Source organism: Mycobacterium sp. 20KCMC460, from assembly GCF_022179425.1.
Taxonomy (GTDB): Bacteria; Actinomycetota; Actinomycetes; order Mycobacteriales; family Mycobacteriaceae; genus Mycobacterium; species Mycobacterium kiyosense.
The window spans coordinates 3,773,632-4,229,159 of the sequence record NZ_AP025524.1; the positions used below are offsets into that span (position 1 = coordinate 3,773,632).

Below are 455,528 nucleotides of genomic sequence, written 5' to 3' on the forward strand. Positions count from 1 at the left end.
GCTGCGCCGTAAAGGATTTCGCGCCGGATGGCGGCGGGGTCCTCGCTGCGCGGGTTGTCGTCGGTGATGACGACCAAGTCGGCCAGTTCGGCGGCAATCCCGCCCATCGGGGCACGCTTGCCCGGGTCGCGGTCGCCACCGGCGCCGAACACCACCGCCAGCCGGCGGTCCGGCCGCAGCAACGTGCTCAGCACCGCCCGCAGCGCGCCGGGCTTGTGGGCGTAGTCGACCAGGGCCAGGAAGTCCTGGCCGCGGTCCACCCGTTCCAGCCGGCCCGGCACCCGGATCTCGCGCAGTCCCGGCACCGCCTGTTCCGGAGAAACTCCGACCAGGTCCAGAATCGCCAGCGCGACAAGACAATTGGAGATGTTGTAGTGGCCCGGCAGATCGATCCCGACCCGGTGGTGCACGCCGGCGGGATCGATGGCGGTGAATTCCTGACCGGCGGCCCCGTGTGGGGTGACGTCCACGGCGCGCCACTGCGCCGGCTGGTCGGTGACGCTCACGGTGACCGCGTTGCCGGCCCGGGCGGCCATCGCCCGCCCGGCGTCGTCGTCCACGCACACCACCACCTCGCGGGCCCGCAACGCCGAGGCTGGGTCGAACAGCAGCGCCTTGGCCTCGAAATAGTCCTGCATGGTCGGATGGAAGTCCAGGTGGTCGCGCGAGAGGTTGGTGAAGGCGCCCACGGCGAACCCGGTGCCGTCCACCCGGCCCAGGGTCAGCGCATGACTGGACACCTCCATCACCACGGTGTCGACGCCGCCCTCAGCCATCGCCGCGAACAGCGCCTGCAGCGCCGGCGCCTCCGGGGTGGTCAGGGCACTGGGGACGTCGACGCCGTCGATACGGACACCGATGGTGCCGATCAGCCCGGCAACCCGGCCGGCGGCCCGCAAGCCGGCCTCGACCAGATACGTGGTGGTGGTCTTGCCCGAGGTGCCGGTGATGCCGATGACCGTCACCCGGTCCGACGGCCGCCCGTACACGGTGGCGGCGAGCCCGCCGAGCACACTGCGCGGCGCCGGATGCACCAGCACCGGCACTGGGACGCCGGCCAGTTCGGCCGCCCCGGCGGCGTCGGTCAGCACGGCGACGGCACCGCGTTCCAGGGCCTGGCCGGCGTGCCGGGCGCCGTGCGTGGTCGACCCGGGCAGCGCCGCGAACAGATCGCCCGGTCGCACCTCCTGGGCGCGCAACGTCACGCCGGTGATGGGCACGTCCGGGACGACGGCCGCGCCGTCCGCCGATACGGCCCCGACCTGCATGGCCAGCGCCGGCAACCGAGCTCCGGGGACCGCACTGGGACGCCGCGCAGTGGGCACCACTCATTCACCTCCCTCAGCCACGACCAGCGTTGACACCCTACCTATCCGCGGGTGGGGTTTTCGCTGCGCGCGCCGGGTCTGCAGAAGGCAGCGGGGGCCGCTACATCGCCTGCAGGGTGAGCGGCGGTCCAGGATCCGGTGACAGCGGCACGTTCTCGCGCTGCATCAGCCAGCCGGCGATGTTGTGGAACAGCGGCGCGGCGGAGTGTCCGGGCGTGCCGTCGGCGTTGCTGTGCGGGTTGTCCATCATGATGCCGATGACGTAGCGCGGGTTGTCGACGGTGGCCATGCCCGCGAAGGTGATCCAGTAGACGTCCTCGAAGTAGCAGCCGCACGCCGGGTTGATCTGCTGGGCGGTGCCGGTCTTGCCGGCCATCTGGTAGCCCGGCACCGCGGCGGCCGGGCCGGTGCCCTGCTGGTAGCCCATCGGGTCGTGCTGGACGACGGCGCGCAACATCTGCCGCACCGTCTGGGCGGTCTGGGCCGAGACCACCCGAACGCCCTCCGGGCGCGGCTCCTCGGTGCGGGTGCCGTCGGGCGCGATGGTGGCCTTGAGGATGCGCGGCGGGATCCGCACGCCGTCGTTGGCGATCGCCTGGTACATGCCCGCCATCTGCAGCAGGGTCATCGAAAGGCCTTGGCCGATCGGCAGGTTGGAGAAGGTGCTGCCCGACCACTGGTCGATCGGCGGCACCAGCCCGGCGCTCTCACCGGGCAGCCCGACGCCGGTGCGCTGCCCCAGCCCGAACTTGCGGACCATGTCGTAGAAGCGCTCCGGACCCACCCGCTGGGCCAGCATCAGGGTTCCGACGTTGGACGACTTCCCGAACACCCCGGTGGTGGTGTACGGCATCACGCCGTGCTCCCAGGCGTCGTGGATGTTGACCCCGCCCATGTTGATGGAGCCCGGAACCTGCAGGACTTCGTCGGGGTTGGACAGGCCGTATTCGATGACCGAGGACGCGGTGATGATCTTGTTCACCGAGCCGGGCTCGAAGGGCGAGGACACCGGCAGGTTGCCCAGCTGCCGGTCGGCCTGGCGGCCGATGTCCTGCGACGGGTCGAAGGTGTTGTCGTTGGCCATGGCCAGCACCTCGCCGGTGTGGGCGTCGAGCACGACAGCCGAGACGGTGTGCGCGCCGGACAGGTCCCTGGCCTGCTGCACCTGCTGCTGGACGTAGAACTGGATGTCGTCGTCGAGGGTGAGCTGGACGGTCGACCCGTACACCGCCCGGTGCCGGTTGCGGTAGCTGCCGGGGATGACGACGCCGTCGGAGCCGCGGTCGTAGGTGACCGAACCGTCGGTGCCGGCGAGCATGGCGTCCAGGGCGTCCTCGAGCCCCAGCAGGCCGTGCCCGTCCCAGTCGATGCCGCCGACGATGTTGGCCGCCAGCGAACCGCCGGGGTACTGACGCAGGTCTTGCCGTTCGGAGCCGACCTCGGGGTACTTGGCCGAGATCGCGTTCGCGATGGCGGGGTCGACGGCCCGAGCCAGATACACGAACGATTCGTTGCTCTGCAGCTTCTTCAGCAGGGTCGGTGCGTCCGGCTTGTTGTTCAGCTTGCCGGCGATCTCCTTGGCGATGGCGGCCAGCCGCTCCTGCGGGTCGGGCGCCTGGGGCGCCTTTCTCCTGGCCTCTTCCAGCTGCTGGCGGACCCGCTTGGGCTGGAAGGTCAGTGCGCGCGCCTCGATGGTGAAGGCCAGCCGGTCGTTGTGGCGGTCGATGATGGCGCCGCGGACCGCGCGTTCGATGTCGGTGACCTTGAGCTGACCGGCGGCCTGGGCGTTGAGCTGCGCGGCGTTGGACACCTGCAGGTAGAACAGCTGGCTGATGGCGACCACCATCAGCACGGCGATGATGACGTTGCCGGTGCGGTGCCGGAACACGAACGACGCGCCCCGGTTGCCCACCTGGACCGCCTGGCGGGTGCGGCGCAACTTCGCCGAATGGCCGCCGCCCGCAACCGGTGTGGGTTTGGCTTCGGCTTTCCCGGCTTTGCGGAATCGGCGGGATTCCCGGACGTCCGGGCGGTCGCTTCGCCGGGCCCGCGCGGGTTGGTGGCCCTTCTTGGCCTCGCGCGGCTGACGCGGACCGCGCTCGGCGCGCCGCGCGTCGCCCCGGCTCATCGGGGCGTCCCGGGCGCGGGCTGTTCAGTGTCGGCCGGCGCGGGGGCCGCCGGCGGGGCCAGCACCACCAGCGGCGGTGCGGACACCGGGGCGGGCGCTGCCGGCAGCGCCGGAGCCGGGGCCGTGACAGCGGGGGGCGGCAGCAGCCCCGAGTGCACCGAGTTGGGCGCGGGCACCTGGCCGGGCACCTGCCCGCCCGGTGCGGCAGGGGTCAATCCTGGCGCGGCGGGCACCTGCCCGGCGACCCCGGGTAGCTGGCCGGGCGCTGCGGGTAGCTGACCGGGGACTGCGGGTAGCTGGCCGGGCACTGCGGGTAGCTGGCCGGGGACTCCGGGTAGCTGGCCTTGCGGAAGGGGCCCCGCCAGCGTCGGCGTACCGTCCGGTCCGCGCAGCAGCACCTGCGGCCCTGACCGGGCAGGCGCGGCCGGATCGTTGGGGCTGGGCACCCGGACCGCGACCTCCGGGGGCGGCGCCTGCGGCTTCGGCGGCTGCGGCGTCTCCTCGGGCAGCTTGGTGTTCAGCGGCGGCGGCGGGACGCCCTCGGCCGGCTTGGGCGTGCCGACCACGACCCAGTTGCCGTCCGGAGCCTGGACCAGGTGGGCGGTGTCGCGGCTGGGGATCATGCCCTGCTTGCGTGCCGCCTCCGACAGCGCCGGCGCCGACTCCGCGTCCCGCACGTCGCGCTCCAGCGATTCCTTCTGTTGTTGCAGCATCCGGGTGCGGTCCCGGGCGTCGCTGAGCTGATAGGACCGCTCGGCGGCGGCGGTGGACAGCCACAACGTCAGACCCAGCCCCACGCCCAGCGAACCGATGATCAACACCACGAACGGGACCCTGCTGAGCAGGACGTGCGGCCGCAGGTCGATCTCGGCCAGCCGGGCAGCCAGGCGTTCGGTCAACTTGGGCCGAACAACTTTGGGCGCCTTGGCTTTCCGCGCTTTTGCCCGTGCCTTGGCCTGGCTGCTGTTCTTCGGCCGGGCCGGCCGGTCCACCGGTCGGGTGATCGGCGAGGTCTGCGGCCCCGACCGCGGCACCCGGGCCTCGCGGTTGGGCGCCGCGGGCGTGCGCGACCGGCCCCGCCGCGCCGACGGGTCCGCCGCGGTCGGCGGCCGGCGCCGGCGCGCCAACTGCGACGCTCGCTGTCGCGGCGCTTGGTCGCCTCGCGCTGTCTGCTCATGGCTGTGCCTTCCCCCTCGCGTGGTCCACTCGTTGCAGGGCCCGCAGCCGCACCGGGGTGCTGCGCGGGTTGCGCTCCATCTCGGTCGCATCGGCCCGCTCTGCGCCGTGCGTCAGCGACCGGAATCGCGGCCCATGGCCGGGAAGTTCGACCGGGAGCCCCGGCGGTGTCCGGGAGGCGGTCGCGTCGGCGAACGTGCGCTTGACGATCCGGTCCTCCAGCGACTGGTAGGCCAGCACCACGATGCGGCCGTCGACCACCAGCGCGTCCAGAGCCGCCGGAATGGCGCTGCGCAGCGACTCCAGCTCGTCGTTGACCGCGATGCGCAGTGCCTGGAAGGTGCGCTTGGCCGGGTGGCCGCCGGTACGCCGCGCCGGCGCCGGGATCGCTTCGTAAAGCAGCGCGACCAGTTCGGCCGTCGTGGTGAAGGGGGTGTGGGCGCGCCGGCGCACGATCCGCGCCGCGATGCGCCGGGCGAATCGCTCCTCGCCGTAGCGGTGCAGAATGCCCGCCAGCTCGGCCTCGTCGTAGGTGTTGACCACGTCTGCCGCGGTCAGCGGAGACGACGGGTCCATCCGCATGTCCAGCGGCGCGTCCTTGGCGTAGGCGAAGCCCCGCTCGGCGCGGTCCAGCTGCATCGACGAGACACCCAGATCGAACAGCACCGCATCGACCGATTCCACTGTGCCGTAACCGGATTCGGCCAGCGCATCGGCGATGCCGTCGTAGCGGGTGTGTACCAGAGTGATGCGGTCGGCGAACGGGGCCAGCCGCGTGCCGGCGATGTCCAGCGCGCTCGGGTCGCGGTCCAGCCCGATCAGTCGCAGACCCGGCAATGCGGTGAGGAACCGTTCGGCGTGCCCCCCGGCGCCCAGGGTGGCGTCGACCAGGACGGCACCGGAACCGTCCGGGTGGTGGCGGGTCAGCGCCGGGTTGAGCAATTCCAAGCAGCGCTGCGCCAGGACCGGTACATGGCCGAAATCGCTTGTGCCGGAGGCCGGCTGGTCAGCCACCGCGAGACCTCCCGGGCTGTGTGCGACTACTTGCCGTCCCGCCCGTGCACCGAGGTCCCTGTCCGAAAGCACGCACCTGGCGTTGGGGAAGTACGCCAGGGTCGGTTCGGGCAGAGACCACGGTGCACAGGCATGCACCTCAGAAGATGTCGCCGAGTGCTTCATCGCTGGCCGCGGAGAAGTTCTCTTCATGGATTTGCTGATAGTCGTGCCAGGCTTGCGCGTCCCAGATCTCGAGGTAATCGACCGCCCCGATCACCACGCAGTCCTTGGACAGGCCCGCGTAGCGCCGGTGGTCGGCCGACAGCGTGATCCGGCCCTGCGCGTCGGGGTGCTGCTCGTCGGTGCCGGCGGCCAGGTTACGCAGAAACGCACGCGCCTCGGGGTTGCTGCGCGGGGCCTTGCTGGCCTTGCGGGCCAGCAGTTCGAACTCCGTCCGCGGGTAGACGGCGAGGCTGTGATCTTGGCTCTTGGTGACCATCAACCCCCCTGCCAGTGCGTCGCGAAACTTGGCCGGCAGCGTGAGCCGCCCCTTGTCGTCGAGCTTGGGCGTGTAGGTGCCGAGAAACACTGGGGCACCTCCAACTTGCTTCTCACCCAAACACTTCGGCCACCATACCCCACAACTCCCCACTTCTCCCCATAAACGCCCCCTCCGCGCGTCCCGGAGTGGCGTTTTGCCCACCCGTCCCGCGTTCAAGCCGAATTCAGGGCCGCCACGCCACCGGATGAGCGGTGCGAAATCGCAGCTCACAGGCGCAAAACCGACGAATGGGGGGCCGGTGGGGCGCGGTGGGGCAGGCAGGGCACAAGTGCGCTACGAACCGGACACGAGTTGAAGTCGCACGGCCCGTCGGGCGGGTCCAGCACTCCCGGATCTGCAATGGTGGCCGCACCACCAGCTAGCCAACGAAAACGGGACCGCCTCTCGGCAGCCCCGTCATCTGTTGTCGCGCTTGACTACTCGTCGAAGCGGCGGCGGAAACGCTCCTCCATGCGGTTGGTGAACGAGCTGCCCGCGCCCTTGGAACGACGCGGACGCGAGATCGCAGTGGCTCCCCCGCGATCCGGCTTCCCGGTGAGACGCCGGCCGGTGACGGCGTACACCACGCCGCCGAACATGACGACGAATCCCAGCACGCTCAAAATCGGGAAGGTCCCAATCATCGTGGCCTTGAACGCCACCCCGGACACCAACATCGCCAGGCCGACAAAGAACAGCGCCGTCCCCTGCAGGCGCCGGCGCGCAGTCGGGGCGCGAAAGCCCCCGCCGCGCACACTGGACGCGAACTTGGGATCCTCGGCATAGAGAGCGCTCTCGATCTGGTCGAGCATTCGCTGCTCATGATCGGAGAGTGGCATTCGTCCCTCCTTGCCGAAACACTGTCACATAGCAACCGATAGCACACGCACGCCCGTTGCGGGGCAATTAACTCCGATGATACGAGGTCAATCTACGCGGTACCACTGATTCGCAGGCGATTCTATCCCGGCGCCGACCACTGTGACGAAATGGCCCGCGACAACCGGGCGTGCAGCACGTCACATCGGCCGCTCGCCACGGCCCGAGCGCCGGGTCCGATACTGGAACCACCACACACGAGCCGCTCCACCGCCGACCCGCAGACGAGGAGGACACCGCGAATTGGCGACATTCCTCATCGATCTGCCGCCGCAAGAAATGGAACGTCGCCTCGGCGATGCGCTGCGCGTGTACGTCGACGCGATGCGTTACCCCAAAGGCACCGAGAGCCAGCGCGCCGCGATGTGGCTCGAACACACCCGGCGCAGCGGCTGGCAGGCCGTCGCCGCCGTCGAGTTGGCCACCGCCGATGCGACCCACCAACCCTCGGTGAGTGAGCTGGGCGCCGCGCCGCTGGTCGGTATCGCCTACGGCTACCCCGGGGCGCCCGGCCAGTGGTGGCAACAACAGGTGATTTTGGGCCTGCAGCGCAGCGGTTTTCCGCCGCACGCGATCGAGCGGCTGATGAACAGCTACTTCGAGCTCACCGAGCTGCACATCCATCCCCGCGCCCAGGGTCGCGGCGTCGGCGAGGCGCTGGCCCGGCGCCTGCTGGCCGGTCGCTCCGAAGCCAACGTCCTGCTCTCCACTCCGGAGACCAACGGTGAAGCCAACCGGGCCTGGCGGTTGTATCGCCGGCTGGGTTTCACCGACGTCATCCGCAGCTACCACTTCGTCGGGGACCCCAGGGCGTTCGCGATCCTGGGCCGCCCGCTGCCGCTCTAGCGGCGCACCGGCCGTGTCGCAACCGGGCGGCTGAGCAGAACGGCGCACCGGGTCTGGCACGATGACCTGGTGCGCGTGAGCTCTCCCCCGCCAACCGTGTCCCCCGCCCGCCTTCGGGCGCAGCGGGACCGGCGCCGCATGCTGGCCATCGTGCTGCTGCTGATGCTGGTGCCGTTGGCCACCGGCTGCCTGCGGGTCCGCGCCTCGCTCACCATCTCGCCCGACGACCAGGTGTCCGGCGAGATCATCGCCGCCGCAAAACCCAAGAACAACAAGGACACCGGCCCCCAGCTGGACACCAACCTGCCGTTCAGCCAGAAAGTCGCCGTCTCCAACTACGACAGCGACGGCTACGTGGGGTCGCAGGCGGTCTTCTCCGACCTGACCTTCGCCGAGTTGCCCCAGCTGGCTCACCTGAACTCCGATGCCGCCGGGGTGAATCTGTCGCTGCGCCGCAACGGCAACCTGGTGATGCTGGAAGGCCGCGCCGACCTGACCTCGCTGACCGACCCCGAGGCCGACGTCCAGCTGACCGTCGCCTTCCCGGGAACCGTCACCTCCACCAACGGCGACCGGATCGAACCCGAGGTGGTGCAGTGGAAGCTCAAGCCGGGCGTGGTGAGCACCATGACCGCGACCGCCCGCTACACCGACCCCAACACCCGATCGTTCACCGGAGCCGGAATCTGGCTGGGCATCGCGGCGTTCGCGGCCGCGGGGGTGGTCGCGCTGCTGGCCTGGGTCAGCCGGGACCGCTCGCCCCGGTTCAGCACACCCAGCGACCAATCCTCAAGCTGACACCGCGCGCTAATCGCCCGGCGCCCAGTAGGCCAGCATCTCGGCGAAGGTGTCGAAGGCCGGGCCGGAAACCCCGTACGTCGCCTCCAGATGGATGCTCAGCGGAAAGCCCAACTCGGCCAAGCCGTCGATCACCCGTTTGTACAGCTCGACCAGCAGCGCGCGCTTGCGCGGCGGCTCGCTGGCGGCCAGCGTCTTGACGAATTCCTGCTCGGCGGCCACCGCCGCGTTGCCCGGGTCCTGGATCAGCCAGTTGATCAGGCCGACGCGCGACTCCACCTTGGGGACGAAACCGAACGACAGCAGGATCTCGGGCCGGTGCTCGGTCGTTTTGGCGAACTCGGTCAAAAAGCCCACGATCGCGTCGGAGTACAGCAACTGGGTCATGCCGTAGGTGGCGCCCTGGTTGCATTTGAAGTTCAGTCGACCGTGTTCACCCTCCCGGGTCGGGATCACGATCACCCCGCGATTGGGCACCGCGTCGCGATAAATCGACAGCGCGTCGGTGGGTGCCACCCCGGAGCCCTCACCGTCGTTCATGGTGCGCGGCACGCCGACGAACACCACACCCTCCATGCCGGCGCCGGTCAACGCCGCCAGCCGCTGCCCCAGCGTCGCCTCGTCCATGAACGCGGTGACCTGGGTGCACAGGCCGCGCAGGCCCGGCAGCTCCGGTTTGATCATCGACCAGAAGTCCAGCACGTCCAGCTTGGCCTTCATCGGCACCGGGCGATCGTCGTCCTCGGCGATCATCCCCGGGATCATGACGTGCCGGAGCTTTCCCTGCAGACCGGATTCCGCCGAGTACCGCACCACTTTGCGCGCGTCTTCCAGGGCCCGCTGGCGGCCGTCCTCGACGTTGGGCGGCACCAGCTCCAGCGCGATGGTGTTGAGCGTCACACGGCTCCTCGTTCTCGATCGATGACTCGTACTCGCGCTGCGCCGCGCAAACCCTTTCCAGACCCCACGACAGCATAGGGGCGTGCGCTACCCGCGCTTGAGGGACGCCACCAGCACCGGCGCGGCATACACTGTCGGGCCAGAGGCATGCCGATCGAGAAAGGGGCGCCGCGCTGAGCCTGGAAACATCGGTGACCGACAAGGTGGCTGACGCCGTCACCGACCAACTACGGCAGTACCTGCGCGGCCGTCGCAGCGAATCGAGCTTTCTCGGCGCCGACTACCACGAATTGACCGGCTGGCTCGAGGATTTCGCGCTCACCGGGGGCAAGCGACTGCGACCGGTGTTCGCCTACTGGGGCTGGGATGCGGTGACCACCGAGCCGCCCGATCCCGAAGTGCTGCTGCTGTTTTCGGCACTCGAACTGCTGCACGCCTTCGCGCTGGTGCACGACGACGTGATCGACGGGTCCGCCACCCGCCGCGGTCGGCCGACCGCCCATGTGCACTTCGCGGCCCTGCACCGCGAACGCCGATGGCAGGGCCCGGCGGATCAGTTCGGCGTCTCGGCGGCGATCCTGCTCGGCGACATCACACATGCCTGGGCCAACGACATCGTGGCGCGCACCGCCCTGGACCCGGGCGCCCGGGTGCGCGTCGAGCGGGTGTGGTCGGACATCCGCACCGAGGTGCTCGGCGGGCAGTACCTCGACATCATCGCCGAAGCAGCGCCGCCGGCATCGGCCGAGGAGTCGGTCGCCGCCGCGATGAAGGTAGCCACCTACAAGACCGCCTGCTACACCGTCACCCGGCCCTTGCAGCTCGGTGCGGCCGCCGCCGCCGACCGGCCAGACATCGCCGCGGCGTTCCAGAGTTTCGGCACCGACCTCGGGGTGGCTTTCCAGCTGCGCGACGACGTCCTCGGCGTGTTCGGCGACCCCGCGGTGACGGGCAAACCGTCCGGGGACGACCTGCGGTCGGGCAAACGCACCGTGCTACTGGCCGAGGCGACCCGGCTAGCCGAGAAGTCGGATCCGTTGGCGGCCAACCTGTTACGATCCTCGATCGGCACCGACCTGACCGATGCCCAGGTGCACGAACTGCGTGCGGTGATCGCCGGGGTGGGGGCGCTGGCCGCGGCGGAGGACCGCATCGCCGAGCTCACCGGACGGGCGCTGGCCACGCTGGCGTCGGCGCCGATCACGGCGTCGGCCAAGACCGGGTTGTCCGAGCTGGCCCAGCTGGCCACCGACCGGTCGGCCTGAACCCGATGACCACCACCGCTGCCAGCAATGAATCGGTGCGGCAACGTCTTTCGGAGTTCCGCAGCTTCGCGACCAGTCCCGAGGCCGGGCCGGCGCGACTCGGTTTCCTGGCTGCGGTACTCATCACGCTGGGCGCGTCGGGAGCGGGCAGCACCCGCCAGCACGATCCGCTGCTGGAAACGATGCACCTATCCTGGCTGCGGTTCGGCCACGGCCTGGTGTTGTCCTCGATCCTGCTGTGGGCGGGCGTGGTGCTGATGCTGGTCGCCTGGCTGCGCCTGGGTCGACAGGCACTCGCCGGCGGAGCCACCGAATTCACCATGCGGGCCACCACCGCGTTCTGGCTGCTGCCGCTGCTGGTCTCGGTGCCCGTGTTCAGCCGGGACACCTACTCCTACCTGGCGCAGGGCGCGCTGCTGCGCGACGGCCTGGACCCGTACGCGGTGGGGCCGGTCGGTAACCCGAATTCGTTGCTGGACAACGTGAGCCCGATCTGGACGATCACCACCGCGCCCTACGGCCCGGCGTTCATCCTGGTGGCCAAGTTGGTCACGATGCTCATCGGCAACAACGTGGTGGCCGGAACCATGCTGCTGCGCCTGTGCATGCTGCCCGGGCTGGCACTGCTGATCTGGGCCGCACCCCGGCTGGCGCACCACGTCGGCACCGACGGCGCCAAGGCGCTGTGGATCTGCGTCCTCAACCCGCTGGTGCTCATCCATCTGATGGGTGGGGTGCACAACGAGATGCTGATGGTGGGTCTGATGGCCGCCGGTATCGCGCTGACCCTGCAGCGCCACCACGTCGCCGGCATCACGCTGCTCACCGTCGCGATCGCGGTCAAAGCCACTGCCGGGCTGGCGTTGCCGTTCCTGTGCTGGGTGTGGATGCGGCATCTGCGTGAAGACCGGGGCTGGGGGGGCGTGCCCGCATTCGGTGTCGCGGCGCTGTCCTCGCTGCTGATCTGTGTCGCGGTGTTCGGGGGCTTGTCGCTGGCGGCCGGGGTGGGCCTGGGCTGGATGACGGCGCTGGCCGGTTCGGTGAAGATCATCAACTGGCTGACCGTGCCGACCGCGGCGGCGAACCTGATTCACGCCTTCACCAGCGGGTTCTTCGCGGTGCAGTTCTACACCGTGCTGCGCATCGCCCGGTTGATCGGCATCGTGATCATCGCGGTGTCGCTGCCGGTGTTGTGGTGGCGGTTCCGGCGCGACGACCGCGCCGCGCTGACCGGGATCTTCGCGGCGATGCTGATCGTCGTGCTGTTCGTGCCGGCCGCGCTGCCGTGGTACTACTCCTGGCCGCTGGCGGTGCTGGCGCCGCTGGCGCAGTCGCGCCGGGCAATGGCTGCCATCGCGGGTTTCTCGACGTGGGTGATGGTGATCTTCAAACCCGACGGTTCGCACGGCATGTATTCCTGGCTGCACGTCGGGCTGGCGACCGCATTTGCGCTGGCCGCCTGGTATTTGCTGTACCGCGAGCCGGCGGCCGAGGTGACGGAGCCGGCTGCGGCTAGTACGCCATAGCCTGGGCGCGCCGCACCACCTCGCGGGCCTGGTGCGCGTGCAGCGCGTCTACCGGGCGCGCATTGTTCAGGGCGTCCCGCGAGCCGTCGCGGGTGACGGTCAGCGACGGGTCCGGGGTGAACAACCAGCGCACGATCTCGGTGTCGCGGTACCCGCCGTCGTGCAGGATCGTCAGCAGCCCCGGCAGGCTCTTGACCACCTGGCCGGTGGTGGTGAAGAAGACCTGCGGCACCACCAGGCTGCCGTCACGGCGCACCGCCACCAGGTGCCCTTCCCGGAGCTGCTGGAGGACCTTGCTCACCGGTATGCCGAGCAGTTCGGCGACCCGGGACAGGTCATAGGTTGGCTCGTCGGGATCCAGGACGTCGTCGCCGGCCGGAATGCTGCCCACGCACGTCAGTCTAGAACCTGGCGGGCCGGCAAGTGTGCGCGTTACGCACAGGTTCTGCGACCCAATCGCTCCCCCACCCTACGATTGCCAGCGTGGCTGGACCCGCGGACCCGTTGACCGGTGCGTTGCTCGACGGGCGCTACCTGGTGCAGGAGACCATCGCCAGTGGCGGGACCTCGACGGTGTACCGCGGGCACGACACCCGCTTGGACCGGCCCGTCGCGTTGAAGGTGATGGACGCGCGCTACGCCGCCGACCAGCAGTTTCTGACCCGCTTCCAGTTGGAGGCGCGCACTGTGGCCCGGTTGAAGGACCCGGGCCTGGTCGCCGTCTACGACCAGGGGCAGGACGGCCGGCACCCGTTCCTGGTGATGGAGTTGATCGAGGGCGGCACCCTGCGTGAACTGCTGGACGAGCGCGGCCCGATGCCGCCGCACGCCGTGGTGGCGGTGCTGCGGCCGGTGCTGGGCGGGCTGTCCGCGGCGCACCGGGCCGGACTGGTGCACCGCGACATCAAACCCGAGAACGTGCTGATCTCCGACGACGGCGAGGTCAAGATCGCCGATTTCGGGCTGGTCCGCGCCGTCGCGGCCGCCGGCATCACCTCCACCAGCGTCATCCTGGGCACCGCGGCCTACCTGTCGCCGGAGCAGGTGCGCGACGGCAACGCCGGACCGCGCAGCGACGTCTACGCGGTGGGGATCCTCACCTACGAACTGCTGACCGGCTGCACGCCGTTCACCGGCGACACCGCGCTGTCGGTGGCGTATCAGCGGCTGGACCGGGACGTGCCGCCGCCCAGCGCCGCGATCGACGGGGTGCCGGCGCAGTTCGACGACTTCGTGGCGTGCGCGACGGCCCGCGACCCGGCCCAGCGCTACGCCGACGCCATCGAAATGGCCGCCGACGTCGACGCGATCGCCGAGGAGCTGGGATTGCCGGGTTTCCGGGTGCCCGCGCCGCGCAACTCCGCCCAACATCGTTGCGCGGCACTGCATCACAGCAGCATGGCGCAGCGCCGCCCCGAGCCGCCGGTGTCGGCCGCGCCGCCGGTACACCATTCCACGCGTCAATTCGCCCGCGTCCCCCAGCCCGCCGCGGCGGCACCCGCCGCCAGCCCGGAGCGGGACGAATCTCCGCCCGATTCGGGACAGTTCGCCGGGATCCCGATCGACGAGTTCACCTACGCCCGACAGCATTACCGCCGGATGGTGCTGGTCTGGCTGGCGGTGGTGATCACGCTGGCCGGGTTGGTCGCCAGCGGCTGCTGGCGGCTCGGTATCCACCTCGCCAGCCTGCTGTAACGGTCGCGGCCCAACCGCCCCGCCGCGAATGCAACCCGGCTGCGAATCCGAGGCCGGAATTTCGCCGTGCGGTGGCCCCCGCGCGAGGACGCACGACGAACCGGGTCAGTCGCGCAGCATCTCCGCGACCAGGAAGGCCAGCTCCAGCGACTGCTGGGTGTTCAGCCGCGGGTCGCAGGCCGTCTCGTAGCGGCCCGCCAGGTCGGTGTCCGAGATGTCCTGCGCCCCGCCGAGACATTCGGTGACGTTCTCGCCGGTGATCTCGACGTGGATGCCGCCCGGGTGGGTGCCCAGCGCCCGGTGCACCTCGAAGAAGCCCTGCACCTCGTCGACGATCCGGTCGAAGTGCCGCGTCTTGTACCCGGTCGAGGACTCGTGGGTGTTGCCGTGCATCGGGTCGCACTGCCAGATCACCTGGTGACCCGCGGCCTGCACTTTCTCGATGATCGGCGGCAACACGTCGCGCACCTTGTTGTTGCCCAGCCGGCTCACCAGGGTCAGCCGGCCCGGCTTGTTGTGCGGGTCGAGCCGCTCGACGTATTCGACGGCCAGCTCCGGCGTCATCGTCGGGCCGATCTTGACGCCGATCGGGTTGGCGATCACCTCGGCGAACGCGACGTGCGCGCCGTCGAGCTGACGAGTCCGCTCGCCGATCCACACGGTGTGCGCCGACAGGTCGTACAGCTGCGGCTCGCCGTCTTCCACATCGGACAACCGCAGCATGGACCGCTCGTAGTCCAGCACCAGCGCCTCGTGGCTGGCGTAGATCTCGGCCGTCTGCAGGTTACGGTCGGCCACCCCGCAGGCGCTCATGAAGTGCAGCGCCCGGTCGATCTCGGCGGCCAGCGCCTCGTAGCGGGCGCCGGCCGGGGAGGTGCGGACGAACTCTCGGTTCCAGTCGTGCGCCAGGTGCAGGGAGGAGAAGCCCGACGACGTCAGCGCCCGCACCAGGTTCATCGCGGCGCTGGCGTTGGCGTAGGCCCGCACCAGCCGCGACGGGTCGTGCGCGCGCGCCGCGGCATCCGGGGCGAACCCGTTGATCATGTCGCCGCGGTAGGACTTCAGCCCGAGCGCGTCGATGTCGGCCGACCGCGGCTTGGCGTACTGGCCCGCGATGCGGGCCACCTTGACCACCGGCATGCTGGCGCCGTAGGTCAGCACCACCGCCATCTGCAACAGGGTGCGGATGTTGCCCCGAATGTGCGGTTCGGTGTTGTCGGTGAACGTCTCGGCGCAGTCGCCGCCCTGCAGCAGGAAGGCCTCGCCGCGGGCAACCTGCGCCAGCTGTTCCTGCAGCCGGACGATCTCGGAGGCCACCGTCACCGGCGGAACGCTTTCGAGCACCGTGCGCATCGCCGCCGCCTGGTCGGCGTCCCAGCTGGGTTGCTGGGCGGCCGGCTTGGCCAGCGCGGTGTCCAGCTGTGCGCGCAGGTCAGCGGGCAGCGGCGGCAGCGGCGGCAGCTGGTCGATCGGAATATCGACGGTCCAGTTCATCGGTCCATCGTAGCTGTGGCCACTCGGCCGGGCTGATCAGGGCGAACGCTGCTCAGCGGTGATTATCCGGAAGCGCCGCAAGTGATCCCGCGCGTCCACCAGCGCGTCGTGCGCGTCGCGCGACCGTGGCGGCAGCCGCGGACTGCCGCGTTCTTCCCACAGTTGGCGCAGCTCCCGGGTGAATCGCGGGATGGCCCGGGGCAGCGCGGGCATCGCCCCCCACAGCTGACACAGCGCCACGTGGTCGTAAGCCGCGATCCAGGCCCACAGCTCGATGGGGTCCGAGCCGCCGACCCGGAAGAACTCTTCCAGGTCGGCGCGGATCCGGTTGCGGGAGCGCCACAGCGCCGAGGCCGGCGGCGGCAGCTTGGGCAACACGTTGGCCCGCACCCAGCTGCCGGCCCGTTCGGGATCGAATTCGGTGGAGACTGCGTAGTATTCGCGGCCGTCTTCGGCGACGACGCCGATCGAGATCAACTCGATGGTGCGGCCGTCCTCGATGAACTCGGTGTCATAGAAATACCGCACGTCGCAGCTTATCGAGTCAGCCGGCGCGGCGGGCCCCGGGCGTGCCTGCGGCGGGCTCGGCGACCAGGGTGGGCTCGATGCCGTCGGGCGGTGGGGCGGGATGCACATCCAGGTCGAGCTGGGCGTCGACCTCCCGCTCGTCGGGCAGGTGCGGCGTGCCCGCAATGGCGCCCTGCAGCAGCAGTTTGACCCGCACCACCGGCCGGCGCAGCCGGCGTTCGCGCTGCAGCGCGCGACGCATCTTGTTGGGTCGGCTGGTGTAGCGCCAGCGGGCCCACGGCGCGTGCGGCCGCGACAACCGGACCGCCCCGACCACCAGCAGCACCACCAGGAACATACCGAGCAGCCCCGTCCACACCTTGCCCTTGAGCACCACCACCACCGCCAGCGGCAGGGTGAACACCAACGCCACGGCCAGCGTGCTGCGCAGCACCACCCACTCGCCGCCGTAGCGGATCGGCAGCAGGAACATCAACGGGTGCAGGCCCAGGATCAGCAGTCCGGCCACCGCCACCGCGGCGAACACCGCGTCCACCGAGGTGCGCCCGTCCTCCTCCCAGTACACGTCGGACAGGTGCAGGATCAGCGCGTACTCGTCGAGCACCAGCGCGGCGCCGATCCCGAACAGGATGGCCGCCAAGCTGACCTGCGGTTCCTGACCGTTGATCGTCAAGGTCACCAGGGTCAGCCCGGACAGCATCACCAGCACCACCCCGACGGCGACGTGGTGGATGTGCACCGATCCGACGTAGATGTTGCGCGGCTGCCACCAGCGCACCGGGCGGCCGCGGTCGGCGCGGTGGCGGATGACCCGCACGAAGGTCCTGGTGACGAAGAAGGTCAGGATGAACGCGACCAGGCAGCACAGCAACGGCAGGTGGCCGCGGTCGATGATGTCGTGCTGCAGCCAACGATGCACCCTAAAAAGTTACGCCCGCCGGCCCGTCGGACGCCGAAAGCCGCGCTGGCCGGGGAAAGCACCGCGCGGTAACGATTAGGCTGTCACCGACATGACAAGATGGCGGTCGCCCGAGCTGGGCAGTCGACTCGGGCGGGTCTGCCTGTGGTGCCTGCTCTGGCTGCTGGCCGCCTCGGCGCTGGGTTACACGTGCTGGGAGCTGTTCGGGCACATCCCGTACCGCATCGACATCGACGTCTATCAGATGGGCGGCCAGGCCTGGCTGGACGGGCGGCCGCTGTATCACGGCAATGTGTTGTTCCACACACCCATCGTGGATCTGCCGTTCACCTATCCCCCGCTGGCTGCGGTCGTGTTCAGCCCGTTCGCCTGGCTGGGCATGCCGACCGCCAGTGTTGTGATCACGGCGGTGACGCTGGTGGTGCTGTTGGTGTCGACGACGATCGTGCTGACCCGCCTCGACGTGTGGGAGACCTCGGCGTTGCTGCCCGGCCCGGCGTGGCTGCGGCGCGCCTGGTTGGCGGTGATCGTGGTGACGCCCGCGTCGATCTGGGCGGAGCCGATCAGCTCGAACTTCGCGTTCGGTCAGATCAACGCCGTGTTGATGACGCTGGTGGTCGCCGACTGTTTCCCCCGCCGCACCCCGTGGCCGCGGGGGCTGCTGCTGGGGCTGGGCATCGCGCTGAAACTGACTCCGGCGGTGTTCCTGCTGTATTTGCTGCTGCGCCGGGACACCCGGGCCGCGTGCGTGGCGCTGGCCAGCTTCGCCGCCGCGACGCTGCTCGGGTTCGCGCTGGCCTGGCGCGACTCGTGGGAGTACTGGACGCACACGCTGCGCCACACCGACCGCATCGGCGAGGCGGCGCTGAACACCGATCAGAACATCGCCGGCGCGCTGGCCCGGCTCGGGCTCGACGAACACGCCCGCATGCCGTTGTGGATGCTGGCGTGCGTGGCCGTGCTGGCGCTGACCGTCTGGGCGATGCGCCGCGTGCTGCGGGCCGACGAGCCGACGCTGGCGATCGTATGCGTCGCCCTGTTCGGGCTGGTGGTGTCACCGGTCTCCTGGTCACATCACTGGGTCTGGATGCTGCCCACGGTGCTGGTGACCGGTGTGCTGGCCTGGCGTCGCCGCAATGTCGCGCTGGCCGTGGTCACCGCGGCGGGGATGGCGTTGATGAGGTGGACTCCGATCGACCTGCTGCCTAAACACCACGAGACCAGCGCCTCGTGGTGGCGGCAGCTGCTCGGCATGTCCTACGTGTGGTGGGCGCTGGCGGTGATCGTCGTCGCCGGCGCCACCGTCACCGCGCGAGTGGGCACCGCGCGTGCGGCGCAACGGCAACCCGTACCGGTCCCGGCCGCCTAACCAGGCACCTCCGGCTTATCGGGCCGCTAACCGGCTTGCGTCTCGGGGATTCGCGCGGCATCTGACGACGTCGACTCGGAACCGTCCGCGTCCTCGTCGGCGGCGCTGCCGTCCTTGACGCTGGCGGCGTAGATGTCGACGTACTCCTGCTCGGAGAGGCCCATCAGCTCGTACATCACCTCGTCGATGACGGCACGCTCGATGAAGTGGTTGCCGGCCAGCCCGTCGAACCGGGAGAAGTCCATCGGCTTGCCGAACCGGACGGTGACGCGGCCGAACCGCAGCATCGAGGTGCCGGGCGGGTTGACGACGTTGGTACCGATCATCGCGACCGGGATAACCGGAACTCCGGTCTGCAGGGCGAGCCGGGCCAGCCCGGTCTTGCCCTTGTACAGCCGGCCGTCGGGTGAGCGGGTGCCCTCGGGGTACATGCCGAGCAGCTTGCCCTGGGCCAGCACCTGCTTGGCGGTTTCCAGCGCGGCCTGCGCTGCCTCGGAGTCGGTGCGGTCGATGGGCACCTGCCCGACGGCGGTGTAGAACCAGCGGTTGAACCAGCCCTTGAGGCCGGTGCCGGTGAAATATTCGGACTTGGCCAGGAAGGTGATTCGACGCCGCACCACCAGCGGCAGGAAGAAGCTGTCCATCACCGCCAGGTGGTTACTGGCCAGGATCACCGGCCCCGAACTCGGAACGTGTTCCAGCCCTTCGACTTTGGGGCGACCGATCACGGACAGCAAGGGACCGAGGAGTACGTACTTAAAAAGGTAGTACCACATGGCCCTCCCTCTCACCCCGCACCGGACGGTGTCTGCGCCAACTGTACCCACCGAGCATGTGTGGGACCACCTCGCAACCGGTGGGTCATTCCTGCAGCGTCACCGGGATGGCCTGGTAGCGCGTCTTGGCACCGCCGTTGCCGTTGGTTTTCACCGTGGTGGATTCGGTGTCCGCACCGCCGCCCGGCGGGTCGTCGTCCGGCGCCGGCGAGGCGGCGGCGTCGCCGATATCGTCGACGATGGCGCGGACCACTTCCAGCAGCGCGACGCTGTGGCTGGCGATGACCGTCACCAACGGATGCTGTTCGCCGGTCACCACCGCGGCCAGCGCGCACACCGGACACCACACCTGCTGGCACTTGCCGGTTCCACCGCTGGAGGCCAGCAGGGCGGCTGCCCGCACTTTCGGGTCGATCCCGTCCAGAATGGCCTGCGCCAGCCGGCGCAGTTCGGATCCGACGTCAGTATGAGACCTACTCACTTCGGCCATACCTCCGGATCTGGTCTGAAACGCACTGTCAGCTCACTGCCCCGCAGCTGTGCGTCCAGCACCGTACACCGCCGCAGCACCGAGGCCAACCGAACCCGGCGCCGCACGCCACCTGCGCTGATGATCAAGTCGTCGTCCGATCGTCCCAATGTCAGCGATCCGGGATCGAGTTGCGGCAACGCTAGCCGCAGTCGGTACACCGATTCCAGTCCCGACCCCGATTCCAGGTCGACGGCGGGGCGCAGCGGCCCGGGTGGGTCCCCGCCGCGGCGACGACGAGCACCGTCCAGCAGCCCGCCGAGCGCTTTGGGTCCGATCGGCTCGCCGGGCTGGTGCGGCACCAGGACCAGGGCCACGTCGCCGATGGTGGCGTCGAGTTCGTCCAGGACCGCGCGTTGCTCGGAGATGCGTTCGGCGTACCAGTAGAACGCGGGATGGTCGGGCAGGCTGGTGTATTCATATGTCTCGTCCCGGACCAGGACCTGATTGACGAGCAGTTCCTCCACCCGCACCCCCATCAGCGCCAGCGAACCCAAGGTCCGGGCGGCCTCGGCGGCGACCACCCGCTCAGGGGTCAGCACCAGGTGCGCACTGACCGAATCACCGTCGGCCAGCAGCGAATTGAGCTCGTCGACGCTGACGCTGATGCGTTCCAGCAGGTTGACCAGCGCGCCGGAGCGGCCGTCGTCGGTCAGCCTGCGGTGCCGTGGCCACGCGCGTTCGACGTAGAGCCCGAACGTCGCGGGCAGGGTCAACATGCGCAGCGCGTCGGCGGTCGAAGCGCAGTCGACCACCACCCGGTCCCACCGCCCGGAGGCGGCGAGTTCGCCGACGGCGTGCAAGCCGAGCACTTCCTGGATGCCGGGCAGCGCCGAGAGTTCTTCGGGGGCAATGCTGCTCAACTCGGAGTCGGGAAATTGCGCGTCGAGGGCGTCGACGACTTCACGCCACCTGTGCTCCAGCAACGCCAGTGTGTCCAGCGCCAGGGCGTCGAGGAATCCGCCGCTGCCCTGCTCGCCTCCGGTCTCCAGATCGGTGAGCACCCGCACCGTTTCACCGCTACCGGTGGGCGGGACGGGAACGCCCAACACGTCGCCGAGCGAGTGCGCCTGGTCGGTCGACACGACGAGCACGCGCTGACCAGCGCTGGCATCAGCTACCGCGGTAGCCGATGCCAGGGTGGATTTTCCCACCCCGCCCTTACCGACGAAAAGACTGATCCGGGCCGGGGCGGGCGCGGCGGAATCGCTCAGCCCTCGACTCGTTTCTTCAGATCCTTCAGCGCGCCGTCGATGATCCTGCGCTCGGCCTTACGCTTGAGCATCCCGATCATCGGGACGGCCAGGTCGACCGACAGCTGATAGGTGACATCGGTGCCAGAACCCTTGGGCGCCAAGATATATGTGCCTTCCAGCGACTTGAGCAGCGAACTGGATTCCAGGCTCCAGCTCAGCGATTTGCGGTCAGCCGGCCACTGGTAATTCATGATCAAGGTGTCGCGGAAAATGGTCGCGTCCATCAACATGCGCGCCTTCTTGGCGTAGCCGTCGGCGTCGGCCTCGAGAACTTCGACCTCTTTGTACTCGTTGATCCATTCCGGGTAGGACTCGAGGTCGGCGATCGCCTTCATCACCTCAGCCGGATCCGCGTCGATGTGGATTGTCTGCTCCGTCTTGTCCGCCACCTGGCTACTTCCCTTTCCCCGTACCCGGGTCGACCCCGTTCATTCGCGGGAGTGCCCCGGGTCTCCCGGCAGAAACGGTACTCTCCAACGCTCGATATTGACCCGGTTAAACTACCGGAGATACCCCCACCGGACGTGACTGTTCCAGCGTCGTCTTCACCTCGAACGCCATTTTCTTACCCGCCACCCGGCGGCGGTGCGTCATCTTCGCCAGGTTCAGCTTGGCCAACTCCGCGGCCGAAACGCCGGTCGGCTCGGCGTGCAGGAAATAGTGCAGTATCACCCCGTCCAGCGACGGTTCCAGCCACACCTCCATGGTTCCGGTCAGGGCGCCGGCGACCGACCACCGGATGCCCTTTTCGGCCCGGTCTTCGGTGACCTGCAGCCGCAGGTCGGGCCACCAGCGGCGCCACTTCGATTCGTCCGCAATCGCGGCACCGACCAGGGCGCCGTCGGCGGCGACGTACGTTTCGTCGGCGATCTGGATACTGTTCACCGCCTCAGCTTCACATACCGCGCTCTCGGCGTGCCCCCATCCCCCGCTCGGCGATCGGATGATCCCCCGTGACCGGCCTTGGTCGACCTCGGCCACGCTGCGACAATGGCCCACTAGGCTGGGTGACAGCAATAGGTGCCACCCGATGTCAAGCGAGGTAAGAAGTGCGTCAGTACAGTGTCCCGGCCCGCTTCACCGTCGACGAGCACGACAACGTCGCCGCCGTGGTATTCGAACACGAACGCGACGATCCCGACTACGTGATCTATCAACGTCAGGTAGACAGCGCCTGGACCGACGTCACCTGTGCCGAGGCCGCGGCCCAAATCCGTTCCGTGGCACTGGGTTTGATCGGGCTCGGCGTGCAGGCAGGCGACCGGGTGTCCATTTTCTCGGCGACCCGCTACGAGTGGGCGATCCTGGATCTGGCCGTCCTTGCCATCGGTGGGGTCATCGTGCCGATCTATGAAACCTCCTCCGCCGAGCAGGTGCGGTGGGTGCTGCAGAACTCCGAGGCGGTGCTGGCCTTCGCAGAGACCGACGCGCACGCGGCCATCGTCACCCAACTCACCGGCGAACTACCCGCGCTGCGCCGGGTGCTGCACATCGACGGCTCGGGACCCAAGGCGATCGACGTGCTGGTGGAGGCCGGCGAATCGGTCGATCCGGGCGAACTCACCGCCCGCCAGGAGGCGTTGCGGTGCGATCACCCCGCGACGCTGATCTACACCTCGGGCACCACCGGACGCCCCAAGGGTTGCCAGCTCACCCATTCCAACCTGCTGCACGAGATCCGCGGCACCCGGGAATGCCTGCCGACGCTGCTCTGCGAGGGGCAGAAGTTGCTGGTGTTCTTGCCCCTGGCCCACGTTCTGGCCCGGGCACTGACCTTGTCGGCGTTCACCAGCAAAGTCACTGTCGGGTTCACCAGCGACATCAAGAACCTGCTGCCGATGTTCGCGGTATTCAAACCGACTGTGGTGGTGTCGGTTCCGCGTGTGTTCGAGAAGGTGTACAACACCGCAGAACAGAACGCCTTCAACGATGGCAAAGGCCCGATCTTCAAGGCTGCGGCGAAAGCCGCGGTCGACTGGAGTCGCGCCCTGGACGAGGGCAAACCGGGTCCGGTGCTGCGCGCCAAGCACGCCCTGTTCGACCGGCTCGTCTACCACAAGCTGCGCACGGCACTGGGCGGCGAATGCCGCGCCGCGGTGTCCGGCGGCGCGCCGCTCGGCGCCCGGTTAGGCCACTTCTACCGCGGTGTCGGACTGACCATCTACGAGGGCTACGGCCTGACCGAGACCAGCGCCGCGATCACCGTCAACCAGATCAACGGCCTCAAGATCGGGACGGTGGGAAAGCTGGTGCCCGGCAACAGCCTCAAGCTCGCCGAAGACAAAGAGGTGCTGGTACGCGGCGGCGTGGTGTTCGGCGGTTACTGGCACAACGAGCAGGCCACCGAAGAAGCGTTCAGCGACGGCTGGTTCCACACCGGCGATCTGGGCTCGGTCGACGAGGACGGCTTCGTCAGCATCGTGGGCCGCAAGAAGGAACTCATCGTCACCGCCGGCGGCAAGAACGTGGCACCGGCGGTACTCGAGGACCAGTTGCGGGCGCACGCGCTGATCAGCCAGGCGATGGTGGTTGGGGACAACAAACCGTTCATCGGCGCCTTGATCACCATCGACCCCGAGGCATTCGACAGTTGGAAGAGCCATCACCATAAAGCCGTCGGTGCCACGGTGGGTGAGTTGGCCACCGACCCCGATCTGGTCGCCGAGGTCGAGGCGGCCATCAAGCAAGCCAACCTGCAGGTGTCCCACGCCGAGGCAATCCGCAAGTTCCGGATTCTGCCCGTCGACTTCACCGAGGAGTCCGGTGAGCTGACACCCACCATGAAGGTGAAGCGCAACGTGGTGGCCGAGAAGTTCGCCTCCGAGATCGAGGCGATCTACCAGAAGGACTGACCAGCCGCCTCGCCGCGCAGCAGTTCGGCGAGCCGGGCCGCCAACGTGTCCCAGCGCCACTGCGTCATCACCCAGTCCCGGCCGGCCGCGCCCATCGCCGCCGCCCGGTCCGGATCGGTCAGCAACCCGGCGACCGCATCGGCGACCTGAGCCACCGAATTGCCATCTACCACCAGGCCAGTTTTGTTGTGCTGCACGGCTTCCGGAGCCCCGCCGGAGTCGCCGGCGATCACCGGAACACCGGTGGCCGATGCCTCCAGGAACACGATCCCGAGGCCTTCGACGTCCATCCCGGCGCCGCGGGTGCGGCACGGCATCGCGAACACGTCGGCCATCGCATGATGGGCGGGCAGCTCCTCGGCTGGCACACCGCCGGTGAACGTCACATGCTCGGCGACGCCGCTGTCGCGCGCCAGCCTGCGCAATGTCTCGAGGTAGGGGCCGCCTCCGACGATCACCAGCGCGGCGTCCCGGACCCGGCGCCGAATCGACGGCAGCGCCTTGATCAGCATGTCCTGCCCCTTGCGCGGGACAAGTCGCGACACGCATACCACCGTCGGCCGCTGACCGATCCGGTACCGGCTGCGCAGTTCGGCGCGGGCGGCAGGGTCGGGCCGGAACCGGTCGCTGTCCACGCCGGGCGGCAGGTACTCCAGCGACGCGCCCGGCCCGAAGGCGGGGGCGAACCGGGACCGGGTGTAGCGGCTCACGAATGTCACCACGTCGGTTGCGTCACCGATGCGGCGCAGCACCGATCGCGCCACCGGAAGCATCGACCACCCCACTTCGTGCCCGTGGGTACTGGCCAGCACCCTGGTGGCGCCGGCTTGGCGGGCCCGCGGCGCCAACAGCGCCAGTGGCGCGGCGGCCCCGAACCAGACCGTGTCGATGTGGTGCTCTTCGATCAGTCGGCGCATCCTGGTGTCGACCGACGGGACGGGCAACATCAGCGTGCTGGGATGGCGCACCACCCGGTAGCCGGCGGATCCGTCGAAAGCGTTGTCGCCCTTCCACTTCGGCGCATACACGGTGACGGTGTGTGCTCCCGACTCGACCAGCCGGCCGACGAATTCCCCCAGGTAGGACTGGATGCCGCCGCGGCGCGGGGGAAAGTCGTTGGTTACCAGCAGGACCCGGCTCACCCGGCTACGTTAGCGTGCCGGCTCGGCGGCCCACCGCTGCCAGTGGGTCAGCAGGCCGGCCGTGTCGATGCCCAGCACGTCGCGGACCGCGGTGGGCAAATCGGCGTGCCGTACGCCGCAGGCGGCCAGGTAGAGTTCGCGCAATTTCGCGGCGCCGTAGGCATCCGCGACAAACCGCGCGAACCACCAGGCCCGGTCGTATGCCAACGACAGCTCCGGCTCACCGGTGTCCAACTCGGCGTCGGCGGGTAGCGATTGCAGCGCGGGCAGCGCCGCGGCAGGCACCCCGATGTGCGGCCGCGCGACGAAGTCGGCCACCCCCTCGGTCAGCCAGCGTGGGGCGTCCAGCGCGGTGTCCGCGCGGGCGGCATAGTGAAACAGCTCGTGTGTCAACACAATTCGCAACGCACCGGCACTCATTGCGGCCGCGCCCGGCGCCAGCACGATCCGGGCACCGACCACTGTGCGACGCGCCGGATCGACCCGCTGGGCGACTGTGACGGCCGCGATGTCGGCACGCTGCGCGGCGGGGTCGTCGGCGGCCGCGGCGCGAAACTGTTCGCCGGAATCGGTGGCCACCACGGTGATCTCGGGCGACCAGTCGGTTCCCCAGAAGCCGACGACGGCATTCACCGCCGAGGGCATGTCCGCGGCCACCCGCGACAGCAGCGGGTCGGTGCTCGGTCCGCCCCGGCCGATCAATCGCACGGCGCGGTCACCGGCGACTGACATGGTCTGGGCGCCGCGGGCCGCTGCGGAGTCAGTTGCCGCGTGTCGCAACGGCACCGGATGGATCGACATCGCGAATGCCGTGGCCAACTCAGCGATCAGTGCACACGCCAACAGCAGGCGCGCCGAACGGCAACGGTGCGAGGATTCCGTCAGTAGCGGCGCGCGTCGTAGATCGGGCCGGAGGAGTCCATCGGCACCACGCGAACCGGCTGGCCGTAGGTGGAGGAATGGATCATCATTCCGTCACCGACGTAGATGCCGGCGTGCGATGCGTCGGAGTAGAAGGTCAGCACGTCTCCGGGCTGCAGCTCGCCGAGCGACACCGGCTGCCCACCGTGGGCCAGCGCCTGGCTGGAGTGCGGCAGCGAGATGCCGGCCTGCTGGAAAGCCCACATCACCAATCCCGAGCAGTCGAAGCCACCGGGCGCGGCGCCGCCCCACACGTAGGGCGAGCCGATCTGCGTCAACGCGGCTTGCACCACCATCGCGCGATCACCGCTGCCACCCTCGGGTGCGGTGAACGGCGCTCCGGTCACCCCGCCGGCGCCACCGGGAGCGGGAGCCTCGGGAGCCGGCGCGCCCTCCGGCGCGGGCGGCGCACCCGGCGGCAACGCCTCGGGACCGGGAGCGCCCGGCGCGCCCGGAGCCCCTTGCGGAACCGGGCCGGGCTGGGCCAGCGCGGTGCGCTGGTCCGGTGTCAGCGCCGCGTACTGCGACTTGACCACGGCGATCTGCACCTGCAGCTGACTCTGCTTGTGTTGCAGGTTGGCCCGCACCGCCGCGGCTTGCTCGGCGGCGGCCTTGGCGTCCGCGGCCGACTTGGCGGCGGCCTGCTCAGCCTTGGTGGCCTCTGCGTTCGCGGCCTTGAAGCTGGCCATCTGCGCTGACATCTGACCCGCCATCACCCGCTGCACCGCCAGCCCGTCGATCAGCAGCTGCGGCGACTCCGCGGTCAAGATGGCATCCAGACCGTTGGTCCGGCCGCCCATGTAGACCGCGGCGGCGACCTTGTTGACCGTGTTCTGCAGCGCGGCCAATCGGGCCTTCGACGCCTGCACGGCGGTTTGGGCTTCGTTCAGTTTGCTCTCGGCGGCCCGCTGGGCGGCCAGCTTTTCGTTCAAGTCGAGCTGCGCGCTGTGCATCGCTTCGGTGGTCTGCTCGGCCTGCCGGGAAAGCTCGTTCAGCTTCGCCACTGCGTCCTGGGCGGGATCGGCCATCGCAATACCCGCGGTGATGCCGGACAACACGACGAAGCTCGCTAACGAACCGATGGCGGACCGCTTGATTGCGCGCGCGATCGAATGCCTACAGTCGAGCCTCAAGATTGCTTCCTTAAACTGCCATCGACGTTTATCCGCCGAGCTGGTTTAGGTCTCAAACAGGTTACGAAACGATATCGACGTTTGTCCAAAGGGGGGCGTTAAGAAAATGGGAAGATTTCTGTCATTTCTATGTGATTGAAGGATCTTGCCGTCGACGACCCTACACGACCCGATCACGCGACCCCTTTAGGCGACACCACCCGGCCGCCGCGGATCGGCACCAGCCGTAACCGCGGCGCCAAACCCACCTCGGCCAGCGCCTCCAACGCGACTTGCTCGTCGTACGAAAGGGTTTCGGGCACGCCGAGTAAGACGCTGACCACGCAGTCGCGGCAGCCGGAGCCACGCACCGCGCAATCGTCGCAGTCGATGACCACCGGTTCCCCCGGCCTGGGCCCGGCAGCACCCTCACTTCCGGCTGCACCGTTGAGTGCCATCTGAGTCGGTCCTCTCCGTCGGCTTTCCCTCGCAAAGTCAGGCTGCACCGCACGCTAGCGGTGGGCACCGACAACTGGCTCCATCGGACAATTCCGGATCCGCGGGCGCGGGCCGTCCGGCGCGGGAGCCGACGGTTGTCGGTGCGCCTGCCTAACGTCACCGGCATGGGTGCTGCGACCGGTGCGACTCAGCTCAGCTTCACCGGGCTCTGCGACGGACTCGAGGCATGGCAACAGCCCCAGGAGCGCCCGCTGCGCGAGACCACGTTCGTCGTGGTCGACCTGGAGACCACCGGCGGGCGCGCCGTCGGCAACACCGCGGCCGCGCCGGACGCCATCACCGAGATCGGCGCGGTCAAGGTGCGCGGCGGCGCCGTCCTGGGCGAATTCGCCACCCTCGTCGACCCCGGGCGCAGCATCCCGCCCCAGATCGTCCGACTGACCGGAATCACCACGGCGATGGTCTGCGACGCCCCCACCATCGATGCGGTCCTGCCGATGTTCTTCGAGTTCGCCGGCGACGCGGTGCTGGTCGCCCACAACGCCGGCTTCGACGTCGGCTTCCTGCGCGCCGCGGCCGAGCGGTGCCAGCTGCACTGGCCGCGCCCGAAGGTGCTGTGCACCGTCCGGCTGGCCCGGCGGGTGCTGAGCCGGGAGGAGGCGCCCAGCGTGCGACTGGCCGAGTTGGCGCGGCTGTTCGCGGTGGCGACGCAACCGACGCACCGTGCCCTCGACGACGCCCGCGCCACCGTCGACGTGCTGCATGCCCTGATCGAGCGGGTGGGCAACCAGGGCATCCACACCTATACCGACCTGCGGTCCTACCTGCCCGACGTGACCCCCGCCCAGCGCCGCAAGCGGGTGCTGGCCGACGGGCTGCCGCGCCGGCCGGGTGTCTATCTGTTCCGTGGCCCGTCGGGCGAGGTGCTCTATATCGGCACCGCGGTCGACCTGCGACGGCGGGTCAGCCAGTACTTCACCGGCGCCGATCCGCGCGGCAGGATGAAAGAGATGGTCAGCCTCGCCGCTGCGGTCGACCACGTCGAATGCGCACACCCGCTGGAGGCCGGAGTGCGGGAACTTCGGTTGCTGGCCGCCCACGCCCCGCCCTACAACCGCCGGTCGCGGTTTCCGCACCGGTGGTGGTGGGTGGTGCTCACCGACGAGGCGTTCCCGCGGCTCTCGGTGGTGCGCAACCCGCGCCACGACCGTGCCATCGGCCCGTTCCGGTCCCGGACGGACGCCGCGGACACCGCTGCCCTGCTCGCCCGCTTCACCGGCGTGCGGACCTGCACCAAACGGCTGGCGCGGTCGGCCCGGCACGGGCCGGCCTGTCCCGAACTCGAGGTGTCGCCCTGCCCGGCGGCCCGGGACGCGACGGCCGAGCAGTACGCCGCGGCGGCGCGGCGCGTCGAAACGCTGATCGACGGCACCGACAACACCGCGCTGGCCGCGGCCGTCGACCAGGTCTCGGCACTGGCCGAGCGCCGCCACTACGAGAGCGCGGCACGGTTGCGCGACCACATCTGCACCGCCGTCGAGGTGCTGTGGCGCGGTCAGCGGCTGCGCGCCCTGGCCGCGCTGCCCGAGCTGATCGCCGCAGCACCAGACGGGGATAAGGGGTACGAACTCGTCGTCATCCGCCACGGCCAACTCGCCGCTGCCGGCGTGGCGCGGCGCGGGGTGCCGCCGATGCCCGTGGTCGAGGCCATCGCCGCCGGCGCCCAGACGATCCTGCCGTCCGCCGCCCCGCTCGGTGGTGCGCTGGTCGAGGAGACCGCGCTGATCGCCCGCTGGCTGGCCGCGCCGGGGGTGCGGATCGTCCGCGTCACCGGCGCGCAGGACGCCGGCTGGGCCTCACCGCTGCGGTCGGCCGGCCCGTGGGCCCGATGGGCGGCAGCGGCCCGTTCGGCGAAACTGGCTGCCGAGCAATTGGACTCACACCTGCTGACTGAACCGCACCCAACGCGCGAGCAACTGTTCGGCCGCCCCGCTGTCGATCGCGGTGACGGCCCGGCGCAAACCGTCCTCCCACGCCGGCAACCACTCAGCGCGGCTGGATAACCCGGCGTGCGCCACCAGCGCGCCCGCGGCGTTGAGCACCACCGCGTCGCGCACCGGCCCGTGCTCCCCGGCCAGCACCGCGCGCACCTCCGCGGCGTTCGTCTCGGCGTCGCCGCCGCGCAATTCGTCGAGGTCGGCTCGGGCGAACCCGAAGCCCGCGGGGTCGAACTTCAGCCTGTCCACGGTGCCCGCCTGTACCCGCCAGATAGTGCTCGTGGTGGTGGTGGTCAGCTCGTCGAGCCCGTCGTCGCCGTGCACCACCAGCACGCTGGACCGGCGCGCAGCAAACACGCCCGCCATCACCTCGGCGAGCTCGGCGAAGGCGCAGCCGATCAATCCGGCCCGCGGTTGGGCCGGATTGGTAAGTGGCCCAAGCAGATTGAACACCGTGGGCACGCCCATATCGCGGCGCACCTGCGCTGCGTGCCGATATGACGGATGGAACTGCGGGGCGAAGCAAAACCCGATCCCGATCTCGCGCAGACTGCTCGCGACCTGTTCGGGACCCAGGTCGATGCGCACGCCGAGCGCCTCCAGCGTGTCGGCACCGCCGGACAGCGAGGAGGCCGCGCGGTTGCCGTGTTTGACCACCGGCACCCCGGCGGCCGCCACCACGATCGACGCCATGGTCGACAGGTTGACGGTGTTGACGCCGTCGCCACCGGTCCCGACGACGTCCACGGCGTCCTCGGGCAGCGCGGGCATCGGGCGGGCGTGGTGCAGCATCACCCCGGCCAGTTCGCTGACTTCGTCGGCCGTCGGGCCTTTCATCGTCAGCGCCACGGCGAACGCGGCGATCTGGACCGGCCGCGCCTGGCCAGCCATGATCTGGTCCATGGCCCACGCGGCCTGCCGGCGCGTCAGGTTGCGCCCGCCGGTCAGGCAGCCCAGCACCTGCGGCCACGACGGCGACACGCCCGGGGAATCCCCGCGCGACACAGCTTCCGATGACGCAGCCACGCGCCGATGGTCCCACGCCGACCTGCCGCACCGGCCAGGCGGCCGAAAATGATGCGCGACACGATTTACCGGAAATTTCTGACCCGGGTAGTGCTCGACAACTACAAAGCGTCATACTTGCGGATGTGACGAGTGCTGTAGGGACCTCGGGTACTGCGATTACGTCGCGAGTCCATTCGCTGAACCGCCCCAACATGGTCAGTGTTGGCACCATAGTGTGGCTGTCAAGCGAGCTCATGTTCTTTGCTGGCCTGTTCGCGTTCTACTTCACGGCGCGAGCGCAGGCCGGCGGGAACTGGCCGCCGCCGCCGACGGAGCTGAACCTGTACCAGGCCGTGCCGGTGACGCTGGTGTTGATCGCCTCGTCGTTCACCTGCCAGATGGGGGTGTTCGCGGCCGAACGCGGCGACGTCTTCGGACTGCGCCGCTGGTACGTGATCACGTTCCTGATGGGCCTGTTCTTCATCCTCGGTCAGGCCTACGAGTACTACCACCTGGCCACCCACGGCACGACCATTCCCGGCAGCGCCTACGGCAGCGTGTTCTACCTGGCGACCGGGTTCCACGGACTGCACGTCACCGGCGGTCTGATCGCCTTCATCTTCCTGCTGGTGCGCACCACCATGAGTAAGTTCACCCCGGCGCAGGCCACCGCGAGCATCGTCGTGTCGTACTACTGGCACTTCGTCGACATCGTGTGGATTGCGCTGTTCACGGTGATCTATTTCATCCGCTAATCCGTTTCAGCCCACCCCTCCCAACAGGCCCGAGAACAGGAGTGCTCAGTTGAAGAGACTGGGATTCACCCGATCCGGCCGGCGGCCCGGCCAGCCGGAAAAGCGGCGCGACGATCGCTCGCGGCGGCGCCTTCGCCGTCGGCTGTCGGGTGCGTTGCTGCTGCTGATCGCTCTGACCATCGCCGGCGGGTTGGCGGCGGTGCTGACCCCGACCCCCCAGGTGGCGGTGGCCGACGAGTCGGGCCTGGCCCAACTGCGAAGCGGCCAGCAGCTTTACGAGACCTCCTGCGTGTCCTGCCACGGCGCCAACCTGCAGGGTGTGCCGGACCACGGGCCCAGCCTGATCGGTGTCGGCGACGCCGCCGTCTACTTCCAGGTGTCGACCGGCCGGATGCCCGCCATGCGCGGTGAAGCCCAGGCGCAGCGCAAGGAACCGATCTTCGACGAACACCAGATCGACGCGATCGGCGCCTACGTGCAGGCCTACGGTGGCGGCGGCCCGACCGTGCTGCGCAACCCCGACGGCAGCCTGCAGATGGCGTCGCTGCGCGGGTCCGACCTCGGCCGCGGCGGCGACCTGTTCCGGTTGAACTGCGCCTCCTGCCACAACTTCACCGGCAAGGGCGGCGCGCTGTCCTCCGGCAAGTTTGCACCCGACCTCGGTCCCGCCAACGAGCAGCAGATCCTGACCGCGATGCTGACCGGCCCGCAGAACATGCCGAAGTTCTCCGACCGTCAGCTCTCGTTGGAGTCGAAGAAGGACATCATCGCCTACGTGCGCACCGTCGCCGAGGAGCGCACCCCGGGCGGCTACGGCCTGGGCGGATTCGGACCCGCACCCGAGGGCATGGCGATGTGGATCATCGGCATGGTCGGCGCCATCTCGCTGGCACTGTGGATTGGGGCGCGCTCATGAGCGAATCTGACGCGAAACTCGGTTCGGACACCGACACCGGCACACACTCGGGCGACAAGGAACCAGACGACGCGGCGCTGGCCGAGATGTCGACCCAGGAACTGCTGGACCTGGGCAGCAAGATGGACGGCGTCGAGATCGTCTACAAGGAGCCGCGCTGGCCGGTTCCGGGCACCAAAGCCGAGAAGCGCGCCGCGCGCTCGGTGGCCACCTGGCTTTTGCTGGGCGGCGGCTTCGGCCTGGCGTTGCTGCTGGTTTTCCTGTTCTGGCCGTGGGAGTACAAGCCCAAGGGCGCCGACGGCAGCCTGCTCTACTCGCTGGCCACCCCGCTGTACGGATTCACCTTCGGGATGTCGGTGCTGTCCATCGCGATCGGCGCGGTGCTCTTCCAGAAACGCTTTATCCCCGAAGAGATCACGATCCAGGACCGGCACGACGGCGCCTCCCGCGAGATCGACCGCAAGACGGTGGTGGCCAACCTCACCGACGCCTACGAAGGCTCCACCATCGGGCGCCGCAAGCTGATCGGCGCGTCCTTCGGACTGGGGCTGGGCGCGTTCGGCCTCGGCACCCTGGTCGCGTTTGCCGGTGGCCTGATCAAGAATCCGTGGAAGCCGGTCGTCCCCACCGCCGAAGGCATGCAAGCCACGCTGTGGACCTCGGGATGGACCCCGCGGTTCAAGGGCGAGACCATCTATCTGGCGCGGGCCACCGGTGCCCACGACGGACCGCCCTACGTCAAGATGCGTCCCGAGGACATGGACGCCGGCGGCATGGAGACGGTCTTCCCGTGGCGGGAGTCCGACGGCGACGGCACCACGGTGGAATCCCACGAGAAGCTCTCGGCGATCTCGCTGGGTATCCGTAACCCGGTGATGCTCATCCGCATCAAGCCCAGCGACATGGACCGCGTGGTCAAGCGCAAGGGTCAGGAAAGCTTCAACTGGGGCGAGTTCTTCGCCTTCACCAAAGTCTGCTCGCACCTGGGTTGCCCCTCGTCGCTGTACGAGCAGCAGTCCTACCGAATCTTGTGCCCTTGCCACCAGTCGCAGTTCGACGCGCTGCACTTCGCCAAGCCGATCTTCGGTCCGGCGGCCCGTGCGCTGGCGCAGCTGCCGATCACAATCGACAAGAACGGGTATCTCGTTGCCAACGGCAACTTCATCGAGCCCGTCGGTCCGGCATTCTGGGAGCGCACCACAACATGAGTCCGAAACTGAGTCCCCCGAAGATCGGTGACGTGCTGGCCGCTCAAGGCGAAGGCATCGACACCCGGTATCACCCGTCGGCCGCGGTGCGTCGCCAGCTCAACAAGGTGTTCCCGACGCACTGGTCGTTCCTGCTCGGTGAGATCGCGCTGTACAGCTTCATCGTGCTGCTGCTCACCGGTGTGTATCTGACCCTGTTCTTCGACCCGTCCATGTCCGAGGTCACCTACAACGGCGTCTACCAACCGCTGCGCGGGGTGGAGATGTCGCGGGCCTACGAGACGGCGCTCAACATCTCCTTCGAGGTGCGCGGCGGCCTGTTCGTGCGCCAGGTCCACCACTGGGCCGCGCTGATGTTCTCCGCCTCGATCATGGTGCACCTGGCGCGCATCTTCTTCACCGGCGCGTTCCGCCGCCCGCGTGAGGCGAACTGGGTGATCGGGTCGCTGCTGCTGATCCTGTCGATGTTCGAGGGCTACTTCGGCTACTCGCTGCCCGACGACCTGCTGTCCGGTATCGGCCTGCGCGCCGCCCTGTCGTCGATCACCCTGGGCATGCCGATCATCGGGACCTGGCTGCACTGGGCGCTGTTCGGCGGCGACTTCCCCGGCACCATCCTGATCCCGCGCCTCTACGCGCTGCACATCCTGCTGATCCCCGGCATCATCCTGGCGCTGATCGGCGTGCACATGGCGCTGGTGTGGTTCCAGAAGCACACCCAGTTCCCCGGCCCCGGCCGCACCGAGCACAACGTCGTCGGCGTGCGCGTGATGCCGGGCTTCGCGGTGAAGTCCGGTGCCTACTTCGCCTGCATCGTCGGTGTGCTCGGCCTGATGGGCGGGCTGTTGCAGATCAACCCGATCTGGAACCTGGGCCCTTACAAGCCCTCTCAGGTCTCGGCCGGCTCGCAGCCCGACTTCTACATGATGTGGACCGAGGGCCTGGCCCGTATCTGGCCGGCGTGGGAGTTCTACTTCTGGCACCACACCATTCCCGCCGTGGTCTGGGTCGGCCTGATCATGGGACTGGTCTTCATCCTGCTGATCATCTATCCGTTCCTGGAGAAGCGGTTCACCGGCGACTACGCCCACCACAACCTGCTGCAGCGGCCGCGTGACGTGCCGGTGCGCACCGCGATCGGCGCGATGGCGATCAGCTTCTACATGGTGCTGACCCTGGCCGCGATGAACGACATCATCGCGTTCAAGTTCCACATCTCGCTCAACGCCACCACCTGGATCGGCCGCATCGGCATGGTGGTCCTGCCGCCGCTGGTCTACTTCATCACCTACCGGTGGGCCGTCGGGCTGCAGCGCAGCGACCGCGCGGTGCTCGAGCACGGTGTGGAGACCGGCATCATCAAGCGCCTGCCGCACGGCGCCTACATCGAACTGCACCAGCCGCTGGGTCCCGTCGACGACCACGGCCACCCCATCCCGCTGGAATACCAGGGCGCCCCGTTGCCCAAGAAGATGAACAAGCTGGGCTCGGCCGGCTCCCCCGGCAGCGGCAGCTTCCTGTTCGCCGACCCGGCATCGGAGGACGCGGCGCTGCGCGAGGCAAGCCATGCCGCCGAGCACCGTGCCCTCACCGCGCTGCGCGAGCGCCAGGAGAACGGCAACGGCTCACCTAACGGGGAGCACCACTAAGACACGCCACCGAGCGCGCAGGAGTCGGTCCGCCAAGCGGGCGGGTGCCATCCGCGGTCTCAGATGGTCCATCCCGTTGACCCAAACCGTGTTCGAGCAAGTCGAAGACGGCGTCCAGCGAAGACCCTCGATCTGGCCGCCATCGCCGACGTCTTTACCGCCGACGCATGTTGGAGCAGCGACGATTTCGGCACCACCGTCGGCGCCGAGGCCATCGCCGCCGAACTGCCCGCCGCCACGGCCCGTGTGTCCTGTGCGATGCATACGTTCCTCAACCCGATAATCACCGTCGTCGCCGACACGGCCACCGGTCGGTGGCAGCTGTGGATCGCGTCGGATTACGACGGCCGGCCCGGGACCGTCCACATGGACGCCGAGATGACCTACGCGCGGACATCCACTGGCTGGCGCATCAAGACCGTCCATGTCGGACGAGGGTTTCGCATTCCGGCCGGTACTTCCGTACCCCGCCGCTGAACACGACATGCCAATTTCGCGCACGACATCAGCGGCAACACGACACGGGTCTAGTGCGCCGCGGGGCCGCGCCGTAGCTGCCGCACGTAATACCACTCGACCGCCGGTGTGCCGGCGATGATCAGCCCGGCGAACGCATAGCTCACCCACGCGCCCCCGTCGTGGCCCGCGGCCATCAGGTAGGTCGCCAACCCGACACCGACCAGCGCCGCACCGATCACGCTGGTCAGCGCCAGCGTCCCGCGCAGCCAGATCCGGTCCACCGTCTCCCCGGACCATTCGTCAAGCGCCCCATAGGCTTTCACCGATTCGCGTGGTGCCGGCGCGGGCGTGGCACGCCCCGTGGGTCGGCCGGTCTGCCGGGCGGATCCGCCGCCCTGCAGGGCCCTGGACCGCACCACCGGCTCGGCCTGCGTCATCCTGCGGGCCCGCAGCAACACCGGGATGGCGGCGGCGATGATCAGCGCGGAGACGACGATGATGGCGTACAGCACCCAGGTGGTGTGGGGACTGTGCGACGCCTTGTGGTAGCCGCGACCCAGGTCGGCCAGGGCCACGAAGGCGGCCACGCTGACACCGACCAGTATCAGCCACACGGCAGCGCACGCACCGATCATGATGCGATCGATGACCTGAGGATTGACCACGGGGTCGGGCCCCCGGCGGTATGCGGAATATCGGCCTACCATCAGCAGCTCGTCTGAGGCGAGTCGTTGGTGTTCGAGGACAATACCGTCCCATCGCTAGTGATAATCGAGCAGTTCAATTTGCTGACGCGGAAGAGACTGGACGCTTCCACCGAGCCCACGTCGGACTGCGAGATCGGCGTGACGGTCATCGACCACGGTATGTACACGTTGTGCTGTGTCCGGCGTCGACCGGACGCGTCGACGTAGGTGACCGAAATGATGTCACCCGGCGCCTTGGTGCCGGTCACCGAGTAGGTGACCTGGCGCGGCCCGGCGGGCGTGGTCGTAGTGACCGGCGGCGGTGCCGCCGCCGGGGAACTGGCAGGTGGCGGCGCTGACGTCGGCGCGGGCGGCACCGGAGCGGGCGCCGGCGCAGGGGTCACGGTGACCGTCTGCGTCTCGGTCGCGGTGGGGACTTCGCTGGGCGGCGGAGGCGGCACCGAGGTGGGCGGCGGCTCGGAGGACGGCGGCGGCGGTTTGGTGGTGGTGATCTGATCCTGGACCGGCGGCGTCGAGGACGTGGTGGTCGTGGCCCCCGGGCTGGCGAGTTTGCTGGTGTCGGTACGTGCTACCAACACCGACACCGCGGCCACCAGCGCGATCGCGGCCAGGATCGCGGTGACGCCGACCACCCACGGCCACCGCGGCGCGGCGTGATCGTCGTCGAAGTCCTCGTACCCGTCGTAGTCGTAGAGCGCCAGATCGGCGGGCACGTACCGGCCGCTGACGAACAGCTCCGATTCCGGCGCCGAGTACGCCTGCGAGTAGGCATCGGTCGCATCGGCGTGCCCGCCGCCGTCGTCGAAATCGTCGGCGTGGTCGAGATCATCGACCGGATTCAGCTCGTCGTCCAGGTCACCGTCGAACTCTTCGCCCAGGGATTCGGGTTCGGAGGGCTCGGCGGCAGGGTCGGGTTCCTCAGGTTCCCGTCCCGGCGGATTCGGCCCGCTCATGTCTGCCTACCCTGTCCAACTGCCCGACCGGCGCGTGTGACTCCGCGGCTGCACCCGGGCACGCGCGCTCGGTGAATTCTCATGGTGCCTCGAAAACCCTACCCAACCGGTCGGGCCACCGGCGCCGCGGCAAACTGACCGCGGATCAACTGATGCCCTGATTGTGACCTTTCGGGATTCGATCAGTGCTTCTCGGGCCCAACGTAGTACTCGAAGACCAGTCCGCCCACCGAGGCCAGGATGAACACCACGCCGGCGACGATCAGCCACGGCAGCCACAGCGCCATACCCACGGCCGTCACCGACCCGGACAGGGCGATCATGATCGGCCACCAGCTGTGCGGGCTGAAGAAGCCCAATTCGCCTGCGCCGTCGCTGATCTCGGCGCCCTCGTAGTCCTCGGGCCGGGTGTCGAGCCGCCGCGAGACGAACCTGAAGAAGGTGAACACGATCAACGCCAAGCCGGCGGTCAGGGCCAGTGCGGTGGTGCCCGCCCATTCGACGCCGCCGGTGGCGTACAGCGCCGTCAGCACCGCGTACAGCGGCGTCACCAGTACGAAGAAGCCGGAGATGATCGCGAACAGCCGGGCTTCGATCTTCATGAGTTGTCCTAACCTCTAGGGCTCGGGGCCAATTCGCCGCGGCGGGTTTCGAACGGATGAGTGGTGGTCGCCAGCGGCGGCTGGTGGATCGCCTGCAGGGCCTCGGCGTTGGACTTGCCCGCCATCCGTTGCTGCAGGAAAGCGACGAACTCGTTGGGCTCCACCACGCGGACCTCGAAGTTCATCATCGAGTGGTAGGTGCCGCACATCTCGGCGCAGTGGCCGACGAATGCGCCGGTCCGGATGATCTCCTCGACCTGGAAGACGTTGACGGAGTTGTTGGCCGCCGGGTTGGGCATCACGTCGCGCTTGAACAGGAACTCGGGCACCCACCAGGCGTGGATGACGTCGGCCGAGGCCATCTGGAACTCGATGCGCTTGTGGGCGGGCAGGACCAGGACGGGAATCTCGGTGCTGGTGCCCAAGATCTCGATCTTGTCCCAGTGCAGATACTGCCGGTCCTGTGGGTTGAATCCGTGCACCGCGCCGACGAGTTCTTCACCGTGGGAGTCCTTGCCCTCGGGCTTGGAGATCATCTCTTTGCGGGGTTGGTCGGCACCTTCGTAGTTGAACGTCCCGTCCTTGAATGCGACCCGCTGGTAGCCGAATTTCCAGTTCCACTGGAAGGAGGTGATGTCGATCACCACCTCCGGGTCTTTGGCCAGATGCAGCATCTTCTCCTGCACCACGACCGTGAAGTAGAACAGCACCGAGATGATCAGGAACGGCGTGACGGTCAGCACCAGCTCCAGCGGCATGTTGTAGCCGAACTGGCGGGGCAGGTCGGTGTCGGTCTTCTTCTTCCGGTGGAAGGCGGCGGCCCAGAAGATCAGGCCCCACACGATGGCGCCGACGACGAACGAGGCGATTACCGCCCCGATCCACAGCTGCCGGTTGGCGTGGCCCTCGTGGGTGATGCCTTTGGGCCAGCCCAGGGCCAGCGCGTCCTGCCAGCTGCATCCGCTGAGGGTGACCGCCAGCACGCCCAGGGTCGCGACCAGCAATACCGGACGAAGGCGGCGGCCGAAAGCGCGTACGCCACCAGAACTGCTCTGCGACAAGCTGTGCGAACGATCCAGCCCGCGACGTGTCACGTTGGCGCCTCCTGTATCACAAGCTGGGCCGACTCGGCCTTCGGCCGATTCGGCTAACTCGGACGTCGAATACTACGCAGCGTAGACCACGCCGCACCACCAGGCGACCGCCTGGTCACCCCGACCCGCCGGGCGTCGCCTCACGGGCGGTCGTGAAGTGCGGCATACTGGGGCGCCGTGTGTGGACTGCTGGCTTTCGTCGCCGATCCGGGCAGCCCGGACGGCGCTGAAGGCGCGACCGAGGCGGCCGCGGCGCACGCGGCGCTGGCCGACGGCGTGATCGCCCGCGCGTCGCATCTGATGCGCCACCGCGGGCCGGACGAGCCGGGCACCTGGACCGATCCGGACTTCGCGGACGGATCCCGGGGCGGCGCCGTGTTCGGATTCAACCGGCTGTCCATCATCGACATCGCCCACTCGCATCAACCGCTGCGCTGGGGCCCGCCGGAACAGCCGGACCGCTACGTGCTGGTGTTCAACGGCGAGATCTACAACTACCTGGAGCTGCGGGAGGAACTGCGCGGCGAGCACGGCGCCGTGTTCGCCACCGACGGCGACGGGGAAGCCATCGTCGCCGGCTACCACCACTGGGGCGCCGGCGTGCTCAACCGGCTACGCGGCATGTTCGCCTTCGCACTGTGGGACACCGTCAACCGCGAATTGTTCTGCGCCCGCGACCCGTTCGGCATCAAGCCGCTGTTCATGGCGACCGGCCCCGGCGGGACGGCGGTGGCCAGCGAGAAGAAGTGCTTGCTGGATCTGGCCGAGCTGGTCGGATTCCAGACCGGGGACGCCGGCCTGGACCGCCGCGCCATCCAGCACTACGTGGTGCTGCAGTATGTGCCGGAGCCCGAGACGCTGCACCTCGGCGTGCGACGGCTGGAGTCGGGCTGCTACGCCTGGATCCGGCCGGGCGCGCGGCCCGAGGTGACCCGCTACTTCCGGCCCCGATTCACCGCCGTGCCGATCGCCCCGGGCACCGAGCAGGCCCGCTACGACGAGATCACCGCCGTGTTGGAGGATTCGGTCGCCAAGCACATGCGCGCCGACGTGACCGTCGGATCGTTTTTGTCCGGCGGCATCGACTCCACCGCGATCGCCGCGCTGGCCATCCGGCACAACCCGCGGCTGATCACCTTCACCACCGGCTTCGAGCGCGAGGGCTTCTCCGAGCTCGACGTCGCGGTGGCCTCGGCCGAGGCCATCGGCGCCCGGCACATCGCCAAGGTGGTCAGCGCCGAAGAATTCGTGACCGCGCTGCCCGAGATCGTCTGGTACCTCGACGAACCGGTCGCCGACCCGGCGCTGGTGCCGCTGTTCTTCGTCGCCCGCGAGGCCCGCAAGCACGTCAAGGTCGTGCTGTCCGGTGAGGGCGCCGACGAGTTGTTCGGCGGCTACACGATCTACCGGGAGCCGCTGTCGCTCAAGCCGTTCAACTATCTGCCCCGGCCGCTGCGCCGCTCGATGGGCAAGGTGTCGCGGCCGCTGCCCGAAGGCATGCGCGGCAAGAGCCTGCTGCACCGCGGGTCGTTGACCCTCGAGGAGCGCTATTACGGCAACGCCCGCAGCTTTTCCGATCAGCAGCTGCGCGACGTGCTGCCCGGATTCCGGCCCGACTGGACCCACACCGACGTCACCGCGTCGATCTACGCCGAGTCGGCCGGCTGGGATCCGGTGGCACGCATGCAGCACCTCGACCTGTTCACCTGGCTGCGCGGCGACATCCTGGTCAAAGCCGACAAGATGACGATGGCGAACTCGCTGGAGCTGCGGGTGCCGTTCCTGGACCCCGAGGTGTTCGCGGTCGCCGCGCGGCTGCCCTACCAGGCCAAGATCACCCGCACCACCACCAAATACGCGCTGCGGCGCGCACTGGAACCCATCGTGCCCGCACACGTGCTGAACCGGCCCAAGCTCGGCTTCCCGGTGCCCATTCGGCATTGGCTGCGCGCCGGCGAACTGCTGGAGTGGGCCTACGAGATGACGGGCGCCTCGCAGGCCGGTCACTTGATCGACCTGGCCGCGGTGGTGCGGATGCTCGACGAGCACCGGGAGGGCAGCAGCGACCACAGCCGGCGCTTGTGGACGGTGCTGATCTTCATGCTGTGGCACGCGATCTTCGTCGAGCACACGGTGGTGCCGCAGATCAGTGAGCCGGTCTACCCCGTCGAGTTGTGACGCCGAGCGCCTCTCAGCCGAGCACTGCGGCGATCTCGGTGGCCGCGTCGTCGCCGTAGGCGCCGGCCAACCGGGCCGCGGCGATCGAGCGGTCCCACTCCCACTCCTGGGTTCCGGTCGACTCCAGCACCAGCACCGCGACCAGCGAACCGAGCTGCGCCGAGCGTTCCAGGCTGAGTCCGGCACTGCGACCGAACAGGAAGCCGGCCCGGAACGCGTCGCCGACGCCGGTGGGGTCGGTCTGGCTTTTCTCGGGCACCACGCCGACGTGCAGGGTGGTTCCGTCGGGCTGGACGATGTCGACGCCCTTGGCGCCCAGCGTGGTCACCCGCAGCCCGATCTGCGCCATCACGTCGGTGTCCGACCAGCCGGTCTTGGACAGCAGCAGGTCCCACTCGTAGTCGTTGGTGAACAGGATCGCAGCGCCGTCGATGAGCTGCTTGATCTCGTCGCCCGAGAGCCGGGCCAGCTGCTGAGACGGGTCGGCGGCGAACGCGAGTCCCAGTTTGCGGCATTCGTCGGTGTGCAGAACCATCGCTTCGGGGTCGTTGGCCCCGATGATGACCAGCTCGGGTGTGCCGATCTTCGAGACGATCTCGGCCAGCGAGATGTCCCGGGCCTGCGACATCGCCCCCGGGTAGAACGACGCGATCTGCGCCATCTCGGTGTCGGTGGTGCAAGTGAATCGCGCGGTGTGCGCGGTGTTGGAGATCAGCACGTGGTCGCAGTTCACCCCGTGGGACTGCAGCCAGTCCCGGTAATCGGCGAAGTCTTCGCCGGCCGCGGCGATCAGCGCGGCGTCGCCGCCGAGCACGCCGATGGCGAAGGCGATGTTGCCGGCCACTCCCCCTCGGTGCACCACCAGGTCGTCGACCAGGAAGCTCAGCGACACCTTGTGCAGGTGCTCGGGGAGCAGCTGTTCGGAAAATCGACCGGGAAAACGCATCAAATGGTCTGTGGCAATGGAACCGGTCACCGCGATGGTCACTAAATCTCCGCCCTTCGTTTAGGTCGTCTAGCCTCTCATGGACGTCGGCCGGGCGGCCAACGCAGTCATAGCGAGGCCGACATCCATAGCGGGCTCGAGCCGTTGCGCTAGCCTGCCTAGAAGAACTGACCCGGTTGCCGGATGCTTGGGCTCGCGCGGCAACCCACTCGTCGCCTCGTCCCACCAGCGTAGGAGAAAAACCGATGGCCGGTCCGCACCCGCCGAACCCTGCGCTGGGCGCCGAGGGGTCTGCGCCCAGGCAGCCGTACCCCGAGACCGGAGCTCAGCAGCCGCAGACGCTGGACTTTCCGCCCGACCTCGACGGGCAGCAGCGCCCGCCCGGCATGCCCCATCCCGGGCCTCCGCCGCCGGGCCCGCCGGGCGGTTACGCCAAGCCGCGGCGGCCCAAGCGGCTGCTGATCGGCGTTCTGCTGGCCATCGCGCTGGTGGCCGCGCTGACCACGGCGATCGTGTACGGGGTGCGCACCAACGGCGCCAACACCGGCAGCACTTTCTCCGAGGGATCGGCAAAAGCGGCCGTGCAGAACTACCTGGATGCCCTGGCGCACAAGGACACCGACGTCATCGTGCGCAACGCGTTGTGCGGCATCTACGACGCCGTCAAGGACAAGCGCTCCGACCTGGCGCTGGCCAAGCTGAGCAGCGACGCGTTCCGCAAGCAGTTCTCCGAGGTGCAGGTCACCTCGATCGACAAGATCGTCTATCTGTCCCAGTACCAGGCCCAGGTGTTGTTCTCCATGAACGCGACACCCGCCGTCGGGGGGTCGCAACGCAAAGACGTCCAGGGCGTGGCGCAGCTGTTGTTCCAGCGCGGCCAGATCATGGTGTGTTCCTACGTGCTGCGCACCGCAGGACAGTACTGACCGGTCAGGCCCGGCTCAGTCGCAGCAGGTGACGTCGGCGCTCAGTTGAACGAGTCCCCGCACGCGCACGATCCGGTGGCGTTGGGGTTGTCGATGGTGAAGCCCTGTTTTTCGATGGTGTCGACGAAGTCGATCGACGCGCCTTCCACGTACGGTGCGCTCATCCGGTCCACGGTCAGCGTGACGCCGCCGAAGTCAGCGGTCAGGTCGCCGTCCAGGGTCCGGTCGTCGAAGAACAGGTTGTAACGCAGGCCCGCGCAGCCGCCCGGCTGGACCGCGATCCGCAGGGCCAGGTCGTCGCGGCCCTCCTGCTCCAGCAGCGCCTTCGCCTTGCCGGCGGCGGCCTCGGTCAGGACCACGCCGTGCGTCTTGGCGGTCGACTCGTTCTGCACCGTCATTGCTTCTCCTACTGACTGATGGTCGGGTGGGGCGCCCAATTCCGGTTTCGATTATGAAGCCGGGACGGCGCTGCCACAGGAAAACCCACTGAGTCAACGGTACCCCGGCGGGCCGCTATTCCCGAGTCGCGCGGCCACCTCGGACGCCAATCCCATCAGCTGGTTGGCCGCGTCGGCTAGCGCCAACCGCACCGAGCCCGCGTATTCGGACATCGCCAGGGCCGACATGATGCCCGACACGCGGGTGGTGGACTTGTCCACCGACACCTGCCCGGCCAGCACGATCACCGGAATGCCGAGCGGCCGGGCGGCGGCCGCGATCTCCCCGACCACCTTGCCGTGCAGCGACTGCTCGTCGAAGTGCCCCTCACCGGTGACGATCAGCTCCGCCTCGGCGAGGTCGTCGGCGAAGCGGGTGAGTTCAGCCACAATGGCTGCACCGGACTCGCAGCGGCCGCCGAGGGCCAACAGCGCCGCCCCGATCCCGCCGGCGGCGCCGGCACCGGGCTCGGCGCTGACGTCGCGTCCGGCGACGGTGTCCAGCACCAGCGCCCAGGCTTCCAGCCGGACCTCCAGTTTCGCCACGGTGACGGTGTCGGCGCCTTTTTGCGGCCCGAACACCCGCGCCGCCCCCCACGGCCCCAACAGCGGATACAGCACGTCGGAGGCCGCGATCAGCTCCACGCCGCCCAGCCATTTTCGGGCCGTGTCCAGGCCACCCAACTGGTCGACCATCCCTTTCCCGCCGTCGGTGCAGGCGCTGCCGCCCAGACCGACCACCACCCGACGCGCCCCGGCTTCCAGCGCGGCGGCGATCAGCTGTCCCACGCCCCGGCTGTGGGCGGCCATCGCCGTCTCCGGTGTCGGCGGCCCACCCAGCAGGGCCAGGCCGCACGCTTGTGCGCATTCGAGGTAGGCGGTGCGGGTCGGCTCCTCGTACACCCAGCGGGCGGTCACGTCGGTGTCCAGCGGCCCGCGCACGCGCAGCCGTCGGATCCCGCCGATCCGACTGGCCAGCACCTCGATGAAGCCGGGGCCGCCGTCGGACTGCGGCGCGACGATGAACGAGTCACCCGGCCGGGACCGGGTCCAGCCGGTGGCGATGGCGGCGGCGGCTTCGACCGCCGACAGGCTGTCGCCGTAGCAGTCGGGGGCGACCAGCACCCGCATCGAGGGCAGCTGAAGTCTGCCGGGCCCGAAGTCACCGGCAGCATCATCCGACGCCTGCGAGCCGTTCATCACAGGCCAGCGTAGGTCCAACCGGGCCGGTATACCGGCGCAATTAAATTCTGCGGGCAGCAGCGAAGTAACCTGGCCTCTGTGAAGTTGCTGGGCCGCAAGAATGGCTTACAAACAGGTGGCGCCGGGGGCGGAGATGCGCCGGACGTCGACGCGGATGACGCGTCGGCACAGGCAGCGTCTCGCGCGGCGCGGACGGGACCCAAGGGCCGACCGACACCCAAGCGGGACGAGGCGCGTCGGCAGAGCCGCAAGGGCCCGGTCGCGCCGGCGCCGATGACGGCAGCCGAGGCGCGCGCCCGGCGCAAGTCGCTGGCCGGTCCGAAGCTGAGCCGCGAGGAACGCCGCGCCGAGAAGGTCGCCCGCCGAGCCCGGATGACCGAGCGCCAGGACCGGATGAAGGCCGGCGAGGAGGCGTACCTGCTGCCGCGTGACCAGGGTCCGGTGCGCCGCTACGTCCGCGACGTGGTGGACTCCCGGCGCAACGTGCTCGGCCTGTTCATGCCGTCGGCGCTGTTCCTGCTGGCCATCATGTTCGTGCTGCCGCCGCAGCTGCAGGTCTACACGTCGCCGGCGATGCTGGTGCTGATGGCGATCATGATGGTCGACGGGCTCATCCTGGGTCGCAAAGTCGGCAGACTGGTCGACGAGAAGTTCCCCAAGAACACCGAAAGCCATTGGAAGCTGGGCATTTACGCGGCCGGGCGAGCCTCGCAGATGCGCCGGACGCGGATGCCGCGACCTCAGGTCAAGCGCGGCAGCAGTGTCGGTTGACAACGGTCTGAAAGCCGCCTGACCGCACGTGCGCACGCTGGTGGTCGGCGGTATCAGGTCGGGTAAGTCCCGCTGGGCGGAGGAAGCGATCACGACGTCACTGGCAGCGACGGCGCCGGTCCGCTATGTGGCGGCCGGCCCCGTTGACCCGTCCGATGAGGAGTGGGCGGGCCGCGTCGCCCGGCATCGAGCCCGCCGGCCCGGGCATTGGACGACGGTGGAGACCGCCGACGTGACCGCGGAGTTGCGCCGGTCCCCCGCGGCCCCGACGCTCGTCGACGATCTGGGCACTTGGCTGACCGCGGCGCTGGACCGCCATCACGGGTGGGACGGCGGATCGGTCGATGCGCCCGTCGCCGAGCTCGTCTGCGCGGTGCAGACGTTCTGCTCGACGCTGGTGCTGGTGAGTCCCGAGGTGGGTCTGACGGTGGTGCCGGCCAGCGCCGCCGGCCGCCGGTTCGCCGACGAGCTGGGCAGCCTCAACCAGCGGCTGGCGGCGCTGTGCGAGCGGGTGGTGCTGGTGGTGGCCGGGCAGGCGCTGACGATCAAGGCCCCGGCATGATCGGTTTCGCGCCGGTGCCGCCGCCGGATCAGACCGCCGAGGCTGCCGCCCGCACCCGCCAGGACACCCTGACCAAGCCCCGGGGTGCGCTGGGCCGCCTGGAGGACCTGTCGGTGTGGGTCGCGTCCTGCCAGGGGCAATGCCCGCCGCGCCAGTTCCAGCGGGCCCGGGTGGTGGTGTTCGCCGGCGACCACGGCGTCGCCGGTAGCGGTGTGTCGGCCTATCCGCCGGAAGTCACGGCCCAGATGGTCGCCAACATCGAGGCGGGTGGGGCGGCGATCAACACGCTGGCGCAACTCGCCGGCGCGTCGGTGCGGGTCGCGGACCTGGCGGTGGACTCCGAGGCGACCGGCGCCGGGATCGGCGACCGGGTGCGCCGCGGCAGCGGCGACATCGCCGTCGAGGATGCGTTGACCCAGGAGGAGACGGCGCGCGCGATCGCGGCCGGCCAGCGGATCGCCGACGACGAGGTCGACGCCGGCGCGGACCTGCTGATCGCCGGCGACATGGGCATCGGCAACACCACCCCGGCCGCGGTGCTGGTGGCGGCACTGACCAACACCGAGCCGGTCGCCGTCGTCGGCTTCGGCACCGGGATCGACGACAATGCCTGGTCGCGGAAGACGGCCGCGGTGCGCGACGCCCTGTTCCGGGCCCGGCCGGTGCTCGAGGACCCGGTCGCGCTGCTGCGCAGCTGTGGCGGCGCCGACTTCGCGGCGATGGCCGGCTTCTGCGCCCAGGCCGCGATCCGGCGGACCCCGCTGCTGCTGGACGGGATGGCGGTGACGGCGGCCGCGCTGGTCGCCGAACGGCTGGCGCCCGGCGCGCGGCTCTGGTGGCAGGCCGGGCACCGATCCACCGAGCCGGGTCACGCGCTGGCCCTGCGGGCGCTGGATTTGGAGCCGATTCTCGATCTGCGGATGCGCCTGGGTGAGGGCAGCGGCGCCGCGTTGGCGGTGCCGGTGCTGCGCGCTGCGGTGGCCGCGCTGTCGTCGATGGCCACGTTCACCGAGGCCGGCGTTTCCGGTCCGGTGACCGGGCCCGCCGACCCGGTCACGTGATCCGTTCGCTGGCAACGGCTTTCGCGTTCGGGACGGTGTTGCCCGGGCCCGGCTCCCGGTCGGGGCCGATGGGCCGCGGGGCGATGACGGCGCTGCCGGTGGTGGGTGCGGCGTTGGGCGCGCTGGCCGCGGCGGTGACCTGGTGCGGGGCGGCGGCGTTCGGGCCCGGTAGCGCACTGTCGGGGCTGCTGGCGGTGGCCGCACTGCTGTTGGCGACCCGCGGCCTGCACATCGACGCGGTCGCCGACACCGCCGACGGGTTGGGCTGTTACGGGCCGCCGGAGAAGGCGCTGGCGGTGATGCGCGACGGGTCGAGCGGGCCGTTCGGCGTCGCCGCCGTGGTCATGGTGATCGCCCTGCAGGCGACGGCGTTCTCGGCGCTGGCGCCCGGCGCCGTCGTCGAGGCCGTGGTCGCCGGGCGGGTGAGTGCGGTGCTGGCCTGTCGGCGCTCGGTGCCGGCGGCGCCGGGCAGCGCGCTGGGGGCGCGGGTGGCCGGCAGTCAACCCGGCTGGGTGGTGCTGGCGTGGCTGGCCGTGCTGCTGGTGGCCGCGGCGCCAATAGCTTCGCAGCTGTGGCAGGGGCCGGCGGCGGCGCTGCTGGGGGTGGTGTGCGGGTGGGGGCTGGTGGCGCATTGTGTGCGCCGGTTCGGCGGCGTCACCGGCGACGTGCTGGGTGCGGCGATCGAGCTGACGACGACGGTGTGCGCGGTCGCCTTTGCCGCCTGGGCACGCTAGCCGAGCCGGGCCATCCAGCCGTGGGTGTCGGCGAAGGTGCCGCGCTGGATACCGGTCAGCGTGTCGCGCAGCGCCATGGTCACTTCGCCGGGCTTGCCGTCGGCGATGGTGAAGTCACGGTCGCCGTACTTGACCTGGGCGACCGGGGTGATCACCGCGGCGGTGCCGCAGGCGAACACTTCGGTGATCTCACCGGAGGCGGCTTTCTTCTCCCACTCCTCGATGTCGATCTTGCGTTCTTCGACGCTGAACCCCGCGTCAATGGCTAACTGCAGCAACGAATCTCGCGTGATGCCGGGTAGCAGCGAGCCGGACAGTTCCGGGGTGACCAACCGTGCCGAGCCGCCGCTGCCGAGCACGAAGAACAGGTTCATCCCGCCCATCTCTTCGACATAGCGGCGTTCCACACCGTCCAGCCAGACCACCTGGTCGCACCCGTTTTCGGCGGCCTCGGCCTGCGCCAGCAGCGAGGCGGCGTAGTTGCCGCCGAATTTGGCCGCACCCGTGCCACCCGGGCTGGCCCGCACGTAGTCGGTGGAGATCCAGACGGTGACGGGGTTGATGCCGCCCTTGAAGTAGGCGCCGGCCGGCGACGCGATCAGCAGGTAGCGGTACTCCTTGGCCGGCCGCACCCCCAGACCCGGTTCGGTGGCGATGATGAACGGCCGCAGATACAGCGCCTCTTCCCCGCCCGCTTTGGGCACCCACGCATTGTCCACCGCGATGAGCTGGCACAGCGACTCGATGAACACCGCGTCCGGCAGTTCCGGGATCGCCAGCCGCCGCGCCGAGGAGCGCAGCCGCGCGGCGTTGGCGTCGGCGCGGAAGGACACCACCGAGCCGTCGGCCCAGCGGTAGGCCTTGAGGCCTTCGAACACTTCCTGCGCGTAGTGCAGCACGATCGCCGACGGGTCCAGTTCGATCGGCCCGTAGCCCAGGACCCGGGCGTTGTGCCAGCCCTGACCCTCTTTGTAGTCGATCGACACCATGTGGTCGGTGTGGTACTTGCCGAAGCCGGGGTCGGCCAGGATCGCTGCCCGCTCGGCCTCGGTGGCGGGGTTTTCCGCGCGCGAGACCGTGAATTCAAGTGGGCTGGCCATGGCGCTGATTCTATAACCGGCCGGAAACGGGTTTTTCCATGCGAGTGGCTCGCCTAACGCGTCTTCGGTTCGACGAACGGTGGACGCACCACCTCGCAGTCGGCGGCGCGGCCGCGGACGTCGACGGTGACTTTCTGGCCGTCCTCGATGCCGGCCGCGGTGTCGATCAGCGCCAGCGCGATGCCCGCCTGCAGGGTCGGCGAGAACGTTCCCGACGTGGTGACTCCGACGGTCTCGTCCCCGTTCCGCACGGTCAGCCCGGACCGCAGCACCCCGCGGCCCACCATTCGCAGCCCCCGCAGCAGCCGCCGCGGACCGGCTTCCTTCTCGGCGAGCAGCGCGGCCCGGCCGAAGAAGGCGTCCTTCTTCCAGCCGATCGCCCAGCCGCAGCGCGCCTGCAGCGGCGAAATGTCCAGCGACAGTTCGTGCCCGTGCAGCGGGTAGCCCATCTCGGTGCGCAGCGTGTCGCGGGCGCCCAGCCCGGCGGGCTGGCCGCCGGTATCGGCGACCGCGGCCACCAGCGCGTCGAACACCTCTGCGGCGGAGTCCCACGGCGGCAGCAGCTCGTAGCCGTGCTCGCCGGTGTACCCGGTGCGGCAAACCCGAACCGGCACACCGGAATACGCCGTATCCGCGTAACCCATGTAATCCATCTCGGTCGGCAACCCCAACACGTTCAGCACGTCGGTGGACTTGGGTCCCTGCACCGCCAGCACGGCGTAGTCGCGGTGCTGGTCGGTGATGGTGAGGCCGGCGGGTGCGGCGGCTTGCAGCGCCGCGACCACGGCGGCGGTGTTGGCGGCGTTGGGCACCAGGAAGATCTCGTCGTCGCTGACGTAGTAGGCGATCAGGTCGTCGATGACGCCGCCGGATTCGGTGCAGCACAACGTGTATTGCGCTTTGCCGGGTCCGATCCGGTTCAGGTCGTTGGTGAGTGCGGAGTTGACGAAGCGGGCTGCGCCCGGGCCGCGCACCAGCGCCTTGCCGAGGTGGCTGACGTCGAACAGGCCGACGGCGTTGCGGGTGGCGTGGTGCTCGCCGACGGTTCCGGCGTAGGACACCGGCATCGTCCAGCCGCCGAACTCGGCGAAGCTGGCGCCCAACGCTCGGTGGCGGTCTTCCAGGGGTCCGTGCAGCGGCTCGTCGGTCACGGCGTCCCACACTAGCTGCTGACACACTGAGCCAGGTGTTCGAGTGACGTGGCGGCCCCGGTGAGCGCGACACTGCCCAAGCGCAGGGTCTCAGCGGCGATTAGGGTGGGGTCGCGTGACGACTGAACCTGGATACCAAGCCCCCTCCGTCAACGTGGCCACCGCGCTGCCCAAACGCGGGGCCGGTTCGTCGGTGCTGGTGGTGCCGGTGGTCTCGGTCGGCGACGACGAGCGCCCCGGCGCCACCGTCGCCGCTGCCGGTGAGCTGCTGCCCGCCGAGGCGGTCGCCGAGATCGAGGCGGGCCTGCAGGCGCTGGGCGCCACCGGCGGCGCCGAGCAGGTGCACCGGCTGGTCGTCTCGTCGCTGCCGGTGGGCAGCGTGTTGACGGTCGGTTTGGGCAAGTCACGCGAGGAGTGGCCCGCCGACGTGGTCCGGCGTGCGGCCGGGGTTGCGGCACGCTCGCTGGGCAAGGCCGAGTCGGTGATCACCACGCTGGGCGAGCTGCCCGGCGAGGATGTCGGCTCGGCGGTCGTGGAGGGCCTGATCCTGGGCAGCTACCGGTTCAGCGCTTTCCGCAGCACCAAAACCGCGCCGAAGGACCCGGGGCTGCGCAAGATCACCGTGTTGTCCAGCGCCAAGGGCGCCAAGAGCCAGGCTGCGCACGGCGCGGCCGTCGCGGCCGCGGTGGCGACCGCCCGCGATTTCGTCAACACTCCCCCCAACGCCCTCTTCCCTGCTGAATTCGCAAGGCGCGCAAAGGAACTGGGTGAGTCGGTGGGACTTGAGGTGGAGGTTCTCGACGACAAGGCGCTGAAGAAAGCCGGCTACGGGGGGCTGATCGGTGTCGGCCAGGGCTCGTCGCGGCTGCCCCGGTTGGTGCGCCTGACGCACCGCGGATCGCGGTTGGCGAAAAACCCCAAACGGGCCAAGAAGGTCGCTCTGGTCGGCAAGGGCGTCACCTTCGACACCGGCGGCATCTCGATCAAGCCGGCCGCCTCCATGCACCACATGACCTCCGACATGGGCGGAGCGGCAGCGGTGATCGCCACCGTGGCACTCGCCGCCCAGCAGGGTCTGCCGATCGACGTGATCGCCACCGTTCCGATGGCCGAGAACATGCCTTCGTCCACCGCGCAGCGCCCCGGCGACGTGCTGACCCAGTACGGCGGCATCACCGTGGAGGTGCAGAACACCGACGCCGAGGGCCGGCTGATCCTGGCCGACGCCATCGTGCGGGCCTGCGAGGACAACCCGGACTATCTGATCGAGACGTCCACGCTGACCGGTGCGCAGACCGTGGCGCTGGGCGCGCGGATCCCCGGGGTGATGGGCAGCGACGAGTTCCGCGACCGGGTGGCCGCGATTTCGCAGCGGGTCGGCGAGAACGGCTGGCCGATGCCGCTGCCCGACGAACTCAAGGACGACCTGAAGTCGCAGGTGGCCGACCTGTCCAACATCAGCGGGCAGCGTTTCGCCGGGATGCTGGTGGCCGGGGTGTTCCTGCGGGAGTTCGTCGCCGACGGGGTGTCCTGGGCGCACATCGACGTGGCAGGTCCGGCGTACAACACCGGCAGCGCGTGGGGCTACTCCCCCAAGGGCGGCACCGGGGTGCCGACCCGCACCATGTACGCGGTGCTCGAGGACATCGCCGAAAACGGCTGACGCTCAGCTGACCTCGCTGGGCTGTCGGCCCTTGGCCAGGGCCTCCAGCCGCCACAGACACTCGACGTTGCGCGGATACACCGCCGCCATCGCGAGGCGATCCGGCAGCACGTTCATCGGGCCGCTGACCGGCACTTCGATCATCTCGATTCGGCATCCGTCGGGAATGTCGTGCAGCCGCAACGTGATTCGTGCGGCACCGATGATGCCCAGCTGCGCCCGCAGCACGATCTCCTCGCCGGGACGGCAACTTTCGACCACCGTCTTGTCGTTGATGACCAGCGGCCACACTCCGACCGAGTGCTGAATTTCGGCGCCGGGTTCGGGCCACTCCGCGTCCACCGCGCGGGTTCGGCTGTTGCCGACCACCCACTGCGCGTAGGTCCATCCGTTGGCGATCACGTCCCACACCTCTTGGCGGGAAGAAGACACGTCGCGGGTCGCGACCAGCGCTTCGCTGATTGTCATGGCACATCCTTCCGCATCGGAATCCGAGACTGCGGGTACCCACCTGGGCGGGAAGTATCGCGGTGGCCGGCCACTAGACCTGGCCCGGTTTAGCTCCTGATGAGCGCGGCTACTAGATCAGCAGCAACACATTCGGGAAAGGCCGAACAATGACAGTGCGACGGTTGATCACAGTGCTGGGTGCCGCGCTGTTGCTGGCCGGCGTGATCGGCCTGCTGGTGCCGGTGTCGGTATCCAACAGCAACGGCGGAACGGTTAGCTGCGGGAACGCGATTTCCTCCGATCTGTCCGGCGCCAGAAGCGCCAACGACCGCAACGGAGCCAACATCCCGATCCTGAACCAGATCATTCCGCACACCGATTTCGTGGCGGCGTGCGAGTCGTCGCTGTCCAGCCGGCGCGCCTGGACGATCCCGCTGGCGCTGGTCGGGCTGGTCGCGCTCGTCGGGCCGCTGGTGGTGCGGCGCACCGATCCGACCCGGATCTAGATCACCCGCATCCGCGCGGTGCTGCGCAGCGCCTGCGGTAGCACCCGGGAGACGCCGTACAGCGCATACGCTTCGGGGGCGACCGGCCGGATCGGCTTGTTCTTTTTCACCGCCGACACAATGGCATTGGCTACCTTGTCCGGCCCATAGCTGCGCAACGCGAACATCTTTTCCAGCTGGCCGCGCCTGCCGTCGAGCTGTTCGTCGCCCTTGCCGCCGGCATCGAAGCGGGTGGTCGCGACGATGTTGGTGTTGACCACGCCCGGGCAGATCGTCGTCAGCCCAACGTCGGCGGCGTCAAGTTCGGCTCGCAGGCAGTCGGAGAACATGAACGTCGCGGCCTTGGAGGTGCAGTACGCGTTGAGCGACTGCAGCGGCGCGTAGGCGGCCATCGACGACACGTTGACGATGTGACCGCCGGTGCCGCGCTCGACCAGCCGGCGTCCGAATGCGCGGCAGCCGTTGACCACGCCACCGAGGTTGACGTCCAGCACCCGGTCGAACTGCTCGGGCGGGGTGTCCAGGAAGTTGCCCGCCTGCCCGATGCCGGCGTTGTTGACGACGATGTCGGGCAGGCCGTGTTCGGCGCAGACCCGATCGGCGAAGGCTTCGACGGCCTCGGCGTCGGACACGTCGAGCACGTAGGAGTGCGCGACGCCGCCGCGGGCGGCGATCTGCGCGGCGGTCTCCTTGACGGTCGCCTCGTCGATGTCGCTGAGCACCAGTTCGGCGCCTTCGCGCGCGAACGCGAGCGCGGTCTCGCGGCCGATCCCGCTGCCGGCGCCGGTCACCGACACCAGCGTGTCGCCGAATTCGCCGCGGGGGCGGCCGATCTGGGCGCGCAGCAGCGCCCGGCTGGCCGGTTTGCCTTCGGCCAGGTCGGCGAAGTCGTGCACCGCGGCGGCCATCACCTGCGGGTGCGACATCGGTGAGAAGTGCCCGGCCCGGATGTCGCGCCGCCACAGCCGCGGCACCCAGCGCGAGGTCTGGTCGTAGCCGTGCGGCCGCACGTACTTGTCTTTGGTGTTGACGATGAGTTGTACCGGCACGTCGACAATGTGGACGCCCTGGCGGCGGAATTCGCCGGAATAGGAGCGCCAGTAGTTGGCCGGGTACACCTTCACCGAGTTGGCGGCGTCGCTGGCGATGTTGTCGGAGTGGTGAATCTGCTCGGCGGGGATGTTGTCGACGACCTGGCGTCGGATCGCGGCGCTGCGGAACGCCAGCCGGAGCAGCAGCGGCGCCAGCACCGGAACCGAGAAGAACGCCATGTAGGTCAGCCGCAGCGCCTGGCTCAGGGAGCGCGCGAAGCCGCGCGGGCGCCACGGCCGCCGCAGCCCGCCGAAGATGAAGTCGACCAGCTGATCGTGCGCGGGGCCGGACACCGAGGTGAAGGTGGCGACCCGGTCGCTCGCGCCGGGCCGGGCCAGGTATTCCCACACCCCGACCGAACCCCAGTCGTGGGCCAGCACATGCACGGGCTGTCCGGGGCTCAGTTCGGCGATCACGGCGGCGAAGTCGTCGGCGTAGCGCGCCATTGTGTAGGCGGACACCGGCTTGGGCGCCGATGACAGACCGACCCCGCGGTTGTCGTACCGGACGATCCGGAACCGTTGCGCCAGTAGCGGAACGACACCGTCCCACAACGCGTGCGAGTCGGGCCAGCCGTGTACCAGCACCACGGTGGGGCCTTCCCGGTTGCCGTCTTCGTAGACGGCGATCCGGACGCCGTCGCCGCTGTCGACGAACCGCTGGGGTGCGTTCTGTGGTGCCCGCATCGAACCTCCGCGACCTGCGAGTTGCTGCCCTTTGGCTGGCTTTGCCAGTGGCCCACCGTAGCAAGCGGAGATCGGCGCGCCCTGAATGCGCGGTGCTGGTGGCAGAGTGACAGGATAGGTTTCGAGATCTACGTGGGTTTTGGATCCGGTTCACGACTGTGTGGTAAGCCGGAGGTCGACCTGCGCCGACCGACGACCGTTCGAGGAGTCAACAGAGATGGCCTTCTCAGTCCAGATGCCGGCACTTGGTGAGAGCGTCACCGAGGGAACGGTCACCCGCTGGCTCAAGCAGGAAGGCGACACGGTCGAAGTCGACGAGCCGCTCGTCGAAGTTTCGACCGACAAGGTCGACACGGAGATCCCGTCGCCGGCCGCCGGAGTGTTGACCAAGATCGTCGCCCAGGAGGACGACGTCGTCGAGGTCGGCGGCGAGCTGGCCGTCATCGGCGACTCCAAAGACGACGGCGACGACGGCGGCTCGCAGGAGGCCGCACCGGCCGAAGAGAAATCCGAGGCCGAGCCGGCGCAGGAGTCCGAACCCGAACCGGAGCCCGAACCGGAGACCAAGGACGAGAAGTCCAGCGAGGCGTCCGGTGGCGGCGACTCGACGCCGGTGCTGATGCCTGAGCTGGGCGAGTCGGTCACCGAGGGCACCGTGACGCGCTGGCTGAAGAAGGTCGGCGATTCGGTGCAGGTGGACGACCCGCTGGTGGAGGTGTCCACCGACAAGGTCGACACCGAGATCCCCTCGCCGGTGGCCGGGGTGCTGGTGAGCATCACCGCCGACGAGGACGACGTCGTGCAGGTCGGCGGCGAGCTCGCGCGGGTCGGCAGCTCGGAATCGGCGGGCAAGTCCGAACCCAAGCCCGAGCCCAAGCAGCAGGCCGAGCCCGAACCGGAGCCGGAGCCGGAGCCGGAACCCGAGCCCCAACAAGAAGAAAAGCCGGAGCCGAAACAGGAAGCCAAGCCGGAGCCGAAGCAAGAGCCCAAAACCGAAGCCGAGTCCGAGCCCGCCGCCGACGCACCCAGGGACGGCTCCCCCTACGTCACTCCCCTGGTGCGAAAGCTGGCTGCGGAGAACAACATCGACCTCTCGGAGGTGACCGGTACCGGAGTGGGCGGCCGCATCCGCAAGCAGGACGTGCTGGCCGCGGCGGAGAAGAAGAAACAGCCCGCCAAGGAGCCGGCCGCCCAGCCCGCGCCACCCAAAGAGGCGGCCAAGCCCGCCGCGGCGGCCAGTGCGGCGCCCGCCCTGGCGCATCTGCGCGGCACCACCCAGAAGGCCAGCCGGATCCGTCAGATCACCGCCAAGAAGACCCGCGAATCGCTGCAGCTCACCGCGCAGCTCACGCAGACCCACGAGGTCGACATGACCAGGATCGTGGCGTTGCGGGCGCGCGCCAAGACCGCGTTCGCCGAACGCGAGGGCGTGAACCTGACGTATCTGCCGTTCATCGCGCGGGCGGTCATCGACGCGCTCAAGACCCACCCGAACATCAACGCCAGCTACAACGAGGACAGCAAGGAGATCACCTACTACGACGCCGAGCACCTCGGGTTCGCCGTCGACACCGAGCAGGGCCTGCTGTCCCCGGTCGTCCACAACGCCGGCGATTTGTCGCTGGCCGGACTGGCCCGGGCTATCGCCGACATCGCCGACCGCGCCCGCACCAACAAGCTCAAGCCCGACGAGTTGTCCGGTGGCACCTTCACCATCACCAACATCGGCAGCCAGGGGGCGCTGTTCGACACGCCGATCCTGGTGCCGCCGCAGGCCGCGATGCTGGGCACCGGGGCCATCGTCAAGCGGCCACGGGTGATCGTGGACGACTTGGGCAACGAGTCGATCGGGGTCCGGTCGATCTGCTATCTCCCGCTGACCTACGACCACCGGCTGATCGACGGCGCCGACGCCGGACGGTTCCTCACCACCGTCAAAAACCGCCTCGAAGAAGGGGCCTTCGAGGCCGATCTAGGGCTGTGAGACGGTGGCTCACCCTGGTCCCCAGGCCCCCAGAGCCACCGTCGCCATAGCGGGTTCGTCGGGTCTGATCGGCTCGGCGTTGACGGCGGCGTTGCGCGCCGCCGACCACCAGGTGTTGCGCATCGTGCGCCGGGCACCGGCGAATTCCGAAGAGCTGCACTGGAATCCCGACAGCGGCGAGTTCGATCCCGACGCACTCGCCGGCGTCGACGTGGTGGTGAACCTGTGCGGGATCAACATCGGCTCGCGCCGTTGGTCGGGTGCGTTCAAGCAGAGCCTGCGCGACAGCCGGATCACGCCGACCGAGGTGTTGTCCGCCGCCGTCGCCGACGCCGGCGTCGGCACCCTGATCAATGCCAGCGCGGTGGGTTACTACGGCAACACCCGGGACCGTGTGGTCGACGAAAACGATTCTGCCGGAAGGGGTTTCCTGGCCCAGCTGTGTGTGGACTGGGAGGCCGCGACGCTGCCGGCCCAGTACGACGGCACCCGGGTGGTGCTGGCCCGCACCGGGGTGGTGCTGGCGCCGACGGGTGGTGCGCTGCGGATGATGCGGCCGGTGTTCTCGGTCGGCTTGGGGGCGCGGCTGGGCAACGGCCGTCAGTACATGTCGTGGATCAGCCTCGAGGACGAGGTGCGGGCGCTGCTGTTCGCCATCTCCCATCCCACGCTGTCCGGGCCGGTGAACATGACCGGGCCGGCGCCGGTCACCAACGCCGAGTTCACCACCGCCTTCGGCCGGGCGATCAACCGCCCGACCCCACTGGCGCTGCCCGGTTTCGCGGTGCGCGCGGCGCTGGGTGAATTCGCCGACGAGGGACTGCTCAGCGGGCAGCGTGTCATCCCGACGGCGTTGGAGCAAGCGGGGTTTCAGTTCCACCACAACACCATCGGCGAGGCGCTGGACTACGCCACCGCCCGACGCCACCTGGACTAAGCAGGGTCCGGCGTTCGCGGCTCGTCACGTCTCCAGGGCCACCGACCGGTCATCTCCACGGTCAGCGAGATGCTCAAAAAAGTCCTGATCGCCACCACGCCGGCCAGCACTGCGACGCTCTGACCGGTGGGCGTGACGACGATGGTGCGGATGATGTCGCCGGCCACCAGGAACTCGAGCCCGACGAGGATCGCGCGGCCCAGATCGACGCGCAGCTGCTGGTAGGCCTGCGGCTGCTTGCGCAGTGCCCCGGACAGGAAGCGGGCGATGGCGTTGACGGCGCCGAGGATGATCACCGCGACACCCACGCCGTCGATGCCGGCGCCGATGCGGTCCACGATCTGGATGTAGGTCATTGTCGGCCGATTATCTCCCGGCCCGAGCTTCCCGATGCCCGCTGGGCGTCCAGTAACGTCGCTGAGGTGACGGAATCCATCCGGTCCGGCTCCGCCCCGATCGAGGTGCGCCAACTCGACACGGTCGAATATCGCACCGCCTGGCAGCTGCAGCGTGAGCTGGCCGGCGCCCGCGCGGCCGGGGGTCCCGACACGCTGCTGCTGCTGGAGCATCCGGCCGTCTACACCGCCGGCCGGCGCACCGAAGCGCACGAGCGCCCGCTGGACGGGACACCGGTGGTCGACACCGACCGCGGCGGCAAGATCACCTGGCACGGCCCGGGTCAGCTGGTCGGCTATCCGATCATCAGGCTGGCCGAGCCGCTCGACGTGGTCAACTACGTGCGTCGCCTCGAGGAGGCGTTGATCACGGTCTGCGGCGAGGTGGGCCTGGACGCCGGCCGGATCGAGGGACGCTCCGGGGTGTGGGTTCCGGGCCGGCCCGCCCGCAAGGTCGCCGCCATGGGGGTGCGGGTGGCGCGCGCGACGACGCTGCACGGATTCGCGCTCAACTGTGACTGCGACCTGGATGCGTTCAGCGCGATCGTGCCGTGCGGGATCAGCGACGCCGGGGTGACGTCGCTGTCGGCCGAGCTGCACCGCCCGGTCACCGTCGCCGAGGTACGCGCGGCCGTCGCCGACGCCGTCTGCGCCGCCCTGGACGGTTTGCTGCCGGTCCGAGAACATCGCGCCGCGCGCGTAACATCGTCGGGGTGACTGTCGCTCCCGAAGGCCGAAAGTTGCTGCGCCTCGAGGTGCGTAACGCGCAGACCCCCATCGAGCGCAAGCCGTCGTGGATCAAGACGCGGGTCCGGATGGGACCGGAATACACCGAACTGAAGAGCCTGGTCCGCCGTGAGGGACTGCACACGGTGTGCGAAGAAGCCGGCTGCCCCAACATCTTCGAATGCTGGGAAGATCGCGAGGCCACGTTTCTGATCGGCGGTGACCAGTGCACCCGCCGCTGCGACTTCTGCCAGATCGACACCGGCAAGCCGGCCGAACTTGATCGCGACGAACCTCGCCGGGTCGCGCAGAGCGTACAGACCATGGGGCTGCGCTATGCCACGGTGACCGGTGTGGCCCGCGACGACCTGCCCGACGGCGGGGCGTGGCTGTATGCCGAAACGGTGCGCGCCATCAAGGAGCTGAACCCCAACACCGGCGTCGAACTGCTGGTTCCCGACTTCAACGGTGCACCCGCACGGCTTGCAGAGGTGTTCGAATCCCGTCCGGAAGTGTTGGCGCACAACGTCGAAACGGTGCCGCGCATCTTCAAGCGGGTCCGTCCGGCGTTCACTTATGAGCGCAGTTTGAACGTGCTGACCGCGGCCCGTGATTTCGGTCTGGTCACCAAGAGCAACCTCATTCTGGGCCTGGGTGAGACGCCCGACGAGGTGCGCACCGCGCTGGTCGACCTGCACGCCGCGGGTTGCGACATCGTCACCATCACCCAATACCTGCGGCCCTCGGCGCGCCACCACCCGGTGCAGCGTTGGGTGACGCCGGACGAGTTCGTCGAGTTCGCGCAGTACGCCGAGGGGCTGGGTTTCGCCGGGGTGCTGGCCGGGCCATTGGTGCGCTCGTCGTATCGGGCCGGCCGGCTTTACGAGCAGGCGCGCACGTCGCGGTCGTCGTCGCGGACATAGCCGGTCCGGGACCGCGCAGTCACCTGCCACGGCATACGTATCCTTGATGACTATGGCTAAATCCCGACCCGCTGCCGAGAGCAAGGCCGCCAAGGCCGAGGCGACGGCCGCCCGCAAGGCGGCGGCCAAAGAGCGCCGCAGTCAGCTGTGGCAGGCCTTCAACATGCAGCGCAAGCAGGATAAGCGACTGTTGCCGTACATGGTCGGTGCCTTCGTGCTGATCGTGGCCGCGGCGGTGGCGATCGGCATTTGGGCGCACGCGTTGATCCTGACGATCCCGTTCGGCCTGGCACTGGGCGCGCTGCTGGCGTTCATCATCTTCGGCAGACGGGCCCAGCGCAGCATCTACCGCCAGGCTGAGGGCCAGGCCGGCGCCGCGGGATGGGTGCTGGACAATCTGCGCGGCAAGTGGCGGGTGACTCCCGGTATCGCCCAGACCGGTCATTTCGATCTGGTGCACCGGGTGATCGGCCGCCCGGGCGTCATCTTCGTCGGTGAGGGTTCGCCCGGCCGGGTCAAGCCGCTGCTGGCGCAGGAGAAGAAGCGCACCGCCCGACTTGTCGGCGACATCCCGATCTACGACGTGATCGTCGGCAACGGCGAGGGCGAGATCCCGTTGGCCAAGCTGGAACGCCATCTGACCCGGCTGCCCGCGAATATCACCGTCAAGCAGATGGATTCGCTGGAGTCGCGACTGGCGGCGCTGGGCTCGCGGGCCGGGGCCTCCATGCTGCCGAAGGGCCCGCTGCCGAACGCCGGCAAGACCCGCGGTATTCAGCGCACGGTGCGCCGCAAATAGCTGGTGCTCGCGGGCGGCCCGTCCGGGCGCCGTTTCTGCGGCCGACTCCGCTGCGCCGGGCGTCCTCAAAATGCCGGTCAAACAGCCGTTTCACCGTACATTTGAGGCCGCTCACGCCAAAGACGGCGAGGGACTCCCTCGGCGCTAGGCCCGCCTAACGGCGCCGCAGCACCGCGGTCTTGGTCACCAGATCCTGCAGCCCACGCCCGTCCGGGTCGGTGAACAGTGGCGGCACCACCAGGAAAATCAGCACGCCCCGCACCAGGGCCCGCCCGATGCCGATCGGCAGCCGGCCGTCCACCGCGCCCACCTGCAGGCCCAACGCCAACTGGCCGGGCGTGAAGCCGAACAAGCGCACCGACACCGCGCCCAGCACCAGCCACAACAACGGGATCGCCGAGGCCAGTGCGGCTTCGGAGATGGCGCCGAATCGCAACGCGAGCGCAACCAGCCCGTAGGCGATCAGCCAGTCGATCAGCAGCGCCACCACCCGCCTGCCCATCGGGGCCAGCGAACCCGGCCCGGTCTGCGGCAGGCCGAGCTTTTCCCCCGGATATCCCGGACTTGATTCCCGCGTCATCGCCGCGACCGGGCACCAGTTACGATCTTGCGGGCCATGGCCTCACAATAGGGCTCGGCATTGAGCCGGGTCCCCTTGCCGCCGCCGTGGTACGTAACGTCGGCGCAACAAGGGCTTGACCACCTGGCAACATCAGCTCCTTAGCGTCGGCCGCGAATCACCGAGTAAAGGAGCCTTCTGTGACGGAAAAGACGCCCGACGACGTCTTCAAACTAGCCAAAGACGAAAACGTCGAGTTTGTCGACGTCCGTTTCTGCGACCTGCCTGGAGTGATGCAGCACTTCACCATTCCGATCTCGTTCTTCGACGAGAGCGTCTTCGAGGACGGCCTGGCCTTCGACGGATCCTCGATTCGTGGTTTCCAGTCGATCCACGAGTCCGACATGCTGCTGCTGCCCGACACGGAGACCGCGCAGATCGACCTGTTCCGCGAAGCCAAGACGCTGAACCTGAACTTCTTCGTGCACGACCCATTCACCCTCGAGCCGTACTCGCGCGACCCGCGCAACGTGGCCCGCAAGGCGGAGAACTACCTGATCAGCACCGGGATCGCGGACACCGCGTACTTCGGCGCCGAGGCCGAGTTCTACATCTTCGACTCGGTGACCTTCGACTCGACCACCAACGGCTCGTTCTACGAGGTGGACGCGATCTCGGGGTGGTGGAACACCGGCTCACCCACCGAGGCCGACGGCAGCCCCAACCGCGGCTACAAGGTACGCCCCAAGGGTGGTTACTTCCCGGTGGCGCCCGTCGACCACTATGTCGACTTGCGCGACAAGATGCTGCAGAACCTGATCAAGGCCGGCTTCAGCCTGGAGAAGGGCCACCACGAGGTCGGCACCGGTGGGCAGGCCGAGATCAACTACAAGTTCAACACGCTGCTGCACGCGGCCGACGACATGATGCTCTACAAGTACATCGTCAAGAACACCGCGTGGGCCGAGGGCAAGACCGTCACGTTCATGCCCAAGCCGCTGTTCGGCGACAACGGGTCGGGTATGCACACCCACCAGTCGCTGTGGAAGGACGGCAACCCGCTGATGTACGACGAGACCGGCTACGCCGGCCTGTCGGACACCGCGCGCTACTACATCGGCGGCCTGCTGCACCACGCTCCGTCCCTGCTGGCGTTCACCAACCCCACGGTGAACTCCTACAAGCGGCTGGTGCCCGGCTACGAGGCCCCGATCAACCTGGTCTACAGCCAGCGCAACCGGTCGGCGTGCGTGCGTATCCCGATCACCGGCAGCAACCCGAAGGCCAAGCGGCTGGAGTTCCGTTGCCCGGACTCGTCGGGCAACCCGTACCTGGCGTTCGCGGCGATGCTCATGGCCGGCCTGGACGGCATCAAGAACAAGATCGAGCCGCAGGCCCCGGTCGACAAGGACCTCTACGAGCTGCCGCCGGAGGAGGCCGCCAACATCCCGCAGGCGCCGGTCCAGCTGTCCGCGGTGATCGACAAGCTCGAAGAGGACCACGAGTACCTCACCGAGGGCGGTGTCTTCACACCTGACCTGATCGAGACGTGGATCAGCTTCAAGCGGGAGAACGAGATCCTGCCGGTCCAGATCCGGCCTCACCCTTACGAGTTCGCGCTGTACTACGACGTTTAAGCAGTTCGGCGACAGCCCGTCCGGTGCCTACCGGGCGGGCTGTTTGCTTGTCAGCGCCGCTGCAGCGCCGCGGTGAGCGGTCTCAGCCGGCTCAGCCGTCTCAGCCGGCTCAGCCGTCGAGTCCGAGGTCGTCGCGGAAACGCCGCATCCCGTCGATCTTCTCCGCCAGCGAGGCCTTGGGCCCGGCGTAGAACATCCACGGCATGGTGATGATTCCGGTGATGCCGCCGTCTTCGGCGCGCCGGTAGTGATCCTTGGTGTAGGCGTCGGTCAGCGGCGTCAAGATGGTGAAATCGCGCATGGTCAAACCGTTTTCGGCGCGCAGCTGGCGCAGCCGGCCGATTCGCTCGATGGCGTCCTCGGTCTTGATGAAGTCGCCGATCCAGCCGTCGTAGCGGGCGGCGCGGCGCAGCGCGATGTCGCTGAGCCCGCCCACATACACCGGTATCGGCGGCGGCGTCGGCTGCATCTCCAGTCGCGGCGCCCGGTAGAACTGCCCGTCGAATTCGGTCCAGCCCGGTGACCACAGTTCGCGCATCAAGGCGATCATCTCGTCGGTGCGTTTGCCGCGGGCGGCGAACTGCTCCCCCATCAACTCGAACTCTTCGCGGCACCAGCCCACCCCGATGCCCAGTTCCACCCGGCCGGCAGCCAGAACCGCTGCGGTGCCAATCGCTTTGGCGGCCGAGTACGGGTTGCGCATCGCCGGGATGTAGACGGTGTTGACGAACTTCAGCCGGGTGGTGACCTGGGCGAGGGCGCCGACGAGCACCCACGGGTCGGGCCAGTCGGTGAAGGGCTGCCACCGGCGCTCGCCGTTCTTGGTGTAGGGGTACGGTGTCTGCAGCGTTTCCAGGTTGACGACGTGGTCGGGGATCCCGACGCCGTCGTAGCCGAGTTCGTCTGCAGCCTTGGCGATCTCGATGGTCTCCGGGGTGTTCAGGAAAGCGATGCTGACGTAGAACTTCATCGCCAGTCCCGCGCCCAAGACGGCTCGATGAAGATGCCCTCGGACTCTACGGTGACCCCGGCCGAATCCGAGATATGGCCGCGCGCAAACACTTTGACACCCTCTTTGCGGTCGATCCAGGCTTCGCAGCGCAGCGGTCCCAGCGGCGTGCCGCGCAGGTATTTCACCGTGATGGCTCCGGTGAAGCGCGGCTTGGTCAGTCCCTCGCTGGCCGCCTCGCCGAGCATCTGGTCCAGTATCAGCGCGCTGACGCCGCCGTGCACCAGCGCCGGTGGACCTTCGTATGCCGACCCGAGCTCGAACTCGGCCCAGCACCGGCCGGCGCCGTCATGGTGCACCACCAGCGGCGGGGCGATCGGATTACGCACGCCGACAACGGCATTGCTCAACGGCAGCGGCCGTCCGTCCACCCGGTAGCTCACCCCGACCGGCCGGGTCCGCTGCCGCAACGTCTGGGTGACCGTCTCGATCATGGTGCGCGCCTGGGCGACGACGTCGTCGCCGACCTCGGTGCGGATGGTGGCGTCGACGAGCTCGCGCACCGCCTCGGCCAGCGGCGCGTACAGTCCGGTCACCCGATCGGCCTCGGCCGCGCTCAACACCTCTAACAGCGCGGTCAGCGCTACCGGATCCTGGGTCAACTGCCGAACACCTTGCGTACCACGGTTTTTGCCCGTCGGGTTACCCGCAGGTAGTTGTCCAGGAACTCCCCGCCGTCGTCGTTGTGCCAGCCCGCGGCCACCGCGACCGCGTTGAGCTGACGGCCCGGTCCGGGCAGCTGATCGGTGGGCTTGCCGCGGACCAGTACCAGTGCGTTGCGGGCCCGGGTGGCCGTCAGCCACGCCTGCCGCAGCAGGTCGACTTCGTCCGCGGCGACCAGCCCGTGCTCGGCGATCACATCGAGGGACTGCAGCGTCGAGGTGTTGTGCAGGGCCGGGATCTCGTGGGCATGCCGCAACTGCAGCAGTTGCACGGTCCACTCGATGTCGGCCAGTCCGCCGCGGCCCAGCTTGGTGTGGGTGTTGGGGTCGGCACCCCGCGGCAGCCGCTCGGACTCGATGCGCGCTTTGATCCGGCGGATCTCCTGCACCGCCTCGGCCGACACCCCGTTGGGTGGGTAGCGCGTCTTGTCGATCATCAGCAGGAACCGTTGACCCAACTCGGCGTCGCCGGCCACCGCGTGCGCCCGCAGCAGCGCCTGGATCTCCCAGGCTTGCGCCCACTGCGCGTAGTAGGCCTCATAGGAGGCCAGCGTGCGGACCATCGGGCCGTTGCGGCCTTCGGGCCGCAGGTTGGCGTCGACCTCCAGCGGCGGATCGACACTGGGCGTACCCAGCTGCTTGCGCACCTGTTCGGCGACCGTCGTCGCCCATTTCACGGCCACCGAATCTTCGACGCCTTCGGCCGGCTGGCACACGTACATGACGTCGGCGTCCGAACCGTAGCCGAGTTCGGCGCCACCGAGTCGGCCCATCCCGATGACCGCGATCGCCGCCGGCGCCTTGCCGTCGGCGGGCAGGCTGGCTCGCACCACCGCATCCAGCGCGGCCTGCAGCACCGCCACCCACACCGAGGTCAGCGCGGCGCAGACCTCGGTGACTTCGAGCATGCCGAGCAGGTCCGCCGAACCGATCCGGGCCAGTTCCCGACGGCGCAGTGTGCGCGCCGAGGCGACGGCCCGGGCCGGGTCGCTCTGCCGGCCCGCGGAGGCGACCAGCGCACGGGCCACCGCCGCGGGGTCGGTCTCGAGCAGTTTGGGGCCGGCGGTGCCGTCGCCGTAGGACTGGATGACCTCGGGTGCGCGCATCAGCAGATCCGGCACGAACATCGAGGTGCCCAGCACATGCATCAGGCGCCGACCCACCGTCGGTTTGTCGCGCAGCGTGGCCAGGTACCAGGTTTGGGAGGCCAGCGCCTCGCTGAGTTTGCGGTAGGCCAGCAGACCGCCGTCGGGGTCCGGGGCATAGGAAAGCCAGTCCAGCAGCCGTGGTAGCAGCACCGACTGCACCCGCCCACGCCGTCCGCTCTGATTCACCAGCGCCGACATGTGCTTCAAGGCGATCTGCGGGGCCTCGTACCCCAGCGCGGCGAGCTGACGTTCGGCGGCCTCCGAGGTCATGCCGCGTCCGGCGATCTCCAGTCCGGGCGGTCCGATCGATTCGAGCAGCGGCTGGTAGAACAGCTTGGCGTGCAACCGCGACACCCGCACGTTCTGGTGTTTGAGTTCTTCGCGCAGTACCCCGGCGGCGTCGTGGCGCCCGTCGGGGCGGATGTGGGCGGCGCGGGCCAGCCAGCGCACCCCCTCCTCGTCGTCGCTTTCGGGCAGCAGGTGGGTGCGCTTGAGCCGCTGCAGCTGCAGCCGGTGCTCGAGTAGGCGCAGGAACTCATAGGAGGCGATCAGGTTCGCGGTGTCCTCGCGCCCGATGTAGCCGCCCTCGCCCAGCGCCGTCAGCGCGTCGACGGTGGACGCCACGTGCAGCGACTCGTCGCTGCGGCCGTGCACGAGCTGCAGGAGCTGCGCGGCGAACTCCACGTCGCGCAGCCCGCCGCTGCCCAGTTTGAGTTCTCGGCCGCGGACATCGGCGGGCACCAGCTGCTCGACGCGGCGCCGCATGGCCTGCACCTCGGGCACGAAATCCTCGCGCTCGCAGGCGGTCCACACCATCGGCGTCAGCGCCTCGAGGTAACGCTGAGCCAGCTCGGGGTCGCCGGCGGCGGCGCGGGCCTTCATCAGCGCCTGGAATTCCCAGGTCTTGGCCCAGCGCTGGTAATAGGCGACATGGGACTCCACGGTGCGAACCAGCTCGCCGTGCCGGCCCTCCGGGCGCAGGCCGGCGTCCACCTCGAAGAACGCCGACGACGCCACCCGCATCATCTCCCCGGCGACGCGGGTGGTGAGCGGGTCGGCGTTCTCGCCGACGAAGATCACGTCGACGTCGCTGACGTAGTTCAGTTCCCGCGCCCCGCATTTGCCCATCGCGATGACCGCCAGCCGCGGGGCCTGCCGGTCGCCGCACACGGTGCCCTCGGCCACCCGCAGCGCCGCCGCCAACGCGGCGTCGGCGAGGTCGGACAGGTGGGCGCCGACGGTGACGAACGGCAGCACCGGCTCGTCCTCCACGGTGGGCGCCAGGTCTAATGCGGCCAGCACCAGCAGCCGGTCGCGGTAGAGAACCTTCAGTCGGTGCACGATGGTGCCCGGCGCTCCGGAGAATTCCTCGACACATTGCAGGAAGGCGCGGGTCAGCTGGTCCCGGTTCGGTAGTTTGACGTTGCCGCGCAACAGCTTCCAGGACTGCGGGTTGGCGGCCAGATGGTCGCCCAGCGCCAGCGACGAGCCCAGCACCGCGAACAGCCGTCCGCGCAGACTGCGTTCGCCGAGCAGCGCCGCGTTCAGCTCGTCCCATCCGGTGTCGGGGTTCTCCGACAGCCGGATCAGCGCGCGCAGCGCGGCGTCGGCGTCCGGGGCGCGCGACAGCGACCACAACAGGTCGACGTGCGCCTGGTCGTCGTGTTGGTCCCAGCCCAGTTGCGCGATCTGGTCACCAGCCCGGCGGTCCATCAGTCCGAGCCGGCCGACGCTGGGCAACTTGGGTCGTTGCGTCGCGGGCTTAGTCACGACACGCGCCGACGACGAAGCGGAGCGGTCAGGAGGAGTGGCGCCACAGATACCGACGGTAGCGCAACGCGCTACAGCGACAGATACGACCGCAACTCGAACGGCGTCACATGGCTGCGGTAGTTCGCCCACTCGGCGCGCTTGTTACGCAGGAAGAAGTCGAATACGTGCTCCCCCAACGCTTCTGCGACCAGTTCGGAGGACTCCATGGCGCGCAGCGCGTTGTCCAGGCTGGTGGGCAGCTCGCGGTAGCCCATGGTGCGGCGTTCCTCCGGTGTGAGGTCCCACACGTTGTCCTCGGCCTGCGGACCCAGCACGTATCCCTTCTCGACTCCGCGCAGTCCGGCGGCCAGCAGCACCGCGAACGCCAGGTAGGGGTTGCACGCCGAGTCCGGGCTGCGCACCTCGACGCGTCGCGACGAGGTCTTGTGCGGCGTGTACATCGGCACCCGCACCAGCGCCGAACGGTTGGCCGCACCCCAGGACGCGGCGGTGGGCGCCTCGCCGCCGTGCACCAGCCGCTTGTAGGAGTTCACCCACTGGTTGGTGACGGCGCTGATCTCCGAGGCGTGCTCCAGGATTCCCGCGATGAAGGATTTGCCGACTTCGGACAATTGCAGCGGGTCGTCGTCGCTGTGGAAGGCGTTGACGTCCCCCTCGAACAGGCTCATGTGGGTGTGCATCGCCGAACCGGGGTGCTGGCCGAACGGCTTGGGCATGAAGGTCGCCCGCACGCCCTCCTCCAGCGCCACCTCTTTCATGATGTAGCGGAAGGTCATCACGTTGTCGGCCATGGACAGTGCGTCGGCGAACCGCAGGTCGATCTCCTGCTGGCCGGGCGCGCCCTCGTGGTGGCTGAATTCCACCGAGATGCCCATGAATTCCAGCGCCTCGACGGCGTGGCGGCGGAACTTCGACGCCGACTCGTGCACCGCCTGATCGAAGTAGCCGGCGTTGTCGATCGGAGTGGGTTCACTGCCGTCTTCGGCGCCGGGCTGCAGCAGGAAGAACTCGATTTCGGGGTGCACGTAGCAGGAGAAGCCGAGGTCGTTGGCCTTCTGCAGCTGGCGGCGCAACACGTGCCGCGGGTCGGCCCAGGACGGCGAACCGTCCGGCATGGTGATGTCGCAGAACATCCGCGCGGAGTGGTGGTGGCCGGCCTTGGTCGCCCAGGGCAGCACCTGGAAGGTGGACGGGTCGGGGTGCGCGACGGTGTCGGACTCCGAGACCCGGGCGAAGCCCTCGATCGAGGATCCGTCGAAGCCGATGCCCTCTTCGAAGGCGCCCTCGAGTTCGGCCGGTGCGATCGCCACCGACTTGAGGAAACCGAGCACGTCGGTGAACCACAGTCGGACGAAGCGGATGTCGCGCTCTTCCAGGGTGCGGAGTACGAACTCCTTCTGGCGATCCATACCCGCACACTAGGCACGGTCTGTTAAATCGGTGTTACGGACGCCACGCCAGACACGTTGCGCGGGCGCTACGCCCGGCACCGCAAGTTCGGTGGCGGCGGCGTCAGATCCATGAAGTACCGCATCACCGCGGCGTCCACGCAATTGTTCCCGTCGAACACGACGGTGTGCTGGGTTCCGTCGAAGGAGATGAGCGAGCCGCCCAGTTGACGGGCCAGGTCCACCCCCGCCTGATAGGGGGTGGCCGGATCGTGGGTGGTGGAGACCACCACCACTTTTCCGGCCGGAGCGGGCGCGGCGGCGTGTGGTGTCGAGGTCGGCGGCACCGGCCACAGCGCGCAGATGTCACGCGGGGCCGACCCGGTGAACTGTCCGAAGCTGGTGAAGGGGGCCACTTCGCGCAGGCGCCGGTCGGCGGTGACCCAGGAGGCGGCGTCGGTGGGCGTCGGCGCGTCGACGCATCGAATCGCGTTGAACGCATCCTGGCCGTTGTCGTAGTGGCCCTGCTTGTCGCGGCCGTTGTAGTCGTCGGCCAGCACCAGCAGATCGCCCGCGTCGGTGCCGCGCTGCAGACCCAGCAGGCCGCTGGTCAGATATTTCCAATGCTGCGGGGTGTAGAGCGCGTTGATGGTGCCGGTGCTGGCGTCGGCGTAGCTCAGGCCGCGCGGGTCGGACGTCTTGCCCGGCTTGGTCACCAGCGGATCGATCAGTGCGTGGTAGCGGTTGACCCATTGGGCGGGGTCGGTGCCCAGCGGGCAAGCGGTCGACTTGGCGCAGTCGGCGGCGTAGTCGTTGAACGCCGTCTGAAAGCCCGCCATCTGGTTGATGGTCTGCTCGATCGGCCCGATCGTCGGGTCGATGGCGCCGTCGAGCACCATGGCCCGCACGTGCGGGGCGAACCGTTCGATGTAGGCGGTGCCCAACTCGGTGCCGTAGCTGTAGCCCAGATAGTTGATCTGCTCGTCACCGAGCGCCTGGCGCACCATGTCCATGTCCCGGGCCGTCGACGCGGTGCCGATGTTGGCCAGGAACGCCTGACCCATCCGCTGGGCGCACTGCTGGGCCAACTGCCGGTACACCCCCTCGATGCGGGCCACCCCGGCCGGGCTGTAATCGACCATCGGGTCGCGCCGGTAGGCGTCGAATTCGGCGTCGCTGCGGCAGCGCAATTCCGGTGTCGAGTGGCCGACGCCGCGGGGGTCGAAGCCCACCAGATCGAAATGACGGGCGATGTCGGTGTCCTTGAGGTTGGCGGCCATTCCGGCGACCAGGTCGACCGCCGAGGCGCCGGGTCCGCCCGGGTTCAACAACAGCGACCCGAGTCGCTGGCCGCTGGCCGGAACCCGGATCACCGCCAGCTTCGCTTGTGCGCCAGCGGGTTTGTCGTAGTCAACGGGTACCGCCACGGTCGCGCACTGCGCGGAGGGCAGGTCGGTCAGGTCGCCGACGAAATCGCGGCACGATCCCCAGCCCTGCTGTGCCGTCGCGGCCGGCGCCGCGGGGAGCTGGTTCTGCCCGGTTCCGGGATCCGGTTCGGGAGTTGCGGCGGCAAGCGGCTCCTGCCCGCAGATGACCAGTCCGAACGACAACAGCGCCGAGCTCACCGTTCTCAGGCGCAACATGGCCGAAATCGTCTCACCTTCCGCAGGGGCAGTTGGACGCGAAACGATTACTCCTTGGTTTCGAATCGATCGCCCACGGCCTGTCCACCAGCCCCCGACGCCGACAGTGATTCTCACGACGCGACGCGCCGGCGCAGCGTCGTGAGAATCGCGGTGGGCGCAGGGTTGCGGGCCGTCAGCACGTCGCGCCGCTGGGCGGCGCCGTGCCGTTGACCAGGTACGCGGTGATGTGGTCGTCGATGCAGTTGTTGCCCTGGAACACCACCGTGTGCTGGGTTCCGTTGTAGGTGAGCAGCGAGCCGTGCAGCTGGTTAGCCAGGTCCACCCCAGCCTGGTACGGCGTCGCCGGGTCGTGGGTGGTCGACACCACGACGGTCGGTGGCAGACCGGGTGCGGTGACGGCGTGCGGGCGGCTGGTCGGCGGCACCGGCCAGAACGCGCAGGTGCCCAGTGGTGCGAATCCGGTGAACTTGCCGTAGCTCATGAACGGTGCGAGCTCACGGGACCGGCGATCCTCGTCGACCACCTTGGCGCGGTCGGTGATCGGCGGCTGATCGACGCAGTTGATGGCCACCCGGGCGTCGGTGGAGTTGTTGTAGTGGCCGTGCGAGTCGCGGCGCATGTACATGTCGGCCAGCGCCAGCATGGTGTCGCCGCGGTGTTCGTCGGCCAGTTCTTTCAGACCGTCGGTCAGGTGGTGCCACAGGTTCGGTGAGTACAACGCCATGATGGTGCCCACGATCGCGTCGCTGTAGCTCAGCCCGCGCGGGTCTTTCGTCTTCGCGGGCCTGCCCACCTGCAGGTTGTCGGGGTCGACCAGGGGGTCGATCAAATCGTGGTAGACCGCGACGGCCTTGGCCGGGTCGTTGCCCAGCGGGCAGCTCGGGTCTTTGGCGCAGTCGGCGGCGTAGTCGTCGAACGCGTCCTGAAATCCCTTGGCCTGCCGCAGGTCCGCTTCGATCGGATCGGCGTTGGGATCCACCGCGCCGTCCAGGATCATCGCCCGCACGTTCTGCGGGAAGGCCTCCGCGTAGGCCGAGCCGATTCGGGTGCCGTAGGAGTAGCCCAGGTAGGTCAGCTTGGCGTCGCCCAGCGCTTTGCGGATCTCGTCAAGATCCCGCGCGACGGCGACCGTCCCGACGTTGGCCAGGAATTCCTTGCCCATCTTGTCGACGCAGCGCTGCACGAACTGCTTGGTCTCGTTCTCCATGTGCTCCACGCCGGCCTGGCTGTAGTCGACGTTCGGTTCGGTCCGCAGCCGGTCGTTGTCGGCGTCGGAGTTGCACCAGATCGCGGGGCGGGAATTCGACACGCCGCGCGGGTCGAAGCCCACCAGGTCGAAGTGTTCGTGCACCCGCTTGGGCAGCGAGGAGAAGATGCCCAGCGCCGCCTCGACGCCGGACTCGCCGGGTCCCCCGGGGTTGATCACCAGCGAACCGATTTTCTCCCCGCTGGCCGGGAACCTGATCAGCGCCAGCGATGCCGTGCCGGCGTCGGGATGGGCATAGTCGACGGGCACGGCCAGCTTGCCGCACATGGCGTTGCCCGGAATCTTCGTGTTGGGGTTGGAGCTGCGGCACGGCGTCCACACCACCGGCTGGCCCAGCCGCGGCTCGGCCATGTGTGCCCGTCCGGCGACCACGCGGACGCAGCCCGCCGAAGTCAGTACCACAGCGGCCAGCGCGGTCCAGACCAGCAGTGAGCGCGCGATTCTGTCGCGGCGAGTCAGGCACATGGGTCCCAATCGTGCCAGAGAGCGTGCACATTCCTGGTCAGCGGCCGAACCGGCCCTAGCGCGGACGCACGCCGATGGCGTTTCTCACACCTCGGTGCGCCCGCAGCAACGAGGTGGCAGAATGACGGGGTCAGACGAACCCGGGGACCCGGTAGGGCCTCGAGGATCGACCCGACCACCAATTAGGACAATGATGTCTGAGAACGTCTATGGTTCGAATTCTGCTGCCGTCTCGGCGCCGCGGCCCAAGATCCGCACCCACCACCTGCAGAAATGGAAGGCCGAAGGCCACAAGTGGGGAATGCTGACGGCCTATGACTACTCGACCGCGCGGGTCTTCGAGGAAGCCGGCATCCCGGTGCTGCTGGTCGGCGACTCCGCCGCCAACGTCGTGTACGGCTACGACACCACGGTGCCGATCTCGATCGACGAGTTGATCCCGCTGGTCCGCGGTGTGGTGCGGGGCGCGCCGCACGCACTGGTCGTCGCAGACCTGCCGTTCGGTAGCTACGAGGGCGGGCCCGCTATGGCGCTGGCCTCGGCCACCCGGTTCATGAAGGAGGGCGGCGCGCACGCCGTCAAGCTGGAGGGCGGCGAGCGGGTCGCCGAGCAGATCGCGTGCCTGACCGCGGCGGGCATCCCGGTGATGGCCCACATCGGCTTCACCCCGCAGAGCGTGAACACCCTCGGCGGCTTCAAGGTGCAGGGCCGCGGTGATGCCGCCGAACAGACCGTCCACGACGCGATCGCGGTCGCCGAAGCGGGTGCGTTCGCCGTGGTGATGGAGATGGTGCCGGCCGAGCTGGCCACCCAGATCACCGGGAAGCTGACCATCCCGACGGTGGGCATCGGGGCCGGGCCCAACTGCGACGGCCAGGTGCTGGTCTGGCAGGACATGGCCGGGATGAGCGGCGGCAAGGCCGCCCGGTTCGTCAAGCGATTCGCCGATGTGGGTGACCAATTGCGGCGCGCCGCAATGCAATACGCCGACGAGGTGGCCAGCGGCGCCTTCCCGGCCGACGAGCACTGCTTCTAGAACTTCTCAGCGACGGACGGTCCTGAGCCGGTTCGTTAATTTTGGTGTGGCACCCTATGTGCGACCCCTGACCCATGCGCTCTCCCGGAGAAGAAGATGCCTACTAAGGCGCCAAAGTCGGCGCGACATTTGGAGGTCGAGCGCAAGTTCGACGTCGTCGAGTCGACGGTGACACCGTCGTTCGAGGGCATCGCGGCGGTGGCCCGAGTCGAGAAATCGCCCACCGAGGAGCTCGACGCGGTCTACTTCGACACCCCGGGGCAGGATCTGGCACGCAACCGGATCACGTTGCGCCGCCGCACCGGCGGGTCGGACGCGGGCTGGCACTTGAAGTTGCCGGCCGGCCCCGATTCCCGCACCGAGATCCACGCTCCCCTGGACGCGTCCGACTCCGACACCGTGCCGGCCGAGTTGCTGGACGTGGTGCTGGCGATCGTCCGCGACCGCCCGGTCGAACCGGTCGCGCGCATCACCACCCGCCGCGAGATCCAGGTGCTCTACGGCGCCGACGGCGCCGCGCTGGCCGAGTTCTGCAACGACCACGTCACGGCGTGGTCGGCCGCGGACACCGACGACACCGGCCCCGCCGAGCAACAGTGGCGCGAATGGGAACTCGAATTGCGCGGAACCGACGAGAAGCGCAACGGCAACGCGGATCTCCAGCTGCTCGACCGGCTGAGCAACCGCCTGCTGGATGCCGGCGCGGCGCCGGCCGGGCACGGCTCGAAGCTGGCCAAGGTGCTGGGCTCGACGGCGCAGCCCGCGCCGGGTCCCGAGCCGACCGACCCGGTCCATCGCGCTGTGGCCCAGCAAGTCGACGAGCTGCTGGTGTGGGACCGTGCCGTGCGCGCCGACGTCTTCGACTCGGTCCATCAGATGCGGGTGACCACGCGCAAGATCCGCAGTCTGCTCAAGGAATCCCGGGAATCGTTCGGGTTGGCCGACGACGCCTGGGTTCTCGACGAGATGCGCGAGCTCGCCGGGGTGCTGGGGGTGGCGCGCGACGCCGAGGTGCTCGGCGAGCGTTACGAGCGCGCGCTGAAGAGTCTGGATCCCGCGTTGGTTCGCGGACCGGTGTGGGAACGCCTGGTCGACGGCGCCCAGCGTCGCTATCAGGCGGGGCTGCGGCGCTCGCTGAGTGCGATGCGGTCCAAGCGCTACTTCCGGTTACTGGACGCGCTGGACGCGATTGCGACGGCGCCGCCGGTCACCGTGTCGGGACAGGAACCTGCGCCGGTGACGATCGACGCGGCGTATCGGGGGGTGCGCAAGGCCGCGAAGAAGGCCCTGGCAGCCGAGAAAGTTGCCGAGCAGGCCGCCGACGCCGACGAGGCGCTGCACGCAATCCGCAAGCGCGCCAAGCGTTTGCGTTATACCGCGGCGGCCACCGGCGCCAACCGCGTGGCCCAGCAGGCCAAGGTCATCCAGACGTTGCTGGGTGACCATCAAGACAGCGCGGTCAGCCGCGAGCACCTGCTGACGCAGGCCGACCTCGCCCACGCCGCCGGCGAAGACACCTTCACCTACGGGTTGCTATACCAGTTGGAGAGCGACCTGGCCGACTCCAGCCGTCAGCAGTTGGATGCGGCGCTGAGCGCACTGGACAAGGCGGTGCGCGCCGACCGGCGCTGAAGCTGAGCGCGGGAGACGTTTTCAGCTGCGGCGGGTGAGCGAGTTTCCAGGCCCGGCGTCCAGTACCGCCGCCGGGAGTTTCCTGAACGCAGCCCCAATCTCAGGTCAGCGCGGGAGACGGTCGAGCCAGTCAGTGTTTCCGTCAACCGATTTACCGCCGATGACGACCGTGGGCACGCCGGGCTCGGGCAGATCGCGCAGCAAGGCGAGGTTGTTCGCGGCGATGGTGCGCGCGTCGTAGGGCACGGGCAGGCCGAGCTTGATCAGTTCCTGCGCCGACGGCGGCGCCCCGACGCGGTCGGCCAGACCAGCGAGCTGATCGTTGCTCAGATCTGTCGCACCTTCTTCTTTAGGTTGCTGATCGGCGGAGAAGATCTGCTCGATGAACTGCCAGCTGATGTCGCTCGACTGCGAGTGATCGGCGACGATGAAGGACGCGTAAATGGCACGGACGTCGTAAGTGCCGCTGGCCGAGTACTTTTCGAGGAAGTTGACGAATCGCAGATCGATATGCAGACGACCGGCCTCGATGCGGCGACCGATCTCGGCGCCCTGCTCGCGGAGCAACCTCCCGCTGTAGGGGCACAGCGGGTCCAGGTACAACTCGATCTGGCCCGGGGCCGCCGGGTCGCCGATCGACAGGATGTCACCGGCCGGCGCGGCATCGGCCGCATACGCGGGTCCGGCGCCGGGGATACACACCAGGATCACCCCGAGGAGGCCGAGCGTCATCGCGACAGCAAGCGATGTTCCTGCGGGCCGTTTCACGAAGGAGATTCCGGTGGCGCTCGCCGTCATGGTCACCATCATGTCGGACGGGTCAGGTCAGCGAGCGCGGGGCGGACGAGTTGGCCTGTAAGCCGGATTCTGTTCCCCACCGCCGCGGCGTTAACCAACGGCGGCACGGCGGCGACCATCCATCTGGACACACCGTTGCCGGGTGCCTCGAGCGGCCTACCCGCAGACTCGGGCGAGCAGCCCTCGGGCGTCTGCGCGACCGCACTTGTGGTGCGGCCATTCTTGGCCTTGCTTCGGGTGGGGTTTGCCGAGCCATCCCGGTCACCCGGGATGCTGGTGCGCTCTTACCGCACCGTTTCACCCTTACCACCGCGAGGGTGGCGGTCTGTTCTCTGTGGCACTTTCCCGCGAGTCACCTCGGATTGCCGTTAGCAATCACCCTGCTCTGTGAAGTCCGGACTTTCCTCGACACGGAGCTACCCGAGCCCGTGCCGCGGCCGCCCAGCCAACTCGTCCGCGTCGAACACCGTACCCCGCACGAGAAGTGCAGGCCAGCGTGGACAAGTTCGCCCGGGACCGCTATGTGGAATAAGCCGGGGAATTCCGCCCGGATCCGCGCCCATACTGAGATTCATGAGGTCGTCCATCTTCGTCTGGCTGTCGGTCGTTGCCGCACTGCCGGTGTTCGCCCCCACCGCGGCCGCAGATCCCGACCAGTTCCCGAGTCTGAGCTACTACGGCGCGGTCAACACCGCCGATTACCAGAATTACTCGGCCTACATGACCTCCGGTGTGCAATTCGCGACCCCGACCGGCTATCGGTGCCGGATGATGTTCGTGCACAAGCAGAACGGCGCGTACATGTCTTGTTGGGGAAGCCTGCCGGGCACCGAGTACAACCACGTCGGATTGGTTTATGCGCCCGGCGTGAGCAAGGACGCGGCGGTCTTCTCGAACGTCGATCTGTCGGCGATGGACGCCATTCCGTCCGGCCCCGGCGTGACCGGCCGCTCCTTGACCGCCCAGGACTACAAATTGCTGCCCATTCACAGCAAGATCGTCTACACCGACGGGCCGCTGCAGACGTGCGGCGTGGATCAGACGATGACCGCCTGCGAACTCGTCGACGGCGAGCAAAAACACGGGTTCGTCATCTCGCCGCAGGGCAGCTGGGTTTTTTAACGCGTCCTCGCTCAGAGGTAGGCCGTCTGGTTGACCAGACGGACCGACGACGCCCCGTCGGGATAGAACTCGGCGATGCTCAGCGAGGCGAGGTCCAGATGCAGCCGGTACAGCATGCCCGACCCGGCGTCCAATGCCATCCGCAGCAGCATCTTGATCGGCGTGACATGGGAGACCACCAGCACGTTTTCGCCGCCGTGGGCGGCGATGATGCGGTCGCGGCAGCGGCGAACCCGGCGCAGCACGTCGTCGAAACTCTCTCCGCCCGGCGGGACGGTGCCGGTGTCGTAGAGCCAGCGGCGGTGCAGTTCGGGGTCGCGTGCTGCTGCCTCGCCGAAGGTCAACCCCTCCCACGCTCCGAAGTCGGTCTCGATCAGATCTTCGTCGACGGTGACGTCGAGGCCGAGCGCCCGGGCTGCCGTCGTCGCGGTGTCGTGGGCGCGCTGCAGCGGTGAGGAGATCACCGCCGCGATCCCCCTGCGCTGGTTCAGATATCGGGCCGCCAATCCCGCTTGGCGCCAACCGACTTCGTTCAGCGGCGGGTTGCCGCGACCCGAGTAGCGACGCTGCGCCGAGAACTCGGTCTGCCCATGGCGCAACAGCAGCAGCCGGGTCGGGGTGCCGCGGGCGCCGGTCCAGCCCGGGCCGATGGTCGCGTCGGCCGGGGTCTGCGTCGCCGCCTTGCGAGCCGCGTCGTTGAGCGGCACCGCGACCTTCTCATCGCGCCGGTCGGTCTGGGCCGCCGCGTCCATGGCCTCGTTGGCAAGCCGGTCGGCGTACGCGTTCTGTTCCCGGGAGATCCACGAATAGCTGATCCGGCGAAACCGCGACGCCAGCGCCTGCGCCTGCGCGTGCAGTTCCACCAGGTCGGGGTGCTTGACCTTCCAGCGCCCCGACATCTGCTCGACCACCAGCTTGGAGTCCATCAGGACCGACACCTCGGTGGCGCCCATCTTCACCGCGTCGTCGAGGCCGGCGATCAGTCCCCGGTACTCGGCGACGTTGTTGGTGGCGCGCCCGATGGCGTGCTTGGACTCGGCCAGCACGGTCTGGCGATCCGCGCTGAACACCACCGCGCCGTAGCCGGCGGGCCCCGGGTTACCCCGCGACCCGCCGTCGGCTTCGATGACGACTTTCACCGCTCAAAGCCCCTTGATCCGCAACAGGATCGCGCCGCACTCCGGGCACCGCAGCACCTCGTCTTCGGCGGCCGCGTTGATCCGGGCCAGTTCACCGCGGCCGATCTCGATCCGGCAGGCTCCGCACCGGTGACCCTGTAGCTGGCCGGCGCCCGGTCCTCCCCCGGCGCGCAGCCGTTCGTAGAGCGCCGCGAGGTCGGGGTTCAGCGATGCGGCCAGCGCGTCGCGGCGGGAGCTGTGCTCAGCGCGGGTCTGGTCGATCTCGGCCAGGGCGGCGTCGAGGTCCCGCTGCGCGTCGGCCAGCTCGACCTGCAGCTTTGCAATGCTGGTGTCTTCGACGGCTTGCTGCGCCTGCAGCTCCTCGCGGCGCTCCATGACTTCCAGCAGCGAATCCTCCAGGCTGGATTGGCGGCGCTGCAGGGTCTCCAGCTCGTGCTGCAGGTCGGACTGCTGTTTGGCGTCGGCGGCGCCGGCAGCCAGCAACGATCGGTCGCGGTCCTCGCGCTTGCGGACCGCGTCGATCTCGGACTCCAACCGTGATACCTCGGCGTCCATGTCCTCCACCGCGATCCGCACGGCCCCCAGCCGGTCGCTGGCGGCGCTGTGCTCACCCTGTACCCGCTCGAAGGCCTCCCGCTGCGGCAGGTGGGTGGCCCGATGCGCGATGCGGGACAGCTCGGCGTCCAGCGTCGCCAATTCCAGGAGCGAACGCTGCTGCGCCACTTCGGCTTTCATCAATGATCTCCAGGTCTCTCACTCAGCACTGGTGTCCCGTGCCCAGATTCCACGGATCGGTGCGCAGGGTGGATACCCGCACCGGCAGCGATCCACCGAACTGCGTTCTCAGCACGCCAGCCGCCTGAGCGCACCACGGGAATTCGCTGGCCCAATGTGCCACGTCGACCAGCGCCACCGCGGAGGCCCGGCGATGCTCGTCGGCGGGGTGGTGCCGCAGGTCGGAGGTGACGTAGGCCTGCACGTCGGCGGCGGCGACCGCGCCCAGGAACGAGTCGCCCGCTCCCCCGCACACCGCCACCCGCGCCACCGGCCGGTCCGGGTCGCCGGCGGCGCGCACCCCCCACGATGTGCGCGGCAACGCGGCATCGACGCGCGCGACGAAGTCGCGCAGCGGTTCGGGTTTGCGCAGCGTGCCGATGCGGCCCAGCCCGGTGCCGGCGGGCAGCGCCGCCATGGTGAAGACGTCGAAGGCGGGCTCCTCGTAGGGGTGGGCGCGGCGCATGGCGGCCAGCACCGCTTCCCGGGCACGGGCGGGCGCGACGACCTCGACGCGGTCCTCGGTCACCCGTTCGACGGTGCCGACGCTGCCGATCGCCGGGTTGGCCCCGTCCAGCGCCAGGAACTGGCCGATGCCGGTGACACTCCAACTGCAGTGCGAATAGTCGCCGATGTGGCCGGCGCCGGCGGCGAAGACGGCCTCGCGCACCGCGTCGGCGTTGGGCTGCGGCACGTAGATGACCCACTTGTCGAGCTCGGAGGCGGCCGGCGAGCGGTCCAGGACGGCTTCCACGGCGAGCCCGAGCGCATCGGCCAGCGCGTCGGACACCCCCGGTGCCGCCGAGTCGGCGTTGGTGTGCGCGGTAAACAGCGCGCGACCCGAGCGGATGAGCCGGTGGATCAGGGCGCCTTTGGGCGTGCTCGCCGCCACGGTGTCCACACCGCGCAGCAGCAGCGGGTGGTGCGCCAGCAGCAGGCTGCGGTCGGGCACCTCGTCGACGACGGCCGGTGTCGCGTCGACGGCGATGGTCACCGACTCGATCACGTCGTCGGGGTCGCCGCACACCAGGCCCACGGAGTCCCACGACTCGGCCAGCCGCGGCGGATAGGCCTCGTCCAGCACGCCGATGACCTCGGCCAGCCGCACGCTCATCGGCAACTCCCGCTGGGCACCGGCGTCCGCGTTTCGGCGATCGCGTCGACCAACCGCGGCCACTCGGGCCGTACCGCCGCGCGCAGGTATCCGCCGTCCAGGCCGACGAAAGTGTCGCAGCGTCGTACCGCAATACCCTTGTCGCGCAACTTGTTTCGCATCGATTCTACGGCACCGAACAGCACGAACGGGGCGCGCCCGTCGACCACCGTCACACCGGCGGCCCGCAGGCCTGCCACCATCGCCGCGCGCAGCTGCACCAGCCGCTCGGCGTCGGCGGCCGCCGCGGCGACGGCCCGCGGCGCGCAGCAGGCCTCGATGGCGGTCAGTTGCAGCGTGCCCACCGGCCAGTGCGGCCGGGCGGCGGTCAACCGGGCCAGCAGATCCGGCGCGCCCAGCGCGTAGCCCACCCGCAGGCCGGCCAGCGCCCACGTCTTGGTGAGGCTGCGCAACACCAGCACGTCGGGCAGCGCGTCGCCGGCCAGCGACTGCGGCTCGCCGGGCACCGCGTCGGCGAACGCCTCGTCGACAACCACGATCCGGCCCGGCCGGCGCAGCGCCAGCAGCTGCTCGCGGGTGTGCAGCACCGACGTCGGGTTGGTCGGGTTCCCCACCACCACCAGGTCGGCGTCCTCGGGCACCTGCGCCCCGTCCAGAGTGAACGGCGGGGGCAGCACTACCTGGCACACCGGAATTCCTGCCGCGCCGAGCGCGACCTCGGGCTCGGTGAACGCGGGCGCGATCAGCGCCGCCCGCCGGGGTCGCAGGTTGGCCAGCAACGCGAACCCCTCGGCCGCACCGGCCAGCACCAGCACCTCCTCGCGGGCCCGGCCGTGCCGCGCGGCGACGGCCTGCTGCGCGGCACGCACGTCACCACTGCTGGGATAGGAGGCCAGGTCGGGCAGCCGCGCCGCCAGCCGCTCGAGCAACCACGACGGCGGCTGCGCGTGCCGGACGTTGACGGCGAAATCGAGCATCCCGGGCACGACGTCTTGATCGCCGTGATAGCGCGCCAGCGCAAGGCGAGTCGACGTGTGCTGATCCGGACTTGCCATCACTGGAACATTAGTGCGCCCGTGCGTAGACCAGGCATCCGGCGCACCTCGAGCGGTACCACGGCGCAGGCGTGGGCCTGCATCGACGACAATGGGAGCGTGACGGGCTCTATCGCGGACGAGATGCCGCAGTTGGTGATCTTCGACCTCGACGGCACTCTGACGGATTCGGCGGTCGGCATCGTGGCCTGTTTCCGGCATGCGCTCACCCACGTCGGCGCCCCGATCCCCGACGGCGACCTGGTCGCCATGATCGTCGGCCCGCCGATGGACGAGACGTTTCGCGGCATGGAGCTCAACGGGCGGGCCGAGGAGGCGTTCGCCGCATTTCGGGCCGAGTACGGCAGCCGCGGTTGGGCGATGAACAGCCTGTTCGACGGCATCGCACCGCTGCTGGCCGATCTCCAGGCGGCCGGTGTGCGGCTGGCGGTGGCGACCTCCAAGCTGGAGCCGACCGCCCGCCGCATCCTGGCCCATTTCGGGTTGGACCAGCACTTCGAGGTCATCGCCGGCGCTTGCCCGGACGGCTCGCGCCGGTCCAAGACCGAGGTGCTCGGCCATGCGCTGGCCCAGCTGGAACCGCTGCCCGAGCGGGTGTTGATGGTCGGTGACCGCAGCCACGACGTGGACGGCGCGGCCGCGCACGGCATCGACACGGTGGTGGTCGGCTGGGGCTACGGGCGCGCCGACTTTCCCGACCCGGTCGACGGTGCCGGGGTGCGGCATGTCACGACGGTCGACGAGCTGCGGAGGGCGTTGGGTGTCTGAGCCGAAATCGTTGCACGTGACCTTCGTCTGCTCGGGAAACATCTGTCGCTCGCCGATGGCCGAGAAGATGTTCGCCCATCAGATCCGGGAACGCGGCCTGGGCGACGTGGTGCGGGTCACCAGCGCCGGCACCGGCAACTGGCACGCCGGGGAGGGAGCCGACCGCCGCGCCAAACGGGTGCTGCGCGACCACGGTTACCCCACCGAGCATCGCGCCGCCCAGCTCAACGACGACCACCTGGCCGCGGATCTGGTGGTGGCGCTGGGGCGCAACCATGCCCGGATGCTGCGCGAGCTCGGGGTCGACGACAGCCGGCTGCGGATGCTGCGTTCGTTCGATCCCCGATCTGGTGCCTTCGTCCCCGACGTGGAGGATCCCTACTACGGCGATCATTCCGACTTCGTGGAGACGTTCGTGGTCATCGAGGCGGCGCTGCCCGGTCTGCACGACTGGGTCGACGAGCAGCTCGCGCGGAACGGTTCGGGTTGATGGCGCGCAGGACCCCGAGTCTGGCATTTCTGTTGCGGCCCGGATGGATCGCGCTGTGGCTGGTGTGCATCGCGTTCACCTACTTGTGCTTCACCGTGCTCGCCCCGTGGCAGCTGGGCAAGAACACCAGGACGTCGCGGGAGAATCAGCAGATCACCGACTCCTTGAACACCGCCCCGGTGTCACTGAAAACCCTTTTGCCACAGCAAAATTCGTCGGCACCGGATGCCCAGTGGCGCCGGGTGACGGCCACCGGACACTACCTTCCCAACGTGCAAGTGTTGGCCCGGCTGCGGGTGGTGGAGGGCGACCAGGCCTTCGAGGTGCTGGCACCGTTCGCCGTGGACGACGGGCCGATCGTGCTCGTCGACCGCGGATACGTCCGGCCCGAACCCGGTTCGCACGTTCCGCAGATCCCCCCGCCGCCGAGCCAGACCGTCACCATCACCGCGCGGCTGCGCGACTCGGAGCCGACCGTGGCGGGCAAGGACCCGTTCACCCGTGACGGTTATCAGCAGGTGTATTCGGTCAGCACCGAACAGGTTTCGGCGTTGACCAAGGTGCCGCTGGCGGGTTCGTATCTGCAGCTGGTGGAGGACCAGCCCGGTGGCCTGGGGGTGATCGGGCTGCCGCATCTGGATGCCGGGCCGTTCCTGTCCTACGGGATCCAGTGGATTCTGTTCGGCGTGGTGGCGCCCAGCGCGCTGGGGTATTTCGTCTACGCCGAATTGCGGGCGCGGCGCCAGGAGAAGCAACAACGATCGGCTACCGCACCTGGTGACCAGGGGCGCGCGTCGGCGCCGGCGGCGAAGACTGTCGAGGACAAGTTGGCCGACCGGTACGGTCGCCGGCGTTAGGGCCGCAGCGCCCCCGCCAGCACTAATACGGCGGCAGCCTGTACGGCCCGCGACAGCGTCACGGCGCGACGCAGGTCGTCGACGGTGGGCTGCCGTCCGTCACCCAGGGTCGGCCGGATCTGCAGCTCGTGCCGGTATTGGGTCGGGCCGCCCAGGCTGAGGCCCAGGGCACCGGCGAATGCCGCCTCGACGACACCGGCGTTGGGACTCGGATGCCGGACGGCGTCGCGGCGCCAGGCCCTGATCGCGCCCAGCGGCGAACCGCCGACCAGCGGCGCGCACCCGACCACTAGCACCGCCGCGAACCGCGCCGCCACGAAGTTCACCAGATCGTCCAATCGTGCTGCGGCCCAACCGAATCGCAGGTAGCGCGGCGAGCGGTAGCCGACCATCGCGTCCAGGGTGTTCACCGCCCGATAGGCCAGTACCGCGGGCGCACCGCCGACCGCCGCCCACAGCAGTGGCGCCACCTGGGCATCCGAGGTGTTCTCGGCCACCGACTCCAGCGTCGCGCGGTTCAGCCCGATCTCGTCCAGCACCGCCGGATCCCGCCCGCACACCGACGGCAGCAGCCGTCGGGCGGCCTCGACATCGCCGGCATCCAGTAGATCGGCCATCCGAGACCCGGTGCGCGCCAGCGTCGTTCCGCCCAGGGCCACCCAGGTGGCGATCGCGATGGCCAACACCCGGCCGACCGCGCGCTGCAGCACCGCACCCAGCACGCCCGCCGCGCCGACCAGCAGACTCACGTGCAGCGCGCCGGCCATCCGGGCGTCGCGGTAGGTGAACCGTTCCAGTGCCGCGGCAGCCGTACCGAACAGCGCCACCGGGTGGCCGCGTCGTGGATCGGCGAACACCAGATCGGCGAGGTAGCCCGCCGCAAGACCGGCCATCCGGGACTGCCGTACCGACAACACTTCGGCAGCGTCTCATATCGGAGGCGTATTCACTGACCGGCCCATCCGTGATCTACTCGGTTGATGGGGAAAGGATCCGCAAGGAGGCGGCCCGCGACCAGGGTCGCCGACCTGTTGAACCCGGCAGCGATGCTGATGCCGGCGGCCAATGTCATCATGCAACTGTCCCTGCCGGGCGTCGGGTATGGCGTGCTGGAGAGTCCTGTGGACAGCGGCAACGTCTACAAGCACCCGTTCAAGCGGGCCCGCACCACGGGCACGTACCTGGCGGTGGCGACCGTCGGGACCGAGTCCGACCGCAAACTCATCCGCGGTGCCGTCGACACGGCGCACCGCCAGGTGCGGTCCACCGCGTCAAGCCCGGTGTCCTACAACGCTTTCGACCCGAAATTGCAGCTGTGGGTGGCGGCCTGCCTGTACCGCTACTTCGTCGAACAACACGAATACCTGCACGGCCCGCTCGACGACGCCAGCGCCGACGCCGTCTACCAGGACGCCAAGAAGCTGGGCACCACACTGCAGGTGCCCGACCGCATGTGGCCACCGGACCGGATCGCCTTCGACGAGTACTGGAAGCGGTCCCTGGACGAGCTGCACATCGATCCGCCGGTGCGCGAGCATCTGCGCGGGGTGGCCTCGATGGCGTTCCTGCCGTGGCCGGTGCACGCGTCGGCCGGGCGCTTCAATCTGTTTGCGACGGCGGGGTTCTTGGCCCCGGAGTTCCGGGCCATGATGAACTTCGACTGGTCGGAGACCCAGCAGCGCCGGTTCGAGCTGCTCTTGACGGCGCTGCGGCTGGCCGACCGGCTGATCCCGAACGGCTTCTGGGTATTTCTGTATCAGATCTACTTGTGGGACATGAGGTTTCGCGCTCGGCGCGGCTGGCGAATCGTCTAGGCCGGCTGCACCCCGCGCGCGGCCCAGCTGAAGCTGCGCATCTCGGGCAGCCGGGGGGCGAGTTCGTCGGCGACCCGCCGGCCGATGCGGTCGGCATCGACGACGGTGAGGTTGGGGTCGACCCAGCCTTCGACTTCGACCCGCAGGGTACGACCGGTCCACCGGGCCCGCGCGTGCGCGTGGCGCACGCCCTCGGTTTCCGCGGCGACCTGTTCGGCGGTGGTGATGACCTGCGGGTCCACCCCGTCGAGTAGCCGGTGGCCGATCTCCGAACTGACCTCCCAGCCGACGTGGCAGATGAACCCGGTGACCGCGATGCCGGCCACACCGTCGGCCCAGCCCCAGCCCGCGGCCACCCCACACAGCCCCACCAGGGCGCCCGCCGAGGACAGCGCGTCCAGCCAGGAGTGCCGGGCATCGGCGATCAGCGTCGCCGACTGGATGCGGCGGCCGACCACCAATTTGTAGCGGGCCACCCACTGGTTTCCGGCGATGGCCACCAATGCCGCGGCGATGCCCCATCCGACATTGCGAGTTTCGCCGTGCCGCAACAGCTTTTCCACGCTCTGCATTCCGGCCACTGTGGCGCTGGCCCAGATAACCAGCGCGACACCTATGCCCGCGAGGTCCTCGGCGCGTTCGAATCCGTACGGGTGACGTTCGGAGGGCAGTCGTCGCGACGCCCGGAATCCGACGAACACCACCACGCTGGTCAATACGTCGGACAGGTTGTGCAGCGCGTCTCCCAGCAGAGCCACCGAGCCGGAGATCGCAGCGATCGCCAGCTCGATGAGGCCTGTCACGGCCAAGCCGACTGCACTGAGCGCAACGGCACGGTTGGCGCCGCGGCGCTCCGCCACGTCGTCGACGGCGTTGTCCAGGGGAAAGCTGGTGGCGGGATCCCGGGTCCCGGTGATCTGATGCATGGGCTAAGCGTGCCACGCTCCACGGCCCCCAACTACCTGGCACCGACCGTGAAATCCACGATGCCGACGCGGCGTGTCGCGTCGTGCCGTTCACGCTCGACGCAGCGTTCTCAGCGCACGGTGGCGAAGAACTTGCGCACGTCCTCGACGAACAGCTCGGGCTGCTCGAGGGCGGCGAAGTGCCCGCCGCGCGGCATCGTGGTCCAGTGCGTGATGTGGTAGTTCGGCTCGCACCAGGACCGCGGCGCGGGCAGCACCTCTTTCGGGAAAGACGCAACGCCGGTGGGCAATTCGACGCGGCTGGTGTCGCCCCACACTTTGAAGCTCTCCCAGTACAGCCGCGCCGAGGACGCCGCGGTCTCGGTCACCCAGTACACCATCACGTTGTCCAGCAACTCGTCTCGCGTCAAAACGTTCTCCGGGTGGCCGTCGCAGTCCATCCATGCCCAGAACTTCTCCACGATCCAGGCCAGCTGCCCCACCGGAGAATCGACCAGGCCGTAGCCGAGCGTCTGCGGTCGCGTCGACTGCTGCTTGGAGTAGCCGGTGCCGCTTTTGCGATGCTCAGCCAACGCGGCCAGCGCCGCCTGGTCCTCCGGGGTGGGGCTGGCCAGCGTCTCGCGGGTCGGCATGCCCAGCGGCATGTTCAGGTGGATCGCCGCGCAATTGCCACCGTTGCGTCCGATCTGGGTGGTGACGGCCGCACCCCAGTCGCCACCCTGCGCGCCGTAGCGGTCATAGCCCAGTCGGCCCATCAGCTCTTCCCACACCAGCGCGATCTTCGGCACGCCCCACCCGGTGCGGCCGGGCTTTCCGGAAAATCCGTAACCGGGTAGCGACGGGCACACCACGTGAAAGGCGTCCTCGGCGCGGCCGCCGTGGGCGGTGGGGTTGGTCAGCGGTTCGATGACTTTGTGGAACTCCACGATCGAGCCGGGCCAGCCGTGGGTGATCACCAGTGGGAAGGCGTCCTGGTGCGGGGATCGCTGATGGATGAAGTGGATGTCCAGGCCGTCGAATTGGTCGACGAAGTGGTCGAACCGGTTCAGCGCGGATTCCCTTGTGCGCCAGTCGTAGTCGTTGGCCCAGTAGGCGGCGAGGTCGCGGGTGTAGCGCAGCGGGATGCCCTGACTCCAGTCGTCCACGCATTCGGCTTCCGGCCAGCGGGTGCGGGCCAGTCGGGATTGCAGATCGTCGAGAACGGTGTCGGGGACGTCGATGCGGAACGGTTTCACCCGTCCGACCCTACTTCTGGGCGGCCAGCCAGTCGTCAATACGGGCCATGGTGACCGGCAGCGCCGCGCCGTCGAAGACGAGGTGATCGGCGCGGGGAATCTCCACGAAGGTCCCCTTTGCATACCGACCCGCGGTGATCGGAGCGATCTGTGGCGGCACGACTCGGTCGCATTCGCCTCGGATCAGCAGGACCGGTGTGGTGACTGCGGCGAAGTCGACCGTGGTGGCCTTGCCCCGGTCCAGGAACGGGAAGACCATCTCGCAGTAGGCTCGCCCCGACTCGTAGACGAATTCGCCGTACATCTCGCGGGCGCCCGCCTCGGTCTGCGCATTGGCGACCCACCGCCGAAACCGTTGCCATGTCGGAGGATTCAGCGGCTTTGCCCAGGGCCTGGGGTGCAGAAAGTGTCTGCCGAAGAGGCCGCCGAAGCTGCGCACGGTCGGCGGAGTGGCAGCGACGATACCGGCGGCCGGTGAGGGGCAGGCGGCGACGACGCCGGCATGACGCGTCCGTGCGGCCACCAATTGCGCCAGCAAGCCGTCCAGCGACAATCCCACCAGGAGTGGAGGCGAGTCCAGCGAGTCGACCAGCGCGGCGAGATCGTCGGTGTAGTCGCGCATGCTCAGCGACGCGATCTTCGTCGCGCCCTCTTGCGGAGGCAGTTCATGATGGCGCAGCGTCGGCGTGTGCACGGTGTAACCGCGCTCCTCGAAGGCACCCGCGCCGGACCCCACATGTCGCCGCGGCCCCACGTCCCGTGGATCAGGACGACATGCTCGATGTCGGGCATCCGCGCTACTTCTGAGCGTCCTTGATCAGAGTGCTGATCTGCTCGAGCAGTTGGCGCATGTCGGCGCGCATCGCGTCCACCGCCGCATACAGGTCGGCTTTGGTCGCCGGTTGCTGGTCCGACGACAGCGGCCGCACCGGCGGCCCCGACGTCTGACGTGCGCTGCTGCTGAAAGAGCCAGGTAGGTCGCTCACGCCAACGAGCGTGCCATACCCGCTCGGACTCGTCCACGAGACCGGCTCGCCGAGCGCGGGACTATGGCTGAAAAGCGCTGCCGATCAGTGCGTAGGCCACACGCTCGGCGCCACTCGCGGCTCAGCCGAGCAGGAAGTCCGCGCAGCGTTCGCCGATCATGATCGACGGCGCGTTGGTGTTGGCCCGCGGGATCCTGGGCAGTGCCGAGGCGTCGGCGACCCGCAATCCCGCCACGCCCCGCACCCGCAACTGTTCGTCCAGCGCGCTGTCGGACGCACTGCCCATCGCGACGCTGCACGCCGGATGTGCCGTGGTGATCGCCGTCTGCCTGACCGACTCCTCGATATCCATGCCGGGCCCCGGTAGCCGCTCGGCGCCGACGGCGGACGCGATGGGCTCGGTGCCGATGATCTCCCGGGACCGCTGCACCGCCCGGGTCAGCGCGTCGACGTCCTCGCGCTCGGAGAGCAGATTCAGCCGGATCACCGGTGGCGCCAAAGGATCGGACGAGCGGATCGAGACGCTGCCGCGGCTCTTGGGTGTCCAGTACGAATGCAGCATCGTGACGGTGGGAACCAGCTTCTTGGACTGCGGATCGGCCAGGGCATCGGCGGGGCTGAACACCAATTGGAAGTCGCAGGCCGGCAGGTCGGGCTGGGAGCGGATATGCGCCACCGCTTCGCATCCGTTGCTGGTGAGCTTGCCGCGCCGATGTAACAGCCACTGCAGCAACCACTTTGGATTCGCGGCGTCGGCCAGCCCGACATGGCCGGGGGCCAGCGACCAGATTGCGAACGCATTGGGGTGATCGGTCAGGCCCTGTCCGACGTTCGGGCTGTCGGCAACGGGTGCGACTCCGAGGCTGCGCAGCCGGTCGGCGGGCCCGATGCCGGAGAGCTGCAGCAGTTGCGGTGTGCCGAACGCTCCGGCGCTCAGCACCACCTCGCGCGCGGCGAACGCCTGCTGGGCGCGACCGCGGCGGCGGTATTCGACGCCGACCGCGCGGCCGCCCCGGATGAGCACGCGGCCGACGTCGGCCCGGGTGACGACGGTCAGGTTACGCTGGTTGCGCAGGTAGGCGCGCGCGGTGGTCCAGCGCTGGCCCCGGTAGATGGTGACCGGGGTGATCGCCGCGCCGTCGAGTCCGGGGCCGCTGACGTCGTCGACGGCGGCGACGCCGGCGGCGCGTGCCGCCTCGACGAAGCGCATCGACAGCTCGTCGGGCTCGGCCACCCGGGTGACCCGCATGGGTCCGTCCTCGATGCGCTTGAACACCGGTTCCACGTCGTTCCAGGTCCAGCCGGACAACCCCCAGCCGTCGTAGTCGAGGTTGCTGCCCTTGACCCACACCATCGCGTTCATCGCGCTGGTGCCGCCGAGCACCCGGCCACGCGGCTGCGGGATCGGCCGGCCTGCACAACCTGCTTCCGGTTCGCTCTCGTAGGCCCAGTCCAGTGAAGTCCCGAGCTGACGCGGAAAGGCCAGCGGCGCACGGACTGTCAGCCGCCGATCCGAACCGCCGGCTTCGATCAGCAGCACCTTGGCCGACGACTCATCGGCCAGTCGGCCGGCAACCGCGCATCCGGCTGAGCCGGCCCCGATCACGATGAAGTCGTAAGTAGTCATCGCCGTCCCTCACCTCGTGGTCAGGCCGCGAGCCTAACCCCACCGCGAAATCCCCCGCGGCAAATCGCAGCCCGTCGCGCCCGCGCGGAAAAGCGTCAGTCAGGTGCAGAGGCTGGGTGCGTCGCAGACGTTGCCCGGGCAGTAGATGGAATGGGCGGCGTTGACCATGGTTCCGACGTCCAACAACGTCACGCCGCGGGCATTCATGTGCGCATGGATGTCATCGGCAATCTGTTGAGGCTCCCAGCCCCAGGTGAGGTCGTAGCAGATCAGGTGCGCCTCCCCGATCAGTGCCTCGTCCGCGTTGGGTGGCCAGGTGAGGCCGGCGGCGCGCAGTTGGGCCAGATAGGCGTCGTCGGCGGGCGTGGCGCCTGCGGTCCCGGCGCTGCCCAGCAGAGCAGTTCCGGCCAACAGGGGGATGCCGCCAAGGAGAATCAGCCGGCGGAGTAAGGACGTCGGGGTCCCTTTCCCGGCAGTCGTACGAGCCCGAGTCGCACGGTTCTTACGCGTCATGATGCGCCTTTCTGCTGGCACCAGTGCGTTTGTGCAGACTAATTGAGCGGACCGGGCCGCGAAAGGTCCCGTCCGCGCGCCAAGGCCCAGATCGTGTCGAAGCAGCTGCCCGGCCGCGAGGAGTTCCGCAGCGAAACCCATTCATTGACTAAACGTTCAATCAAATATAGGCTGCTGGCATGACCACACGACAGGAGCAGGCCCAGCGACGTCGCGAGCAGCTCATCGAGGCGGCGTTGAATGTGTTTGCCCGCAAGGGCGTTGACGGGACGTCGATCAAAGACATCGCCCAGGCCGCGGGTGTGGCGCCGGGGCTGCTCTACCACTATTTCGACAGCAAAGAAGTCTTGGTGGCGGCCGTGCTCGAGGAGCGCGGTTTCCTTCCGCAGTTACGCGAGTTGCTCATCGAGCACGCCGATCAACCGGCGACTACGGTGTTGCCGCCCCTGATTCGGGCATTCGACGAAACCCTTTCCGCCAACGCCGATTTGGTGTCGGTGTTCTTCTCGGCCAGCCATGCCGATGCGGCATTGCGCGACTTCGTCGCAACCGGGAAGGACGTGTTGGCGTCCTACCTGACTTCTCGAGCCAAGGCCGGCGAACTCCGGCCGGAGCTGATAGGGGCAGCTGCGGACGCACTTTTCGCGGCGGTCGCGATCGGCCACAAAACGGGTCATCGAGTCAACGCCGACGAGCTTGTCGAACTCGTCCTGCGCGGACTGGCCACCCAATCACCTTCGGAGGTTCACCATGTCGTATCTGTATAGCGATCACCAGCGTGCCCTTGCACCCCTGCTCTATCGCGACGCCGGTGCAGGGTCCGATGCACCGCGCCGGTCAGCCGAACTGCCCCACTTCGATGCACCGACAATGGTGCCGGTGCACAAACCCGTGCCGGAACTGACCGTGGGGCTGCTGGTCAGTCTCGGCGCACACGCGCCGGGACAGGAACCACTGCAGCGCACCAATGACCTGTCCTACCGCCTCATCCCCCGCACCGTGCCCAATGACCAGATCGTGTTCGATCACGCCACCCCGGCACGCTTCTGGGCCGACGAGGACCTCAACGTGGCCTTTCCGCGCGACCGCATGGCCGAACTCGAGGCCGAGGGCACCATTGGTGCGCTGGCGCCGGATGCGGTCAGCATTCTGGGCTCGATCACCAAATGGAAGCAGCTGGCCACCGAAACCGCGCCGCGCATCCACGACGAATTCCGCCGCCAGAACGTCGATCTCGTTCTCGTCGTACCGTTCTGCCCGCAATGCCACCAGGCCACCGCAGTGCTGGCACGGGCGTTGGAGGCCGGTGGACTGCCCACCCTGATGCTGTCCACCCTGCGTGACATCTCCGAGGCCTACCGACCGCCGCGCACTGCGCTGGTCGACTACCCCATCGGTTCACCGTGCGGACGCGTCGGAGACCCCGAACACCAGCGGGCCACGCTGCGCGCCGCCCTGAGCTGTCCACTGGACACCACCACACCCCAGCTCCACACCGTCGATCTGCCCTATCAGGCCGACGGCGGCCGGGACTGGATCGAAACCGTCCAGGCGGCGTATCGCGCCAACATCGCCGACGTCAGGCAGAACATTCGCCTGCACAGTGACTCCGAATCCCTTGCCGGACAGGAAAAGGAGTTCACCATCAGATGCAACTGCTAGCCCGGCCGCGGACGCCAGGGCCGCTGTCTGACGAATTCCACCGATTAGAAGGGAACGAACAATGACCGCCGACGTCGCACCACCACTGGTGAGCAGGCTCGAAGAGCCCGAGGTGAACCTGCCCAGGCTCGCCGGTGCCCCAAATCACTTGGGAAACAACAAAAAGCCGGTCTTCCACTTCCCGGTCAAAGTCTCGTTGAAAACCGACGAGGGATTGCGCAAGCATGCAGACGTCAAACCGGGGGTCAAAGGCTATGGCGCCTACCAACTGTGGGCCGACGAAGGCACCGGCCTTCCGCCTGGCGCCGACAGCGCACCGGCACCGCTGGTGTATTTCGCCGCCGGAGCGGCGTTCTGCCTGGCCAGTCATCTGACGACACTGGCCAACGACCGCGACCTCGACGTGCGCAACATCGAAGTCGAAAGCGAACTGTCCTTCGGCTACGTCAAGGGCGACACAGGTCAGCGCGGAGTCTGCCTCGGTCTGCGCTACCTGGTCGATATCGACTCCGACGAGCCGCAGGAACGGCTGCGTCAACTCATCCAGGAAGCCAAGGGGATGTGCCTGGCCGAGGCCGCGCTCGCAGAGCCCGTCACGATCCAGACGCTGCTCGCCGTCAAGGGTGATGTGGTGGATCCCGACGTGGCGGCCGAAGGCGGCGACATGAAACACGCCTTCCCCACCGCGTCAAGCTAGCGGGCATCGCCGCTCAACCCAACGGGAAAACAACTCCCGTCAGCTCTTCGGATATCGCCCACAACCGACGTTGGGCCGCGACGTCGTGTGACGTCGCGCTCGAGGCCACCACCTTGGGATAGCCGCGCTGTTCGGCGAAGCCACCGGGGCCGTAGTACTGCCCGCCCAGCACGCTTGGATCGGTCGCCGCGCGCAACGTCGGCAGGGCACCCATCTCGGCGCTCTGGAAGAGCGGCCCCATGAAGCGCACCAGGGGCGGCGAGTTGCGCACAATCTCGGTTTTGGAACCTCCGGGATGGGCGGCAACGGCGATGGTGTTCGTGCCCTGCAGGCGTCGCTGTAACTCGTAGGTGAACATCAGATTGGCGAGCTTGGACTGGCCGTATGCGTCAAGGGGTTTGTAGTCACGTTCCCACTGCAGGTCGTTGAAGCGGATGCCGCTGCGGGGGAAGCGATGACCCGGGCTGCTGACGGTGACGATCCGCGAGCCTGGGGCCCTGAGCACCCGCTCTACCAGCAAGCCGGTCAACGCGAAGTGGCCCAAATGATTGGTGCCGAACTGCAATTCGAAGCCGTCCTTGGTCGTCGACTTCGTTCGCGTCATCACGCCTGCATTGTTGATCAGCAAGTCGATGGAGTCGTGCTTGGACTTCAACTCGTCGGCCGCTGTGCGGATGGAGTCCAACGAGGCCAGGTCAAGCACTTGGATAGCCACGATCGCACCGGGGTGAGCCCTGGCGATCAGGTCTGCGGCAGCCCTTCCTTTTTCGAGATTGCGGACGGCTAGCACGACATGTGCGCCCTTCGCCGCGAGCGCCGCGGCCGTCTGGTAGCCCACTCCGGTGTTGGCGCCGGTGACGACGGCGGTGCGACCTGTCTGGTCGGGTATGTCGGCGGCCGTCCACTTGCTCATGGGGTACTCCTATGACCTTTCAAACGAGGCGGACGCTCCGTTCATCTGGCCCCCGATCGGCGCGGGGTGCCTGAGAAACCGGCCCCGGCGATCTGAGCGCAACCGGCAGTGTGGTGATGGCGGGTTCCTCGGAAGCGAACCGACTGCTGACCATGGTCTCGTCGGCGGGCACCTCACACCAATGGCAACACTGCTCAATATCGGCCCGTGGATGATGCACTATGCACCTCTGTCTGCCACGTGGCGACGTGTGCGCGCTCTACGCTCCACGTATCCGACGACGCGCTGGATTCGGCGAGTAGACACCTGCCGGGTCGGTCACGGGCGACCGATGCTGAAGCCTGACCTCAAAACCGGTATCTGATCGGCTTTGGATGGTGGGCGCGGACGGTATCGAACCGCCGACCGCTGGTGTGTAAATCCGATCCCGGTTGTCTACGGCGTATCGCGCAGTATCGACCAGTCTCGGAAACCCGCAGCCCGGCAGCCGGTTACGGGCCGCTTCTGTCTACCGCGTGCGGTGCCGTGGCTGCGAGTCTTGGCACACTTGCGGCACAACGGGGGGTCGCTCCCGAACGGGTGTTCGCATCAGGCGGCGCGAATGGGCGGCACCTCGCGGCAGCGAGACCGGATGGCGGCGAGCTGCACGGAGGTCATGCCGCCGCCGTCAGTGATGCCCAGCGCGGCGAGCACGTCGGCCTGGTACACCTCGCCGGTTCGGTGAAGCTGCGTCGCGGTCCGCGCCACCGCCGGCCAACACCAGGTCAACAGCGGCACGACATCGGCACCGGTATGCATGCCGCCGCTGGCGGTCAGCACTCGGCTGTCCTTGTGGCCGGTGGTGTCCAACACGGCATAGAACTCCCGCTGCGTAGGTCGCCGGCCGGCAAGCCAACGCGCCTGCGCCCACGGCCCCGCATGAGCTATCAGCGCATCGGTCCCGTGCGGGCGGTCGCTGAATGTGGTCAGCCCTTCGGTGCCAGTGACCTTGCTCGACACGACGACGGCGTTGCGCAGCTCCGCACCTAGCACCACGCCAGCGACGGCATGGCCGGCCTCGTGGATGCACGTTTCTAGATGCGCGCGTTGGCCGGCGGTGATGTCGGCCAGGGTCAAAGGCATTGTGCTGGTCGTCCTTTCGATTCAGTGACCGACGCCGGGACGGGGTGCGGTACATAACGCGGGACCACCACCGTCCCGGCGTCGATCTTCCGAGTGAGCCGGGGTGTCGTGGCCAAACACTCGGCGCAGCGTTTGGGCGCGGTCCGCGCGGTCGCGTTCGGCACCTCGGGCCGCACCAGCGTCGAGGTAGGCGGTCAGGCACGCTGAGCAGGTGTAACCGTGCACGCTGCCCTTCCACAGCCAGCACGGCCCGCCGCAGGACTGGCAGCGGGGTCCGGCGTAGGAATCGGGCCGGTCGGGCGCAAGGGTTGCGGTGCTCACGGCGTCACCGTCGCCGCGCCGATCACGGCCTCGTATCCGACCAGCACGGTGCGCTCAGCGATGGCGGCGAAGATGTTGTGTCTCTCGTCAATGGCCGTGCGCAGCACCGTTTCGTCCCGCCATCCGAACGGCTGCGAGGTCGCTACCAGGGTGTCTTCCAACCCCTCGACGTAGCCGCCGCCGAAGACGAACGTGTGCCCGAGCGGGCTGACCAGTCGGGTGCCTGACTTGCCGATGAGATGGGACGCCGCCGCCACCGCCGCCCACTGCGCCCCGACGTGGACGTATCCGGTGGTGTTGGTGCGGGCGAACTCGGCTTCCAGGTAGCCCACGGCCACCGTGAAGCTGTCGACCTGCTCGGGTGTGCCGGCGTCAGTCAACAGCCGGTTGGAAAACTCGCGCTCCACGGAGACCTGTTCCCGCAACCGGAAAATCTGCGCTGCCCGCTGCTGGACCTCGGTACGCGACGGCGCGGTCAGGTCGCACTCGTCATATGCCCAGATGGTCACAGGTGCGAACGGGTCCAACCCCTCGGGTCGGGTGCCTTCCTTGCGCTCGGCGTTGTTCATCGGCGGCGCACCGCACCAGTCGGTTTCCCACACACCCGAGGCGTCGTCGCCGCCGTAGTTGCCCGCCGGCCGGATTTCGACGCCGGCCAGGTGCCGCGACGGTCCAGTGACCTCGGTCCAGGTGGTCGCGGCGTACAGCCCTTGTGGTGAGGGGTTGACCGGCGGCACCGCGAACGGCACCGGTAACAAACTGCCGTAGGTCTGCACAGGTGGGGCGGTCATAGCACTCCTAGTTCGTGAAGTTCGGCGCGGGCACGGTCGGCGGGCGACGGGGTGCGATTGCCGGCACGGTTTGCCTGGTACACCCGCTCGCGGTCGAGCCGCCGGCTCAGCGCACCCGCTGCGGCGTCTACCTCGACCAGCGCGGTGAGCAGCCGGTCGCTGACGGTCGGCGTTGCTGCACCGCCCAACAGCCGCGCCAGAGCGGCGCTGTACGGCTCGGCCAGCACGACCAGGGTCGCCGGCCAGGTGCCCTCGACCAGCGCGAGGCTGTCGACCTCGGGCGCGGCGGGCCGCTCGGCGAGGTCCACCACGGCACGAATCGACCGGCCGCGCTCGTCGGTCCCGAGGTGCCGTGTCCGGCGCTCGGCATCGGCCTGCGCGATCAACCCGACCACGACATGCACGGCCTGGTGCACCGCGTCGGCCAGCTCGGTGACCGCGCGCAGATAGGCAGCCGGATTGGTTGCGGCGGCGACACGTTCGGCCAGCGGGTCGCAGATGGCGGCGACCTCGGCCGTGAGCGACCAGTCGCCCGGCCACGCATAGATCGGCAGCAGCTTGCGACGCCGGTCCCGGCCCTGTTCTTGGGTCGGGGTCGGACGCTGCTGCGGCAGCTGAGCGGCGAGGAAAGCCGGGGTGCCGTATTTCGCGCCGGGGATCATCCGGCCACCGCCTCGCGCAGCCGAGCCGTCAGCGCGTCGAGGTGGTCGGGTGCGATCTGGCCGGCCTCGGCGTCGATCACTCGACGGCAACGCCAGAAGCTGAGCGCCTGCCGGCAAGCGACCACCTCGGGGTCATCGTTGCCACGGCCACGGCTCAGGTACGCGGCCAGGCGAGCCGACCACTGGCTTGGGGTGAGCGCAGCCGGATCAATCAGCGGATGCGGGACAACGGCGGTCATGGACCTATCAGAGCACAGCACCGTGCAGCCGGGCTGCCACGCTGTGACGGTCGGCGTGTCGCGAAAACTGCTGCGGCACAACGTCTTACCCGTAAGAGTCGGGTAACTCGCGCCTACGGACGCCACCCCGAGGTCGGGTTATAGCCGTCGCCGCCGATGTTGCGTCGCATCCATGCCGGCGGTGCGGCCGGCTGCTGAGACTGGACCGGCTGCGGGGCGGGCAGCGGCTCAGGTTCCGGCTCGGGCACCGGAGCTATTGCGGGTGGTGCGGCAGGATCGGCCGGCGCGGGCATTGGATCACCGATGTTGGACCAACCGGCCAAGTCATCGGGAGGCAATTCGCCGCTGTGAGCCGCGCTGCGCGCGTCGAGCTGCGCGCCGGGATAATCGCCATCGGCCACGGCCGTTTCGCTGTCCACGTCTGCCACGGCCTGCGCCCGCAGCCCGGCGACGAACTCGCCCAGCTCTCCCTGCGCCTGCAAGCGCTCGATGAGTTGTGCAGCTTCGTTCGCGTAGTCGACCTCGCTGACCGGCGGGCCGAGTGCGACCTTGGTCGGTGCGTCGAGGCCGAACAGTTTCGCGAGGCTGTCGAGCGCACGCAGCACGATCTTGGCGGCGTCGGCGTCACCGGACACCATGCCCGACCAGAAGCTCGACAGCACCGTCTCAAGCCTCGCGCTATGCACCGCGCGCAGTTCGTCGATGGATTCAGCCTCGCGACGCGCGAGCGAACGCGACACCGCGTGCCGTGCTCCGCTCTCGTCGGCGTAACCGAGCTGCGCGGCGATATGGGCGAACGGGTGCCCTTGGACCCGCAGCTCCACCGCCGCGCGTGCACGCTCGCGCTCGGCGGCGTCGGGCCGGTTCTGGGTCGGATCGCTCATCGTTTCGTTCCTCTCGGTATTCGGGTGGTCGGACAGGCCAGAGCGGACAGCTCGGCCGGTTCATAGCGCCAGGGGGGCGCGGGCACGGTGGGCCTCGGCCAAACGCACGTCGTCGGCGTCGCCCAACGCGACGTAGTTGCGGCCTCGGACCTTGCACGTCCAGACGCGGCCGGCGTGCCACAGCGCGATCAGGCGTTCGTTCGCACGATCCAGTGAGCCGGGTAGACGCTGCCGGATCGCAGCCCAGCTGTGCAGTTCCTCGCCGCTGCTCGCCTGCGCTTCGGTGAGTGCGGCCAGGATCGCGGCGTCTATCTGGTCATCGGTCGGTTGGGTCGATTGGGTGTTGCTGTTGTTGACGGTCATCTCGGTTTCCTCGGTTGCAGTTAGCTCGGCGTCGGTCGCCGGGCAGTCGATGAATTGGGTCGATGGACGCCGCCTCTCCCGAGGTCAACCAAAGGCGGCGTCGGCGGTCATCAGGTCAAGGCTCGCCGCCTCTCGCGGCCAATGCGGCACCGTGCGGCACCGTGCGGCGTCGACCTAACGTGTCCTGACCAGCGGCAACACCCGCGCTCTGACCCGCTGCTCGCCCAGATGCCGCATGATGCCGCATAGGTGCCGCACGCAATGCCGCATTGGTTGGACGCCGCCCCACCTGCGGAAACGATGAAATGCCGCATATGCCGCACGATTTCGTACGATCTGCCGCCGCCTCGCAGCTCAACGACGCACAAACACGCTGGTCAGACAGACAGATAGGTCGGTTTCGCAGTAGTAACGATCCGCTCTTTGCGGTGATTCGCGCCAAATCGTGCGGCATATGCGGCACGGTGGCGTTTTCCCAGCTCAGAATGCCTAGCGTTGATGCGGCATTGCGTGCGGCATCCATGCGGCACCGTGCGGCATTTGGCGGCGTCACAGCAGCCCCGAACCGTGAGGCGGCGCGGCGAGCGGATGCAGATAAACCACCTTCACGCGGTCAATGACCCTGACGCGAATGATGTTGAAATCGTCGAGCACGTCTAGCAGTGGATCGCGAGTGCTTTTGCGACGCAACACAATCGGGCCGTTCTTGCTTAGCTCCCGCAGCCGTATCGGATACATCGGCATCACCTGGTGTCGCTCGCGGAGGTAGTCGAGCGCGGCGGCGAGGTCAGACAGCTTCACGCCGCTGGTGTCGGCGACGCCGAATGCGGCGCGTGTGTGGGCGGCGAAGAATTCCCCGATGCGCCACGCGGCGGCGACCGTTTCGGCGGAGACCAGCTTGTCGGCACCGCCGGCACCGTGCTCGGCCATATGCCGCAGCAGCGCCGCGCGGATCACGCGGCCTACGTGCTTGCCGCCCCACGCTTCCATGTCGCCGCTCAGATCGCCGCCGCCGGTCAGCCGCCGTTCCACGCGGCGCTGTATGTCGGCGATTTCCTCTCGCGCAGCCGGGCTGAATTTGACCGCGACCGGCCCGCCCGCGCGTTCGTGCAGCCGCCTCGCCAGGTCGGTCAGCGCGGCGGTGTATGCGGTGCTGACATGCTCGGGCGTCGGCACAGCGGCGTCAGGGTCGCGGTGGCCGGCCATTGAGCGCGGTTGCGCGATGGACAGGCGCGAGAGCAGCCCGAAGCCGTCGAACCGCTGATCGGCGCGCACCTCGGCCAGCACGGCGGGTTGCACCGCCAAACAGACGGTCAGAGCCGGCCGGTCAATCACCTCGCCGGTTCGGCCGGCACGATCCACGATGATCTGATCGCCGACGTAACCCTTGAGCCAGGTGTCCAGATTCGCCATCCCGCGCGAGTACCGGCCCGCGAGCGTGCCCAAAACACCGCCCTCGGCCGACACCACGGCCAAGCGACCGCTGTTCGCCGCCAGGCGCGCGGTCAGCGCCTCGGGTGTCGCGTCGTCGGCGAGCAGGCGCGGCAGCTCGGGCACCACGATTTCGGCAGCCGCAGCGGCCAGCCTGACCGCGCGTTCCACGGGGTCGAGGCTGGCTCCCGCATAGCCGCTGTCATCGCTGCTGCTCCGCTTGGTCGCGTCGAGCTTGGACGCTTCACGCTCGGCGTTGTCGGCGCGCTGCTTGGCGATACGTTGGCGTGCCAGCGCCTCGGCCCGGCGCGGCGCGATCACCTCGGCCATTTGCCGCTCAGCGGCCCGCAGCGGCTCGACCGCGCGAGACAGTACCGGACTCTTGCGCTCGCTCGGCCCGGCGACGATGAGCAGGTGAAACACGGCGACCTCGTGCCAGTCGTGGTGCACCTCGGCCTCGACGCAGCCGCCGCACGCCGCCGACAACGCACCGAGCACCATCGGGCCAACCATCGCGGTATCGACCTGTAGCGCAGCGGCGGTCGCCGCGATCATCGCGGCATAGGGTTCCGGCAGCGCGTCGGCGGGAAACGGCGGCAGGCTCCCAGCGCGCAGCGGCACCGGGTCGGCGTCGAACAGGGCCGCGATGTCGCGTTGGCGCTGCTCGTAGTCGTCGGCATCGCGCTTGCCAAACGGACCCTTCCCCGCGCCGTCAGCGGCGTTATCCTGGTGGCGTTGGCTCACTCGGCCTCATTTCGGTAAGTCGCCCCGCTCGGGTATCGGTGCCCGGCGGGGCGCTCGTTTCTTCGCAGCGTGAATTGCGCTGCGGTGCAATTGCTTTCGGTTACGCCTCGCCGCCGAGCATCTTTAGCAACGCCAGCGCCGGGACGCGCACCCGGCGCTCACCGAGCTTGATCGTTGGCAACCGCCCCTCGCGCGCCATCTGGTAGCCGTACGCGCGGCTGCATCCGAGGTACCGCACTGCCTGTTCGACGCTCAGTGTCGGTGGCCCGCTGCGCAATTCGTCCAGCGTTGGAACAGATTTGGTGGTTGTTGGTGTCTGCATTACTTCAATCTAAGACTTGTGTGGTGAATGTCTAGTACGTAGAGTCACCTAGTATGAGTTCGCGCAAAGGTGACTCCCCGAAACCGCAGCGCGGCGATGTCGATTCGGTCGACTACGCCGACCCGGCGACCCCCGACACCCGCATCGGCCCGCTTGGGCGCATCCCCGAGCCGAGGGAGCGCGTGGCTGTCCGACTGGTCGGCCACCCCTTTACCTACGTGGTGCGCGTGCAGACCGCGAAGGACAGCGGTCCCAGAATCACCGAACTGACGATTACGGCCGGCGACGGTGGTGCGGTCGACTACGAGGCAGTGCGCGCGGTGCCGGTGCGCAGACTCGCCTACACCGCCGCGCAGTGGATCGCGCGAAAAGGCGGTCAGGTGTGGTTCTTCGGCGAGACCGTCGAAGCATGGACCCAACCGGATGTCGCGGCCCCTCCGGTCTATCAGGCAGCGAAGATCGCCGAGGAAGCCCTTGCCCTCGGGCTGCCGGTGCGCCCAACCGTCGCCGCACGACTGAATGTCAGCAAGACCACCGTTGACCGCCTGCTCAAGCGCGCGAAGGCCGAAGGATGGTTCGACGACAAACCACTACCGAAACGGCCACAACCCCCGCAACGCGACATCGAGATAACCAAGGAGACGAACCGCCGATGAGCACCGAGAACACCGCCGATCAGCAGCCCAAGCGCACCCGGCGCTCCGAGCCGATCACCAGGCGCAAGGCCAAAAGCGGCGCAACCACCTACACATTCCAGGTCGACATCGGCACTCGGCCGGACGGGACGCGCGACCGGCAGCGGTTCACCTACTCCACGCTCGCCGAAGCTCGCCGCGAGTACCGGCGCGTCACAACCGAGGTCGCGGCCGGCACGTTCGTCAAGCGCGACCGCACGACCGTCGCCGAGTTCCTGACCGAATGGCTCGACGGTCGGCGCGACGTGCGGCCAAACACGCTGGCCGGGTACCGCGACCACCTCAAACCGGTCATCGAACACCTTGGCGCGACCCCGCTGCAGCACCTGCGGACAGCCGACCTCGACGCGCTGGTGACACTGCGGCTCGCGGGCACGCCGGTTGCCCAGCGCGACAAGCGCGGTCAGCGATCCTCCGAGGTGTTGAATTACCTGCGTGAGCGGCCCGCCGGGGCGAGCTACGCCGAGCTTCACGCCGCCTTCGGCAACCCCGGCATGAAAGCGCTCGACCGCCTGGTGGCCGGCGGCGACGTGCTGCGGCCCGAGCGCGGCCGGTACATCGCAGCGCGGCCCGGTGACCCCGAGCGGCCCAAGATCGCAGGCGGCGTCAGCAACCGCACCGTGGTCACCATGCTCGGCGTTCTATCTCACGCGCTCGATGACGCGATGGCGCGCGGCCTGGTCGCCCGCAACGTCGCGCGCCTGGTCGAGCGGCCCAAGGTCGCCAACAGGGATATGTCGACGTGGACACCCGAGCAGGCCACGCGCTTTCGCGAGCACATCGCCGACGACCGCCTCGCCGCCTGCTGGCTGCTCACGCTGGCCGGTCTACGCCGCTCCGAGGTACTCGGGCTGCGCTGGACCGATGTCGATTTCGACGCCGGCACCGTGAGCATCGCTCAGGGCCGCGTCGTGGTCGCAGGTCAGGGAACGGTGACCGGCGATCCGAAGTCGCGCCGGTCCCGCCGCGTGCTGCCGATGCCGGGCGACGTGCTCGCCGCGCTGCGCACACTCAAGGCGGCGCAGGCGTCCGAACGGCTGCGGATCGGTAAGCGGTGGCCGGACACCGGCCTGGTCGCGGTCAGCGCGGACGGCTCGCCAGTGCGGCCCGAGACCTACTCGAAGATGTTCCGCAGCCATTGCGAGGTCGCGGCCGTCCCGACAATCCGGCTGCACGACGCTCGGCACACCGCCGCAACGATGCTGCTCGACGGCGGCACGACGGTAGCGGCGACCGCGAAATGGCTCGGCCACGATCCCGCGATGACGCTGCGGGTCTACGGCCACGTCTACGACGACGCGTTGGCATCGGCGGGCGACGCGCTGCTCGGTCGATCACGCGCCGGCAGCGGGCAGTGATGCGCCGCGAAATAGGCCATTCTGTCGGCCTCTTGACTCACTCTCGGCACAACGGGGGGTCGGCCTCGAATGACCCCAACGCCGTTGACCTGCAATAACACTGGTGGGCGCGGACGGTATCGAACCGCCGACCGCTGGTGTGTAAAACCAGAGCTCTACCACTGAGCTACGCGCCCTATGCCCCGGCGCAGCAGGCTACACGCCGAACCGCCCGGCACCCAAAACGCTCACTCCCGCAACGCCGCCAGCGCCGACGTCCACACCGCCCGGTCGCGCGCCTCGCCGGGCTGCTTCATCTCGGCGAACCGGATGATCCCCGCCTTATCGACCACGAACGTGCCGCGGTTGGAGATGCCGGCCGCGTCGTTGAACACCCCGTAGGCCTGGCTGACCGCGCCGTGCGGCCAGAAGTCCGACAGCACCGGAAACAGGAACCCGCTCTGCACCGCCCAGATCTTGTGGGTGGGCGGCGGACCCACCGAAATGGCCAGCACCGCGGTGTCGTCGTTCTCGAATTCCGGCAGGTTGTCCCGCACGGCGTCCAGTTCGCCCTGACAGATCCCGGTGAACGCCAGCGGGAAGAACACCAGCAGCACGTTCTTGGCGCCGCGGTAAGCCCCGAGCGAGACGGGCTGGTTGTTCTGGTCGCGCAGGGTGAAGTCGGGGGCGGTGGCTCCGACGTCGAGCATCAGCGCTTACCGGTCCGCGACTTCGGCTGGACCAGTCGACTCGCGCTCCAGTTGCCCAGGTTCACCGAGGAGGTCGGCATCAGGCCGGCGGTGGGCGCCGCCTCGGCGATGTCAGCGGGCTGCACATGTCCGGGCCGGCCGGTCTTGGGCGTCAGCACCCAGATCACGCCGTCCTCGGCCAGTGGGCTGATGGCGTCCATCAGGATGTCCACCAGGTCGCCATCGTTGTCGCGGTACCAGAGCAGCACGACGTCGACGACCTCGTCGGTGTCCTCATCGAGCAGCTCGCTGCCGCAGGCATCCTCGATGTCGGCACGGATGTCGTCGTCGGTGTCCTCGTCCCAGCCCCACTCCTGGACAACCTGGTCCCGTTGGATGCCCAACTTGCGAGCGTGATCCGCCGCGACCACCGTGGAACCTCCCTCTACCAACCACACGAGAAGCAATCGACGCTATCGTCGCACAGGCACCGTCGAGTTCATACGGCTAGCCCACGCACAGTTTCCGCAGCCCGGCCGAGCCCCGATCGGCCACCCGGTTCAGATGAAGCCCTTGCAGGAATCCACCGCCCGCGACTTCGCCTTGTTGAAGGCATCCACCCGCCGGTTGAACTCCGACGGCCCTACGTGGGTGGAGATGGCGTTGGCCACCGCGCGGGCCGCATCGCTGTAGGCCTTGAAGGCGTCGCGCTGCTCGGGCGACAGCGCGTTGTTGATGCTGCTGGTCACGGTGTTGGCGCCGTTGTTGAGGGCGTCGATCGCCGGACCCTCGGTCGGGCCGGTGTTCTTCCCGGCGTTGAGCGCCGCGACGTAGGCGTTGACTTTGTCGATGGTGTCCGAGACCGCGTTGCCCAGGGTGCCGCACGAGGTGCGGATCATGCTGGTCGTCACGGATTGCTGCCGCTGGGATTCCCGCACGCTCGAGGTCACCGACGACGCCGACACCGACGCCGACACCGAGGACCGGTATGCCGGTGCCACATTGGTGTCGGCCACGCCGCTTCCGTCGGCGATCTTCGTGCAGCCGACGACTCCGATCGTCATCACCGCAACACATCCCAGAGCCAGGGCGCCTCGCCTGGGGAACTCCCCCACGTGCCTGCGAGGGACGGCACGCCATCCAGTGAGCACGGCATGGACGTTACCGCGTCCCGATCCCAAATGCCCCACTAGCACCTACTTCGGGGTCTGCCAGCGGTCACCCACGGCAAGTACCCGCGCTCGGCTCCGGTGCGGCACGATAGAGGGGCGGCCACCCAAGCCGATCCCCCGCCAACTACAGGAGCGGAAGTTGACCACCGAGTTCGCCCGCAACGATCTAGCCAAAACCTCAAGCAGCACAAGCGAACCCGATCGAGTTCGGGTGATCCGCGAAGGCGTGGCCTCCTATCTGCCCGACATCGACCCCGAGGAAACCTCGGAGTGGCTGGAGTCCTTCGACGAATTGCTGGAGCGCTCCGGCCCGGCGCGGGCCCGCTATCTGATGCTGCGGATGCTGGAACGGGCCGGTGAACAGCGGGTGTCCATCCCGGCGCTGACCTCCACCGACTACGTCAACACCATCCCGACCGAGTTGGAGCCCTGGTTCCCCGGCGACGAGGACGTCGAGCGGCGCTACCGGACCTGGATCCGGTGGAATGCGGCGATCATGGTGCACCGCGCGCAACGGCCCGGTGTGGGCGTCGGGGGCCACATCTCGACCTACGCCTCCTCCGCTGCGCTCTACGAGGTCGGGTTCAACCACTTCTTCCGCGGCAAGTCGCACCCCGGCGGCGGGGATCAGGTGTTCATCCAGGGGCACGCCTCGCCGGGGATCTACGCCCGCGCGTTTCTCGAAGGCCGGCTGTCCGAGGACCGCCTCGACGGTTTCCGGCAGGAACACAGCCATTCCGGCGGCGGGTTGCCGTCCTACCCGCACCCGCGGTTGATGAGCGACTTCTGGGAATTCCCGACGGTGTCGATGGGTCTGGGCCCACTCAACGCCATCTACCAGGCGCGGTTCAACCATTACCTGCACGACCGCGGCATCAAGGACACCTCCGACCAGCACGTGTGGTGCTTTTTGGGCGACGGCGAGATGGACGAGCCGGAGAGCCGCGGGTTGGCGCACGTCGGCGCGCTCGAGGGGCTGGACAACCTGACCTTCGTGATCAACTGCAACCTGCAGCGCCTGGACGGCCCGGTGCGCGGCAACGGCAAGATCATCCAGGAGTTGGAGTCGTTCTTCCGCGGCGCCGGCTGGAACGTCATCAAGGTGGTGTGGGGCCGCGAGTGGGACGCCCTGCTGCACGCCGACCGCGACGGCGCGCTGGTGAACCTGATGAACAGCACCCCCGACGGCGACTACCAGACCTACAAGGCCAACGACGGCGCCTACGTGCGCGATCACTTCTTCGGCCGCGACCCGCGCACCAAGGCGCTGGTGGCCGACATGAGCGACTCGGAGATCTGGAATCTCAAGCGCGGCGGCCACGACTACCGCAAGGTCTACGCCGCCTACCACGCCGCGCTGGCCCACAAGGGGCAGCCGACGGTGATCCTGGCCAAGACCATCAAGGGCTACTCGCTGGGCGCGCACTTCCAGGGCCGCAACGCCACGCACCAGATGAAAAAGCTTGCGCTGGAAGACCTCAAGCGGTTTAGGGACTCGATGCGTATCCCGGTCAGCGACGCCCAGCTGGAAGAAAACCCCTACCTGCCGCCCTACTACCACCCCGGCGCCGACGCCCCGGAGATCCGCTACCTGCTGGACCGACGCCGCACCCTGGGCGGGTTCTTGCCCGAGCGCCGCACCAAGGCCAAGGCGCTCAAGTTGCCCGGCCGCGACGCCTACAAAGCGCTGAAGAAGGGGTCGGGCAACCAGGAGGTCGCCACCACCATGGCGTTGGTGCGCACCTTTAAGGAATTGTTGCGCGACAAGGAGATTGGGCCGCGGATCGTCCCGATCATTCCCGACGAGGCCCGCACGTTCGGGATGGACTCCTGGTTCCCGTCGCTGAAGATCTACAACCGCAACGGCCAGTTGTACACCGCTGTCGACGCCGAGTTGATGCTGGCTTATAAGGAGAGCGAAGTCGGCCAGATCCTGCACGAAGGCATCAACGAGGCCGGGTCGGTGGGGTCGTTCACCGCGGCGGGCACCTCGTACGCCACGCACAACGAGCCGATGATCCCGCTCTACATCTTCTATTCGATGTTCGGGTTCCAGCGCACCGGCGACGGGCTGTGGGCCGCGGCCGACCAGATGGCCCGCGGGTTCGTGCTGGGCGCGACGGCGGGGCGCACCACGCTGGTCGGCGAGGGTCTGCAGCACGCCGACGGGCATTCGCTGCTGCTAGCGGCCACCAATCCGGCGGTGGTCGCCTATGACCCGGCATTCGCCTACGAGATCGCCTACATCGTCGAGAGCGGCCTGGAGCGGATGTTCGGTAAGAACCCGGAGAACGTCTACTTCTACATCACTCTCTACAACGAGCCGTATGCGCAGCCGCCCGAGCCGGAGAACTTCGACCCCGAGGGCTTGCTGCGCGGCATCTACCGGTACCGCGCGGCCAAGGAGAAGCGGTCCAGCACCGCGCAGATCCTGGTTTCCGGGGTGGCGATGCCCTCGGCGCTGAAGGCCGCCGACATGCTGGCCGAGGAGTGGGACGTGGCCGCAGACGTCTGGTCGGTGACCAGCTGGGGCGAGCTCAACCGTGACGGCGTGGCGGTGGAGAAGCACCGCCTGCGGCATCCCGACGAGCCGGCCGGGACCGCATACGTGACGAAGGCCCTGAAGGACACCCGCGGGCCGGTGGTGGCGGTGTCCGACTGGATGCGGGCAGTGCCCGAGCAGATCCGGCCGTGGGTGCCCGGAACCTATGTCACGTTGGGTACCGACGGGTTCGGGTTCTCCGACACCCGGCCCGCCGCGCGGCGTTATTTCAACACCGACGCCGAATCCACGGTGGTCGCGGTGCTCGAGGCGCTGGCCCGCGACGGCGAGATCGACCCGTCGGTGGCCGTGGCGGCCGCCCGTCAATACAAGATTGACGACGTCGAGGCCGCCCCCGAGCAGACCTCCGATCCGGGCGTCGCCTGACGCACGTCGCATCTCCCCACCGATCCCCTCCTCTCCGCCGAGCGTCACGCTGGCGTGACACCCGACGCCCAACGTCACGCTGGCGCTCCCCCAGGCACGCGGGTACCACGCCCCCGCCCCCACCCCGGCGTCGCTCCCGCCCCCACCCCCCGCCGAGCGTCACGCTGGCGTGACACTCGACGCCCAACATCACGCTGGCGCACCCCCCGGCACGCGGGTACCAAAGCCCCCGCCAGCCGCCCCACATTTAGCGGAACCTTCCAGAAAACAGGCGTAGCTTTTAGGTGTGAATGACAACGCCTTCGCGGGACCGTTTGCCAACCTGCCCAAACCCAGGTCCCCGCTGGAGCTGCTGGACACCGTCCCCGACTCGCTGCTGCGGCGGTTGAAGCAGTATTCGGGCCGGCTGGCCACCGAGGCGGTCTCGGCCATGCACGAGCGGTTGCCGTTCTTCGCCGACCTGGAAGCCTCCCAACGGGCCAGCGTCGCGCTGGTGGTGCAGACCGCGGTGGTCAACTTCGTGGAGTGGATGCAGGACCCGCACAGCAACGTCAGCTACACCGCACAGGCCTTCGAGCTGGTGCCGCAGGACCTGACCCGGCGTATCGCGCTGCGCCACACCGTGGACATGGTGCGGGTCACCATGGAGTTCTTCGAGGAGGTCGTGCCGCTGCTGGCCCGCTCCGAGGAGCAGCTGACCGCGCTGACGGTGGGAATCCTGAAGTACAGCCGCGATCTGGCGTTCACCGCGGCCAGCGCCTACGCGGATGCCGCCGAGGCGCGGGGCGCCTGGGACAGCCGGATGGAGGCCAGCGTCGTGGACGCGATAGTCCGCGGCGACGCCGGCCCGGAGCTGCTCTCCAGGGCGGCCGCGCTGAACTGGGACACCACCGCGCCGGCCACGGTGGTGGTGGGAACCCCGGCGCCCGGCCGCGACGGCGCCGAAGACCCGGGCCCCAGCCGCGCCAGTCAGGACGTGCGCGACGCCGCCATCCGGCACGGCCGGGCTGCCCTGACCGACGTGCACGGCACCTGGCTGGTCGCCATCGTCTCGGGCCAGCTGTCGCCGACCGACAAGTTCTTCAAGGAGCTGATGGAGGCGTTCTCCGACGGCCCGGTGGTGATCGGCCCGACGGCGCCGATGTTGACGGCGGCCTATCACAGCGCCTCCGAGGCGATCTCGGGGATGAACGCGGTCGCCGGCTGGCGGGGTGCGCCGCGGCCGGTCCTGGCCCGCGAGCTGCTTCCTGAGCGGGCTCTGATGGGCGATGCGTCGGCCATCGTGGCGCTGCACACCGATGTGATGCGGCCGCTGGCGGACGCCGGCCCGACACTCGTCGAAACCTTGGACGCTTTCTTAGATTCTGGCGGTGCGATTGAGGCTTGTGCCAGGAAGTTGTTCGTTCATCCAAACACCGTGCGCTACCGACTGAAGCGGATCACCGACTTCACCGGGCGCGATCCCACCCAGCCACGCGACGCTTACGTGCTGCGCGTGGCCGCGACGGTGGGCCAGCTCAACTACCCCACGACTCCGCCCGCCGCCGCCAACATTTCGGTCCCGCCGCTTCCCTCCCCGGTCAGAGGGGGTATTGGCGGCGTATCCGGCAGATAGTGATTTAGACGACAGATCGCGGCCGTATCTCAAACATGTAGCTTAAGAGGCTATTTTGTGGGATGTATACAAAAACCTAAGACGAGGTTCATAATCTGTTACACCCCGCAAAACCGTCTTCACAGTGTTCTCTTAGACACGTGATTGCGTTGCTTGCACCCGGACAGGGTTCCCAGACCGAGGGGATGCTGTCGCCGTGGCTGGAACTGCCCGGCGCAGCAGACCAGGTTGCCGCATGGTCCCAGGCCAGTGGCCTGGACCTGGCCCGATTGGGCACCACGGCGTCGATGGAGGAGATCACCGACACCGCCGTCGCCCAACCGCTGATCGTGGCCGCCACGCTGCTCGCCCATCAGGAGCTGACCAGGCGCGGAGCCCTCGCCGGCCGGGAAATGGTGGTCGCGGGTCACTCTGTCGGCGAGATCGCGGCTTACGCCATCGCCGGGGTGCTGGCCTCCGACGACGCGGTCATGCTGGCCGCCACCCGTGGCGCCGAGATGGCCAAGGCATGTGCCGCCGAGCCCACCGGCATGTCCGCCGTGCTCGGCGGTGACGAGGCCGAGGTGCTGACCCGCCTCGAGCAGCTCGACCTGGTTCCGGCCAACCGCAACGCCGCCGGCCAGATCGTGGCCGCCGGCCGGTTGACCGCCCTGGAGAAGCTCGCCGAGGATCCGCCGGCCAAGGCCCGGGTGCGCGCGCTGGGTGTGGCCGGGGCCTTCCACACCGAGTTCATGGCGCCCGCCCTGGAGGGCTACGCCGCCGCCGCGGCCGGCATCGCGACCGCCGAGCCCACCGCCACGCTGCTGTCCAACTTCGACGGCCGGCCGGTGGCCAGCGCCGCCGCGGCGATGCAGGCCCTGGTTTCCCAGCTGACCCGGCCGGTGCGCTGGGATCTGTGCACCGCATATCTGCGTGAGCAGAATGTGACGGCGATCGTGGAGTTCCCGCCCGCGGGCACTCTGACCGGCATCGCCAAACGTGAACTTCGGGGGGTTCCGACGCGTGCCGTCAAGTCACCCGCAGATCTGGACGAACTGGCAAGCCTGTAACCGCCGGGTTCCGTCCAGAACCAAGAAAGCACGTCAAATCGGTTTACACACAACATATTACGAAGGGAACTAACTGTGGCCGTCAGTCAGGAAGAAATCATCGCCGGTATCGCCGAGATCATCGAAGAGGTCACCGGCATCGAGCCCTCCGAGGTCACCCCGGAGAAGTCGTTCGTCGACGACCTGGACATCGACTCGCTGTCGATGGTCGAGATCGCCGTGCAGACCGAGGACAAGTACGGCGTGAAGATCCCCGACGAGGACCTCGCCGGTCTGCGCACCGTCGGTGACGTCGTCGCCTACATCCAGAAGCTCGAGGAAGAGAACCCCGAGGCTGCCGAGGCGCTGCGCGCGAAGCTCGAGACCGAGAACCCCGAGGCCGTCGCGAACGTCAAGTCGAGGCTGGAAGCAGAGAGCAAGTGACCAAGCCTTCCACTGCTAATGGCGGTTACCCCAGCGTTGTGGTAACCGCCGTCGCGGCGACGACGTCGATCGCGCCGGACATCGAGAGCACGTGGAAGGGATTGTTGGCCGGCGAGAGCGGCATCCACGTCCTCGAAGACGAATTCGTCACCAAGTGGGACCTACCGGCGAAGATCGGTGGGCACCTCAAGGAACCCGTCGACGTCCACATGGGCCGCCTCGACTTACGGCGCATGTCCTACGTCCAGCGGCTGGCCAAACTGCTGAGCGGGCAACTGTGGGAGACCGCAGGAGCCCCGGAGGTCGATCCCGACCGCTTCAGCGTCGTGGTCGGCACTGGTCTGGGTGGCGCCGAGCGGATCGTGGAGAGCTACGACCTGATGAACGAGGGCGGCCCCCGCAAGGTGTCGCCGCTGGCCGTTCAGATGATCATGCCCAACGGCGCCGCGGCGGTGGTGGGCCTGCAGCTCGGGGCACGCGCCGGGGTCATCACCCCGGTGTCGGCCTGTTCTTCGGGCTCGGAGGCCATCGCCCACGCGTGGCGTCAGATCGTGATGGGCGACGCGGACTTCGCGGTCTGCGGCGGGGTCGAAGGCCCGATCGAGGCGCTGCCCATTGCGGCGTTCTCGATGATGCGGGCCATGTCGACGCGTAACGACGAGCCCGAGCGCGCGTCGCGACCGTTCGACAAGGACCGCGACGGCTTCGTGTTCGGCGAGGCCGGGGCGCTGATGATCATCGAGACCGAGGAGCATGCGAAGGCCCGTGGCGCCAAGCCGTTGGCCCGGCTGATGGGTGCCGGCATCACCTCGGACGCTTTCCACATGGTGGCTCCCGCCGCCGACGGTGTGCGGGCCGGCCGGGCGATGCAGCGCTCGATGGAGTTGGCGGGTCTGTCCGCCCGCGACATCGACCATGTCAACGCGCACGGAACCGCGACGCCGATCGGCGACGCGGCTGAAGCAAATGCAATCAGAGTGGCGGGCTGTGAGAATGCCGCTGTCTACGCGCCGAAGTCGGCGCTTGGGCACTCGATCGGCGCCGTCGGCGCGCTCGAGTCTGTTCTAACGGTGCTGACCCTTCGGGACGGAGTCATTCCACCGACACTGAATTACGAGACCCCGGACCCTGAGATCGAACTTGATGTGGTTGCCGGCGAGCCTCGCTACGGCGAGTACCGCTACGCGATCAACAACTCGTTCGGGTTCGGCGGCCACAATGTGGCGCTCGCGTTCGGGCGTTACTAAGCATGGCGTTTGGCGACGAGGCGGGCCGTTACCGGCCCGAGGAGAAGCCGGACAAGCACGGAAGGAACGTTCTCTAGAGCCATGACAGAGCTGGTCACCGGGAAGGCATTCCCGAATGTGGTCGTCACCGGCATTGCCATGACGACGGCGTTGGCAACTGACGCCGAAAACACCTGGAAGTTGTTGCTGGACGGCCAAAGTGGGATTCGGACCCTCGACGACCCGTTCGTCGAGGAGTTCGACCTGCCGGTCCGGATCGGCGGGCACCTGCTCGAAGAGTTCGACAGTCAGCTGACTCGGGTCGAACTGCGACGCACCGCATACCTGCAGCGAATGTCGACCGTCATCGGCCGGCGGGTGTGGGAGAACGCCGGCAACCCCGAGGTCGACACCAACCGGTTGGCGGTGTCCATCGGCACCGGTCTGGGGTCGGCCGAGGAGCTGGTCTTCGGTTACGACGACATGCGGGCCCGCGGATTCCGCGCGATCTCGCCGCTGGCTGTGCAGAAGTACATGCCCAACGGCGCCGCGGCGGCCGTCGGGCTGGAACGCCACGCCAAGGCCGGGGTGATGACGCCGGTCTCCGCGTGCGCGTCGGGGTCCGAGGGCATCGCCCGGGCCTGGCAGCAGATCGTGCTCGGCGAGGCCGACATGGCGATCTGCGGCGGCGTGGAGACGCGGATCGAGGCGGTGCCGATCGCCGGGTTCGCCAACATGCGCATCGTGATGTCCACCAACAACGACGACCCGGCCGGTGCCTGTCGCCCGTTCGACAAGGACCGCGACGGCTTCGTGTTCGGTGAGGCCGGCGCATTGATGGTGATCGAGACCGAGGAGCACGCCAAGGCTCGCGGCGCCAACATCCTGGCCCGGATCATGGGGGCCAGCATCACCTCCGACGGTTTCCACATGGTGGCGCCGGACCCCAACGGCGAGCGCGCCGGGCACGCGATGTCCCGCGCGATCCAGCTGGCGGGCCTGACCCCCAACGACATCGACCACGTCAACGCGCACGCCACCGGCACCCAGGTGGGTGACGTGGCCGAAGGCAGGGCCATCAACAACGCGCTGGGCAGCAACAAGCCGGCGGTGTACGCGCCGAAGTCCGCGCTGGGCCACTCGGTGGGTGCGGTAGGCGCGGTGGAGTCGATCCTGACCGTGCTCGCGTTGCGCGACCAGGTCGTGCCGCCGACACTGAACCTGGTCAACCTGGATCCCGAGATCGATCTGGACGTGGTGGCCGGCAAGCCTCGGCCGGGCAATTACCGCTACGCGATCAACAACTCGTTCGGATTCGGCGGTCACAACGTGGCGATCGCGTTTGGACGCTATTAGGCGGCGCACCAAGAAAAAGCCAAGCTTCATCGGATAAACCCGGAACATACCTGGCGAACTTAGGAGATCTGCGATGACAATCATGGCCCCCGAGGCAGTTGGCGAGTCGCTCGACCCCCGCGATCCGCTGTTGCGTCTGAGCAACTTCTTCGACGACGGCAGTGTGGAACTGCTGCACGAGCGGGACCGTTCCGGGTTGCTGGCCGCCGCCGGCACCGTCAACGGGGTGCGCACCATCGCGTTCTGCACCGACGGCACCGTGATGGGCGGCGCCATGGGGACCGAGGGTTGCCAGCACATCGTCAACGCCTACGACACCGCCATCGAGGAGCAGTGCCCCATCGTGGGGATCTGGCACTCCGGCGGTGCCCGGCTGGCCGAGGGGGTGCGTGCGCTGCACGCGGTCGGCACGGTGTTCGAGGCGATGATCCGGGCCTCGGGCTACATCCCGCAGATCTCGGTGGTGGTCGGTTTCGCCGCCGGCGGCGCCGCCTACGGGCCGGCGCTGACCGACGTCATCGTGATGGCCCCGGAGAGCCGGGTGTTCGTCACCGGGCCCGACGTGGTCCGCAGCGTCACCGGCGAGGACGTGGACATGGCGTCGCTGGGTGGTCCCGAGACCCACCACAAGAAGTCCGGGGTGTGCCACATCGTCGCCGACGACGAACTCGACGCCTACGAGCGCGGCCGCGAGTTGGTCCGGTTGTTCTGCCAGCAAGGGCATTTCGACCGCAGCAAGGCCGAGGCCGGGGACACCGACATCAAGGCGCTGCTGCCCGAGTCGGCTCGACGGGCCTATGACGTGCACCCCATCGTGACCGCGATCCTGGACGCCGACGCGCCGTTCACCGAGTTTCAGGCCAAGTGGGCACCGTCCATGGTGGTCGGTCTGGGCCGGCTCTCGGGCCGCACGGTCGGCGTGCTGGCCAACAACCCGCTGCGCCTCGGCGGCTGCTTGAACTCCGAAAGTGCCGAGAAGGCAGCGCGTTTCGTGCGCCTGTGCGACGCGTTCGGCATCCCCCTGGTGGTGATCGTCGACGTGCCCGGCTACCTGCCCGGTGTCGACCAGGAGTGGGGCGGGGTGGTACGACGCGGCGCCAAGCTGCTGCACGCCTTCGGTGAGTGCACCGTGCCGCGGGTCACCCTGGTCACCCGAAAGATCTACGGCGGGGCCTACATTGCGATGAACTCGCGTTCACTCAACGCGACCAAGGTGTTCGCCTGGCCGGACGCCGAGGTGGCCGTGATGGGCGCCAAGGCCGCGGTCGGCATCCTGCACAAGCGCAAGCTGGCGGCCGCGCCCGAGCACGAGCGCGAAGCGCTGCACAACGAGCTGGCCGCCGAGCACGAGCGGATCGCCGGTGGGGTGGACAGCGCCATCGACATCGGTGTGGTCGACGAGAAGATCGACCCGGCGCACACTCGCAGCAAGCTCACCGAGGCGTTGGCTCAGGCGCCCGCTCGCCGTGGCCGCCACAAGAACATCCCGCTGTAGATCTCTCTGTCGCGAGCGCGAAATGCCAAGCAGTGGCGTTACACTCGCGGGTCTCGTTCCGCACCGACCAGCGCGTCGGCCTCCGCCTGGGTTTCCACTGACGGACCGGATCCCGGCAGTGGCTTGCGCGCGACTTCGGGCATGAAGCGCAGCGTGATCACCCCGACCAGGCCCGCCACGATCAGCATATAGGCCGGCACCATCGGGTTGCCGGTGCTCGAGATCAGCGCTTGTGCGATCAACGGCGTGGTGCCGCCCACCGCGGAGATCGCGACGTTGTAGGAGATCGCCAAGGCGCCGTAGCGCACTCGGGTGGGAAACAACGCCGGCAGCGCCGAGGGGGTGGTGCTGTCGAAGCACAGTTCCATCAAGCCCACCAACAGCACACCGAGGAACACCACCGGGTAGAGGCCGCCGGAGCGGATCAGCAGGAACGCCGGGACCGACGCCGCCAGCAGCAGGCCGCAGCCCGTCCACATGATCGGTTTGACCCCGATGCGGTCGGACAGTTTGGCGACGAACACCACCGCCGCCATCAGGATCGCCAGCACGATGACGATCATCACCAGCCCGACATTCTCAACGCCCACAACCACTTTCAGGTATGTCGGCAGATATCCGGTCATCATGAAGTCGGCGACCTGGGAGGTCAGCACCAACGCCGCGCAGATCAGCATCGGCCGCCACTGCTCCACGATGGTGTCCCGAAACTGTTGCGGCACATCCTCTTCGGTGGCGCCGTGATCCAGATGGGTGAAGGCGGGCGACTCTTCCAGCTGCAGCCGCATGTAGAGCGCGATCAGCCCCAGCGGCGCACCCAGCAGCAGCGGCAGCCGCCAGCCCCACGCCAGCCAGTCGTCGTCGGGCAGCCAGGCCTGCAGGCCGGTGACCAGAAACCCGGCCACCACGAAGCCGACCAGGTTGCCCAGCGGCAGGAACCCGACCATCATGCCGCGTTTGCGGTCGGGCGCCTGTTCCACCAGATAGGTCATCGCTCCGGTGAACTCGCCACCGGTCGACAAACCCTGGAAGATGCGGGCGATCACCAGCAGGATCGGCGCCCAGATGCCGATCGCGCTGTAGCCGGGTAGCAGACCGCTCAGGGTGGTGCCGGTGGTCATCAGCAGGATGGTGATCACCAGCACCCGCTTGCGTCCGATCCGGTCGCCGAGCGGGCCGAAGATGAATCCGCCCAGCGGTCGCACCACGAACGCGGCGGCCAGCGTGCCGAAGGTGGCGATCAGGTGCACCGCGCTGACGCTGTGACCGGGGTAGAAGACCTGCGCAATCGTGGTGGCGATGTAGCCGTAGACGCCGAAGTCGTACCACTCCATGAAGTTGCCAATCGCGGTGCCCGCGATGGTTCGCGCGACCGTTTCCGGGTGGGTGACCGTGATCTGGTCGCGCGTCCAGCGCTGCGGCTGGCTTTGGGTGTCCACCGGTGGTTTCTTACCCCAACTGCAGGGGGTCGAACCCACTGCCCCGCTCAGCTGACCCCGGCCAGGAACTCCGCGGCGACCGCGACCACTTTCGCGCGGTCGCGTGGCACCAGGCCGATGCGGGTCCGGCGGTCCAGAATGTCGGCTACATCCAGCGCACCCTCGTGGGTGACGGCGTACTCGAATTCGGCCCGGGTGACGTCGATGCCTTCGGCCACGGGTTCGGTGGGCCGCGGGCAGCTGGCGGTGGTCACCACGCTGGCCGCCTCGGCGCCGTAGCGGGCCACCAGGGACGACGGCAGGCTGGCCGGGCTGGCGGCCGGACCAGGGTTGGCCGGCGCGCCGATCAACGGCAGGTTGCGGGTCCGGCACGCCCCCGCGCGCAGGTTTCGCAGGCTGATCGCCCGGTTCAGCACGTCTTCGGCCATGTAGCGGTATTCGGTCAGCTTGCCGCCGACCACGCTGATCACCCCGGTGGGTGACTCGACGACGGCGTGATCGCGCGACACGTCGGCGGTGCGGCCCGCTCCGGTGTCGATCAGCGGGCGCAGACCCGCGTAGCAGCCGATCACGTCGGCAGCCGTGACGGTGGTGCCCAGCGCGGTGTTCACGGTGTCCAGCAGGAAGGTGATCTCCTGCGACGACGGTTGCGGCACATCGGGAATGGGGCCCGGGGCGTCTTCGTCGGTCAACCCGAGGTAGATCCGGCCGAGTTGTTCGGGCATCGCGAACACGAATCTGTTGATCTCCCCGGGAATCGGAATGGTCAGTGCCGCAGTCGGATTGCCGAAAGCGGCGGCGTCGAACACCAGATGCGTTCCGCGGCTCGGCCGCAACTTCAGCGCCGGGTCGATCTCGCCGCCCCACACGCCCGCTGCGTTGATCACGGCCGCGGCCGTCAGGTCGAACGATTGCCCGGTGCGCTGGTCGGTCAGCGTCGCCGAGGTGCCGGTGGCCGCCGAGGCGGCCACGTAGGTCAGGATGCGGGCGCCGTGCTGAGCGGCGGTACGCGCGACCGCCGTCACCAACCGGGCGTCGTCGATCAGTTGACCGTCGTAGTTCAGCAATCCGCCGGCCAGACCGTCCCGCTTGACGGTGGGCGCCATCGCGATCACGCGCCGGGCCGGGATCCGCCGCGACCGCGGCAAGGTCGAGGACGACGTACCGGCCAGCACCCGCAACGCGTCGCCGGCCAGGAAGCCGAACCGCACCAGCGCCCGGTTGGCGTGACTCATCGACGGCAGCAGCGGAACGAGTTGGGGCATCGCGTGGACCAGGTGAGGGGCGTTGCGCGACATCAGGATTCCGCGTTCGATGGCGCTGCGCCGGGCGATGCCCACGTTGCCGCTGGCCAGGTAGCGCAGGCCGCCGTGCACCAGTTTCGAGCTCCAGCGGCTGGTGCCGAAGGCCAGATCGTGTTTTTCCACCAGCGCGGTCCGCAGCCCGCGGGAGGCGGCGTCCAGCGCGATCCCGGCGCCGGTGATGCCGCCTCCGATCACCAGCACGTCGACCGGCTCGCCGTCGGCCAGGGCGGTCAGGTCGGCGGTGCGGCGCGCAGCGTTGAGCGCGGTGGAGTGTTCCATCAGGACAGGTATCCGTTCAGCGTGTAGGTGAGTTGTTCGGCCAGCGCGTCGTCGTCGAGGATCGGTTTGACGATGTCGGCGGATTGGATGGTCGACTGCGCGATGAGCAGGATCATGGTCGCGAGTTGGCGCGGGTCGCCGTCGCGGACGCTGCCGTGGCGCTGGGCAAGCTCGAGCCGGGTGGCCAGGCCGTCGATCAGGAACTGCTGGCTGGTGCCCAGCCGCTCGGTGAGGTAGACGCGGGCCAGCTCCGAATGCATGACCGATTTGATCAGTTCGTCGCGGCGCAGCCGGTCGGTGACTGCCACGACCTGTTTGACCAGGCCCTGCCGGTCGTCGCCGTCGAACGGCGCGTCCTGCATCACGGCTTTGATGTGGTTGGTCAGCAGGGTCGACATGATCGACTGCGTGTCGGGCCAGCGCCGGTAGACGGTGGGACGGCTGACGCCGGCGCGGCGGGCGATCTCGGCGAGGGTGACGCGGTCGGCGCCGTAGTTGACGACGCAGCTCGCGGCCGCGGCCAGGATCCGGTCCCCGGTGTCCGCATGCGTGGCGTTACTGATTGACACCATGTGTAATACTGTAACGCATGACGCACGCCGAGGAACTCCTTCCGCCGATGAAATGGAACGCCTGGGGAGATCCCGCCGCGGCCAAGCCGCTCTCCGACGGCATCCGCGGCTTGCTCGAGCAGGTGGTGGGCCTTGCGGATTCCGACGAGGTCGAACTCGAAGCCGATCGGGTGCGACTGCGTCCCTGCGTCCTCACCCAGCAGGATCAGGATGCGCTGACCAAGATCGTCGGCGCGGAATACTTTCGCACCGGCGACCGCGACCGGTTGCTGCGAGCCGGCGGTAAGTCCACTCCGGACATGTTGCGCCGCAAGAACACCGGCGTCCAAGATGCGCCGGACGCGGTGCTGATTCCCGGCGACGACCAGACGGTGCTGGAGATCCTGCGCTACTGCTCCGAGCACGGCATCGCGGTCGTGCCGTTCGGCGGCGGCACCAACGTCACCGGCGGCCTCGATCCCGTCCGCGGCCGGTTCGGCGCCGTGGTCTCGCTGGACCTGCGTCGCTTCGACGAATTGCATTCGCTCGACGAGGTTTCCGGCATCGCCGAACTCGGGGCCGGGGTCACCGGCCCGAACGCCGAGCGCCTGCTCGGCGAGCACGGCTTCTCGCTGGGGCACTTCCCGCAGAGCTTCGAGTACGCGACCATCGGCGGCTTCGCGGCGACGCGCTCGTCGGGCCAGGATTCGGCCGGCTACGGCCGGTTCAACGACATGATCATCGGGCTGCGCATGATCACCCCGGTCGGCGTATGGGACCTGGGCCGGGTGGCGGCGTCGGCGGCCGGACCCGACCTGCGCCAGCTGGCGATCGGCTCGGAAGGCGTGCTCGGCGTCATCACCAAAGTGCGCCTGCGGGTGCACCGCAAGCCCGAGACGACCCGTTACGAGGCATGGTCGTTCCCCGACTTCGCGACCGGAGTGGCGGCGCTGCGCGCCATCACCCAGATCGGCACCGGCCCCACCGTGGTGCGGCTTTCCGACGAGACCGAGACCGGCGTCAACCTGGCCACCCACGAGTCGATCGGCGAAGAACAGTCCGCCGGCGGGTGTTTGGGGCTGACGCTGTTCGAGGGCACCACCGAGCACGCCGAGAGCAGGCACGCCGAGACGCGCGCCGTGCTGGAAGCCCGCGGCGGAAAGTCGCTGGGCGAAGGTCCGGCCCGGGCCTGGGAGCACGGCAGGTTCGGCGCGCCCTATCTGCGCGACTCGCTGCTGGCCGCCGGAGCCCTGTGCGAGACGCTGGAAACGGCCACCGACTGGTCCAACATCCCGGCGCTGAAGGCCGCGGTCACCGAAGCGCTGACCACCTCGCTGGGCGAATCGGGCACACCCGCCCTGGTGATGTGCCACGTATCGCACGTCTACCCGACCGGGGCGTCGCTGTATTTCACCGTGGTGGCCGGGCAGCGCGGCAACCCGATCGAGCAGTGGTTCGCAGCCAAGCGGGCCGCCTGTGACGCCATCATGGCCACCGGCGGAACGATCACCCATCACCACGCGGTCGGCGCCGATCACCGCGCCTGGATGCCTGAGGAGATCGGCGAGCTGGGTGTGCAGGTGCTGCGCGCGGTCAAGGCGACACTGGACCCGGCGGGAATCCTCAACCCCGGCAAGCTGATTCCGTGAGCGCAGAGCCGGCCACCGGGCCGCTGGGCCGTCGCGAAATCGGCAGGGTGACCGCACTGACCAATCCGCTGTCCGGGCACGGGGCCGCGATCGAGGCGGCCCGGCGCGCGATCGCCCGGCTGCACCACCGCGGGGTGGAGGTCGTCGAGATCATCGGCGACGACGCACAGGATGCCCGTTATCTCGTTGCCGCTGCGCTGGAGAAGGGCACCGACGCGGTGATGGTCACCGGCGGCGACGGCGCCATCTCCAACGCGCTGCAGGTGCTGGCGGGCACCGAGGTCCCACTCGGCGTCATCCCGGCCGGGACCGGCAACGACCATGCCCGCGAATTCGGCATTCCCACCAAGGATCCCGAGGCCGCCGCGGACATCGTGGTGGACGGCTGCACCGAGACGATCGACCTGGGCCGGATCACCGGCAGCGACGGTTTCCAGAAGTGGTTCGGCACCGTGGCGGCCACCGGCTTCGACTCGCTGGTCACCGACCGGGCCAACCGGATGAGCTGGCCGCACGGCCGGATGCGGTACTACATCGCGATGCTGGCCGAGTTGTCACAGCTGCGGCTGCTGCCGTTCCGGCTGGTGCTCGACGGCAAGCGCGAGATCGAGGCCGATCTGACGATGACGGCGTTCGGCAACACCCGCAGTTACGGCGGCGGAATGCTGATCTGCCCCAACGCCGATCGCGCCGACGGCCTGCTGGACCTGACCATGGTGAAGTCGCAGTCGCGGACCAAGCTGATCCGCTTCTTCCCCACCGCGCTGAAGGGCACGCACGTCCACCTCGACGAGGTGACCACCGCGCGCGCCAAAACCGTCGAAGTCGAGTGCCCCGGAATCAACGTGTACGCCGACGGCGACTTCGCGTGTCCGCTGCCCGCCGAGATCTCGGCGGTGCCGGCCGCGCTGCGGGTACTGCGACCCCAGCGGCTGTAACGGTAGGGTCACCGCGACCGACATGTTCGGCATGTCCGGTTTCGGCAAGGCCTTGACGACCGCGGCGGTGGCCGCGGTTTCGCTGTGCGTGGCGCCGGCGGCCTCCGCCGGTGACGTGGCGTCCTGGAACGGCGAGTACGTGATGGTGCTGGAGGCCAACGCGAAGTCGGGCACCAGCGTGGCGGCCGGTCAGCCCGAATTCGCCCACCGCACAACCGCGGTCCTGAGCTCCAGCTGCTCGGCGGGCAGCTGCGTGGCTACCGTGACCAATCCTGCTCCGCCCAAGAACGAATCCATGCCGCGCACAGTCGAATTCACCTGGAACGGTGCCCAGTGGGTGCGTGAGATGACCTGGCAGTGGGATTGCCTGCTACCCGACGGCAGCGTCGAATACGACCCGGCCCGGTCGATAACCGTTTACACACCAGGGCAATACGGCATCCTCACCGGGGTGTTCCACACCGACATCGCCAGTGGCGCCTGCAAGGGCAACGTCGACATGCCGGTCTCGGCCAAGCCAGCGGGCTAGCCGACACCGCGGCTGAGCCAGGTCACCTCGCCGGCGTCGCCGCCGTCGCGATACGGCTCCAGCGCCTCGTCCCACGCGGTGCCCAGCACCGAATCCAGCTCAGCGGCAAGGGTGTCGGCGCCCTGGGCCATCAGCGTGCGCAGCCGCATCTCCCCGACCATGATGTCGCCGTTGGCGCTCATCGCCCCGCTCCACAGACCCAGTTGCGGGGTGTGGCAGAAGCGGTGGCCGTCGACGCCGGGACTGGGGTCCTCGGTGACTTCGAACCGCAGGACCGACCATGAGCGCAACGCGTTCGCCAACCGGGCACCGGTCCCGACCGGACCCACCCAGTTGGTGACCGCGCGCAACTGCCCGGGCATGGCCGGCTGCGGGGTCCACACCAAATTCGCCTTGGCTTGCAAGGTCGACGACAACGCCCACTCGACATGCGGGCACACCGCGGCCGGCGAAGCGTGGACGTACACCACGCCTGCCGTCACGTCGGCAAACTGATTCGACGCACGCATCTTCTTGCTCCTTCGGTTCCACGAGGGACGTCTTCCCCAACGACCTGGTGGACCCAGCGAGCAACGTGCCTGAGATGCCTACGCAACTATTTGTGTGTCGTGCGTGTCTATTGTGCCCTGTGAGACCTGTGTTGCGCTAGTGTGCGTTTTCCTTTTGCTCCCGCCCGGGCGCTCTAACCCAGGTATTCGCCCAGCACCGCGTCGGAAAGTGCAGGCCAGGGCGCCAGCGCCCAGTCGCCGAAATCGCGGTCGGTCAGCACCACCAACGCCAGATCCGCGGCCGGATCCGCCCAGAGGAAACCGCCCGACTGGCCGAAATGACCGAAAGTGCGCACCGAGTTGTGCGCCCCCGTCCAGTGCGGCGACTTCGAATCCCGCAGCTCGAAGCCCAGGCCCCAGTCGTTGGGCCGCTGGGCACCGTATCCGGGCAGCACCCCGTTGAGGCCGGGAAACTGGACGTCGATGGCCTGGGCGTGCATCTGCGCCGACACCGTGACCGGACGCAGCAGATCCCCGGCGAACAGCGCCAGGTCGTCGACGGTCGAGGTGGCCCCGTAGCCGGCCTGGGCGGCGCCGCCGTCGAGGCGGGTGGTCGTCATGCCCAACGGCTCGCACACCGCTTCGGTGAAGTAGCGGCCGAACTCGATGCCGGACTCCCGCTCGAGGGTCTGCGCCAGCACGGCGAACCCGTAGTTGGAGTAGATCCGGCGGGTGCCCGGTTTGGCCAGCACGTCCCCGGTGAGCATGGCCAGTCCCGACGCGTGCGCCAGTAGGTGGCGGACGGTGGACCCGGGCGGCCCGGCTGCGGTGTCGAGTTCGACGACGCCCTCTTCGACGGCGATCTGCGCGGCGCGCGCCACCAACGGCTTGGTCACCGACGCCAGCGGGAACACCCGGGCCGTCTCGCCGTGGCTGGCCAGTACCCCGTCCGGCCCGACGACCGCCGCGGCGGCATTCGGGACGGGCCAGTCGTCGAGGGCTTCCAAGGCCCTCATTTGCGGGCGATGTAGAAGTAGTTGAACGGGTCCGAGTCGATCTCGGCGACCTGCACGTCGTCGAAGCCGGCGTCGGCCAGCATCGAGGTGGCCAGCTGTCGCCCCCACACCGCGCCCAGGCCGGCGCCGTCGAGCGCCAGCGACACCGTCATGCAGTGCATCAGCGAGGTCGTGTACAGATAGGTGCCCATCGGGTGGCCGATGTTGTCCTCCACCTGGCTGGACGCCTTGACGTCCGCCATCAGCAGCACCCCGCCGGGACGCAGCGCGCGGTGGATGTTCGCCAAGACCCGCGCGGGCTGCGCCTGGTCGTGGATGGTGTCGAACGCGGTGATCACGTCGTAGCTGCCGACCTTGTCCAGCCGGGCCAGGTCGTGGCTCTCGAAGGTCGAGTTGCCCAGCCCCAGCCGCGCGGCCTCCGCGCCGCCGGCGGCGACGGCTTCCGCGGAGAAGTCGATCCCGGTGAAGCGGCTGGCCGGAAACGCCTGTGCCATCAGGTTGCTCGCGTGTCCGCTGCCGCAACCTACGTCGGCCACGTCCACTCCGGCGCGCAGCCGGTCGACGAGTCCGTCGACGATGGGCAGCACGACGTCGATCAGGCCGCCGTCGAACACCATGCCGCTCATCTCGGCCATCAGCGCGTGGAAGCGCGGATATTCGCGGTAGTGCAGGCCGCCGCCGGCGCGGAAGCACTCGATGATCTGCTGCTCGACCCCGCTGAGCAACGGCACGAACTGGGCCACCACGGCCAGGTTGCGCGGACCCGCGGCCTGCGTCAGCACAGCGGCCCGGTGGGCGGGCAGCGAGTACGTCGCGGCGGCAGGGTCGTAGTCGAGGATGCGTCCGGTTGTCATGCCGCCCAACCACTCCCGCACGTAGCGCTCGTTGAGACCGGCCGCCTCGGCGATCTGCTCGCTGGTCGAGGGCGGCAGCTCGGCCATCGTCTGCAACAGACCGGTCTGGTGCCCGACGCTCAGCAGGATCGCCAAACTGGCCCCGTTGATGGCCGCGACCATGCGCTCGGTGAACGCCTCGGTGGTTTCGGGTGCCGTCATGCTCAGCGACGCTACACCGGCTGGCTGCACGGTCGACGGCGGCGAACAGTAGGTTGGTTAACCATGAGTCAGACAGTGCGCGGTGTGATTTCACGGGCCAAGGGCAAGCCGGTCGAGGTGGTCGACATCGTCATCCCGGACCCGGGACCGGGCGAGGTCGTCGTCGACATCACCGCCTGCGGCGTGTGCCACACCGATCTGACCTACCGCGACGGCGGCATCAACGACGAATACCCGTTCCTGCTCGGCCACGAGGCGGCGGGCACCGTCGAGGCCGTCGGCCCAGGTGTCACCAGTGTCGAACCGGGCGACTTCGTGATCTTGAACTGGCGCGCGGTGTGCGGGCAGTGCCGGGCCTGCAAACGCGGCCGGCCACACCTGTGCTTCGACACGTTCAACGCCGAGCAGAAGATGACGCTGACCGACGGCACCGAGCTCACCCCGGCGCTGGGTATCGGTGCGTTCGCCGACAAGACGCTGGTCGCCGCGGGCCAATGCACGAAGGTCAATCCCGAAGCCGACCCGGCCGTCGCGGGCCTGCTGGGCTGCGGGGTAATGGCCGGGCTGGGCGCGGCGATCAACACCGGCGCGGTGACCCGCGACGACACGGTCGCCGTGATCGGCTGCGGCGGCGTGGGCGATGCGGCCATCGCCGGGGCCGCGCTGGTGGGTGCGAAGCAGATCATCGCCGTGGACACCGACAACACGAAGTTGCAGTGGGCCCGCAAGTTCGGCGCCACCCACACCGTCAACGCCCGCGAATTCGATGTGGTGGCGACCATTCAGGACCTCACCGGGGGCTTCGGGGTGGACGTGGTGGTCGACGCCGTCGGCCGCCCGGAGACCTGGAAGCAGGCGTTCTACGCCCGCGACCTGGCCGGGACGGTGGTGCTGGTGGGGGTGCCGACGCCGGACATGCGGTTGGACATGCCCCTGGTGGATTTCTTCTCCCGCGGCGGTTCGCTGAAGTCGTCGTGGTACGGCGACTGCCTGCCCGAGCGCGACTTCCCCACCCTGATCGACCTCTACCTGCAGGGCCGGCTGCCGCTGGAGAAGTTTGTCTCCGAGAAAATCGGGCTAGACGACATCGAGGAGGCCTTTCACAAGATGCATGACGGTAAGGTGCTGCGCTCGGTGGTGGTGTTGTAAATGGTGGACATCGACCGGGTGGTCACGCACGGCACCTTCGAACTCGACGGCGGCAGTTGGGAAGTCGACAACAACATCTGGCTGGTCGGGGACAACTCCAACGTGGTGGTGTTCGACGCCGCCCACTCCGCGGAACCGATCATCGAGGCGGTCGGGGGCCGGCATGTCGTCGCGGTGGTGTGCACGCACGGGCACAACGACCACGTGACGGTGGCCCCCGAGCTTGGTAAGGCGCTCGATGCGCCGGTGCTGTTGCATCCTGCTGACAAGGTTTTGTGGCGAATGACGCACCCGGACAGCGACTTTCGAGCTATCGCCGACGACGAGACGGTAAAGGTGGGTGGCACCGAGCTGAGGGCGTTGCACACTCCGGGGCACTCCCCCGGCTCGGTGTGCTGGTACGCCCACGACCTGGGTGTGGTGTTCAGCGGCGACACGTTGTTCTCCGGCGGCCCCGGGGCCACCGGGCGGTCCTATTCGGATTTTCCGACGATCCTGGAGTCGATCTCCGGGCGGCTCGGCAAGCTGCCCGGCGAGACCGTCGTGCACACCGGCCACGGCGACAGCACCACCATCGGCGAGGAGATCGTGCATTACGAGGAGTGGGTGGCCCGGGGGCACTGACGGCCTTCGCTCTTCGCCGCGAGCGTCCTCAACATGCCGGTCCGCACCGGCGTGTCGACGCACATTTGAGGACGCTCGACGCCGCAGAGCCCGTGCCCGGGCCTAGCCGCGAACCTTCAGCGCTACCGCTCGTCGAGGATGCGGCGTTTCTCGGCCTGAAATTCCGCTTCGGTCAGCGCCCCCGAATCACGCAGCGCAGCAAGAGTTTTCAGCCGCTCGACCCGCACCCCCTCGCCGGTCGGCTCATACGCCGTCGGGAAGGGTGCAGTGGGCGCAGTGGGCGCAGCAGCCACCAGCGGCACCGCTTTACGCCCGGCCCGGCCCACCCATACGATCGACACCACCAGATCGACCAGCGCGAAAACGAACAACGCCACGAACACCCACACCAGGTATCCGTAGGAACTCTGGTGACCGAAGGCCAGGCGCGGGTTGATGTATCCGCCGGTCTGCCCTTCGGTCGTCACCCGGTAGTCACCTTCGGTGTGCACCCGGATGTTCCACACCCGCACGTGTGCGTCGTTGTTGACTGTCGTTGTGCTGCCGATGCTTTCGGTCACATCGGGCTGTGGCGCGCCCTCGGGCGGCGAAAAGGTGATGCCCAGTGGGGGGACCGGCAGGCCGCTTCCGTTGGTGCCGCCGGCGACCAGGGCGTGCAGGCTGATGGTGGCATCACCGGCGGGCAGGTGCACGCTGCCGGTTCCCGGGACGGGCACCTCCCCGTACGCGTTGTACTTGTCCAGGAAGAACGCGTTGAGCACCAGGGTGATGACGAATCCGGCCACCGATGCGATCAACATGACGATGGCTAGGGCCAACGAAATTTTTGCGACCCGTCTGCTGTTCATCCCCGCAGTGTGACACGGTAGCCGGTGCAGATCGACGGGCCGACGAGCGAAAACCCGCGGCGACGGGGGACACTGGTGGCGATCGCAGACGAAAACCGGAGAAGGAGCGTTTACATGGCCAGCGGTCTCGTCGCCACGGTGCCCGATCTGTCCGGCAAGCTCGCCGTCGTCACCGGAGCCAACAGCGGACTCGGGTTCGGCCTGGCCAAGCGGCTCTCGGCGGCCGGGGCCGACGTGGTGATGGCGATCCGCAACCAGGCCAAGGGCGAGGCGGCCATCGAGCAGATCCGCGCCGTGGTGCCCGACGCCAAGCTGACCATCAAGTCGCTGGACCTGTCGTCGCTGGCGTCGGTTGCGGCGCTGGGCGAGCACCTGAATTCGCTGGGCCGCCCGATCGACATCCTGATCAACAACGCGGGCGTGATGACCCCGCCGGAGCGTGACACCACCGCCGACGGCTTCGAATTGCAGTTCGGCAGTAACCATCTGGGGCATTTCGCGCTCACGGGGCACCTGCTGCCGCTGCTGCGTGCCGCGGCGAAAGCCAGGGTCGTCTCGCTGAGCAGCATCGCCGCCCGCCGCGGCCGCATCCACTTCGACGATCTGCAGTTCGAGAAGTCCTACGCGCCGATGGCGGCATACTGTCAGTCGAAGCTGGCGGTGCTGATGTTCGCCCTGGAACTGGACCGTCGCAGCCGTGCCGCCGGCTGGGGCATCGTGTCCAACGCCGCGCATCCGGGGCTGACCAAGACCAACCTGCAGATCAGCGGCCCTTCGCACGGTCGCGAAAAGCCGACGTTGATGCAGCGCTTCTACACCGCGTCGTGGCGTTTCACCCCGTTCCTCTGGCAGGAGGTCGACGAGGGCATCCTGCCCGCGCTGTACGCCGCCGCCACCCCGGCCGCCGACGGTGGGGCGTTCTACGGGCCGCGCGGGGTGTACGAGGCCGCCGGCGGCGGCGTGACCGAAGCCAAGATTCCCGCCCGTGCTGCCAATGCCGAAGACTGCCAACGTCTTTGGGAGATCTCTGAGCGGCTCACCGGCGTCAGCTTCCGCACCGGGAACTGACATGAAACCAGTCCGCCTTCCCGAGTCGAGCATCGTGGTCCGGCCCGAGCCGATGGAGAGCGCGACGTACTCGCAGTCCTCGCGCCTGCAGGCCGCCGGACTGCTGCCCGCCGTCGCGCTGTTCGAGCAGGCCGCGCATCAGGTGCCGCTACCCCGGCCACCGCAACCGGTGGTCATCGCCGACTACGGCGCCGCCACCGGCTACAACTCGCTGAAGCCGATGGCTGCCGCAATCGAAGTGCTGCGCGGCCGCACCCGCCACGACCACGCAATCATGGTGGCGCACACCGACGTACCGAACAACGACTTCTCCACTCTGTTCCGCACCATGGCCGACGACCCGGACAGCTACCTGCTCCGCGACCCGGCGAGCTTCACCTCGGCCATCGGTCGTTCCTTCTACGGCCAGATCCTGCCGACCGGCACGGTCAATCTGGGTTGGACGTCGTGGGCCATCCAGTGGCTGAGTCGCGTACCGGCGGGTGCCCCGGAGTTCACCGACCACGTGCAGGTCGCGTTCAGCAAGAACAGCGAAGCCCGCAGGGCGTTCGAACATCAGTCCGCGCTGGATTGGAACGATTTCGTGGCGTTCCGCGGCCGCGAACTGTGTCCCGGCGGCCGGTTGGTGGTGCTGACCATGGCCCTGGACGAGGACGGTGAATTCGGCTATCGGCCGCTGAACGAGGCTCTCATCGCGGGGCTGCACGAGTTGGCCGCCGACGGCCTGCTGCGCTTCGACGAGGTACGGCGCATGGTGATCCCGGTGGTTGCCCGCAGCGAGAAGGATTTTCGCGCTCCGTTCGCTCCGCGCGGCTGGTTCGAAGGTTTGACGATCGATCATCTGGAAATCTTCAACGCCGACGACCGGTTCTGGGCTCGCTACCAAACCGACGGCGACGCAACAACTTTCGGCCGGCAGTGGGCCGCTTTTGCGCGCGCGGCCCTGTTTCCGACCCTGACCGCCGGACTCGACGGCGGCACCGCCGACCCGCGCGCAACCGAATTCGTCGCCTGCCTCGAGGACACTATCGCCGACCGGTTGGCGCGTGCGCCGGAGCCGATGCGCATTCCGCTGGCCTCGATCGTGCTGGTCAAGCGCTCCGCACCGGAATAGTTTCGGCCCGACGCCTGTGTGGGTAACCCCTGCGGATACATACCGCAACCGCCTAGGGGGCAAACATCATGAGCGCGAACGACGACGAGGCCGCCGACCAGGCCAAGGCCGACGACGAATCCACCGACCGGGCGGAGTCGGACAGCAAAGACCGGACCAGCGAGGTTCCCGAGCCCGACGAAGAAGACAAAGAAGAAGCCGCCAAGATGATGACGGCCTACGAGGACCGTCCCACGCTGGTCCTGCCCGGTTCGGGCGGCACGATCACCGGCACCGCGGTCAACGACTGGATCGACGACGACGGCAACCCCAAGTACGGTAACGAGGACGATTCCCCGGCGGCCAAGGCCGCGGCCGAGCGCGGCGAGGATGACGGCGACACCGCCAAAGACGCGGCCCCGAAAGAGTCCGCGGACGACGCGCCCAAGGCGCACTCAGCCAAGGCCGACAGCGGCGAGGACAACGAGGGCAAGGGTTCCAAAGAGAAGGATCTCAACGCCACCAGCGACCGCGGCGCCAACGCAGACCAGACGGCCGAGAACAAGTCGGACGAAGAACTCGACCGCGAAGCCCGGGAAGCCGCCGAGGAAAACCTGGAAAAAGACAAGGCTTTCAACGAAGAGATCATCAAGGCGACCAAAGAAGACCGGGCCGAGCAGGAGAAGCAGGCCGAGAGCAACGACGAGGCCGAGTCCACGGACGAGACCGCGCCCAAGGACGAAGCCGACCAGGAAGACCGGGCCGAGCAGAAAGACCGGGAGACGGCAAAAACGTAGGCCGGTTCAGCCGATCCTGATACCCGATAGCGGTCCGCCGGGGATCTTGATCCCCGGCACGTGCGGCAGGCCGGGAATTCGCGGTATCGGCGGAAGTTGCGGCGCCGCAGGGGGATTCGGAATAGGTGGCGCCGGAGGCTGCGCGGCGGGGGGCGGAACTTCGGCGGGGGGCGGAGCTTCGGCGGTGGGCTGTGCGGCCGGTGGCGGTGCCTCGGTGGCTGGCGCCTGCGGGGGTTCGGAGGCCGGGGCGGGAGCCGGAGAGGCCGGGGCGGGAACTTGGGAGGCCGGTGCCGTTTCCTGCGCCGATCCCGGTGCGCTCGGTTGCGGACTTGCGGACGGCGGCGGTGCGGAGGTGCCCGGCGTCGCTGGCACCGTGCGCGGCGACTGGGTGCCGGGGCCCTGACCGGACAACCCGATCGCCACCGCGGTTCCCACCAGCAGCACTGCCACGACCGTGCCGACAAGGATCACCGCCGGGAGTCGATACCAGGGCAGTACCGGTGCCTTGCGCTCCGGGTCGGGACGGTCGTCGTGCTCGAACGACATCTGCGGGCGGGCTGCGGTAAACCCCGAGCCGCCGCGCTCGCCGGAGGCCGCCTTGGACACTGCGGCGGCGGCCGGCAGGGCGCGGGACTCCGGGTCGGCCTCCGACCAGGCCAGCGCGGGCTGCATCACCGAGACCGGCGCATCGGTGTGCAGATCGGGTCCCACGTCTTCGAAGGGGGGCGGCGGCGCCGACGCCGCGACGGCGCCTGCCATGGCCGCTGGCGCGGCCGGCGTCAATGCCGTGGCGATGTTGTCGCCTGGGCCGCGCGCGGCGCGCAACGCCGCCCCGATGGCCGCGGTCAGTTGCGGGCGGGGGGTGGTGACCACCGGCACGCCGAACCGCCCGGAGAGTGACGTGGTCACCGCCGGGATGCCGGCGCCGCCGCCCACGGTTGCGATCGCAACCAGGCTCGTGGGGTGAATTCCGTTGCGCCCCAGCATGTTTTCCAGGGCCTGTAAGAATCCGTCCAGCGGGCCGCGAATCGTCTCCTCGAGTTCGGTGCGGGTCAGCCGGACGTCGCCGCGCATCCCGGGCACCTCGTCGGACAGGCTGGTCACCGTCGTGGCCGAGAGGCGTTCCTTGGCGCGGCGGCATTCCATGCGTAACCGGCTCAGCGAGCCGATCGCGGCGGTGCCGGTCGGATCGAACGACCCGGTGGCCGGCATCTCGGACATCACGTAGGTCAGCAGCGCCTGGTCGACCAGGTCGCCGGAGAAGTCGTGGTACCGCACGGTCGGGGCCACCGGCTGGTAGTCGCCGCTGGCGTCGATCAGGGTGATGCTGGTGCCGCTGCCCCCGAAGTCGCACATCGCGACGATCCCGCGGGCTGGGATGCCCGGGTTGGCGCGGACCGCGAACAGCGCTGCCGCCGCGTCGGGGATCAGCGCCGGCGGTTTTCCGGCGCTCGACCATTCCGACACCCGGCCCAGCGCGGCACCCAGCGCGTCGACCGCCGGCGCACCCCAGTGGGCCGGATACGTCACGGCGACGTGGTCGGGCAGGGCGCGACCACCGGTGGCCGCGTACGCCAGTGCCCGCAACCCGTCGGCCACCAGCGCTTCGCTGCGGTGCACCGAACCGTCGGCGGCCACGATCCCGACGCGGTCCCCGACCCGATCCACGAAATCGCTGATCACCAGTCCGGGCTGGTCAAGCCGGGGGTTCTCGGAGGGCACCCCCACCTCGGGCGGGCGCTGCCGGAACAGGGTCAACACGGGTCTGCGGGTGATGGAATGGTCAGGGGTCACGGCAGCCAGGTTGGTGGCGCCGATCGACAGGCCCAGCGCGGGCCTAGCTCCGTCTGCCATCTGGTCCAATCCCCGTGTTCCGCCGAATCTTCAGCATCGCCTCCCCGGCCCCCGACAATGCTTTCGCTAAAACATATAGCCAATCTCTGCATCGGCTATGCGTGCGCTGTGCAGCGCATCCGACGCCGAACTGTTTGCGCTGGTCAGCGAATGGTGCCGGCGCCGGGAATCAGCGGCAGATCCAGTGCGGTCACCCAGCCCGGCGACAGGTCGTTGACCGCCGGGACGGCGTTGAGGGCCCGCAGGCCGGTCGCCAGGCAGCCGGCCGCGGCCGCGTCTCGGCCGGTGCCATCGGTGAACCGGAACGCGGTTTCCTGGAAGATGCTCGGGGTTCCTTCGATGTCGACGCGGTAGACGTCGTTGTCGTGGCCGGTCGGCCAGTCCGGGGCGGCGTCGAGCCCGATGCGGTTGACATGCTCGAGCTGGATGCGTGTCTCGCCCCGGTAGAGCCCGTTGATGGTGAACCGGACCGCGGCCACCTGACCCGCCTTGATGACGCCCTTGGCGGACTTGCGGTCGGTAGGGGTGACCCACTTGTCCCAGGTGGTGGTCATCTCGTCGAGCATGATGCCCGCGGCGTGGGCGATCATCGGCACGGTGGCACCCCAGGCGAAGATCAGCACGTCGGAATTCTCCAGCATCGGGCTGTACTCGGGTTCGCGCCCGATGCCCATCTCCCGTTCGTAGTCGCCTTCGTAGTTGGTGTAGTCGAGCAGTTCCGACGCGCGCACCTTCTTCACCTCGGAGCACAGCCCCATCAGGGTCATCGGGAACAGGTCGTTGGCGAATCCGGGGTCGATGCCGGTGGTGAAGCAGGACGCCTCACCCAGCTCGCACGCTTGGGTGATCGGCTCGATCCAGTTGGGCGGATTGAGGTGCATGGTCGGCCAGATCCACGGCGTCATCGCCGTCGAGCACACGTCGATGCCGGCCCGCAGGAAGCGGGTGATCAGCGAGATGTTGTCCTTGGCGTGCATGGCGGTGGGGCCATAGTGCACCAGAGCGTCGGGCTTCAGTGCGATCAGGGCGTCGACGTCGTCGGTGGCGGTGACGCCCACCGGTTCGGCCAGCCCGCAGATGTCACCGACGTCGCGGCCGACCTTGTCCGGGTTGCTGACGCCGACGCCCACCAATTCGAACAACGGATGCTTGACGATCTCGGGAATCACCATCCTGCCCACGAACCCGGTGCCCCATACGACGACTCTCTTTGCGCTCTGCGACATCAGACCTCCAGGTTCGCCCCGCCCGGGTTCACCCTAAGTTGCTTGGCGAAAGGGTCTCGTAATCACCCCGGGGTGATGACAACATGAACATTTATGAACAGTCGTCGCCTAGCCACGTTCCTGTTGGTCAGCGGTACCGCGTTCGCGGCTTCCACGGTTGTCGCGCACGCCACGCCCATGCCGGGCGAATTCCCCCAAGTGCGCTACGAAGTCAGCGGACCCGGTGTCGCCGAATACATTTCGTGGCAGGACGAGAAGGGCCAGCAGCACGCGGTGAACGTGGCGCTGCCGTGGTCGACTCAGTTCCAGGCGTTCGGCGGCGAGGTCTTCGTGCTCAGTGCGCAGGGTCAGGGCACCATCGCCTGCAAGATCGTGGTTGATGGCAACGTGGTCAACGACGCGCATTCCACCGGTACGCCCGGCCGGGCGGTCTGTTCGCACTGACGCGAAACCGAAGAGGAGAAGCGCATGGACCTCAAGACCGAGTCCGGCCTGACGCCGCGATTGAACGGCGCGCCGCCACCTCGGGTGGCGCTGGCCGATATCCAGCTGGGCTCGCTGGATTTCTGGGCTCGCGACGACGACTATCGCGACGGCGCCTTCGCCACTTTGCGGCGTGAGGCGCCTATCTCGTTCTGGCCCGCGGTCGACTATGAGGGATTCGACTCCGGCGCCGGGCATTGGGCACTGACCAGGCTGGACGACGTGTTCTTCGCCAGCCGCCATCCGGAGGTTTTCAGCTCGAGTCCCAGCATCACGATCAACGACCAAACACCGGAGCTGGCCGAGTATTTCGGATCGATGATCGTGCTGGACGACCCGCGTCATCAGCGGCTGCGTTCGATCGTCAGCCGGGCCTTCACGCCCCGCGTGGTGGCCCGAATCGAGGCCTCGGTGCGGGATCGGGCGCACCGGTTGGTGACGTCGATGATCGCCGGGCATCCCGACGGGCACGCCGATCTGGTCAGCGAACTGGCCGGACCGCTGCCGCTGCAGATCATCTGCGACATGATGGGCATCCCCGAGGAGGACCATCAGCGGATATTCCATTGGACCAACGTGATTCTCGGATTCGGCGACCCGGATCTGACCACCGATTTCGCGGAGTTCTTTCAGGTTTCGATGGACATCGGCGCCTACGCCACCGCGTTGGCCGACGACCGCCGGGTCCACCACCACGACGACTTGACCACCGCGCTGGTCGAATCCGAGGTGAACGGCGAGCGGCTGTCGTCGTCGGAGATCGCGATGTTCTTCATCCTGCTGGTGGTGGCCGGCAACGAGACCACCCGCAACGCCATCAGTCACGGCGTGCTGGCGCTGTCCCGCTACCCGGCCGAGCGGGAGAAGTGGTGGTCAAATTACGACGGGCTGGCGCACAGCGCGGTCGAGGAGATCGTGCGCTGGGCCTCACCGGTGATCTACATGCGCCGCACCCTTACCCAGGATTTCGAACTGTCCGGCACCAAAATGGCTGCCGGCGACAAGGTTTCGATGTGGTACTGCTCGGCCAACCGGGACGAGTCGAAGTTCGCCGACCCGTGGACTTTCGACGTGACCCGCGACCCCAACCCGCATGTCGGCTTCGGCGGTGGCGGCGCACACTTCTGCCTGGGCGCCAACCTGGCGCGCCGCGAGATCCGGGTGGTGTTCGACGAATTGCGTCGCGAGATCCCCGACATCACCGCGACGGCGGAGCCGGCTCGGCTGCTGTCGCAGTTCATCCACGGCATCAAACGCCTGCCGGTCACCTGGAGTTAGGCGCAGCCCTAACTGGGCTTCATCGCGACTTCGAGCGAGGGAGCCGGCCCGGCGTGTTCCCCCGCGAGGCAGCCCCAAAACTGTTGAGCCACTGGGGCAAGCAATCGCGGCCCGAGTTCCCGGATCATCACGGCCATCGCCTGTAGATAATCGGGCGTCTCGGTGCCGGCAAGGCCGCGCGACCGAAGGCTGCGAACCTCGGCGAGGGTGAAGTCGGCCAGCATGGCGACGAGTTCCGGATCGGATTCGACCGGGTCCAGCATCGCCCGGCGCAGGTAGGTCATCAGCGCCGGCTTGGCGGTCAGTAGTCGGTCCACGCTGCTGTCGCGGGCATGGCGGATCTGCTGGGCGCCGCCTTCGGCCGGCACCGATTCCAGCGCCTGCCGGAGCAATTCGAAGACATGCTGGCGGACCGCGCGGCGCAGCCCGTCCTTGTTGGAGAAATGGTGGACCACCAGTCCGTGGGTGATTCCCGCCTCGGCGGCCACCTCCCGGATGCTGGTGTTGGCCGCGCCCTTCTCGGCGAACAGTTCCAGAGCCGCGTTGCGGATCCGCGCCTTGGCCGTCAGATCCGCCGGGACGTCGACTGCCCCATCGATGGTCATGGGCTGACTATACGCCAGGAAAGGTCATTGACCAATTGGATAGTCAACATTACATTTGGAAAGCATGGCTACCCTCGCAGGTGTTCTGGCAACCAACGCGGGACGCTGCCCCGCCCGTCCGGCGCTGATCTTCGGCGATCGCAAGTTGAGCTACCGCGAGGTCGACGCGAAAGTGAACCAGACGGCCAGGGCGCTGGCGACGACTGGGCTGCGCAAGGGCGATCGCATGGTGCTGATGTCGGCTAACAGCGACAGCTTCTATCTCGCGTCGTATGCCGCGTGGCGCCTGGGCGCCCTGGTGGTCCCGGCGAACCCGGCGGCCACTGCCGCCGAGCTGCAGTACCTGCTCGACGACTCGCAGGCGGCCGTGCTGGTTTTCGGCCCTACCGCGGCGGAGGCCGCCGGCAGGTGCGCAGCCGCACCGTCGCTGGTATATCCGCCGATCGCACTGGATCCGGAGCTGGCGAGACTTGCTGCCGCACAACCGGATACCGCACCGGACGTCGAGGTATCCGAAAGTGACGATGCGGCCATCCTGTACACCTCGGGCACCACTGGGCGCCCGAAAGGCGCGCTGTTCGACCATCACCGCGTCCTCTGGGTGGGCCTGAACGCCGCGGCGGTACTCGGGCTGCGGGACGGCGATCGGGTGCTGCATGTCGCGCCGATGTATCACGCCGCCGACCTCACCATTCTGGTTGTGGGAGGCACTCAACTGGGCGCCACGCACGTGATCCTGCCGGCCTTCAGCCCGGACGCAGTACTCGATGCCCTCGAAAAGCATTCGGTCAACGCATTTTTCGGCGTCCCGACGATGTATCAGCTACTGCTGCGTCATCCCGAGCTCGCCACCAGGGACCTGTCCGCGTGGCGCGTCGGCCTGTTCGGTGCCGCACCCATGCCGGCCTCAGCGGTGCAGGAAGCGCTCGAAGCGCTGCCACACCTCGAGTTGATTCAGGCATGCGGGCAGACCGAGGGCGGCCCGGGCGGCATCTACAGCAGCGCCCAGGAGGTCCGCGAGCGCCCTGATGCCAGCGGGCGACATGCGCTGTTCAACACCGAGGCCCGGATCGTCGACCCGGACGGCAATGACGTCGGCCCCGGTGGCACGGGCGAGCTCGTTTTGCGCGGCGAGACCGTCATGAAGGGGTACTGGCGCAATCCGGAGGCCACCGCCGAGACCATCCGCGACGGCTGGCTGCACACCGGCGACGTCGCCACGATCGACGCCGACGGTTACATCACCCTGGTCGACCGCCTCAAGGACATGATCATCTCCGGTGGACGCAACATCTACTCCGTCGAAGTGGAAAACGAACTCGCCGCGCACCCGGCAATCGCCGATATCGCGGTGGTCTCCCGCGAGCACCCCGACTACGGCGAAACGGTCGTCGCCGTCATCACCCCGCACCCCGGTCACTCGCTGACGCTCGAAGAACTCCGCTCCTTCGGTGCCGAACGCCTCAGTGCCTACAAGCTGCCCCGCGAGCTCATCGTGCGGGACATCCCGCGCAACCCGTCCGGCAAAATCCTCAAACACCTGCTGCGCGCCGACCTGACCGCGACGGACCGGGCAGCGGCGACGACGGGCTGAACAGCTACAGAAACGAATTCTCGGCGCTGAGGCCACGTTCGGGGAAGGCGCCCAGCGCGAACGTCTCGGCGTTGCCCAGCCCCACCCCCCCGCCGGCGGGATCTTCCACCCGCACCAACAGGTCCCGCAACTGGTGTACCTGGCGGGCGATCTCGGGCTGGTCGCAGTCCGGGACGTGGTACCCCTCGACCTTCAATTCGCCGACCCACTGGCCGTACACCCAGTCGTTCCAGCCGTAATAGCCGGCCGTGCCCAGGTGAAAGCCGGTGGGTCCGGCCGCGGTGATGGTCAACGGCCTTGTGCTGCCGTCGGTTTCGGTCAGCGTGATGGTGCCGTGGGTGAGCCGGCGGTTGCCGTCCTCGAAGTGCAGGTCCTGGTCGACGGCCGCGAACCGGTAGGCGGTGCCGTCCTCGTTCTGCTGTTCGGCCTGGAATCTGGTGGCCTCGAAACCCTCGCCGCGCTCCTGCTGGAAGAAGACGAACAGCGAGTAGGCCGATCCGTCCGGACGCACCATCGTCATCGGGCACCAGGTCATCAACATCTGGTTGATCCGCCGGCCCCCGCGCGGCAGGCCGGGGATCGGCTTGCCGACGCCGGGCCGCAGACCCCACGAGTGGTCACGGATCGAGATCCACGTCGCAGGCGTGACCTCGGTGCGCTCCCCCTCGACCTCCACCCAGCCGGATGCGACGCCAATCTGGTGGTAGCGCAACACGTTATGGCTCACCCGGTAGCCGTCCGGGCTACGGTCCGGCCAGGGGTCTTCCAGTGCCGCGTCGAAGCTGCCCCGCACGGTGACGTCGAAGGCGATGGGTGCGTGCTCGGTCTTGTCCAAGGTGACGCGAACGGCTTTGAGTGGTTCGACGACGCGGTAGTGCACGGGTCCGACGTCGGTTCCCGACGGGTCCGACGACAGCCGCCGGCCGGCACGCACCGTCCACTGCTCGGTACCGCGGCACACCCCGCCCGCGCCGTCGAACACTCCCCTGTTGGTGTACTTGCCGACGCCGAGCACCAGTTGCAGCGAGTTGTCGCGGGCGTGCGCGATGGTCCAGATCTTCTCGGTCCAGGACGGATCCGACTGGCTGACCGTGGCGAACGTGTCGACGATCTGATGCGTCAGGGATTCGTCCTCGGGCACCAGCCCGCCATAGTTGGTGGACAGCAAGCTGAATCGCCTTTCTCGGGGTTTCCAACGGCCTCAGCCGCCGGCGTATGTCGTCATATCGGTGCCGCGGTCGTACTCGGCCATCCAGGTTGCCGCCCACTGCGGCAGCGGCTGGTCGGCCGGGTCGTGGTACGGCGTCTGCGACAACGCCAACCGCCACAGCATCTTGATCAGGTGCGTGTCGGGTACGGCATGAAACACCGGGCGTACGCCCCGTCTGCCGATGCGGTAGCCGAACTCGCTGCGCAACGGATCGGCCATCACCTGCTCGGCCGACGTCCCGCGGTCGGGCAGCGGGATGCATTCGTCGAAGGCCCGGGCGACTGTGTTCGCGATGTAGCCGACATGCCGGAACGTGTGCCGGATGCGTTTGACCCGATACCAGGGATCGGGCATCAGGTGCCGATACAGCCGCAGCCCGGAGCTGCGGTGTTCGATCTCCTCGACGAAGTGCCACATCATCAGCGCCGCGACCCGCTGGTCCGCACCGCCGAATAGCGAATCCCGATGATCCAGAATCACTTTGAACATCGGAGTGAAGGTGGCTTCCAGGTTGGCGATGTAGGCGGCGTGGAACTCGACCGGGTGCGCGGCGATCAACTCCTGATACGACGCCATGGTCTGGTCGTAGCAGCGCTGCAGGCCGGGGTACTGCTCGATCAGGGCCAGCATGTGCTTGCGGTGCGCCGCGGAGTGCTGGGCTTCCTGCCGCAGGAAGGCGTCGGCTTCCGCGGCGACCTCCGGGTCTTCGGCCAGCCGATCCTGCGCCTGGCGCAGTGCGGCGATGATGTATTTCTCGAACGGCACCGCGATGAAGGTGAACGCGTTGCAGAAGATCGCGAAATGCGGATTAGCCGGCTGCCACAGGAACGGCACCTCGGACACCGACGTGTCGAACTCGAACGACATCTTCCGGACGACCAGGTCCGTCATCACCACTTGCCTTACGTCAGATCACCGTGTGTCTCGATTCGCAGTGTGACATTTGACGGCACAGATGTAAAGTACTCAGGGTGTCCACCCGTGTGCCGCCTGCTGCCGAATCCTCGACTCGCCGCCGGATTCTGGCCGCCACGTTCGTGGTACTCGCCCGCAGCGGGCGCAAACGGTTGATGCTCTCGGAGGTGGCCGCCGAGGCGAAGGTGTCCCGGCCCACGCTGTACCGGTATTTCCCGTCCAAAGACGAGTTACTGGCCGCCTTCGGCCTCTATGAGCAGGACAACTTCGACGCCGGGATCGCCTCGGCGATGGCCGGTCTGCGTGGCCGCGAAAGATTGGACGCGGCTTTACAATTCGTCGTCGATTTCCAGCACACTTATTCGCTGGGATTCCTGGTCGACACCGAGCCGGAACATGTTCTTGCGCAGATGAAACGGGTGATGCCGATTCTGCACGAGCGGATCGCCCGGCTGATCCCCGGCGAGAACGCCGACCTGGCGGCGGCGACGGTGGTCCGGGTTGCGGTGTGCCACTATCTGGTGGGCGGGGACGACCGTCAGCGCTTTCTCGACGAATTACGTTATGCCGCGGGCATCGACCGCCGGGCGGCGCGCACGGCCTAGCCGGCCAGCCATCCGCAGATGCGGGCGTTGACCAACTCGGGTTGTTCCAGATGCAGGAAATGACCAGTGCCGTCGATCATTTCGAATGCCGAGCCGGGCACCGGTAGATGGCGGGCGGCGCCGGCGACCACCTCGGCGCCGAGTCCACCGTCCTGGGAGCCGTGCAGGTACAGGGTGGGGATCGGCGGTGGCGTGAACGTGGCCATCGCCTCGGCTTCCGCGTCGGGGTCGGCGAACGCTGGGTTGAAGGTGGCGCGGTACGGGGCGATGACACTCGCGATGTTCTCGGCGGTGACGTGTTCGCGCAGCCACGAAATATCCTGTTGCGGATCGTATCCCGGCGACCAATCGGCCCAGAGCTGCTCCCAGAAGCCCGGCTGGGTCAGTGCCGTCTCGGCTAGGCCTACCTGCTGGATCAACCAGATGTAGAACGATCGCTTGAGTTGCCGGTAGCCCAACATCGTCTCCCCCAGCGCCGCGCTGGGCGGCACGGCCAGCGTCACCAGCCGGCGGAACGCGTCGGGCTGGAAGCCGACGGTGCCGTAGCCGGTGTGGGCACCCCAGTCGTGGCCGATCAGCACGGAGCGCTCGTCACCGCCACGGCTGGACCGTACCGAAAGAATGTGTCGCACATAGGTTCCCACGCTGATCGGTCCGCTGGCCGGGGCGTCGTAACCCGGTAGCCAGGGTGCCACCACCCGGTATCCCAGGTCGGCCAGGGCGGGACCCAGATGGCGCCAGGTGTGCGGGGTGTCAGGGAAGCCGTGTACCGCGACGGCCAACGGCTTCGCCGTGTCGTGGATATCGCCGAAGGTCAGTGGCTCAGGTCGCGCCATCAGTTACCCCTTTACGTCAGTCACCGGGTATGTAACCCTCTGCTATTTACATCTGTTACGCAATATGTAAATGTCTGTCCATGGCTGGACTGTCCCTCCTCCAACGAGACCTTGCCACGACTCGTCGCCAGCTCGCGGCGTGGTTCGAGCACAGGTTCGGCACACCCATGGACGTCGGCGAACTGCGGCCGGCCAACCGGGCCGCGGGATGGTCGAGTGTGAGCCTGCTGTTCAGCGTCCACGGCGCCGGCAAAGACGCCCGGGAATACGTGGTGCGGATCCCGCCCACCGGCGGTGGGGTCTATGCCGAGTACGACCTGGCCGGCCAGACCCGCACCCAGCAGTTCCTGCACACCCACGGCATCGCCACACCATCGCCGATCCACTACGAACCCGACACGCACTGGCTCGACGCGCCCTTCCTGGTGATGCCGCGCATCGTCGGGCACACCCCGTCGGACACGTCGTATGCATCCCGTGGCTGGCTGCACGGCGCCGCGATCGAGGTGCAACGGAGGGTGCACGACTCGTTTCTGGACACACTTGTTGCGCTGCAACGGGTTCCGGTCGACCAGGCGCCGTGGCTGCGACGCCCGCAGGGCGTGGGCAACACCGCCGAACTCGCATGGTGGCGCGACTATGTCGAGTGGGCCACCGACACGCAGGTGCCCGAACTGATCGTCGACGCGTTCGCCTGGCTGCACCGTCACCGGCCCGAGGACCCCGCCGAATTGGCGGTGTGCTGGGGCGATGCCCGCCTGTCCAACGCGATCTTCGACGACAGCGGCGCGATCGTCGGGGCGCTGGACTGGGAGCAGGCCTGCCTGTGCCCGGCCGAAACCGACTTCGCGTGGTGGCTGGCCACACGACGCCAGACCATGGAGGTCAACGGCATCACAGCCGATCCGGAATTGCCCGGCTTCGACACGCGGCAGCGGGTCGTCGCCCGATTCGAGGAGATGATCGGCCGCCCCCTTCAGGCGCTGTGGTGGTATGAGATTTTCGCCATGGTGCGGATGGGTTGCTGCATTCTGCGCGTGCAATGGCTGCTGCGCAGCATCGGTCAGGCCGGTCACGGCCTCACCCGCGCGCCGGTGATGCCCGCCTGGGCGGTCGAGGCAATCAGGTCGTGACGTCGTAGACGAACAGCACGCGCGGATAGACGCTCAGCCACTCCGGCGGTTGCGGGATGCGCGCGACATTCGCTGCGGTAGTGGCCAGCCAGGCCAGTGCCTGACGGTACTCGTCGAAACGCGCTGGCGCGTAAGGGTAGCGGTGGTAGCGGGCGAACGCGTGCACGTGGGCGTACAGCGCGGCTTTGCCGATCACCCCGTCGGGCATGTCTTCGAAGACGAAGATGCGCCGGCGTGCCACCCGGTGGCATTCGGTTGTCAACCGCACCGGGTCGTGGCTGTGATGCAGCACCTCGCTGAGCACGACATGGTCGAATGAGTTGTCCGGGAACGGGATCGAGGTGCCGTCGAATTCGACGAACGCAATGTCGGTCACGCGTGCGTCCGTCACGTCGATGCCGGTCGGGTCCGCGCCGTACATGTCGCGTAGATAGGCCGACAGATACCCGGTTCCGCACCCGACGTCCAGCACGGTGTCGCCGCGTTCGATGTATCCGGCGAGCGCCTCGGCCTGGTCGCGCAACCGCAGGGCGGGTTGCATGACGTGCTGGGCTTCGGAGAGTCGGCGGCGAAACATCTCGGCCGAAACTAGCACGGTCCGACGGGAACTTGCCCGAATGAGCCGCCGCTGGCCGGCGCGGTGCTTAGACTCCCCCGCAAGCCGATTCGGTGTTGCAGGAGGCTGCCGATCCCAACCCCAGCACCGTGATCTGTCTGCTGCAAGGCGCCGACGGCCAGCAGCTGACCGGGTCGGCGCGTCGCTGACCGCACCGGGCTACGAGTCTGCTACAGCCATCTGGCTTCCCGGGGCTGCAGCTGGTCGGTCAAGGCCCGGATCTCCTCGCGAAGCTCGTCGATCTGGGCGGCGGTCGCCGCCTGGTTGGCGGTGTCGGTCTCCTCGACGCGTTGCACGATCCAGGACGCCAGTGATGCCGTCACCACACCGACCAGGCCGATGCCGCCCATCATCAGGACCACGGCGATGACCCGTCCGGTGACGGTGACCGGATACAGGTTTCCGTAGCCGACGGTGGTGACGGTGGTGATCGCCCACCAGACGGCCGTGCCGAACGAGTCGATGGTGGCGTGTGGCACGCCGCGTTCGGTGTTGAGCACGGCGAGGGAGCCCACATAGATCAACAGCAGTACCCCAGAGATGGTGTACAGCAGAATCCGGCCGCGCACCGCGTCACCCACGGCCCGCTGCAGCGCTCCCATCAGCACCACCAGCCGCACCAATTGCAGTGGCCGGATCAGCGGCAGCACCACGATCAAGAAGTCGAACCAGTGCCGCAGGAACCATTGCCAACGGTCTGTCGCCAACAGCAGGCGGACGAGGTAGTCGATGACGAACAGGCTCCACGCGATCCAGCACGCCACCTGCAGCGAGTGCGACAACTCTGCTCCGGGCCGGGTCAGCACCTGTATCGAGTACATGGTGAGAAAGGCGGCGGCAATCAGGGCCAGCGGCCACTCGGTGCGCTGCTTCCACAGCTGTTCCTTGGAGAGGTCAGACATATGGCTCAGCGTATCCGGGCCACCGGCAAAGGCTTTCGCCGTCGGCGTCAGTCGGCGGATCCGGCCGAGCGTGACGCTGCCGACGTTGGGCTGACCGGCCGCTCGAAGATGGCCCGCACAGCGGCCTGGTCGCCGTCGATGTGCACCGCGGCCGCGACGTCGTCGAGGGTGAGCATCCCCACCGCGAGACCCAGCACCATCGCGGCCTCGGCGTGCAGCACGGCGTCCAACTCACGACCATCCGGCAAGCTCACCTCGACACCCGACTGCGTCATCCGCAGCTGCACCATCTCACCCGCCACGGATATGCCCACCGTCACCGACCGATCCCCGGGCACTCGGTCGGCCAGCAGTGCCGGCAGCGCCACCAGCAGCCACTCGGCGCGGAAGACGTCGTTTTCTGGGCCCCGGATCATCAGCGGTGTGGACCAGCGGATCAACCCTTCGATCGGTTCGCGCAGCTGCGCCCCCCAAGGGGTGAGCGCGTAGGTGACGGCCGCGCCATCGGCCAGCCGTCGTTCGATCACTCCGGCCGCCTCGAGTTCACGCAGGCGGCCGGCCAGCAGGTTGGTGGCTACACCCGGCAGACCGTCGAGCAGCTCGCGGTAACGGGCGGGCGCCACCAGGAGTTGTCGCACGATCAATAGGTTCCAGCGGTCGCCGACCACGTCGAGCGCGCGGGCCAGGCCGCAGTACTGACCGAAGTTCTTTCCCATCTCACCCTGCTTTATAAAATGAAGTGTGCTTTAGTATATCAAGCAGGATCCGTAGGAAGGGGTTAGGCATGACCGTCACCGATCGACCCGCCTGGGTCGACGAGACGTTGTTCCCGTTTCAGAGCCGCTTCGTCGAGATCGACGGGCACACCATCCACTATGTGGACGAAGGGTCGGGGCCCACGCTGCTGTTCCTGCACGGCAACCCCACCTGGTCGTTCGTGTACCGGGACACCATCCGCGCCCTGCGTGATGAATTCCGTTGTGTGGCAATCGATTATCCAGGATTTGGATTGTCCGAGGCCGCGCCGGGCTACCGGTATGTGCCCGAGGAGCACGCCGAGGTGGTCGCCGCTTTCGTCGACAGGCTCGGCTTGAGCGGGGTGACGGTCGTCGTCCACGACTGGGGTGGGCCGATCGGGCTGGCTACGGTCGCGCGTAATCCCGACGCCTTCGATCGGGTGGTGGTGGCCAATACCTGGGCCTGGCCGGTGAGCGGCCCACACTTCGAGATTTTCTCGCGCCTGATGGGCGGACCGCTCGGACGGTTGCTGATAAGGCAGTTCAACCTCTTCGTCAACGCCATGATCCCGGCGGGGCACCGGTGGCGGAAGCCCAGCGGCACCGAGATGGCGCACTACCGCAAGGCCCTGGACAGCCCGGAGCGGCGGTACGCCTCGGCGGTCTTTCCCCGCCGCATCACCGGCTCTCGGACGTTCCTGGCTGAGATCGAGGCCGCCCTGCCGGGCCTGGCATCGATGCCGGCTCTCATCATCTGGGCCACCGGCGACATCGCGTTCGGCGACAACGAGTTGCGCCGGTGGGAACAGGTCTTCCCCGATCACCGCACCGAGATCATCGACGGCGCAGGGCATTACGTGCAGTCGGATGCCCCGGAGCGGTTCGCCGCGGCGATCCGGGATTGGTTGGCGTGATGCCATCCTGCTACCAGAGGTAGACGACCGCTTCCTTACCGCCCGTGCACCGGATCCACGGGTTCGGGCCGTCGCCCGCGCACCGCATGACGAAGTTCGCCCCGTTGCATTCCGCGCCCGGAATCGTCGGGCAGGCAACCGAACCCGGCGCCGACACCGTCCGCGCATCGGTGGTCGCATTTCCGTAGGCACTCCAGTACGAGTCCAGCACGGACTGCGCGAAGAAGCACGACGTCTGCGGCGAGCCCCGGCCGCTGCGTGAGCCGAATGCGGTGCTGTCGTTGCGGTGATAACCGAAGTCGCAGCTTTGGTGCGCGGCGCTTTGATCCGGGCCGGCCACCAGCGGAGGGGTGACGTTGGCGGGTCGCGACGGGCTCGGCTGCGGCGAATTGGACGAGTCGGTCGGCTCGCCCGAGTACGGCGGAATCGTGGGCGGGACGCTCACCGACGATGCGGCACCGCTCTGCGGCGAATCCGGCTTCCTCAGCAGGCTCACCACCATGCCGATCACTCCGAGCACCAGCACCACGCAGGCGCCGATCACCACGGGCAGCACCCAACGCCGATCTTGTTGATCCGCAACCTGATTGGTGATCACCGGCTGCGGCCCTGACGGCGGGTACGTCTGCGGGTAGACCTGCTGATACGGCGGCGGCGCGGGCGGCGACGGTGGAGACGGGGGGTAAGCCCGCGGCAGGGTGGGTGGCGCCGGCGCCCAGGACAGCTGCCGGGTCGGCTCGTCCGTCGGATCCACCACGGTGCGCACACCACTGCGCAGCGCCCGTTCGGCGGCGCGACCCAGCGCCCCGGCGCTGCCGTAGCGGTCGTCGGGTTCCTTGGCCATGCCGCGGGCGATGACGTCGTCCAACGTCGCGGGAACCCGCGGGTTGGTCTGGCTGGGCCGCGGCGGCGGCGTGGACATGTGTGCCGCGATCAACCCGCCCTGGGTCTTGCCCGGGAAAGGCAGTTCACCGGTCAACGCTTCGTACAGCACGCAAGCCAGTGAGTAGATGTCGGCGGCCGGAGTGATCTCGGTGCCGGCGAATCGTTCCGGCGCCATGTAGGCCCACGACCCGACGCGCATGTCGGTCGCGGTGAGCCGGGTGTTCTCCCCCACCACCTCGGCGATCCCGAAGTCCACCAGGTACGCGAAGTCGGCCGGGGTGACCAGGATGTTCTGCGGCTTGACGTCGCGATGGACCAGGCCCTCGGCGTGCGCGGCGTCCAGCGCGGCGGCGATCTGGTTGACGATGGCGACGGCCCGCGGCGCATCCAGCGGTCCTTTGGCCAGCAGAGCTTCCAGGTCTTTGCCACGGACCAGCCGCATGTCGATGAACAGCGAGCCGTCGATTTCGCCGAAACCGTGGATCGGGATGACGTGCGGCTCCTGCAGCGTCGCCGCCGCGTGCGATTCCCGCTCGAAGCGAGTGCGGAACTTGCGGTCGTGGGCGTACTGGCTCTTGATGATCTTCAGGGCGACCGACCGGCCGATCTGGTTGTCGTAGGCCTCGTAGACCTCGCCCATGCCGCCTTTACCGAGGACGCCGGTGATCGTGTATTTGCCGAAGGTCGTGCCGACTCGCTGATCTCCCGCTGACACCGTCATCGCCTCCCGTAGGGATTATGCGGCACGGCGCCGGCTTGTCTAGCCTTTGCCCGGGCACTTTCCGGCGGGCAGCTGGGCGAGGTGGCTGGTCAGCCAGGTGGCGGCTTCGTCGAGGGCGTGCCTTCCGTCGTCGAAGGATCCCGAAATCGGTTGCGCGGCAATGGCGACGGCGGTTTTCCCGGCCGGTGTGTCGATCACGCCGAGCTGGCGGACCAGGTATATGCCGGATTCCGAGGGGCCCCAGCCGCCTTTGAATCGGGCTCCGGCCATGGTGCCGATTCCCCAGGTCTGCTGCTGCTGGATTTGCGCCATCAGATCGAAGATCGGGTCATTGCGCTTGTCGCAGAACGCGTTAGCGGTGAAGTGCGCCTGATTGGCCAGCGACCAGATGGTCTGGCCGAAAGCGGTGTATTCGGGCCGGACTTTGCGGGACTGGACTGTCGTCGGGTCGCCGGTTTCCTGCAGGCTTTGCTGCACCTTGCGGGCGGCGGTGGCCGGCTCACCCAACTGCTGCCACAGCGCCTCGGCGGCGGCGTTGTCGGATTCGGTGATCGCGGCCCTCATCTTGTCGGTGATGTGGCCCTGCTCGCGGTAGGCGGCGATCACCAACGGCACCTTGCTGGTCGACCAGGCCGGGCCCTGCTCCCAGCTGCCCCACGTCGCGGGCGGCTCGGCGCTGCCGACGGCGGCGACCGCCAGGCCCATGGTCGCGTTCAGTCGGGCCGCCAATTGGGCGAATTCGCTTGCCAGGTCGGGTTGGCCGGGCGGTGCGGTTCGGGTGGTGGACGGCAGCGGCGGTGCGGCGGTCCGGTGGGGTGTTGGCGCGTCGCGATTGAGGTAGACGACGCCGAGCGCCACGACCGCGGCTGCCACCACCAGGGTTGCGGCAACCGCGATCACGCGTCGGATGCTACCCCGCTTTGGCTTGGAGATAGGCGACGATCCCTTGGGTGACGGCGTTGGCGTACCGGGCGCGCCCGTCGGGGCTTTCCATGGTGGCGGCGTCGTCGGCGTTCTTCATGTTGCCGAGTTCGACCAGGACGGCCGGGTACTTCGCCAGGTTCAGGCCGGCCAGGTCGGCGCGACCATAGAGGCCGTCGGATCCGATGTAATTCGACGGCGCAAAACCCGCTTGCAGCAGCGCCGAGCGCATCGCGTTGGCCAATTGCATGGTCTGCTCGGGCTGGTTGTCGCTCAGCGGGGGGCTGGAGTAGTTGACGTGGAAGCCGTGCCCGGACGGCGGGCCGCCGTCGGCGTGGATGCTGACGATCGCGTCGGGATGGGCCGCGTTGGCGCGGTCGGCACGCTCGTCGATGCAGGGTCCGACGGAGTTGTCGTCGCCCCGGGACAGGCCGACCTTGACGCCCATCCCGCGCAGATTGTCGGCGACCATATTGGTGACGGCCCAGGTGAACGCGTGCTCGGGATACCCGTCATTGGCCGCGGTGCCCGAGGTGTTGCACGGCTTGGTGCCGCCCCGACCGTTGGGGACCGGCCGGTTGATGGAGGCGTCGGCGACGCCGTTGTGGCCGGGGTCGAGGAAGACGGTCATATCGGCGAGCCCAGCGGCCTTCGAGTGCGGCGCGCTGAGGGCTGCGGCGACGACCAGCGGTGCGGCGGCGGCGTATTTGAGCACGTCGCGCCGGGAAACTCGGGTCACCGCGCGATGGTAACAACCGGGCCCGGTCGCGCGCCCCTCACCTTGTTTGGTCCTTCTTTGGTCCCCCAGTGCTGACTTCCTTTTTCCGCAACCTTCCCCACGAGTGCTATCGCACCGTCATTTCGGGCCGCTTTCTTCGCTGTGGCGTTACGCTCGCGGCATGCGCACCTTCAAGCTCGGGCTGGTCGCGACCGTCGGGGCGGCCGCCGCCATCGCTGTTCCGGCCGTCGCACACGCGGACTCGAAGTATTTTCAGTCGCCGTCGGGGAACATCGTCTGCATGCTCGGCGCTGACGGCGCCGCCTGCGACATCCACGAGTACACCTTCACCCCGCCGCCACCACCGGAATGTGCCCAGCACATCAAGTGGGGCAACCGATTCGCGGTGGAACCCGGTAAGCCCGGCCACGGGAGTTGCCACGGCGACACCCTGGCCATGCCCGGCGAGCCGACGCTGAACTACGGCCAGACCATCAGCGCCGGCACCATCACCTGTGCCAGTAGCGAGCAGGCGGGCATCAAGTGCACCGAGTCCGGCGGTGGGCATTTCTTCCAGGTTTCGCGGGATTCCTTTCAGCTGGGATAGCTGGGCTGGCTGGCTGGGCTGGCTGGCTGGGCTGGCGATGTCGCCGTCGCGGCGGGCAAACAGCGGTCTCGGTCGGGGCTTCCGGCGGAGGTTGGCGAACAACTGGTTAACAGCGTCTTGCGCGGACGTGGCCTAGCGGCGTGGCCGGGCATGGGAGCATGATGGTCTGGCAGTAGCTGGCGAAGATCGAAGGAGGGCTTGTTGGAGGGAACTTCGTTCGGGAAATACCGGTTGATCGAGTTGCTGGGTCGCGGCGGCATGGGCGAGGTGTGGCGGGCGTTCGACACCGCCACCGACCGGGTCGTCGCGCTCAAGATTCTGCCGTCGGAGATTTCCAATGACGAGGTTTTCCAGCAAAGGTTCCGCCGCGAAGCCCACTCGGCCGCGCGGTTGAGCAGCCCGCACCTGATCCCGATCCATACCTACGGCGAGATCGACGGACGGCTGTTCGTCGACATGCAATTGATCCAGGGGCGCGACCTGCAGACGGTGCTGAACAACGGGCCGCTGCCGCCGGAGCGCGCGGTCGCCATCATCGACCAGGTCGCCAAAGCGCTGCATGCCGCGCACCGGAACGGGCTGCTGCACCGCGACGTCAAGCCGTCCAACATCCTGCTCGACGCCGACGACTTCGCGTACCTGTTCGATTTCGGAATCGCCCGTGCAACAGACGATTTGGCGTTGACCGCGGCGGGAGACTTCGTGGGAACCTGGCACTACATGGCTCCCGAGAGGTTCAGCACCAAACCCATCGACTCGCGATCGGACATCTACTCGCTGTCGTGTGTCCTCTACGAGTGTTTGACCGCCCAGCACCCGTTTCCGGGAAACACGTTGGAGCGACAGATCACCGGGCATCTCACCAGTCCGCCGCCGCGGCCGTCGAACACCAATCCCGCTCTGCCGCCGGGGTTGGACACCGTAATCGCCAAGGGCATGGCCAAGCATCCCGGCGACCGGTATGACACCGCGGTGGATTTGGCGCGGGCTGCCCGCGAGGCGCTCACCGCACCGCCGGCCGCGCCGCCGGAACCGCCCACCCTGATGCGACCGGCCATCCCCGAACACGTTCACTACGGCGCCCGGCCCGGGAATCGTGCGCCGGTCCCGATGCCGCAGGCCCCGCCCAGGCAGACCGGCCCACACGCCACGGCACCCCAGACCGGACCACCGCGCACTGCCTTGCCGCAGCACGCGTCGCCGCAGCATGTGCACGGCCCACCGACCCTCGCCCGGCCCCTGCCGACCCTGCCGCCCACTCCCGCGCGAGAGCCGGCTCCGGCACGAGGGAGCGCGCCCACACCGTCGCGGCCGTGGTGGCGTCGCAAAGCCGCCGCCCTTTCGGTGGCCGCGTTGGTCGCCGTGGCTGCAACTGTCGCGGGCCTCGTCGTCTTCGGCAGGTCGGACTCCGCCCACGACGAGTTCCAGCAGGTGACCCTGCCGTTCACCGGACTTCGTGACCCACAGGGACTGTCGGTGGACTACGGCGGCACGGTGTACGTCGCCGACACCGAGCACAACCGGATCCTGGCGTTGCACCCCGGCTCGAAGACGCCCGACCAGCTGCCATTCGAGGGACTGAGCTTTCCCACTGGGGTGACGGCCGACCCCAACGGATCGATCTACGTCAACGACGCCGGCAACAAGCGTGTACTGGTCCTTCGCTACGGTGCGAGCGCCCCGATCACGCTGCCCTTCACCGACCTCGGCAATCCGACCGGTCTGACGGTGGACAGCAGTCGCACCGTCTACGTCACCGACACGGCCCGCAACCGTGTGGTGGCGCTGACCGACGGCTCCAACACCCAGACCGAGGTGCCCTTCACCGGCCTCAACGGCCCGACGGGTTTGGTGGTCAGCGGCAACGGTACGATCTACGTCTCCGACGGCGGAAACAATCGGATCCTGATGCTGCCGACGGACACGAAAAAGCAAGTGCCCGTACCGTTCAAGGGCCTCAAGCAGCCCGGCGGTGTCACCCTGGACAGCCAGGGCGCTGTGTACGTTACCGACAGCGGCAACAACCGCGCCCTGAAGTTACCCGCGGGGTCCTCGGACCAGATCGAGCTGCCCTTCACCGGTCTCAACTATCCCTGGGGGTTGTCCGTCGACAATCGCGGCAACATCTACGTCGGCGGCCGCAACGACCAAATCCTGGAGTTGCAGCGCAAGTAGGCCCCCCACCCTGGGCCGCGTCGAGTTTTCTTGGAGCGCAACATCTTCAGTGCATGCGCATCCGAGCTCGTCTCGGCGGGACGGCGGTCTTTTCACGAAAGCGCTATCGCCGGTGATATCAACGTTCTGCAAAGGTCATGGCTCCATGGCTCCCCTTCCGTTGTCATGGTGACGCCGCTAGTCGTCGGCTTTGCGGCAACGTCAAGGGGGGCAGGTACTTTCGGCGACAGACTTGTCCCGCTGGGTGACCGTGAGCCGATACTTGACGGCCACGCTCAGGTAGATCTCAATGAAGCGGCAGGCGAACTGCCGATTGGGCGGCAACCACTCATCTGGGCCGGAGTCCGATTTGCGCCGATTCTCGGCGCCGGAGACTGCGAGCAGATTGTCGGTGTCGTTGGCGAACAGGAGTCGCTGGTCGGCGGTCCATTGCGCGGCGCCGGCGTCCCATGCCCGGTTCAGCGCAAAGACGTGGTCGATCTCGATGTCGTCGTGCGTGGGGCCGCCGTACTCGAGCGTGGCCCCGGTGTACGGGTCGTTGAGGATGCCGCGGATCACTTTGCAGTCCCGGGTGCCGGGTTTGAAGACGACGTTGGTCAACTGTGCGGCCAGCACCCGATTGCGGGTGTCGCATCCGGTGTGTTGGGTGTCCGTCCACGCGGGCCCGAACACGCAGCCCTGGCCGGGTTTACAGCCGCGTTGGTATCCCGGGAGCTTTGGCAGGTGTTCCACGACTGGCACGGAGGTGAGAAGTTGCGCGATGTGGTGGGCCGTATCGGGTGCCGTGGTCGATGTTGCGGGCGATGGCACCGAAGACGCAGGCGCCTGAGATACGCGGGTGGACACCGCGGTGCCCGGCGGGGCGGCGGGCGCGCTGCATCCGACGGCCGTAGCCGACATCAGCGCAGCGAGGACCACGACCGCGGCGGCCATGAAACGATTCACACCGTCACTTCTATCGCGGTGCACCGACACATTTAGGTGAGCTGCGCCGCAACAGGTTCCACGTGGACCCCGGCAGATCGGTTCGAGCAACACCCACCCCGGCGAAACTCGACTTGCGCCGAGCCTCGGCAAACGCGTAGAGACTAGCCTGAGTTCCAGGGGTTCGCGAAGGAGTTCGATGAGGGGCGTCAAGACGTGAGGTGCGACGAGCGGTACGCGCACACGTGAAGGTCTCGCGCCAGCGCTCACGATTCCGCCGTCACCGTAATCACCTGCGAGCACCCCGGCTGACCCGGCCGGGTCGATAGGGGCACGCGTGGAATTGCGCATTTTCTGGCCGTCGATTGCGGTCACGATCGGTTCGCTGGTCGCCGCGTACCTCTACCGGGGAATTCACGCGCTCATCCTGTGCGCGATCCTGGGCGTGCTGGAAGTGTCGCTGTCCTTCGACAACGCGGTGATCAACGCGACGGTGCTGCGGCGAATGGACGCGTTCTGGCAGCGGATCTTCATGACCGTCGGGATCCTGGTCGCGGTGTTCGGCATGCGGATCTTTTTCCCGCTGCTGGTGGTGTGGATGACCGCGGGCCTCGCACCACGCCAGGCTATGCAGCTCGCGCTCAATCCCCCACCCAACGATGCCGCGTACTTCCCCGATGGCAGTCCCAGCTACGAAACCGCGCTGACCACAGCGCATCCGCAGATCGCCGCCTTCGGAGGCACTTTCCTGCTGTTGTTGTTCCTGGACTTCATCTTCTGTGAGCGCGAGATCACCTGGCTTTCGTGGTTGGAGCGCCCGCTTGGCAAAGCGGGCAAACGCGGCCACCTGTCCGTGGCGGCTGCGGCGCTGGCGTTGGTCCTGACCTCCGAATTCCTTTCAGACAACGAACAACGCCACTCGGTGCTGCTGTCCGGCCTGCTCGGCATGGTCGTCTACATGGTGGTCGACAGCCTGGGGTCGATGTTCGCGGTCGACGACGACGCCACCGATCCGGGCGCCGGCGGACCCTCCCAACTCGTCAAGGCATCCGGCAAGGCCGGGTTCTTCCTGTTCCTCCAGCTCGAGGTGCTGGATGCGTCGTTCTCGTTCGACGGGGTAATCGGTGCGTTCGCCATCACGGCCGATCCCATTCTGATCGCGTTGGGGCTTGGTTTCATCGGAGCGATGTTCGTCCGGTCGATCACCATTTTCCTGGTGCGTAAGGGGACCCTCTCGGAATACGTGTACCTCGAACACGGTGCGCACTGGGCGATCGGCGCGCTGGCGGTGATCTTGCTGATTTCGATCAGATTCCACGTCAACGAGATCGTGACCGGCATGATCGGAGTGGTCCTCATCGGTGCGTCATTGCTCAGCAGCATGGTGCGTAATCGTAGGAAGAGACCCGACGTAGCGGGCACTGCCTGACGGGTCGGGCGGTAGATTCAGCAAACCTGGTACCGCACGGCTCAGGTGTCACATCAGTCTCATCCGTCTCGGATCACTGTGCCCGATCATGCCGTTCTTACAGCACCTTGTCGGCGGGAGTCGCCGCACACCAGCCTTCCGACCACGCGCCGCGCGCCGCAGGTAAGCCTTTCGCGGCAAACGCCTGCCGTCTGTCGTACCCCCGTCGCATACTGACTGTCGGGAGGAAGGCGGACACGATGAAGACACTCGTGGGCGGGACGTTCGGGAAGTACGAAGTCAACCGGCTGCTCGGCAAGGGCGGCATGGGTGAGGTGTACGAGGCGTTCGATACCGACAAGCGAAGGGCTGTCGCGCTCAAGGTGCTCACCGACCAGTTCGCCGACGACGCGACGTTCCGGGAGCGGTTCCTGCGCGAGTCGCACGCGGCGGCGATTCTGCAAGAGCCGCATGTCATTCCGATTCACGACTGGGGCGAGATCGACCACACGCTTTATATCGACATGCGACTGGTGCAGGGCGAGACCCTGCACGACATCCTCGCCAAGCGGATGCTCACGCCGGAGCGGGCGGTCGAGATCATCAGCCAGGTCGCGGCGGCGCTGGATGCCGCGCACGCCAAAGCGTTGATCCACCGCGACGTCAAGCCGCAGAACATCATGGTCACGCCCGACGATTTCGCCTACCTGGTCGACTTCGGCATCGCCGAGGCGCCGGGCGAGAGCCATCTGACCATGACGGGCTACCAGGTGGGCAGCTTCGCCTACATGGCACCCGAGCGGCTCAACAGCGATGCGCCCGCCACGCCGGCCGTGGACATCTACGCACTGGCCTGCGTCCTCTACGAGACGTTGACCGGCCGTCAGCCGTTCGTCGGTACCGCCCAGCAGGTCATCGCGGCTCACCTGTCCGCGCCGCCGCCGCGACCCAGTATGGCCAGGTCGGCGGTTCCGGCGGCACTCGACGAGGTGATCGCGCGCGGGATGGCCAAGCATCCCGACGACCGCTACGGCAGCGCCGGGGCGTTGGCCCGGGCAGCCAAGCGGGCGCTGACGGCGCCGCGGCCGACCTCGGCGGCCGAGGACACGGTGTACGCCTCGCAGTACCAGCCGCCACCGCCACCGCCGCGTGATCACCAGCACTTCAACGCGCAGTTCAATTCTGCGCCAACGCTTTTAACGATGCCGCCGCAGCAGGATTCACGACGTTATCTGGTGCCAGCGTTGGTCGCGGTCGCAGCCACACTTGTAGTGGTCGTGATCGTGCTCGCGGTCGCCGTGGTCGCGAATCAGAACTCTGGTTCGGATAATCCCTCGCCTGCTGTTGCCTATCCCCCCTCGACGCAACCTGCTCTTCAGTCCACCTCTGAGACGACGGCTCAGCCGAGTTACCAGACGACGCCGCCGACGACGACGCGTTCGGTCGCGGTTCCAACGACCACCGCCGCGCAGGTTCAGGATGCCGAAGTGCAGCTGAGGCAGTACGTGAATCTCGATCGCTCGGTCGTCGCGTCGGATGCGATGAATAGGTGGGTTCCCCAGCTCAGCTCCAAGCGTCCCGGGACGATCGAAGGCGGCGTCGCGTGGGACAACGCGATGGCGCTGCGGGAGCACGAGCGGCTGCGGAGCCTGTACAACGCCAAGCTGCTGTGGTCCGGTGACTGGTCGACCTTCTCCGAGTCCAACTACTGGGTGACGATTGCGGGCTATACGTTCGGCGATGCCCAGGGCGCGTTGAGTTGGTGCAGCAGTAGAGGATTCGACCGGGATCACTGTATCGCGAAGCTGATCAGCACGACGCATCCGGTGGCGGGGAGCACGGCGTACAACTGAGTTGGCTCGGTGCCCTATCGCTCCACTCGTTCTCGGTCTCCGCCACCCAGCGTCGCTGTTCAAGGGGTTTGACCACGGATGAGTTGCAGCGTCGTTGCCGGCGCGGATTCGACCATCACATCCTCAAACTGAGCGAGCAGCGCACAGACGAAGGCTGATCGCTTCACATTGAGGTCGTTGAGCAACTCGTCCTGAGTCAGCTCACCATGAGCGCAGAGATGCTCCCATGCCCCAACAACCATCCACGCTGGGACGAGTTGGGGGCCGGTCCCCAGACGATCTGAACGGTCGGTTGCAACGAACACGCCGGAACGATCGACGGCGACGATCCTGTTTCATTCGCTTCTGGCTCAAGGTGGGAATTTCACCACCCCCCTTTTACACCGAGCAGATGCGTCCGAGCAGTGCGTTGTCGAGCTCGGCAGCACGTGAGGGTGGATGCGTCACGGCAGCTCCAGAAATCAGCAATTGTTAGATCAGCCCTCTCAGGCCTGCTCCATTCTAGGCTGTCGATGGGTAGCAATGAGAATGATTCCCCTAGATTCGCTGTGCACCAACGTATCCAGCGGACTGGCCTGCGACGAAGCTGCAGCAAAATCAATCTACGGCCCACTGTTCACTCCTTCCGGCAGCAACGAAGCGACCAGCCCGCAGAGGTGTTCCACCTCCGTCAGCGACGGCTGCATCTCGTACGCGTGCAGATGACAGGCGTTGCTAAGCCGACTCCAGGCAACGGCGGCCGCATCAGCTACTGCGGGCTCGTCGAGTGCGCGCAGCACGAGCAACTTGCTGCGCATATTCGCAGCGGGTGACACGACTCCCAGCGCACTACACCGTTGGGCCACAATGTCTTCGAGTGCCTGTCGGGCAATGAATGCAGCCATGCGCGGTGACAGCCCTCCAACGCTTCGCGTGTTCAACAGCCGCCGCGCTTGGCCGAGCAGTTCGGCCGCGCTCATCGCAGCGCTAGCACTTCCTCGACGGTGCGTTCCAGGTCGCGTGCGTCAGCCATGGACACGGTCGCCTTGTTGTGAACGGCGTTGCACAGTCGCGTCGAACGCCGTCGTTCCGGTTTCTGGTCCAGCCACTTGGTCAGATCGGCTGAGGCATCACCCAGCACCGCCAACGCCACCCGTGGAATGGTCTTCTTCGTCGCCAGCCACGCGTCCTCGCACTCCGATCGCGGACATCCGGCCAGTGACTGCTTGGTGTAATACGTTTGCTTGGCAGCCGATTCCAAAGCCATCCGGAACAGCCCCGGCAGCACGCGCGCCTTGACGTCATCGGCAAGGCCGTCGTCCTTGATCAGTGCGAACACATCGCGGACCTGACGAATGGCCGGGTTAATGTTATCGCGCACAGTCACTTTCGACTCGCTCTCGCGCACCACCTCGACCAGTCGTGCGTCGACACCGGTTTCGCGAATCACCGAGGCCAGCCGATCGTCGTGGGAGAACACGATCACCTGATGGGTCTGGGCGATCTCACCCAGCACCTGCACGAAGCCGTCGATCTTGGCGGGATCCATTGCCTGGATCGGATCGTCGAGCACAACGAACCGGAACGGGCTGGCCGCGGCAGTTGCTCGCGGCAGGAACAACGCCAGCGCGAGCGCGTGTAGCTCACCTTGGCTCATGACCGACAGCGCTTTGGTGGGTTGTCCATCCACAGATCCACTGAGCTCTGCGCGCCGGCGATTCGCGCTACCCTGCAGGGTGATCTCGCCAAGGTCGACGTTGCTTTCCTGCCTGAGCTGCGCCCATATCTTGCGTGCCTGCGCGGCAACGGGTTTCAAACGCAAATTTCGGAAAGCCTCGCCGTTCTTATTCATCCAGCTCTTAGCCGCCGTCATGGTCTTCAAGGTGTCGTCGAGCGAGCGCGCATCCTCCTCGAGCCCGACCCATCCGCCGAGCTTCGCGGCTAGCGGAGCCCAGCCACTTTCTCGATCTGTCAACGCTTCTGCAGCCTGCGAGCGCAAACTCTCAGCTGCTTCGCCGACGGCGATCAGGGCAGATTCCAGGTGGGACGCCAAGTCCACATCACCGGTGGGCGTAGCTACAGCCGCAGAAACCGCGGCGTTGTACGCCGCCAACCCGGCCAATTCGGTGGCCGGCACTTTGCTGACTTGTTCAAGGCCCACCAGCAGCCTGCGCGCGGAACTTCGCGCTTGATTGAGTTCGTTGGTCGCGGCGCGATATTCGGCCAGTGTGGACTCGGTACTAGAGACATCCGCGCGCGCCTGCGTCGCCCAGTCGCCGTCGAGCCTGCCCTTGCCGCAAACCGGGCAGTCCGTGTCGCCGGCGTGGGCGTGGAATGTTAACGCGGCCTCGAGCAGGTCGAGCCGTTGGCGAGTCGTGTCGACGACGGTGGTGGCGAGCTGCGCAACGGCCTGGGCAGCGGTACGCAAACGGCTTGCAGCGGAGTCAATCTCATCGAGCGACGGAGTTTCGAGCTGAGTCAACGCCCGAAGCGCGGGGACGACCTTGAGATCTGAATCATCGGAACCAGTCGCCAGCCCCCTTACTTCATCCAGCGGAACAGGTCGCTTCTTCAGCAGTTTCGTTGCGCGCTCAGCGCGTTCGTCGCTCGACTCGGCGAGCATGCCGAGCAGACGTTTGCGCTCGTCATCCGCCTGATCGCGTGCAGCCTTTGTGGACTTCAGTTTGGCGGCGAGCCATTTCTCGGCATCCGCGAGCACGTCCAGGCCCAACAACTTGTTCAGCGCGTCATACAACGCGGCAGGCCCGTCGTCGAATACGCGGCCGAGTTCGTCATAGGAAAGCACGGGACGCCACAGTTCTAACGGGCGAGCCCAACCCAGACCATCGGTGCCCTCCGCCCGTTGGGCCGATCCGAATTGTGTCCACGCGCTGCGCTCAGCCAGCGTTGCGTCGTCTTTCCAGTCCACGCCGAGCGTGAAGGGCCCAGTACCCTCCGCAGCGAAGTGGATCCGGATTGCGCACGGGTCGTGATGGTGCAGGTTCCGCCAGGACTCCGCCCACATCTTTTCTTTCTTCTCGTGCCAGCGATAGCTGGTTCCGGTCAGGGTCAGTTCGAGTGCTTCGGCGAAGCTGGATTTACCGGAGCCGTTGCGGCCACTGACCACCATCAGGCCCGGGGCAGGGTAGAGGTCGAGCTTCGCCTGCCGCCCAATACCGCGGAACCCCGCCACCGAGATACTCGTCAGAAATGTGGGCGACGTGCGCTGCTGGACATCTCCATTGGTTGGGTCACCGACCGTGGCCAGTGCGTCGAGCACGGCGTTCTTGATCGCATCGTCGGTCTCGGAATCGTCGGCGAGCATCTGCAGGATGACGTCCCGGGTGGACTGCTCGCTGGGCGCAGGCGCTAGCTCTTCGTGCATGACCCGATTGAACTACGGCCCGGTGACAGACGTGCCCTTTTGGTCTTAGAGAACGATTGGAATGAAAGCCCGGCTCCGTTGTCGATTCGGACTTCATTTTTGCTCCGGTTGCGGCTTCGCCTTGGCGTTCCTCAGGCGGCCTAACTTCGGTTTGAGCTACTCGATCGTCAGGATGCGCCAGACTTCAGTCCCGTCGGCGTCTGGGCCGCACTTGCACTCCCAACGCTCGGGATTTTCGGCAGTGGCAGCAGCATAAGGATGGTGGCCCAGCTCTCGATGGCGGGTGATCCACTGCTCACGAAGATCTTCATCGAAGACCCCGGTTCGCCGATCCAACCGCGCTCAGCGCTCATGGCTGCACCTCCTCAAGCGCCGCAACGCGTTCCGGAAGTCAGCGTTGGGATGCGCATTGGGCAACACCGCCGTGACATCACGCAGCGCCGTGTCGACGGCCACGCTGCGCAGGCGCGCTCCGTACAGCGCCCCGATGGTCGGGGTGCGGCTGTAGGCCCCGACGCAGTGCACCAGCACCGTGCGGCCCTCGGCCCGTAACTGCTCGACGGCGCGCACTGCGTCCAGCAGCACGTAATCCAAGTGCGGATTTTCGTCGCGACCGACCCGGTCGATCAGGCGCACCTCGACGTGCGGCATGTCGTTGCGGACGTCGTCGTCGGCCAGCAGGCACAGCGAGACAACCGCATCGACCTCCGAACGCAGCTGACGCAAGGCCCCGATCCCGCCGAGCAGGACTCGGTCGTCGTACGGGTGCCGGGCGAACGTGTCGACGGGCGAGCCCGGGTAGGTGTAGTCGAAAGTGTCTGGCTTCCCTTGGCGCTTAATCGCATTGGCGAGCTTGACCAAGCCACGCGCGTCGAGGCTCGGCCAGCCGTTGAGCAGCTGGCGCCACTCGAGCGGAACCGCGGACGCACCGTAGGCCGCCCCTAGCAGTGCTCCTGCGATCGCCGCGACGGTGTCGGTGTCATGACCCGCCCGTACCGCGGCATCGATTCCGCGGCGGAGATGGTCGGCCCGAAACACACCGGCGCCAGGGTCGTCGGCCGGCACCGGCGTGGTGCTGATGGCCGACCACGCGGCCTGCAGCGCCGACACCACCCACCCGTTATTGGCGAAGAACGACGGCGGTGCCGCCTCAGCCGCATCGAGTCGTTGTGCCCAAAGCTCATGCCGTGCGGGCTCGAGGTGGCGCAGCCCGATGCGGGCATCGAGTTCGCCGGTGAGCACCGCGTGGCGGATGGCCGCGCACCAAATGATGCAGGCTTCGCCCGCATCCGGCTCCCAGTGGGTGAGCTGGCTGATCGCTGTTGCGGCGTGCACCATCGCGTCCTCGTCGTCGATGTGGGCCAGGGCGACCGGTGCGGTGCGCATCAGCGAACCGTTGCCGCCGCTGCGGCCGGTTCGCGCATGTAGTGCCTGCGACTGGGTTCGGGCACGCTCAGCCGTGATCGCGCCATCCCGGGTGGCGGCGCGCAGAACCGAAGAAGTCTGGAGCCCAATGTCTTTGGTGTTCCTCGACCATTGCAGCCAGCGGGTGACGATCGCGTCCTGCGCGGACTCCTCGCGCAGATCTGCGCCGGTCGCGGCGACTTCTGCAATGGCGATCGCCATCGCGGTGTCGTCGGTCCACTCCCCGACCTCCCAGCCGCGGCCGCCGACCATCGCGACCTCCTTGTCGAGCCCGCGCGGTGGCCCGAATTCGTAAGGCGCACCCAGGGCGTCGCCCGCTGCCATGCCCAGCAGTGCACCTTCAAACCTGTCGTCATATGCAGCCATGGCCACCATCTCCTTCTACGCCGGTCCGATTTTACGCGCGATCCGCAATAATCATACACCATTTATTGCGCTAAGCGCTCTATATACCTGCACTGTACTCTGAGGCACCGACATGACCGATCACAAGTACATCGACTCCCACGGCAAGGCGCTGGAGGACTATCCCCAGCCGTCCGTCGCCGTGGACACCGCCGTGCTCAGCCTGGACGCCGACAACGAGTTAGTGGTTCTGCTGGTCCGTCGACCTAGCGGTCGTGGGTGGGCGCTGCCAGGAACTTTTCTCCACGACAGGGAGCGACTCGCGCATGCTGTCGACCGTTGCCTGCAGGACAAGGCCAACATCCGCGGGTTGCGGCCGCGCCAACTCCAGGTGTTTGACAAGCCGGGTCGCGACAAACGCGGCTGGGTGCTGTCGGTCGCGCATATCCAGGTCGTGCAGCCGCATCAACTGGAGTCGCGTTCGTCGGAGCGCACTACCTTGGCCCTGGCGCGCGACCCGGGGAAACTCCCCTACGACCACCCGGAGATAGTGGAGTACGCCCTGGCAGACCTGCGGGCCCGCTACGTCGATCGACCCGACCCGGACGGACTGCTCGGCGAGGAATTCACCTTGCGCGAGCTGCGCAGCGCGCATGAAGCGGTGGCCGGGCACAACCTGGACCGCGATGCATTCCGGCGCCTGATGGAGCCCCTGATCCAACCTACGGGCACTTTCGTCAACGAGGGCAGAGGTCGACCCGCTCAGAAGTTCCGGCGCGGCTCACCGCCGGCCCGACGTCGCCGGAGAGGTCAACTGACCATGCCTCGCGATACCGACTGAACCACCCGGCCCCACGCCGCATCTCCGCCGCAGTGGCTACGTACGCTTGACGCTCTTGATGGTGATGTCTTCCGCCGAACACAGCCGGCACGTCAGTGGTCGCACCTTGAGCCGGATCTTGGAGATTTGTAACGCCTTCTTGCAGAACGGGTATCGGCACCCGCAGGACAGCGTGACCCACCAGTCCGCCCGGTGCTCTGCTTCATCGCAGAACTTCTGGCAGATGCATGGGATCTCGGTGTCGAAATCCAGCGCCGACAAAATCTCGAGCTCTGGCAGTAGCGAGCTCCCCCGGACCGTCATGGTTCGAAAGGGTAAAGCTCTAGTTGAGAGTTATGGGTGAGGCGCGCGCACCGAAATCCAAAATGTCGTCGACTATGCACCCCCCTAGCTGGATGGGACACCTAGTCGGCGGGCGAGATCCGGTCCACCGACTTCGCGGATGAAGTCCGGGTCGCCGCAGACCACGAGTTGGTCGCGTGCGCGGGACAGCCCCACGTAGAGCCGTTCGCGGGAGCGCTCGAACGCCGCAGCCTCGTTGACGACGAGGACCACCGCTCGCCGCTCCAAGCCCTTGAAGCCCAGGACGTGGCCGTAGAACACCTGCTCGGCATCCCAGAAGCTGTCCCAGTAGGCGGCGTTGCCGGCAGCCTGGCGTTCCTTTTGCTCGGGATGTCGGCTGCCGGTGGTCAGCAGGGCGACGTCTTCGGGGCGCCATCCTTCCTCTAGGAGTAGCTCGACTTCGTCGTCGCCGGCGTTCAGGGCGTCCTCCCGTGTGCAGGCCACGAACTTCACGGCAGGTCCGTCGCCGCCGAGGAAGCGCATCGGGTGATCGACCAGCGGCTGGAATGCGGTGGCGATCTGTCTGGTGTTGCGCACGTTGTGGTCGAGAATCAACGGCACCAGCGGAACGGGCGGCGAGCCATGGCGGTTGAACACCCGCTGACCCTCGTCGCTGAAGACGTACAGCCCACCCGTCTCGTCGTCTTTCAGGGCGGCCAGCAGCGGGTCCCACCACGCGTCGGCGAAGTCCTGGGCTTCGTCGACGACGATCGAGTCGTAGCGGTGGCCCGGCTCCAATTGTGCTGCGAGATCAGCCATCTGCTGCGGCAGGTCGTGCTCCCAGAACTGGACGGTCTGCTCGTTGCGCAGCGATTCGTCGGGCCCCTCGGGCGCACCCCACAGGACGCCGAGGGCGTGGAACTCCCCGACGTAGGCCGGCTGCTGGCGGCGGGGCCAGGCGGCGCTGATGCGCTCGAGGTAGGACGCCAGGCCGTGGGAGTAGCAGACCAGCGCGACGCGCTGACCTTGTTGCGCGAGCCGGCGCGCCTGCTCGATGGCCAGGAAGGTCTTGCCGCTGCCGGCACCGCCGCGCACCTCGACACGATTGATGAGTCGGATGGCATCGAGGATGACGGACTGATGCCCGGTGAGCGTGTCGGCGGCGTCCTCGTGAGCCAGGGCGCGGGCCACGACGTCGCGCTGCGGCAGTCCCCTGCCGATGAGCACGGTGGTCAGCTGGCCGATCCCGTCCTGGGTGAGCAGTGGCCGATCGAGCTCTTGGCGGATGAGGATGTGGCGAAGCTGGTGGGCGAGGCTGGGTAGGTCGGTGCGGTCGAAGATCTTCCACCGCGGGCACTCCGGCAGCGAAAAGTCTTTCGGGAGCTCGGTATTGGGTAGGACGACGAAATGATCCCAGCGCAGCCGCCCCTGGGTCCATCGAGGGTCGCTCTCGACGTAGTTTCTGAGCGCGTAGCAGGCTTCGCGGGCTTGGCGGATCGGTTCGATGCGCACTTGTTTGCCGCCGCGGTATTGGCACCAACCGTCACCGTCGTGCCACACCTCACCGCCCTTGACCTCCAAGCAGGCGATGCCGGCGCCCTCGATGGCCACCACGAAGTCGACCTCGTGGTCTTTGAGATGGTCGGTGACACGCTGGTTGGCGACGACTAGGTCGTCGGGCTGCAGCTGATCGAGCAGGGTGTGATAGATGCAGCGTTCGGCGCCGTTGTTCAGGCGTGGCGTTTCGGTGGTGGTCATGTAACCCCCTTAGAAGCATCGCAGCGTACCGATTCAGTGGGCGCCATCGCACGATTGAACAACGAGAAGGTGACATTAATTCGCGAACAACAGAGTCGTTACCGGCCAATGCAGCATACGGACAGATGGCCACTATCACATCTCAGTCTTGTTGTCCCGCAATTTAGGTCGGCACATCTGATATTCAAAGAACGCTCCCAACTCGTACCAAGAGCCTTCGTCAAACACCCAACGGAGCGCTGCGAACATCTTCAAAATATGTCGGTGGTCCAAAGTAGGTTCGCCCGCAGCACGTGCGACCCAGAGTGAAAGGAGCTGTCATAGAAGCCTTGGACTTCGGTGTCCTAAATAGGGTCTTCGTCAACAATGGCGAGTTTCCGAGATTGAAGGACGAGCAGATCCGGAGCGAGACTGAGCTGCAGCGACCCTGCTCTCTGCCCTCTTCCAACATGCGACTCGCTCCCAACACATCATTCAAGTTGGGCCAGACACTCTGCGACGTGGGCAGCGAAAGCTTTCTTGCCTCTGTAGCGCTCAACATCTTCAGAGGTGTGCAGCCAACCAGAACGCTAGCCAAGATCGACACACTGAGACCGTTACGAATCCCAGCGGCTGCCAGACTTACAGTTGCACCACGGATCCACAACTCCGCCGAGCCGGTGTCATACCCTGTGGCTGGACATAGTGTCGCCGTCAACGGCTGGATACCTTCCGGGCAACGAAGAATCGCTGACGGTTCAGTCCACGTAATGGGGTGTCACGTTTGAGAAAGCACCCCATGGTGCGCCGGGAGCCGCATTGACGGAACCGCGGCGCACACTGCATCCGGCAGCCGAGGCAGCCCATCAAATACTCGCCGACCACGGACCTTTGTCCGCGGTCGAGCTTCGTGAACGGCTCCGCAAAGAGGGCTTCGCTCAGCCTCTTGAACGGATTCAGCAATGGCCCGATCGCTTCCCGCAACACTTTGGTGTGACTTCCGGGGGGCTCCTGCACTGCGCAGAGCCTAGAGGCGTCGAATCGCACTCAGTCGACATAGACGACAATGACGCAGCCAGTGATGACTGGTATGTCGCCCAACCCGTGCGGGTTCCGCGCGACCGAGTCGCGGTGCTGGATTTGGAAACGAGCGGCCTAAATCGCACTACCGACTTTATTACCGAACTAGCCCTCGTGGGGCTCGACGGCACAATCCTCCTGGACGTCGTAATTGCTCACCCGGGTAACGTCTCTAGCTCAGCAGACGCACTCCTGCTTGCCGATGCGGTACGCGTCCTTACTACCCGGTTACAGGACGTGGACTTGCTTATTGGCCACAATCTGCTTGCCTTCGACCTGCCGTTCCTCAAGCGCGCTGCGGATCGCGAGGGACTTCAATACCCACCATTCCCCCAGAGCGCCGACAGCATCGACCTTTCGCTATTGGTCGATATCTCGCTTCCGAACCGTCAGCTTGCCGACCTCGCACAGCGGTATGGGGTCACTAATGAGGCACCCCACCTTGCCGTATCCAACGCCATGACGACGGCAGCGGTCGTCACCAGACTTCTTGACGAAGTCGACATGGCTGAGGCTAGCTGGCAGCTAGCTGTCGCGATCCTCGAAACGCACCATCATCCTTTGGCATTGCTTTTACCGAGACTCCAATCAGCACCCGACCTGTCCCAACTGACTCGACCTCTTGACCCTCTGCTGACCCCGACCGCTCCCCCATCCTCCGATGCGTGGTCAGGGACTCGCGACACTTTTCCGCTGCTCCGACAGCGTCGCGGACTCCGGCCCCGCCCGAGTCAACAGGAGATGGCCCAAGCGGTAGCTGAGGTGCTTGACGGCGGCGGAAGACTCGCTGTCGAAGCACCGACTGGCACGGGCAAATCACTGGCTTACCTTCTGCCGGCTCTCGGGCGGGCATCTAGACCGCGACAACCGGTCGTAATCGCGACCGCAACAAGAGCGCTCCAGGGACAGCTTCGAGAGGAGGCCGCGGCCCTGCAGAAAGAGGGTCTGCTAAGCGCCCCATTCCGACAGCTCCAAGGGGTCAACAACTATGTCTGCGCACGTGAGCTCGAGGACGTGTTGCCGGACCAGGAAGCCTCGGGGTTCAGCATCGCCGTCGCGATGCGGGCAATAGCCCAGTCTCCCAACGGCACCTGGGATGACGTTACCGACGACGTCATTCGACGCGCGGACATCCGTTACGCGCGCACACGTGCTCGGTTACGGACCACCGCCGCGGGCTGCGAACGCTCCCACTGCAAGTGGGCCACTGTATGTCCTCTCGTCCAGCAGATCAACGACATCAGCGGATCCCCGGGTGTCGTGTCGGTGAACCACGCACTAATCGCAGCGTGGGTCAAGGTAAGTCAGGCTCCAGGCGACGTTCTCGCTGAGGGGCGCGCCGATCTGGTCTTTGACGAGGCTCACGCTCTAGAGGACTCTTTGACAGCTGCGTGGACAGAACGAGTCGATGCCGTGGAGCTCGAGATCCTTGTCAACTCTCTATCTCCCCGGTCGAAACTGATTCGTGAAATCCGTTGCCGCACTGGTAGAGATCAGTCAACAGACCATGCCATTCAACAACTTGCCACGGGCTCCAGCGCCGTCCGATTGAGCGCTGCCGACCTTGCGTCCGCAATCAACACATATCTACATGAATACGGCGGAAAGACCGATACGGCGGTCCTCCGTTCCGGACTTGTCGATAGTCGCCCCGAGTTCAGAGCACTTCGGCAGGCCGCATCCTCGGTTCGATACAACCTGATTCAATTCGCGAAAGCCATTACTTCTCTTCGCCACTCGCTGGACCAAGTGGCCGGTGCCGCGTCAGCCAAACGACGGCTTGATGGATACTCGGAGCGAGTCGACGCCGCCATCAATCTCCTTTACACGTTGGGGCCGCTACCTGACGGACACCTGTGGGTTTATCGGCTCAGCACAGACGAGGATGATTCCGCCGCTTGGAGTTTCGAACGGCTGCCGATTCACGTATTCCCCGCGTTTCAACAGTCAGTGGTCGACAGGACGCATTCGACGGTGCTTTGTTCGGCGACGTTGACCGTCGAGCGCCGCTTCGACTACATCGCCTCAAGATTGGGTATCCGCATCGACCCGCAACCCGCTGACGGCGTGTTTCGTGCACTTCGGCTCGCGTCTCCGTTCGATTATCAGCAGCAATCGGTCGTCATACTGACCAACCACCTGCCCATCCCGATACCGGTCAATGAACGTGAGTTCTGTGAGGAGATGGCCGCCGACCAGACCGGTTTTCTGTCGCTGTCCGGTGGAAAGACCCTCACACTCTTCGCGGCGCGAGTACGCATGGAGGCGGTGGCCGATGCCGTTCGGACCAAATCCGCCGAACTTGCCGAACGGGGGGTCGAACTACTCGTCCAAGGTGAGCAGGGACGCAGCCAGATTGCACAGCGGTTCAAAGCCGAGCCGGGCACAGTGCTGTACGGGTTAAAGTCGTATTGGGAAGGATTCGACGCACCGGGCGAAACATTGTCGTATCTCTTCATCGAGAAGCCCCCATATCCACACCCGGATGATCCTCTGGTATCCGCACGCCAACGCGCAATCGCCGAGCGGGGCGATGACCCCTTCCTCGACTACGTCCTCCCCCTGACAGCGATGCAGTTCACTCAGGGATTCGGACGTCTGATCAGATCCGAAACCGACCGAGGTGCCGCACTTGTGTGCGACCGCCGACTGCACTCACCGACACAAGCACAGCGCGTCCTCCTCGGCTCACTACCCGACCCTACGATCCACGAGGCGGTCGACCGCGACGACGCATGGACGCGCGCGATCGAATTCGTCACTGGCGCTGCACCTGACCTGACTGCGGCAATTTCGTTCGGACGCGACGACGTCAGTCAGCTGTTGGAAAGCCTGCGCCTCGTTGAGGGAGAGGACCCTGTGCCGAAATTCATCGAGGCTGCCGAGAAACTATTTGGCATCACTGATCTCCACGCCAAGCAGCTGGAGGTGATGTGCGCGATCGCTGCAGGCAACGATGTTCTCGCCGTTCTGCCAACCGGCTTCGGCAAATCCGTCTGCTTCCAACTGCCGGCCTTGCTGGCCCCCCAAGCACGGGCCACTGTCGTCGTCTCACCGCTGGTCGCGCTGATCAAAGACCAAGTCAATGAGCTGCGCGGCCGCCGAGGTATCAGGCCGGTGCAAGGAATCATCGGCTCCACTTCACGGGTAGTCCAGATAGAAATACTCCGTGACACCGCCAGTGGTCAGGTTCGTCTTCTCTATGTCTCACCTGAACGACTGGCCCGTGATCCGGTCCTGCGTGGCGCGCTCGGACGCCAGCAACTCAACGGAGTCGTAGTGGACGAGGCGCATTGTGTTTCGGTATGGGGTCACGATTTTCGGCCCGAATTCCGGCAGGTACCGGCGTCAGTCGCGACTTTCGAGACACGCCCATCACGTATTGGATTGACTGCAACGGCCACTCCTGAGGTGGAGGTCGACATCGTAGCGGCCATGGACATGCACAATCCTCTCACGGTGCGCGAACCCAGCGACCGGCCTAATTTGCGGTTCCGAGTCCACGAATGCGCCGACGGGAGGGACCGACTTCGAGAACTTCTGCGGTTCGTCACGTGGTCGGGCAGCAATCCCGGCATCGTTTATGTCTCGAAACGTGCACTCGCCGAGGAAGTCGCAGCCGTTCTACGGCGGGCGGGTCACGCCGCGAGGGCGTACCACGCAGGCATGGTCCCCGAACAGCGAGACGCTGTCCAGGAAGACTTCGACTCAGACACCACCCGAATCATCGTTGCTACCAAAGCATTCGGCATGGGCATCAACAAGCCCAATATTGCGTGGGTGGTTCACTACGACCTGCCGGACTCACTCGATGGCTACGCGCAGGAGGCCGGGAGGGCGGCACGAGCCCGCGATGTCATCGGCGAGTGCTTACTGCTGTACACGAGAGCTGATATTGCTCGTCGACGCAGTTTGGTCGATGGGCATGAATCGAAGTCAGACGCAGCCATCACCCAACAACTGCTGAGCGAACTTTGGCGATGTCCGCAACGTGGTGAGAGCAGGGTATTTGACATCGACGAGGTTGCCGACAAGCTCGGCATCAGTGACGACGAAATCAACGTCCACTTAGCCCAACTCGAACGCGTCAACGCACTGCGCCTGGGCCTCGATTGTTCAGCGCGGGGCACCGTCGAAGTCGGTTCACGAGAGCCAACGGAAGAAAGTGATAGAAGGCTGTTCCGCGAACTGTTCTATAAGGCGAATCGAGCCCGCCCTAATGTCCGCGTTCAACTGGACTTCCAACAGCTCTATGATCAGCGTGGTTATGAGCCAGACACGTTAGAACGAAAGCTGATTGACTGGTCCCTCGACCGCCTCGTGACGTTCTCGAGTTCTCGTCGGCTTCGCCGGGTCCATCTGCTGGCTAGAGTTGCATCCCGCCCCGCACTGGAACGAGAGTCTGCCAGGTGGAAGCTGTGGCAGCAGCGTCGCCTCAAAGCGATGATCGCCTACGCCACAAATCAGTCGGATTGCCGACGGGTCGTCATCGGAACGCACTTCGGAGACCAGATCGCCGATTGCACAAGCCGGAACATCGCACGGGTCTGCTGCACGATCAGGTGACAGTTTCGGTCACGCGGCCTGACTGGCCGGTGTGGTCATGATTGCTTCGAATTCGATCGGGGTCAACCGCCCGAGGCCGGACTGGCGGCGGCGCCGGTGGTAGGTGCGCTCGATCCAGGTGACGATCGCGATGCGGAGTTGTTCTCGGGTGTCCCAGCGGCGGCGGTCGAGCACGTTCTTCTGCAGCAGGCTAAAGAAGCTCTCGATGGCGGCGTTGTCGCCGGCGGCTCCGACACGGCCCATAGAGCCGACCATCTCGTGTTGATTCAAGGCGTGTACGAATTTCCTTGACCGGAACTGAGATCCGCGATCCGAGTGCAGAATGCACCCCGCGACATCTCCGCGTCGGGCTACCGCGCTGTGTAGTGCCCGGATGGCCAGTTGTGACTTCATTCGGAGTCGATGCTGTAGCCGACGATCCGGTTGGAGAACACGTCCTTAATCGCACAGAGGTAGAGCTTGCCCTCACCGGTGCGGTGCTCAGTGATGTCACTGAGCCACAACTGATTTGGCCCTTCAGCGGTGAAGTCACGCTCGACAAGATCGTCGTGCACCGGCGGCCCGACTTTGCCGTTCTTGCCGCGTTTCTTACCAAACACGCTCCACAGTCGATTCTGCGAGCAGATCCGCCATGCGGTGCGCTCGGCCATCGGCTCGCCGGCATCGCGCGCCTCCTCCACGAGGTAGCGGTAGCCGAACTCCGGATCGTCTGCGTGCGCGTCGAACAGCGCATTGGCGCGGTAGGCCTCGATGAGTTCGGCCTCGGTGATGGGGTCGGCCAGCCAGCGGTAATACGGTTGGCGGGAGAGCTGCAGTACCCGGCACGTCACCGCGACGGGGATCCCGTCGGCGGCGAGCTCTTTCACGAGCGGGTAGACCCTTTTCCCGGCAGATTGGCCTGCGATAAATACGCTGCGGCCCGGCGCAGCACCTCGTTCTCTTGCTCTAGCAGTTTGATCCGCCGTCGGGCTTCGCGCAGCTCACCGGACTCGCTGGCGCTCTTGCCGGGCTTGGTGCCTTCGTCGATGTCGGCCTGACGGAGCCATTTCTGCAGCGTCATCGGGTGCACTCCGAAATCGGTGGCGATCTGCTCGATCGTTACACCGTCATCGCGGTTGCGAGCGACCCGGACGACGTCGTCGCGGAACTCGCGGGGGTAGGGCCTTGCCATGGGGACATCCTTCCAGCCCGCCCATGCTGGGCAAGCCAACTCAGATGTCACCTATTCGTGCAGCAGACCCCACCCTGCGACCGCTGCAGTCAAGAGTCACCGCCATGGACGACCCTTGCCGACCACTTGGTCCCCGACCCCGAGTTGCTGGTGAACGCTGAACTCACTGTGCTTCAGGCCATCGCCTGGGCCTCGTCGTACCGGCGCGGATCCTATGGCGAAGCGAGCCTACGCGCTGCGGTCCTTGGCAAGGAATCCTTGGGCGAAGGACGCCCTCTCGGTGCAGGTGTACTCAGTTGCCCTCAGTTCGGCGCCTTGCGTCACGTACGAAATGGGGAGAAGCGCTGGCACGAGGCACTGAACAAGCTGCTGTCGGATGGTCTTGTAGAACGTCGCATCGTCGAACGCGAAAGCTCGCGAAGTTCCTACGACACCCTGTCTCTGACTTCGACTGGGGCTCAAACACTAGGAATCGCGGTGTCACACAATGATTGAGAAAAGAATTACTCATCAACTGCTGGAGACTGGCGAACTTACTCTGACTGAGCGTGAATCCGTCGCGCTTACCCTGCCAGCCCACAGCTCCTCCGTCGTCCTGGAGCTCGACGGAGAGGCCTTTCACGCCCAATGGAGTGGGCGGGGTCGCCAGCTCACAGGGGACATTCTTATCGAGCGACTGCAAGATTACGGGCAAGACGGTGGGCTACTCCGGCTTCGAAAAGTGGACGACGTATACCGTTTGGAGTTGCTCCCGCCCGGAACTCCTATCCGGATCACCCAAACCAAGCCAAACACTTTAACCACAAAAACGAGCAGATCCAAAGCGGCTCGTAGACGCACGGTCGATCGTCAGTTCCACGCGGACACTGAATATGACTGGACTGCAAACCAAACAATAGGATTTCTCAAGGAAGCCCGTGCACTCCTCGGCGATCAACTGAAAGCGGCAGGATTCGACCCTTTAGAGATTGTGGAACTCCGCCTTCAAGGCGAGGAACTCGCGACTCTCGATGATTTCGAGGAGCTTCTTGCCGTCGATGTCGCCAATGTCGACCGCATGCCACACCAGGAGGCTGTGGCTCGCCACGCATTGTCGCGCCTTCGAGGGCGTGCAGTCCTAGCCGATGAAGTTGGTCTCGGCAAGACAATCGAAGCTGGGCTGGCAATCAAGGAACTCACGCTGCGCGGTCTGGCTAGGCGTGTCCTCATCCTGTGTCCGGCTCCCCTTCGCGACCAATGGCGCGAGGAGATGCAGCAGAAATTCGACATATCTTTCGAGGTGGCATACCGAGGATCTGAGGTACAGAAACAGGAAAAACTGATCTTAAGCCTGACGCTGGGCCGCAACGTCGCCGACAGGCTAACGGAAAAGCCTTGGGACATAGTCATTATCGATGAAGCTCATCGCGCCGCGAGCGCGGGGGCGCGTAAGACTCGCGACCTCATTACCTCCCTTACCACGGCGTGCAGGTACGCCTTTTTCCTAACGGCCACGCCCGTGCAGAACGACTTGCTCGAGCTCTACCGTCTTATCGAGCTGCTTCGACCTGGCACCTTTACCTCACTCAATGAGTTCAAACGACAGTTCATGCGCTCTTACGACCCGCGCACCCCAGATGATCCTGCGGCGCTTCGTCGCCTGATAAGCAGCGCGATGATACGAACTACGCGCGCGCAAGCCGGAGTAGATCGGGTGGTGCGGCGTGCCGTGGACGTACCAGTCGACCTCGGACCGCGCGAGCGCGAGCTGTACACACTGAGCACCGATCTGCTGCGCAATGTCATGCGCGATCCGGGTGACGCCATGCGTCGGCGCAGTCTGGCGCTCCGGCTGACTGCGAGCCCGTTCTCGATGGGCACATCCGCGTTGCGGATGGCAGAACGACATCGTGATGCACGAGTTCGTTCCGTCCTGAACGAAGTCGGCCATTTCGCGATGGACATCGTGGGCTCTGCGCGCGAAAACAAAGCTCTTGAAATAACGCGTAATTGGCTCCGTGAACACGGTCGCGTACTCATCTTCACCCAACACACAGACACCGTCACCGGTTTGCTCCGGCGCATGGAAGCCGAGGGACTGAAGGCGCGTTCGTTTCATGGGGCCATGTCGGCCGGCGAGCGCGCCACCACCATCGCTGCCTTCAGGTCGGGAGACGCACCGATTATGATCTCCACGGATGCCGGCGCAGAGGGACAGAACCTGCAGTTCTGCAACTGCGTGCTGAACTTTGACCTGCCCTGGAATCCCATGCGGATCGAGCAGCGCATCGGACGTGTCGACCGGTTAACTCAGCCCAAAGATGAAGTGTTTATTGCGAACCTCTACGCACAGCGCACAATCGACGAAAGTGTGTATCGCCTATTAGCCGAAAAGCTGCGGATGTTCGAGCTGTTGTTCGGACAGGTCACCACAATCCTCGGTGAACTGGACGATGCCAAGTCTGCGACGTTCGAAGCCCGTGTACTAGAAGCGCTGTTCGCAAACACCGACAGCAAGATGGAAGGACTCCTCAACCAGCTCGGTGCCGAGTTGGAACAGGCACGCAAAAGCGCGTCCACTCTGATAGCCGCCGACAGCGGCCTAAGCAGCTGGATGAATTCGGCTTTCGAGCATCGCAAGGGGCTTTCAAAGGCTGGCACCACCGAACTTGCCCCTGAAGTGAGTGAGCGGTCGCGAAGGCGACAACGGCGCGTGCAGAAGTGGACAAGGAGTGTGCTGCAAGCCCTGGATGCCGAGCTGGTACACGACACAGGCGCAGGTGAAGGCGCCTTCCTCACAGCGCAATTCGGTGAGGAGTTTACAGACGAGCTAGGTGGTCGAACATTGTTGCATCTGGCATTCGACCGGCTTGGACTCGAACAACATCCTGATGCCGAGCTCTGCGCTGTCGGCTCCCCTGTATTCGATGAACTTCTTGGGCTGTTACGTATGCGCGGTGACATGCATGCGACCGTCCCTGTAATTCCAGATGACATCGGCCCGACCCCGTTCGAGCATGCGCCCACCATGACCCTTCGAGGACGTCGGCTGGTGCCGTCGGGATCGTGGAGCGGGCAGGCGACGTTCCGGTCGACGATCGGCGAGGCCGAGACAACGGAGCATCTCATCACCGCAGAGGTGAACGGACACAACGAAAGACGGTTGCCTCGCCGACCCCTCCAAGACGGAGAAACTTTGCCACCCGCGTTCGATATCCCGGCCAAGATTATCGTGGACTTCGAGAAGGCCGCTGCAAGGCAGCTTGAAGCGCTACGCGGCGAGAGGGTTAAGCAAGTCGAAGCCGTTCAAGCAGCAGAGTTCAAGAGGATCCGTAAAGGTTACACGGCGCAGATCGCCGAAGCTGCTCCCGACGACCGGGCCCGTTTGGAACGAGCGTTACGCTCCGAGGAGAAGCGACTCAGCCGACGCCCTGACATTCGTGCTCGGGCCAAGCTGCTCGCTGTCGTCCTCGACGAGGACGACTGGTTAGTCGAGGAATGCTGGTCGGGACCGAACGGCGCTGAGGGAACGCTCACTTATGAGTGGGACCAGAGCTGCCGGGAAGCACCCCTAGTGATTAGTGATGCTAGCTCGGAAAGTATTAGCGTACTGGCATTGTGCTCAGATTCCCATTGGGTGGACGCTTCCGAGACGGCCCACTGCCAGTCCTGCGATCAGTATCTGTGCAGCGCGTGCGGCGATGACGCACTCTTCAAAGAATGTCCTCTCTGTAGCCTGACTTGCTGTAACGGCTGCCGACGAGTGAGCGGCGGGTTGTGCCGGAACTGTGCCGCTGCGCAACGTGCTCCCGAATTAGATGACGAGTCAGCGATAGCTTGGCGGATTAACGCCGGAGCTGTTTTGCTGGTCGGCGAACGAGTTGCGACATTGCATCGCAACGGATCGCAGCCGATAAATCTTGTTCGTGACGAGGATGCGAATGACCACTATCGGGCCCAAATGCGTTCATACGCAGCAGCAAATGGTCTCACACTCGATGCGGGATTGGTTTTGCGCGATTATACCGAGCGCTCCGATGTGGGAGATCCCTCGCGCACGCGACTGGCAACGGCGGCGGCGGTGTCCGTTGAGTATGCGGTTATTCCGGCGCACTCCACGTCCATCGAACCCGCGGCACTGAACGAGCTGCCACACCACCCCGAAGTAAGAGTGTCCTCCGAGCGGGAGTTTAATGCGAATTCGTTTCTCCGAAAACTCCGCACTGAAGTCCCCCCACCACCACCACCGGCAGTCATAGTCACTCGCCGCTCCAAATTCGTCGACATCTACTTGGAGGCCGACCGAGTAGTCAGAGAGACAGTCACGGTTGCAGACGGTGGCGGAATGATACTGAACAATCGGCAAGAAGCTCACCTTGTTTGGCGCGAACCCTCTCTTGATAGCGACGTGCTTGCCGAGGTGGTGATAAGTGATGCGCTCGTCGCTCTGCAACGCCGGAATGATGCGGTAGTTGTATCCACATATGTGGAAGGGCAAATTGACTCTGATCCCCCTGCTCAATGGCACTCTTGCCCCGACGCACGGTCGCTTGCGCTACAACTTGCGTGCTTTGACCGCCTCCAATCACTAGGCATGCCCGGGGGGCGCCTCGCAAAGCGAGCCGACGAAGCCTTGAATATCACTGGTCACTTCCCGTCTCCGTCAGAGTGCCAACTCGCCAGCCGAAAAATCGAGCCAATCTCGGTCCTGGCCGAACCCGATTCGACCACGGTATTGATGCCAGCCGATGTTGCCTCACTCAAGAAGCTAGGATTGTCTCTCGATATCACTGCCGCTCAAGCGTTTTCACCACTTCTTCCCTCGTTGGGCCGGGCATTACAGAAGCATGCCGTGCGGTCTTTCACCGCAGTGGTGCTCAACGGGTTCGAAGTCGTCGAGCGATGGCGCGGACACGGCACTGCGGTTCATTCGTACCGAACATTCAACGGCGAGCCGCATCCCCCTGTATTGAGCGACAGCGGGACCCCCTCAATGGATTTCGGCGTGTGCCGAGATGGACACTTCTATGAGGTAGGCACGGCTGCATTCTGCGACGCGTGCCAAACCTGGGCGTGCCGGGCCTGTGACGGTGTCGAACATTTAGCGACCATGCCATGCCTCAGCTGCTCAGCATCCGTTTGCCGACGATGCTTATCGTCTGAGCACACAGCACCGCCGAGCATCTGCGTGCTGTGCGGTGATCACGCCTGCTCAGACTGTGGACGTGATCCTTCTGTTGTCCCTTGCGCCAGGTGCCAACGCGTCATGTGCGCGTTCTGCCGTCGCGGAGACATTTGTGGCGCATGCGACGAACTACGTCCGGCTACGGACAACGAATTGGCCAACCTACCAAAGGACCTGGTAGCTCGCGGCGCCCGCGCCCTCATCGGCAAAGACAGTGACGCCCTTGTGGTCCTCGTCAACAGGGGAGAAGTCTTCGAGAAGGCAATCGTACGCAACGGATCCATCGACAGCTGGATTGCTTACGGCAGGAACAACATTGACGCCAGCTATCGACTGCGCCTCGCCGCAAGTGCGCTGTTCGGAGTTCAGATCGCACCTATAGTCACTCCACTTCGACCGGAACAACCCATCGCTGAATCTTACTTAGATATTCAGTCGGAACGATCCTTCAGGCCGGGGTGGTCAGTCGAGGAGCTCGAAGTTTCGGGCTGCAGTCCAAAGTCATTCAAGACTCCCGATGGAGAACTCTGCGCAATCCTTGCCGACGAGTTCCCTCCGCTCGGACAATTGCCGGAGCCTGCGCACACTGTGCCTCAGCCGGTCGGCGCAATCTTTAACGGCATGCGAAGGCCCAAAATCTTTCCGCTGGTCGCGAGATGGGATCGCTTCGGATATTCATTGGCAGTCACGTCTGCAGGCATCTATAGCGCTACCTTCGAAGGATCTTCCGAGCGTCAAGGTCTAGCAACCTGGGCACTTCCCGGCAGTACATTTGAGTGGATTGCGGATGAATGGGAACCCGTCCCGGTAGTTAGAGCGCATGCAGCGCTTGGTGATACCGACGCCGTGATTGTGACCATGGCATCGCTTGCCGCTCTTGGCATTCGCACGATCGATCACACCGAGTGGTACGCGATCGTCGCGTCCCCAGACGCTCCCGCCTCCACCGCACTGTCACGGTCGATTGCCCTTGGCGACGCTGACCAGATCGGCATATTCACTGATCCCGCGGAAATCAGAATTTCGACGGTGGCAAACGCAGCCAAGATTTCTCTTAGCGTGAAGCCACTCGGAGTTCTGAAGACGGCGCCGCGCGCCACAGGTGATGCCAGCGCCGGCGCTTTGTCTGCCTGGGGGATATCGGACATCACTCGCATTCCTAAGCTACGTGCGCTCCCCAATGCATTCCGCGCCGAGCTGCAGCAACTGCACGTCCCTGTATCCGACTGGACGCGTCTCGACATTGGAGCTCATATCCAACAATTGGCGACGATGATTAGTGGCCAAACTTGGCTTTACGAGAGCAAGCTCGCCCCCGGCGAGGTCGAAGGCCGCCGCAGCGACTTCGGCACAGGTGCTCTGCTGGACTCCGGATTCATCGATCGCGAGGGACATTTCGGGCTGGAAATCACAGAATGCAGTTACTGCAGCGACGTAACCTGTGCGCTGTGCGTCGATAAGGTCGTGCTATGCGATTGCTGCGCAGTCCCGATCTGCAAGCGTTGCATTCGCGAACCGTACAGAAATCTGTGGCTTTGCCCAGCATGTATGTCGTCTCGCCCGCCTACGCGCAGTGAAGCTCGCGATAACGGCCGAATCTTGTTAACGCGCAGAATGTTGATCGGCACGGACCCAAGGCACACTGTGGTGTTCGAACGGTCCAATCATCACTGGGCGCGCCGAGCGGCCGACGGCGAGAAGCAGATTGTGGCGAACCCATCGGTCGCAGATTTTCTCGATGCGCAGCTGAAGACCGCCAAGAGATCGGCTGAAAGAAGAGGACGAGGGGCTGCTGGTTGTTGACGGAACGCATCACCGCCGTCAACCCCCGAAACAACATACAAATCACAACCTCCCATACCGCGACAGCACCTCAGCCCCGCCAGCGGAAACCAGCACCGTCGCCCGCTCCAGGCACCCCCCGACGCCGGCCTGAACAACCCAGGACTGCACGCTCAACACCATCCCCTCCTCCAGCACTGCCCCAAGCCCGCGCCCCAACCCGATCACCGGCGGCTCCGCCCCCAGCCCAAGTCCGTGCGCCAACAGCACCGACGCCGCCCCGAAACCCAAACGCTCCCAAGCCTTATACAGATCCGCACCTAAAGCCCCCGGCCGGCACGCCGCCACCAGCGCATCCATCCCCGCCGCGCACCGCCCAGCCAGCGCGGTCGAGCGCACCGACCGGGATCCCCCCACCATCCGCGTACACGCCAGCCCCGCCTCATATCCGGCATATAAAGCAGAGGGCGCCAACACCACCAGCTCCCCCTCGCGAACAGCCCGAGACCGAGGCACATGCCGAAACGGCACCGACCCCCGCAACGGCGTTGCAAAACAAACACTTTCAGTAGGCGCCACCGGCACGCCCAGCCCCGCCACCGTCGAGTAGTACACCGCCAGCAGCTCCCGCTCGGTGACCCCGGGCTGCAACGCCGACTCCATGACACTCAATGCCGACTCCGAAATCGCGGCCGCCACAGTCAGACACGTGATCTCCTCGGCCGTCTTCACCCGCCGCGCCACATCCAGAACCGGCCCGGCGTCCACGAATTCCGACACACCCAACGACGCGGCCAGCAACGCGAAGGACGGCGTCATCCCGTCGGTCCCGATCCGGCGTGCCTCCCGCAGCCCGGGCACGGCCGCCAGCGAGGCCATCAAATTCATCGGGTTCCAACTCAGCGGATACAGATCCTCGCGGTCGATCTCCGGCGGCACGCCCTCGTCCCACGTCGACAGCAGGTGCACGCGCCCGGACGAGCGCACCACCACCGCATACGGCCCGAACGGCAAGACCCCGGCCCGCCCCAACAGCCGCGCCCCCGACACGTAGTGCACATTGCCCGCACCACCCAGGATCAGCGCATCCAGACCCTGGGTGTCCATGCCGGACAACACTTTCAGCCGCCGCTCCCCGCGCAGCCAGCTGAAGTCGACCCGAGCCCCGTCCTCGAGGCTCATCGTCCCGATCCGCACCCCGGGATCACGCGGCGCCGGACTCACGAGAAGCTCCCGAAAGGATCGTAATTAGACCCGCTCAGCTTGACCCAGCCCCGATCGGTCACCGCCACAATGTCTTCGGCGCGATACCCGCCCTCACCGTCGTCCCAGATCACCGGCTCCAGCACCAGCACCGTCCCCGGCTGCATCACCAGCTGCGCATCGAAATCATCACCGAGGTCGGTCCCGATCAGCGGCATCTCGGCACTGTCGACACCCACCCCGTGCGCCAGATAGAAATGCGTCATCCAGGGCCGCACCCCGCCGTTGGTCTCCACGGCCTTGCGCGTGAGCTCCGCACCGGTCACCCCGGGCGCCAAGATGTCCAGGCACGCGTCGACCACCGTCCGCCATCGGCGAAACTGCTTACGCTCCACGGCATTCGGCCCCCGGCCCACCAACCAGGTGCGTCCGTAATCCGAGGCGTACCCCTCCCACATGATCCCGGCATCCACCCACACCACGTCGCCGTACCGCAAAAATCGATCCGTGGTGACCGTCGGATAAGCCAGATCGCCGTGTGAGGTCCACGGTCCCGCGGCCTGCGAAGGTGCCATCACCTGCCAGATCGGGTCGATCCCGCCCGCCGACGCCCCGAGCTCGAACACCCGCCGCAGAAACACCGCACTCAGGTCGGTCTGGCGCACCCCAACCCGCAAGGCCCGCAACGCATCTTCCATCGCCAGCTCGTTGAGCAGCTGCGCCTGCCGGATGCAGGCAACCTCATCCACCGTCTTGAGCAACTTCACCGCACCCATCACCCCGGACGCGTCCGCCCACGAAACACCCTGCAAACCACGGATCATCGGGTGCGAGAAGTGGTCAATCCCCACCCGCGCACCCTTCTTGAAATGCTCCGACAACTCCGACGCGAACTCCGAGATACCGTCGTCCAGATCCGGGAACAGCGGCGGATGCAGATGCACGCCCAGCGGCACCGCGTCGGCGACCATCGAGTACAGGTGCACCATCGCCTCACCGCGCACCACGATCGCCACCGCACGGAACAACGCCGCCCGGTCGCCGTCCATCGCCGGCATCGCGACCCCGGTCGCATACGTCACCGCACTCGACGTCACCAACACCAGGCCGTCCAGACCCTGCGTCGCCATCTCGGTCTGCAGCCGCGCGAACCGCTCCCGGCGCATCCGGGTCAGGTCCGGCTTGTCCGGGATCGCCACGCCGCCGATGGTGGCCCCTGCCGCCCAGTCCTTGATGTCACCCACCTACTTTTCCGAGCGGCCCCCGAGCCGAGCCGAGCGAACCCGAACAGACCCGAGCGAGCCCGAGCGATTCCGATCGGCCCAGAGCGTATTAGTGCAAAGATAGCCCAGTACGCCCACGCGCCGCGGCCTCAGGCAGCGCACGGCGCGGCAGGGTAGTCGACGAATAAGGCGTCGACTACCACCTGAGCAACCCGCGCATGACCGGGGCTGGCCAAGCTGCCGGTCACCTTCACACCGCGGCGCGGGGCTTGGTGCGCCGCTTGACCCGCAGGGCGTGGGTGATCTCGACCAGCCGCGCCACCCCCTGCTCGATTCCCGAGGCCAGCGCCGTCACATCGGGTGCGTTCTCGTAGTCGCCGGTGATGCCGAAGATGAAGCTATCGGCGTAACTGACCATCGCGACACCGGTGCGCAGGTTCAGCGCGATCGGCGGGATCGGCAGCATCTCCAGCACCCGACGGCCCAGCAGCTTCTGTTCGGTCCTCGGGCCCGGCACATTCGTCGCCAGCGCCACCACCGCCCGCTGCGGCAGCCGGCTCAGCAACCGAACCATCCACGCGGACAACACAAACGGCACGTTCTTGGCCAGCGAGATGACCGCGTTGCCACCCTCGCGCTGCCCGCTGCCCTTGGCCGCGGTAAGCCGGTCGTGCACCAGCTCCAGCTGGGTGACCGGGTCGTCCTCGTCGACGGGCAGCAGCGGCAGCATCGCCGAGACCTGGTTGTCGGTCATGTTGAAGTGGTTCATCCCACGCACCGACACCGGGACCAGTGTGCGCAGCGAGTTGCGGCTGGGCTTCTCTCCGCGCTCGAGCAGCAGGCGCCGGTAACTGGACGTGATCGCGGCCAGCGCGACGTCGTTGAGTGTCACGTCGAAGGCGTCGGCGACCTCGTGCAGATCGGCCAGCTTCACCCGCGCGACGGCGTAACGCCGCATTTTGGTGACCGGCCCGCTCAACGACGTGGACGGCGCCGGGCTGAACAGGCTGGCGGTCAGTCCGGCGGCACCCCACGCCGCGTGCTCGACGGCGCGGCCGGCGCTGACGGCGCTGCGGGCCCAGCTCAGCGGATTGAGATTCATCGTCAGGCGCCAGCGCTGCTCGGGTTCGGTGGCGGCGTGGATGTGGGTGGCGAATGATTCGCCACCGCCGTCGTCGCTGAATTGCGCCAGCATCTGGGTGGTGGCAATGCCGTCGGCGATGCAGTGATGCAGCTTGGTCAGCACCGCCCAGCGCCCGTCGCTGAGCCCTTCGATGACGAAGCAGTCCCACAGCGGGCGTTCCCGGTCCAGCCGGCGTTCCATGATGGCGGCGACCAACTCGAACAGCTCGGCATCCCCGCCGGGCGCCGGCACCGCCCGGTGGTGCAGGTGCCGGCTGATGTCGAAGTGCGGGTCCTCCACCCATTCCGGGGATCCGATGTCGAGCGAATGCCGGTGCAGCATCTGGGTGCAACGGGGAATGTTCTGCACCCGTTCGCTGAAGGCGGCGACGAACTCGTCGAAACCCGGTGCGGGCCCTTCCATGATCGACACGCCGCCGATCGCCAGGCTCACGTGCGGATCGGAGTCTTCGACTTCGAGGAAAGCTGCGTCCAATGCTGACAAACGCTCCATAATTTTCACTATTCGCCGCGGTACGCCCACGGGTGAGAGTCGGAAGTCCCAACTTGGCGGGACGAAGATAGATTGAGTCGCTGTGAGCGACATAGCGGCGCGGCTGGCGCATATCGTCGGAGAGCACCACCTGGTGACCGGCGACGCGATTCCCGACGACTACGCACACGACGAGGAGTTGACGCTGGCGCCGGTCAAGCCGGCCTACGTCGCCAAGCCCGCCAGTGCGGAGGAAGTGGCGGCGTTGTTGGTGGCCGCCGGGGAGCACGGCATTCCAGTGACCGCGCGCGGATCGGGATCCGGACTGTCGGGTGCGGCCCGGCCGCAGCCCGGCGGGCTGCTGATCTCGTTCGAACGGATGAACGCCGTGCTGGAGGTCGACACCACCAACCAGGTCGCCGTCGTGCAGCCCGGCGTGACGCTGACCGAACTCGACGCCGCGACCGACCCGCACGGGCTGCGCTACATGGTGCACCCGGGTGAGCTGTCGTCCAGCGTGGGCGGAAACGTCGGCACCAACGCCGGCGGGATGCAGGCGGTCAAGTACGGGGTGGCCCGGCACAACATCCTCGGGTTGCAGGCGGTGTTGCCGACGGGCGAGATCATCCGCACCGGCGGTCGGATCGCCAAGGTCTCGACGGGCTACGACCTGACGCAATTGATCGTCGGCTCCGAGGGGACGCTGGCGCTGGCCACCGAGGTGATCGTCAAGCTGTATCCGCGGCTGGAGCACAGCGCCACCGTGCTGGCGCCGTTCGCCGACTTCGACCAGGTGATGACGGCGGTGCCGGCCGTGCTGGCGCAGGGTCTTTCCCCCTACATCCTGGAATACGTCGACAACATGACGATGGCCGCGATCGTCTACACCCAGCACCTGGAGCTGGGCATCCCCGAACAGGTCCGCGACAGCTGTCAGGCGTATCTTGTTGTGGCTCTGGAGAATCGGAATGAAGGTCGCCTAGACGAAGATGTCGAGCAGGTCGCCGAGCTGCTCGCCGAGTTGGGCGCGGTCGACTGCTATGTGCTGGAAGGCGGTGCCGCGCGCAAACTTATCGAGGCGCGCGAAAAAGCGTTCTGGACGGCGAAGGCGATCGGCGCCGACGACATCGTCGACACCGTGGTACCGCGCGCCGCGATGCCGCAATTCCTTGCCGCCGTGCGGGAGATGGCCACCTCGGCCGGCGGCGGGGTGGCCGGTTGTGGGCACGCCGGCGACGGCAACGTGCATCTGGCGGTGTTGTGCAAGGATCCGGTGGCCCGCAAGAAACTGATGACCGATATCTTCGCGCTGGCAATGGAATTGGGTGGCGCGATCTCCGGCGAGCATGGGCTCGGCCGGGCCAAGGCGGCGTATTTCGCCGAACTCGAAGACCCGGCCAAGGTCGCGTTGCTCCGTCGCATCAAGGAAAGCTTCGACCCGGCCGGAATCCTCAACCCGGGAGTGGTGTTCGGCGAGGGATGATTTTCGGCTCCCTCAGCCGGCCAGGGCGCTACTGTCGCCGTACTCCAAGTCAGGCTGCCGACGCGTACTGCAACACCGGCTCAGCCGAGTCGACGTGCCGGCCGCTAAGGATGGTCAGCTGATTCGGGCGCACCTCGTAGCGGACACCGTTGGCCGGATTGGTCACGTCGAATCCCCCCGCCGACCGCACCGCGTTGGAGATCTCGATGTTGGCGCCGTCCCGAATCCGTTCACCGCGGTAGTAATAGCCGGCGCTGGTTTGGCACACCACCGCCAGCGACTTGGCCGTGCGCACCACCGCGGCGGGCGGGTTCCCAGGATCGCAGCGCGCCGAATGCCCGATGAATCCCAGGGCGTCGGCGCCCTGCACCGGGTGCGACAGGAACGGCGCTGAAGGTGTCGATGTCACCGGCGGCGCCGCCGAGGGCGCCGATGCGACGGTGGTCGGCGCGTGCCGGTGGTTGGTGAAAGCCAGCACCCCCGCCAATGTCACGGCGACGACGAACAGCACGGCCGTCACCCCGCTCAGCACGACCCGGCTCACCGTCGGCGGCCTCCGCGAGGGCTCCCGCACCACCTCGAACGGCCGCGTCTTGGGCGGCTCACTCGGCGGCGGGCTCAGCCGGGGCTCACTCAGCGGCGGCCCGCTGACCAGCGCCGGCTGGTCCCACAGCGCGGCCTCCCCGGCGGCGCTGGCCAACTCGGCGGCGCAAACAAACCGTGCCGCAGGCTGTTTGGCCATCCCCTGGGCAATGATGCCGTCGAACTCGCGGTTGATCGCCCGGCCCATGATGCTGGGCCGTGGCGGCGCCCCGAACATGTGTGCGTTGAGCACCTCCCGCTCGTCGTCGTCCTCGAACGGCGGCCTGCCGGTGAGGCACTCGTACAGCACGCACGTCAGCGAATAGATGTCACTCGGGGGCCCAATTCGGCCGCCGCCCAAGCGTTCCGGTGCCAGATACACCGGGGATCCGGCCGGATCAACAGCAAAGTCGAGATAGGCGAAGTCCTCCGAGGTGAGCAACACGTTCTCCGGCCGGACGTCACCGTGCACCAAACCCAGGGCATGCGCAGCGTCCAGCGCGGCAGCCACCTGCGCGACAATGCGCGCCGCGCGTGGCGGTTCCAGCGTGCCCTGCTCACGCAGCAAGTCCCGCAGCGTGCCGCCATCGATCAGACGGGTGTCCAGGTAAGGCACGCCGGAGATCTCACCGAAGTGGTACACCGGCAAGACGTGCGGATCGCGCAGCGCCGCCACCCGGGACAACCGTTGCTGGAAGCGCGGATTCGCGGCGAACTCGGTGGGCAACAGCTTGACCGCCACCGCCTGGTCCTTGCGGGTGTCGTATGCCTCGTAGACCTCGCCCGCTGCGCCCTCGCCGATCAGCGAGCGCAGTTCGTACGGCCCGAACTGGGTTCCGGCACGTGAGCGGTGATCCGGTGAGGACAAAACGGAAATCCTTTCGCTGGAACGATAATCGCCTCCCAGTGTGCCCAAAAGATCCGCACGCGTAACGTGCGAAACAACACAATCCGGCGCCGACCCAGGTCAGGACGTCAGGAAGCCCCGCCAGCCAACCGCTCGACGTCGACAACCTCACCGCGGTTGATGCTCACCCAGTCGCGACCGTCCAGATACGGTCTCAGGCTGCGGCCGATCAACTCGGCGTCCGCGGCCGACTTGGGCCGCTGCAGCTCGTAGACGTGCGGCAGTTCCGCCATGCCGGTGACCACATTCCACAACTTCACGGCGTCGGCACCCGACGGCGGGTCCACCAGCACCGGACCAAACAGGCACTGCCCGTTGAGAAATAGCGTCGGCACCCCGAAGCCGCCCGCCTCGACGACTCGCTGGTGCTCGGCACGCACGTCGTCGTGGGTGGTCGAATCGGCAAGTGCCGCATCCAGAGTCGACTCGTCCACGCCGATCGAGGCCAACAGTCCGCGCGCCACCAAGGGATCGTGCGGTTTGCCGCCGAGCGTGTGCAGCTCGTGACCGATCGCGCCGTACCAGCGGTCGAGCAGGTCCATGTCGGTGCGGCGCAGCAACGCGCCGATCCGCATCAGCGACCAGCCGTAGGACCAGTCGCGCTGCCACGGGTGCTTCTTGCCCTCGACCCGGTTGACCTCCTCCAGGCTGAAGAACCGCCAGTCGATCGTGATGCCCAGTTGCGCGCGGACCTCGCGGATCCACAGCGAAGTCTGATAGGCGAACGGGCACATCGGGTCGAAGTGGAAATCGACGGTCGTCATCGGCGTCTCCCCTGTCGGACCTATTGGACTGTCACGTTTGCGGTGAACGTGCACGACGGCGCGGCGTCACCGACGATCGGGCCATAGCTGGCGACGATCGTCGTCTTGCCCGACCGTAACGCGGTAAACGTCCACACCTCGGTGCCGGGCGAGCCCACCCGGCCGGTGTCGCCGTGGAAGTACTCGTGGCTGGCCTGCCGCAGGATGGTACCGTCGGCGATCTTCGGGTCGGCGGTCCAGCGGTACGGGGTGCTGTGGTTGGCGCCCAGCGACAGCTTGAGCGTGTCGCCGACGGCCAGCGTGCCGTCGCGGGTGATGACGTTCTGCTGCAACACGTCGTCGATGGAGACCTCGATGGTCTTGGTCGACGACTTGCTCGGGCTCGAACAACGCCGCCAGCATCAGCAGCGCGGCGGCCAGCGCCAGGAGTCGGGTCTGCACAGCATCGACCCTATGCCGCGAACGCGAGACGGCTAAGGCTTTCGGCGCCGCGGATCGCAGTAAAGTTCTGCTGGCTCGGCTACCGACACCGCGTTCTGCGCGCAAAAGCCCAGTTGGTCGGGTAGCTTCAGTCCGTGTTTGGCATCATTCGGCCCTGCCGTCACCGGCTCGGCAGCGAACTCTCCGCGGCCTGGCGGGCCCAACTGTGCGGCCTGTGCCTGGCGCTGCGCGACGACTACGGTCAGGCCGCCCGGATCGCCACCAATTACGACGGCCTGATCGTCTCGCTGCTCGTCGAAGCGCAGTCCGCGGCGAAGCCGGGCCGCCGCACCGCCGGGCCGTGCCCGCTGCGTGGCATGAGGCGCGCGGACGTGGCGACCGGTGAATGCGTGAAGCTGGCCGCGGTGGTGTCGTTGGCGCTGGCCGCGGCCAAGGTGCGCGACCACGTCGACGACCGCGACGGACTGGTCGGCGCGGCGGCCATCCGGCCCGCGGCGCGTCGCATTGCCGAACGCTGGGTGCGTCGCGGCACCGACACCGGCCACACGCTGGGTTTCGACGCCGACGTGCTGGTGGCCGCGATGGACCGGCAGGTCGAGCTCGAGGCGACGGCCGGAACGGGCAGCTCACTGCTGGCCGTGACCGAGCCGACCGAGACCGCGGTGGCCGCCGCGTTCGCCCACACCGCGGTGCTGGCCGGACGCCCGGCCAACGAGGCGCCGCTGCGTGAGGTCGGGCAGCTGTTCGGGCGGGTGGCGCATCTGCTCGACGCGGTCGAGGACTACCGCGACGACCTGGTCCGGGGAAAGTGGAACCCGTTGGCCGCGACCGCAACGTCGCTGCCTGAAGTCCGGGCGCTGTGTGACGACGCGGTGCTGGGCATCGAACTGGCTCTGGCCGAGGTCGACTTCACCGACGGGCGGCTACCCCGCCGGCTGCTGACCAAGGAGCTGCGCCGCGCCGTCACACGCACCTTCGGTCAGCCCAGCCGCAACGCCAATTACCCCCACGGGTCGCCGCATGGGGAGCAGGAGGGGATCAACTTCGGCAACGAGCCGTTTGGGAACTTTCCGCCCGGCGAGATTCCGCCCGGCCAGCTGCCACCCGAGCAACAGCGCAAGGAAACCTGGTGGAGCAACTGCACCGACGCGTGTTGCTGCGACTGCGAATGTGACTGCTGCTGCGACTCCTGCTGCGGCGAGGGCGACTCGTGCTGCTGCGACTGCGGGGATTGCTGCGACTGCAGCTAGCGGGCGCGCCGAGCGCCCTCCGGGCGGGCGGTGGCCGCTGGCGTGCGGCACGATGGGCTGGTGTTCGGCCTCGTCGTCATCGTCACGCTGGTCACCACCGTGGTCGTCGGAACGCTCCTCGGGCGGCGCTATCGGGTAGGTCCGCCCGTCCTGCTGATCGTGCTGGGCACGCTGCTTGGGCTGATCCCGCGTTTCGGCAACGTCGAGATCGACGGCGAGATCGTCCTGTTGCTGTTCCTGCCGGCGATCCTGTACTGGGAGAGCCTGAACACCAGCTTCCGGGAAATGCGCACCAACCTGCGCATCATCATCATGTCCAGCATCGGCCTGGTGATCGCGACCGCCTTCGCCGTCTCGTGGACGGCCCGCGCGCTGGGCATGGAGCCGCACACCGCCGCCGTGCTGGGTGCGGTGCTGTCGCCCACCGACGCGGCCGCCGTCGCCGGCCTGGCCAAACGGCTGCCGCGGCGCGCGCTGACCGTGCTGCGCGGCGAGAGTCTGATCAACGACGGCACCGCACTGGTGCTGTTCGCGGTGACCGTGGCGGTCGCCGAGGGCGCTCGCGAGGTCGGGCCCGCCGCGCTGGTCGTCCGGTTCGTGCTGTCCTACCTCGGTGGGATCGTGGCCGGGCTGCTGGTCGGCGGGCTGGTCACGCTGCTGCGCCGGCGCATCGACGAGCCGCTCGAGGAGGGGGCGCTGAGCCTGCTGACCCCGTTCGCGGCGTTCCTGCTCGCCCAGTCGCTGGATTGCAGCGGTGTGGTCGCGGTGCTGGTGTCGGCGCTGGTGCTCACCTACACCGGGCCGAGGGTGATCCGGGCGCGGTCGCGGCTGCAGTCCTACGCGTTCTGGGACATCACCACGTTCCTGATCAACGGCTCGCTGTGGGTGTTCGTCGGCGTGCAGATCCCCGGCGCAATCCGCCACATCACCGACGTCGACAGCGGCGGCCTGCCGCGCGCCACCTACCTGGCGCTGGCCGTCACCGGGGTGGTGGTGGCGACGCGGATCGCCTGGGTGGAGTTCTCCACGGTGTTGGGCCGCATCACCGACGCGCTGGCGAAGCGGCCCCCACGGCACGTCCCGTTCCGGCAACGCTGCGTCACCAGCTGGGCCGGCTTCCGCGGGGCGGTGTCGCTGGCCGCCGCACTGGCGGTCCCGTTGACCGTGCACCAGGGCGCCCCGTTCCCGGACCGCAACCTGCTGATCTACGTGGTGGTCGTCGTCATCCTGGTCACCGTGCTGGTGCAGGGCAGCACGCTGCCCGCCGTAGTGCGGTGGGCCCGGCTGCCCGAGGACGTCGCCCAAGCCGACGAATTGCAGCTGGCCCGCACCCGCAGCGTCGAAACCGCCCGCGAGGCACTGCCGCAGATCGCCGCGGAGCTGGGGGTCGGCCCCGAACTGTTCAAGCGGCTCAGCATGGAGTACGAGGAGCGGGCCGCGATCGTGCTGGCCGACCCCGACGACGACTGCGCCAACCACTTGGCCGAACGCTCCGCCCTGGCCCGCAAGGTGCGGTTGGCCGTATTGGACCGCCAACGTCAGGCCGTCACCGCGTTGCGCAACCAGAACTTGATCGACGACATCGTGTTGCGTGAGGTGCAGGCGGCGATGGACCTGGAAGAAGTGCAGCTGCTCGACCCCGCCGACCCCGAATAGCTGTTGGCGCCGCGCGCCGAATAGGCGGAGGACACAGGCTAGCCCGTGCTGCACGGAAGTCGTTTGATCCCATGGAAGAACGACGACCTCAACCGGTCGGGCTCACCGGTGACGGTGAGTTCGGGCACGTTCGGGTACAGCTCCTCGAGCAGCACCCGCAGCTCCAGCCGCGCCAGCTGAGCGCCGAGGCAGAAGTGCACCCCGCCCCCGCCGAAGGCGGCGTGCCCGGCATCCACCCGGGTCACGTCGAACTCGTCGGGCCGCTCGAAAACGTCCTCGTCGCGGTTGGCCGAAAGATAGTGCATCAGCACCCAGTCGCCCTTCGGGATCCGCTGCCCGCGGATCTCCACGTCGCGGGTGACGGTGCGGCGGAAGTGCATCACCGGCGTGGCCCAACGCAGCAGTTCTTCGACCGCGGGCTTGACGGCTGCGGGGTCGCGCGCGAGCAGGGCGCGTTGGTCGGGATGCTCCGACAGCGCTAAAATACCGTGGCTCAACGTGTTTCGGGTGGTCTCGTTGCCGGCGATGGCCAGTAGCAGAAAGAACTCGTTGAGCTGGTCGCGGTTGAGTTTCTCACCGTCGACCTCCGCGGCCAGCAGAGCCGAGAGGATGTCGTCGGTGAGCCCGTGCGTGCGCCGGTGTTTCACCAATTCACCGCAGTACCGGAACATCTCGGCCGCGGCCTGCCCGAGCGCCTCGGGTGTGGGCGCGTAGTCGGGGTCCTCGATGCCCAGGGTGCCGATGGCGTTGCTCCAGCGGAACACCTCCATCCGGTCTTCAGCCGGAACGCCGAGCACGCCGGCGATCACCTGCAGCGACATCTCCGCGGAAATGTCCGGCACGGCATCGAATTCGCCCTTCGCCAGGATGTCGGCGACGATGTTGCGGGCGACCTGGCGCATGTGTGGTTCCAGTCGCAGCACGTTGCGGGCGGTGAACCCCTGGTTGATCAGCTTGCGGTAGTGGACATGTCGCGGCGGGTCGATTCCCGGCAGCATCGCCGAGGTGGGCCCGGCCTCGACCTCGACCAGCGTGTTGCCCCTCGAGGAGGTGAAGGTGTCGGTGTCGCGGCTGACGGTCCGGATGTCGGCGTGCTTGGTCAGCAGCCACGCCCGGGGCAGACCCGCCATCCGGACCGGATGCACCGGGCTGTCCGCACGCAACCTCCTCAGCGCATCGAACGGCGCGCCGACGACGTAGGTGTCCGGGTCCAGCACCGCCGCGGCGTCGCGATCCGCCGGGGTGTCCTGGTTCTCCACGGTCAACGACCCCAGATTCGGAACGGTCATGACTCCTCCATTGCCTTGACGCCGGCGATGATCACGTCCAGGCCCGCGCGGAACCGCTTGGTGGGCTGACGACGGCCGCGGGACTCCTCCAGGCTGACCGAGCCCAGCAGGTAGGTGTACAGCACGGTATGAGCGGCCGCCACAACGGCTTTGGAAACCCCGGATTCGGCCAGCAGCGAGCGGCTCAGCCGGTCTAACCGGCGGGCCCGCTCTCCGCCGCCGCTGGTCTGCAGCAGACCCGCCACCCCCGGGACGCCGAGCATCACCTCGCGGGCCGAACAGAACAGCTCGGCCAGCCGGGTCTCCCACGGCCCGTCCTGCGGCACCGGAATGTCGGCCAGCACCGACTCGGCGAGCAGATTCAGCGCGGCCTGTTTGCCCGGCACGTGGTAGTACACCGACGGCACTGCGGCGCCGAGTTCGGCGGCCAACGATCGCATCGTCACCTGTTGCACACCGACCCGACGGGCCAGCGCGTGCATGGCGGACACCACCTGCGCGCGGTCCAGTTCGCCATAGGCGCGACGCACCGCCGACGTCATTCGACCTTCGTTCGAATCAATTCGAGCACTGTTAGAATCTAGCGCGATGAGCAACCCCGCCGCAAAGTTGTCTGTCGCCACCCCGGTAGTGACGATGTTCCCCGACGCCAGCTCCGACTGGGAGATCGACGCCTCCATCGGCGACGTCGCCCGCGTCGCCGAGGCCGCCGACCGACTCGGATACCACCACCTGACCTGCAGCGAACACATCGCGCTGCCCGCAGCCGAGCAGGCCCGCCGCGGCGCCCGCTATTGGGATCCGCTGCCCACCTTCGGCTACCTGGCCGCCCGCACCCAGCGAATCAAGTTGGCCACCAACGTGTTGGTGCTGGGTTACCACCATCCGCTGGAGATCGCCAAGCGCTACGGCACCCTGGACGTGGTCAGCAACGGCCGGCTCATCCTCGGTGTCGGTGTCGGCTCACTCAAAGAGGAGTTCGACCTGCTCGGCGCCGCATTCGACGACCGCGGCGCCCGCGGTGACGACGCGCTGCGAGCGTTGCGCGCGTCGTTGTCGGTTCGCAAGCCCGAATACCGTGGCGAGTTCTACTCCTATGGCGGCATGATCGTCGACCCGTGCGCCGTTCAGGACCGCGTGCCGCTGTGGGTCGGCGGACGGACCCTGCGGTCGCTGCGGCGCGCCGTCACGCTGGCCGACGGGTGGGCACCGTTCGCCGTGTCGAACGCCCAGGCCCGAGACTGGTTGCGCCGCTTCGAGACTCCGGCGTCGTTCGACGTGGTGCTGGCGCCCTCGGCACGACTGGATCCGATCGGTGCACCCGACCGGGCCCGGGAGCTGATCGCGGAGACGCTCGCACACGGCGCGACCATTGTCAGCGCCAACTTCGCGCATGCTTCGCTGCAGCACTTCCTGGAGAATCTGCAGGCACTGGCGGAGTTGAACGTCTCGTGAACCGGGTCAGGGCGGGCATTTTCAGCCTCACCGCGGCATCACCGGACGACGCCGGCAGCTACCTGCGCTGGCACCTGCTCGACCACATGCCCGAGCAGTATCAACTGCCCGGCATCGTGTCAGGGCTGCGCTGGATCGCCGACGGCGACTACCCTGCGGCGAGGTTGGCCTCCACGGTCCACTCGGCGAGATCGCCAATGTGGTGCACTACCTGGTCGGCGACCCGGTGCAGCAGACCTTCGACGACTTCGTCGAGCTGGGCCGGGTGCTGCGGGAGAACGGCCGGATGCCGAGCATCCGGCCGTTGCTGCAGATCAGCGGGCTGCGTCTGCTGCAGTGGCAGGCCGCGCCGCGGGCCCTGGTGTCGGCGGAGGTGGTGCCGTTCCGGCCGCACCGCGGTGTGCTGTTGCTCATCGAGGAACCGGCCGGTGCCCGCCCCGACGCCTGGCTGGAATGGCTTGCCGCCGAACACTATCCGGAACTGCTCGGCACCCACGGGGTAGCCGGGGTCTGGACATTCGGGGCGACCTGGGCTCCGCTGCCCCGCGGCTGGCGCACCGATCCGCAGTACATCACCGTCGTCTATCTCGACGAAGACCCGCTGGCCGTCACCTCTGCGCTGGCGCCTCTCGTCGAACAGCGGTGGCGATCTGAAACGGTTCGACCGGTCTTCGCCGGACCGCTGCGCAGCATGATCAGCTGGGAAGCCTGGGTATGAGCTCGGCTTTCCCCGCCGCGGCCACCACCCGTATGTCGTCGACATCCCGGAGCTGTACGCCTGGCTAAGGTGAACCGGTGAGCACGCGCGAACAAGTATTGATCAGCCCCGCCGAGCTGGCCGGGCTCATCGATGCCGGGGAACCGGTCAGCATCCTCGACGTGCGCTGGCGACTGGACACCCCGGACGGCCGGCCTGCCTACCTGGACGGTCACCTCCCCGGTGCAGTGTATGTGTCGCTGGAAGACGATCTCAGCGACCACACCGTCTCCGGGCGCGGACGCCATCCGCTGCCGTCCGGCAGCAGTCTGCAGGAGTCGCTGCGCCGCTGCGGGGTATGTGACGGGGTGCCGATCGTGGTCTACGACGACTGGAATCGCGCTGGCTCCGCACGCGCCTGGTGGGTGCTGACCGCGGCAGGGCTGACCGACGTGCGCATTCTGGACGGCGGCCTCTCCGCCTGGCGCGCCTCCGATGGCCAACTGGAGAGCGGACCCGTCGCACCCCCGACCGGGAATGTGACTGTGCCGCAACCGAACCTGTACGCAGGCAGCCAGCCCACCTTGACCGCCGACGAGGCCGGCGCCGCGCGCATGCCGCTGTTCGACGCGCGAGCGCCCGAACGCTACCGGGGCGAAGTCGAGCCCGTCGATGCCGTCGCCGGCCACATCCCCGGCGCGAAGAACCTTCCCTTCGGCAGTTTGCTGACCGCCGACGGAACGCTCCTCGGTACCGCAGAGCTGCATGATCTGTTGTCGGCGAACGGTATTGAGCCTGATTCCCCGGTCGGGACGTACTGCGGTTCGGGAGTCACGGCCGCCGTCGTGGTCGCCGCTCTCGCCGCGGCCGGTCAACGCGCTGCCCTATTCCCCGGGTCGTGGTCGGAGTGGAGTTCGGATCCGGCACGCCCCGTCGAGCGGGGCTGAGCTCAGCGCCTTTAGGCCCCGGCCCACGTCGCCAAGAACGCGGCGACCACCCGCGCCGCGTTCTCCGCGGCGATCTGCTTGTAGAAGAAGAACTGAAAGGGGAACCCGGGCAGCCCCAGCGGATCTCCGGGTCCGTCCGACATGCCGCGAACACCCAGGAACGGGACACCGTGCGCCACCGCGACTGCCTGCGCGGCGGCGGTCTCCTGATCCACCGCGTCAAAGGCGGGATTCTGCGCTGTGGAGATGTTCAGATTGCTCAGCAGCCCCTTGGCCAGAAACGGCCCGATCGCCTGGAAGAAATTCCCGGTGTACAACAGCGACCGGCCCGGCGCACTGCATGGTTGGCAGCCGAAGACATCGCCGCCGTTGGGAACACAGGGAAACGCTTGGCCATTGTTGGAGTCGGTGCTGAAGCCGTCGCCGCCGACGAACAGCCGCGGCGCTCGCTGCAGATCGATCAGCTTGACGGTTGGAACGTTGCGACACAGGCAGAACGGGTTACCCAGGTTATTGACACCGCTGAGGCTCACATCGAGTGTCTGGGCGGTCGCGAGCATCCCGGGGTCGACGGCGGTGAACGTGGCACCGTTGTCCAGGGTCCACCGGCCCGGCACCGCGACATCGCCCACGCTGGTGCGCCCGGCCCCACCCGCGACGCCCGAAAACATCACTGCCCCAACGGTAGTGCCGGAGGCGCAGGTGAAGTGGTTCAGCGCGGCTTCGGTCACACGCGTCGCGTTGACCAGACCGATGCCGGTCATCGCCACGATCACCTTCTTGCCGGCGATCGAACCCCGGTAGAAGTACTGTCGGTCAACCATTTCCACGGCATTGGGGTCCAGCTGGGTGTGTGCGAGCACCGCGTCGGCCTCGGCCGGGAAAGCCGTCAGCACCAACGTGCGTTGCTCGCAGGCCGGCGTCGTCACCTCGGCAATCCCTTCCGGTGCAGCACCGGGCAAACATAGCGCCGCCACCACGGCGAGCGCAGCACGGAGTCGCTTGGGCACGGTCCCCCATCTCTGCCGAGGCTTCACCGGCAATTTGCTGCGCACTATTTTCCCGCAAACCGGCACACAGCTGGGAAATCGTTATCGTTTCTGTTGTCCAGCGCGTTCGAGTCGTGATCCGAAGTCCGGGCACCCCTGGGCGTGGACTGGCACATCCGACCTGCCAAGCTGGCAGCATGGACCTCTTCGTCGAATGGCACAGCAGCGGGACGGAACTGACTTGGCGATCGACGACCGACGCCAACGCCGGGCAAACGGTCTCGATCTTCCTGCGCCGGTTCGGCAAGCCGGGGGCGCCCGCGCTGGTGTGTGTGCACGGCTTCCCGACGTCGAGCATCGACTATTTTGCGCTGGCGCGTGAGTTGGGTGAGGAATTCGAGATCTTCGCGCTGGACTTCCCCGGCTACGGTGCCTCCGACAAACCACCGGAGCCCTACGTCTACTCGCTCTACGACGACGCGCGTCTGCTCGTGCACGCCATCACCCACGTGTGGAAACTGACCGAATACCGGATGATCACCCACGATCGCGGCAGCAGCGTCGGCATGATCGCACTGGGGATGCTCGCCGAAAAGGATTTACTGCCAACTGATCTCATCCTCACCAACGCCAACATCTACCTGCCGTTATCGAACCTGACCCCGTTCCAGACCGCGCTGCTCGACACTGCGACGGGCCGGGCTACCGCGGCGGAGACGACGCCGGAGCTGTTGGCCGCCGGCCTGGGGGTCACCACGTTCATGCCGCGTCGCAAGCCCACCGACCCCGAGATCTCGGCATTGGCAGAGTGTTTCGCCTACAACGACGGCATCCGGGTGCTGCCGGACACCATTCAGTACCTGCATGAGCGCGCCGCCGACGAAAAGCGCTGGCTGGAAGAGCTTTCCAAGCTCCCGGTCGACACCACGCTGATCTGGGGCCTGCACGACGCGGTCGCGCCGCTGCGTGTTGCCAACCACGTATGGCAGAAATATCTGCGGGCCAAGCCGGGTCGGAGCCGCTACTGGGTGGTCCCGACAGGCGATCATTACGTGCAATGCGACGCCCCGCGCGAGTTGGCGCAGATCATCCGGCTGACCGCACAGGGCAAGGCCATCGCGCTGCAACTGCAGACCCTCGGCGACAAACCTGAGGGACCGGTGCTGGTGGATCAGCTGAACAGCGACTGACCGATGTAGTGACCCTTGTCGGGCGCCGGCGGTATCGCGAAGATCGCCGACCCGATGTGGCGGATGTACTCGTTGAGCAGATCGCTGGCGCCCAACCGGTTCTGCAGCCGAATGAAGTTGCGCGGATCGTTCTGATACGAGATGAACAGCAGGCCGGCGTCGAGCTGACCGGCGCCGTCCAGCCCGTCGGTGTAGTTGTACGAGCGTCTTCGGATCATCACGCCGTCGTTGTTTTCCCGTGCCGCCAATCCGATGTGGGACAGCGGGTCGATGATCGGTTTGCCGTCATGGCCTCTGGCGCCGAAGTCGGGGGTGTCGAATTCGTCCTTGCCGCCCAGCGGTGCGCCGCTTTGTTTGTTGCGGCCGAAAGTCTGTTGCTGGTCGCCGATGCGGTCGGTGTCCCAGGTTTCGAGCAGCATCCTTATCTTGCGGACGACCTGGTAGCTGCCGCCGTTCAGCCAGGCCTGGTCGCTGTTGTCGATCCACACGAATCGGCGGTACTGCTCGTCGGTGATGACATTGCGGGTTCCGTCCTTGAATCCCATCAGGTTTCGCGGCGTAACCTGGCCGGGCCCTGCCGACGCGCGACCGAAACCCAGCACCTGCCATGACGGCGCGACCACGTCGCGCCCCAGCCGGGTCAAGTTGCGGGTGGCGTGATAGCACACCTGCGGGTCGTCCGCGCACGCCTGCACCGACACGTCGCCGCCGCGCAGCCGCGGATCGAGGTTGTCTCCGTTGAGCGCAGGCAGATCGGCGAACAGCGCGGGTTTGCGGCCCGCCAGTCCGAAGCGATCGCCGAACAGCGAAGGACCCAACCCGATGGTTACGGTCAGGCCGGCCGGACTCAGGCCCTGCGCTTCGCCGGTATCGGCCGGCGGCTGCACCTCCACCGCGGGCTGCACCGCCCCCACCGGATTGCCCTGCTGCAAAACCGCGGCCGCCGCCGACCACCGGGCCAGCAACCCCTGTAGGTCGGCTCGCCCCGCTCCGGCTGCCAGCGAGAAGGACATGAACACGCAGTACCGCTGGGGTGGTGTGGCGATTCCGCCTTGGTGACTGCCCTCACGGGATTGCCCGTAGAAGGGGTAGCTGCGGCGCAGGTCTACGGCGTCGTTCTGGTCGCCCCTGTCCTGCCCGGCCGCGACCGCGTAGCCGGTGAGTCCGCCTGCGGCTGCGCCGGCCAGCCCGGCCAGCATGGTGCCGCCGAGCAGCCGGCGCCGCGAAACCGGTGTGCTGTCAACTGGTTCGGTGATCGCCGAAGTGTCGTCGGTCATGTCATCCCACCGCGACGACTTTCTGGGCAACCATGGACAGGCTCTGGTGCAGCGGCTGGATGACGGCGGTCAGCTTCGGTGCATCGCGGGCCCGCAGTTCCGGGGTGTAGGTCCGATAACCGCCCAGGGCCGCCGGATCGCGGTAGCCGTTCAGCACAGCCAGCACGTCTTGAAATTGCCGGTCGATCTGGTTGACGAGGTAGTCGTCGATCTTTTCCAGTCCCGGCCGCAGCGCAGCGTACGCCTGCTGCGCGCCCTCCACGTTGGCCGCGAAGTCGACGAGGTCCAAGTGGCTGAACGACTCTTCTTCGCCGGTGATCTTGGTGTTCTGCACTTCCTCGATCAGGTCGGCCGCGCCGTTGGCCAAGTCCTCGGGCCGGTACTGCAGGTTGGCCACGGTGCCCTTCAATTTGCCTACGTTGTCGACCAATTCGGCGCTCAGCGCCTTGGTGGCGGAGGTGATGGCGCCGACCTGCCACAGATCGCGTTCGATCGCGTGGAAACCCTTCCAGCCGATCTTGGCGTCGACCGGAGTCGACTCACGCATGTCGATCAAGTAGTCGAGGTTGCCTTCGTTGTCACCGACCGCAAAGCCTGGCAGCACAAAGCCTGCGACACTGGTTTCGGCGCGCTCGTAGAACGGCCGCGCTTTCGCGTAGGCCTGTTTCGCGCCCGCCACATCGCCGGATTGCACGGCGTCGTCAAGCAGCTTGACCGCGTCGTAAAGTTGACCGATTTGGGCGACGACGTACGTCGCGTAGTCCTTCGTGCCTTGACTGAGGTCGGTTGCCACCGTGCCGGTGGGCGGCGCGGGTGCCCGCCCGGTCACCGTCAGCGTTTGGTACTCGATATCCGCTCCTGGGCAATAGATTTGATAGGCGCCACCGTCGAGAGTGACGGTGAACGAGACGGGATCCAGACCTGGCGCGAGGTTCTCCTTCTCACCGAGGATGCGCTGATCCTTGAGCAACTCGACTTCGGTGATGCCGGGCGCGTTTGCGTTTGCCGCGATGAATTTCACCGGGCCGGCCGGCACCGTGGTGGTGCTCAGCACGCAGCGGTCCTTGCCGCCGTCGTTGCTCATCGTCACCTTGACGTCGTTTGCTCCGCTTTTCGGCGGCTCAGTGCCTCCGCGACTGCAGGCGGCGACAGCCAATGCGGCGCCGACCACTACCCATCGGTTAAACCGCCTGGTGCGCTTCGACATTGGCTACTCGCCTCCTCTCCGGTGCTTGGCTGCGGCCAACACGACCGGCGGCGACGACACAGAGGGCCGCGACCTGCCAGACCCGCACCGTAACACCGTCGATGTATTCCGCACCCGCGGCGGTGAGGTCGCGGAGTTCGGTGGGCCGTCGGCGGGTGCGAAGGACAGCACCTGCGCGTGGGGTGCAGCGGCCGGCACCGGCGAACCGCGGCGGCTGATGGCGTGCCGAGCTGCACGTTCGAGGTCGCGCCGGAGGCGGCCGTCGTCGCGGTTCATCCAGCGGATCATCGAGGTCACGAAGACAACGGCGATCACCCCGACGACGACGGCAAGGGCCACGCCGGCGCGCATCGGAGGCGTCGACCGGCCATTTCGGGTCAGGAACGCGGCGGCGATGCTCGCGATGAGCGTCGCCGCCGAGCCTTCTCGAAGGCCGCTCGAGAAGGTCCCGATGAATACGCCCTGCATGTAGCCCGATTCCCGTCTGATCCAATCAGCTCAGACTAACGAATGCGGGGCCTTGATCCCCCACAAGCGGTCGACAACGGCCGCTCCCCGCGGGCCTACCCAGTGACGACCGGAAGTTTCGCCCATCCCCGCACACTGCTGGTGTGCGCCTTTTCGGCGGCCGAATAGTCGACTTCCCAGGCCGGCCACCGCTTGATGACCTCCTCGAGTGCCACCCGCGCCTGCATCCGTGCCAAGGCCGATCCCAGGCAGAAGTGCAGTCCGTGCCCGAAGCTCAGATGGCCCCCGCCGCGGTGGATGTCGAAACGCTCGCCGTCGACGAACCTGCGCTCGTCGCGGTTGGCAGATCCGTTGAGCAGCAACATGATCGACCCCTCCTGGATCAGGGTGCCGTGGCAGGAGACGTCGCGGGCGACGTAGCGGGCCTGCACCGGGGACGGCGCCTCGAAGCGCAGCACCTCCTCGATCGCCATCGGGATCAGCGAGGGGTCGGCCACGATCTGCGCCAACTGGTCGGGATGGTCGGCCAGCAACTGCCCGATGAAGCCGATCAGGCGCGTCGTCGTCTCGTTGCCGGCGCCGGCGATTATGCTGGTGTACATCAGCACCTCGGTGCGTTCCAGGCGCCGCACCACTCCGTTGTCTTCGATCTCGGCGTTGAGCAACTGCGTCATCAGGTCGTCGGAGGGGTGCTCGATCCGCCAGTCGATGTAGTCGGAGAACACCTCGTAGCTCTTTTCGAACAGGTCCTCGTCGACCGCCCGGAAGGTGCCCTCACGCAGATTGATCGCGCGGCCCCCGCGGTCGCGGATGTCGGCCTGGTTCTCCTCGGGAATGCCCAACAGATAACCGATGGTGCGCATCGGGATCATCGCCCCGAGATTCTCGATGAAAACGAACCGGCCCGAACCGACCAGTGGGTCCAGCGCACGTACGCAGAAGTCCCGCGTCAGCGGCTCGATCGCCTCCATCCGCCGGGGCGTGAAAACCCTTGACAACAAACGACGATGCAGATCGTGCAGCGGGGGGTCCTCGAACAGGATGACGCCGGGCGGCACCTCGATGCCGCTCATGATGATGTCCATCGTGGTGCCGCGACCGGACCGGTAGGTCTCCCAGTTCGTCAGCTCCGGGGCGACGTCCTCGTACCGGCTCAGCGCGTAGAAGTTGTATTTCTCGTTGTAGTACAACGGGATTTCGTCACGCATCCGCTTCCAGATGGGATACGGATTGTCGTCGATGTCGAAATCGAAGGGGTCGTAGTAGATCTCGGTCGTCGTCATGCGGTCTCCGCAGCAACAGGCTGGGCGGCGGTCGCTACCACCTCACCCACCCGTTTGAGATAGGGCCACGCCACCTCGGGCGGCACCCCGCCGCACAGCGGCGACAACGCCAGCATCTTGCCGGCGCGCACCCGCGAAACCGCTTCGTCCACCGTGATGATCACGTGCGACTTACCCGTCTCGCGCAACTCCTCGACGGTGTCCACGTGGGAGAAACCCGCCGTCGTCTGGTCACCGGGGTTCCATGACGCATACGTGCGCGCGTCATGCAGCAGGTGCTCACCGAGTTCCGCCCACGCTTGCTCCACGTCGTCGGCGACGAAAACCACCGAAGGGTTGTTGCGGTCGGGGAAGAACGCCGCCCCCGGTTTGTAGCCGTGCTTGCGGGCGGAGGCCTCGTAAGCCTCGCGCATCCCGGGGATGTTCGCGTTGGCCAGCATCCCCAGGCCGTACCGACCCGCCCGCCGGGCCGCCGCCAGGCTCCCGCCGCCCCACATCATCCCCGGCCCCCCGGAGCTCACCGGCCGCGGCGTCACGAAGATCCGCCGGTCCCCGTCCAGCACGGTCTCACCGGCCAGCAGCTTGCGCAGCAATGCCAGCTTCTCGTCGGCCAACCGCCCCCGATCGGCCAGGTCCAGCCCGTAGATCTCGTACTCCTCCGGCCGGTACCCCAGCGCGAAGATGTAGGACGCCCGGCCCTTGCTGATGAGGTCGAGCACCGCGATGTCCTCGGCCAGGCGTACCGCGTCGTAGAACGGCAGGATCAGGATCAGGCTCAGTGCCAACCGCTCGGTGCGCGAGGCGATCGCGGAGGCCAGCAGCAGCGGCGATGGCAGGTAGCCGTCCTCGGAGCCGTGGTGCTCGCAGACCACGGCGGCCAGCGCCCCGTGGTTCTCCGCCCAGGCGCACATCTCTGGAACGGCGGCGTACAGCGCCGTCGGGTCGGCGCCGAATCCCGGCGCACGCATGTCGAAGCGCAGCGTGTACACGCCTTCTCCTATGCAACCTAATATTTGTGCCACGTACGCTACGTGGGACCCGCGATCGTGGTCAACCGCCCGGACGGCCAGGTTTGTAACTTACATCTCGTCCGGATATTGTAACGTCGGCGGACCGAACCACCAGGAAAAAAGGGGAAGCGATGACGACGGCGTCAGAGTTACTAGGTTATGAGGGCAAGAACGTTCTGGTGGTCGGCGGTGCGACCGGTATGGGCGCGGCCGCGGCACAGATCGCCAAGGACCTCGGTGCCCATGTCACGGTGATGGACTTCGCGCCGGTCGAGTTCGACGTCGACCGCGTGATCTCGCTGGACCTCAGCGACCAGGATTCCATCGACCGGGCGGTCGACGCACTCGACGGTCCCGTCCACTCGCTGTTTTCGGCCGCCGGCGTCGCCGACGGGCCAAAGTTGATGCAGGTCAACTTCATCGGGCATCGCCACCTCATCGAGCGGCTCTTCGAGAAGGACCTGCTGCAGCGCGGCGCCGCCATCTGCTTCATCTCCTCGGTCGCCGGGATGGGCTGGGAGAACGACCTGGAACTGGTGCAGGATTTCCTGGCCACTCCGGACTACAAGTCGGCGCTGGCCTGGTCGCAGGAGCGCGAGCCGCAGGGCATCATCCACTACGGGTTCAGTAAGAAGGCGATCAACGGATATGTGGCCTGGCAGGGCTACCACTTCCAGAAGAAGGGCGTGCGGATCAACGCGGTCTGCCCCGGCCCCACCGACACCCCGCTGGCCCGCGCCAACGCCGACCTGTGGCTGACCTTCGCCCAGGACTACCGCGACGACACCGGCAGCGCCACCCTGACGCCCGAGGACATCGGCAAGGCGATGATCATGCTCAACAGCGCCGCCGCGGCATCGATCAACGGCATCACGCTCAATGTCGACCAGGGCCATGCCATGGCGTCGATCACCGGGTCGTTCGCCCCCGGCAAGCCGATCATGGACCTCATCACCGGGCGGGTCCAGCTCGCCTGACCGGCACTCGTCGAGCTAGTCGAACACGCACCGCGGCAACGTCATCGGCACGTCCAGTGAGCTGAGCAGACCGGGCTCCGCGGCGACGACGTAAGGGACGGCGTTGACGACCCGCATGGCGGTGGCCGCCATCGCCGCGCGCCCGGCGCCGTGTCCTTCGGCATCGCCCAGGGTCAGCATGCAGTGGATGTCGGGATCACCCTCGATCTCCACCCGGTAGGTGGCGTCGAAATCCGAAGCCGGCCAGTCGGGTGCGACGTGACGCGCCATCCGGATGACGTGTTCGAGGACGATGGCCTCACCACCGTTCACCACTGCGGCAGCCCGGGTGCGCACGGCGCCACAGGTACCGGCCGCGATGGTGCCGAACGCAACCTCGATGTCGCGGTCGGTGAGCTGGCGGTCCAGCGTGCCGCGCACCTGCTCGACCTCGACGCCCAACCCGGCGGCAATCAGGTTCAGCGGTGCCTGCCAGGCCATTTCGATGAAGCCCGGCGTCTTCATCATCGGCTCGAAATCCAGCGGCCGACCGAAACCCAGCCCGTCCATCATCACGTCGGCCACCGGATAGTGGTCGTTGAGCGCCACCTCGCTCACGGTGATGCGGCGGATGCTCTTGGACTGGGTGGTCATCAGCAGCGCCAACTCATCGGAGGCGAAGCCGGGGAAGATGCCCGAAGCATAGAACGATGATCCGCCGGATAGCGCGGCTTGCTGCAGCTGGTCTCGCCAGTCCGGCGCGTAATACGAAGGCGGATAGATCAACCCGGTCGACGTCGTCGACACCACATTGACGCCGGCCGAAAGCAGGCGCAGGTAGTCGGGCACGGCGGCACCATCGCGTTCGGGCCCGCTGGCCGCATACACCACACAGTCGGGCCGCAACGCGATCAGCGCCTCGGCGTCGTGGGTCGCCGCCACCCCGATCGGCCCGATACCGGCCAGCTCGCCGGCATCCTTTCCGACCTTGTCGGGCGAATGCACCCACACACCAACCAGATCCAGGTCTGACCGACGACAGGTCGCGTCGATCGCGATGGACCCGACTCCCCCGGTGGACCACACGACGACGCGCATGCACTGCTCCTCTACTGATCGGACGATACGGCTGCCGCTTGTTCGAGATACGGCCACGCCACCTGCGGCGGCACCCCGCCGCACAGCGGGTGCAACGGAAGCGGCCGCCCGCTGCGCACATAGGCGGCGGCTTGCTGTGGCGTGAAGATCCGGTAAGGGCCGGCCTCGGCGCGCAATTCGGCCACACTCGCCGCGCGGGTGATGCTGGCCACCGAATCGTCCTGTGGGCGATACGACGCCGCGGTCAACGCGTCGTGCAGTAGATACGGGCCGAGTTCCTGCCACGCCTGATCGAGGTCCTCGGCAACGAAAACCGTTGTGGGAGTGCCGGAAACCGGACCCTGAAACATCCCGGGAGGGTGGCCGTGCGAGCGGCACTGGGCTTCGTAGTAGTCCTGCAAGCCGGCGGACTCGGTCTGGGCGATGAAACCCAGGCCGTGGCGGCCCGCGCGGCGGGCCGCCGCCTTGCTGCCCCCGGCGATCAACATCATCGGCCCGTGCTCCGATCCGCAGCGCGGCGTCACCCGGACGGCGCGGCCACGGTACTCGACGGCCTCGCCGCGCAGCATCTGCCCGAGGACCGCGACGATCTCGTCGGCCACCCGCCCCCGGGTGGCCATGTCGAGGCCGAAATGTTCGTATTCCTGCCGGCGATGCCCCACCCCCAGTGCGTAGGACACCCGACCCCGGCTGATCAGGTCCAGCACCGCGATCTCTTCGGCCAGCCGCACCGGATCCCACAACGGAATCGGCACCGCGGCAACAAGAATCGCCAGATTGCGGGTGCGTGCGGCGATGGCGGAGGCCAGTATAAGGGGCACCGGCAGATGGCCGTCGTCGGCGCCGTGGTGTTCGGACAGCAGCGCCAGCACCGCGCCCCGGGTCTCGGCCCACCCGCACATGTCGATGGCGGCGGCGTACAGGTCCGCCGCGGGCGCCGCCCAATCGGGTGCCCGCATGTCGAACCTGAGCGTGAACACCCCAGCACTCTAACCTAACGTTTGTTCCGGCCATCGGCTCGGCACGGGCCTATCTGGCTCCCGGTTAGAATCCAGGCGTGGCGCGTAACCCTCTCGAGGAGCTCACCCTCGAGCAGCTGCGCACCCGCACCAGCATGAAGTGGCGTGCGCACCCGGCGGATGTATTGCCGTTGTGGGTCGCGGAGATGGACGTCCACCTCGCCCCCACCGTCGCGGAGGCCATCCATCGCGCCGTCGACGCCGGCGACACCGGCTACCCGCACGGCAAAAGCTACGCGCAGGCAGTCAGCGAATTCGCCGCGCAGCGCTGGCGGTGGGACTTTTCGGTAGGCCATACCCGGGTGGTCCCCGACGTGATGCTCGGTGTGGTCGAGATGCTGCGACTGGTCACCGACCGCGGCGATAACGTCATCGTCAATTCGCCCGTGTACGCGCCGTTTTACGCGTTCGTCTCGCACGACGGCCGGCGCGTGGTCGAGGCGCCGCTCGGCCCGGACGGACGAATCGATCTGGCCACGCTTGACGATTCGTTCGCGCAAGCCCGCAAGCACGCCGGGCGGTCCGGCGCCGTGGCCTACCTGTTGTGCAACCCGCACAACCCCACCGGCGCGGTGCATACCGGCGACGAATTGCTCGCGGTTGCCGATCTTGCCCGCCGCCATGGCGTCCGGGTGGTGTCCGACGAGATCCACGCTCCACTGGTGCTGGCCGGTACGCACTTCACGCCTTACCTCAGCGTGCCCGGCGCCGAGAACGCGCTGGCCTTGACCTCGGCGTCAAAAGCGTGGAATCTGGCCGGCCTCAAGGCGGCTCTGGCGATCGCGGGTCCCGAGGCCGCCGCGGACCTGAGCCGGATGCCCGAGGAAGTCGGCCACGGCGCCAGCCACCTCGGCCTGATCGCCCACACCGCAGCCTTCCGCACCGGCGGCGACTGGCTCGACGCCCTGCTCACCGGCCTCGACGAAAACCGCACGCTGCTTACTGATCTCGTCGGCGAGCACCTTCCCGGGGTGCAGCTGCTGCGGCCCCAGGGCACCTATCTGGCGTGGCTGGACTGTGGCGAGCTCGGTTTCGACGACGCGCACACCGAGGGCCCCAAAGTGGTCTCCGAGCTGTCCGGGCCGGCCCGGTGGTTCCTCGACCACGCCCGCGTCGCGCTCAGCTCCGGACACATCTTCGGCACCGGCGGCGCCGGTCACGTGCGAGTGAATTTCGCTACCTCGCAAGCGATCTTGACCGAGGCGGTCACCCGCATGGGCGGGGCGCTGCGTGACAGATTTGACAGCACTACACTGACCGTATGATCAGCTTGCCCCGGGTTCGGTAACGATGGGCCGGAAGGGTTGGGGCGGAACCCCACCCGCCGACGATGAGGAGGCCCGCAAGCGTGTCGTCGATGCGGCCATCCGCAGCCTGGAACGACGCGGCCGGCAGCAGACCAGCCTTTCCGTCATCGCCGCCGACCTCGGCGTCACCCGCCCCACCGTGTACCGCTACTTCGCGACGATCGACGATCTGCTCACCGCCGCGGGCGAAGTCGCGCTCGCGGGCTGGACGGGACGGATCATCGAACTCACGTCCGGCCTCAGCGACCCGGTCGACCTGCTGGTCGACGCCGTCGCCTACCTGGTCGAGCGACTACCGGACGACCCGCTGCTGACGACGCTGCTCGATGCGGACCGGACACGTCTGACCAGCCGACAGATGGTGATGGGCACCGCATTGACCCGGTCAAGGACGATGCTCGAGCACACCGGAATCGATTGGGCCGCACTGGGATACCGGGGTAGGGAGTTCGACGACCTGGTGGAGTACCTGCTGCGGCTGATCCAGTCCCTGGTGTTGACGCCGCCGGATCCGCCGCGCTCGCCCGCACAGTTGCGAAAGGTGTTGCGGCACTGGATCGGCCCGGTGGTGACGACACCTCCCCTGCCGAGCAGACGCAAGGGCGCCCGAAAGTGCGCCATTTAGGCGACTTTTGCGTCTGCTCGCGCGGAATCAAGTGACAGCACGGGGAACTTCGGCGGCAGGCACCAGCGTGGCGACCGGCGGTTCGGGCAACTCGTCGGCGTGGAACCAGCGAAACGACAGCAGTCCCTCGGGGTGGTCCTTGGTCGACAGAGCGTTGGGGTGCTCGAGGAGCGAACGGCTGACCACGATCGTGACGGTGCCGTCGCTGTTGGGCACCGCGGTTCCGGAATTGATTCCACCGCGGCCGTATTCGAGATCCGGAGCGGCCATGTACTGATTCCACAGCGTCAGATTCCAGAACCGGCACGCCGGATGCGTCGAGGTGATCACCAGCGCCTCGTCGGGTTCCAGCGCATAGGCACCCAACGCGTAGCACGCGTTCTGCATCGAGTAGCCATGCGTGGCCGCACCGGCGCGGTACGGCGGGGCGAAGGTGTTCTGGAACAGATTCTGCCCGTCGGCCAGTTCGGCGGGCTTGCGTTCCTGCAGTACCAGCGGCACGATCGCGAACATGTCCTGGGCACAGCGCAACACCGCTCGTAGCGACTGAGCAACTGCCGCATCACTTTTCAGCGGCTGCACGTCTAAGCCGCCGTGCTCGATCACCTCGATCGCCCAGTCGACGCGGCGCGTCAGCCGGGGATCGACGTGATAGTCGCGGGTCAGCACCCCGCGTGCGTCGCCGTCCAGCGCGATGAACGGGCCGTCGTACCCGGCCGGTCGCACCGGACCCAGCACACAGCTGAACCGTCCGTCGGCGTCCAACGGCATCTGCTCGTCGTAGAGCACGCCGATGGTGCGGTTGGGCCAGGCACCGGGTTCGGGTTCGTTGTAGACGGCGACCGAGTACATGGCGCTGCCGTTGGGTGCGCCGCTGACCCGGTAGGTGCGGCGCGGGTCGACGACGGCGTAGCTGTAGTAGGCGTCGGTGTTGTCGCCGCCCCAGCGGCGGTCGTGCCGAAACGGGGTCAGCAGATCGGCGAACCGGGGCGCCACCGGGTCTGCGAAGAAGTTCACGTCGAACGCCATCCCGAGCATGGTGGCCAGGAATTGGTAGCCCTCGGCGACGGCCGGTTCACCGCGCACCGCCTTGGCACCCTCCAGGAACAGTGCGTCGAAATCGGCGAAGGCACTGAGGAGTTCACGCCACGCCGCCGAGCTTTCGGGTGCACCCATCCGGATACCATACATCAATACATCTATTGTAAAATGTGTAATCCACCGGGTAGGGTCCGTCGGGTGACCGACGCCGTGCACATCACCGACCTGGCCCGGCCGACCTTCACCCCCGAAGCCCAGGCGATCATCGACGGCATGGCAGCCATGGCCGAGTACTGCCCGCTGACCCCGGATGCTCTGCACGAGCAGGCGTCCGCGCAGACCGGCCTGACCGACTTCGGCGACCAGGGCTACCGCGAGCGAATGGCGGTGCTGCTGGAAGCTTTCGAAGAGCTACCGCATTTCACCGCATTCGGCCGTACCTACGCGTTCTCGCTGATGCTGACCTTCCTCAAGGGCCGGTTGCGGGTGATCGACCACCTCAAGAAGCATCCGGAGGTCTTCGACGTCGACATCGCGGCGCCGCTGGTCATCGCCGGCCTGCCGCGCACCGGCACCACGCACCTGCACAGCCTGCTCGCCGCCGACCCGGCGCTGCGGTCGCTGCCGTACTGGGAAGCCCAGGAGCCGCTGCCGGCGCCCGGCGAGGACGGCAGCATCGAGCCGCGCCGCCAGCGCACCGGCGATGCGCTGAACATCTCCAACACCTTGATGCCGCACTTCCAGCTGATGCACGAGATGACGATCGACCACATCCACGAAGACATCGGGCTGATGGTCCAGGACTTCTCCAGCGGGTTCTTCACCACACTGACGCACCTGCCGCGGTGGTCGGACTACCTGCGCGATCACGACCAGACGCCCGGCTACCAGTTCCTGCGGATGATGCTGCAGGTGCTGCAACATCAGGATGGGTACGACCGGCGCTGGGTGCTCAAGTCGCCGCAGCATCTCGAACAATTCATCCCTATTCTCAACGTCTTTCCCGATGCGACGTTCATCATCACCCACCGCGACCCGGTCGACGTGTCGGTGTCGATGGCCACCATGATGACCTACACCATGCGGATGTCGGTCGATCGGGTCGACGTGCCCACCGTCGCCGAGTATTGGATCACCCGCATCGACGAGTTGCTCAGCGCGTGTCTGCGCGACCACGACCGGTTGCCGCCCGAACGCACCATCGACGTCCGGTTCGACGAGTTCATGGCCGACGATCTGGCGATGGTGCAACGGGTTTGGGACGTCGCCGGCTACGCGCCGTCGGCCGAATCGCGACAGGCGGTGGCGGCGTATCTGGCCGGTCACCGGCGCGGACGGCTCGGACGCGTCGAGTACCACCCCGAAGATCTCGGGCTCGACAAGGAGCAGCTGCGAAAGCGCTTCGCGCCCTACGTCGAACGGTTCGTCACGACTGGCGGGTGACGGCCAGCACCGCCTCGGCCAACTCGGGTCGGCACACCACCAGGTCGGGCAGCTTGGGATCGGGCTGGTTGTAAGCCAGGGCGGATCCGTCGATGCGGGAGGTGTACAGACCTGCGGCGCGGGCCACCGCGACGGGCGCGGCCGAGTCCCATTCGAACTGGCCGCCGGCATGCACGTAGACGTCGGACAACCCCTGCACGATCGAGGCGACTTTGGCTCCGGCGGAACCCATTTCGACCAGGGTGCCATCCAGCGCGTCGCGGACGGCCAGCGCGATCGCCGGCGGGCGGGTGCGCGAGACCACGATGCGCGGTTTGCCGGCGGCGGCGGGCGGGGGCTCGACATTCGGGGTGGCCAGGGTGATTCCCTGCGCCGGCAGCGCTACCGCACCGGCGACGAGTTCGCCCGACTGCCAGAGTGCGACGTGCACCGCCCAGTCGGTGCGCCCGAATTCGGAGAACTCCCGGGTGCCGTCCAGCGGATCGACGATCCACACCCGCTCGCAGCGCAGCCGTACCGGGTCGTCGGCGCCCTCTTCGGACAGCACGGCGTCCTGCGGCCGCTCGCGGCCGAACGCCTCCATCAGGAAGTCGTGCGATCGCTTGTCCCCCGCCGCTTTTCGTTCAGCTGCCGCGGCGTCGGCGAACTCCTCGCGGACCTGCAGCAGCAATCGGCCCGCGTCGGTGGCCAACTGCGCGGCCAGTGCGTGGTCATCCATGACACGTCCCCCAATACATGGGTAATCTAGGTAAGTTAGCCGACTTTACCCGGCTATGGTAGTCGATGCCCTTGTCCTTTTTCGCCGCGCGTGAAACCAGGGCGGAAAATCGACCGGAAAACCGCCACCATTTCACGCCCGGCCACGACAATGCCAAGCGCCGCAACGAAATTCAGAGCCCGAACTGGTCGTCGATGATGCCCAGCCAGATCTGCGCGCAGTCCATGGCCACCTTCTCGCTGATGAACGCGTGCTGCGTACCGGTGTAGATATCGCGGAACGCCCGCTCAAGCCGACTGCCCTCCCGGATCGAACTGGTGCCGGCCACCAGATGCGCCCACTCCGCGCACTCGCGAGAGACATCCGTGGCGAAGACCGCCGCCGCCCGCATGTCCGCTCGCAGCGTGGGGGTCAGATCCGAGCCGTCGGCGACCGCGGCTTCGGCGGCCCCGAACGCGTCCAGCACCAGCAACCGCGCCGCCCGCCACGCCGAAACGTGGTGCGCCAGACCCTTTTGGAAGGTTGGCCGGCTGGCCAGCGAGGCCATGTCGCTCATCCGGAACTTCGTCGCCGCCAGTTCGGAGACGTCGTCGAGCATGCTCTTGGCGACTCCGAGCGCCCAGGACGCGTGCCCGGCCGCGGTCACCGGCATCAATCCCATCCGCGCGGCCGGCGAGGTCCCGCGGAACGGCACGCGGTCGAACAGACCGAACGTGCGACACTGCGGGACGAACACATCCGCGGCGCTGTAGTCGTAGGACCCGGTACCTTTCAGGCCCTGCACATGCCAGCCGTCGTTGAACTGGATCTCCTGCCGCGGCACCACCGCCACCTGCATGTCGGGAATGCCTTCGCTGATCCAGCGCATCTCCCCGTTGTCCATCGGGAAGAACCCGGCCGCGATGTATTGCGAGTGCCCGGTGCCCGATCCGAAACTCCACGACCCGCTGAGCCGGTAGCCGCCGTCGACGACGGTCCCCTGCCCGTTGGGAAAGAACTGTCCGCCCATGGTGACGTGGTTGTCATGGGCGGTGAACACCTCGGCGAAACCGTCGTCGGGCAGATAGCTGGCCGCGGCGAACCGTGACGGCATGTTCGCGATCCCAATCCAGCCGAAAGAGCCGTCCTGCCAAGCCATCTCGATCCAGGTGTCGATCATCTCGGCCAGCGACGGCTCGATGCCGCCGGCCTGCATCGGGCCCAACGCGGTCATCAGCCCGCTGGTCCACATTTGCTCGACGACCGCGGCGGTCAAGGTGCGGGCCGCCTCACACCCAGCCGCTTCGGCGCGCACCAGCTCGCGCATTCCAGACGCCTGCCCCAGCATGCTGATGGTCCCGGTCATCGTTGTTTCCTCACTGTGGGAAGCCGAACATCTGCACCACGCCATGATCGCGGCCGGCGGTGTATCCGCCGTCGACCGCGATCGCCTGACCCGTCACGAACGACGCGTCCGGCGACACCAGGAACGCCGCCATCGCCGCGACCTCCTCGGGCCGGCCCAACCGCTGCAGGGCATGCTCCTGGGTTATCGACGCACGCGGCCCCTCCATTCCCGGCATGCCGAATACGCTTTCCGCCAACGGTGTTTCGATGAAGCCCGGGCAGATCGCGTTGGCCCGGATCCCGCTGGGCCCGTAGTCGAGCGCGATGTTCTTCGTCAGCAGCACCACCCCGGCCTTGGCGGCGTTGTACGAGCTGCCGCCGGCCGTACCTTCGAGCCCCTCGACACTGGCCAGCGTCACGATCGAGCCCCGTTCACCGTCGACACGGGGTTGCTCGATCATTCGCGCCAGCGCCGCTTTGGCAACCAGGAACGTGCCGGTGAGGTTGACCCCGATCACCCGGTCCCACTCGGATCGGGGCAGCAGATGCACCGGGCCGCCGCCGGCCACCCCGGCGGAATGCACGACGCCGTCCAGCCGGTCGGGCACCGCGGCGAACACCGCCTCGACGCCCTCGTCGTCGCTGATATCGGCCGTCACGAAGTGGAACGCGGGGCCCAGGTCGGGCGGCGAGGCCAGGTCGGCGCCGATTACGGTCCCGCCTTCGTCGAGCAGGCGCTGGGCGGTGGCCAGCCCGATGCCCGAGGCGGCGCCGGTCACCACGAAGGTGCGCGAGCGGGCCCGGTCGGAATGCATGCTCAGTTCTCCAGGGCTTTCGCGCAGGCGTCCAGGATCGCCAGGAAGCTGGACCGCAGCAGCGGGCGGCTGATCTTTTCCATCACCTTGCCGCCGGCGTACAGCGGATGCGTGTAGTTGGTCAGCCAGTCGACATGGGTGCCGTTGCCCGACGGGGTGAACGTCAGGGTGCCGCCGTCGTGAGCGAGCGCGGGAAACGACCGCAGGATCAGGTAGGAGTAGCTGTGCGGCCGGTCGTAGGCGGTGATCTCCTCGCGAAACCAGGTGCCGGCGCCCACCACCTGTCGCAGCGCGCCCGCCCCGGTGCCCGGAGAGTCTTTGGCCCACCCGGCTTTGAAGGCCAACGGCGCCGCCGCCAGATTCGCGGGATCGGCCAGCCAGTCGAAGACTTGCTCCACGGGCGCGGCGATGGTTCGTTCCAAGTGAATCTCGACCATGAGATCTCCTGCCTGGCGGAGGCGCGTACCCGCTCATGCTAAACGGCAGCGTTTCCGTGCTGTCAGCGAGATCTAAAACAATTGCCGATCAGTGTATTTCGCGCCCGAGCGGAGAAGCCGAACATTCATCCGGCCGCCGATGGCACGAAGGCCTGTGGGCAGTGCGAAACATTGACGACCGCGCGACGTTTCTGCGACGTTCTATGCGGGCAACCGTGACCATGAAAACCGTCGCCATCACCGGTGCGACAGCGGGAATCGGCCGGGCCACGGCCCTTCGTTTCGACCGCGCGGGTTACCGGGTGGCCGCCTACGGCCGCAACCCGCAGGCACTCGACGAGCTGCGTCGAGCGCTGCGACCCGAAGCCGTCGTCGACTCCCTCGAAGTCCAAGACGCCGACGCGTGGACCACCCGGCTGAGCGAGCTGGCCGGGCACACCGGCGGGCGGCTCGACGTGCTGATCAACAACGCCGGCATCCTCAGCTCGGGCCGCTTCGCCGAGATTCCGCTGCAGCAGCAGCGCAGCATCATCGACGTCAACGTGGGCGGCACGCTCAACGGCTGTCATTCGGCCTACCCGTACCTGCGGGCGACGCCCGACGCCCAGGTGATCAACGTGTCGTCGGCGTCGGCCATGTACGGCCAGGCCGAGCTGGCGACATACTCGGCGTCGAAGTTCGCCATCCGCGGGCTCACCGAAGCACTCGAACTGGAGTGGGCCGACGCCGGTATCCGGGTGTGTGCCGTGTGGCCGCTCTTCGTCGACACCGGGATGGTGGACGGCGTCGAAACCGGAAGCACGCGCACCATGGGCGTCCATCTCACGCCCGAGGACGTCGCCGAGTCCATCTTCGACATCGCCCAGACCCGGCCCCGACTACCGCACGGCCCGCACTACGCCGTGGGCCGGCAGGGCAAGGCGCTGATGACGATCGCCGACATCGCACCCACCTGGGTGTTACGGGCGATCAACCGTCGCGCCAACCGGCAATGAAAAACGTTGCACCGCAACAGAATCAGCAAACCACTTGACCTTCCCGAGCGGCTCGGGCCGTCCGAACACGCCGCGACGAGCACCCTCGTCGACGGTCGGCATACCGGTGACCATCGTCGAGCAGGTAACAATGGGACGATGACCTCCACCGAGATAGCACAGCGTGACTCTGCCCAAAAGACCGCGACCCGGATGGGAGCTGGACTGGTTGGGATGGGCATCCTTCACTTTGCGGCGCCCAAACCGTTCGACGAGATCATCCCCGTCGAGCTGCCCGGCACCGCGCGGTTCTACACCCTGGCCTCCGGGGTCGCCGAGGTCGGCGTCGGCGCGTTGCTGCTCGCGCCGGCCACCCGCCGGCTGGGCGCGCTGGCCGCGGTCGCACTGTTTCTCGGGGTCTATCCCGGCAACCTCAACATGGTCCGGCTGTGGTGGGACAAGCCCTGGTACATGCGGGCGGTTGCCATTGCCCGGCTGCCGCTGCAGATTCCGATGATCACCACCGCGCTGAAGGTCTACCGGAATAGTTGAACTCCTGCCGCGAACGTATCCCCACCGGGAAGCCCGCCGGCCAGATTCGCGGCCTGGTGATACTCGTGGACGCGCGGCTGCGGTAACGTGCAGCGACCGCACGAACAGGAGAAACAACAGTGGCACTAACGACGAAGTTCACCGAGGCCTTCGGTGTCGAGCACCCGATCGCCCAAGGCGGTATGCAGTGGGTCGGGCGCGCGGAACTGGTTGCCGCCGTTGCCAATGCGGGCGCGTTGGGGTTCATCACCGCCCTCACCCAGCCGACCCCGGCCGAGCTGGCCAACGAGATCGCCCGCACCCGCGACCTGACCGATAAGCCGTTCGGGGTGAACCTGACCATTCTGCCGGCGATCAACCCGCCGCCCTACGACGAGTACCGCAAGGTGATCGTCGACGCGGGCATCAAGATCGTCGAGACCGCGGGCTCCAACCCGGCCCCGCACCTGCCGATGTTCCACGACAACGGCATCAAGGTGCTGCACAAGTGCACCTCGGTGCGCCACGCGGTCAAGGCGCAGAGCCTGGGCGTGGACGGCATCAGCATCGACGGCTTCGAATGCGCCGGCCACCCCGGTGAGGACGACATCCCGGGTCTGGTGTTGATCCCCGCCGCAGCGGACAAGATCGAGATCCCGATGATCGCCTCCGGCGGATTCGCCGACGCCCGCGGCCTGGTCGCGGCGCTGGCGCTGGGCGCCGACGGCATCAACATGGGTTCGCGGTTCATGTGCACCGTCGAGTCCTGCATTCACCAGAACGTCAAGGAAGCCATCGTGGCCGGCGACGAACGCGGCACCGAGTTGATCTTCCGCAGCCTGCACAACACCGCGCGGGTGGCCTCCAACGTGGTGTCCCGCGAAGTCGTCGAGATCCTCAACAAGGGCGGTCAGTTCGAGGACATCAAGGACCTGGTGGCCGGCGTCCGCGGCCGGCGGGTGTTCGACGACGGCGACGTCGACGCCGGCATCTGGAGCGTCAGCACCGCCATGGGCCTGATCAACGACATCCCCACTGTCGGTGAGTTGGTGTCGCGGATCGTCAGCGAGGCCGAGGAGCTGATCACCGGGCGCCTGGCCGCCATGACGAGTGCGGTGGCAGCTGCCCCGGCCTGACCGCGCGGCCGCCGCTGCAGCGCGCGAATGTAACCGGGTTGCGAACATTCGGCCTGAGATTGACGGCCAGGTTACGTTCGCGGCCAACAGACCGGCGGGCCAAAGATTCGGGTAAACCTGTTGGGTATGCACGACCAAGACCTATCCCCAGCCGAACGACGTCGCCTCCCCTTCTCGCCCCGCATCCTCGCGGTACTGGCTGCGCTGGTAATCGCCGGCCTGGTCGTCACGGTCGTGCAACTGACCAGGTCAACAGCGGAAAAGCCGTCGCCGCCCACCTCGACGGCCCCCCAACCGCCGCCTTATCTCGCCATTCCCGGTTGCTATAACCACACGGTCCCGCCCGCCGGGCGTCCCGACAAGCTCAACGTGGTCGGCTGCGCCAGTGTCGCCGTGGCGCTGCAGAACATGACCTGGCGCAGCTGGGGACCGCAGGAAGCCGACGGCACCGGCACGGCGGTCTTCAAGATCTGCGACCCGAACTGCGCCGCGGGCTACCAGGTCACCGACCGGGTCGTGGTGCACGCTTGGAACCCGCAGCCGGCCCGCCCCGACTCCACCTGTCCGGACGGGCTGAAGATCTTCGCCGACATGATCCTGGCCTTCCCCGAACAGGTTCCGCCGCCCACCGCCGAGAAGATGAACACCCAATACCAGGGCATGCCCGCGGTGCACCTGACCAACTACTCAGGCGATGCGCCGGACCGGCAGTTCATCGGCAACACGTTCTGCAACTGACCGGCGTTCCAAGAATCCGCCAAGAATCCGCCAAGGATCTGTAGAGGCCCCGAGTAGAGCGTTGCCATCACAACGGCAACGAAATCATCACGGCGGCCGCTCCGGCTGCCAAGCCGGGACTCTGGCGGATCTCAAGGGGATCAGGACATGACCGACATCGCGCACCACCCAACTGCCACCGGGCGCGAGCAACTCGACGAGGTGTCAGCACTGCTGGACGCGCTGGCCGAGGTCGCCGTGCGCGGCGAAGTCCCCGGTTCCGACCTGCTCGCCCGTACGACGGCGGCCCGGCCGCTGCTGGCGGCGCTGGCGAAATACCCCAACGACAACGACCCTTATTCGCGGTCGATTCTGCGGGTCGACGACCGGGTGGAGATCATGCTCGCCCGCTGGCGCCCGGGACACGGCTGCGCCCCGCACGACCACGGCGGCTCAGGGGGCTTCGTGGTGCCCCTGACGGGACGATTCCACGAACGTCGATTCGGTTGGCGGGGAACGCAACTCGCCGTCACCGAACAAATCAGCCGGGATGAGGGCGTCCCGATCCCGATCTCGCCGGCCGACATCCACGACATGACCGCCGAAGCCGACGGCCTCACCCTGCACCTGTACAGCCCGCCGGCGGCCGGGATGCGGGTCTTCGACCTGGACCGCGCAGAAGTGCTCGAGCTCGTCGGCAACTACGGCGCATGGATCCCGGCGGGCAGCCACTCGCGGATCCCCTTCGCCGACGTCGCACCCAGAAGCCAAGGAAAGCCGGTGATTTGGGTCGGACACACCACCCACTACCGGGGCGGCTCGTCCGAGTTCGCGGTGGCCGCGGCCACCATGGGTCGCGAGCTTGCCGCCGCACGCCCCGACGCCGAGGTGATCGTCTCCGGCCTGCACCACAAGGGCGACTTCGAAACCGAGCTGGCCTGGCTGGCCCTGTCCGGCCGGGTCATCAGCGAACTCCACTTGATCGGTCATGCGGGAATGTACGGCCCCATGTTCGGTTCCACCGATTGGCCCGAACAGTTTTCGCCGCACGAGTGGCGCGCCATGACGATCCCTTTCGCCCCGAACGGACGCGCCTACTTTCACGCCTGCCGGACCGCCCGCTGGTTCGCACCCTTTTTCGCCGACGTCTTCGGCGTGGCGACCTACGGCAACCACAACTACACGACCGTGTCCACTCGCAAGGACCGGTTTGCCTGGGCGGGCCGCCAACCGGCGGCTCGCCCCAAGCTTTATCTGATCGCGGCGCCCGGGAAGAAGTCGCACGGGTGGGCCGGCAGCCTACGCAAGTACCTGGGCGCGGCTGCCGAACCGATGACCGAAAGCCAGCCCGCCGCAACGCAACCCGAGCGATCCTACGATCGCGTGGCCGAACTGTACGACCGCGCCTACGCCGACATCCGCGTCCGCGATACCGAGTGGCGGTGGGTCGCCAACCGACTGACCGCCGTGCACGCCGACCTCGGGCGCCGGGTGCGGGTGCTGGAAATCGGTTGCGGCAACGGCGCTTTGCTGCGCGCCCTGGACGACAACGGCGACATCGACTTCGCCGTCGGGCTGGACAGTTCCGCCGGCATGCTGGACCGGGCGCGCGAGCGCAGCCACGGCCGGACGCGGCTGCGCTTCGGCCAGGTCAGCGGACCGACGCTGGACGTACCCGACAATCACGTCGACGTGGTCATCTCGTTTTTGTCCTTCCGCTACCTGGACTGGGATCCGGTGATGGCCGAGATCCGCCGGGTGCTGGCGCCGGGCGGACGGCTATGGGTGGTCGACATGGTCGAGCAACCGGTGCGACTGCGCGAGTTGCCGCTGCTGGCCCACTCGGCGCGCGCGCACCTGCGCACCCGTTATCGCAGGCCGCAGTTCGCCGCCGACCTGGCCGCCTTGACCTCACATCCGGACTGGCGGAATATGTTGCGGCACAATCCGATCCGTGCCGAACACGAGTACCGCTGGTATTTCGGCAGTCGCTTCCCCGGCACCCGGCTGGAGACGCTGACGACGACGCTGCAGGCGCGGGTACTGGCCTTCGACTCCGGGCCCTTGGACAAGGGGCAGACCGCCCCGCTGTCCTACCCGTGACCGCCATGCCCGCCGAACCGTGCCTGGGCATCGTCGACTGGGGCATCGGCGGCGTCGGACTGCTCACCCACCTGGACCGCCTCGCCCCGGGGTTGCCGGTGCTGTACTGGTCGGACGCCGGCGTCACACCCTACGGCCGGATGGGCGCCGACGAACTGGCCGGTCGCCTGACTTCGGTGGTCGCCGCCCTCGCCCGGCGCGGCGCCACCGAGGTGGTGCTGGCGTGCAACGCGGCCAGCACGGTGGCCGATCGACTCAATACCGCAGTGCCGGTGGAGGGCATCATCGGCCACGGCGTCGCCTCGGTTCCCGACGACGCGGTCTGCGTCGCCGTGGTCGGTGGGCGGCGCACCATCGCCGCCGGTCACTACCGGCGCGGCCTGGCCCGGCCCGGCCGGACGGTGGTGTCCCGGGTCGCGCAGCCGCTGTCGGCGCACATCGAGGCCGGCCGCACCGGCTCGCCGCGATTTCAGGCCGATCTGGACAGGATCATCGCGCCTCTGCGACAAGCCGACGCGCTGGTGCTGGCCTGCACCCACTACCCCGCGGCCGCGCGCTGGTTCGCGGCGGCACTACCGCACGCCCGACTGGTCGACCCGGCCGCGCAGCTGGCCGCGGCCGTCGCGGCGCGCTATCCGCGGCTGCGTCAGCCCGGCCCGGCGCCCCGCCATTTCGTCACCACCGGGGATCCGCAGGCGATGCGGCGCAGCGCCGCGCACGCCTGGGGCACGGTGTTGACCGCCACCGCCGTCGAGCGTCTGCAACCCCCGGCGCGGGCTTCCTGACCGGCGTAATTACGCCGGGCGCGCCACGATGACCGGCGTGTGCACGGAGTGCACGACGGCGTTGCTGACCGAGCCCAGCAGCTTGCCGATCGCCCCGCGGCCGTGACTGCCTACCACCAGCAATTGAGCCGATTTCGCCTGCTCGATCAGCTCCTGCGCCGGGCGGTCGCGGACGACGATGCGGTGCACGGTGACATCGGGGTAGCGTTCCTGCCATCCCGCCAGCCGCTCGGCCAGGATCTGTTCGGCTTCGGTCTGCAGTGCCTCCCAGTCGATGCCGGTGAAATCGAGCACTTCGGCGTCGCTCCAGGCGTGCACCGCCTTCAGGTCGACCCCGCGACGCGACGCTTCGTCGAACGCGATGGCGGTGGCGAGCTCGGAGGCCTCGGACCCGTCGATGCCGACCACCACCGGCGCGTCCTCGCCCACCGCGGGTGCGTCGTCGCGCACGACGACGACGGGAGACTTGGCACTGCGCAACACACCCGAGCTCACCGATCCCAGCAGGACGCGCCCGACCAGGCCTCGTCCGTTGCTGCCGACGACCACCAGCTCGGCCTCTTCGGACAGCTCCACCATGGTCGGGACCGGCGGGGAGACCTTGACCTCGCTGGTGATCTCGATCGGGCTGGACGCCGACTCCCGCGCCAGCTTGACGGCCTCCTCGAGGATCAGCCGGCCGTCGTCATCCTGCCAGACCGCCGCGCCGCCGGCCATCGGAATCTGCGGGAAGGTCGCCACGTAGCTCTTGAACATGTGGACCAGGTGCAGCGGCACATTGCGTAGCGCCGCGTCCCGCGCCGCCCAGACCACGGCAGCGTTTGACGGCGCGGAGCCGTCGACTCCCACCACCACACCGCGACGTTGCACGGATGCGTTCATGTCGTTCCTTTCCCGGACACCCCTTGACGCCCTGTGACATCCCTTGACACCCGAAGGGTATTGCCCGGGCCCACCCCGGTCGCGGGGCTTTAGTCCTCAACTCGATGAATAAGGGGCTTACGTCAGGTGAACGAGCGATCCCCGACGGCCTCCGGTGGCCGCCGATACAGGGCGGCACCCGCGGTCACGCCGGCACCGGCGGCGACGAACAGCACCCGGGCCCCGGCCCGCAGGTGCGGCAGCAGTTCGTCGTAGGCCGCCGCCAGCGCCGCGGTGTGCACGCGCTGGTCCCCGGCCACGGCGATCATCTCGCTCGGCACACCGAGGTGTTCGGCCAGCGCCGAGTGGAAGCCGTCGCGGGCCGGAGCGGCGACGATCCGGTCGAGTTCGGCGAGCCGCAGCGACTCCGCGGCCAGGCAGTCCCGCACTGCCTGCGCGGCCGCGGCGGCGAAGTTCTCGTCCATCGCCGGCGACTGGCCGAACCGCAGCACGTTGCGGCCGTCCGCGAATCCGACTGTGGCGACCAATGATTCGGCCTGCTCGGGGTTCTCGGTCGCGTTCACCCAGGACACCGGTCCCAGCCCGTAGCCGTCGTCACGCCAGCCGCACAACAGCGCGGCACCGGTCGGTGAGAACGGGAAATGCTCGCTCATGCCGTGGCCCGGATCGGCGTCGCCGGCCACCACCAGGGCGCGCCGGATGGCGCGGCTGCGCAGGAACCCGTCCACGATCTGCAGCGCGGTGAGCACGCCGCAGGAGCCGTTGGCGATGTCGAAGGAGAAGGTGCCGTGCGCACCGGCGTGCGGGTCCTCCGGGTTGGCGCCGATGTCGTCCTGGATCAGCGCGGCCAGCGCCGGTTCGCCCAGGTTGCGGTCGCGGTAGATGCCGGCATTGACCACCAGGTCCAACTCGGATGGGTCGCACCGGGCATGGTGCAGGCACTTGTTGGCCGCCGCGACAGCCAGATGCAGGGAGCTGTGCCGTCCGCGCAACCGGGGCCGCGCGATGTCGACCCGATCAATGACTGTGCCCATAGCGCTTCACCAGATCCTCGTCGAGAGTCACCAACACCACACCGATCTCCAGCCCGGAGGCCAGCGCCAGCAACGCGATCCGTTCCCCGGCCGCGATGTGCCCGGCCTCGAGTTCCTCCACCAGGGCCACCGTGTGGGTGGTCGAGGCCGTGTTGCCGTACCGGTCGACAGTGATCACCGCGTCGTGTCGAGGGCTGTCGCCGAACTCCTCGGTCAGCCGCGTCATCCCCTTGCGGATCGCCCGGGCCGACGTCTGGTGGGTGATCACGTGGTCGATGTCGTGCACCGAAATACCCACGGCGTCAAGGACTTCGTGCAGCAGCAGTGGGGTGTTGGCGATCGCCGCCTGCTGTATCCCGCGGGAGTTGGTGAACATCCGCGCGCCGGGGTCGTGCCCCTGCGGATACGCCAGGCACAGCCGGCTGTAGTCGGCGACGGTGGTGAACCCGGCGAGCGCGATGCCCGCCGAGCCGGCCGGTGCCCGTTCCAGCAGCAGCGCGGCGCCGGCGTCGCCGAGGGTCAGGCAGGCCAACTCCTTGCTCATGATGTTGCGGATGTGCCGGGCGGCGTTGTCGCTGAGTTGGGAGATGTACTCACCACTGACCACCAGGCCCCGCTCGACCACCCCCTGGCGGATCCAGTTGTTCAGAATCGTTACGCCGGTGAGCATTCCGGCACACGCGTTGGACACGTCGAAGGTCATCGCGCCGTGCGCGCCGATCCCGCGGGCGATCGCACCACTCATGGTCGGTTCCAGCCATTGGGTGAGGCCGCCCTGGAACTTGGTGATGCTGCAGCTGATCACCACGTCGAGTGACGCCGGGTCCTGCTGCGCGGTGGCCAGGCAGTTCAGCGCCGCCGACACCGCCAGGGTGTAGGAATCCTGGTCGCCCGCCGCCACCCGGCGTTCGCGGATGCCGGTCAGCCGCTCCAGGTCGATGTGCGTGTGGTGGCGGGTGGTCGCCATCAATTCGTCGGTGGTGAGCCGGGTTTCGGGCAGATACCGCCCGGCGCCCGCCACCCGGGCGACGTACGGTGCGGGTGCGCCCTGCCCGTCGGGCTCCATCACCAGCCAGTGCTTGGTCATCGGGGCATCTCCTTCCCGCGATCCCACGAGGGTTCAGTCGGCGAATTCGAGGATGTCGGCCACCGGGCGGCGGGCGGTAGCTTCGACGTGTTGTTCGTGCGCCGGCGATCTACCGACCCGGATCAGCAGCTGCGGCCGGCCGTGGCGGCCGGTCATCTCGGCGATGATGTCGCGGCTCTGTTCCAGTTCGGTCAGGTGCGTCAGCGTGCAGGTCGCCATGCCGGCCGCGGTGCATTCGAGCAGAACCGCCGAAAGCGCTTCGCCGCAACGCAACACGTCCAGGGTGTCGTCGCCGGCCGTGGACAGCACCAGAATCTTGGAGTGGTCGTGGTCGATGCCGGCACGGCGGTGGCCACCGCCGGCCGGCGGGAATGCGCGGGCGACGTCCACTCGGGCGGCCTCGGCCGTGGACACCAGCGAGCTGTCCGGAACCCGGGTGCTGTCCGAGTCGAACGGCGATGTCCACCAACGGAGTTCGGTCAGGTAGGTGGTGTCGTAGCGACGCAGGGTCTCGGTGAGGCGGGAGACTTCGGCCAAGCGGGGGCGCTCGTCGTCGGCGATCACGTCCAGACCCACCTGGTAGGGCTGCACGACATCGCGGAGGTTGGAGGCCAGCGCCGGCCAGGGGGCGGGTGCGGCGTAGGGCAACCGGTCGGTACGTCGCCGGCCGATCGCCTCCACCAGGCGCTGGGCGCCCGCCGAGGCCGCGGACAACGGATGAAACGTCAAGGTCGCCAGTAGTTCCGAATCGTGTGGATCGGGCAGCCGCTCGGTGCTGGTATCCCAACCGACGGCGGCCAGCGCGACCCGCAGGTGGTCCAGCGCCGCCCCGCAGCTCAATGTCAGTTCCCGGCCGCTGTGGTCGGTGCCCGGCATCGACATCCGCGGGTCGGCCCACAGCTGTAGCGTCCCGGCCCGGGCTACCCAACGCCAGGGCTGGCTGTTGTGCAGCGAAGGCGCCCGGCCGGCCAGACCTACCGCATATTCGATGACCCCACGGTCGGGCACTGCGGTCGGCATCTCAGCCGCCTGCCCGAGTCAATGCCGGCATGCCGCCGGAGTAGCTCGCCAAATCGGTGCTTGTCGACATCTTCCTCTCCTGCTGAACCGGGTCCCTAGACGGCGCGTCGCCAAACTTCTTGTGCCGCTTGCTTTGCCTGCTCCACCGTGCCCGAGGTGTCGACGACGTGCGCGGTGGCCCAGCCGTCGCGGCGCTGCGCCATCGCCCCCGCGATCGGAGCGGTCACCTCCGAAGCGCCCGGCTTCCTGGTCCGGATGCGTTCGGCGGCGACGTCCGAAGTTGCGCTACACATGATTTCGATCAACGTCGAATGTGTTTGTGCGGCAATATCATTGGCTTGCTGCCGATGCCGGGGATCGCCCCAGGTGCCGTCCAGGATCACCGATTGCCCGTGGCCGGCCAAGGTGTGCGCGCGGCGCATCACCTCCGAGTAGACGGCCGCGACGTTGTCCGCGCTGTACAGGCCCTCGTTCAGCACGCCCGATTCACCGGCGATCGCACCGGATTCCCGGAGCTCGCGGCGCACGTCATCGGTGGAGATGACCCGCGCCCCCACGGCCTGCGCCAGGTTGCGCGCCACCGTCGACTTCCCGGTGCCCGGGTTTCCGCCGACCAGGGCCAACCGAACGGCGCCGGCCCGCAGATGTTCCACGGCGATGGCGAGGTGGCGGACCGCCTCCGCTGCGGACTCGGCGTGACCCTGCGCCCGACGCACACAATCAACCTTGGCGCGCACGCCCGCACGATAGGCGATGTAGAAGTCCCGCAACGAGGCCGGCGCGGTGTCGGCGGCGTAGGAGCGGTAACACTCCAGGAAGAATTCACCAAGATCCTTGCGCCCCAAGAATTCCAGGTCCATGGCCAGAAAGGCGGCGTCGTCGATGCGGTCGACGTAGCGCAGTTGGTCGTCGAACTCCAGGCAGTCCAGCAACGCCGGTTGGCCGTCGGTCCAGAAGATGTCGCCGGCCAGCAGGTCGCCGTGACCGTCGACCACGGCACCTTCGTCGACCCGGCGGTCGATCAGCGCGGCACGGCCGGCAAGGTACTGCTCAGCCAGTCGCCGCACCCGGTCCACCGACTCGGGCGATATCGGCGAACGCGGTTCGCGTGCAAAGCGATCGAGTTCGTTGAGGTTGTCGGACCAGCGGCGGCCGATAGCCGGGACACCGCCCTGCACGCTGATCGCCGGGCCGCGCTCGGCGCGGTCGTGGAAGCGGGCGAGCACCCCGGCGATCGTGTCCAGGATGGATTCGACGTCCTCCCCGCGCGCGACCCTGGTCGCCAGGCGGTCGTCGTCGCTGTAGCGGCGCATGACGACCACCGGTTCGGCGGGGCCGCCGGTCGGGTCGCTGAGCCGCGCGATGCCGAGGTAGCTGTGCGGGGACAACCGGCTGTTCAGTTCGACTTCCCGCCGGCAGGCGTGCTCACGCTGCTCGGGTGCCCGGAAGTCCAGGAAGTCGGTCAGCACCGGCTTCTTGGCCTTGTATGCCCGCTCACCGGCGAGAATCACCACACCCGTGTGGGTTTCATGAACGTCGACAAAGGGCTGCGCGGCCATCTTTGCCGACTCTGCCAGCCCCTCACCGGTGATCGCAACCGTCATGGCATGCGCCGCCCTAGGTGGGCCGGGCGACGATGATCGGCGTGTGGGTGGAATGCACCACGGCGTGGCTGACCGAGCCCAACAGCATCCGTTTCAGCCCGCCCCGGCCGTGGCTCCCCAGCACCACCAGCTGGGCCGAGTTCGCGTGCTCCAGGAGTGCCTGGGCAGGCCGCCCGCAACTGACGACGCGGTGGACGGTGACGTCAGGATAACGTTCCTGCCAACCTGCCAGCCGCTCGGCAAGCACCTCCTCGACTTCTGACCTGATCGCCGGCCAGTCCAGCCCCGGCAGGTCGGCCGCGTCGAGATCGGTCCATGCGTGCACCGCCACCAGATCGACACCGCGGCACGCTGCCTCGTCGAACGCGATCGCTGTCGCCAGTTCGGACACCGGTGAGCCGTCGATACCGACCACTACCGGCGCCGCGACGCGCCGCAACTCGTGGGCCGACCGTTGGTCGTAGTCACGGATGACGGCTACCGGACACGCGGCGCCGTGCAGCACGCCCGAGCTGACCGAACCCAGCACGGCTCGTCCGGCAGCGCCGCGCCCGTGGCTGCCGACCACCACCATTGCGGCGTCTTCGGACATGTCGATCAGCGTCGGCGCGGCCGGGGCGCACCTCATATCCATTGAGATGGCGATGTTCCGGTCCCCCTCCACGACGTCCTGGGCGAGCTTGGCAGCGTCCTCCAGCACCCGTTGGGCGTCTTCCTCCTGCCACACGGCCACCCCGGCCGGCAGCGGAACCTGCGGGAAGGTCGGCACGAAAGCATTCAACGTGTGGACCAAGGTCAGTGGGAGGTTCCGCATCGCGGCCTCCTGCGCTGCCCACCCGACGGCAGCGCACGATTCAGCCGACCCGTCAACCCCGACGACGATTCCGTGTTGCTTCAGTGAGGTTGACATCTGCGTTCTCCTTCGACACCTATGACGCTATTGGCCGAACGGCCGCGGGTCGTGGGGCTTTAGTCCTCAACCGGGTGGACGTGCGGCCTTGGTTCCGGATTAGGTGGGGGAATGCTCAATACAGTTGCGGTCGTCGTGACCGTCGTGCTCGGGGTGCACATCCTGGTGAAGTTCATCTTCTTCGCGTTGCCGTACCGCCGGCGTCGGGCGGCGCTGGACAAACAGTACGGCGCCAAGCCCTCGGCCACCTCGGTGTCCGACCTCGTGGCCATGATCTTGACCGTCGCGATCGCGGCGCTGATCGTATGGCGCGGCATCGAACCGGTCAGCTTCCTGGCCGGCCTGTGGATCGGGGCCACTCTCATTCAGCTGTATTTCCACCAGTTCCATACACCGGTGCCCGCCGATCGCGCCGCCCCCCCGCAGACATCACCGCTCAAGGAGATGTCCTACGCCATTCAGGCCACGCCGTGGCGACCGTGGCCGCAGATGCTGACCCTGACCGCACTGGTGGTGATCAGTCTCGTCTCGCTGTTGCGGTGACCCCGACGATCAGTGCCGCACCAGTAGTACCGAGCAGTCCGGGTAGCCCAGGATCGGATGACAGTTCGGCGTCGCCAGGCCCGGCAACGCATCGGCATCGTTCTGGCCTATGACAGCGAGATCTATTGCGCCGCCATGTTTTCCGCTGACCTCATGCCCGGTTCCCGATGCCACCACCTGAACGGGGACGTCGGGATAACGGCGGACCCAACTGTCCAGCCGACGGTCGATCTGGCGCACCATCGCGTGCCGGCGCCGCCCTTCCTCCATCGCCGCACGCACCACTTCGTCGTTGTCGGCCTCGTCGTTGAGCACCACCGCGATCACCCCCAGCCGGGTCGGGGAGCCGTCGTAGTTGGTGCGGATGACCGCCACCGGGCAGTGCGCCCGCGCCACCAGCGCGGCGGCGGTGGGACCCAGCGACCCGTCGGTCGCCCAGCCCCGCCTGGCGGTGCCCACGCAGACCAAGGCCGTGTCCAGCGATTCGTCGACCAGGACCTGGGCCGGGTCCCCGGACAGTACCACCGTGTCGACCTCGACGAACTTCCCTTCACTGCGTGCGGTGCTCAGCACGGCGCATTCCGCTTGAGACAGCGCCGTTTCGGCGCGCTCGAGATCCCAATCGGATGCGGCGGAAAGCCCGTGGTTGGCGATGACGTACACCAGCCGAAGTGGCACCTGCCGGCTGACCGCCTCATCGATCGCCCACTTTGCGGCATTGACCGCGGCTTGCGAACCGTTCACGCCCACGGTCACCGACTTGGCGTCAAGTGGGTTCATAGTCGGCTCCTGCTTGCGATCGTTGCCTCTCAGGCTAAGGCGTGCGTGGTCATTTGGGCAGGGGCCGTTCGGCCCCACCTGAGACGCCAACGCGGGCGATGTCGAAAGGCTGCGCGGCCAGCTCGAGCAACCGGTTCACGTCCGCGGCCGAGCAGGGTGCCGTGCCGGGGGTCAACAACATCGCCGCGCCCGCGGCGATCCCGAGCCGCACCGCCTCGGGCAGCGCACAGCCCCGGCTCAAGCCCACCGTGATGCCGGCGACCATCGCATCGCCGGCGCCCACCCCGCTGCCGGCCGCCATGGGAACCGCCGCAAATCGCAGGCCTTCCCGAGCGGTCGCGAGCAATGCGCCGTGCGAGCCGAGCGACACCACCACGGCCTGCGCGCGCCCGAGTGCGATCAGCTCTTGCGCCGCCTCCAATTGATCTGTCTCGGTGAGCAATTCGCGTCCGACGCATTCCCGTAGTTCGCGCACGCTCACCTTCAGCAGAAACACCCCGGACGAGACACACTCGAGGGCCGCACCCGAGGTGTCCAGAATGAGCGAGGCACCCACGCCGTGGCACAGCTCGGCGACCCTGTCGTAGAAGTCGTCGGGCACCCCGGGAGGCAGGCTGCCACTGGCCACCACAAACTGCGCCGAGCGGGCCGCCATCCGCAACTCCTGCAGACATCTGGCCTGTTCCCGGTCGCTCAGCTGGGGTCCGGGAAGCACGAACCGGTATTGGCGGCCGGTACTGGATTCATTGACGGTGAAGCTTTCCCGGATGGCAGCCGTGATCGGAATCTCGGCGAACGGCACCTCCTCCTCGCTGAGTAGCGACGTCAGCAGGCCACCGGTCGAGCCGCCCGCGGGGAAAACCGCAAACACCGAACCGCCCAGGACCCTGGCGATCCGGGCGACGTTGACGCCACCCCCTCCGGGGTCGTAGCGGGTAGAGCTGCAGCGAAGTTTCTCGGTCGGACGCACCACCCCCACGGCGGTGGTGACGTCGATCGCCGGATTCATCGTCAGTGTGACGATCTGCGGCAGTCCCGCGAGCGGCCCGGCCGGCATTCCCATGTTCCCCTGCCCGTTTCTCGACTGGCTTAGGTGAAGTTACTCGGCGTTGGTCTACCGGCGGGAACGCGGCTACAGACCGCTCGGATAGGTTTCTGGTGTCTCGCCCGCGATCCACCGGCTGGTGCGCTCGAGGGGTTCCAGCGCGCGGGTGTGGTCGATATGGATCATCGCGTCGAACTGCCCGAGCGGGCGCACGTGGAAATAGTGGCTCTGCCGTTCGGTGGCCGGTTGGTAGATCACTCCGATGGCGCGCCCCAGCCGCACGTCGGCCAGCGGCGCCCCGGCCCGTTGGTCGACGAGCGCGGACACCAGGAACGCCTCCCGCCCGGTCTCGTGGAACATCTCTTCGACGCTGCCCGCCAGTGCCGGCCGGACCACCTTCCGCTCGGCGATGCCACCCCACTCGCTGGCGGCGGTCACGGTACCCGAGTAGGTGCTCAACCCGATCAACCGCGCCTGCTCGCCGTAGCGCTGACGCACCAGCTGCCCGAGCGTGAGCTGCCCGTCGGCCCAAACTTCGGTGGCCGTCGCATCGCCGACGTGAGAGTTGTGCGCCCACACCACGATTCGGGCGGGCGAGTCACTGCGCCGGTCCAGGTGCGTCAGCAGCGCCTCGAGGGTTTGCGCCATGTGCTGATCGCGCAGGTTCCAGGAGGTGACCCGTCCGCTGAACATCGCCCGGTAGTACTCCTCGGCGTTGCGCACAGTTTGCGCGTTCTGCTGGGCATAGAACAGTTCGTCCTCGGCGAGCTGTCCGTCGGTGCGCAGATAGGCGAACGCGTTGCGCTGCAACTCAACCAGTTGATCGATCGCTTCCTGCTCACACCTGGGGCCGGCACCGAAGGCCGCCGCGAAGCCATAGGCCTGGCCGTCGTCGGCGGAGTTGTGGTCGAAGCAGGCGTAGCGGTTACGGGCCCGCGCGGCCGCGACCGGGTCGACCTTCTCGAGGTAGCTGACCACTTCGGCCATCGACCGATGCAGGCTGTACAGATCCAGCCCGTAGAAACCGGCTTGGTGGCCGCCTGCGGCCGCGTGCCGCGTGTTGTGTCCGCGCAACCACTCGGCGAAGTCGCGAACCACGGTGTTGCGCCACATCCAAGCCGGGAAGCGCTCGAACCCGCGCAGCGCCTCCTCCGCGTTGGCGTCCTCACCCAGGCCGCGAACGTAGCGATTCACCCGGTAGGCATCCGGCCAGTCCGCCTCGGCCGCGACCCCGCTGAACCCCTTCTCCTCGATCAGCCACTTGGTGATCTCGGCGCGCGCCTCGTAGAACTCGTGGGTGCCGTGCGAGCTCTCCCCGATCAGCACCACCCGCGCGTCCCCGATGATCTCCTCCAGCACCTCACGCGGCGGAATGCCCTGCGGCGCGTTGATCGCCGCGACGTTGAGCACCTCCGCGGGTGTCGGCGTCGCGGGCCTGATCACCGGGATGCCGGTCGTGGGGGTAGCCAGCAGTCGGCGCACCTCCTCGTCGCTGACCTGGCTGAAGTCCCAATACGACTCCCCCACCGCCATGAACGGGGTGGGCATCGACGCGCACACCACGTCGTCGACCAAGGCGGCGAACTCCCGGCAGGTCGATTCCGGGGCGGCCGGCACCGCGATCACCAACTCGGCCGGCTCGGCCTCCCGCAATGCCTGCACCGCCGCGAACATGCTTGCACCGGTGGCTAATCCGTCGTCGACGAGCAGCACGGTCTTGCCCGCCACCTCCACCGGCGGGCGGCCATCCCGGTAGGCCGCTTCGCGGCGAGCCAACTCGCGGCCCTCACGTTCGGCGACGTCACGCAGCTGCTGCGGGGTGACCCGCAGGCCGCGCACGATGTCGTCGTTGATGACGACCCGGCCGCCGCTAGCCAGCGCTCCCAGAGCGAACTCCTCGTGCCCAGGTGCGCCCAGCTTTCGGACGATGAACGCGTCCAGCGGAACGCGCAAGCCCGCGGCCACCTCCCACGCGACGGGCACGCCGCCGCGGGCCAAGCCGAGTACGAGTACGTCGGGGCGGTCGCGGTAGGCGCTCAACAACCCGGCCAGCACCTTGCCGGCCTCACGCCGGTCACGGAAAACACGCCTCGGGGAGGCCGACGCTGCACTGGTCATGATCTGCACTCTCTAGATTTCGAAGTCACTTTTGGGCCGATGTCTATTCGACCGGTCCCGGTTGACCACTGCAAGGGACGGAAGTCCCTGCCCTTCGTCGGCGTCCTCGGCCCCGGCCGCCGTCGACTGATATCCCAAACCGATGTAGGACATGACGCGTTCCAGGATGAGCCGGAACGCGTCCCCGTCCTCGGCGATCCTCGTCAAATCCCTACGACGCAGGAACCCCTCGAGACGCCGGTCCAGTGACCAGCTCGAGTACACGGCCTGATCGGCATAGGGCGAGTTCAGGAATCTGCAGGCCAGCGCATCGACGTCGGCGTCAGTCAGCTGCATGGAACCGCTTTGTTCTGGCAGCATTGCGCATCCGCGCGACACCAGTCGAGCGATCGGCCGCACCTCGGCCCTCCGGTGGGCACCGCTCGGAACATGGCAAATACCCAACTCTCTGCTGCCGGCCACCAATGCCGATCAACGCCCATCGAACTCCAGGCTGCAGCACACTGTCATCCGGCAATAGAGTCCTTCGTCACAGGTGCCCGATGCCTGACGCACTTGCGCCGGTGGCCGCCACGCGGACTACCGTCGTCGGTGACGACGCACCACGACTCGAAGGGGGCGGATCGATGCCGGTGTCCGGCGAGGGAGTCACGATCCTCTCAGAGCACGAATGCTGGGACCTGCTGGGCAGTGTCCCGATCGGGCGGCTGGTCACCAGTGTCGACGCCCGGCCCGAGATCTTCCCGGTCAACTTCGCCGTCCAGCGCCGAACCGTGCTCTTCCGCACCGCCGAGGGCACCAAGCTGATCAGCACGGCGATCAACAACCATGTTGTGTTCGAGGCCGACGACTACTCGCTCGCCGAGGGATGGAGCGTGATCGTCAAGGGCGTCGCGCGCTCGGTGCGCGACGAACAGGATCTCGAGGAGGCCGAGCGGGCGCAGCTGCTGTCGTGGACCGCGGCGACGAAAACGCACTACGTGCGGGTGCTTCCCGAACTGGTCACCGGCCGGCGGTTCCGGTTCACCTCGCAGTGAGCGAGATCGGCAAGGTTGGGGCACGACGCTGAAAGTTGGGACTTCCGTCCCTCGCGCGCAACCGGGTCCAGTGCTCGAATGAAGGTACCGGACGAAAGGTCTCGGTCGCCGGAGGTACCACCATGAACACCACACACGTCCAGCCCAGAACGTACGCGTTCGCACGCGTCCTGGGTCCGTTCCTCGCAATCCTGGGTACCGCGACCGTGGCACGCGGATCGGAGATGCGCGCACTGCTCGACGGGTTCGAGTCCAACCCGGCCTGGGCCTGGATGAGCGGCACCATCGTGCTGCTGATCGGCATCGTAATTGTGGCCCTGCACCCCTATTGGCGGGGCGCGCCGGCCGCCACCGTGTCCGCGCTGGGGTGGATGCTCACGGCGCGCGGGCTGCTGCTGGTGGCCTTCCCCGGCGTTTTCATGAAAGCCGCCGACGCCACGATCGGTATGAGTTCGGCATGGATGAGCGCGAGCATCTTGGTGGCCGCGGCGGGGGCGTATCTGACCTACGTCGGCTGGCGGCCTGCGCCGGCTCAGCCGGTCAGGTCCGACGCAACCAGTCGGGATCTGCCTAGCGCTGCGTAGCCGACGATCGCCGATTGATCTCGCGCACAGCCAGATTGACCATTAGCGGCACCGCGCCCGCGACCGCTGGGGTCAGCTCCGTGCCGTGCCCGGTGTCGGCCACCTCGACCGTCACCGCCACCACCGAATCGGGCACCCGGCCCAGCGCCATTCCGAGGGCGTATGTGCCGGCGACGTCGACGGCATGCGAACTCAGCCCACCGGCCGCGGCCACATCCGTCACCGCGCAGCAGCGGACCCGGCCCGGCCGAGTCGCCGCAGTGACGGCGGCGTCGATCAGCACGGCCCGGCGCGCACCGGACCACGCCTCCAACAGGCTCATCGGATCGCAGATGTCGGTGATCACCCGGACGCCGGGCAGTGTCAGCTCGCCGATCGCTTCGGCGGCAAGGATGCCGACGGCGTCGTCGCGCCGGAACCGGTTGCCCAGTCCGACGACGACGGTGTCCGCGGTCACCGGCCGTCCACGGTGAGGGTCAAGAAGTGGGTGGCACACGAGATGCACGGGTCGTAGTTACGAATCACCCTCTCGCACAACAGGGTCAGTGCCGCGTCGTCGATATCCAGATTGGTCGAGACGACGCGGGCCAGGTCGGCTTCGATCGCACCCTGATTCTGTGAGGTGGGCGGGACGATGGTCGCCGCGGAAATCAGTCCCTCAGCGTCGATTCGGTACCGGTGGTAGAGCAGACCGCGGGGCGCCTCACTGACGCCGTGCCCCACCCCGGGCCGGGCTTCGACGTCCACGTACGGGCGGGATGGGCGTTGGTATTCGTCGATGATGCGCAATGCTTCCTCGATCGCGTAGACCACCTCGACGGATCGAACGACGATGCTGCGGAACGGGTTTCGGCATTGCACGCCCAGCCCGGCGCGGGCGGCGGCCTGCGCCGCGATCGGTGACAGCGCCGCGGAGTTCAGCGAATAGCGGGCCAGCGGCCCGGTGAGGTGACGCCCGCCGTCCAGCGTCGCCTGCAGTGCCGAGGAGTGCGGCACCTGGTGCTCGCGTACCCGCTCGGTGAAATCGGCCACCGGGAAGGACGGGCCGGCGCTGCGCACGATGGTGCCGTTCTCGATCGGGTAGCGCCCCGGGGTGCTCAACGCCAGGAACTCGTGGTCCATCTCGAATTCGGGAAACTCGAAGCCCGACACCCACTCCACCGTTTCCAGCGCTTCGTCCAGGGCGCGGCGCAGCCGTTCGGCCATCGGTGCGAGTTCGGCTTTGGTCGGCACCGAGTAGAAGCCGCCGACGCGCACGTTGATGGGGTGTATCGCGCGTCCGCCGACGAACTCCATCAGCGCGTTGCCGGCCTTCTTCAGCGACAGGCCCCGCTGCACCGCGGCGCCATGATTTCGCGACATGGCGATGATGTCGGGGCAGCCCAGGAAGTCCGGGGCGTTCAGCAGGTAGATGTGCAGCACGTGACTGTGCATCCACTCGCCGCAGTACAACAACCGGCGCAGCGCGACGAGCTCGTCGTCCAGGGTCGCCCCGCAGGCGTCTTCGATCGCGTTGCACGCGCTGAATTGGTAAGCGACCGGACAGATTCCGCAAATCCGTGCGGTCAGGTCGGGCGGTTCGGTGTAGGCGCGGCCGCGCAGAAAGGCTTCGAAGAACCGCGGCGGCTCGTAGATGTTGAGCTCCACCCTTTCCAGCACGCCGTCTCTCACCGTGACATGCAGCGCCCCTTCGCCTTCCACTCGCGCCAGGGTGCCGACACTGAGGGTGCGGGTGCTCACCGCGGCTGCCGTTCGGCGGCGAAACTGGTCACGTTGAACGTCGAGAACACCCGTTCGACGTCGCCGTCGGACATGCCGTCGCGGCGCAACAACGGAATCAGCGTCGCGGTCTGTGGCGCCGCCGACGGGCCGAAACAGCCGAAGCAGCCGCGATGATGCTTGGGGCACAGCGCACCGCAGCCGGCGTGGGTGACGGGCCCCAGGCACGGCGTGCCGTCGGCGACGACCAGGCAGGTGACGCCACGCATCTTGCATTCGGTGCACACCGTCTTGGCCGGCAGCCGCGGTTTGCGGCCGATCAGCAACGCGGCCAGGGTGTCGAGCAGCTGTCCGCGGTCGATCGGGCAGCCGTGCAGCTGGTAGTCGACCTCGACGTGCGCGGAGGCGGGCGTGGAGGTCGCCAGGGTCTGGATGTAGTCGGGTCGGGCGTACACCACCGAGGTGAATTCGGTGACGTCGGCGAAGTTGCGCAGTGCTTGCACTCCCCCGGCCGTCGCACACGCACCGATGGTGACCAATACCCGAGACTGCTTGCGGATGTCACGGATCCGTTGCTCGTCGTGCGGCGTGGTGACCGAACCTTCGACCAGCGACACGTCGTACGGGCCGTCGACGGTCGCGCTGGATGCCTCCGCGAAGTTGGCGATCGTGACCTGACCGGCCAGGGTGAGCAACTCGTCCTCGCAATCCAGCAGCGTCAGCTGACAACCGTCGCACGAGGCGAACTTCCACACGGCCAGTTTGGGTGGGCTCATCTACAGCTCCTTCACCCGCAGCAACGGGCCGGCGACGTCGTAGCTCACCACGGGTCCGTCGCGGCACAGCAGCAGCGGACCCAGTTGGCAGTGCCCGCATAAACCGATGCCGCACTGCATATTCCGTTCCAGCGAAACCTTGATATCTTGCGCGGCAACACCTTTGGCGATCAATTCCTCGGCGCCGAAATGCAGCATGGCTTCCGGTCCGCAGAGGAACGCGGTGGTGCAGCCCGGGTCCAGCGTCAAGCGCCGCAGCGGCGCGGTGACCAGCCCGACCTCACCGGTCCAGCCCTGCGTGGCGGCGTCGACGATCAGGTGCAAATCGATCTGCGGGTCGTTGGCCCACCTCTTGAGTTGGTCGGCGAACACGAAGTCGGACTTCGAGCGGGCGCCCACCACCAGCGTCAGCGTTCCATAGCGGGCCCGCAACGCCACCGCCTGCAGGATCGCCGGACGCAACGGGCACAGCCCCACGCCGCCGGCGACCATCACCAGATCCCGCCCGACGGCCTCGGCCAAACCCCAGGTGGTCCCGAATGGCCCGCGGACGCCGATGACACTGCCCGGCTGGGCGTCGTGCAGCGCGCGACTGACCGCACCGACCGATCGCACGGTGTGGGTGATGGAACCGTCGGTGACGGTCGGGTCACCGGAGACCGAGATCGCGACCTCGCCGACGCCGAAGGCGTAGAGCATCATGAACTCGCCCGGCTCGGGCGAGCGCAGCGCCTCACCGACCGGCTCGAGGCACAGGGTCGCCGAATCCGGGCTCTCCACAACGCGACTGCGTACCCGGTAGGGAACGGGCGCCATCGAATGCAGCGCAGGCAGCACGCGGGTCGCTTCAGTCATCGCCGGTCCGCTCCGGCGTTCCGGCCATCTTGTTCATCTCCTCGGTGATGTCGATGCCGGTGGGACACCAGGCGATGCAGCGGCCGCAGCCGACGCAGCCGGACATGCCGAACTGGTCGTGCCAGGTGCCCAGTTTGTGGGTGATCCAGTGCCGGTAGCGCGACGCCCCGGACTGCCGGACGCTGCCGCCGCCGTGGACGTAGGTGAAGTCGAATTCGAAGCAGGAAGCCCAGTTTCGCCACCGCTCGGCGTGCTCGCCGGTGAGGTCGCTGACGTCCTCGGTGCTGGTGCAGAAACAGGTCGGGCACACCATGGTGCAGTTGCCGCAGGTCAGGCAGCGCCCGGCCACGTCCTCCCACTGCGGCGACTCGCGTGCGTCGATCAGCAGGTTACGCAGGTCGGTCTCGGGCATCCGGCGGCCCATGTGTTGCGCGGCGGCGTCGACTTCACCACGGGCGCAATCGATTTCGCTCCGGGTTGGTTCGCGCTGCGGTAGGCCGGCCAGCACCTCGGCGCCTTCGGGGGATCCCACGTCGACCAGATAGCTGGGTGCGGCACCGTCGTCGAGGAGCTCGGTGAGCGCGAGATCGTAGCCGGGTCCGACGGCAGGGCCGGTACCCATCGACGCACAGAAGCACAGCCCACCGGGCTCGGTGCAGTTCACCGCCACGACGAACAGGTTTCGGCGGCGGCCGACATAGGAGCCGTCGGGATAGTCGGCATTGCCGAGCACGCGGTCCAGGGTCGCGATAGCGGCCAGGTCGCAACCATGCACGCCGAGCAGCGCGTAACGCGGCGGTTCTGGCTCGGATTGGACTGTCCCGTCCCGGGTTCCGGCCCACAGCCGCAACCGCGGCGGGTGCAGGAACTGCTTCCACGACTGCGCTCCGGCCGAATGCCCGAATACCGCCTCGTCGTCGCGGCGCCGGACCCGGTAGTGCCCCGGGCCCACGTCCACGCCCCAGCCGCGCGGGAGATCGGCCGCGGAATCGAGTTCGGCGAGCACAATCGCGTTGTCCCGCAACGTCGGGCCGACCACCCGGTAACCGCGTTCGATCAGCGACTCGACCAGTTCGTGCAGCCCGCCCACATCCAGCAACGCGCAGTCTTCGGCCCGCCCGGTCATCGACATATCATTGCCCGCGCGGGGTTGCGCTGTAAACCGCCGGCTATTGGCCGACAGCTTGTTGTTGCTCGGCACTCCACTCGACGAAGTCCTCGAGTTCACGACGCGGCGTCGACGGCAATGGATCGGCGTCGATGGGCGCCCAGCCCACTCGCAGCAGCATCTGCGGGTAGCCGTTGGCGCCGAAGACGTCTGTGCGCACCGCTTCCCGGGTCTCGGCGATCTCCAGTGGCTCGGTGATGGGGCAGCTGGACAGGCCCAACGCGGTCGCGGTGAGCAACACGACGCTGGTGGCCTCGCCGGTCCGCAGCCAGGCCAACTTGTCGTCGGTCATGGTGCCCAGCGCCAGCACCGCAGCGTTCTCCACGTCCGGTGTGGCGCCGGAAGGCATCCGCAATTCGGGACGGGCGAACAGCCGGTTGGGCATCGCCGCGCTCAGGTCCGGCGCCGGAGTGCTGTGCGCCGGTATACCGTCGGCGGACGCGTGCCGACCGCTCCACGCGGAGAGTTCGGCCAGGTAGTCCGGATCGGCGGCGTGGTTCCAGACCGATTCGGCCACAATCCTGTTCAGCTTGTCGGTGGCGTCCACCCGGCGCAGGGCCACCCCGGCGCGCGCGGCGCGGGCGGCCATCAGGGCGATGTCGCCACCCGCCACCGGCCAGAAGCTGTAGTAGCGGCGGTCGGTTCGCCGCCGCGGTATCGCCGCGGCCAGCATGATGTCGAGCTGGCCGGCCGGGTGCGGAACCACCTCGATGGCGGCGAGGTGGCTGGGGTCGTGCGGATTGGGCAGCCGGACCACCTTGGCCTGCCATCCGGTCGCGGCCAAACCGATGATGCAGTGGTTGAGCGCCGCGCCACAGCTCAGGATCAGGTCTCGGCCCTCGGGGTCGGTGTGGGCAAGCTGCAGGGTCGCGTCGGAGTACAGGTGCAGGCTCGTCTCCCCTACCCGCCAGCGCCACGGTTGGGTGTTGTGGACCGACGGCGCCCGCGACGCCAGCCGCAGTACGGTCTCGGCGGTGCCGCGGTCGGGAAAATGTGCGTTCATCGGAGGTGCCCTCATTCGTGCCGTCGTGCTGCTTACCTCCAAGATGGCGCTGCGCAGGCCGCGGCACGAGAGCACGGTGTCCCCTGCAGTGAGGACTTTGTGCCATTGCTCGGTGCGCGACCCGCTATTCCGGCGCCAACCCCGGCGATTCGGGACCGAGACGTCGGGCGGCCACCGAACCCGCGATCGAGGTGGCGGCAATGGTGAGCAGGGCGCCGAACATCATTGCCGACGGCTCGCCGGCGCGCAGCAGGTGTTGCTGGGTGCCGATGGTGGCCGCCGCCACCGGTACGCCCAACTGGGCGGAGGAGCACACGGCCAGCGTCAAGGGTTGCCCGAACAGTCGCCCTACGGCGTGCACCAGCACGGCACCCAGTCCGAGCCCCGCGCCGAGCAGGACGAATTCGGGGTAGGCAGCCAGGTCCCGGACCTGCAGCGAGGCGCCCAGCCAGACGAAGAACAGCGGGCCGAAGAAACCTTCGGTGATACCGAACAGCTGCCGGGCCAACCGCCGCGGCTCCCCGACGGCGGCGATCGCCAGTCCGAGCGCGAACCCCGCCAGCATGATCGACACCTGAGTCTGCAGTGCCAACGTCGCCAGCGCGAACAACAACAGCAAATTGGTGCGCAGCTCCAGCGCTAAACGCTGCCTGCCGGAGTACTTCCGAACCCGCTTGAGCCAGCCCCTGCGGTCGGCTGCCCGCAATGCGAGGAAAAGTGCCAGTGCGCATCCGGCGATCGCGAGCGCGCCCAGCGCTGCCACCGGTGCGCGTTTGACGTCGATCACCAAGGGCAGCAGCACGATACATGCGGTATCGGCGATGGCGATCTGGGCGGTGACCGAGAGCACCTGCGGACCTTGCAACCGCAGCGAATCGAGCACCGGCAGCGCGACCGCGGCCGATGACGAGGCGATCAGCACGGCATAGACGGCGCCGTGGCCGGTTCCGAACGCAGCCGCCAGGGCGACCCCGACGCCGGCCGCCAGGACACCGGCCGCAACCGCCCTTGCCAGCGCCATCGGCAGCGCCGTGCGCACCGCGCTGTCGCGGACCGGGACGTGAGTGCCCACCACGAACATGATCAGCGCGAACCCGATGTCGGCCAGCAGCTTCAGCGTCGGATTGGTCATGTCGACCACGTCGAAGCCGGTTTTGCCGACCACCAGCCCGGCGAGCAACTCCCCGATGACGGCCGGAATGCGCAGCCGCGGTACCGATGCGAGCAACGGGCCGGCGAAGCCGACCGCGGTCAGCAATGCCAGTGTGTCGAAGCCGAATTCCGGCACGTCAGCGCCCCGTCAGCACGGTGTCATCCCGATTCTCCGTTCCACGTCACGTCGACTGTAATAGCGCGCGGCCCAGTCACCGGAACGTCGCTGTCATCGATGCGGGCCGTCATGACAGGGTGGCTGACGTGTCCGACACCTCTGCATCAGACCTGCGCGAGATCAGCACGCCGGCCGGCACGCTGCGCTACTACGACACTGCCGCCGACCGGGCGGCGACCCTGTTGTTCCTGCACGGCTCGGGTCCCGGCGTCACCGGCTGGCGAAATTTCCGCGGCGTGCTGCCCGTCTTCGCCGAGCGCTTCCGTTGCCTGATCTTGGAATTCCCCGGCTTCGGTGTCACCGACGACTTCGGTGGCCACCCGATGCTCACCGCCCAAGGCGTGGTGGCGCCGTTCCTGGACGCGCTGGGCGTGCACCGGGTACACATCGTCGGCAACTCGATGGGCGGCGGGGTCGGCATCAACTTCGCGATCCGCTATCCCGATCGCATCGACCGGTTGGTGACGATCGGCGGCATCGGCACCAACACCTTCAGCCCCGGGCCCAGCGAAGGCATCCGACTGCTGCAGGAGTTCACCGAGGACCCGACCCGGCAGCGGTTGGTCGACTGGCTCAAGTCAATGGTGTACGACCAGGCGCTGGTCACCGACGAACTCATCGAGGAACGCTGGCAGCTGGCCACCGACCCGCAGACGCTGGCTGCCGCGCGCCGAATGTACGGCAAGGCTGCGTATTCGGCGATGATGACGGCGATGAGCGCCACCGACCGGCCGATGCCGTGGGCGGTTATGCACAAGGTGGCCGCACCGACGCTGCTGACCTGGGGCCGCGACGACCGGGTGAGCCCGCTCGACATGGCGCTGATACCGATGCGCACCATCCCGAACGCGGAACTGCACGTGTTCCCCAACTGCGGGCACTGGGCGATGATCGAGGCCAAAGCGGCGTTCGAGAGCACCGTGCTGGCATTCCTCTCGCGGACATGACCGGGGCCCCCAGCGTCACGCCAGCGCAGCTGCCGCCACCGCGCGTTGCGCCAGCGTGACGTTCGGCAACCGCGGCCTGCCCTACACCCCGCCCGCAATGCCCGAGCGTCACGCCAGCGCAGCTGCCGCCGCCGCGCGTTGCGCCAGCGTGACGTTCGGCAACCGCGGCCTGCCCTACACCCCGCCCGCAATGCCCCCAGCGTCACGCCAGCGCAGCTGCCGCCGCCGCGCGTTGCGCCAGCGTGACGTTCGGCAACCGCGGCGCGGGTTAGAGCGCGGTCACGACGTCTTCTGGGTGAGGCCGGCGTCGACGACGAGTTTGGTGCCGGTGATGTAGCGCCCCTGCTCGGAGGCCAGGAAGATCGCCGCGTTGGCGATGTCGACCGGCTGCACCCAGGGCACCGGCAACAGGTTGCGCGCCTTGAGCACTTCGGCGGCGTCGGCTTCGGTCGGGTTGTCCAGGTCCGGCCGCAGCCGCCGGAACGTCTTCTCGTTGAGCACCATCGGGGTGGCGACCGCCCCGGGGTGCACGGTGTTGACCCTGACGTTGCGGGGGCCGAGCTCGTTGGCCAGCGCGCGGGCCAGGCCCACCACAGCGTGCTTGCTCGCGGTGTAGTGGGCGGAGTTGGCGGTGCCGCGAATCCCGTTGGTGGAGCTGATGATAACCACCGATCCGCCCTCCGGGCCGAGGTGCGGCACCGCGGCGCGCACCGTGTGCCACACCCCGGTGAGATTGATGTCCAGGGTGCGCTGCCACACCTGCGGGTCCAGCTCCCAGGACGGCGCGCCCGCGGAGTGGATGCCGGCGTTGGCGATCACCACGTCCAGGCGTCCCAGCGCGGTGACACCGGCGTCGACGGCGGCGGTGACCGCCGCCAGGTCGGAGACGTCGGCCAGGCCGGTTGCGCAGCGGCGCCCCCGGTTTTCGACTTCGGTTGCGGTGTCCCGCAATTCGACGGCCGCCGCCGGGAAGTCCAGTGCGATCACGTCGGCGCCCTCGTCGGCGAACCGCTGGCAGTGCACCCGTCCGGTGCCGCCGGACGCGCCGGTGACCAGGACGACTTTGTCGCGCAGGCCGGTACTCACGGCTGCTTGACCAACTCGAATCCCTTGTAGCCGGCCTCGGCCACCTCCGCGCAGATCTGGTTGTAGGTGGCGAATCCGCCGACGAACAACATGAAACCCCTTGGCTTTCCAGGGACATTGGCGCCCATGTACCAGGAGTCGGCCTTGGTGAACAGGGTGGCCTCGGCCAGTCGGGCGCATTCGGCGCCCCAGGCGTCCACCTCGTCCTTGATGGCTTCGATGGCAGCGTAGCCGTGGCTGTCCAGGTAGCCGATGGTCTGCGCGATCCAGTTCACCTGCGCCTCGGCGTGCAACACCATGTTCGCCAACACCGCCGGAGCACCGGGACCCGAGATGACGAACAGGTTGGGGAACCCGTCGATACCCAGGCCGAGGTAGGTGCGAGGTCCGTGCGCCCAGCTGTCACGCAGGGACAGGCCGTCGCGTCCCACGATGTCGATCTTGGCCAGCGCGCCGGTCAGCGCGTCGAAACCCGTTGCAAAAACGATCATGTCGAGGTCATAGTGCGATTCGGTGGTGTTGATGCCGGTCGCGTCGACCGACTCGATGGGCGTATCGCGCACACTCACCAGCGTCACGTTGGGCTTGTTGAAGGTCTGAAAGTAGTTGCTGTCGGTGCAGATTCGCTTGGTGCCGATCGGATGGTCGTTGGGGATCAACTTGTCCGCGAGGGCCGGGTCGTCGATCACCGCCCGCACCTTCTCCTCGTAGAACCGGCGCGCCTCCTCGTTGGCCACCAAGTCGGTCATCTGGTCGGGGAAGGTCTTGGAGTACAGCACTCCGCCCAATTGCCAGCGCTTCTCGAATGCGGCGCGGCGCTCGTCAGCGCTGAACTCCATGGTGGGCCGGTCCGCGGTGATGTGGGGGGACCCGCCGCCACTGCGCCACGACAGCCGGCGCCGTTCGCCGTAATCGGCCTTGATCTCGGCCAACTCCTGCGGGGTCAGCGGCTTGTTGCCGGCCGGCACACTGAAGTTCGGCGTGCGCTGGAAGACGTAGAGCTGCGCGGCCTGCTCGCCGATGATCGGAATCGATTGAATGCCCGAGGATCCGGTGCCGATCACCGCGACCCGCTTGCCGGCGAAGTCGACGGGCTCGTGCGGCCAGTGAGCGGTGTGGTAGACCTCGCCGGCGAAGGTGTCCAGTCCCGGGAAGTCGGGAATCATCGCATCCGACAGCGGTCCGGTCGCCATCAGACAGAACCGCGCGGTGAACACCTCGCCGGTGTCGGTGCTGACCGTCCAGCGCAGCGCCGCCTCGTCGAAGACCGCCGAGACGACCCGGGTGTTGAAAACGATGTCGCGGCGCAGGTCGAGCCGGTCGGCGACCCAGTTCAGGTAGCGCAGGATCTCGGCCTGGGTGGCGTACTTCTCGGTCCAATCCCACTCCTGCTGCAACTCCTCGGAGAACGAGTAGCAGTAGTCGACGCTCTCGACGTCGCAGCGCGCGCCGGGATAACGGTTGTAGTACCAGGTGCCGCCCGGCTCGGGCGCAGCCTCGACCACCCGCACCGCGAGCCCTTGGTCGCGCAGCTTGTGCAGGGCATACAGGCCGGCGAAGCCTGCGCCGACGACCAGTACGTCCAGGGGTTGCTCAGCGTTCACAAGCATCCACGGTAGAACCTCGCGGGCGCGCAACCGAGACCCGTTCCCAATCAGCGGACGCCGACACATCCTGGTTTTCAGTCCATTCATCGGGATCCCCGGTGAGTCCGGGCGCCTGGTGCGGTAAACCGGACACAGGCCCACACAGGTAAAGGACGTCAGGATGAGCGAGCGGGTTTTGGACCGAGTTGTCGAGATGGCCGACCAACTGCGCGAGCAGGCTCCCGAAGCCGAGCGCATCGGCCGGCTCACCGACCAGACGGTCAAGGCGATGAAGTCGGCCGGGTTGATCCGGCTGCTGCAGACCAAGCAGTACCAGGGATTCGAGGCGCACCCGCGCGAATTCGCCGAGACGACCATGGCCACGGCGGCGCTGGATCCGGCGGCCGGCTGGATCGTCGGCGTGGTCGGTGTGCACCCATACCAGTTGGCGTACGCGGACCCGAAGGTCGCCGCGGAGATCTGGGCCGACGACGTCGACACCTGGATGGCGTCCCCGTACGCGCCGCAAGGCGTGGCGACACCGGTCGACGGTGGCTACCTCTTCAACGGGCGCTGGCAATTCAGCTCGGGCACCGACCACTGCGACTGGATCATCCTGGGCGCCATGCTCGGTGACGAGAAGGGCATACCGCTGATGCCGCCGCAGATGCTGCACATGATCCTGCCGCGTAAGGACTACGAGATCGTCGAGGACTCGTGGAATGTGGTGGGGCTGCGCGGAACCGGCTCCAAGGACGTCATCGTCAAGGATGCGTTCGTGCCGACCTACCGCACCATGGACGCGACGAAGGTGATGGACGGCACCGCCCAGCGGGAGGCCGGAATGACCGAGCCGCTCTACCTGATGCCGTGGTCGACAATGTTCCCGCTGGGCATCTCGGCGGCCACCATCGGCATCGCCGAGGGCGCGCTGGCCGCACATCTGGATTATCAGCGTGAGCGGGTCGGCGCCACCGGAACCGCGATCAAGGACGACCCGTACGTCATGTACGCGATCGGGGAGGCCGCCGCCGACATCAACGCCGCCCGCCAGGAACTGCTGGCCAACGCCGATCGCATCTATGACATGGTCGCCGCCGGCAAGGAGGTGTCGTTCGCCGATCGCGCGGCCGGCCGGCGCACCCAGGTCCGCGCGGTGTGGCGGGCGGTATCGGCCGTCGACGAGATCTTCGCCCGTTCCGGCGGCAATGCCTCGCGGATGGACAAACCGCTGCAACGGTATTGGCGCGACGTGCACGTCGGCCAGATGCACGCCATCCACGTCCCGGGCACGATCTACCACGCATCGGCACTGAGCTCGCTCGGCGTCGAGCCCCCGATGGGACCGCTGCGTGCGCTGATCTGAGGAGCCTGCCGTGAGTGACCTGAAAAGCCTTGGCTACATCACTGTTTCGACCAACAACATGGAACGCTGGCGGCATTTCGCGTTCGATGTGCTGGGCTTCGCCAAGGGCTCCGGACCCGACCCCGACGCGCTGTATCTCCGGATGGACGAACGCGCGGCCCGGATCATCTTCGTGCCCGGCGACAGCGAACGGGTGCGCACCGTTGGCTGGGAGGTAAGAGATCGCCGCGCCCTGCAGCGGGTCAAGGCGACCCTGGACAGCGCCGGTGTGGCCTTCAAAGAACTGTCCCAGCAGGACGCCGACGCCCGTCGCGTCGAAGAGGTGATCACCTTCGAGGATCCGGCCGGCACCACACTCGAGGTGTTCCACGGCGCAGTGCTCGACCACAGCCCGGTGATCACGCCGTTCGGCGCGAGATTTGTGACGGGCGATCAGGGCCTGGGCCATGTCGTCATGCCGGCCACCGACCCCGGCGGGCTGTTCGACTTCTACGCCGACGTCCTGGGTTTCCGTTCCCGCGGCGCTTTCCGGATTCCGGCCCCACCGGAATTCGGCCCGATCCGGGTGCGCTTCCTCGGCATCAACGCACGCCATCACAGCCTGGCGATCTGCCCGGCCATGCACCAGCGCGACCCGGGCGTCGTGCACGTCATGGTGGAGGTCGACACCCTCGACGCGGTCGGGCAGGCGCTGGACCGGATCAATGCCGAGGGCATTCAGTTGTCGTCCACCCTGGGCCGGCACACCAACGACAAGATGGTCTCGTTCTACGTCCGCACGCCTGGGGACTGGGACATCGAATTCGGCACCGACGGTATGCGCGTCGACGAAACCTATTACACCGCAGAGGAAATCACCGCTGACAGCTACTGGGGTCACCAGTGGGTGAGCGACCTGCCGGCGGCCATGCGGCCCTGACCCTGCTGGGCCCTCGAGCGTAACCACACCGAGAAATCCGGCGCCGAAATCGCATCCGGGTGCCGTTCGCGAGTCCTGGGGCCCGCGCGAGTCCCGGGTGGCTCGCACAGCCCGCGGTCCCCTGCGCATTGCCGATTTGTGTGACAACGCACACAGCGTGTGGTAGAAACAGCTATTCCTAATAGGAATATGCCAGCTAGATACACAGCCCTTTGGAGGACCGATGGCAGGGACCGCGACGGCCGAAGCAACCACACCGAGCGCCGTGATCGACCGCATCTCGCTGGTCCTCGATGCGTTCGACGGACCCGGACGGCTCACCCTCGCCCAGATCGTCCGGCGCACCGGGCTGCCGCGTTCCTCGGCGCACCGGATGCTCGAACGGCTGGTGCAGCTACGTTGGCTGCGCCGCAGCGGCCGCGACTACGAGCTGGGCATGCGACTGGTCGAACTGGGGTCGCTCGCCGTGCACCAGGACCGGCTGGTCCGCGCCGCCAAACCACAGCTGGCCGAATTGCATCGGGCGACAGGACTTGTCGTGCATCTCGCGGTTCTGGACGGTTCGGACGTGGTGTATCTGGACAAGGTCGGCGACCGCGTGTGCGACGGCCTGCCCACCCGGGTCGGCGGTCGTCAGCCTGCGCACTGCACCGCGGTCGGCAAGGCGATGCTGGCCTACCGCGATGCGGACGCCGAGGTGGACCTGCACACCCGCAAGACCCGCTACTCGATTGCCGGCAGCGCTCAACTGGCCGTCGAATTGGCCAAGGTCCGGGCACACGGCGTCGCCTTCGAGCGGGAGGAATCGCTGCTCGGCTTCGGTTGCGTCGCGGCCCCGATCGGCGGTCCGGGTGAGGCCGTGGCGGCGGTGTCGGTGTGCGGCCCGATGAATCGCATGGCCTTCGACCAGCGACTCGCCGCGCCGGTACGCATGACGGCCATGAACATCTGGCGCAATGCCGAGGACGGCCCGCAGCGGGTGGCTCCCACGCTGCAACCGTTGCGGCCCTTGGCACCCCGCCGGCCGGCCGCCGCCCTGCAATACGCGTGAACCTCGACCCGCAGATCGCCGCGCTGCTCGACACATTGGACGCCGGCTTCCCGCCGGTGCACACCATGACCGGCGCACAGGCCAGGGCGGTGATCCGGTCGCGGTTCGTCCCGGCGGCCGAACCCGAACCCGTTGGGGAGGTCCGCGACGACGTGGTGCCCGGCCCCGGCGGCGACATCCCGGTCCGCATCTACCGGCCCCCCGGCGACGATTTACCGGTGCTGGTGTACGCCCACGGCGGCGGGTTCGTGTTCTGCGACTTGGACAGCCACGATGCCTTATGCCGGAATATCGTCAATCACGTTGGTGTGATTGTGGTTTCGGTGGAGTATCGGCTGGCCCCCGAACACCGGTGGCCCGCGGCGGCCGAGGATGTCTATGCCGTCGCCCGGGCAGCGGTCAACGGCGTGTTCGGCGGCGACGCGGGCCGGGTCGCCGTCGGCGGTGACAGTGCGGGTGGGAACCTGGCCGCCGTCACCGCACTGATGGCCCGGGACCGCGGCGGCCCGGACCTGGTCGCGCAGTTGCTGATCTACCCGGTGATCGCAGCCGATTTCCACACCGAGTCCTACCGGAGGTACGGCCGCGGCTACTACAACCCGAAGACCGCCATGCAGTGGTATTGGGACCAGTACGTGCCGGTGCCGGGCGACCGCACCCATCCCTACGCCGCGCCGCTACACGCCGACCTGACCGGATTGCCTCCGGCCGTCATGGTGATCGCCGGCCACGATCCGCTGCGCGACGAGGGTCTGGCCTACGCCGCGGCGCTCGAGTCAGCGGGAGTGTCGGTGGTGCTACTCCAATTCGACGGCGGCATCCACGGTTTCATGAGCATGCCGATGCTGGACATCGCCCTGCAAGCGTACGGCCAGGCATGTGCTGCCCTGTCCGCGCTGGTGTCGCGAACGTGACGGCGCCGCTGTCGTCCCGCCGGAGATTCGCGCCGGCGCGCCAATTCGCGACCGCGGGTTGCCGATGACTGAGGGCAAGGTGTACGTAATCGACCGGGTGGTGACCCGACCGGGGTGCGCGCGCCGGTTCGTCGACACCTATCTGGCCGAGTACGCACCAGGTGCGCGGCAGCGCGGCATGACGTTGCGTGAGGTGCTGGTCAGCCCACCGATCTGGTTCGACGACGACGTCAACACCGTCACCATCACCTGGACGCTGCCCAGCGTGCCGGCGTGGTGGGAGATGACCTGGCAAGGCAGACCGGATCCGGCGCTGGGTGAATGGTGGTCTCGCAACGCCGAATTGGTGATGGAGCGAACCCGGTCGTTCGCCGCAGCGGCCGACGCCGTGGACGGCCTGTGCGATGTATAGCGTCACCCGTCTGCTCGACGTAAACGCCGGCGACAGGGACCGGATCCTTGCCGAGGTCCGTGCCCGCACCGCCCACGCGCCCCGTCGTATCGTGGCACCGACCATGCCCGGGTCCCGCAACGGTGGCGACGTACTGGTGCACTTGCGGTTCCCCTCCGAAAGCCAATGGCGTTCGCTGCAAGAAGATTTCGACGCGGCACTGACCGATTCGGCGATCACCCGGGTCAACGGGGTCGACTACACCGGCGACCTGACCCACACCGGCAGCACCCGCGGCAGCGTGTACCGCACCCTGTTGCTCCGGGTCATGCCGGCAACCGGCGCCGCCACGCTGGCGCGGTTCGAAGACGAGTTACGCTCGATACCGCGCCATGTGCACACCATCACCGCCTGGCAGCTGAGCCGGGCCGCCGCAACGGTAGGTGCTACACCCTGGACGCACGTCTTCGAGCAGGAGTTCACCGACGTCGACGGTCTGGCCGGCCCCTACCTGATGCACCCGATCCACTGGGCGGTGGTGGACCGTTGGTTCGACCCGGAATGTCCCGACGTCATCGTCCGGGACCGGGTTTGTCACAGCTTCTGTGCGCTGCCCGCCCGCTGAACCGGGGTGCTAGGCGTCTATTCGCGCATCCGGCGGGGGACGCAACGGCGCCAAGATCGTGGTGCCGTCCAGCGAATGAACGTCGATGCGCTGCGACCACGGATAGTGCAGGCTGAAGGCCAGCTGCCCGGTGCGTTGCGCGGCGGGCAGCTGACACATCGCCAGCACCGTCTCGGCCAGATACTCCACCGGCTCGGTGGGGAAAGTGTCCGGAATCAGTTGCGCCGCACCGGGAGTACGGACGGCCGTCGATGGACCGACGCAGTTGACCGCGATGTTGTCGTCGAGTAGTTCGGCGGCCACACCCTGGGTGAACCGGTGCAGCGCGGCTTTGCAGGATGCATAGATCACATCGCCGGCGGTCTTGTTGTAGTCCCGGTAGGGACGGCTCGGTGGGAGTCCGGTGACCGATCCGATGTTGACGATCCAGCCGCCACCGTGGTCGCGCATGGTCGGGACTACGGCTTTGGTGAGGACGAACGGGATCCGCAGGTAGTGCTCGACGGTCCGGTCGAAGGTCTGCAGTGTCATGTCCTCGACCGGTGCGTAGTCGGCGAAACCGGCGTTGTTGACCAGGATGTCGATGCGGCCGGCGCGGTCGATCACCTGGTCGAACAGCGAGTCGCGCTGCGCGGGGTCGTCGAGGTCGGCCGCGACGCCGATCGCGCGACCACCGGCAGCCTCGATCATCGCGATCGTCTCGCCGATGGTGCCGGGCAGTACCGTGCCCGCACCGGACCGCGTCGATGACGACGGCGACCAGGACCGCGCTGTCACCACCACGGTGGCGCCTTCGGCGGCCAGCCGCTGTGCGATCGCCCGGCCGATGCCGCGGCTGCTGCCGGTCACCAAAGCCGTTCTGCCGTGCAGCAATCGGGTCATCGCAGGTCGAAGTGTTCTTCGATGGGCGCGCGGTGCTGGTGCCACAGGTCGACCAGGCGGTACGGGGTGGCGACCACCACCCGTCCCGATCCGGAACGGTAGTAGGTGTGCGCGCTGGGGGTGTGGCACCACACGGTGCCGGCCATCGTCTGATCGATGCCTGCGACGTAGTCGTCGTAGGCCTGCCGGGTGACTTCCATCACCGATGCGCCGCGCAGCGCCATCAATTGCAGGCATTCGATGACGTAGTGCGCCATCACCTCCATCGAGAAGTTGGCGCCCGCGCCGTGGCCGGGGCTGTAGTTGGGTGCTGAGTTGACGAACAGGTTCGGGAATCCGGGCACGGTGCCGCCGCGGTAGGCGGCCGGGCTGTCACCCCACTCGTCGGCGAGCTTGCGGCCGTCGCGGCCACGAATGTCGATAGTGGACAGGAAGTCCAGATGATACCCGGTGGCGTAAATGATGACGTCCAGGTCGATCTGCCGACCGTCTTGGGTGACAATGCCTTTCGCGTTGACCGCGGCCGGTTCGCTGGCCTCGACATCGACGTGATCGCGGGTCAGCGCCGCGTAGTAACCACCGGGGTCGCGAATGATCCGCTTGCCGTAGGGCGCGAAGTCGGGGGTGACCTTCTTCGCCAATTCGCTTCCCGCACCGAAAGTCCGGTCGATGTAGTCCAGGCACATCTGCAGCAGCACGTCATTGGCCGCCGAGATGGACAGGTGGTTTTCGGCCCATTGCGGGTCCCGCAGGATGACCGGATAGTTGTTGTCCGCGGTACCCCAGTACGACTTCAGCCGGTTCCAGTTCGCGTAGTACGGCAGGTGCCGGCCGAGGTAGCGGCGATGTTCGGGAACGTCGTCGGTCAGCCGCTTGCGTGGTGCGACCCAGTGCGGCTGCCGTTGGAATACGGTCAGGTGCGCGACCTCGTCGACGCAGGCGTCGACGATCTGCACCGCCGTGCACCCGGCGCCGATCACCGCGACCCGGCGTCCGCCCAGATCCAGCGCAGGATCCCACTGCGCCGAGTGAATACTGTTGCCGGCGAACGTTTCTCGTCCGGGCAGGTCCGGCCAGCGCGGGCGGTTGAGGTAGCCGGCCGCGGTGATCACGACGCGCGCGTAGCTGACGTCGCGGTTGCCGTCGCGGTCGACCGCGTGGATCTGCCACTGCGCGCGTTCCTCGTCCCACCACAGGGCTTCGACTTCGGTGCGGAACCGGGTGCGGTCGCGCAGGCCATGCTTATCGGCCAGCGCCACCAGGTAGGCCTGGTATTCGGCGCCCTGCGGGTAGTAGCTGGTCCAATCCGGGTTCACCTCGCGTGACAGCGAGTAGTAGGCCGACGGGGTGTCCACGCCGATTCCGGGATAGGTGGTGGTCAGCCAGGTCCCGCCGACCTCGTCGTTGCGATCGAAGATCCGGTAGTCGACCCCGGCATCGGCGGCGGCCAGCGCGGCGATGATGCCGGCCAGGCCGGCGCCGATGATCGCCACGTTGGTGGTCCGCGGAATCGGCACGGTGCGTGGCAGGGTCGGCTGGGACAGCTGAAAGCCGCCCTGCTCGAGCAGCAATGGCACGAACTCGTCGTCTACCTGGCCGCCCAGCGCCACCGGCAGCAGCCGCCGAAACATCGCCGGATCGTCGGCGGCGAGCGCACCCGCCGACCGCTCGGCGCCGAGGGCGGCCACCACCGCGTCGACCAAAGCTTCGGCAGTGGCCGGATCGGTGACCCCGGCGCGCTCGGGCGGATCGGGCACGTGGGAGATCCGCGGCCCGAAGGTGTCAACCACCGACGGGTCGCCGGTGAGTTGGGCCAGCACCGCGACCAGGACGCCCGGATCGGCGGCGCGCAGGTTGGCCCGGAGTTCGTCGAGGCACACGGTCATGTGGCTCAGTATCGGAGGCACCAGGTGCAGTTGCGGCGGTCGTTTCCTCTCAGCGGGACACCTAACTCGGTGTCGCGGCAACCGCCAAAAAGCCAGTCCCTACAGTTGCCAGCATGAGCAACCCCCTGGAAATCACCGACTCCGGACCGATCCGGACCTGGACGATCAACCTGCCCTCAGTCGGCAACGCGATCACCGGCAAGGATGTGATCGCCGCGTTCGAAGCCGCGGTGGACTCCGCCAACCTCGACACCGAGATCCGGGCGGTGATCCTGACCGGTGAGGGCAAGATCTTCTCGGCCGGCGGCAACGTCAAGGAGATGGCCGACAAGACGAGCATCTTCGGCCTCGACGCGCTCGACCAGCGCTACGCCTACGTGGACGGAATTCAGCGCATTCCGCGGGCGCTGGGGCGCCTCGAAGTACCGCTGATCGCCGCCGTCAACGGCGCCGCGATCGGCGCCGGCTGCGACGTCGCGATGATGTGCGACATCCGAATCGCTTCCGAGCGTGCGTCTTTCGCGGAGAGCTTCGTTCAGCTCGGCCTCATTCCCGGGGACGGCGGCACCTGGTTTCTGCAGCGCGCCGCCGGCTACGAGCGGGCCGCGGAGATGACCTTCTCCGGTGACCGCGTCGACGCGGCGACGGCCCTGGAGTGGGGTCTGGTCAGCCGGGTGGTGCCGCACGACGACCTGCTGCCGGCGGCGCGGGAACTCGCCGAGCGGATCGCCAAGAACCCCCCGCACGCGCTGCGGATGGCCAAGCGGTTGTTGCAGGAGTCGCGCACCGGTTCCCTGGAGACGACACTGGCCATGGCCGCCGCCATGCAACCACTGGCCCACCGCGATCCCGAGCACGAGCAACGCATCGCCAAGTGGCGGACACGGCAGTGATCAGGCTGGTGCCGCCCGCCGGAATCGACGACGCAGCGACCCGGGAATTACGCGCCGAGGTGCGCATGTTCGTCGCCGAGCAGATCGCGGCGGGCGCGTTCACCCCGTCCGTCGACGCGTGGCTGACCCGCTGGGACGAGAACTTCACCGCGGCGTTGGCCGAGCGCGGTTGGCTCGGTATGACCGTGCCGGCCGAGTACGGCGGGCACGGTCGCTCGTTTCTGGAGCGATTCGTGGTCACCGAGGAGCTACTGGCCGCCGGCGCCCCGGTGGCCGCGCACTGGATCGCCGACCGCCAGATCGTGCCGTCGCTGCTCAAATACGGCACCGAAGCGCAGAAGCGGCACTTCTTGCCGCGGATCGTGCGCGGCGAGTGCTTCTTCGGCATCGGGATGAGCGAACCGGACTCCGGCTCCGACCTGGCCAGCGTCCGCACCAAGGCCGAGCAGGTGGAGGGCGGCTGGACGCTGTCGGGCACCAAGGTGTGGACCTCGGGGGCACACCTGGCGCACGCCTTCATCGCGCTGGCCCGCACCGCGCCGGTAGACCCGTCGAACCGCCATGCCGGGCTCAGCCAGTTCCTCGTCGACCTGCACGGCCCCGGGATCGAGGTGCGTCCGATCATCTCGATGAACGGCGCGCACCACTTCAACGAGGTCATCTTCGACAACGCGTTCGTGCCCGACAACATGGTGTTCGGCGAGATCGGCGACGGCTGGAAGCAGGTCACCTCCGAGCTGAGCTTCGAACGCAGCGGGCCCGAACGATTCCTGTCCACGTTCGGATTGCTGGCGGCCTGCGCCGACCGGATGGCCGCCAACACCATCCCCCGCGACGCCGGTCTGGGAAGACTGGTGGCGCGGGTCGCGGGCCTGCACCAGATGTCCACCGCGGTGGCCGGGGCGCTGGAGCGCCACGAGCCGGCCGACGTGCCTGCGGCGGTCGTCAAAGTGCTGGGCACCACCACCGAGGGTGACATCGCCGAATTCGCCGACCTGCAGGACTCCCCCGACGCGATCTTCACGGAGTTGACGCGGGCAGCGGTGGATCAGCGGCCCGGCTTCACCCTGCGCGGCGGCACCAACGAGGTGCTGCGCGGGGTCATCGCGCGCGGATTGGGGATGCGATGAGTGTCGACCCGGACCTGGTGGACATGATGGGCGCCGTCTTCGCCGAGTACGCCCACGACCCGAAGCTGTGGCAGCGGCTCGATGAGCTGGGGCTGGTGCGGTTGACCGGCGCCGAAGAACACGGCGGCAGCGGAGCCGGCTGGTTCGAAGCCGCCGAACTGCTCAGTGCCGCGGCCCGTCATGGAGCACGAATCCCGTTGGCGGAACACGACTTATTGGCATGCTGGCTGCTGGAGTCCAGCGGGCTGGCGGTCGACGGCGCGGTGCGCACGGTGTGCATGCTCGACAAGCAGGGGCGCGCTCGTGACGTGCCTTGGGCGGACACGGCCGACCGTGTGGTGGTCGTATGGCGCGGTGACGGCGGATTCCAGGTCGCCGATGTCGCCGCCGAGGAGCTCACGATCACCCCGGGCGCCAACCTGATCGGCGAACCCCGCGACGAAGTGGCCGCCTCTTTGACCGGGCTGCAGGGCGTGCAGGTGGGTTTACCGCTGGTCACCCAGCTGCGGCTGAAGTCCGGGCTGGTGCGCGCCATTCAGGTGTGTGCCGCACTCGATCAGATTCTGCAACTGTCCATCGAGCATGTGAGTTCGCGCATCCAGTTCGGCCGTCCGCTGTCGAAATTCCAGGCCGTGCAGAACCTGGTCTCCGATATCGCCGCCGAGGCCGCACTCGCCCGGGCTGCCACCGAGGCCGCGCTGGCCGTCGGGGTCACCAGCGACTGGGCGGCGGAAAATCTGGAATTCCTTGTCGCCGTGGCACGTTCGTGCGCAGGGCATGCGGCTTCGGTGGTGGTGCGCAACGCGCATCAGGTGCACGGGGCGATCGGCACCACCCGTGAGCACCGGTTGCACGAATTCACCCGGGCCGCTCTGGCGTGGCGGTCGGAGTTCGGTTCGGTGCGGTACTGGGACGACCAGGTCACCGACTCGGCGATGTACGCGAGCGCCGGAGGACTGTGGGGGCTGATCACCGGATCCTGATCACTGTTCCACTCACCGGACAACTGCGGTGCCGCCACGACCGGGCCGGGGTTGACTGCCCATCATGAACACCGACATCAGCCTGCCCGAACTACAGGAGTTCATTGGCGAATTCTGGTACCACTACGACGAAGCGCACTACGACGAGCTGGCCGCGCGCTACGCGCAGGACGTCCGCTACATCAGCCGAAGTGACAGCGGCGCAAGCCCATTCGAAGAATTGATGTCACCGGAATTGCACGGCCGTGCCGCGGTGCTGGAATGGCTTGCGGAGCACCGCGAGCAGAGCCCCTACCCGCTGCGCCACCACGCCACCAACCTGCACCGCATCAGCAGCGACGGTGTGGTGACGCGGGCACGGTTCTACATCCTGGTCAACCAGATCGCCGACTTCGTGCCGTTCGCGGTGTCCAGCGGTATCAGCGAAGTCGGGGTACGCCGCGACGGTGACGGACTGCAGATCACTGACATGGAGGTTGTACTGGACACCACCAACTCGGTGCTGCTGGCCGAGCGGCACGCAGCAAGCACCGCCGGGTCGTGAGCGTCCGCGACGCGTTCTGCGGCGGTGTGGCCGTGATCACCGGCGCCGGCGCGGGGATCGGTGCGGGACTGGCGCGGTACGCGAACCGGTTGGGCATGACCGTCGTCCTGGCCGACATCGATGCCGACGCCGTCGCGGCGCTGCACGACGAACTCGGTGGCGGGGCCGTCGATGTGGTGTGCGACGTGCGTGACCCGGATGCGGTGCAGGACTTGGCCGACCGTACCTACCGCGATATCGGTCCGGTGCGGTTACTGGTCAACAACGCCGGAGTCGAGCAGTTCGGGTACTTGTGGGACACCCCGCTGGACAACTGGCAACGCGTGGTCGACGTCAATATCAGCGGCGTCTTCCACGGGGTCCGGGCGTTTCTGCCGAAGATGATGGCTACCGACGATCCGGCGTGGGTGTGTGGAATCTGTCCTCGGTCGGCGGCGTGGTGGCGATCCCGTTGCAGGCGCCCTACATCATGAGCAAGCACGCGGTGCTCGCGATGACCGAGTGCCTGCGCCTCGACGTCGAGAAAGCCGGGCACGGCAACCACATTCACGTGCAGGCGGTGCTGCCCGGCGCCGTGGTTTCCAACATCTTCGAGTCGGCGGGCGGGGTCGATGGGGGCGGTGACACCGCTTCGGCCGAGGCGCAGCGCGCGGCCATGCTGGACATTAAGGCCGCGGCCATGGATCCGCTGGCGGCCGCGCAGACGTTGTTCGAGCAAGCAGCGAAGGGCCGGTTCTATCTGGTGACCCAGGATTCGGTCACCTCGGCCATGAAGCAGCGAGCCGAAGTGCTTGCCGCGCAAAGTCCTCCGGCTCTGAAATGACGCTGGATCCCGACGCCGCGGCACGGGTCGCCTCATTTGGTGATCTCCCGCCGATGCGGGTGCGCGGTCTGGCCGCGGTGCGGGCGGCGATCGAAGGCGCTCCCCTGCCCGAAAACATGCCGGCGATGTGCGACGTGACCGAGACTCTCGCGGATTCCGTTCCGGTCCGGATCTATCGTCCGACAACCGATTCCGTCGGTCCGGTGTTGGTGTACTTCCACGGCGGCGGGCTGGTGATGGGGTCCAATCACTCCTTCGAACCGCTGGCCCGCGCGCTGGCGGCAGCATCGGGAGCGATCGTCGTCGCCGTCGACTATCGATTGGCGCCCGAATCGCCGCCACCGGCACAGTTCGACGACGCTTACGCCGCCACCGAGTGGGCCGCCCGACAACCCTGGACCGACGACCTCGTCGTCGTGGGCGACAGCGCGGGCGGCGCCTTGGCGGCCGGGGTGGCGCTGGCCGCGCGTGATCGCCACGGTCCGGGCATTTGCTTGCAGGTGTTGTTGTATCCCGGTCTGGATCGCGACATGACCGCTCCGTCGATCATTTACCTGGCCGATGCCCCGATGCTGTGCCGCGACGATATCGACTACCTGCACGGCCTCGCCCACTGCGATGCCGACCCCTATCTCGTCCCGGCCTACGCCGAGGATCTCAGCGGGCTGCCGCCGGCCATCGTGGTGACGGCGGGCTGCGACCCGATCAGGGATTGGGGCGAACGCTACGCCGACCGGCTGCGCGAGGCGGGCGTGCAGACCACCCTCACCCGCTATCCGGGGATGTACCACGGGTTCCTGATGCGGCCCGAGGCGACGGCACGCGGCCGGCTGGCGATCGCCGAACTCGGCGGCCTGCTGCGCGCCAAATTCGCTCATCCGCTGCCCTTTTGCGACAAGACATCGTCATTGCCAACCCCATAAGGAGACGACAGATGCTCACCGACGAGCGGCGCCGCGAACTTTCCGACGTGTTACGCCCGGCCGCCCCGCCGCGCGAGGTCGACGACGTCTACACCGACGACCAACGCGAACGACTGCTGGACGTGGTGCGCACCGAAGGGCCGTGGCGGTTGATTATCGCCCAGCACTTCGCCTCGGCCGACGAATTGATCGCGACGATGAGCGGACTGTTCCCCGACGGCTACACGCCGTCGCTGGATCTTTTCCTCACCCCGACGTTCCGCGGATATTTAGCCAACTACGGCGCGGTGCTCTATCCGCAGCTGCACGACTGCTTCTACAACGAGCGGTTCCTGCAACTGGCCAAGGATTACTGGAACGCCGAGTACGCCAAGCCGGAAATGATGCTGTTCAACATCAACGGGCCGTGCGCCAATCGCGATCCGGGACATCTGGATGCGCCGAGTTTCCGCGGCGTGCGGCACGAGAACGCACCGACCTGGCTCACCAGCGTGATGGGCAAGTCCGGCCTGTTTCGCGACTATCTGATCAAGATGGCTCAGGTGATCACCTGGTTCTCTTTGGACGGCACCAGCGGCTTCACCTATTGGCCCGATGGTCCACTCAAGGCGCCGCGGCGGGTGCTGCCGCCGATCTACAACCGCGGCGTGCTGGTGCAGAACGAGATGATGGTGCATCGCGGGGAGGCCAACGGGCCACTGGAACAACAGATTCCGTCGGGCCTCGGCTTCGACACCGTGTTCACCGGTGATCCGGACGAAAAAGATTGCTGGCTATTGAAGAACGACGAGCAGGTGATCGCCCGCCACCGCACCGACGAACTGCGTTTCCTGGTGCACTGGTCGGCCGAGGTGTTCACCGACCGAGACGAGCTGAAGAAGAACATGGAAGGCTGCGACGACCTGACCATCGAGAAGGCCATCGACATCATGGTCGACGACATCAACGCCCGCGGCGGCAAGCTCGACATCCCGAGCGAGCCATTGCATGATCCTGCGTTCATCGCCGCGCTGAACGCCGCCTATGACATCGGCGGGCCGACGGTCTATCCCGAGGACGCACCGATCAGCGCATTTTCCATTTGATCCTGCGGTGAGGGCACAGAAGTTCGAGTGCACCGCGCCGCCAGCGCAGTGTCAACGAAGCGCTACCGCACCACTACCGTGCTCGGCACCCGGGGCTCGGCCAGGTGCCGGTGCGACGGCGGCCGCCGGCCACCCTCGTCGGTGATGCCGTAGCGTTCGGCCAGTTCGGCGCCGATGAACGTCTGCCCGCTGAGCTCATCCAGCGCCGGGTCGCCGTACAGCGCATCGATCAAATAACCGGTGAACTCCGGGGTTTCGGCATGTTCGGCGGTCTTCGCCAGCGCTGCTGCGTTGCCGGCGAACGCGCCGCGCAGTCGCTCGGTGAGCAGGATGCCCATCCAGATCGAAGCCGTCGCGACACCCGTGCCGCGGAAGTCGACGGCCATGTCGGCAACCATTTTGTCCACCCCGGCCTTCTGAGCCCCGTAGGCCGGCCCGTGCATGTAGCACACCGACCCCGGGGACGAGGTGAAGGCGATCAGGCCCCGCTGCTGCGCGACGAGCAGCGGCGCGGCGTACCACGACGCCACATAAGAAGACCGCAGCCCGACATTCAGCACGTCGGCGAGAGCAAGGGGCTTCTCCCAGAACGGTTTTGGGCTCACCAGTTCGTCGGAGATGACGGCGGCATTGTTGACCAGCAGATCCAGCCGCCCCTCAGCGGATGCCACCTGCCCGAACAGCGCGGCGACGGCATCGTCGTCGCTGTGGTCGACGCGAACGGCAACGCCCCCAGCGGGCGCCTCAGTGATGCTGCGTCCCGTCCCATACACCCGCCACCCTTGCGCACTCAATGCCGTGGCGATACCAAGGCCCGCACCGCGACTGGCCCCGGTTACCACCGCGACCCTGGCCGAGTCAGTCATCTTGTGCGACCTGCGGTTGGCGGGGCCCGATGAGGGCTGCGCAGACGAACAACACCGACGTGGCGGCAGCCACGGCCACCAGCACCCCCGAATTGAGCAGATATCGGTCGTCGACAGCAGAGAAGCCGACCGCGTCCCTCACTTCGCGAACCGCCAGCGCCGGAAAGGTAAGGCATAACACCGGGGTAGCAACAGCGATGACAGCACATCCACAGGCCAGAAACCACAGCCGTCGCAGGTGCGTGCCTCCGATGAGGGCAAGGACCGCTAGGACGGAACTGATCAGGACGATCCACCCGGCCGCACCGACGGTGTCGATTTCTCCGCCGTAATACCGTGCGTGCTCGCCGACGTAGTTGCCCAGACCGTTCCACCGCAGCGACACTTGCGGACCGTCGAAAACGACCCACGGCAGCAGTGTCAGAGCGGCCGCCGTAACGCCTGCCATCGCGGCAGCCAGCAACAGGGCGTAGGTTGCGCGCCCGCTGTGAATTCGGTTGCCGCTCATCAAAATTCATAACCTTCGTCGTCGTTCTCGCGGTCGAGTCCATCGCGTTTTCGGATGAACATCCGCCACTGATGCTGGATCTGACGCTCGCAGTATTCCTCGATACGCAACCGTTCGTCGGTCGGGATTTGACCGCCGTTACCAGGGTTGTCGTCAAGCCAGTCCTCGATCGCTTCATTGACCATGGCCTGATACTTGCGTCGGAAGTCGTCGGCATCGGGGTCATCCGGCGACTCTTCGACCTCAGTGACGACATCGGGGTGCGCCTCGAGCAGGTGCGGCGGAAGCTTGCCCGTCCGCAGGGCATAGAGCACCTCCGGAGGCAGATGCGAGGTATCAGCCACAGCTAAGTCCCGAGGTGATCCGGCCAACCCGGCGAGGAAACCGGACCCTTGTCCACAGGGGGCGGATCGGCCGCACACTCAGGATCCCATGGCGGGTACATCGAGAGGAACTTACTCGTATACCAATCGCCGAACACTGACGCGACCGGCGCACGCGCTGGACCTTTCTGATTCGAGGGCGGAGCGACCCCAGTCCGTTGAAAAGTAATGGTGCGCTTGAAAATTCCGTAGTTGTCCGGGAACGAACCGTTGAGCGAGACTTCACCGGCGTAGCAGACGGTTGCCGTCGCCGAACCATCGGGTGCCACCGCGAAGTTGAGCACCCAGTTGGTATAGAAGCCTTTAGCCGGGAGGCCCGTTCCCAACCAGTCATAGCTCCGATCCCGGGCGGCTTTGGCAAAACCTGGATACGAACCTTCGGCTCGGTCGACGTTGTCGTCGGCGACGTGATTGGCTTCGGTGTAGGCGCGAATGTAGGTGCCCTCCGAGCTCATCAAATCGACCGCCGGTGTTACCACCCAATGCTCGGCATACAGCACATTGCGCGGTATCTGGTAGCCGGCCGGCGCGGCGATCGAAGTAGTCGGCACCTTGGAAGTGGCCGGGGTGTGCGCGCAAGAGCAGCTGACCAACACCAGCACACCCGCCACCGCGCAGGTAATGCTCGCAAAGGCGCGGCCAATTACTGAATCGACGAGCACGTCAGCGCCCGGGCGGCGTGGACACGTTTCCAGGATCGGGCAGCCCGACCGGATCGATCACGGTATTGTCCGTGCCGTACGCATAGGATTCGCGCCAGCCGCCAACCTTCAGCTGGCCGCCTTGTTCGAGGTTCGAGTAAATCTGTATAAAATCGTCCCTGTTTTTTGTGACAGCGTTCCAGTCCAGTTTCCAGCCATTGTTACCGTCCGGCACGAAGAAATTCACCGGGCCGTTGCGCGTCTGCACATTCTGAAAAGCGCCGACCACCGACGGGTCGCGAACCTCATAGCCTTCGACAATGCTGTAGTCGTGATAGATCTGGTCGGTGAGAACCTTGAACTGGCGGTCGTTGGCAGCCAGCGCTGCTGCGACGGGATCCACCGGCGCATTGCCTGGCGTTACCGGGGGGATCTCGTCGAGTTTCAAGTACGGGTTGTATCCGTCGATGACCATTTTGCCGAGGAATGACAAAGCGTCACCGCCGGGGAGCTTACTCAAGGGCAACGCCCCGAAAACATCGCTGAGCATACCTTTCCTGCTGTCCCAGTCGGCCGATCTCTGGTTGTAGTCCAAGATCCGGGCGGTGTCGCCGTTGCGTTTCATGTCTTCGAGTTCCGCCTGGTAACCATTGTGCAGTGCCGTTTCCAGCTGGCCGGCGGCACGCGCATACTCGACTCTGCCGGTCTCGCCGAAACGCTCGGCATAGTAGTGATCCCACGATGCGCCCGCAGCTTGCAGCGCCACCGCCGAGGCTTTGTCCGACGACAGCACTTCGAAGAGATTCTGAAACTCAGTCGAGTTCTTAAAACCGGGAATACCGGACGTGTCGATACCCGGCACCTCGACACCGCCGAGATTGCCGAAGTAGGGAGTGAGGTTGCGCGTCAACGCCTGAACCAGCTCCGGATCGCGCTGTCCCAGACTTTCGAAGCGGCCGCTCGGATGGTCTCCGTAGTCGAAGATCGGGATTCGTCCGCCCAATAATTCATGATTGTTTGCGGTCAGGTGAGCCAGCGAATCAGCGGCCACGGCCGCCTCGTGTCCCTCGAAACCGGGGGTGTGCGCGTTGGGACCAATCCAATCCAGCATGTCTTTCCAGCCATGGTCATTCGGGCCGAATTTCGCGGTTGCCAGAGAAGTAAATGCTTGGTTGTTGTCGAAGTGGCCACCATTGACCCGATCCATTGCCGGTCCGGCATGCAGGAAGTCGGTCACCGCTTGGTGATCGATGGAAGCGTTCGACATCATCGCGCTGACCGTGTTGTTGATTTGGCCTTCGGTGAGGTAATTGCCGGCATTCCGCTTAGGCGCATCGGGATCAGAAACCAAAGAAACCTTCGAATGCTCGCCCGCGGCGATTCGCGACGCCTGATTCAGCATTGCCCGGTCCACGTCCGACCCCAGGCCCAATGCTCTGTTGCCCCTGCCCAGCATGTCATTCATCGCGTTGAACTGCGTGATCGGAATCGACTTGGCCGCCACCTCCGGGTTGGTCCCGAGCACTGTCACCGGGTCTTTGGTGAGCAATTCCCGCACCTTGGCGGGAAGCGTATTCAGACCTCCGTTGCCACCCAGCGCCGTGTGGATATTGGGGTTGCCCATCATCCGCATGCCGTCGCCCATTGCCCCCTGCAAGCCATATTTGCCCATCGCCGCGTCGATGGCTGCCGGCGATTGGCCATCCATCGCTTGCATCAACGACGTCAGGTAGTCGAACTGGCCCTGGGGCATATTGGCCGGCCTGCCACTCGCCAACGCCGCCAATTCCTCTGGCGTCCACGATGTCAACGCGGCACGCACCCGAGCTACCTGCTGGGGTGTCGCATTTCCGGCCAGCACGGCACTTGCGTCGTCGCGAGCCTGTTGTCCGCCCACCAAGCCCGCCGCCAGCGGGGCGGCGGCACCGATGTCGTTCTTCGCCGCGTTGATCGCGTTCTTGGTGTTGGTATCGGCGACCCCCAGTTCGCCCGCGAGCTTCTGCAGGTTCGTGGTCGCGGTCTTGGCTTCCTCGCCGCGCTTAGCCTTGAGATCGTCCATCGCGTGCTGGGCGTCCTGCTCGGTGCTACCCGTCAGAACCATGGCCAGCTTGCCCATGCCGTAGTTGTAGTTGTCGGTGACAACCCAGTCCTCGGAGACGTTGAAAGAGTCGTTTTCCAGGCCCTTGGCCTGATTGCGCAGACTGTCGATCATCGGCTGCATCGTCGTCTTGCCGTTTTCGTACGCCGTGGCCAGCGCTTCGTAGCCCGCGGCGACTTTGCGATCCTGGGCCAGCTCCCGGTCGGCCCGCCCGTCACACGCGTTCTGGGTGTCGCCCTTCCAGTCCAACCCGTGCACGGAGTTACGGACGCTTTCGGCGGCCTCCAACATCTTGCGGCCCACCTCGCGCGTCGGAGCGGCGAGATCACCCAGCGCGTTGGCGTTTGCCTTATATACGACTGATTTCTGCGGACGCGTCAAGAATCAACCCCCCGGACGTCCTCGGCTATGAAGGAAATGATCCGGAACTAGGCAGCCGGGTTCATATCACCCAGCGCTGTCATCGCCTTTCCGACTGTCCTGGTCAGCAACTCCTGCCTCGCCTGCGCGGGTAATACTTGATCAAGTACATCCATCAAGGTCACCGACGTGCGGATCATATCGGCCAACTTCTCGTATCGTCCTGCGACGACCCGCAGCGAGTCGTCCACCGCTTCCTGCACACCACCCAGAGCGCCTGCGGTCTCGAAGCCGGCCAAACCACCAGCAGCACTTCCCGTATCCGGTGCGTGGATCGCGGCCACAGTTGTCTTGGCTGCGGCGATGGTTTTCACCCCGGCCAGCACGTTTTGCACGTTCACCTCGAGTAATGGCGCCACTCGCCTCCCCCTCCGCACGATCGCAGCGATCCAAATCGAACCCTAATGCACGGCGTAGGACAATATCCGCACGAGATTCAGCAGCAGGTGTGTACTCAGTCGGCAGAATTCGGCCGCGTCCGCCCCTACGAGCCGTCGACGACGACGAGTTCTCCAGCCGCAACGGCATCCTCGATCGATGCACGCAGCGCCGAGCAGACCAGGAACGGGGCCCGATGATGCCCGGCGATCCGGTCGGCCTCGCGGCGTTCCAGGCACGCGTCTGACGCCGCCGCGTTCCATTGCACGCTGGTCTGGTTCCAGCTGCTCTTGCGGACCAGCACCCGCGCACCGCATCGGCGGCACCCGACAGGTGCCATCGGCATGTCGTCGAGCCGGTTGTCGGTCCGCATCGCTGCAGAGGTTAACGGCTGGCTGAGCCCGCGCGGGCAGCCAAGTTCGCCTCGATCTCCTTCATCCATGCCTCGTGCGGTCGCGTGGTGTCCAGCTCAAATTCGAAGCGGTCCACCATGTCTGGCTGCACGTCGGCGACATCGACGTAGAACTGGTCGTACCAGCGCCGCAGTTGGTAGACCGGTCCGTCCTCCTCGACCAGCAACGGGTTGTCGATGCGCGCCTTGTGCCGCCAGATCTCGACGTCTTGCTCGAAGCCCATCTTCACGTAGTCGCCGAGGCTGATCGCGGTCTGCATAGCCTGCTCGTCGGGCAGCCTCGACGACTTCTTGACGATAATTCCGTATTGCAGCACAAAGGAACTCGCGTCGATCGGATAGTGGCAGTTGATCAGGATGGTCCGCTGGTCGCCGTCGTCGTAGTGGTAGGTCAGGTCGTCGATCATGAACGACGGCCCGAAATACGATGCCACCGACGTGGTGCCGAGCAGCGCCACACCTCCGGACCCCATGTCGGGCCGGCCCTCCCCGTTCATGTACTGGGTGGCCACGTGGCCTTCGAAGATGTTCTTGAAGTAGGTGGGCAGCGAGCCGTGGATGTAGAAGAAGTGGGCCATGTCGACAACGTTGTCGATGATCTCGCGGCAGTTGCTGCCGACCACGGTGGTGTACCAGTGCCAATCGGTCCATTCGTCGCTGGTTGCTCCGTCGATGCGCGGAATGGTGACCTCGGGCGGCGGCGGGTGGTGCTCCGGGTCGTTCCAGACGAACAGCATGCCGTCCTGTTCCAGCGTGGTCCAGGTCGCGGTGCGGGCCAGTCGCGGCGTGCGTTTGGCGTAGGGGACCTTCTTGCAGCGGCCGTCACCGCCCCAGCGCCAATCGTGGAACGGGCAGGCGATCTCGTTGCCCTTGACGGTCCCCTCCGCCAGGTTCCCGCCCATGTGCCGGCAAAAGCCGTCCAGCACATTGATTTTGCCGTCTGCGCTGCGGAACACGACGAGCTGCTGACCGAACGCTTTGACCGCGTGCGGCTTGCCGTCCCCGTAATCCCGGACCAGCCCCAGGCAGTGCCAGCCGCGGGCGAACCGCGTCGGGGCGGCCTGCGCTTCGATGAGCCGGATCTCGTCGGCATCGGATTGCGACATCATGGGTTCCATTCAACGCCTCCGGCCGCTCAGACGGCAGCGAGATGTCCCGGTGACCAGGATGCATCTTCCAATCCGGCACCGCGCGGGCCTATGTCGCTCGGTCAGCGGTTGCTCGACCTCGAGCGCCACGCCAGCCCTGTCGAGTCGATGTGGATCATCTTCGACCAGCACTACCGCAACAGCTATGTCTTTGGCGCCGCACTGTTTCCGCGGATGAAAGTACCGCAGGCATGGTATGACGCCGGCATCGCCCAATCCCAATCTTCGCGCTCTGGTCGGCGCGCCGTTCTACGCGGTGAAGATGGTGCTGTCCGACCTGGGCGGGTGCTGCGCGAGGACGGCAGCACGATTGCCGACACCCTGCTACTCGCGGGTGCCGACGACCATTACGTCCCGTTGCACCAACTGCAGCGCCAGGCCGCCAATCTCACCTCGGCACGCTCGCCGGTCACCACCCGATTGTTCACTGCCGCCGAACAAGCCGGCAATCACTGTCAGATCGGCAACATCGGCGCGTGCGTATCCGAAATACTGGCCTGGGTGGACAGCAAATGCGCTGTCAAGCAACCGGTTTGACCTACTCGGCAGCGCGCTTGGCCTCGACCTGCTTCTCCACCTCGCGCCAGAAACCAGGGGTGGGACGCGGTTGGCCGAACCCGCCTTTGCCGGCTTTGCTGATGATCGCGTCGGCTTCGTCGATCTCTTTCATCAGCTCCAAGGCGAATTCCCGCTCGGCGGCGTAGTACTTGGCCGCCCATCGCAGCGCGATCACCGAATACGCCCAAGCGGGTTCGACTTCCGCACCCTCAGCGTCCTCGACCGCTTTGCGATGCCTGGCTTCGGCGTAGGCCACGTAATCCTGCAGCTGCTCCTTGAGCCGGGTCGGGTTGCTCAGATGCCCGAACGTCACCCGCAGCAGCATGCTGTGCTTGAGCACCGGCGGGTCCAAGGGGGCGTTGTTGGTCCAGTCGGTGATCGCGGCCATCCCCGTCGGGGTGATCTTGTAGAGCCGCCTGCTGCGGGTGCCTTCGTCGCGCTCGACGCGCGAGGTGACCAGGCCGAGACTCTCCAGCTTCTTCAACTCGGTGTAGATCTGGCTGTAGGACGGACTCCAGTAGTAGAGGTCGACGCTCCAGTCGATCCACTTCTTGAGGTCGTAGCCGGAGACTTCTTCTTCGTAGGACATCATGCCCAGCAGCGCCCAGCTGGTCGCGGCGAGCGCCGCCTTGACCTTGTCGCTGGGCTGGTCCATCGCGCCAGATTAACAATTCGGCGCGGAGATGCGCCCTAGCCTGACCACTGGCCGGGACACCAAGTCGCGGCACAGGGCCGCGCCGACTGGTCACCGGTGCTGCTCTATGGTGACGGACATGGTGGATTCGTTTGCGTCGATGACAGATTCGCTGCCGGTGTACGAGTCACTGGCGGTGTCGGTGCGGCGGTTGATCGACGCGACAATCCGTACCGAGGTCAGCCACGACGTCATCGCTGCCGCGCGAGCCAAGATCGACAGCGTCACAAGCGAACTCAGCGCTGAGTTGATGCCCGGCACGTTCGGTGAACGCAGAGTCCAGGACGGCCAGGGCGTCGCATCGGGCAATGTCGTTATCGGCGTTCGCAACCCGTCTGCTCCCCCGTTGGTCGTCCACTACGAGAGCGACGGGTCGGCGTGGACCGAGTTCACGCTGGGGGCCGCCTTCGAAGGGCCAATGGGACATGTGCACGGCGGCGTTTCAGCCATGATCCTGGACCACGTGCTCGGGGCCACCGCGCACCAACCGGGACGGCCCGCCTACACCGGGACGCTGACCCTGCGCTATCACCGACGCACTCCGCTGCGGCAGCCGTTGCGCGCCGAGGCCTGGGTCGAAAGTCGGCAAGGTGTCAAGACTTTCGCGGCCGGCCAGATCAGCGACGCCGAGGGCGTCACGGTATCCGCCGAAGGTATCTTCATCCACCCGCGTGACAGCTGAACCGCAGACGAAGATGGTCGGGCCGGGCGGCTACGACTTCTGGCCGTTGGACAGCACCGCTCCCGCGGCGGCCGGCGCACCCCGGGCGACGACCACCGGCATCGACGTGCAGGCGTCGGTGCGCAGGATCGTGTGCACGACGTCGACGAGATCTTCCACGGGCATCAATTTGCCTGGCATGCAGCCTCGTGACACCCACAGCGGGTAGGCCTGCATCGTCAGCTCGCGGTCCCAGCCGGCGTTCATGCCGGTTTGCGCGTCGCCCTCGCCACCGGCGCACTCGCCCACGATCAAGTTGGTGAAGCCGATGTCGGGATGCTCGGCACGCCACGCCTCGACGAGCCGCTCCAAGGCCGCTTTGCTGACACCGTAGGCGCCCAGTCCCGGCCAGGGCGGACCGAACGTGCCCGCGTCCGAGGATAGAAATATGACTTTGCCTGCTGCTTTCTCGGCAGAAGCGGTGAGATGTGGCACGGCGGCCGCGGTGGCCAGCGCCGCACCGATGACGTTGGTGTCGAACACGCGCCGCCAGGTTGCGGCGTCGGTGTCAGCCAAGGGCACCAGCGGGCTGATCGCGGGTGTGTAGACGACGTTGTCGATGCCGCCCAGCGCATCGGCGGCAGCGTCGATGCCTGCGCGGGCCGATGCCTGGTCGGTCACGTCGCACTCCACGGCGACCGCCGCCGATCCGGCTTCATGCGCGGCGGTTTCGATGCGTTCACGCCGCCGGGCGAGCAACGCGACCTGATCGCCGCGCTTTGCCAAGCCGACACCAATACAGCGCCCCAACCCGCTCGAGGCTCCGATCACCACTGTTCTCGCCATATCGACCTCCGCAGCGAAGTGTGACACACCGGCCCAAGCGGCGGAGAACGGGGTTACCGTTTTCGGAGCATGCCGTTGCCCTAAACCCGGGGTCGACGCCGCACTCGCACTGCCCCGCGGGCACCGGCTCGCGTTTAACACCTGCGCCGTCGGGGTAAATCGTGTTGATACGCATGCGGGCCGACCATCTTAAGATCGCCACGCGAACGGCGTTGGCTGACAACATTTCTCGACACGGAGTGACGTTGGACGAATCCGAGACGGACCCGGTGGACCACTATCGGACCACCCGTAAGCACGCCGGCGAAGCCATCAAGAACGGCGCGAACGGGCCCGGAATCGCCGGGGTCGCCATCGGTGTCATCGCATTGGTCATCGGTTTGGCCGCCTTCGCCACCGGCCACGTCGCACCCGGAGCCGCGTCAGTCGCGCTGGCCCTGGTCGCCGGTGCCGCGGGGCTGATCTGGCTGCGACACACCCACCGCAAGGTTCGTGCCGCCGAACTTCGTTGGCACCAGGCACATTCCGACCGGCCGGCTCCCCCACCAGCCAGCTAAGTAGGCTGCAGCGTCCGGGTATACGGTGGGCCCATGAAATACCTACAGGTCGACGGAGTCGGACAGGTCAGCCGGATCGGTCTCGGGACGTGGCAGTTCGGCTCCCGCGAATGGGGTTACGGCGACGACTACGCCTCCGGCGCCGCCCGCGACATCGTCAAGCGCGCCCGCGCCCTCGGCGTGACACTGTTCGACACCGCCGAGGTATACGGGCTGGGCAAGAGCGAACGCATCCTGGGCGAAGCACTGGGCGACGAACGCGCCGACGTCGCGGTGGCCAGCAAGGTCTTCCCGGTCGCGCCGTTCCCCGCGATCATCAAGCAACGCGAACGCGCCAGCGCGCGCCGCCTGCAACTGGACCGCATCCCGCTGTACCAGATCCACCAACCCAACCCGCTGGTCCCCGACACGGTCATCATGCCCGGCATGCGCGACCTCCTCGACGACGGCAAGATCGGCGCGGCCGGCGTTTCGAACTATTCGCTGTCCCGCTGGCAGCAGGCCGACGCCGCCCTCGGCCGGCCCGTCATCAGCAACCAGGTGGAATTCTCGCTGGCCCGCCCGCGCGCGCTGGACCACATGGTGCCCTTCGCCGAGCGGGAGAACCGCATCGTGATCGCCTACAGCCCGCTGGCCCAAGGACTGCTCGGCGGCAAGTACGGCGTGGACAACCGGCCCGGCGGTGTGCGCTCGGTCAACCCGCTGTTCGGCACCGAGAACCTGCGCCGGATCGAGCCGCTGCTGCAGACGCTGCGCGACGTGGCCACCGAAGCCGGCGCCAAACCCGCGCAGGTCGCTCTGGCGTGGCCGATCAGCCTGCCCGGTGTGGTCGCCATCCCGGGTGCCTCCAGCGTGGAGCAGCTGGAGTTCAATGTGGCCGCCGCGGAGGTGGAGCTGAGCAACGAAGCGCGCGACGCGCTGACCGCCGCGGCCCGCGCGTTCCAGCCGGTCTCCGCGGGCCGGTTTCTCACCGAGCTGGTCCGTGAAAAGATCGGGCGTTAGCGCGAATTCGTCAGCGGCGCACGGTGCTGCAACTAGCGGCGCATGGCGCCGCGACTCAGCGGCGCCGTGAAGCCGCCGGTGTCGTCGAAGCCCGCCCAGTACCCGTCGTCGTCGACTTCCATGCGCCAGCCCGGCGCGTAACGACCCTCGATCACATCGGCGAACCAGCGGTGCGCCGCCTCAGCGGTATCGAAGTCACTGCACGCCACGACCGCTCCCCGCGGATCAATGGCCCGAAACACAGTCATTGTTGGCGGATAACCACTCGGCACGGCTTTCAACCACCGTGTCGACGGCCTACACCGTGCGCGCCAACCGGTCTGCCAGCAGTTCGGCGAAGCGTGCCGGGTCCTCCAAGGCGCCGCCCTCGGCAAGGAGCGCGGTGCCGTAGAGAAGTTCGGCGGTTTCGGCGACCGTGGCATCCTCAGGCCGGTCGGCGTGCGCCTGGCGCAGCCCGGTGACCAGCGGATGGTTCGGATTGAGTTCCAGGATCCGCTTGCCGACCGGGACCTCCTGCCCGGAGGCTTTGTAGAGCCGGGCGAGCGCCGGGGTGATGCCGAACGCGTCGGTGATCAGGCAGGCCGGCGACTCGGTGAGGCGGGTGGACAACCGCACTTCCTTGACGTGCTCGCTCAGCGTCTCCTTCAGCCAGCTCAGCAGGTCGGCGAATTCTTTCTGCTGCTCCTCCCGCTCGGCGGTCGAGGACTCTTCGTCACCGTCCAGATCGACCTCGCCCTTGGCCACCGACTGCAGCGGCTTGCCGTCGAACTCGGTGACCACGCCAACCCAGACCTCGTCGACCGGGTCGGTCAGCAGCAGCACTTCGTAGCCCTTGGCCTTGAACGCCTCCAGGTGCGGCGACTTGAGCAACTGCTGGCGCGACTCCCCGGTGGCGTAGAAGATCTGGGTCTGGCCTTCCTTCATCCGCGCGACATACTCGGCCAGCGTGGTGGGTTCCTCCTCGCTGTGCGTCGAGGCGAACGAGGACACCGCCAGCAGCGTCTCCTGGTTGTCGAAGTCCGACAGCAGGCCCTCCTTTAGGACCTTGCCGAATTGCGTCCAGAAGGTGCGGTAGTCCTCGGGCCGCTGCGCCTGAATCTCCTTGATCGTGGACAGCACCTTCTTGGTCAACCGCCGCCGGATCGCGTTGATCTGCCGGTCCTTCTGCAGAATTTCCCGAGACACGTTGAGCGACAAGTCCTGTGCGTCGACGACACCCTTGACGAAGCGCAGGTACTCCGGCATCAGTTCGTCGCAGTCGCCCATGATGAAGACGCGTTTGACGTACAGCTGCACCCCGGTCTTGGCGTCCCGGTTGAACAGGTCGAACGGCGCCTGGGACGGGATGAACAGCAGCGCCTGGTACTCGAAGGTGCCCTCCGCCTTCATCGCGATGACCTCGAGCGGGTCGTCCCAGGCATGCGCGATGTGCTTGTAGAACTCCTTGTACTCCTCCTCGGAGACCTCCTCTTTCGGGCGCGCCCACAGCGCCTTCATCGAGTTCAGCGTCTCGGTTTCGGTGACGACCTTTTCGGTGGTCTCCACGGGCTCCTCTTCGGAGCCCTCCCCCTCGGCACCCTCGACGGGCACCTGGATGCGGCGCTCGACCTCCATCCGGATGGGCCAGGCGATGAAGTCGGAGTACTGCTTGACCAGGCTTTTGAGCTTCCAGGGGGAGGTGTAGTCGTGCAGCTCGTCCTCGGCGTCTTCGGGCTTGAGGTGCAGGGTGACCGAGGTACCTTGCGGGGCGCCTTCGACGGCTTCGATGGTGTAGGTGCCCTCGCCGCTCGACTCCCACTTGGTGGCTTCGCTCTCGCCGGCCTTGCGGGTGAGCAGCTGGACCTTGTCGGCGACCATGAACGACGAGTAGAACCCGATGCCGAACTGGCCGATCAGCTCCTCGGATGCCTGCTCGTTCTGGGCGTTCTTGGCCTCCCGAAGCTGTTGGCGCAGTTCGGCGGTGCCCGACTTGGCCAGCGTTCCGATCAGGTCCACCACTTCGGCGCGGGTCATCCCGATGCCGTTGTCGCGGATGGTCAGCGTCCTGGCCTCTTTGTCAACCTCGATCTCGATGTGCAGATCCGAGGTGTCGACGTCTAAGTCCTTGTTACGCAAGGCTTCCAGCCGCAGCTTGTCCAACGCATCGGAGGCGTTGGAGATCAGTTCCCGTAGGAACGAGTCTTTGTTCGAATAAACCGAGTGGACCATCAAGTCCAGCAATTGCCGGGCCTCTGCCTGGAACTCCAGCTGCTCGACCTGCGCGTTCATGATTTTCCTTCCGACGAATCCGATCGCGTCCGAATTTAGACGAGACATCGATCGCGTTCACTACGGGGCGGGTTTTGGTTTGACAGCCACCAGGTCGGCGATGTGCGGGCAGTGGACGCCCTGGCGGTCGCGATGATCGATGCACCCGTGATCGGCGGATCTGGCGCGGTCTGCTGGTTATCGGCTCACGCCGCCGAGCATCGCGACGAGCGCGAACCGGTTTGGGTCACGGTGCGCCCGGACTGACCGGCGCCTGGATGAGCTGCAATGGCGTCGCGCTCCTTGCGTGGCGGTTCGCATCTGGTGGCCGGCTTCGGGGCATCCCCCGGCGCTCCCCGTCACGCGGCGCAGTCAGCAGATTCGTGGAAGTTGTTCACCCAGTTGGCGTTCGATGACCTGGGTGGTGCCGAAGGCGGTTCTGCCGACCACCATGCCCGGGTGCTCGGTGACCACGCGACCGATGATCGCGGCATCGGCGCCCTCCGGGCGTGACCGCATCGCCGCCAGCGCTGCTTCGCTGCTGTCCGGGTCGACGAACGCCACCATCTTGCCCTCGTTGGCAACCTGCAGCGGGTCCAGTCCCAAGAATGAGCAGGCCGACGAAACCGTCTCGGGAATAGGGATCTTCGCCAGTTCCAGCTCGACACCCACCGATGCCGCGCGGGCGAGCTCGACCAGCGATGCCACCAGTCCGCCCCGGGTGGGGTCGCGCAGCACGTGCACCGCGCTTCCGGCCGCGTCCAGGGTGGCGGCGACCAGCCGATGCAGCGGGGTGCTGTCGGTGGTGACCACGGTGCCGAAATCGATGCCCTCGCGCACACTCATGATCGCCACACCGTGCTCGCCGAGATTGCCCGAGACGATGATGTGATCGCCGGGACGTGCCCGCTCGGGCCCGATCTGCAGGCCCGGCGGGACCAGGCCGACACCGGCGGTATTGACGAAAAGCTGGTCCGCGCCACCCTTGGCCACCACCTTGGTGTCGCCGGTGACGATGTTCACCCCGGCCTGCGCCGCTGCCCTGCCCATGGTTTCGGCGACCACGCCGAGTACGTCGAGTTCCAGACCTTCTTCCAGGATGAACCCGGCGGTCAAACCGATTGGTTGCGCTCCGCTGCACGCCAAGTCGTTGATCGTGCCGTTGACCGCCAGGTTGCCGATGTTGCCGCCGGGAAAGAACAACGGTTGCACCACATAGGAATCCGTGGTCAGCGCGATACGTCCGCCCGCGACGTCGAGCAGGGCCGAGTCGCGCGTCGCACCCCGCGTACCACCGAACGCCGGCAGGAAGAGGTTCTCGATCAGTTCTTCCGACAGCACCCCGCCGCCACCATGGCCCAGGACGATGCGCCGGGTTTCGCGCAGCGGCAATGGACACACCCAGTCCGCGGGGTCGATCGCCACCGGGAATTCAGGCATGAGCCGAGGCTTCCAGCCGGCGGAACTGGTAGTAGGCCGCGCAGGCGCCTTCGCTGGACACCATGGTCGCCCCCAGCGGAGTACGGGGCGTGCAGGCAGTGCCGAATGCCGGGCACTGGTTGGGTTTGAGTAGACCCTGCAGCACTTCGCCGCTGTGGCAATCCGCGGACTCGGACACCCGCAGGTGGCCCACACCGAATTTGAGTTCGGCGTCGAATTGCGCGTAACGGGGCGACAGAGTCCAGCCGGACTTCGGGATCATGCCGATGCCCCGCCATTGCCGATCGGTCACCACGAACACGTCGGCGAGCGTCTGCTGCGCGACGGTGTTGCCCGCGGCGGTCACCGCGCGCGGGTAGGCGTTGCGCAACTCGGGGGTTCCGGCCTCGAGCAGGTCGACCACCTGGCGGACACCTTCCAGCAGGTCCAGGGGTTCGAATCCAGTGACCACAATCGGCACCCGGTATTGCTCGACCAGTGGGCCGTATTCGCCGGTGCCCATCACCGTGCAGACGTGCCCGGCGGCCAGGAAACCTTCGACCCGGTTGGTGGGCGAGCTCAGGATCGCCGTCATGGCCGGCGGTACCAGAACATGGGAGACCAGCATCGAGAAGTTGGCCAGCCCGAGCCGCTGGGCGTGCACCACGGCCATCGCGTTCGCCGGCGCCGTGGTCTCGAAGCCGACCCCGAAGAACACCACCTGTTTGTCGGGGTTGTCGACGGCTACCCGGGTGGCGTCCAGCGGTGAGTAGACGACTCGAACGTCGCCGCCGCGGGCGCGAACGCTGAACAGATCGTGGTGGCTGCCAGGCACCCGAAGCATGTCCCCGAACGAACAGAAGATCACGTCCTCGCGGGCGGCGATCTCCAGCGCGCGATCGATCATCTCCAGCGGCGTCACACAGACCGGACATCCCGGACCGTGGATGAATTCGACTGCCCCGTCCAGCAATTGGTCGATGCCGTTGCGGATGATCGAATGCGTCTGTCCACCGCAGACTTCCATGATGGTCCAGGTCCTGGTGGCCCGCTTCTTGATGTGGTCGACCAGGGTGCGGGCAGCGGCCGGATCCCGAAACTCGTCGAGGTATTTCATGCTGGCTCCCTGCTGCTTTGTCCTTGGTCTCCGGCCAACTCCTCGTCGAGCACCCCGAGTCCCTGGAACATCCGCAGGGTTTCGTTGGCCGATGCTTCGTCGAGCCGAGTGATGGCGAATCCGGCGTGCACGATCGCGTATTCACCGATCTGCAGGTCGGGCAAATAGGCCAGGCAGACCGTCTTGGTGGTGCCACCGAAGTCGACGGTGCACATGCGTGTTCCCGCCTCCTCCCAGGTGCGGACTACCCTGCCGGGAATTCCGAGACACATCGGCCGGCCCCCCTTTCCTGTCGCTGCGCCGCGATCACGGCCTGCCCGAGAGCCAGCCCGCCGTCGTTGCAGGGCAACACCGCATGCGTCAGCACGTCGAAACCATCGCTGACCAATCGGTCGCGCAGCCCCTCCCGCAGTAATCGGTTCACGAACACCCCGCCGGTCAGGCCGATGGTGCGGATTCCCGCTGCGGCCTGCTCGATCGCCCGCACCGTCGCTGCGATCACGGCGGTGTGGAATCCCGCGGCCAGATCGGCTGGTGCGACGCCGGCACGCAGTCCGGCGACCAACTCGGCGACCAACGGCCGCGGATCCAAAACGCCTGCCGTCACTGCGAATTCCATCGGTACCGGACTGCCGCGACGGGCCAGGTGCTCGAGTTCGATGGCCGCCTGTCCCTCGTAGGTCACCTCTTGGCAGACACCGAGCAGGCTAGCCACGGCGTCGAACAGCCGGCCCATGCTGCTGGTCGGGATGCACCCGATGCCGCGCGGAATCTGTTGAGCCAGCACATGCCGGGACGCATCGCTCATCTCGTGGACGGCCGGAATGTCCGGCGCCCAGTCGATCCCGGCCCGGTGCAGCAGATCCAGTGCGATCCGGCCGGGCCGACGTACCGCGCCGTCGGCGCCCGGCAGTGCGAACGGCAGCAGGTGGCCGACCCGGGTGAACGACGCCGGATCGGTGATCATCAGCAGTTCACCGCCCCAGACGCTGCCATCGGTGCCGTAGCCGGTGCCGTCGAAGGCGACGGCGAGCATCGCGGTGCCGAGTAGGCCGTGTTCGGCCAGCAGCGACACCGCATGGGCGTGGTGATGCTGCACCTGCACGACCGGCTTATCTTGGCGCCGCGCCCAACTGGTGGTCGCGTAGCCAGGGTGCAGGTCGCACGCGATCAGCTCGGGACGGCGTTCGGTCATGAAAGACAGGTGATCCAAAGCCGATTCGAAGCAGCTCTGGGTCCGTGGGTCGGCCATGTCCCCCAAATGCGACGACAGGTGCGCGTGCCCGTCGGGGGACATCAGACAGAACGTGGTCTTGAGGTCGCCGCCGGTGGCCAGGATCGTTGCCCCGGCAGCCGCCGCGGGCGTCGCCACCGGTAGCGGGGCGTAGCCGCGGGAACGCCGGATCGGCACCATTGCGCCGTTGCCGTCCAGCGTCAGCACTGAATCCTCGCAGGGCACGTGGATGGGACGATCATGGGTGAGCACCGCGTCGGCCAGCCCGTCGATCCAATCCAGGTCAGCGTCGCGGAAGACGATGGGTGACCCGGAGTTGTTGGCGGAGGTCATCACCAGCGGCACCGAGCCGAGCCGGTCGAACAGCAGGTGGTGCAGTGGCGAATACGCCAGCATCACGCCGATTTCGGACAGCCCGGGCGCCACCCCGACCAGCATCACGTCGTCGTGGGCGGGCAACAACACGAGGGGTGCGGCCGGAGACCCCAGTAAGCTGGCCGCCTGCTCATCGACCCGGCAGATCCGTCGCGCGCCGGCGATATCGGCAACCATCACCGCAAAAGGCTTGGCGGGCCGGTTTTTCCGACGCCGCAGCGTTGCGACCGCGGCGGCATCGTTGGCGCGGCAGGCCAGATGAAACCCGCCGATCCCCTTGAGTGCGACGATCAATCCGTTGTCGATCGCCGTTGCGGCGGCCTGCAGTGGATCGTCCGCGCCCGGCCCGTGCCAGGACAGGGTGGGGCCGCAGTCCGGGCACGCGATGGTCTGCGCGTGGAATCGGCGGTCGGTGGGGTCGCGGTATTCGGTCGCACACCGCGCGCACATGGGAAACTGCGCCATGGTGGTCATCGGCCGGTCGTAGGGCAGGTCGGTGATCACGGTGTAGCGCGGACCGCAGTTGGTGCAGGTGATGAAGGGATGGCCGTAGCGGCGATCGGCGGGATCGCGCAGTTCACGCAGGCAGTCGTCGCACACGGCGATGTCGGGCGGCACCAAGGTGCGGCGCTCATCGCCGCTCTGGCTGCCCAGGATCCGGAATCCGGATTCCCCCATCGGCGGCAGCGCGGTGGTCCGGATCGCGTCGATGCGCGCCATCGGCGGATGGTCGACCGTGATCGCACGCAGCGCAGCGTCGACCCGTTCGGGCGGGCCTTCGAACTCGCAATGCACCGACCCCGCGTCGTTGTAGACACACCCGGATAAGCCATGACGTGCGGCGATGCGCGCGACGGCGGGGCGGAAGCCGACGCCTTGAACCACGCCGAGAATGTCGAGCCGCAACCGCACGCCACGCACCGTGTCACTTCGACTGCCCATCCGAACCTCCTGAGCAGTGACAGACTTCCGCGCTTTCAGGGCTGTCGGCGCGGGTTGTCTACTTCAGGCTAGACCTGGCCCGGAGGCGCCGACAATCATGATCGCGTGCAAAAAGTCTGCGCTACTTCGCGACACCACCGGCTCTGTGCGGGCAGCATTGTGTGGTGCCCGAATCGTCGTTGCTGTCCGGCGGGCGGCAGTCAGCGGTCAGGGGTCCAGGTGTCAGGAAAGAAGGTTGAGCAATGGGTAGATTCCATCGGCACGACGACGGCACGGTGCACAGTCACGCCGACGCCGACCACGACCACCATGATGGCCACGGCGACCACAGTGGCTATGCGACCGGCGCGCAGCGTATCGAAGTGCTGGAGTCGATCTTCGCCGAGAACGACACCCGGGCCGATATCAATCGGAAAGCTTTCGAACACAACGGAATTCGGGCGCTCAACCTGATGAGCTCGCCGGGTTCCGGCAAAACCACGGTGCTGGCCGCCACCCTCGACGAACTGGCCGGCGACCTGTCTGTCGGCATCATCGAGGGCGACATCGCCACCGATCTGGACGCCGCCAAACTCGGCGGCCGGGGCGCGCAGATCTCGCTACTGAACACCGACAACGGATTCGGCGGCGAGTGTCACCTGGATGCCCCGATGGTCAACCGCGCACTGCAGGGGCTGGACCTGACGCAGCTGGACCTGGTGATCATCGAGAACGTCGGAAACCTGGTCTGCCCCGCCGAGTTCGACGTCGGCGAACACGCCAAGGCGATGGTGTACTCGATCGCCGAAGGTGAGGACAAGCCGCTGAAATATCCGGTGATGTTCCGAGCCGTCGACGTGGTATTGCTGAACAAGATCGACCTGGTACCCCACCTCGACGCCGACGTGGCCACCTACATCGGGCACATCCGGCAGGTCAACCCGACGGCGACAATACTGCCGGTGAGCGCACGCACCGGCGAAGGGATGGCTTCGTGGTTCGAATGGGTGCGACAATTCGCGAGTTAGCAGGCTTGCTCGCGCTTTTGCTCCATCAGCTGCAGACTTTGCGGCGCACTGCTGTGCACGGCCACCAGATCGTCGAGCCCGCACGCCGTGACGACACGGCGAACCGATGGCAGCTGACTGACCAGACAAAGGTCGATACCGCGTTCACGGCAGCTGACCGCCTCGTCTGCCAGAGCCAGATATGAGGAGCACGACATGAAGTCCACGCCGTTCACATCGACGATGAAAAGCTGAGGGGCGGTGGCGAACGACGCCGCCTCCGCCAGCAGCACCCGCCAGGTCTCGTCGTTGTAGGCATCGATCTCGCCGCCGACGTAAACGATCACCGCCGAGCTGAAACCCTGGACAGCAGCGCGCAGCGTGCTTTGCTCTGCGCCGAGTTCGGCGACCAAGCGCGGGCTCAGTCGCAATGGCGCTGCAAACACTTCGCTCGCGGCAAGGCTCATGCTGCGCTCCTCATCGACTTGATTCTGCGGAAACCGCATCGGAAACCTGACGGGGTTTAGCCACAATCAGGATGGTTGAAACAACTTGACAACGCTTCGGCCACCGCGTCGTCACGCGGGGCCGGGCTGCGAGTCAGCTGGCCTGGCTTAATACGTAGCTGTTGGGCGGGCAGTCGTCGAAGCGCAGGCAGACTGTGGTGCCGTCGGGCCGTCCATCGATGGTGCACTTGTCCGCCAGCGCACGCATCAACAGAATGCCCCGACCGCGCACCGCGTTCGGAGCGGGAGCGGTGTTGCTGGGCTCAATCCAGCGCCCGTGGTCGCTGATGTAGATCCCGAGCTGGGTCGTCGCCGGTCGATAAGTGATTCGTAACGTCATGGACCCCACCTGACCGACCACCCGGTAGGCGTGGTCGGCGCAATTGGAAAGCGCTTCGTCGGTCGCCAGCAGAATGTCGGCGGCACGGTCTTCGTCGAGTTCCAGATGGAGGTTCAGCCAGTCGCTGAGATCTTGGCGGAACTTCGCCACGGTGTAGGCGTCGGCATTTCCGGTATGCATCACCCCGAGTTCGCCGGCTTCAGCAAAGCCGACTTGATCGTAGGATGTCATACCGCTCACGCGCTTTCGGCTACCCGATTGCTCGTTCGGATACACCTGGATGTGACCAGTGCCCTACCAACCGTTACGTAGCCGCGCCATTTCGGGCTCCGGTACGCCTCAGCTCTTGACGCCGACCGTCAGTAGATCTGAGATCAGCTGGGTCCACAGCGGCCGCCGGATGCGGTGCTGGTCGCTGACGGTGAAACCGGCATCCTCGAACATCTTGCGCATCTTGGCCGGGGACGGATTGTGCTGCGGCATCCAGCGGTCGGGCGGCTGGAACGGCTGCCGACTGCTCAGGGTGGCTACTGCCACCAAGCCCCCGGGCGCCAGCACGCGGTGGAATTCGCTCAGGGCCGCCGGCTGGTCGAAGAAATGAAACGCCGAGGTGGATACGACGGCGTCCAGAGCACCGTCCTGAAACGGCAGCTGTTCAGCGGGGGCTCGCTTCCACTGCACCCGGGTGGACTTGGCGCGAGCCTGGTTGAGCATGCCTTCGGACATGTCGATGCCGTAGATCTCGTCGGGTTGCAGTTCCCGCTCGATCCGGCCGCTGAGAATGCCGGTGCCGCAGGCGACGTCCGCGATCCGGCGCGCGCCGTGGGCGCGCAGTTGCGCGATTACCTCGTCGTGCGGCGGCCGATACACCCAGCGCTGCAGGAATGGCAGGTCATAGGCCGGCGAGAGGAAGCTCCACAGCGACGTCACCGCGCCGTTGAGCGTGCGTCGTGGTGCGCTCACTGGCCCAGGATCGAGGTGTAGTAGATGGTGTCGGCCATCGTCACTGAATCGTGGGTGGGCGGGACAACTCCAAGACCGCTGTCGGCCAGCAACTGGCTCATCTCGGTGCCCTCCGAGCGCCAACCCAGAGTTTCCAGGTAGTCAGCAACGTCCTTGCGCTCGCCCTCGAAGCCGAGTTCGCCCCAATCCAGATCGAATCCGTGCTCACGCCACTTCGCGGTGGACCTGCGCATCATCTCCCGCGCCTGTTCGGCGTCGCGCTGCGGCCGGCGCGGGATGGCTTCCAGCGCCAATCGGCTGCCCGGGGCGCTGAGCGAGGTGATGTTGTCCATCAGCTGGTCCTGTGCCTCTGGCGGCAGGTAGCCCAGCAGCCCCTCGGCGATCCAAGCGGTCGGGCGCTCGGTGTCCAGGCCCGCCCGGCGCAGGGCCGTCGGCCAGTCCTGACGCAGGTCGATGGCGACGGTGCGCAGGTCAGCGGTGGGAGTGGCGCCCAGACCCGCCAAGGTCACGGTCTTGAACTCGATGACCTCCGGCTGGTCGATCTCGAACACTTTCGTGTCGGCGGGCCACTCCAACCGGTATGCGCGGGCGTCCAGTCCGGAGGCCAGGATGACGGCTTGGCGGATACCGGCCTGCGCGGCTTTCTGGAAGAACGAGTCGAAGAACCGGGTTCGCGCGGCCATGGCGTCGGGCATGTGCGCGAGTTTCCAGCTCGACTCGTCGTCGTCGACGTCGTCGGCCCGGAGTTCACCGGTGACCCAGCGAGTGAAGAAATCCACTCCGACGGCGCGGACCAGCGGCTCGGCGAATTGGTCGTTGATGACTGCGTGATCGGACTTGGTCGCAATTGCGCGGGCCGCGGCCACCAGGGTCGCGGTTGCGCCCACGCTGGTAGCTAGATCCCAGGTGTCGTTTTCGGTGCGTGGCACGGCAACTCTCCAAAATCGGAAATAGAATACTTAGCTAGTTTAACACTTAGCTAGATTAATGACCGTGCCGTCAAGCCGGCTCCCACCGGTTCACCCCTCCCACCCATCGTCGCCGCGCCGAGCCCCGGGCGACGAGGTCGATTGTGCTACCGGCGCATCCCGGATGCGGAATCCGGGAAAGTGCCTGAAACAACGTCCGTTGACTTCGCCGGCAGCGCGCTTACCTGAACCGCAATCCTCGCCTGCGCTCCCACAGAACGGCCAGCATGGTTCCCCCGATCCACACCATCGTGGCGAACCCGAGATGCACGAAACTCTTTGTGTCACGGCCTAATACCGGTCCGATCGCGGCGGGCAACTTCGTCCACAACACCCGGTGTTCGACGCCGCCCATCGGGTCGGCCACGTAGTAGAGCGCGTACGGCAACGTGATCGCCGCCAGCCAGGCGGTGGTGCGACGCGGATTACTGCGATGGCGCCAACGCCGCAGCAGCGGCTCGGCCGGCACTGGATTGAGCACCGATACCACGTTCCCCACCCCCAGCCACGACACGATGGGCACCGCGACATTGGGAATGGTCATGGCCAACTGCGGCACCCCTTCCTTGGATACCGTCAGCACAGCCGCCACCGCCAAGGTGGGCAACCCGACGATCACGATCAGGGCCAGGTTCTTGATCAGCAGAATCCGCCACAGCGGCACTCCGTCGGAGAGACCCCGCGCGACTCGGTAGTGGTCGGCACCGAGCATGTTCGTAGTGGTGACGTCGGCGAGGATGAACGACGAAAAATAGGTACTGACCAGCACCACCCAATCGAGTTGGTGGTGGTGGAAGTGCCGGCCGGGCGGGTGACCGTGGCCAACCGTCAGTGGCTGCACCGACAACCAGACGACGGCCAGGACCAGATTGGCCACGACACCGGACAGCCAGGTCCACGGCGGGTGAAAGGCCCAGCGGACCTCGGCGCCCACCGCCGGCAGCAGGGGCCGCGCGAAGTCCTTGGCCGCTCGCCGCGCCGCGTCGGGACGCGGCGCGGCGGCACGGGCAAGTGCCCGCAAAGCCATGCGGGTGCGTTCGCCCGATTCGGTCATTTCGGAGGTCTCCCAGTCAGCGGTGGGTGGGGTTCGCGAGCAATGATGCCTCGATTGTGTACGCCGGGCGCTCCAAAAACGCTGATTCGGTTGATATTTGGCACTCGCACCGGCCCCCGACGGCGGTTCAAAAGTTACACCTCGCGCAGTCACACGCGATTCATAGCCAAGCTAACTAGATTGCGAATGTGAGCCGGATTCCACGGCTTTCACCAAGAGAACAGGCGAGGGACCATGAACCTGAAACAGCTGGCAGCAGGGCTGACCATCGCCGGGGCGCTGAGCGCAGCGGCAATGGGAGGAGCGGGTTTGGCAAGCGCTGACCCGCCGCCGAATCACGGAGGCCAGGGTGCGCCGGGCGCACCGGGCGGCGCTCCCGGCGCACACGGCGGGGGTCCGGGCGGGCAATTCGCCGGGCACGGCCCAGGCGGCCCCGGCGGACAGCCGCCGGCCAACCACGGGCCCGGCGGTCCGGGCGGACCCGGCGGCCCGGGTGGTCCCGGCGGTCCGGGCGGACCCGGTGGCCCGGGTGGCCCCGCACCGTGGCGCGGCGACGCCCAGCGCGGTTACTTCCACGGGGCACCGTGGGGCAACGGGGCCGCACCCTGGGGTTTCGGCGCTCCACCGCGCCCAGCCTGGGGCGGACCCCTTCCGCCGCCCGGCGGGCGATGGATGGGCGGACCCATCAACTACTGGGGTTTCCAGGAGACGCCGATCTGGAATCCCGGGTTCAACCAGTGGGGTTTCTGGCTCTTCGGGGTATGGATTCCGCTGTAGCACCCGGTAGGGGCTCGAGTTGGTGAGCGTGCCGCGGCGTTCTCGTGGATGCTTGGGGGTGCAAGCCATCGCCTCCGCCGAAGGAGACCATCGTGCCGTTCGCCGGCGGTGAGGAACATCGCAGTGCACCTGGCGGTCGCACGATCAGGCCTGGACGATCCTCGCCGCGCAGACGGTGCGGATTCGCCATCGTGCTGTGCGCCGTGCTCTGCGGATGCAACCACATCGTCGCCGGTACCCCTACGGTCGCGGCACGAGGCGGGGCCGGCCCCACCGGACCGATCCAACCGTCGCAACTGGTGGATCTGCTGACGGCATCCGGTGCCATCTCGGTGGTCAACAACAGCCCGCTGACCGAAGACGACATGCAGTCCGCACTCTTCGTCGGCGCCGACCCTGCGCAATGCCACGGCGCGGTGGCGTTTGGCCGCTATCCCTTATTTCCCTCGAACTACACCGGCCGCGAAGCGCGCACGCAGCAGGACCACCAACCGGATCAGCACCAACTGCTGGAGGCATCCGCGACCTATCCGGCCAACTTCGACGCCCCCGGGTTTCTCAACTCGGTGCGCAAGACGGTGTCCGGGTGCCAGCGCCCCGTCACCGCCTGGGGCGACGACGGCCGCAAGATGACCGTGAACCCGGGACCGTTGGCCGCGACCTCCCCCGAAGTCGCCCAGTGGACCACCGATCTTTCCGGTCAGCGGTGGGTCTGCGAATTCGCGGTGATCGCCAAGGCCAACGTGGTCTCGCAGATCGTCGGCTGCTCGCCCGACCGTACCGTCGATGTCACAGCACTGGTCCTCAAGCGGCTCAAGAAGATCGACGAGCTGCTGAAGTCCACATCGTGACGGCCGCACCCGTCAGCGGGCACCGCGTCCCGTCTGCTGCTGTAACTCGTCGATGAGTTCCGAGGCTTTCGCCTTGGTCAAATCGCCGGGGACGTCGCGTCCAGCCTCCTGCGCCAACGTCTCCAGATAGCTGCGCTGCGGTCCGGTCATCGGCTCGTCGCCGGTGACCCACTCGGACGTGTCCTTCTCCGGGTTTTCTCGCGGCGCCTGCCGCCGGTCGTCATTCACGTCATCCACCTCACCACGAGTAGATAACCGTCGCACATCCGTTCGAAACATTGGGCTCAGAGCCCGGCTAATCCGACCGCAAGCAGAACGCAGCCCACTCCGGCAAGCAGCGCGGCCACCTCGATCCGGCGGCGCGACCCGACCCAGTTGTTCAGCGCAGTCATCGTCCGGCGGGTGGTCTCCGGCGCCAGCAGGCACGCCACGAACGAGATCTCGACCATCGCGAACGCGGTGATGTTGAACACCAGGAGCGCCGCGACCTGGGTCATCGCCGCTGCACCGGAGGTCAGGATGACAGCCAGCGCGGCCAGGTAATCCACCGATGGCAACGCGATACCGAGCCCGGCCACCGCCGCCACCCACAGCGACGGTCCGGTCAGCAGGTGCCGAAACCGCGCCGGCAACTTCTGGATAGGACTGGCCCGTTCGGCGTCGCCGGGTTTCCCCGGGAAACCACCGCGAACGCGGCCCACCGCGACGGTGACGACCAGCACCGCAGCGACAAGCACAGCCAGCGCACCAATCAGGATCTGGACTCTGGGACCGGTCAGCTGACCGGAGGCGACCAAGCGTCTGCGCAGCACGAAAATCACCGACAGACCCACCGTCATCCCCATCGCGAACCCCCCGCTGAGGAACGCGAGCAGCTGCAGCGCCGGACGGCGCCGGTTGAGCATGAGTACCGTCATGGCGATCCGGAACGGTTCGAGGCTCACCGCGACAGCCATCACCAGAATAGGAACCCACATGCCAGTCTCGACCCTAGGCGACCGGTCGCACTGCCTACCCGGGGGCCTCCCGGGACGGCAGCCACCACGCGTCGGCGATCAGTTTTTCGTTGCGGGACTTGACTTCTGACCGCTGACCGGAGAGACGGCCTGGCTGCGCGCCAGCGCCACGGCCGCGGCCACCATCGCCAGCACCGAGACCGCCAGCGCCACGCGACCGACGCCCGAGGTCCGCAGTGTCTCGCCCAGCACGGTGATACCGAGCACCGATCCGACGACCGGCTCGGCGATGGTGACCGCCGGCAGCGACGCGGTGAGGGGCCCGGCCCGAAACGCCGACTGCTCCCAGGCCGTCGCGGCGATCGCCAGCACCACCCACGCATAGAACTCCGGCATCCGCATCAGCGCCGCAACTCCGCGGCCGAGTTCGTCGACGACACCCTTGGTCAGGACCGTGAACACTCCCCACAGCGCACCGGACAACAGCCCCAGCAGCAGTGCACCGACCGTACCGGGGAACATCCGCGCACCGATCAGACACAACGCCAACGCCGTGCCGACAATTATCGTAACGAGAGCCCAGGTTTGCGGCGAACCTCGAGAGTTGCCGGACTGAGGGTTGCCCACCGTCACCACCACACCCACCGCCGCGGCCAACAGCACCGCCCAAAAACCTTGGCCGACAGTGATTCTGCGATGTTCAACCCTGGCACTGACGAGCATCGCGAACAACAACGACGTCACCAGCAGCGCCTGCACCAGCACCACCGAACCCATGGAGAGGGCCGCAGCCTGTAACCCGAACCCGGCGCCGGCCACCAAGCTGCCGGCCCACCAGCGGCCGTCGCGCAGGAGTCGGCCGAACAGCGCTGCCGTGCCGACCGGTTCGTCGGTGACCTGGTGGGCGGACCGTTGCTGCAGGACGTCGCCGACGCCGACCATCAGCGCAGACCCCAGCGCGAGCCCTGCCGCGAACCCTGTGTTGCCCACCGATCTCAGTTAGATTCCGTTGCCGCAGAGGCGTTTTCGATGTTAACGAGCTCGGCCAGGCCGCTCACGGTGAGGGCGGACAGCAGCAGCGGATGAGCAATGAGACGAATGCCGTCAGCGTGCGCGAACAACGCGTTGATCGCGGCGCTGTCCAGGTATTCCACCGCACTGAGGTCGACCGTGAGCGGACTGCCGGTGTTCGCGGCCTCGGCGGTGGCCGAGGCCAGAGCGTTCTTGAACGCGTCGATATTGCTCAGGTCGATTTCCCCGGCCGCGATCAGCAGGTGTTTGCCGTCTTCGGAATGCGCCGTGTCAAGGGTGAGCAACGTGGGCATCAGGTGATCCTCGCCGATAGGTGAACGGTGGTGCCGTTGGTCTCCGTATTGATGGTGACATCGTGCATGAGCCGTCGCATCAGGGCGATACCCCGTCCCCGCGTGGTGGTTGGCTGCGGCGGCTTCCACGAACCGGTGTCGGTGATCGTCAATTGCACTTCGTCGACAAGTGCCACCGCGCCCAGGCTGATCGTGCCGCCCGGCTGGTCGCGGTGGCCGTGCTCGATGGCGTTGGACATCGCTTCACCCGCGGCGATCAGCATGTTCGTCGTCTGCTCAGGACGCACTCGGACTTGGGACAGCCAACGGCGCAACGCCGTTCGGGTGGATGCCAGGTGGCTGGCATCGGGGGGGAACGTCAACTCCAGCGGGGCGGGATGGCGGTGCAGCAGGAGCACGACGTCGTCCTGATAGCCGCCGGCCGGCTCGACCCGGGCCATGATTTCGTCGGCAAGACCGTCCAGCGAGACGGTTTCGGCTTCCCCCACGACCGCCGCGACCCGAAAGATACCGTCCTCCAACAAGGTACGACGACGCTCGACCAGACCATCGGTGTAGAGGACCAGCGTGGACCGGGCCGGCAGGATCACACGTGCCTCCGGACGAGCCCAATCGCGCCGCACGCCGAGCGCGATGGTGTGACCTTCGTCGAGTATCTGAACAGTGCCGTCGGCGAGGACCAGGATAGGCGGCGGGTGCCCGGCGCTGGAATACACCAGTTCGCCGGTGGCGGGGTCGAGCACGCCGCAGACAGCGGTGGTGCACTGGGCGCCGGGCAGCCGCGCCGCGAAGCGGTCCATCCCGGACAAAGCCGCGGCGGGACTGTGGTTTTCGAACAACAGTGCGCGGCAGGCGCTGCGCACCTGTCCCATGACGGTGGCAGCGGCGAGGTCGTGCCCGACGCAGTCGCCTACCACCATCGCGATGCGTCCATCCTCCAAGTCGACGACGTCATACCAATCCCCGCCGACCTGCAGGGGGTGGCTGGCCGCCTGATAGCGCACCGAGAACCCGCCGGGCAGTTTGGCGGGACCCAGGATCGAATGCTGCAGGGCCAAAGCGGTTTCGCGCTGCTGGTCGACCTGGTACACCCGCTGCAAGCCTTGCCCGAGGCGGCCCGCAAGCACGGTCAGCAGAGTTTGGTCTTCCAGGGTGAATGGCCGTTGCTCGGGCAGATCGATCCAGACGACCACGACGCCTTCGGGATGCTGCAGCGCGATCCCCGCGGTCCCGGGCTCTGCGGTGCAGGGGGTGAGTAGGTCTCCGTCGCACAACGAGACGAGCTGCTGCCGGGTGCGGGACGGCAGCTCGTTCCACTGCGTGGACTCGCCGACCGACACCACCTGTGGCGCGTTGCTCAACGTTGTTGCGTGACTGCCCCTTCGGAAGGTCACTGCCAGTACGCGACGTGCTCGCCATTGCCGGCGCAGCTCCTCGGCGGCGCCCTGCAGCGCCTCGTCGACGGTGTCTGCCAGGGCCAGTTCCTGGTTGAGCGCATGTTCGCGGCCGGCCGCCAGCGCCAATGCAATGGCTGCGTGCCGCGCGAAGTCACTCACCAGCTCGAGATAGTCGGTGCCGAACTGGGGCTGCTGCGGGTGACGCGCGACGGCGATCACGCCGAGCACCGAATCGTGGGCGATAAGCGGCATCACGATTGCCGGGCGCGCACCGACGTCGGTGAACCCTTCGATCGGATATTCGAAGGAATCGGTGATCAGGGGCAGACCGCGCCGCGCGACACCACCTGTGGTGGAACCGTCCATAGGCACTTGTCGGCCGATCACCTCCGACGCGTAGCGCCCCGCGGTGGCGGCCACGACCAAGGTATCGACCTGGTGGGCGGGTAGATCCGGTTCCCGTGGAACCAACAGGATGGCCTGTTCAGCGTTCGCCAGTTCCAGTGCCCGATTCACGATGAGCTGCAGCGGTCCGGTCTGCGGGTCACCGGACAGCAGCGCCGTGGTGATCTCGCGGCTGGCCTTCGTCCACTTCGCGTTCTCGCGTTCGCGCTCGAACAGCCGCGCGTTGTCGATGGCGGCCGCCGCGGCCGTCGCCAGCGCCCAGACAGCGCCTTCATGAGCGTCCGAGAACACACGACCGGGCCGATCGTCGGCCAGGTAAAGGCTGCCGAAATCGGCTCCCCGCACCGCGATTGGGATTCCGAGCAATGCCCGCAGCGGCAGACCGTGCGGTTGCGATGGGATCGCCCCGGGGTGAGTGCTCAGGTCGTCGATGCGCAGGCCCTCCCCTACCGGCAGGTCGCCGAATCTGCGGGCCAACTCGTCGTCGATTCCGCTGTGCACGAAGGAAACCAGGCTGCCATCGGTTGAGCGGATCCCCAGCACCCCGTAGCCGGCCCCGGTCAGCTCGGTCGCGGCGTCGACGATTCGGTGCAGCGTCACATTCAGGTCGAGGTCGGAACCGATCTCGACGATGACCCGTACCAATTTCTCCATCAGGTCGCGGGCCGCCACGAGCTCGTCGAGCTGTTCGTGCATGCGACTCACCGGCTCCCGCCGGCCCAATCGGTTGAACGCGGACTCGCCGCGGTCAGTGGTCATTAAGACAACCTAACCCGCGGGACACGCAGTTCGGCGCAGAACTTGGTCAGGGTGACGTCGCCGGGTTTCTCGGCGGGTGCGTCGGTCTCATTCCAGCGGCTCCTCACCAGCAAGGATGGTCCGGTGCATGAGCCGACCGCTGTCGGCGGCATACGGCAGCACCCGGTGCATCGTTCCGGTGTTATCCCAGATCAGCAGATCACCCGGCTGCCAGTCGTGCCGGTAGACGTACCGGGGCTGGGTGGCCCAATCGCGCAGGCGCGCAAGTAATGCACGGCTGTCCCCTACCGACATCCCCAAGACGTAGTCGGCGGTGGCGCCCAGCAGCAGCGATTTGCGGCCGGACTGGTGGGTCCACACGATCGGGCACACCTTGGTCGGCGACTTCTGCCACATCGCGATCTCGGCGTAACTCATCTCCGGGGTGACGTAATACTGTGACCGTTCGGCACTGTGCACTACGCGCAGCTCTGCCAGTGCTTTCTTGTCGGCATCGGAAAGGTCCTCGTAAGCCGCATAGGTGTTGCAGAATTCGGTCTGACCGCCGGTCCGGGAAAGCTGTACCGCGCGCAACAACGTGGCCAAATTCGGTAGCGGCTGCAGCGACCCGTCGAAATGCCAAAACATCGATCCCTGAAGATATTTGGCGCGGGCGTTCACGTTCTCGTCCAGCGAGATCTTGTTGATGCCGCCGGCGCCCTCGTTGGCGACCACGGTACCCAGCGTCTTGGCGATGGCGACCTGCTGCTCGTCGCCGATGTCCAATCCGCGAAAGAACACCACACCACGCCGCTCCAGGATGTCGCGGATAGCCGGGGCCTGCGCGCCGCTGAGCAGCGTGTCGAGGTCGGTTCTGATTTCGCTACCGATAGTCGTTGTGAGGTCGACGATTTCCAGCTGCGCCGAGCCGAGTCCCATGGTTTCAACTCACCCTGGTGAGGATCGTGTTGGCCGAATGCTTCACCCGAGGCTGATTCCACAGCTCGACCGCCAGCGAGACGGTGATCAGCGAGTAGAGCAGGTTGCGCAGATTCGCGACGTCGTCGGGCAGCGGTTCGGAGTAGTCGAACTTGTCGATGTAGGCGACCGCTTCCTGGGCGCAAGGAAAAACCTGATCGTAGAATTCGCGGATCTGGTCCATGGAACTGTTGACCCGCTTCACGTAACGCTGGTGGCCGTCCTCGATCGCCCACTCGGGCACCAGGTGTTCCAGATGTGAAAACTCTTGCGGCAGAACCGTGGTCACTGTTGCCCCGCTTTCTCCCGCTCTCCGGCCGCGACGTAGTCGGCGACCACCTTGTGTAGATGGCGCAGCAGGATCTCTTCGTCATTCATCGTAAAGTGTGTGAGGACACCGCTGTTGAGCATCGCCTGCAGGCCCTCGGACGGACTCGCGTCTTCGAGGATGATGTCGTTGAGGAACGTCACGGTGAGTTCCTGGCCCAGTCGCTCCTTGTGCGTCTTGGGAGGCTGATAGAACATTTCGACTTCGAACAGGTGCGAGTGCGGGCCGGTCGGCCAGTGCGCGTGGGTGGTGAAACCCGACGAGCCGAAGATGAGCACGAAGTTGGGGAAGAACTGGAACGAATCGAACCCGTACTTTTCGGCGCGCGTCGGATTGATTCCGGGGGGCATCGGACCCCGATCGAGCCTCTTGTTCCAGGGGCCTGCGGCGCTTGCCTCCATCACGCACTCGATCGGCTTCGAATACGGCGTCCGCCGCGACGGCTCACCGGCGAACGAGAACATCCGGTGCGGGCCGCTGAGCTGGTAGGCCAGCGCATCGGTGAACGGGTTCGGCTTGTCCAGCGCCTCTTTGGCCTCAGCGGTGAGGTTGCCGAACGAGGACGCGTGCAGATACGGGCCGTGGTAACTCTCGGCGAAGCTGTCGACGAATATCTTCCAGTTGCACTGCAATTCGGCCGAAAACCGGTAGATCTGATGCGGCCCGTCAAACGGGTAGCCCTCGATGCCGTGGGCCAGCGCCCCGAGGAACGACCGCAGCGGTTCGGTGTTGTGCGGGTCGAGGTTGATGAAGATGAATCCTTGCCACACCTCGCATTGCACCGCGGGCACCCGGCAGCTGTCGGCGTCGAAGTCCAGCAGCAAGTCTTTACGAGTGGCGGCGTGCAGGGTGCCGTCCAGCTTGTACCGCCAGCCGTGGAAGCGGCAGTACAGCAGTGGCGCACGACCGGAGACCTCTTTGAAGGGATCGTCTTCCCACAGCATCTTGTTGCCGCGGTGCGGGCAGATGTTGTGGAAGGCGCGAATCACATCGTCCTTGCCGCGCACGATGATGATCGAAGTGTTCAACACCTTGAGTTCGCGGGTGAAGTAGCTTCCCGTCCGAGGGACCCGCTCGACCCGGCCGACGTAAAGCCAGCTCTTCTTGAAGACGTGCTCGCGTTCCTTCTCGTAGAAATCCTCGGATACGCAGTCCTGAAGCGACACCGGACCGCGGCCGAGCTCGGGATACGCGTCGGTCCAGTGTCCGCTGTCGGGTTTGGTCACCAGGCTGTCGTGACTCATCGGACCCTCCTCGCAGCCGACGCTAACAGCTGCCGAAATGGTCCAAACAGATGCAGAACCGCAACACCCTGTTGCATAGTTGGAACAAGCTCATGGACCAGAACCCGCCCTTCGACCTCGGCGCCCTGCTGATCTTCGGCAAGGTTGTCGAGAGCCGCAGCCTTTCGAAGGCGGCGGCGCTGCTGGGCATGCCCAAATCCACCGTCAGCCGCAAACTGGCGAAGCTGGAGGCTGACCTGGGCATCAAGCTGTTGCGTAAGAACACCCACCAGCTCACCGTCACCGACCTTGGCGAGAAGGTCTACCGGCACACGGTCAACATCCTCAACGAGGCCAACAGTGTGCGCGCGCTGGCGGAGGCCAGCCGACAAGAACCGCAGGGCGAGCTGCGCGTGGCGATGCCGGTGTTCCTCGGTATCGACTACGCATCTCGAGTGGGCGCCACATTTCTGCGGCGCTATCCGCACTCGCGCTTGGACATCCGGTTGGTCGACAGCATGGTCGACCCCGTCAAGGATGGCTTCGACGTGGTGTTCGGTCCTGGGCCACTGCAGGATTCGACGTTGATCGCCCGAAAAGTGTTCGACCTCAACCTGTTTCTGTGCGCCTCAGCAAAGTTCGTGCAGGGCCTGGGAGAGCCCATCACCGCGCCGTCACAGTTGAACGACCTGCCCTTCATCGACTTCGGCTTCGGCGGTCCGCGCAAGCTCACGGTCACCCGGGGTAGAAGACGACACGAGTTGTCGCCGCCGGTGCGCGCACGCGCCAACAACTTTCAGGTCTGCAAGCAGTACATCCTGCAGGGGCTGGGGTTCGGCGCAATGCCCACCCAGATCATCTGCGCCGACGAACTGCACGAGGGCACCATCGTCCCAGTCCTGCCGGACTGGGACGTCGAACCGGTGGCGGTGCACATGATCTACCCCTTCGAGCTCTCGTTCTCGACCTTGATCAGCGCCTTCTACGACACGGCTTGCCAGATCATCGCCGAGAACATCGCCCGGAGCCAGGACCTGGAAAGCGGGGCAAGCTAAATTCGTTCGAAATCGCCTGGGCGCCAATGACCGTTGAAGGCGGCCGCTTGCGGCCCGTAGATGCGGAAGTAGGTGAACCAGTTCTTGCCGGAGATGGTCTGGATCCAAGCGTGTTCGTGGCCCGCCGGCGCAGCGGGACCGAAATAGAGGTCGACGGCGCCGCCGGTGAGGCCCTGAAGTTCGAACAATGACCGCAGCGCCGCCTTGTTCTGCGGAGTCTGGATCTGGGAACGCGTGCCGACGTCGTAGACCGTGACAGACCAGAACAATCTGGCCGGCACTGGCAGCGGCACGGTCAGCCGGTAGGTGTTGGCGCCTTCCAGCGGGGCGCCGGTGTGGTCGTGGTGCCCCAGCCAGTACAACGAGCCTGCCTGGGTGTCGCGGCGGAACATGGCCGGCGAGGCTCCGATCGCCTGGTAGAACCATTTCTCGCGGGCCACCAGATCGACATGCGTGGTGGCGTTGAAGTCGCCGTCCTCGAAACGCAGTGCGGCGTGCTCCCATTGGCGGTCATCCCAGACGTGACGGTCGGCAGAGCGGTCGGCGAACGACTGGGCACGCAGCTGGGCGTTGCCGTGCTGGGCGGCGGCGGTGAGGATGTCGATCATTCGCTGGTCGGGGTCGAACGGTTGCCCCTTGGCGATACCGAGCGCGGCCAGCTCTCCGTAGTGGGTTCGGTAACCCTCGAATGCCGGTTCAGCGTCGACGGTTTCGTGCAAGACCCGCCAGAACTCGATGCCGTTCTCGACGCCTAAAGGCGTGGTGTCCTGGAATTTGCCGGTCAGGTCGAACCACTGCGGCGGGGTCCACTCGACGTCGGAATGCAGTGGGTAGACCTTGATGGTCTTGAGGCGCCGCATGGCGCCGTCGACATCGCCGTCGACGGGTAGTGATCGTGCGCCGACGATCTGCTGGTTACTACTAGCTCGGTGTAGGTAGTAACCGGTGTCGGGTAGTTCGCCGACAAAGTCGGGCCCGACGAGCAGGTGCTTGCCACCATTGCCCGCGTCGGGGCCCGGTAGTCCCATATCGGCGACCCACCGCTGGTTGACGTCCATCGCCACGACGATCAAGGGCCCCGGTTCGAGTTCGACCACCAGCGGCCCGATTCCCAAGTCCAGCTGTAACGGTCCGTACGGTGTGTCGGAGTTGGCGGTGAACACCAATTGAGTTGGCCCGCAGTCGAGAACGCCGAAAACTTTGTTGGCCACCAGACCCGCCGCCTCGTTACCGCGGATGATCCGCGCGCCGGAGACCGTCGGATAGAAGAACTTGTACGCCGTGATCGCCCTGGCCAGGTCGGCTTCGTCGTAAGCCCGCTGGATCGTGGCGCCGTCATCGGTGGTCATGGGGTAACTCCTCGATGTCGGTGAGGACCCAGGTGCCGTCGACCGCTTGCTTTTTCGGTCCGTAGATGCGGAACAGGACGAAGAACGGATCACCATCGCGGGTGTGCACCCAGTTGGTTTCGCGGTCCGGCGGCGGCGCCGGGGAGAAGTACACGTCGACCGAACCGTCGGGGTTGACGTCGACGTCGTTGCGGTAGGAGTCCAACCCGACTACCGGGGATTCACGGATGAACGCGCCGGTCGCGGCGTCATAGACGTCCACGGCCCAGAATTGCGTCGTCGGCACATCGGGCGGCACCCGCAGCCGGTAGGACCCAGCGCCGTTGAGCCTGCTGCCGTCATCGGACTCGTAGGTCTTCAGGTAGAGCTGCGGCGGTGGGGGCACCACCGGCCCGAACATCGCGAACCAGGCGAAGGCGCGCACGTCGACGCGCAGATCACGACCCGGCTCGACGAACGTCAGTCGGGTGCCCTCAGCCAGCGGAACGTCCAGCAGGAAGCGCCATCTGCGGCCGGTGTGCGGCCAGACCGGAGTGCCGGTGCTGGCGTAGCCCTCCATCATCCACTGATGCGCCTCCTCGGCTGCGCGGTCAAGCACGTCGACGCCCAGCGCTTCGGGATCGAAGGTGAGGTCTTTACCGATGCCGAGCAGGTGCAGTTGGCCCAGTAGCGCCAAGTCGCGGTCCTGGACTGGCTCCTGCGCTACCATCGCCGACAGCGAAGCGAACAAGCTCGCGTCGTAGCGTGGGACGGCCTCGAACGGTTGCCCCGCCACATCGATGAATTGGATCGCTGAGCCGGCCTCCCCGAGCGGATAAATCTTCAGCGTGTGCAGATAGTCGATGCCGTCGCGGCGGTCCTGCTCCGATTGGGTCGCGATGATGATGCGCAGCAAACAGTACGCGGTGTAGGTCGTGCACGGGACCGCCACATGACCGTCGGGGACCGGGCGGTCGAATCCCGGCGGCAACACGACATACTTGGCGCCGGCGCCCTTGTCGAAACCGGTGTTTCCGACGTTGCGCAACGGCTCGTTCCAGACGTTGATGATCGTCCCGTACAGCGCCTGCTCGGTAGCTGCCGGGACCTCGACCACGATTGGGCCCGCAGCGAGATTCATGAAGAACATCACGTAGCTCGTGGAATGGTTGGGTGTCGTGGTCTGGTTCATCCACGTGTTGGGGTTCGACCAGAAGATGCAGTCGTTGTAGTGCGCGCCGGCCCGAAAATAGGCCTGCCGCATGGCGTCCACGTTGACCAGCGGCATGCCCCACAGCGCCGCCTCGACCGCGCGGCGCTCTACGGCGCGCGCGTGCAGTTCCTGCGCGGTGAACCGCATGGTGATCCCTCCCGGTGCCCGTCACTGAGCCGACTCGCCGCACAACATCACCGACGAACACCTGTGGGTACAGCTAGCAGCGTAGCCCCGGATCATTCTTGAGTCACCGCTCTGGCTCCGATGCGGGCGACTGGGTTTCGCCTCGCCCCGCTAGGCGCGATATTTCGCTATGAGGTCCGCGAATTCGTCCAGGCGCCGCAGCGAGTCGTCCCGCGGTTTGGTGGGCAGCAGCAACCCCAGCTGACCGAATCCCAGCTCTTCGGCGGCCTGCCAATAATCGGGGTCTTTCGGTGTGCCGAACATCGCCATCGGCACGTCGTGCCCGGCGGCGTCGCGCAACTGCGGCACCCGGCGGGTGACGTGCTCGATCGGGAACGGGTTGGAGAGCCAACCGGCCTGATGCCGCACCACCCGCTTGAACGTCGCGGCCGAATCTCCGCCGAAAAAGATCGGTGGATGCGGTTTGCGAACGGGTTTGGGCCGGCTGTACGACGGGGGGAAATCGACATAGGTGCCGTGATATTCGGCGGGCTCGTCAGCCCACAGCGCCTTGATGGCCTCGATGCGCTCGTCCAGCAGCGCCCCGCGCGTCTTCGGGTCGGTGCCGTGGTCGCGCATTTCCTCGATATTCCAGCCGGCCCCGACGCCGAACACGAACCGGCCCCCAGAGATCACATCGATGCTCGCCGCTTCCTTGGCAGTGATGATCGGGTCACGCTGAATGAGCAGGGCGATGCCGGTGAACAACTCGATCTTCGACGTCACGGCCGCGGCGGCGGCGAGCGTGACGAAGGGGTCCAGGGTGCGGTAGTAGATCTTCGGCAGCTCACCGCCCAGCGGATACGGCGATTCCCGACTGGCCGGAATGTGGGTGTGCTCGGCGACCATCAACGACTCGAATCCGCGCTCTTCGATCGCACGCGCCAGCGTCACCGTGTCGATGCTGTCGTCGTTGACGAACGTTGCGATCCCGAACTTCATTGCCGTTCCCCTGCCTGTAGGTGTCGCTTCGTCAGACATCCCTCACCCTGCAGATATTCCCGCACATTCGGAATATCTTGCCGTGCAAGAGAATTCGCGAGGTTACCGGGTCTCATCGGCGCGGCGTGCGGTGCGCCGCCACCACGTCGGCGTTGGCCAGTTCCTGGGCCCGCGCCGCCAGTACCGACGCCCTGTTGGCGTAGGCGATGGCTTCGGCTTCGTTGCTGGCCTGCTTGCCGTGCGCCGCTGCCAGATGCCGCTTGGCGTCTTCGAGCTGGGCCTGGGCCTGGTCGCCGACGGCCTTGCGGTGCTTGGCGACGTAGTCGGAGATCTGCCGCAGCCGGGCGTCCGCGGTGGACAGCGCCTGCTCCAGGGAATCAACGCGCCCGCCTGCGTCGGAATGTCCCCGCGCCGCGCGGCGGCGGCGACGCCGTCGAATCAGCAGAATCAGCGCCACGATGACGACCACCGCGATGCCGATGCAGGTCGCGATCAACAGCCAGTTCGGCGATGACGAATTCGTCGAACTGGCGGATTTGTTCAGCCCGTCGGCGGCGGCGACCGCGGCGCCCCCCCAGTCTTTGGCGTTCACCTCGGGATCGATTTTCGTGCTCCGCAGGCTGCTCAACTCGGATACCGAAAGACCCGGAACGGAGAACGCGTACAACTTGGTGTTCGTAGCCACGGCCAGCAGCGCGTCCTGGGCGCCCATTTTGCTGGCGGCGCGGGTGTTCTCCGCCCAGTTGTCGGGCTTGAACCGGGAGAAATTGTCGACGTAGACCACCCACAGTTGGAGGCGCCGGTCCCGGTAGAGCCGGTCGATCGCCGAGCTGACCGCCGCCCGGTCGGAGTCCGTCAACGCGCCGGTGGTGTCGGTGATGTGCTCGGTGAGCTTGGACGGCGGTTGCGCGCCGACCGGGGTTGCAAGCAGCAGGCCAGCTGTGAGGACCGTCAGGAGTGCAGCGAGCGAGCGGGCAATGCGCATGCGGGTAATCTAGCTCGCCGTTGCGCTGTTGCCGTGTGATGCGGCCCAGCTTCTCTCGTAAACCCACGGACCGCGCCGCATCGTCAAGCGGTGCCGCGGACCGGGCAGGTCGGCGTCGCGGGTGTCGTAGCCGGCGTCGCCGTGCCAGAGGATGACCATGCCTGTCGGTGCGGTGACGAGGTGACTTTCGAAGTGCTCGAACGGCATTGACTCGACCCCGGCCGTCGCGGCGGCGCAATCGCGGTACGCCGACAACTGGTGCAGCGTCACCCAGGTCGGGGGCAGCAGCACCATTCGGCCGTGCCCGTGCTCTTCGAGGGCGTCGGCCGGGCTGATCCACCGGTGATCGACGATCTCGCTGCCGTCGACAACCACCTCGCCGGCGTCGATCGCGACACTGAACAACATCCAGGTGCGGAAACGTTTAGGGGCCTCGGGACCCGGACTCCACTGCGAGATCACCGACAACGTGTTCCCGTCAAGGTGAATTCCGGCCTCCTCCAAGGTTTCTCGCGCCGCCGCGCGGCGGGCCGCCTCGATGCTGTCGAGCGAGTCCGTCCCGGCGTCGGCCGGGTCCACCCGACCTCCGGGAAAGACCCAAGCTCCCCCGGCGAACGACGTCGTCGTGGCCCGCTTGAGCATCAGCACCTCGAAGCCGTCGGCGCCGTCGCGGCCCAGGACGACGGTGGCCGCGGCAACCTCTGGCGTCTCGGCGTTCATGGTGGCAGCTCCTCGGTTCGGGCATCCGTCACGTTGCCTTGCCGAGGCCGGCACGTCAACGCAGTGTTAGCGTCGTCGGCGTGACCCTCAACGACATCGCCCTGACCACCCTCGACGGAAAGCAGGCCACGCTGGCCGAATTGTCCGGCGGCGCAACGCTGGTCGTGAATGTTGCGTCCAAGTGCGGGCTTACCCCGCAGTACACGGCACTGGAGAAGCTGGCCAGGGACTACCGCGACCGTGGTCTGACGGTCGTGGGCGTTCCCTGCAATCAGTTCATGGGCCAGGAGCCGGGCACGGCCGAGGAGATTCAGGAGTTCTGCTCGACGACGTACGGGGTGACGTTTCCGTTGCTGGCCAAAACCGACGTCAACGGCGACAACCGCCATCCGCTGTACGCCGAGCTGACCAAGGCCCCCGACGCCGACGGCAAGGCGGGTGACATTCAGTGGAACTTCGAGAAGTTCCTCGTCGCGCCCGACGGCGAGGTGGTCAACCGGTTTCGGCCGCGGACCGAACCGGACGCACCGGAGGTGATCAGCGCGATCGAGGCCGTGCTGTCCCGGTAAGCGGCGCCGGCGTCAGAGCAAGCGGGCGTCAGAGCCCGGAGACCGCCTGCACCAGCTCCGTTGCGGAGGGGCTGGACAGCACCCAGTTGCCGTTCTGGTTGACGAACATCAGGTTCTTGGTGACCGGCGCCGGCAGCTTGGGGCCCGAGACGGCCACGTCGGCGGTCGCCGTCGTCGGACCGTTCGATTGAATGTTCGTCACGGCGAAGGACAGCGGCAGCTGACCGTTGCGGTAGGCCTTTCTCAGCTCGTGATCCATCACGTGGCCCTCGCCCGAACCGATGCCGCCTTCGACCAGGCTGTCCTTGGTGTGGTACGACACGCCAGGATCGGACAAATTGGTGAGGATAGAGGTGATCTGGTCCGCGGTCGGCACGTTTTGATCGGGGGCGGGCGACGGCGTCGGTGAGGGCGCGGGATCCAGCGGCAGCGGCGCGCCGGCGGAGGCCAGCTGAACCTGGGCGGCGAGCGGGACACCGGATGCACCGGAGCCCAATGCTGCCGCACCACCGACAGCGGCCAGCGCGGCAACGCTCACGGCAATGGATTTCATGGACTTCACGGTTCCCCCTGTGCTGGGTGTGGACGTGCGGACTGTCTCCACTCGACGCCGACACCGTATCCGCGCCGCGGCTGGTTTTCCTGCATTGCGCGTGTGTCTGCGCGTCGGCTCAAGCTACGCCATATGTTGCGCGATTACCCTGCGGAAAAGCTGTGGAGTGACTCCGAGTAGCCCGGGCAGTTGCCCGCCGCATCCAACTGCCCGTGCTATCGACAACCAAGCGCGCATTCGCTCCGCGTCATTAATTGCTGGTAGATCCTGCGCCCGGCCTGCGACCTACCCCCTGTTGGAGGCGGGGCGGCACCAGGTCGGCCGGCACCAACGGGGCCGCAAGCAATGGGAAAAGCCCGCAGAGAGCCCATGCCAGCGGATAGGCCGTAGTACTGATCAACGCCCCAAACGCCGGAGGCCCCACGGAGGCGATCACTCGTTGGGTGGTGTTCTGCGCGCCCAGCGCTCGTCCACTCCAAAAGGGGCCCGCGAACTCGGTGATCGCTGTCGCCTCCAAACCATTGTCGAGCACCGCGAGGATCGTGATCGCTGCCATGAACCACACGTCGAGCCGTGAGCCTAGGTGATCGGTGAGGGCCAACAAGAAAAGCGTCAGCGCGGCAGCAAGGGCGATGACGCGCACGGGCTGCATCCGCGAGCCGAGGCGATCAGACAATCGGCCAACCACGATGCGGCCCAACGCACCCAACAATTGGCAGGCAGTCACCAAGGCGCCCGCCATCGCGGACGACCAACCCCGGTGGTCCATCAACCAGACAAGCATGAACGTCACGGTCACCGCCTGGGGCATCATCATCAATCCCGACACCGCATGTATCCGCCACAACACCGAGGACTCTCGATACGGATTGGCCAGTTCTTCGATGCTGGCGCATTGTCGGGCTCTCCGCCCGGGATCGGCGATACCAATGGCGGCGATCACGGCGGCGATAGTGCAGCACACAGCGGGAAACCACAGCGCGGAAATTGCGTCCTGCTCGGCCAGTTCCGGCATCACCAACGCTCCCAACGCGATTCCCACCGGCTGAGCAGTTTGACGGATTCCCATCGCCACACCACGTTGATGCGGCGGGAACCACGCTGACACCAGTCGACCACCTGCGGTGTTGCAGCCGGCTGCGGCCATCCCGCCCAGAAACAGCAGGGCACCGATTGCGAAGAACGAATGCTGCGAAGCCAGGGCGAATGCCGCGACGGCAGTCAGCGCGGAGGAGACAGTCAGGACCGTTCGCTCGCCGAGGCGATCGACAGCGTAACCCCACGGAAGCAGAGTGAGCACCATTCCCCAGCTCGGAATCGACGCCAACAGACTGGACTGAGTCAGTGGGATCCCGCCGGCCGATCGCAGGGCAGGAATCAAGAAGGCAAAACCATTGATGAACAAGAAGGAACTTGCAGTGGCCCACAGCGCAATTGCCAGGATCGACCAGCGCGCGCCGGCGCCGAGAAAATCTATATCAGCAGGACCCTCGAGTGTCTGCATTCCCGACATCTCATCCTCCTGCCGGTGAGCGGGGCACAACGCTGAATCTGTTGTAAGAGAGTGCGACTGCAGAGATTCATGCGCGGCGCACTAGTACATGCAGCACCGGGCACGCCTTGCAGGAAGGCGGTATGCCTTGGACGCGATGATTGAGGTGGTTCCGAGCGCCACCGACTCGATGGCCGATAACGTTTGATCCCAGCACTTTTCATCACACGTTGATGCGTGGAAGAGGGTCCGCGCTCGTTGCGTCTAGCATCAGACCCATTGTCGCCGAGACGCTTTAGAAGACAGCGAGCCAAATCGCGATGTATTGGCAAATCGCCGCAACCGCAGTGCACGCGTGGAAAACTTCGTGATAACCGAAGACGCTCGGCCACGGATCCGGCCGGCGTAACCCGTAGCACACCGCGCCGACGCTGTAGAGCAGTCCGCCGAGCGCCAACAGCACCATGACGGTCACCCCTGCGTTGTAGACGATCAAGTTGGTGTACCAGACCGCTACCCAGCCCAGCAACAGATAAAGTGCGACCCCCACCCATCGCGGGGCCGTCGGCCAGAACAGGCTCAGCGCAATGCCTACCAGCGCACCGCCCCACACGATCCCGAGTACTACGTGCCCTGTGGTACGCGGCATCTCCAGTCTGGCGAAAGGCGTGTAAGTTCCGGCGATGAATACGAAGATCATGGAGTGATCGAGCCGTCGCATCCAGCCACGGGCCGTCGCCGACTGCCAGTAGACGCGATGGTAGATAGCGCTGACCGCAAACATCGCCACGATCGCCAGCGTGTAGGCCAGCGTGGCGTGTCCCGCCAACTTGGAGACCTGCGCCCAGGACATCGTCACCAGCGCTGCGCCGGCGAACAATGCCGCAACAGCGCAGTAAAAATGAATCCAGCCGCGCCAGCGCGGCCTGGCCAACACGGCCGAGCTGGCGGCACCGCCGTCATATTCGGCCACCGGTCCGTCTATTCCGGCACGGTGGATCGAATCAGTATGGCAACTCACGATTTGCCTCCTCACTATGGCAGCGCCCAGCGTAGGTAGGAGGTGCTGAAGAACCGCTGAGAAGTTTGCAACATCCGCTTCGCCGTACACCGGCCGGGCGGCATACTCAGTTAGTTCTCAGCACGGCAGAATGAGACTGTGCGCATGAGGATGGCATGGCTGAGGTGGCTCAGCGCTCGCGTGCGTGCGGTGTGGCCTCCCAAGTTGGGCATCGCTGCGCGCTCAGCCGCAGTGTCGGGATTGGCCGTCTTGTTCGCATTTGCGATTGCGGGCGCGACATTGGATGTAGTCCTGTACAGATCGCTGATTGCAGGCGTCGACGATGCCACCGCCGGCAGAGTCCACGCCATCGTGGATGCGCTGCAGTCCAATTCGCTCGACACCGTTGACAATGCTCTGCTGGCCACGGATCAGCGTGTAGTGGCCGTTCAGTTGATCGACCCGGCCGGCAACGTGGTGCGGCGATCTGGGTCGGCGCCCGGAAAACCGCTGATGCCTGTCACCGCTCTAGGTTACGGCTTGCGCCGCAGCATTTCCGATGACGCGTCGCCCAACGACGACATGCGTCTGAGCGGCCAGCGGGTGAGGACCCCGTCGGGCGATTACACGGTGATTGTGGGTGGGGGCAGCGAAGCGGTCGAGGGCACAGCACGGACAGTCGCGCTGCTACTCACTTGCGGCGCACCGGTCATCGTTGCCGTAGCTGCCTCAGCGAGCTACCGACTCGTGCGACGCTCTCTCCGATCCGTGGACGCAATTCGCGGCAGAGTCGCCGAAATCTCCACATCTGATCTCTCTGAACGCGTACCTATCCCCCGCAGTAACGATGAGATTGCGGCCCTCGCTGTCACCATGAACGAAATGCTTTCGCGCATCGAAGCCGGCCACCAAGCGCAGCGGCGCTTCGTCGGGGACGCCTCCCACGAGCTCCGCAGTCCGCTGTCCACCATCATCTCCGGGCTGGAGCTCGCCGAGGATCACCCGGAACTGCTCGACTCGGATTTCGTTTTGACCACTCTGCTTCCCGAGGCTCAACGCATGCACGCCCTGATCGAAGACCTGCTGATGTTGGCTCGTGCGGATGAACACACCCTGGTACTCCGAAGCGAAGAAATTGCCATCGACGAACTCGCCGAGGCGCAGGCAGCGCGGGCGCGAACGGAATTCACAGGCATCGTCCAAACCGACATCGCCCCGGCACGTCTGAGTGGTGACCCGGCAGCCATCTCACGAGTGATTCGCAACCTAACCGAAAATGCTGTCCGCCACGCCAAGTCGCTTGTATCGATCGACGTCAGCACGCGGAACGGTTCGTCGCTGATCGCCATCGGCGACGACGGCCCCGGCATCGCACCCGCCGAGCGAAACCGCGTATTCGAACGCTTTGTGCGTCTGGACACAGATCGCTCCCGCAGTGGGGGCGGAACCGGCTTGGGGCTGGCGATTGTCGCAGAAGTCGTTGCCGCGCATGGCGGTACAGTCACTATCGACGACCGCACCGGCGGCGGAACGCTGATGATCGTCGCCTTCTCACAACACAAGTCTCAACAGGTCAATCGGTAGCCGACGCCGCGGACCGTCTCGATCGTGTTGGTGCCGAACGGAACGTCGATCTTGCGGCGCAGATACCCGACGTAGACCTCGACCACATTGTCAGGACCCTGGTAGTGGGCGTCCCAAACATTGCCCAAGATTTCGGCTTTCGTCACCACCACATCTTTATTGCGCATCAGAAATTCGAGCAACCCGTACTCGCGGGGGGTTAAGGTGATCGGCGTCGAGCCGCGTTGGACTAGGTGGCGAGCAGGATCCATTGACAGGGATCCCGCAGTCAACACCACCGGCCGTGCAGGTGCGCCACGGCGCACCAGGGCACGCAGTCGCGCCACCAGTACCCGGAAGGGAAACGGCTTCGTCAGGTAATCATCGGCGCCCAGATCGAACGCGTCGGTCTGGTCGTACTCGCCATCCTTGGCAGTCAACATCAATACCGGCGTCCACACACCGCGCGCCCGCATGCGACGCAGCACCTCATACCCGCTGTAGCCCGGGAGCATGATGTCGAGCACCACGACGTCGAAGGCGTTCTCGGTCGCCTCGTGCAAACCCTCGTCGCCGGTGCCAGCGGCCACTACTACGAACCCTTCGGCCTTCAATCCCCTGGACAGCGTCGCCGACAACCTTGCCTCGTCCTCGACGAGCAGGACCCTCATATCTGCACGCTACAGTCGGCGGACCGCGAACCGCCCTGACAACGCGACACCTATTCTCAGCGATCTCTCAGCGCTCGCCTCCTAAGCTCGGCTCGTCCCGTAGTCGTGAACACGCACGGAAACAGTCAAATAAGCCGAGGCCCGAATGTGTACGAAAACCCTTGTCAGCGGTGCCCTCATCATCGGCGGCGCACTATTGACGCCTTCTGCTACAGCTGGACCAAGCCCCTTCGCGGCACTGGGTTGCGCCTGTCGAGCGCCATCGCCAGCCCACACATTGTTCTCTGACAACGAAATTGAACGCGGAATCGCACAGGGACTCCGGTCCGGGCCCTCGGACAGCACGATGGCCATCCTTGGAATGCCGAACGGAAAGAACCGTTCCTGACGGCTGCAACTAGTGGGAGCTGGCTCTCAACGGCGATAATCGAACCACATAACATCAGCTGGTGAGTGCGCTGTTCTGCTTCGAGGGCGTCACCGTCGAGCGCAATGGCGTGCACGCCCTCGTCGATTTCGATGCGACGCTGCCGGACGGTGGAGTCACTGCGGTATCCGGACCGTCCGGCTCGGGAAAATCGACGTTGCTGCGTCTGTGCAATCGACTCGAGGTCCCGACCACCGGGCGGGTGCTGTTCGAGGGTGACGACGTTACGACGCTGGATCCGTTGCAGCTCCGGCGTCGGGTGGGCATGTGCTTTCAGCGGCCGACTCCGTTTCCCGGCTCGGTAGCCGACAATCTTGCGGTCGCTGACCCTGCCGCAACCTCTACGCAAATGGCCGACGTGTTGTCCTGCGTCGGACTCACCGGCAGCTGGCTCGAACGCGACGCGACCGCGTTGTCGGGTGGCGAAGCACAACGAATGTGTCTGGCGCGCATGCTGTTAACGCATCCGCGCGTGCTGCTGTTGGATGAGCCGACGGCTTCGGTGGATGCCGCGGCAGCACAGGTGATCGAGCAGACCGTGCGCAGGCTTGCCAACGAGGGAATGAACGTCCTTTGGGTCAGCCATGACCCGGCGCAAATCCAACGCATCGCCGACCGCGTCCTGCGCGTGGAACACGGCCGCAGCCTGGGCATCGAAGTGGTCGCGCCGTGACCGGCCAGGTGGGCTGGCTGGGTTTGCTAGCCTCGCTGGCGCTGGTCGTGTTGGCCGCCGGGATTTCGCTGTGGCAGCGCCTGGGCCTGCAGCGGTCGATCCTGTGGGCCGCAACCCGAGCACTGGTGCAGTTGCTGCTGGTCGGCGAGGCGCTGGCGCTTTTGCTGCAGCCCGGACGCTCGCTGTGGTGGTCGTGGGCCTGGACCGCCGGCATGGTTCTCTACGCGGGCGACGTGGTGCGCCGGCGGGCTCCGGAGGTGCCTGGGCTGGCACGGCTGGCGACTGCGGCGTTCGCCGCCATGGTGGTGATCACGCTCAGTGTGGTGTTCGGGCTGCGGGTCTTCCCGCTGGGCGGTCGAACGTTGATTCCCATCGTGGGCATGATGATCGGCAATTCCATGACCGCCACCGTGCTGGTAGCGCGACGCCTGGTCGACGAACTGCGCGACAAACGCGAGGAAGTCGAGGCCCGGCTCGCTTTGGGTCAGTCGTCGCGTCAGGCGGCGGCCCCGTATGTGCGGATCGCGCTGCGTTCGGCGGTGTCTCCCCAGATCGAGACCACCAAGGCCACTGGGCTGGTGTTTTTGCCCGGTGCCATGACCGGGCTCATCCTGGCCGGGGTGGCGCCGTTGCAGGCCGTGCTGGTTCAAGCGGTGGTCATGTTCGTCATCCTGGGCGCCGTGGCGATCACGACGGTCATCCTGGCACTGGGGCTGGTGCGCCATTTGTTCACGGCTGACCATCGGTTGATGCCGCTGCCACGGCGGGCCGATACCGGCGCTGCTACGTTGCGGCAGAAGGCTTTTCGTCGCCGCCGTGGATGACCTTGGATCTCCGGATACGGCGATCTCGCCGGTGTGGCATTGGCAGGCCATGCATTCGCTCCCGCGCGCGGCAAAGAAGCTGCCGGCGGCCAGCCACACTGTGGACAGGCCAGAACCCGCGGGCAACGGATTCGAGTGGAACGGCGGAGCGGTGACCCGCAGCAACTGGATATCGTTGGCCAGGCCGGAGCTCAGCCCGCCGGCCTGGCACTATCTGACGGTGTAGCCCGCGTCGACGGGAAGTGTGACACCGGTGATCTAGCGGCCGGCCTGCCCGCACAGATAGACCATTGCTTCGGTCAGGTCGGCTGATTCGATCATCGGGACCGGCAACTCGAACGGGCAGGCACCCTGGCCTGCGCCGGTGCGAATGTCGCTATCGATCCGATGAACCTGCAGCAGCTGCTGGGCGCCTGGGTAGCCCGAGATGACTACCCCGCGCAACGCGCAGCGCGCCCCGCGCTAGCTGAATGGCTTGTGCGCCTTGCCAATTCGCCAGATTCGGAAATAACCAGGGCGGCCAGCGCTCACTGCCTAATCTCAGGCAAGCATCGGGTCGATCGCCGACCGGGGCACCAGCACCTGCACCGCCCCCGCTGAGTCGGGCAGCAGCGCGCCCTGGTCGAAGAAGAAGATCACGCCTTCGTTGACCACCGCGAAATTCTGGTAGTTGGCGGGGTCGTACAGCGCGGTAGGCGAGATCGGCAACGGCGGCGGTGCGGTGGCGGTAGTCGACTGCCCCGGTTGCGCGGGCGGCGTGGCGGGCTGAGGCGGGGCTTGCTGCTTCTGCAACTCAGCCTGGACGATCGGCCCCACGGTCTTCAGCGGATCGTCGACCCGCCACAGCGGCGTGTTTTTCTTATCGTCCGATTTGGCTGTGTAGAGGATTTGCTTGCGATAGGTCTGGTCGTAGTTGAACGCCTTGAAGGTCGTCCTAGGTTGTGCGCCGCTGACGTTTTGGTACACGTTGAACACCACAGTCTGGGTGCCGCGCGGTGGGATCGCCGAGCTGTATTCCGTCGGCTTGATCTTCAGCTCAGAGGGTTTGTCGTGGGGCGCACCTTTGGCCGCATTGATGAACGTGTCACGTGTCTGAGAGATGTAGTCGGCGATCGGCTGCTGGTCGGGGTAATCCAGCGGGATGCTGATGTCGACGGTGTACGCGGGGTCCGAAAGCTGGATCGCACAGGTGGTGCCGGTACTAGTGCCTTTGAGATCGGCGCAGTAATCTTTCGGCGCCGCGCTGGCCACCGCAGCGGAACCGGAGATGGCCGCAGCCGCGACGAGTGCGGCGACGTTGAACAGGCGCATGTGTGTGAATCCCTCCAAGCGAACGCGGCAGCGCGCCGCGGACGCGAGATTAGCGTGCAGTGTTCCGCAAGGTAAAGCGAGCGGAGTTTCCGCTGCCCACGGTAGTCCGAACCGAAAAGGCCGCCACAAGCCGACTCAGCCATACACTTGCCGCGTGAACATCAGCGAGCTCATTGTCGGCGCAGTTAAAGGCCCTGTCCGAGCCGGCGTCAAGGTGGCCGACGCCGGACTCGCCGCTGCGTCCATGGCGCTCGGGGCCGTCAAGCAATCCTTGGGCGAGGACGCCCCCCAGGGGGCAGACCCGATCACCGATCTCTTCCCGCTGCGCGGCGCCATCGTCGGCGCAAACCGGGTTGCGGAATTGACCGAAAGCGACAGGGCGATGGGGCGCGCTCTTGCCCGCGGTGGCCCGGCGGACAAGCTGATGCGTCCGGGTGGGGTTGTCGACATGTTGGACGCCCCGGGCGGGTTGCTGGATCGGGTGACCGCGGGAAGTAGCTCCTCGCTGGAGCGGATCCTGGCGCCCGGCGGGCTCGTAGACCGACTGCTCGCCGAGGATGGGCCGTTAGAGCGCATGTTCGCCGAAGACGGCATCATCGAGCGGATGTTCGTCGAGGACGGCATCATCGACAAGCTGCTGGCCAAGAATGGACCGCTGGAACAACTCACCGAAGCCGCTGAAATCCTGAGTCGGCTCCAGCCCGCCGTCGAGCAATTGACGCCCACCGCCGACACCCTCGAGGCTGCCGTCGACACCCTCAACAGGATGGTCACCTCGCTGAGTGGCCTCAGAGACCGCATTCCGCGGCGGCCGTCGACGCGGCCGGCCGTACGCGCGAAACGCAACCCGGGCCAGGGCGCTCAGAGTGCCATCGAGGAGTGAGCCGACCGGCTCGCCTACTCCCGACCGTTGACCAGCCTGACCCGCCAGATCGGTCGCCTTTCGAACGGCGACCTCGTTCGGCTTGACCGTGCGCTGTTGGTATTCCTCGGGCTCGCGGTGTAGAACCGCTGTCAATTGTGGGGGAGTGGGGCGGGTGGGGCTCGAACCCACGACCAACGGATTATGAGTCCTGCTGACTCGCGGTTTTGAGTCGAAACTGCGTGCCCCGCAACAGGTTTCGGGTATTCTTTTGATCACGTTGAATCCCTTGTCTTCCAATAACTTTCGTTGGATCAGAGCATTCAATCTGAGTACTTGTATCATCGTCGCAGGTCAGAGGGTAGGGTGCAGTCTTGCGTAACGATTGCGTAAGAGCCTCCGCGAAACCGGGTTTGCTGGCGGGTTCGTTAGATTGATTAATGCATTCAAGACGGCAGATCGGACATGCTCGGCGCGTAGCCCGCTTTACACAGCCGCCCTGCGCCTACAATCAACTCCGCCCGATGGACCATCAGTTCGCAGGAAACAGTTGAGGGGGCCGCAAAGTGGCGTCGTTTATCGAAGATCCCCGTGTAGCGCGAGCGGTCAGCAGTATCGCTAGTCGCTCAGAACGCGAACCTGACGTGACAGTGTTGCAGAAGACGTATGGGTCTGCTGCACGAATAGGTGACATCTGAGTTGGCTTGCCCAGCATGGGCGGGCTGGAAGGATGTCCCCATGGCAAGGCCCTACCCCCGCGAGTTCCGCGACGACGTCGTCCGGGTCGCTCGCAACCGCGATGACGGTGTAACGATCGAGCAGATCGCCACCGATTTCGGAGTGCACCCGATGACGCTGCAGAAATGGCTCCGTCAGGCCGACATCGACGAAGGCACCAAGCCCGGCAAGAGCGCCAGCGAGTCCGGTGAGCTGCGCGAAGCCCGACGGCGGATCAAACTGCTAGAGCAAGAGAACGAGGTGCTGCGCCGGGCCGCAGCGTATTTATCGCAGGCCAATCTGCCGGGAAAAGGGTCTACCCGCTCGTGAAAGAGCTCGCCGCCGACGGGATCCCCGTCGCGGTGACGTGCCGGGTACTCAAGCTCTCCCGCCAACCGTATTACCGCTGGCTGGCCGACCCCATCACCGAGGCCGAACTCATCGAGGCCTACCGCGCCAATGCGCTGTTCGACGCGCACGCAGACGATCCGGAGTTCGGCTACCGCTACCTCGTGGAGGAGGCGCGCGATGCCGGCGAGCCGATGGCCGAGCGCACCGCATGGCGGATCTGCTCGCAGAATCGACTGTGGAGCGTGTTTGGTAAGAAACGCGGCAAGAACGGCAAAGTCGGCCGCCGGTGCACGACGATCTTGTCGAGCGTGACTTCACCGCTGAAGGGCCAAATCAGTTGTGGCTCAGTGACATCACTGAGCACCGCACCGGTGAGGGCAAGCTCTACCTCTGTGCGATTAAGGACGTGTTCTCCAACCGGATCGTCGGCTACAGCATCGACTCCGAATGAAGTCACAACTGGCCATCCGGGCACTACACAGCGCGGTAGCCCGACGCGGAGATGTCGCGGGGTGCATTCTGCACTCGGATCGCGGATCTCAGTTCCGGTCAAGGAAATTCGTACACGCCTTGAATCAACACGAGATGGTCGGCTCTATGGGCCGTGTCGGAGCCGCCGGCGACAACGCCGCCATCGAGAGCTTCTTTAGCCTGCTGCAGAAGAACGTGCTCGACCGCCGCCGCTGGGACACCCGAGAACAACTCCGCATCGCGATCGTCACCTGGATCGAGCGCACCTACCACCGGCGCCGCCGCCAGTCCGGCCTCGGGCGGTTGACCCCGATCGAATTCGAAGCAATCATGACCACACCGGCCAGTCAGGCCGCGTGACCGAAACTGTCACCTGATCGTGCAGCAGACCCTATGTCGAAACGGGAATACTGCCGCAGCTCGAAAATCACAACAACCAGATCTTGTATGGTCGACGTGGCACCGGGAAAACACACGTTTTGCAGGTACTAGGGCAAGCTTTCGAACAAAATTCTGGATCTCATTCTATGTATATTGATATCCGTCTACTTGGGAGCTCACACTTATTCACAGATACCACCCGACCGATTGCCGATAGGTGCATTGCCGTATTTAAAGATTTTCTAGGATTGCTCCAAAGTCGATTACTTGATATTGCAACCCATCCAGAAAGTGATGGATCCGGCCTGCAAGAAGTGAGCGACTTTGCCGAATACATTGCCCAAAAATCTGTGGACGTAGCAAAAAGAAACATTAAAGATACCAGCTCTGCGAAGTCGACGGATGGACTTGAAGCCAGCTTAAAAGGTTCAATTAGCGGAAGTCTTGAGGGAGGCTTAAAAGCATCCGATAGTCATGAGAAAGCGACTGCTCGCCAGGTTGAATATGAAGAGGCACTCCGTGAAAGCCTAGTTTTTAGTGAAGTTCACCAAAAGCTGAATATCACGCTCGCCGCAATGAAAGTTGACCATTTGATTCTTTTGATCGACGAATGGACTTCACTTCCCGTCGAAATTCAGCCATTCATTGCAGAATTCATTCGTCGATCTTTGTTTACATCAAATCGCATCACTGTCAAAATCGCCTCATTAGAATATAGGTCGCGGTTCACGCTGACCGATACTGACCGCAATATCATCGGCTTTGAGTTAGGCGCCGACATAGCAGCCAATCTGGACCTAGATGATTTTTACGTCTACGACCGCAACAGAGAAAAGGTGGTAACGGTATTTCACGAGCTGCTTTATAAGCACGTGACATCAGATCTAGACCCTGGAATACTTACCGAACACAACATCAAAGATGCGACATCATTTCGCGTGCGACTGTTCACAGAGCCCGCCACATTTGTGGAACTTGTAAGGGCCGGCGAAGGAGTTGTACGAGACTTTCTGGGGATCTTCAGCGCGGCGTTTTTTAAAGCTCTTACTACTGGCCGTCCCAAAATCGACCTGCATTCGGTCGAAGAAGCTGCCCGGGATTGGTACGAGACTGATAAATCTACTTCTTTATCCACCGATCAGCGCGAGGCTCTCCATCGCATAATTCAAGATGTCATCGGAAGCCGCCAAACAAAAATGTTCATGCTTTCGCGGGCCGATGCGGATCACCCAATGATTCAGACGCTATTTGATTTACGGTTACTCCATTTGATTCTTCGGGGATATAGCGACAAAGAGAATCCCGGCAAAAGATATAACATTTATGCACTTGACTACGGCACCTACATCGACCTGAAACGCACCAAAGCCGAGCCTCAAGGTTTGTTTGAAGTTGATGATGACACTGAATCGAAAGATTCTGATGACGGCAAGCAAGCTCCAGAGGACCGTCTTGTTCCTTTCAAAGACAAGCGTAGTATCCGAAGAGTAATTCTGCATACGAGCGTTTTCGACGGACTGCAATAAAGCCTTTGCCTACCGAGTCATGCATTGCGTCGCTGCATCGGAACTACGTTTGACTGCACCGCAACGGGCCGCGCCAGACCAGCGGGCTGTGAAACGTCCTCATTGATGTGGTCGCCGTACACGTCCAAAGTCAGCGTGAAGGTGCTGTGCCCTAGCCACTTCGAAACCCGCTTAAAATCGACTGGCGGGCTAGCGGAAAGCAGGTTCACGGCAAAAGAATGCCGTAGGTCGTGAAACCGCGCCGACGGTAGCTTGAGGGCGGCTAGCGCTGGCTGCATGAATCGCTTGTAGACGTTGCTAGGGTCAAGCGGCTTGGACCAATCGAATCGGTCTGCGGAATCCTTGACGTTTCTGCCCGCAGCTTTGGCAGCGGCCAGGTCCAATCGGCCAGGGAACAGGGGCGCTGTTGGCTCTAGGCAGGTGCCGTGGTGGTTGGCGATGTAGCTCCGTAGGTCATCGGCTAGCCACCGCTCTAGAGGCACCGTCCGCTCAGATTCATCGGTCTTCGGGCTACCAACATGAAAAAGGGACTGCCCCGACTTCAATTGACTCGCGGGGTTGTGAATTTCAGGCCGCGGTTGCGACTGGTGTGTGGAGCAGTTCGAACTCTATCGGGGTGAGCTTGCCAAGTGCGCGTTGCCGGCGGCGCCGGTGGTAGGTCCGCTCGATCCAACTCACGATTGCCAGGCGCAGTTCGGCTCGGGTCGACCAGCGTCGCCGGTCGAGCACGTTGCGTTGCAGAAGGGCGAAGAACGATTCCATCGCCGCATTGTCCCCGCATTATCCGGCTAATCGGTGGACGGTTTGGTGGTTAACCGGTTAAGACGTCGGATTTGTTGGTCATGGCGGCGGATTTGGTCGGCGAGTTCTTTGATGGCGATGCGGAGGGTTGCGACGTCTTCGTCGAGGCGGTCGAGAGGGCTGGTCGGTGTGCTGGATCGCTGGTGGTGTTCGACGAGGGCGTGGAGGGTGGGGTTGCGGTAGAGGGTGGCGCGGGAGATGTGCGCGGCATCTGCAACGGCGGTGAAGGTGACGGGCTGGTGGTTGTTGGCGAGATCGATGCAGGCTTGCTCGACGCGAGATGGTAGGTCGTTCATCCGGTTTGGGCCTGGGCGATCGCGGCGTCGAGTCGTTCGATGAGTTTGCGGTGGCGATCTGCTTCGCTGATCCAGCCGCGTTGTTCGGCGTCTTTGGCGAGGGTTTCGGTGTCGGTGCGTTGGGCGGCGAGGACGGGCAGGTAGCTGGTGTCGGTGCGGAAGTTGGGACAGTGTTCGCAGATGTTGGCGTAGGTGCAGGCGCCTTGAGCGGGGGCGCGTAGGCAGAAGCCGCCGGCGAGGCGGGACTTGATTGCTGGTGCGTCGGTCCATGTTCCGCCGCCGGTGATGTCGGCCAGCGGCAGGGCTTGGCGTGCTGAGGTGGTCGATGTGGCGGGCAGGGCGGTGAGGTGGTCTTTGGCGAGGGTGAGGGCACGCTCGTATTCGGCGCGGACGGTGGTGTCGAACAGGCGGCCGTAGCGCAGGCTCATCTGCGCGGAGACGTGTCCGAGCAGCGCCATCAGCGATTGCAGGGACACTCCGGCGTTGACCAGTGCGGTGGCGTAGGTGTGTCGCAGTTGGTGTGGGGTGATGTGGTCGAGTCCGGCAGCGGTGGCGGCGCGGTCGAGTTCTTCTCGGATCGCGTTCTGGGACAGGCGGTGTCCGTGTCGGGTGAACAGGAATTGGGCGGGTCGGCCGGTGCGGGGATGGTCCAGCGGCCTGCCGCTGGAACGGATCTCGGCGATCCGGTCGATCAGCTCGACGGTCTCCTCGTCGAGCGGGATCATCCGTTCGGTGTCGAGTTTGCCCACCGGCACCTTCAACCAGGTTCCGTGTCCGGGTATTTCGTGCACGCAGTCCAGTTCGAGGTCGAGCAATTCCCCGATCCGCAGCCCGCAGGACCGCTGCAGCAGCAGCGCGGATGCTGCAAGTTCGTAGTCGCTTGCCCTCAGCGCCTGGGTGAGTCGGCGGTCGGCGTCGACGGGCAGATACCGCGGCAACGGCTGCGGCAGCCGCGGGATGTCACCACGGAACACCAGCCGCCGGGTCGGGGTGTCGGCCCAGCCCCATTCGGCGATGTCGGACAGGAAGTTTCCCAACGCCAGCACCCGGCGGGAACGTTCGGCGGCGGTGATCACACCGTCGGTCTTGGTGTTCACGGTGTCGACGAGCGCGCTCAGATACGGTTCGATGTGGCGACGCCGGTCCAGCTGCGACAGCCGAGTCAGGCCGGGGTCGGTGGCGGTGAGGAACCGGCCGAAGTGCATCAGCCGGGTCGACAGGCTGGAGACGGTCTTGCGGGTGCAGGTCGCTTTCTTGGCGTTGAGGTAGGCGATCATCGCCGTCGCGATCGGTTCGGTGATCCCGGCGAACCGGTCGGCGAAGGGCACCGGTCCGCCGGTGCGTGGCGGTGTGGGCAGGATGGCGAGGTGGAACAGCACCAGGTGGGTGTTGCTCAGCGCAGCCTTGTAGTGTCCCCAACCGGCGCCGGTACGGGCCTGGCGGTCCCGGCATGCCGCGGCGAACTCGTCCAGATCCGCGGCCGTGAGCTGGTCGAGGCGTTTGCCGGTCTGGATCAGCAGCCGCGCCGGCGCCTGCGAGCCGGTCGCCGACCGCACTCGTTCGGTAAACCCCAATTGGGTTGCCGTAGAAGTGAATCGAGTCAAATCGGCGCCGATCGGGGAAACGTCGATCTCACGCCACAGGCTCGAGATCTTGCGTTCGAGCAGATAGTCGTAGCCCGGCCGGACGAACCCATACAGCATCAAGAAGGTAATCATCGGACGAGTGGAACCGTTAGCCGAGCACCGCACCGCCAGCGGCTCATCCGCCCACGCCCGCGGATCGGGCCAGCGCTGCAGAAACGAGCGCGCGGCGCTGTCGTATGCAGTGTTGCCGCGACCGGTGCGGGCTAGATGCGCCTGGTAGGCGTCATACACTTCCTGCGGGTCGGTCGCGGTCGCGGATACGTGCGCGGGCAGCATCGAATTCCTCCTTCACCCGGGTCGGTGCCAAATGGATGTAGCGGGCCGTGGTGTCGATATGCGTGTGTCCGAACAGATCCCGCATCACCGTGAGGTCGACGCCAGCCTCTGCCAAGGCGGTGCCGAACGAATGCCGCAGCGCGTGCGGATGCCCGCCGACGATCCCGGTGACCTGTCGGTGGTAGCGGAAGATCGTGCGCAGCCCGGCCGCGGTCAGCGGCTGCCCGCGACTCGGGCCTTTCGCGACGAGGAACATTCGGCGGCTGTCGGATTCGGGCGTTCGGTCAGCAGATACACCTGGACCGCGCGGGCCACGTCAACATCCAGCGGCACCCGGCGTTCCTTGCTGCCCTTGCCCCACACCCGCAGCCAACGCCCGCCGATGTCGGCGTCAGTCACATCCAGGGCGAGCACCTCGCACGAGCGCAGCCCGCAGTACAGCATCAACCCGGCGATTGCCCGATCCCGCCACGTACGAAGACTTTCCAGTAGTTCGCCTGCCTGCGCGCTGGTCAGCGGCCGCGGCAGCCGTTTGGGCTCCCGCAGCCGCAGCGTGGACCGGGGCCGCGGCTTGCGCACCGTATGACCCAGCAATCCGGTCTTCTCTCCGGGCACCACCCGCCGCGCCTCCCGGCCTTTGGGGACCGGATTGGGCTGGTCGGGGTCCCGCATCGCCCGAAACGCGAACATGCCCGAGATCGCCGCCAACCGGCGGTTGATCGTTGTGGCCGCATACGCATCCGCCGGCCGACCCGCCATGGTGACAACATTCGGGCCCGGCCGCCCAGGCAGCCGCGCCTCCCGGCACGCCGCCAAGAACCGCAGCAACATATCCGTGTTCACCTCACCGAGCGCGGCATCCTCGCTTTCCAACCAGCGGCAGAACGCCAACAGGTCGAACCCGTACGCGCGCACCGTTTTCGGCGAGTAGTTCCGATCCGCGAGATACCCCAGGTACTCGTTCACCAGTCCGTACCGACCCGCGGCAGGACCGGCCAGTCGCCAGCCGACCGAGCCTTCGAGCCTCAGGTCGGAAGCCGCGGGTTTCATAGCGACAGATGTATCCGTCATGTCGCAGCGACGCAAGCATCAACACACCGCGTGTCGCATCTCCCACCAGCCGATTCTCTACGATTAGCCGGTTAAGAGGCACGCTCCCACGCGGGCCCATCGAGCCATGTAACCCGTTGCGCGACAGTGCGTGGACGAACTTTCTCGACCTGAATTGGGCGGATTCAACTGGTCGTTGCAACACCTCGAATTGGAGGTGTGCGAGTGCGGGTGCGAGATCGGCAGCGGGCGGTCCAGTTATATCGGGGGCAGATTCCCTCGCCGGGACGGCCTACGGTGGCCTGGCGTCAGGACAGGGTCAGGTTCTGGGCGGCCATCGCTGCTGGGGCGATGACTGAAGACGCCTCGGCCCAAGCGGGCGTGTCGTCCCCGGTCGGGTTCCGTTGGTTCCGTCACGCTGGCGGTGTGAATCCACGCTTACCAGAGACTGTTTCGGGTCGTTACCTGTCATCGGATGAGCGTGAAGATATCGCGTTGTGGCGGGCCCAAGGTGCCGGGATTCGCGAGATCGCTCGCCGGTTGGGCAGGGCGCCGTCGACGGTATCGCGTGAACTGCGCCGCAATGCATCGACGCGCACCTATCGACTGGAATACAAAGCCTCGGTGGCGCAGTGGCACGCTGAACGGCGTGCCCGTCGCCCGAAGACGGCCAAGCTCGTCGCCAATGAGCGGCTGCGCCTCTACGTCCAGGACAAGCTGTCCGGCGTCGTTCGCGGCGCTGACGGGCAGGTTGTCGCCGGCCCCGCCAGTACCCCGTGGAAGGGCCGCAACAAGCCCCACCGAGGTGATCGGGCCTGGGTTCAGGCGTGGAGTCCCGAGCAGATCGCCCGCCGTTTGCCGGTGGATTTCCCCGATGATCAGACGATGCGGATCAGCCCCGAGGCCATCTATCAGGCGTTGTATGTCGAGACCCGGGGCGCGCTCAAACGGGATCTGGTCAGCTGTCTGCGCCGCGGTCGCGCGTTGCGGGTGCCGCGGGCACGGACCCGGCAGAAAGCATGGGCCCATGTCACCCCGGAGACTTTGATCAGCCAGCGTCCGCCGGAAGTCGCCGACCGTGCCGTACCAGGCCATTGGGAAGGCGATCTTCTGATTGGGTTGCAGCGCAGCGTGATCGGTACCTTGGTGGAGCGGAGCAGTCGTTTTACCATGCTGGTCCATCTGCCACGCGAGATTGGCTACGGCGTGATACCACGGACCAAGAACGGTCCAGCGCTGGCCGGCTATGGCGCGATCACGATGGCAGGCGCGTTGGAGCAGACGATCACCACGCTGCCCGCAGAATTGCGTCGGTCCTTGACATGGGACCGAGGCAAGGAACTCTCGGCGCATGCTCAGTTCTCGATCGCTTCGGGGGTGCAGGTGTACTTCGCTGATCCGAAGAGCCCGTGGCAGCGTGGCACCAATGAAAACACCAATGGGCTGCTGCGCCAATACTTTCCGAAAGGAACTGACTTATCCCGGTGGACCGCAGACGATATCGCCGCGATCGCCCACACCCTCAACACCCGACCACGCAAAACGCTCGGCTGGCGCACCCCCGCCGAAGCCTTCAACGACCACCTACACTCGGTTCATCAAACCGGTGTTGCGACCACCGATTGAATCCGCCTTGGCTGCCCTTGTCGGAATGGACGATCGTCGCAAACGGTGAGCGCAATGCCACGGCATGATCCAGGGCAGCCACCGCGAGCGAGGACTTCATCCGCGAGTCGATCGAGTAGCCCACAATCCGGTTGGAGTACACGTCTTTGATGGCGCAGAGGTAGAGCTTGCCCTCGTCAAGCAACCTGAAGAACTCTTCCTTCTGCTCCTTGCTGTACTTCCGGCCAGCCATCGCCATCACCTCCGATAGGTGTTGCGACGATTGCTGGAATCCAAGCAGTGCGGTGCTCGGTGATGTCGGCCAGCCACACCTGGTTGGCGGCCTGGGCGATGAACTGACGCTGCACGAGGTCGTCATGGACCGGTGGGCCGGATCGACGATTCAGTCCTCGCTTCTTAGCGAAGATCGACCAGATGCGCTCCTGGGAGCACAACCGTGCGACACGGTTTTCGCCGGCGGTGATCCCGTGCCGGAGCAATTCGTCAGCGATGAACCGGTAGCCGAAGGTAGGGTCATCGGCGTGGATGTCGCGGGCCGCGTTGATCAGGTGAGCATCGTCCCAATCGCGCTGTGACAACGGCGCTTTGCGCCATTTGTAGAACCCCTGGGTGGAGAACCCCAGGACCCGGCAGGTCACCGTGACGGGTACGCCGTCATCGGCAAGGTCGAGGACCAGCGGGTACATCTGTAATGAGGGTGGCTGGCCCGAGGCCGGCTGGCAGTGTTGACGTTCGGCTCGGCTCGTGTGACTCCGGGTATATTCGACCCGCTCATCGCGGTGTCTTCAAAATGACCTGTCCGCGAGGGGAGCTGGCGTCGACACCGTCCGCACAGATGGCTTGATCAGAAGCTTGTCCACCACCATTGGCGGCGTGACTCATTACAGATGTGTCTCTGCGCGAACAACATTCATCGGCGCCGACTCAGAAAGGTAAATAGACAAAGTAGAGGAGAACTCATCGATGGCAATCATCGCCGACACCTACGACCACATCGTGGGTGTGGACACCCACGCGCGAACACATACCTACTGCGTGGTTTCCACCAAGACTGGGGCAGTGATCGACACGGCGACCTTCCCGGCATCACCGGCCGGAATCAACAGGGCCCTGACCTGGGTCACCCGCCGCGCTCCCGGCACAGTTTTCGCCGCCGTCGAAGGCACGTCCTCCTACGGTTCGACACTCACCGCAGCTCTCGCAGCTCAGGGCGTTCCCATCGGCGAAGTGCGCCCACAACCACGATCCGCGCACGCCCACGCCCACGCCGGCAAGTCCGACCCCCTCGACGCCGAGGCAGCCGCGCGCTCAGTGCTCGGCAAGGAATGTTCGCGGGTTCCCCACCCGCGCGGCGCCGGTGATCGTGCTGCCCTGCGGGTGCTCTTGAGTGCCCGTTCACTCATCGACCAACAACGCACTGCCAACCGCAACGCACTGACCGCGCTGCTACGCACTGTCGACCTCGGTGTCGACGCCCGCTCACCCTTGACCGATAAGCAGATCGCCATCATCGAATCCTGGCGAAATAGCCGCTGCACCAACAAAGTTGATCTCATTGCCCGCGCCGAAGCCAAGCGACTGGCGACCGTTGTCAATGAGCAAACCCGCCAGTTGCGCCACAACCACGCCCAACTCGCCGAGCATGCGCAACGCCTGGCTCCCGGGCTACAACAAACCCCAGGGGTCGGTCCCGTCACCGCCGCAATCCTGATCTGCGCCTACTCCCACCACGGACGGGTCCGCTCAGAAGCCGCATTCGCCGCACTCGGGGGAATCGCGCCCCTGCCCGCATCATCGGGAAACACCACACGACACCGCCTCAGCCGATCCGGCGACCGACAACTCAACCGTGCCATCGACATCATCGTCCGAACCCGCATGAGCTTCGACCCCGCGACCCGCGCCTACCTACGCCGGGGACTGGAAACCGGCAAAACCAAGCGAGAGATCCGGCGCAACCTCAAACGCTACGTCTGCCGCTCACTGTTCCGGCAACTCCAGGCCGCCATGGCTTGACAGCCCCCATAGAAGCGTCATTTTGGGTTGGCGTCCCGGGACAGGTAGCCGACCGCGCGGCGCATCACCTCGGCCTCCTGCTCGAGGAGCTTGATGCGCTTGTGCGCTTCGCGCAGCTGCGCGGCCACGTCGTCAGCAGCGGCCGGCGATCCGGGCTGGTCATTACCGTCCTCGCGATCGGCGATCTTGAGCCAGCGATGCAGGCAAGCCTCCGAGATCCCGAAATCCTTCGCGATCTGACGCAACGACGCCTCGCCCTTGCGGGCCACCGCAATGACATCAGCACGGAACTCCGTAGGAAACGGTTTCGGCACGAGATTGATCCTTCCAGTGAAGACGAATCCTCACAGGGTCAGGAGTCAACCAAACCGGGGGCAATCCCTTTTCGACCTACCTAGCCGCTGTATTGCGAACTAACACCAGCGATTACGAAAGCTATTCGAAAGCACCGAAACCCGTTGCCATTGAGAATGATTGGCACGCTGAACTAGAGCGGCATTGGCCGATGATTAGTGTAATCGCGAAAAGGCTCTACACCGAATACAGGGACCGAAAACTCAGGCAGGCAAACAAACAACGCTGGCGCGCACGTCGGCGCACTACGGCGAAGCTGCATCGTCAGGGTCTGTGACCTCGATATCGTCGGCACTGCTGCCTTTAATTCGCTTGAGCGGCTTATCATCTGGCCCATAAATGGTTACGTCTTTTGTCACAGGTTGGTCGGATATCTCTGCGCTGGCACGCTTAAATGGATTCTTGATCCAATTCATTACGGCTGTGACGGTGGTACTGGTAACGGTGCTGATAGTGGCATCGGCAGCTTTAAGGGCTATGTAGATGCCGATGACTTCAACGACGCCAGGTCCCTTGCCGCCAGATGGGCGGTACGCAATCTCGCCGTCAACGCCGTTTCGGCGGAGTTCATCAATCATCACTTCTAGTGACTCCAGGTGGTTCGCGAGCACGCCATTGAAACGCACAGTGGCGAACGCCGGGTATGTGGACATAGCGACATACGTTAGATGGTCTTTCGGGTGAGAGATGCAATCTCGCGTTTTGAATCGAGGTGCGTCCCGGTCTGCGAGCGCAAATCGGCCACCAGTAGCCGATTGTCTGGCGCTGGCCGGTGTGGCAACTCCTGGCAGGCGCGTTCGTGACTGTGCGTGGCGCTCAGGGGGTCAATACATCCATTGCCAGTGCTCAGCGCGGGGTCAGCGAGACCGGCACATATCGAACGGGTGTTCGGGTAGTGGGGGTCATCGCGGGTGCCGTGGGGCGGGTTTGCTGGGACGACTTTGTACCGCTGATTGTGCCACTTGATTGCGTAAGAATTGCGTAAATCTGAGCCATTTTGGCCGTTTGAATTCGACGCTGCGAACCTTCAAAATTCGATCTAGCTGCAGAAAAACTTAGTGGGGCGGGTGGGGCTCGAACCCACGACCAACGGATTATGAGTCCGCGGCTCTAACCGACTGAGCTACCGCCCCCGGTGCTGACTACTATCTGCGCGACCTTGAGATTAGCGCCCGCGCCGATCGCCAAAGACGCCGTGGTATGCCGTTTGGGTCGTACGGCGCCAGAGGGCAGACGACCACCCAGCCCACTCAGTGCAGCTCCGGCCGTGGCGATCGGACCACCAGCTATCCATGCGTCTCGCTGTGCAGATTGGACAGCTAAGTTTCCAGCCCCCACTGGCTCAGGATCTGCAGCAGCGCGTGTGACGTCGCGTCGGGTGCATCCCAAGTGACGATGTGGCCGGCGTCGCGAATGACGTGCTCGGTGATGCCCTCGGCTCGCGCCCAACGGGGCATGGCGGTCGCGATATTGCCGGTGCGGTCCTGCGCACCCCGCACCAACCCGAGCGGCACCGTGGGGTGGTAGCCCGGTTCCGGGGCGACGAACGAGACGGTAGCCCGCCAGACATCCAAGAAAGTCCGCTTCGGCATTCGCGCGAAGACCGCCGCTGCCCGTGCGATCGCGTGCGGAGTGACGGCAGACGCGCGGGCCATCTGGCTGGGCAGTACGCGCGCGGGAATCAGGGCCAGCGCCGGTGCGGCGAGACGCAGCGCAAGTCGCTCTCGCCCGGTCAAAGAACCGGCGTTCCACGTCGAATCCACGACGATATGGCCGCTGACTCGGTCGGCGTGGGCGCGCACGAAGGCTTGGGTGAGATTTCCCCCAAGTGAGTGCCCCACCAGCACCGGCCCGTCGACCTGGCACTCGTCCATCAGCGCCGCGAGGTCGTCGAGAGCGTCGGAGGCGGTGAACCGCGTGCCCGGCGCCAGCGTGGATTGCCCATGTCCGCGCATATCCCACACGATCGTCCGGTAGCCGTGTTGGGTGAGCGCAGCGGCCTGGGCGTCGAACATGGTGTGGTCGAGGCCCGCCCCGTGTGTGAGTAGGACCGCGCGGGCGCCCGACCCGGTATTGGCGAAAGCGATGTCGGCGCCCGGACGCACCAGCCGCCGCGCCACTGTCACCATTTTCCGACCACAGGCAAGAAGATAGGCAATTGGCGACGTGGTCGACTCCACACTCCCCGGTTCCCGCACGCCCGACGAGCACCACGCGCGTGTCGTCACCGACCTCACGGCGGCACCCCGTAACGTTCGCAACGACTGGAAATGGGGGCGTCGGGTAGGTTGGTGGTCGATCAGGACACAAAGCTGACGCTTAGCTGGGATCAAGCCGCACCTCATCGCGCGGTGTTGTTCTGGATACATCAGCAAACAGTGGTGAATGCGCAGACCCAGATTGCGCAGCGGAACCGTTCCACAACGTGCGTCCGCGACGAGTGAGAAATCGCAAGCGTCGACGATCGAGTACAGCTGCTCGATCGCGCCGACCGGGCACCGCCCTGGGCGTCGGACGCTGAGAGACAACGGGGGAGCAACCTATGGCGATCACCGACGTATCGGCCTTCGCCCATCTGACCGAAGCCGACATCGAAAACCTGGGCTTCGAGCTCGACGCCATCCGCCGAGACATCGAGGACTCCCTCGGCGAACGCGATGCCCGCTACATCCGCCGCACCATCGCCGCGCAGCGTGCCCTTGAGGTGACCGGCCGGGCCCTGCTGGCCGCCAGCTCCAAGCGCTCGGCATGGTGGGCGGGAACGCTGACCCTGGCCGTGGCCAAGATCGTCGAGAACATGGAGATCGGCCACAACGTCATGCACGGGCAGTGGAACTGGATGAACGACCCCGAGATCCACTCCAGCACCTGGGAGTGGGACATGAATGCGGTCTCGAAACACTGGGTCGCCGCCCACAACGTGCAGCACCACAAGTACACCAACATCCTCGACATGGACGACGACGTCGGCTACTTCATCCTGCGCGTCACCCGCGACCAGCCGTGGCAGCCCTACAACATCGGCAATATCCTCTACAACGCCATCCTCTCGCTGGGGTTCGAGTGGGGAATCGGTTTGCAGACAATCGATCTCGAGAAACTCCTGAAGGCCGGCCCGGAGCGCGACACCACCTGGGTGCAGACCCGCGAGTTCTCGACGAAGATCGGCCGCCAACTCGCCAAGGACTACGTGGCGTTCCCCGCGCTGACCTCGTTGTCGCCGGCGGCCACCTTCAAGTCGACCCTGAAGGCCAACGCGGTGGCCAACGTGCTGCGCAACATCTGGGCCAACGCGGTGATCTTCTGTGGCCATTTCCCCGATGGCGCAGAGAAATTCACCAAGACGGACATGATCGGCGAAACGAAGGGCGAGTGGTATCTGCGACAGATGCTGGGCAGCGCCAACTTCGAGGGCGGGCCAACGCTGCGCTTCATGAGCGGCAACCTGTGCCATCAGATCGAGCACCATCTGTTCCCGGATCTGCCCAGCAACCGGCTGCACGAGGTCTCGCTGCGGGTGCGCGCGCTGTGCGACAAGTACGACTTGCCTTACACCACAGGCCCTTTCCTGGTGCAGTACGGCAAGACGTGGCGGACCATTGCCAAACTGTCGCTGCCGAACCGGTATTTGCGCGACACCGCCGACAACGCCCCGGAGACCCGCAGCGAGCGAATGTTCGCCGAACTGGAACCGGGCTTCGTCGGCAACGTCCACGCCGGCCGACGCCGCGGACTCAAGACGGCGCTAGCCTCGGTTCGCCCCTGGCGGCAAAAGTCTCAGAGCGGCCGTAACCGGAAGACCCGGATCTCGCGCGGCGCACAGTTGACCCGGTAGTTCTCGTACCCGGGGTAATAGTCCACAGCTGCCGCCCACGCCTTGGCACGCTCGTCACCGGTGAGCAGCTCGGCCCGATACGGCAGCGTCTGCCCCTTGAACTGCACGCTGCAGTCCGGATTTTTGAGCAGGTTGGCGCTCCACCCCGGGTGCTCGGGCCGCCCGTAGTTCGACCCGATCGCCAGCAGGCCGTCCGCGTCGTGAATCAGCACCAGCGGATGGGATCGCGGCTGACCGGACTTGGCGCCGGTCGTGTTGAGCAGGCCGACCATGTCCAGCCCCGCGGTGCTGAACCGGCCGTTGGTCCGCGGCAGCAGAAACCGGTCGACGCTGGGCGCCACGTGGACGGCGAGCTGGTAGCCGAACCGGCTCATCGCGATCCGCTCACCCACTGCCTCGGCGAACCCCAACCGTCGTCCACGCACCGCGCTGTACCGTCGAAATGCCACGGACAAGAAGGTACCCGCACAGCGCGCTAGTACACGTAGACGACTGCGCCGTTGCCGCCGTTACACACCACCAGCGCACCGTTGGCCGCGCAGGTCATCGCGTAGTGCTGGCCGGTCACCGGACTGACCGCATCGACTTGCCGCGGTGTGACGCTGGCCGGGCCACCGGCTCCGTAGGCCAGCCGGACCTGTTCGGCGAACGGGCAGGTGGTGTCGGCCGAGCCCACCGCCGAGGAGGCGAACCCGCCCGCCGGACCGGAGGTGGCAGGGCAGGCCTGGGCACCGGGCGGCAGCGTCACCGGCGCCTTGGACGTGGTCGTCGTAGTCGTGTTCGTGGTCGAAGACGTGTCCGTCGCCGACATCGGCGACCAGGTCGGGCAGCCCTGCGTCCGGAACGCCAGATCCGACGGAGCGATTTTCACCACCTGCGGCCAGTCACCGGCCCCGTTGGCGATGACGTCCTCGAAGTTGCCCGACAAGCCGCGCAGCCGCTCCCAATAGCAGGAATGCCCGCCCAGCGACCGATAAGTACCGGGCTGGATCTCGCTTCCTACTTTGAAGGTGCCGTCCCCGGGAAAGGTGTGCGGGGTTGCGGCGGCAGAGGTGGTCGACGCCGGAGTGGACGACGAGGTGGTGCTCGACCCGGGGGGCGGAATCGACACCGTCGTCCCCGGGTAGATGGGCGCCAGCCGCGAGGTCGCGGTGTCGTGCGGCGTCACCATCGGCCGCGCCGTCTTTCCGCCGCCCGAGCAGCCGCTCACCGCGCACGCGAGCACCACGACCGCGACCACGCTCCCGGCGAATCTCATGGCGGCCGCCGTCAGCTGAAGACCGTCTGGCCGTCGACGTCGATCAGATATCGCTCGGTCCCCGCTTCCACTCGCGGCGCATCGGCTCCCAACGACACCGCGATCTTGTTGCTGGCGTTGCGCATGATGTCGAGGGTGAGCTCGACGGCTTCCTCCGGCGAGAACCCGGAGCGCACCTCGACGGCATCGTCGACGGCGAGGTGCGCAGGGGTCCAAATTAACGCATCGGCATACCGCAGCGCTGCCTTAGCGCGCCCATCCAGCAAGATCGACGTCTCAAATTGCGAAATCTCGTCGTACAACGACTCCGAACCGCCGGCGTCCAGTGCGTGTCCTTCGCGCAGCGACTTGCACAGCCGGCAGTTGTGCGCCGCCGCCCCGCGCAGCCGGACCAGCTCCGAGGTCACCGGATCCAGCGCACGCATCCGGGCGACTCCGGGCAGGAAACGTTTGAACAATTCACCGGCAGGATTGGTGCCACGGACCCACTCGATGGGCCCGTCCACCCAGCCCAGATACTCCGAGCCGACGCCCAACGCCTCCAGACCCGCGCGCACCCGCGGCACGAAGTCGGCAATGAACATCGCGACGACGACACGAAAAGCGTTGTCCCCCAGCTGCTCGAGCAATCGAGTTCGTTGTTCGACGGTGATCGTCGAGACATCCGCGCTGAACTGCTCGGCGAATTCGGCCACCGCCACTTCGGCTTCGGACTGCGGCTCCCCGACCCGGTCTTCGACGGGCAACGGCGGTAGCGACACCGTCTGCGCACACACGCGGCGCACCAAACCGGTGAGCCGCCCGTCGGAGAAAGCAACCAACCGCGTCAGTGCATCGCTGCGAACGGGAGCCGACATCCGTATCACGTTAGGGCCGTCCCGAATAACCGGCAATCGTCTACTGCGCCTGACTCACCGACGACATGTGGAAATCGGGGATCCGCAGCGACGGCATCGCCGCGCGGGTGGCCCAGTCGCCCCACTCCCGGGGCAGCGTCTTCTCGCTGGCACCGGCTTCGGTGGCGCGCCGCAGCAGATCCAGCGGGCTCTCGTTGAACCGGAAGTTGTTGACCGCCCCGGTCACCTCGCCGTCCTCGACCAGGTACACCCCGTCGCGCGTCAGACCGGTCAGCAGCAACGTCGTCGGGTCGACCTCGCGGATGTACCACAGGGTGGTCAGCAGCAGACCCCGCTCGGTGGCCGCGATCATGTCCGCCAGGTCGGCCGATCCGCCGGTCATGACCAGGTTGTCGCAGGCGACGGCGACCGGGGCGTCGAACCTGGCGGCGCTGGCACGCGAATAGGCCAGCTGATTGATCACGCCCTCGCGGATCCAGTCGACATGACCGATCTCCATGCCGTTGTCGAACACCGACGTGGTCTCGCTGGAACTGCTCACCGCGACGAACGGCGCACACGCCAGGCCCGGCGCCATCGGGTCGGAGAACAGGGTCAGCGGCAGATTAGTGAGCCGCTCCCCCACCCGGGTGCCGCCGCCGGGTGCCGAAAGCGCCGTGCGGCCCTCTTGGGCGCCTCGCCCGCCCATCGTCCAGGCCAGGTAGATCATCATGTCCGCCACTGTCGAGGGCGGCATGATCGTCTCGTACCGCCCGGCGGGCAATTCGACGGAACGCGCGGCCCAACCAAGCCGCGTCGACAAGTCCGACAGCAGCGAATCAATAGGCACGTCAACGAAATCGGCGCTGCCGATGCCGGCCCAGGCGCTGGCGTCACCGCGTTTGGCGTTGACCTCGATCGCCCCGGTGGGCTGGGTGTAGCGCCGCCGCAACCCCGTGGACGACGCCAACAAAGTCGTCGAAACACTGTGGTGCGCATAGCCGTACAACCGGTCCGCGGCCCGGAACCCCTTACTCAGCGGACCGGTGATACCGCTGAACACTGCGACCCCCGTCCCGGGCACCGGGGCGTCCCAGTCCGCGGGCTCGCCGGAGTCGGCGAGCAGCGGCGCGGCATCGCCGGCCTCCGGCGCCGACCGGGCCGCATCCTGCGACGAAACCACCAGCCCGGGCAGCACCCTCGGGTCCACCTCACCGGAGACCACCGAGCCCACCTGCACGCTGTCACCTTGGCGCACAACCGAAATCACCGTCACCGTACGGGTGACCGTGACACCGTTGGTGGTCATCGAATTGTTCGCCCAGCGCAGCGTGGCCTCGGACTTGTCGGTCACCAGAACCATGGTTTCGTCGGCGCGGCCGTTCTTGGCCGCCTCGTCCAGGACGATGTTGACGACGTGCTGAGGTGTGATCATCGGCCGCCCTCGGTCCGGGTGTTGAGCACGTTGATGCCGCGGAACAGCGCCGACGGACAGCCATGGCTGACCGCGGCGATCTGGCCGGGCTGGGCTTTACCGCAGTTGAGTGCCCCGCCAAGCCGCCACGTCGAGGGTCCGCCCACGGCCTCCATCGCATTCCAGAAATCGGTGGTGGTCGCCTGGTAGGCGACGTCGCGCAGCTGGCCGTAGATGCGGCCGTCCCGGATCCGGTAGAACCGCTGCCCGGTGAACTGAAAGTTGTACCGCTGCATGTCGATCGACCAGGACTTGTCCCCGACGATGTAGATGCCGTCGTCAACCCTTTCGATCAGATCCGCGGTACTGCGGTCCTCGGGCCCGGGTTGCAGTGACACGTTGGCCATCCGCTGGATCGGGACGTGATGCGCGGAGTCGGCGTAGGAGCAGCCATTGGACCGCGGCTCCCCCAGCCGCGGCGCGAACACCCGGTCCAGCTGGTAGCCGACGAACACCCCGTCGCGCACCAGATCCCAGCTCTGGGCGGCCACCCCTTCGTCGTCGTAACCGATTGTCGCCAAACCGTATTGGACGGTCCGGTCGGCGGTGACGTTCATCACCGGTGAGCCGTACTGCATCGAACCGAGTTTGTCGGGGGTAGCGAAAGACGTGCCGGCATAGGCCGCCTCGTAGCCGATGGCCCGGTCGTATTCGGTTGCATGGCCGATGGACTCGTGGATGGTCAGCCACAGGTTCGACGGGTCGATGACCAGATCGGTGGGCCCGGGCACCACCGACGGCGCCCGTACCTTCTCATACAGCAGATCCGGCAGCTCGGCCAGCTCCGCCGACCAGTTCCACACCTCGTCGCCGGCCACGGCTTCCCACCCCCGCGCCGTCGGCGGTGCCAGGGTGCGCATCGAGTCGAAGCTGCCCGCCTTGGCGTCGATGCTCACGGCCTCCAGCGACGGCTGTAGCCGCACCCGCTGCTGGGTGATCGACGAACCGAACGTGTCGGCGTAGAAGGTCTGCTCCTTGACCACGGTCAGGCTGGCCGAGACATGGTCGATGCCTTCGGCGTCCAGCAGCCGCCCGGAATAGTCCTGCAGCACCTGAATTTTCTCTGCCGCCGGAACCCCGAACGGGTCTATCTCGTAGTCCGAAACCCACGAGGCGTCGGGATAGACCGGCTCGGGCGCCAAGCGCACCCGCTCGGTGTTCAACGCCGCCAGCAGCGTCGCCACCTGCACCGCGTGCCGTGCGGTGCGCGCCGCCACATCCTGCGCCAGCTCCGAATGGGAGGCGAATCCCCAGGTACCCGCCACGATCACCCGCACCGCCAAACCGACCTCGCGGCTGAGCACGGCCGTCTCCAGCTCGCCGTCCCGTAACTGGATGTGCTCGGTGCTGAGGCGGTGAATCCGCAGGTCTGCATAACTGGCCCCGGCCGCTCTGGCCGCCGCCAACGCGGCGTCCGCCAACTGGTGGCGCGGCAGGTCCAGGAAGTCGGCGTCGATCTCCCGGTTCGCTGTCACGGCTACACCGTAACGAGAGGCTTTAATACATTCATGTCCGACGCGCCACGCCGCACCACCGCGCTGGCGTATGCCCTGCTGGCGCCCAGCCTGTTCGGGGTGACCGCCTTCCTGTTGCTGCCGATTCTGGTGGTGGTGTGGCTGAGCCTGTACCGGTGGGACCTGCTGGGGCCGCTGCACTACGTGGGCCTGGCGAACTGGGACTCGGTGCTGCACGACGGCGGTTTCGTCGACTCGCTGGTGGTGACGGCGGTCTTCGTGGCGATCGTTGTTCCGGCGCAGACGGTGCTGGGTCTGGTGGCCGCGATGATGCTGGCCCGGCAGATGCCGGGGACCGGGCTGTTCCGCACCCTCTACGTGCTGCCGTGGATCTGCGCCCCGTTGGCGATCGCGGTGCTGTGGCGCTGGATCCTGGCCCCCACCGACGGGGCGGTCAGCACCTTGCTGGGCCGCCGCATCGAATGGCTGACCGACCCCGACCTGGCGCTGCCGGTCGTATCCGCGGTCGTCATCTGGACCAACGTCGGCTACGTCTCGTTGTCGTTCCTGGCCGGGTTGCTGGCCATCCCCGAAGACGTCCACCACGCCGCCCGCACCGACGGCGCCAACGCCTGGCAGCGGTTCTGGCGGATCACCCTGCCGATGCTGCGGCCCACCACCTTCTTCGTGATGGTCACCGGGATCGTCAGCACGGCGCAGGTTTTCGACACCGTCTACGCGTTGACCGGTGGCGGCCCGGGCGGCAGCACCGATCTGGTGGCCCACCGCATCTACGCCGAGGCGTTCGGCGCCGCGGCGATCGGGCGGGCGGCGGTGATGGCGGTGGTGCTGTTCGTCATTCTGGTCGGCGTCACCTTCGTGCAGCATCTGTACTTCCGGCGGCGGATCACCTATGACCTTGTCTAAACAGCGATCTCGCCGGGCGACCAACGCCGTCATCTACACCGGCTTGGTCTTCGGCGCGCTGATCACCCTGGCGCCGTTCGTGCTTGGCCTGCTGACGTCGTTCACTTCCTCGCACCAGTTCGAGACCGGGTCGCCGCTGCAGTGGCCACGTCCGCCCACGCTGGCCAACTACACCGACCTGGCCGGTACCGGGTTCGGCCGGGCGGCCGCGGTGACCGCGTTGACGACTGCGGTGATCCTGCTGGGCCAGCTGACCTTTTCGATCCTGGCCGGTTACGCGTTCGCGCGGCTGCAGTTTCCCGGCCGCGACGCGCTGTTCTGGGTCTATATCGCCACACTGATGGTGCCGGGCACGGTGACCGTGGTGCCGCTGTATCTAATGATGGCGCAGGTGGGGTTGCGTAATACGTTCTGGGCGTTGGTGCTTCCGTTCATGTTCGGCTCGCCCTATGCGATCTTTCTGCTGCGCGAGCATTTTCGGCTGGTTCCCGACGACCTGATCAACGCCGCGCGCCTGGACGGCGCCAACACCCTGGATGTGCTGGTGCACGTGATCCTGCCGTCCAGCAAGCCGGTGCTGGCGGCGTTGACCATGATCACCGTCGTCTCGCAGTGGAACAACTTCATGTGGCCGTTGGTGATCACCAGCGGCCGCAAGTGGCGGGTGCTGACGGTCGCCACCGCAGATCTGCAGTCCCGGTTCAATTCGCAGTGGACGCTGGTGATGGCGGCGACGACGGTCGCGATCGTCCCGTTGATCGCGTTGTTCGTGGTTTTCCAGCGGCACATCGTCTCCTCGATCCTGGTTTCGGGGCTCAAGTGAGCCGGCCGCGTTTCTCGACGCTGTGCGCCACGGCGCTGGTGCTGGTCGCCGCGCTGTTGTTGACGACGGCAGTCCTGATGGGCCGATCCAGCGACCACGGCAAGATCGTGGTGACGGTGCGACTGTGGGCCGAGCCGATTGCGTCGGCGTATAAGCAGTCGTTCGAGGCATTTACCCGCAGCCACCCCGGCATCGAGGTGCACACCAACATGGTGGCGTTCTCGAACTACTTCAACACCCTGCGCACCGACGTGGCCGGCGGCAGCGCCGACGACATCTTCTGGCTGTCCAACGCCTACCTGGACGCCTACGCCGACAGCGGCCGGCTGATGAAGATCGAAAAGGGCAGTGCGGATTGGGAACCCGCGGTGGTCGACCAATTCACCCGCAACGGGTCGCTGTGGGGGGTCCCGCAGCTGACCGATGCGGGGATCGCGCTGTTCTACAACGCCGACCTGCTGGCCGCCGCCGGGGTCGATCCCGCCGAGCTGGACACCTTGCGCTGGAGTCCGGCCAGCGACGACACCCTGCGACCGCTGTTGGCCCGCGTCACCGTCGACGCCGCTGGACATCGGGCCGACACAACGGACTTCGACTTCGAGCGGGTTCGGCAGTGGGGCTACAACGCCGCCAACGACCCGCAGGGCATCTACCTCAACTACATCGGATCGGCCGGCGGGGTGTTCCAGCGCGGCGACGCCTTCGCGTTCGACAATCCCGAAGCGCGGCAAGCCTTTCGCTACCTCGTCGACCTGATCAACCGCGACCATGTCGCTCCCCCGGCGTCGGACACCAACGACAACGGCGACTTCTCCCGTAACCAGTTCCTGGCCGGCCGGATGGCGCTCTTCCAGTCCGGGACCTACAGCCTGGCCGCGATCACCCGCGACGCCGCCTTCCGCTGGGGCATCGCGATGATGCCGGCCGGGCCGAAGGGCCGCGTGAGTGTCACCAATGGAATTGCCGCGGCTGGTAATTCGGCGACCAGGCACCCGGAGGCCGTCCGTCAGGTGCTGGCCTGGATGGGCAGCGGCCAGGGCAACGCCTATCTGGGTCGCGAAGGTGTGGCCATTCCCGCGGTACTCTCGGCGCAGCCCGGGTATTTCGCGTACTGGAAGGCCAAGGGTGTGGACGTGACGCCGTTCTTCGCGGTGCTCGACGGCCCTCGCATACCGGCGCCGGGCGGCGCCGGATTCGCCGCGGGTAACGAGGCGCTGCAGCCGTACTTCGACCAGATGTTTCTGGGCCGAGGCGATGTCGCAGCCACGCTGCGGCAGGCTCAGGACGCGGCGAACGCCGCCGCCCGGCGCTGAGCACGCGCCGCCGGCCCCAAACCCCCAAACCCCCAGGCCCCCCGCCGCCGCGTGGCCCCCGCCGCCGCGGGGCCCCCCGCTCGTCACGCTGGCGTGACGCTCGGCGCCGACAGCCACGCTGGCGTGACGCTCGGCGCGAAGAGAGGGGCGAAAGCGGTATGCGGCCGGCCGCCGGGGCCCCCGCTCGTCACGCTGGCGTGACGCTCGGCGCCGACAGCCACGCTGGCGTGACGCTCGGCGCCGAAGAGAGGGACGAGAAGTGGGCGCGTCGGGCTACCCGGGCAACACCAGCACCGGGACCGGGCTGTGCCGGATGATCTTGCCGCTGCGCGCCCCCAGGAATACCCGCCGGATGTCGCCGCGCGGCGAGGTGCCGATCACCAGGATCTCGCCGTCTATCCACTCAGTGCCTTCCAGCGCTTCGGCCCAATTGTGGCCGGTGACGACCTGCAGCGTGACGTCGTCGCCGACGATGCCGTCCGATTTGAGACCGTCCAGGATGTCGCGCGCCTGCGACGCCCAGGCTTCAAGCACCACGTCTTCGGCGTCCAGCCCCACCTCGGGCGGATACATGGTCTTGCCGCGAACGGCGAACGTGACCACCCGCAGCGGCACATGAAAGCGCTCGGAGTACTCCACACAGCGACGCACTACGTCCGCCGACTGCGGCGTGGCCGAGTAGGCACACGTCAGCCGCGTCAAACCACCTGGGTGCGAACGGTATTCGGGTGGACTGATCGCGACCGGCACCGGCGAGGAATGCAGCAGCCAGTCGGCGGTGGTGCCGACGACAACCTGCGCCCGCCCGCCGCTGGGCAGCGAGCCGAGCACCAGGATCTCCCCGCCGACCTCCTCGACCACCTCGATCAAACCGCCGGACACCGATCGGTGCGCCCGGTGGCGATAGTTGATCTCGAGACCCTCGCCCAGTGCGAATAGAGCACGCTCGGCTTCTCGGACGGACTTTTGGACGAGGTCCGCGGCCCACTGCTCGTACTCCGCCTCGCCACGCCCGAGCGACAGCCACGGCTTGGGCACGATGGTGGCCACCGTCAACGACGTCTTGAGGGTGCGCGCGGCCCCAGCGGCCAGGTTCAATCCCGACAACCCGATGTTGCCGGCCCGGTACCCGACGACGACGCTCACTGCACCTCCTTGTCGAGTGCCGATTGCTCGTTCAGGGCACTGCGATGTCGACCCCACACCAGGTAGTAGATCAAGGCCACGGTAATCCACGCCCCGAACGCCAACCAGGTGTACCAGTGCAGGCTGAGCAGGATGTAGCCGCACGCCAGCACCGAAAGCACCGGTGTCACAGGGTATCCGGGCACCCGGAAGGCGCGCGGCAGATCGGGTTCGCGTACCCGCAGGATGATCACGCCGGCGGACACCACGATGAACGCGGTCAGGGTACCGATCGACACCATGTCGGCGAGTTTGTCCAGCGGGACCGCAGCTGCCATCAGCGATGCGGCGATCGCGACGATCACCGTGTTGTTCACCGGCGTCATGGTGCGTGGATGCACCCTGGCGAACCGGGGTGGTAGCAACCCGTCCCGGCCCATCGCGAACAGGATGCGCGTCATCCCGTACAGGGTGACCAGCGTGACCGTGAAGATGGAGATCACCGCCCCCGCCGCCAGGATCGTGCCGGCCCAACTGCCGTGTGTCACGTTGTCCAACACGGTGGCCAGCCCGGCGTTTTCCTGCGCGGCGAAGTTCTGCCACGGCTGGGTCCCCAGGGCTGCGAGCGCGACCAGAATGTAGACGCCGGTGACCACGAACAACGCCGACACCAGGGCGCGCGGCATTGTCTTCTGCGGATCCTTCACCTCGTCCCCGGCCGTCGAGACGGCGTCCAATCCGATGTAGGAGAAGAAGATGGTGCCCGCCGCCGTGCCGATACCCCCGACGCCGAACGGGGCGAAGTCGCGCAAGTGGGTGTCGTCGAACGCGGTGAAGGCGAGAATCACGAACATGCCCAGCACACCCAGCTTGATCAGCACCATGACGGTGTTGACTTTCGCCGATTCGCTAGCGCCGCGGATTAACAGCAGGGCGCACATGGCGATGAGGAACACCGCCGGCAGGTTCACCCAGCCGTGCGCCGTGCCCGGCGGCGTGGAATCCCACGGCGCCGCCGACAGCGCGTGCGGTAATTCGGCTCCGAACAGGTTGTGCAGCAGCTTGTTGAGGTATCCGCTCCACCCGACCGCGACCGCCGCGGTGGCCACACCATATTCCAGCAGCAGGCACGCCGCCACCACGATCGCCACTCCCTCCCCCAGGGTGGTGTAGGCGTAGGAGTAGGACGAACCCGAAACCGGTACGGCCGAGGCTAATTCGGCGTAGCAGATGGCGGCCAATCCGGCTGCGACGCCGGCGATGACGAACGAGACCAGCACACCGGGTCCGGCCTCGGGCACCGCCTGGGACAACACGAAGAAGATGCCGGTACCGACCGTCGACCCGACCCCGAACAAGGTCAGCTGGAACGCACCGAAGCTGCGTTTGAGGCCGGGATCGGCCCCGTCGGCGACGGGGGCACCACCTACCGGGCGGCGACGCAGCATCTGCTCTTTGAGGCCGATCGAATTAGCCGGCAACTGCGCCTCCCGTCGGTAGCTCAGCTAATTATGAGCCTCCCGCAGCGCAGCGGCGAACTGCCCCACCACCCAATCGATCTCCTCGGCGGTGATCACCAGCGGTGGCGCGAACCGCAGGGTCCAATCGTGGGTGTCTTTGACCAGGACGCCGCGCTCGGCCAGTCGCCGGCTCAGCTGCTTTCCCGAACCCAGCGCCGGGTCGATGTCGACCCCGGCCCAAAGCCCCAGCCCTCGTACCGCCGTCACGCCATGGCCGAGCAGCCCACCCAGTCCCCGGTGCAAACGCGCGCCTAATTCTGCTGAGCGACATTGGAATTCACCCCGAGCCAGGATGGCGACGACGGTGGTGCCGATCGCGGCGGCCAGCGGATTGCCGCCGAACGTCGATCCGTGCTCGCCGGGATGCAGCACGCCCAGGATGTCGCGGTCGGCGACCACCGCCGACAGCGGCACGACTCCCCCGCCCAGCGCCTTACCGAGCAGGTAGACGTCGGGCACCACGCCCCAGTGGTCACAGGCGAAGGTGTGGCCGGTGCGGGCCAGGCCGGACTGTATCTCGTCGGCGATCATCAGCACGTTGCGCTCACGACACAATGCCCGCACGGCGGGCAGATAGTCGTCGGGCGGCACGATGATGCCCGCCTCGCCCTGGATCGGCTCCAGCAGGACGGCGACGGTGTCGTCGTCGATCGCCGCGGCCAGTGCGGCGGCGTCACCGAAGGGCACCGAACAGAACCCCGGGGTGAACGGACCGAAGCCACCGCGCGCCACCGGGTCGGAGGAGAAGCTGACGATACTGATTGTGCGACCGTGAAAGTTGTTGTCCGCCACTATGATTTTGGCCCGATCCGGGGCGACGCCCTTGACATCCACCCCCCATTTGCGGGCGACCTTCAAAGCACTTTCGACCGCTTCGGCACCCGAGTTCATCGGCAAGACCATGTCTTTGCCACACAGTTCGGCCAGTTCCGCGCAGAACGGTCCGAGTCGATCCGAGTGGAAAGCGCGACTTACCAGGGTGACCGAATCCAGTTGGGCGTGCGCGGTGGCGATGATCTCGGGGTGACGATGACCGAAGTTGACCGCCGAGTAGGCGGCCAGGCAGTCGAGGTAGCGCCGGCCGTCGACGTCGGTGATCCACGCTCCCTCGGCGCTGGCCGCCACCACCGGCAGCGGCGAATAGTTGTGCGCCGCATGCTTTTCGGCCAGGGCAATGGCGGTGTCGGTGAGGTCCGCCAGAATTGTCACGGATGTATCTCCAGCGTGCAGCACTTGACCGAGCCGCCGCCCTTGAGCAACTCGGACAGCTCGACGCCGATCGGCTCGAAACCCGCGGCGCGCAGTTGCTCGGCGAATCCCGTTGCGCCAGCTGGATGGACGACATGACGACCGTCGGAGACGGCGTTGAGCCCGAACAGGTAGGCGTCCGCGGTGCCGACGATGATCGCGTCACCGAACAAGGCGCGCAATTGCGTCTGCGCGGTCGGACTGAACGCCGGCGGATAGTAGGCGACGGTCTGATCGTCGAGCACGGCCAGCGCGGTGTCCAGGTGGTAGAAGCGCGGATCCACCAATTCCAGCGAGACCACCGGCATCCGCAGCGCGGAAGCGATCTCGGCGTGGGCGCGACGATCGGTGCGAAAACCGTATCCCGCCAACACCATGTCGCCGACCATCAACAGGTCGCCCTGCCCCTCGTTGACGTGGCGGGTGGAGACCGGCCGATATCCCATCGCCGACATCCACTCGGCATAGGCTTTGGATTCCGCGGCCCGCTCGGCGAAGCGGAACTTGGCGACCACGGCGATGTCGTTGACGATGAAACCGGCGTTGGCGGCATAAACCATGTCGGGCAGCCCGGGTATCGGCTCGATCAGTTCCACCTGGTGGCCGAGGCGAAGGTAGGTGTCCCGCAGCTGCGCCCACTGACGGGTCGCGCGCGCCACGTCGACCGGCGTGCTGGTGTCCATCCAGGGATTGATCGCGTACTCGACGGCGAAGAACGTGGGCGGAGTCATCGCGTAGCGCCGCAGGGTGGGAGTGCGCGTTGGCGGCGGTTTGGCATCCTGCCGGGCCGGGGCATCGACATAGTAATCCGTCATTGACCAACTATATTTGCGTAGTTTTACGCAAGCAAACGATGACACTTGCGTACTCAGCGTTGATATGTTGCTCTAGATCATCATTAACGATGATTTGTTGCGTCGAGGATTGGCGAGCGCGGATGGAACGACTGGACGACACCGACGAGCGGATCCTGGTCGAGCTGGCCGAGCATGCCCGCGCCACCTACGCCGAGATCGGGCAGCAGGTGAACCTCTCCGCGCCCGCCGTCAAACGGCGCGTCGACCGGATGCTCGACAGCGGCGTCATCAAGGCCTTCACCACCGTCATCGACCGCAACGCGCTGGGCTGGAACACCGAGGCCTACGTCCAGGTGTTCTGCCACGGCCGGATCGCCCCCGAAGAGCTACGGGCTGCCTGGGTGGACATTCCCGAGGTGGTCAGCGCGGCGACCGTGACCGGAACGTCCGACGCCATCCTGCACGTGCTGGCCCGCGACATGCGCCACCTGGAGACCGCGCTCGAGCGGATCAGGTCCAGCGCCGACATCGAACGCAGCGAGAGCGTCGTGGTGTTGTCGAACCTGATCGACCGGATGCGCTGAAATCAGTTCGCGCTGAGCAGCGTTTGAATCGCCACCCCGGCGCCACCGGCCGCGGCGGTGATCGCCAGGGTCACCCAGTCGGCGACCTTCGGACGCTGCGGGTTCGCCGATAGCTGGCCGGTGCCGCCGCGTGCGGTGATCGCGTCGCCCATCTCGTCGGCACGTCGCAGCGTCACGGTGATGGCAGCGGCCAGCAGGTCGATCACTTCGAGCCGGCGTTGCTGCCGTCTTTCCTTGCGGCTCTTCGGGATCTGCTTGGGGCGCAACCGCCGCGCGGCGTTGAGCACCTGAAACTCGTCGATCAACATCGGAAAGGCGCGCAGGGCAAGCGCCAGCGCCACCGCCCATTCGTCCACCGGCAGCCGCAACGGCCGCAGCGGCCGGCCCAAAGTCGCCAGAGCCGGGCCGATTTCGGCGACATTGGTGGTGAACGACACCAGCGCACCCAGCGCCAACAGCAGCACCGTCAGCGTGGTGATCCGCAGAAAGTTCAACAATCCGCCGAGTCCCAGTTGCACGCCGCCCACCGAGATCAGCGGACTGCCGCCGGCCAGCGCGGCGGTGATACCGCCGAGTGCCAACGCAATCCACAACCAGCGCGGTATCGACGGCAGCGCGCCCCGCGGAATGCGCGCGATCCAGATCGCCGCCAGCACCAGGGCCGACATGAAGCCGATCGTCACCCACCCCGGGTAGAACGCCAGCAGCGCCGAAATACCGAAAACCACAAGGAGTTTGGTGCCGGCCCACAAGTCGTGGATGGGCGAGCCACCCGGTATCGGAACCAGCAGCACGACGGGCCGGCCGGCCTTCCGCGGCTGGCGTCTTTCCGAGGTTGACTTGACGGTCATGACACCGACCCCGGTCCGGGCACCGCGGTGGCCGAGGCCGACTCCAGCACCCCACCGCGTAGATGCAGCGTGCGCGGACACAGGGTTTCCATTCCGGCGAAGTCGTGGGAGATGACCACCACGGTCAGGCCGCGCTCGCGGCGCAAGTCCTCCAGCAGTCGCAGCAGGCCGCTCTGGCTGGCCGCGTCCAGGCCGGCCAGCGGCTCGTCGAGGATCAGCGCCTTGGGTGAACACGCCAGCAGTCCGGCCAGCACGACTCGACGCATCTGGCCGCCGCTGAGTTGGTCGATGCTGCGCCTGGCCAAGGCGGGGTCCAGTCCGACGACACCGAGCGCGGCGATCACGCGGTCCTCGTCCTTATGCGAAAAGCCGGCCGCCGAGGCCACTTCGAGGTCCACCCGGCTGCGCATCAGCTGCAACCGGGCCGCCTGGAAGGACAGCGCGACCGCACCGACCTGCTCGTGGGTGGGCCGGCCGTCGAGCAGGCAGACGCCGCTGGTCGGCGTCGTCAACCCGGCCATGATCCAGGCCAGGGTGGACTTGCCGGAGCCGTTGCCGCCGTGGATCAGCACCCCGTCACCCTGCTCGACGACAAAGTTGATGTCGCGCAGCGCGGTTTTCGCCCACGGCGTCCCGATGCCGTATTCGTGGCCGACGCCGATCAGCTCGAGGGCCGGCGCGTGCCGGGTGTCGCCCACCCCGGCCTGCGGCATCGGGGCGTCGACGGCTTGGACCATGCCGGTGTTGTCCGGCGAGTCGCTGAGTTTGATTGTGCGGTCGGCGGATTCGGCCTCGTTGCTGTAATGCGTGATATGCACCAGGGCGGTCCGGTGCCGTTTGGTCAACCCGGACAGCACCTCCAGCAGGCCTTCGCGGCCCTGCTGGTCGACCATCGTGGTCACCTCGTCGGCGATCAGCACCGCCGGTTCACGCGCCAGCGCGGCCGCCAGCGCCAGCCGCTGCAGTTCACCGCCGGACAGGCTGCCGGTGTCGCGTTCGGCGAGTTCCTCGAGCCCGACCTCGCGCAGCAACTTGGCGACATCGGTCTTGGTGCCCGGCGGCAGACCCCACACCACGTCGTCGGCGACCCGGGTCCCCAGCACCTGACTCTCCGGATGCTGCAACACAATCGCCGTTCCACCCAGCTGGCCCAGACCCACCCGGCCGGGACGTTGCACGGTGCCCGACGTCGGTTCGCGGCCGGCCAGGATCAGCATCAGCGTCGTCTTGCCCGAACCGTTGGCACCGGTGATGGCCACGTGCTCGCCGACCCGGATATCCATGCTGAGCTCACGCAACGCGTCCTGGTCGGCGCCCGGGTAGCGGAACCGCACCTTGTCCAGCCGCACCGGAACCGGCCCGATCGGAGTCTCACTGTCGTGATCACCGGCGGGCGCGTCGAGCTTGTGCACGTCGGGGATGCCGCGCATCCGCTCCAGCAGCCGCGATAGCGCCCACCAGCCGATCAGCGACATCCCCATCACGCTGATCGTGACGATGCCCAGCAACACCGGCTGCCAGTAGCGCAGCGACCAGGCGAAGATCCATTTCAGCCAGAAGCCGACGCTCTGCATGTGTACGCGGCCCAGAAATGAGGCCATCCCGTCGACGTTCGCGGTGATCGCGTCGCGCATCAGGTGCCGCAGCCGCACCAGTGCCATCAACGCCCCCACATTCCCGGCGGCGAACACCACCCCGGCGATGAAGGAGGTGACCACGACCGTGGGCGTGCCCCGCCCCCGGCGTTTGACCACGCCCGTCAGCCCACCGATGTAAGCGCTTTGGATGACGCCCATGAATGCGCCCATCCCGGCGATGAGGAAGGCGATCACGCCGGCGGCCACGGTCATGGTGATCAGCACCCGCAGCCGGTACCGGTAGGCCAGCAGGCCCGCGGGCACGGTGCCCAGCAGCACAATGCCGCCGGCAAAGGGCACCGCGACAGAGATGATCGCGGTCACCGCACACAACGCGGCCATGACCGACGCCTGCGCCAACTCGCTCGGTCGCAGCGGTCCACCCCGAGGGTGCGCAGACGGCCGGCCGGGTGGGGTCACTTCATTGATTCTGCCAGGCACAGAACCCATGCCGATGCAGCACATCACCGTATTCAGCTTTTTACGCCACCGTCACCGCAACTGGTCTCGCATAGCAAAGCTATGCAACGATGAGTGCATGAGTTCGCCCGCCACGGCAAATGACGCCGGGCTCCCCCACGGCCTCGGCGCCGATCTGCTGGCGGTGGTCGCGCGGCTGAATCGGCTGGCCACCCAGCGCATCCAGATGCCGCTGCCCGCCGCGCAGGCCCGCCTGCTCGCCACCATCGACTCCCAGGGCGAAGCACGCATCGGCGACCTGGCCTCCGTCGACCACTGCTCGCAACCGACGATGACCACCCAGGTCCGCCGGCTCGAGGAAGCCGGCCTGGTGTCGCGCACCACCGACCCTTGCGATGCCCGCGCGGTGCGGATCCGGATCACCCCGGACGGACTGCACATGCTCAACGCGGTGCGCCGAGACCGCGCCGCGGCCATCGAACCGCAACTGGCCCGGCTGGAACCCGCCGAACGCCAGGTACTGGCCGACGCCGTGGACGTGCTGCGGCGCCTGCTGGAGAACGCGGCGACCACCCCGGGCCGCCACACGCTGTGATCCCGGCCTGACCGGAGCCAACTGCAGGTGGATAGACCGCCGCAGTGGGTAGACACTTGACGCAGGTCGCGCACCCAGGCGTCGCGGCCCGATATCCGAGACGTGAAAGGCGGCGGCCATACCCGATGCTTCCCCGCTGACCGTTTGGGTCGGATCGTTGCGGTACTTCTTCACGCCGGGCCGCGACGTGATCGTGGGCCACGGCGGGCATTGCGATATCCGGCTGGACCGAGATGGGCTCCCCGGGGCCGATGGCGCGTCACAGCCGATTCCCGATTTGGTGTTGCGCTTCGCCGGCACCCACTGGCTGGCCGTCGACCAGAGCCAGCACGGCTTGTTCGTGGATGGCGCCCGGATGACGACGGTCGACATCCGGGACGGCCTTTCGATCGTGATCGGGGACCCTGCGCGGGGGCCACGGTTGACCTTCGAGGTGTCCGCTGCCGACGACCAGCCCCCGTCCGCCACCGATCCGCTGGGACGCCGGCCCTTGCCGCAACAGCCCGCCAGGGGGCCGGAGCACTCGGCGTCGGATCCGCAGACCACACGCATCCCGGCACAGCCGGTGGCCCTACCTGCGGAGCCGGAGACGACGCGCATTCCGGCGCAGCCGCCGGTTACCGACGAGCCGGCCACCAGCCGCATCACGGTAGAACCGGAGACGGCTCATATCCCCGCGATCCCGCTCGAACAATTCCCGGTGGAGCCGTCCCCCCTGGAGCGGCCCACCAGGCCGTTCCGGTACATCTCCACGCAGCCAACCGCGCCGCCCGCCTCACCACCCCCGCCGGCCCCGCCGCCCCCCGCACCTGCAGCATCGCGGCCGGCCGCGACGGATCCGCAGCCCAAGGGCCTGCTGGCGCGGGTGGCCGAGGGGATGCGCTCACCGCGACCCGCCGACACCGGACCCGACGAACTCCCACCACAAACCAACCGCCTGCCACTGCAACCGGATGCCCGGACCATCGGCGTGGCCGCCTACCGGCTCGGCCTCACCGTCGACGGCCGCGACGTGCTCGCGGACGTGTCGTTCACCAGCCGCCCGGGAGCGCTGATCGCCGTCGCCGGCCCGTCGGGGGCGCACAACTTCGCGCTGACAAGCCTGCTCTCCGGAACCCGCGCCCCCAGCACCGGCGTGTTGAGCGTCGACGGCCACGACGTGTACGCCCAGCCCGAGGACATCCGGTTCCGGATCGGGTCGGTTCCCCGCGACAACCGTGTGCACCCGAACCTCACCGTGGCACACGCCCTGCGATACTCGGCGGAGCTGAGGCTGCCGGCCAACACGTCCGCCGAGCATCGCGAACGCACCCTCGACCAGATCCTCGACGAGCTCGAGCTGACCGCGCACCGCAAGACCAAGGTGTCCAAGCTGCCGCCCGACCTGCGTCGATGCGTCGCGCTGGCATCCGAACTACTGGCCCGGCCGTCGCTGCTCGTGGTCGACGAACCCGGCGCGGGATTGGACCCGCGGCAGGAAAGTCACGTGATCCGGCTGCTGCGGCGCCAGGCCGACCTCGGCTGCGTGGTCGTGATGGCCGTGACCTCACCCGCATCGCTGCCCCACCTCAACATGTGCGACCAGGTGCTGGTGCTCACCCCCGCCGGGCGGCTGGCGTTCGCCGGGCCCCCCTCGGACACCGAGTCGGCACTGGGCACCACCGACTGGCGCGAGATATTCGCGCGTGTCGGCAACGACCCGCACGGCGCCCATCACGCGTTCCTGGCCCGCCAGCAGGCCTCGGTGTCGCCGACGCCGCCGTCGGTCACGGCCGTGCAGCGGACCCCCCCGACCCGCACTTCCGGGCAGCAGTTCCAGATGGTGGCCCGCCGCCAGCTCCGCATGCTGCTGACCAGCCCTTTACACCTCCTCGTGCTGGTGGTGCTGCCGTTCGCGCTGGGCGCCTTGACGTTGCTGATCCCGGGCCATGCCGGATTCGGCCGGGCGGCACCGTCGTCGACCAACACCCACGAAGCCATCGAGATCCTGGCCGCGCTCAACTTCGCCGCGGTCCTGCTGGGGACGACGGCATCCGTCGGCGCCCTGGTCGGCGAACGTCGCGTTTTCCGCCGCGAACAGCAACTCGGGCTGTCGGCCACCGCGTACCTGCTGGCCAAGATCGCCGTGTTCGCCGTCATCGCGGCCGCGCAGGCCGCGATCGTCACCACCATCGTCATCGCCGGCAAGGGCGGCCCCCGGCATGGTGCCGTGCTACTCGGCAACGCCGATGTCGAGCTGTACGTCAGCGTGGCCGCGACGGCCGTCGCCTCGGCGATCGTGGGGTTGGCGCTGTCCTCGCTCGGCAGGTCGCTGACCGAAGTCCTGCCGCTACTAGTGCCCGCTCTGCTCGCGTCGCTGCTGTTCGCCGGGGGGCTGGTGTCACTGGTCGGCACCTGGGGGTACGACCAGATCTCCTGGTTCATCCCGGCGCAGTGGGGGTTCGCGGCCGCAGCGTCCACCGTCGACCTGCGCCGGGTGGACAGGTTGGCCGAGCAGAACGCGCTGTGGACCCACTACTCGGGCTGGTGGGTGTTCGACATGCTCATCCTGGCCGGGTTGACCGCGGCGTGGGCCGGATTCACCGGGTACCGGTTGCGGCCGCGGATTGCGACTCAGACGTAACGCCGGACCCGTTTGCAGTACTCCTCGAACTCCCGGCGGTAGTGCCGGCGCAGGAACGCCTCTTCGCGCAACACCTGCCGGTGGAACAACCAGGTGCCGGCGGCCAGGTAAAACAGCGGAACCCAGTTGGGGAACACCAGGAGCTGGCCGAGCAGGAACACAAAGAAGCCCACATAGATCGGATTGCGGCTAACCGCGAAGACGCCCGTGGTGACTAGCCGTCCGGGCTTGTCGACGTCGATGCCCACCCGGAAGCTTCGGCCGAACGACACCAGGCTGATCGCCAGCACCGCGATGCCGACCGCACACAGCGCCACGCCGACCCAGGCGACAACGGTGGAGTGGAAGAACCTCTGCCGGCTGACCATCGGCCAGCCGAATGCCGCGGCGAAGATCGTATAGAAGTAGAACAGCGCGACCGGCGGGATCGCGAAGTCACTGTTGTCGAGTTTCCCGAAATGCATTGCCCGGGTTCCGGTTCGTTTGAGCACCAGGACTCTGCCCACCACGGTGCCGATCAAAAGCACCACCATGAGTGCGGCCAGGTATTGCGGCATTGCTGCTCTCTCCGTCGCCGTGCTGCCCCAATGATTCCACGACACAGCCGAGTCGATGGACCCACTTTGTTTCGGCGGCGCGCGTAACGGGTTACCGTCGGAGAATGGCGCCACAGAACAAAAGCACTGCCGAGCATCTGCGCGACGCGTTGGACGGGCGTTGGCGGGACGTGAAGAACCAGACGCGGAAAACCCTCAGCGGTGAGGCGTTCCGCCCGCACTACACGCCCAACACGGTGATCGCCCGCGCGAAGGTGGCCGAACAGATGCAGCTGATGGCAGCGGCGGGCATCTCCGACGAAGGCTTCCGTAAGGAGCACGGCGGCACCGGCGACGTCGGCGCGGCGGTCACCATGATCGAGATGCTGGCGATGTCGGATCTGTCGCTGATGGTCAAGGCCGGCGTGCAGTGGGGACTGTTCGGCGGCGCCGTCGAAAATCTGGGTACCGAACGACACGGCCGCTACATCCAGGACATCATCACCCTCGACCTGCTGGGCTGTTTCGCCATGACCGAGACCGGGCACGGCAGCGACGTTCAGTCACTCGAGACGACGGCAACCTATGACGTCGAGACCCAAGAGTTCGTGGTGCACTCCGAAACCCCGACCGCACGCAAGGACTACATCGGCGGGGCCGCCGAAACCGCCACCATCGCAGCGGTTTTCGCGCAGTTGATCACCCACCAGGACGGCGAGCCGGTCAACCACGGGGTGCACTGCCTGCTGGTGCCGATCCGCGACGCCGACGGCAACGACCTGCCGGGGGTGACCACGTCGGACTGCCACTACAAAGGTGGCCTGCCCGGCGTCGACAACGGACGCATCATGTTCGACCACGTCCGGGTTCCGCGGGTGAACCTGCTGAACAAGTACGGCGACGTCGCCGAGGACGGTACCTACAGCTCGCCGATCGAAAACCCCAACCGGCGATTTTTCACGATGATCGGCACGCTGATCCGCGGCCGAGTGACGGTCGGCGGCAGCGCCGGCAACGCGGCCCGCGTCGCGTTGGACATCGCCACGCGATATGCGTTGCAGCGCAGGCAGTTCGAGGCGCCCGACGGCGCCGGCGAAGTGCTGATCATGGACTACCTGGTGCACCAGCGCCGGCTGTTTCCATTGATCGCGCGCTCCTATGCGCTGCAGTTCGCGCAGAACGAACTGGTCTCCAAATGCCATGACCTGCAAACCTCCGACGTCGTGGACGCCGACGAACAACGTGAGCTGGAGGCGCGTGCGGCGGGCCTCAAGGCGGCCAACACCTGGCATGCCTCGCGGGCTATCCAGGAGGCTCGTGAAGCGTGTGGCGGCGCGGGTTACATGGCCGACAACCGGCTGATCGCGCTGCGCGCCGACACCGATGTGTTCACCACTTTCGAGGGAGACAACCACGTCCTGACCCAGCTGGTGGCCAAGGAGTTGCTCACCGCCTACGCCGACGACATCAAGAGCATGAGCCCGGTGGAATGGGTCCGGTTCGCGGCCAACACCGTCGGCGACCGGGTCATGAAACGCACTGCGGCCGAGGCGATCATGCAGCGGATCATCGACGCACGCCAGGACAGTGAAGAGGAAGGCAGCCTGTTCAACCGCGGTACTCAGGTCAAGATGTTCGAGGATCGTGAGGACTATCTGCTGTCCTCGGTGGCGCGGCGACTGCAGGGCAAGTCCAAGGAGATGTCGGAGTTCGACGCGTTCAACGCGGTGCAGGATCACGTGCTGCACGCCGCGCAGGCGCACATCGACCGGGTGGTGCTGGAAGCTTTCGTCGCAGGCATCGACGCCTGCCCCGATGAAGACGCCCGCGAACTGCTCGAAGTGGTGTGCGACTTGTACGCGTTGTCGGTGATCGAGGAAGACAAAGCCTGGTTCATCGAGCACACGTACCTGTCGACCGAACGGGCCAAGGCCGTCACCCGCGGCATCAACGACCGCTGCCGGGTGCTACGCCCGCACGCCAAGACCCTGGTCGACGGGTTCGGCATCCCGGAGCCGCTGCGTTACGCCGAGATGCTGCATCCGGAGAACCTGCCCGACTGAGTTTCCGCGCCCTATTCGCCTGTCCCCCAACGTGATCGGCGCTGCGGGGCTACTGGTGCGGGATCGGCCCCAGTGCCTTGAGGTTGCCGTCTGGCCCGATCTGGAACTTCACGGTGCCGCTACCACTCGGGCAGCATTCCTCGTCATTGCCGACGCGCCAACGGTATTGGACGGTGACGGTGTCGTCGGCGGGAGCCAGCACCGAGATGTAGGGCTTCGGGTTCGGGGTCGGCGAACCCAGCGGTCGGTCGTGGTCGAAGAACGACAGCTGCTGCGGCGTCGATTCGGCGGCGATGGTGGGGATGATCTGCACCCAATACAGTCGGCACTTGCGCGTGTGGCCGCGCGCGATCTCCACCCAACTCGACCCAGGCACCTCGACCGGGACGGCGGCGATCGCCCCGCGCACCGTCTCAGCGGTCGGGCCGTCAGACTCCTTGCAGGTGTCCGGCTTGGCCGGCGCAGCAGCCCGCGGCTTGTCGCCGCAACCGGCGACCACCAAACCCAGGATCACCCACACCGTGACGAACCGACGACGCACGTCGCGAGCTTAGCGAAGCGCGTCACGACGGCCGTGCCGGTGGGCGACAGCCCGCCTGGATGGGGCCTGTGAATGTCCGTCAGGTTTCGCTGAAACCGCAGGTGGGAGCTTTGCAGGGGCCGAACCGCGGGTAGGTTCGGCAGTGCTGGCAACGCAGGCAGCGACCATCGCGCCCGAGTGGCGGGAACCGCGCTGTTGCCCGCCGGTTTCCGGCCCCGCACAGCCGTAGCACCTGCGCTGGGAGCAGACCGTAAAGCGGATGAAACCTCGTGCGCGGTGAGCCGAAACATCGTCGGCGCAGCATTGCCCGCGATACAGCCGAGCGACCGAAAAGGACATCCGGCGTGAGCAGGGGGCAGTAGTGACGGACAGCACCGGCGCCGTCAACACCGTCTGCGCCTACTGCGGCGTCGGATGCGGACTGGTGCTGCAGGTCACAACGGGCCCGCAAAGCGCTTCGAATCATACTCGAACCATCACGAAAACGGTTGGCCGCGAAGACCATCCGGCAAATCACGGCCGGTTGTGCACCAAGGGCGCGACCACCGCCGACGTCCTAAACGCATCCGGTCGCGCGGAGTCGGGCTACCTGCGAGCCGAGCGCGGCCAACCGCTGGAACGCGTGGACACCGACGCGGCGATAACTCACGCCGCCCAACGGTTACGAGACGTCATCGACGAGCACGGCCCGGACGCCGTGGCCCTGTACGTGTCAGGGCAGCTCTCGCTGGAGGCGCAGTATCTGGCCAACAAGCTGACCAAAGGATTCATCGGCACCAACCAGATCGAGTCGAACTCGCGGCTGTGCATGGCGGGCGCGAGTTCCGGCTACAAACTCTCGCTGGGCGCCGACGGCCCCCCGGGCAGCTACCAGGATTTCGACCTCGCCGACGTCTTCTTCGTCATCGGCGCCAACATGGCCGACTGCCACCCGATTCTGTACCTGCGCATGATGGAACGGGTCAAGGCCGGCGCCAAGCTGATCGTCGTCGACCCGCGGCGCACCGCAACCGCCGCCAAGGCCGACCTGTTCCTGCAGATCGCCCCCGGCACCGATCTTGCGCTGCTGAACGGACTGCTGCAGCTGATCGTCCAAAACGGGGACATAGACCATGAATTCATCTCCGAGTTCACCACCGGCTGGGAGACCATGCCGAGTTTTCTCGAACAGTTCACCGTCGACAGAGTCAGCGAGATCACCGCCATCCCGGCCGAGGACATCCGCACCGCGGCACGCTGGATCGGTGCGGCCGCCAACTGGATGACCTGCTGGACCATGGGACTCAACCAGAGCACCCACGGCACCTGGAACACCAACGCGGTCTGCAATCTGCACCTGGCCACCGGCGCGATCTGCAGGACCGGCAGCGGCCCCTTCTCGCTGACCGGGCAACCCAACGCGATGGGCGGGCGCGAAATGGGTTACATGGGACCGGGTCTGCCCGGTCAGCGCACGATCACCAGCGCCGAAGACCGCGAATTCACCGAGGATCGGTGGGGCATCCCACGCGGGTCGCTGCGCACCGACGTCGGCGCCGGCGTCGTCGACATGTTCTCCCGCATGGCCGACGGCCAGATCAAGGCATGCTGGATCATCTGCACCAATCCCGTTGCCACCGTTGCCAACCGCAAGACGGTGCTGGCCGGCCTGGACAAGGCCGAACTGGTGATCACCCAGGACGCGTTTCTGCGGACCGAGACCAACGAGTACGCCGACGTGGTGCTGCCGGCCGCGTTGTGGACCGAATCCGAAGGGGTGATGGTCAATTCCGAACGCAACCTGACCCTGTTCGAGCAGGCGGTCGACCCGCCCGGACAGGCACTGCCCGATTGGCGGATCATCGACCGAATCGCCTGCGCAATGGGTTATTCCGACGCCTTCGGGTACTCCTGCGCCGAGCAGGTGTTCGAAGAGATCAAGGCATTCTGGAATCCGCAGACCGGCTACGACATTCGCGGCGTCAGTTACCAAAGGCTGCGCCGCACGCCGGTGCAATGGCCCTGCCCACCCGATGCGGAGACCGACAGAAACCCGATCCGCTACCTCAACGACGGCATCAGCCAGAACCGGCACCTCCGCGACGACGGTCACGCACCGCGACTGGCGTTCCCGACGCCGGACGGTCGCGCGGTGTTCTACGCCCGTCCGCACCTGCTGCCCGAGGAGATGCCCGACGCCGACTACCCGTTGCTGCTGAATACCGGGCGACTGCCGCACCAGTGGCACACCATGACCAAGACGGGCAAGGTCGCCAGACTGAACAAACTCAACCCGGGCCCGTTCGTCGAAATCCATCCGGAAGACGCGGCCCGCCTGCAGATCTGCGACGGAGACCAGGTGGAAGTCGCCTCCCGTCGCGGTCGCGCCGTGCTGCCCGCCGTCTGCACCGATCGCGTGCGCCCCGGAAACTGCTTTGCGCCGTTCCACTGGAATGACGTCTTCGGCGAATACCTTTCGATCAACGCCGTCACCAACGATGCCGTCGATCCGGTGTCCCGTCAGCCGGAATACAAGGCCTGCGCGGTCACGCTGACCAAGGTCGAAGCCGCGGCGCAGCGACCGGCACCCCGGCCTGCGGCGACCGACTCACCCCAGGAACAGCAACGGGCCTCGACCGTGGTGTTGTGGGCGTCCCAGACCGGCAACGCCGAGGACCTCGCCGCCGACGTCGCCGCGCGGCTGCGGGACGCCGCCGTGCCGGTCACCCTGCACGCCATGGACGAATTCCCGGTGGGTCGGCTGCCGGACACACCGGAACTGCTGCTGATCACCAGCACCACCGGTGACGGCGACCCCCCGGACAACGGCGTCGGACTGTGGCGCGCGCTGTCGGCGGCCGACGCGCCGCGCCTGACCGCAACCCGGTACGCCGTGTTGGCGCTCGGCGACTCCAACTACGACGACTTCTGTGGATACGGGCGAAAACTCGATGCCCGCCTCGCCGAACTCGGCGCGACCCGCATCGCAGCCCGCGTAGACTGCGAGCCCGACTACGAGCAAGCCGCCACCCATTGGCTCGAGGACGTGCGAGAAAAGCTGACCTCGATGCCCACCGAGACGGCCGCCGCGCCGCCGGCCGTCGGGACGTCGCCGAGCCCGGCCGTCGGCGAGACCCCGCAGTATTCCAAGCAGCGCCCGCTGGTGACCGACGTGATCCGCAACACCACCCTGAGCCGTCCCCAATCAGCAAAAGACGTGCGGCAGTTGGTGTTCGACCTTCCCGAGGAATCGGTCAGATACGAAGCCGGTGACGCGCTCGGCGTCTGGCCGCACAACAACGACGAGTTCGTCGACGAATGGCTGACCGTGAACAGGTTGGACGGCGACACCGAAGTGCACGTCGCCGGCCACGGGTCCATGTCGTTGCGCAACGCGCTCACCGACCGGTTCGAGATCGCCCACATCAGCCCCGATCTGCTGCGGTTCGTCCGCGAACGGACTGTCGACGCGGATGCCGCAGACCAACTCGACGAGCTGATGAAGCCGGAAAACAAAGCGCGGCTGGCGGATTGGTCGTGGGGACGCCAATCGGTGGACCTGCTCGCCGAGGCGCCCGTCGCCGCGTCGGCCGACGAATGGCTGGCCATCCTCAAACCGCTTCAGCCACGGCTCTATTCAATTTCGTCCAGCCCCAAGCAACACCCCGGCGAAGTGCACCTCACCGTCTCGCCGGTGCGGTACAACTTCCGCGGGGTCGCGCGGCGCGGCGTGTGTTCGACCTACCTCGCCGACCGCTCCCCCAGCGACCGCATCGCCGTCTACGTGCGGACCTCGAAGAACTTCCGGCCCCCCAGTGATCCGCAGACAGCGATGATCATGATCGGCCCGGGTACCGGGATCGCACCGTTTCGGGGTTTCCTGCAGGAACGACGTGCGCTCGGCCACACCGGGCCCAACTGGCTGTTCTTCGGCGAGCAGCACGCCGCCACCGATTTCTACTACCGCGAAGAAATTCAGGCGATGCACGCCGACGGCCTGCTCACCGAACTGGATCTGGCGTTTTCCCGGGATCAGCGGGACAAGATCTATGTGCAGCACCTGATGCGCAACCGCGGCGCGCACCTGTGGCGGTGGCTGCAGGACGGCGCTCACCTGTACGTTTGCGGCAGCGCGAACCCGATGGCCAAGGATGTCGAGCAGGCGATCCGCGACATCGCCGCCGAGCACGGCAATCTCGGCCCCGAGGCGGCCGGCGACTTCGTCCGGAGCCTGCGCGCCGACAAGCGCTACCACCGCGACGTCTACTGACAGCCTGACCGGGATCTGTAATACGGCGGAAACGTCGAGCGACGTCTGCTGAAACATGGCAGTCGCACGATGCACCCAATGGAATACGCACTCGCCGGAAGGGGCGTTTTTCGTGGGTCGCAATCAGGACGGTTCTAACGGGACCGCGCAGAAGCCCGCTTGTCCGCTGCACTGCCGATCGCGCCAGGGCAACGACAGCACTACCGCCGACCAGGTCTCCTGGGCCGGCTTGCCGGTGAACCTCGACCTGGCCTTCTCGCAGAATCAGCGCGACAAGGTGTACGCGCAGTATCTCAAGCGCAGGCGCGAAACCGCATTACGGCGCTGGACCAACGATGTCTCGCAATTGTGCGTCTGTGATGCCACCGAATACGGCCACTCCAACCCCGACGTAGACAAGTCGGTCTCTGGTCTCTGACCAACCGTTTCCGGGCATCTGATGGGCTGATCGCGCCCGATGGGCGATACCGTGACGTGGTTACGCCCAGTCACGGACGGAGCTTGCCCATGAGCGATGCCTGCGTGCCACGATTCCCGGCCGCCTTGTCCACACCGAGCCTGAACCGCGGGGTGGGATTCACCCATGAAGAGCGCCGTCGGCTGGGGCTCACCGGCCGGCTGCCGTCGGCGGTGCTCACCCTGGACCAGCAGGCCGACCGGGTGTGGCACCAACTGCAGAGCATGGCCACCGATCTGGGCCGCAACCTGCTGCTCGAGCAGTTGCACTACCGCCACGAACTGCTGTACTTCAAAGTGCTGACCGACCATCTGCCAGAGCTGATGCCGGTGGTCTACACGCCAACCGTGGGCGAAGCGATCCAGCGGTTCTCCGACGAATACCGCGGGCAGCGCGGCCTGTTTCTGAGCATCGACGAACCCGACGACATCGCCCCAGCGTTCGAGACACTCGGGCAGGGCCCCGACGACATCGACCTGATCGTGTGCACCGATGCCGAGGCGATCCTGGGCATCGGCGACTGGGGTGTCGGCGGCATCCAGATCGCGGTCGGCAAGCTGGCGCTCTACACCGCCGGCGGCGGCGTGGACCCCCGCCGGACACTGGCGGTGTCACTGGACGTCGGTACCGACAACGAACAGCTGCTGCACGACCCGTTCTACCTGGGCAACCGGCACGCCCGCCGGCGCGGCGACGAGTACTTCGACTTCATCCGGGGCTACGTCGAGACGGCCCACCGCATGTTCCCCAGGGCGATACTGCATTTCGAGGATTTCGGGCCGGCCAACGCGCGCAAGATCCTGGCCACCTACGGCGCCGATTACTGCGTGTTCAACGACGACATGCAGGGCACCGGCGCGGTAGTGCTGGCGGCCGTCTACGGCGGGTCGAAGATCACCGGGATTCCGCTGCGCGAGCAACGGATCGTGGTGTTCGGCGCCGGAACCGCGGGTCTGGGTGTGGCCGACCAGATTCGGGACGCGATGATCGCCGACGGCGCTACCGCCGAGCAGGCCACCGCACAGATCTGGCCCATCGATCGGCAGGGGCTGCTGTTCGACGACATGGACGACCTGCGGGACTTTCAGGTGCCGTACGCCAAGAACCGCGCCCGCCTCGGCGTGGGCGCCGACCAGCGAGTAGGACTGGTCGAGACGATCGAACTGGCCGCACCCACCGTCCTGCTCGGCTGTTCGGCGGTGTCCGGAGCGTTCAACCGCGCAGTCATAGCGGCGATGACCAAATCGTGTGAGCGGCCGATGATCTTCCCGCTGTCCAACCCGACGTCGCGGATGGAGGCCATGCCCGCAGACCTGGTGCAGTGGTCGGCGGGCAAGGCGTTGGTGGCGACCGGAAGTCCGATGGCACCCGTCGAGTACCAAGGGACCACCTACACCATCGGGCAGGCCAACAATGTGCTGGTCTTCCCGGGTATCGGACTGGGCACCATCGTCGCCGGGGCCCGGCGGATCACTCAGCCGATGCTGCATGCTTCGGCGAAAGCCGTTGCCCACCAAGCGAATCCGATCGCACCCGGTGATTCGCTGCTGCCCGACGTACGGAATTTGCGGGACATCTCAGCGCAGGTGGCCGAGGCGGTCTACCAGGCCGCCGTCGACGACGGGGTGGCAACCAAGACCTACCAGGATGTGCGCCAAGCGATTCGCGACAGCATGTGGGCTCCGGTCTACGACTGATCCGCGGCACCGGCCACCGGCAAACCGGCCGCCTGCCAGGCACCGAACCCACCGACCAGGTCCGCCACCTCAACGAAACCCGACGCCTGCAACAGGCTGGCCGCGATCATGGAGCGCGTCCCGCTCGCGCAATAGGTGACCACCGGCGCTGACTTGTCGAGTTCGTCCCGCGACTCGGCCAGAGCGGGCAGCGGGATGTGCCGGGCGCCGGGAATCATCCCGTCCGCCACTTCGGCTTTTCCGCGCACATCGATGATCTGTAGCCAGCCGGTAGATCGGCGGAGTTCATCGGTGGTGTAGCGGGTGGTTCGCTCGACGAGCTCAGGCTGTTCCCGCAGCACGGCATCCAAGTCGTGCAATTGGCCGATCACCCGGTCCAAGCCCACCCGAGCGAGGCGGATTCTGCTCTCCCGCGCCTGCGTGGGATCGCCCACCAGAACGATGTCCCGATCGAGGTCCAAGACCCCGCCGGCCCACTCGGCGAAACGCCCCTGCAGGCTGACGTTCACGGCGCCACGAAAATGACCCGCCGCAAACTTCTCCGGCTCGCGGCCGTCGAGCAGGCCGGCGCCCCCGGCGGCGAGCCTGACCACCGCGCCGGGGTCCAATGGGCTTGGCGGATCTTGGTTCAACAGTGGACGCCGCTGCCGATTGCGGTGCGAGTCGTATTCGAAGTACCGCGGCTGCACCGCCTGGTCCGACGTCAGCGAGGCGACGAACTCGTCGACGTCGGAGATCTGGGCGGCGTAGTTGGTCTCGCGCTGCTCGCCGATGGTGGAACTGGTTTCGCTGGACAACTGCTTGCCGCAGGTCGACCCGGCCCCGTGCGCCGGGAACACCCTGGTGGCGTCGGGCAGCTTGAGCAGTTTGTCGTGCAGCGTCCGGAAGAGGGTTCGAGCGAGATCGTCGGCGCAGATTCCTTCCTGGGAGAGCAGATCCGGGCGGCCCACATCGCCGACGAACAATGCGTCGCCGGTCAGCACACCGTAGGGAATCTCGTCGTCCGGGTGCTCGTACACCACGACGGAGATGGACTCCGGCGTGTGGCCGGGGGTCGACAGGATCTCGAAAGTGACCTGCCCCAGACAGATCCGCTGCCGGTCGTGCAGCGGATCGATCGCGAATTCGACGTTCGCGTCCTTCCCGTAGGAGATCACCGCGCCGGTCGCGGCCGCCAGTTCCAGGTGACCGCTCAGGAAGTCGGCGTGGATGTGGGTCTCGATGACCCGCTCGATCCACAGACCGTGTTCGGCCGCCTGCTCGAGGTAGGGCTCGACGTCACGGCGCGGATCGACGACCACGGCACGGCCCGTGGTCTCGTCCCCGATGAAATACGAGGCTTGAGAAAGGCAGTCCAGGTAGTGCTGTGTGAAGATCATCCGGTCTTTACTCCCTGCGCCTTGGTTACGTGCTGCCTTGGGTTCCCACGATCCGCGCGGGCTTAACGAGGGCCGGATTCAATCACGGTGAGTTTAATCTGGTGCACCCGCCGGGTCAGCGTCGCCGCTGCTCGGGCTGGCCGTACAAGGCGACCACGACGCTGCGGTCCAGGCTGTTGTTCGACCAGACACCCATCGCGGTGTTCGTGCAATCCCGCATGATCGCAAGATAATCCGGGTTGTCGGTCCACTGCCGCATCACTTCGAGGCCGCTGATGGCCAGCGCCGGGTTGATCGCCACGGTCTCGGCGACACGGCCGCGAAACCCGGCGGCCTCAGCCCTGCCCTGCGGGGTCGAACCGTCGGATCCCATGTCGTCGTTGATGTTTCGGTTGTTGATCATGTCGTCGGCGTGCCACTGTGCGGCCAGGTACAGCGAGTTGTTCATCACGACGTCGTTCGTGCAGCCGTTTCGGTGCTGAATCGTGTAGACGCCGGACACGACACTGTCGTTGAGCCGCTTGTTGTCGGCGCCGGCGATAGGTGCCACCCATCCCGCTGCCGCCGCGAGCGCGACGACAGCCGCCGAGCGGGTTGCGCATCGGATCAAACCGGTCATGGGGTCCCTCGCTCACACCGGATCGAAGCGCGACACGAGCCAGCGCCCGCCGACCTTGTCCAGCGTCACCCGGATCACCGGCTGAGTGTCGGTGGGGGTGCCGCCGTCGCCGACGGTGACGGTCTGATTCACGAACAACAGCACGACGGCGTGATTCTGGGTCGCCGAAACCGACGACGCCGCAGTCACTTTGGCCGCAGCCATGATGTGCTTCTGCTTGGCGCCGGGGATCACGACCTGACGGGTCAACGACGTGTAGGCATCCTTGAATTCTCCGGTCAGCCGCTCGCGCGCCGCATCGAGTTCTTTCTCCGCCGAGTCCGGACCGTAGGACAACAGCGCGACCGCGTCGTCGCTGGCGGCCCGCACCGATTCGGCGCGCGCCTGCGATTCGTCGGCCCCGGACAGGTCCACCCATTTGAAATAACCGGCCGTCAGCGCAAGCAACAGCGCGATCCCCGGCAGCAGGCCGAAGGCCAGCACCCGCACCCACGCGATCGGCGTCGGATGCCGGTTGGTCTGGGCATCACCGTCGGAGTCATCGGACACGTCCTCGGCGGAGTGTTCGTCCGCCTCTTCGGCTGCTGCCGCTGTTTCGAGTTCGGCAGCCGGCGTGGTCTCGTCGAACGGCGAATCCTCTTCGTGCGTCGATGTTTCGGCGGTATGTTCGCGCAGCGTTGTCATGGCACGAACACCACGTTCGACATCTTGACATCGTTGCCGACGGCTTGGACCTCGATTCGCATCCGCCACTCCCGTGGCGCCTCCTCACCGGCCGCGGTCCGCGACTTCACCGCCACCGCCACCATTACCCTGGCCGAGTCCCCCTGCTGGGATTCCAGTCCGGCTTCGGTGACGGTGCCCTCCGATTTCGACTGCGCGGCTTTGACGAGTTCGATGAACGGTTTGGCCCGATGCTCGAAATCGTCGCGGAACGCGCCGGTGGCCGAATCGAGGATTCGCTGTACGTCGGCGTCGATCTCGGTGTAGTTGAGCGTCGTGAGATTCACGGCGCCCTGTCGGGCCGTCTGGATGAACAACTGGCGCTGAACCCGGGCCTGGTGCCGCTCGTAGCCGCGGTAGCCGAGCCAACCGGTCAGGCCGGCGAGCGCGGCCACGACGAGCCCGCTGGCCACTAGGGCGCGCCCGGCATGGGTAAGGCGGCCAAGCGGATTCGGCACCCGCCACAGCCTCCGGCGCGCGGACGTCTCGGCGTCCGGCTGCTCGACATCAGCGTCGGTCACCTGCGGGGCCTGGCCGGATTCACCGGTGTCGTCGGTGTCACCGGTGGCCCCGGCGTGGTCGGACGGCTCGTCGGTCATATTGCTCCTTACCTTTCACGGTGTGGGCACCAGCAGCGACTGCCAGTTTTTGGCACGTGGATGCGCCAGATCGGATTCGGTGTAGCGGTGCCCGTCGGGTCCCACGTAGTCGCCGGTGGCCGGGTCGTAGGTGGCCACCGCCACCGGCGCCGGCGGCGGCACCGGTGCCGGTGCGGTGCCGCGGGGCGGTGGCAGCCGCGGGTCCTGGCCCGGCGGATACTGCGGCACCCCCTGGCCGGTGGTGGTGGCATTGGGGTCGCCCTTCCAGTTGTAGCCGTCGTTGAGTGGCACGTACTCCTCGTCGCTTTCACACATTTCGACGGTCGGGGCCCGCTTCCACGGCTTGGTCTCGCACGGAATGTTGCGCGCGCCACGGACATTGAGTTCGGAATCCTGCGGCAGCCGGCAGTACAGTTCGGCCGCCGGGCGGTCGGGCGCGTCCACGCTGGCCGGCGAACGTCGCTGTGTCGGCGGTAGGAAGCCGGTCGTGCAGGGTGGCGGCAGGTTCATGTTGAGATTGAAGTCCAGATAGAAACCGCGATAGTCCTGCTTGGTGGCGGTGTTGGGGACCAACGACCCGGCCATCACGGCGATGCCCTGCGGCGCCAGCACCAGAATCTGTTCGATGTCATGGCGGTAGACGACGGCGATGTCACCCAGGCTCACCAGGTTGGCGAACAACACCGGTACCGCGGGCGCCACGCGGTCGAGCATCGTCCGGCCTTCTTCCAGCCCGGAACTGCCCTGCCGCAAGAGATCCCGCAGGGCCGCATCCTGGGCCTGGAACTGCGCCGTGATCGCGGCGGTCCGGTGTGCCCACGTCGCGATCGCGTCAGCGGTCTGCACCTGGGAGTTCAGCACCGGCGGCGCCTGGTCGATCAGCGTGGTCAGCGGGCCGACGTTCTGTCCCGCCGCGATCGCCAATGCCGTTGACCCGTCCACAATCCGGGACAGTTCCGGGCCCAGTCCAGCGACCGCGCGATCGGACTCGTTGATCACCGTGCGCAGGTTCTCCCGCGGAATCGCTTGCAGCGCACGGTTGGTCATGTCCAGCAGTCGGCCGATGTCGACAGGTACGTCGACGTGACCCGCGGAGATGACGTCCCCGTTGCCCAGCGACCGGGCGTGGCCTGACTGCGTCCCGGATTCCGGCTGCTGACCCGACAGCGGGGTCAACTCGATGTACTGCTCCCCGATCGCCGAGCGGCTGTGCACGGATGCCTGAACGTCGGCGGGCACCTTGACCCCGGACCGCAAAGCCAGCACGGCGCGTACGCCGGTGGCGGTGACGTTCACCGACTTGACCTGGCCCACATCGGTGCCGCGGTAGGTGACGACCGAGTTCTCGTACAACCCGCCGGACTGCGGCAAGTCGACGCTGACGGTGTACTCCCCGATCCCGAACAACGTCTCGGGCAGCTTCATGTAGTTGAATGCCATTGCGCCACAGGAAACTATGGTCACCACGAACAGCACGGCCAATTGAATCCAGGTTTTGCGGTTCAGGCGCAGCATTCAGTACCCCCCGTCGTGGTACGGGAAGGTCAGCGGGTTGCCCGCGGTGGCCGGGCTGGGCTGCATGCCGATGGTGCGGCCCCACTGCAGTTCGAGCTGGGTGAGGTTGCCTTCCCAGCGGGAGCCGGTGAAGATGCCGGTGTCGATGCGGCTCAACGTCAAGTCGACGATCATCGTGAGATTGGCGTAGTCACCACGGAACCAGTTGCGGACCGTGGAGGTCGGCCACGGGTAGGTCGCCAGCCCGTCCAAACCCTTGGTGAGCGACGGGCCGGCGTCGGCCAGCCTGCGCAGCACCGGGGCGATGTTGCGCAGGTTCTCGACCAGCGACTGCTTGCTCTGGCGGACGGTGTCGGCCGCGATGGCACTGAACTTGCCGAGTTGGTCGATCGCGTCGGCGATGGCGGCGCGCTCCTGGGCCAGGACCGCAAGCGCTTTCGGCACGGTGGTCACAGCCCGGTCGACGACCTGGTCCTTGGCGGCGAACTGGCCCGTCAGCGCGTTGAGATTCTCTGCGGCGGCGATGATGTCGTCGGTTTGCGCATTCGTGCCGGCAATGAACTCGTCGAGTTGGTGCAGCAGGCTTCGCATGTCGTTCTCGCGGCCGGCGAACGCCTTGGCCACCGCCTGGGTGATTTCCTGCAGCTGACCCAGTCCCCCACCGTTGAGCAGCACCGACACCGAGGCCAGGGTCTGCTCGGTGGTGGGATACATGCCGGCATGCGACAGCGGGATGACCGATCCGTTGACCAGCTGGCCGACCGGCGGGGCGTCCTTGGGCGGCGCCAGTTCGATGTGCATCGAACCGAGCAGGCTGGTCTGCCCGAGCTTGGCGGTGGCATTGGCCGGCAGGCGGACGTCCCCATCGATGCGCATGGTGACCAGCGCGTGCCATTCCTGGACCTCGACCTTGGTGACGTTGCCGACGGTGACGTCGTCCACGCGGACCCGGGTGTTCTCCTGGATGTTCACCACGTCGGGCAGCTGCGCCTGGATCGTGTACGAGCCCGGTCCCCCACCGGCGGTGCCAGGCAGCTTCAGCGAGTTCAGCCCATGCCAGTCACAGCCGGTCAGCGACACAAAGCAGGCGGCAGCGAGCCCGACGAGCGCGGTCCGCCTGATCATCCGGGCCCCTGCGGAACCATCAGGCCGGCCAGGCCCAGCGCCGGGTCGGGCAGGGTCGGCCCCGGCCGAGGCGGCGGGGCGGGACCCGGTGGCACGGCCGGCGCCGCGTCCGGAGACGGGACCGCCTCGGGCGGTGGGGGCGCATCGGGCCGCAGCCGGTCCTCGCTGTAGGTGATCTCGTTGGGACGGGCCTGCGGCCCCACGAACGGGTTGAGCCCGGCCGGAATGTAGTTGTAGATGCGGTTCTTGATGATCGGCTCGACGTACTGCAGGCACAGCTTCGACACCCGGTCCAGGCCGCGCCGGGAGGCTGCCTCGATCGAGCTGCAGATCCACTGGGGGATGTCGGCGAAGTTGTTCAATGCGATGATTCCGGTCATTGCGCCCTGCGCGGGTTGGTAGATGTTCACGAAGTTCTGGAACACCGTCGGGGCCACATGCAGTATCTGTTTGATGTCGGCGCGGCTGTCGTTGAGCGCGGTGGTGATGGAACCCAGCCGGTCGAACGTCATACCGATCGATTCGCGGTTCTCGGTGAGAAACCCGCGCAGATCGACCAGCGCCCCGTCCAAACCTCTTACCGCATTGGCGATTTCGTTGGGCGTGTTGGTCAGCACTGTCGTCACGCCGGCCAGATTCTGGTTGAACGACGCCAACAGATCACTGCTGGAGTACAGCGCCGACACCAGCAACTGCAGATTGCGCACCGTGCTGAAGATGTCGTCGGCGTGGTCACCGAGCGCCGAAATCGCCTCGGACAGCTTGATTATGGTGTCGCGCGCGGTGTCGCCCTCGCCGCGCAGGTTGTCCGCCGCGGAGTTGACGAAGGTGCCCAGCGAGTTCACCCCGCCCGGCGCCGCCGGCTGCAACGACTCGGTCAGCTTCTCCAGCTGGCGGCGGAAATCGTCCCATTCCACCGGCACCGCGGTGCGGTTCAGCGGGATCGACGCTCCGGCAGCCAGTTTCGGACCGCCGGAATAGGCCGGCACGAGTTGAATCGCCCGCGAAGTCACCAGCGACGGCGACAAGATCGCGGCGCGGGCGTCGGCCGGGACCGAATATTGCTTCTCGACGGAGAAAGTCACCTTGGAGCTGTTCGGCTGCGGCTCGATCTTGTCCACCACGCCCACCGCGACGCCGAGAATGCGGATCTCGTCCCCGACGAAAAGGCCGTTGGCGTTGGCGAAGTACGCCGAATAGGTGTTCTTGTCGACCTCTTTCCACAGTTGCCGGCCGACCAGGAACGAGGCGACGGTCAAGGTGAGGACCAGGCTGACGGCGGTCACCTGCCGGAGCACCCGGCGATTGACGTTCACGGCGCCCCCGCTGCGGCGGGCGCGGGCTCGGGCTCAGCAGGGGGTCCCGGCGCCGGCCCGGGCGAGGGGGGCTGGGACCACAGAGGCTGCGGCGCGGCTTCGGGTGGTACGGGCGCAGACCCGGTGGGCGGGTCCACCGACTCCGACGGCAGGTGCTGGTTGGGATCGAGATACCGGTCATACATGCGGGAGTCGAGGATCGGCCCGCTCAGCTGGCCGGGGACCAGGTTCGCGACATACGCCTTGAAGAAGGGGCCGGATCCCAGGACCTCGCCGAAAGACATTGCGTACCGCTTGAATTTGGGCAGGGTGCGCTGCAGGTCTTCCTTGCGATTGTCGAGGATCTCCAGTACGCCGTTGAGTTTGTCCAGCGCCGGCTTGAGTTGGGTGCGGTTGTCGTCGACGAGTCCGGAGATCTGGTGCGAGACGGCGGTCAGACTGGTCATCAGGGCGTCGATCGAATCCCGTTCCTGCAGCAGCGCCACCAGCAGCGCGTTGGAATTGGACACCAGGGTGGCGATCTGCTGGCTGCGCCGACCCAGCACGCCGGCGACGTTATTGGCATTGCTCAGCAAGTTGCGCAGCTGGGCGTCACGGTTGTTCAGGGTGTCCGAGAACCGTGCCACCCCCTCCAGGGCCGGCCGCAGATTCGGCGGTGTCTCTTTGAAGGTGTCCGCCAATGTTGTTAGCGCCGTGGATAATTGGGCGGTGTCCAGCCCGCTGATCTGGGTTGTCAGGTCGCCCAGGGCATCGGGTAGGTCGTAGGGCGACGTGGTGCGTTCCAGCGGAATGACGCCCGCCAGCCGGCCCCCGCCCCGCGGTGTCAGCTCCAGCATCTTGGAGCCGAGGATCGTTTCGGTTTTGATCGCCGCTTCGGTCCGGTCCCCGAGTTCGACCTTCTTGCGGACCGTGAACCCGACGCGGACCTTGGTGCCTTCCAGGCGGATATCGGAGACCCTGCCGACACCCACGCCGGACACCCGGACCTGATTGCCCGGCTTGATGCCGCCGGCCTCAGCGAAGTAGGCCGCATAGTTGTCGTAGTCGTTGACGAACGGCAGCTTGTTGTACTGGAACGCGACGATCACCAGGCAGGCCACCAGTACAGTGCCCATCACCCCGAGCTGAAACGGGCTGCGCTTCCTGCCGGGCTTGCCCCCGAATCGGTTGTTGAAGAAACTCATTGCGGCGTGCACCGCCCGGTGGGCTGACCGACCAACTTGATGTAGACCGGGTTGCCGCCCTTGCCGTTCATCTTGAGCAGCACCTCGCAGAAATAGAAGCCGAAATAGTCGCCGTTGAGTCCCTGCCGGGACAACACCTGATACACGTCGGGAAGGCTGTGCAGCAGGCTGTCGACGTACTCCCGGTCGGCAAGCACCTGAGCCGACATGCGGTCCGTCTCGTGCACCACGTCGCGAATCGGTTGGCGCGCCTGGACCAGCAGGTCGGAGATCGAGCCGGCGGCCGCGTTGACGTAGGCGAGTCCGGTGGAGATGTCGGTCTTGCGCTGGGCGAGGCCGTCGACGAATTCCGCGAGTTTGTCCAGGCCGTCGGAGAATTCATGATCGCGCGCGGCGAAAGTGTGCAGCACGGTGTTCAAGTTGGTGATCAGCTGCCCGATCAGCTCACTGCGGCCGGCCAGGGTCGAGGTCAGCGTCGAGGTCTGGGCCAGCACCGAGGCCAGCGTGCCGCCCTGCCCCTGGAAGATGCGCAGCAGTTGGCCGGACAGCGCATTGACCTGGTCGGGGTCCAGGGCGCGGAACAACGGGCGGAAGCCGCCGATCAGGGCGTCGATATCCAGCGCCGGCGACGTCTGCGCCAGCGGTATCGTCGCGCCGGCAGCCAGCCGGCGGGTTGATCCGGCGCCCTCCTCCAGGGCGAGAAACCGGTCGCCGATCAGGTTTTCGTAGCGCACTGCGGCTTTGGTGCCCTCGGTCAGTCGCAAACCACGGTCGACCGCGAAGTCGACCGTCACGGTGCCGTCGCGGTGCAGGGTGATGTCGCCGACCTTGCCGACCTCGGCCCCGGCGATACGCACGAAGTTGCCGGACTTGAGCCCGGATACGTTGCTGAACAACGCCCGATAGTTGGTGCGGTCGTCGAACCGCAACTGGCCGAACACCGTGATCAACGCGAAGGTGAACAGCAGGCACACCACCGTGAACAGCGCGACCCGGGCCGCGATCTTCGCGGTGCCCGGCCTTCCAGCTTGACTCATGGTGGCGGCTGTCCTCCGCGGTAGAAGTAACGCGGCGGCTCCGGGGGGTTCTTGGTGGTCGGAAAGTAGTTCGACCACCAGGGATTTCCGACGGCCAGGTTGGTGCGGATCTCGTTCGGCGCAGCACCCCACCCGGTATCGGTGACCAGCGCCCGCACCGGGTAATTCGCGCTCGGGTCGGGCAGCGACCCACAACTGGGCCGGCCGCCGGGGCCACCGGTCGCGTTGACCTTCGGCAGGTTCTTCGGGTATCGGTACGGATCGTCACCGAAGAGCATCCCGGCGTCCATGATGAATGAATATCCGTTACCCCCGAGGGTTTCCCGGCCGCCGTGCTCGACATACCACTGGGCGCCCTGGAACAGACACGTGTAGGTGGGCGAATACATCTGCAGCAGCGCCATTGTCGGGTCGAGCAGGTTGATCGCCCGGACGATGTTCGCTTCGCTGCGGCCGATGACGCTGATCCCGGTCTGGCTGAAACCTATGGCGGACAACAGCATTGCGTCCAGTGACCGCTGATTGTCGGTGAGGGTGGCGCTGGTGGTCGCCGCCGAGTCGAGTATCGACAGAATATCCTGCGCCGCGGTCGAGTACGCGGCGGTCGTCCTGCCGAACAACTTCCAGTCCCGGTGCATGGTGTCCAGACGCGGATTGACGGCCTGCAAAACATGATTCGAGTCGGTGATGGCCTGCCCGATCCGATCGCCCTTGCCGCGAACCGACTGCGCGAACGCGGACAGGATGGCGTTCAGCTTCGCCGGGTCGATGGCCTGGAGCACCGACTGCAGGTTCTCGAAGACCGTGTTGACTTCCACCGTCACATTGCGGGAGTGCAGCACGGCGCCGGGTTTCAGTTTCGCGGGGCTGGGATGTTCGGGCACGGTCAGCTCGACGTATTTGGACCCGAACGCGGTGGTCGACTTGATTTCGGCCTCGACGTTGCTCGGCAGGAACTTGAATGCGTCCGGCTGCATCTTCAGTTGCAGCCGAGCGGCTTTGCTGTCGGTGCCGATCGAGGCCACCTGGCCGACCTGCACGCCGCGCAACTTGACCTTGGCGCCCGACTCCATCACCAGCCCGGCCCGCTCGGACACCAGGGTCAGCGGCACGAAGGCGTCGAATTTACCGGTGAAGGCGCCCGCGGTCAGGGCGATCAGCAGCGCGACCGCGATGAACAAGGTCGGCGCATACCAGATCGGATCGACCCTGTTCGCCCGGACCCTGTTCGTCCGGAATGCTCCCCTGTCGCTGCTGTCGCGGTGGTTGCCCATGGGTCAGCCCGACAGGTTGAAGTTGCCGTGCTGGCCGTACACGGACAGCGAAATCAACAGGCAGACAAAGGCGGTGACGATCATCGAGGATCGCACCGAGCGGCCGACCGCCTCGCCGACACCCGCCGGGCCACCGGTCGCGGTGAACCCGTAGTAGGTGTGGACCACCATCACTCCGGTGGCCATCGCCAGTGCCGACCCGAACGACCACAGTAGGTCGGTGGGATGCAGGAAGGTGCCGAAGTAGTGCTCGTAGACGCCGCGGGACTGGCCGTAGACGAAGATGGTGAGGAACTTGGCCGCGATGAACGACATCAGCACCGCCACGGCGTAGAGCGGGATCACCACCAGGACACCGGCAATGATGCGGGTGGAGGCCAGATAGGTCACCGCGCGGATGCCCATCACTTCCAGCGCGTCGATCTCCTCGTTGATGCGCATGGCACCCAGTTGGGCGGTCGCGCCGGCACCGATGGTGGCCGCCAGCGCCAACCCGGCCGTGCAGGGCGCGATCATGCGGACGTTCAGGAACGCGGACAGGAAGCCGGTGAGGGCTTCGACGCCGACGTTGGACAGCGTGTCGTAACCCTGCACCGCCACCAGGGCGCCGGTGGTCAGCGTGAGGAAGCCGATGATGCCGACGGTGCCCCCGATCACCGCGAGAGCGCCTGTGCCCATACCCATTTCGGCGATCAACCGCAGCAGCTCGCCGGGATAGCGGCGCACCGCCTCGCCGATGTTGAGCAGCGAGCGACCGTAGAACGCGGTCTGTTCGCCAATCTTGCGCGTGGCCGACACCAGCCTGGGTCCGGTGGCGGCGAATCGTGACGGGCCGCTCAGCGTCGCGTCGCTCACAGCACGGCCAGACTCATTTGGCGGTGACCTTCACGCCGAGCGCGGTGGTCAGGATGTTGATGAAGAACAACGCCATGAACGAGAACACCACTGTCTCGTTGACCGCGCTGCCGACGCCGGCCGGGCCGCCGCCCACCGAAAGTCCTTTGTAGCAGGCGATCAGGCCCGCGGAGATGCCGAACAGAGTTGCCTTGATCAGTGAGATCACCACCTGGGGCAGCCCGGTGAGCAGGGTCATCCCCGCGACGAAGGCGCCCGGCGTGACGTGCTGGACGTAGACGACGAAGACGTAGCTGCCGACCAGGCCGGTGACGGCAACCACCGAATACAACAGCACCGCAACGAAGGTGGCCGCAATGAGACGCGGAACCACCAGTGCCTGAATGGGATTGACGCCGATCACTTTCATCGCGTCGATTTCCTCACGGATGGTGCGCGCACCCAAATCGGCGCACATGGCCGTCGAACCGGCACCCGAGACGACCATCGCGGTGACAACCGGTCCCACCTGCGTCACCGACGCGAGTCCTGCGCCGGCACCGGACAGGTCGCCGGCACCAATCTCGACGAGCAGAATGTTCAACACGAACACGATCAGCACCGTGTACGGGATCGACAACATGATGGTCGGGAAGATCGAAACGCGGGCTACGAACCAGATCTGCTCCAAGATCTCGCGCCAGGCCCACGGCCGTCGCACCAGCACCACGAATGTGTCCGCGCAGAATTGGAAGAACCCGCCCAGCGCGTTCATGGGCTTGGCCATGGTCGTAGCAATAGTCATCGGACCGCTTCAACCCCCGGGGTTGTCGAAGAATACGCACCGCTCATCTCAGATCCTCGTTACGCTTACGCGGCAACGGGATTCGCGGCTGGCCGTATTACCTTGCGCGACAAGGGTTTAGTAATATCCGCAACAGAATTCAGGCCGCGTCGCCTGGTTGCAGATAGAAACACGACGCCAGCTTACGAGCACTGCCGAGCACAACCGAGGTTTGCAATCAGGCGGAAGACAAGTGTGGAAAGCGCCCGTCGCTCAGCCTACGGTGGCGCCGCCCTCGGCGATGCGGCGCACTGCCCGAAGGAAGACGTCGATCTCCTCGAAGGTGTTGTAGAACGCGAACGACGGGCGAACCGTAGCCTCCAGTCCGTACCGGCGCAGAATCGGCTGCGCGCAGTGATGGCCCGCCCGGACCGCGATTCCCTCGGCGTTGAGCGCCTTGCCGACCTCGAGCGGCTCATGACCGGCCAGCACGAACGACAACACGCTGGCCTTCTCGGTCGCGGTGCCCACCAGCCGCACACCCGGAATGTCGGCCAGCCGTGGCGTGGCGTATTCGAGCAGTTCGTGCTCGTAGGCGGCGATCCGCTCGATGCCCACCTTCTCCACGTAGCGCAGCGCTTCGCCGAGCCCGACCGCGTCGGCGATGTTTCCGGTGCCGGCCTCGAACTTGTTGGGCAGGCCCTGATACAGCGACCGCTCCAAGGTGACATCGGCGATCATGTTGCCGCCGCCCTGCCACGGCGGCGTCTCGGCGAGCGCCTCCTCGCTGCCGTAGAGCACGCCGATCCCGGTGGGGCCGTAAATCTTGTGCCCGGAGAACACGAAGAAGTCCACACCCAGCTCGGCGACGTCGATCGGCAGGTGCGGAATCGACTGCGCACCGTCGATCAGCACCCGCGCGCCGTAGCGGTGTCCGAGCTGCACGATCTTCTCGACCGGAGTCACCGTGCCCAACGCATTCGAAACCTGGGTGGCCGCAACCAGTTTGGTCTTCGGCCCGAGCAGATCCTCGAATTCCGACAGCAGCAGATTGCCCGCCTCGTCCACCGGCGCCACTTTCAGCACGGCGCCGGTCTTCTGCGAAATCAGTTGCCAGGGAACGATGTTCGCGTGGTGTTCGAGGTGGGTGATGACGATCTCGTCGCCGGGTTTGAGATGCTTACCGCCCCACGCGTAGGCCACCAGGTTGATGGCTTCGGTGGTGCCGCGCACGAAGATGTTCTGTTCGGACTTGGGTGCGCCGATGAACCGGCGCACCGTGTCGCGGGCCTCTTCGTAGGCGTCGGTGGCCCGGGCGGCCAGTTCGTGCGCCGCACGGTGGATGTTGGAGTTCTCGTGGGCGTAGAAGTACGCCAGCCGGTCGATCACCACCTGCGGCTTCTGCGTGGTGGCGGCGTTGTCGAACCAGATCAGCGGCTTGCCGTTGACGGTCTCGCGCAGAATCGGGAAATCGGCCCGCACCGTGGCGACGTCGAAGACCTCGTGCTCGTCCGGCAACTGCGGGACCGGCTCGGGCCGGGTCAGGAAGTTGTAGCTGGCTTCATCGCCGGGCCCGCCCCGGCCCGGTGCGGCCACAGGCGCGCCGGACCAGCCCAGATCGGTGACCGACGGGGCCTCGGGCAGCCAACCCGGCGCCGAGCCGGGTACCGAACCGCGCGGCGCCACCGGAGCCGCAGGTGCCGCACCGGCCAGCACACCGGGCACGGTCGGGACGATGCCCGACATCGGTACGGCGAATGCCGTCAGGTCGACCACTCCGGGCGGCAGGAACGGATCGGCCACCGCGGCCGCAGTCTCACCGCTCGACGGCGCTGCCGTCGAGTCCGGCACATTGCCGCGCGGCGCCACCGGCACCGTCTGCGGCGGGGCAGCCTCCGGCCCGGGCGAGCTCGGGGCCGGCACGTAGACGTCCGACAAACCGACCAGGGGCACCGGGGCCGGGAACGGATCGGAGGTACCCGCCGCCGTCCGTCCGGCCGACGTCGCGGCCGTCGTGTCCGGCACGTTTCCGCGCGGCGCGACGGGCGTGGTCTGCGGGGGGCTGTCCGGCCCCGGTCGGATGCTGGCCGCGTAGATCTGGCTGGCCAGGGCGGCGAGTTCGCCGGCGCTGACCGGTAAGTCGCTTTCGGCGTCTACCGACCGGTACTCACTTGTACTCATGGAACTGGTCCACGGCGACGTTGTCGAGCACGGCAAGCGCGTCGTCGGTGAGGACAGCCAGCGAGGTGTACAAGGTGACCAGGTAGGTGGCGATCGCCGACTTGTTGATGCCGGTGAAGCGCACCGACAGGCCGGGCGCCTGCTCCCCGACCAGCCCCGGCTGGAACAGACCCACCACGCCTTGGCGCTCCTCGCCGGTGCGGACCAGGATGAACTTCGTCTTACCGTCCTCGACCGGAACCTTGTCCGACGGGATCAACGGGATGCCCCGCCAGGTGATGAACTGCGCGCCGAACAGGCTCACGACTGGCGGCGGCACACCGCGGTAGGTGGCTTCGCGGCCGAACGCGGCAATGCCGAGCGGGTGGGTCAGGAAGAAGCTGGGCGTCTTCCACACCTTGGTGATCAGGGCGTCCAGGTCGTCGGGAGTGGGCGCGCCGACCAGCGTCTGGATGGTCTGCTCCGGGGTGGCCTGGGCCAGCAGCCCGTACTCGGGGCTGTTGACCAGCTCGAACTCCTGGCGTTCCTTGATGGTCTCGATGGTCAGCCGCAGTTGCTGTGCGATCTGGTCGTGCGGGCTGGAATACAGGTCGGAGACCCTGGTGTGGATGTCGAGCAGGGTCGAGATGGTGCGCAGCGTGTACTCGCGCGGACTGGTCTCGTAGTCCACGTAGGTCTCCGGCAGCGGCTCGTCGACACTGGCGCCGGCCTCGGCTTTGATGGCGACCTGGTCCGGGTTCACCACCCGGTTGACCCGGTAGATGCCGGCTTCCACGGGCACCCAACTCAGCAGGTGCAGCAGCCAGCGCGGCGTGATCGTCGACAGCTGCGGGACGGTCTTGGTGGCGTTGGCGAGCTGCCTGGCGGCAAGGTCGCCGAGCGCCTGGGATTCGTTCTGCGCCCCCTGAGATGAAGTGGCCATCGTCGTCCTTTCCGTGCGTATTCCGACTACGCTGAAGCACCGGCCTGGGTTACTGGCAGAGCAATCATGCCCTACCGAATGCGCGACTGCCCGCCGAGGGTAGCCAGACGGTCGCGCCGGGATAAAGCGTTTAACCGCAGCTGAGTCGAACTGGCAGACCTCTCCCAGATTCTTCCCAGCACCGGCCCATTCCTCCGATGCCCTATAGTGGTCCCATGCCACAGCCGGTCCAGCTGCGTCTTGTCCGCACGCGCTGCTTTGCCGTGGCCTGTTGTTGTTGTTCCTGTTGATTCCTGACGCCATCTGACCGTTCAGCAATCGCCGCGCTCCCACCGATCCCGGTGTAGTGATGCGCGCCACCATTTCAGGAAGAGCAACCGTCCCATGACAGTTCTGTCCATACCCACCGCACTGCCACGCGTGGCGACCCGCAGCAGAGTCCGCGTCCGCCCGGCCGTCGAACCGACACGCATGACCCGGTACCGGGGCGGCACCTATTCCCACACCGTGGACAAGGTCGTGTTCACCGACGGCACCTCCGCGCGCACAGACCTGATCAGGCTCAATCCCAACCTGCAGGCTTACTCGCTGGACTTCGCCGGGATCGCCCCGCACCACCCGTCCCCCTACCGGCTGGGATCCTGGTCGGCGCTGCCGCATCTGCACACCCGAGGGTGCGAAGCCGAAGTGGAGTGGATCCTGCGGCACTCGTATCCGATGCGCTCCATCGCGCAGGTGAGCGACCAGCTGCGCCGGGCCGGCTACCCGCTCGGCCGGGCAAACATCAGCGAACACGAAGCCATCGCGGCGACCCAGGCCGCCATCTGGCACTTCACCAACGGCATGGCACTGGACACGCGGCCGCTGAATGCGCCCGTCGCCGTGCACCGCGGCCCCGGATCGGTGCTCACCTTCGAGTTCCACGGAAAGCCACAACTCGGCGGATACGCGCTGTGGACCGCGTCGGAGTCCCCCGTCGCGGTGCGGCTGCAGAAATCCACCGACGGCATCGACTGGCACGACGTGTCCGGTTCCCGGCTGGTCACCAATCCGGGCAAGGGCCAGCACCGGCGCACGCTGGGCGTGGGCAGCACGCTGTCGTCCAACAGCCACGGACGCGGCGCCCGCGGCTACCGCTTCTACCGGCTACTCACCGCCGCACCGGACGGCTCGCCCCACACCGGGCCCGCGATCGACCACGTCGACTTCTGGCTCACCGGCTCCGGGCACTACCGCAACGCCGACCGCGTCGTGCACCTCTACAACTATCTGCTCTCCGGGGCGTACACCGCGCTGCGGACGGCCCCGCAACCGCTGATCGACAGCGCGGCCGTGGCCGACTCCGGGCTGGTGGGCCCGTTCCAGGTGAGCGTCCCGATGACGCTGAGTGCCGGCGGCGACCACCACATCGTCGACGCTTTCGGCGCGCTCCTCGACGGGACGGTCCGGCCGGGCACCGATTTCTATGTGCGTTTCACGCCGGGCAGCCTGGGCACCAAGGGAATAAGGCTGACCGGATCCGCGTCGCACCAGCTGACTGGTCGGGTGTTGACGGGAGTGGCGCTGGCGGACCCGGCGCGGGGGTCGGTTGCCGGGCTCACACCGGTTGCGCTGACCACCCCCGTGCACGCGACAATTGAGTTCGACATCACCTGGCAGACCAACCGGGCCCGCACCGACATCGTTGGAGAATGTGGATGACCATCGCCGAGAACATCACGCAGCTCATCGGGAACACCCCGCTGGTCCGGCTGCGCCGGGTCACCGACGGCGCGGTGGCCGATGTCGTCGCCAAGCTGGAGTCGTTCAACCCGGCGGGCAGCGTGAAGGACCGCATCGGGGTCGCGATGATCGATGCGGCCGAGAAGGCGGGCCTGATCAATCCGGACACCATCATCGTCGAGCCGACCAGCGGCAACACCGGTATCGCGCTGGCGATGGTGGCCGCCGCGCGCGGCTACAAGTTGGTGCTGACCATGCCGGACACCATGAGCATCGAACGGCGGATGCTGCTGCGGGCCTACGGGGCGGAGCTGATCCTGACTCCCGGCTCCGAAGGCATGCCAGGCGCCATCGCCAAGGCCGAAGAGCTGGTCAAATCCGACGACCGCTACTTCATGCCCCAACAGTTCGAGAACCCGGCCAACCCGGCCGTGCACGCCGTTACCACCGCCGAGGAGGTGTGGCGCGACACCGACGGCAAGATCGACTTCTTCGTCGCCGGTGTCGGCACCGGCGGCACCATCACCGGTGTCGCCCAGGTGATCAAGGAACGCAAGCCGACGACGCAGTTCATCGCCGTCGAGCCGGCCGCGTCGCCGGTGCTGTCCGGCGGCCAGAAAGGACCGCACCCCATCCAGGGCATCGGAGCCGGGTTCATCCCGCCCGTGCTGGACCTGGGCCTGGTCGACGAGATCATCACCGTGGAAAACGAGGACGCGCTCACCTTGGCCCGCCGGCTGGCCAAGGAAGAGGGACTCTTGGTAGGCATCTCCTCGGGCGCCGCGGTGGCGGCCGCCCTGGAGGTCGCCCGCCGGCCCGAGAACGCCGGAAAGCTCGTCGTCGTCGTGCTGCCGTCGTTCGGCGAACGCTATCTCAGCACCGTCCTGTTCTCCGATCTGGCGGATTGACCGTGCTCACCGCCATCCGACGCGACATCCGAGCGGCCCGGGAACGCGACCCGGCCGAACCGACCGTGCTCGAAGTCGTCTTCGCCTACCCGGGCGTGCACGCCGTCTGGGGACACCGGATCAGCCACTGGTTGTGGCTGCGCGGCGCGCGGCTGCTGGCGCGGACGCTGGCGGAGCTGACCCGGATCCTGACCGGCGTGGAGATCCACCCCGGCGCCACCCTGGGGCCCGGCCTGTTCATCGACCACGCCACCGGGGTGGTGATCGGGGAGACCGCGGAGATAGGTGAGGACGTCACCATCTTCCACGGCGTCACTCTCGGCGGCACCGGCCGCGACCGCGGCAAAAGGCACCCCACCATCGGCGACCGGGTGGTCATTGGAGCGGGAGCCAAGGTGCTGGGCGCGATCAAGATCGGCGACGACAGCCGGATCGGCGCCAACTCCGTGGTGGTCAAGGAAGTTCCGGCCAGCTCCGTGGTGGTCGGTGTGCCCGGACAGGTCGTGAGCCGTCCGGGACCGGCCAGCGAGGACGAATCCAAGCTGCCCGACCTGGTCGGCGTCAGCCTCAAGTCGCTGCTCACCCGGGTGGCTCGGCTGGAGGGCCGAGGCGACGGTCACCCGCAGGGCCAGCAGAACGGCCAGCCGGCCGAGCGGGTGATCCGACCACCAGAGGCCGGGGTATGGAACGGCGAGGACTTCTCCATCTAGGGGAATAGCGCGCTGAAGAAGGTGTTGGTGTACTGGTGAGTTCTGTTGTGATCGCAGGGATCGCGATCGTCGCGGCGTTGGGCGCGGCGTGTGTTCTCGGCTGTGTGGTGAACAGGCGTTCAGGCGTGTTGCGACCCGCGGCGCAGTCGTCCGCGGCCGAGCAGGACAACTCCGATCTTCCCCTGTCCGACACCGGACCCACGGTGGTGCATTTCAGCGCCGACTGGTGCGGACCGTGCGCGGCGGTACGACGGGTGGTCGACCAGGTGTGTGCCCAGCTGCCCGAAGTCGCACACGTCGAGCTGGACATCGACGACAACCCGGTCGCGGCCAAGCGGTTGTCGGTGCTGTCGCTGCCGACCACCTTCATCTTCGACGCCGAAGGCCGCCAGCAGTACCGCACCTCAGGCGTACCGAAAGCCGTTGACCTGCAGAACGCGCTGCAGCCGCTGCTGGTGTCAGCGGTCGAGTCAGGCGAGTGAGAGGAACAAAGCCGATGTCATCCGATATCAGCCAGGTAGACGTCCGGGGACCGCGATTCGCGGCGTGGATCACCACCACCGTGCTGGTGCTCACCCTGGTGGTCTCGGTGGTCAGCCCCGCTGCGGCCGCGGCGATTCTGGCAGCTCAGGCGGTGGTCTTCGCCGTCAGCGCGGTGCGCGGCCCACGCAACAGCCCGTACGGGTTGCTGTTCGCCAAGCTCGCGGCACCCCGGCTGAGTCCGGTGACCGAACGCGAACCGGTGCCGCCGCTGAAGTTCGCCCAGCTGGTCGGTCTGATCTTCGCCGTCTTCGGAGTGGTGGGATTCGCCGCGGGAATCCCGCTGCTCGGGCCCATCGCGACCGGATTTGCGCTGTTCGCCGCCTTCCTCAACGCGGCGTTCGGCATTTGCCTGGGCTGCCAGATGTACCCGCTGGTGGCGCGCTTCCGCCGGGCACCCGCCGCGTAGCTGTCCTGACCTCCCGGGTTCGAAGCGGTTTCGCCCCGGCGCCGCGTGGGTGCGCGCAGTTCGCGGATCAGATCGAATCGCCGCGAGCCGATCACGCCGAATCCGCCCCTGGCCTGTGCCGATGTCTTAGAGTTGTGCCATGCCACGGTTCTTCAGGCCGCGCTCAGTCGCTCCGCGCCGCGCCCGCGATCGCTATCGCTGATTACCTTATTGCACTTGATGTTTCGCATCGTCACAGCGAGTTCTACGGGACGCGACGGCAGGCGGAGCGATTCGACGGGAGGTCGAAACGGATGACCGATAGTCTGCAGACGCGCCCGAAACACGACCATGGCCCCGCGGAGAACACCCGGGCTCTCGACACGGCGGTCGGCATCCTGGTCGGCCTGCGTCGCTGCGACACCTACGCCTCGTTCCGAGAACTGCTGTCTGCCAGCGAGCGGCATGCGGTTCCGGTTTTCGCACTGGCCGGGGCGCTGGTGAAGCTGGCCAGCCGCGACACCGACAGTCGGCCCGCCAGCACGGCCGCACAGTCGGCCGCGGAACGCGAGTGGGGCGACTACTACCTGCCCTAGACGTGCCGTGTCAGAGCCCCGCCGCGCGGGTGACTCGAGCGAAATGACCGTCGGGATCGCAGGTTTCACGCACGACCGCGACATCGTCGATGACGTCGAAGTCGCTCAGCACGTCTGCCGCCGCAACCTGGATTCCCTTGTCGTGCAATGCTTTCAAAGTCAGCTCTGCGGTATCGGGCCGGGACATGGGCACGCCGCGCAGGCATTCGGCCACCGTCGGGGTCTGCAGTCCCAGCACCCACCAACCCCCGTCGCGGGCCCGGCCCAGCAGCGCCTGCGTGTCGAGCAGCCGACGCGCACAGTCGGCCAGCAGCTCGGCGGTCACCTGGGGGGTGTCCATCCCGATCTGCAACACGGCTTGGCCGCCCGATCCCGCGTCCGCGTGCGCGTTGGCCAGCCGGTCGGCGAAGTCGTCACCGCGCTGCGCAATCACCCGGAACGACGCCAGCCGGCGGCGCAGCGCGGCGCCCTCGGCCGCGCCGTCCAGATCGCCGGTGAGCGCCACCACCCGCGACGACACCGGCGCGCCGGCCACCGCATCGAGAGTGTCCAACAGCGCCGCGGCCGCGATCTGCGCGGCGACCTGTTCGCCGACCGTCGCGGCCAGCCGGGTCTTGGCGCGACCGGGCTCGGGGGCCTTGGCGACCACCAGCAACGTCACCGGCAACTCGGTCACGAGATGACCTTCCAGAAATCCAGCACCGCGGTGATGCTGCCGCGCAGCGAGCCGCTGACCTTCGATTTGCCGCCGGTCCGGGGACCGTAGCTGACGTCGAACTCGACCACCCGCCAGCCGGCGGCGGCCGCTCGCACCAGCAGTTCCAGCGGGTAACCCGACCGCCGGTCGACGACACCGAGATCCAGCAGCGCTTGGCGCCGGGCCACCCGCATCGGGGCGATGTCGTGGACCGGCAAGCCGTGCCGAGTGCGCAACCGCCAGCTCATCACCACGGTGCCCACCCGGGCCACCCACGGCCAGTGCAGCCCCGGCACCGGGCGCCGCCGGCCGATCGCCAGGTCGGCTCCCCCGCTCAGCGCGTCGACCAAGCGGGGCAGGTCACCGGCATCCATCGAACCGTCGGCGTCGATGACGGCCACGATCGGGGTGCTCGCGGCGACCACACCGGCGTGCACCGCCGAGCCGTAGCCGGGCCGCGGCTCGTGCACGACGGCCGCGCCGTGCCGGGCGGCGACCCCGGCGGTGTCGTCGGTGCTGCCGTTGTCCACCACAAGCGCGCGGTAGCCGGCGGGGATGGCCGCCAGCACCGCCGGCAGCGACTCCTGCTCGTTGCGGCAGGGCAGCACTACGGTCACGTCGTCGGCCATCTGTCCTTCCTATCGCAGCTATCGCAGCGGCGCGAAAGCGAATTCGCGCAGGCCCACGCGCGGGTCGACGACCGCCCGGAAACCCAGCACCTCGGCGGCGCGGGCCGGGTCGGCGACGATGTGCCGCACGTCGCCACTGCGGTACTGCCCGGTCACTTCTGGAGTCAGTGTCGCCTCGCGCGCGTCGCACAGCGCGGTGGCCACCTCGAGGATCGAGATGGGCCGTCCTGAGCAGACGTTGACGGCGGTGAAGCCGTCGCGTTCCACGGTGGCCGCGACGTTCGCCGCCGCCACGTCGTCCACGTGCACGAAGTCGCGCATCTGCCCACCGTCCTCGAAAACCTTTGGCGGCAAACCTTTTTCGAGCGAAGAACGAAAGATCGCGGCGACCCCGGAATAGGGCGTGTCCCGCGGCATGCCGGGGCCGTACACATTGTGATAGCGCAGTGCGACCACCGAACCACCGGTGGCCTCCGACCAGGCCAGCGCGTAATGCTCCTGCGCGGTCTTGCTGGCCGCGTAGAGGCTGCGCGGGCGCAGCGGCGTGTCCTCGTCGACGAGACGCCACTGCAACTCCTCGCCGCCGACCGGGCAACGATGCTCGAAGGCCCCGGCGTCCAGGTCGGCGCGCCGCCGTGGCAGCGGATCGACCGATCCGTGTACCGGGCAGGTGTAGCTGCCCTGTCCGTACACGACCATCGACGACGCCAGCACCAAACGGTGCACTCCGGCCTCGAACATCTGCGCGAGCAGCACGGTGGTGGCCAGATCGTTGTGCCCGCCGTAGGCCGGCGCGTCGGCGGCGTTTACCCCGGCGCCCACCATCGCAGCCTGATGGCACACCAGGTCGACCCCGGCCAGCAGCGGGGCCAGGGCCGCGCCGTCCCGGACGTCCACGCGATGGCATCCGGGCGGCAGTTGCGCGTCGGGTCCGTGGGCCGCCGGCAACAGCAGGTCGACGCCCACCACCTCGTGTCCGGCGCCGCGCAGCGCGGCCCAGACCCGCGAACCGATGAATCCGGCCGCTCCGGTCAGCAGCACCCTCACGACAAATCACCCGGCGGCTCTGTGCACAACTTCATGTTCCTTTCGACTTGCCCTTAACACCGTAATGCCACCACGAAAGCGGTTGCCGCATGCCGAGATTCGATATCGTCGCCTCAACCTGTGGGCAACAGCTCGGCGCCGATGAGCTGTAACGTACCGCCCCCGTCGGGACGACTGCCGGTGACCACCACGTTGCCCGAATGCGGTTCCACCGCAACCGAATTCGGCTGTTGCACGGTGGCCAGGTCGCCTTGTACGCGGGGCTTGCCGGGGTCCGACAGGTCGATCACCCGAACCAGGTTGGTCGCGGTCAACGTGACATACAGGCGACCACGCCCCCCGTCGTACGCCAGACCGTAGGGCTTGCCCGGCGCGTCGACCCTGGCGACCTGGGAAAGCTGCGGATCGACCCGCTCGATCAGCACCGCGCCGCCATCGGTGTCGGCGAAGGCCGCCAGGTCACCGGCCAGCGCAACCGCGTGAGTGAGCTTGACCCCGACGGGTCCCTGCGCCACCTGCCGGCCGGCCGACCCGTCGTACACCCAGACCCCGTTGCCCTGCACATCGGCCACCGCGGCGTAGTCGCCGATCGCCGCGACACCGCCCGGTTGTACCGGTCCGGCCGGTAGCGAGGCGGCCACCGCGCCGCCCCGCACCAGTACCACCCCGCCGCCGTGTTCGTTGGTGACGACGATCGTGCCGCCGGCCGTGCGCGCCGCGTCATGCGGTTGCCGGCCGACTCCCGTCACGACGGAGAGCACCCGGCCGTCGGCAAGGCCCACCTCCCATAATTCGTTGGCCGCCTCCAGCGGGACCAGCACGGGCCCATCCGGTCCGGCCAGGCTCAGGTGCCGGGCCGCCCCCCGGGTCGGGACCATTTGACGCCGCACGCCCGTCGCGGCGTCGAACAGCTCGACCCCATCCGGGTTGCGCACCGCCACGGCGCCGATTCCCGAGGCTCCGATGACGACGCCTTCGGGGACATCGCCGACCGGGACCACCGTGCCCACCGGTGGCACCACCGGAACCCCGGCGATCGCGGGCTCGGCCGCGGGCTTTCCGGTGAGCGTCGGGCCGGTCGGCGTCGGGCCATGCGCCCCGGGGCGGCCCGCGCACCCGGCAACCAGGGCCAGCGTCACCAGCACGACCGCCCCGAGCCGCGTCATCGGCGCCGCCGGTGTCTCTGAGGTAGTCCATGGACGCATCACGGCACACCGGGTACCCGCGCCGGACGCAAACTACCAAATCTTGCATCTAGCAGCGCGTATACGACTACGCCGACCGCGCCGAGGAAACCGGAAGTTTTGAAATCAGCGTGAGGGCAATCCAACGCGCTACCCGCACCGAATAGCGGGTAGGGCACCGCGGGTGTCCCGGGGCCGGTGAGGGAGGGGTTGAACATCGTTCCGAGCAGAGTCTCTTCCGTAGCCGATGACGATCTGCGCTCAGGTCCTGCAGTCGATCAAGCAGTCCCCCCCTGGCGCGCTTCCACGGTGCGCGACAGCTGCGATTCGGCGATGTCGAGGTCGGCGGATCTGATCTATCGCTCGGCTGCCGCGGGCAAGTCCTGTTGGTCGCGCAACCACCACGGTGACCGTCGTGATCTACCGATCGCCCGATGGATGGGCGGTCCGCAGAGCACGCCGCAGGATCGGTCCGCCGACGAGCACGTCCTGGCGCTCTGCTCATCCCGGCCCACCCTGGATGTGGGGTGCGGTCCGGGACGCTTCGCCGCGGCGCTGCAGCAACGCGGACTGCCCGCACTGGGCATCGACAGCTCTTCGGCAGCGGTGGAGATGACTCGCCGCCGGGGCGCGGCAGCCATCCGCCGCGACCTGTTCGCGCCGTTACCCGCGGAGGGCAGCTGGGATCAGGTGCTGCTCACCGACGGCAACATCGGCATCGGCGGCGACCCGGTCCACACGTTGCGGCGGGCCGCGGAACTGCTCGCGCCCGGCGGGACGGTGATCGCCGAGATCGATTGTCCCGCAACGTCATTGTGTCACGAGATGATCCGGTGGGAGACCGATCACCACTTCGGGCACTGGTTTCCGTGGTCGCGGGTGGGCCTCGGCGCGCTGGCTGGTGTGGCGCTGGCGGCCGGACTGCTGGTTACCCAGGCCGTCGACATTCACAACCGGGTGATCGCCGTGCTGAAGGCCGACACCGGGCGGCCTCGCGGCATCCGAGACGGCGCACTCGCCTGAACGTCCCGCGGCGCGACACCGAACGCCCGAGGGGAGCGCCGCGATGGCGAAGCCCGTTGCGCGGGCCTTGGCTGACGTCGGTACTGGGCTTGGCGCTGCTGGTCGCGCTGCCAGTGGTGATCCTGACCGGGCTGTTGTCCTACCTCGCGTACGGGCCGAGCCTCGGTCAGGCCATCCCGGCCGAGGTGGGCTGGCTCAAGCTGCCCACCTTCGACTGGCCGACCCGACCCTCGTGGCTGTACCGGCTCACCCAGGGCATGCACGTCGGGCTGGGGCTCGTACTGATTCCGGTGGTGTTGGCCAAACTCTGGTCGGTGATTCCGCGGCTGTTCGTCTGGCCGCCGGCGCGCTCACCCGCGCAACTGCTGGAGCGGCTGTCGCTGGTGATGCTGGTGGGCGGGATCCTGTTCGAGATCGCCACCGGCGTGCTCAACATCCAGTACGACTACATTTTCGGCTTCGACTTCTACACCGCGCACTACTTCGGGGCGTGGATCTTCATCGCGGGCTTCGCCCTGCACGTGCTGCTGAAGTTTCCAAAGATGTTGAGCAGCTTGCGTTCTCGATCATTCAGCGCCGTGCTGCGCACCTCGCGTGCCGACACCCGGCCCGAGCCTTCAGACCCCGACGGGCTAGTCGCCGCCAACCCCGCACCGCCCACGGTGAGTCGCCGCGGTGCGCTCGGAATGGTCGCGGGAGGAGCGCTGTTCGTCGGGGTGCTGACCGCCGGCCAGACAGTGGGGGGCGCCACCCGCCGAGCGGCCCTACTGATGCCGCGGGGCCGCAGCCGGGGCGACGGCCCCAACGACTTCCAGGTCAACCGGACCGCCGCGGCTGCCGCGGTCACACTGGGTGACGCGGGTCCGGCCTGGCGGCTGACGCTGATCGGACCGTCCGGGCGGACACAGCTGGAGCGAGCCGCGCTCGAGTCGATGCCGCAACACACCGCCGAACTGCCCATCGCGTGCGTCGAAGGGTGGTCGACCACCCAGACCTGGAGCGGGGTACGGCTCGCGGATCTGGCGGCGCTGGCCGGCATGCCCGGATCCGCCCGGGCCACCGTGCGCTCGCTGGAACGGGCCGGCGCTTTCAACCGCGCCGTGCTGGCGGCCAACCAGGTGGGCGATCCCGACTCGCTGCTGGCACTGCGGGTCAACGGTGCCGACCTGTCGCTGGATCACGGCTACCCCGCGCGCATCATCGTCCCCGCGTTGCCGGGGGTGCACAACACCAAATGGGTGCGCTCCATCGAGTTCGGAACACCCTGAGATGGGCGCGTTGGCCCGCCGTTTCACCGCGTGCTACGGCGCTGATCCGTTGCACCTGCTGGGCACCGTCGCCGCCTCGGCGCTGGCCGGCTATGCCGTCACCGTGCTGGGCCCGGAGGCGCTGTGGAATCCCAGGGTCTGGTGGCAGTCGATCGGGGTTTGGTTCCTGGCCGCGGTGATCGCGCACGACCTGGTGCTGTTCCCGCTGTATGCCCTGGCCGACCGCTCCCTGGTGCGGGCCCTGAGCGCCCTGCGTGGGCGCCGCACTACGGGGATGCCGGGGGTGTCCCCGCTGAATTATCTGCGGGTTCCGACGCTGGCGACGGGTTTGTCGCTACTGCTGTTCTTTCCCGGGATTTTCCGGCAGGGGCACGCCAGCTACATGGCGGCTACCGGGCAGACGCAGGAACCGTTCCTGGCTCGCTGGCTGCTGCTGGTCGCGGCGCTGTACGGCCTCAGCGCGGTTGCCTACGCCGCCCGCCTTGCTGCGGCCCGGCACTGCGAACGCTCGCCCGGCACCGGCGGGCGGGGGCAACCGCAGCTCCCGGACGGGCCGCGGTGAAGATCGGATGCCGCGACGCGGTCGCGGTGTCCGTCGGCGCCGCGCTGGTGGTGGCGGCGTTCGTGGTGCCGCACCTGCATCTGGGCGTGGTGACGCCGCTCATCCGCAGCACGCCGCAGGCCATCCACGACTTGGCCGACACCGCACCGATTTTCGGCTGGTGGGACGCACACGTCGGGTGGGGCAGCATCGCCGCCGTCGTCATCGGAATCTGCGCGGTGGTCTGGGGACCGGGTCTCTCCCGGCAACTGTCCTGGCGGGTCCTGACGTTGGTGACGTGGGCGACGTCGGCCGGGTGGGCGTTTGCGCTGGCGATGGTCGACGGCTGGCAACTGGGGTTCGCCGGCCGGCTCGTGGCCCGCCACGAGTACCTGCGGCAGGTGCCGACGATCACCGACATCCCCGAGATGCTGCGCAGCTTCGCGGGCCGCATCCTCGACTTCCAGCACGACTCGTGGATCACCCATGTGTCCGGGCATCCGCCCGGTGCCCTGTTGACGTTCGTGTGGCTGGACCGGCTCGGACTGGGGGGCGGCGCGTGGGCAGGCGCGTTCTGCCTGCTGGTGGGCTCGAGCGCGGCCACCGCGGTGATCGTCGCGGTGCGGGCGGTGGCCGACGAAACCACCGCCCGGCTGGCCGCGCCGTTCGTCGCGGTCGCACCGACCGCGATCTGGATCGCCGTCTCCGCGGACGGCTACTTCGCCGGCGCCGCCGCGTGGGGTATCGCGCTGCTGGCGCTGGCAGCAAACCGGGTTGCGCACCGGCCGATCCTGGTTGCGGCCGGCGCCGGCCTGCTGCTCGGCTGGGCGGTTTTCTTGAACTACGGGCTCGTCTTGATGGGTCTGCCCGCGCTCGCTGTCCTGCTAGCCGTCCGAAAGCCCCGAGCGACGCTGACCACGATGGCGGTCGCGCTGCCCGCTGCGGCGGCCGTGGCGGCGACGTTCGGTTGGGCGGGATTTTGCTGGTTTGACGGTTACACCCTTGTGCAGCAACGCTATTGGCAGGGCATTGCAGCGATCCGGCCGTTCCAGTACTGGGGCTGGGCCAATTTCGCCTCGGTCGTCTGTGCGATCGGATTGGGTAGTGTCGCGGGCTTGAGCCGGGTTTTCGACGTCGCCGCAATCCGCCGTCGCTCCGGCCTGCACCTGCTGCTGCTCGCCGTGCTGGTGGCGATCCTGTGCGCCGACCTGACCATGCTCAGCAAAGCCGAGACGGAGCGCATCTGGCTGCCGTTCACGGTGTGGTTGACCGCGGCCGGAGCGCTGCTACCTCGCTCGTCGCAGCGCTGGTGGCTGGCGGTCAATGTGGTCGGCGCGCTCGCGATCAACCACTTGATCCTGACGAACTGGTGACCGCTGGCGCGGGAACTGCTCCCCCGGAAGGACTCGAACCTTCAACCCTTCGGTTAACAGCCGAATGCTCTGCCAGTTGAGCTACAGGGGACTATCAGTCCAACGAATGCTGGGTGCTGATCGCGGGACGACTCTAGCGTACTGGCGCCCACTCCCCAACCGGCGGCCCCGACAGATCGCGAGGTTTACCGGGCATTGCGGCCCGCCCACGGTTCGGGCGCGCCGAACATCGGCCCGATGAGGCAGGATGGACCTATTCGCACGTCTTCTCGGAGGGATCGCTTTGATCGGGTATGTCGCCGTGTTGGGGGTGGGCTACGTGCTGGGCACGAAGGCCGGACGTCGCCGCTACGAGCAGATCGCCGGCACTTATCGCGCCGTCACCGGCAGCCCGGTGACCAGATCGCTGATCGAAGGGGGCCGACGCAAGATCGCCAACCGGATCTCCCCCGACACCGGGTTCGTGACGCTGACCCAGATCGATGCACAGACTTCCGTCGTCGAACGAGCGGCCGAGCCGCAGGTGGACGATCTCGAACCGGAGGTGCAACCCCAAGTCACGCGGTGAGATCGTCGCCGCTGGCCTGCTCCAGCAGGCTGCGGCGATACGCCTCCATCGCGACCAGGTCGCCGAACAGTGCGTGGTATTCCTCGCCTTGTTCGATCGGCGACATGCGCTGCAGCTTCGACTTCACCTCGGCGATCTGCCGGCCCATCCAGACCTCCTGCAGCCGGGCCAGCACGCCGCCGATATACCGGGGCAACTGCTCATCCTCGGCGCGGATCACCTCGACACCCAGCTCGGTGACCAGACCGGCGGTCAAGCCCGAGTTGGTGTGCTGACGCACCATGTCCAGCCATTGCGCCCCACTGACGCCGCTCGACGTCCCACCGGCCGCATCGATGGCCGCGCGCACCGCTGCGTAGCCGGGATGCGTGAAACTCTCCACGGTCAAGGTGTCGAACACCGGGCCGGCCAGCGCCGGAAATTGCAGCGCGGACTTGAGCGCCTCACGCTGCGGCCACAGCGTCGGGTCGCGCGGATCAGGTCGGGCAGCCGCCGCGGCGACACCGGTAGCGGACACCGGGGCCGGGTCCGGCACCGCTCGGCGCGACGGTTTGCTCCCCGAACCGCCCTGACCCGGACCCTTGGCAGTCTTGGCCGTGGCCCGGACCCGGTCGATCACCTGCGCGACGTCGTCCCAACCGACCCAGCCGGCGAGCTGGCGAGCGTACTCGTCGCGCAGCGTGGGGTCCTTGATCTGGCTCACCATCGGTACACAGCGGCGCAGCGCGGCCACCCGGCCCTCGGCGCTGTCCAGGTCCATCTCACCCAGCGCGGTGCGAATCGCGAACTCGAACAACGGGGTTCGCCGGGCCACCAGGTCGCGCAGCGCACCGTCACCGGCTTTGAGCCGTAAATCGCACGGGTCCATGCCGTCGGGGGCTACCGCCACAAACGACTGGCCGGCCAGTTGCTGCTCGCCGGCGAACGCCTTGAGCGCGGCCGCCTTGCCGGCCTCGTCGCCGTCGAAGACGTAGATCAGCTCTCCGCGAAAGAAGCTGTCGTCCATCATCAGCCTGCGCAGCATGGCAAGGTGCTCGTCGCCGAAGGCGGTGCCGCAGGAGGCGACCGCGGTAGTGACCCCGGCCAGGTGCATGGCCATCACGTCGGTGTAGCCCTCGACCACCACCGCTTGGTGTCCCCGGGCGATGTCGCGTTTGGCGAGGTCGATGCCGAACAGCACCGACGACTTCTTGTACAACACCGTTTCGGGGGTGTTGACGTACTTGGCTTCCATCGTGTCGTCGTCGAACAGTCGCCGGGCGCCGAACCCGATCACCTCGCCCGCAGAGCTGCGGATCGGCCACAACAGCCGCCGGTTGAACCGATCCATCGGCCCGCGACGACCTTGCCTGGAAAGACCTGCCGCTTCCAGCTCTTTGAACTCAAAGCCCTTGCGCTGCAAGTGCTTTGTCAACGTGTCCCAACCCGACGGCGCGAATCCGCAGCCGAACCGGCGGGCGGCCTCGGCATCGAAGCTGCGCTCGGTCAGGTACTGCCGGGCCGGGGCTGCCTCGTCGGATTGCAGCGCCTGAGCGTAGAACTCGGCCGCCGCGGCGTTGGCGGCGGCCAGCCTGCTGCGGCTACCGCGGTCGCGTTGCACGTTGGTGGCCGCGGCGCCGGTATAGGTAAGGGTGTGGCCGACGCGGTCGGCCAGCATCTCCACCGCCTCCACGAAGCTGACGTGCTCGATCTTCTGGATGAACGCGTACACGTCGCCACCCTCGCCACAGCCGAAGCAGTGGAAGTGGCCGTGGTTCGGACGCACGTGAAACGACGGCGATTTCTCGTTGTGAAAGGGGCACAGCCCCTTCATCGAATCGGCGCCGGCGCGCTTGAGCTGAACGTAGTCGCCGACGACATCCTCGATCCGTGCCGCTTCCCGGATGGCGGCGATGTCGCGATCGGAAATCCTGGACCGTCCGCCGGAACGGCCCCCGTCCCTGGAACCCGCCGGACTCGACACGGGCTCAGTCTAAGCCGTTGGCCTGACGGTGATCAGAGGCGATGCGCTCCAACCGGCCCTCGGTGTAGGAGGCGATCTGGTCGACGACGACGCGCAACCGGGCACCGTCGTCGGCCGCGGTGTTGAAGGCCGCGGCGAACAGCGGATCGAGCGTTTGAGGCGCGCCAGCGAGCAGCCAGTGCGCCACCCGATGAATCCGTTCGCGTTGACCGGCCTGGGTCTGCAGGTGCCTCGGGTCGGACATGATGAACTGCAGCGCCAGCATTTTCAGTAGCGCCACCTCGGCCCGGACCAGGTCCGGCACGTGCAGATCGGCCTGGTAGCGCACCAACGGGCCGGGCCCGGCCGCGGCGCGGGTGGTGGCGATCGCGGCGGTGGCGAAGCGGCCCACCAACTCGCTGGTCAGCCGCTTCAGCGCGACCGACGCCGTCAGGGTGGCGTCGAACTTTCCGACCGCGGCAACCACCGGCAGGCCCGACAATCGCCGTGCGGCCTCCGCCAAGTCGTCGGCGCTGACCCGCTGGAATTCGCTCTCCCCCAACTTGGCCAGCGCGGCGGCCTCGTCCTCGTCGGCCAGCACCCGCAGATCAATGCGTTCGGAGACCACGCCGTCCTCGACGTCGTGCACGGAGTAGGCGACGTCGTCGGCCCAATCCATCACCTGCGCTTCCAGGCAGGTGCGGCGCGGTGGCGCGCCCGCGCGGGCCCAGGCGGCAGCGGCTTGGTCCTCGGCGTAGAAACCGAACTTGCGTTCACCGCCCGCACCGCGCGGCCACGGATACTTGGTCACCGCATCCAGCGCGGCGCGGGTCAGGTTCAGCCCAGCGCTACGCCCTTGTGCGTCAAGGACTTTGGGCTCGAGGCTGGTCAGAATGCGGAAGTTCTGCGCATTGCCCTCGAAACCCCCGTAGCCGGCCGCGAACTCGTCGAGCGCCCGCTCACCGTTGTGGCCGTACGGCGGATGGCCGATGTCGTGCGCCAGACCCGCCAACTCGACGAGGTCCAGGTCGCAGCCCAAGCCGACCGCCATGCCGCGGCCGATCTGGGCAACCTCCAACGAATGCGTCAGCCGGGTGCGCGGCGTATCGCCCTCACGCGGGCCCACCACCTGAGTCTTGTCGGCCAGCCGGCGCAGCGCTGCGCTGTGCAACACCCGTGCCCGATCGCGGGCGAAGTCGGTCCGGTGCTGGCCCTCGGTGCCCGGCAGACCGGCCGTCTTCGGCCCTTCGGGGACGCGCCGCTCCCGGTCGGCGTCGCCGTAGGGGTCTTGCTGATCTGTATTCACCGCCCCACAGTCTGCCAGCGGCTGCCGTCACCGGATCGGCCGACCGAATGACGGTTGAGCCGGCGCTGTCGGGGTATCAACAGGCTCACTGGGTCGGATCCAGGGTTGACGAATTAGCGGGCGGATGTCGACGAGCTCGTTGGCGCACAGTCACCAAGCTTTGGCCTCACTCGATCTCCCGCTCCGGTGGCACGACCACCGATTGCAGGGCCGCCCGCCCGCGCAGATCCCTGAGGCCAAGTTCAGGAGTGGATTCAAAGTGGAGAAGCACGCGCACAACAGGCGCTGGACGCGCCGACTCGTGACCGCCGCGGTCGCGGCCGCCGCACTACCGGCACTCCTCGGAGTGGTGGGCAGTGAGCCGGCCGCGCGAGCGGCAGCGCCGGAGTTCCTGCAGGTCCCCTCAGCAGCGATGGGCCGCAACATCACCGTGGAGTTCCAGCAGGGCGGCGCCCCCGCGGTCTACCTGCTCGACGGGTTGCGCGCCCGCGACGATCGCAACGGCTGGGACATCGAAACGAACGCTTTCGACGAGTACCAGGGGTCCGGCATCTCGGTGGTCATGCCGGTCGGGGGACGCTCCAGCTTTTACGCCGACTGGTACGGATCGGCGAACGGGGCCACCTACAAATGGGAGACCTTCCTGACCAGCGAGCTGCCGGCATACCTGCAAGGCAAGGGTGTCCGCACCACGCGCAACGCCGTCGTGGGAGTGTCGATGTCCGGGTCATCGGCGTTGATCCTGGCGGCCTACCATCCCGGCCAATTCGCCTACGCCAGTTCGCTGTCCGCGTACCTCACGCCGTCCAGCGGCAACGGCCCCACCTTGATCAAGTTCGCGATGAACGACGAAGGCGGTTTCAATCCCGAAGACATGTGGGGCCCCTCGGGTGGACCCGGCTGGCAGCGCCACGACCCAACCGTCCAGGCCGGCCGGCTGGCGGGTAACAACACCCGCCTGTGGGTCTACAGCGGTAACGGAACCCCGTCGGAGCTGGGCCAGAACAGCTTGCCGGGCTCGGTCATCGAGCAGGTCGTGTTACAGAGCAACGTCGACTTCAAGAACGCCTACAACGCCGCCGGCGGCCACAACGCGACGTTCAACATCGACGGCAGTGGAGTACACGGTTGGGGCTACTGGAATGCACAGTTGGTGGCCATGAAGCCGGACATGCAGCGGACGCTGGGCGCCGGGGGCGGGCAGGCCTGACCCCTGTTGCGCCGCGGGAGGGGGCTGGGATGGCCTGCCGGAGCGGACCCCAGCCTCCAGCCCGCCAATGGCGCGCAGTTGCCCGAGACCACGCTCGCCGCGGCGACGGTCGGCGACGTTTAATAGCGAGATGCGCATCACCCGCCTGCTCGGCGTGTTCCTGACCGTTGTCGGCCTGGCGGCGGGGCCGCTGCTGCTGGCACCCGCCGCCGGCGCGCAGGCGCCGTTCCGATTGCCGGGCTACATCACCGACAACGCTGGCGCACTGTCCGAATCCGGCCGGGCCGCGGTGACCTCGGCCACCATCAAGCTCTACGCCGACCGGCGCATCCGGCTCTGGGTGGTCTACGTCGACACTTTCTCCGGCCAGAGCGCCGAGAACTGGGCCCAGCAGACCTACCGGGTCAGCGATCTGCACAACTACGACGCCCTGCTGGCGGTGGCCACCACCGACCGCGCCTACGCATTCCTGGTTCCCAACGGTGTGCAGGGGGTCAGCTCAAGCCAGGTCGACAACTTGCGCCGCAACCAGATCGAGCCCGCACTGGGCAACGACGATTGGAGCGGCGCGGCCGTCGCGGCGGCCAACGGACTCAACGTGACGCCCCGCTCGACCAATCCCGTCTGGGTGGTGGGAGCGCTCGCGGTCATCGCACTGCTGGTGCTGGTGCTGGTGCTGCTGATGCGCCGGCGCGCACGCCGGCGGCACGCCAACGCCCTGGCCGCGGCCCGCAGGATCGACCCCGCCGACGCGACCGCACTGGCGGCGGTGCCAGTGGACATCCTCGACGAGCTGTCCCGCGCCAAAGTGGTGGAAGTCGACAACGCCGTGCGCACCAGCGCCAACGAGCTGGCGCTGGCGATCGAAGAATTCGGCGAACAACGCACCGCACCCTTCACCCAGGCCGTGAACAACGCCAAAGCTGCTCTGTCCCAAGCGTTCACGGTGCGCCAACAGCTCGACGACAGCATTCCGGAGACGCCGGCGCAGCGGCGCGAGCTGCTCACCCGGGTGATCGTCGCGGCGGCCAACGCCGACCGCGAACTGGAGGCGCAGACCGAGGCGTTCGAGCAACTACGCGACCTGGTCATCAACGCCCCTGCCCGGCTCGATGCGCTGACCCAGCAATACGTGGAGCTCACCAGCCGTATCGACCCGGCCGCACAACACCTCGTCGAGCTGCATAAGGAATTCGGCGGGGCGGCGCTGGCCTCGGTGTCGGGCAACGTCACCACCGCCAAGGAGCGGCTGGACTTCGCCGACCGCAACATCGGCATCGCGCGCGATCTGGCCGACCGCGCAGTGAGCGGGCAGCAGTCGCCGCTGGTGGACGCGGTACGCGCCGCCGAATCCGCACTGGGACAGGCCCGTTCATTGCTGGACGCGGTGGACAGCGCGGCCGGTGACATCCGGCATGCGGTCGCCAATCTGCCGGCCCTGCTCAATGAGGTTCAGGCGGCGATCAAACGCGCCAACGAGCAGCTGCAGCACACCAAGGGCAACAGCGCCGCTCACCTCAGCGAGCTGATCGCTGCCCGCGACGCGGCGGCCCGCGCGCTGGACACCGCCGGGGGTCCCGCTGGCTCCGGGGATCCACTGAGCGCGTTCGCTCAGCTGACCAAGGCCGACGCCGAACTCAACCAGATGCTGACCACAGTGGCTCAGGAGCAGGCGAACACCGAACGACTCAACCGCTCCCTCGAGCAGGCGCTGTTCACCGCGGAGTCGCGGGTGCGGGCCGTCTCGGAGTACATCGACACCCGCCGCGGCAGTATCGGCCCCGAAGCCCGGACGCGGCTGGCCGAGGCAAAACGCCAGCTCGACGCCGCGCACGCCCGCAAGGCATCGCAGCTGACCGACGCGATCACCTACGCCAACGCCGCCTCGGCGCTGGCCGCTCAGGCGCAATCGCTGGCCAACGCCGATGTCCAGTCGGCGCAACGCGCCTACGTGCGCGGCGGGGACAGCGACACCGGCGCCGTGCTGGGCGGCATCATCATCGGCGATCTGCTCAGCGGCGGAATGCGTGGTGGGTTCGGCGGCTGGAGTCCGACGTCGTTCGGCGGCTCGTCTGGGGGTTCATCCGGCGGCGGTTTCATGGGCGGCGGCGGTCGGTTCTGAACGCGGGCGCCGCCGAGACGCTGCGCGGTAGCGACAAAAAGAACTGCGCACGTCTACCTGCTTGCCGCGGGTAGACGTGCGCAGTCGACGGCCGCGGCGGACGCACCGGCCAGCGGTGCGCCGCCCCGAACCGTACTTCTCTCAGGCCCAGCTGGACCCGACGGCGCTGTCGGTCTGCGCCATGTTGCTGCCGGCGCTCTGGACCTTCTGGCCGTGAGCGTTGGCCTGCTCGTAGATCACCTGGAAGTTGCGACCCAACTGGGTGATGAACTCCTGGCAAGCCACCGAACCGGCGCCGCCCCAGAAGTCACCGGCAGCCAGCACATCGCGAACGATGGCCTGGTGCTCGGCCTCCAGGTTGGCGGCCTGCGCGCGGATGAGCGCGCCGTGAGCGTCGACGTCGCCGAACTGGTAATTGATCGTCATCGAACCTGTTCTCCTTTGTCTGTGGAAGTTGTTGGGCTGCAGCGATTTTCGCTGCAGTCGGACTAGCTGCTCAGAATCTGCTGCGACGCCTGCTCTTGCTGCTCGTAGTTGTTGGCGTCACGGATCAGACCGTCGCGAACGCCGTGCAGCATGTTCACGATGTTGCGGAAGGCCTGGTTCATCTGGGTCATCGTGTCCATCGAGGTGGCCTCGGCCAGACCACTCCAGCCCGCGCCGGAGATGTTCTGCGAGGACGCCATCATCCGGCGAGCCTCGTCTTCCACCGTCTGAGCGTGAGTCTCGAAACGACCCGCCATCGCCCGCATCGAGTGCGGGTCGGTCATAAAGCGAGTTGCCATGTTGCATGTCTCCTTTTTGCTTACGTGGATGTGTTACTTGGATTTCTCAACCAGTTTTGATTGATGTGATCGCCGCCTTCGGGAGCTCCGAAGCGGTCAATCACCCCTAGACAACGACAGTCTTGACCCTTTCTCTCATCCGGCTGCCGGCGAATGCGGGACCACGCTGCTACCGCGTGGCATCTCGAAACGAGGTTCAGCGTTCTCCGCTTCCCACTGTTTCCACTCAGCCCACTCATCCCACTCGTCGTTGCTCGGTTCGATCGGTTCCGGATCGACCGCACCGGGCACTACGACGACGTCTTCGACACCAGCTTCAGACTCCTTCGCCCAATGGTCGTAGTCATCTGGCGGAACAGCCGTACCCCAGCTGAGCGGAACCGACAATCCGCCGAGCATGCCTGACTCGCCCCGTTTCGCCGCCACTGAGTCTGGCGGCAAGGGCGGACCAAGAGGCAAAAGCACGGTGTCCCCTTTCAGTGCCGATGTCATAACACCTTTGCTTGACGGCGAGTGCACACCACCAAGCCCTCGAATCGTAAGCCAAATTGCGCCCACAAGTGAGGTGAATCCAGGATTTTTTCTGGCAAAACTCTGCGGTGACGCTCCGGGTCGGCGGGGCCGCAGAGCGCAGCCGGGCCGGCCACCTTCCCCGACGCCCCTACTTGAGGACAGCAACTTTGCATCTTCCGGAGCCGAACCCGGATAGGCGATGCGGGTGACCCGTCGTAAAAGCGTTGGACGCCAGACACTTTCGGCTGTCCGCACCCTGTAGCAGGCAGGTGGGGGCGCGGCGCAGCCAAGCCCGCTGGGGGTGCCCCGGTGGGCTGCGTTTGCCGGGTGGGCAAGGCTTGCGGGACAACACTCGATAGCGAATCGAGGTGTTCGTTGTGGCACCCAAAAAAAGCGTTGGGCACACACCGCGGAAATTTTGGGCAGTGCGACCGGCGGGGTGGTCCAGATTCGGTTTGAATGCATCCGGTGCAACCGCGAAATCGTTGCGCCGCCGAATCGAATCGGAATCAGCGCCGTGTTGTCGCCGCGGCCGCGGGCTGTGGGTCCGCTGCTCGCATTCTGGCTGGGCGGTATGGCGGTGAGTACCGCGTTGGCTTTCGTGGAACTTCCCCTGCCGAGTCAGTTCGCGGCACCGGCCAGGACCGATCAGATCATGGCCGCGATGAATCGGTCGGCCCAGCCCGCCGGGAGCAGATCTTCGCCTGCGTCGTCACCCTGCTCGGCGCGTTCCTGATGACCCGCGGACTCGGCAGCACCTGAGCGCCGACGCGGCGTATTACTTTGCGGGACAAGCTAAAACAAAGGCGCGGGCGACGCGCACCCCTGGCGTCACCCGCTGCGGCACCCGCGCCTTTGCAGAGTCGTTATCCGACGCCGGTCCGCGGGATCACGCTGGGCCGGTTCTGCACCACGTGCGGGCTGGCGCCGCCGCGGCCCAGCGGGCCGCCGGGCATGCCCGCACCGGCGCCGCCGCCCATACCCATCGGCATCGGCATCATCGGCATGCCGCCCCCGCCCGCTGCGCCGGCGGCCTGAGCCATCTCCGCGGCGTTGGCGCCCAGGCCTGTCATCGCCGAACTGATCATTCCCTTGGGTACCGAGCCCTGCCAGGTCGGCGGCACGGACATCGCGCCGACCAGCCTTGCGTTGCCCAGACTCCCCGCCATGCCGGCGCCCAGGCCGGCACCACCGGCTCCCATGCCTTTCATCGGGTTGACGTCGCCGACGAACTTCGGCACGTCCGCCAAGTCAGCCGCGGTGGTGGCTCCGACCAGGCCGGCGGTGCCGGCGTTAGCGGTCTGTCCCAGTTGCATCATCGGACCGATCAGCATGCTGGCCGGCATCGCACCGGCCTGTGCCACCGACATCAGCGTTTCCACCGGAACGCCCGCGGCCACCGATTGCACACCTGCCACCAGCGACGACGCGCCCGCGGCAGCTTGGGTCGCCACCGGGCTCAGCGCCGCCGATGCCGAGGTCGCCAAACCGACGACGTTCGCGTTGACCGTCGAGGCCAGGCCCGCCAGGTCCAAGGGCGGCACGCTGAACGGGGTCAAACTCTCCGCCACCGCCGTGGCACCGGTGTGATAACCGAGCATGGCGGCGACATCCTGCGCCCACATCTCCACGTAGTCGAACTCAGTGGCAAAGATCGCCGGGGTGTTCAACCCCAGAAAGTTCGTCGCGATCAAGGTCGCCAATGACACCCGATTGGCTTCCACCGCCAACGGATGCACCGTCGCCGTCAGCGCCGCCTCGAACGACGTCGCCGCCGCCCGCGCCTGCAAGGCCGCCGCCGTCGCCTGTGCGGCAGCCGCGCTCAACCAGCCCACGTACGGAGTGGCCGCAGCCACCATCGCCGCCGACGCCGGACCCGCCCACGGCCCACCCGCCAACGCGGTGATCACCGAATCGAACGAACTCGCCGACCCGTACAGGTCCGCGGCCAGACTCTCCCAGGCCGCCGCCGCCACGTGCAACGGCCCCGAGCCGGCACCGGCGAAAATCCGCGCCGAGTTGATCTCCGGCGGCAACCACGCAAAGTCCAAAATCATCTACAACCCCAACCCAGCCAGCCGCGTCAACGGCGCCAACGAAGACAGATCACTGCGACTCGACACACACCAGCCCATGGCCGAATCGTAAAACAATCGGAACCAGAAATCCGGGCATTCGCAAAATAGGCTGATACCGGAGTTTTGTGAACCGAAGCGAGACAGTTACTCGTTCATCATATTCGCGCCGGAACGTGCGCCGTGCACAAATTTCGCACTAACCGACACCGGTCCGCGGAATAACGCTCGGCCGGTTCTGCAGTACGTGCGGGCTGGCGCCGCCGCGGCCCAACGGGCCGCCAGGCATGCCGCCACCGGCGCCGCCGCCCATCGGCATCGGCATCGGCATCATGCCCGTTCCGGAACCGCCGGCGGCCTGGGCCATCGCCGCCGGATTGGGCATCGCACCGAAGCCGGTCATCGCCGAGCTGGCCATGCCCTTGGGCACCGAACCCTCCCAGGCCGGCGGCACCGACATCGCGCCAACCAGGTGAGCCTTGCCCAGATCTCCGGCCATGCCCGCGCCGATTCCGGCACCGCCACCCAGTCCGCTGAGGGCTGGCGCCGTCTCTCCGACGAACTTGGGCACGTCTGCCAGGCCTTCCGTGGCACTGGCCAGGCTGGCGGCGGTACTGGTGCTGGCCGTCTGTCCGAGCTGGGTCAGCGGACCGATGAGCATGCTGGCCGGCATGGCCCCGGCCTGAACCACCGACATCAGCGTTGACACGGGTACCGCGGCGGCGAACGATTGGGCTCCCGCGACCAGCTCCGAGGCTCCTTCGGCGACACCCTGTGCCACTGGGCTCAGCGCCGCCGACGCCGACGTGGCGAACCCGACGACGTTCGCGTTGACCGTCGACGCCAGGCCCGCCAGATCGAGCGGCGGCACGCTGAACGGGGTCAAACTCTCCGCCACCGCCGTGGCACCCGAGTGATACCCCAGCATCGCGGCCACATCCTGCGCCCACATCTCCACATAATCGAACTCGTTGGCAAAGATCGCCGGCGTGTTCAACCCCAGAAAATTCGTCGCCACCAGCGTCGCCAACGACACCCGATTGGCTTCCACCGCCAACGGATGCACCGTCGCCGTCAGCGCCGCCTCGAACGACGTCGCCGCCGCCCGCGCCTGCAACGCCGCCGCCGTCGCCTGCGCCGCCGCCGCACTCAACCAGCCCACATACGGCGTCGCCGCAGCCACCATCGCCGCCGACGCCGGACCCGCCCACGGCCCACCCGCCAACGCGGTGATCACCGAATCGAACGAACTCGCCGACCCCGACAGGTCCGCGGCCAGACTCTCCCAGGCCGCCGCCGCCACATGCAACGGGCCCGAACCGGCACCGGCGAAAATCCGCGCCGAGTTGATCTCCGGCGGCAACCACGCAAAGTCCAAAATCATCGCAACCCCAACCCAGCCAGCCGCGTCAACGGCGCCAACCCGGATGTGGCGACCCGTCGCGAGAGCCAGTCCACGGGCGGATTTTAAGGCATACGTCGGCTGGTGTCTTGACTTTCGCCGGGATAGTTCCCGAGGGATTCAGGATTCTGTTCTGACCGGCGATACGCTCCGCCTACCGGGCTCCGGCAGATGCCCCGGCAGGCGCTGCAGTCCCGCCGCGGCCTGCTGCCGAGACGACAACGCCGTAACCGCGGCCGCCAACATGAACCGACACGCTTTAGAAATTGTCCGCAACGAATTCATCTCCGGCGGCCGACACGGGAAATTCATAAATTGAAATTCCCTTCCAGAAAGAAATTGCAGCGGAAGCAGCGAATCAGCTGCCCTTCAGCCGCACCGCCAGGTAATCGGCGACGCTGTCCATCGCGACCCGCTCCTGGCTCATCGCGTCGCGCTCACGGATGGTGACGGCGTTGTCCTGCAGCGAGTCGAAGTCGACGGTCACGCAGTACGGCGTACCGATCTCGTCCTGTCGGCGGTAGCGGCGGCCGATGGCGCCGGCGTCGTCGAACTCGATGTTCCAGGACTTGCGCAGCTCAGCAGCCAGGTCGCGGGCTTTGGGGCTCAGGTCGCCGTGCCGCGACAGCGGCAGCACCGCGGCCTTGACCGGCGCCAGTCGCGGATCGATCCGCAGCACGGTGCGCTTGTCCATACCGCCCTTGGCGTTCGGCGCTTCGTCTTCGGTGTAGGCGTCGATCAGGAACGCCATGAACGACCGGGTCAGGCCGGCCGCCGGTTCGATCACGTACGGCGTGTAGCGGGTGTCGCTGCCCTGGTCGTAGTACGTCAGCTCGGTACCGGAATGCTTGCTGTGCGTCGAGAGGTCGAAGTCGGTGCGGTTCGCGATGCCCTCCAGCTCGCCCCACGGGTTGCCGGCGAAGCCGAATTTGTACTCGATGTCGACGGTGCGGTCGGAGTAGTGCGACAGCTTCTCTTTCGGGTGCTCGTAGAGTCGCAGGTTCTCCGGGTCGATGCCGAGGTCGACGTACCACTGGCGGCGGGTGTCGATCCAGTACTGGTGCCACTCCCGGGCCGTCGAAGGTTCGACGAAGAACTCCATCTCCATCTGCTCGAACTCCCGGGTGCGGAAGATGAAGTTGCCCGGAGTGATCTCGTTGCGGAAGCTCTTGCCGATCTGCCCGATGCCGAACGGCGGCTTCTTGCGGGAGGTCGTCAGCACGTTGGCGAAGTTGACGAAGATGCCCTGCGCGGTCTCCGGACGCAGATAGTGCAGTCCCTCTTCGGTTTCGATGGGGCCGAGGTAGGTCTTGAGCATCATGTTGAACTCGCGCGGCTCGGTCCACTGACCCTTGGTGCCGCAGTCTGGGCAGACGATCTCGGCCATCGGCACGGCCTCGGGGTCGTCCAGGCCCTTCTTGAGGGCGTAGGCCTCCTGCATATGGTCCTGACGATGCCGCTTGTGACAGTTCAGGCACTCCACCAGCGGGTCGTGGAAGACCTCCACGTGGCCGGACGCCACCCACACCTCGCGCGGCAGGATGATCGACGAATCGAGGCCCACCACGTCGTCGCGGCCGGTGACGACCGCCCGCCACCACTGCCGTTTGATGTTCTCCTTGAGTTCCACGCCCAGCGGACCGTAGTCCCACGCCGACTTGGTGCCACCGTAGATCTCGCCGGCGGGAAAGACGAAGCCGCGCCGTTTGGCAAGGTTGACAACGGTGTCGATAACAGACGCCACGGGCCGTGGGCTCCCTTCGGAGAGTCAGCCGAACGCGGGGCCCGAGGGGGCGGCCCGCAAAACCTCAGTCATGGTAGCGACCGTTGCCACGGTCTTTGACATGCATCATCATGCATGTGACAGTGGAGGGCAGCCGCGGACGGATGTCGACGAGTCCTCGGTACACAAGCAGCAGCCAGTTGCGCGGAACCTCAAGAGGTGGTGACTCCAAACGGTGACGTCGCCCTGGACGCCTACGCCCCCGTCCTCCGCCGCCGATGAGGATCTGGTCGGTCCGCATGACCACGTCGTCGATGCCTTTGCCCCAGCCGCCGCCTATCCGACGCCGCCGTCGCGGGAAATCCTCGACGCCGCCGGCGAACTGCTGCGTGCGCTGGCCGCCCCGGTGCGGATCGCCATCGTGCTGCAGCTCCGCGAATCCCAGCGCTGCGTACACGAGCTGGTGGACGCGCTGGGCGTGCCGCAGCCGCTGGTCAGCCAGCATCTGAAGATCCTCAAGGCGGCCGGGGTGGTGTCCGGCGAACGCTCCGGACGGGAAGTGCTGTACCGGCTCGCCGACCATCACCTGGCGCACATCGTGGTCGACGCGGTGGCGCACGCGAGCGAGGACAATCCGTGAGATCCGCCGGCGACGGTGCAGAGCGACGCGATGAGGAGGAGCGGCATAGATGACCGGGACGAGCGTCCGTTCCACCCGCCAACGGGCGGCCATCTCGACGCTGCTGGAAACGCTCGACGAATTCCGCTCCGCGCAGGAGCTGCACGACGAGTTGCGTCGCCGCGGTGAGAACATCGGCCTGACCACGGTCTATCGCACCCTGCAGTCGATGGCGACCGCCGGCCTGGTGGACATGTTACGCACCGATACCGGCGAATCGGTGTATCGGCGGTGCTCGGATCATCATCACCACCACCTGGTGTGCCGTAGCTGCGGCTCCACCATCGAAGTGGGCGACCACGAGGTCGAGACCTGGGCCGCGGAGGTGGCCAGCAAGTACGGCTACTCCGACGTCAGCCACACCATCGAGATCTTCGGCACCTGCTCGGACTGCCGCGGCTGACCGCTGCGCTAACCGATCAGCTCATCGCGAATCTGCGCGCCGCTGTCGAGCACCAGCAGGATCAGCGTGCGCAGCGCGTCGTCGGACAGGCCGGCACCGGGAAAGTTGTACCGCAGCATCACGTCACCGGTTTTCCTCTTGCCGGGGTCCTTGTCCAGCACGGTGACCGAGCCGAAGTTCAGCTCCCGCCCCTGACGCGCCACCTGGTCACTGACCTTGCGGGTCAACGGCAGATCCCAGGCGATCACCTGGGTCAGCGAGATCATGTCGAGGCCCTCGACGATGTTGACCACCCGCAGCGATGCGAACGTTCCGTGGTGCCGGACGGTGATGGCGCCGTCGGCCTCCTCCGCCACCGGAAGTACGTCGCTCAGGAGCGGTTTCAGGCGCTGCTGCAGGGATGACATCTAGGCGCTCCCGAATCGTCGATTGCGCGAGGCGTACTCCTCGCAGGCCGCCCACAGATCGCGACGGTCGTAGTCCGGCCACAACTTGTCCTGGAAGACGAACTCGGCATAGGCGGCTTGCCACAACATGAAGTTGCTGGACCGGTGTTCGCCCGAGGTCCGCAGAAAAAGGTCGACGTCGGGGATGTCGGGCCGCTGCAGGTGGCGCGAGATCGTCGCCTCGGTGACGCGGTCCGGGTTGAGCCGGCCGGCCACAGCCTCGTCGGCGATCCGGCGGGCGGCCTCGGCGATCTCGGCGCGGCCACCGTAGTTGACGCAGTAATTGACGGTGATGACGTCGTTGCGGGCGGTCATCTGCTCCGCGATCGCCAGTTCGTTGATCACGCTGCGCCACAGGCGCGGACGGGAACCGACCCAGCGGATTCGGACCCCGATGTCGTTGAGGTTCACCCGGCGCATGCGCACCACGTCCCGGTTGAAGCCCATCAGGAAGCGGACCTCCTCGGGTGAGCGCTTCCAGTTCTCCGTGGAGAAGGCATACAGGCTGAGCCATTTGATCCCGAGTTCGATTGCGCCGCAAACGATGTCGATGACAACCGCTTCGCCCATCTTGTGCCCCTCGGTGCGGCTGAGGCCGCGTTGGGTGGCCCAGCGGCCGTTGCCGTCCATCACGATGGCGACGTGGTTGGGTAACTGGGCGGCCGGGATCCGGGGCGCGACGGCCCTCGAGGTGTGCTGCGGCGGCCGCCGCGGTCCGCCGTCGGGTGACGGCGGCAGCGCCGGGAAGACGACCGGCCACGTCGAGGTGTCGGGAAACGTCGGATAGTCGTGCGGCGCCGGGGACAGTTGCGGGAAGTCGGCGGACCTCAGCTTGCGCTCGGCCTTGCTAGCCACACTCGCTATCCTGCCCGATCAGCGCGGCGCGGCGGTCGGCCAGGGTGCGATCAGCCTGGTAGTTGCGCTCCACCAACGGCAGCGTCTTGAGTTGCCGTTCCAGATGCCATTGCAGATGCGCGGCCACCAGTCCACTGACGTGGCTGCGGTGCGCCTGCGGCGAGCGCTCGGCGCATTCCCAGTCGCCGTCGCGCAGGGCCGACATCAGGTCCAGCACGCCTAGCGGTGGCGTCGTCGCACCGGCCGGCCGGCAGTGCGTGCAGACGCTGCCGCCGGCCGCGATGTGGAACGCCCGGTGCGGACCGGGGGTGGCGCAGCGGGCACATTCGGTCAGCGCCGGGGCCCAGCCGGCGGTGTCCATGGCGCGCAACAGATAGGCGTCCAGCAGCAGATCGCGGGGCCGGCGCCCGTCGGCCACCGCCCGCAGCGCACTGACGGTGAGCTTGTGCAGCGCCGGGGCGGGCGCCCGCTCCTCACCGGCCAGCCGCTCTGCGGTCTCCAGCATCGCGCACCCGCAGGTGTAGCGGCCGTAGTCGCTGACGATGTCGGTGGCGAACGCGTCGATCGAGACGACCTGGGTGACGATGTCGAGGTTGCGGCCCGGATGCAGCTGGGCGTCGATGTGCGCGAACGGCTCCAGCCGCGCCCCGAATTTGCTGCGGGTGCGGCGTACGCCCTTGGCCACCGCGCGCACCAGCCCGTGATCACGGGTCAACAGGGTGACGATCCGGTCGGCCTCGCCGAGCTTGTGCTGGCGCAGCACAACAGCCCGGTCTCGATATAGCCGCATCACAATAGTTTTGCACCCCGCCGCGACATCTCGGGTATCCGCGCCGTTAGTCTCGTACCCCGTGGTTGGCGCTTCTGGGTCTGGTTCTGGGGCCGTATCCGGCTCCGGCCAGCAGCGCTTGCCCACCCTGACCGACCTGCTCTACCAGCTGGCCACCCGGAAGGTGACCTCCGCGGAGCTGACCCGGCGGTCGCTGCATGCCATAGATGTGAGCCAGTCCACCCTGAACGCCTTCCGGGTGGTGCTCACCGAGTCCGCGTTGACCGACGCCGCGGCGGCCGACCGACGCCGGGCCGCCGGGGACACCGCACCCCTGCTGGGCATCCCGATCGCGGTCAAGGACGACGTCGACGTGGCCGGGGTACCGACCGCCTACGGCACCGACGGCTACGTCCGGCCCGCCGCTTCGGACAGTGAGGTGGTGCGCCGCCTCAAAGCGGCCGGCGCGGTGATCGTCGGCAAGACCAACACCTGCGAACTGGGCCAGTGGCCGTTCACCAGCGGGCCGGGTTTCGGGCACACCCGAAACCCGTGGTCCCGCCGGCACACGCCGGGGGGCTCCTCGGGCGGTAGTGCGGCCGCGGTGGCGGCGGGACTGGTGACCGCCGCCATCGGGTCCGACGGCGCCGGCAGCGTCCGCATCCCGGCCGCGTGGACGCATCTGGTGGGCATCAAGCCCCAACGCGGCCGCATCTCCACCTGGCCCGAACCCGAGTCGTTCAACGGCCTGACCGTCAACGGCGTGCTGGCCCGCACGGTGGCCGACGCCGCGCTGGTGCTGGACGCGGCGTCCGGCAACGTCGAGGGCGACCTGCACCAGCCGCCCCCACTGACCGCGTCCGATTACGTGAGCCGCGCGCCCGGCCCACTGCGGATCGCGCTGTCGACCGGGTTTCCGTACACCTTCTTCCGGGCCAAACTGCATCCCGAGATCCTGGCCGCCATCCAGCAGGTGGGCGAACGACTCGAGCTGCTCGGCCACACCGTGGTCAAGGGGAACCCGGATTACGGCATGCGGCTGTCCTGGGATTTCCTGGCCAGATCCACTTCCGCGTTGTGGGCGTGGCAGGACCGCATGGGTGACGGCGTCAACTGGGACCCCCGCACGTTGTCCAACATGCGCACCGGCCACATGCTGTCGCAGGCGACGCTGCGCGCAGCGCGCCGCCACGAGGCCGCAGACCAGCGCCGGGTGGGATCGATCTTCGACATCGTCGACGTGGTGCTGGCGCCGACCACCGCGCAGCCCCCGCCGCAGGCCCGGGCCTTCGACCGGTTGAGCAGCCTGGGCACCGACCGTGCCATCATCGCCGCCTGCCCCTACACCTGGCCGTGGAACGTGCTGGGCTGGCCGGCGATCAATGTGCCGGCCGGTTTCACCGCTGAGGGGTTACCCATCGGTGTGCAGTTGATGGGACCGGCCAACAGCGAGGGCATGCTGATTTCGCTGGCCGCCGAATTGGAGGCGTTCAGCGGATGGGCGGCCAAGCAACCGACGGCGTGGTGGAGCGCCGGCAACAGCACGCCGCCGATGCACAGCGTGCCGTCCGTGTCGAAAAGACGCTAGCTGTCAGCGGTGGCCGACTAAAAGCCAAGGCGGCCAAGCTGTTTGGGGTCGCGTTGCCAGTTCTTGGCGACTTTGACCCGCAGGTCCAGGTACACCTTGGTGCCGAGCAGCTTCTCGATCTGACTGCGCGCGGCGCTGCCCACTTCGCGCAGTCGGGCGCCGCCCTTGCCGATCACGATGCCCTTCTGGCTATCCCGCTCGACGTAGAGCACCGCGTGCACGTCGATCAGGTCGTCACGGTCCTCACGCGGGCTGACCTCGTCGATCACCACCGCCAGCGAGTGCGGCAACTCGTCGCGCACACCCTCGAGCGCGGCCTCGCGGATCAGCTCGGCCATCAGCACCTCTTCGGGCTCGTCGGTCAGCTCGCCGTCGGGATAATAGGCCGGCCCGGGTGGCAGTGCCGCGGCGAACACGTCGGTCAGGACGTCCACCTGCGCCCCGGAAACCGCTGACACCGGGACGATCTCGGCGGCCTGCGGGACCAGTTCGCTGACCGCGACCAACTGTGCGGCCACCCGGTCCTTGGGTACTTTGTCGATCTTGGTCACAATGGCCACCAACGTGGTCTTCGGGGCGACCGAACCGATCTGCTCGACAATCCAGCGGTCGCCGGGACCGATCGCCTCGTCCGCAGGTATGCACAACCCGATGACGTCGACCTCGGTGTAGGTGTCGCGGACCAGGTCGTTGAGGCGCTTACCGAGCAGGGTGCGTGGCCGGTGCAGGCCGGGGGTGTCGACCAGGATGATCTGGAAGTTCTCCCGGTGCACGATGCCGCGGATGGTGTGCCGGGTGGTCTGCGGGCGCATCGAGGTGATCGCCACTTTGGCGCCGACCAGTGCGTTGGTCAGGGTCGACTTACCGGTGTTGGGCCGGCCCACCAAACACACGAAGCCCGAGCGGAACTCGCTCACCGCGCCCCCTGCGCCCAGCGTGCGTCCACGGCTGGTTTCGGCGCCGCTTCGCGCCGTGACTGCACTCTGCGCGTCACTTATCTTCCTCTGTCTCGGCCGGGCTGAGCAGGACGGTGCCGATCCGGACCCGGCCCCGATGGTCACGGCCACCTTCGGCGTGCAGCCGCAAGCCGTGCGACACCACCTCGGCGCCGGGCAGCGGGACACGACCGAGTTCCAGGGCCAGCAGCCCACCCACCGTGTCGACGTCGAGATCGTCGTCGAACTGCACGCCGTACAGTTCGCCGACGTCTTCGATGGGCAGCCGGGCCGAGACCCGGAACCGGTTGTCCCCCAGTTCCTCCACCGGCGCGGTTTCGGCTTCGTCGTACTCGTCGGCGATCTCGCCGACGATCTCCTCGAGCACGTCCTCGATGCTCACCAGGCCGGCGATGGCGCCGTACTCGTCGACCAGCAGCACCAGGTGGATGCGGTCGCGCTGCATCTCGCGCAACAGCGTGTCCAGCGGCTTGGAGTCCGGCACGAAAACCGCCGGACGCATCACCTTGGACACCAGGATGTCGCGACCCCCGTCGGCGGAGAAGAATGCTTGTTGCACAAGGTCTTTGAGGTAGACGACACCCAGAACGTCGTCGACGTTCTCGCCGATCACCGGCAGCCGCGAGTGACCGCTGCGCACCGCCAGCGCGATCCCCTGCCCGGCTGTCTTGTCGCCCTCGATCCACACCATCTCGGTGCGCGGCACCATCACCTCCCGCGCGGGGGTGTCGCCGAGCTCGAAGACCGACTCGATCATCCGGCGTTCGTCGGCGGCGACCACGCCGCGCTGCTGGGCCAGGTCGACGACTTCGCGCAACTCGATTTCGGAGGCGAACGGCCCGTTGCGGAAACCGCGGCCAGGAGTCAGCGCGTTACCCAGTACCACGAGCAACCGGCTGATCGGCATCAGCAGCCACGAGAGCACTTGCAGCGGAAGGGCAGTCGCCAGCGAGATGGAATACGCGTGCTGCCGCCCGAGGGTGCGCGGGCCGACACCGATGACGACGAAGCTGGTGACCACCATGATCGTGGACGCGTAGAAAAGCCCCCAGCCCAGGCTGTGACCGAACTGGAAGAAGACCACCAGCAGCGCGGTCGCGGTGATCTCGCACACGATCCGCAGCAGCACCACCAGGTTGATGTAGCGGGGGCGGTCGGTCATGACTTTGAGCAGCGACCGCGCGCCGGGCCGCTCGTCGCGCACCAATTCCTGCACCCGGGCCAGCGACACCGTGCTGACGGCGGCGTCGACCATCGCGAAGATGCCGCCCAGCGCCACCAACACGACCGCACCGAGCAGCTGGGACAGACCGGTCAATTGTCGAAGTACCTCGACTTGTCCAGCAGCCGGCGGTCGCGCTCCTCCTGCCGGTCCTGGCGGTAGGCCTCGACCTGTTCGGCGACCCACTCCTCGAGCAGGCGGTCCTGCAGCGCGAACATCTCCCGCTCCTCGTCGGGCTCGCCGTGGTCGTAGCCGAGCAGGTGCAGGACACCGTGGATGGTGAGCAGCGCGAGTTCGTGCCCGAGGGTGTGGCCCGCCGCGGCGGCCTGCTGGGCGGCGAATTCCGGGCACAGCACGATGTCGCCCAGCATGGCCGGGCCCGGTTCGGGTGCGTCGGGCCGGCCACCGGGTTCGAGCTCGTCCATCGGGAAGCTCATCACGTCGGTCGGGCCGGGCAGGTCCATCCACCGCATGTGCAGGTCGGCCATGGCCGGGATGTCCAGCAGCACCATCGACAGCTCGGCCGCGGGGTTGACGTCCATTTTGGTGATGACGAAACGCGCGACGCTGACCAGTTCGACTTCGGAGACGTCGATGCCCGACTCGTTGGATACCTCGATGCTCATAACACCCTCACGCACTCATCATCGACGATTGCGGCCGCCCGAAGCGCGCCGAGCCGCCCGGTTCAGTCCGGCGCCGGGCTCCTCGTACCGCGCGTAGGCGTCGACGATCTCCCCCACCAGGCGGTGACGGACCACGTCCTGGCTGGTCAGCTCGGCGATATGGATGTCGTCGATGTCGTCGAGGATGTCGACGGCGGCCCGCAGGCCCGAGCGGGCGCCGCCGGGCAGGTCGATCTGCGTGATGTCGCCGGTGACCACGATCTTGGAGCCGAAACCCAACCGGGTGAGGAACATCTTCATCTGCTCTGCGGTGGTGTTCTGCGCTTCGTCGAGGACGATGAACGCGTCGTTGAGCGTTCTGCCGCGCATATACGCCAGCGGAGCCACCTCGATCACCCCGGACGACATCAGCTTCGGGATCAGCTCGGGATCCATCATGTCGTAGAGCGCGTCGTAAAGCGGCCGCAGGTAAGGGTCGATCTTCTCGCTCAGCGTGCCGGGCAGAAAGCCCAGGCGCTCACCGGCTTCCACCGCGGGGCGAGTGAGGATGATGCGGGTGACCTGCTTGGTCTGCAACGCGTGCACGGCCTTTGCCATCGCCAGGTAGGTCTTACCGGTGCCGGCCGGGCCGATGCCGAACACGATGGTGTGGGCGTCGATCGCGTCGACGTAGTGCTTCTGGTTGAGCGTCTTGGGCCGGATCGTCTTGCCGCGCCGGGACAAGATGTCCAGCGTGAGTACCTCGGCCGGCGATTCGTTGCCGGCCCCGACCAGCATGGCGACGCCGCGGCGCACCACCTCGGGCGTCAGCGTCTGGCCGCCGGCCACGATCGCGACCAGCTCGGAGAGCGCGCGTTCGGCCAGGGCGACATCGGCCGGTTCGCCGGACAGGCTCACCGTGTTGCCGCGCACGTGCAGGTCGGCACTGAGCGCGCGTTCCAGAGCACGGAGGTTTTCGTCGGCCGAACCCAGTAGGCCCACGACGAGGTCGGACGGAACATCGATACTGCTGCGCACCTGGGCGTTGGCCTGTTGAGCGGAGTCGGCAGCGCGGGTCTCGCGTGGCGTCACGTGGCTTCTGGTGCCTGCTTCCTGGGATATCGGACGGGGCTTCTCAGTCTAACGCCGGTCCGCCACCGTTATGTGCCGTCGTCGAAGTCACAATCGGCAAGGCGATCCCACCGCGACGTGAGCACCCCCAGCGCTCCCAGCGCCACCGCGGCCGCGGTGGAGGTGCGCAGCACGGTCGGGCCCAGCCGGACCGCGACGGCACCGGCTTCGGTCAGCGCTGCGATTTCCTCCGGGGCGATACCGCCCTCGGGACCCACCACCAGCCACACCGAATCAGCTTGCGCCCCAGCAAAATTCGCCAACGGTTCGACGGCCGACTCGTGCAGCGCGAAAACCATTCCGCCCGCGGCGACCTGGTCGCGAACCCGCGCTGTCAGCGCCTTGGTGGACACCACGCCGTCGACCGGCGGGATGTACGCGCGCCGGGACTGGCGCGCGGCCGAACGGGCCACCGCCCGCCACCGCCGCAGCCCCTTGTCCGCGCGGGCGCCTTCCCAGTTGGCCACGCACCGCGCCGCCTGCCAGGCCAGAAATGCATCGGCGCCCGCCTCGGTGGCGAGTTCGACGGCCAGTTCGGAACGCTCGGACTTGGGCAGCGCCTGCGCCACCGTCACCGCAGGCACCACCGGTGCGACGGTCCACCGCTGCTGCACCCGGGCGGCGAGGCCGTCGCGCCCCGCCTGCTCGACCACACAGCGGGCCAGCGCGCCGGCGCCGTCACCGAGCACCAGTTCCTCGCCCGGCCGGATGCGCCGCACGGTGGCGGCGTGGAAGCCTTCGTCGCCGGCTACCTCGACCAGCGCGCCGGCGTCCGGCAGCGCATCGACGTAGAACAGCGTGGCCACCATACGAGGCCCGACCCGGCTAGCGGCCGGTGAAGGTTTCGCGCAACCTGCTGAACAGTCCGCCGCCACCGGCATGTGCCGAGCGGACTTCGGCCACATCGCGGGTGCGGCGGTTCTTCAGCTCACGCAGCAGTTCGGTGTCGTGGTGGTCCAGCCGGGTGGGCACCACCACCTCGACGTGCACGTGCAGGTCGCCGCGGGTGTTGGAACGCAGTTGCGGCATCCCGCGGCCCCGCAGGGTGATGGTGGCGCCGGGCTGGGTGCCGGCCGGAATGACGATCTCGCTGGGGCCGTCCAGGATCGCGTCCAGGGTGACGGTGGCGCCCAGCGCCGCGTCGACCATCGGCACCGAGACGGTGCAGTGCAGGTCGTCGCCCTGCCGGGCGAAGATGTCGTGCGCCTGTTCGTGCACCTCGACGTACAGGTCGCCGGCCGGACCACCGCCCGGCCCCACCTCGCCCTGGGCGGCGAGCCGGACCCGCATGCCTTCGGCGACGCCGGCCGGGATCTTGACGCTGATGTCGCGACGGGCGCGCACCCGCCCGTCGCCCATGCACTGGTAGCAGGGGTCGGGAATGGTGACGCCCACGCCGCGGCAGGTGGGACACGGCCGCGAGGTCAACATCTGGCCGAGCAGCGAACGCTGCACGCTCTGCACCTCGCCGCGACCTCCGCAGGTGTCACACGGGACGGGCGCCGAATCGCCATTGGTGCCTTTGCCCTGGCAGCGGTCGCACAACACCGCGGTGTCGACGGTGACCTGCTTGGTGACCCCGGTCGCGCATTCCTCGAGGTCCAGGCGCAGCCGCAGCAGCGAATCCGAACCCGGGCGTACCCGGCCGATCGGTCCCCGGCCGCCGCCGCCGGCGAAACCGCCGCCGAAAAACGCCTCGAACACGTCGCCCAAGCCGCCGAAGCCGGCGAAGCCGTTGCCGGCGGCGGCGTTTTCCAGCGGGTCACCGCCCAGGTCGACGATGCGGCGCTTCTCCGGGTCGCTCAACACCTCGTAGGCGGCGCTGATCTCCTGAAACTTGGCCTGTGCCGCCTCATCGGGGTTGACGTCGGGATGCAACTCCCGCGCCAGCTTGCGGTAGGCGCGCTTGATCTCCGCGTCGCTGGCGCCCTTGCTGACGCCGAGCAGTCCGTAATAGTCGCGTGCCACGTCTGACCTCTCTTAGCCGCCCAGGCGGCAGCTGTCTAAAAAACCGGTCGGTGCGCAGTCATCGCGCACCGAGTACTTCGCCGATATACATGGCAACCGCCGCGACACTCGCCATAGTTCCCGGATAATCCATCCGGGTGGGCCCCAGCACCCCCATGCCGCCGTAGACGGTGTCATTGGTCCCGTAGGCGGTGGACACCATCGAGGTGCCCGCCATCTGTTCGGCCTCCGTCTCGTGGCCGATGCGTACCGTCACCTTGCCGGCCTCCTGTTGAGCAGCCAGCAGCCGTAACACCACGACCTGTTCCTCGAGGGCTTCCAGGATGGAGCGCAGGGAGCCGCCGAAATCGGCGGCGTTGCGGGTCAGGTTGGCGGTACCGCCCAGCAGCAGCCGCTCCTCGGTGTGCTCGACCAGCGATTCCAGCAGTACCGTCGCCGAACGCCCCACCGCGTCGCCGAGACCGTCGCCGCCGTGCAGCCGTCCGGCCAGATCGGCCACCGCGACCGAGGCCGCGGACAGCCGCTTGCCGACCAGCGCCTGACCGAGCATCTCGCGCAGCTGGGACAGCTGGTGCTCGTCGATGACGTCGCCGAGTTCGACGATGCGCTGGTCCACCCGGCCGGTGTCGGTGATGACCACCATCAGCAGCCGCGCCGGGGTCAGCGCGATCACTTCCAGGTGTCGCACCGTCGAGGTCGACAGCGTCGGGTACTGCACCACGGCGACCTGACGGGTCAGTTGGGCCAGCAAGCGCACCGCGCGACGCAGCACGTCGTCGAGGTCGACGCCGGATTCCAGAAAACCCTGGATCGCGCGGCGCTCCGCCGCGGACAACGGTTTGACGTCGTCGAGGCGGTCGACGAATTCGCGGTAGCCCTTTTCGGTGGGAACCCGCCCGGAGCTGGTGTGCGGCTGGGTGATGTAGCCTTCCGCCTCCAGCACTGCCATGTCGTTGCGCACGGTCGCGCTGGAGACGCCCAGATTGTGCCGTTCCACCAGGGATTTGGAGCCGATCGGTTCATGCGTGGCGACGAAGTCGGCGACGATCGCGTGCAAAACCTGAAAGCGACGCTCGTCCGCGCTTCCCATCGACTGCTCACCTCCCTGGATACCTGCCGGCCGCGTTCATTTTACGGTCTGCGCAGCAACCGGCATGCCGGCGTCGGCGATGCGTGGTCAATACCTCACCGGCCCGGCGCGGCGACTAGCCTTTGCACGTGGTCCCGTCGAGGGTTGCGTCGGGCCGGTATCCAGGCGAAAAGCGACCGGGAGCGACGACGATGATCTTCAAGGGCGTGCGCGAGGGCAAACCGTACCCGGAACACGGTCTGTCGTACCGGGACTGGTCCCAGATCCCGCCACAACAGATCCGGCTGGACGAACTGGTCACCACAACGCGGGTGCTCGAACTGGATCGTCTGCTGTCGGAGGACTCCACCTTCTACGGCGATCTGTTCCCGCATGCGGTGCGGTGGCGCGGGATCATCTACCTCGAGGACGGTCTGCACCGGGCCGTGCGTGCGGCGCTGCGAAACCGCACCGTCCTGCACGCCCGGGTGTACGACATGGATATGGCGCCCGACGCGCCGCGATAGCCGGTCACGTTTCGGTGGTCCCAGGTGTCGAACCTTTGACGACACATTCACCGGAGGTAATGCCCTGTCACGACTCACCGGCGTCAGCGATCGCGACGCCGGGCTAGGCACCCGGATCGCCTTCCGGCTCCCAGATTGCGCGGGGATTGGGGTTCTCCGACGAGGAGTTGCGGGCGCTGTCCGACGAGTGCCTCACCGCGATCGACGTGCTGGCCGACCCGGACCGCCTGGCCAGGCTCGGCCTGGGCGGTCGGGGCGGCTAGCCGGGTCAGTGCGAGGCGGCCTGCAACAGCTCCATCGCGGAGCTGCGGGACAGCACCCAGCCGCCCTGGTTGACGAAGGTGACGCTCTGGGTGACCGGCGGCGACAACTTGGGACCGGAGACGGAGACGTCGGCGGTGGCCGCCCCGTTGGCGGCCGGCTGGATGTTGGCGATGCTGAACGCCAGCGGCAACTGGCCGTTCTTCTGCGCCTTCTTCAGCTGGTGGTCGGCCAGGTGGGCCTCGGTCCCGCCGATGCCGCCTTCGACCAGAGCGCTTTTGTTCGCGAACGGAACGCTGGGGTCGGCGAGGTTGTTCAGCAGGCCGGTGAGCTGCGCGGCGGTCGGTACGGCGGTGGCCGGGGCCGGCGCCGGGTCCTGGGGCAGCGGTGCACCGTAGACGACCGGCTGCACGTGGAAGCCGGCCGGCTCGGCCGCGGCGGTCAGTCCGGCGGCGGCAGCGCCCACCCCGACGACGGCGGCTGCGCCGAAGGCCAGTTTCTTGATGGTCAGCATTGGGTGTCCCCCTCGATTCTCACGTGCACAGCTTTGCATGGTGTGACTGATGTTTCGGTTGGTGGCTTAGTTGCGTTACACACACCGTAGCGATTCCCGCCGACACCGATGCTGTGCCTCAGCTGTGTAGCAGGCATGAATGGCTGTGCGGTGCCAGGGTTCTGCAGGTCAGCCCTCGGCGAGCACCTCTTCGTCGGTCAACGCGGCGATCTCGAGGTAATGGCGTGCGATCACGGCCAGCCGCTCCGGCGTCCCTCGTTGGGCCTCGCGCTTTTCCAGCCGATCGGCCAGACCGGCGACCGTTCGGGTCGCGAAGAGATCGGTCACCACGGCGTGGTCGATGTCGAGCCAGTCCCGGATCCGGGCGATGACCGTGGTGGCGAGCACCGAGTCGCCGCCGTGGGCGAAGAAGTCGTCGTGCACGCCGATCGACGCGCGGCCCAGCACCTCGGCGACGATGTCGGCGAGCGCCGTCTCCACGTCGCTGGCCGGTGCACCGGAGCCGGCCACCGAAGCAGCTGAGGCGTGCGACTCGAGTAACGCGACCACCGCGCGCCGGTCCAGTTTGGCGTTGGCGGTCAACGGCATCTGCGCCAGCACGACGGTGCGACTCGGAACCATGTAGCTCGGTAGCAACTCGCCCACGGCCCCGGCGACCCGGGCGGGGTCGCCAATCTCGGCCCGGTCACCGGCGACGGCAGCGACCAGCTTGGGCGCCCCGGCGCCGACGACCGCTGCGACGGCATGACGTACCCCGGGCAAGGTGCGCAGTGCACTCTCCACCTCGCCGAGCTCGACCCGGTACCCGCGGATCTGCACCTGATGGTCGGCCCGGCCCAGGAACTCGATGGTGCCGTCGGGCCAGTACCGGGCCAGATCGCCGGTCTTGTACCAACGGATACCGTCGTGCTCGACGAACCGCTGCGCGGTGCGTTCGGGGTCGTTGCGGTAGCCGGCGGCCACGTTGACGCCGCCGACCCAGAGCTCCCCGGGCACCCAGTCCAGGCAGTCGCGGCCCGAGGGGCCGACCACCCGGCACCGGACGTTGCGCAGCGGCACGCCGAACGGCACCGTGGCCCAGTGCTCCGGCGGCGCGCCGGTCACCTCGCAGATGGTGCTGTGGATGGCCGTCTCGGTCGCCCCGCCCAAACCGGAGAACCGGCAACCGGGAACCTGGCGGGCCAGCTGCCGGGCCAGATCCGTGCTGACCCAGTCACCGCCCAGCATCACCGCGCGCAGCGAGTCCCCCAGCCGGTCACCACCGATCTGCAGAATCATGTCGAGCATGCTGGGCACGCAATTGAGGATCGAAACACGGTGTCGGCGAATCAGTTCCACCCACGACGCGGCCGCGGCGCGGTCTCCGGAATCGACCGCGACCACCGCCCCGCCGACCGAGAACATACCGAAGATGTCGTAGACGGAAAGGTCGAATTCGAGGGCCGACAACGCCAGCGCGCGGTCCCGGCTGCCCACCGAGAACCAGTCGTTGAGGGCGTCGATGGTGTTCATCGCTGCGCGGTGCGGTACCTCGACGCCTTTGGGTTCGCCGGTGGAGCCGGAGGTAAACAGCACGTAGGCGATCGCGCCGGTGTTCGGGAGCAGCGGCGCCGCCAGGGGTTTGGTGTAGGTGCGCGCGGCGTCCAGGGACAGGCAGGGCACCCCGGCATCCAGGTCGGCCCCATCCGACGTCAGTGCCGCCACCACGTCGGCGCCGTGCAGGATCTTGGCGCGGCGGGCGGGCGGCTGGTCGAATCCGATCGGCACGTACGCCGCACCGGCCGCCAGTACGCCCAAAACGGCGACGATCTGGTCGCGCCCCTTGGGCAATTGCACGGCGACCGCGTCGCCGGGCTGCACACCCTGGCCGCACAGCGCACCCGCAACGGCCAGAGCCGATTCGGCGAGTTGGCGGTAACTCCACGACCCGGCGGTGTCGCCGCTGCCCCACAGCACGGCCGGCGCTTCCGGATCTGCCGTAGCGTGATCGAAAAATCCTTGGTGCAAACATCTTTCGGAGACCGGGCCGTCGGTGGCGTTGGTCGCGGCGCGCACCGTCGCCTGCGCGCTCGGCAACCGTACCGCGGCCTCGGCCGCCCAGCCGGTGTCGCCCTCGCCGAGGCGTTCGACTGCCTCGACGAACCGGCCGAACATGGCCTCGATCAGTCCGTCCGGGAACGCCGACTCGCGGACGTCCCAGTTGATCAGCAATCCGCCCCGCAACTCGGTGATCTGGGCGTCCAGCAGCACCTGCGGGCCTTGCGAGATGATCCAGACCGGCTCGCCGAACGTCTCGATCACCTGGTCGGTGAACAACTCACCCAGGTCCAGGGCGCTGGTGAACACGATGGGCGCCAGCACCGGCTCGCCGCGCTGCCGACCCAGGTCGCGCAGCACCTCCAGGCCGGAATAGGCGGTGTGCGAGCCGCTTTCGTACATGCGTCGCTGGATGTCGCGGGCCCGCTCGGCCACCGACACGTTCTTGGCGACGTCGACCTCCAGCATGATCGAGGAGGTGAAGTCACCGACCACCCGATCGATGTCGGGGTGCACCGGTTCGCGTTGGAACAACGGAATGTTCAGCAGGAACCTGCTCTGCGCGGACCACCCGCCGATGGTGTCGGCGAAGACGGCGGCCAGTGCCGTGGCCGGGGTGACGCCGCGCGCGTGCGCGCCGCTCACCAGTGTCCGCTTGGCGTCCGGCCCCAACCAGTGGTCGTAGCGGACGGTGCGGTGCTGCGCGCGGCGTTCGCCCACCGGCACGGTTGGGAGCTCGGGCGCACCGGGCAGTTCGGGTAGCCGTTGCTGCCACCACTGCCGGTCGCGCTCGCGCGCGGTGGTGTCGTCGCGCCGTTCGGTGCGGTATCGCCGGTAGCTGTAGCCCGGGGTGCACAGCGTCGCACCTCGGTACGCCGCGGCCAGATCCGCGACCAGGATCCGGTAGCTCATCGCGTCCCCGGCCAGCATGTCGATGTCCAGGTGCAGTCTGCTGCGGTCGCCGTCCCGCAGCGTCAGGGTGACGTCGAAGACCTGTCCGTCTTCGATTGCCAAGCGCTGGTGGGTCTTTCGGTCGCGCAGCCCGGCCAGTGCCGACTCACCATGTTCGGGGTCCTGGCCGCGCAGGTCGACGACGGCGAAGACGGGCCGGCCCGGCTCGGGCATCGTCTGCTGCGTCCCGTCCGGCAGGAAGCGGGTGCGCAGCATCGGGTGTGCCGCCAGCAGCGCGCTCACCGCGCGTTCCAGCCGCACCGGGTCCACCCCGGAACCGTCGAACTCCACGTAGAGGTGCGCGGCCACGCCGCCGAGCTGCTGCTCATCTTGGCGGCCGATCCAATACGCGTGCTGCATGGGCGCCAACGGGAACGGCTCGAATTCGCCGGCCGGCTGCTGAGCCGGTGCCGGAACGACCGACTGGGCCGCTCGGTCGGCTTCCTCGACGGCCAGCAGCCCGTACCAGGAGTCGACGGTCGGGTTGGCCGCCAGCTGGGCGAAGGTGATGTCGGCGCCGCGCTTGCGCCACCCGCCCGCCATCGCCATCATCCGGATCGAGTTCAGCCCAAGCTGGATCAGGTCGTCGTGATCGGCGAATTCATCTGCGGTGCAGCCTAATTGGGCTGCGATCGTCGCCTTGATCTCGTCCCTGGTGATACTGCGTTCGGCGTCGCGCACGCCGTGCGGCAGCTCCATGCTCATCCCCTCTCGGCCTCGACCGTGCGGTCAGGCCAGACTTCTCTGCAGGCCGGCTGCCAGAGCGGCGATTGCGCGCAGCCAGAATTCGGTCAGACGCTCGATGTCGGCGGGCGTGAACAGTACGTCACTCCAGCGCCAGTTGCTGATCAGTTGGGTACCTTCCGGCGTTTTAGCTACGAACGCACTGATGTTCAGCGCGAACCGCAGCGGCAGATCCGGTTCCGGGGCGTTTGGCAGCGCCTCGAGGTAGGGACCGGTCAGTAGCGACCACGGCTGGTCGGTGCTGCCGCCGAGATCCAGCCGGCCCAGGTAGCTGAACTGGATCTGCGGTTCGGCGGCCTCCTGCAATTCGGGTAGCCGGTCGACATAGTGCAGCAGGCCGTAATCCATGCCGTCGGTGGGCACCTCGCCCAGGTGCTCGACCACCGAGTCGACCAGGCCGACCGCGGCTGCCGGATCCCGCTCGGCCCGTTCGACGTCGACCGCCGCTTCGCCGACACCGAACCGGACCGGGAAGGCGGTGGTGAACCAACCCACGGTGTTGGTTGTGTCGGTGTCCAGTACGGCATCCGCGCGACCGTGGCCTTCCAGCGCGACCAGGGTACCCACCGCGGGGTCCTGGCCCCTGGCCCGCCGCCAGCTGGCTATCGTCATCGTCGTTGCAGCCAAAAGGAATTCGCGCACGCCCTCGTCGCGACGCAGCGTGTGCAGCACCTGCGCGGTGACGTCGGCCGGGCTCACCACCTGGGTGACCTGCAGCGTGGACCAGCTGTCGCGGGTCGGGTCGGGATGGCGGGCGCCGAGCGCGGCGTCGGGCCTGCACACCTGGTCCATCCAGTAGTCGCGCTGCGCCTGAACCTCGGGTTCGGCGGCGCGGCGCCACATCAGCTCACACCAGCGCCGGTAGGAGGTGAACTCCGGCAACACCTTCGGCGCCGTGCCGGCTTGCACACACCGCCACGCCTCGGCAAGGTCGCCGACGATGATGTGCCACGACACCACATCCACTGTCAGGTGGTGGGCGGCCAGCAGCAGCGCGTCTCCTTGCTCAGCGCCGGAGAACCAGACCGCCCGCACCATCGAGCCCGCGTAGGGGTCCATCTGGTCCATCACCCGTGGCGCGGAATCGGCTATCGCAGCGACCAATTCGTCGCTGCTGCGCCCGACCTCGACCTGAGTGAGGATGTCGGCCGCGCTGAGCACACCCGGCTCCCGGGTGACCAGCCGGGGACCCGCCGAGGTGTCGGTCAGAATCGACCGCAACGTGTCGTGGCCGTCGAGCATCGACTGCAGCAGCGACTGCAGCGCCGCGCGGTCGATACCGTCGGGCAGTCGCAGCAACACAGTGTGGGTAAACCGCCGGAAGTTGCCGTGCTCGTAGAGCCAGGACACCATCGGCAACGGCGGCACCTCGCCGTATTCGGCGGTGTGCGCCGACATCCCGGTGTCCCCCACCGAGTCGATGACGGCGGCGAGCTCGCGAATGGTGGGAGCGGAGAACACCATGCGCGGACTCAGCGTCAAACCGCGTCGTCTCGCCTTGTGCACCAACGAGATCGCGACGATGCTGTCCAGCCCGAACGCGAAGAAGTCGTCGTCCAGATGCGGCACCAGGCCGTTGAACTGTTCGGCGAACAATTCACCCAACGCCTTTTCGGTGTCCGTCCCGGCAGCCGTCGCCGAGGAGTCCCCGGCCGGCCGCGACAGCGTGTCCTCGGCGATGGCGTCCAGGGCGTGGCCGTCGAGTTTGCCGTTGGGATTCACCGGCAGCCGCGGCAGCGCCACGATCCGCGCCGGAACCATGTACGACGGCAACCGATCGGCCAGCGCGGCGCGCAACCGGCCCGCATCACCGTCGTCGCCTTGCCAGACGACGAAACCCACCAGGGTGGCGCCGCTGTCCCGGCGCAACACCGAGACGGCCGCGTCGTGCACCTCGGGCAGGCCGCGCAACGCGGCCTCGATCTCGCCGATCTCCACCCGGTAGCCGCGGATCTTCACCTGGGTGTCACCGCGCCCCAGGTAGGCGTAGCCGCCGTGCGGCAAGCGCCGCACCAGATCACCGGTGCGGTACATGCGCTCGCCCGGCCGGAACGGATCGGCGACGAAGCGGGTGGCGGTCAACCCGGCACGGCCGATGTAGCCGCGAGCCAGCTGCACACCCGACAGATACAGCTCACCCACCACACCGTCGGGCACCTGCCGCAATGCCGAATCCAGCACGTAGCCGAAGGTGCCGGCATTGGGCGTGCCGATGGTCGGTGTCGGGTAGTCGGTGACCGCGGCCACCACCGCCTCCACGGTCATTTCGGTTGGGCCGTAGCAGTTGTAGACGGCGTTGGACAACCCGCGCAGGTAGCTCCACTGGGAGCTGTCGATCGCCTCGCCACCGAGCGCCAGCACCGCCAGCGCGTGATCGAGCAGCCCCGCTGCGCTGAGTTGAGTGAACATCGACGGTGTCGTGTCGATCATGTCCAACCGGTGTTGGGCCATCCCCTTGACCAGCCGATCGGCGTCCCGCATCTCCTCGGCGTCGAACAGGTGCACCGCATGCCCGTCGAGCAGGCCGACCATCGGCTGCCAGGAGGCGTCGAAGCTCAACGACCAGGCGTGGGCGATGCGCAGCGGGCGGCCCAGGCGCGCGACGGCCGGGCGGTAGACGCGGTCGCGGTGGTCGGCGAAGTAGCCGAGGATCGCCGCATGGGTGCCGATCACACCTTTGGGTTCGCCGGTGGAGCCGGAGGTGAAGATGACGTAAGCCCGCTGGCCGGGGTGGCGACGGACCGCTGGGGCAATGTCGGGGCGCCGCGAAATCCGTTTGGCCACAGCCGGATCGTCGAGTAGCAGGGTTGGCAGCGCGGATCCGGCGAGGCCGGCATTTTCGGCGTCGGCGATCGCCAGGATCGGCTCGGCCTGGCGGAGGATTGATTCGATCCGAACCTCGGGCAGCGTGATGTCCACCGGCAGATAGGCGCCCCCGGCCGCCAGCACACCGAGGATGGCGACGACGGACCGCGACGAGCGCGGCAGCAGCAACGCCACCACCGTCTCGGGTCCGACGCCCCGCTCGGCCAGCTCTGACGCCAATCGCGTTGCCTGGCCGTGCAATTCAGCGTAGGTGTGGCGCTCGCCGGCGCCGGTGGTCAGTGCGACGGCATCCGGTGTGGCGGTGGCTTGCCGCGCGAAGACGTCCCACACGGTGTCAACGGGCCGGGCCGGCGCCGCGGCGGCGACGTGGGCGAAGGCGGCGTGCTCGGCCGCGGTGAGCACGTCGAGCGCTTCCGGGGTTTCGTCGCCGATGTCGGGCAGTTGCAGCAGCACCTGGACCAGTCGCCGGCAGATGTCGGCGGCCGGAAGATGCGGCAGCGCAGCCGCAATCGCCTCCACCACCACCACCAGTTCGTCGCCGCTGAGGTGGGAGACCACGGTCAGCGGATAGTGGGTGAGGCTGTCCATTTCGACTGGGCTGAAGCTGGCGCCGTCGGGCGTGGTCACCGTGCGGATCGAGTCCTCGATCGGTGCGTTCTCGAATACGAACAGACTGTCGAACAGGGCTCCGCGGCCGTGTGCCCGCTGCAGTTCCGACAGGCTGAGGTAACCGATCTCGCGCATGGCCGACGACTCGCGTTGCAGCCGCGCGCACTGCTCCACGATCGGGGTGCCGGCACTGATCTGGTGCACCACCGGCACGGTGTTGATGAACAGCCCGACCATGCTTTCCACGCCGGTCAGGTGTTCGGGGCGCCCGGACACGACGGTGCCGAATACCAGATCGCGCCGGTCGGTGAGCCTGCTGAGCAGCACCGCCCAGGCGAACAGCACCGCGGTGTTCAGCGTCAGGCCGTTGCGGCCGGCCCAGCCGCGCAGCCGGGCGGTGTCGGTGGCCGACAGCAGCGATTTCGTCTGCTCCGGCACCGCGGCCCGGATGTCGACGGTGCCGTCGGCCACCATCAGCGGGGCGGACACCGCGCTCAGGTACCGCGTCCACCTGTCCAGTGCGGCCGTGGCGTCCTGGGTGGCCAGCCAGGCGATGTAGTCGCGGTACGGACGTGGGGCGGGCAGTGCGTCCGCGGATCCGCCGGCCCGGTATACGGCCAGCATCTCGGTGAAGAAGATCGCCAGCGCCCAGCCGTCCATCAGGATGTGGTGCGCGGTGAAGACCATCCGGCGGCGCGTCTGGCCCGGCACCGAGATCAGCACCACGCGCAATGCCGGACCGCGACTCAGGTCGAACGGCCGGCGTCGTTCCGAGCGGGCGATCGCGTCGAATTCGGCCGGCGTTCCGGTGCGTTCGTGCCAGGGCAGCTCGGCGTGCGAGGGCACGATCTGCACCGGTTTGGGCACATCCTGATCCCAGAAGGCGGCGCGCAGGTTGGGGTGCCGCGCCAGCATCACCGCGGCGCTGCGGCGCAGCAGTTCCAAGTCGACCGGTCCGTCGATGTCCACCCGCAGTTGCATGGTGTAGAGGTCGACGCTGTCCTCGGCCATCCGGTACAGCGCGAACAGCCCCTCCTGCAGGGGGCTGAGCGCCAGGACGTCCTCGATCTGCGGTGGTGCCGTGGTCACCGGTGCCTCACGAGCGGCTCTGCCATGCCGCGGACAGCGCCGCCAGCGCGTCCGCGTCCAGACCCGACGCGCTCATCGGCGCGGACTGTGGTTGCGCCTCGGGATCCGATGTGGCCGTGGGCTGCTCGCCGGCAGCATCGACAGCCGCGGCCAGCTCCGCAAGCGTCAGGTACTCGAACACCATGGCCGGCGTCAGCGCCAGTCCCAGCGCGTTGGCGCGGGCCGCGAGCTGCACCGAGATGATGCTGTCGCCGCCGATCGCGAAGAAGTTGTCCTCGCGGTCCACGCCGGTGATGTCGAGCAACTCCTCCAGCAGGGCGATCAGGGTCTGCTCGGTCTCCGCCGAAGCTTCGCCGAGCTCCGAGCGGCTGATCACCGCGGGGGTGGCCGGGGCGAGCAACTGCTCCATCACCTCCGCCGGCAGCAACTGCACCTGCGACAGCGGCCGGTCCGGTTGGGTCGCGAACAACTCGAGCGCGGTGCAGAAAGCCGTACCGATCGACGAAACCGTTTGCGGTTCAAACAGATCCGCGTTGGCAACCACGCGCACGTTCAGCTCGGCATCCGGCATCACGTCCAGTGAGACGTTGAGGTCCAGCAGTGAGATTTCGAAGTCCATCGGGACCGGCACCACCGTCGTCGCCCCGTCAGGGGTCAGGTCCCGCGGCAGCAGTGCCCAGTCCTCGCCGCGGAAGTGGATCGAATGCTGGAACAACGGGTGGTTGCGGGACGGGGAGCGCGGCGGGTTGAGCTCCTCGACCAGCCGCTCGATGGGCAGTTCCTGATGCGCCAGCGCGTCGAGCACGGTGTCGCGGCTGCGGGAAACGGTGTCCCGCAGGCTCGGATCGCCGGACAGGTCGTTGCGTAGCACCATCACGTTGGCGCACGGACCCACCATGTTGGTGGTGGCCAGATCGACGCGGGCCGCGACCGGGCTTCCGATGCCGATGTCGGTGCCGCCGCCGAGCTTGTGCAGCAGGACCGCGAGCGCGGCCTGGTACACCATGAACTCGCTGGCCCCGACTTCTTCGGCGAGCCGGACCAATGCCGCCCGCCGAGCCGCTGACACCGTGAAATCGACCAGCTCGCCGCGCTTTCCGAGGACCGGCGGCCGGGTGTGGTCGGCGACCGTCGGGATCTCGTAGGGCATCCCCGCGACGGCGGAGTGCCAGTGCCGCAGCGCAGCTTGCCCCCAGTCGGTGTCGGCTTCGAAGGTATTGCGTTGCCACAGCGCGTGTTCGGCGAACTGGGCGGCCACGGTCCGCCACTGCGGCGGGTGCCCGTCCAGCCGCGCCCGGTACGCGGTGAGCAGGTCTTCGAAGATGATGCCCATCGACGAGTGGTCGGTGACGGTGTGGTGGACGAGCAGCAGCAGCACGTGCGAAGCCGGGTCGATCCGCAGCAGGGTGGGCCGCACCAGGGACTCGGAGTCCAGGGCGAAGACGTGCCGGCGCAACTCGGCGATCGCCCGGTCCACGCCGTCGGCGCTGACGTCGGTGACCTCGAGTGGCACCTGCCGGGCCGGGTGGATGTGCTGATACGGAACACCTTCGTGTTCGACGAAGTTGGTGCGCAGCACTTCGTGTCGGGCGATGACGTCGTTGAGGGCGGCACCGAGCGCCGCGATGTCCAGCGGGCCGTTCACCCGAAGTGTCAGCGCCATGTTGAAGACGTCGTTGGCGCCCCTCATCTTCTGCTGGAACCACATCGCCAGCTGCGAGTAGGACAGCGGCGGACGTTCCGGGCGCACTGCCGTCAACTCTGGACGGGCCGGGCCGGCCGAGCCAGAACCGTTGCGCCGGGCGATCATCGCGTCGCTGTCGGCGCTCGACTGCTCCAGTCGCGCCGCAAGCCCGGCCGGGGTGGGGGTGTCGAACACGGCGCGCACCGTCAGTTCCACGCCGAACTCGGCGCGGATCGCTGCCACCAGCCGGGCAGCCAGCAGCGAGTGGCCGCCGAGGCCGAAGAACGAGTCCTCCGCGCCGACCTTCTCCCAGCCGAACAGCCGCGCGAAGATCGCGCACATCCGTCGTTCGGTCTCGGTGGCCGGCTGCCGGTAACTGCGCACCGCGACCGGTGTCGGCGCGGGCAGCGCCCGCTTGTCCAGCTTGCCGCTGACCGTCAGCGGAATCTCCGGGATGACCGCGAACGCGGTGGGCACCATGTATTCGGGCAGCGTCGCCGCCGCGTGGGTGCGCACCTCGTCCAGGTTCAGCTCACCGGAAACCCCGTCGCCGGTGGCCGGGACCAGGTAGGCGGCGAGCATCGGCCCGGCCTCGGTGTCCTCGGTCACCACCAGGCAGTGCCGGACCGCGGGATGGGTCGCGATCACCGATTCGACCTCGCCGAGTTCGATGCGGTAGCCGCGGACCTTGACCTGCTCGTCGGCGCGGCCGACGAACTCCAGCTGACCGGAGATGTTGCGGCGGACCAGATCTCCGGTGCGGTAGAGCCGTTCGCCGGGATTGAACGGGTCGGCGACGAAGCGTGCCGCGGTCAGTCCGGGACGACCCAGATAGCAGCGGGCCAGCTGTGCGCCGCCGAGGTAGAGCTCCCCGATCACCTCGGCGGGCACCGGTTGCAGTTCCTCGTCGAGCACGTAGGCGTAGACGTTGCGGTTGGGCAGGCCGATGGGAACCACGCGTGCCCCGTGCGACCCGTCGACCACCATGTGCGTGGCGCAGACCACCGCCTCGGTGGGCCCGTAGTGGTTGCGCAGTTGCGCGTCGAAATAGCCGGCGAACTTGTCGGCCACCTCCCCGGCCAGCGCCTCGCCACCTACCGGTACGTGCCGCAGCTGCCGCCATTCCTCGGCCTGCGGCAACAGCAGCAGGGTGCTCAGCATCGACGGCACCATGTGCAGCACGGTGATGCGGTGCCGGCTGATCAGGTCGGCAAGGTAACTCAGGTCGCTGAACGCACCGGTGTCCGACGGTTTGGGCACCACCAGTTGCGCGCCCAGCGAGAGCGTGACGAAGATGTCCAGCAGCGAGGCGTCGAAGCTCACCGAAGACGACTGCAGCAGCCGGTCTTCGGCGGTCATGCTCCACTCCGCCACGAAACCCTGGACATGCTCGGCGATCGCGTGATGCGACACCGCGACGCCCTTGGGCTGACCGGTGGAACCGGAGGTGTAGATGACGTACGCCAAATGCCCTGGGCGCAAAGCGGTTCGGCGGTCGGCGTCGGTGACCGCAGCGTCGGACAGCTGTGCCGCGGCCCGTTCGGCGTCCGCGAGTTCTCGTTGCCCGAGCACCAGGTGTGGCCGTGCATCGCCGATCAGATAGTCGATCCGCTCGTCCGGATAGGCCGGGTCGATGGGCAGGTAGGCCGCGCCGGCTTTGAGCACGGCCAGCATCGCGACGATGAATTCGACGGACGTGCTCAGCCGCAGCCCCACGATGTCCTCGGCGCCGATGCCCTGCCCGATCAGCCAGCGCGCCAGGCGATTTGCCCGGCCGTGTAGCTCGGCGTAGGTCAACTCGTCGTCGTCGCAGACCAGCGCCGTGGCGTCCGGGCGGGCGGCGGCCGCCGCTTCGAGCACCGCGACCATGGTGGTGGGCGGAGTCGGGACCAGGTCGCCGTGCGAGGCGTCCAGCACCGCGTCGCGCTCATCGGCGTCCAACATGTCCAGGCTGGTGAGGCGACGGTCGGGCTCGGTGATCGCGTTGTCCAACAGCTGGATGTAGTGCGCCGCCAACTGTTCGACGAGGGCCGGGCTGAGTACGTCGGTCTGGTATTCGAACTCGGCCAGGGCACCCTCGGGCTCCAGCACGATGGCCAGGGCCAGGGGCAGGTGTGCGGTCACCGCGCCCAGCCCCAGCTGTTGCACGGCCACGCCGTCCAGTGCGAATCCGCTCACACTCTTGCGCATGCTGAATCCCAGCCGCACCAGCTGGTCCATGCCGTCGTGGCCCATCCGCTCGGGGTTGGCTTCCCGCACCACCCGGTCGATGCCGACCGACTGGTGGGCGAAGCCGTCCAGGCAGGTGTCGCGTACCGCGTCGACGTAGGCGCCGAAAGTGACGTTCGGCCGTGCGGTCAGGCGCAGCAGCAGGGTGTTGCCGAAATAGCCGATCACCCTCTGGGCCAGGGCTTTCCGGTCGGTTACCGGTACCGACACCAAGAAGTCCGGGCTGCCGGTGTAACGCCGGATCAACACGCCGTAGGCGGCCAGCAGCACCATGAACGGCGAGGCGGAGTGTTCGCGGGCGAATTCTTCCAGCCGGCCGAACAGACCCTCGGGCAGCGGCCGGGTCACCCGCTCGGCCCGCCGCGACGGGTGCGCGGCCCGGACACCGGGCAACTCCAGCGGCTCGGGGGCCGGCCGCAGCTTGTCGGCCCAGTAGCCGACGTCGGCCATACCGGGTTCGGTTGCGCCGTCGAGCACTTCGACGGCGACGAACTGCGGCGCCGGTTCGCCCAGCGGCTGAGAGTTGTAGGCCGCGCTGAGTTCTGCGAAGAACACCGCCCAGGCGTCGTCGTCCCAGCAGATGTGGTGCACGACGAGCAGCAACACGAATTCTGCTGGGCGGGTCCGGATCAGGGTGATCCGCAGCGGCATGTCGTCGGCCAGGTTGAACGGTCGCCCGAACTCCCGGCGCGCCAGGTCTTCCACCCGCCGGTCGCGATCGTCGCGATCGTCCAGATCGGTGAAATCGTGTTCCTGCCAAGGTGTCTCGACGTGATCCCGAAAGACCTGGTACGGCTCACCTTCGCTGTCCACTCCGTAGTTGGTGCGCAACACGGCGTGTCGTGCCACCACCGCACCGACGGCGTCGCGCAGCCGGGCCGGGTCAAGCTGTCCGGTCAGCCGGTAGGCGACGCAGATGTTCAGCGTGGTGTCGTCGGCGTCCATGGCCTGCAGGAACCACATGCGGCGCTGGCCGGAAGAAAGGCGGTAGCGTTGCCCCGCTCGAAGCTCGACCGCCTCGGCCGATTTCCCTGCCGCCACACCGCTTTCGGCGATTCGCCGGCGCAGCAACTCGCGACGGCGTTCCTGCAGGGTCTTGGCATCGTCTGCCATGGATTGTCCCAACTCCTAGGTTTGGCTCGCTACGCTTGGTCGGTCAGATAGCCGCCGCGCACGAAGAACTCGTCGCCGCGACGTTCTACCCCGTCGGCGTCGCGGACCAGGGTGATCACCAACCCGTGGTTGCCGCCGCGATAGGCGCTGGGCCCGGACACCACCGCGCCGCCCCCCTCCTGCACGATCACCCGCCCCGGCGTTCCACCGTAGCGAGCTTCGGACACCCGGGCCTGCAGCACTTCGATGCGTTCGCCGCGGTAATGGGTGAACGGGCGCGGATAGGGGTCCGACAGGGCCCGCACGAACCGTTCCAGGTCTTCGGCCGGCCAATTCCAGTCGATCAGGCTGTCACGTTCGGAACGCTTGTGGAAGTAGGTCCGCTCGGCCTTGTGCTGCGGCCGCCAGCGCGCGGTGCCGGACTCCAGCGCGTCCAGCGCCTCCCGCAACGCGCCCGGGATCAGCTCCATGCCCTTGACCACCAAATCGGTGCCGGTGTCGCTCGCGCCGATGGGTAACGACCGCTGCACCAGGATGTCTCCGGTGTCCAGGCCCTCGTCCATCCGGTGCACCGTCAGCCCGAATTCGGTTTCGCCGCTGATCAACGCCCACAGCACCGGGGAGAACCCGGTGAACTTGGGGAGCAGCGAATCGTGCAGGTTCAGGGTGCCGTGCGGCGGCAGCGTGTACAGCTCGGGCGGCATCCAGCTGTACCAGCTGTTGACGACGATGACGTCGGGTTCGGCGCGCTTGACGACGTCGATGGTCTCGGCGTCGGCACGGGTGGTGACATGGACCGGAATGCCGTGTTCGCGGGCGAGTTCCTCGACCGAGGCCGACCAGATGGCTTTGTAGGACTCGGCACTGGCCGGGTGGGTGACCGCGAGAACGACATCGTGCCCGAGCTCGATCAGCGCCTGCAGGGTCTTGTGTCCCCAGGTCTGGAAGCCGAACGACACGACGCGCATCAGCCTCAACCCCCTTCGTACGTCGTCTTCCGATCGGCCCGATCCGGCCTCAGCAGATTATGTTAGCCTTCGCTAAGTTACGAAGTTCCTGGGGGACTGACGTGCGACAAGGCCGGCTCGACGTCTTCGGGACCCGCCGAACAGGTGACCGGTCGGCGCCAGGCGCCCGGCCAGTCAGCAGCGAGCGAAAGGTGACGATGCATGCCGCGCACCCTTGGGTGGATCAGGCAGTTCCACAAACCTGAATCCCCGGGCAGCCCCACGCTGTTGGTCTTCCCCCACGCCGGCGCCGGCGCATCGGCCTACCGCGCCTTCTCCAAGGCGCTGAGCAGCAAGTTCGACGTCATCGTGTTCCAGTACCCCGGACGCCAGGACCGGGCCGCCGAACCACCGCTGGGTTCACTGCCCGAGATCGCCGCCGGAGCATTCGAGGAGTTCGCCCGCTCGGACCACAATCGCGGTGTCCCGGTCGCGGCCTTCGGGCACAGCATGGGCGGCTGGGTGGCGTTCGAGTTCGCCCGGATCGCCGAAGCCAACGGCGTCGACGTCGCACACCTCACCGTCTCGGCCGCGGTCGCGCCGTGCAACGCGGCGAACAAGCCGTCGCACCCCGAAACCGACGAGGAGATCCTCACCCACCTCGCGGCGCTGGAGGGCACCAACTCCGACGTCTTCGGCAACCGTGACCTGATGCGACTGGCACTGCCGGTGATCAAGGCCGACTACCGCGCCTGCGACGCGTACGCGTGCGACGAGGACGTCAGGATCTCCGCGCCCATCCACGCACTGGGCGGCGACCAGGATCCGATCGTCACACTGGGCGACCTTTACGGATGGGGCAAGCACACCGACTCCGTCGAGGTGACGATGTTCGACGGCGGACACTTCTTCCTCAACGAACACACCGAGGCGATCGCCGAGCTGCTGGCCGGCGAACTGCGGCAGTCCGAGTCGAGATCATGACCTACGGCCGGACCGTGACAGCCGGGTCGACCGAAGATCACATCGTCATCTCCGGGTTGGCCGTCGAGGCGCCCGGCGGCATCGACACCCCGGCCGCACTGTGGCAGGCGCTCACCGAATCCAGGGAACTGATCGGCCCGTTCCCGCGCGACCGCGGCTGGCCGTTGGACGAGCTGTTCTCGGTATCGGAGATGGACGGCTGGGGCCCGGTCCACGATGCGGGCGGGTTCCTGGACAGCGCAACCACTTTCGACCCCACATTGTTCGGGATCACCCACCGCGAAGCACTGGTGATGCACCCCCAGCAGCGCGTCGCGATGCGCGTGGCGTGGAAAGCGCTGGAGAACACCGGGATCAACCCCGGGACGCTGGACGGCGAATTCGTGGGCTGCTTCGTCGGGATGTCACCGATGGAGTACGGGCCGCGCGCCTCGGTGGCCGATGCCTTCACCGGACACCGCATCGCCAGCCTGGGCCAATTGGGCGGGGCTGCAAGGATTTCGCACAGTCTGGGGCTGACCGGTCCGTCCATCAGCCTCGACACCGCCTGTGCGTCCTCGCTGACCGCGGTACACCTGGCCGCTACCGCCGTCGCCTTCGACGAATGCGACTGGGCGCTGGCCGGCGGGGTGTGCGTAATGGGTTCCCCGGGCGCCTTCTACGAATTCTCCCGGCTGAACGCGCTTTCCGACGACGGGCACTGCCGCGCCTACTCCGACGACGCCAGCGGCACCGTATGGGGCGAAGGCGCGGGCATGGTGGTCATCGAACGCGAATCGCGGGCAAAACAATTGGGCCACCACATCTACGGGCGCATCCTGGCCATCCGCACCAATCACAACGGTAAAGGCAAGCCGATCCTGGTCCCCCGGGTCCGGGCGCAGGAACAAGTCGTGCGCAAGACGCTCGACGTGGTGGGCATCGACCCCGCCGATGTCGGGATGATCGAGGGGCACGGCACCGCAACCCAGGCCGGCGACCCGGTGGAGCTGCTCGCCTTGTTCAAGACCTACGGCGCAGCGGGCAGCCAGGCGCTGCTGGGCTCGATCAAGTCCAACCTCGGCCACCCGCAGGCCGCGTCCGGCATCCTCGGCCTGATCAAGCTGCTGCTGGCCGGCCACCACGGTCAGATTCCGCCGACCCTCTACGCCGACAACCCGACCAAGATGCTGGACTGGGACCTGGTCGGACTGCGCCTGGCCACCAAGGTTCACCCGTGGCCGGCCAAGGACGGGATTCGCTACGGCGCGACGTCGTCGTTCGGCGCGGGGGGCGCCAACGCCCACGCCATCATCGAAATGCCCGCAGCGGCAGGGGAAGTGACGAAGTGACAGTTGCCCACCACGGCGTGACCTACCGGCTTCCGGACGGCTCGATCCCGGTCCTGCTGACCTCGGAGACACCGGAGTTGCTGCGTGGCGAAGCCGCCGCCGTGCTGTCCTACGCGGCATCGCACCCGAGCGTGACACCACCGGCCATCGCGCAGATGCTGTTCGGCACCCGGGTGGCCCGCAAGCACCGTGCGCTGGCCATGGTCAACGACCGTGACGAGCTGCTGGCGGCGCTGGGCGCGATCGCCGAGGGTCGTGACCACCCTTCGGTGGTGGGCGCCGCGGGGGCGGCGGCCCGTCGGCTCGCCTACGTCTTTCCGGGCCAGGGCAGTCAGCGTCCCGGGATGGGGCGGTTGTTCTACGAGCTGATTCCGGCCTTTCGTGCGGAGGCGGACCGCTGTGCGCAAGCTTTCGTGGAGTACTCGGGCCAGTCGCCGCTGCCCTATCTGCTCGACGACCAATTGACCGCCGAGAGCGACGCCGGCACGGTGCAACCGGCTCTGTTCACGCAGATGGCGGGCCTGGCCGCGGCGTGGCGATCGGTCGGGGTCGTCCCGCAGGTCACCGTCGGACACAGCCAGGGCGAGATCGCCGCCGCCTACGTTTCGGGGCTGATCACGTTGGCGGATGCGGTGCGCGTCATCGGTATTCGTGCGCTGGCCGCCCGCGAGATCGAGTCGGGTGACTACTCGATGGCCGTGGTGGCGACCGACCGGGACAGCTGCGAAGAGCTGTTGGCCCGCTGTACCGGCTGGGCGGAGCTGTCGGTGGTGAATTCGCCCAATATGACCGGCATCTCGGGCGACCGGGAGACGGTGCAGGACCTCGTGGCCGCGCTGTCCGAGCGCGGTGTGTTCGCCCGGGTCATCGGTGTCCGGTATCCGGCGCACACCAGCCTGATCAACGGACTCGGCGACACGGTACGCGCGGCCTCGCAGCGGCAGCTGGCGAATCCCAAGTTCCTGGACAGCGAGATCGACTGTTTCGGTTCCACTCTCGGCGCCGCGATCACCCCGGACCTGCCGGTCGACCAGTACTGGTTTTGGAACCTGCGTAACACGGTGCGGTTCGACAAGGCGGTCGCGGCCGCCGCCGAACTGAATGTCGACACGTTCGTCGAACTGGCCGAGCATCCGACCCTGCAACTGGCGATCCACGAGAACCTCGCCGCCCGCGGCGGCGACGAAATGGCTTCCCGGGTGGTCAGCACCTCCGTCCGGACCGCGACCGATCTGCGCGAATTCACCACAAACCTCGCGCAGTTGGCCGTTCATGACCTGAACTACCGGTGGGATCTCCTGCGCGTCGACTCCGAGCACCCGGCCGCTGAACCGCTTCCCGACTTCCCGAACACCCTGATGAACGAGACCACCCTGTGGCTGCCCTACGACGAGGTACTACCGCGGCGTAAGACCGCCACACCGACCAGCCGACCGGCAGTGCCCGAGGTTGGCGCGGCTTCGCCGTCGGCACAGCCGCGGCTGCTCGCCGAGGAATGGGTTCGCCTGACGCGCCGGTCGCTGACCCGGCCGCGGTCCATCGGGCTCATCGATCACACCGGAGACTGCGCCGAGCTGGTTGAGGCACTGTGTGCCGCAGCCGCCGAACTGGGCGCAACGGCCCGGTCGATCGACAGCGAGAGTGCCGCCGCCCAAGACGATTTGGACACCCACGTCATCCTGCTGCCGGCATCGCCGAAGCTGGACGCCGTCGCCGCGGCGGATCGTGTCGCCGCTTTCTTCGCCGAGCGCGCGTGGTGGCCCGGGGTGCACGGCGGGGTCACCGACTGCTGGCTGGTGACGGTGGCCGGCGAGGCCGTCGTCACCGACGACGGGCCGCCGGACCTCGTGCACGCGGCGGCCAGCGCGGGATTCCGCAGCATCGGCGCGAAATATCCCGGCGTGCGGTTCCGCCACCTCGACCTGCCGGCCGGCGCATCGGCGGCAACCGCGGCGCCGGTGCTCAAGGCGCTGCACACGGCCGGGGAATCCGAACTCGCGCTGCGCGACGGCGGCCTGTACGCCAAGCGTGTCGTGCCGGGCGAGAAATGCGCCGCCGGCACGGCCGCCGCGCGTCCCGGGCACGTCCTGATCGTCGGCGGCACCGGGAAACTCGGACTCGAGTTCTGCGGGCACTTCGCCCAGCAGGGCGCCCAGCGCATCACGCTGGTCAGCAGAACCGGCGAGACCACCGCCGTCGGGGAGCGGCTGCGCCAGATCCGTTCCGCCACAACGACTCACATCGAGGTCGCCAGGTGTGACCTGAGCGATCCGGCTTCGGTGGCGCAGCTGGCCGAGCGGCACCGGGACGCTCCTGCCGACGTGATCATCCATGGCGCGGTCGAGTATTCGGGTGTCGAACTCGAAGACATCACCACCGACAAGGTGCATGCCGCGCTGAGCGCCAAGGTGGTGGGAATCGCACGCATCCTGCGCAGCTTCCCCAGAACCGACGACTGCCGCGTGGTCCTGTGCTCGTCGGTGTCGGCCACCGTCGGGGGTCGCGGCCTGGCGCTGTACGCCGCCGGCAACCGTATGCTCGACGCCCTGGCACACCACGTTCGGGCCGAGGGCCTGGACTGCGTGTCGGTGCAATGGGGGCATTGGAAGGTGCACCTCGACGACTCGGGACTGGCCATGCTGTCCGGTCTCGGCGTTGTCCCGATGGCGCCCGCTGATGCGCTGGCGGTCGGGATGACCAGACTTGCCACCAACGCCGCCGTCGCCGCGTTCGACCTGGATCGTGCCCGGTCGGTGCTTGCGACCTGTGGCCGCGACTCGCTGCTGGCGCAGCTTTCCGAGCCCGAACCCGCGGCCGCACCCGCGGCCGGACCTGCCCCTTCCGTGGCGGTCGAGGCACCCGCCGGCGCGTCGCACCGGTTGATGAGCCTGCTGGCCGGGGCCATCGGGGTGGACAGTGTGGAGGCGATCGACACCACCATCCCGATGGTGGCGATCGGCCTGGATTCGTTGCAGGCGCTCGAGTTTCGCCGTCGCGTCAAGAAGGAGTTCGACCACGAGCTCGATGTCGCGGACCTACTGGGCGGGGCGTCGATCGCCGACGTGCTGGCCAAGCTGGACGCCTGAGGCGGGAACGGGACACCGCGCCGGCCCTAGTCGGCGGGCATCCTCAACCGGCGGCGTCAGTCGGCGGGCGTCAGTCGGCGGCCATTGCGTCGCGAAGAGTCTTGGGCCGCATATCCGTCCAGTGCTGCTCGACGTAGGCCAGGCAGTTGGCGCGGCTGTCCGCACCGAACACCACCCGCCAGCCGGCCGGCCGGCCGATGGACTCCGGCCACAGGCTGTGCTGTTCCTCGTCGTTGGTCAACACGTAGAAGGTGCCGTCTTCGTCGTCAAACGGATTGATACTCACCGGATCTCCCCATCGAGGTTGTGGCAGCGGCACGCTGAATCTCGGCGCCGAGCACCCGGTCCGACAGCAGTCCCAGGCAACTCAGGTTGGGAAATCCGGGACCCTCGTTGACGCCGGACAGGTTGGGCAGGAACAGTTTCGGATTGACACCGGCGATCGCCAGATCGGGACCGATGCACTCTTCGAGTCGCTCACCGGACAGCGGCGCACCGACCTCCGACTCCAGCAGTCCCACCGCGTCCGGTTGCAGCAGCGGCAAAAACCACAGCGGGTCGGCGCCGGACCCGTCGATGACGAGGTCGTAGCGGTGCAGCGTCTCCTGCGGTTCACCGCAGTTGTCGGTGCGCAGCGTGATCCAGATCTTGTTGTCCTGGTCGAAGACCCGCGCGACGCGGCCACGCAGGTGGGTGATCCGCTCGTCGGCCAGCAGCGACTCCTGGACCCGTGCGGAGAAGACCCCGCGGTCGGTGCGGGCGATGCAGTTGCGGCGTTCGGCGTGGCTGAGGCTGCGCCATCCGGCGGGATCGGAGAACAGCGAGTTCTCGAAGAAGCCCTCGCCGCGGGTGAACAGCGTCGCCTGCGGCGAGATCGCGGTGATCGACGAAACCCGATGGTGGAACAGCTCGTTGAGGATCGACGCAGCGGTCTCGCCGCCGCCGATCACCGCGACACTGTCGGCCACGATGCGCTCGTGCTGCCCGGCGCGGGCCCAGAACTGCGCTATCGACAACACCCGGGGATCACCGGAGAGCATCGATCGCTCCGGCTGTCCGGGCCCGGTGACCATCAGCGCGTCAGCGCAGACGGTGGATCCGGATGTGTGGACGGCCCAGCGGGATTGCTCGACGGCGATCTTGCGCGCTTCGCCCTGAACGACTTTCAGGCCGGCGACCTCGGCGACCCACCGCAGGTAGCGGGCCCAGGTGTCGTGGGCCGGCGCCGGCCTGCCCCGGTCCACCCAGCCCACGAACTGGTCGGAGGCAACCAGATACGACTGCCAGCTGAACCGCATCATCTGTTCGTCGACCTCGGACTCGCGCCCGGCCACCAGCGTCGACCGGTACGGGAACCCGACGTCTTTCTCCGGGCTGGTGCCCAGCCGCTGCCGACCGTCGGTCCAGCCGCCCCCCGGCAGCCAGTTGGCCGCCACCTCGGTGCGTTCGATGGCCACCACGTCAGGCGTCTCGACACCCATCTCGCGCAGCACCGCGGCTTTTGCCGCCACCGCGACCGCCTTGGCGCCCGCGCCGATGACCGCCAGCGTCCGGCTCACCAGTCACCCGCCCCACGATCGTCGCTCCGGCCGAGGTGGCCCGGGTGGCATTCTGCGTTCGCCGGTGATCCGGCGAATGACGCGCCGCCCACGACCCCCACCTCCCGTATTAGCTCAGGCTGTCCTAACTTTCTGTACGCTACCCTATGCTCGCAGTGCCGACACGCTCACCCCGAGGAGCTCGCGAGTGCCGCCACGTTCTACCCACGGCCCGTCCCACCCGTCTGAAAGCCCCGCTCTGGACGGCTTCGTCCCGTTTCCGCCCGAGCGGGCCGCCGCCTACCGGGCCGCCGGCTATTGGACCGACCGGACGGTGGACGACCTGCTCACCCAGGCCGCGGAGACCTGGCCGCACCACCCCGCCGTCGTCGATGCGCACCACCGCCATACCTACGCTGAGCTGGACCGGCTCGCCGACCGTGCGGCGGCCGGCCTGGCGGCGCTGGGCATCGAACCCGGCGACCGGGTGCTGCTCGCGCTACCCAATTCATGCCGGTTCGCCGAGGCGCTGTTCGGAGTGCTGCGCGCCGGCGCCATCCCGGTGATGTGCCTGCCGGGACACCGGCTGGCCGAGCTGAGTCATTTCGCGGAGGTCAGCGACGCGGTAGCGCTGATCGTCGCCGACACCGTGGGCGGGTTCGACTACCGACCGATGGCCCAGACGCTCGTCGCCACCCAGCCGTCGCTGCGGCACGTCGTGGTCGACGGGCATCCCGGCCCGTTCCTGGCCTGGGCGACGCTGCCGGACGGGGACGTTCCGCAGGTCGTCCCCGACCCTGGCTCCCCGGCGCTGCTGCTGGTGTCCGGCGGCACCACCGGCACCCCGAAACTGATCCCACGCACCCACCACGACTACGTGTACAACGCCACCGCCAGCGCGGCACTCTGCCGGCTCACCCACGACGACGTCTATCTGGTCGCGCTACCGGCGGCACACAACTTTCCGTTGGCCTGCCCCGGCCTCCTCGGCGCGCTAAGCGCCGGCGCCACAATCGTTTTCGCCGACGACCCCAGCCCCGAAGCCGCGTTCGCCACCATCGACCGGCACGGCGTCACCGTCACCGCGCTGGTGCCGGCACTGGCCAGACTCTGGGCGCAGGCCTGCGACTGGGAACCCGTCACACCACAAACGTTGCGGCTGTTGCAGGTCGGCGGTTCCAAGCTGGAACCCGAGGACGCCGCCGAAGTGCGCGCGAGGCTGACCGCGGGCCTGCAGCAGGTGTTCGGGATGGCCGAGGGACTGCTCAACTTCACCCGCCTCGACGACCCGCCCGAAACGCTCGAGCGCACCCAGGGCCGGCCGTTGAGCCCTGCCGACGAACTGCGCATCGTCGATGCCGACGGAGCGCCCGTGGCCGCCGGCGCCGAAGGCGAACTGTTGGTGCGCGGCCCGTACACCATCAACGGCTACTTCCGTGCCGGGCGAGACAACGAACGTTCCTTCGACCCGGACGGCTTCTACCGCAGCGGCGACCTGGTTCGGCTCCGCGCCGACGGCAACCTGGTGGTCACCGGGCGGGTCAAAGACGTAATCTGCCGCGCCGGTGAGACCATTTCGGCGCTGGACCTCGAAGAGCACCTGCTCAGCCACCCGGCCGTCTGGTCGGTCGCGGCGGTGCCGCTGCCCGACCCGGCTCTCGGTGAAAAAATCTGCGCCGCAGTTGTTTTCGCAGGCGCTCCGGTGACGAAGTCGGAGCTCAACGCCCACCTCGAGCAGCGCGGCGTCGCTTCGCACGTACGAATCGACCAGCTGGCCGCGCTACCGGCGCTGCCCACCACCGCGATCGGCAAGGTCGACAAGAAGGCGATCATCCGCACCGTGGGCTGAGCCGCTGGCGTGACCTCACGACGGCGCCGTCTGCCAATTCCCGACGCGCGCCCGCCACGTGTGTCGGGTACCTTCTTGAGGAATTCAGATAGCAGACGGTAGTGTTCACTAAATTCGGTCGGCGGCACGGGAGGAGATCATGACGCCGGGTCTGTACGGCTATTTGACCATTGCCTCTCTGGCAATGATGTTGACTTTCGCCACCGTCGCCTTCACATATGTGAGACGACTCCGCAGCCGGGACTTGCCGCCGATCAGCCGGGAGGTGGGCAGCGCCACGACGGTGGTGCGCAAGCTGCGCAAACGCGAACCCATGACGGCCGAGGAACTGAACTACGCCAGACAGGTGGTCACCGACCGCGGATCGCCGATGGCGCTCGCCATTCCCGGGATGATCTTCATGCTGGGCTGCTTCTATGTGTTCGGCAGCCTCGAACACCTACACGGTGCCAGGCCGTCGGAACGGACCTTCCTCGGGGTGATCCCGATGCTGACCTCCACCAACCTCGCGCTTCGGCTGCTCGCCGGCGCCAGGTTGAAAAAGCTGCTGCCAAAAGCAGTTTGAGTGCGGATGGAGAATCGGGTGAGTAGTCGACCGACCGGCAGGACCTTGTTGGCGCGAGCCTGGATGCCGTTGGTCGCCGTCGTCGCGATCGGCGTCGGGGCGCTGTGCATGTGGAAGGTGCACGAATTCTCCGCTCCCCCTCCGGTCATCACCGTCCTGGGGCAGCAAGCGCCGGAGCAGACCACCCGCAAGGAAATGACCTACGAGTTGTTCGGCAACGTCGGCGACGGCGGAATGCTCGTCTATGTCGACGTCGAAAGCCACCCGCACCGGCTTGACCTGAATACGCTGCCCTGGTCGCACACCGAGACGACGACGCTGACCGTCGTTTCCGGCAGCATCTCGGCACAGGTTCGTGGCGGTCAGATCGGGTGCCGAATAAGGGTGAACGACGTCGTGCGCGACGAACAGTCCGATACCCACCAGGACGCCCATGTCACCTGCCGGGTGAAATCCGCATGAGTGAGCACCGGGCGCCTCGGCCGTTCCTGCCGCGGGCGGTCCGGGCACTGGCGATCCCGATCATCGTCTTCTGGGCGCTGATCGCCGTCACCACCAATACCTTTGTGCCCCAGGTCGAACGGGTCGCCGAAGAACTCGCCGGGCCGATGGTCCCGCATTACGCGCCGTCGCAACGGGCGATGCTGCGCATCGGTGAAAAGTTCCACGAATCCACCTCGACCAGTATGACCATGATCGTCTTAGAAGCCGACCGGCCGCTGGGCGACGTGGACCACCACTACTACGACGACTTGATGCGCCGTCTCAAGCAGGACACCAGCCATGTGCAGTACGTGATGGACCTGTGGGGCAAGCCGATCACCGCGGCGGGCGCCCAGAGCGTGGACGGCAAAGCGGCTTACGTGTTGCTGCGCCTCGCCGGCGACATCGGGCAGATGCAAGCAAATCAGTCGGTCTCCGCGGTGAAACAGATTGTCGCGCACGATACTCCGCCGCCCGGGCTCAAGGTCTACGTCAGTGGCCCGGCCCCGCTGGCTTCCGACACCGTGACGATCGCGAATGCCAGCCTGAACGACATCACCATCGTGACGATCATCCTGATCATCGTGATGCTGTTGCTGGTGTACCGGTCGGTGTCCACGCTGCTGGTCCCGCTGGCCGGCGTGCTGATCGAGATGCTGGTCGCCAAGGGGGTGGTCGCGACGCTCGGCCATCTCGGATACATCGAACTGTCCTCGTTCGCGGTGAACATCGTCGTCGCGCTGACCCTGGGCGCGGGCACCGACTACGGCATCTTCCTGATGGGCCGCTATCACGAGGCACGGCGCGCCGGCGAAGACCGGGAAGAGGCGTTCTACACGGCCTACCGGGGTGTCACACCCATCATCATCGGCTCCGGGCTGACGATCGCCGGGGCGTGTTTCTGCCTGAGTTTCGCCCGGCTCAACTACTTTCACACCATGGGCCCGGCGGTGGCCATCTCGATGCTGCTGACCATCGCGGCGGCGCTGACCCTGGGCCCGGCCGTGTTGACGGTAGGCAGCCTGTTCGGGCTGTTCGATCCGCGGCGCCAGGCTCAGGCGAAACTGTATCGGCGGATCGGGACCAGTGTGGTGCGGTGGCCGGTGCCGATCCTGGTGGCCAGCACCGCTGTTGTCATGTTCGGGGCGGTGTTCGTGCCGACCTACCGGGTCAACTACGACGACCGCCAATACCAGCCGTCCGACGGCCCTGCCAACCAGGGCTTCGCCGCGGCGGATCGGCACTTCTCCAAGAGCAAACTGTTCTCCGAGATGTTGATGGTCGAGACGGATCACGACATGCGGAACTCGGCCGATTTCATCTCACTGGACCGGGTGGCCAAGAGCCTGATCCGACTGCCCGGCGTGGCCATGGTGCAGAGCATCACCCGGCCGATGGGACGTCCGCTCGAGCACGCGACGCTGCCCTACCTGTTCACCACCCAAGGCAGCGGCAACGGCCAACAGCTGCCATTCAACCGTCAGCAGAACGCGAATACCGATCAGCAGGCCCAAATCCAGGCGAACACCGTCGAAGTGCTGGACCGCACCATCGGGCTGCTGCAGAAGATGGCCGACGAGATGCACTCGACCGTGCTCACCATGGAGGACATGAAGAAGGTCACCGAACAGCTCAACCAGGAGCTGTCCAACCTCGACGACTTCTTCCGGCCTCTTCGCTCGTATTTCTATTGGGAGCGGCACTGTTTCGACATTCCGGTGTGCTGGGCGTTCAGGTCGCTGTTCGACGCGCTCGACGGCATCGACAAGATGGCCGCCGATATCAAGGACGCCGTGGCTTCCCTGGAGGTCATCGATAAGCTGCTGCCACAGATGATCTCGCAGATGAAGATCATGCGCGACGACACCGAGGCGCTGCAGGCGCTGCTGGTCAACAGCTACGGATCGGCGGATCTGCAAGCCATCCAGACCGACCAGACCTTCGACGACATGATCAACGTCGGAATCGACTTCGACCGGGCCCGCAGCGACGACTTCTTCTACATCCCCCGGGAGGGATTCGACAACGAAGACGTCAAAACCGGTATGACGCTGATGATGTCGCCCGACGGCAAGGCCGCCCGGTTCATCGTCACCCACGAGGGCAACGCGATGGGCCCCGAAGGGGTACAGCACGTCGAACAGTTCGCCGGGGCCATCACCACGGTGCTCAAAGAGACTTCGCTGGCCGGAGCGCGGGTCTACATCGGCGGCTCGGGCTCCAACGACAAGGACATCAAGCAGTACGCCGCGTCGGATCTGCTGATCGCGGCGATCGCCGCCTTCGTGCTGATCTTCTTGATCATGATGTTTCTGACGCGAAGTCTGGTGGCCGCCTTGGTGATTCCCGGTACCGTCGCCTTCTCCTACGCCGGGGCGTTCGGGCTGTCGGTGTTGGTCTGGCAGCACCTGATCGGGCTGCACCTGCACTGGCTGGTGTTGCCGCTGACGTTCATCATCCTGGTCGCGGTGGGTTCGGACTACAACCTGTTGCTGATCGCCCGCGTCAAGGAGGAGGTGCACGCCGGGTTGAACACCGGCCTGATCCGCGCGCTGGGCAGTACCGGTGCGGTGGTGACGTCGGCGGGACTGGTGTTCGCGTTCACCATGCTCGCGATGCTCAGCAGCGATCTGCGCAGCATCGGCCAGGTGGGTTCCACGGTGTGTATCGGCCTGCTGCTCGACACGCTGGTGGTGCGCTCGTTCGTGGTGCCGTGCCTGCTGCGGATCATGGGGCCGTGGTTCTGGTGGCCCACCCTGGTGCGGTCCCGGCCCGCCCGTCCCGCCTCTTCCACCCAGCCACCCACCTCCGCCTCGGCCTCGGCCTCGGCCGTGAACTAGGCACGCTCCCGCGGCGGGTCGCGTCGTGCGAGTCACGCTGGGCGGATGGGATGGGCGGCGGCGGAAACAGAGTCCCGCCCGAAGCTGCCATTGACTAATGTCACCATTTGGTATTGACTCGCTTCCCATGGACGACGATGTTCCAGCCCGCGGGTCGCTGCGCTCCCGGACCGCGATCACGGTCAGCTCGCTGATGCTGCGACCGATCACCGGCGCGATCCGCCCCGATCAGGCATGGGGAGTCTGGACATCACGACAACTCGTCGCCCGGGTGATGGACACCTTCGGCCCGTCGCTGGCCGGCGCCCGGGTCAGACCGGTCGACACCGTCCTTGCCGACGGGCGCCGCGTGGTCGGCGAATGGGTGTACGGGCGTGGTATCCGGCAACATTCATCACACGGCGTCATCTACTACGTGCACGGCAGCGGCTACACGATGTGCTCGCCGCGCACCCATCGCCGGCTGACCTCCTGGCTGTCCGCACTCACCGGGCTGCCGGTGTTCTGCATCGACTACCGGCTGGCACCCCGGCACCGCTTCCCCGCCGCCGCCGACGACGTGCGCGCCGGCTGGGACTGGCTACCGCAGGCCAGCGGAGTGCCGCCGGAAAACATTGTGGTCGTTGCGGATTCGGCCGGCGGCCACCTCTCGGTGGACCTGCTGCTGCAACCCGACGTCGCGCAGAACCCGGCCGCGGCGATGGTGCTGTTCTCGCCGCTGATCGATCTCACCTTCGGACTGTGCGCCGCACGCGAACTGCGACGCCCCGACCCGGCGATACGCGCGGCGGCCGCGGCGAAGTTGGTGGCCCTCTATCACGCCGGGGTGGATCCCACCCACCATCGGCTGACGCTCGACGTGGCGGGTGGCCCGACGCTGCCGCCTGCGCTGATCCAGGCCGGTGGCGCCGAGATGCTGCAGGACGACGCTCGGCAACTCGCCGCCGACATCAGCGCCGCCGGCGGTAGTTGTGAATTGCAGGTCTGGCCCGACCAGATGCATGTGTTCCAGGCACTGCCCCGGATATCACCGGAGGCCCCCAAAGCCATGGCGCACGTACAGCGGTTCATCGCAAAGTCGCTGCGGGACGACATAACTGAGAAAAGTATCGAGCAGGAGGCCGGCTGACCATGTTCGGACCACTGGACAAACTGCGCAACAAGCCGACCACCAGTCGCGACTCGCTGGCAGTGGTGACCGGAGCGGGCAGCGGCATCGGCGCCGCCTTCGCCGTCGAACTCGGCCGTCGCGGTGGCTCGGTGGTGTGCAGCGACATCGACGAGGCGGCCGCGCAACGTACCGCCGAGACCATCAACGAGCTGGGCGCCAAGGCAACGGCGGTGCGCTGCGACGTGTCCGAGTACGAGGAGGTGGCCGTCCTGGCCGAACAGGCGCAGGCCTGGTTCGGCGCGCCACCCACCCTGGTGATCAACAACGCCGGCGTCGGCGCCGGGGGTGCCCCCATCGGCGAAGTGCCGCTTGAGGATTGGCAGCTGACACTGGGGATCAACCTGTGGGGACCCATCTACGGCTGCCAGGTGTTCACTCCGATCCTGCGTGAAGCCGGCCCGTCACACGCGCCCCGCGGGATCATCAATGTCGCCTCGGCAGCTGCGTTCGGCGCGGCTCCCGGAATGGCCGCCTACAACGTCAGCAAGGCCGGGGTGCTCTCGTTGTCGGAGACGCTGGCGGCCGAATTATCCGGCACCGCAGTCAGAGTCACCGTGCTGTGCCCCACCTTCGTCAAGACCAACATCGTCGGTTCGGGCCTCGAAGCCGGACGCATCAGCGAGGAGTCCAGCAACCTGGCCGACCGGTTGATGCGCTGGACCGGCCTGTCGGCGGAGAAGGTCGCCAGGGTCTGCCTGGACACCAACGACCGCGGCGATCTGTACTGCATGCCCCAGCTCGACGCCAAGATCGGCTGGAACATCAAACGCCTTGCCCCCGGGGCTTATACCCGTGGAGTCGGCCTGGTAATGCGGGTGACCAGTCACTGAAACACCCGTCCACCTGAAAGGAGGGCCTGGTGGCCATCGAAATGGAAGCCATGCTCGCCAAGATCAAAGATCGGCAGTGGGCGCTCGCCGACATCGACTGGGATGCACCGGGTGCCGAAACCATCCGGCCCGAGTTCCGGCCGAAACTCAAGGCGTTCATGGCCGACTTGTGCTGGATCGAGAACATCGGCGCCCGCGGGTTCGCGGCGCTGGCCAAGAAGGCGCCCAACCCGACGATCGCCGAAATCTACCGGTACTTCCACGCCGAGGAGCAACGGCACGCCAACGCAGAACTGGCCCTGATGAAGCGTTGGGGCATGCTCGAGGACGGTGAGGTCCCCAAACCCAACGTCAATATCCGGCTGGCCATCGAGTGGCTGGACGCCTACTCCGACGACATGCCGCTGTCGGTGCTGGGCACCGTGATCCCGATGCTGGAGGTGGCGCTGGACGGCGCACTGCTCAAGTTCCTGCTGGACACTGTCGAGGACCCGGTCTGTCACCAGGTGTTCGAGAAGATCAACAACGACGAATCACGCCACATCGCAGTTGATTTCGCGGTGCTGGAGATGATCGGGCACGCCACCGCGCGGCGGCTGGCCATCGAATTCGTCGGCACCGTCGCGACTCCGGGCCTGATCCTGGGCGCGCTGATGTACGTACCGCTGCTCAACCGCATCCGCAACGAGATGGCCGGCATGGGCATGGAGGCCGAGCGACTCTTCAACGCCGTCAAGCGGTTCCGCCAACTCGGCGAGCGCGGTGATCGCACTCCGCGGGTGCCGGCCTACAAACTGCTCAAGCGCCATGCCGGGTGGGTGGTCAACCCACGGCACCCCTACCAGCTGCTGGCCAATTCCATGGTGTGGCTGTCCGACTTCTACCCCAAGCCGTTGCTGCGCCCGATGCCGAGCTGGTCGCGGGAGCTCACCCACGAGCCGGCGGCGTAGCACATGGCGACCGAACGCACTTATCAGACGCTGATCATCGGAGCCGGCTTCACCGGGCTCGGGGCGGCAATCCGGTTGGCCGAAGCCGGAATCGACGACGTCGTGATCCTGGAACGATCCGACCGGGTGGGCGGCACCTGGCGCGACACCCGCTATCCGGGGGCCAGCTGCGACGTCCCGTCGCTGCTGTACTCGTACTCGTTCGTCACGAACCCGAAGTGGTCGCGGACCTATTCCCCGGCCCCGGAGATCTATCGCCACATCGAGGAGATGGCCACCCGGTTCGGGACCCGCGACAAGATCCGGTTCGGCCACCAGGTCAGCGGCCTGACGTTCGACGAAGAGGCCGGCGTCTGGACCGCGAAGACCAAGAACCGCAAGCGGTTTCGGGCGCGCACCGTGGTGCTGGCGTCCGGGCCGCTGTCCGATGCCAGCTTCCCGGACATCCGCGGGCTGGACAGCTACCAGGGCCACAAGATTCACAGCGCCCGTTGGGACTGCGACTACGACTTCACCGGCAAGAAGGTGGCCGTCATCGGCACTGGCGCCAGCGCGATCCAGATCGTCCCGGAACTGGTCAAGCAGGCCGGGTTCGTCAAGGTGTTCCAGCGCACGCCCGGCTGGGTATTGCCGCGGCTGGACGTCGCCACCCCGCCCGCGGTGCAGGCGTTGTTCGCCAAACTTCCTGCCACCCAACAGCTCGCCCGCCAGGTGCTGTTCTGGGGCCACGAAGCCACCGCGACGGCGATGGTGTGGAACACCCCGCTGACCGCACTGGTGGCCCGGCTCGGCAAGGCCCACATCCGCGCGCAGGTCAAAGACCCCTGGCTGCGTCGCCAGCTGACACCGGACTTCGCGCCCGGCTGCAAACGGATGCTGATCTCCAGCGACTACTACCCGGCCCTGCAGCGCGAGAACTGCAAACTGATCGACTGGCCGATCGCGACGCTGAGCCCGGCCGGGATCCGCACCAGCGACGGCGTCGAACACCACCTGGACTGCATCGTGTTCGCCACCGGCTACGACGTCCACCTGAGCGGGCCGCCGTTCCCGGTCACCGGACTCGGCGGGCGCGCACTGGCCGCGGAATGGGCCGGTGGCGCACAGGCTTACAAGAGCATCAACGCGCACGGCTACCCGAATCTGTTCTTCATGACCGGCCCGAACTCCGGGCCCGGCCACAACTCGCTGCTGGTCTACATCGAAGGCCAGCTCGACTACGCGGTGCGGGGCATCAAAACCATCCTCGATGACGACCTGCGCTACCTCGACGTGCGCGAAGACGTCCAACGCCGGCACAACCAGCGCATCCAGCGCCGGTTGACCAAGACGACGTGGAACTCGGGCTGCCAGAGCTGGTATCTGACCAAGGACGGGTTCAACGGGTCGATGTACCCGGGGACGGCCACGCAGTATCTTCGCCAGATGCACAACTTCCGGTACGAGCACTACGACGCGATCGCCAACAATGCCCACGACACCCGGGACCGCGTCAGCGCACCGGCGTGACGCAACGCAGCGGCGGGGCGGCGGATCGACCGCCCCGTCCCGAGCCCGGCACCATCGCCAGCGTGCTGTACAACGTGCGCCGCACGCCGAAACGCGTGCGGCGCCAGTCCCGTGACTTCGTCGAAGCGGCGGTGACTCAGCTGTTCGACGCCGCGGTCCGCAATCCGCACGGCGCCGGCGAATCCGGGGAGTATCGGATCGAGGAGCTGGCCCGACTGGTCGGCACCACCACCCGCAACATCCGGGTCTACCGCGACCGCGGTCTGTTGCCACCGCCGCTGCGCGTCGGGCGCATCGCGTTGTTCAACGACACCCACCTGACCCGGCTGCGGCTGATCACCTCGATGCTGGACCGCGGCTACACCATCGCCCACGTGCGGGAGATGGTCAGCGCGTGGGAAGAAGGCAAAAACCTCGGCGACGTGCTGGGCCTGGAATCGGCCATCGTGGGGACCTGGACGACCGAGAAGCCCCAGACCATGCCGCTGACCGAAGCGCGCGAACTCGTGGACGACCCAAGCTCTTTCGACCGCATAGTGGGGCTGGGGTTGATCCGCATCGAAGGCGACCAGGCCACGCTGACCCGACCCAAACTCATCGAGGCCTTCAACGAGGTCCGCGGCTACGGGATCAGCACACACCGGCTCATCGACCTGCACGAGCAGATCGTGCCGAAGATCGATGAGATCAGCGACCTGCTGGTGCAAGCCGGTTTCGAACACGTCGCGGACCGCATCAAGCCCGGTGAGGCGCTGCCGGCGGACGCCGAAGTGGCCGAGCTGATCACCATGCTGGTGCGGTTCCGGACTCAAGCGGTCGCCACCGTCACCGCGACCCTGGCATCGTCGATCGAAGCCAACATCGAATCTCTGGTCAGCCGACTGCTGGCGGAATACCTGGAGAAGTCGGCCGCCGCCGAGACCGGAACCTGAGCGCGTTCCCTCAGTGCCTGCTCAGCGTCAGCGTCCCGTCGGTCTTGAGCACCTTGCTGGCCGTGATCCGCTCGGCTTTGCGCGCCTCGCGATCGAGGTATCGCTGCTTGGACTCGTCGAACTTGTCGGAGGCCTGCTCGAGCTCTTTGATCAGCACGGCCAGGTCGTCGCGCATCCACGCGGCCTCGCCGGTGAAGTCCTCGCGTTCGAAGATCCGCCACTTGCGCAGCACCGGCATGACCACCTCTTCGAGGTGGATACGCGGGTCGTAGACGCCGCCGACGGCGATGATCACCGCCTTGCGCCGGAACTCAGGCACGGTGAATCCGGGCATCTTGAAGTTGCGCAGGATCCGGTGCACCGAACGCATGGCCTGGTTGGGCGCGATGTCCAGGCCGGCCTCGCTGACGTCGCGGTAGAAGATCATGTGCAGGTTCTCGTCGTGAGAGACCCGGGCGAGCAGCTGGTCGGCGATGCTGTCGTTGCAGGCTTTGCCGGTGTTGCGGTGCGAGACGCGAGTCGCCAGCTCCTGGAACGAGACGTACATGACCGAGTCGAAGATGCTCTCGGCAAACAGGTCGCCCTGCTGGTTCTGGCCCGGGCTGAAGCCTCTGGTCATTTGCTCCACGCGCAGTTTCTCCAGCTCCACCGGATCGACCGCGCGGGTCACCACCAGGTAGTCGCGCAACGCGGTGCTGTGCCGGTTCTCTTCGGCGGTCCAGCGGTTGACCCACTGCCCCCAGGGCCCGTCCATGCTGAAGTTCATCGCGATCTCGCGGTGGTAGGACGGTAAGTTGTCCTCTGTCAACAGGTTCTGCACCATTGCGACCTGTGCCACGTCGGACAGCTGACTCTGCCCCGGCTCCCAGTCCTGGCCGTCCAGGGTGTAGTAATTCCTGCCGTCCGACCACGGGATGTAGTCGTGCGGACTCCACTCCTTGAACACCGACAGGTGGCGGTTGAGCAGTCGCTCCACCACCGGTTCCAGCTCTTCGAGTAGCTGCAGGTTGGTCATTTCTTTGGACACAGCAATCTCCCAGTTATCGATGTGCGGGGGTTATCAGCCCCAGGTTGCCGTCGTGGCGCGGGTACAGCAGCCCTCCGCGCCCGGTGGTCGCGTCGGTGTAGAACAGGTGCCGCAGCCCGTGGTCGCGTGCGCGGCGCACCGCGGCATCCTCGGAAAGCACCGGTGCGGCAAGGGGATTGACGATCAGCGGCACGGGTGGGCCGGAGTCCTCCGGTGACCACACCCAGCCCGGGGGACGCACGTGCTGCTGGCGGGCCAGGCGCAATCCGGACGGGCCGGCCCGATACACCACCGCGTCCTCACCCGTCTCGGCGTCGGTGAACAGATGCACGTCGTAGTCCATCGCGTCCATCACCTGGACGGCATCCAGTGGTGCGGTGCGTTGCAGCACAACCGTTTTACGACGGGTAAGCGTGGCGTCCGGGGCGACGGTCATCGGCCTGCGGGTCTGGTCCGGCCACGGGCGGGGCCGCCACGGCGCACAGAGCCGGGCCACCTGGCGGTCCAGCCTGGCCAGGGCCGGCGCCAGATCGTCGACGCCGCTGGTGACGGCCGCCACACGGGCCGGCAGGTCGCCGATCCGCAGGTTCACCTGCACCACCATCGGACCGCGCCCGCACCGCCCCGTCTTGACCCGCACCCGGGCACCACCGGTGAGCCCGCGACGATCCAGAATGCACTTGACTGCCCGGGCAATCTGTTCGGCGCGGGCAGTCGACAGGTTTCCACCGGAGAAAACGGTGACCTCGGGTGATTCCTGCACGAACTCGGGTGCACCCATTCCCTGCGACCCCGCTTTCCTGTTATTCGTGACGATTCACGTTCAGCGACACCGAATGTCACCGTTAACCAGGGTCGCTGGCAGGCACCTGCACCGAATAGGGACCAAAGTCCCGCGCGGACATGCCGTCGGTCACCTCATGGTGGCGTCGACAGGGGACGCCCGAATGGCGTGGATGCCGCCGATTTCGTCGGTGTGGACCCGCGCCCACGGCGGTCCGGGCAGCCTCAGCCCGTCAGTGCCGCTCGACAAGGTAGGGCGTCAAGGTGGAGAGCTTCTCGCAGGTCTCTTCGAATTCACGCTCGGGGTCGGACGCCTCGATGATGCCCGCGCCGGCCCGCAGCCAGCCACGCCCTTCGCATTCGTACGCGGCTCGCAGCGCCAGGGCGGCGTCGAGTCCCCCGTCCGACGAGAAGGTCACCACCGCACCCGAATACAACCCGCGTGGGCCCTCGTCCAGACGCAGGATTGCTTCCACACCACTGGCTTTCGGGATACCTGAGGCGGTGACGGCCGGGAACAGCGCTTCCAGCGCGTCCATTCGGTCACTGGCCGGGTCCAGCCGCCCGGTGACGGTCGACCCCAGGTGCTGCACGCTGCCTCGTTCGCGCACCGCCATGAAGTCGACGACGGCCGCGGTTCCCGGCTCGGCGATCTCGCTGATCTCCTGAAGCGAGGTGCGTACCGAAATGGCGTGCTCGACAATCTCTTTGGAATTCGACTCCAGATCGTCGCGGGCCTGCCGGTCGGGTACGGCACCGCGGCCCAGCGCACGTGTTCCGGCCAACGGCTCGGTGACCACCACACCGTCGGGCAGTACCGCGGTGACCAGTTCCGGGCTATAACCCAGCGCGCGGATACCCCCGAGCCGCAACAGGAACGACCGCACGGGCGTGTTGTGGCGCCGGCCCAGCCGGTAGGTCGCCGGAAAGTCCAGCGCGAAGGGTATTTCCAGCGAGCGCGACAGGATCACCTTGTCGTAGTTTCCGGCGACGATCTCGCCGACGGCCACCGCCACCCGATCGCGATAACCCGAGGGGTCCGCCGACAGGTCCACCGTCGTGGGCCGGGGCACCGCGCGCACTCCGTCGGCAAGCAACCGCTCCACGGTTTCCCGGTGCTTGGCGTCGGCGCTGAACAGGCGGATCTCCTCCGCGGTGACCACGATGCGGGTGCGCGGCCAGAACAGCCGGGCCAGCGGCGTGTGCGGCGCCAGCCGTTGTTGCAGACCGAAGCGATAGACGCCGAATTCGAAAGCAACCCAGCCGAAGAGATGGTCGGTTTCCAGCAGCAAGCGGTCGATGGCCTCGCCCAGCACCGCCGCCGGGCGCCCCGTCCACCGCTGGCGCCGGGTCACGCCGTCACGCACGACCCGCAGCTCGTCGCTGTCCAGTTCCACCATCGCCTGCACGCCGGCAGCCAGCACCCATTGCCCGTTCTGCTCGTAGAGCAGGTATTCGTCGCCCACCGGCTCAGCGAGCCGGGCGGCCAGTTCGGCAGCTACGTCAGCGGGGTCGACCCCGCCCGGCAGCGGGATGGCCGGCGACTCGGTGCTGGAAGAACTCGTCTCGACACTGGCCTCCATCATAATTAGTAAATGTAGCCTAACCTATCCACTAAGGCGGGGGGCGCCCCCGGGAGCGCGCCGGCCGTCCCCGGTACGGCCCGGCGGCGCGGTGCCGAGGGTCGCGTCGACGTCAAGCCGACTGCGCTGGCGCCTGTGCGCCGACCCGACACGGGGCTCCCAGCAAACTGACAGGTAATTGGTACTCGATCCACACCCTGCACCGACAAACGGCGCCAGCCTGCGAAATTGCGATTTCCGCTGGTTACAAGCAGATTTCGGCGAGGGTACCGGCACGAAAACTGGGCTAAATCGGCAGCTTGTCCGCTCCAGCTGAGTGGCGGGTGGACATCGGCGCGGTTACGTTCGCAGCGATATCTCGCGGTCGCCCACCGACGGCCGGTTGTTCTCGAATCGCGATGAGCGCGGAGGGTGTCGGATGCTGCACGAGTTCTGGGAGAACTTCACCCACAACCTGTTCAAGCCGCTACTGCTGTTCTTCTACTTCGGGTTTCTGATCCCAATCCTCAAGGTTCGCTTCGAATTTCCCTACGTCATCTACCAAGGCCTGACGATGTACCTGCTGCTGGCCATCGGCTGGCACGGCGGCGAGGAACTGGCCAAGATCAAGCCCTCAAGCATCGGCGTCATCGTCGGCTTCATGGTGGTCGGCTTCGTGTTGAATTTCGTGATCGGCAGCTTGGCCTACTTCCTGCTCGGTCGCATGACCCGAATGCGGCGCGTCGACCGAGCCACGGTCGCCGGCTATTACGGATCGGACTCGGCCGGCACCTTCGCCACCTGCGTCGCGGTGCTGACCAGTGTCGGACTCGTCTTCAACGCCTACATGCCTGTCATGTTGGCGGTCATGGAGATCCCGGGCTGTCTGGTGGCGCTGTACCTGGTGGCTCGTCTGCGGCACCGCGGCATGGACCAGGCGGGTTATCTGCCCGACGAGCCCGGCTACACCGCACCCGCCCGGGTCAGCATCGGCCCCGGCACCGTGGCCCGGCCCGCCAGTGGCCAGAGCGTCGAGAGCGAAGAACGCGCCATCGAGCAGGAGCTCGAGCTGTCGATGGAAAAGAACGAACACGGCGGCTGGGACGACACCGTTACCAAACCGGGCACCAGTGCCAAGAAGGCGTCGCTGTTCTCCCGCGATCTGCTGCAGGAGGTGTTCCTGAATCCGGGGCTGTGCCTGCTGCTCGGCGGCATCGTCATCGGCCTGATCAGCGGGCTGCAGGGCGAGAAAGTCGTCCACGACGACGACACCTTCTTCGTCACCGCCTTTCAGGGCGTGCTGGCGCTGTTCCTGCTGGAAATGGGCATGACGGCGTCACGCAAGCTGCGCGACCTGCGCAGCGCGGGGAAGGGCTTCATCGTCTTCGGGCTGCTGGCCCCGAATGTCTTTGCCGCACTTGGCATCGTCGTCGCGCACAGCTACGCGGCACTGACCGGCGCGGACTTCAAACCAGGCACCTACGTGTTGTTCGCCGTGCTGTGCGGTGCGGCCTCCTACATCGCCGTTCCCGCCGTCCAGCGCCTCGCGATCCCCGAAGCCAGCCCGACACTGCCGCTGGCGGCATCACTGGGCCTGACGTTCTCCTACAACGTGACGATCGGGATCCCGCTGTACATCGAATTCGCCCGCCTGGTCGGACACTGGTTCCATACCAGCTGAAACCCGGGTCAGCCCAGCAGCGTCCGCACCACACCGTCGGCCAGTAGCCGCCCCCGGTCGGTGAGCACCAGGCGGTCGCCGGCGGATTCCAGCAGCCCGTCGGCCCGCGCCGTCTCGGCCCGCTGACGTTCGGCTGCGTCCAGCAGATCAAGCGAAAGACCTTGTCGCAGCCGGATTCCCAGCAACACCTCCTCGGTGTGCAGCGCATCCGGGCCGAGTTCTTCGAAACCGGCTACCGGCAACGCACCATCCGCCAGTAGCTCGGCATAAGCGTTGGGATGCTTGACATTCCACCATCGGGTGGTGCCGACGTAGCCGTGCGCGCCCGGTCCCGCACCCCACCACTGACCACCGTTCCAGTAACCGAGGTTGTGCCGGCACTCACCTCCGGGCCGAGACCAGTTCGACACCTCGTACCAGTTCATCCCTGCCGCCGAAAGACGTTCGTCGACCAGTTCGTAGCGATGCGCGAGCACGTCGTCGTCGGGGGCGGTGAGTTCACCGGCACGGACCCGCCTGGCCATCGCGGTGCCCTGCTCGACCACCAGCGCGTAGGCCGAGACGTGATCGACCCCGGTCTGCACCGCCGTGTCCACCGAGCGCAGCAGATCGTCGTCGCTCTCCCCCGGAGTTCCGTAGATCAGGTCCAGGCTGACGTGCTCGAAACCCACCGCCAGCGCCTCGCGGGCGGCCGCCGCCGACCGGTTGGGAGTGTGCACCCGGTCCAGCACACCGAGTACGTGCGGAACCACCGACTGCATGCCGAGCGATACCCGCGTATAGCCGGCCGCGCGGATCGTCTCGAAGAACTCCGGCCACGTCGACTCCGGGTTGGCCTCGGTGGTGATCTCGGCGTCCGGCGCCAGGGCGAAGTGTTCGCGCACCTGGTTCAGCAGGGTGGTCAAGCGGGCAGCGCCCAGCAGCGACGGCGTCCCCCCGCCGACGAAGACGGTCTGCACCGTCGGGCCGTCCAGCCGGGCGGCCGCCAACTCCAGCTCGGTGCGCAACGCCGCCAGCCAGGCGTCCGGGTTCACCCCGCCCAGTTCAGCCGGGGTGTAGGTGTTGAAGTCGCAGTATCCGCACCGGGTGATGCAGAACGGGACGTGTACGTACAGCCCGAACGGTCGTCCCGCAGTGGGCCGCGCCGCCGGTAGCTCCGCGTGGGGGGCTGACCCGGTCTCGCTCCGGGTCTCGCTGAGGGCCATGCCCGAAATTCTGGCACGAAGCCCCTGTATATGACGTTTTCCCAGGCTGTTCCCGGTTTTCTTGGCCTGATCACTCAGGTTTGGGACCTAGTTTTAATCACTGTGATGAGAAATTTGACCTGGTAGCACGGCACGTCGGGATTCATGGCAGAATGGCACCCGTGACTGTCGCCGAATCGAACCTGCGGGTAGCGCTGGTGGTGCGACGGCATATCGACCTCAAGCGCGTTTGCAGCTGCTGCTGTCTGTCTTGATGTCGTAGACCCAGCCCATCTGTACCCCTGGCTGCCGGATCTGCGCCGCCGGAAGCAACGGTGCGCTGCGCGGATTCCAGCCGGTCTCGTTCGTGAAGGAGTCCCCGTATGACCACAGCACGCCCCGCGAAGGCGCCCCGCAATGAGGGACAGTGGGCGCTGGGCAATCGCGAGCCGCTGAACCCCAACGAGGAGATGAAGAAAGCCGGCGCGCCCCTCGAGGTCCGCGAGCGCATCGAGAACATCTACTCCAAGCAGGGCTTCGACAGCATCGACAAGAGCGACCTGCGCGGCCGTTTCCGCTGGTGGGGCCTGTACACCCAGCGCGAGCAGGGCTACGACGGCTCGTTCACCGGCGACGACAACATGGACATGCTCGAGGCCAAGTACTTCATGATGCGGGTGCGCTGCGACGGCGGTGCCATCTCGGCGACCGCGTTGCGCGTATTGGGCCAGATCTCGACGGAGTTCGCCCGCGACACCGCCGACATCTCCGACCGGGAGAACATCCAGTACCACTGGATCCGGGTCGAGGACGTCCCGGAGATCTGGCGCCGGCTCGACGAGGTGGGGTTGCAGACCACCGAGGCCTGCGGCGACTGCCCCCGCGTGGTGCTCGGTTCGCCGCTGGCCGGTGAATCGCTGGACGAGGTGCTCGACCCCACCTGGGCGATCGACGAGATCGTCAAGCGCTACATCGGCAAGCCCGAGTACGCCGACCTGCCGCGCAAGTACAAGACCGCCATCTCCGGGCTGCAGGACGTCGCCCACGAGATCAACGACATCGCGTTCATCGGAGTCAACCACCCCGAGCACGGGCCCGGGCTGGACCTGTGGGTCGGCGGCGGGCTCTCCACCAACCCGATGCTGGCCCAGCGGCTCGGGGCGTGGGTTCCGCTGGACGAGGTGCCCGAGGTGTGGGAGGCGGTGACGTCGATCTTCCGGGACTACGGTTACCGGCGACTGCGCGCCAAGGCGCGGCTGAAGTTCCTGGTCAAGGACTGGGGCGTGCAGAAGTTCCGGGAGGTCCTGGAGACCGAGTACCTCAAGCGTCCACTGATCGACGGCCCGGCGCCCGACCAGATCGCGCACCCGATCGACCACGTGGGCGTGCAGCGACTCAAGAACGGGCTCAACGCCATCGGCGTCTCCCCCATCGCCGGACGGGTCTCCGGCACCATCCTGAGCGCGGTCGCGGACCTGGCCGACAACGCCGGATCCAACCGGATCCGGCTCACCCCTTACCAGAAGCTGGTCATGCTCGACGTGCCCGACGATAAAGTCGACGAGACGGTCGCTGGACTGGAAAGCCTGGGCCTGCAATCGAAGCCGTCGCGCTGGCGCCGAAACCTGATGGCGTGCAGCGGAATCGAATTCTGCAAACTGTCATTCGCCGAAACACGGGTGCGGGCACAGTCTTTGGCGCCCGAGCTGGAAGCCCGGCTGGAGGACATCAACGGCGAACTCGACGTGCCGATCACGGTCAACATCAACGGCTGCCCCAACTCGTGCGCCCGCATCCAGATCGCCGACATCGGGTTCAAGGGCCAGATGGTCGACGACGGCAACGGCGGCTCGGTCGAAGGCTTCCAGGTTCACCTCGGCGGCGGCCTCGGCCTGGACAGCGGCTTCGGGCGCAAACTGCGCCAGCACAAGGTCACCAGCGAAGAGCTGGGCGATTACATCGACCGGGTGACCCGCAACTTCCTCAAACACCGCAACGACGGTGAACGCTTCGCGCAGTGGGCCATCCGCGCGGAGGAGGACGACTTGCGATGAGCGAGGCGCCCAAACTGAACGAGGACCAACTGCGCGAGCTGGCGGCCCGCGGCGCTGCCGAACTCGACGGTGCCGACGCCATGGAGCTGTTGCGGTGGACCGAGCAGCACTTCGGCAACATCAACGGACCGCGCGGCTGGGCGACGTGCAACTACGTGGTGGCCTCCAACATGCAGGACGCGGTGCTGGTGGATCTGGCCGCCAAGGTGCGCCCGGGTGTTCCGGTGATGTTCCTGGACACCGGCTATCACTTCGTGGAGACCATCGGCACCCGCGACGCGATCGAATCCGTCTACGACATCCGGGTGGTCAATGTCACCCCGGAGCACTCGGTGGCAGAGCAGGACAAGCTGCTGGGCAAGGACCTGTTCAGCCGGGACCCCGGCGAGTGCTGCCGGCTGCGCAAGGTCGTTCCGCTGGGCAAGGCGTTGCGCGGGTATTCCGCGTGGGTGACCGGCATCCGCCGGGTCGAGGCGCCGACCCGTGCCAATGCCCCGCTGATCAGCTTCGACGAGGCGTTCAAGCTGGTGAAGATCAACCCGCTGGCCGCCTGGTCAGACCAGGACATGCAGGACTACATCGACAAGCACGATGTGTTGGTCAATCCCCTTGTCTACGAAGGATATCCGTCAATCGGTTGCGCCCCGTGCACGGCCAAGCCGATCGAAGGCGCCGATCCGCGCAGCGGGCGCTGGCAGGGGCAGGCCAAGACCGAATGCGGGCTGCACGCGTCGTGACCCCTCTCATATTGACCGCGCACGGCAGCGCCGACCCGCGGTCGGCGGCCAACGCCCGCGCCGTCGCGGCCCGGGTGGCCCGGCTGCGCCCCGGCCTCGACGTGCGGGTTGCGTTCTGCGAGCACAACTCTCCGGGCCTGGGCGAGGTGCTGGACTCGTGTGCCGGTGCGGCGATTGTGACGCCGCTGCTACTGGCCGACGCCTACCACGCACGCGTGGACATTCCGGGCCAGATCGCAGCGTGCGGTGTCGGCGACCTGGTCCGGCAGGCCGGCGTGTTGGGCGAGGACGACCGGCTGGTGTCGGTGCTGCGGCACCGGGTCGTCGAACTGGGGGTGTCGCGGCTCGACGACAGCGTCGGCGTGCTGGTGGTGGCGATCGGTTCGTCGAACCCGGTCGCGAATGCGCGTACAGCCGCGGTGGCCCCCAGGCTGGCAGCCGGAACCCGTTGGGCCGCAGTGGCAACGGCGTTCGCCACGCACACCGAACCGTCGCTGGACGAAGCGGTCGATGAGTTGCGCAGCCAGGGCGCCGGCCGGGTGGTCATCGCGCCGTGGTTCCTGGCGCCGGGCCGCATCCCGGACCGGGTCGAGCGGTTCGCGCGCGGCGCCGGGGCGGCGATGGCCGCGCCGCTGGGCGCGCACCGCCTGGTGGCCGCGACGGTGCTGGACCGCTTCGATCAAGCTGCGGCGCAACGCATCGCGGCCTGACCCGGGCGTCGGCTCAGGCCGATGTGAGCGTGGGCTCGTCCTCGTCGTTTGCCGCACCGTTTAACGACACGTCGCCCGGGTCGACAATCGGCGGCACCCGGGTTGCGCGCACGTAGACGGTGTCGCCCTCCTTCAGCGCCAGAGCCTCGGCGTCACCTCGGGTGATCTGTGCGGTGAACGGGCCTCCGCTGACCGCGCTGGTCAGTTCGACCCGGACCTCGAATCCGAGCGTCACTACCCGGTCGACGGTGGCGCGCACGACGCCGATCGACTCCGCCGTGCCGTCACCGCCGGCGACCGCCATGTCGGGGTTGCGGCCCACCCGAATGTCGTGCGGACGGACCAGAGCACCGTTCAGCACGGACACCGCGCCCAGGAAGGACATCACGAACGCGTTCGCGGGCGCGTCGTAGACCTCCGTCGGGGAACCGACCTGCTCGATGCGGCCCTTGTTCAGCACGGCGATCCGGTCGGCCACGTCCAGCGCCTCGGCCTGATCGTGGGTGACCAGCACGGTGGTGACATGGACCTCGTCGTGCAGGCGACGCAGCCAGGACCGCAGGTCTTCGCGGACCTTGGCGTCCAGGGCGCCGAACGGTTCGTCGAGCAGCAGCACCTGCGGGTCGACGGCCAGCGCCCGGGCCAGCGCCATACGCTGCCGCTGCCCGCCGGAGAGCTGGTTGGGGTAGCGGTTCTGGAATCCGCTCAGCCCCACCACCTCCAGCAGATGGTCTACCTTCTCCTTGATCTCGGCCTTGGGCCGCTTACGGATCTTCAACCCGTAAGCCACGTTGTTGCGCACGGTCAGATGCTTGAACGCCGCATAGTGCTGGAACACGAATCCGATCCCACGACGTTGGGTCGGCACCCGGGTGACGTCGCGCCCCTTGATGGTGACCGTTCCCGAATCAGGTTGGTCGAGACCGGCGATGGTACGCAGCAGCGTCGACTTGCCCGACCCGCTGGGCCCCAGCAACGCCGTCAACGAGCCGGTGGGCACCACGAAGTCCACGTGATCCAGCGCCACGAAATCGCCGTACTGCTTGAAAGCGTCCTGCACCACGATCGCGTGCTCACGCGGGGCGGCTGCGGTATCGGTCATCGTCGAATCTCCTTGTCCGGCTTACTTACTTACCCGTGCCCGGCGTACATCCAGCACCACCTGGACGACCAGCACCAAAACGGCGACGGCCATCAACAACGTCGACAGCGCGTAGGCGCCGTACTCTGCCCCGCGGTTGTAGCGGTCCGACACCAGCAGTGTCAGTGTCTGCGACTCGCCGGGCAGGTTGGACGACACCATGATGACCGCGCCGTACTCACCGAGGGTTCGGGCGATGGTCAGCACGATGCCGTAGGTCAGGCCCCACCGGATGGACGGCAGCGTGATCCGCCAGAATGTCTGCCACCAACCAGAACCCAGGGTCGCGGCGGCCTGCTCCTGATCGGTTCCCAGTTCGTGCAGCACCGGTTCCACCTCGCGCACGACGAACGGCAGCGTGACGAAGATGCTGGCCAGCACGATGCCCGGCAGCCCGAAGATGATCTTGAACCCGAAGTCTCGCTCCACGAACCCCAGCGCACCGCCGGCCCCCCACAGCACGATCAGCGAGACACCCACAATCACCGGCGACACGGCGAACGGCAGGTCGATGACCGCCTGCAGAATGCCTTTGCCACGAAACCGGTTGCGCGCCAACACCAAAGCCGTCGGAATGCCGAACACCACGTTCAGCGGGACCACGATGGCCACCACCAGCAGGGAGAGGTTCAGCGCAGCGACCGCGGCCGGTGTGCTGATCCAGTCGTAGAACTGCCCCAACCCGGGCCGGAAGGTGCGCCACAGGATGAGCATCACCGGAATGATCAGCAGCACAGCGATATACGCCAGCGCGGTGTAGCGCAGCAGGTAGCGGACCGGACGCGAGGAAGTCGCGGCGGTCGGGGAAGTCGCGGCGGTCAATGTCCCAACTCCTCGCGTTTGGCCGCCCGCCCCCCGACGACGCGCAGGAGCAGCAGTACGACGAACGAAATAGACAGCAGCACAATGGATATCGCGGCAGCACCGGTGCGGTCGTCGTTCTCGATCAAGGTCCGGATCCACTGCGAGGAGACCTCGGTCTTGCCCGGCACCGCACCGCCGATCAGAACCACCGACCCGAACTCGCCGATCGCCCGCGAAAACGCCAGGCCCGCACCGGACAACAACGCGGGCAGCAACGACGGCAGCACGATGGAGACGAAGATCTTGGGACCGTTGGCGCCCAGCGACGCCGCCGCTTCCTCGGCTTCCCGGTCGACCTCGAGCAGCACCGGCTGCACGGCGCGCACCACGAACGGCAGGGTGACGAACGCCAGCGCGACCCCGACACCCCACTCGGTGTGTTGCAGGTGCAGTCCCACCGGGCTGTGGTTCCCGTACAGCGCCAGCATCACCAGGCTGGCGACGATGGTCGGCAGCGCGAACGGCAGGTCGATCACGGCGTCCACCAGGCGCTTGCCGAAGAAGTTGTCGCGCACCAGTACCCAGGCGATCAGCAGGCCGAACAACGTATTCAGCAGCGTCACCCCGGCCGAAATGGTGAGCGTCACCCGAAACGACTCGATCGCCGCGTTCGAGGTGACCGCCAGCCGGAAGGCGTCCCAGCCGCCGCCGACCGCCTGCCACAGGATGGCCGCCAGCGGCAGCAGCACGATCACCGACAGCCACACGGTCGCCACGCCGACGCGCAGTGAGGTGGTGCCGGCCCGCCCGCGGGCAACCGCGACCACGCCGGGGGCGTCGCCGCCGGGCTGGTCGATTTCGGGGCGGATCGCCTCCGGATCTGGGGTTATCGTCACGGTCATCCGGTGGCCTGCGTATAGATCTTGGTGATGCTGCCGGCGTTCTTGTCGAACAGTTGCGGATCGACGACGTCCCAGCCGCCGAGGTCGGCGATGGTCCACAGTTTCGCCGGCAACGGGAACTGGTCGCGGAACGCGGCGGCAACCGAGGGGTCGACCGGCCGGAACCCGGCCTGTGCCCACAGCTTCTGCGCCGCTGCGGTGTACTGGAAGTTCTTGAAGGCGTTTGCCGCGGCCAAGTGCGGGCTGGTGGTGATCACCGCCATGGGGTTCTCGATCTTGAATGTCTGCGGCGGGGTGACGTGCTCGACCGGCTTGCCCGCGCGTTCGGCGGCGATGGCCTCGTTCTCGTAGCTGATCAGCACATCTCCACTGCCTTGAACGAAGACGTCCGTGGCTTCACGGCCCGAGCCCGGACGCAGTTTCACGTGTTCCCTCACCAATCGGCTGACAAACTCGATGCCCGCCTGGCTGTTGTGGCCGCCTTCGCTCTTGACCGCGTAGGGGGCCAACAGGTTCCATTTGGCCGATCCGGAGCTCAGCGGGCTCGGGGTGATCACTTCGATTCCGGGCCGCAGTAAGTCGTCCCAGTCCCTGATGTTCTTCGGGTTGCCCTTGCGCACCACCAGCGTCACCACCGATCCGAACGGAATGCCTTTGGTGGCGTCGGTATTCCAATCCTTGGCGACCTTGCCGGACTTGATCAGCCGGGTGATGTCGGGCTCCACCGAAAAGTTGACCAGGTCGGCCGGCTTGCCCTCGGCGACGCCGCGTGACTGGTCACCCGAGGCGCCGTAGGTGGCGATCACCTGCACCCCCTTGCCTTCCTCGGAGGCGTTGAACGCCGGACCCACCTTGGCCCAACCGGGTTCGGCGACCGAATACGCAACCAGCGTCACGCTGGTTTTCGCGTTAGCCAGGCCCCCGCCGCCGACGACGTCGCTGGGACCCCCGCGGCAGGCCGCCACCGTCCCGATCGTCAAGACGAGCGCCACCAGCGCTTGCCAGCGCGGTGCACCCCTGTACTCCAACATCTACGGTCATCAGCCTTCCGGTGCGGGACTTATTCAATGGGTTCATCTGTCCCGTAGCTGCGGATGGGCGATCAATCAGAATCGATACGATTCACCGACTCCACACCAACCGCGCACGGGGTTAGGGAGTCAGCGACAACAGCGCACGCCGGCCGCGGCGCAGACCACGGCCGCAGGGTGGCAACCGGGCGCGACGACGTCGCGCTGCAAAACCTCGGTTGCTGCGTGCATGTCGCGAAGCGTAACAGAGTTCAGCGGACTGGCAATTCGACGGGCTGATCAGTGGGTGAGCAGCCAAGCGACGATCACCAGAACCACCAGAGCGGCCAGCACCAGCGACACGTGCGAACGCGGCATCGGAGCGTTATCCGGAGACTTCGGAGTGGCGAATGCGACGCAGCATCCGGGTGGCCCGGCCCAGCACCGCGTCCAGCGTCGCGGCCAGGAAGTACGCCAGCGCCAACACGATCGGCATGACCGCCAGCGCCTGAAGCACGAAGGGCAGCCCGGAGAGCCAAAGCTCCACGCTGTCCCACCAATTCAGGAAGCCGTTCACCGAGCCCACCCTATGCGGCGGAGACCCGCGAGACCAATGGGATTCGGTCAGCCTTGTTGCCGCCGGTAACACCTCGGTAGCGAAGGTGGACGACGGACAGGTGAACGGTCGATGATGTCGGGATGGTCCTGCACGCCGACTCCGCCGACTCAACTGACGACCGGGTGGTCCCCCTTGACGAACCCGAGTTGCACGCGCTCGACGGCACTTCGGTGGCATTCGAGTCGAGCGGGCCGTATGAGTCCAGCTCGCCGTCACGCAACCCGTTCCCGCCGATCGCCGACTACTCGTTCCTGTCGGACTGGGAGACGACCTGCCTGATCTCGCCGGCGGGTTCGGTGGAGTGGCTGTGTGTGCCGCGGCCGGACTCCCCCAGCGTGTTCGGCGCGATATTGGACCGCAGCGCCGGCCACTTCCGGCTCGGCCCCTACGGCGTATCGGTGCCCTCGGCGCGGCGGTACCTGCCCGGCAGTCTGATCATGGAAACCACCTGGCAGACCCACACCGGTTGGCTGATCGTGCGCGACGCGCTGGTGATGGGGCCGTGGCACGACATCGAGCGGCGCTCGCGTACCCACCGCCGGACCCCGATGGACTGGGACGCCGAGCACATTCTGCTGCGCACGGTGCGCTGTGTCAGCGGCACCGTCGAGTTGATGATGAGCTGCGAACCCGCCTTCGACTATCACCGCACCGACTGTACCTGGGAATATTCGGCGAACGCCTACGGCGAGGCGATCGCGCGCGCCAGCCGGCAACCCGACGCGCACCCCACGTTGCGGCTGACCACCAACCTCAACATCGGGCTGGAGGGCCGGGAAGCGCGCGCCCGAACCCGGATGAAGGAGGGCGACAACATCTTCGTCGCGCTGAGCTGGACCAAGCACCCGGCGCCGCAGACCTACGAAGAGGCCGCACACAAGATGTGGCAGACCACCGAGTGCTGGCGGCAGTGGATCAACATCGGCAACTTCCCCGACCACCCGTGGCGGGCTTACCTGCAGCGCAGTGCGCTGACCCTGAAGGGCCTGACCTACTCCCCGACCGGCGCGCTGCTGGCCGCGAGCACCACGTCGCTGCCCGAGACACCGCACGGCGAACGCAACTGGGACTACCGCTACGCCTGGATCCGCGACTCCACCTTCGCGTTGTGGGGGCTTTACACACTGGGCCTGGACCGCGAGGCCGACGACTTCTTCGCCTTCATCGCCGACGTGTCCGGCGCCAACAGCAACGAGCGGCATCCGCTGCAGGTGATGTACGGCGTCGGCGGGGAGCGCAGCCTGGTCGAAGAGGAGCTCAACCATCTGTCCGGCTACGACCATGCCCGACCGGTGCGGATCGGCAACGGCGCCTACGACCAGGTCCAGCACGACATCTGGGGTTCGGTGCTGGACTCGTTCTACCTGCACGCCAAGTCGCGCGAGCAGGTCCCGGAGACGCTGTGGCCGGTGCTGAAGAAGCAGGTCGAGGAGGCGATCACGCACTGGCGCGAGCCGGACCGCGGGATCTGGGAGGTGCGCGGTGAGCCGCAGCATTTCACTTCGTCGAAGGTGATGTGCTGGGTGGCGCTGGACCGGGGCGCCAAGCTGGCTGAGAAGCAGGGTGAGCGGAGTTACGCGCAGCGATGGCGCGAGATCGCCGAGGAGATCAAGGCGGACATCCTTCAGCATGGGGTGGACTCGCGCGGGGTGTTCACCCAGCGCTATGGAGACGATGCCCTCGACGCTTCGCTGTTGCTGGTGGTGCTGACGCGGTTCCTGCCGCCGGATGACCCGCGGGTGCGCAACACCGTGCTGGCGATCGCCGACGAGCTCACCGAGGAAGGCCTGGTGCTGCGCTACCGGGTCGAGGAGACCGACGACGGGCTCTCCGGCGAGGAGGGCACCTTCACCATCTGCTCGTTCTGGCTGGTTTCGGCGCTGGTGGAGATCGGCGAGGTGGCCCGCGCCAAGCGGCTGTGTGAGCGGCTGCTGTCTTTCGCCAGTCCGCTGCACCTGTACGCCGAGGAGATCGAGCCGCGCACCGGGCGCCACCTGGGCAACTTCCCGCAGGCGTTCACGCACCTGGCGCTGATCAATGCGGTGGTACACGTGATCCGGGCCGAGGAGGAAGCCGACGGCTCCGGTGCGTTCCAGCCGGCCAACGCGCCGGTCTGAGTCACCTACCAGATAGGTCAGTTCGCGCCGACGAGCTTGTGCAACAAGAGCTTTGACGAGGTCGATTGTCCTGCTGCCGACACCGGCGTGCGGCCGAACGGTGCCGTCCCGCCCGGTACGGTTCGCCTTATTTCTTGCCCTTGTCCCCGGCGGCATCGGTGGACAGCGCCGCGACGAACGCCTCCTGCGGGACATCGACGCGGCCGATGGTCTTCATCCGCTTCTTGCCCTCTTTCTGCTTCTCCAGCAGCTTGCGCTTACGGGTGATGTCACCGCCGTAGCACTTGGACAGCACGTCCTTGCGGATGGCCCGAATATTTTCCCGCGCAATGATTTTCGATCCGATCGCAGCCTGCACCGGAACCTCGAACTGTTGGCGCGGGATCAGCTCTTTGAGTTTGGTCGTCATCTTGTTGCCGTAGGCGAACGCCGAATCCTTGTGCACGATCGCGCTGAACGCGTCGACGGCCTCGCCCTGCAGCAGGATGTCGACCTTGACCAGTTGGGCTTCCTGTTCACCGGCCTCTTCGTAGTCGAGGCTGGCGTAGCCGCGGGTGCGCGACTTCAGCGAGTCGAAGAAGTCGAAGATGATCTCGCCCAACGGCATTGTGTAGCGCAGCTCCACCCGCTCCGGCGACAGGTAGTCCATGCCGCCGAGCTCGCCGCGGCGTGACTGGCACAGTTCCATGATGGTGCCGATGAATTCGCTGGGTGCGATGATGGTGGTCTTGACCACCGGCTCGTAGACGGTACGGACCTTGCCTTCGGGCCAGTCCGACGGATTCGTCACCACGATCTCGGTGTTGTCCTCTTTCTCGACGCGGTACACGACGTTGGGCGAGGTGGAGATCAGGTCCAGGTCGAATTCGCGCTCCAGCCGCTCGCGGGTGATCTCCATGTGCAGCAGGCCCAGGAAGCCACAGCGGAAGCCGAAACCCAGCGCCACCGACGTTTCCGGCTCGTAGGTCAGGGCGGCGTCGTTGAGTTGCAACTTGTCCAGGGCGTCGCGCAGATTCGGGTAGTCGCTGCCGTCGACCGGGTAGAGGCCCGAATAGACCATCGGCTTGGGCTCGCGATAACCGGTCAGCGCTTCGGTGGCACCGTGACGCGCCGTGGTCACGGTGTCGCCGACCTTGGACTGACGGACGTCTTTCACCCCGGTGATGAGGTAGCCCACCTCGCCGACACCCAGACCGTCACTGGGCTTGGGCTCGGGCGAGACGATGCCGACCTCGAGCAGCTCGTGGGTGGCGCCGGTGGACATCATCGCGATTCGCTCGCGCGGTTTGATCTTGCCGTCGACCACCCGGACGTAGGTCACCACGCCGCGGTAGATGTCGTAGACGGAGTCGAAGATCATCGCGCGGGTGGGGGCGTCGGCGTCGCCCTGCGGGGGCGGCACCTCGCGCACCACATGGTCGAGCAGATCGGCGACGCCCGCACCGGTTTTGCCGGAAACCCTCAGCACGTCGCCCGGTTCGCAGCCGATGATGTGAGCGATCTCACCGGCGTAGCGGTCGGGGTCGGCGGCGGGCAGGTCGATCTTGTTGAGCACCGGGATGATGTGCAGGTCGCGGTCCAGGGCCAGGTAGAGGTTGGCCAGCGTCTGCGCCTCGATCCCCTGGGCGGCGTCGACCAGCAGTACCGCGCCCTCGCAGGCTTCCAGGGCGCGGGACACCTCGTAGGTGAAGTCGACGTGACCGGGGGTGTCGATCAGGTGCAGGACGTAGTTTTCGTTGTCGACCTGCCAGGGCAACCGGACGTTCTGCGCCTTGATGGTGATGCCACGCTCGCGCTCGATGTCCATCCGGTCCAGGTACTGCGCGCGCATCGAACGCTCGTCGACCACACCGGTCAGCTGCAGCATCCGGTCGGCCAGCGTCGACTTGCCGTGGTCGATGTGAGCGATGATGCAGAAGTTCCGAATCTGCGCCGGCGGCGTGAACGTCTTGTCGGCGAAACTGCTGATGGGAAATCTCCTGGTTGAGCGGTGTGCGAGTAGGCCCAGCGTATCCGTGCAGAACACCCCGGACACAATCACGCAGTTAAACTGCGACCATGGCCCCGGGTAAGAAGTCGTCCGGCAAGTCACAGTGGAAAACGTTTCAGCGCTTTGCGGAGAACCTCGTCGCCGAGGCCCCGAGGGTGGTGCAGCGCCTGCAGAACACGCAGGAGACACTGCGGACCCTGCAGCACGCCGTGAAGATCACCGCGAACATCGTGGCGATGGGTCTGCCGGCCGCTCCGGTCGAGATCGCCGCGGGCCGCCCAGTGACGAACACCAGCTCTCCCACCGCGCAGCGGGCCCGCAAAGTGGTTTATGCACCCGACCTGGACGGCAAGGCCGATCCGGGCGAGATCGTCTGGACCTGGGTGGTTTACGAGGATGACCCGACCCGCGGAAAAGACCGGCCGGTGCTGGTGGTGGGCCGGGAGCGCACCGTGCTGCTCGGGCTGATGCTGTCCAGCCAGGAGCATCACGCCGGAGAGCGGGAGTGGGTCGGAATCGGTTCGGGTGACTGGGATTACGAGGGTCGCGAGAGCTGGGTGCGGCTGGACCGGGTGCTCGACGTGCCCGAGGAAGGCATCCGCCGCGAGGGCGCGATCCTGGACCGCGAGACCTTCGACGTGGTGGCCGCCCGGCTACGCGCGGAATACTCGTGGCGCTGAGTGGTCTCCACGACCGCCGGGGCCGAGTCGTTCAGCCCTGGGTGATGTAGGACTGCAGCTGCTGCTGCTCGGCCTCCAGTTCGCCCATCCGCGTCTTGACCACATCGCCGATGCTGACGATGCCGACCAGCTTCTTGCCTTCCAGCACCGGCACATGGCGCACCCGGTTCTGAGTCATCAGCACACTGACGCTGTCGACGGTGTCCGATTTGGTGCAGGTGGCAACGGCGCTGGTCATGATCTTGGAGACGGGCCGGGACAGCACGCTGGCGCCGTGTACGTGCAGCTGACGCACCACGTCGCGTTCGGAGACGATGCCGGCCACGCCGTCGTCACCCACCACCACCATGGCGCCGATGTTCTGCTCCGCCAAGCCGGCCAACAGTTCCCGGACTGTCGCGTCGGGGTGGATCGTCGTCACCGCCGCACCCTTATTCCGCAAGACGTCCACGATCCGCATCTGGCCTCCCATGCCTTGTGATCCAATTCACTCAGGCTACGACTTAGTGGCGCGGCGGGAAAGACGCCCCCGCCATCCGTACCCGCGTCGAATCAACCGGATGGTGGATACGCAATTCCCAGCCGACTTGCAAAGATGTTGCCCATGATCGAGGTCACGCTACTTGGCACCGGAAGTCCCGTCCCCGACCCGAACCGGGCCGGGCCCGCGACCCTGGTGCGCGCCGGCGAGCAGGTGTTCCTGGTGGACTGCGGGCGGGGCGTGCTGCAACGCGCGGCGGCGGTCGGGGTGGCAGCCGCCGGATTATCCGGCCTGTTGCTCACCCACCTGCACAGCGACCACATCGCCGAACTGGGCGATCTGCTGATCACGAATTGGATCACCACCTTCACCCCCGATCCCCCGCCGCTGCAGATCATCGGCCCGCCGGGCACCGCGGAGGTGGTGGAGCTGACGCTCAAGGCGTTCGGCCACGACATCAGCTACCGGATCGCCCACCACGCCGACCTGAACGCCCCGCCGTCGGTCGAGGTCCACGAGCACACCGACGGCGTGGTGTGGGACCGTGACGGCGTCACCATCCGGGTCGCGCCCACCGATCACCGCCCGGTGGCGCCGACGATCGGCTTCCGCGTCGAGTTCGACGGTGCGTCGGTGGTGCTGGCCGGCGACACGGTGCCGTGCGCGAGTCTGGACGCACTGGCTGCCGGCGCAGACGGGTTGGTGCACACCGCGATCCGCAAAGACATCCTGACCCACGTGCCGCAGCAGCGGGTCAAGGACGTCTGCGACTACCACTCATCGGTGGCGGAGGCGGCCGCGACGGCGGCCCGTGCCGGGGTGGCGACGCTGATCCTGACGCATTACGTACCGCCGCTGGTGGCAGGCCAGGAGGACCAGTGGCGAGCGCTGGCGGCCACCGAGTTCAGCGGGCAGATCGAACTCGGCGACGACCTGCACCGGGTCGAGGTGTCGGCGCGCCCCTAGCGGCGGTCGAGTCGTGCCGAATTTCTGGCCGGCGACGATCTGGACGTGCAAACGCGGGTCTTGGGGCTCGCAGCGAGGTACGATCCGCTTCTGCCGTTCTCGAATCAGAGGTGCTGGATGTCGTACGTCGTCGCGGGCCCCGGGGCGCTGGCGGCTGCGGCCGCTGACTTGGCCGGCATCGGTTCGGCGATCGACGCCTCCAACACCGGGGCGGCCCAGCAGACCGCTGGTGTGCCGGCAGCGGCCGCTGACCAGGTGTCGGCGGTCGTGGCGGCGTTCTGGGGTGCCCACGCGCAGGGTTATCTGCAGATCAGCGCTGCGATGTCGGCCGTCCACGAGCAGCTGGTGCAGCGGCTGGCCGGCGCGGCTGCCAGTTACGCCGACGCCGACGCCGACGCGGCCGCGCCGCTGCGGGACCTGCTCAGCTAGGCCAGCCGGGTGATCTCGACGTCCACGTCGAGGTCGGTGGCGCCCATCCCGGAGTAGATACCCTTCAGCGGCGACACGTCGGCGTAGTCGCGGCCGACGCCCACGCTGATGTACTGCTCGGAGATGTCGGTGTCGTTGGTGGGGTCGTAATTCCACCAGCCGCCCGTCCAGGCCTGAACCCAGGCGTGGCTGCGGCCCTCGACAGTCTTGCCGATCGCCGCCTTGGGTTTGGGATGCAGGTATCCGGACACGTATCGCCCGGGAATTCCCATGCTGCGCAACACGATCAATGTCAGGTGCGCGAAGTCCTGGCACACGCCCTTACCCTGCTCCAGCGCATCAAGCCCCGACGAGTGCACTCCGGTGGTGCCCGGCAGGTAGTCCAGCTCGCTGCGCGCCCACCGGGCCGCGGCCACCACCGCCTCCTGCGGGTCGTGGTTCTTCATGATCCGCTTGCCGACGGCCTCAACGCGTTTGCTGGTCGGGGTGTAGGCGGTGGGGCGCAGCACTTCGTCGAAGCGGTCGATCACGGCCATCGACTTCAGTTCGTCCCAGCCGGCCTTCTCCTCCGGCAACTCCGGGCATTCGGTCTCGACCACCGAGGACGACGTCACCGTCAGTTCGGTGTGCGGCGCGTGCAGGTCGAACGCGGTGACCGCGGTCCCCCAGTAGTCGATGTAGCGGTAGGACCGGGTCGCCGGGATGGTTTCGACGCGGTTGAGGACGACGTTCTGCCGGGTGTTGGAGCGCGGTGTCAGCCGTGCCTCGTTGTAGGACGCCGTCACCGGCGACTGATACGCATAACCAGTGGTGTGCACCACCCGCATCCGCCACATCAGGATTCTCCTCGGCTGTCCAGCGTCTCGACCAGTTCCCCGCGCTGCCGGGCGTCCGTCCACGCCACCCAGGGCGCAGCGTGGAAGTACTGCAGCGCCAACGCATCCCCGACGTCCCGGCAGGTCCGCTGCAGCGCCCCCAGCCTGTTCTCCAGCGTCTCGAGCAGCACCCCGGGCTGGACGAATTCCAGCTCGCTGCGCGCCTTGCCGAGCAGACGCTGCGCTTCGGTGGTGGCCCCGATCCGGCTCTGCGGGTTGTGCAGCAGTTCCTCGAGGTTGTGTTCGGCCAGCTTCAGCGAGTAGAAGACCGAACGCGGGAACAGCCGGTCGAGCAGCATGAACTCGACCACCCGGGCCGCGTCCAGCGCGCCGCGGTAGGTACGCAGATAGGTGTCGTGGGCACCCGCCGAACGCAACAGCGTCACCCAGGCCGGCGACGAGGCGCTGTCCCCGACGCGGGACAGCAACAGCCGCACCGTCATGTCGACCCGTTCGATCGCGCGGCCCAACACCATGAACCGGTAGCCGTCGTCGCGCGACAGGGTGGAGTCGGCCAAGCCGGCGAACATCGCCGCGCGTCCCTCGATGAACGACAAAAACTCATGCGGCCCAAGGCGTTTGGCGGCCCGCTCCCGTTCGGGCAGCGCATGATAGGTGGTGTTGATGCATTCCCAGATCTCGCTGGACGTGACTTCCCTTGCCGACCTTGCATTTTCGCGCGCCGCCGAGATGGCCTCGACGATCGAGCAACCACCGTCGGTGTTGGGGTTGAACGCAACCAGGTCGGTCAGCGACCAGACGTCGAGGCGGTGCTCGGGAGGCTCGATGCCCAGCACCTTGAGCAGCAGGCGGGAGGCCTGGTCGGGGTCGACGCTGGAATCCTCCAGCAAGTGGTGCACCGCCACGTCCAGGATGCGCGCCG

The 455,528-nt window shown here is 67.1% G+C and carries 415 protein-coding genes, 3 tRNA genes, 1 other RNA gene and 10 pseudogenes (2 of these 429 only partly in view); 173 read left to right on the top strand and 256 right to left on the bottom strand.

From position 1 onward, the window contains the following. The 6 genes from MKCMC460_RS17465 to MKCMC460_RS17490 form a co-directional block, all read right to left on the bottom strand. Window positions 1-1,268, bottom strand: partial view of a UDP-N-acetylmuramoyl-L-alanyl-D-glutamate--2,6-diaminopimelate ligase gene (locus MKCMC460_RS17465; RefSeq protein WP_236984043.1) — the 5' portion only. 199 nt of this gene lie to the left of the window's left edge; the window shows 1,268 of its 1,467 coding nt (coding positions 1-1,268); it begins with the start codon at window positions 1,266-1,268; its stop codon lies off the left edge, out of view. A gap of 160 nt (window positions 1,269-1,428) precedes the next feature. Beyond that, entirely contained in the window at window positions 1,429-3,456 is a 2,028-nt protein-coding gene (locus tag MKCMC460_RS17470; RefSeq protein ID WP_236982899.1) for a penicillin-binding protein 2, read from the bottom strand. After that, a complete protein-coding gene (locus MKCMC460_RS17475) occupies window positions 3,453-4,583 on the bottom strand; it encodes a hypothetical protein (RefSeq protein ID WP_370652860.1) in 1,131 nt (376 codons plus the stop codon). The genes MKCMC460_RS17470 and MKCMC460_RS17475 overlap by 4 nt, the downstream gene beginning before the upstream one ends. A gap of 46 nt (window positions 4,584-4,629) precedes the next feature. Then, window positions 4,630-5,811, bottom strand: coding sequence for a 16S rRNA (cytosine(1402)-N(4))-methyltransferase RsmH (gene rsmH / locus MKCMC460_RS17480; RefSeq protein ID WP_370653185.1), 1,182 nt, complete (start codon window positions 5,809-5,811; stop codon window positions 4,630-4,632). Then, window positions 5,786-6,217, bottom strand: coding sequence for a division/cell wall cluster transcriptional repressor MraZ (gene mraZ / locus MKCMC460_RS17485; RefSeq protein ID WP_236982898.1), 432 nt, complete (start codon window positions 6,215-6,217; stop codon window positions 5,786-5,788). The genes rsmH and mraZ overlap by 26 nt, the downstream gene beginning before the upstream one ends. Window positions 6,218-6,606: 389 nt before the next feature. Then, entirely contained in the window at window positions 6,607-7,008 is a 402-nt protein-coding gene (locus MKCMC460_RS17490; protein ID WP_236982897.1) for a DUF3040 domain-containing protein, read from the bottom strand. Between the two features lie 283 nt (window positions 7,009-7,291). On the opposite strand from MKCMC460_RS17490, the gene MKCMC460_RS17495 reads away from it, so the two are divergent. Both MKCMC460_RS17495 and MKCMC460_RS17500 read left to right on the top strand, forming a co-directional pair. Next, complete coding sequence (locus MKCMC460_RS17495; RefSeq protein WP_236982896.1) at window positions 7,292-7,894, top strand: N-acetyltransferase; 603 nt, start codon at window positions 7,292-7,294, stop codon at window positions 7,892-7,894. A gap of 138 nt (window positions 7,895-8,032) precedes the next feature. Continuing rightward, window positions 8,033-8,692: a DUF3153 domain-containing protein gene (locus MKCMC460_RS17500; protein WP_238306019.1), complete on the top strand. Its 660-nt coding sequence runs from the start codon at window positions 8,033-8,035 to the stop codon at window positions 8,690-8,692. Between the two features lie 9 nt (window positions 8,693-8,701). Here the strand turns inward: MKCMC460_RS17500 and MKCMC460_RS17505 are convergent, their stop codons facing one another. Beyond that, window positions 8,702-9,592 (bottom strand): mycobacterial-type methylenetetrahydrofolate reductase, encoded by an 891-nt coding sequence (locus MKCMC460_RS17505; RefSeq protein ID WP_236982895.1) that lies wholly within the window; start codon window positions 9,590-9,592, stop codon window positions 8,702-8,704. 203 nt (window positions 9,593-9,795) lie between these two features. Between MKCMC460_RS17505 and idsA2 the strand changes: the two genes are divergently transcribed. Together idsA2 and MKCMC460_RS17515 are read left to right on the top strand one after the other, a co-directional pair. Continuing rightward, on the top strand, window positions 9,796-10,857 hold the full coding sequence (gene idsA2, locus MKCMC460_RS17510; protein WP_236984041.1) for a bifunctional (2E,6E)-farnesyl/geranyl diphosphate synthase: 1,062 nt from the start codon (window positions 9,796-9,798) through the stop codon (window positions 10,855-10,857). Between the two features lie 5 nt (window positions 10,858-10,862). Then, complete coding sequence (locus MKCMC460_RS17515) at window positions 10,863-12,383, top strand: alpha-(1->6)-mannopyranosyltransferase A (RefSeq protein ID WP_236982894.1); 1,521 nt, start codon at window positions 10,863-10,865, stop codon at window positions 12,381-12,383. On the opposite strand, the gene MKCMC460_RS17520 is transcribed toward MKCMC460_RS17515, so the two are convergent. Beyond that, window positions 12,370-12,774, bottom strand: coding sequence for an Rv2175c family DNA-binding protein (locus MKCMC460_RS17520; RefSeq protein WP_236982892.1), 405 nt, complete (start codon window positions 12,772-12,774; stop codon window positions 12,370-12,372). The genes MKCMC460_RS17515 and MKCMC460_RS17520 overlap by 14 nt on opposite strands. Window positions 12,775-12,866: 92 nt before the next feature. Here MKCMC460_RS17520 and MKCMC460_RS17525 point away from each other — a divergent pair, with 92 nt between their 5' ends. Continuing rightward, entirely contained in the window at window positions 12,867-14,078 is a 1,212-nt protein-coding gene (locus MKCMC460_RS17525; RefSeq protein WP_236982884.1) for a protein kinase, read from the top strand. Window positions 14,079-14,183: 105 nt separating this feature from the next. Here MKCMC460_RS17525 and MKCMC460_RS17530 read toward each other — a convergent pair whose 3' ends face one another. Genes MKCMC460_RS17530 through MKCMC460_RS17540 form a run of 3 tightly spaced genes read right to left on the bottom strand, consistent with a single transcriptional unit; the run spans window position 14,184 to window position 17,019 of the window. Further along, window positions 14,184-15,572 carry a class II 3-deoxy-7-phosphoheptulonate synthase gene (locus MKCMC460_RS17530; RefSeq protein WP_238304626.1) on the bottom strand — a complete coding sequence of 463 codons (1,389 nt, stop codon included), beginning with the start codon at window positions 15,570-15,572 and terminating at the stop codon, window positions 14,184-14,186. A gap of 36 nt (window positions 15,573-15,608) precedes the next feature. Further along, complete coding sequence (locus tag MKCMC460_RS17535; RefSeq protein ID WP_238304627.1) at window positions 15,609-16,100, bottom strand: polyadenylate-specific 3'-exoribonuclease AS; 492 nt, start codon at window positions 16,098-16,100, stop codon at window positions 15,609-15,611. A gap of 16 nt (window positions 16,101-16,116) precedes the next feature. Beyond that, on the bottom strand, window positions 16,117-17,019 hold the full coding sequence (locus tag MKCMC460_RS17540; protein ID WP_236982875.1) for a hypothetical protein: 903 nt from the start codon (window positions 17,017-17,019) through the stop codon (window positions 16,117-16,119). Window positions 17,020-17,110: 91 nt separating this feature from the next. Between MKCMC460_RS17540 and MKCMC460_RS17545 the strand changes: the two genes are divergently transcribed. Continuing rightward, window positions 17,111-18,388, top strand: a complete 1,278-nt coding sequence (locus tag MKCMC460_RS17545; RefSeq protein ID WP_238304628.1) for a glycosyltransferase 87 family protein — start codon at window positions 17,111-17,113, stop codon at window positions 18,386-18,388. Between the two features lie 26 nt (window positions 18,389-18,414). Here the strand turns inward: MKCMC460_RS17545 and MKCMC460_RS17550 are convergent, their stop codons facing one another. From MKCMC460_RS17550 to MKCMC460_RS17570, 5 genes are all read right to left on the bottom strand, one after another. Next, window positions 18,415-19,164 carry a 1-acyl-sn-glycerol-3-phosphate acyltransferase gene (locus MKCMC460_RS17550; RefSeq protein ID WP_238304629.1) on the bottom strand — a complete coding sequence of 250 codons (750 nt, stop codon included), beginning with the start codon at window positions 19,162-19,164 and terminating at the stop codon, window positions 18,415-18,417. A gap of 85 nt (window positions 19,165-19,249) precedes the next feature. Next, window positions 19,250-19,645 (bottom strand): hypothetical protein, encoded by a 396-nt coding sequence (locus tag MKCMC460_RS17555; protein ID WP_236982872.1) that lies wholly within the window; start codon window positions 19,643-19,645, stop codon window positions 19,250-19,252. Beyond that, window positions 19,642-20,907, bottom strand: coding sequence for an ArsA family ATPase (locus MKCMC460_RS17560; protein ID WP_236984039.1), 1,266 nt, complete (start codon window positions 20,905-20,907; stop codon window positions 19,642-19,644). Before MKCMC460_RS17560 ends, MKCMC460_RS17555 begins: the two co-directional genes overlap by 4 nt. Next, entirely contained in the window at window positions 20,904-21,338 is a 435-nt protein-coding gene (locus tag MKCMC460_RS17565; protein WP_236982870.1) for an SRPBCC family protein, read from the bottom strand. The genes MKCMC460_RS17560 and MKCMC460_RS17565 overlap by 4 nt, the downstream gene beginning before the upstream one ends. A gap of 106 nt (window positions 21,339-21,444) precedes the next feature. Beyond that, entirely contained in the window at window positions 21,445-21,834 is a 390-nt protein-coding gene (locus MKCMC460_RS17570) for a polyketide cyclase / dehydrase and lipid transport (protein WP_236982868.1), read from the bottom strand. A gap of 164 nt (window positions 21,835-21,998) precedes the next feature. Between MKCMC460_RS17570 and MKCMC460_RS17575 the strand changes: the two genes are divergently transcribed. Further along, window positions 21,999-23,801: a long-chain fatty acid--CoA ligase gene (locus MKCMC460_RS17575; RefSeq protein WP_236982866.1), complete on the top strand. Its 1,803-nt coding sequence runs from the start codon at window positions 21,999-22,001 to the stop codon at window positions 23,799-23,801. Here MKCMC460_RS17575 and pimB read toward each other — a convergent pair. The 4 genes from pimB to MKCMC460_RS17595 all read right to left on the bottom strand — a co-directional run bounded on the left by pimB (window position 23,786) and on the right by MKCMC460_RS17595 (window position 27,434). Further along, a complete protein-coding gene (pimB, locus tag MKCMC460_RS17580) occupies window positions 23,786-24,943 on the bottom strand; it encodes a GDP-mannose-dependent alpha-(1-6)-phosphatidylinositol monomannoside mannosyltransferase (RefSeq protein WP_236982864.1) in 1,158 nt (385 codons plus the stop codon). The two genes, MKCMC460_RS17575 and pimB, sit on opposite strands and share 16 nt — an antisense overlap. Window positions 24,944-24,952: 9 nt before the next feature. Then, window positions 24,953-25,744 carry a hypothetical protein gene (locus MKCMC460_RS17585; protein ID WP_370653186.1) on the bottom strand — a complete coding sequence of 264 codons (792 nt, stop codon included), beginning with the start codon at window positions 25,742-25,744 and terminating at the stop codon, window positions 24,953-24,955. Window positions 25,745-25,824: 80 nt separating this feature from the next. Beyond that, window positions 25,825-26,997 carry a peptidoglycan hydrolase RipC gene (ripC, locus tag MKCMC460_RS17590; RefSeq protein ID WP_236982856.1) on the bottom strand — a complete coding sequence of 391 codons (1,173 nt, stop codon included), beginning with the start codon at window positions 26,995-26,997 and terminating at the stop codon, window positions 25,825-25,827. A gap of 173 nt (window positions 26,998-27,170) precedes the next feature. Beyond that, window positions 27,171-27,434, bottom strand: a complete 264-nt coding sequence (locus tag MKCMC460_RS17595) for a hypothetical protein (protein WP_236982854.1) — start codon at window positions 27,432-27,434, stop codon at window positions 27,171-27,173. A 165-nt stretch (window positions 27,435-27,599) separates the two neighbouring features. Between MKCMC460_RS17595 and MKCMC460_RS17600 the strand changes: the two are divergent. Further along, window positions 27,600-29,435: pseudogene (locus MKCMC460_RS17600) on the top strand (DEDD exonuclease domain-containing protein); the annotation flags it as partial. On the opposite strand, the gene trpD reads toward MKCMC460_RS17600, so the two are convergent. Continuing rightward, the gene (gene trpD / locus MKCMC460_RS17605; protein WP_236982852.1) at window positions 29,373-30,458 is read right to left on the bottom strand and encodes an anthranilate phosphoribosyltransferase; all 1,086 of its coding nucleotides are present in this window, start codon (window positions 30,456-30,458) and stop codon (window positions 29,373-29,375) included. The pseudogene MKCMC460_RS17600 and the gene trpD sit on opposite strands and share 63 nt — an antisense overlap. Window positions 30,459-30,583: 125 nt before the next feature. Here trpD and MKCMC460_RS17610 point away from each other — a divergent pair, with 125 nt between their 5' ends. The 5 genes from MKCMC460_RS17610 (at window position 30,584) to MKCMC460_RS17630 (ending at window position 35,445) form a co-directional block, all read left to right on the top strand. Next, on the top strand, window positions 30,584-31,195 hold the full coding sequence (locus MKCMC460_RS17610; protein WP_238304630.1) for a heme-copper oxidase subunit III: 612 nt from the start codon (window positions 30,584-30,586) through the stop codon (window positions 31,193-31,195). 49 nt (window positions 31,196-31,244) lie between these two features. Further along, a complete protein-coding gene (locus tag MKCMC460_RS17615) occupies window positions 31,245-32,111 on the top strand; it encodes a cytochrome c (protein ID WP_370652862.1) in 867 nt (288 codons plus the stop codon). Beyond that, window positions 32,108-33,319 (top strand): ubiquinol-cytochrome c reductase iron-sulfur subunit, encoded by a 1,212-nt coding sequence (locus MKCMC460_RS17620; RefSeq protein WP_238304632.1) that lies wholly within the window; start codon window positions 32,108-32,110, stop codon window positions 33,317-33,319. Before MKCMC460_RS17615 ends, MKCMC460_RS17620 begins: the two co-directional genes overlap by 4 nt. Next, window positions 33,316-34,968, top strand: a complete 1,653-nt coding sequence (locus MKCMC460_RS17625; RefSeq protein WP_238304634.1) for a cytochrome bc complex cytochrome b subunit — start codon at window positions 33,316-33,318, stop codon at window positions 34,966-34,968. Before MKCMC460_RS17620 ends, MKCMC460_RS17625 begins: the two co-directional genes overlap by 4 nt. Before the next feature lie 63 nt (window positions 34,969-35,031). Continuing rightward, window positions 35,032-35,445, top strand: a complete 414-nt coding sequence (locus tag MKCMC460_RS17630) for a nuclear transport factor 2 family protein (RefSeq protein WP_236982850.1) — start codon at window positions 35,032-35,034, stop codon at window positions 35,443-35,445. Between the two features lie 50 nt (window positions 35,446-35,495). Here the strand turns inward: MKCMC460_RS17630 and MKCMC460_RS17635 are convergent, their stop codons facing one another. From MKCMC460_RS17635 to MKCMC460_RS17650, 4 genes are all read right to left on the bottom strand, one after another. Next, the gene (locus tag MKCMC460_RS17635) at window positions 35,496-36,134 is read right to left on the bottom strand and encodes a DUF2561 family protein (RefSeq protein ID WP_236982849.1); all 639 of its coding nucleotides are present in this window, start codon (window positions 36,132-36,134) and stop codon (window positions 35,496-35,498) included. Beyond that, window positions 36,134-37,087, bottom strand: a complete 954-nt coding sequence (locus MKCMC460_RS17640) for an MmpS family transport accessory protein (RefSeq protein WP_236982848.1) — start codon at window positions 37,085-37,087, stop codon at window positions 36,134-36,136. The genes MKCMC460_RS17635 and MKCMC460_RS17640 overlap by 1 nt, the downstream gene beginning before the upstream one ends. A gap of 182 nt (window positions 37,088-37,269) precedes the next feature. Continuing rightward, a complete protein-coding gene (locus MKCMC460_RS17645) occupies window positions 37,270-37,689 on the bottom strand; it encodes a cytochrome c oxidase subunit 4 (RefSeq protein ID WP_236982847.1) in 420 nt (139 codons plus the stop codon). 8 nt (window positions 37,690-37,697) lie between these two features. Then, the gene (locus tag MKCMC460_RS17650; RefSeq protein WP_370652863.1) at window positions 37,698-38,783 is read right to left on the bottom strand and encodes a cytochrome c oxidase subunit II; all 1,086 of its coding nucleotides are present in this window, start codon (window positions 38,781-38,783) and stop codon (window positions 37,698-37,700) included. 177 nt (window positions 38,784-38,960) lie between these two features. On the opposite strand from MKCMC460_RS17650, the gene asnB reads away from it, so the two are divergent. Further along, window positions 38,961-40,961, top strand: a complete 2,001-nt coding sequence (gene asnB, locus MKCMC460_RS17655; RefSeq protein ID WP_236982846.1) for an asparagine synthase (glutamine-hydrolyzing) — start codon at window positions 38,961-38,963, stop codon at window positions 40,959-40,961. 13 nt (window positions 40,962-40,974) lie between these two features. Here asnB and MKCMC460_RS17660 read toward each other — a convergent pair whose 3' ends face one another. Continuing rightward, complete coding sequence (locus tag MKCMC460_RS17660; protein ID WP_238304635.1) at window positions 40,975-41,949, bottom strand: carbohydrate kinase family protein; 975 nt, start codon at window positions 41,947-41,949, stop codon at window positions 40,975-40,977. 203 nt (window positions 41,950-42,152) lie between these two features. On the opposite strand from MKCMC460_RS17660, the gene MKCMC460_RS17665 reads away from it, so the two are divergent. Beyond that, a complete protein-coding gene (locus MKCMC460_RS17665; protein WP_236982845.1) occupies window positions 42,153-42,833 on the top strand; it encodes a hypothetical protein in 681 nt (226 codons plus the stop codon). A gap of 41 nt (window positions 42,834-42,874) precedes the next feature. Here the strand turns inward: MKCMC460_RS17665 and MKCMC460_RS17670 are convergent, their stop codons facing one another. Together MKCMC460_RS17670 and MKCMC460_RS17675 are read right to left on the bottom strand one after the other, a co-directional pair. Continuing rightward, a complete protein-coding gene (locus MKCMC460_RS17670; RefSeq protein WP_236982843.1) occupies window positions 42,875-43,231 on the bottom strand; it encodes an iron-sulfur cluster assembly accessory protein in 357 nt (118 codons plus the stop codon). A gap of 93 nt (window positions 43,232-43,324) precedes the next feature. Continuing rightward, the gene (locus MKCMC460_RS17675; RefSeq protein WP_236984030.1) at window positions 43,325-44,401 is read right to left on the bottom strand and encodes a glycerate kinase; all 1,077 of its coding nucleotides are present in this window, start codon (window positions 44,399-44,401) and stop codon (window positions 43,325-43,327) included. Window positions 44,402-44,551: 150 nt separating this feature from the next. On the opposite strand from MKCMC460_RS17675, the gene MKCMC460_RS17680 reads away from it, so the two are divergent. From MKCMC460_RS17680 to MKCMC460_RS17695, 4 genes are read left to right on the top strand one after another with little or no spacing between them, the layout of a single operon-like run. Beyond that, a complete protein-coding gene (locus MKCMC460_RS17680; RefSeq protein WP_370652865.1) occupies window positions 44,552-45,244 on the top strand; it encodes a DUF3043 domain-containing protein in 693 nt (230 codons plus the stop codon). Between the two features lie 28 nt (window positions 45,245-45,272). Then, on the top strand, window positions 45,273-45,806 hold the full coding sequence (locus MKCMC460_RS17685) for a bifunctional adenosylcobinamide kinase/adenosylcobinamide-phosphate guanylyltransferase (RefSeq protein ID WP_236982841.1): 534 nt from the start codon (window positions 45,273-45,275) through the stop codon (window positions 45,804-45,806). Beyond that, window positions 45,803-46,867 carry a nicotinate-nucleotide--dimethylbenzimidazole phosphoribosyltransferase gene (gene cobT, locus MKCMC460_RS17690; protein ID WP_236982839.1) on the top strand — a complete coding sequence of 355 codons (1,065 nt, stop codon included), beginning with the start codon at window positions 45,803-45,805 and terminating at the stop codon, window positions 46,865-46,867. The genes MKCMC460_RS17685 and cobT overlap by 4 nt, the downstream gene beginning before the upstream one ends. Then, window positions 46,864-47,601 (top strand): adenosylcobinamide-GDP ribazoletransferase, encoded by a 738-nt coding sequence (locus tag MKCMC460_RS17695; protein WP_238304637.1) that lies wholly within the window; start codon window positions 46,864-46,866, stop codon window positions 47,599-47,601. The genes cobT and MKCMC460_RS17695 overlap by 4 nt, the downstream gene beginning before the upstream one ends. On the opposite strand, the gene MKCMC460_RS17700 is transcribed toward MKCMC460_RS17695, so the two are convergent. Both MKCMC460_RS17700 and gcvT read right to left on the bottom strand, forming a co-directional pair. Beyond that, complete coding sequence (locus tag MKCMC460_RS17700; protein WP_236982837.1) at window positions 47,598-48,701, bottom strand: branched-chain amino acid aminotransferase; 1,104 nt, start codon at window positions 48,699-48,701, stop codon at window positions 47,598-47,600. The two genes, MKCMC460_RS17695 and MKCMC460_RS17700, sit on opposite strands and share 4 nt — an antisense overlap. Before the next feature lie 53 nt (window positions 48,702-48,754). Next, window positions 48,755-49,852 (bottom strand): glycine cleavage system aminomethyltransferase GcvT, encoded by a 1,098-nt coding sequence (gene gcvT / locus MKCMC460_RS17705; RefSeq protein WP_238304639.1) that lies wholly within the window; start codon window positions 49,850-49,852, stop codon window positions 48,755-48,757. Between the two features lie 115 nt (window positions 49,853-49,967). Between gcvT and MKCMC460_RS17710 the strand changes: the two genes are divergently transcribed. Continuing rightward, window positions 49,968-51,515 carry a leucyl aminopeptidase gene (locus tag MKCMC460_RS17710; protein ID WP_238304641.1) on the top strand — a complete coding sequence of 516 codons (1,548 nt, stop codon included), beginning with the start codon at window positions 49,968-49,970 and terminating at the stop codon, window positions 51,513-51,515. A 3-nt stretch (window positions 51,516-51,518) separates the two neighbouring features. Here the strand turns inward: MKCMC460_RS17710 and MKCMC460_RS17715 are convergent, their stop codons facing one another. Further along, the gene (locus MKCMC460_RS17715; protein WP_236982835.1) at window positions 51,519-51,983 is read right to left on the bottom strand and encodes an SRPBCC family protein; all 465 of its coding nucleotides are present in this window, start codon (window positions 51,981-51,983) and stop codon (window positions 51,519-51,521) included. Window positions 51,984-52,132: 149 nt separating this feature from the next. On the opposite strand from MKCMC460_RS17715, the gene MKCMC460_RS17720 reads away from it, so the two are divergent. Continuing rightward, window positions 52,133-52,471: an aminopeptidase gene (locus MKCMC460_RS17720; RefSeq protein WP_236982833.1), complete on the top strand. Its 339-nt coding sequence runs from the start codon at window positions 52,133-52,135 to the stop codon at window positions 52,469-52,471. On the opposite strand, the gene MKCMC460_RS17725 is transcribed toward MKCMC460_RS17720, so the two are convergent. Next, window positions 52,468-54,249: an SDR family oxidoreductase gene (locus MKCMC460_RS17725; protein WP_236982831.1), complete on the bottom strand. Its 1,782-nt coding sequence runs from the start codon at window positions 54,247-54,249 to the stop codon at window positions 52,468-52,470. The two genes, MKCMC460_RS17720 and MKCMC460_RS17725, sit on opposite strands and share 4 nt — an antisense overlap. A gap of 217 nt (window positions 54,250-54,466) precedes the next feature. Here MKCMC460_RS17725 and sucB point away from each other — a divergent pair, with 217 nt between their 5' ends. Both sucB and MKCMC460_RS17735 read left to right on the top strand, forming a co-directional pair. Beyond that, window positions 54,467-56,233, top strand: coding sequence for a 2-oxoglutarate dehydrogenase, E2 component, dihydrolipoamide succinyltransferase (gene sucB / locus MKCMC460_RS17730; RefSeq protein WP_236982829.1), 1,767 nt, complete (start codon window positions 54,467-54,469; stop codon window positions 56,231-56,233). A gap of 4 nt (window positions 56,234-56,237) precedes the next feature. Then, on the top strand, window positions 56,238-57,170 hold the full coding sequence (locus MKCMC460_RS17735) for a TIGR01777 family oxidoreductase (RefSeq protein ID WP_238304643.1): 933 nt from the start codon (window positions 56,238-56,240) through the stop codon (window positions 57,168-57,170). Here MKCMC460_RS17735 and MKCMC460_RS17740 read toward each other — a convergent pair. Continuing rightward, window positions 57,167-57,526 carry a DUF1622 domain-containing protein gene (locus tag MKCMC460_RS17740; RefSeq protein ID WP_236982827.1) on the bottom strand — a complete coding sequence of 120 codons (360 nt, stop codon included), beginning with the start codon at window positions 57,524-57,526 and terminating at the stop codon, window positions 57,167-57,169. The genes MKCMC460_RS17735 and MKCMC460_RS17740 overlap by 4 nt on opposite strands. 66 nt (window positions 57,527-57,592) lie before the next feature. Here MKCMC460_RS17740 and lipB point away from each other — a divergent pair, with 66 nt between their 5' ends. From lipB to MKCMC460_RS17755, 3 genes are read left to right on the top strand one after another with little or no spacing between them, the layout of a single operon-like run. Continuing rightward, entirely contained in the window at window positions 57,593-58,282 is a 690-nt protein-coding gene (lipB, locus tag MKCMC460_RS17745; RefSeq protein ID WP_236982825.1) for a lipoyl(octanoyl) transferase LipB, read from the top strand. Beyond that, window positions 58,279-59,214, top strand: coding sequence for a lipoyl synthase (gene lipA / locus MKCMC460_RS17750; protein ID WP_236982823.1), 936 nt, complete (start codon window positions 58,279-58,281; stop codon window positions 59,212-59,214). Before lipB ends, lipA begins: the two co-directional genes overlap by 4 nt. A gap of 52 nt (window positions 59,215-59,266) precedes the next feature. After that, a complete protein-coding gene (locus MKCMC460_RS17755) occupies window positions 59,267-60,013 on the top strand; it encodes a DUF4191 domain-containing protein (RefSeq protein WP_236982821.1) in 747 nt (248 codons plus the stop codon). A gap of 154 nt (window positions 60,014-60,167) precedes the next feature. On the opposite strand, the gene MKCMC460_RS17760 is transcribed toward MKCMC460_RS17755, so the two are convergent. Next, window positions 60,168-60,593 (bottom strand): RDD family protein, encoded by a 426-nt coding sequence (locus tag MKCMC460_RS17760; RefSeq protein WP_236982814.1) that lies wholly within the window; start codon window positions 60,591-60,593, stop codon window positions 60,168-60,170. 179 nt (window positions 60,594-60,772) lie between these two features. Here MKCMC460_RS17760 and glnA point away from each other — a divergent pair, with 179 nt between their 5' ends. Beyond that, entirely contained in the window at window positions 60,773-62,209 is a 1,437-nt protein-coding gene (gene glnA, locus MKCMC460_RS17765; protein ID WP_236982812.1) for a type I glutamate--ammonia ligase, read from the top strand. A gap of 109 nt (window positions 62,210-62,318) precedes the next feature. Here glnA and MKCMC460_RS17770 read toward each other — a convergent pair whose 3' ends face one another. The 6 genes from MKCMC460_RS17770 to MKCMC460_RS17795 form a co-directional block, all read right to left on the bottom strand. Beyond that, entirely contained in the window at window positions 62,319-63,179 is an 861-nt protein-coding gene (locus MKCMC460_RS17770) for a TIGR03619 family F420-dependent LLM class oxidoreductase (RefSeq protein ID WP_236984026.1), read from the bottom strand. After that, entirely contained in the window at window positions 63,176-63,799 is a 624-nt protein-coding gene (locus tag MKCMC460_RS17775; protein WP_370653187.1) for a PaaI family thioesterase, read from the bottom strand. Before MKCMC460_RS17775 ends, MKCMC460_RS17770 begins: the two co-directional genes overlap by 4 nt. A gap of 17 nt (window positions 63,800-63,816) precedes the next feature. After that, on the bottom strand, window positions 63,817-66,741 hold the full coding sequence (locus tag MKCMC460_RS17780) for a bifunctional [glutamine synthetase] adenylyltransferase/[glutamine synthetase]-adenylyl-L-tyrosine phosphorylase (RefSeq protein WP_236984024.1): 2,925 nt from the start codon (window positions 66,739-66,741) through the stop codon (window positions 63,817-63,819). Window positions 66,742-66,869: 128 nt separating this feature from the next. Then, a complete protein-coding gene (locus MKCMC460_RS17785) occupies window positions 66,870-68,210 on the bottom strand; it encodes a glutamine synthetase family protein (protein WP_236982808.1) in 1,341 nt (446 codons plus the stop codon). 68 nt (window positions 68,211-68,278) lie between these two features. Then, complete coding sequence (locus MKCMC460_RS17790; protein ID WP_236984022.1) at window positions 68,279-69,841, bottom strand: alpha/beta hydrolase; 1,563 nt, start codon at window positions 69,839-69,841, stop codon at window positions 68,279-68,281. Between the two features lie 166 nt (window positions 69,842-70,007). Beyond that, window positions 70,008-71,567 carry an alpha/beta hydrolase gene (locus MKCMC460_RS17795; protein ID WP_370652867.1) on the bottom strand — a complete coding sequence of 520 codons (1,560 nt, stop codon included), beginning with the start codon at window positions 71,565-71,567 and terminating at the stop codon, window positions 70,008-70,010. A gap of 190 nt (window positions 71,568-71,757) precedes the next feature. Here MKCMC460_RS17795 and panB point away from each other — a divergent pair, with 190 nt between their 5' ends. Both panB and MKCMC460_RS17805 read left to right on the top strand, forming a co-directional pair. Then, window positions 71,758-72,603, top strand: a complete 846-nt coding sequence (gene panB / locus MKCMC460_RS17800) for a 3-methyl-2-oxobutanoate hydroxymethyltransferase (RefSeq protein ID WP_238304644.1) — start codon at window positions 71,758-71,760, stop codon at window positions 72,601-72,603. A 96-nt stretch (window positions 72,604-72,699) separates the two neighbouring features. Next, window positions 72,700-74,235: a CYTH and CHAD domain-containing protein gene (locus MKCMC460_RS17805; RefSeq protein ID WP_238304645.1), complete on the top strand. Its 1,536-nt coding sequence runs from the start codon at window positions 72,700-72,702 to the stop codon at window positions 74,233-74,235. Window positions 74,236-74,340: 105 nt separating this feature from the next. Here MKCMC460_RS17805 and MKCMC460_RS17810 read toward each other — a convergent pair whose 3' ends face one another. Both MKCMC460_RS17810 and rnpB read right to left on the bottom strand, forming a co-directional pair. Next, the gene (locus MKCMC460_RS17810; protein ID WP_236982804.1) at window positions 74,341-74,967 is read right to left on the bottom strand and encodes a thioredoxin domain-containing protein; all 627 of its coding nucleotides are present in this window, start codon (window positions 74,965-74,967) and stop codon (window positions 74,341-74,343) included. A gap of 108 nt (window positions 74,968-75,075) precedes the next feature. Next, window positions 75,076-75,486, bottom strand: an RNA gene (gene rnpB / locus MKCMC460_RS17815) — RNase P RNA component class A. 120 nt (window positions 75,487-75,606) lie between these two features. Between rnpB and MKCMC460_RS17820 the strand changes: the two genes are divergently transcribed. Then, window positions 75,607-76,155 (top strand): hypothetical protein, encoded by a 549-nt coding sequence (locus MKCMC460_RS17820; protein WP_238304646.1) that lies wholly within the window; start codon window positions 75,607-75,609, stop codon window positions 76,153-76,155. A gap of 11 nt (window positions 76,156-76,166) precedes the next feature. Here MKCMC460_RS17820 and MKCMC460_RS17825 read toward each other — a convergent pair whose 3' ends face one another. Genes MKCMC460_RS17825 through cobC form a run of 4 tightly spaced genes read right to left on the bottom strand, consistent with a single transcriptional unit; the run spans window position 76,167 to window position 80,237 of the window. Continuing rightward, window positions 76,167-77,294, bottom strand: coding sequence for a bifunctional RNase H/acid phosphatase (locus MKCMC460_RS17825; protein ID WP_238304647.1), 1,128 nt, complete (start codon window positions 77,292-77,294; stop codon window positions 76,167-76,169). Window positions 77,295-77,297: 3 nt separating this feature from the next. Then, window positions 77,298-78,029: a zinc ribbon domain-containing protein gene (locus MKCMC460_RS17830; protein WP_236982802.1), complete on the bottom strand. Its 732-nt coding sequence runs from the start codon at window positions 78,027-78,029 to the stop codon at window positions 77,298-77,300. A gap of 22 nt (window positions 78,030-78,051) precedes the next feature. Beyond that, window positions 78,052-79,182: a Nif3-like dinuclear metal center hexameric protein gene (locus MKCMC460_RS17835; RefSeq protein ID WP_238304648.1), complete on the bottom strand. Its 1,131-nt coding sequence runs from the start codon at window positions 79,180-79,182 to the stop codon at window positions 78,052-78,054. After that, on the bottom strand, window positions 79,179-80,237 hold the full coding sequence (gene cobC, locus MKCMC460_RS17840; protein WP_236982799.1) for an Rv2231c family pyridoxal phosphate-dependent protein CobC: 1,059 nt from the start codon (window positions 80,235-80,237) through the stop codon (window positions 79,179-79,181). Before cobC ends, MKCMC460_RS17835 begins: the two co-directional genes overlap by 4 nt. A gap of 123 nt (window positions 80,238-80,360) precedes the next feature. Here cobC and MKCMC460_RS17845 point away from each other — a divergent pair, with 123 nt between their 5' ends. The 3 genes from MKCMC460_RS17845 to MKCMC460_RS17855 are packed head-to-tail and all read left to right on the top strand — an operon-like array spanning window position 80,361 to window position 82,352. Next, window positions 80,361-81,005: an HAD-IA family hydrolase gene (locus MKCMC460_RS17845; RefSeq protein ID WP_236984020.1), complete on the top strand. Its 645-nt coding sequence runs from the start codon at window positions 80,361-80,363 to the stop codon at window positions 81,003-81,005. Beyond that, complete coding sequence (locus tag MKCMC460_RS17850) at window positions 80,998-81,495, top strand: low molecular weight protein-tyrosine-phosphatase (protein WP_236982798.1); 498 nt, start codon at window positions 80,998-81,000, stop codon at window positions 81,493-81,495. Before MKCMC460_RS17845 ends, MKCMC460_RS17850 begins: the two co-directional genes overlap by 8 nt. Further along, entirely contained in the window at window positions 81,495-82,352 is an 858-nt protein-coding gene (locus MKCMC460_RS17855; RefSeq protein ID WP_238304649.1) for an SURF1 family protein, read from the top strand. The genes MKCMC460_RS17850 and MKCMC460_RS17855 overlap by 1 nt, the downstream gene beginning before the upstream one ends. Here the strand turns inward: MKCMC460_RS17855 and MKCMC460_RS17860 are convergent. Then, window positions 82,349-83,269 (bottom strand): cobalamin biosynthesis protein, encoded by a 921-nt coding sequence (locus MKCMC460_RS17860; RefSeq protein ID WP_255731174.1) that lies wholly within the window; start codon window positions 83,267-83,269, stop codon window positions 82,349-82,351. The two genes, MKCMC460_RS17855 and MKCMC460_RS17860, sit on opposite strands and share 4 nt — an antisense overlap. Window positions 83,270-83,332: 63 nt before the next feature. Here MKCMC460_RS17860 and MKCMC460_RS17865 point away from each other — a divergent pair, with 63 nt between their 5' ends. Continuing rightward, complete coding sequence (locus tag MKCMC460_RS17865; RefSeq protein WP_236982797.1) at window positions 83,333-84,166, top strand: oxygenase MpaB family protein; 834 nt, start codon at window positions 83,333-83,335, stop codon at window positions 84,164-84,166. Here MKCMC460_RS17865 and MKCMC460_RS17870 read toward each other — a convergent pair. The 6 genes from MKCMC460_RS17870 to MKCMC460_RS17895 all read right to left on the bottom strand — a co-directional run bounded on the left by MKCMC460_RS17870 (window position 84,163) and on the right by MKCMC460_RS17895 (window position 89,351). Next, window positions 84,163-85,092 carry a cation diffusion facilitator family transporter gene (locus tag MKCMC460_RS17870; protein ID WP_238304651.1) on the bottom strand — a complete coding sequence of 310 codons (930 nt, stop codon included), beginning with the start codon at window positions 85,090-85,092 and terminating at the stop codon, window positions 84,163-84,165. The genes MKCMC460_RS17865 and MKCMC460_RS17870 overlap by 4 nt on opposite strands. A 110-nt stretch (window positions 85,093-85,202) precedes the next feature. After that, the gene (locus MKCMC460_RS17875; protein WP_238304653.1) at window positions 85,203-86,327 is read right to left on the bottom strand and encodes an epoxide hydrolase family protein; all 1,125 of its coding nucleotides are present in this window, start codon (window positions 86,325-86,327) and stop codon (window positions 85,203-85,205) included. Between the two features lie 10 nt (window positions 86,328-86,337). Then, the gene (locus MKCMC460_RS17880) at window positions 86,338-87,081 is read right to left on the bottom strand and encodes a carboxylesterase (protein ID WP_236982787.1); all 744 of its coding nucleotides are present in this window, start codon (window positions 87,079-87,081) and stop codon (window positions 86,338-86,340) included. 43 nt (window positions 87,082-87,124) lie between these two features. Further along, window positions 87,125-87,313, bottom strand: coding sequence for a hypothetical protein (locus tag MKCMC460_RS17885; protein WP_236982786.1), 189 nt, complete (start codon window positions 87,311-87,313; stop codon window positions 87,125-87,127). A 121-nt stretch (window positions 87,314-87,434) separates the two neighbouring features. After that, window positions 87,435-88,940 carry a GMC family oxidoreductase gene (locus MKCMC460_RS17890; RefSeq protein WP_236982784.1) on the bottom strand — a complete coding sequence of 502 codons (1,506 nt, stop codon included), beginning with the start codon at window positions 88,938-88,940 and terminating at the stop codon, window positions 87,435-87,437. 99 nt (window positions 88,941-89,039) lie between these two features. After that, window positions 89,040-89,351: a DUF732 domain-containing protein gene (locus MKCMC460_RS17895; RefSeq protein WP_236982783.1), complete on the bottom strand. Its 312-nt coding sequence runs from the start codon at window positions 89,349-89,351 to the stop codon at window positions 89,040-89,042. 281 nt (window positions 89,352-89,632) lie between these two features. On the opposite strand from MKCMC460_RS17895, the gene MKCMC460_RS17900 reads away from it, so the two are divergent. The 3 genes from MKCMC460_RS17900 (at window position 89,633) to MKCMC460_RS17910 (ending at window position 91,812) form a co-directional block, all read left to right on the top strand. After that, entirely contained in the window at window positions 89,633-90,220 is a 588-nt protein-coding gene (locus MKCMC460_RS17900) for a TetR/AcrR family transcriptional regulator (protein ID WP_236982782.1), read from the top strand. After that, window positions 90,204-91,115 (top strand): glycine/sarcosine/betaine reductase selenoprotein B family protein, encoded by a 912-nt coding sequence (locus MKCMC460_RS17905; RefSeq protein ID WP_238304655.1) that lies wholly within the window; start codon window positions 90,204-90,206, stop codon window positions 91,113-91,115. The genes MKCMC460_RS17900 and MKCMC460_RS17905 overlap by 17 nt, the downstream gene beginning before the upstream one ends. 61 nt (window positions 91,116-91,176) lie before the next feature. Then, window positions 91,177-91,812 (top strand): OsmC family protein, encoded by a 636-nt coding sequence (locus MKCMC460_RS17910; protein WP_236982780.1) that lies wholly within the window; start codon window positions 91,177-91,179, stop codon window positions 91,810-91,812. Between the two features lie 13 nt (window positions 91,813-91,825). Here MKCMC460_RS17910 and MKCMC460_RS17915 read toward each other — a convergent pair whose 3' ends face one another. The 10 genes from MKCMC460_RS17915 to MKCMC460_RS17960 form a co-directional block, all read right to left on the bottom strand. Continuing rightward, entirely contained in the window at window positions 91,826-92,725 is a 900-nt protein-coding gene (locus tag MKCMC460_RS17915; RefSeq protein ID WP_236982779.1) for an SDR family NAD(P)-dependent oxidoreductase, read from the bottom strand. A gap of 588 nt (window positions 92,726-93,313) precedes the next feature. Beyond that, the gene (locus tag MKCMC460_RS17920; protein ID WP_236982778.1) at window positions 93,314-93,847 is read right to left on the bottom strand and encodes a M50 family metallopeptidase; all 534 of its coding nucleotides are present in this window, start codon (window positions 93,845-93,847) and stop codon (window positions 93,314-93,316) included. Window positions 93,848-93,868: 21 nt separating this feature from the next. Further along, window positions 93,869-94,168 carry a hypothetical protein gene (locus tag MKCMC460_RS17925; protein ID WP_236982777.1) on the bottom strand — a complete coding sequence of 100 codons (300 nt, stop codon included), beginning with the start codon at window positions 94,166-94,168 and terminating at the stop codon, window positions 93,869-93,871. Further along, window positions 94,165-94,959, bottom strand: a complete 795-nt coding sequence (locus tag MKCMC460_RS17930) for a hypothetical protein (protein WP_236982776.1) — start codon at window positions 94,957-94,959, stop codon at window positions 94,165-94,167. The genes MKCMC460_RS17925 and MKCMC460_RS17930 overlap by 4 nt, the downstream gene beginning before the upstream one ends. Continuing rightward, on the bottom strand, window positions 94,956-95,621 hold the full coding sequence (locus tag MKCMC460_RS17935) for a hypothetical protein (RefSeq protein WP_236982774.1): 666 nt from the start codon (window positions 95,619-95,621) through the stop codon (window positions 94,956-94,958). The genes MKCMC460_RS17930 and MKCMC460_RS17935 overlap by 4 nt, the downstream gene beginning before the upstream one ends. After that, a complete protein-coding gene (locus tag MKCMC460_RS17940) occupies window positions 95,618-95,860 on the bottom strand; it encodes a hypothetical protein (protein ID WP_236982772.1) in 243 nt (80 codons plus the stop codon). The genes MKCMC460_RS17935 and MKCMC460_RS17940 overlap by 4 nt, the downstream gene beginning before the upstream one ends. A gap of 113 nt (window positions 95,861-95,973) precedes the next feature. Next, a complete protein-coding gene (locus tag MKCMC460_RS17945) occupies window positions 95,974-96,744 on the bottom strand; it encodes a hypothetical protein (RefSeq protein WP_236982770.1) in 771 nt (256 codons plus the stop codon). 60 nt (window positions 96,745-96,804) lie between these two features. Then, complete coding sequence (locus tag MKCMC460_RS17950) at window positions 96,805-97,107, bottom strand: hypothetical protein (protein ID WP_236982768.1); 303 nt, start codon at window positions 97,105-97,107, stop codon at window positions 96,805-96,807. Between the two features lie 549 nt (window positions 97,108-97,656). Further along, complete coding sequence (locus MKCMC460_RS17955) at window positions 97,657-99,282, bottom strand: YfjI family protein (protein WP_236982766.1); 1,626 nt, start codon at window positions 99,280-99,282, stop codon at window positions 97,657-97,659. Between the two features lie 100 nt (window positions 99,283-99,382). After that, window positions 99,383-99,604, bottom strand: a complete 222-nt coding sequence (locus tag MKCMC460_RS17960; protein WP_236982764.1) for an AlpA family transcriptional regulator — start codon at window positions 99,602-99,604, stop codon at window positions 99,383-99,385. A 53-nt stretch (window positions 99,605-99,657) separates the two neighbouring features. On the opposite strand from MKCMC460_RS17960, the gene MKCMC460_RS17965 reads away from it, so the two are divergent. Next, window positions 99,658-100,260: a hypothetical protein gene (locus MKCMC460_RS17965; RefSeq protein WP_236982762.1), complete on the top strand. Its 603-nt coding sequence runs from the start codon at window positions 99,658-99,660 to the stop codon at window positions 100,258-100,260. Next, entirely contained in the window at window positions 100,257-101,657 is a 1,401-nt protein-coding gene (locus MKCMC460_RS17970) for a site-specific integrase (RefSeq protein ID WP_236982760.1), read from the top strand. Before MKCMC460_RS17965 ends, MKCMC460_RS17970 begins: the two co-directional genes overlap by 4 nt. A 101-nt stretch (window positions 101,658-101,758) precedes the next feature. Here MKCMC460_RS17970 and MKCMC460_RS17975 read toward each other — a convergent pair. The 4 genes from MKCMC460_RS17975 to MKCMC460_RS17990 all read right to left on the bottom strand — a co-directional run bounded on the left by MKCMC460_RS17975 (window position 101,759) and on the right by MKCMC460_RS17990 (window position 103,476). Next, window positions 101,759-101,833, bottom strand: a tRNA-Val gene (locus tag MKCMC460_RS17975). 51 nt (window positions 101,834-101,884) lie between these two features. Next, window positions 101,885-102,346: a peroxiredoxin gene (locus MKCMC460_RS17980; protein ID WP_236982758.1), complete on the bottom strand. Its 462-nt coding sequence runs from the start codon at window positions 102,344-102,346 to the stop codon at window positions 101,885-101,887. Beyond that, window positions 102,346-102,756 (bottom strand): DUF3052 domain-containing protein, encoded by a 411-nt coding sequence (locus MKCMC460_RS17985; RefSeq protein WP_180914008.1) that lies wholly within the window; start codon window positions 102,754-102,756, stop codon window positions 102,346-102,348. The genes MKCMC460_RS17980 and MKCMC460_RS17985 overlap by 1 nt, the downstream gene beginning before the upstream one ends. Window positions 102,757-102,885: 129 nt before the next feature. Continuing rightward, on the bottom strand, window positions 102,886-103,476 hold the full coding sequence (locus MKCMC460_RS17990; RefSeq protein ID WP_236982755.1) for a hypothetical protein: 591 nt from the start codon (window positions 103,474-103,476) through the stop codon (window positions 102,886-102,888). A 160-nt stretch (window positions 103,477-103,636) separates the two neighbouring features. On the opposite strand from MKCMC460_RS17990, the gene aceE reads away from it, so the two are divergent. From aceE to MKCMC460_RS18025, 7 genes are all read left to right on the top strand, one after another. Beyond that, window positions 103,637-106,426, top strand: coding sequence for a pyruvate dehydrogenase (acetyl-transferring), homodimeric type (gene aceE, locus MKCMC460_RS17995; RefSeq protein WP_236982753.1), 2,790 nt, complete (start codon window positions 103,637-103,639; stop codon window positions 106,424-106,426). Between the two features lie 286 nt (window positions 106,427-106,712). After that, on the top strand, window positions 106,713-108,041 hold the full coding sequence (locus tag MKCMC460_RS18000; RefSeq protein WP_236982751.1) for a CdaR family transcriptional regulator: 1,329 nt from the start codon (window positions 106,713-106,715) through the stop codon (window positions 108,039-108,041). A gap of 140 nt (window positions 108,042-108,181) precedes the next feature. Continuing rightward, window positions 108,182-109,090 (top strand): ACP S-malonyltransferase, encoded by a 909-nt coding sequence (locus tag MKCMC460_RS18005; protein ID WP_236982750.1) that lies wholly within the window; start codon window positions 108,182-108,184, stop codon window positions 109,088-109,090. 75 nt (window positions 109,091-109,165) lie between these two features. After that, window positions 109,166-109,513: a meromycolate extension acyl carrier protein AcpM gene (acpM, locus tag MKCMC460_RS18010; RefSeq protein WP_036359271.1), complete on the top strand. Its 348-nt coding sequence runs from the start codon at window positions 109,166-109,168 to the stop codon at window positions 109,511-109,513. Further along, window positions 109,510-110,760, top strand: coding sequence for a KasA/KasB family beta-ketoacyl-ACP synthase (gene kasA / locus MKCMC460_RS18015; RefSeq protein ID WP_236982747.1), 1,251 nt, complete (start codon window positions 109,510-109,512; stop codon window positions 110,758-110,760). The genes acpM and kasA overlap by 4 nt, the downstream gene beginning before the upstream one ends. Before the next feature lie 81 nt (window positions 110,761-110,841). Then, window positions 110,842-112,095 carry a 3-oxoacyl-ACP synthase KasB gene (gene kasB / locus MKCMC460_RS18020; protein ID WP_238304657.1) on the top strand — a complete coding sequence of 418 codons (1,254 nt, stop codon included), beginning with the start codon at window positions 110,842-110,844 and terminating at the stop codon, window positions 112,093-112,095. Window positions 112,096-112,168: 73 nt separating this feature from the next. Further along, on the top strand, window positions 112,169-113,590 hold the full coding sequence (locus tag MKCMC460_RS18025) for an acyl-CoA carboxylase subunit beta (RefSeq protein ID WP_236982745.1): 1,422 nt from the start codon (window positions 112,169-112,171) through the stop codon (window positions 113,588-113,590). Window positions 113,591-113,628: 38 nt separating this feature from the next. Here MKCMC460_RS18025 and MKCMC460_RS18030 read toward each other — a convergent pair whose 3' ends face one another. The 3 genes from MKCMC460_RS18030 to MKCMC460_RS18040 form a co-directional block, all read right to left on the bottom strand. Beyond that, on the bottom strand, window positions 113,629-114,924 hold the full coding sequence (locus MKCMC460_RS18030) for an MFS transporter (RefSeq protein ID WP_236984016.1): 1,296 nt from the start codon (window positions 114,922-114,924) through the stop codon (window positions 113,629-113,631). A 152-nt stretch (window positions 114,925-115,076) separates the two neighbouring features. Next, window positions 115,077-116,612: a glycerol-3-phosphate dehydrogenase/oxidase gene (locus MKCMC460_RS18035; RefSeq protein ID WP_236982743.1), complete on the bottom strand. Its 1,536-nt coding sequence runs from the start codon at window positions 116,610-116,612 to the stop codon at window positions 115,077-115,079. Next, window positions 116,612-117,184 carry a TetR/AcrR family transcriptional regulator gene (locus MKCMC460_RS18040; RefSeq protein WP_236982741.1) on the bottom strand — a complete coding sequence of 191 codons (573 nt, stop codon included), beginning with the start codon at window positions 117,182-117,184 and terminating at the stop codon, window positions 116,612-116,614. Before MKCMC460_RS18040 ends, MKCMC460_RS18035 begins: the two co-directional genes overlap by 1 nt. A 47-nt stretch (window positions 117,185-117,231) precedes the next feature. Between MKCMC460_RS18040 and MKCMC460_RS18045 the strand changes: the two genes are divergently transcribed. The 3 genes from MKCMC460_RS18045 to MKCMC460_RS18055 are packed head-to-tail and all read left to right on the top strand — an operon-like array spanning window position 117,232 to window position 120,279. Beyond that, window positions 117,232-118,812: an FAD-binding oxidoreductase gene (locus MKCMC460_RS18045; RefSeq protein ID WP_370653188.1), complete on the top strand. Its 1,581-nt coding sequence runs from the start codon at window positions 117,232-117,234 to the stop codon at window positions 118,810-118,812. Continuing rightward, window positions 118,809-119,750: a diacylglycerol kinase gene (locus tag MKCMC460_RS18050; RefSeq protein ID WP_370652872.1), complete on the top strand. Its 942-nt coding sequence runs from the start codon at window positions 118,809-118,811 to the stop codon at window positions 119,748-119,750. Before MKCMC460_RS18045 ends, MKCMC460_RS18050 begins: the two co-directional genes overlap by 4 nt. Window positions 119,751-119,781: 31 nt before the next feature. Continuing rightward, entirely contained in the window at window positions 119,782-120,279 is a 498-nt protein-coding gene (locus MKCMC460_RS18055) for a hypothetical protein (protein WP_309297881.1), read from the top strand. Here the strand turns inward: MKCMC460_RS18055 and MKCMC460_RS18060 are convergent. From MKCMC460_RS18060 to MKCMC460_RS18070, 3 genes are all read right to left on the bottom strand, one after another. After that, a complete protein-coding gene (locus tag MKCMC460_RS18060; protein WP_236982737.1) occupies window positions 120,276-120,788 on the bottom strand; it encodes a DUF3145 domain-containing protein in 513 nt (170 codons plus the stop codon). The genes MKCMC460_RS18055 and MKCMC460_RS18060 overlap by 4 nt on opposite strands. A gap of 173 nt (window positions 120,789-120,961) precedes the next feature. After that, window positions 120,962-121,783 (bottom strand): serine hydrolase, encoded by an 822-nt coding sequence (locus MKCMC460_RS18065; protein WP_236982735.1) that lies wholly within the window; start codon window positions 121,781-121,783, stop codon window positions 120,962-120,964. Next, window positions 121,780-122,838: a class I SAM-dependent methyltransferase gene (locus tag MKCMC460_RS18070; RefSeq protein ID WP_236982733.1), complete on the bottom strand. Its 1,059-nt coding sequence runs from the start codon at window positions 122,836-122,838 to the stop codon at window positions 121,780-121,782. Before MKCMC460_RS18070 ends, MKCMC460_RS18065 begins: the two co-directional genes overlap by 4 nt. Window positions 122,839-122,901: 63 nt before the next feature. On the opposite strand from MKCMC460_RS18070, the gene MKCMC460_RS18075 reads away from it, so the two are divergent. Together MKCMC460_RS18075 and MKCMC460_RS18080 are read left to right on the top strand one after the other, a co-directional pair. Further along, on the top strand, window positions 122,902-123,987 hold the full coding sequence (locus tag MKCMC460_RS18075; protein ID WP_236982731.1) for an S-(hydroxymethyl)mycothiol dehydrogenase: 1,086 nt from the start codon (window positions 122,902-122,904) through the stop codon (window positions 123,985-123,987). Continuing rightward, entirely contained in the window at window positions 123,988-124,611 is a 624-nt protein-coding gene (locus MKCMC460_RS18080; RefSeq protein WP_236982729.1) for an MBL fold metallo-hydrolase, read from the top strand. A 122-nt stretch (window positions 124,612-124,733) separates the two neighbouring features. On the opposite strand, the gene MKCMC460_RS18085 is transcribed toward MKCMC460_RS18080, so the two are convergent. Further along, entirely contained in the window at window positions 124,734-125,459 is a 726-nt protein-coding gene (locus tag MKCMC460_RS18085; protein WP_236982721.1) for an SHOCT domain-containing protein, read from the bottom strand. 114 nt (window positions 125,460-125,573) lie between these two features. Between MKCMC460_RS18085 and MKCMC460_RS18090 the strand changes: the two genes are divergently transcribed. From MKCMC460_RS18090 to MKCMC460_RS18100, 3 genes are all read left to right on the top strand, one after another. Further along, the gene (locus MKCMC460_RS18090) at window positions 125,574-126,527 is read left to right on the top strand and encodes an SDR family oxidoreductase (RefSeq protein WP_236982719.1); all 954 of its coding nucleotides are present in this window, start codon (window positions 125,574-125,576) and stop codon (window positions 126,525-126,527) included. 1 nt (window position 126,528) lies between these two features. After that, window positions 126,529-127,641: a class I SAM-dependent methyltransferase gene (locus tag MKCMC460_RS18095; protein WP_236982718.1), complete on the top strand. Its 1,113-nt coding sequence runs from the start codon at window positions 126,529-126,531 to the stop codon at window positions 127,639-127,641. 68 nt (window positions 127,642-127,709) lie between these two features. After that, window positions 127,710-128,417: a hypothetical protein gene (locus tag MKCMC460_RS18100; protein ID WP_236982716.1), complete on the top strand. Its 708-nt coding sequence runs from the start codon at window positions 127,710-127,712 to the stop codon at window positions 128,415-128,417. 6 nt (window positions 128,418-128,423) lie between these two features. Here the strand turns inward: MKCMC460_RS18100 and MKCMC460_RS18105 are convergent, their stop codons facing one another. After that, window positions 128,424-130,271 carry an Hsp70 family protein gene (locus MKCMC460_RS18105; RefSeq protein ID WP_238304659.1) on the bottom strand — a complete coding sequence of 616 codons (1,848 nt, stop codon included), beginning with the start codon at window positions 130,269-130,271 and terminating at the stop codon, window positions 128,424-128,426. 143 nt (window positions 130,272-130,414) lie between these two features. After that, window positions 130,415-131,497 carry a dihydrodipicolinate reductase gene (locus MKCMC460_RS18110; RefSeq protein ID WP_236982712.1) on the bottom strand — a complete coding sequence of 361 codons (1,083 nt, stop codon included), beginning with the start codon at window positions 131,495-131,497 and terminating at the stop codon, window positions 130,415-130,417. Window positions 131,498-131,590: 93 nt separating this feature from the next. Between MKCMC460_RS18110 and MKCMC460_RS18115 the strand changes: the two genes are divergently transcribed. Next, complete coding sequence (locus MKCMC460_RS18115; protein ID WP_236982709.1) at window positions 131,591-131,941, top strand: MmpS family transport accessory protein; 351 nt, start codon at window positions 131,591-131,593, stop codon at window positions 131,939-131,941. A gap of 24 nt (window positions 131,942-131,965) precedes the next feature. Next, window positions 131,966-133,258, top strand: coding sequence for a cytochrome P450 (locus MKCMC460_RS18120; protein WP_238304660.1), 1,293 nt, complete (start codon window positions 131,966-131,968; stop codon window positions 133,256-133,258). A gap of 8 nt (window positions 133,259-133,266) precedes the next feature. Here MKCMC460_RS18120 and MKCMC460_RS18125 read toward each other — a convergent pair whose 3' ends face one another. Continuing rightward, complete coding sequence (locus MKCMC460_RS18125; protein ID WP_236982700.1) at window positions 133,267-133,863, bottom strand: TetR/AcrR family transcriptional regulator; 597 nt, start codon at window positions 133,861-133,863, stop codon at window positions 133,267-133,269. Window positions 133,864-133,927: 64 nt separating this feature from the next. Between MKCMC460_RS18125 and MKCMC460_RS18130 the strand changes: the two genes are divergently transcribed. After that, window positions 133,928-135,457 carry a class I adenylate-forming enzyme family protein gene (locus tag MKCMC460_RS18130; RefSeq protein ID WP_238304661.1) on the top strand — a complete coding sequence of 510 codons (1,530 nt, stop codon included), beginning with the start codon at window positions 133,928-133,930 and terminating at the stop codon, window positions 135,455-135,457. 4 nt (window positions 135,458-135,461) lie between these two features. Here MKCMC460_RS18130 and MKCMC460_RS18135 read toward each other — a convergent pair whose 3' ends face one another. Both MKCMC460_RS18135 and MKCMC460_RS18140 read right to left on the bottom strand, forming a co-directional pair. Beyond that, on the bottom strand, window positions 135,462-136,625 hold the full coding sequence (locus tag MKCMC460_RS18135; protein WP_238304662.1) for a hypothetical protein: 1,164 nt from the start codon (window positions 136,623-136,625) through the stop codon (window positions 135,462-135,464). Between the two features lie 33 nt (window positions 136,626-136,658). Next, the gene (locus tag MKCMC460_RS18140; protein WP_236982696.1) at window positions 136,659-137,558 is read right to left on the bottom strand and encodes a metal-dependent hydrolase; all 900 of its coding nucleotides are present in this window, start codon (window positions 137,556-137,558) and stop codon (window positions 136,659-136,661) included. Between the two features lie 80 nt (window positions 137,559-137,638). On the opposite strand from MKCMC460_RS18140, the gene MKCMC460_RS18145 reads away from it, so the two are divergent. Continuing rightward, on the top strand, window positions 137,639-138,187 hold the full coding sequence (locus MKCMC460_RS18145) for a TetR/AcrR family transcriptional regulator (protein ID WP_236982694.1): 549 nt from the start codon (window positions 137,639-137,641) through the stop codon (window positions 138,185-138,187). On the opposite strand, the gene MKCMC460_RS18150 is transcribed toward MKCMC460_RS18145, so the two are convergent. Continuing rightward, window positions 138,184-139,023, bottom strand: a complete 840-nt coding sequence (locus MKCMC460_RS18150; protein ID WP_236982692.1) for an alpha/beta fold hydrolase — start codon at window positions 139,021-139,023, stop codon at window positions 138,184-138,186. The genes MKCMC460_RS18145 and MKCMC460_RS18150 overlap by 4 nt on opposite strands. Before the next feature lie 80 nt (window positions 139,024-139,103). On the opposite strand from MKCMC460_RS18150, the gene MKCMC460_RS18155 reads away from it, so the two are divergent. Further along, a complete protein-coding gene (locus MKCMC460_RS18155) occupies window positions 139,104-140,156 on the top strand; it encodes a phosphotransferase family protein (protein ID WP_238304663.1) in 1,053 nt (350 codons plus the stop codon). Here the strand turns inward: MKCMC460_RS18155 and MKCMC460_RS18160 are convergent. After that, window positions 140,146-140,751 carry a class I SAM-dependent methyltransferase gene (locus tag MKCMC460_RS18160; protein ID WP_236982688.1) on the bottom strand — a complete coding sequence of 202 codons (606 nt, stop codon included), beginning with the start codon at window positions 140,749-140,751 and terminating at the stop codon, window positions 140,146-140,148. The two genes, MKCMC460_RS18155 and MKCMC460_RS18160, sit on opposite strands and share 11 nt — an antisense overlap. Window positions 140,752-140,840: 89 nt before the next feature. Between MKCMC460_RS18160 and MKCMC460_RS18165 the strand changes: the two are divergent. Beyond that, a pseudogene (locus MKCMC460_RS18165) lies at window positions 140,841-140,921 on the top strand (hypothetical protein); the annotation flags it as partial. Between the two features lie 21 nt (window positions 140,922-140,942). Here MKCMC460_RS18165 and MKCMC460_RS18170 read toward each other — a convergent pair. Together MKCMC460_RS18170 and MKCMC460_RS18175 are read right to left on the bottom strand one after the other, a co-directional pair. Further along, window positions 140,943-141,674: a potassium channel family protein gene (locus MKCMC460_RS18170; RefSeq protein WP_236982686.1), complete on the bottom strand. Its 732-nt coding sequence runs from the start codon at window positions 141,672-141,674 to the stop codon at window positions 140,943-140,945. 47 nt (window positions 141,675-141,721) lie between these two features. Beyond that, window positions 141,722-142,390, bottom strand: a complete 669-nt coding sequence (locus MKCMC460_RS18175; protein WP_238304665.1) for a helix-turn-helix domain-containing protein — start codon at window positions 142,388-142,390, stop codon at window positions 141,722-141,724. Window positions 142,391-142,458: 68 nt separating this feature from the next. Between MKCMC460_RS18175 and MKCMC460_RS18180 the strand changes: the two genes are divergently transcribed. Continuing rightward, the gene (locus tag MKCMC460_RS18180) at window positions 142,459-143,325 is read left to right on the top strand and encodes an alpha/beta fold hydrolase (protein ID WP_236982684.1); all 867 of its coding nucleotides are present in this window, start codon (window positions 142,459-142,461) and stop codon (window positions 143,323-143,325) included. Between the two features lie 10 nt (window positions 143,326-143,335). Here MKCMC460_RS18180 and MKCMC460_RS18185 read toward each other — a convergent pair whose 3' ends face one another. The 3 genes from MKCMC460_RS18185 to MKCMC460_RS18195 are packed head-to-tail and all read right to left on the bottom strand — an operon-like array spanning window position 143,336 to window position 146,591. Beyond that, on the bottom strand, window positions 143,336-144,925 hold the full coding sequence (locus tag MKCMC460_RS18185) for a serine/threonine-protein kinase (RefSeq protein ID WP_255735205.1): 1,590 nt from the start codon (window positions 144,923-144,925) through the stop codon (window positions 143,336-143,338). 45 nt (window positions 144,926-144,970) lie between these two features. Beyond that, window positions 144,971-145,831: a class A beta-lactamase-related serine hydrolase gene (locus MKCMC460_RS18190; RefSeq protein ID WP_238304666.1), complete on the bottom strand. Its 861-nt coding sequence runs from the start codon at window positions 145,829-145,831 to the stop codon at window positions 144,971-144,973. Between the two features lie 10 nt (window positions 145,832-145,841). Beyond that, window positions 145,842-146,591: an Rv3717 family N-acetylmuramoyl-L-alanine amidase gene (locus tag MKCMC460_RS18195; protein WP_236982676.1), complete on the bottom strand. Its 750-nt coding sequence runs from the start codon at window positions 146,589-146,591 to the stop codon at window positions 145,842-145,844. Window positions 146,592-146,751: 160 nt separating this feature from the next. On the opposite strand from MKCMC460_RS18195, the gene MKCMC460_RS18200 reads away from it, so the two are divergent. Next, window positions 146,752-147,177 (top strand): DUF6636 domain-containing protein, encoded by a 426-nt coding sequence (locus MKCMC460_RS18200; RefSeq protein WP_236982669.1) that lies wholly within the window; start codon window positions 146,752-146,754, stop codon window positions 147,175-147,177. A gap of 201 nt (window positions 147,178-147,378) precedes the next feature. Next, window positions 147,379-149,352 carry a serine/threonine-protein kinase PknD gene (locus MKCMC460_RS18205; protein ID WP_236982667.1) on the top strand — a complete coding sequence of 658 codons (1,974 nt, stop codon included), beginning with the start codon at window positions 147,379-147,381 and terminating at the stop codon, window positions 149,350-149,352. Between the two features lie 201 nt (window positions 149,353-149,553). On the opposite strand, the gene MKCMC460_RS18210 is transcribed toward MKCMC460_RS18205, so the two are convergent. Then, the gene (locus tag MKCMC460_RS18210) at window positions 149,554-150,297 is read right to left on the bottom strand and encodes an HNH endonuclease family protein (RefSeq protein ID WP_236982654.1); all 744 of its coding nucleotides are present in this window, start codon (window positions 150,295-150,297) and stop codon (window positions 149,554-149,556) included. 316 nt (window positions 150,298-150,613) lie between these two features. Between MKCMC460_RS18210 and MKCMC460_RS18215 the strand changes: the two genes are divergently transcribed. Continuing rightward, entirely contained in the window at window positions 150,614-151,705 is a 1,092-nt protein-coding gene (locus MKCMC460_RS18215; protein WP_236982652.1) for a DUF475 domain-containing protein, read from the top strand. Between the two features lie 239 nt (window positions 151,706-151,944). Beyond that, complete coding sequence (locus MKCMC460_RS18220) at window positions 151,945-153,537, top strand: serine/threonine-protein kinase (protein WP_238304667.1); 1,593 nt, start codon at window positions 151,945-151,947, stop codon at window positions 153,535-153,537. A gap of 59 nt (window positions 153,538-153,596) precedes the next feature. Here MKCMC460_RS18220 and MKCMC460_RS18225 read toward each other — a convergent pair whose 3' ends face one another. The 4 genes from MKCMC460_RS18225 to MKCMC460_RS18240 all read right to left on the bottom strand — a co-directional run bounded on the left by MKCMC460_RS18225 (window position 153,597) and on the right by MKCMC460_RS18240 (window position 158,692). Further along, window positions 153,597-153,842, bottom strand: coding sequence for a hypothetical protein (locus MKCMC460_RS18225; RefSeq protein WP_236982648.1), 246 nt, complete (start codon window positions 153,840-153,842; stop codon window positions 153,597-153,599). A 297-nt stretch (window positions 153,843-154,139) separates the two neighbouring features. Then, window positions 154,140-154,496, bottom strand: coding sequence for a hypothetical protein (locus MKCMC460_RS18230; protein WP_236982646.1), 357 nt, complete (start codon window positions 154,494-154,496; stop codon window positions 154,140-154,142). After that, window positions 154,493-156,901, bottom strand: a complete 2,409-nt coding sequence (locus MKCMC460_RS18235; protein WP_236982644.1) for an ATP-binding protein — start codon at window positions 156,899-156,901, stop codon at window positions 154,493-154,495. The genes MKCMC460_RS18230 and MKCMC460_RS18235 overlap by 4 nt, the downstream gene beginning before the upstream one ends. Before the next feature lie 342 nt (window positions 156,902-157,243). After that, the gene (locus MKCMC460_RS18240) at window positions 157,244-158,692 is read right to left on the bottom strand and encodes an ADP-ribosylglycohydrolase family protein (RefSeq protein ID WP_236982642.1); all 1,449 of its coding nucleotides are present in this window, start codon (window positions 158,690-158,692) and stop codon (window positions 157,244-157,246) included. Between the two features lie 112 nt (window positions 158,693-158,804). Here MKCMC460_RS18240 and MKCMC460_RS18245 point away from each other — a divergent pair, with 112 nt between their 5' ends. Then, window positions 158,805-159,512, top strand: coding sequence for an NUDIX domain-containing protein (locus tag MKCMC460_RS18245; protein ID WP_236982634.1), 708 nt, complete (start codon window positions 158,805-158,807; stop codon window positions 159,510-159,512). A 36-nt stretch (window positions 159,513-159,548) separates the two neighbouring features. Here MKCMC460_RS18245 and MKCMC460_RS18250 read toward each other — a convergent pair whose 3' ends face one another. Beyond that, window positions 159,549-159,815 (bottom strand): hypothetical protein, encoded by a 267-nt coding sequence (locus MKCMC460_RS18250; protein WP_236982632.1) that lies wholly within the window; start codon window positions 159,813-159,815, stop codon window positions 159,549-159,551. An 84-nt stretch (window positions 159,816-159,899) separates the two neighbouring features. After that, window positions 159,900-161,552, bottom strand: a complete 1,653-nt coding sequence (locus tag MKCMC460_RS18255) for an ATP-binding domain-containing protein (RefSeq protein WP_236982630.1) — start codon at window positions 161,550-161,552, stop codon at window positions 159,900-159,902. A gap of 798 nt (window positions 161,553-162,350) precedes the next feature. On the opposite strand from MKCMC460_RS18255, the gene MKCMC460_RS18260 reads away from it, so the two are divergent. After that, window positions 162,351-167,177, top strand: coding sequence for a RecQ family ATP-dependent DNA helicase (locus MKCMC460_RS18260; RefSeq protein ID WP_238304668.1), 4,827 nt, complete (start codon window positions 162,351-162,353; stop codon window positions 167,175-167,177). A gap of 9 nt (window positions 167,178-167,186) precedes the next feature. Here MKCMC460_RS18260 and MKCMC460_RS18265 read toward each other — a convergent pair. Further along, window positions 167,187-168,348 (bottom strand): annotated as a pseudogene (locus MKCMC460_RS18265) (IS3 family transposase). A gap of 487 nt (window positions 168,349-168,835) precedes the next feature. Here MKCMC460_RS18265 and MKCMC460_RS18270 point away from each other — a divergent pair. After that, window positions 168,836-175,315, top strand: coding sequence for an SNF2-related protein (locus tag MKCMC460_RS18270; RefSeq protein WP_238304669.1), 6,480 nt, complete (start codon window positions 168,836-168,838; stop codon window positions 175,313-175,315). Window positions 175,316-175,357: 42 nt separating this feature from the next. Here the strand turns inward: MKCMC460_RS18270 and MKCMC460_RS18275 are convergent, their stop codons facing one another. From MKCMC460_RS18275 to MKCMC460_RS18285, 3 genes are all read right to left on the bottom strand, one after another. Then, window positions 175,358-176,518: a Xaa-Pro peptidase family protein gene (locus MKCMC460_RS18275; RefSeq protein ID WP_236982618.1), complete on the bottom strand. Its 1,161-nt coding sequence runs from the start codon at window positions 176,516-176,518 to the stop codon at window positions 175,358-175,360. Then, window positions 176,515-177,741, bottom strand: coding sequence for a Xaa-Pro peptidase family protein (locus MKCMC460_RS18280; RefSeq protein WP_238304670.1), 1,227 nt, complete (start codon window positions 177,739-177,741; stop codon window positions 176,515-176,517). The genes MKCMC460_RS18275 and MKCMC460_RS18280 overlap by 4 nt, the downstream gene beginning before the upstream one ends. Before the next feature lie 229 nt (window positions 177,742-177,970). Next, a complete protein-coding gene (locus MKCMC460_RS18285; protein ID WP_238304671.1) occupies window positions 177,971-179,356 on the bottom strand; it encodes a wax ester/triacylglycerol synthase family O-acyltransferase in 1,386 nt (461 codons plus the stop codon). An 82-nt stretch (window positions 179,357-179,438) separates the two neighbouring features. Here MKCMC460_RS18285 and MKCMC460_RS18290 point away from each other — a divergent pair, with 82 nt between their 5' ends. After that, on the top strand, window positions 179,439-180,818 hold the full coding sequence (locus MKCMC460_RS18290; protein ID WP_238304672.1) for an FAD-binding oxidoreductase: 1,380 nt from the start codon (window positions 179,439-179,441) through the stop codon (window positions 180,816-180,818). Window positions 180,819-180,867: 49 nt separating this feature from the next. Here MKCMC460_RS18290 and MKCMC460_RS18295 read toward each other — a convergent pair whose 3' ends face one another. The 3 genes from MKCMC460_RS18295 to MKCMC460_RS18305 form a co-directional block, all read right to left on the bottom strand. After that, entirely contained in the window at window positions 180,868-182,268 is a 1,401-nt protein-coding gene (locus MKCMC460_RS18295; protein ID WP_236982610.1) for a serine/threonine-protein kinase, read from the bottom strand. Between the two features lie 107 nt (window positions 182,269-182,375). Next, complete coding sequence (locus tag MKCMC460_RS18300) at window positions 182,376-183,071, bottom strand: DsbA family protein (RefSeq protein WP_236982608.1); 696 nt, start codon at window positions 183,069-183,071, stop codon at window positions 182,376-182,378. Window positions 183,072-183,091: 20 nt separating this feature from the next. Beyond that, window positions 183,092-183,406, bottom strand: a complete 315-nt coding sequence (locus tag MKCMC460_RS18305; RefSeq protein ID WP_236982606.1) for a protease inhibitor I42 family protein — start codon at window positions 183,404-183,406, stop codon at window positions 183,092-183,094. Between the two features lie 19 nt (window positions 183,407-183,425). Between MKCMC460_RS18305 and MKCMC460_RS31415 the strand changes: the two genes are divergently transcribed. The 3 genes from MKCMC460_RS31415 to MKCMC460_RS18315 all read left to right on the top strand — a co-directional run bounded on the left by MKCMC460_RS31415 (window position 183,426) and on the right by MKCMC460_RS18315 (window position 186,418). Next, window positions 183,426-183,548: a hypothetical protein gene (locus tag MKCMC460_RS31415; protein ID WP_255731169.1), complete on the top strand. Its 123-nt coding sequence runs from the start codon at window positions 183,426-183,428 to the stop codon at window positions 183,546-183,548. Between the two features lie 98 nt (window positions 183,549-183,646). Continuing rightward, window positions 183,647-184,762 carry a DUF5685 family protein gene (locus tag MKCMC460_RS18310; protein WP_236982604.1) on the top strand — a complete coding sequence of 372 codons (1,116 nt, stop codon included), beginning with the start codon at window positions 183,647-183,649 and terminating at the stop codon, window positions 184,760-184,762. A 60-nt stretch (window positions 184,763-184,822) separates the two neighbouring features. Then, the gene (locus MKCMC460_RS18315; protein ID WP_238304673.1) at window positions 184,823-186,418 is read left to right on the top strand and encodes a Na+/H+ antiporter; all 1,596 of its coding nucleotides are present in this window, start codon (window positions 184,823-184,825) and stop codon (window positions 186,416-186,418) included. 38 nt (window positions 186,419-186,456) lie between these two features. Here MKCMC460_RS18315 and MKCMC460_RS18320 read toward each other — a convergent pair whose 3' ends face one another. Further along, the gene (locus MKCMC460_RS18320) at window positions 186,457-187,707 is read right to left on the bottom strand and encodes a cytochrome P450 (RefSeq protein ID WP_236982601.1); all 1,251 of its coding nucleotides are present in this window, start codon (window positions 187,705-187,707) and stop codon (window positions 186,457-186,459) included. Further along, window positions 187,704-188,249, bottom strand: a complete 546-nt coding sequence (locus MKCMC460_RS18325) for a TetR/AcrR family transcriptional regulator (protein WP_236982593.1) — start codon at window positions 188,247-188,249, stop codon at window positions 187,704-187,706. The genes MKCMC460_RS18320 and MKCMC460_RS18325 overlap by 4 nt, the downstream gene beginning before the upstream one ends. 46 nt (window positions 188,250-188,295) lie before the next feature. On the opposite strand from MKCMC460_RS18325, the gene MKCMC460_RS18330 reads away from it, so the two are divergent. The 3 genes from MKCMC460_RS18330 to MKCMC460_RS18340 all read left to right on the top strand — a co-directional run bounded on the left by MKCMC460_RS18330 (window position 188,296) and on the right by MKCMC460_RS18340 (window position 190,806). Next, window positions 188,296-189,162, top strand: a complete 867-nt coding sequence (locus MKCMC460_RS18330) for a TIGR03619 family F420-dependent LLM class oxidoreductase (RefSeq protein ID WP_236982591.1) — start codon at window positions 188,296-188,298, stop codon at window positions 189,160-189,162. Window positions 189,163-189,361: 199 nt separating this feature from the next. Next, on the top strand, window positions 189,362-189,880 hold the full coding sequence (locus MKCMC460_RS18335; RefSeq protein WP_236982589.1) for a hypothetical protein: 519 nt from the start codon (window positions 189,362-189,364) through the stop codon (window positions 189,878-189,880). Window positions 189,881-189,957: 77 nt separating this feature from the next. Continuing rightward, entirely contained in the window at window positions 189,958-190,806 is an 849-nt protein-coding gene (locus MKCMC460_RS18340) for a sulfurtransferase (protein ID WP_236982587.1), read from the top strand. 11 nt (window positions 190,807-190,817) lie between these two features. On the opposite strand, the gene MKCMC460_RS18345 is transcribed toward MKCMC460_RS18340, so the two are convergent. After that, window positions 190,818-191,816 carry a hypothetical protein gene (locus tag MKCMC460_RS18345; RefSeq protein ID WP_236982585.1) on the bottom strand — a complete coding sequence of 333 codons (999 nt, stop codon included), beginning with the start codon at window positions 191,814-191,816 and terminating at the stop codon, window positions 190,818-190,820. A gap of 176 nt (window positions 191,817-191,992) precedes the next feature. Between MKCMC460_RS18345 and MKCMC460_RS18350 the strand changes: the two genes are divergently transcribed. After that, the gene (locus MKCMC460_RS18350) at window positions 191,993-192,985 is read left to right on the top strand and encodes an alpha/beta fold hydrolase (protein WP_236982583.1); all 993 of its coding nucleotides are present in this window, start codon (window positions 191,993-191,995) and stop codon (window positions 192,983-192,985) included. Here MKCMC460_RS18350 and efeB read toward each other — a convergent pair. The 5 genes from efeB to MKCMC460_RS18375 all read right to left on the bottom strand — a co-directional run bounded on the left by efeB (window position 192,967) and on the right by MKCMC460_RS18375 (window position 198,209). Continuing rightward, window positions 192,967-194,262 carry an iron uptake transporter deferrochelatase/peroxidase subunit gene (gene efeB / locus MKCMC460_RS18355; protein ID WP_236982581.1) on the bottom strand — a complete coding sequence of 432 codons (1,296 nt, stop codon included), beginning with the start codon at window positions 194,260-194,262 and terminating at the stop codon, window positions 192,967-192,969. The two genes, MKCMC460_RS18350 and efeB, sit on opposite strands and share 19 nt — an antisense overlap. A gap of 1 nt (window position 194,263) precedes the next feature. Beyond that, entirely contained in the window at window positions 194,264-195,469 is a 1,206-nt protein-coding gene (gene efeO, locus MKCMC460_RS18360; protein ID WP_289624974.1) for an iron uptake system protein EfeO, read from the bottom strand. Window positions 195,470-195,472: 3 nt separating this feature from the next. Beyond that, a complete protein-coding gene (locus MKCMC460_RS18365; protein ID WP_236982571.1) occupies window positions 195,473-195,937 on the bottom strand; it encodes a hypothetical protein in 465 nt (154 codons plus the stop codon). 95 nt (window positions 195,938-196,032) lie between these two features. Further along, window positions 196,033-197,220, bottom strand: coding sequence for a cytochrome P450 (locus MKCMC460_RS18370; protein WP_238304675.1), 1,188 nt, complete (start codon window positions 197,218-197,220; stop codon window positions 196,033-196,035). Further along, complete coding sequence (locus MKCMC460_RS18375) at window positions 197,217-198,209, bottom strand: LLM class flavin-dependent oxidoreductase (RefSeq protein ID WP_236982567.1); 993 nt, start codon at window positions 198,207-198,209, stop codon at window positions 197,217-197,219. Before MKCMC460_RS18375 ends, MKCMC460_RS18370 begins: the two co-directional genes overlap by 4 nt. A 107-nt stretch (window positions 198,210-198,316) precedes the next feature. Between MKCMC460_RS18375 and MKCMC460_RS18380 the strand changes: the two genes are divergently transcribed. Beyond that, a complete protein-coding gene (locus MKCMC460_RS18380; protein ID WP_255735951.1) occupies window positions 198,317-199,207 on the top strand; it encodes an SDR family oxidoreductase in 891 nt (296 codons plus the stop codon). Window positions 199,208-199,222: 15 nt separating this feature from the next. Here the strand turns inward: MKCMC460_RS18380 and MKCMC460_RS18385 are convergent, their stop codons facing one another. Then, a complete protein-coding gene (locus tag MKCMC460_RS18385) occupies window positions 199,223-200,284 on the bottom strand; it encodes a dihydrodipicolinate reductase (protein ID WP_236982565.1) in 1,062 nt (353 codons plus the stop codon). An 11-nt stretch (window positions 200,285-200,295) separates the two neighbouring features. Then, complete coding sequence (locus tag MKCMC460_RS18390) at window positions 200,296-201,264, bottom strand: LLM class flavin-dependent oxidoreductase (RefSeq protein WP_238304679.1); 969 nt, start codon at window positions 201,262-201,264, stop codon at window positions 200,296-200,298. A 134-nt stretch (window positions 201,265-201,398) separates the two neighbouring features. On the opposite strand from MKCMC460_RS18390, the gene MKCMC460_RS18395 reads away from it, so the two are divergent. Both MKCMC460_RS18395 and MKCMC460_RS18400 read left to right on the top strand, forming a co-directional pair. Beyond that, entirely contained in the window at window positions 201,399-202,568 is a 1,170-nt protein-coding gene (locus tag MKCMC460_RS18395; RefSeq protein WP_370653189.1) for a MalY/PatB family protein, read from the top strand. A gap of 25 nt (window positions 202,569-202,593) precedes the next feature. Continuing rightward, the gene (locus tag MKCMC460_RS18400; protein WP_236982561.1) at window positions 202,594-203,235 is read left to right on the top strand and encodes a TetR/AcrR family transcriptional regulator; all 642 of its coding nucleotides are present in this window, start codon (window positions 202,594-202,596) and stop codon (window positions 203,233-203,235) included. A 27-nt stretch (window positions 203,236-203,262) separates the two neighbouring features. On the opposite strand, the gene MKCMC460_RS18405 is transcribed toward MKCMC460_RS18400, so the two are convergent. Continuing rightward, the gene (locus MKCMC460_RS18405; protein WP_236982559.1) at window positions 203,263-204,411 is read right to left on the bottom strand and encodes a DUF1214 domain-containing protein; all 1,149 of its coding nucleotides are present in this window, start codon (window positions 204,409-204,411) and stop codon (window positions 203,263-203,265) included. A 33-nt stretch (window positions 204,412-204,444) separates the two neighbouring features. On the opposite strand from MKCMC460_RS18405, the gene MKCMC460_RS18410 reads away from it, so the two are divergent. After that, a complete protein-coding gene (locus MKCMC460_RS18410; RefSeq protein ID WP_370652875.1) occupies window positions 204,445-205,719 on the top strand; it encodes a sulfotransferase in 1,275 nt (424 codons plus the stop codon). Here the strand turns inward: MKCMC460_RS18410 and MKCMC460_RS18415 are convergent. From MKCMC460_RS18415 to MKCMC460_RS18430, 4 genes are all read right to left on the bottom strand, one after another. Continuing rightward, entirely contained in the window at window positions 205,703-206,437 is a 735-nt protein-coding gene (locus MKCMC460_RS18415) for a 3'(2'),5'-bisphosphate nucleotidase CysQ (RefSeq protein ID WP_236982555.1), read from the bottom strand. The genes MKCMC460_RS18410 and MKCMC460_RS18415 overlap by 17 nt on opposite strands. Before the next feature lie 172 nt (window positions 206,438-206,609). Beyond that, window positions 206,610-207,782, bottom strand: coding sequence for an acyl-CoA dehydrogenase family protein (locus MKCMC460_RS18420; protein WP_236982553.1), 1,173 nt, complete (start codon window positions 207,780-207,782; stop codon window positions 206,610-206,612). 10 nt (window positions 207,783-207,792) lie between these two features. After that, window positions 207,793-208,578 carry an SDR family NAD(P)-dependent oxidoreductase gene (locus MKCMC460_RS18425; RefSeq protein ID WP_236982544.1) on the bottom strand — a complete coding sequence of 262 codons (786 nt, stop codon included), beginning with the start codon at window positions 208,576-208,578 and terminating at the stop codon, window positions 207,793-207,795. Window positions 208,579-208,580: 2 nt separating this feature from the next. Then, the gene (locus MKCMC460_RS18430) at window positions 208,581-209,015 is read right to left on the bottom strand and encodes an SRPBCC family protein (protein WP_236982542.1); all 435 of its coding nucleotides are present in this window, start codon (window positions 209,013-209,015) and stop codon (window positions 208,581-208,583) included. A 221-nt stretch (window positions 209,016-209,236) separates the two neighbouring features. On the opposite strand from MKCMC460_RS18430, the gene MKCMC460_RS18435 reads away from it, so the two are divergent. The 6 genes from MKCMC460_RS18435 to MKCMC460_RS18460 all read left to right on the top strand — a co-directional run bounded on the left by MKCMC460_RS18435 (window position 209,237) and on the right by MKCMC460_RS18460 (window position 215,261). Beyond that, window positions 209,237-210,010 (top strand): SDR family oxidoreductase, encoded by a 774-nt coding sequence (locus MKCMC460_RS18435; RefSeq protein WP_309297854.1) that lies wholly within the window; start codon window positions 209,237-209,239, stop codon window positions 210,008-210,010. 138 nt (window positions 210,011-210,148) lie between these two features. Then, window positions 210,149-210,541: a hypothetical protein gene (locus MKCMC460_RS18440; RefSeq protein WP_236982539.1), complete on the top strand. Its 393-nt coding sequence runs from the start codon at window positions 210,149-210,151 to the stop codon at window positions 210,539-210,541. Between the two features lie 119 nt (window positions 210,542-210,660). Next, window positions 210,661-211,656 (top strand): nitronate monooxygenase family protein, encoded by a 996-nt coding sequence (locus MKCMC460_RS18445; protein ID WP_255731165.1) that lies wholly within the window; start codon window positions 210,661-210,663, stop codon window positions 211,654-211,656. Between the two features lie 183 nt (window positions 211,657-211,839). After that, entirely contained in the window at window positions 211,840-212,394 is a 555-nt protein-coding gene (locus tag MKCMC460_RS18450; RefSeq protein ID WP_236984011.1) for a hypothetical protein, read from the top strand. 147 nt (window positions 212,395-212,541) lie between these two features. Continuing rightward, the gene (locus tag MKCMC460_RS18455) at window positions 212,542-214,476 is read left to right on the top strand and encodes a methyltransferase domain-containing protein (RefSeq protein ID WP_236982536.1); all 1,935 of its coding nucleotides are present in this window, start codon (window positions 212,542-212,544) and stop codon (window positions 214,474-214,476) included. 5 nt (window positions 214,477-214,481) lie between these two features. Beyond that, window positions 214,482-215,261, top strand: coding sequence for a glutamate racemase (locus tag MKCMC460_RS18460; protein ID WP_236984009.1), 780 nt, complete (start codon window positions 214,482-214,484; stop codon window positions 215,259-215,261). Window positions 215,262-215,270: 9 nt separating this feature from the next. Here MKCMC460_RS18460 and MKCMC460_RS18465 read toward each other — a convergent pair whose 3' ends face one another. The 6 genes from MKCMC460_RS18465 to MKCMC460_RS18490 all read right to left on the bottom strand — a co-directional run bounded on the left by MKCMC460_RS18465 (window position 215,271) and on the right by MKCMC460_RS18490 (window position 221,798). Further along, a complete protein-coding gene (locus MKCMC460_RS18465; RefSeq protein ID WP_238304681.1) occupies window positions 215,271-216,143 on the bottom strand; it encodes a universal stress protein in 873 nt (290 codons plus the stop codon). 122 nt (window positions 216,144-216,265) lie between these two features. Beyond that, entirely contained in the window at window positions 216,266-217,177 is a 912-nt protein-coding gene (locus MKCMC460_RS18470) for a 3-oxoacyl-[acyl-carrier-protein] synthase III C-terminal domain-containing protein (RefSeq protein ID WP_236982533.1), read from the bottom strand. Beyond that, the gene (locus MKCMC460_RS18475; RefSeq protein WP_236982531.1) at window positions 217,161-218,264 is read right to left on the bottom strand and encodes a 3-oxoacyl-ACP synthase III family protein; all 1,104 of its coding nucleotides are present in this window, start codon (window positions 218,262-218,264) and stop codon (window positions 217,161-217,163) included. The genes MKCMC460_RS18470 and MKCMC460_RS18475 overlap by 17 nt, the downstream gene beginning before the upstream one ends. Before the next feature lie 33 nt (window positions 218,265-218,297). Further along, complete coding sequence (locus tag MKCMC460_RS18480; protein WP_236982529.1) at window positions 218,298-219,284, bottom strand: NAD(P)H nitroreductase; 987 nt, start codon at window positions 219,282-219,284, stop codon at window positions 218,298-218,300. A gap of 95 nt (window positions 219,285-219,379) precedes the next feature. Beyond that, the gene (locus MKCMC460_RS18485) at window positions 219,380-220,888 is read right to left on the bottom strand and encodes a bifunctional aminoglycoside phosphotransferase/ATP-binding protein (protein WP_236982527.1); all 1,509 of its coding nucleotides are present in this window, start codon (window positions 220,886-220,888) and stop codon (window positions 219,380-219,382) included. A gap of 13 nt (window positions 220,889-220,901) precedes the next feature. Continuing rightward, window positions 220,902-221,798, bottom strand: coding sequence for a universal stress protein (locus MKCMC460_RS18490; RefSeq protein ID WP_236982517.1), 897 nt, complete (start codon window positions 221,796-221,798; stop codon window positions 220,902-220,904). Between the two features lie 111 nt (window positions 221,799-221,909). Here MKCMC460_RS18490 and MKCMC460_RS18495 point away from each other — a divergent pair, with 111 nt between their 5' ends. Continuing rightward, window positions 221,910-222,341 carry a hypothetical protein gene (locus tag MKCMC460_RS18495; protein ID WP_236982515.1) on the top strand — a complete coding sequence of 144 codons (432 nt, stop codon included), beginning with the start codon at window positions 221,910-221,912 and terminating at the stop codon, window positions 222,339-222,341. A gap of 9 nt (window positions 222,342-222,350) precedes the next feature. Here MKCMC460_RS18495 and MKCMC460_RS18500 read toward each other — a convergent pair whose 3' ends face one another. The 4 genes from MKCMC460_RS18500 to MKCMC460_RS31845 all read right to left on the bottom strand — a co-directional run bounded on the left by MKCMC460_RS18500 (window position 222,351) and on the right by MKCMC460_RS31845 (window position 226,620). Continuing rightward, window positions 222,351-223,121: a universal stress protein gene (locus MKCMC460_RS18500; protein ID WP_236982513.1), complete on the bottom strand. Its 771-nt coding sequence runs from the start codon at window positions 223,119-223,121 to the stop codon at window positions 222,351-222,353. Window positions 223,122-223,170: 49 nt separating this feature from the next. Further along, entirely contained in the window at window positions 223,171-224,184 is a 1,014-nt protein-coding gene (locus tag MKCMC460_RS18505) for a 1-phosphofructokinase family hexose kinase (RefSeq protein ID WP_236982511.1), read from the bottom strand. 69 nt (window positions 224,185-224,253) lie between these two features. After that, window positions 224,254-226,284: an erythromycin esterase family protein gene (locus tag MKCMC460_RS18510; RefSeq protein ID WP_236982503.1), complete on the bottom strand. Its 2,031-nt coding sequence runs from the start codon at window positions 226,282-226,284 to the stop codon at window positions 224,254-224,256. Window positions 226,285-226,296: 12 nt separating this feature from the next. Continuing rightward, complete coding sequence (locus MKCMC460_RS31845; protein WP_370652877.1) at window positions 226,297-226,620, bottom strand: hypothetical protein; 324 nt, start codon at window positions 226,618-226,620, stop codon at window positions 226,297-226,299. A gap of 290 nt (window positions 226,621-226,910) precedes the next feature. On the opposite strand from MKCMC460_RS31845, the gene MKCMC460_RS18520 reads away from it, so the two are divergent. Beyond that, window positions 226,911-227,321: a pyridoxamine 5'-phosphate oxidase family protein gene (locus MKCMC460_RS18520; protein WP_236984007.1), complete on the top strand. Its 411-nt coding sequence runs from the start codon at window positions 226,911-226,913 to the stop codon at window positions 227,319-227,321. Between the two features lie 122 nt (window positions 227,322-227,443). Next, window positions 227,444-227,905, top strand: a complete 462-nt coding sequence (locus tag MKCMC460_RS18525; RefSeq protein WP_236982501.1) for a hypothetical protein — start codon at window positions 227,444-227,446, stop codon at window positions 227,903-227,905. On the opposite strand, the gene MKCMC460_RS18530 is transcribed toward MKCMC460_RS18525, so the two are convergent. From MKCMC460_RS18530 to MKCMC460_RS18560, 7 genes are all read right to left on the bottom strand, one after another. Continuing rightward, window positions 227,892-228,362 (bottom strand): hydrogenase maturation protease, encoded by a 471-nt coding sequence (locus MKCMC460_RS18530; RefSeq protein WP_236982499.1) that lies wholly within the window; start codon window positions 228,360-228,362, stop codon window positions 227,892-227,894. The two genes, MKCMC460_RS18525 and MKCMC460_RS18530, sit on opposite strands and share 14 nt — an antisense overlap. Further along, on the bottom strand, window positions 228,359-229,645 hold the full coding sequence (locus MKCMC460_RS18535; RefSeq protein ID WP_236982497.1) for a Ni/Fe hydrogenase subunit alpha: 1,287 nt from the start codon (window positions 229,643-229,645) through the stop codon (window positions 228,359-228,361). Before MKCMC460_RS18535 ends, MKCMC460_RS18530 begins: the two co-directional genes overlap by 4 nt. Continuing rightward, window positions 229,642-230,400 carry an oxidoreductase gene (locus tag MKCMC460_RS18540; protein WP_236982489.1) on the bottom strand — a complete coding sequence of 253 codons (759 nt, stop codon included), beginning with the start codon at window positions 230,398-230,400 and terminating at the stop codon, window positions 229,642-229,644. The genes MKCMC460_RS18535 and MKCMC460_RS18540 overlap by 4 nt, the downstream gene beginning before the upstream one ends. Then, entirely contained in the window at window positions 230,401-231,255 is an 855-nt protein-coding gene (locus MKCMC460_RS18545; protein WP_236982487.1) for an FAD/NAD(P)-binding protein, read from the bottom strand. Beyond that, window positions 231,248-232,381 carry a 4Fe-4S dicluster domain-containing protein gene (locus MKCMC460_RS18550; protein ID WP_236982485.1) on the bottom strand — a complete coding sequence of 378 codons (1,134 nt, stop codon included), beginning with the start codon at window positions 232,379-232,381 and terminating at the stop codon, window positions 231,248-231,250. Before MKCMC460_RS18550 ends, MKCMC460_RS18545 begins: the two co-directional genes overlap by 8 nt. Window positions 232,382-232,424: 43 nt before the next feature. Then, on the bottom strand, window positions 232,425-233,426 hold the full coding sequence (locus MKCMC460_RS18555; RefSeq protein WP_236982483.1) for an NAD(P)H nitroreductase: 1,002 nt from the start codon (window positions 233,424-233,426) through the stop codon (window positions 232,425-232,427). Window positions 233,427-233,550: 124 nt separating this feature from the next. After that, on the bottom strand, window positions 233,551-234,714 hold the full coding sequence (locus MKCMC460_RS18560) for a cation:proton antiporter (RefSeq protein WP_236982481.1): 1,164 nt from the start codon (window positions 234,712-234,714) through the stop codon (window positions 233,551-233,553). A 128-nt stretch (window positions 234,715-234,842) separates the two neighbouring features. Between MKCMC460_RS18560 and MKCMC460_RS18565 the strand changes: the two genes are divergently transcribed. Further along, the gene (locus MKCMC460_RS18565) at window positions 234,843-235,703 is read left to right on the top strand and encodes an alpha/beta fold hydrolase (RefSeq protein ID WP_370652881.1); all 861 of its coding nucleotides are present in this window, start codon (window positions 234,843-234,845) and stop codon (window positions 235,701-235,703) included. Window positions 235,704-235,982: 279 nt separating this feature from the next. Here MKCMC460_RS18565 and MKCMC460_RS18570 read toward each other — a convergent pair whose 3' ends face one another. Then, window positions 235,983-236,789, bottom strand: coding sequence for a mycofactocin-coupled SDR family oxidoreductase (locus MKCMC460_RS18570; RefSeq protein WP_236982477.1), 807 nt, complete (start codon window positions 236,787-236,789; stop codon window positions 235,983-235,985). Further along, window positions 236,786-238,399 carry an NAD(P)/FAD-dependent oxidoreductase gene (locus MKCMC460_RS18575; protein WP_236982475.1) on the bottom strand — a complete coding sequence of 538 codons (1,614 nt, stop codon included), beginning with the start codon at window positions 238,397-238,399 and terminating at the stop codon, window positions 236,786-236,788. Before MKCMC460_RS18575 ends, MKCMC460_RS18570 begins: the two co-directional genes overlap by 4 nt. Window positions 238,400-238,556: 157 nt before the next feature. On the opposite strand from MKCMC460_RS18575, the gene MKCMC460_RS18580 reads away from it, so the two are divergent. From MKCMC460_RS18580 to MKCMC460_RS18605, 6 genes are all read left to right on the top strand, one after another. Then, window positions 238,557-239,741, top strand: coding sequence for an acyl-CoA dehydrogenase family protein (locus MKCMC460_RS18580; RefSeq protein ID WP_236982473.1), 1,185 nt, complete (start codon window positions 238,557-238,559; stop codon window positions 239,739-239,741). 10 nt (window positions 239,742-239,751) lie between these two features. Continuing rightward, a complete protein-coding gene (gene bphC / locus MKCMC460_RS18585; RefSeq protein WP_236982471.1) occupies window positions 239,752-240,660 on the top strand; it encodes a biphenyl-2,3-diol 1,2-dioxygenase in 909 nt (302 codons plus the stop codon). Window positions 240,661-240,883: 223 nt separating this feature from the next. Then, window positions 240,884-241,711: an IclR family transcriptional regulator gene (locus MKCMC460_RS18590; RefSeq protein ID WP_236982469.1), complete on the top strand. Its 828-nt coding sequence runs from the start codon at window positions 240,884-240,886 to the stop codon at window positions 241,709-241,711. After that, window positions 241,708-242,625, top strand: a complete 918-nt coding sequence (locus tag MKCMC460_RS18595; protein ID WP_236982467.1) for an alpha/beta hydrolase — start codon at window positions 241,708-241,710, stop codon at window positions 242,623-242,625. The genes MKCMC460_RS18590 and MKCMC460_RS18595 overlap by 4 nt, the downstream gene beginning before the upstream one ends. 64 nt (window positions 242,626-242,689) lie before the next feature. After that, window positions 242,690-243,037: a hypothetical protein gene (locus MKCMC460_RS18600; protein WP_236982465.1), complete on the top strand. Its 348-nt coding sequence runs from the start codon at window positions 242,690-242,692 to the stop codon at window positions 243,035-243,037. Continuing rightward, on the top strand, window positions 243,030-243,641 hold the full coding sequence (locus tag MKCMC460_RS18605; protein WP_236982463.1) for a Dabb family protein: 612 nt from the start codon (window positions 243,030-243,032) through the stop codon (window positions 243,639-243,641). Before MKCMC460_RS18600 ends, MKCMC460_RS18605 begins: the two co-directional genes overlap by 8 nt. A gap of 9 nt (window positions 243,642-243,650) precedes the next feature. Here the strand turns inward: MKCMC460_RS18605 and MKCMC460_RS18610 are convergent, their stop codons facing one another. Further along, window positions 243,651-244,523: an SDR family NAD(P)-dependent oxidoreductase gene (locus MKCMC460_RS18610; protein ID WP_236982461.1), complete on the bottom strand. Its 873-nt coding sequence runs from the start codon at window positions 244,521-244,523 to the stop codon at window positions 243,651-243,653. Next, complete coding sequence (locus MKCMC460_RS18615) at window positions 244,520-246,409, bottom strand: NAD(P)/FAD-dependent oxidoreductase (protein WP_236982455.1); 1,890 nt, start codon at window positions 246,407-246,409, stop codon at window positions 244,520-244,522. The genes MKCMC460_RS18610 and MKCMC460_RS18615 overlap by 4 nt, the downstream gene beginning before the upstream one ends. Before the next feature lie 113 nt (window positions 246,410-246,522). Between MKCMC460_RS18615 and MKCMC460_RS18620 the strand changes: the two genes are divergently transcribed. The 7 genes and pseudogenes from MKCMC460_RS18620 to MKCMC460_RS18650 all read left to right on the top strand — a co-directional run bounded on the left by MKCMC460_RS18620 (window position 246,523) and on the right by MKCMC460_RS18650 (window position 252,790). Further along, window positions 246,523-247,302 (top strand): crotonase/enoyl-CoA hydratase family protein, encoded by a 780-nt coding sequence (locus tag MKCMC460_RS18620; protein ID WP_236982453.1) that lies wholly within the window; start codon window positions 246,523-246,525, stop codon window positions 247,300-247,302. Then, window positions 247,284-248,432, top strand: a complete 1,149-nt coding sequence (locus MKCMC460_RS18625; protein ID WP_236982451.1) for an acyl-CoA dehydrogenase family protein — start codon at window positions 247,284-247,286, stop codon at window positions 248,430-248,432. The genes MKCMC460_RS18620 and MKCMC460_RS18625 overlap by 19 nt, the downstream gene beginning before the upstream one ends. Beyond that, complete coding sequence (locus MKCMC460_RS18630; RefSeq protein ID WP_236982449.1) at window positions 248,429-249,415, top strand: acyl-CoA dehydrogenase family protein; 987 nt, start codon at window positions 248,429-248,431, stop codon at window positions 249,413-249,415. The genes MKCMC460_RS18625 and MKCMC460_RS18630 overlap by 4 nt, the downstream gene beginning before the upstream one ends. Before the next feature lie 64 nt (window positions 249,416-249,479). After that, entirely contained in the window at window positions 249,480-249,959 is a 480-nt protein-coding gene (locus MKCMC460_RS18635; protein ID WP_236982447.1) for a nuclear transport factor 2 family protein, read from the top strand. Continuing rightward, window positions 249,956-250,782, top strand: a pseudogene (locus MKCMC460_RS18640) (SDR family NAD(P)-dependent oxidoreductase). The gene MKCMC460_RS18635 and the pseudogene MKCMC460_RS18640 overlap by 4 nt, the downstream one beginning before the upstream one ends. Beyond that, window positions 250,779-251,705: an alpha/beta hydrolase gene (locus MKCMC460_RS18645; protein WP_236982445.1), complete on the top strand. Its 927-nt coding sequence runs from the start codon at window positions 250,779-250,781 to the stop codon at window positions 251,703-251,705. The pseudogene MKCMC460_RS18640 and the gene MKCMC460_RS18645 overlap by 4 nt, the downstream one beginning before the upstream one ends. Window positions 251,706-251,716: 11 nt before the next feature. After that, window positions 251,717-252,790 carry a hypothetical protein gene (locus MKCMC460_RS18650; protein WP_236982443.1) on the top strand — a complete coding sequence of 358 codons (1,074 nt, stop codon included), beginning with the start codon at window positions 251,717-251,719 and terminating at the stop codon, window positions 252,788-252,790. Between the two features lie 62 nt (window positions 252,791-252,852). On the opposite strand, the gene MKCMC460_RS18655 is transcribed toward MKCMC460_RS18650, so the two are convergent. The 8 genes from MKCMC460_RS18655 to MKCMC460_RS18690 form a co-directional block, all read right to left on the bottom strand. Continuing rightward, window positions 252,853-253,656, bottom strand: coding sequence for an SDR family NAD(P)-dependent oxidoreductase (locus MKCMC460_RS18655; protein ID WP_236982440.1), 804 nt, complete (start codon window positions 253,654-253,656; stop codon window positions 252,853-252,855). Next, the gene (locus MKCMC460_RS18660) at window positions 253,649-254,164 is read right to left on the bottom strand and encodes a hypothetical protein (RefSeq protein ID WP_236982433.1); all 516 of its coding nucleotides are present in this window, start codon (window positions 254,162-254,164) and stop codon (window positions 253,649-253,651) included. The genes MKCMC460_RS18655 and MKCMC460_RS18660 overlap by 8 nt, the downstream gene beginning before the upstream one ends. Beyond that, window positions 254,164-254,508, bottom strand: a complete 345-nt coding sequence (locus MKCMC460_RS18665) for a hypothetical protein (RefSeq protein ID WP_236982431.1) — start codon at window positions 254,506-254,508, stop codon at window positions 254,164-254,166. Before MKCMC460_RS18665 ends, MKCMC460_RS18660 begins: the two co-directional genes overlap by 1 nt. A 2-nt stretch (window positions 254,509-254,510) precedes the next feature. Next, a complete protein-coding gene (locus MKCMC460_RS18670; RefSeq protein WP_236982428.1) occupies window positions 254,511-255,209 on the bottom strand; it encodes a hypothetical protein in 699 nt (232 codons plus the stop codon). A gap of 1 nt (window position 255,210) precedes the next feature. Further along, a complete protein-coding gene (locus MKCMC460_RS18675; protein WP_236982426.1) occupies window positions 255,211-257,667 on the bottom strand; it encodes a hypothetical protein in 2,457 nt (818 codons plus the stop codon). A gap of 47 nt (window positions 257,668-257,714) precedes the next feature. Next, window positions 257,715-258,065: a hypothetical protein gene (locus MKCMC460_RS18680; protein WP_236982424.1), complete on the bottom strand. Its 351-nt coding sequence runs from the start codon at window positions 258,063-258,065 to the stop codon at window positions 257,715-257,717. Window positions 258,066-258,190: 125 nt separating this feature from the next. Then, the gene (locus MKCMC460_RS18685; protein ID WP_236982422.1) at window positions 258,191-258,457 is read right to left on the bottom strand and encodes a ferredoxin; all 267 of its coding nucleotides are present in this window, start codon (window positions 258,455-258,457) and stop codon (window positions 258,191-258,193) included. Window positions 258,458-258,468: 11 nt separating this feature from the next. Then, window positions 258,469-259,605 carry a Rieske 2Fe-2S domain-containing protein gene (locus MKCMC460_RS18690; RefSeq protein ID WP_236982420.1) on the bottom strand — a complete coding sequence of 379 codons (1,137 nt, stop codon included), beginning with the start codon at window positions 259,603-259,605 and terminating at the stop codon, window positions 258,469-258,471. 90 nt (window positions 259,606-259,695) lie between these two features. Between MKCMC460_RS18690 and MKCMC460_RS18695 the strand changes: the two are divergent. Both MKCMC460_RS18695 and MKCMC460_RS18700 read left to right on the top strand, forming a co-directional pair. After that, window positions 259,696-259,933, top strand: a pseudogene (locus MKCMC460_RS18695) (3-ketosteroid-delta-1-dehydrogenase); the annotation flags it as partial. After that, on the top strand, window positions 259,930-260,181 hold the full coding sequence (locus MKCMC460_RS18700; RefSeq protein WP_236982418.1) for a hypothetical protein: 252 nt from the start codon (window positions 259,930-259,932) through the stop codon (window positions 260,179-260,181). The pseudogene MKCMC460_RS18695 and the gene MKCMC460_RS18700, both read left to right, overlap by 4 nt. A gap of 1 nt (window position 260,182) precedes the next feature. On the opposite strand, the gene MKCMC460_RS18705 is transcribed toward MKCMC460_RS18700, so the two are convergent. Beyond that, window positions 260,183-260,857: a PadR family transcriptional regulator gene (locus MKCMC460_RS18705; protein WP_236982416.1), complete on the bottom strand. Its 675-nt coding sequence runs from the start codon at window positions 260,855-260,857 to the stop codon at window positions 260,183-260,185. Between the two features lie 118 nt (window positions 260,858-260,975). Here MKCMC460_RS18705 and MKCMC460_RS18710 point away from each other — a divergent pair, with 118 nt between their 5' ends. After that, the gene (locus MKCMC460_RS18710; RefSeq protein WP_236982414.1) at window positions 260,976-261,578 is read left to right on the top strand and encodes a PaaI family thioesterase; all 603 of its coding nucleotides are present in this window, start codon (window positions 260,976-260,978) and stop codon (window positions 261,576-261,578) included. 30 nt (window positions 261,579-261,608) lie between these two features. On the opposite strand, the gene MKCMC460_RS18715 is transcribed toward MKCMC460_RS18710, so the two are convergent. Beyond that, entirely contained in the window at window positions 261,609-262,391 is a 783-nt protein-coding gene (locus MKCMC460_RS18715) for an SDR family oxidoreductase (protein ID WP_236984005.1), read from the bottom strand. Between the two features lie 251 nt (window positions 262,392-262,642). On the opposite strand from MKCMC460_RS18715, the gene MKCMC460_RS18720 reads away from it, so the two are divergent. Both MKCMC460_RS18720 and MKCMC460_RS18725 read left to right on the top strand, forming a co-directional pair. After that, window positions 262,643-262,960: a hypothetical protein gene (locus MKCMC460_RS18720; protein WP_236982412.1), complete on the top strand. Its 318-nt coding sequence runs from the start codon at window positions 262,643-262,645 to the stop codon at window positions 262,958-262,960. A 33-nt stretch (window positions 262,961-262,993) separates the two neighbouring features. Further along, window positions 262,994-263,962 carry an aldo/keto reductase gene (locus MKCMC460_RS18725; protein WP_236982410.1) on the top strand — a complete coding sequence of 323 codons (969 nt, stop codon included), beginning with the start codon at window positions 262,994-262,996 and terminating at the stop codon, window positions 263,960-263,962. 32 nt (window positions 263,963-263,994) lie between these two features. On the opposite strand, the gene MKCMC460_RS18730 is transcribed toward MKCMC460_RS18725, so the two are convergent. Both MKCMC460_RS18730 and htpG read right to left on the bottom strand, forming a co-directional pair. Beyond that, a complete protein-coding gene (locus tag MKCMC460_RS18730; RefSeq protein ID WP_236982408.1) occupies window positions 263,995-264,210 on the bottom strand; it encodes a hypothetical protein in 216 nt (71 codons plus the stop codon). A 49-nt stretch (window positions 264,211-264,259) separates the two neighbouring features. Continuing rightward, complete coding sequence (htpG, locus tag MKCMC460_RS18735) at window positions 264,260-266,230, bottom strand: molecular chaperone HtpG (RefSeq protein WP_236982406.1); 1,971 nt, start codon at window positions 266,228-266,230, stop codon at window positions 264,260-264,262. Between the two features lie 111 nt (window positions 266,231-266,341). Here htpG and MKCMC460_RS31420 point away from each other — a divergent pair, with 111 nt between their 5' ends. After that, the gene (locus tag MKCMC460_RS31420) at window positions 266,342-266,476 is read left to right on the top strand and encodes a hypothetical protein (protein WP_255731163.1); all 135 of its coding nucleotides are present in this window, start codon (window positions 266,342-266,344) and stop codon (window positions 266,474-266,476) included. Window positions 266,477-266,581: 105 nt separating this feature from the next. Here MKCMC460_RS31420 and hypE read toward each other — a convergent pair whose 3' ends face one another. The 4 genes from hypE to hypF are packed head-to-tail and all read right to left on the bottom strand — an operon-like array spanning window position 266,582 to window position 271,296. Beyond that, entirely contained in the window at window positions 266,582-267,649 is a 1,068-nt protein-coding gene (gene hypE, locus MKCMC460_RS18740; RefSeq protein WP_236982404.1) for a hydrogenase expression/formation protein HypE, read from the bottom strand. Continuing rightward, window positions 267,642-268,745, bottom strand: a complete 1,104-nt coding sequence (hypD, locus tag MKCMC460_RS18745; protein WP_236982402.1) for a hydrogenase formation protein HypD — start codon at window positions 268,743-268,745, stop codon at window positions 267,642-267,644. The genes hypE and hypD overlap by 8 nt, the downstream gene beginning before the upstream one ends. Continuing rightward, on the bottom strand, window positions 268,742-269,017 hold the full coding sequence (locus tag MKCMC460_RS18750) for a HypC/HybG/HupF family hydrogenase formation chaperone (protein WP_238304682.1): 276 nt from the start codon (window positions 269,015-269,017) through the stop codon (window positions 268,742-268,744). The genes hypD and MKCMC460_RS18750 overlap by 4 nt, the downstream gene beginning before the upstream one ends. Further along, a complete protein-coding gene (hypF, locus tag MKCMC460_RS18755; RefSeq protein ID WP_238304683.1) occupies window positions 268,990-271,296 on the bottom strand; it encodes a carbamoyltransferase HypF in 2,307 nt (768 codons plus the stop codon). Before hypF ends, MKCMC460_RS18750 begins: the two co-directional genes overlap by 28 nt. 242 nt (window positions 271,297-271,538) lie before the next feature. Between hypF and hypB the strand changes: the two genes are divergently transcribed. Beyond that, window positions 271,539-272,303 carry a hydrogenase nickel incorporation protein HypB gene (gene hypB / locus MKCMC460_RS18760; protein ID WP_236982400.1) on the top strand — a complete coding sequence of 255 codons (765 nt, stop codon included), beginning with the start codon at window positions 271,539-271,541 and terminating at the stop codon, window positions 272,301-272,303. Here the strand turns inward: hypB and MKCMC460_RS18765 are convergent. The 5 genes from MKCMC460_RS18765 to MKCMC460_RS18785 all read right to left on the bottom strand — a co-directional run bounded on the left by MKCMC460_RS18765 (window position 272,300) and on the right by MKCMC460_RS18785 (window position 276,113). Beyond that, window positions 272,300-272,749, bottom strand: coding sequence for an anti-sigma factor antagonist (locus tag MKCMC460_RS18765; RefSeq protein WP_238304684.1), 450 nt, complete (start codon window positions 272,747-272,749; stop codon window positions 272,300-272,302). The two genes, hypB and MKCMC460_RS18765, sit on opposite strands and share 4 nt — an antisense overlap. Before the next feature lie 133 nt (window positions 272,750-272,882). After that, a complete protein-coding gene (locus MKCMC460_RS18770; RefSeq protein ID WP_236982390.1) occupies window positions 272,883-273,359 on the bottom strand; it encodes an ATP-binding protein in 477 nt (158 codons plus the stop codon). Window positions 273,360-273,467: 108 nt separating this feature from the next. Continuing rightward, the gene (locus MKCMC460_RS18775; RefSeq protein ID WP_236982388.1) at window positions 273,468-274,091 is read right to left on the bottom strand and encodes a class I SAM-dependent methyltransferase; all 624 of its coding nucleotides are present in this window, start codon (window positions 274,089-274,091) and stop codon (window positions 273,468-273,470) included. Beyond that, a complete protein-coding gene (locus MKCMC460_RS18780) occupies window positions 274,088-275,020 on the bottom strand; it encodes a class I SAM-dependent methyltransferase (RefSeq protein WP_236982386.1) in 933 nt (310 codons plus the stop codon). Before MKCMC460_RS18780 ends, MKCMC460_RS18775 begins: the two co-directional genes overlap by 4 nt. 220 nt (window positions 275,021-275,240) lie before the next feature. After that, complete coding sequence (locus tag MKCMC460_RS18785) at window positions 275,241-276,113, bottom strand: hypothetical protein (protein WP_236982384.1); 873 nt, start codon at window positions 276,111-276,113, stop codon at window positions 275,241-275,243. Between the two features lie 234 nt (window positions 276,114-276,347). Between MKCMC460_RS18785 and MKCMC460_RS18790 the strand changes: the two genes are divergently transcribed. Next, entirely contained in the window at window positions 276,348-276,890 is a 543-nt protein-coding gene (locus MKCMC460_RS18790; protein ID WP_236982382.1) for a chitin-binding protein, read from the top strand. Between the two features lie 188 nt (window positions 276,891-277,078). After that, entirely contained in the window at window positions 277,079-277,741 is a 663-nt protein-coding gene (locus MKCMC460_RS18795) for a sensor domain-containing protein (protein WP_370653190.1), read from the top strand. A 12-nt stretch (window positions 277,742-277,753) separates the two neighbouring features. Here MKCMC460_RS18795 and MKCMC460_RS18800 read toward each other — a convergent pair whose 3' ends face one another. The 8 genes from MKCMC460_RS18800 to MKCMC460_RS18835 all read right to left on the bottom strand — a co-directional run bounded on the left by MKCMC460_RS18800 (window position 277,754) and on the right by MKCMC460_RS18835 (window position 285,112). Further along, the gene (locus tag MKCMC460_RS18800) at window positions 277,754-277,969 is read right to left on the bottom strand and encodes a DUF3072 domain-containing protein (protein ID WP_236982378.1); all 216 of its coding nucleotides are present in this window, start codon (window positions 277,967-277,969) and stop codon (window positions 277,754-277,756) included. A 56-nt stretch (window positions 277,970-278,025) separates the two neighbouring features. Further along, the gene (locus MKCMC460_RS18805) at window positions 278,026-278,718 is read right to left on the bottom strand and encodes a GAP family protein (RefSeq protein ID WP_236982376.1); all 693 of its coding nucleotides are present in this window, start codon (window positions 278,716-278,718) and stop codon (window positions 278,026-278,028) included. Between the two features lie 78 nt (window positions 278,719-278,796). Continuing rightward, window positions 278,797-279,687 carry a DMT family transporter gene (locus tag MKCMC460_RS18810; RefSeq protein WP_255731162.1) on the bottom strand — a complete coding sequence of 297 codons (891 nt, stop codon included), beginning with the start codon at window positions 279,685-279,687 and terminating at the stop codon, window positions 278,797-278,799. Window positions 279,688-279,692: 5 nt separating this feature from the next. Continuing rightward, window positions 279,693-280,022, bottom strand: coding sequence for an STAS domain-containing protein (locus tag MKCMC460_RS18815; RefSeq protein ID WP_236982375.1), 330 nt, complete (start codon window positions 280,020-280,022; stop codon window positions 279,693-279,695). After that, window positions 280,022-282,583 carry a SpoIIE family protein phosphatase gene (locus tag MKCMC460_RS18820; RefSeq protein ID WP_236982373.1) on the bottom strand — a complete coding sequence of 854 codons (2,562 nt, stop codon included), beginning with the start codon at window positions 282,581-282,583 and terminating at the stop codon, window positions 280,022-280,024. Before MKCMC460_RS18820 ends, MKCMC460_RS18815 begins: the two co-directional genes overlap by 1 nt. An 87-nt stretch (window positions 282,584-282,670) precedes the next feature. Continuing rightward, window positions 282,671-283,501, bottom strand: a complete 831-nt coding sequence (locus tag MKCMC460_RS18825; protein ID WP_236982371.1) for a TauD/TfdA family dioxygenase — start codon at window positions 283,499-283,501, stop codon at window positions 282,671-282,673. Between the two features lie 4 nt (window positions 283,502-283,505). Next, complete coding sequence (locus tag MKCMC460_RS18830) at window positions 283,506-283,829, bottom strand: hypothetical protein (RefSeq protein WP_236982369.1); 324 nt, start codon at window positions 283,827-283,829, stop codon at window positions 283,506-283,508. Continuing rightward, on the bottom strand, window positions 283,826-285,112 hold the full coding sequence (locus MKCMC460_RS18835) for an SRPBCC family protein (protein ID WP_236982367.1): 1,287 nt from the start codon (window positions 285,110-285,112) through the stop codon (window positions 283,826-283,828). The genes MKCMC460_RS18830 and MKCMC460_RS18835 overlap by 4 nt, the downstream gene beginning before the upstream one ends. A 92-nt stretch (window positions 285,113-285,204) precedes the next feature. Here MKCMC460_RS18835 and MKCMC460_RS18840 point away from each other — a divergent pair, with 92 nt between their 5' ends. Then, complete coding sequence (locus MKCMC460_RS18840; protein WP_236983999.1) at window positions 285,205-286,146, top strand: LysR family transcriptional regulator; 942 nt, start codon at window positions 285,205-285,207, stop codon at window positions 286,144-286,146. On the opposite strand, the gene MKCMC460_RS18845 is transcribed toward MKCMC460_RS18840, so the two are convergent. The 5 genes from MKCMC460_RS18845 to MKCMC460_RS18865 form a co-directional block, all read right to left on the bottom strand. Further along, window positions 286,143-287,495, bottom strand: a complete 1,353-nt coding sequence (locus MKCMC460_RS18845; protein ID WP_236982358.1) for a DUF1254 domain-containing protein — start codon at window positions 287,493-287,495, stop codon at window positions 286,143-286,145. The two genes, MKCMC460_RS18840 and MKCMC460_RS18845, sit on opposite strands and share 4 nt — an antisense overlap. After that, the gene (locus tag MKCMC460_RS18850; protein WP_236982356.1) at window positions 287,482-288,834 is read right to left on the bottom strand and encodes a DUF1214 domain-containing protein; all 1,353 of its coding nucleotides are present in this window, start codon (window positions 288,832-288,834) and stop codon (window positions 287,482-287,484) included. The genes MKCMC460_RS18845 and MKCMC460_RS18850 overlap by 14 nt, the downstream gene beginning before the upstream one ends. A gap of 150 nt (window positions 288,835-288,984) precedes the next feature. Then, window positions 288,985-289,815, bottom strand: coding sequence for an LLM class F420-dependent oxidoreductase (locus MKCMC460_RS18855; protein ID WP_236982354.1), 831 nt, complete (start codon window positions 289,813-289,815; stop codon window positions 288,985-288,987). 112 nt (window positions 289,816-289,927) lie between these two features. Beyond that, window positions 289,928-290,800 carry a YgcG family protein gene (locus MKCMC460_RS18860; protein WP_236982352.1) on the bottom strand — a complete coding sequence of 291 codons (873 nt, stop codon included), beginning with the start codon at window positions 290,798-290,800 and terminating at the stop codon, window positions 289,928-289,930. A 9-nt stretch (window positions 290,801-290,809) separates the two neighbouring features. Beyond that, on the bottom strand, window positions 290,810-291,520 hold the full coding sequence (locus MKCMC460_RS18865; protein ID WP_236982350.1) for an NUDIX hydrolase: 711 nt from the start codon (window positions 291,518-291,520) through the stop codon (window positions 290,810-290,812). 80 nt (window positions 291,521-291,600) lie between these two features. Between MKCMC460_RS18865 and MKCMC460_RS18870 the strand changes: the two genes are divergently transcribed. Further along, window positions 291,601-292,089: a glutathione peroxidase gene (locus MKCMC460_RS18870; protein WP_236982348.1), complete on the top strand. Its 489-nt coding sequence runs from the start codon at window positions 291,601-291,603 to the stop codon at window positions 292,087-292,089. Window positions 292,090-292,117: 28 nt separating this feature from the next. Here the strand turns inward: MKCMC460_RS18870 and MKCMC460_RS18875 are convergent, their stop codons facing one another. The 3 genes from MKCMC460_RS18875 to MKCMC460_RS18885 form a co-directional block, all read right to left on the bottom strand. Next, window positions 292,118-292,651, bottom strand: coding sequence for a hypothetical protein (locus MKCMC460_RS18875; protein ID WP_236982346.1), 534 nt, complete (start codon window positions 292,649-292,651; stop codon window positions 292,118-292,120). A gap of 241 nt (window positions 292,652-292,892) precedes the next feature. Continuing rightward, on the bottom strand, window positions 292,893-294,146 hold the full coding sequence (locus MKCMC460_RS18880; protein ID WP_238304685.1) for an MFS transporter: 1,254 nt from the start codon (window positions 294,144-294,146) through the stop codon (window positions 292,893-292,895). Between the two features lie 283 nt (window positions 294,147-294,429). Further along, window positions 294,430-295,119: a hemolysin III family protein gene (locus tag MKCMC460_RS18885; protein ID WP_236983997.1), complete on the bottom strand. Its 690-nt coding sequence runs from the start codon at window positions 295,117-295,119 to the stop codon at window positions 294,430-294,432. A 186-nt stretch (window positions 295,120-295,305) separates the two neighbouring features. Here MKCMC460_RS18885 and MKCMC460_RS18890 point away from each other — a divergent pair, with 186 nt between their 5' ends. Beyond that, complete coding sequence (locus MKCMC460_RS18890; RefSeq protein WP_236983995.1) at window positions 295,306-296,718, top strand: ATP-binding protein; 1,413 nt, start codon at window positions 295,306-295,308, stop codon at window positions 296,716-296,718. On the opposite strand, the gene MKCMC460_RS18895 is transcribed toward MKCMC460_RS18890, so the two are convergent. Beyond that, on the bottom strand, window positions 296,700-297,368 hold the full coding sequence (locus MKCMC460_RS18895; protein ID WP_238304686.1) for a response regulator transcription factor: 669 nt from the start codon (window positions 297,366-297,368) through the stop codon (window positions 296,700-296,702). The genes MKCMC460_RS18890 and MKCMC460_RS18895 overlap by 19 nt on opposite strands. 446 nt (window positions 297,369-297,814) lie before the next feature. Between MKCMC460_RS18895 and MKCMC460_RS18900 the strand changes: the two genes are divergently transcribed. Genes MKCMC460_RS18900 through MKCMC460_RS18910 form a run of 3 tightly spaced genes read left to right on the top strand, consistent with a single transcriptional unit; the run spans window position 297,815 to window position 299,518 of the window. Further along, window positions 297,815-298,468 carry an ATP-binding cassette domain-containing protein gene (locus MKCMC460_RS18900; RefSeq protein ID WP_236983991.1) on the top strand — a complete coding sequence of 218 codons (654 nt, stop codon included), beginning with the start codon at window positions 297,815-297,817 and terminating at the stop codon, window positions 298,466-298,468. Next, on the top strand, window positions 298,465-299,292 hold the full coding sequence (gene fetB / locus MKCMC460_RS18905) for an iron export ABC transporter permease subunit FetB (RefSeq protein WP_236982343.1): 828 nt from the start codon (window positions 298,465-298,467) through the stop codon (window positions 299,290-299,292). The genes MKCMC460_RS18900 and fetB overlap by 4 nt, the downstream gene beginning before the upstream one ends. Continuing rightward, complete coding sequence (locus tag MKCMC460_RS18910; protein WP_236982341.1) at window positions 299,285-299,518, top strand: hypothetical protein; 234 nt, start codon at window positions 299,285-299,287, stop codon at window positions 299,516-299,518. Before fetB ends, MKCMC460_RS18910 begins: the two co-directional genes overlap by 8 nt. Window positions 299,519-299,832: 314 nt before the next feature. Here the strand turns inward: MKCMC460_RS18910 and MKCMC460_RS18915 are convergent, their stop codons facing one another. Next, the gene (locus MKCMC460_RS18915; protein ID WP_236982337.1) at window positions 299,833-300,603 is read right to left on the bottom strand and encodes an esterase; all 771 of its coding nucleotides are present in this window, start codon (window positions 300,601-300,603) and stop codon (window positions 299,833-299,835) included. Between the two features lie 154 nt (window positions 300,604-300,757). On the opposite strand from MKCMC460_RS18915, the gene MKCMC460_RS18920 reads away from it, so the two are divergent. The 4 genes and pseudogenes from MKCMC460_RS18920 (at window position 300,758) to MKCMC460_RS18930 (ending at window position 304,911) form a co-directional block, all read left to right on the top strand. Beyond that, window positions 300,758-301,486 carry a hypothetical protein gene (locus tag MKCMC460_RS18920; RefSeq protein WP_238304688.1) on the top strand — a complete coding sequence of 243 codons (729 nt, stop codon included), beginning with the start codon at window positions 300,758-300,760 and terminating at the stop codon, window positions 301,484-301,486. Between the two features lie 24 nt (window positions 301,487-301,510). Continuing rightward, a pseudogene (locus MKCMC460_RS31850) lies at window positions 301,511-301,609 on the top strand (type II toxin-antitoxin system PemK/MazF family toxin); the annotation flags it as partial. Window positions 301,610-302,203: 594 nt separating this feature from the next. Further along, a pseudogene (locus tag MKCMC460_RS18925) lies at window positions 302,204-303,364 on the top strand (IS3 family transposase). A gap of 167 nt (window positions 303,365-303,531) precedes the next feature. Beyond that, on the top strand, window positions 303,532-304,911 hold the full coding sequence (locus MKCMC460_RS18930) for a hypothetical protein (RefSeq protein WP_238304689.1): 1,380 nt from the start codon (window positions 303,532-303,534) through the stop codon (window positions 304,909-304,911). A 17-nt stretch (window positions 304,912-304,928) separates the two neighbouring features. Here MKCMC460_RS18930 and MKCMC460_RS31855 read toward each other — a convergent pair whose 3' ends face one another. The 6 genes and pseudogenes from MKCMC460_RS31855 to MKCMC460_RS18950 all read right to left on the bottom strand — a co-directional run bounded on the left by MKCMC460_RS31855 (window position 304,929) and on the right by MKCMC460_RS18950 (window position 308,980). Next, window positions 304,929-305,456 (bottom strand): tyrosine-type recombinase/integrase, encoded by a 528-nt coding sequence (locus MKCMC460_RS31855; protein ID WP_370652886.1) that lies wholly within the window; start codon window positions 305,454-305,456, stop codon window positions 304,929-304,931. Window positions 305,457-305,478: 22 nt separating this feature from the next. Next, window positions 305,479-305,691: pseudogene (locus MKCMC460_RS18935) on the bottom strand (integrase core domain-containing protein); the annotation flags it as partial. A gap of 8 nt (window positions 305,692-305,699) precedes the next feature. Next, window positions 305,700-306,008, bottom strand: a complete 309-nt coding sequence (locus MKCMC460_RS18940; protein ID WP_238304610.1) for a hypothetical protein — start codon at window positions 306,006-306,008, stop codon at window positions 305,700-305,702. Further along, on the bottom strand, window positions 306,005-307,930 hold the full coding sequence (locus MKCMC460_RS18945) for a tyrosine-type recombinase/integrase (RefSeq protein ID WP_238304692.1): 1,926 nt from the start codon (window positions 307,928-307,930) through the stop codon (window positions 306,005-306,007). The genes MKCMC460_RS18940 and MKCMC460_RS18945 overlap by 4 nt, the downstream gene beginning before the upstream one ends. Further along, window positions 307,878-308,186: a tyrosine-type recombinase/integrase gene (locus MKCMC460_RS31425; RefSeq protein ID WP_255735209.1), complete on the bottom strand. Its 309-nt coding sequence runs from the start codon at window positions 308,184-308,186 to the stop codon at window positions 307,878-307,880. The genes MKCMC460_RS18945 and MKCMC460_RS31425 overlap by 53 nt, the downstream gene beginning before the upstream one ends. Continuing rightward, window positions 308,144-308,980 carry a site-specific integrase gene (locus MKCMC460_RS18950; protein ID WP_255735210.1) on the bottom strand — a complete coding sequence of 279 codons (837 nt, stop codon included), beginning with the start codon at window positions 308,978-308,980 and terminating at the stop codon, window positions 308,144-308,146. Before MKCMC460_RS18950 ends, MKCMC460_RS31425 begins: the two co-directional genes overlap by 43 nt. Window positions 308,981-309,205: 225 nt before the next feature. On the opposite strand from MKCMC460_RS18950, the gene MKCMC460_RS18955 reads away from it, so the two are divergent. Beyond that, a complete protein-coding gene (locus MKCMC460_RS18955) occupies window positions 309,206-310,606 on the top strand; it encodes an IS30 family transposase (RefSeq protein ID WP_238304694.1) in 1,401 nt (466 codons plus the stop codon). 7 nt (window positions 310,607-310,613) lie between these two features. On the opposite strand, the pseudogene MKCMC460_RS18960 reads toward MKCMC460_RS18955, so the two are convergent. Next, window positions 310,614-311,292 (bottom strand): annotated as a pseudogene (locus tag MKCMC460_RS18960) (DDE-type integrase/transposase/recombinase); the annotation flags it as partial. A 277-nt stretch (window positions 311,293-311,569) separates the two neighbouring features. Between MKCMC460_RS18960 and MKCMC460_RS18965 the strand changes: the two are divergent. Continuing rightward, a complete protein-coding gene (locus tag MKCMC460_RS18965) occupies window positions 311,570-312,622 on the top strand; it encodes an IS110 family transposase (RefSeq protein ID WP_236982332.1) in 1,053 nt (350 codons plus the stop codon). A gap of 20 nt (window positions 312,623-312,642) precedes the next feature. Here MKCMC460_RS18965 and MKCMC460_RS18970 read toward each other — a convergent pair. From MKCMC460_RS18970 to MKCMC460_RS18985, 4 genes and pseudogenes are all read right to left on the bottom strand, one after another. After that, window positions 312,643-312,936 (bottom strand): annotated as a pseudogene (locus MKCMC460_RS18970) (transposase); the annotation flags it as partial. A 285-nt stretch (window positions 312,937-313,221) separates the two neighbouring features. Beyond that, a complete protein-coding gene (locus MKCMC460_RS18975) occupies window positions 313,222-313,629 on the bottom strand; it encodes a hypothetical protein (protein WP_236982330.1) in 408 nt (135 codons plus the stop codon). 406 nt (window positions 313,630-314,035) lie between these two features. Further along, window positions 314,036-314,109: transfer RNA gene (locus MKCMC460_RS18980), tRNA-Ile, on the bottom strand. 186 nt (window positions 314,110-314,295) lie between these two features. Then, entirely contained in the window at window positions 314,296-315,105 is an 810-nt protein-coding gene (locus MKCMC460_RS18985) for an alpha/beta fold hydrolase (RefSeq protein WP_236982329.1), read from the bottom strand. A gap of 413 nt (window positions 315,106-315,518) precedes the next feature. Between MKCMC460_RS18985 and MKCMC460_RS18990 the strand changes: the two genes are divergently transcribed. Then, a complete protein-coding gene (locus tag MKCMC460_RS18990) occupies window positions 315,519-316,811 on the top strand; it encodes a fatty acid desaturase (protein WP_236982327.1) in 1,293 nt (430 codons plus the stop codon). On the opposite strand, the gene MKCMC460_RS18995 is transcribed toward MKCMC460_RS18990, so the two are convergent. From MKCMC460_RS18995 to MKCMC460_RS19015, 5 genes are read right to left on the bottom strand one after another with little or no spacing between them, the layout of a single operon-like run. Further along, window positions 316,754-317,260, bottom strand: coding sequence for a nitroreductase family deazaflavin-dependent oxidoreductase (locus MKCMC460_RS18995; RefSeq protein ID WP_236982325.1), 507 nt, complete (start codon window positions 317,258-317,260; stop codon window positions 316,754-316,756). The two genes, MKCMC460_RS18990 and MKCMC460_RS18995, sit on opposite strands and share 58 nt — an antisense overlap. A 26-nt stretch (window positions 317,261-317,286) precedes the next feature. Further along, window positions 317,287-318,069, bottom strand: coding sequence for a hypothetical protein (locus tag MKCMC460_RS19000; protein ID WP_236982323.1), 783 nt, complete (start codon window positions 318,067-318,069; stop codon window positions 317,287-317,289). Window positions 318,070-318,080: 11 nt separating this feature from the next. Next, window positions 318,081-318,926 (bottom strand): carboxymuconolactone decarboxylase family protein, encoded by an 846-nt coding sequence (locus tag MKCMC460_RS19005; protein ID WP_236982321.1) that lies wholly within the window; start codon window positions 318,924-318,926, stop codon window positions 318,081-318,083. A gap of 40 nt (window positions 318,927-318,966) precedes the next feature. Then, window positions 318,967-320,340 (bottom strand): metallopeptidase TldD-related protein, encoded by a 1,374-nt coding sequence (locus MKCMC460_RS19010; protein WP_236982319.1) that lies wholly within the window; start codon window positions 320,338-320,340, stop codon window positions 318,967-318,969. Then, window positions 320,337-321,854 carry a TldD/PmbA family protein gene (locus MKCMC460_RS19015; RefSeq protein ID WP_236982309.1) on the bottom strand — a complete coding sequence of 506 codons (1,518 nt, stop codon included), beginning with the start codon at window positions 321,852-321,854 and terminating at the stop codon, window positions 320,337-320,339. Before MKCMC460_RS19015 ends, MKCMC460_RS19010 begins: the two co-directional genes overlap by 4 nt. A gap of 33 nt (window positions 321,855-321,887) precedes the next feature. Between MKCMC460_RS19015 and MKCMC460_RS19020 the strand changes: the two genes are divergently transcribed. From MKCMC460_RS19020 to MKCMC460_RS19030, 3 genes are read left to right on the top strand one after another with little or no spacing between them, the layout of a single operon-like run. Further along, the gene (locus tag MKCMC460_RS19020) at window positions 321,888-322,760 is read left to right on the top strand and encodes a carbohydrate ABC transporter permease (protein WP_236982307.1); all 873 of its coding nucleotides are present in this window, start codon (window positions 321,888-321,890) and stop codon (window positions 322,758-322,760) included. After that, on the top strand, window positions 322,747-323,583 hold the full coding sequence (locus MKCMC460_RS19025; RefSeq protein WP_236982305.1) for a carbohydrate ABC transporter permease: 837 nt from the start codon (window positions 322,747-322,749) through the stop codon (window positions 323,581-323,583). The genes MKCMC460_RS19020 and MKCMC460_RS19025 overlap by 14 nt, the downstream gene beginning before the upstream one ends. Continuing rightward, window positions 323,580-324,896: a sugar ABC transporter substrate-binding protein gene (locus MKCMC460_RS19030; protein WP_236982303.1), complete on the top strand. Its 1,317-nt coding sequence runs from the start codon at window positions 323,580-323,582 to the stop codon at window positions 324,894-324,896. Before MKCMC460_RS19025 ends, MKCMC460_RS19030 begins: the two co-directional genes overlap by 4 nt. 273 nt (window positions 324,897-325,169) lie before the next feature. On the opposite strand, the gene MKCMC460_RS19035 is transcribed toward MKCMC460_RS19030, so the two are convergent. The 4 genes from MKCMC460_RS19035 to ddaH are packed head-to-tail and all read right to left on the bottom strand — an operon-like array spanning window position 325,170 to window position 329,604. Continuing rightward, window positions 325,170-326,042, bottom strand: a complete 873-nt coding sequence (locus MKCMC460_RS19035) for a universal stress protein (RefSeq protein WP_236982301.1) — start codon at window positions 326,040-326,042, stop codon at window positions 325,170-325,172. Then, window positions 326,039-327,469 (bottom strand): amino acid permease, encoded by a 1,431-nt coding sequence (locus MKCMC460_RS19040; RefSeq protein WP_370653191.1) that lies wholly within the window; start codon window positions 327,467-327,469, stop codon window positions 326,039-326,041. The genes MKCMC460_RS19035 and MKCMC460_RS19040 overlap by 4 nt, the downstream gene beginning before the upstream one ends. Before the next feature lie 57 nt (window positions 327,470-327,526). Then, a complete protein-coding gene (rocD, locus tag MKCMC460_RS19045) occupies window positions 327,527-328,750 on the bottom strand; it encodes an ornithine--oxo-acid transaminase (RefSeq protein WP_289624940.1) in 1,224 nt (407 codons plus the stop codon). Continuing rightward, on the bottom strand, window positions 328,747-329,604 hold the full coding sequence (gene ddaH, locus MKCMC460_RS19050) for a dimethylargininase (protein ID WP_236982297.1): 858 nt from the start codon (window positions 329,602-329,604) through the stop codon (window positions 328,747-328,749). The genes rocD and ddaH overlap by 4 nt, the downstream gene beginning before the upstream one ends. Window positions 329,605-329,726: 122 nt before the next feature. On the opposite strand from ddaH, the gene MKCMC460_RS19055 reads away from it, so the two are divergent. After that, complete coding sequence (locus tag MKCMC460_RS19055; protein WP_236982294.1) at window positions 329,727-330,170, top strand: Lrp/AsnC family transcriptional regulator; 444 nt, start codon at window positions 329,727-329,729, stop codon at window positions 330,168-330,170. Window positions 330,171-330,172: 2 nt separating this feature from the next. Here the strand turns inward: MKCMC460_RS19055 and MKCMC460_RS19060 are convergent, their stop codons facing one another. Next, window positions 330,173-331,021, bottom strand: coding sequence for a CbiQ family ECF transporter T component (locus tag MKCMC460_RS19060; RefSeq protein ID WP_236982292.1), 849 nt, complete (start codon window positions 331,019-331,021; stop codon window positions 330,173-330,175). After that, window positions 331,018-333,078 (bottom strand): ATP-binding cassette domain-containing protein, encoded by a 2,061-nt coding sequence (locus MKCMC460_RS19065; RefSeq protein ID WP_370652890.1) that lies wholly within the window; start codon window positions 333,076-333,078, stop codon window positions 331,018-331,020. Before MKCMC460_RS19065 ends, MKCMC460_RS19060 begins: the two co-directional genes overlap by 4 nt. 118 nt (window positions 333,079-333,196) lie before the next feature. Between MKCMC460_RS19065 and MKCMC460_RS19070 the strand changes: the two genes are divergently transcribed. Together MKCMC460_RS19070 and MKCMC460_RS19075 are read left to right on the top strand one after the other, a co-directional pair. Beyond that, window positions 333,197-333,673 (top strand): MarR family winged helix-turn-helix transcriptional regulator, encoded by a 477-nt coding sequence (locus MKCMC460_RS19070; RefSeq protein ID WP_238304696.1) that lies wholly within the window; start codon window positions 333,197-333,199, stop codon window positions 333,671-333,673. A 157-nt stretch (window positions 333,674-333,830) separates the two neighbouring features. Then, window positions 333,831-336,296, top strand: coding sequence for an ATP-binding cassette domain-containing protein (locus MKCMC460_RS19075; RefSeq protein WP_238304697.1), 2,466 nt, complete (start codon window positions 333,831-333,833; stop codon window positions 336,294-336,296). Here MKCMC460_RS19075 and MKCMC460_RS19080 read toward each other — a convergent pair. Beyond that, entirely contained in the window at window positions 336,287-336,853 is a 567-nt protein-coding gene (locus tag MKCMC460_RS19080) for an isoprenylcysteine carboxylmethyltransferase family protein (RefSeq protein ID WP_236982280.1), read from the bottom strand. The genes MKCMC460_RS19075 and MKCMC460_RS19080 overlap by 10 nt on opposite strands. A gap of 104 nt (window positions 336,854-336,957) precedes the next feature. Here MKCMC460_RS19080 and MKCMC460_RS19085 point away from each other — a divergent pair, with 104 nt between their 5' ends. After that, a complete protein-coding gene (locus tag MKCMC460_RS19085; RefSeq protein WP_236982278.1) occupies window positions 336,958-338,895 on the top strand; it encodes an acyl-CoA dehydrogenase in 1,938 nt (645 codons plus the stop codon). A gap of 49 nt (window positions 338,896-338,944) precedes the next feature. Here the strand turns inward: MKCMC460_RS19085 and MKCMC460_RS19090 are convergent, their stop codons facing one another. Beyond that, window positions 338,945-339,436, bottom strand: coding sequence for an LppP/LprE family lipoprotein (locus MKCMC460_RS19090; RefSeq protein WP_370652893.1), 492 nt, complete (start codon window positions 339,434-339,436; stop codon window positions 338,945-338,947). Window positions 339,437-339,797: 361 nt separating this feature from the next. Here MKCMC460_RS19090 and MKCMC460_RS19095 point away from each other — a divergent pair, with 361 nt between their 5' ends. The 3 genes from MKCMC460_RS19095 to MKCMC460_RS19105 all read left to right on the top strand — a co-directional run bounded on the left by MKCMC460_RS19095 (window position 339,798) and on the right by MKCMC460_RS19105 (window position 345,839). Then, on the top strand, window positions 339,798-343,685 hold the full coding sequence (locus MKCMC460_RS19095; RefSeq protein ID WP_238304699.1) for a bifunctional nitrate reductase/sulfite reductase flavoprotein subunit alpha: 3,888 nt from the start codon (window positions 339,798-339,800) through the stop codon (window positions 343,683-343,685). 112 nt (window positions 343,686-343,797) lie between these two features. Continuing rightward, window positions 343,798-344,103 (top strand): hypothetical protein, encoded by a 306-nt coding sequence (locus MKCMC460_RS19100; RefSeq protein WP_236982276.1) that lies wholly within the window; start codon window positions 343,798-343,800, stop codon window positions 344,101-344,103. An 89-nt stretch (window positions 344,104-344,192) separates the two neighbouring features. Beyond that, a complete protein-coding gene (locus tag MKCMC460_RS19105) occupies window positions 344,193-345,839 on the top strand; it encodes an NAD-dependent malic enzyme (protein ID WP_236982274.1) in 1,647 nt (548 codons plus the stop codon). Here the strand turns inward: MKCMC460_RS19105 and MKCMC460_RS19110 are convergent. From MKCMC460_RS19110 to MKCMC460_RS19175, 14 genes are all read right to left on the bottom strand, one after another. Next, window positions 345,830-347,218: a rhodanese-like domain-containing protein gene (locus tag MKCMC460_RS19110; RefSeq protein WP_236982273.1), complete on the bottom strand. Its 1,389-nt coding sequence runs from the start codon at window positions 347,216-347,218 to the stop codon at window positions 345,830-345,832. The genes MKCMC460_RS19105 and MKCMC460_RS19110 overlap by 10 nt on opposite strands. Window positions 347,219-347,333: 115 nt before the next feature. After that, window positions 347,334-347,837 carry a CAP domain-containing protein gene (locus MKCMC460_RS19115; RefSeq protein ID WP_236982271.1) on the bottom strand — a complete coding sequence of 168 codons (504 nt, stop codon included), beginning with the start codon at window positions 347,835-347,837 and terminating at the stop codon, window positions 347,334-347,336. 12 nt (window positions 347,838-347,849) lie between these two features. Beyond that, window positions 347,850-348,521 carry a hypothetical protein gene (locus MKCMC460_RS19120; protein ID WP_236982269.1) on the bottom strand — a complete coding sequence of 224 codons (672 nt, stop codon included), beginning with the start codon at window positions 348,519-348,521 and terminating at the stop codon, window positions 347,850-347,852. After that, a complete protein-coding gene (locus tag MKCMC460_RS19125) occupies window positions 348,518-349,159 on the bottom strand; it encodes an Mce protein (protein WP_236982267.1) in 642 nt (213 codons plus the stop codon). Before MKCMC460_RS19125 ends, MKCMC460_RS19120 begins: the two co-directional genes overlap by 4 nt. 15 nt (window positions 349,160-349,174) lie before the next feature. Then, on the bottom strand, window positions 349,175-350,674 hold the full coding sequence (locus MKCMC460_RS19130) for an MCE family protein (RefSeq protein ID WP_236982265.1): 1,500 nt from the start codon (window positions 350,672-350,674) through the stop codon (window positions 349,175-349,177). Further along, window positions 350,675-351,799, bottom strand: coding sequence for an MCE family protein (locus MKCMC460_RS19135; RefSeq protein ID WP_238304700.1), 1,125 nt, complete (start codon window positions 351,797-351,799; stop codon window positions 350,675-350,677). Beyond that, complete coding sequence (locus MKCMC460_RS19140; RefSeq protein ID WP_236982263.1) at window positions 351,796-353,115, bottom strand: MCE family protein; 1,320 nt, start codon at window positions 353,113-353,115, stop codon at window positions 351,796-351,798. The genes MKCMC460_RS19135 and MKCMC460_RS19140 overlap by 4 nt, the downstream gene beginning before the upstream one ends. Next, complete coding sequence (locus MKCMC460_RS19145) at window positions 353,112-354,299, bottom strand: virulence factor Mce family protein (protein WP_238304701.1); 1,188 nt, start codon at window positions 354,297-354,299, stop codon at window positions 353,112-353,114. The genes MKCMC460_RS19140 and MKCMC460_RS19145 overlap by 4 nt, the downstream gene beginning before the upstream one ends. Next, window positions 354,296-355,336 (bottom strand): MCE family protein, encoded by a 1,041-nt coding sequence (locus tag MKCMC460_RS19150; RefSeq protein WP_238304702.1) that lies wholly within the window; start codon window positions 355,334-355,336, stop codon window positions 354,296-354,298. Before MKCMC460_RS19150 ends, MKCMC460_RS19145 begins: the two co-directional genes overlap by 4 nt. Continuing rightward, window positions 355,333-356,610 (bottom strand): MCE family protein, encoded by a 1,278-nt coding sequence (locus MKCMC460_RS19155; RefSeq protein WP_236982259.1) that lies wholly within the window; start codon window positions 356,608-356,610, stop codon window positions 355,333-355,335. Before MKCMC460_RS19155 ends, MKCMC460_RS19150 begins: the two co-directional genes overlap by 4 nt. Window positions 356,611-356,613: 3 nt before the next feature. Next, window positions 356,614-357,465 carry an ABC transporter permease gene (locus tag MKCMC460_RS19160; protein WP_370652895.1) on the bottom strand — a complete coding sequence of 284 codons (852 nt, stop codon included), beginning with the start codon at window positions 357,463-357,465 and terminating at the stop codon, window positions 356,614-356,616. Window positions 357,466-357,478: 13 nt separating this feature from the next. Continuing rightward, window positions 357,479-358,249: an ABC transporter permease gene (locus MKCMC460_RS19165; RefSeq protein WP_236982257.1), complete on the bottom strand. Its 771-nt coding sequence runs from the start codon at window positions 358,247-358,249 to the stop codon at window positions 357,479-357,481. A 252-nt stretch (window positions 358,250-358,501) separates the two neighbouring features. Then, complete coding sequence (locus tag MKCMC460_RS19170) at window positions 358,502-360,409, bottom strand: family 2A encapsulin nanocompartment cargo protein cysteine desulfurase (protein ID WP_236982255.1); 1,908 nt, start codon at window positions 360,407-360,409, stop codon at window positions 358,502-358,504. Next, window positions 360,396-361,331: a family 2A encapsulin nanocompartment shell protein gene (locus tag MKCMC460_RS19175; protein ID WP_236982253.1), complete on the bottom strand. Its 936-nt coding sequence runs from the start codon at window positions 361,329-361,331 to the stop codon at window positions 360,396-360,398. The genes MKCMC460_RS19170 and MKCMC460_RS19175 overlap by 14 nt, the downstream gene beginning before the upstream one ends. Before the next feature lie 384 nt (window positions 361,332-361,715). Between MKCMC460_RS19175 and MKCMC460_RS19180 the strand changes: the two genes are divergently transcribed. From MKCMC460_RS19180 to MKCMC460_RS19205, 6 genes are all read left to right on the top strand, one after another. Further along, the gene (locus tag MKCMC460_RS19180; protein ID WP_236982251.1) at window positions 361,716-363,032 is read left to right on the top strand and encodes a thioester domain-containing protein; all 1,317 of its coding nucleotides are present in this window, start codon (window positions 361,716-361,718) and stop codon (window positions 363,030-363,032) included. Further along, window positions 363,029-363,961: a cysteine synthase A gene (cysK, locus tag MKCMC460_RS19185; RefSeq protein WP_236982249.1), complete on the top strand. Its 933-nt coding sequence runs from the start codon at window positions 363,029-363,031 to the stop codon at window positions 363,959-363,961. Before MKCMC460_RS19180 ends, cysK begins: the two co-directional genes overlap by 4 nt. A 2-nt stretch (window positions 363,962-363,963) precedes the next feature. Then, window positions 363,964-364,671: a serine O-acetyltransferase gene (cysE, locus tag MKCMC460_RS19190; RefSeq protein ID WP_238304703.1), complete on the top strand. Its 708-nt coding sequence runs from the start codon at window positions 363,964-363,966 to the stop codon at window positions 364,669-364,671. A gap of 35 nt (window positions 364,672-364,706) precedes the next feature. Continuing rightward, window positions 364,707-365,153, top strand: a complete 447-nt coding sequence (locus MKCMC460_RS19195) for a thioredoxin family protein (RefSeq protein WP_236982245.1) — start codon at window positions 364,707-364,709, stop codon at window positions 365,151-365,153. 14 nt (window positions 365,154-365,167) lie between these two features. After that, entirely contained in the window at window positions 365,168-365,620 is a 453-nt protein-coding gene (locus MKCMC460_RS19200) for a DUF4395 domain-containing protein (RefSeq protein WP_236982243.1), read from the top strand. A gap of 293 nt (window positions 365,621-365,913) precedes the next feature. Then, complete coding sequence (locus MKCMC460_RS19205; RefSeq protein WP_236982241.1) at window positions 365,914-366,195, top strand: transcription antitermination regulator; 282 nt, start codon at window positions 365,914-365,916, stop codon at window positions 366,193-366,195. A gap of 10 nt (window positions 366,196-366,205) precedes the next feature. On the opposite strand, the gene MKCMC460_RS19210 is transcribed toward MKCMC460_RS19205, so the two are convergent. The 4 genes from MKCMC460_RS19210 to MKCMC460_RS19225 form a co-directional block, all read right to left on the bottom strand. Further along, entirely contained in the window at window positions 366,206-366,871 is a 666-nt protein-coding gene (locus MKCMC460_RS19210; RefSeq protein ID WP_238304704.1) for a DUF2064 domain-containing protein, read from the bottom strand. Beyond that, entirely contained in the window at window positions 366,868-367,521 is a 654-nt protein-coding gene (locus MKCMC460_RS19215; protein ID WP_236982239.1) for a glycosyltransferase family 2 protein, read from the bottom strand. Before MKCMC460_RS19215 ends, MKCMC460_RS19210 begins: the two co-directional genes overlap by 4 nt. Before the next feature lie 18 nt (window positions 367,522-367,539). Beyond that, window positions 367,540-368,568, bottom strand: coding sequence for an NAD(P)-dependent oxidoreductase (locus MKCMC460_RS19220; protein ID WP_236982237.1), 1,029 nt, complete (start codon window positions 368,566-368,568; stop codon window positions 367,540-367,542). A gap of 113 nt (window positions 368,569-368,681) precedes the next feature. Then, complete coding sequence (locus MKCMC460_RS19225) at window positions 368,682-369,773, bottom strand: YncE family protein (RefSeq protein ID WP_238304705.1); 1,092 nt, start codon at window positions 369,771-369,773, stop codon at window positions 368,682-368,684. Between the two features lie 312 nt (window positions 369,774-370,085). Between MKCMC460_RS19225 and MKCMC460_RS19230 the strand changes: the two genes are divergently transcribed. From MKCMC460_RS19230 to MKCMC460_RS19245, 4 genes are read left to right on the top strand one after another with little or no spacing between them, the layout of a single operon-like run. Continuing rightward, complete coding sequence (locus MKCMC460_RS19230) at window positions 370,086-370,775, top strand: bifunctional 2-polyprenyl-6-hydroxyphenol methylase/3-demethylubiquinol 3-O-methyltransferase UbiG (RefSeq protein WP_236982233.1); 690 nt, start codon at window positions 370,086-370,088, stop codon at window positions 370,773-370,775. Continuing rightward, window positions 370,772-372,043: a molybdopterin-dependent oxidoreductase gene (locus MKCMC460_RS19235; protein WP_236983985.1), complete on the top strand. Its 1,272-nt coding sequence runs from the start codon at window positions 370,772-370,774 to the stop codon at window positions 372,041-372,043. The genes MKCMC460_RS19230 and MKCMC460_RS19235 overlap by 4 nt, the downstream gene beginning before the upstream one ends. A 1-nt stretch (window position 372,044) precedes the next feature. Then, a complete protein-coding gene (locus tag MKCMC460_RS19240; protein WP_236982231.1) occupies window positions 372,045-372,605 on the top strand; it encodes a hypothetical protein in 561 nt (186 codons plus the stop codon). After that, a complete protein-coding gene (locus tag MKCMC460_RS19245; protein ID WP_236982229.1) occupies window positions 372,602-373,957 on the top strand; it encodes a hypothetical protein in 1,356 nt (451 codons plus the stop codon). The genes MKCMC460_RS19240 and MKCMC460_RS19245 overlap by 4 nt, the downstream gene beginning before the upstream one ends. 18 nt (window positions 373,958-373,975) lie before the next feature. On the opposite strand, the gene MKCMC460_RS19250 is transcribed toward MKCMC460_RS19245, so the two are convergent. Next, window positions 373,976-374,048, bottom strand: a tRNA-Asn gene (locus tag MKCMC460_RS19250). 192 nt (window positions 374,049-374,240) lie between these two features. Between MKCMC460_RS19250 and MKCMC460_RS19255 the strand changes: the two genes are divergently transcribed. Beyond that, window positions 374,241-374,525 carry a hypothetical protein gene (locus MKCMC460_RS19255; protein ID WP_236983983.1) on the top strand — a complete coding sequence of 95 codons (285 nt, stop codon included), beginning with the start codon at window positions 374,241-374,243 and terminating at the stop codon, window positions 374,523-374,525. On the opposite strand, the gene dnaG is transcribed toward MKCMC460_RS19255, so the two are convergent. Then, the gene (dnaG, locus tag MKCMC460_RS19260) at window positions 374,515-376,488 is read right to left on the bottom strand and encodes a DNA primase (protein WP_236982227.1); all 1,974 of its coding nucleotides are present in this window, start codon (window positions 376,486-376,488) and stop codon (window positions 374,515-374,517) included. The genes MKCMC460_RS19255 and dnaG overlap by 11 nt on opposite strands. A 4-nt stretch (window positions 376,489-376,492) precedes the next feature. Then, complete coding sequence (locus MKCMC460_RS19265) at window positions 376,493-377,773, bottom strand: deoxyguanosinetriphosphate triphosphohydrolase (RefSeq protein WP_238304707.1); 1,281 nt, start codon at window positions 377,771-377,773, stop codon at window positions 376,493-376,495. Window positions 377,774-378,032: 259 nt separating this feature from the next. Here MKCMC460_RS19265 and MKCMC460_RS19270 point away from each other — a divergent pair, with 259 nt between their 5' ends. Both MKCMC460_RS19270 and MKCMC460_RS19275 read left to right on the top strand, forming a co-directional pair. Beyond that, window positions 378,033-378,983, top strand: a complete 951-nt coding sequence (locus MKCMC460_RS19270) for an esterase family protein (RefSeq protein ID WP_236982225.1) — start codon at window positions 378,033-378,035, stop codon at window positions 378,981-378,983. Window positions 378,984-379,113: 130 nt separating this feature from the next. Beyond that, the gene (locus tag MKCMC460_RS19275; RefSeq protein WP_238304708.1) at window positions 379,114-381,105 is read left to right on the top strand and encodes a TPM domain-containing protein; all 1,992 of its coding nucleotides are present in this window, start codon (window positions 379,114-379,116) and stop codon (window positions 381,103-381,105) included. Window positions 381,106-381,246: 141 nt separating this feature from the next. On the opposite strand, the gene MKCMC460_RS19280 is transcribed toward MKCMC460_RS19275, so the two are convergent. From MKCMC460_RS19280 to MKCMC460_RS19305, 6 genes are all read right to left on the bottom strand, one after another. Further along, window positions 381,247-381,531 carry a WXG100 family type VII secretion target gene (locus MKCMC460_RS19280; RefSeq protein WP_083111340.1) on the bottom strand — a complete coding sequence of 95 codons (285 nt, stop codon included), beginning with the start codon at window positions 381,529-381,531 and terminating at the stop codon, window positions 381,247-381,249. Window positions 381,532-381,593: 62 nt separating this feature from the next. After that, on the bottom strand, window positions 381,594-381,890 hold the full coding sequence (locus MKCMC460_RS19285) for a WXG100 family type VII secretion target (RefSeq protein WP_180913534.1): 297 nt from the start codon (window positions 381,888-381,890) through the stop codon (window positions 381,594-381,596). Between the two features lie 135 nt (window positions 381,891-382,025). Next, window positions 382,026-382,355, bottom strand: coding sequence for a hypothetical protein (locus MKCMC460_RS19290; RefSeq protein WP_246398070.1), 330 nt, complete (start codon window positions 382,353-382,355; stop codon window positions 382,026-382,028). A 914-nt stretch (window positions 382,356-383,269) separates the two neighbouring features. Continuing rightward, a complete protein-coding gene (locus tag MKCMC460_RS19295) occupies window positions 383,270-384,460 on the bottom strand; it encodes a PPE family protein (protein ID WP_236982219.1) in 1,191 nt (396 codons plus the stop codon). A 217-nt stretch (window positions 384,461-384,677) separates the two neighbouring features. Further along, the gene (locus MKCMC460_RS19300; protein WP_236982217.1) at window positions 384,678-385,862 is read right to left on the bottom strand and encodes a PPE family protein; all 1,185 of its coding nucleotides are present in this window, start codon (window positions 385,860-385,862) and stop codon (window positions 384,678-384,680) included. Window positions 385,863-386,238: 376 nt separating this feature from the next. After that, a complete protein-coding gene (locus tag MKCMC460_RS19305) occupies window positions 386,239-387,624 on the bottom strand; it encodes a glycine--tRNA ligase (RefSeq protein ID WP_236982216.1) in 1,386 nt (461 codons plus the stop codon). Window positions 387,625-387,838: 214 nt separating this feature from the next. On the opposite strand from MKCMC460_RS19305, the gene MKCMC460_RS19310 reads away from it, so the two are divergent. Further along, a complete protein-coding gene (locus MKCMC460_RS19310; protein ID WP_236982214.1) occupies window positions 387,839-388,243 on the top strand; it encodes a helix-turn-helix transcriptional regulator in 405 nt (134 codons plus the stop codon). Window positions 388,244-388,292: 49 nt separating this feature from the next. Continuing rightward, window positions 388,293-388,685, top strand: a complete 393-nt coding sequence (locus MKCMC460_RS19315; RefSeq protein ID WP_236982212.1) for a Fur family transcriptional regulator — start codon at window positions 388,293-388,295, stop codon at window positions 388,683-388,685. Between the two features lie 8 nt (window positions 388,686-388,693). Here the strand turns inward: MKCMC460_RS19315 and MKCMC460_RS19320 are convergent, their stop codons facing one another. Genes MKCMC460_RS19320 through recO form a run of 3 tightly spaced genes read right to left on the bottom strand, consistent with a single transcriptional unit; the run spans window position 388,694 to window position 390,776 of the window. After that, a complete protein-coding gene (locus MKCMC460_RS19320; RefSeq protein WP_236982210.1) occupies window positions 388,694-389,092 on the bottom strand; it encodes a hypothetical protein in 399 nt (132 codons plus the stop codon). Then, on the bottom strand, window positions 389,093-389,986 hold the full coding sequence (locus MKCMC460_RS19325; protein ID WP_236982208.1) for a decaprenyl diphosphate synthase: 894 nt from the start codon (window positions 389,984-389,986) through the stop codon (window positions 389,093-389,095). It abuts the gene before it with no gap. Beyond that, window positions 389,979-390,776: a DNA repair protein RecO gene (gene recO, locus MKCMC460_RS19330; protein ID WP_236982206.1), complete on the bottom strand. Its 798-nt coding sequence runs from the start codon at window positions 390,774-390,776 to the stop codon at window positions 389,979-389,981. Before recO ends, MKCMC460_RS19325 begins: the two co-directional genes overlap by 8 nt. 61 nt (window positions 390,777-390,837) lie before the next feature. On the opposite strand from recO, the gene MKCMC460_RS19335 reads away from it, so the two are divergent. After that, a complete protein-coding gene (locus MKCMC460_RS19335; RefSeq protein ID WP_236982204.1) occupies window positions 390,838-392,343 on the top strand; it encodes an amidase in 1,506 nt (501 codons plus the stop codon). A 17-nt stretch (window positions 392,344-392,360) separates the two neighbouring features. Here MKCMC460_RS19335 and era read toward each other — a convergent pair whose 3' ends face one another. The 7 genes from era to hrcA form a co-directional block, all read right to left on the bottom strand. Further along, complete coding sequence (gene era / locus MKCMC460_RS19340) at window positions 392,361-393,260, bottom strand: GTPase Era (RefSeq protein WP_236982202.1); 900 nt, start codon at window positions 393,258-393,260, stop codon at window positions 392,361-392,363. Between the two features lie 73 nt (window positions 393,261-393,333). Further along, window positions 393,334-394,617 carry a hemolysin family protein gene (locus MKCMC460_RS19345; RefSeq protein ID WP_238304709.1) on the bottom strand — a complete coding sequence of 428 codons (1,284 nt, stop codon included), beginning with the start codon at window positions 394,615-394,617 and terminating at the stop codon, window positions 393,334-393,336. Next, complete coding sequence (gene ybeY, locus MKCMC460_RS19350) at window positions 394,614-395,147, bottom strand: rRNA maturation RNase YbeY (protein WP_236982200.1); 534 nt, start codon at window positions 395,145-395,147, stop codon at window positions 394,614-394,616. The genes MKCMC460_RS19345 and ybeY overlap by 4 nt, the downstream gene beginning before the upstream one ends. 18 nt (window positions 395,148-395,165) lie before the next feature. Next, a complete protein-coding gene (locus MKCMC460_RS19355; RefSeq protein WP_236982198.1) occupies window positions 395,166-396,218 on the bottom strand; it encodes a PhoH family protein in 1,053 nt (350 codons plus the stop codon). A gap of 68 nt (window positions 396,219-396,286) precedes the next feature. After that, on the bottom strand, window positions 396,287-397,066 hold the full coding sequence (locus tag MKCMC460_RS19360) for a 16S rRNA (uracil(1498)-N(3))-methyltransferase (protein ID WP_236982196.1): 780 nt from the start codon (window positions 397,064-397,066) through the stop codon (window positions 396,287-396,289). Between the two features lie 16 nt (window positions 397,067-397,082). Continuing rightward, window positions 397,083-398,225: a molecular chaperone DnaJ gene (dnaJ, locus tag MKCMC460_RS19365; protein WP_236982194.1), complete on the bottom strand. Its 1,143-nt coding sequence runs from the start codon at window positions 398,223-398,225 to the stop codon at window positions 397,083-397,085. A gap of 58 nt (window positions 398,226-398,283) precedes the next feature. Beyond that, entirely contained in the window at window positions 398,284-399,315 is a 1,032-nt protein-coding gene (gene hrcA / locus MKCMC460_RS19370; RefSeq protein ID WP_238304710.1) for a heat-inducible transcriptional repressor HrcA, read from the bottom strand. A gap of 191 nt (window positions 399,316-399,506) precedes the next feature. Between hrcA and MKCMC460_RS19375 the strand changes: the two genes are divergently transcribed. Continuing rightward, window positions 399,507-399,821: a type II toxin-antitoxin system VapB family antitoxin gene (locus tag MKCMC460_RS19375; RefSeq protein ID WP_236982192.1), complete on the top strand. Its 315-nt coding sequence runs from the start codon at window positions 399,507-399,509 to the stop codon at window positions 399,819-399,821. Window positions 399,822-400,089: 268 nt separating this feature from the next. Here the strand turns inward: MKCMC460_RS19375 and MKCMC460_RS19380 are convergent, their stop codons facing one another. The 5 genes from MKCMC460_RS19380 to MKCMC460_RS19400 all read right to left on the bottom strand — a co-directional run bounded on the left by MKCMC460_RS19380 (window position 400,090) and on the right by MKCMC460_RS19400 (window position 414,846). Then, window positions 400,090-400,596 carry a hypothetical protein gene (locus MKCMC460_RS19380; protein ID WP_236982190.1) on the bottom strand — a complete coding sequence of 169 codons (507 nt, stop codon included), beginning with the start codon at window positions 400,594-400,596 and terminating at the stop codon, window positions 400,090-400,092. A 168-nt stretch (window positions 400,597-400,764) separates the two neighbouring features. Then, window positions 400,765-404,283 carry an amino acid adenylation domain-containing protein gene (locus MKCMC460_RS19385; RefSeq protein WP_236982188.1) on the bottom strand — a complete coding sequence of 1,173 codons (3,519 nt, stop codon included), beginning with the start codon at window positions 404,281-404,283 and terminating at the stop codon, window positions 400,765-400,767. A 30-nt stretch (window positions 404,284-404,313) separates the two neighbouring features. Beyond that, window positions 404,314-408,852 (bottom strand): non-ribosomal peptide synthetase, encoded by a 4,539-nt coding sequence (locus MKCMC460_RS19390; RefSeq protein ID WP_238304711.1) that lies wholly within the window; start codon window positions 408,850-408,852, stop codon window positions 404,314-404,316. Window positions 408,853-408,859: 7 nt separating this feature from the next. Next, on the bottom strand, window positions 408,860-413,878 hold the full coding sequence (locus tag MKCMC460_RS19395) for a non-ribosomal peptide synthetase (protein ID WP_238304712.1): 5,019 nt from the start codon (window positions 413,876-413,878) through the stop codon (window positions 408,860-408,862). A gap of 29 nt (window positions 413,879-413,907) precedes the next feature. Next, window positions 413,908-414,846, bottom strand: a complete 939-nt coding sequence (locus MKCMC460_RS19400) for a methionyl-tRNA formyltransferase (RefSeq protein WP_236982186.1) — start codon at window positions 414,844-414,846, stop codon at window positions 413,908-413,910. Window positions 414,847-415,047: 201 nt separating this feature from the next. Between MKCMC460_RS19400 and MKCMC460_RS19405 the strand changes: the two genes are divergently transcribed. From MKCMC460_RS19405 to nbtC, 3 genes are read left to right on the top strand one after another with little or no spacing between them, the layout of a single operon-like run. Next, window positions 415,048-415,809: a thioesterase II family protein gene (locus MKCMC460_RS19405; protein ID WP_236982184.1), complete on the top strand. Its 762-nt coding sequence runs from the start codon at window positions 415,048-415,050 to the stop codon at window positions 415,807-415,809. A gap of 14 nt (window positions 415,810-415,823) precedes the next feature. Continuing rightward, the gene (locus MKCMC460_RS19410; protein WP_236982182.1) at window positions 415,824-417,140 is read left to right on the top strand and encodes a polyketide synthase; all 1,317 of its coding nucleotides are present in this window, start codon (window positions 415,824-415,826) and stop codon (window positions 417,138-417,140) included. Between the two features lie 17 nt (window positions 417,141-417,157). After that, window positions 417,158-420,226 carry a nocobactin polyketide synthase NbtC gene (gene nbtC, locus MKCMC460_RS19415; RefSeq protein ID WP_255735952.1) on the top strand — a complete coding sequence of 1,023 codons (3,069 nt, stop codon included), beginning with the start codon at window positions 417,158-417,160 and terminating at the stop codon, window positions 420,224-420,226. 70 nt (window positions 420,227-420,296) lie between these two features. On the opposite strand, the gene MKCMC460_RS19420 is transcribed toward nbtC, so the two are convergent. Both MKCMC460_RS19420 and mbtG read right to left on the bottom strand, forming a co-directional pair. After that, a complete protein-coding gene (locus MKCMC460_RS19420; protein WP_236982180.1) occupies window positions 420,297-420,512 on the bottom strand; it encodes an MbtH family protein in 216 nt (71 codons plus the stop codon). Then, on the bottom strand, window positions 420,493-421,785 hold the full coding sequence (mbtG, locus tag MKCMC460_RS19425; RefSeq protein ID WP_238304713.1) for an NADPH-dependent L-lysine N(6)-monooxygenase MbtG: 1,293 nt from the start codon (window positions 421,783-421,785) through the stop codon (window positions 420,493-420,495). The genes MKCMC460_RS19420 and mbtG overlap by 20 nt, the downstream gene beginning before the upstream one ends. Window positions 421,786-422,023: 238 nt before the next feature. On the opposite strand from mbtG, the gene MKCMC460_RS19430 reads away from it, so the two are divergent. From MKCMC460_RS19430 to MKCMC460_RS19470, 9 genes are all read left to right on the top strand, one after another. Continuing rightward, entirely contained in the window at window positions 422,024-423,613 is a 1,590-nt protein-coding gene (locus MKCMC460_RS19430; protein ID WP_238306024.1) for a (2,3-dihydroxybenzoyl)adenylate synthase, read from the top strand. 139 nt (window positions 423,614-423,752) lie between these two features. Beyond that, window positions 423,753-424,178, top strand: coding sequence for a hypothetical protein (locus MKCMC460_RS19435; RefSeq protein ID WP_236982176.1), 426 nt, complete (start codon window positions 423,753-423,755; stop codon window positions 424,176-424,178). A gap of 6 nt (window positions 424,179-424,184) precedes the next feature. Beyond that, window positions 424,185-424,640, top strand: a complete 456-nt coding sequence (locus tag MKCMC460_RS19440) for an MmpS family transport accessory protein (protein WP_238306025.1) — start codon at window positions 424,185-424,187, stop codon at window positions 424,638-424,640. Beyond that, window positions 424,637-427,501 carry an RND family transporter gene (locus MKCMC460_RS19445; RefSeq protein ID WP_238304714.1) on the top strand — a complete coding sequence of 955 codons (2,865 nt, stop codon included), beginning with the start codon at window positions 424,637-424,639 and terminating at the stop codon, window positions 427,499-427,501. The genes MKCMC460_RS19440 and MKCMC460_RS19445 overlap by 4 nt, the downstream gene beginning before the upstream one ends. Window positions 427,502-427,628: 127 nt before the next feature. After that, window positions 427,629-428,630: an alpha/beta hydrolase gene (locus MKCMC460_RS19450; protein WP_236982170.1), complete on the top strand. Its 1,002-nt coding sequence runs from the start codon at window positions 427,629-427,631 to the stop codon at window positions 428,628-428,630. A gap of 2 nt (window positions 428,631-428,632) precedes the next feature. Continuing rightward, window positions 428,633-429,502, top strand: coding sequence for an SDR family oxidoreductase (locus MKCMC460_RS19455; RefSeq protein WP_236982168.1), 870 nt, complete (start codon window positions 428,633-428,635; stop codon window positions 429,500-429,502). Between the two features lie 29 nt (window positions 429,503-429,531). After that, complete coding sequence (locus MKCMC460_RS19460; RefSeq protein WP_236982161.1) at window positions 429,532-430,452, top strand: ferritin-like domain-containing protein; 921 nt, start codon at window positions 429,532-429,534, stop codon at window positions 430,450-430,452. Window positions 430,453-430,455: 3 nt separating this feature from the next. Continuing rightward, a complete protein-coding gene (locus tag MKCMC460_RS19465; protein WP_236982159.1) occupies window positions 430,456-431,961 on the top strand; it encodes an NAD(P)/FAD-dependent oxidoreductase in 1,506 nt (501 codons plus the stop codon). Further along, a complete protein-coding gene (locus MKCMC460_RS19470; RefSeq protein WP_236982157.1) occupies window positions 431,958-432,893 on the top strand; it encodes a MerR family transcriptional regulator in 936 nt (311 codons plus the stop codon). The genes MKCMC460_RS19465 and MKCMC460_RS19470 overlap by 4 nt, the downstream gene beginning before the upstream one ends. Before the next feature lie 10 nt (window positions 432,894-432,903). On the opposite strand, the gene MKCMC460_RS19475 is transcribed toward MKCMC460_RS19470, so the two are convergent. From MKCMC460_RS19475 to MKCMC460_RS19485, 3 genes are all read right to left on the bottom strand, one after another. Next, complete coding sequence (locus MKCMC460_RS19475; RefSeq protein ID WP_370653192.1) at window positions 432,904-433,908, bottom strand: acyl-ACP desaturase; 1,005 nt, start codon at window positions 433,906-433,908, stop codon at window positions 432,904-432,906. A gap of 25 nt (window positions 433,909-433,933) precedes the next feature. Beyond that, window positions 433,934-434,701, bottom strand: coding sequence for a sigma 54 modulation/S30EA ribosomal C-terminal domain-containing protein (locus MKCMC460_RS19480; protein WP_236982153.1), 768 nt, complete (start codon window positions 434,699-434,701; stop codon window positions 433,934-433,936). Window positions 434,702-434,936: 235 nt separating this feature from the next. Continuing rightward, complete coding sequence (locus MKCMC460_RS19485; RefSeq protein ID WP_236982151.1) at window positions 434,937-436,289, bottom strand: salicylate synthase; 1,353 nt, start codon at window positions 436,287-436,289, stop codon at window positions 434,937-434,939. Window positions 436,290-436,704: 415 nt separating this feature from the next. Here MKCMC460_RS19485 and MKCMC460_RS19490 point away from each other — a divergent pair, with 415 nt between their 5' ends. Further along, complete coding sequence (locus MKCMC460_RS19490; protein ID WP_238304715.1) at window positions 436,705-437,946, top strand: sodium-dependent bicarbonate transport family permease; 1,242 nt, start codon at window positions 436,705-436,707, stop codon at window positions 437,944-437,946. 8 nt (window positions 437,947-437,954) lie between these two features. Here MKCMC460_RS19490 and hemW read toward each other — a convergent pair whose 3' ends face one another. Then, entirely contained in the window at window positions 437,955-439,151 is a 1,197-nt protein-coding gene (gene hemW, locus MKCMC460_RS19495) for a radical SAM family heme chaperone HemW (RefSeq protein WP_236982149.1), read from the bottom strand. A gap of 152 nt (window positions 439,152-439,303) precedes the next feature. On the opposite strand from hemW, the gene MKCMC460_RS31860 reads away from it, so the two are divergent. The 4 genes from MKCMC460_RS31860 (at window position 439,304) to MKCMC460_RS19510 (ending at window position 442,631) form a co-directional block, all read left to right on the top strand. Further along, the gene (locus MKCMC460_RS31860) at window positions 439,304-439,405 is read left to right on the top strand and encodes an Ms4527A family Cys-rich leader peptide (protein ID WP_370652898.1); all 102 of its coding nucleotides are present in this window, start codon (window positions 439,304-439,306) and stop codon (window positions 439,403-439,405) included. A 108-nt stretch (window positions 439,406-439,513) separates the two neighbouring features. After that, window positions 439,514-441,184: a nitrite/sulfite reductase gene (locus MKCMC460_RS19500; RefSeq protein ID WP_236982147.1), complete on the top strand. Its 1,671-nt coding sequence runs from the start codon at window positions 439,514-439,516 to the stop codon at window positions 441,182-441,184. After that, on the top strand, window positions 441,181-441,921 hold the full coding sequence (locus MKCMC460_RS19505) for a phosphoadenylyl-sulfate reductase (protein WP_236982145.1): 741 nt from the start codon (window positions 441,181-441,183) through the stop codon (window positions 441,919-441,921). The genes MKCMC460_RS19500 and MKCMC460_RS19505 overlap by 4 nt, the downstream gene beginning before the upstream one ends. Next, window positions 441,900-442,631 carry a sirohydrochlorin chelatase gene (locus MKCMC460_RS19510; protein WP_238304717.1) on the top strand — a complete coding sequence of 244 codons (732 nt, stop codon included), beginning with the start codon at window positions 441,900-441,902 and terminating at the stop codon, window positions 442,629-442,631. Before MKCMC460_RS19505 ends, MKCMC460_RS19510 begins: the two co-directional genes overlap by 22 nt. 13 nt (window positions 442,632-442,644) lie before the next feature. On the opposite strand, the gene MKCMC460_RS19515 is transcribed toward MKCMC460_RS19510, so the two are convergent. The 5 genes from MKCMC460_RS19515 to MKCMC460_RS19535 form a co-directional block, all read right to left on the bottom strand. Further along, entirely contained in the window at window positions 442,645-443,733 is a 1,089-nt protein-coding gene (locus MKCMC460_RS19515; protein WP_236982141.1) for a sulfate/molybdate ABC transporter ATP-binding protein, read from the bottom strand. Between the two features lie 21 nt (window positions 443,734-443,754). Then, complete coding sequence (gene cysW / locus MKCMC460_RS19520; protein WP_236982139.1) at window positions 443,755-444,594, bottom strand: sulfate ABC transporter permease subunit CysW; 840 nt, start codon at window positions 444,592-444,594, stop codon at window positions 443,755-443,757. Continuing rightward, window positions 444,591-445,478 carry a sulfate ABC transporter permease subunit CysT gene (gene cysT / locus MKCMC460_RS19525; RefSeq protein ID WP_236982137.1) on the bottom strand — a complete coding sequence of 296 codons (888 nt, stop codon included), beginning with the start codon at window positions 445,476-445,478 and terminating at the stop codon, window positions 444,591-444,593. Before cysT ends, cysW begins: the two co-directional genes overlap by 4 nt. Beyond that, window positions 445,475-446,509 (bottom strand): sulfate ABC transporter substrate-binding protein, encoded by a 1,035-nt coding sequence (locus tag MKCMC460_RS19530; RefSeq protein WP_370652899.1) that lies wholly within the window; start codon window positions 446,507-446,509, stop codon window positions 445,475-445,477. Before MKCMC460_RS19530 ends, cysT begins: the two co-directional genes overlap by 4 nt. A 364-nt stretch (window positions 446,510-446,873) precedes the next feature. Then, window positions 446,874-447,074, bottom strand: coding sequence for a hypothetical protein (locus MKCMC460_RS19535; RefSeq protein WP_236982136.1), 201 nt, complete (start codon window positions 447,072-447,074; stop codon window positions 446,874-446,876). A gap of 113 nt (window positions 447,075-447,187) precedes the next feature. Between MKCMC460_RS19535 and MKCMC460_RS19540 the strand changes: the two genes are divergently transcribed. Continuing rightward, window positions 447,188-449,224 carry a glycoside hydrolase family 15 protein gene (locus tag MKCMC460_RS19540; RefSeq protein WP_370652900.1) on the top strand — a complete coding sequence of 679 codons (2,037 nt, stop codon included), beginning with the start codon at window positions 447,188-447,190 and terminating at the stop codon, window positions 449,222-449,224. Between the two features lie 127 nt (window positions 449,225-449,351). Here the strand turns inward: MKCMC460_RS19540 and lepA are convergent, their stop codons facing one another. Then, window positions 449,352-451,265, bottom strand: coding sequence for a translation elongation factor 4 (lepA, locus tag MKCMC460_RS19545; RefSeq protein ID WP_370652901.1), 1,914 nt, complete (start codon window positions 451,263-451,265; stop codon window positions 449,352-449,354). A gap of 17 nt (window positions 451,266-451,282) precedes the next feature. Here lepA and MKCMC460_RS19550 point away from each other — a divergent pair, with 17 nt between their 5' ends. Beyond that, window positions 451,283-451,894 (top strand): type II toxin-antitoxin system PemK/MazF family toxin, encoded by a 612-nt coding sequence (locus tag MKCMC460_RS19550; protein ID WP_236982131.1) that lies wholly within the window; start codon window positions 451,283-451,285, stop codon window positions 451,892-451,894. Window positions 451,895-451,925: 31 nt separating this feature from the next. Here MKCMC460_RS19550 and MKCMC460_RS19555 read toward each other — a convergent pair whose 3' ends face one another. Continuing rightward, the gene (locus MKCMC460_RS19555; protein WP_236982130.1) at window positions 451,926-452,354 is read right to left on the bottom strand and encodes a CBS domain-containing protein; all 429 of its coding nucleotides are present in this window, start codon (window positions 452,352-452,354) and stop codon (window positions 451,926-451,928) included. 144 nt (window positions 452,355-452,498) lie between these two features. On the opposite strand from MKCMC460_RS19555, the gene MKCMC460_RS19560 reads away from it, so the two are divergent. Next, complete coding sequence (locus MKCMC460_RS19560) at window positions 452,499-453,341, top strand: ribonuclease Z (protein ID WP_236982128.1); 843 nt, start codon at window positions 452,499-452,501, stop codon at window positions 453,339-453,341. Between the two features lie 117 nt (window positions 453,342-453,458). Continuing rightward, window positions 453,459-453,770 (top strand): PE family protein, encoded by a 312-nt coding sequence (locus MKCMC460_RS19565; protein ID WP_236982126.1) that lies wholly within the window; start codon window positions 453,459-453,461, stop codon window positions 453,768-453,770. On the opposite strand, the gene MKCMC460_RS19570 is transcribed toward MKCMC460_RS19565, so the two are convergent. Both MKCMC460_RS19570 and MKCMC460_RS19575 read right to left on the bottom strand, forming a co-directional pair. Next, the gene (locus tag MKCMC460_RS19570; RefSeq protein ID WP_236982124.1) at window positions 453,767-454,606 is read right to left on the bottom strand and encodes a transglutaminase family protein; all 840 of its coding nucleotides are present in this window, start codon (window positions 454,604-454,606) and stop codon (window positions 453,767-453,769) included. The genes MKCMC460_RS19565 and MKCMC460_RS19570 overlap by 4 nt on opposite strands. Further along, a protein-coding gene (locus MKCMC460_RS19575; protein WP_236982122.1) for an alpha-E domain-containing protein crosses the window boundary here: on the bottom strand, window positions 454,606-455,528 show its 3' portion. It continues 64 nt past the right edge of the window; 923 of the gene's 987 nt are visible here — the last part of the coding sequence; its start codon lies beyond the right edge, outside the window; the stop codon is at window positions 454,606-454,608. The genes MKCMC460_RS19570 and MKCMC460_RS19575 overlap by 1 nt, the downstream gene beginning before the upstream one ends.

Excerpts from the sequence above, each read along its gene's own strand:
- MKCMC460_RS17470 (WP_236982899.1), bottom strand. The coding sequence starts at position 3,456 with ATGAGCCGGGGCGACGCGCGGCGCGCCGAGCGCGGTCCGCGTCAGCCG.
- rsmH (WP_370653185.1), bottom strand. The coding sequence starts at position 5,811 with ATGAAGCACTCGGCGACATCTTCTGAGGTGCATGCCTGTGCACCGTGG.
- MKCMC460_RS17490 (WP_236982897.1), bottom strand. The coding sequence starts at position 7,008 with ATGCCACTCTCCGATCATGAGCAGCGAATGCTCGACCAGATCGAGAGC.
- MKCMC460_RS17500 (WP_238306019.1), top strand. The coding sequence starts at position 8,033 with ATGCTGGCCATCGTGCTGCTGCTGATGCTGGTGCCGTTGGCCACCGGC.
- MKCMC460_RS17515 (WP_236982894.1), top strand. The coding sequence starts at position 10,863 with ATGACCACCACCGCTGCCAGCAATGAATCGGTGCGGCAACGTCTTTCG.
- MKCMC460_RS17530 (WP_238304626.1), bottom strand. The coding sequence starts at position 15,572 with ATGAACTGGACCGTCGATATTCCGATCGACCAGCTGCCGCCGCTGCCG.
- MKCMC460_RS17545 (WP_238304628.1), top strand. The coding sequence starts at position 17,111 with ATGACAAGATGGCGGTCGCCCGAGCTGGGCAGTCGACTCGGGCGGGTC.
- MKCMC460_RS17550 (WP_238304629.1), bottom strand. The coding sequence starts at position 19,164 with ATGTGGTACTACCTTTTTAAGTACGTACTCCTCGGTCCCTTGCTGTCC.
- MKCMC460_RS17585 (WP_370653186.1), bottom strand. The coding sequence starts at position 25,744 with ATGTCGATCCATCCGGTGCCGTTGCGACACGCGGCAACTGACTCCGCA.
- MKCMC460_RS17595 (WP_236982854.1), bottom strand. The coding sequence starts at position 27,434 with ATGGCACTCAACGGTGCAGCCGGAAGTGAGGGTGCTGCCGGGCCCAGG.
- MKCMC460_RS17620 (WP_238304632.1), top strand. The coding sequence starts at position 32,108 with ATGAGCGAATCTGACGCGAAACTCGGTTCGGACACCGACACCGGCACA.
- MKCMC460_RS17625 (WP_238304634.1), top strand. The coding sequence starts at position 33,316 with ATGAGTCCGAAACTGAGTCCCCCGAAGATCGGTGACGTGCTGGCCGCT.
- MKCMC460_RS17630 (WP_236982850.1), top strand. The coding sequence starts at position 35,032 with ATGGTCCATCCCGTTGACCCAAACCGTGTTCGAGCAAGTCGAAGACGG.
- MKCMC460_RS17635 (WP_236982849.1), bottom strand. The coding sequence starts at position 36,134 with ATGGTAGGCCGATATTCCGCATACCGCCGGGGGCCCGACCCCGTGGTC.
- MKCMC460_RS17640 (WP_236982848.1), bottom strand. The coding sequence starts at position 37,087 with ATGAGCGGGCCGAATCCGCCGGGACGGGAACCTGAGGAACCCGACCCT.
- MKCMC460_RS17645 (WP_236982847.1), bottom strand. The coding sequence starts at position 37,689 with ATGAAGATCGAAGCCCGGCTGTTCGCGATCATCTCCGGCTTCTTCGTA.
- MKCMC460_RS17665 (WP_236982845.1), top strand. The coding sequence starts at position 42,153 with ATGGCCGGTCCGCACCCGCCGAACCCTGCGCTGGGCGCCGAGGGGTCT.
- MKCMC460_RS17670 (WP_236982843.1), bottom strand. The coding sequence starts at position 43,231 with ATGACGGTGCAGAACGAGTCGACCGCCAAGACGCACGGCGTGGTCCTG.
- MKCMC460_RS17675 (WP_236984030.1), bottom strand. The coding sequence starts at position 44,401 with ATGCGGGTGCTGGTCGCCCCCGACTGCTACGGCGACAGCCTGTCGGCG.
- cobT (WP_236982839.1), top strand. The coding sequence starts at position 45,803 with ATGATCGGTTTCGCGCCGGTGCCGCCGCCGGATCAGACCGCCGAGGCT.
- MKCMC460_RS17700 (WP_236982837.1), bottom strand. The coding sequence starts at position 48,701 with ATGGCCAGCCCACTTGAATTCACGGTCTCGCGCGCGGAAAACCCCGCC.
- MKCMC460_RS17715 (WP_236982835.1), bottom strand. The coding sequence starts at position 51,983 with ATGACAATCAGCGAAGCGCTGGTCGCGACCCGCGACGTGTCTTCTTCC.
- MKCMC460_RS17720 (WP_236982833.1), top strand. The coding sequence starts at position 52,133 with ATGACAGTGCGACGGTTGATCACAGTGCTGGGTGCCGCGCTGTTGCTG.
- MKCMC460_RS17725 (WP_236982831.1), bottom strand. The coding sequence starts at position 54,249 with ATGCGGGCACCACAGAACGCACCCCAGCGGTTCGTCGACAGCGGCGAC.
- sucB (WP_236982829.1), top strand. The coding sequence starts at position 54,467 with ATGGCCTTCTCAGTCCAGATGCCGGCACTTGGTGAGAGCGTCACCGAG.
- MKCMC460_RS17740 (WP_236982827.1), bottom strand. The coding sequence starts at position 57,526 with ATGACCTACATCCAGATCGTGGACCGCATCGGCGCCGGCATCGACGGC.
- MKCMC460_RS17755 (WP_236982821.1), top strand. The coding sequence starts at position 59,267 with ATGGCTAAATCCCGACCCGCTGCCGAGAGCAAGGCCGCCAAGGCCGAG.
- MKCMC460_RS17760 (WP_236982814.1), bottom strand. The coding sequence starts at position 60,593 with ATGACGCGGGAATCAAGTCCGGGATATCCGGGGGAAAAGCTCGGCCTG.
- MKCMC460_RS17770 (WP_236984026.1), bottom strand. The coding sequence starts at position 63,179 with ATGAAGTTCTACGTCAGCATCGCTTTCCTGAACACCCCGGAGACCATC.
- MKCMC460_RS17780 (WP_236984024.1), bottom strand. The coding sequence starts at position 66,741 with ATGGACCGCCGGGCTGGTGACCAGATCGCGCAACTGGGCTGGGACCAA.
- MKCMC460_RS17785 (WP_236982808.1), bottom strand. The coding sequence starts at position 68,210 with ATGGATCGCCAGAAGGAGTTCGTACTCCGCACCCTGGAAGAGCGCGAC.
- MKCMC460_RS17795 (WP_370652867.1), bottom strand. The coding sequence starts at position 71,567 with ATGTGCCTGACTCGCCGCGACAGAATCGCGCGCTCACTGCTGGTCTGG.
- panB (WP_238304644.1), top strand. The coding sequence starts at position 71,758 with ATGATGTCTGAGAACGTCTATGGTTCGAATTCTGCTGCCGTCTCGGCG.
- MKCMC460_RS17805 (WP_238304645.1), top strand. The coding sequence starts at position 72,700 with ATGCCTACTAAGGCGCCAAAGTCGGCGCGACATTTGGAGGTCGAGCGC.
- MKCMC460_RS17810 (WP_236982804.1), bottom strand. The coding sequence starts at position 74,967 with ATGACGCTCGGCCTCCTCGGGGTGATCCTGGTGTGTATCCCCGGCGCC.
- MKCMC460_RS17820 (WP_238304646.1), top strand. The coding sequence starts at position 75,607 with ATGAGGTCGTCCATCTTCGTCTGGCTGTCGGTCGTTGCCGCACTGCCG.
- MKCMC460_RS17830 (WP_236982802.1), bottom strand. The coding sequence starts at position 78,029 with ATGAAAGCCGAAGTGGCGCAGCAGCGTTCGCTCCTGGAATTGGCGACG.
- MKCMC460_RS17835 (WP_238304648.1), bottom strand. The coding sequence starts at position 79,182 with ATGAGCGTGCGGCTGGCCGAGGTCATCGGCGTGCTGGACGAGGCCTAT.
- cobC (WP_236982799.1), bottom strand. The coding sequence starts at position 80,237 with ATGGCAAGTCCGGATCAGCACACGTCGACTCGCCTTGCGCTGGCGCGC.
- MKCMC460_RS17845 (WP_236984020.1), top strand. The coding sequence starts at position 80,361 with ATGCCGCAGTTGGTGATCTTCGACCTCGACGGCACTCTGACGGATTCG.
- MKCMC460_RS17855 (WP_238304649.1), top strand. The coding sequence starts at position 81,495 with ATGGCGCGCAGGACCCCGAGTCTGGCATTTCTGTTGCGGCCCGGATGG.
- MKCMC460_RS17865 (WP_236982797.1), top strand. The coding sequence starts at position 83,333 with ATGGGGAAAGGATCCGCAAGGAGGCGGCCCGCGACCAGGGTCGCCGAC.
- MKCMC460_RS17870 (WP_238304651.1), bottom strand. The coding sequence starts at position 85,092 with ATGCATCAGATCACCGGGACCCGGGATCCCGCCACCAGCTTTCCCCTG.
- MKCMC460_RS17890 (WP_236982784.1), bottom strand. The coding sequence starts at position 88,940 with ATGACTACTTACGACTTCATCGTGATCGGGGCCGGCTCAGCCGGATGC.
- MKCMC460_RS17900 (WP_236982782.1), top strand. The coding sequence starts at position 89,633 with ATGACCACACGACAGGAGCAGGCCCAGCGACGTCGCGAGCAGCTCATC.
- MKCMC460_RS17905 (WP_238304655.1), top strand. The coding sequence starts at position 90,204 with ATGTCGTATCTGTATAGCGATCACCAGCGTGCCCTTGCACCCCTGCTC.
- MKCMC460_RS17910 (WP_236982780.1), top strand. The coding sequence starts at position 91,177 with ATGACCGCCGACGTCGCACCACCACTGGTGAGCAGGCTCGAAGAGCCC.
- MKCMC460_RS17915 (WP_236982779.1), bottom strand. The coding sequence starts at position 92,725 with ATGAGCAAGTGGACGGCCGCCGACATACCCGACCAGACAGGTCGCACC.
- MKCMC460_RS17920 (WP_236982778.1), bottom strand. The coding sequence starts at position 93,847 with ATGCCTTTGACCCTGGCCGACATCACCGCCGGCCAACGCGCGCATCTA.
- MKCMC460_RS17930 (WP_236982776.1), bottom strand. The coding sequence starts at position 94,959 with ATGACCGCCCCACCTGTGCAGACCTACGGCAGTTTGTTACCGGTGCCG.
- MKCMC460_RS17935 (WP_236982774.1), bottom strand. The coding sequence starts at position 95,621 with ATGATCCCCGGCGCGAAATACGGCACCCCGGCTTTCCTCGCCGCTCAG.
- MKCMC460_RS17940 (WP_236982772.1), bottom strand. The coding sequence starts at position 95,860 with ATGACCGCCGTTGTCCCGCATCCGCTGATTGATCCGGCTGCGCTCACC.
- MKCMC460_RS17945 (WP_236982770.1), bottom strand. The coding sequence starts at position 96,744 with ATGAGCGATCCGACCCAGAACCGGCCCGACGCCGCCGAGCGCGAGCGT.
- MKCMC460_RS17950 (WP_236982768.1), bottom strand. The coding sequence starts at position 97,107 with ATGACCGTCAACAACAGCAACACCCAATCGACCCAACCGACCGATGAC.
- MKCMC460_RS17960 (WP_236982764.1), bottom strand. The coding sequence starts at position 99,604 with ATGCAGACACCAACAACCACCAAATCTGTTCCAACGCTGGACGAATTG.
- MKCMC460_RS17965 (WP_236982762.1), top strand. The coding sequence starts at position 99,658 with ATGAGTTCGCGCAAAGGTGACTCCCCGAAACCGCAGCGCGGCGATGTC.
- MKCMC460_RS17970 (WP_236982760.1), top strand. The coding sequence starts at position 100,257 with ATGAGCACCGAGAACACCGCCGATCAGCAGCCCAAGCGCACCCGGCGC.
- MKCMC460_RS17980 (WP_236982758.1), bottom strand. The coding sequence starts at position 102,346 with ATGCTCGACGTCGGAGCCACCGCCCCCGACTTCACCCTGCGCGACCAG.
- kasB (WP_238304657.1), top strand. The coding sequence starts at position 110,842 with ATGACAGAGCTGGTCACCGGGAAGGCATTCCCGAATGTGGTCGTCACC.
- MKCMC460_RS18025 (WP_236982745.1), top strand. The coding sequence starts at position 112,169 with ATGACAATCATGGCCCCCGAGGCAGTTGGCGAGTCGCTCGACCCCCGC.
- MKCMC460_RS18030 (WP_236984016.1), bottom strand. The coding sequence starts at position 114,924 with ATGGAGTGGTACGACTTCGGCGTCTACGGCTACATCGCCACCACGATT.
- MKCMC460_RS18035 (WP_236982743.1), bottom strand. The coding sequence starts at position 116,612 with ATGGAACACTCCACCGCGCTCAACGCTGCGCGCCGCACCGCCGACCTG.
- MKCMC460_RS18040 (WP_236982741.1), bottom strand. The coding sequence starts at position 117,184 with ATGGTGTCAATCAGTAACGCCACGCATGCGGACACCGGGGACCGGATC.
- MKCMC460_RS18045 (WP_370653188.1), top strand. The coding sequence starts at position 117,232 with ATGAAATGGAACGCCTGGGGAGATCCCGCCGCGGCCAAGCCGCTCTCC.
- MKCMC460_RS18055 (WP_309297881.1), top strand. The coding sequence starts at position 119,782 with ATGTCCGGTTTCGGCAAGGCCTTGACGACCGCGGCGGTGGCCGCGGTT.
- MKCMC460_RS18060 (WP_236982737.1), bottom strand. The coding sequence starts at position 120,788 with ATGCGTGCGTCGAATCAGTTTGCCGACGTGACGGCAGGCGTGGTGTAC.
- MKCMC460_RS18065 (WP_236982735.1), bottom strand. The coding sequence starts at position 121,783 with ATGAGGGCCTTGGAAGCCCTCGACGACTGGCCCGTCCCGAATGCCGCC.
- MKCMC460_RS18070 (WP_236982733.1), bottom strand. The coding sequence starts at position 122,838 with ATGACGGCACCCGAAACCACCGAGGCGTTCACCGAGCGCATGGTCGCG.
- MKCMC460_RS18075 (WP_236982731.1), top strand. The coding sequence starts at position 122,902 with ATGAGTCAGACAGTGCGCGGTGTGATTTCACGGGCCAAGGGCAAGCCG.
- MKCMC460_RS18080 (WP_236982729.1), top strand. The coding sequence starts at position 123,988 with ATGGTGGACATCGACCGGGTGGTCACGCACGGCACCTTCGAACTCGAC.
- MKCMC460_RS18085 (WP_236982721.1), bottom strand. The coding sequence starts at position 125,459 with ATGAACAGCAGACGGGTCGCAAAAATTTCGTTGGCCCTAGCCATCGTC.
- MKCMC460_RS18090 (WP_236982719.1), top strand. The coding sequence starts at position 125,574 with ATGGCCAGCGGTCTCGTCGCCACGGTGCCCGATCTGTCCGGCAAGCTC.
- MKCMC460_RS18095 (WP_236982718.1), top strand. The coding sequence starts at position 126,529 with ATGAAACCAGTCCGCCTTCCCGAGTCGAGCATCGTGGTCCGGCCCGAG.
- MKCMC460_RS18100 (WP_236982716.1), top strand. The coding sequence starts at position 127,710 with ATGAGCGCGAACGACGACGAGGCCGCCGACCAGGCCAAGGCCGACGAC.
- MKCMC460_RS18105 (WP_238304659.1), bottom strand. The coding sequence starts at position 130,271 with ATGGCAGACGGAGCTAGGCCCGCGCTGGGCCTGTCGATCGGCGCCACC.
- MKCMC460_RS18110 (WP_236982712.1), bottom strand. The coding sequence starts at position 131,497 with ATGTCGCAGAGCGCAAAGAGAGTCGTCGTATGGGGCACCGGGTTCGTG.
- MKCMC460_RS18115 (WP_236982709.1), top strand. The coding sequence starts at position 131,591 with ATGAACAGTCGTCGCCTAGCCACGTTCCTGTTGGTCAGCGGTACCGCG.
- MKCMC460_RS18120 (WP_238304660.1), top strand. The coding sequence starts at position 131,966 with ATGGACCTCAAGACCGAGTCCGGCCTGACGCCGCGATTGAACGGCGCG.
- MKCMC460_RS18125 (WP_236982700.1), bottom strand. The coding sequence starts at position 133,863 with ATGACCATCGATGGGGCAGTCGACGTCCCGGCGGATCTGACGGCCAAG.
- MKCMC460_RS18130 (WP_238304661.1), top strand. The coding sequence starts at position 133,928 with ATGGCTACCCTCGCAGGTGTTCTGGCAACCAACGCGGGACGCTGCCCC.
- MKCMC460_RS18140 (WP_236982696.1), bottom strand. The coding sequence starts at position 137,558 with ATGACGGACCTGGTCGTCCGGAAGATGTCGTTCGAGTTCGACACGTCG.
- MKCMC460_RS18150 (WP_236982692.1), bottom strand. The coding sequence starts at position 139,023 with ATGGCGCGACCTGAGCCACTGACCTTCGGCGATATCCACGACACGGCG.
- MKCMC460_RS18155 (WP_238304663.1), top strand. The coding sequence starts at position 139,104 with ATGGCTGGACTGTCCCTCCTCCAACGAGACCTTGCCACGACTCGTCGC.
- MKCMC460_RS18170 (WP_236982686.1), bottom strand. The coding sequence starts at position 141,674 with ATGTCTGACCTCTCCAAGGAACAGCTGTGGAAGCAGCGCACCGAGTGG.
- MKCMC460_RS18175 (WP_238304665.1), bottom strand. The coding sequence starts at position 142,390 with ATGGGAAAGAACTTCGGTCAGTACTGCGGCCTGGCCCGCGCGCTCGAC.
- MKCMC460_RS18180 (WP_236982684.1), top strand. The coding sequence starts at position 142,459 with ATGACCGTCACCGATCGACCCGCCTGGGTCGACGAGACGTTGTTCCCG.
- MKCMC460_RS18200 (WP_236982669.1), top strand. The coding sequence starts at position 146,752 with ATGCGCACCTTCAAGCTCGGGCTGGTCGCGACCGTCGGGGCGGCCGCC.
- MKCMC460_RS18220 (WP_238304667.1), top strand. The coding sequence starts at position 151,945 with ATGAAGACACTCGTGGGCGGGACGTTCGGGAAGTACGAAGTCAACCGG.
- MKCMC460_RS18230 (WP_236982646.1), bottom strand. The coding sequence starts at position 154,496 with ATGAGCGCGGCCGAACTGCTCGGCCAAGCGCGGCGGCTGTTGAACACG.
- MKCMC460_RS18235 (WP_236982644.1), bottom strand. The coding sequence starts at position 156,901 with ATGCACGAAGAGCTAGCGCCTGCGCCCAGCGAGCAGTCCACCCGGGAC.
- MKCMC460_RS18240 (WP_236982642.1), bottom strand. The coding sequence starts at position 158,692 with ATGGCTGCATATGACGACAGGTTTGAAGGTGCACTGCTGGGCATGGCA.
- MKCMC460_RS18245 (WP_236982634.1), top strand. The coding sequence starts at position 158,805 with ATGACCGATCACAAGTACATCGACTCCCACGGCAAGGCGCTGGAGGAC.
- MKCMC460_RS18250 (WP_236982632.1), bottom strand. The coding sequence starts at position 159,815 with ATGACGGTCCGGGGGAGCTCGCTACTGCCAGAGCTCGAGATTTTGTCG.
- MKCMC460_RS18255 (WP_236982630.1), bottom strand. The coding sequence starts at position 161,552 with ATGACCACCACCGAAACGCCACGCCTGAACAACGGCGCCGAACGCTGC.
- MKCMC460_RS18270 (WP_238304669.1), top strand. The coding sequence starts at position 168,836 with ATGATTGAGAAAAGAATTACTCATCAACTGCTGGAGACTGGCGAACTT.
- MKCMC460_RS18285 (WP_238304671.1), bottom strand. The coding sequence starts at position 179,356 with ATGGAGCGTTTGTCAGCATTGGACGCAGCTTTCCTCGAAGTCGAAGAC.
- MKCMC460_RS18300 (WP_236982608.1), bottom strand. The coding sequence starts at position 183,071 with ATGACGACCGTCGATTTCCACTTCGACCCGATGTGCCCGTTCGCCTAT.
- MKCMC460_RS31415 (WP_255731169.1), top strand. The coding sequence starts at position 183,426 with ATGGTCTTGGTCGACGACTTGCTCGGGCTCGAACAACGCCGCCAGCAT.
- MKCMC460_RS18320 (WP_236982601.1), bottom strand. The coding sequence starts at position 187,707 with ATGACCGTTCCGAATCTGGGGTCGTTGACCGTGGAGAACCAGGACACC.
- MKCMC460_RS18325 (WP_236982593.1), bottom strand. The coding sequence starts at position 188,249 with ATGACGTCGGCGGTGCGTCGCGCCTATGGCGAACTGGACCGCGCGCAG.
- MKCMC460_RS18330 (WP_236982591.1), top strand. The coding sequence starts at position 188,296 with ATGAGCAACCCCGCCGCAAAGTTGTCTGTCGCCACCCCGGTAGTGACG.
- MKCMC460_RS18350 (WP_236982583.1), top strand. The coding sequence starts at position 191,993 with ATGGACCTCTTCGTCGAATGGCACAGCAGCGGGACGGAACTGACTTGG.
- efeB (WP_236982581.1), bottom strand. The coding sequence starts at position 194,262 with ATGACCGACGACACTTCGGCGATCACCGAACCAGTTGACAGCACACCG.
- efeO (WP_289624974.1), bottom strand. The coding sequence starts at position 195,469 with ATGTCGAAGCGCACCAGGCGGTTTAACCGATGGGTAGTGGTCGGCGCC.
- MKCMC460_RS18365 (WP_236982571.1), bottom strand. The coding sequence starts at position 195,937 with ATGCAGGGCGTATTCATCGGGACCTTCTCGAGCGGCCTTCGAGAAGGC.
- MKCMC460_RS18370 (WP_238304675.1), bottom strand. The coding sequence starts at position 197,220 with ATGACGACGACCGAGATCTACTACGACCCCTTCGATTTCGACATCGAC.
- MKCMC460_RS18385 (WP_236982565.1), bottom strand. The coding sequence starts at position 200,284 with ATGCGCGTCGTCGTGTGGTCCACCGGGGGAGTCGGGTCCATCGCGATC.
- MKCMC460_RS18395 (WP_370653189.1), top strand. The coding sequence starts at position 201,399 with ATGAAGTGGCGTGCGCACCCGGCGGATGTATTGCCGTTGTGGGTCGCG.
- MKCMC460_RS18400 (WP_236982561.1), top strand. The coding sequence starts at position 202,594 with ATGGGCCGGAAGGGTTGGGGCGGAACCCCACCCGCCGACGATGAGGAG.
- MKCMC460_RS18405 (WP_236982559.1), bottom strand. The coding sequence starts at position 204,411 with ATGGGTGCACCCGAAAGCTCGGCGGCGTGGCGTGAACTCCTCAGTGCC.
- MKCMC460_RS18410 (WP_370652875.1), top strand. The coding sequence starts at position 204,445 with ATGTGTAATCCACCGGGTAGGGTCCGTCGGGTGACCGACGCCGTGCAC.
- MKCMC460_RS18415 (WP_236982555.1), bottom strand. The coding sequence starts at position 206,437 with ATGGATGACCACGCACTGGCCGCGCAGTTGGCCACCGACGCGGGCCGA.
- MKCMC460_RS18420 (WP_236982553.1), bottom strand. The coding sequence starts at position 207,782 with ATGACCGGGACCATCAGCATGCTGGGGCAGGCGTCTGGAATGCGCGAG.
- MKCMC460_RS18425 (WP_236982544.1), bottom strand. The coding sequence starts at position 208,578 with ATGCATTCCGACCGGGCCCGCTCGCGCACCTTCGTGGTGACCGGCGCC.
- MKCMC460_RS18430 (WP_236982542.1), bottom strand. The coding sequence starts at position 209,015 with ATGGTCGAGATTCACTTGGAACGAACCATCGCCGCGCCCGTGGAGCAA.
- MKCMC460_RS18435 (WP_309297854.1), top strand. The coding sequence starts at position 209,237 with ATGAAAACCGTCGCCATCACCGGTGCGACAGCGGGAATCGGCCGGGCC.
- MKCMC460_RS18440 (WP_236982539.1), top strand. The coding sequence starts at position 210,149 with ATGACCTCCACCGAGATAGCACAGCGTGACTCTGCCCAAAAGACCGCG.
- MKCMC460_RS18455 (WP_236982536.1), top strand. The coding sequence starts at position 212,542 with ATGACCGACATCGCGCACCACCCAACTGCCACCGGGCGCGAGCAACTC.
- MKCMC460_RS18460 (WP_236984009.1), top strand. The coding sequence starts at position 214,482 with ATGCCCGCCGAACCGTGCCTGGGCATCGTCGACTGGGGCATCGGCGGC.
- MKCMC460_RS18465 (WP_238304681.1), bottom strand. The coding sequence starts at position 216,143 with ATGAACGCATCCGTGCAACGTCGCGGTGTGGTGGTGGGAGTCGACGGC.
- MKCMC460_RS18470 (WP_236982533.1), bottom strand. The coding sequence starts at position 217,177 with ATGGGCACAGTCATTGATCGGGTCGACATCGCGCGGCCCCGGTTGCGC.
- MKCMC460_RS18475 (WP_236982531.1), bottom strand. The coding sequence starts at position 218,264 with ATGACCAAGCACTGGCTGGTGATGGAGCCCGACGGGCAGGGCGCACCC.
- MKCMC460_RS18480 (WP_236982529.1), bottom strand. The coding sequence starts at position 219,284 with ATGCCGACCGCAGTGCCCGACCGTGGGGTCATCGAATATGCGGTAGGT.
- MKCMC460_RS18485 (WP_236982527.1), bottom strand. The coding sequence starts at position 220,888 with ATGACGGTTGCGATCACCGGTGAGGGGCTGGCAGAGTCGGCAAAGATG.
- MKCMC460_RS18490 (WP_236982517.1), bottom strand. The coding sequence starts at position 221,798 with ATGTCAACCTCACTGAAGCAACACGGAATCGTCGTCGGGGTTGACGGG.
- MKCMC460_RS18495 (WP_236982515.1), top strand. The coding sequence starts at position 221,910 with ATGCTCAATACAGTTGCGGTCGTCGTGACCGTCGTGCTCGGGGTGCAC.
- MKCMC460_RS18500 (WP_236982513.1), bottom strand. The coding sequence starts at position 223,121 with ATGAACCCACTTGACGCCAAGTCGGTGACCGTGGGCGTGAACGGTTCG.
- MKCMC460_RS18505 (WP_236982511.1), bottom strand. The coding sequence starts at position 224,184 with ATGGGAATGCCGGCCGGGCCGCTCGCGGGACTGCCGCAGATCGTCACA.
- MKCMC460_RS18510 (WP_236982503.1), bottom strand. The coding sequence starts at position 226,284 with ATGACCAGTGCAGCGTCGGCCTCCCCGAGGCGTGTTTTCCGTGACCGG.
- MKCMC460_RS31845 (WP_370652877.1), bottom strand. The coding sequence starts at position 226,620 with ATGCAGCTGACTGACGCCGACGTCGATGCGCTGGCCTGCAGATTCCTG.
- MKCMC460_RS18520 (WP_236984007.1), top strand. The coding sequence starts at position 226,911 with ATGCCGGTGTCCGGCGAGGGAGTCACGATCCTCTCAGAGCACGAATGC.
- MKCMC460_RS18525 (WP_236982501.1), top strand. The coding sequence starts at position 227,444 with ATGAACACCACACACGTCCAGCCCAGAACGTACGCGTTCGCACGCGTC.
- MKCMC460_RS18540 (WP_236982489.1), bottom strand. The coding sequence starts at position 230,400 with ATGAGCCCACCCAAACTGGCCGTGTGGAAGTTCGCCTCGTGCGACGGT.
- MKCMC460_RS18545 (WP_236982487.1), bottom strand. The coding sequence starts at position 231,255 with ATGACTGAAGCGACCCGCGTGCTGCCTGCGCTGCATTCGATGGCGCCC.
- MKCMC460_RS18550 (WP_236982485.1), bottom strand. The coding sequence starts at position 232,381 with ATGACCGGGCGGGCCGAAGACTGCGCGTTGCTGGATGTGGGCGGGCTG.
- MKCMC460_RS18555 (WP_236982483.1), bottom strand. The coding sequence starts at position 233,426 with ATGAACGCACATTTTCCCGACCGCGGCACCGCCGAGACCGTACTGCGG.
- MKCMC460_RS18575 (WP_236982475.1), bottom strand. The coding sequence starts at position 238,399 with ATGCTTGTGAACGCTGAGCAACCCCTGGACGTACTGGTCGTCGGCGCA.
- MKCMC460_RS18580 (WP_236982473.1), top strand. The coding sequence starts at position 238,557 with ATGAGCGAGCGGGTTTTGGACCGAGTTGTCGAGATGGCCGACCAACTG.
- MKCMC460_RS18590 (WP_236982469.1), top strand. The coding sequence starts at position 240,884 with ATGGCAGGGACCGCGACGGCCGAAGCAACCACACCGAGCGCCGTGATC.
- MKCMC460_RS18600 (WP_236982465.1), top strand. The coding sequence starts at position 242,690 with ATGACTGAGGGCAAGGTGTACGTAATCGACCGGGTGGTGACCCGACCG.
- MKCMC460_RS18605 (WP_236982463.1), top strand. The coding sequence starts at position 243,030 with ATGTATAGCGTCACCCGTCTGCTCGACGTAAACGCCGGCGACAGGGAC.
- MKCMC460_RS18610 (WP_236982461.1), bottom strand. The coding sequence starts at position 244,523 with ATGACCCGATTGCTGCACGGCAGAACGGCTTTGGTGACCGGCAGCAGC.
- MKCMC460_RS18615 (WP_236982455.1), bottom strand. The coding sequence starts at position 246,409 with ATGACCGTGTGCCTCGACGAACTCCGGGCCAACCTGCGCGCCGCCGAT.
- MKCMC460_RS18620 (WP_236982453.1), top strand. The coding sequence starts at position 246,523 with ATGAGCAACCCCCTGGAAATCACCGACTCCGGACCGATCCGGACCTGG.
- MKCMC460_RS18630 (WP_236982449.1), top strand. The coding sequence starts at position 248,429 with ATGAGTGTCGACCCGGACCTGGTGGACATGATGGGCGCCGTCTTCGCC.
- MKCMC460_RS18635 (WP_236982447.1), top strand. The coding sequence starts at position 249,480 with ATGAACACCGACATCAGCCTGCCCGAACTACAGGAGTTCATTGGCGAA.
- MKCMC460_RS18645 (WP_236982445.1), top strand. The coding sequence starts at position 250,779 with ATGACGCTGGATCCCGACGCCGCGGCACGGGTCGCCTCATTTGGTGAT.
- MKCMC460_RS18650 (WP_236982443.1), top strand. The coding sequence starts at position 251,717 with ATGCTCACCGACGAGCGGCGCCGCGAACTTTCCGACGTGTTACGCCCG.
- MKCMC460_RS18655 (WP_236982440.1), bottom strand. The coding sequence starts at position 253,656 with ATGACTGACTCGGCCAGGGTCGCGGTGGTAACCGGGGCCAGTCGCGGT.
- MKCMC460_RS18660 (WP_236982433.1), bottom strand. The coding sequence starts at position 254,164 with ATGAGCGGCAACCGAATTCACAGCGGGCGCGCAACCTACGCCCTGTTG.
- MKCMC460_RS18685 (WP_236982422.1), bottom strand. The coding sequence starts at position 258,457 with ATGCGGACCGACAACCGGCTCGACGACATGCCGATGGCACCTGTCGGG.
- MKCMC460_RS18690 (WP_236982420.1), bottom strand. The coding sequence starts at position 259,605 with ATGATGTCGCAATCCGATGCCGACGAGATCCGGCTCATCGAAGCGCAG.
- MKCMC460_RS18705 (WP_236982416.1), bottom strand. The coding sequence starts at position 260,857 with ATGGACCAGCCCAGCGACAAGGTCAAGGCGGCGCTCGCCGCGACCAGC.
- MKCMC460_RS18710 (WP_236982414.1), top strand. The coding sequence starts at position 260,976 with ATGGTGGATTCGTTTGCGTCGATGACAGATTCGCTGCCGGTGTACGAG.
- MKCMC460_RS18725 (WP_236982410.1), top strand. The coding sequence starts at position 262,994 with ATGAAATACCTACAGGTCGACGGAGTCGGACAGGTCAGCCGGATCGGT.
- MKCMC460_RS18730 (WP_236982408.1), bottom strand. The coding sequence starts at position 264,210 with ATGACTGTGTTTCGGGCCATTGATCCGCGGGGAGCGGTCGTGGCGTGC.
- htpG (WP_236982406.1), bottom strand. The coding sequence starts at position 266,230 with ATGAACGCGCAGGTCGAGCAGCTGGAGTTCCAGGCAGAGGCCCGGCAA.
- hypE (WP_236982404.1), bottom strand. The coding sequence starts at position 267,649 with ATGCCTGAATTCCCGGTGGCGATCGACCCCGCGGACTGGGTGTGTCCA.
- hypD (WP_236982402.1), bottom strand. The coding sequence starts at position 268,745 with ATGAAATACCTCGACGAGTTTCGGGATCCGGCCGCTGCCCGCACCCTG.
- MKCMC460_RS18750 (WP_238304682.1), bottom strand. The coding sequence starts at position 269,017 with ATGTGTCTCGGAATTCCCGGCAGGGTAGTCCGCACCTGGGAGGAGGCG.
- hypF (WP_238304683.1), bottom strand. The coding sequence starts at position 271,296 with ATGGGCAGTCGAAGTGACACGGTGCGTGGCGTGCGGTTGCGGCTCGAC.
- hypB (WP_236982400.1), top strand. The coding sequence starts at position 271,539 with ATGGGTAGATTCCATCGGCACGACGACGGCACGGTGCACAGTCACGCC.
- MKCMC460_RS18765 (WP_238304684.1), bottom strand. The coding sequence starts at position 272,749 with ATGAGCCTTGCCGCGAGCGAAGTGTTTGCAGCGCCATTGCGACTGAGC.
- MKCMC460_RS18770 (WP_236982390.1), bottom strand. The coding sequence starts at position 273,359 with ATGACATCCTACGATCAAGTCGGCTTTGCTGAAGCCGGCGAACTCGGG.
- MKCMC460_RS18785 (WP_236982384.1), bottom strand. The coding sequence starts at position 276,113 with ATGACCGAATCGGGCGAACGCACCCGCATGGCTTTGCGGGCACTTGCC.
- MKCMC460_RS18790 (WP_236982382.1), top strand. The coding sequence starts at position 276,348 with ATGAACCTGAAACAGCTGGCAGCAGGGCTGACCATCGCCGGGGCGCTG.
- MKCMC460_RS18805 (WP_236982376.1), bottom strand. The coding sequence starts at position 278,718 with ATGTGGGTTCCTATTCTGGTGATGGCTGTCGCGGTGAGCCTCGAACCG.
- MKCMC460_RS18815 (WP_236982375.1), bottom strand. The coding sequence starts at position 280,022 with ATGCCCACGTTGCTCACCCTTGACACGGCGCATTCCGAAGACGGCAAA.
- MKCMC460_RS18820 (WP_236982373.1), bottom strand. The coding sequence starts at position 282,583 with ATGACCACTGACCGCGGCGAGTCCGCGTTCAACCGATTGGGCCGGCGG.
- MKCMC460_RS18825 (WP_236982371.1), bottom strand. The coding sequence starts at position 283,501 with ATGGGACTCGGCTCGGCGCAGCTGGAAATCGTCGACCTCACAACGACT.
- MKCMC460_RS18835 (WP_236982367.1), bottom strand. The coding sequence starts at position 285,112 with ATGAGTCACGACAGCCTGGTGACCAAACCCGACAGCGGACACTGGACC.
- MKCMC460_RS18840 (WP_236983999.1), top strand. The coding sequence starts at position 285,205 with ATGGACCAGAACCCGCCCTTCGACCTCGGCGCCCTGCTGATCTTCGGC.
- MKCMC460_RS18845 (WP_236982358.1), bottom strand. The coding sequence starts at position 287,495 with ATGACCACCGATGACGGCGCCACGATCCAGCGGGCTTACGACGAAGCC.
- MKCMC460_RS18850 (WP_236982356.1), bottom strand. The coding sequence starts at position 288,834 with ATGCGGTTCACCGCGCAGGAACTGCACGCGCGCGCCGTAGAGCGCCGC.
- MKCMC460_RS18855 (WP_236982354.1), bottom strand. The coding sequence starts at position 289,815 with ATGAAGTTCGGGATCGCAACGTTCGTCAACGACGACAGCATCGACACG.
- MKCMC460_RS18860 (WP_236982352.1), bottom strand. The coding sequence starts at position 290,800 with ATGCGCATTGCCCGCTCGCTCGCTGCACTCCTGACGGTCCTCACAGCT.
- MKCMC460_RS18865 (WP_236982350.1), bottom strand. The coding sequence starts at position 291,520 with ATGAACGCCGAGACGCCAGAGGTTGCCGCGGCCACCGTCGTCCTGGGC.
- MKCMC460_RS18880 (WP_238304685.1), bottom strand. The coding sequence starts at position 294,146 with ATGCAGACACTCGAGGGTCCTGCTGATATAGATTTTCTCGGCGCCGGC.
- MKCMC460_RS18890 (WP_236983995.1), top strand. The coding sequence starts at position 295,306 with ATGGCATGGCTGAGGTGGCTCAGCGCTCGCGTGCGTGCGGTGTGGCCT.
- MKCMC460_RS18895 (WP_238304686.1), bottom strand. The coding sequence starts at position 297,368 with ATGAGGGTCCTGCTCGTCGAGGACGAGGCAAGGTTGTCGGCGACGCTG.
- MKCMC460_RS18915 (WP_236982337.1), bottom strand. The coding sequence starts at position 300,603 with ATGCGCCTGTTCAACGTCGCCGCACTCGTCGCGGCTGCGGCCATCTCC.
- MKCMC460_RS18930 (WP_238304689.1), top strand. The coding sequence starts at position 303,532 with ATGTATATTGATATCCGTCTACTTGGGAGCTCACACTTATTCACAGAT.
- MKCMC460_RS18940 (WP_238304610.1), bottom strand. The coding sequence starts at position 306,008 with ATGAACGACCTACCATCTCGCGTCGAGCAAGCCTGCATCGATCTCGCC.
- MKCMC460_RS18945 (WP_238304692.1), bottom strand. The coding sequence starts at position 307,930 with ATGCTGCCCGCGCACGTATCCGCGACCGCGACCGACCCGCAGGAAGTG.
- MKCMC460_RS31425 (WP_255735209.1), bottom strand. The coding sequence starts at position 308,186 with ATGTTCCTCGTCGCGAAAGGCCCGAGTCGCGGGCAGCCGCTGACCGCG.
- MKCMC460_RS18950 (WP_255735210.1), bottom strand. The coding sequence starts at position 308,980 with ATGAAACCCGCGGCTTCCGACCTGAGGCTCGAAGGCTCGGTCGGCTGG.
- MKCMC460_RS18965 (WP_236982332.1), top strand. The coding sequence starts at position 311,570 with ATGGCAATCATCGCCGACACCTACGACCACATCGTGGGTGTGGACACC.
- MKCMC460_RS18975 (WP_236982330.1), bottom strand. The coding sequence starts at position 313,629 with ATGTCCACATACCCGGCGTTCGCCACTGTGCGTTTCAATGGCGTGCTC.
- MKCMC460_RS18985 (WP_236982329.1), bottom strand. The coding sequence starts at position 315,105 with ATGGTGACAGTGGCGCGGCGGCTGGTGCGTCCGGGCGCCGACATCGCT.
- MKCMC460_RS18990 (WP_236982327.1), top strand. The coding sequence starts at position 315,519 with ATGGCGATCACCGACGTATCGGCCTTCGCCCATCTGACCGAAGCCGAC.
- MKCMC460_RS19000 (WP_236982323.1), bottom strand. The coding sequence starts at position 318,069 with ATGAGATTCGCCGGGAGCGTGGTCGCGGTCGTGGTGCTCGCGTGCGCG.
- MKCMC460_RS19005 (WP_236982321.1), bottom strand. The coding sequence starts at position 318,926 with ATGTCGGCTCCCGTTCGCAGCGATGCACTGACGCGGTTGGTTGCTTTC.
- MKCMC460_RS19010 (WP_236982319.1), bottom strand. The coding sequence starts at position 320,340 with ATGATCACACCTCAGCACGTCGTCAACATCGTCCTGGACGAGGCGGCC.
- MKCMC460_RS19020 (WP_236982307.1), top strand. The coding sequence starts at position 321,888 with ATGTCCGACGCGCCACGCCGCACCACCGCGCTGGCGTATGCCCTGCTG.
- MKCMC460_RS19025 (WP_236982305.1), top strand. The coding sequence starts at position 322,747 with ATGACCTTGTCTAAACAGCGATCTCGCCGGGCGACCAACGCCGTCATC.
- MKCMC460_RS19040 (WP_370653191.1), bottom strand. The coding sequence starts at position 327,469 with ATGCTGCGTCGCCGCCCGGTAGGTGGTGCCCCCGTCGCCGACGGGGCC.
- ddaH (WP_236982297.1), bottom strand. The coding sequence starts at position 329,604 with ATGACGGATTACTATGTCGATGCCCCGGCCCGGCAGGATGCCAAACCG.
- MKCMC460_RS19055 (WP_236982294.1), top strand. The coding sequence starts at position 329,727 with ATGGAACGACTGGACGACACCGACGAGCGGATCCTGGTCGAGCTGGCC.
- MKCMC460_RS19060 (WP_236982292.1), bottom strand. The coding sequence starts at position 331,021 with ATGACCGTCAAGTCAACCTCGGAAAGACGCCAGCCGCGGAAGGCCGGC.
- MKCMC460_RS19070 (WP_238304696.1), top strand. The coding sequence starts at position 333,197 with ATGAGTTCGCCCGCCACGGCAAATGACGCCGGGCTCCCCCACGGCCTC.
- MKCMC460_RS19080 (WP_236982280.1), bottom strand. The coding sequence starts at position 336,853 with ATGCCGCAATACCTGGCCGCACTCATGGTGGTGCTTTTGATCGGCACC.
- MKCMC460_RS19085 (WP_236982278.1), top strand. The coding sequence starts at position 336,958 with ATGGCGCCACAGAACAAAAGCACTGCCGAGCATCTGCGCGACGCGTTG.
- MKCMC460_RS19105 (WP_236982274.1), top strand. The coding sequence starts at position 344,193 with ATGAGCGATGCCTGCGTGCCACGATTCCCGGCCGCCTTGTCCACACCG.
- MKCMC460_RS19110 (WP_236982273.1), bottom strand. The coding sequence starts at position 347,218 with ATGATCTTCACACAGCACTACCTGGACTGCCTTTCTCAAGCCTCGTAT.
- MKCMC460_RS19115 (WP_236982271.1), bottom strand. The coding sequence starts at position 347,837 with ATGACCGGTTTGATCCGATGCGCAACCCGCTCGGCGGCTGTCGTCGCG.
- MKCMC460_RS19120 (WP_236982269.1), bottom strand. The coding sequence starts at position 348,521 with ATGACAACGCTGCGCGAACATACCGCCGAAACATCGACGCACGAAGAG.
- MKCMC460_RS19125 (WP_236982267.1), bottom strand. The coding sequence starts at position 349,159 with ATGACCGACGAGCCGTCCGACCACGCCGGGGCCACCGGTGACACCGAC.
- MKCMC460_RS19130 (WP_236982265.1), bottom strand. The coding sequence starts at position 350,674 with ATGCTGCGCCTGAACCGCAAAACCTGGATTCAATTGGCCGTGCTGTTC.
- MKCMC460_RS19135 (WP_238304700.1), bottom strand. The coding sequence starts at position 351,799 with ATGATCAGGCGGACCGCGCTCGTCGGGCTCGCTGCCGCCTGCTTTGTG.
- MKCMC460_RS19145 (WP_238304701.1), bottom strand. The coding sequence starts at position 354,299 with ATGAGTTTCTTCAACAACCGATTCGGGGGCAAGCCCGGCAGGAAGCGC.
- MKCMC460_RS19150 (WP_238304702.1), bottom strand. The coding sequence starts at position 355,336 with ATGAGTCAAGCTGGAAGGCCGGGCACCGCGAAGATCGCGGCCCGGGTC.
- MKCMC460_RS19155 (WP_236982259.1), bottom strand. The coding sequence starts at position 356,610 with ATGGGCAACCACCGCGACAGCAGCGACAGGGGAGCATTCCGGACGAAC.
- MKCMC460_RS19165 (WP_236982257.1), bottom strand. The coding sequence starts at position 358,249 with ATGACTATTGCTACGACCATGGCCAAGCCCATGAACGCGCTGGGCGGG.
- MKCMC460_RS19170 (WP_236982255.1), bottom strand. The coding sequence starts at position 360,409 with ATGAGTACAAGTGAGTACCGGTCGGTAGACGCCGAAAGCGACTTACCG.
- MKCMC460_RS19175 (WP_236982253.1), bottom strand. The coding sequence starts at position 361,331 with ATGGCCACTTCATCTCAGGGGGCGCAGAACGAATCCCAGGCGCTCGGC.
- MKCMC460_RS19180 (WP_236982251.1), top strand. The coding sequence starts at position 361,716 with ATGACAGTTCTGTCCATACCCACCGCACTGCCACGCGTGGCGACCCGC.
- cysK (WP_236982249.1), top strand. The coding sequence starts at position 363,029 with ATGACCATCGCCGAGAACATCACGCAGCTCATCGGGAACACCCCGCTG.
- MKCMC460_RS19200 (WP_236982243.1), top strand. The coding sequence starts at position 365,168 with ATGTCATCCGATATCAGCCAGGTAGACGTCCGGGGACCGCGATTCGCG.
- MKCMC460_RS19205 (WP_236982241.1), top strand. The coding sequence starts at position 365,914 with ATGACCGATAGTCTGCAGACGCGCCCGAAACACGACCATGGCCCCGCG.
- MKCMC460_RS19215 (WP_236982239.1), bottom strand. The coding sequence starts at position 367,521 with ATGGCCGACGACGTGACCGTAGTGCTGCCCTGCCGCAACGAGCAGGAG.
- MKCMC460_RS19225 (WP_238304705.1), bottom strand. The coding sequence starts at position 369,773 with ATGCGTCCATGGACTACCTCAGAGACACCGGCGGCGCCGATGACGCGG.
- MKCMC460_RS19230 (WP_236982233.1), top strand. The coding sequence starts at position 370,086 with ATGTCGAGGTCGGCGGATCTGATCTATCGCTCGGCTGCCGCGGGCAAG.
- MKCMC460_RS19240 (WP_236982231.1), top strand. The coding sequence starts at position 372,045 with ATGGGCGCGTTGGCCCGCCGTTTCACCGCGTGCTACGGCGCTGATCCG.
- MKCMC460_RS19275 (WP_238304708.1), top strand. The coding sequence starts at position 379,114 with ATGCGCATCACCCGCCTGCTCGGCGTGTTCCTGACCGTTGTCGGCCTG.
- MKCMC460_RS19280 (WP_083111340.1), bottom strand. The coding sequence starts at position 381,531 with ATGACGATCAATTACCAGTTCGGCGACGTCGACGCTCACGGCGCGCTC.
- MKCMC460_RS19285 (WP_180913534.1), bottom strand. The coding sequence starts at position 381,890 with ATGGCAACTCGCTTTATGACCGACCCGCACTCGATGCGGGCGATGGCG.
- MKCMC460_RS19295 (WP_236982219.1), bottom strand. The coding sequence starts at position 384,460 with ATGATTTTGGACTTTGCGTGGTTGCCGCCGGAGATCAACTCGGCGCGG.
- MKCMC460_RS19300 (WP_236982217.1), bottom strand. The coding sequence starts at position 385,862 with ATGATTTTGGACTTTGCGTGGTTGCCGCCGGAGATCAACTCGGCGCGG.
- MKCMC460_RS19315 (WP_236982212.1), top strand. The coding sequence starts at position 388,293 with ATGACCGGGACGAGCGTCCGTTCCACCCGCCAACGGGCGGCCATCTCG.
- MKCMC460_RS19320 (WP_236982210.1), bottom strand. The coding sequence starts at position 389,092 with ATGTCATCCCTGCAGCAGCGCCTGAAACCGCTCCTGAGCGACGTACTT.
- recO (WP_236982206.1), bottom strand. The coding sequence starts at position 390,776 with ATGCGGCTATATCGAGACCGGGCTGTTGTGCTGCGCCAGCACAAGCTC.
- ybeY (WP_236982200.1), bottom strand. The coding sequence starts at position 395,147 with ATGAGCATCGAGGTATCCAACGAGTCGGGCATCGACGTCTCCGAAGTC.
- MKCMC460_RS19360 (WP_236982196.1), bottom strand. The coding sequence starts at position 397,066 with ATGGTGGCCACGCTGTTCTACGTCGATGCGCTGCCGGACGCCGGCGCG.
- hrcA (WP_238304710.1), bottom strand. The coding sequence starts at position 399,315 with ATGGGAAGCGCGGACGAGCGTCGCTTTCAGGTTTTGCACGCGATCGTC.
- MKCMC460_RS19375 (WP_236982192.1), top strand. The coding sequence starts at position 399,507 with ATGATCTTCAAGGGCGTGCGCGAGGGCAAACCGTACCCGGAACACGGT.
- MKCMC460_RS19380 (WP_236982190.1), bottom strand. The coding sequence starts at position 400,596 with ATGCTGACCATCAAGAAACTGGCCTTCGGCGCAGCCGCCGTCGTCGGG.
- MKCMC460_RS19385 (WP_236982188.1), bottom strand. The coding sequence starts at position 404,283 with ATGGAGCTGCCGCACGGCGTGCGCGACGCCGAACGCAGTATCACCAGG.
- MKCMC460_RS19395 (WP_238304712.1), bottom strand. The coding sequence starts at position 413,878 with ATGGCAGACGATGCCAAGACCCTGCAGGAACGCCGTCGCGAGTTGCTG.
- MKCMC460_RS19400 (WP_236982186.1), bottom strand. The coding sequence starts at position 414,846 with ATGCGCGTCGTGTCGTTCGGCTTCCAGACCTGGGGACACAAGACCCTG.
- MKCMC460_RS19405 (WP_236982184.1), top strand. The coding sequence starts at position 415,048 with ATGCCGCGCACCCTTGGGTGGATCAGGCAGTTCCACAAACCTGAATCC.
- MKCMC460_RS19435 (WP_236982176.1), top strand. The coding sequence starts at position 423,753 with ATGACGCCGGGTCTGTACGGCTATTTGACCATTGCCTCTCTGGCAATG.
- MKCMC460_RS19440 (WP_238306025.1), top strand. The coding sequence starts at position 424,185 with ATGGAGAATCGGGTGAGTAGTCGACCGACCGGCAGGACCTTGTTGGCG.
- MKCMC460_RS19445 (WP_238304714.1), top strand. The coding sequence starts at position 424,637 with ATGAGTGAGCACCGGGCGCCTCGGCCGTTCCTGCCGCGGGCGGTCCGG.
- MKCMC460_RS19450 (WP_236982170.1), top strand. The coding sequence starts at position 427,629 with ATGGACGACGATGTTCCAGCCCGCGGGTCGCTGCGCTCCCGGACCGCG.
- MKCMC460_RS19455 (WP_236982168.1), top strand. The coding sequence starts at position 428,633 with ATGTTCGGACCACTGGACAAACTGCGCAACAAGCCGACCACCAGTCGC.
- MKCMC460_RS19465 (WP_236982159.1), top strand. The coding sequence starts at position 430,456 with ATGGCGACCGAACGCACTTATCAGACGCTGATCATCGGAGCCGGCTTC.
- MKCMC460_RS19475 (WP_370653192.1), bottom strand. The coding sequence starts at position 433,908 with ATGACCAACCTGCAGCTACTCGAAGAGCTGGAACCGGTGGTGGAGCGA.
- MKCMC460_RS19480 (WP_236982153.1), bottom strand. The coding sequence starts at position 434,701 with ATGGGTGCACCCGAGTTCGTGCAGGAATCACCCGAGGTCACCGTTTTC.
- MKCMC460_RS19485 (WP_236982151.1), bottom strand. The coding sequence starts at position 436,289 with ATGATGGAGGCCAGTGTCGAGACGAGTTCTTCCAGCACCGAGTCGCCG.
- MKCMC460_RS19490 (WP_238304715.1), top strand. The coding sequence starts at position 436,705 with ATGCTGCACGAGTTCTGGGAGAACTTCACCCACAACCTGTTCAAGCCG.
- hemW (WP_236982149.1), bottom strand. The coding sequence starts at position 439,151 with ATGGCCCTCAGCGAGACCCGGAGCGAGACCGGGTCAGCCCCCCACGCG.
- MKCMC460_RS31860 (WP_370652898.1), top strand. The coding sequence starts at position 439,304 with ATGGCACCCGTGACTGTCGCCGAATCGAACCTGCGGGTAGCGCTGGTG.
- MKCMC460_RS19500 (WP_236982147.1), top strand. The coding sequence starts at position 439,514 with ATGACCACAGCACGCCCCGCGAAGGCGCCCCGCAATGAGGGACAGTGG.
- MKCMC460_RS19505 (WP_236982145.1), top strand. The coding sequence starts at position 441,181 with ATGAGCGAGGCGCCCAAACTGAACGAGGACCAACTGCGCGAGCTGGCG.
- MKCMC460_RS19510 (WP_238304717.1), top strand. The coding sequence starts at position 441,900 with ATGCGGGCTGCACGCGTCGTGACCCCTCTCATATTGACCGCGCACGGC.
- MKCMC460_RS19515 (WP_236982141.1), bottom strand. The coding sequence starts at position 443,733 with ATGACCGATACCGCAGCCGCCCCGCGTGAGCACGCGATCGTGGTGCAG.
- cysT (WP_236982137.1), bottom strand. The coding sequence starts at position 445,478 with ATGACCGTGACGATAACCCCAGATCCGGAGGCGATCCGCCCCGAAATC.
- MKCMC460_RS19530 (WP_370652899.1), bottom strand. The coding sequence starts at position 446,509 with ATGTTGGAGTACAGGGGTGCACCGCGCTGGCAAGCGCTGGTGGCGCTC.
- MKCMC460_RS19540 (WP_370652900.1), top strand. The coding sequence starts at position 447,188 with ATGGTCCTGCACGCCGACTCCGCCGACTCAACTGACGACCGGGTGGTC.
- MKCMC460_RS19550 (WP_236982131.1), top strand. The coding sequence starts at position 451,283 with ATGGCCCCGGGTAAGAAGTCGTCCGGCAAGTCACAGTGGAAAACGTTT.
- MKCMC460_RS19555 (WP_236982130.1), bottom strand. The coding sequence starts at position 452,354 with ATGCGGATCGTGGACGTCTTGCGGAATAAGGGTGCGGCGGTGACGACG.
- MKCMC460_RS19560 (WP_236982128.1), top strand. The coding sequence starts at position 452,499 with ATGATCGAGGTCACGCTACTTGGCACCGGAAGTCCCGTCCCCGACCCG.
- MKCMC460_RS19565 (WP_236982126.1), top strand. The coding sequence starts at position 453,459 with ATGTCGTACGTCGTCGCGGGCCCCGGGGCGCTGGCGGCTGCGGCCGCT.
- MKCMC460_RS19570 (WP_236982124.1), bottom strand. The coding sequence starts at position 454,606 with ATGTGGCGGATGCGGGTGGTGCACACCACTGGTTATGCGTATCAGTCG.